The sequence below is a fragment of the Flavobacterium turcicum genome (assembly GCF_011365745.1).
GTDB lineage: Bacteria > Bacteroidota > Bacteroidia > Flavobacteriales > Flavobacteriaceae > Flavobacterium > Flavobacterium turcicum.
In genome coordinates, this window is the sequence record NZ_JAAOBY010000001.1 from 230,686 (window position 1) to 692,058 (window position 461,373).

Annotated in this window: 395 protein-coding genes, 4 tRNA genes and 1 pseudogene (2 of these 400 cut by a window edge); 242 read left to right on the plus strand and 158 right to left on the minus strand. The window is 35.6% G+C overall.

The annotated features are described in order from the left end of the window. Together G9Q29_RS01010 and G9Q29_RS01015 are read left to right on the plus strand one after the other, a co-directional pair. Positions 1-2,377, plus strand: the 3' portion of a protein-coding gene (locus tag G9Q29_RS01010; RefSeq protein ID WP_166132652.1) for an outer membrane beta-barrel family protein. The gene continues 407 nt to the left of window position 1, outside the view; 2,377 of the gene's 2,784 nt are visible here — the last part of the coding sequence; its start codon lies beyond the left edge, outside the window; the stop codon is at positions 2,375-2,377. A gap of 49 nt (positions 2,378-2,426) precedes the next feature. Then, complete coding sequence (locus G9Q29_RS01015) at positions 2,427-3,188, plus strand: GLPGLI family protein (RefSeq protein WP_166132653.1); 762 nt, start codon at positions 2,427-2,429, stop codon at positions 3,186-3,188. An 87-nt stretch (positions 3,189-3,275) separates the two neighbouring features. Here the strand turns inward: G9Q29_RS01015 and G9Q29_RS01020 are convergent, their stop codons facing one another. Next, on the minus strand, positions 3,276-4,328 hold the full coding sequence (locus G9Q29_RS01020; RefSeq protein WP_166132654.1) for a ferredoxin--NADP reductase: 1,053 nt from the start codon (positions 4,326-4,328) through the stop codon (positions 3,276-3,278). 130 nt (positions 4,329-4,458) lie between these two features. Here G9Q29_RS01020 and G9Q29_RS01025 point away from each other — a divergent pair, with 130 nt between their 5' ends. From G9Q29_RS01025 to G9Q29_RS01140, 24 genes are all read left to right on the plus strand, one after another. Then, on the plus strand, positions 4,459-4,800 hold the full coding sequence (locus G9Q29_RS01025; RefSeq protein WP_086453071.1) for a PadR family transcriptional regulator: 342 nt from the start codon (positions 4,459-4,461) through the stop codon (positions 4,798-4,800). Between the two features lie 10 nt (positions 4,801-4,810). After that, entirely contained in the window at positions 4,811-5,464 is a 654-nt protein-coding gene (locus tag G9Q29_RS01030) for a hypothetical protein (RefSeq protein ID WP_166132461.1), read from the plus strand. 111 nt (positions 5,465-5,575) lie between these two features. After that, positions 5,576-6,256, plus strand: coding sequence for a hypothetical protein (locus G9Q29_RS01035; protein WP_166132462.1), 681 nt, complete (start codon positions 5,576-5,578; stop codon positions 6,254-6,256). Between the two features lie 10 nt (positions 6,257-6,266). Next, positions 6,267-6,941, plus strand: coding sequence for a hypothetical protein (locus G9Q29_RS01040; protein WP_166132655.1), 675 nt, complete (start codon positions 6,267-6,269; stop codon positions 6,939-6,941). 10 nt (positions 6,942-6,951) lie between these two features. Next, the gene (locus G9Q29_RS01045) at positions 6,952-7,623 is read left to right on the plus strand and encodes a hypothetical protein (protein WP_166132463.1); all 672 of its coding nucleotides are present in this window, start codon (positions 6,952-6,954) and stop codon (positions 7,621-7,623) included. A 216-nt stretch (positions 7,624-7,839) separates the two neighbouring features. Then, positions 7,840-9,309 (plus strand): DUF5687 family protein, encoded by a 1,470-nt coding sequence (locus G9Q29_RS01050; RefSeq protein WP_166132656.1) that lies wholly within the window; start codon positions 7,840-7,842, stop codon positions 9,307-9,309. Between the two features lie 95 nt (positions 9,310-9,404). Beyond that, a complete protein-coding gene (locus G9Q29_RS01055) occupies positions 9,405-10,100 on the plus strand; it encodes an ABC transporter ATP-binding protein (protein ID WP_166132657.1) in 696 nt (231 codons plus the stop codon). 311 nt (positions 10,101-10,411) lie between these two features. Then, complete coding sequence (porW, locus tag G9Q29_RS01060; protein ID WP_166132658.1) at positions 10,412-13,039, plus strand: type IX secretion system periplasmic lipoprotein PorW/SprE; 2,628 nt, start codon at positions 10,412-10,414, stop codon at positions 13,037-13,039. A 2-nt stretch (positions 13,040-13,041) separates the two neighbouring features. Further along, complete coding sequence (locus tag G9Q29_RS01065) at positions 13,042-13,437, plus strand: bactofilin family protein (RefSeq protein WP_166132659.1); 396 nt, start codon at positions 13,042-13,044, stop codon at positions 13,435-13,437. Next, complete coding sequence (locus tag G9Q29_RS01070) at positions 13,415-13,645, plus strand: AtpZ/AtpI family protein (RefSeq protein ID WP_166132660.1); 231 nt, start codon at positions 13,415-13,417, stop codon at positions 13,643-13,645. The genes G9Q29_RS01065 and G9Q29_RS01070 overlap by 23 nt, the downstream gene beginning before the upstream one ends. Then, complete coding sequence (locus tag G9Q29_RS01075) at positions 13,638-14,021, plus strand: hypothetical protein (RefSeq protein WP_166132661.1); 384 nt, start codon at positions 13,638-13,640, stop codon at positions 14,019-14,021. The genes G9Q29_RS01070 and G9Q29_RS01075 overlap by 8 nt, the downstream gene beginning before the upstream one ends. A 130-nt stretch (positions 14,022-14,151) precedes the next feature. After that, positions 14,152-15,303, plus strand: a complete 1,152-nt coding sequence (gene atpB, locus G9Q29_RS01080) for a F0F1 ATP synthase subunit A (RefSeq protein ID WP_166132662.1) — start codon at positions 14,152-14,154, stop codon at positions 15,301-15,303. A gap of 41 nt (positions 15,304-15,344) precedes the next feature. Continuing rightward, complete coding sequence (atpE, locus tag G9Q29_RS01085; protein ID WP_026708812.1) at positions 15,345-15,545, plus strand: ATP synthase F0 subunit C; 201 nt, start codon at positions 15,345-15,347, stop codon at positions 15,543-15,545. A 77-nt stretch (positions 15,546-15,622) separates the two neighbouring features. Further along, on the plus strand, positions 15,623-16,114 hold the full coding sequence (locus G9Q29_RS01090; RefSeq protein ID WP_166132663.1) for a F0F1 ATP synthase subunit B: 492 nt from the start codon (positions 15,623-15,625) through the stop codon (positions 16,112-16,114). A 2-nt stretch (positions 16,115-16,116) separates the two neighbouring features. Continuing rightward, positions 16,117-16,650, plus strand: coding sequence for an ATP synthase F1 subunit delta (atpH, locus tag G9Q29_RS01095; protein ID WP_166132664.1), 534 nt, complete (start codon positions 16,117-16,119; stop codon positions 16,648-16,650). 37 nt (positions 16,651-16,687) lie between these two features. Continuing rightward, positions 16,688-18,265, plus strand: coding sequence for a F0F1 ATP synthase subunit alpha (atpA, locus tag G9Q29_RS01100; RefSeq protein WP_166132665.1), 1,578 nt, complete (start codon positions 16,688-16,690; stop codon positions 18,263-18,265). 70 nt (positions 18,266-18,335) lie between these two features. Further along, complete coding sequence (gene atpG / locus G9Q29_RS01105) at positions 18,336-19,196, plus strand: ATP synthase F1 subunit gamma (protein ID WP_166132666.1); 861 nt, start codon at positions 18,336-18,338, stop codon at positions 19,194-19,196. Between the two features lie 222 nt (positions 19,197-19,418). Then, positions 19,419-19,862 (plus strand): GNAT family N-acetyltransferase, encoded by a 444-nt coding sequence (locus G9Q29_RS01110; RefSeq protein ID WP_166132667.1) that lies wholly within the window; start codon positions 19,419-19,421, stop codon positions 19,860-19,862. 124 nt (positions 19,863-19,986) lie between these two features. Then, positions 19,987-21,453, plus strand: a complete 1,467-nt coding sequence (locus G9Q29_RS01115; RefSeq protein ID WP_166132668.1) for a lipopolysaccharide biosynthesis protein — start codon at positions 19,987-19,989, stop codon at positions 21,451-21,453. Positions 21,454-21,672: 219 nt separating this feature from the next. Continuing rightward, positions 21,673-22,107, plus strand: coding sequence for a dUTP diphosphatase (gene dut / locus G9Q29_RS01120; protein ID WP_166132669.1), 435 nt, complete (start codon positions 21,673-21,675; stop codon positions 22,105-22,107). A 273-nt stretch (positions 22,108-22,380) separates the two neighbouring features. Continuing rightward, the gene (locus G9Q29_RS01125; RefSeq protein WP_166132670.1) at positions 22,381-23,391 is read left to right on the plus strand and encodes a sugar phosphate nucleotidyltransferase; all 1,011 of its coding nucleotides are present in this window, start codon (positions 22,381-22,383) and stop codon (positions 23,389-23,391) included. 93 nt (positions 23,392-23,484) lie between these two features. Next, entirely contained in the window at positions 23,485-24,840 is a 1,356-nt protein-coding gene (locus G9Q29_RS01130; RefSeq protein WP_166132671.1) for a tetratricopeptide repeat protein, read from the plus strand. A gap of 62 nt (positions 24,841-24,902) precedes the next feature. Then, positions 24,903-25,637 carry a DUF4292 domain-containing protein gene (locus G9Q29_RS01135; RefSeq protein ID WP_317164723.1) on the plus strand — a complete coding sequence of 245 codons (735 nt, stop codon included), beginning with the start codon at positions 24,903-24,905 and terminating at the stop codon, positions 25,635-25,637. Positions 25,638-25,696: 59 nt separating this feature from the next. Continuing rightward, complete coding sequence (locus G9Q29_RS01140; RefSeq protein ID WP_225872867.1) at positions 25,697-26,914, plus strand: murein hydrolase activator EnvC family protein; 1,218 nt, start codon at positions 25,697-25,699, stop codon at positions 26,912-26,914. A gap of 103 nt (positions 26,915-27,017) precedes the next feature. On the opposite strand, the gene G9Q29_RS01145 is transcribed toward G9Q29_RS01140, so the two are convergent. Beyond that, entirely contained in the window at positions 27,018-28,025 is a 1,008-nt protein-coding gene (locus G9Q29_RS01145; RefSeq protein ID WP_166132674.1) for a hypothetical protein, read from the minus strand. 273 nt (positions 28,026-28,298) lie between these two features. On the opposite strand from G9Q29_RS01145, the gene G9Q29_RS01150 reads away from it, so the two are divergent. Further along, on the plus strand, positions 28,299-30,278 hold the full coding sequence (locus G9Q29_RS01150) for a TonB-dependent receptor family protein (RefSeq protein ID WP_225872868.1): 1,980 nt from the start codon (positions 28,299-28,301) through the stop codon (positions 30,276-30,278). Between the two features lie 21 nt (positions 30,279-30,299). On the opposite strand, the gene G9Q29_RS01155 is transcribed toward G9Q29_RS01150, so the two are convergent. From G9Q29_RS01155 to G9Q29_RS01165, 3 genes are all read right to left on the minus strand, one after another. Next, positions 30,300-30,740: a c-type cytochrome gene (locus G9Q29_RS01155; RefSeq protein ID WP_166132676.1), complete on the minus strand. Its 441-nt coding sequence runs from the start codon at positions 30,738-30,740 to the stop codon at positions 30,300-30,302. Positions 30,741-30,743: 3 nt separating this feature from the next. Further along, a complete protein-coding gene (locus tag G9Q29_RS01160; protein ID WP_166132677.1) occupies positions 30,744-31,868 on the minus strand; it encodes a PQQ-dependent sugar dehydrogenase in 1,125 nt (374 codons plus the stop codon). Positions 31,869-32,061: 193 nt separating this feature from the next. Continuing rightward, positions 32,062-34,392: a glycoside hydrolase family 3 protein gene (locus G9Q29_RS01165; RefSeq protein ID WP_166132678.1), complete on the minus strand. Its 2,331-nt coding sequence runs from the start codon at positions 34,390-34,392 to the stop codon at positions 32,062-32,064. A gap of 208 nt (positions 34,393-34,600) precedes the next feature. On the opposite strand from G9Q29_RS01165, the gene G9Q29_RS01170 reads away from it, so the two are divergent. Further along, positions 34,601-35,014: a DUF2452 domain-containing protein gene (locus tag G9Q29_RS01170; protein WP_166132679.1), complete on the plus strand. Its 414-nt coding sequence runs from the start codon at positions 34,601-34,603 to the stop codon at positions 35,012-35,014. Between the two features lie 281 nt (positions 35,015-35,295). Here the strand turns inward: G9Q29_RS01170 and G9Q29_RS01175 are convergent, their stop codons facing one another. The 3 genes and pseudogenes from G9Q29_RS01175 to G9Q29_RS14845 all read right to left on the minus strand — a co-directional run. Then, on the minus strand, positions 35,296-38,517 hold the full coding sequence (locus G9Q29_RS01175; protein ID WP_166132680.1) for a WD40/YVTN/BNR-like repeat-containing protein: 3,222 nt from the start codon (positions 38,515-38,517) through the stop codon (positions 35,296-35,298). Between the two features lie 262 nt (positions 38,518-38,779). Beyond that, the gene (locus tag G9Q29_RS01180) at positions 38,780-39,169 is read right to left on the minus strand and encodes a Dabb family protein (RefSeq protein WP_166132681.1); all 390 of its coding nucleotides are present in this window, start codon (positions 39,167-39,169) and stop codon (positions 38,780-38,782) included. Positions 39,170-39,921: 752 nt separating this feature from the next. After that, positions 39,922-40,551, minus strand: a pseudogene (locus tag G9Q29_RS14845) (DNA-methyltransferase); the annotation flags it as partial. 82 nt (positions 40,552-40,633) lie between these two features. Between G9Q29_RS14845 and G9Q29_RS01190 the strand changes: the two are divergent. Further along, positions 40,634-41,116, plus strand: a complete 483-nt coding sequence (locus G9Q29_RS01190) for a DNA N-6-adenine-methyltransferase (RefSeq protein ID WP_166132682.1) — start codon at positions 40,634-40,636, stop codon at positions 41,114-41,116. Here the strand turns inward: G9Q29_RS01190 and G9Q29_RS01195 are convergent. From G9Q29_RS01195 to G9Q29_RS01205, 3 genes are all read right to left on the minus strand, one after another. Then, the gene (locus G9Q29_RS01195; RefSeq protein WP_166132683.1) at positions 41,111-41,311 is read right to left on the minus strand and encodes a hypothetical protein; all 201 of its coding nucleotides are present in this window, start codon (positions 41,309-41,311) and stop codon (positions 41,111-41,113) included. The two genes, G9Q29_RS01190 and G9Q29_RS01195, sit on opposite strands and share 6 nt — an antisense overlap. Before the next feature lie 2 nt (positions 41,312-41,313). Continuing rightward, complete coding sequence (locus tag G9Q29_RS01200) at positions 41,314-42,111, minus strand: DpnI domain-containing protein (protein ID WP_225872869.1); 798 nt, start codon at positions 42,109-42,111, stop codon at positions 41,314-41,316. A 420-nt stretch (positions 42,112-42,531) separates the two neighbouring features. Next, positions 42,532-43,293 (minus strand): LamG domain-containing protein, encoded by a 762-nt coding sequence (locus G9Q29_RS01205; RefSeq protein WP_166132685.1) that lies wholly within the window; start codon positions 43,291-43,293, stop codon positions 42,532-42,534. 85 nt (positions 43,294-43,378) lie between these two features. Here G9Q29_RS01205 and G9Q29_RS01210 point away from each other — a divergent pair, with 85 nt between their 5' ends. Beyond that, positions 43,379-43,726, plus strand: a complete 348-nt coding sequence (locus tag G9Q29_RS01210; RefSeq protein WP_166132686.1) for a winged helix-turn-helix transcriptional regulator — start codon at positions 43,379-43,381, stop codon at positions 43,724-43,726. A gap of 162 nt (positions 43,727-43,888) precedes the next feature. Here G9Q29_RS01210 and G9Q29_RS01215 read toward each other — a convergent pair. Both G9Q29_RS01215 and rseP read right to left on the minus strand, forming a co-directional pair. Continuing rightward, positions 43,889-43,962: transfer RNA gene (locus G9Q29_RS01215), tRNA-Asn, on the minus strand. A gap of 137 nt (positions 43,963-44,099) precedes the next feature. Next, positions 44,100-45,443 carry an RIP metalloprotease RseP gene (rseP, locus tag G9Q29_RS01220; protein ID WP_166132687.1) on the minus strand — a complete coding sequence of 448 codons (1,344 nt, stop codon included), beginning with the start codon at positions 45,441-45,443 and terminating at the stop codon, positions 44,100-44,102. 192 nt (positions 45,444-45,635) lie between these two features. Here rseP and G9Q29_RS01225 point away from each other — a divergent pair, with 192 nt between their 5' ends. From G9Q29_RS01225 to G9Q29_RS01250, 6 genes are all read left to right on the plus strand, one after another. Further along, entirely contained in the window at positions 45,636-46,703 is a 1,068-nt protein-coding gene (locus tag G9Q29_RS01225; RefSeq protein WP_166132688.1) for an NADH:flavin oxidoreductase/NADH oxidase, read from the plus strand. A gap of 152 nt (positions 46,704-46,855) precedes the next feature. Then, positions 46,856-47,896: a Gfo/Idh/MocA family oxidoreductase gene (locus tag G9Q29_RS01230; RefSeq protein ID WP_166132689.1), complete on the plus strand. Its 1,041-nt coding sequence runs from the start codon at positions 46,856-46,858 to the stop codon at positions 47,894-47,896. A gap of 142 nt (positions 47,897-48,038) precedes the next feature. Continuing rightward, positions 48,039-49,244 (plus strand): MFS transporter, encoded by a 1,206-nt coding sequence (locus G9Q29_RS01235; RefSeq protein ID WP_394367658.1) that lies wholly within the window; start codon positions 48,039-48,041, stop codon positions 49,242-49,244. 496 nt (positions 49,245-49,740) lie between these two features. Next, positions 49,741-52,578 carry a carboxypeptidase-like regulatory domain-containing protein gene (locus G9Q29_RS01240; RefSeq protein WP_166133516.1) on the plus strand — a complete coding sequence of 946 codons (2,838 nt, stop codon included), beginning with the start codon at positions 49,741-49,743 and terminating at the stop codon, positions 52,576-52,578. Positions 52,579-52,588: 10 nt separating this feature from the next. Next, complete coding sequence (locus G9Q29_RS01245; RefSeq protein ID WP_166132690.1) at positions 52,589-53,944, plus strand: DUF5689 domain-containing protein; 1,356 nt, start codon at positions 52,589-52,591, stop codon at positions 53,942-53,944. Between the two features lie 59 nt (positions 53,945-54,003). Then, positions 54,004-54,462 (plus strand): FKBP-type peptidyl-prolyl cis-trans isomerase, encoded by a 459-nt coding sequence (locus G9Q29_RS01250; protein WP_166132691.1) that lies wholly within the window; start codon positions 54,004-54,006, stop codon positions 54,460-54,462. Between the two features lie 62 nt (positions 54,463-54,524). Here G9Q29_RS01250 and G9Q29_RS01255 read toward each other — a convergent pair whose 3' ends face one another. Beyond that, a complete protein-coding gene (locus G9Q29_RS01255; RefSeq protein WP_166132692.1) occupies positions 54,525-56,639 on the minus strand; it encodes a glycoside hydrolase family 97 protein in 2,115 nt (704 codons plus the stop codon). A gap of 300 nt (positions 56,640-56,939) precedes the next feature. On the opposite strand from G9Q29_RS01255, the gene hflX reads away from it, so the two are divergent. The 4 genes from hflX to G9Q29_RS01275 all read left to right on the plus strand — a co-directional run bounded on the left by hflX (position 56,940) and on the right by G9Q29_RS01275 (position 60,867). After that, on the plus strand, positions 56,940-58,181 hold the full coding sequence (gene hflX / locus G9Q29_RS01260; RefSeq protein ID WP_166132693.1) for a GTPase HflX: 1,242 nt from the start codon (positions 56,940-56,942) through the stop codon (positions 58,179-58,181). A gap of 413 nt (positions 58,182-58,594) precedes the next feature. After that, positions 58,595-59,179 (plus strand): PepSY-associated TM helix domain-containing protein, encoded by a 585-nt coding sequence (locus tag G9Q29_RS01265; protein ID WP_166132694.1) that lies wholly within the window; start codon positions 58,595-58,597, stop codon positions 59,177-59,179. A gap of 158 nt (positions 59,180-59,337) precedes the next feature. Further along, a complete protein-coding gene (locus tag G9Q29_RS01270) occupies positions 59,338-59,940 on the plus strand; it encodes a hypothetical protein (protein ID WP_166132695.1) in 603 nt (200 codons plus the stop codon). Between the two features lie 60 nt (positions 59,941-60,000). Next, entirely contained in the window at positions 60,001-60,867 is an 867-nt protein-coding gene (locus tag G9Q29_RS01275; RefSeq protein WP_166132696.1) for a DUF5694 domain-containing protein, read from the plus strand. Between the two features lie 213 nt (positions 60,868-61,080). On the opposite strand, the gene G9Q29_RS01280 is transcribed toward G9Q29_RS01275, so the two are convergent. The 6 genes from G9Q29_RS01280 to G9Q29_RS01305 all read right to left on the minus strand — a co-directional run bounded on the left by G9Q29_RS01280 (position 61,081) and on the right by G9Q29_RS01305 (position 65,198). Continuing rightward, the gene (locus G9Q29_RS01280) at positions 61,081-61,992 is read right to left on the minus strand and encodes a DUF3078 domain-containing protein (RefSeq protein ID WP_166132697.1); all 912 of its coding nucleotides are present in this window, start codon (positions 61,990-61,992) and stop codon (positions 61,081-61,083) included. 70 nt (positions 61,993-62,062) lie between these two features. After that, a complete protein-coding gene (locus G9Q29_RS01285; RefSeq protein ID WP_166132698.1) occupies positions 62,063-62,584 on the minus strand; it encodes a DUF2480 family protein in 522 nt (173 codons plus the stop codon). 67 nt (positions 62,585-62,651) lie between these two features. Beyond that, positions 62,652-62,975, minus strand: coding sequence for an SUF system Fe-S cluster assembly protein (locus G9Q29_RS01290; RefSeq protein WP_086455167.1), 324 nt, complete (start codon positions 62,973-62,975; stop codon positions 62,652-62,654). Positions 62,976-63,099: 124 nt separating this feature from the next. After that, positions 63,100-63,519 (minus strand): SufE family protein, encoded by a 420-nt coding sequence (locus G9Q29_RS01295; protein ID WP_166132699.1) that lies wholly within the window; start codon positions 63,517-63,519, stop codon positions 63,100-63,102. A 12-nt stretch (positions 63,520-63,531) separates the two neighbouring features. Continuing rightward, the gene (locus G9Q29_RS01300; RefSeq protein WP_166132700.1) at positions 63,532-63,966 is read right to left on the minus strand and encodes a hypothetical protein; all 435 of its coding nucleotides are present in this window, start codon (positions 63,964-63,966) and stop codon (positions 63,532-63,534) included. A gap of 17 nt (positions 63,967-63,983) precedes the next feature. After that, a complete protein-coding gene (locus tag G9Q29_RS01305; protein ID WP_166132701.1) occupies positions 63,984-65,198 on the minus strand; it encodes an aminotransferase class V-fold PLP-dependent enzyme in 1,215 nt (404 codons plus the stop codon). 181 nt (positions 65,199-65,379) lie between these two features. On the opposite strand from G9Q29_RS01305, the gene G9Q29_RS01310 reads away from it, so the two are divergent. Then, on the plus strand, positions 65,380-66,726 hold the full coding sequence (locus G9Q29_RS01310) for a serine hydrolase domain-containing protein (protein ID WP_166132702.1): 1,347 nt from the start codon (positions 65,380-65,382) through the stop codon (positions 66,724-66,726). A gap of 69 nt (positions 66,727-66,795) precedes the next feature. Here G9Q29_RS01310 and sufD read toward each other — a convergent pair whose 3' ends face one another. The 7 genes from sufD to G9Q29_RS01345 form a co-directional block, all read right to left on the minus strand. Beyond that, complete coding sequence (sufD, locus tag G9Q29_RS01315) at positions 66,796-68,112, minus strand: Fe-S cluster assembly protein SufD (RefSeq protein WP_166132703.1); 1,317 nt, start codon at positions 68,110-68,112, stop codon at positions 66,796-66,798. A 44-nt stretch (positions 68,113-68,156) separates the two neighbouring features. After that, on the minus strand, positions 68,157-68,546 hold the full coding sequence (locus tag G9Q29_RS01320) for a four helix bundle protein (RefSeq protein WP_166132704.1): 390 nt from the start codon (positions 68,544-68,546) through the stop codon (positions 68,157-68,159). 86 nt (positions 68,547-68,632) lie between these two features. Then, positions 68,633-69,379 (minus strand): Fe-S cluster assembly ATPase SufC, encoded by a 747-nt coding sequence (gene sufC / locus G9Q29_RS01325; RefSeq protein ID WP_166132705.1) that lies wholly within the window; start codon positions 69,377-69,379, stop codon positions 68,633-68,635. A 41-nt stretch (positions 69,380-69,420) separates the two neighbouring features. Beyond that, entirely contained in the window at positions 69,421-69,810 is a 390-nt protein-coding gene (locus G9Q29_RS01330) for a four helix bundle protein (RefSeq protein ID WP_166132706.1), read from the minus strand. A 70-nt stretch (positions 69,811-69,880) separates the two neighbouring features. Next, on the minus strand, positions 69,881-71,329 hold the full coding sequence (sufB, locus tag G9Q29_RS01335) for a Fe-S cluster assembly protein SufB (protein WP_166132707.1): 1,449 nt from the start codon (positions 71,327-71,329) through the stop codon (positions 69,881-69,883). A 43-nt stretch (positions 71,330-71,372) separates the two neighbouring features. Next, positions 71,373-71,741, minus strand: coding sequence for a four helix bundle protein (locus tag G9Q29_RS01340; RefSeq protein ID WP_166132708.1), 369 nt, complete (start codon positions 71,739-71,741; stop codon positions 71,373-71,375). Positions 71,742-71,776: 35 nt separating this feature from the next. Then, positions 71,777-72,106 carry a HesB/IscA family protein gene (locus G9Q29_RS01345; RefSeq protein WP_166132709.1) on the minus strand — a complete coding sequence of 110 codons (330 nt, stop codon included), beginning with the start codon at positions 72,104-72,106 and terminating at the stop codon, positions 71,777-71,779. 175 nt (positions 72,107-72,281) lie between these two features. Between G9Q29_RS01345 and G9Q29_RS01350 the strand changes: the two genes are divergently transcribed. The 5 genes from G9Q29_RS01350 to G9Q29_RS01370 all read left to right on the plus strand — a co-directional run bounded on the left by G9Q29_RS01350 (position 72,282) and on the right by G9Q29_RS01370 (position 78,944). After that, entirely contained in the window at positions 72,282-73,241 is a 960-nt protein-coding gene (locus tag G9Q29_RS01350; protein ID WP_166132710.1) for a YjgN family protein, read from the plus strand. Between the two features lie 3 nt (positions 73,242-73,244). Then, positions 73,245-74,315: a M48 family metallopeptidase gene (locus G9Q29_RS01355; RefSeq protein ID WP_166132711.1), complete on the plus strand. Its 1,071-nt coding sequence runs from the start codon at positions 73,245-73,247 to the stop codon at positions 74,313-74,315. 131 nt (positions 74,316-74,446) lie between these two features. Then, complete coding sequence (locus G9Q29_RS01360) at positions 74,447-75,307, plus strand: MBL fold metallo-hydrolase (protein ID WP_166132712.1); 861 nt, start codon at positions 74,447-74,449, stop codon at positions 75,305-75,307. Between the two features lie 77 nt (positions 75,308-75,384). Continuing rightward, positions 75,385-77,013, plus strand: a complete 1,629-nt coding sequence (locus G9Q29_RS01365; RefSeq protein WP_166132713.1) for a S8 family peptidase — start codon at positions 75,385-75,387, stop codon at positions 77,011-77,013. 62 nt (positions 77,014-77,075) lie between these two features. Then, the gene (locus tag G9Q29_RS01370; RefSeq protein WP_166132714.1) at positions 77,076-78,944 is read left to right on the plus strand and encodes a M1 family metallopeptidase; all 1,869 of its coding nucleotides are present in this window, start codon (positions 77,076-77,078) and stop codon (positions 78,942-78,944) included. 233 nt (positions 78,945-79,177) lie between these two features. On the opposite strand, the gene G9Q29_RS01375 is transcribed toward G9Q29_RS01370, so the two are convergent. The 4 genes from G9Q29_RS01375 to G9Q29_RS01390 are packed head-to-tail and all read right to left on the minus strand — an operon-like array spanning position 79,178 to position 85,579. Beyond that, positions 79,178-80,278 carry an MBOAT family protein gene (locus G9Q29_RS01375; RefSeq protein ID WP_166132715.1) on the minus strand — a complete coding sequence of 367 codons (1,101 nt, stop codon included), beginning with the start codon at positions 80,276-80,278 and terminating at the stop codon, positions 79,178-79,180. Beyond that, complete coding sequence (locus tag G9Q29_RS01380) at positions 80,275-81,141, minus strand: hypothetical protein (RefSeq protein WP_166132716.1); 867 nt, start codon at positions 81,139-81,141, stop codon at positions 80,275-80,277. Before G9Q29_RS01380 ends, G9Q29_RS01375 begins: the two co-directional genes overlap by 4 nt. Positions 81,142-81,182: 41 nt before the next feature. Next, positions 81,183-83,018: an AMP-binding protein gene (locus G9Q29_RS01385; RefSeq protein ID WP_166132717.1), complete on the minus strand. Its 1,836-nt coding sequence runs from the start codon at positions 83,016-83,018 to the stop codon at positions 81,183-81,185. Beyond that, positions 83,015-85,579 carry a class I adenylate-forming enzyme family protein gene (locus G9Q29_RS01390; protein ID WP_166132718.1) on the minus strand — a complete coding sequence of 855 codons (2,565 nt, stop codon included), beginning with the start codon at positions 85,577-85,579 and terminating at the stop codon, positions 83,015-83,017. Before G9Q29_RS01390 ends, G9Q29_RS01385 begins: the two co-directional genes overlap by 4 nt. A gap of 336 nt (positions 85,580-85,915) precedes the next feature. Here G9Q29_RS01390 and G9Q29_RS01395 point away from each other — a divergent pair, with 336 nt between their 5' ends. Further along, on the plus strand, positions 85,916-86,308 hold the full coding sequence (locus G9Q29_RS01395; protein ID WP_166132719.1) for a hypothetical protein: 393 nt from the start codon (positions 85,916-85,918) through the stop codon (positions 86,306-86,308). A gap of 77 nt (positions 86,309-86,385) precedes the next feature. Here G9Q29_RS01395 and G9Q29_RS01400 read toward each other — a convergent pair whose 3' ends face one another. Then, positions 86,386-87,591 carry an NAD(P)/FAD-dependent oxidoreductase gene (locus tag G9Q29_RS01400; RefSeq protein WP_166132720.1) on the minus strand — a complete coding sequence of 402 codons (1,206 nt, stop codon included), beginning with the start codon at positions 87,589-87,591 and terminating at the stop codon, positions 86,386-86,388. Positions 87,592-87,839: 248 nt separating this feature from the next. Here G9Q29_RS01400 and G9Q29_RS01405 point away from each other — a divergent pair, with 248 nt between their 5' ends. Beyond that, positions 87,840-88,310, plus strand: a complete 471-nt coding sequence (locus G9Q29_RS01405; protein ID WP_166132721.1) for a hypothetical protein — start codon at positions 87,840-87,842, stop codon at positions 88,308-88,310. A gap of 121 nt (positions 88,311-88,431) precedes the next feature. On the opposite strand, the gene G9Q29_RS01410 is transcribed toward G9Q29_RS01405, so the two are convergent. Further along, a complete protein-coding gene (locus G9Q29_RS01410; protein ID WP_166132722.1) occupies positions 88,432-89,370 on the minus strand; it encodes an L-threonine 3-dehydrogenase in 939 nt (312 codons plus the stop codon). A 350-nt stretch (positions 89,371-89,720) separates the two neighbouring features. On the opposite strand from G9Q29_RS01410, the gene G9Q29_RS01415 reads away from it, so the two are divergent. From G9Q29_RS01415 to G9Q29_RS01435, 5 genes are all read left to right on the plus strand, one after another. Then, the gene (locus G9Q29_RS01415; RefSeq protein ID WP_166132723.1) at positions 89,721-90,326 is read left to right on the plus strand and encodes a hypothetical protein; all 606 of its coding nucleotides are present in this window, start codon (positions 89,721-89,723) and stop codon (positions 90,324-90,326) included. Then, positions 90,319-93,687, plus strand: coding sequence for a transcription-repair coupling factor (mfd, locus tag G9Q29_RS01420; RefSeq protein WP_166132724.1), 3,369 nt, complete (start codon positions 90,319-90,321; stop codon positions 93,685-93,687). Before G9Q29_RS01415 ends, mfd begins: the two co-directional genes overlap by 8 nt. 37 nt (positions 93,688-93,724) lie before the next feature. Beyond that, positions 93,725-94,237, plus strand: coding sequence for a tripartite tricarboxylate transporter TctB family protein (locus G9Q29_RS01425; RefSeq protein ID WP_166132725.1), 513 nt, complete (start codon positions 93,725-93,727; stop codon positions 94,235-94,237). 141 nt (positions 94,238-94,378) lie between these two features. Then, positions 94,379-94,603: a hypothetical protein gene (locus G9Q29_RS01430; protein WP_166132726.1), complete on the plus strand. Its 225-nt coding sequence runs from the start codon at positions 94,379-94,381 to the stop codon at positions 94,601-94,603. Further along, positions 94,594-94,887, plus strand: coding sequence for a type II toxin-antitoxin system RelE/ParE family toxin (locus G9Q29_RS01435; protein WP_166132727.1), 294 nt, complete (start codon positions 94,594-94,596; stop codon positions 94,885-94,887). Before G9Q29_RS01430 ends, G9Q29_RS01435 begins: the two co-directional genes overlap by 10 nt. A gap of 9 nt (positions 94,888-94,896) precedes the next feature. On the opposite strand, the gene G9Q29_RS01440 is transcribed toward G9Q29_RS01435, so the two are convergent. The 3 genes from G9Q29_RS01440 to G9Q29_RS01450 all read right to left on the minus strand — a co-directional run bounded on the left by G9Q29_RS01440 (position 94,897) and on the right by G9Q29_RS01450 (position 97,074). Next, positions 94,897-95,553 carry an aspartate kinase gene (locus G9Q29_RS01440; protein WP_166132728.1) on the minus strand — a complete coding sequence of 219 codons (657 nt, stop codon included), beginning with the start codon at positions 95,551-95,553 and terminating at the stop codon, positions 94,897-94,899. Between the two features lie 108 nt (positions 95,554-95,661). Then, complete coding sequence (locus G9Q29_RS01445; protein WP_166132729.1) at positions 95,662-96,021, minus strand: YraN family protein; 360 nt, start codon at positions 96,019-96,021, stop codon at positions 95,662-95,664. Between the two features lie 156 nt (positions 96,022-96,177). Beyond that, complete coding sequence (locus G9Q29_RS01450) at positions 96,178-97,074, minus strand: S66 peptidase family protein (protein WP_166133519.1); 897 nt, start codon at positions 97,072-97,074, stop codon at positions 96,178-96,180. 246 nt (positions 97,075-97,320) lie between these two features. Here G9Q29_RS01450 and G9Q29_RS01455 point away from each other — a divergent pair, with 246 nt between their 5' ends. The 3 genes from G9Q29_RS01455 (at position 97,321) to amaB (ending at position 100,808) form a co-directional block, all read left to right on the plus strand. Continuing rightward, entirely contained in the window at positions 97,321-98,421 is a 1,101-nt protein-coding gene (locus tag G9Q29_RS01455) for an endonuclease/exonuclease/phosphatase family protein (protein WP_166132730.1), read from the plus strand. A gap of 98 nt (positions 98,422-98,519) precedes the next feature. Then, positions 98,520-99,059: a 3-hydroxyanthranilate 3,4-dioxygenase gene (locus G9Q29_RS01460; RefSeq protein ID WP_166132731.1), complete on the plus strand. Its 540-nt coding sequence runs from the start codon at positions 98,520-98,522 to the stop codon at positions 99,057-99,059. A 195-nt stretch (positions 99,060-99,254) separates the two neighbouring features. After that, complete coding sequence (gene amaB, locus G9Q29_RS01465) at positions 99,255-100,808, plus strand: L-piperidine-6-carboxylate dehydrogenase (RefSeq protein WP_166132732.1); 1,554 nt, start codon at positions 99,255-99,257, stop codon at positions 100,806-100,808. 76 nt (positions 100,809-100,884) lie between these two features. On the opposite strand, the gene G9Q29_RS01470 is transcribed toward amaB, so the two are convergent. The 5 genes from G9Q29_RS01470 to G9Q29_RS01490 form a co-directional block, all read right to left on the minus strand. Next, positions 100,885-101,385, minus strand: coding sequence for a DUF6646 family protein (locus G9Q29_RS01470; RefSeq protein WP_166132733.1), 501 nt, complete (start codon positions 101,383-101,385; stop codon positions 100,885-100,887). Between the two features lie 42 nt (positions 101,386-101,427). After that, a complete protein-coding gene (locus G9Q29_RS01475) occupies positions 101,428-102,153 on the minus strand; it encodes a metallophosphoesterase family protein (RefSeq protein WP_166132734.1) in 726 nt (241 codons plus the stop codon). 519 nt (positions 102,154-102,672) lie between these two features. Next, complete coding sequence (locus G9Q29_RS01480; protein WP_166132735.1) at positions 102,673-103,809, minus strand: ATP-binding protein; 1,137 nt, start codon at positions 103,807-103,809, stop codon at positions 102,673-102,675. Between the two features lie 159 nt (positions 103,810-103,968). Continuing rightward, positions 103,969-104,721, minus strand: coding sequence for an SDR family NAD(P)-dependent oxidoreductase (locus tag G9Q29_RS01485; protein ID WP_166132736.1), 753 nt, complete (start codon positions 104,719-104,721; stop codon positions 103,969-103,971). Between the two features lie 39 nt (positions 104,722-104,760). Beyond that, on the minus strand, positions 104,761-105,633 hold the full coding sequence (locus G9Q29_RS01490; RefSeq protein ID WP_166132737.1) for an aldo/keto reductase: 873 nt from the start codon (positions 105,631-105,633) through the stop codon (positions 104,761-104,763). Positions 105,634-105,845: 212 nt separating this feature from the next. On the opposite strand from G9Q29_RS01490, the gene G9Q29_RS01495 reads away from it, so the two are divergent. The 8 genes from G9Q29_RS01495 to G9Q29_RS01530 all read left to right on the plus strand — a co-directional run bounded on the left by G9Q29_RS01495 (position 105,846) and on the right by G9Q29_RS01530 (position 114,953). Continuing rightward, complete coding sequence (locus tag G9Q29_RS01495) at positions 105,846-106,850, plus strand: AAA family ATPase (protein ID WP_166132738.1); 1,005 nt, start codon at positions 105,846-105,848, stop codon at positions 106,848-106,850. An 80-nt stretch (positions 106,851-106,930) separates the two neighbouring features. After that, a complete protein-coding gene (locus tag G9Q29_RS01500; protein WP_166132739.1) occupies positions 106,931-107,794 on the plus strand; it encodes a DUF58 domain-containing protein in 864 nt (287 codons plus the stop codon). A 71-nt stretch (positions 107,795-107,865) separates the two neighbouring features. Beyond that, positions 107,866-109,497, plus strand: coding sequence for a DUF4381 domain-containing protein (locus G9Q29_RS01505; RefSeq protein WP_166132740.1), 1,632 nt, complete (start codon positions 107,866-107,868; stop codon positions 109,495-109,497). Next, positions 109,497-110,498, plus strand: coding sequence for a vWA domain-containing protein (locus G9Q29_RS01510; protein ID WP_166132741.1), 1,002 nt, complete (start codon positions 109,497-109,499; stop codon positions 110,496-110,498). The genes G9Q29_RS01505 and G9Q29_RS01510 overlap by 1 nt, the downstream gene beginning before the upstream one ends. A gap of 48 nt (positions 110,499-110,546) precedes the next feature. Beyond that, positions 110,547-111,587 (plus strand): VWA domain-containing protein, encoded by a 1,041-nt coding sequence (locus G9Q29_RS01515; protein WP_166132742.1) that lies wholly within the window; start codon positions 110,547-110,549, stop codon positions 111,585-111,587. Positions 111,588-111,617: 30 nt separating this feature from the next. Then, entirely contained in the window at positions 111,618-112,376 is a 759-nt protein-coding gene (locus G9Q29_RS01520; protein ID WP_166132743.1) for a tetratricopeptide repeat protein, read from the plus strand. Positions 112,377-112,396: 20 nt separating this feature from the next. Then, positions 112,397-114,145: a BatD family protein gene (locus tag G9Q29_RS01525; RefSeq protein WP_166132744.1), complete on the plus strand. Its 1,749-nt coding sequence runs from the start codon at positions 112,397-112,399 to the stop codon at positions 114,143-114,145. Between the two features lie 64 nt (positions 114,146-114,209). Then, entirely contained in the window at positions 114,210-114,953 is a 744-nt protein-coding gene (locus G9Q29_RS01530; protein ID WP_166132745.1) for a tetratricopeptide repeat protein, read from the plus strand. A 48-nt stretch (positions 114,954-115,001) separates the two neighbouring features. On the opposite strand, the gene G9Q29_RS01535 is transcribed toward G9Q29_RS01530, so the two are convergent. After that, a complete protein-coding gene (locus tag G9Q29_RS01535; protein WP_166132746.1) occupies positions 115,002-115,859 on the minus strand; it encodes a TlpA family protein disulfide reductase in 858 nt (285 codons plus the stop codon). 68 nt (positions 115,860-115,927) lie between these two features. Continuing rightward, a complete protein-coding gene (locus G9Q29_RS01540; protein WP_317164724.1) occupies positions 115,928-116,494 on the minus strand; it encodes a CvpA family protein in 567 nt (188 codons plus the stop codon). 76 nt (positions 116,495-116,570) lie between these two features. Here G9Q29_RS01540 and G9Q29_RS01545 point away from each other — a divergent pair, with 76 nt between their 5' ends. The 3 genes from G9Q29_RS01545 (at position 116,571) to G9Q29_RS01555 (ending at position 118,538) form a co-directional block, all read left to right on the plus strand. Beyond that, a complete protein-coding gene (locus G9Q29_RS01545) occupies positions 116,571-116,927 on the plus strand; it encodes a hypothetical protein (protein WP_166132747.1) in 357 nt (118 codons plus the stop codon). A 101-nt stretch (positions 116,928-117,028) separates the two neighbouring features. Then, the gene (gene pheS / locus G9Q29_RS01550; RefSeq protein ID WP_166132748.1) at positions 117,029-118,048 is read left to right on the plus strand and encodes a phenylalanine--tRNA ligase subunit alpha; all 1,020 of its coding nucleotides are present in this window, start codon (positions 117,029-117,031) and stop codon (positions 118,046-118,048) included. Between the two features lie 82 nt (positions 118,049-118,130). Further along, positions 118,131-118,538 (plus strand): hypothetical protein, encoded by a 408-nt coding sequence (locus tag G9Q29_RS01555; RefSeq protein ID WP_166132749.1) that lies wholly within the window; start codon positions 118,131-118,133, stop codon positions 118,536-118,538. A 229-nt stretch (positions 118,539-118,767) separates the two neighbouring features. Here G9Q29_RS01555 and G9Q29_RS01560 read toward each other — a convergent pair whose 3' ends face one another. The 4 genes from G9Q29_RS01560 to G9Q29_RS01575 form a co-directional block, all read right to left on the minus strand. After that, positions 118,768-118,980 (minus strand): hypothetical protein, encoded by a 213-nt coding sequence (locus G9Q29_RS01560; RefSeq protein WP_166132750.1) that lies wholly within the window; start codon positions 118,978-118,980, stop codon positions 118,768-118,770. Between the two features lie 34 nt (positions 118,981-119,014). Further along, positions 119,015-120,010: an NAD(P)H-dependent glycerol-3-phosphate dehydrogenase gene (locus G9Q29_RS01565; protein WP_166132751.1), complete on the minus strand. Its 996-nt coding sequence runs from the start codon at positions 120,008-120,010 to the stop codon at positions 119,015-119,017. Between the two features lie 289 nt (positions 120,011-120,299). Then, positions 120,300-121,463, minus strand: a complete 1,164-nt coding sequence (locus tag G9Q29_RS01570) for an iron-containing alcohol dehydrogenase (RefSeq protein WP_166132752.1) — start codon at positions 121,461-121,463, stop codon at positions 120,300-120,302. Positions 121,464-121,567: 104 nt separating this feature from the next. Next, a complete protein-coding gene (locus G9Q29_RS01575; protein ID WP_166132753.1) occupies positions 121,568-122,338 on the minus strand; it encodes a type 1 glutamine amidotransferase domain-containing protein in 771 nt (256 codons plus the stop codon). Between G9Q29_RS01575 and G9Q29_RS01580 the strand changes: the two genes are divergently transcribed. Continuing rightward, positions 122,323-123,321, plus strand: a complete 999-nt coding sequence (locus G9Q29_RS01580; protein ID WP_394367659.1) for a LysR family transcriptional regulator — start codon at positions 122,323-122,325, stop codon at positions 123,319-123,321. The two genes, G9Q29_RS01575 and G9Q29_RS01580, sit on opposite strands and share 16 nt — an antisense overlap. Before the next feature lies 1 nt (position 123,322). Here the strand turns inward: G9Q29_RS01580 and G9Q29_RS01585 are convergent, their stop codons facing one another. The 6 genes from G9Q29_RS01585 to G9Q29_RS01610 form a co-directional block, all read right to left on the minus strand. Then, on the minus strand, positions 123,323-124,015 hold the full coding sequence (locus G9Q29_RS01585) for a hypothetical protein (RefSeq protein ID WP_166132754.1): 693 nt from the start codon (positions 124,013-124,015) through the stop codon (positions 123,323-123,325). Next, positions 124,012-124,593: a nicotinate (nicotinamide) nucleotide adenylyltransferase gene (gene nadD, locus G9Q29_RS01590; RefSeq protein ID WP_166132755.1), complete on the minus strand. Its 582-nt coding sequence runs from the start codon at positions 124,591-124,593 to the stop codon at positions 124,012-124,014. The genes G9Q29_RS01585 and nadD overlap by 4 nt, the downstream gene beginning before the upstream one ends. A gap of 81 nt (positions 124,594-124,674) precedes the next feature. Further along, complete coding sequence (gene gmk, locus G9Q29_RS01595; protein WP_086453268.1) at positions 124,675-125,247, minus strand: guanylate kinase; 573 nt, start codon at positions 125,245-125,247, stop codon at positions 124,675-124,677. A gap of 83 nt (positions 125,248-125,330) precedes the next feature. Next, positions 125,331-126,191, minus strand: coding sequence for a YicC/YloC family endoribonuclease (locus G9Q29_RS01600; RefSeq protein WP_166132756.1), 861 nt, complete (start codon positions 126,189-126,191; stop codon positions 125,331-125,333). Between the two features lie 159 nt (positions 126,192-126,350). After that, a complete protein-coding gene (locus G9Q29_RS01605) occupies positions 126,351-127,232 on the minus strand; it encodes a DMT family transporter (RefSeq protein WP_166132757.1) in 882 nt (293 codons plus the stop codon). Then, positions 127,225-127,581 carry an arsenate reductase family protein gene (locus G9Q29_RS01610; protein ID WP_166132758.1) on the minus strand — a complete coding sequence of 119 codons (357 nt, stop codon included), beginning with the start codon at positions 127,579-127,581 and terminating at the stop codon, positions 127,225-127,227. The genes G9Q29_RS01605 and G9Q29_RS01610 overlap by 8 nt, the downstream gene beginning before the upstream one ends. Before the next feature lie 77 nt (positions 127,582-127,658). On the opposite strand from G9Q29_RS01610, the gene G9Q29_RS01615 reads away from it, so the two are divergent. Further along, entirely contained in the window at positions 127,659-128,117 is a 459-nt protein-coding gene (locus G9Q29_RS01615) for a DinB family protein (protein WP_166132759.1), read from the plus strand. A 190-nt stretch (positions 128,118-128,307) separates the two neighbouring features. Here G9Q29_RS01615 and G9Q29_RS01620 read toward each other — a convergent pair whose 3' ends face one another. Then, positions 128,308-129,216: a DUF3298 and DUF4163 domain-containing protein gene (locus G9Q29_RS01620; protein ID WP_225872871.1), complete on the minus strand. Its 909-nt coding sequence runs from the start codon at positions 129,214-129,216 to the stop codon at positions 128,308-128,310. On the opposite strand from G9Q29_RS01620, the gene G9Q29_RS01625 reads away from it, so the two are divergent. Further along, entirely contained in the window at positions 129,210-130,388 is a 1,179-nt protein-coding gene (locus G9Q29_RS01625) for a cystathionine gamma-synthase (protein ID WP_317164726.1), read from the plus strand. The genes G9Q29_RS01620 and G9Q29_RS01625 overlap by 7 nt on opposite strands. A gap of 61 nt (positions 130,389-130,449) precedes the next feature. Here the strand turns inward: G9Q29_RS01625 and G9Q29_RS01630 are convergent, their stop codons facing one another. Next, positions 130,450-131,256 (minus strand): THC0290_0291 family protein, encoded by an 807-nt coding sequence (locus G9Q29_RS01630; protein ID WP_166132762.1) that lies wholly within the window; start codon positions 131,254-131,256, stop codon positions 130,450-130,452. A 277-nt stretch (positions 131,257-131,533) separates the two neighbouring features. On the opposite strand from G9Q29_RS01630, the gene gdhA reads away from it, so the two are divergent. The 10 genes from gdhA to G9Q29_RS01680 all read left to right on the plus strand — a co-directional run bounded on the left by gdhA (position 131,534) and on the right by G9Q29_RS01680 (position 143,858). Continuing rightward, positions 131,534-132,877, plus strand: coding sequence for an NADP-specific glutamate dehydrogenase (gdhA, locus tag G9Q29_RS01635; protein WP_166132763.1), 1,344 nt, complete (start codon positions 131,534-131,536; stop codon positions 132,875-132,877). A 119-nt stretch (positions 132,878-132,996) separates the two neighbouring features. Continuing rightward, positions 132,997-135,285 carry a type IX secretion system anionic LPS delivery protein PorZ gene (gene porZ, locus G9Q29_RS01640; RefSeq protein ID WP_166132764.1) on the plus strand — a complete coding sequence of 763 codons (2,289 nt, stop codon included), beginning with the start codon at positions 132,997-132,999 and terminating at the stop codon, positions 135,283-135,285. Between the two features lie 114 nt (positions 135,286-135,399). Then, entirely contained in the window at positions 135,400-136,113 is a 714-nt protein-coding gene (gene recO, locus G9Q29_RS01645) for a DNA repair protein RecO (protein WP_166132765.1), read from the plus strand. 291 nt (positions 136,114-136,404) lie between these two features. Next, positions 136,405-136,788 (plus strand): hypothetical protein, encoded by a 384-nt coding sequence (locus G9Q29_RS01650; protein WP_166132766.1) that lies wholly within the window; start codon positions 136,405-136,407, stop codon positions 136,786-136,788. A 189-nt stretch (positions 136,789-136,977) separates the two neighbouring features. Beyond that, positions 136,978-137,481 carry a hypothetical protein gene (locus tag G9Q29_RS01655; protein WP_166132767.1) on the plus strand — a complete coding sequence of 168 codons (504 nt, stop codon included), beginning with the start codon at positions 136,978-136,980 and terminating at the stop codon, positions 137,479-137,481. Positions 137,482-137,700: 219 nt separating this feature from the next. Then, on the plus strand, positions 137,701-138,297 hold the full coding sequence (locus tag G9Q29_RS01660) for a hypothetical protein (protein ID WP_166132768.1): 597 nt from the start codon (positions 137,701-137,703) through the stop codon (positions 138,295-138,297). 260 nt (positions 138,298-138,557) lie between these two features. Then, positions 138,558-139,079, plus strand: a complete 522-nt coding sequence (locus G9Q29_RS01665; protein ID WP_205729815.1) for an FEKKY domain-containing protein — start codon at positions 138,558-138,560, stop codon at positions 139,077-139,079. 256 nt (positions 139,080-139,335) lie between these two features. Continuing rightward, on the plus strand, positions 139,336-142,755 hold the full coding sequence (ileS, locus tag G9Q29_RS01670; protein ID WP_166132770.1) for an isoleucine--tRNA ligase: 3,420 nt from the start codon (positions 139,336-139,338) through the stop codon (positions 142,753-142,755). 9 nt (positions 142,756-142,764) lie between these two features. After that, a complete protein-coding gene (locus G9Q29_RS01675) occupies positions 142,765-143,145 on the plus strand; it encodes a TraR/DksA family transcriptional regulator (RefSeq protein ID WP_166132771.1) in 381 nt (126 codons plus the stop codon). Between the two features lie 116 nt (positions 143,146-143,261). Then, complete coding sequence (locus G9Q29_RS01680) at positions 143,262-143,858, plus strand: lipoprotein signal peptidase (protein ID WP_166132772.1); 597 nt, start codon at positions 143,262-143,264, stop codon at positions 143,856-143,858. Positions 143,859-143,997: 139 nt separating this feature from the next. On the opposite strand, the gene G9Q29_RS01685 is transcribed toward G9Q29_RS01680, so the two are convergent. Together G9Q29_RS01685 and G9Q29_RS01690 are read right to left on the minus strand one after the other, a co-directional pair. Then, positions 143,998-144,561: a 5-formyltetrahydrofolate cyclo-ligase gene (locus G9Q29_RS01685; protein ID WP_166132773.1), complete on the minus strand. Its 564-nt coding sequence runs from the start codon at positions 144,559-144,561 to the stop codon at positions 143,998-144,000. Positions 144,562-144,570: 9 nt separating this feature from the next. After that, entirely contained in the window at positions 144,571-145,548 is a 978-nt protein-coding gene (locus G9Q29_RS01690; protein ID WP_166132774.1) for a succinylglutamate desuccinylase/aspartoacylase family protein, read from the minus strand. A 136-nt stretch (positions 145,549-145,684) separates the two neighbouring features. Here G9Q29_RS01690 and uvrC point away from each other — a divergent pair, with 136 nt between their 5' ends. From uvrC to G9Q29_RS01750, 12 genes are all read left to right on the plus strand, one after another. Further along, positions 145,685-147,481 (plus strand): excinuclease ABC subunit UvrC, encoded by a 1,797-nt coding sequence (uvrC, locus tag G9Q29_RS01695; RefSeq protein ID WP_166132775.1) that lies wholly within the window; start codon positions 145,685-145,687, stop codon positions 147,479-147,481. 7 nt (positions 147,482-147,488) lie between these two features. Continuing rightward, positions 147,489-149,843: a patatin-like phospholipase family protein gene (locus tag G9Q29_RS01700; protein ID WP_166132776.1), complete on the plus strand. Its 2,355-nt coding sequence runs from the start codon at positions 147,489-147,491 to the stop codon at positions 149,841-149,843. Between the two features lie 183 nt (positions 149,844-150,026). After that, on the plus strand, positions 150,027-151,184 hold the full coding sequence (locus G9Q29_RS01705) for a homogentisate 1,2-dioxygenase (RefSeq protein WP_166132777.1): 1,158 nt from the start codon (positions 150,027-150,029) through the stop codon (positions 151,182-151,184). Between the two features lie 193 nt (positions 151,185-151,377). After that, positions 151,378-152,538 carry a 4-hydroxyphenylpyruvate dioxygenase gene (hppD, locus tag G9Q29_RS01710; RefSeq protein WP_166132778.1) on the plus strand — a complete coding sequence of 387 codons (1,161 nt, stop codon included), beginning with the start codon at positions 151,378-151,380 and terminating at the stop codon, positions 152,536-152,538. 287 nt (positions 152,539-152,825) lie between these two features. Further along, positions 152,826-153,596: a DUF3108 domain-containing protein gene (locus G9Q29_RS01715; RefSeq protein ID WP_166132779.1), complete on the plus strand. Its 771-nt coding sequence runs from the start codon at positions 152,826-152,828 to the stop codon at positions 153,594-153,596. Next, entirely contained in the window at positions 153,596-154,531 is a 936-nt protein-coding gene (locus tag G9Q29_RS01720; RefSeq protein WP_166132780.1) for a tryptophan 2,3-dioxygenase family protein, read from the plus strand. The genes G9Q29_RS01715 and G9Q29_RS01720 overlap by 1 nt, the downstream gene beginning before the upstream one ends. A 59-nt stretch (positions 154,532-154,590) precedes the next feature. Next, the gene (locus tag G9Q29_RS01725) at positions 154,591-155,772 is read left to right on the plus strand and encodes a M23 family metallopeptidase (RefSeq protein WP_394367667.1); all 1,182 of its coding nucleotides are present in this window, start codon (positions 154,591-154,593) and stop codon (positions 155,770-155,772) included. A gap of 158 nt (positions 155,773-155,930) precedes the next feature. After that, positions 155,931-157,583: a glucose-6-phosphate isomerase gene (gene pgi / locus G9Q29_RS01730; RefSeq protein ID WP_166132782.1), complete on the plus strand. Its 1,653-nt coding sequence runs from the start codon at positions 155,931-155,933 to the stop codon at positions 157,581-157,583. 362 nt (positions 157,584-157,945) lie between these two features. Further along, positions 157,946-161,293: a TonB-dependent receptor gene (locus G9Q29_RS01735; RefSeq protein ID WP_166132783.1), complete on the plus strand. Its 3,348-nt coding sequence runs from the start codon at positions 157,946-157,948 to the stop codon at positions 161,291-161,293. 50 nt (positions 161,294-161,343) lie between these two features. Next, positions 161,344-162,372: a fasciclin domain-containing protein gene (locus G9Q29_RS01740; protein ID WP_166132784.1), complete on the plus strand. Its 1,029-nt coding sequence runs from the start codon at positions 161,344-161,346 to the stop codon at positions 162,370-162,372. Positions 162,373-162,500: 128 nt separating this feature from the next. Beyond that, positions 162,501-162,923: a hypothetical protein gene (locus G9Q29_RS01745; protein ID WP_166132785.1), complete on the plus strand. Its 423-nt coding sequence runs from the start codon at positions 162,501-162,503 to the stop codon at positions 162,921-162,923. Positions 162,924-163,006: 83 nt separating this feature from the next. After that, a complete protein-coding gene (locus G9Q29_RS01750) occupies positions 163,007-163,534 on the plus strand; it encodes a septal ring lytic transglycosylase RlpA family protein (protein WP_166132786.1) in 528 nt (175 codons plus the stop codon). On the opposite strand, the gene G9Q29_RS01755 is transcribed toward G9Q29_RS01750, so the two are convergent. Beyond that, on the minus strand, positions 163,535-164,002 hold the full coding sequence (locus G9Q29_RS01755) for a CYTH domain-containing protein (protein ID WP_166132787.1): 468 nt from the start codon (positions 164,000-164,002) through the stop codon (positions 163,535-163,537). It lies immediately after the preceding gene. A gap of 321 nt (positions 164,003-164,323) precedes the next feature. Here G9Q29_RS01755 and G9Q29_RS01760 point away from each other — a divergent pair, with 321 nt between their 5' ends. The 3 genes from G9Q29_RS01760 to G9Q29_RS01770 all read left to right on the plus strand — a co-directional run bounded on the left by G9Q29_RS01760 (position 164,324) and on the right by G9Q29_RS01770 (position 168,152). Then, on the plus strand, positions 164,324-166,408 hold the full coding sequence (locus tag G9Q29_RS01760; RefSeq protein WP_166132788.1) for a site-specific recombinase: 2,085 nt from the start codon (positions 164,324-164,326) through the stop codon (positions 166,406-166,408). Positions 166,409-166,457: 49 nt separating this feature from the next. Beyond that, positions 166,458-167,540 (plus strand): DNA polymerase IV, encoded by a 1,083-nt coding sequence (dinB, locus tag G9Q29_RS01765; RefSeq protein WP_166132789.1) that lies wholly within the window; start codon positions 166,458-166,460, stop codon positions 167,538-167,540. Positions 167,541-167,636: 96 nt separating this feature from the next. Next, positions 167,637-168,152 carry a PAS domain-containing protein gene (locus tag G9Q29_RS01770; RefSeq protein WP_166132790.1) on the plus strand — a complete coding sequence of 172 codons (516 nt, stop codon included), beginning with the start codon at positions 167,637-167,639 and terminating at the stop codon, positions 168,150-168,152. Positions 168,153-168,229: 77 nt separating this feature from the next. Here the strand turns inward: G9Q29_RS01770 and pyk are convergent, their stop codons facing one another. The 5 genes from pyk to G9Q29_RS01795 form a co-directional block, all read right to left on the minus strand. Next, positions 168,230-169,660: a pyruvate kinase gene (gene pyk, locus G9Q29_RS01775; RefSeq protein ID WP_166132791.1), complete on the minus strand. Its 1,431-nt coding sequence runs from the start codon at positions 169,658-169,660 to the stop codon at positions 168,230-168,232. Positions 169,661-169,665: 5 nt separating this feature from the next. Further along, positions 169,666-170,151: an IPExxxVDY family protein gene (locus G9Q29_RS01780; RefSeq protein ID WP_166132792.1), complete on the minus strand. Its 486-nt coding sequence runs from the start codon at positions 170,149-170,151 to the stop codon at positions 169,666-169,668. 114 nt (positions 170,152-170,265) lie between these two features. Then, entirely contained in the window at positions 170,266-171,006 is a 741-nt protein-coding gene (rnc, locus tag G9Q29_RS01785) for a ribonuclease III (protein WP_166132793.1), read from the minus strand. A 4-nt stretch (positions 171,007-171,010) separates the two neighbouring features. Continuing rightward, positions 171,011-172,264 (minus strand): beta-ketoacyl-ACP synthase II, encoded by a 1,254-nt coding sequence (gene fabF, locus G9Q29_RS01790; RefSeq protein WP_166132794.1) that lies wholly within the window; start codon positions 172,262-172,264, stop codon positions 171,011-171,013. A 177-nt stretch (positions 172,265-172,441) separates the two neighbouring features. Next, a complete protein-coding gene (locus G9Q29_RS01795; RefSeq protein WP_007137004.1) occupies positions 172,442-172,678 on the minus strand; it encodes an acyl carrier protein in 237 nt (78 codons plus the stop codon). Positions 172,679-172,854: 176 nt separating this feature from the next. On the opposite strand from G9Q29_RS01795, the gene purN reads away from it, so the two are divergent. The 4 genes from purN to G9Q29_RS01815 all read left to right on the plus strand — a co-directional run bounded on the left by purN (position 172,855) and on the right by G9Q29_RS01815 (position 176,972). Then, complete coding sequence (gene purN, locus G9Q29_RS01800) at positions 172,855-173,445, plus strand: phosphoribosylglycinamide formyltransferase (RefSeq protein WP_166132795.1); 591 nt, start codon at positions 172,855-172,857, stop codon at positions 173,443-173,445. Between the two features lie 2 nt (positions 173,446-173,447). Further along, positions 173,448-173,930 carry a ribonuclease HI gene (rnhA, locus tag G9Q29_RS01805; protein WP_166132796.1) on the plus strand — a complete coding sequence of 161 codons (483 nt, stop codon included), beginning with the start codon at positions 173,448-173,450 and terminating at the stop codon, positions 173,928-173,930. A gap of 96 nt (positions 173,931-174,026) precedes the next feature. Further along, positions 174,027-174,950, plus strand: coding sequence for a PfkB family carbohydrate kinase (locus G9Q29_RS01810; RefSeq protein ID WP_166132797.1), 924 nt, complete (start codon positions 174,027-174,029; stop codon positions 174,948-174,950). A 123-nt stretch (positions 174,951-175,073) separates the two neighbouring features. Next, positions 175,074-176,972: an amidophosphoribosyltransferase gene (locus G9Q29_RS01815; RefSeq protein WP_166132798.1), complete on the plus strand. Its 1,899-nt coding sequence runs from the start codon at positions 175,074-175,076 to the stop codon at positions 176,970-176,972. Between the two features lie 359 nt (positions 176,973-177,331). Here G9Q29_RS01815 and G9Q29_RS01820 read toward each other — a convergent pair whose 3' ends face one another. Continuing rightward, positions 177,332-177,940, minus strand: coding sequence for a superoxide dismutase (locus tag G9Q29_RS01820; RefSeq protein WP_166132799.1), 609 nt, complete (start codon positions 177,938-177,940; stop codon positions 177,332-177,334). 207 nt (positions 177,941-178,147) lie between these two features. After that, positions 178,148-178,831: a ComF family protein gene (locus tag G9Q29_RS01825; RefSeq protein WP_166132800.1), complete on the minus strand. Its 684-nt coding sequence runs from the start codon at positions 178,829-178,831 to the stop codon at positions 178,148-178,150. A gap of 97 nt (positions 178,832-178,928) precedes the next feature. On the opposite strand from G9Q29_RS01825, the gene G9Q29_RS01830 reads away from it, so the two are divergent. From G9Q29_RS01830 to G9Q29_RS01850, 5 genes are all read left to right on the plus strand, one after another. Next, entirely contained in the window at positions 178,929-180,470 is a 1,542-nt protein-coding gene (locus G9Q29_RS01830; protein WP_166132801.1) for a glycine--tRNA ligase, read from the plus strand. Between the two features lie 357 nt (positions 180,471-180,827). Then, on the plus strand, positions 180,828-181,637 hold the full coding sequence (locus tag G9Q29_RS01835) for a LytR/AlgR family response regulator transcription factor (protein WP_166132802.1): 810 nt from the start codon (positions 180,828-180,830) through the stop codon (positions 181,635-181,637). Between the two features lie 179 nt (positions 181,638-181,816). Beyond that, positions 181,817-181,999: a hypothetical protein gene (locus G9Q29_RS01840; protein WP_166132803.1), complete on the plus strand. Its 183-nt coding sequence runs from the start codon at positions 181,817-181,819 to the stop codon at positions 181,997-181,999. Positions 182,000-182,142: 143 nt separating this feature from the next. Next, on the plus strand, positions 182,143-184,131 hold the full coding sequence (locus tag G9Q29_RS01845) for a tetratricopeptide repeat-containing sensor histidine kinase (RefSeq protein ID WP_166132804.1): 1,989 nt from the start codon (positions 182,143-182,145) through the stop codon (positions 184,129-184,131). A gap of 17 nt (positions 184,132-184,148) precedes the next feature. Beyond that, entirely contained in the window at positions 184,149-184,850 is a 702-nt protein-coding gene (locus G9Q29_RS01850) for a response regulator (protein ID WP_166132805.1), read from the plus strand. 45 nt (positions 184,851-184,895) lie between these two features. On the opposite strand, the gene thiL is transcribed toward G9Q29_RS01850, so the two are convergent. Continuing rightward, on the minus strand, positions 184,896-185,939 hold the full coding sequence (gene thiL, locus G9Q29_RS01855) for a thiamine-phosphate kinase (RefSeq protein ID WP_166132806.1): 1,044 nt from the start codon (positions 185,937-185,939) through the stop codon (positions 184,896-184,898). A 401-nt stretch (positions 185,940-186,340) separates the two neighbouring features. Between thiL and G9Q29_RS01860 the strand changes: the two genes are divergently transcribed. Next, entirely contained in the window at positions 186,341-187,258 is a 918-nt protein-coding gene (locus G9Q29_RS01860) for a 1-phosphofructokinase family hexose kinase (protein ID WP_166132807.1), read from the plus strand. 72 nt (positions 187,259-187,330) lie between these two features. Here the strand turns inward: G9Q29_RS01860 and lepA are convergent, their stop codons facing one another. Then, positions 187,331-189,127, minus strand: coding sequence for a translation elongation factor 4 (gene lepA / locus G9Q29_RS01865; RefSeq protein WP_166132808.1), 1,797 nt, complete (start codon positions 189,125-189,127; stop codon positions 187,331-187,333). Between the two features lie 324 nt (positions 189,128-189,451). Here lepA and G9Q29_RS01870 point away from each other — a divergent pair, with 324 nt between their 5' ends. Next, positions 189,452-190,090 (plus strand): pyridoxamine 5'-phosphate oxidase family protein, encoded by a 639-nt coding sequence (locus G9Q29_RS01870; RefSeq protein ID WP_166132809.1) that lies wholly within the window; start codon positions 189,452-189,454, stop codon positions 190,088-190,090. A gap of 12 nt (positions 190,091-190,102) precedes the next feature. On the opposite strand, the gene G9Q29_RS01875 is transcribed toward G9Q29_RS01870, so the two are convergent. From G9Q29_RS01875 to G9Q29_RS01890, 4 genes are all read right to left on the minus strand, one after another. Further along, positions 190,103-191,182: a serine hydrolase domain-containing protein gene (locus G9Q29_RS01875; protein WP_166132810.1), complete on the minus strand. Its 1,080-nt coding sequence runs from the start codon at positions 191,180-191,182 to the stop codon at positions 190,103-190,105. A gap of 38 nt (positions 191,183-191,220) precedes the next feature. Continuing rightward, a complete protein-coding gene (locus G9Q29_RS01880; protein WP_166132811.1) occupies positions 191,221-191,580 on the minus strand; it encodes a hypothetical protein in 360 nt (119 codons plus the stop codon). Positions 191,581-191,582: 2 nt separating this feature from the next. Beyond that, complete coding sequence (locus G9Q29_RS01885; RefSeq protein ID WP_166132812.1) at positions 191,583-192,065, minus strand: DoxX family protein; 483 nt, start codon at positions 192,063-192,065, stop codon at positions 191,583-191,585. Between the two features lie 87 nt (positions 192,066-192,152). Continuing rightward, positions 192,153-192,818 (minus strand): GIN domain-containing protein, encoded by a 666-nt coding sequence (locus tag G9Q29_RS01890; protein ID WP_166132813.1) that lies wholly within the window; start codon positions 192,816-192,818, stop codon positions 192,153-192,155. A gap of 338 nt (positions 192,819-193,156) precedes the next feature. Here G9Q29_RS01890 and G9Q29_RS01895 point away from each other — a divergent pair, with 338 nt between their 5' ends. Then, on the plus strand, positions 193,157-193,330 hold the full coding sequence (locus G9Q29_RS01895; RefSeq protein WP_166132814.1) for a hypothetical protein: 174 nt from the start codon (positions 193,157-193,159) through the stop codon (positions 193,328-193,330). A gap of 27 nt (positions 193,331-193,357) precedes the next feature. On the opposite strand, the gene G9Q29_RS01900 is transcribed toward G9Q29_RS01895, so the two are convergent. Next, on the minus strand, positions 193,358-194,560 hold the full coding sequence (locus G9Q29_RS01900; protein WP_166132815.1) for a helix-turn-helix domain-containing protein: 1,203 nt from the start codon (positions 194,558-194,560) through the stop codon (positions 193,358-193,360). A gap of 139 nt (positions 194,561-194,699) precedes the next feature. Between G9Q29_RS01900 and dusB the strand changes: the two genes are divergently transcribed. Continuing rightward, positions 194,700-195,695, plus strand: coding sequence for a tRNA dihydrouridine synthase DusB (gene dusB, locus G9Q29_RS01905; protein WP_166132816.1), 996 nt, complete (start codon positions 194,700-194,702; stop codon positions 195,693-195,695). A 114-nt stretch (positions 195,696-195,809) separates the two neighbouring features. Here dusB and G9Q29_RS01910 read toward each other — a convergent pair whose 3' ends face one another. After that, positions 195,810-197,009, minus strand: a complete 1,200-nt coding sequence (locus tag G9Q29_RS01910; RefSeq protein WP_166132817.1) for an ABC transporter permease — start codon at positions 197,007-197,009, stop codon at positions 195,810-195,812. Positions 197,010-197,012: 3 nt separating this feature from the next. Next, positions 197,013-197,405 (minus strand): 30S ribosome-binding factor RbfA, encoded by a 393-nt coding sequence (gene rbfA / locus G9Q29_RS01915; protein ID WP_166132818.1) that lies wholly within the window; start codon positions 197,403-197,405, stop codon positions 197,013-197,015. A 232-nt stretch (positions 197,406-197,637) separates the two neighbouring features. Here rbfA and G9Q29_RS01920 point away from each other — a divergent pair, with 232 nt between their 5' ends. The 5 genes from G9Q29_RS01920 to G9Q29_RS01940 all read left to right on the plus strand — a co-directional run bounded on the left by G9Q29_RS01920 (position 197,638) and on the right by G9Q29_RS01940 (position 207,422). Further along, positions 197,638-200,808, plus strand: coding sequence for a UvrD-helicase domain-containing protein (locus tag G9Q29_RS01920; protein WP_166132819.1), 3,171 nt, complete (start codon positions 197,638-197,640; stop codon positions 200,806-200,808). 45 nt (positions 200,809-200,853) lie between these two features. Next, positions 200,854-202,047 (plus strand): glycine C-acetyltransferase, encoded by a 1,194-nt coding sequence (gene kbl / locus G9Q29_RS01925; protein WP_166132820.1) that lies wholly within the window; start codon positions 200,854-200,856, stop codon positions 202,045-202,047. Between the two features lie 112 nt (positions 202,048-202,159). Continuing rightward, entirely contained in the window at positions 202,160-203,608 is a 1,449-nt protein-coding gene (locus G9Q29_RS01930) for an OmpA family protein (protein ID WP_166132821.1), read from the plus strand. A 64-nt stretch (positions 203,609-203,672) separates the two neighbouring features. After that, positions 203,673-206,450 (plus strand): PD-(D/E)XK nuclease family protein, encoded by a 2,778-nt coding sequence (locus G9Q29_RS01935; protein WP_166132822.1) that lies wholly within the window; start codon positions 203,673-203,675, stop codon positions 206,448-206,450. A gap of 300 nt (positions 206,451-206,750) precedes the next feature. Next, the gene (locus G9Q29_RS01940; protein ID WP_166132823.1) at positions 206,751-207,422 is read left to right on the plus strand and encodes an ATP-binding cassette domain-containing protein; all 672 of its coding nucleotides are present in this window, start codon (positions 206,751-206,753) and stop codon (positions 207,420-207,422) included. Here G9Q29_RS01940 and G9Q29_RS01945 read toward each other — a convergent pair. The 3 genes from G9Q29_RS01945 to G9Q29_RS01955 form a co-directional block, all read right to left on the minus strand. Continuing rightward, positions 207,419-208,201 (minus strand): alpha/beta fold hydrolase, encoded by a 783-nt coding sequence (locus G9Q29_RS01945; protein WP_166132824.1) that lies wholly within the window; start codon positions 208,199-208,201, stop codon positions 207,419-207,421. The two genes, G9Q29_RS01940 and G9Q29_RS01945, sit on opposite strands and share 4 nt — an antisense overlap. A gap of 210 nt (positions 208,202-208,411) precedes the next feature. Continuing rightward, positions 208,412-209,212, minus strand: a complete 801-nt coding sequence (locus G9Q29_RS01950) for a TIGR00266 family protein (protein ID WP_166132825.1) — start codon at positions 209,210-209,212, stop codon at positions 208,412-208,414. 315 nt (positions 209,213-209,527) lie between these two features. Next, positions 209,528-210,820, minus strand: coding sequence for an aminopeptidase P family protein (locus G9Q29_RS01955; RefSeq protein ID WP_166132826.1), 1,293 nt, complete (start codon positions 210,818-210,820; stop codon positions 209,528-209,530). 203 nt (positions 210,821-211,023) lie between these two features. Here G9Q29_RS01955 and G9Q29_RS01960 point away from each other — a divergent pair, with 203 nt between their 5' ends. The 3 genes from G9Q29_RS01960 (at position 211,024) to G9Q29_RS01970 (ending at position 215,364) form a co-directional block, all read left to right on the plus strand. Then, entirely contained in the window at positions 211,024-213,861 is a 2,838-nt protein-coding gene (locus G9Q29_RS01960) for a WD40/YVTN/BNR-like repeat-containing protein (protein WP_166132827.1), read from the plus strand. A 405-nt stretch (positions 213,862-214,266) separates the two neighbouring features. Then, positions 214,267-214,716 (plus strand): hypothetical protein, encoded by a 450-nt coding sequence (locus tag G9Q29_RS01965; protein ID WP_166132828.1) that lies wholly within the window; start codon positions 214,267-214,269, stop codon positions 214,714-214,716. Between the two features lie 183 nt (positions 214,717-214,899). Then, entirely contained in the window at positions 214,900-215,364 is a 465-nt protein-coding gene (locus tag G9Q29_RS01970) for a hypothetical protein (protein ID WP_166132829.1), read from the plus strand. A 300-nt stretch (positions 215,365-215,664) separates the two neighbouring features. Here the strand turns inward: G9Q29_RS01970 and G9Q29_RS01975 are convergent, their stop codons facing one another. Further along, positions 215,665-217,026, minus strand: coding sequence for a hydroxymethylglutaryl-CoA synthase family protein (locus G9Q29_RS01975; RefSeq protein ID WP_166132830.1), 1,362 nt, complete (start codon positions 217,024-217,026; stop codon positions 215,665-215,667). 368 nt (positions 217,027-217,394) lie between these two features. Between G9Q29_RS01975 and G9Q29_RS01980 the strand changes: the two genes are divergently transcribed. The 3 genes from G9Q29_RS01980 (at position 217,395) to G9Q29_RS01990 (ending at position 220,890) form a co-directional block, all read left to right on the plus strand. Beyond that, complete coding sequence (locus G9Q29_RS01980) at positions 217,395-218,060, plus strand: succinate dehydrogenase cytochrome b subunit (protein ID WP_166132831.1); 666 nt, start codon at positions 217,395-217,397, stop codon at positions 218,058-218,060. A gap of 13 nt (positions 218,061-218,073) precedes the next feature. Beyond that, positions 218,074-220,074: a fumarate reductase/succinate dehydrogenase flavoprotein subunit gene (locus tag G9Q29_RS01985; protein ID WP_166132832.1), complete on the plus strand. Its 2,001-nt coding sequence runs from the start codon at positions 218,074-218,076 to the stop codon at positions 220,072-220,074. A 69-nt stretch (positions 220,075-220,143) separates the two neighbouring features. Next, the gene (locus G9Q29_RS01990) at positions 220,144-220,890 is read left to right on the plus strand and encodes a succinate dehydrogenase/fumarate reductase iron-sulfur subunit (protein ID WP_166132833.1); all 747 of its coding nucleotides are present in this window, start codon (positions 220,144-220,146) and stop codon (positions 220,888-220,890) included. Between the two features lie 117 nt (positions 220,891-221,007). Here the strand turns inward: G9Q29_RS01990 and G9Q29_RS01995 are convergent, their stop codons facing one another. Continuing rightward, the gene (locus tag G9Q29_RS01995) at positions 221,008-221,571 is read right to left on the minus strand and encodes a hypothetical protein (protein ID WP_166132834.1); all 564 of its coding nucleotides are present in this window, start codon (positions 221,569-221,571) and stop codon (positions 221,008-221,010) included. Positions 221,572-221,644: 73 nt separating this feature from the next. Between G9Q29_RS01995 and G9Q29_RS02000 the strand changes: the two genes are divergently transcribed. After that, complete coding sequence (locus tag G9Q29_RS02000) at positions 221,645-222,409, plus strand: amidohydrolase (RefSeq protein ID WP_166132835.1); 765 nt, start codon at positions 221,645-221,647, stop codon at positions 222,407-222,409. 7 nt (positions 222,410-222,416) lie between these two features. On the opposite strand, the gene G9Q29_RS02005 is transcribed toward G9Q29_RS02000, so the two are convergent. Continuing rightward, positions 222,417-224,069 (minus strand): Ig-like domain-containing protein, encoded by a 1,653-nt coding sequence (locus G9Q29_RS02005; protein ID WP_166132836.1) that lies wholly within the window; start codon positions 224,067-224,069, stop codon positions 222,417-222,419. Between the two features lie 202 nt (positions 224,070-224,271). On the opposite strand from G9Q29_RS02005, the gene mce reads away from it, so the two are divergent. After that, on the plus strand, positions 224,272-224,673 hold the full coding sequence (gene mce, locus G9Q29_RS02010; protein WP_166132837.1) for a methylmalonyl-CoA epimerase: 402 nt from the start codon (positions 224,272-224,274) through the stop codon (positions 224,671-224,673). A 139-nt stretch (positions 224,674-224,812) separates the two neighbouring features. Beyond that, positions 224,813-224,886: transfer RNA gene (locus G9Q29_RS02015), tRNA-Ile, on the plus strand. A 374-nt stretch (positions 224,887-225,260) separates the two neighbouring features. Here the strand turns inward: G9Q29_RS02015 and G9Q29_RS02020 are convergent. Further along, positions 225,261-225,848: a riboflavin synthase gene (locus tag G9Q29_RS02020; RefSeq protein WP_166132838.1), complete on the minus strand. Its 588-nt coding sequence runs from the start codon at positions 225,846-225,848 to the stop codon at positions 225,261-225,263. 58 nt (positions 225,849-225,906) lie between these two features. Between G9Q29_RS02020 and pdxA the strand changes: the two genes are divergently transcribed. The 8 genes from pdxA (at position 225,907) to G9Q29_RS02060 (ending at position 233,033) form a co-directional block, all read left to right on the plus strand. Then, the gene (gene pdxA, locus G9Q29_RS02025; protein WP_166132839.1) at positions 225,907-226,950 is read left to right on the plus strand and encodes a 4-hydroxythreonine-4-phosphate dehydrogenase PdxA; all 1,044 of its coding nucleotides are present in this window, start codon (positions 225,907-225,909) and stop codon (positions 226,948-226,950) included. Positions 226,951-227,052: 102 nt separating this feature from the next. After that, a complete protein-coding gene (locus tag G9Q29_RS02030; RefSeq protein ID WP_166132840.1) occupies positions 227,053-227,595 on the plus strand; it encodes a YceD family protein in 543 nt (180 codons plus the stop codon). A 9-nt stretch (positions 227,596-227,604) separates the two neighbouring features. Beyond that, positions 227,605-227,799, plus strand: coding sequence for a 50S ribosomal protein L32 (gene rpmF / locus G9Q29_RS02035; protein WP_133532440.1), 195 nt, complete (start codon positions 227,605-227,607; stop codon positions 227,797-227,799). Positions 227,800-227,969: 170 nt separating this feature from the next. Then, on the plus strand, positions 227,970-228,968 hold the full coding sequence (locus G9Q29_RS02040) for a beta-ketoacyl-ACP synthase III (RefSeq protein WP_166132841.1): 999 nt from the start codon (positions 227,970-227,972) through the stop codon (positions 228,966-228,968). 23 nt (positions 228,969-228,991) lie between these two features. Next, positions 228,992-229,471 carry an acetyl-CoA carboxylase biotin carboxyl carrier protein gene (gene accB / locus G9Q29_RS02045; RefSeq protein WP_166132842.1) on the plus strand — a complete coding sequence of 160 codons (480 nt, stop codon included), beginning with the start codon at positions 228,992-228,994 and terminating at the stop codon, positions 229,469-229,471. 98 nt (positions 229,472-229,569) lie between these two features. Continuing rightward, positions 229,570-230,916 carry an acetyl-CoA carboxylase biotin carboxylase subunit gene (gene accC, locus G9Q29_RS02050; protein ID WP_166132843.1) on the plus strand — a complete coding sequence of 449 codons (1,347 nt, stop codon included), beginning with the start codon at positions 229,570-229,572 and terminating at the stop codon, positions 230,914-230,916. Positions 230,917-231,182: 266 nt separating this feature from the next. Then, positions 231,183-231,479 carry a hypothetical protein gene (locus tag G9Q29_RS02055; RefSeq protein ID WP_166132844.1) on the plus strand — a complete coding sequence of 99 codons (297 nt, stop codon included), beginning with the start codon at positions 231,183-231,185 and terminating at the stop codon, positions 231,477-231,479. Positions 231,480-231,686: 207 nt separating this feature from the next. Next, positions 231,687-233,033 (plus strand): sigma-54-dependent transcriptional regulator, encoded by a 1,347-nt coding sequence (locus G9Q29_RS02060; RefSeq protein WP_166132845.1) that lies wholly within the window; start codon positions 231,687-231,689, stop codon positions 233,031-233,033. Here G9Q29_RS02060 and G9Q29_RS02065 read toward each other — a convergent pair. Next, positions 233,026-235,461 (minus strand): ATP-binding response regulator, encoded by a 2,436-nt coding sequence (locus G9Q29_RS02065; RefSeq protein ID WP_166132846.1) that lies wholly within the window; start codon positions 235,459-235,461, stop codon positions 233,026-233,028. The two genes, G9Q29_RS02060 and G9Q29_RS02065, sit on opposite strands and share 8 nt — an antisense overlap. Positions 235,462-235,566: 105 nt before the next feature. Then, positions 235,567-237,468, minus strand: coding sequence for a S9 family peptidase (locus G9Q29_RS02070; protein ID WP_166132847.1), 1,902 nt, complete (start codon positions 237,466-237,468; stop codon positions 235,567-235,569). Positions 237,469-237,677: 209 nt separating this feature from the next. On the opposite strand from G9Q29_RS02070, the gene G9Q29_RS02075 reads away from it, so the two are divergent. The 3 genes from G9Q29_RS02075 (at position 237,678) to G9Q29_RS14820 (ending at position 239,953) form a co-directional block, all read left to right on the plus strand. Further along, positions 237,678-238,790 carry an NAD(P)/FAD-dependent oxidoreductase gene (locus tag G9Q29_RS02075; protein ID WP_166132848.1) on the plus strand — a complete coding sequence of 371 codons (1,113 nt, stop codon included), beginning with the start codon at positions 237,678-237,680 and terminating at the stop codon, positions 238,788-238,790. After that, entirely contained in the window at positions 238,790-239,536 is a 747-nt protein-coding gene (mtgA, locus tag G9Q29_RS02080) for a monofunctional biosynthetic peptidoglycan transglycosylase (RefSeq protein WP_166132849.1), read from the plus strand. The genes G9Q29_RS02075 and mtgA overlap by 1 nt, the downstream gene beginning before the upstream one ends. 147 nt (positions 239,537-239,683) lie before the next feature. Then, positions 239,684-239,953, plus strand: coding sequence for a hypothetical protein (locus G9Q29_RS14820; RefSeq protein ID WP_187038228.1), 270 nt, complete (start codon positions 239,684-239,686; stop codon positions 239,951-239,953). A 549-nt stretch (positions 239,954-240,502) separates the two neighbouring features. Here the strand turns inward: G9Q29_RS14820 and G9Q29_RS14825 are convergent. The 3 genes from G9Q29_RS14825 to G9Q29_RS02095 form a co-directional block, all read right to left on the minus strand. Beyond that, positions 240,503-240,640 carry a hypothetical protein gene (locus G9Q29_RS14825; RefSeq protein WP_187038229.1) on the minus strand — a complete coding sequence of 46 codons (138 nt, stop codon included), beginning with the start codon at positions 240,638-240,640 and terminating at the stop codon, positions 240,503-240,505. A 365-nt stretch (positions 240,641-241,005) separates the two neighbouring features. After that, a complete protein-coding gene (locus G9Q29_RS14955; protein WP_205729816.1) occupies positions 241,006-241,221 on the minus strand; it encodes a GIY-YIG nuclease family protein in 216 nt (71 codons plus the stop codon). 51 nt (positions 241,222-241,272) lie between these two features. Continuing rightward, positions 241,273-241,346, minus strand: a tRNA-Ala gene (locus G9Q29_RS02095). Between the two features lie 125 nt (positions 241,347-241,471). Between G9Q29_RS02095 and G9Q29_RS02100 the strand changes: the two genes are divergently transcribed. Then, complete coding sequence (locus tag G9Q29_RS02100; RefSeq protein WP_166132851.1) at positions 241,472-242,239, plus strand: enoyl-CoA hydratase/isomerase family protein; 768 nt, start codon at positions 241,472-241,474, stop codon at positions 242,237-242,239. On the opposite strand, the gene G9Q29_RS02105 is transcribed toward G9Q29_RS02100, so the two are convergent. Continuing rightward, a complete protein-coding gene (locus G9Q29_RS02105; RefSeq protein ID WP_166132852.1) occupies positions 242,229-242,369 on the minus strand; it encodes a hypothetical protein in 141 nt (46 codons plus the stop codon). The two genes, G9Q29_RS02100 and G9Q29_RS02105, sit on opposite strands and share 11 nt — an antisense overlap. A gap of 140 nt (positions 242,370-242,509) precedes the next feature. Here G9Q29_RS02105 and G9Q29_RS02110 point away from each other — a divergent pair, with 140 nt between their 5' ends. The 3 genes from G9Q29_RS02110 to G9Q29_RS02120 all read left to right on the plus strand — a co-directional run bounded on the left by G9Q29_RS02110 (position 242,510) and on the right by G9Q29_RS02120 (position 244,073). Further along, the gene (locus G9Q29_RS02110; RefSeq protein ID WP_166132853.1) at positions 242,510-242,962 is read left to right on the plus strand and encodes a 6-pyruvoyl trahydropterin synthase family protein; all 453 of its coding nucleotides are present in this window, start codon (positions 242,510-242,512) and stop codon (positions 242,960-242,962) included. A 16-nt stretch (positions 242,963-242,978) separates the two neighbouring features. Continuing rightward, positions 242,979-243,731 carry a UDP-2,3-diacylglucosamine diphosphatase gene (locus G9Q29_RS02115; RefSeq protein ID WP_166132854.1) on the plus strand — a complete coding sequence of 251 codons (753 nt, stop codon included), beginning with the start codon at positions 242,979-242,981 and terminating at the stop codon, positions 243,729-243,731. 135 nt (positions 243,732-243,866) lie between these two features. Beyond that, complete coding sequence (locus tag G9Q29_RS02120) at positions 243,867-244,073, plus strand: hypothetical protein (RefSeq protein WP_166132855.1); 207 nt, start codon at positions 243,867-243,869, stop codon at positions 244,071-244,073. Between the two features lie 62 nt (positions 244,074-244,135). Here G9Q29_RS02120 and G9Q29_RS02125 read toward each other — a convergent pair whose 3' ends face one another. The 7 genes from G9Q29_RS02125 to G9Q29_RS02155 all read right to left on the minus strand — a co-directional run bounded on the left by G9Q29_RS02125 (position 244,136) and on the right by G9Q29_RS02155 (position 251,063). Next, a complete protein-coding gene (locus G9Q29_RS02125; RefSeq protein WP_166132856.1) occupies positions 244,136-244,492 on the minus strand; it encodes a hypothetical protein in 357 nt (118 codons plus the stop codon). A gap of 108 nt (positions 244,493-244,600) precedes the next feature. Then, a complete protein-coding gene (locus tag G9Q29_RS02130) occupies positions 244,601-245,878 on the minus strand; it encodes an MFS transporter (protein ID WP_166132857.1) in 1,278 nt (425 codons plus the stop codon). Between the two features lie 4 nt (positions 245,879-245,882). Beyond that, positions 245,883-247,574: a single-stranded-DNA-specific exonuclease RecJ gene (recJ, locus tag G9Q29_RS02135; protein ID WP_166132858.1), complete on the minus strand. Its 1,692-nt coding sequence runs from the start codon at positions 247,572-247,574 to the stop codon at positions 245,883-245,885. 258 nt (positions 247,575-247,832) lie between these two features. After that, positions 247,833-248,177 carry a HopJ type III effector protein gene (locus G9Q29_RS02140; RefSeq protein WP_166132859.1) on the minus strand — a complete coding sequence of 115 codons (345 nt, stop codon included), beginning with the start codon at positions 248,175-248,177 and terminating at the stop codon, positions 247,833-247,835. A 13-nt stretch (positions 248,178-248,190) separates the two neighbouring features. Next, positions 248,191-249,243: a flavin monoamine oxidase family protein gene (locus G9Q29_RS02145; RefSeq protein ID WP_166132860.1), complete on the minus strand. Its 1,053-nt coding sequence runs from the start codon at positions 249,241-249,243 to the stop codon at positions 248,191-248,193. Next, complete coding sequence (gene rsmI / locus G9Q29_RS02150; protein ID WP_166132861.1) at positions 249,240-249,959, minus strand: 16S rRNA (cytidine(1402)-2'-O)-methyltransferase; 720 nt, start codon at positions 249,957-249,959, stop codon at positions 249,240-249,242. Before rsmI ends, G9Q29_RS02145 begins: the two co-directional genes overlap by 4 nt. A 57-nt stretch (positions 249,960-250,016) precedes the next feature. Then, positions 250,017-251,063, minus strand: a complete 1,047-nt coding sequence (locus G9Q29_RS02155) for a hypothetical protein (RefSeq protein ID WP_166132862.1) — start codon at positions 251,061-251,063, stop codon at positions 250,017-250,019. 245 nt (positions 251,064-251,308) lie between these two features. Here G9Q29_RS02155 and G9Q29_RS02160 point away from each other — a divergent pair, with 245 nt between their 5' ends. Beyond that, positions 251,309-251,902 carry a thymidine kinase gene (locus G9Q29_RS02160; RefSeq protein ID WP_166132863.1) on the plus strand — a complete coding sequence of 198 codons (594 nt, stop codon included), beginning with the start codon at positions 251,309-251,311 and terminating at the stop codon, positions 251,900-251,902. Between the two features lie 77 nt (positions 251,903-251,979). Here G9Q29_RS02160 and G9Q29_RS02165 read toward each other — a convergent pair whose 3' ends face one another. The 4 genes from G9Q29_RS02165 to G9Q29_RS02180 form a co-directional block, all read right to left on the minus strand. Next, positions 251,980-252,570, minus strand: a complete 591-nt coding sequence (locus tag G9Q29_RS02165; RefSeq protein ID WP_166133525.1) for a Uma2 family endonuclease — start codon at positions 252,568-252,570, stop codon at positions 251,980-251,982. Between the two features lie 86 nt (positions 252,571-252,656). Continuing rightward, on the minus strand, positions 252,657-254,123 hold the full coding sequence (gene rpoN / locus G9Q29_RS02170; protein ID WP_166132864.1) for an RNA polymerase factor sigma-54: 1,467 nt from the start codon (positions 254,121-254,123) through the stop codon (positions 252,657-252,659). 127 nt (positions 254,124-254,250) lie between these two features. Continuing rightward, positions 254,251-255,684: an asparagine--tRNA ligase gene (gene asnS, locus G9Q29_RS02175; protein ID WP_166133527.1), complete on the minus strand. Its 1,434-nt coding sequence runs from the start codon at positions 255,682-255,684 to the stop codon at positions 254,251-254,253. Between the two features lie 500 nt (positions 255,685-256,184). After that, the gene (locus tag G9Q29_RS02180) at positions 256,185-257,273 is read right to left on the minus strand and encodes a hypothetical protein (RefSeq protein WP_166132865.1); all 1,089 of its coding nucleotides are present in this window, start codon (positions 257,271-257,273) and stop codon (positions 256,185-256,187) included. 226 nt (positions 257,274-257,499) lie between these two features. On the opposite strand from G9Q29_RS02180, the gene G9Q29_RS02185 reads away from it, so the two are divergent. Continuing rightward, on the plus strand, positions 257,500-257,958 hold the full coding sequence (locus G9Q29_RS02185) for an RNA methyltransferase (RefSeq protein WP_166132866.1): 459 nt from the start codon (positions 257,500-257,502) through the stop codon (positions 257,956-257,958). Between the two features lie 46 nt (positions 257,959-258,004). On the opposite strand, the gene G9Q29_RS02190 is transcribed toward G9Q29_RS02185, so the two are convergent. After that, a complete protein-coding gene (locus G9Q29_RS02190) occupies positions 258,005-260,629 on the minus strand; it encodes an MGH1-like glycoside hydrolase domain-containing protein (protein WP_166132867.1) in 2,625 nt (874 codons plus the stop codon). Positions 260,630-261,054: 425 nt separating this feature from the next. Continuing rightward, a complete protein-coding gene (locus tag G9Q29_RS02195; protein WP_166132868.1) occupies positions 261,055-263,472 on the minus strand; it encodes an efflux RND transporter permease subunit in 2,418 nt (805 codons plus the stop codon). A gap of 195 nt (positions 263,473-263,667) precedes the next feature. Here G9Q29_RS02195 and G9Q29_RS02200 point away from each other — a divergent pair, with 195 nt between their 5' ends. From G9Q29_RS02200 to G9Q29_RS02215, 4 genes are all read left to right on the plus strand, one after another. Next, positions 263,668-265,938, plus strand: a complete 2,271-nt coding sequence (locus G9Q29_RS02200) for a cation:proton antiporter (RefSeq protein WP_166132869.1) — start codon at positions 263,668-263,670, stop codon at positions 265,936-265,938. A gap of 1 nt (position 265,939) precedes the next feature. Then, positions 265,940-266,269: a DMT family transporter gene (locus G9Q29_RS02205; RefSeq protein ID WP_166132870.1), complete on the plus strand. Its 330-nt coding sequence runs from the start codon at positions 265,940-265,942 to the stop codon at positions 266,267-266,269. Between the two features lie 97 nt (positions 266,270-266,366). Beyond that, a complete protein-coding gene (locus tag G9Q29_RS02210; protein ID WP_166132871.1) occupies positions 266,367-266,990 on the plus strand; it encodes a hypothetical protein in 624 nt (207 codons plus the stop codon). A 184-nt stretch (positions 266,991-267,174) separates the two neighbouring features. After that, positions 267,175-267,480, plus strand: coding sequence for a YbjQ family protein (locus tag G9Q29_RS02215; RefSeq protein WP_166132872.1), 306 nt, complete (start codon positions 267,175-267,177; stop codon positions 267,478-267,480). Between the two features lie 124 nt (positions 267,481-267,604). On the opposite strand, the gene frr is transcribed toward G9Q29_RS02215, so the two are convergent. From frr to G9Q29_RS02230, 3 genes are all read right to left on the minus strand, one after another. Further along, a complete protein-coding gene (gene frr / locus G9Q29_RS02220) occupies positions 267,605-268,168 on the minus strand; it encodes a ribosome recycling factor (protein ID WP_166132873.1) in 564 nt (187 codons plus the stop codon). Between the two features lie 73 nt (positions 268,169-268,241). Then, positions 268,242-268,949, minus strand: a complete 708-nt coding sequence (pyrH, locus tag G9Q29_RS02225) for a UMP kinase (RefSeq protein ID WP_166132874.1) — start codon at positions 268,947-268,949, stop codon at positions 268,242-268,244. A gap of 67 nt (positions 268,950-269,016) precedes the next feature. Continuing rightward, positions 269,017-269,796 carry a patatin-like phospholipase family protein gene (locus G9Q29_RS02230; protein ID WP_166132875.1) on the minus strand — a complete coding sequence of 260 codons (780 nt, stop codon included), beginning with the start codon at positions 269,794-269,796 and terminating at the stop codon, positions 269,017-269,019. Between the two features lie 103 nt (positions 269,797-269,899). Between G9Q29_RS02230 and G9Q29_RS02235 the strand changes: the two genes are divergently transcribed. Next, positions 269,900-270,496: a thioredoxin family protein gene (locus G9Q29_RS02235; RefSeq protein WP_166132876.1), complete on the plus strand. Its 597-nt coding sequence runs from the start codon at positions 269,900-269,902 to the stop codon at positions 270,494-270,496. A 463-nt stretch (positions 270,497-270,959) separates the two neighbouring features. Here the strand turns inward: G9Q29_RS02235 and truB are convergent, their stop codons facing one another. Genes truB through G9Q29_RS02255 form a run of 4 tightly spaced genes read right to left on the minus strand, consistent with a single transcriptional unit; the run spans position 270,960 to position 273,652 of the window. Continuing rightward, entirely contained in the window at positions 270,960-271,655 is a 696-nt protein-coding gene (truB, locus tag G9Q29_RS02240) for a tRNA pseudouridine(55) synthase TruB (protein ID WP_166132877.1), read from the minus strand. A gap of 9 nt (positions 271,656-271,664) precedes the next feature. Further along, complete coding sequence (locus G9Q29_RS02245) at positions 271,665-272,474, minus strand: undecaprenyl-diphosphate phosphatase (protein ID WP_166132878.1); 810 nt, start codon at positions 272,472-272,474, stop codon at positions 271,665-271,667. Further along, the gene (locus tag G9Q29_RS02250) at positions 272,475-272,717 is read right to left on the minus strand and encodes a DUF3098 domain-containing protein (RefSeq protein WP_166132879.1); all 243 of its coding nucleotides are present in this window, start codon (positions 272,715-272,717) and stop codon (positions 272,475-272,477) included. A 59-nt stretch (positions 272,718-272,776) separates the two neighbouring features. After that, positions 272,777-273,652 (minus strand): cell division protein FtsX, encoded by an 876-nt coding sequence (locus G9Q29_RS02255; protein WP_166132880.1) that lies wholly within the window; start codon positions 273,650-273,652, stop codon positions 272,777-272,779. Between the two features lie 167 nt (positions 273,653-273,819). Here G9Q29_RS02255 and leuS point away from each other — a divergent pair, with 167 nt between their 5' ends. Together leuS and G9Q29_RS02265 are read left to right on the plus strand one after the other, a co-directional pair. Further along, positions 273,820-276,702 (plus strand): leucine--tRNA ligase, encoded by a 2,883-nt coding sequence (gene leuS / locus G9Q29_RS02260; protein WP_166132881.1) that lies wholly within the window; start codon positions 273,820-273,822, stop codon positions 276,700-276,702. 159 nt (positions 276,703-276,861) lie between these two features. After that, a complete protein-coding gene (locus G9Q29_RS02265; protein ID WP_225872872.1) occupies positions 276,862-277,557 on the plus strand; it encodes a zinc metallopeptidase in 696 nt (231 codons plus the stop codon). Positions 277,558-277,770: 213 nt separating this feature from the next. On the opposite strand, the gene G9Q29_RS02270 is transcribed toward G9Q29_RS02265, so the two are convergent. From G9Q29_RS02270 to G9Q29_RS02280, 3 genes are all read right to left on the minus strand, one after another. Next, positions 277,771-278,241 carry an Lrp/AsnC family transcriptional regulator gene (locus G9Q29_RS02270; RefSeq protein WP_166132882.1) on the minus strand — a complete coding sequence of 157 codons (471 nt, stop codon included), beginning with the start codon at positions 278,239-278,241 and terminating at the stop codon, positions 277,771-277,773. Positions 278,242-278,506: 265 nt separating this feature from the next. Continuing rightward, positions 278,507-279,256 carry a uroporphyrinogen-III synthase gene (locus G9Q29_RS02275; RefSeq protein ID WP_166132883.1) on the minus strand — a complete coding sequence of 250 codons (750 nt, stop codon included), beginning with the start codon at positions 279,254-279,256 and terminating at the stop codon, positions 278,507-278,509. Positions 279,257-279,268: 12 nt separating this feature from the next. Beyond that, positions 279,269-279,940: a DUF4271 domain-containing protein gene (locus tag G9Q29_RS02280; protein WP_166132884.1), complete on the minus strand. Its 672-nt coding sequence runs from the start codon at positions 279,938-279,940 to the stop codon at positions 279,269-279,271. 104 nt (positions 279,941-280,044) lie between these two features. On the opposite strand from G9Q29_RS02280, the gene G9Q29_RS02285 reads away from it, so the two are divergent. From G9Q29_RS02285 to G9Q29_RS02295, 3 genes are read left to right on the plus strand one after another with little or no spacing between them, the layout of a single operon-like run. Beyond that, the gene (locus tag G9Q29_RS02285) at positions 280,045-280,770 is read left to right on the plus strand and encodes a polyprenol monophosphomannose synthase (RefSeq protein WP_166132885.1); all 726 of its coding nucleotides are present in this window, start codon (positions 280,045-280,047) and stop codon (positions 280,768-280,770) included. A 12-nt stretch (positions 280,771-280,782) separates the two neighbouring features. After that, on the plus strand, positions 280,783-282,123 hold the full coding sequence (locus G9Q29_RS02290) for a dihydroorotase (protein WP_166132886.1): 1,341 nt from the start codon (positions 280,783-280,785) through the stop codon (positions 282,121-282,123). Between the two features lie 10 nt (positions 282,124-282,133). Beyond that, entirely contained in the window at positions 282,134-282,559 is a 426-nt protein-coding gene (locus G9Q29_RS02295; RefSeq protein ID WP_205729817.1) for a DUF4296 domain-containing protein, read from the plus strand. A 1-nt stretch (position 282,560) separates the two neighbouring features. Here the strand turns inward: G9Q29_RS02295 and G9Q29_RS02300 are convergent, their stop codons facing one another. Further along, positions 282,561-283,574, minus strand: coding sequence for an NAD-dependent epimerase/dehydratase family protein (locus tag G9Q29_RS02300; protein WP_166132887.1), 1,014 nt, complete (start codon positions 283,572-283,574; stop codon positions 282,561-282,563). Between the two features lie 127 nt (positions 283,575-283,701). Between G9Q29_RS02300 and tyrS the strand changes: the two genes are divergently transcribed. Beyond that, on the plus strand, positions 283,702-284,994 hold the full coding sequence (gene tyrS / locus G9Q29_RS02305) for a tyrosine--tRNA ligase (protein WP_166132888.1): 1,293 nt from the start codon (positions 283,702-283,704) through the stop codon (positions 284,992-284,994). Positions 284,995-285,072: 78 nt separating this feature from the next. Here the strand turns inward: tyrS and G9Q29_RS02310 are convergent, their stop codons facing one another. The 5 genes from G9Q29_RS02310 to G9Q29_RS02330 form a co-directional block, all read right to left on the minus strand. Continuing rightward, complete coding sequence (locus G9Q29_RS02310; protein WP_166132889.1) at positions 285,073-285,750, minus strand: hypothetical protein; 678 nt, start codon at positions 285,748-285,750, stop codon at positions 285,073-285,075. 18 nt (positions 285,751-285,768) lie between these two features. Next, positions 285,769-286,749 (minus strand): LuxE/PaaK family acyltransferase, encoded by a 981-nt coding sequence (locus G9Q29_RS02315; protein ID WP_166132890.1) that lies wholly within the window; start codon positions 286,747-286,749, stop codon positions 285,769-285,771. A 124-nt stretch (positions 286,750-286,873) separates the two neighbouring features. Beyond that, positions 286,874-287,209 carry a T9SS type A sorting domain-containing protein gene (locus G9Q29_RS02320; protein ID WP_166132891.1) on the minus strand — a complete coding sequence of 112 codons (336 nt, stop codon included), beginning with the start codon at positions 287,207-287,209 and terminating at the stop codon, positions 286,874-286,876. A gap of 104 nt (positions 287,210-287,313) precedes the next feature. Continuing rightward, a complete protein-coding gene (locus G9Q29_RS02325) occupies positions 287,314-288,519 on the minus strand; it encodes a hypothetical protein (protein ID WP_166132892.1) in 1,206 nt (401 codons plus the stop codon). A 197-nt stretch (positions 288,520-288,716) separates the two neighbouring features. Beyond that, a complete protein-coding gene (locus G9Q29_RS02330; RefSeq protein WP_166132893.1) occupies positions 288,717-291,467 on the minus strand; it encodes a TonB-dependent receptor in 2,751 nt (916 codons plus the stop codon). A gap of 176 nt (positions 291,468-291,643) precedes the next feature. On the opposite strand from G9Q29_RS02330, the gene G9Q29_RS02335 reads away from it, so the two are divergent. Beyond that, a complete protein-coding gene (locus tag G9Q29_RS02335) occupies positions 291,644-292,327 on the plus strand; it encodes a response regulator transcription factor (RefSeq protein WP_166132894.1) in 684 nt (227 codons plus the stop codon). Continuing rightward, entirely contained in the window at positions 292,328-293,398 is a 1,071-nt protein-coding gene (locus tag G9Q29_RS02340) for a sensor histidine kinase (RefSeq protein WP_166132895.1), read from the plus strand. A gap of 25 nt (positions 293,399-293,423) precedes the next feature. On the opposite strand, the gene G9Q29_RS02345 is transcribed toward G9Q29_RS02340, so the two are convergent. The 5 genes from G9Q29_RS02345 to G9Q29_RS02365 form a co-directional block, all read right to left on the minus strand. Continuing rightward, positions 293,424-294,503 carry a glycosyltransferase gene (locus tag G9Q29_RS02345; protein ID WP_166132896.1) on the minus strand — a complete coding sequence of 360 codons (1,080 nt, stop codon included), beginning with the start codon at positions 294,501-294,503 and terminating at the stop codon, positions 293,424-293,426. 166 nt (positions 294,504-294,669) lie between these two features. Continuing rightward, complete coding sequence (locus tag G9Q29_RS02350) at positions 294,670-295,275, minus strand: hypothetical protein (protein WP_166132897.1); 606 nt, start codon at positions 295,273-295,275, stop codon at positions 294,670-294,672. Between the two features lie 74 nt (positions 295,276-295,349). Continuing rightward, positions 295,350-298,781, minus strand: a complete 3,432-nt coding sequence (locus tag G9Q29_RS02355) for a hypothetical protein (protein WP_166132899.1) — start codon at positions 298,779-298,781, stop codon at positions 295,350-295,352. A 151-nt stretch (positions 298,782-298,932) separates the two neighbouring features. Further along, positions 298,933-300,189, minus strand: a complete 1,257-nt coding sequence (locus G9Q29_RS02360; protein WP_166132901.1) for an aspartate kinase — start codon at positions 300,187-300,189, stop codon at positions 298,933-298,935. 57 nt (positions 300,190-300,246) lie between these two features. Next, positions 300,247-300,735, minus strand: a complete 489-nt coding sequence (locus G9Q29_RS02365) for a GNAT family N-acetyltransferase (RefSeq protein ID WP_166132903.1) — start codon at positions 300,733-300,735, stop codon at positions 300,247-300,249. A 236-nt stretch (positions 300,736-300,971) separates the two neighbouring features. Here G9Q29_RS02365 and fbp point away from each other — a divergent pair, with 236 nt between their 5' ends. Beyond that, positions 300,972-301,991, plus strand: coding sequence for a class 1 fructose-bisphosphatase (gene fbp / locus G9Q29_RS02370; protein WP_166132905.1), 1,020 nt, complete (start codon positions 300,972-300,974; stop codon positions 301,989-301,991). A 73-nt stretch (positions 301,992-302,064) separates the two neighbouring features. Here the strand turns inward: fbp and G9Q29_RS02375 are convergent, their stop codons facing one another. The 3 genes from G9Q29_RS02375 to G9Q29_RS02385 all read right to left on the minus strand — a co-directional run bounded on the left by G9Q29_RS02375 (position 302,065) and on the right by G9Q29_RS02385 (position 305,966). Next, positions 302,065-302,496, minus strand: a complete 432-nt coding sequence (locus G9Q29_RS02375; RefSeq protein WP_166132906.1) for a TerB family tellurite resistance protein — start codon at positions 302,494-302,496, stop codon at positions 302,065-302,067. A gap of 142 nt (positions 302,497-302,638) precedes the next feature. Then, entirely contained in the window at positions 302,639-304,414 is a 1,776-nt protein-coding gene (locus G9Q29_RS02380) for a cytochrome-c peroxidase (protein WP_166132908.1), read from the minus strand. 73 nt (positions 304,415-304,487) lie between these two features. Beyond that, complete coding sequence (locus G9Q29_RS02385) at positions 304,488-305,966, minus strand: PhoX family protein (protein ID WP_166132910.1); 1,479 nt, start codon at positions 305,964-305,966, stop codon at positions 304,488-304,490. 390 nt (positions 305,967-306,356) lie between these two features. Here G9Q29_RS02385 and G9Q29_RS02390 point away from each other — a divergent pair, with 390 nt between their 5' ends. From G9Q29_RS02390 to G9Q29_RS02400, 3 genes are read left to right on the plus strand one after another with little or no spacing between them, the layout of a single operon-like run. Next, positions 306,357-306,950, plus strand: coding sequence for a HupE/UreJ family protein (locus G9Q29_RS02390; RefSeq protein ID WP_166132912.1), 594 nt, complete (start codon positions 306,357-306,359; stop codon positions 306,948-306,950). 1 nt (position 306,951) lies between these two features. Then, the gene (locus G9Q29_RS02395; protein WP_166132914.1) at positions 306,952-307,383 is read left to right on the plus strand and encodes a deoxycytidylate deaminase; all 432 of its coding nucleotides are present in this window, start codon (positions 306,952-306,954) and stop codon (positions 307,381-307,383) included. Then, complete coding sequence (locus G9Q29_RS02400) at positions 307,384-308,961, plus strand: S41 family peptidase (RefSeq protein ID WP_166132916.1); 1,578 nt, start codon at positions 307,384-307,386, stop codon at positions 308,959-308,961. Positions 308,962-308,967: 6 nt separating this feature from the next. Here G9Q29_RS02400 and G9Q29_RS02405 read toward each other — a convergent pair whose 3' ends face one another. The 3 genes from G9Q29_RS02405 to G9Q29_RS02415 form a co-directional block, all read right to left on the minus strand. Next, on the minus strand, positions 308,968-309,573 hold the full coding sequence (locus G9Q29_RS02405) for an FAD-dependent oxidoreductase (RefSeq protein WP_166132918.1): 606 nt from the start codon (positions 309,571-309,573) through the stop codon (positions 308,968-308,970). Between the two features lie 2 nt (positions 309,574-309,575). Beyond that, positions 309,576-309,779: a hypothetical protein gene (locus G9Q29_RS02410; protein WP_166132920.1), complete on the minus strand. Its 204-nt coding sequence runs from the start codon at positions 309,777-309,779 to the stop codon at positions 309,576-309,578. A gap of 95 nt (positions 309,780-309,874) precedes the next feature. Next, positions 309,875-310,450 carry a MarC family protein gene (locus tag G9Q29_RS02415; protein ID WP_166132922.1) on the minus strand — a complete coding sequence of 192 codons (576 nt, stop codon included), beginning with the start codon at positions 310,448-310,450 and terminating at the stop codon, positions 309,875-309,877. A 183-nt stretch (positions 310,451-310,633) separates the two neighbouring features. On the opposite strand from G9Q29_RS02415, the gene G9Q29_RS02420 reads away from it, so the two are divergent. From G9Q29_RS02420 to G9Q29_RS02445, 6 genes are all read left to right on the plus strand, one after another. Next, complete coding sequence (locus G9Q29_RS02420; RefSeq protein ID WP_166132924.1) at positions 310,634-311,212, plus strand: DUF3109 family protein; 579 nt, start codon at positions 310,634-310,636, stop codon at positions 311,210-311,212. Between the two features lie 252 nt (positions 311,213-311,464). Next, positions 311,465-312,442: a ribonucleotide-diphosphate reductase subunit beta gene (locus G9Q29_RS02425; protein ID WP_166132926.1), complete on the plus strand. Its 978-nt coding sequence runs from the start codon at positions 311,465-311,467 to the stop codon at positions 312,440-312,442. Between the two features lie 261 nt (positions 312,443-312,703). Next, positions 312,704-315,118 (plus strand): ribonucleoside-diphosphate reductase subunit alpha, encoded by a 2,415-nt coding sequence (locus tag G9Q29_RS02430; RefSeq protein WP_166132928.1) that lies wholly within the window; start codon positions 312,704-312,706, stop codon positions 315,116-315,118. 334 nt (positions 315,119-315,452) lie between these two features. Then, the gene (locus tag G9Q29_RS02435; protein ID WP_166132930.1) at positions 315,453-315,749 is read left to right on the plus strand and encodes a hypothetical protein; all 297 of its coding nucleotides are present in this window, start codon (positions 315,453-315,455) and stop codon (positions 315,747-315,749) included. A gap of 141 nt (positions 315,750-315,890) precedes the next feature. Further along, positions 315,891-317,234, plus strand: a complete 1,344-nt coding sequence (dgt, locus tag G9Q29_RS02440) for a dGTP triphosphohydrolase (RefSeq protein WP_166133533.1) — start codon at positions 315,891-315,893, stop codon at positions 317,232-317,234. A 77-nt stretch (positions 317,235-317,311) separates the two neighbouring features. Further along, positions 317,312-319,972 (plus strand): T9SS-dependent M36 family metallopeptidase, encoded by a 2,661-nt coding sequence (locus G9Q29_RS02445; protein WP_166132932.1) that lies wholly within the window; start codon positions 317,312-317,314, stop codon positions 319,970-319,972. A 71-nt stretch (positions 319,973-320,043) separates the two neighbouring features. On the opposite strand, the gene G9Q29_RS02450 is transcribed toward G9Q29_RS02445, so the two are convergent. Then, positions 320,044-321,078 (minus strand): DUF3078 domain-containing protein, encoded by a 1,035-nt coding sequence (locus tag G9Q29_RS02450; protein WP_394367665.1) that lies wholly within the window; start codon positions 321,076-321,078, stop codon positions 320,044-320,046. A 40-nt stretch (positions 321,079-321,118) separates the two neighbouring features. Next, positions 321,119-322,900 carry a 1-deoxy-D-xylulose-5-phosphate synthase gene (locus G9Q29_RS02455; RefSeq protein ID WP_166132934.1) on the minus strand — a complete coding sequence of 594 codons (1,782 nt, stop codon included), beginning with the start codon at positions 322,898-322,900 and terminating at the stop codon, positions 321,119-321,121. A gap of 93 nt (positions 322,901-322,993) precedes the next feature. Here G9Q29_RS02455 and G9Q29_RS02460 point away from each other — a divergent pair, with 93 nt between their 5' ends. From G9Q29_RS02460 to pbpC, 4 genes are all read left to right on the plus strand, one after another. Next, a complete protein-coding gene (locus G9Q29_RS02460) occupies positions 322,994-323,437 on the plus strand; it encodes a nucleoside deaminase (RefSeq protein WP_166132936.1) in 444 nt (147 codons plus the stop codon). Positions 323,438-323,697: 260 nt separating this feature from the next. Further along, complete coding sequence (locus tag G9Q29_RS02465; RefSeq protein WP_166132938.1) at positions 323,698-329,379, plus strand: alpha-2-macroglobulin family protein; 5,682 nt, start codon at positions 323,698-323,700, stop codon at positions 329,377-329,379. Positions 329,380-329,578: 199 nt separating this feature from the next. Next, positions 329,579-330,169, plus strand: a complete 591-nt coding sequence (locus G9Q29_RS02470; RefSeq protein WP_166132940.1) for a transposase — start codon at positions 329,579-329,581, stop codon at positions 330,167-330,169. 246 nt (positions 330,170-330,415) lie between these two features. Beyond that, positions 330,416-332,791 (plus strand): penicillin-binding protein 1C, encoded by a 2,376-nt coding sequence (gene pbpC / locus G9Q29_RS02475; protein ID WP_166132942.1) that lies wholly within the window; start codon positions 330,416-330,418, stop codon positions 332,789-332,791. A gap of 206 nt (positions 332,792-332,997) precedes the next feature. Here the strand turns inward: pbpC and G9Q29_RS02480 are convergent, their stop codons facing one another. Both G9Q29_RS02480 and G9Q29_RS02485 read right to left on the minus strand, forming a co-directional pair. Further along, the gene (locus G9Q29_RS02480; protein ID WP_166132944.1) at positions 332,998-334,542 is read right to left on the minus strand and encodes an Rne/Rng family ribonuclease; all 1,545 of its coding nucleotides are present in this window, start codon (positions 334,540-334,542) and stop codon (positions 332,998-333,000) included. A gap of 379 nt (positions 334,543-334,921) precedes the next feature. Then, positions 334,922-335,212: an HU family DNA-binding protein gene (locus G9Q29_RS02485; protein ID WP_066080765.1), complete on the minus strand. Its 291-nt coding sequence runs from the start codon at positions 335,210-335,212 to the stop codon at positions 334,922-334,924. 133 nt (positions 335,213-335,345) lie between these two features. Between G9Q29_RS02485 and mutY the strand changes: the two genes are divergently transcribed. The 4 genes from mutY to gldD all read left to right on the plus strand — a co-directional run bounded on the left by mutY (position 335,346) and on the right by gldD (position 338,793). Further along, positions 335,346-336,383 (plus strand): A/G-specific adenine glycosylase, encoded by a 1,038-nt coding sequence (gene mutY / locus G9Q29_RS02490; RefSeq protein ID WP_166132946.1) that lies wholly within the window; start codon positions 335,346-335,348, stop codon positions 336,381-336,383. A 43-nt stretch (positions 336,384-336,426) separates the two neighbouring features. Beyond that, positions 336,427-336,870 (plus strand): single-stranded DNA-binding protein, encoded by a 444-nt coding sequence (locus G9Q29_RS02495; RefSeq protein ID WP_166132948.1) that lies wholly within the window; start codon positions 336,427-336,429, stop codon positions 336,868-336,870. Positions 336,871-336,947: 77 nt separating this feature from the next. Beyond that, complete coding sequence (gene gldE, locus G9Q29_RS02500) at positions 336,948-338,186, plus strand: gliding motility-associated protein GldE (protein ID WP_449528475.1); 1,239 nt, start codon at positions 336,948-336,950, stop codon at positions 338,184-338,186. A 43-nt stretch (positions 338,187-338,229) separates the two neighbouring features. Continuing rightward, entirely contained in the window at positions 338,230-338,793 is a 564-nt protein-coding gene (gene gldD, locus G9Q29_RS02505; protein WP_166132952.1) for a gliding motility lipoprotein GldD, read from the plus strand. Between the two features lie 79 nt (positions 338,794-338,872). On the opposite strand, the gene G9Q29_RS02510 is transcribed toward gldD, so the two are convergent. Then, on the minus strand, positions 338,873-339,250 hold the full coding sequence (locus tag G9Q29_RS02510) for a heavy-metal-associated domain-containing protein (protein WP_166132954.1): 378 nt from the start codon (positions 339,248-339,250) through the stop codon (positions 338,873-338,875). Between the two features lie 108 nt (positions 339,251-339,358). On the opposite strand from G9Q29_RS02510, the gene G9Q29_RS02515 reads away from it, so the two are divergent. Beyond that, positions 339,359-340,225 (plus strand): DMT family transporter, encoded by an 867-nt coding sequence (locus G9Q29_RS02515; RefSeq protein ID WP_166132956.1) that lies wholly within the window; start codon positions 339,359-339,361, stop codon positions 340,223-340,225. A 184-nt stretch (positions 340,226-340,409) separates the two neighbouring features. On the opposite strand, the gene G9Q29_RS02520 is transcribed toward G9Q29_RS02515, so the two are convergent. Together G9Q29_RS02520 and G9Q29_RS02525 are read right to left on the minus strand one after the other, a co-directional pair. Next, complete coding sequence (locus tag G9Q29_RS02520; protein ID WP_225872873.1) at positions 340,410-342,458, minus strand: M16 family metallopeptidase; 2,049 nt, start codon at positions 342,456-342,458, stop codon at positions 340,410-340,412. Positions 342,459-342,469: 11 nt separating this feature from the next. Continuing rightward, positions 342,470-343,795, minus strand: coding sequence for a M16 family metallopeptidase (locus tag G9Q29_RS02525; protein WP_166132958.1), 1,326 nt, complete (start codon positions 343,793-343,795; stop codon positions 342,470-342,472). A 223-nt stretch (positions 343,796-344,018) separates the two neighbouring features. Between G9Q29_RS02525 and rplU the strand changes: the two genes are divergently transcribed. Together rplU and rpmA are read left to right on the plus strand one after the other, a co-directional pair. Beyond that, positions 344,019-344,441 carry a 50S ribosomal protein L21 gene (rplU, locus tag G9Q29_RS02530; RefSeq protein WP_166132960.1) on the plus strand — a complete coding sequence of 141 codons (423 nt, stop codon included), beginning with the start codon at positions 344,019-344,021 and terminating at the stop codon, positions 344,439-344,441. Between the two features lie 23 nt (positions 344,442-344,464). Further along, positions 344,465-344,731: a 50S ribosomal protein L27 gene (rpmA, locus tag G9Q29_RS02535; protein ID WP_166132962.1), complete on the plus strand. Its 267-nt coding sequence runs from the start codon at positions 344,465-344,467 to the stop codon at positions 344,729-344,731. Between the two features lie 144 nt (positions 344,732-344,875). On the opposite strand, the gene G9Q29_RS02540 is transcribed toward rpmA, so the two are convergent. After that, a complete protein-coding gene (locus tag G9Q29_RS02540) occupies positions 344,876-345,304 on the minus strand; it encodes a hypothetical protein (RefSeq protein ID WP_166132964.1) in 429 nt (142 codons plus the stop codon). 357 nt (positions 345,305-345,661) lie between these two features. Continuing rightward, entirely contained in the window at positions 345,662-346,978 is a 1,317-nt protein-coding gene (gene ahcY / locus G9Q29_RS02545) for an adenosylhomocysteinase (protein ID WP_166132966.1), read from the minus strand. Positions 346,979-347,258: 280 nt separating this feature from the next. Here ahcY and G9Q29_RS02550 point away from each other — a divergent pair, with 280 nt between their 5' ends. The 13 genes from G9Q29_RS02550 (at position 347,259) to G9Q29_RS02610 (ending at position 360,962) form a co-directional block, all read left to right on the plus strand. After that, positions 347,259-347,906 carry a 4'-phosphopantetheinyl transferase family protein gene (locus G9Q29_RS02550; protein WP_166132968.1) on the plus strand — a complete coding sequence of 216 codons (648 nt, stop codon included), beginning with the start codon at positions 347,259-347,261 and terminating at the stop codon, positions 347,904-347,906. A gap of 13 nt (positions 347,907-347,919) precedes the next feature. Continuing rightward, positions 347,920-348,633, plus strand: a complete 714-nt coding sequence (locus tag G9Q29_RS02555; RefSeq protein WP_166132970.1) for a geranylgeranylglyceryl/heptaprenylglyceryl phosphate synthase — start codon at positions 347,920-347,922, stop codon at positions 348,631-348,633. A gap of 7 nt (positions 348,634-348,640) precedes the next feature. Continuing rightward, positions 348,641-349,270 (plus strand): nicotinamide riboside transporter PnuC, encoded by a 630-nt coding sequence (pnuC, locus tag G9Q29_RS02560; protein ID WP_166132972.1) that lies wholly within the window; start codon positions 348,641-348,643, stop codon positions 349,268-349,270. Next, a complete protein-coding gene (locus tag G9Q29_RS02565; RefSeq protein WP_166132974.1) occupies positions 349,225-351,351 on the plus strand; it encodes a DUF4301 family protein in 2,127 nt (708 codons plus the stop codon). The genes pnuC and G9Q29_RS02565 overlap by 46 nt, the downstream gene beginning before the upstream one ends. A gap of 19 nt (positions 351,352-351,370) precedes the next feature. Then, positions 351,371-351,772: an alternative ribosome rescue aminoacyl-tRNA hydrolase ArfB gene (gene arfB, locus G9Q29_RS02570; protein ID WP_166132976.1), complete on the plus strand. Its 402-nt coding sequence runs from the start codon at positions 351,371-351,373 to the stop codon at positions 351,770-351,772. A 238-nt stretch (positions 351,773-352,010) separates the two neighbouring features. Continuing rightward, positions 352,011-354,161, plus strand: a complete 2,151-nt coding sequence (locus tag G9Q29_RS02575) for a TonB-dependent receptor (protein ID WP_166132978.1) — start codon at positions 352,011-352,013, stop codon at positions 354,159-354,161. A 641-nt stretch (positions 354,162-354,802) separates the two neighbouring features. Further along, positions 354,803-355,006 carry a hypothetical protein gene (locus G9Q29_RS02580; RefSeq protein WP_205729819.1) on the plus strand — a complete coding sequence of 68 codons (204 nt, stop codon included), beginning with the start codon at positions 354,803-354,805 and terminating at the stop codon, positions 355,004-355,006. A 76-nt stretch (positions 355,007-355,082) separates the two neighbouring features. Continuing rightward, positions 355,083-355,790, plus strand: coding sequence for a GLPGLI family protein (locus tag G9Q29_RS02585; protein ID WP_166132982.1), 708 nt, complete (start codon positions 355,083-355,085; stop codon positions 355,788-355,790). A 75-nt stretch (positions 355,791-355,865) separates the two neighbouring features. Further along, positions 355,866-356,126, plus strand: coding sequence for a hypothetical protein (locus G9Q29_RS02590; RefSeq protein ID WP_166132984.1), 261 nt, complete (start codon positions 355,866-355,868; stop codon positions 356,124-356,126). Positions 356,127-356,220: 94 nt separating this feature from the next. Next, positions 356,221-356,955: a GLPGLI family protein gene (locus tag G9Q29_RS02595; RefSeq protein ID WP_166132986.1), complete on the plus strand. Its 735-nt coding sequence runs from the start codon at positions 356,221-356,223 to the stop codon at positions 356,953-356,955. Between the two features lie 334 nt (positions 356,956-357,289). Next, positions 357,290-357,490, plus strand: a complete 201-nt coding sequence (locus G9Q29_RS02600) for a hypothetical protein (protein ID WP_166132988.1) — start codon at positions 357,290-357,292, stop codon at positions 357,488-357,490. Positions 357,491-357,556: 66 nt separating this feature from the next. Continuing rightward, entirely contained in the window at positions 357,557-358,252 is a 696-nt protein-coding gene (locus tag G9Q29_RS02605; protein ID WP_166132990.1) for a GLPGLI family protein, read from the plus strand. A 40-nt stretch (positions 358,253-358,292) separates the two neighbouring features. Beyond that, entirely contained in the window at positions 358,293-360,962 is a 2,670-nt protein-coding gene (locus G9Q29_RS02610; RefSeq protein ID WP_166132992.1) for a carboxypeptidase regulatory-like domain-containing protein, read from the plus strand. Here G9Q29_RS02610 and G9Q29_RS02615 read toward each other — a convergent pair whose 3' ends face one another. After that, positions 360,963-361,376, minus strand: coding sequence for a Rieske (2Fe-2S) protein (locus G9Q29_RS02615; RefSeq protein WP_166132994.1), 414 nt, complete (start codon positions 361,374-361,376; stop codon positions 360,963-360,965). 162 nt (positions 361,377-361,538) lie between these two features. Here G9Q29_RS02615 and greA point away from each other — a divergent pair, with 162 nt between their 5' ends. Both greA and G9Q29_RS02625 read left to right on the plus strand, forming a co-directional pair. Then, positions 361,539-362,015 carry a transcription elongation factor GreA gene (gene greA / locus G9Q29_RS02620; protein WP_166132997.1) on the plus strand — a complete coding sequence of 159 codons (477 nt, stop codon included), beginning with the start codon at positions 361,539-361,541 and terminating at the stop codon, positions 362,013-362,015. Positions 362,016-362,057: 42 nt separating this feature from the next. Next, positions 362,058-362,447 carry an HIT family protein gene (locus G9Q29_RS02625; RefSeq protein WP_166132999.1) on the plus strand — a complete coding sequence of 130 codons (390 nt, stop codon included), beginning with the start codon at positions 362,058-362,060 and terminating at the stop codon, positions 362,445-362,447. A gap of 53 nt (positions 362,448-362,500) precedes the next feature. Here G9Q29_RS02625 and G9Q29_RS02630 read toward each other — a convergent pair whose 3' ends face one another. Continuing rightward, complete coding sequence (locus tag G9Q29_RS02630) at positions 362,501-363,667, minus strand: sensor histidine kinase (protein WP_166133001.1); 1,167 nt, start codon at positions 363,665-363,667, stop codon at positions 362,501-362,503. Positions 363,668-363,840: 173 nt separating this feature from the next. Here G9Q29_RS02630 and G9Q29_RS02635 point away from each other — a divergent pair, with 173 nt between their 5' ends. From G9Q29_RS02635 to aat, 3 genes are all read left to right on the plus strand, one after another. Then, on the plus strand, positions 363,841-364,737 hold the full coding sequence (locus G9Q29_RS02635; protein WP_166133003.1) for a flavin reductase family protein: 897 nt from the start codon (positions 363,841-363,843) through the stop codon (positions 364,735-364,737). A 10-nt stretch (positions 364,738-364,747) separates the two neighbouring features. Further along, positions 364,748-365,128, plus strand: a complete 381-nt coding sequence (locus G9Q29_RS02640; RefSeq protein ID WP_166133005.1) for a DUF3127 domain-containing protein — start codon at positions 364,748-364,750, stop codon at positions 365,126-365,128. Between the two features lie 109 nt (positions 365,129-365,237). Beyond that, on the plus strand, positions 365,238-365,876 hold the full coding sequence (gene aat / locus G9Q29_RS02645) for a leucyl/phenylalanyl-tRNA--protein transferase (RefSeq protein ID WP_166133007.1): 639 nt from the start codon (positions 365,238-365,240) through the stop codon (positions 365,874-365,876). A 112-nt stretch (positions 365,877-365,988) separates the two neighbouring features. Here the strand turns inward: aat and G9Q29_RS02650 are convergent, their stop codons facing one another. The 6 genes from G9Q29_RS02650 to rplM all read right to left on the minus strand — a co-directional run bounded on the left by G9Q29_RS02650 (position 365,989) and on the right by rplM (position 370,309). After that, the gene (locus tag G9Q29_RS02650; RefSeq protein WP_166133009.1) at positions 365,989-366,588 is read right to left on the minus strand and encodes a DNA-3-methyladenine glycosylase I; all 600 of its coding nucleotides are present in this window, start codon (positions 366,586-366,588) and stop codon (positions 365,989-365,991) included. Continuing rightward, positions 366,585-367,238 (minus strand): queuosine precursor transporter, encoded by a 654-nt coding sequence (locus G9Q29_RS02655; RefSeq protein ID WP_166133011.1) that lies wholly within the window; start codon positions 367,236-367,238, stop codon positions 366,585-366,587. The genes G9Q29_RS02650 and G9Q29_RS02655 overlap by 4 nt, the downstream gene beginning before the upstream one ends. A 141-nt stretch (positions 367,239-367,379) precedes the next feature. Further along, positions 367,380-368,342, minus strand: a complete 963-nt coding sequence (tsf, locus tag G9Q29_RS02660; RefSeq protein ID WP_166133013.1) for a translation elongation factor Ts — start codon at positions 368,340-368,342, stop codon at positions 367,380-367,382. 125 nt (positions 368,343-368,467) lie between these two features. Further along, complete coding sequence (gene rpsB / locus G9Q29_RS02665) at positions 368,468-369,247, minus strand: 30S ribosomal protein S2 (RefSeq protein WP_166133015.1); 780 nt, start codon at positions 369,245-369,247, stop codon at positions 368,468-368,470. Between the two features lie 220 nt (positions 369,248-369,467). Continuing rightward, positions 369,468-369,854, minus strand: a complete 387-nt coding sequence (rpsI, locus tag G9Q29_RS02670; protein WP_166133017.1) for a 30S ribosomal protein S9 — start codon at positions 369,852-369,854, stop codon at positions 369,468-369,470. Further along, positions 369,854-370,309, minus strand: a complete 456-nt coding sequence (gene rplM / locus G9Q29_RS02675; protein ID WP_166133019.1) for a 50S ribosomal protein L13 — start codon at positions 370,307-370,309, stop codon at positions 369,854-369,856. The genes rpsI and rplM overlap by 1 nt, the downstream gene beginning before the upstream one ends. Before the next feature lie 343 nt (positions 370,310-370,652). Here rplM and G9Q29_RS02680 point away from each other — a divergent pair, with 343 nt between their 5' ends. After that, positions 370,653-371,675, plus strand: coding sequence for a LacI family DNA-binding transcriptional regulator (locus tag G9Q29_RS02680; protein ID WP_166133021.1), 1,023 nt, complete (start codon positions 370,653-370,655; stop codon positions 371,673-371,675). A 67-nt stretch (positions 371,676-371,742) separates the two neighbouring features. Here the strand turns inward: G9Q29_RS02680 and polA are convergent, their stop codons facing one another. Next, a complete protein-coding gene (gene polA, locus G9Q29_RS02685; protein WP_166133023.1) occupies positions 371,743-374,580 on the minus strand; it encodes a DNA polymerase I in 2,838 nt (945 codons plus the stop codon). Positions 374,581-374,893: 313 nt separating this feature from the next. Here polA and G9Q29_RS02690 point away from each other — a divergent pair, with 313 nt between their 5' ends. The 3 genes from G9Q29_RS02690 (at position 374,894) to G9Q29_RS02700 (ending at position 378,162) form a co-directional block, all read left to right on the plus strand. Continuing rightward, complete coding sequence (locus G9Q29_RS02690; protein ID WP_166133025.1) at positions 374,894-376,387, plus strand: hypothetical protein; 1,494 nt, start codon at positions 374,894-374,896, stop codon at positions 376,385-376,387. A 169-nt stretch (positions 376,388-376,556) separates the two neighbouring features. Further along, positions 376,557-377,792 carry a metallophosphoesterase gene (locus G9Q29_RS02695; RefSeq protein ID WP_166133027.1) on the plus strand — a complete coding sequence of 412 codons (1,236 nt, stop codon included), beginning with the start codon at positions 376,557-376,559 and terminating at the stop codon, positions 377,790-377,792. Positions 377,793-377,865: 73 nt separating this feature from the next. Then, positions 377,866-378,162 (plus strand): thioredoxin family protein, encoded by a 297-nt coding sequence (locus G9Q29_RS02700; protein ID WP_166133029.1) that lies wholly within the window; start codon positions 377,866-377,868, stop codon positions 378,160-378,162. Between the two features lie 15 nt (positions 378,163-378,177). Here the strand turns inward: G9Q29_RS02700 and G9Q29_RS02705 are convergent, their stop codons facing one another. Continuing rightward, positions 378,178-378,819, minus strand: coding sequence for a polysaccharide deacetylase family protein (locus G9Q29_RS02705; RefSeq protein WP_166133031.1), 642 nt, complete (start codon positions 378,817-378,819; stop codon positions 378,178-378,180). 139 nt (positions 378,820-378,958) lie between these two features. Further along, positions 378,959-382,270 carry a glycosyltransferase family 117 protein gene (locus G9Q29_RS02710; RefSeq protein ID WP_166133033.1) on the minus strand — a complete coding sequence of 1,104 codons (3,312 nt, stop codon included), beginning with the start codon at positions 382,268-382,270 and terminating at the stop codon, positions 378,959-378,961. Positions 382,271-382,526: 256 nt separating this feature from the next. Between G9Q29_RS02710 and G9Q29_RS02715 the strand changes: the two genes are divergently transcribed. The 4 genes from G9Q29_RS02715 to infB all read left to right on the plus strand — a co-directional run bounded on the left by G9Q29_RS02715 (position 382,527) and on the right by infB (position 387,558). After that, positions 382,527-382,597, plus strand: a tRNA-Gln gene (locus G9Q29_RS02715). Between the two features lie 242 nt (positions 382,598-382,839). After that, entirely contained in the window at positions 382,840-383,304 is a 465-nt protein-coding gene (gene rimP / locus G9Q29_RS02720) for a ribosome assembly cofactor RimP (RefSeq protein ID WP_187038231.1), read from the plus strand. Positions 383,305-383,317: 13 nt separating this feature from the next. Beyond that, positions 383,318-384,571 (plus strand): transcription termination factor NusA, encoded by a 1,254-nt coding sequence (gene nusA / locus G9Q29_RS02725; RefSeq protein WP_166133037.1) that lies wholly within the window; start codon positions 383,318-383,320, stop codon positions 384,569-384,571. Positions 384,572-384,684: 113 nt separating this feature from the next. Continuing rightward, positions 384,685-387,558 (plus strand): translation initiation factor IF-2, encoded by a 2,874-nt coding sequence (gene infB, locus G9Q29_RS02730; protein ID WP_166133039.1) that lies wholly within the window; start codon positions 384,685-384,687, stop codon positions 387,556-387,558. Positions 387,559-387,911: 353 nt separating this feature from the next. Here infB and G9Q29_RS02735 read toward each other — a convergent pair whose 3' ends face one another. Continuing rightward, entirely contained in the window at positions 387,912-388,301 is a 390-nt protein-coding gene (locus G9Q29_RS02735) for an SPOR domain-containing protein (RefSeq protein ID WP_205729820.1), read from the minus strand. A 215-nt stretch (positions 388,302-388,516) separates the two neighbouring features. On the opposite strand from G9Q29_RS02735, the gene G9Q29_RS02740 reads away from it, so the two are divergent. The 10 genes from G9Q29_RS02740 (at position 388,517) to queG (ending at position 402,001) form a co-directional block, all read left to right on the plus strand. Then, entirely contained in the window at positions 388,517-389,860 is a 1,344-nt protein-coding gene (locus G9Q29_RS02740) for a c-type cytochrome (RefSeq protein ID WP_166133041.1), read from the plus strand. A gap of 29 nt (positions 389,861-389,889) precedes the next feature. Next, the gene (locus tag G9Q29_RS02745; protein WP_166133043.1) at positions 389,890-392,982 is read left to right on the plus strand and encodes a TAT-variant-translocated molybdopterin oxidoreductase; all 3,093 of its coding nucleotides are present in this window, start codon (positions 389,890-389,892) and stop codon (positions 392,980-392,982) included. 37 nt (positions 392,983-393,019) lie between these two features. Beyond that, positions 393,020-394,423, plus strand: coding sequence for an NrfD/PsrC family molybdoenzyme membrane anchor subunit (nrfD, locus tag G9Q29_RS02750; protein WP_166133045.1), 1,404 nt, complete (start codon positions 393,020-393,022; stop codon positions 394,421-394,423). After that, positions 394,416-394,940, plus strand: a complete 525-nt coding sequence (locus tag G9Q29_RS02755) for a DUF3341 domain-containing protein (protein ID WP_166133047.1) — start codon at positions 394,416-394,418, stop codon at positions 394,938-394,940. The genes nrfD and G9Q29_RS02755 overlap by 8 nt, the downstream gene beginning before the upstream one ends. Positions 394,941-394,947: 7 nt before the next feature. Further along, on the plus strand, positions 394,948-395,493 hold the full coding sequence (locus G9Q29_RS02760) for a c-type cytochrome (RefSeq protein ID WP_166133049.1): 546 nt from the start codon (positions 394,948-394,950) through the stop codon (positions 395,491-395,493). Between the two features lie 27 nt (positions 395,494-395,520). After that, positions 395,521-396,903, plus strand: coding sequence for a quinol:cytochrome C oxidoreductase (locus tag G9Q29_RS02765; RefSeq protein ID WP_166133544.1), 1,383 nt, complete (start codon positions 395,521-395,523; stop codon positions 396,901-396,903). Between the two features lie 19 nt (positions 396,904-396,922). Continuing rightward, the gene (locus tag G9Q29_RS02770) at positions 396,923-398,080 is read left to right on the plus strand and encodes a cytochrome c oxidase subunit II (protein WP_166133051.1); all 1,158 of its coding nucleotides are present in this window, start codon (positions 396,923-396,925) and stop codon (positions 398,078-398,080) included. Between the two features lie 29 nt (positions 398,081-398,109). Next, positions 398,110-399,906: a cytochrome c oxidase subunit I gene (locus G9Q29_RS02775; RefSeq protein WP_166133053.1), complete on the plus strand. Its 1,797-nt coding sequence runs from the start codon at positions 398,110-398,112 to the stop codon at positions 399,904-399,906. 112 nt (positions 399,907-400,018) lie between these two features. Continuing rightward, complete coding sequence (ruvB, locus tag G9Q29_RS02780; RefSeq protein ID WP_166133055.1) at positions 400,019-401,041, plus strand: Holliday junction branch migration DNA helicase RuvB; 1,023 nt, start codon at positions 400,019-400,021, stop codon at positions 401,039-401,041. 36 nt (positions 401,042-401,077) lie between these two features. Then, on the plus strand, positions 401,078-402,001 hold the full coding sequence (gene queG / locus G9Q29_RS02785; RefSeq protein WP_166133548.1) for a tRNA epoxyqueuosine(34) reductase QueG: 924 nt from the start codon (positions 401,078-401,080) through the stop codon (positions 401,999-402,001). Between the two features lie 2 nt (positions 402,002-402,003). Here queG and G9Q29_RS02790 read toward each other — a convergent pair whose 3' ends face one another. The 5 genes from G9Q29_RS02790 to G9Q29_RS02810 all read right to left on the minus strand — a co-directional run bounded on the left by G9Q29_RS02790 (position 402,004) and on the right by G9Q29_RS02810 (position 408,304). Next, entirely contained in the window at positions 402,004-403,032 is a 1,029-nt protein-coding gene (locus tag G9Q29_RS02790) for a LacI family DNA-binding transcriptional regulator (protein WP_166133057.1), read from the minus strand. A 198-nt stretch (positions 403,033-403,230) separates the two neighbouring features. Continuing rightward, a complete protein-coding gene (locus G9Q29_RS02795) occupies positions 403,231-404,250 on the minus strand; it encodes a LacI family DNA-binding transcriptional regulator (RefSeq protein WP_166133059.1) in 1,020 nt (339 codons plus the stop codon). A 188-nt stretch (positions 404,251-404,438) separates the two neighbouring features. Further along, entirely contained in the window at positions 404,439-405,341 is a 903-nt protein-coding gene (locus G9Q29_RS02800) for a carbohydrate kinase family protein (RefSeq protein WP_166133061.1), read from the minus strand. Positions 405,342-405,349: 8 nt separating this feature from the next. Beyond that, the gene (locus tag G9Q29_RS02805; protein WP_166133063.1) at positions 405,350-406,672 is read right to left on the minus strand and encodes a sugar porter family MFS transporter; all 1,323 of its coding nucleotides are present in this window, start codon (positions 406,670-406,672) and stop codon (positions 405,350-405,352) included. A 42-nt stretch (positions 406,673-406,714) separates the two neighbouring features. Then, positions 406,715-408,304: a glycoside hydrolase family 32 protein gene (locus G9Q29_RS02810; protein WP_166133065.1), complete on the minus strand. Its 1,590-nt coding sequence runs from the start codon at positions 408,302-408,304 to the stop codon at positions 406,715-406,717. 195 nt (positions 408,305-408,499) lie between these two features. On the opposite strand from G9Q29_RS02810, the gene G9Q29_RS02815 reads away from it, so the two are divergent. The 28 genes from G9Q29_RS02815 (at position 408,500) to G9Q29_RS02950 (ending at position 451,693) form a co-directional block, all read left to right on the plus strand. Next, positions 408,500-410,506, plus strand: coding sequence for a glycoside hydrolase family 65 protein (locus G9Q29_RS02815; RefSeq protein ID WP_166133067.1), 2,007 nt, complete (start codon positions 408,500-408,502; stop codon positions 410,504-410,506). A gap of 555 nt (positions 410,507-411,061) precedes the next feature. Continuing rightward, positions 411,062-414,031, plus strand: a complete 2,970-nt coding sequence (locus tag G9Q29_RS02820; protein ID WP_225872874.1) for a SusC/RagA family TonB-linked outer membrane protein — start codon at positions 411,062-411,064, stop codon at positions 414,029-414,031. Between the two features lie 11 nt (positions 414,032-414,042). After that, positions 414,043-415,563 carry a RagB/SusD family nutrient uptake outer membrane protein gene (locus G9Q29_RS02825; RefSeq protein ID WP_166133069.1) on the plus strand — a complete coding sequence of 507 codons (1,521 nt, stop codon included), beginning with the start codon at positions 414,043-414,045 and terminating at the stop codon, positions 415,561-415,563. Positions 415,564-415,705: 142 nt separating this feature from the next. Beyond that, on the plus strand, positions 415,706-419,038 hold the full coding sequence (locus G9Q29_RS02830; protein WP_225872875.1) for a VCBS repeat-containing protein: 3,333 nt from the start codon (positions 415,706-415,708) through the stop codon (positions 419,036-419,038). Beyond that, the gene (locus tag G9Q29_RS02835; RefSeq protein WP_166133071.1) at positions 419,031-422,291 is read left to right on the plus strand and encodes a VCBS repeat-containing protein; all 3,261 of its coding nucleotides are present in this window, start codon (positions 419,031-419,033) and stop codon (positions 422,289-422,291) included. Before G9Q29_RS02830 ends, G9Q29_RS02835 begins: the two co-directional genes overlap by 8 nt. A gap of 4 nt (positions 422,292-422,295) precedes the next feature. Next, complete coding sequence (locus G9Q29_RS02840; protein WP_166133073.1) at positions 422,296-423,681, plus strand: vanadium-dependent haloperoxidase; 1,386 nt, start codon at positions 422,296-422,298, stop codon at positions 423,679-423,681. Beyond that, positions 423,681-424,598, plus strand: a complete 918-nt coding sequence (locus tag G9Q29_RS02845; RefSeq protein WP_166133075.1) for a hypothetical protein — start codon at positions 423,681-423,683, stop codon at positions 424,596-424,598. Before G9Q29_RS02840 ends, G9Q29_RS02845 begins: the two co-directional genes overlap by 1 nt. A 134-nt stretch (positions 424,599-424,732) precedes the next feature. Continuing rightward, entirely contained in the window at positions 424,733-426,037 is a 1,305-nt protein-coding gene (locus G9Q29_RS02850; protein WP_166133078.1) for an MFS transporter, read from the plus strand. Between the two features lie 16 nt (positions 426,038-426,053). Continuing rightward, the gene (locus G9Q29_RS02855; protein WP_166133080.1) at positions 426,054-426,980 is read left to right on the plus strand and encodes a carbohydrate kinase family protein; all 927 of its coding nucleotides are present in this window, start codon (positions 426,054-426,056) and stop codon (positions 426,978-426,980) included. 5 nt (positions 426,981-426,985) lie between these two features. Next, on the plus strand, positions 426,986-428,722 hold the full coding sequence (locus G9Q29_RS02860; protein WP_166133082.1) for an alpha-amylase family glycosyl hydrolase: 1,737 nt from the start codon (positions 426,986-426,988) through the stop codon (positions 428,720-428,722). A gap of 28 nt (positions 428,723-428,750) precedes the next feature. Then, positions 428,751-429,965 carry an MFS transporter gene (locus tag G9Q29_RS02865; RefSeq protein ID WP_166133084.1) on the plus strand — a complete coding sequence of 405 codons (1,215 nt, stop codon included), beginning with the start codon at positions 428,751-428,753 and terminating at the stop codon, positions 429,963-429,965. Continuing rightward, positions 429,962-431,830, plus strand: a complete 1,869-nt coding sequence (locus G9Q29_RS02870) for a trehalase family glycosidase (RefSeq protein WP_166133086.1) — start codon at positions 429,962-429,964, stop codon at positions 431,828-431,830. Before G9Q29_RS02865 ends, G9Q29_RS02870 begins: the two co-directional genes overlap by 4 nt. A 62-nt stretch (positions 431,831-431,892) precedes the next feature. Next, complete coding sequence (locus G9Q29_RS02875; protein WP_166133088.1) at positions 431,893-432,318, plus strand: CBS domain-containing protein; 426 nt, start codon at positions 431,893-431,895, stop codon at positions 432,316-432,318. Positions 432,319-432,474: 156 nt separating this feature from the next. Next, positions 432,475-434,772 (plus strand): NADP-dependent malic enzyme, encoded by a 2,298-nt coding sequence (locus G9Q29_RS02880; protein ID WP_166133090.1) that lies wholly within the window; start codon positions 432,475-432,477, stop codon positions 434,770-434,772. An 88-nt stretch (positions 434,773-434,860) separates the two neighbouring features. Further along, positions 434,861-435,442: a Holliday junction branch migration protein RuvA gene (gene ruvA / locus G9Q29_RS02885; RefSeq protein ID WP_166133092.1), complete on the plus strand. Its 582-nt coding sequence runs from the start codon at positions 434,861-434,863 to the stop codon at positions 435,440-435,442. A 24-nt stretch (positions 435,443-435,466) separates the two neighbouring features. Beyond that, positions 435,467-442,606, plus strand: coding sequence for a T9SS outer membrane translocon Sov/SprA (gene sov / locus G9Q29_RS02890; protein WP_166133093.1), 7,140 nt, complete (start codon positions 435,467-435,469; stop codon positions 442,604-442,606). 93 nt (positions 442,607-442,699) lie between these two features. Further along, positions 442,700-443,080 carry a glycine cleavage system protein GcvH gene (gene gcvH / locus G9Q29_RS02895; RefSeq protein WP_166133095.1) on the plus strand — a complete coding sequence of 127 codons (381 nt, stop codon included), beginning with the start codon at positions 442,700-442,702 and terminating at the stop codon, positions 443,078-443,080. After that, positions 443,073-443,441 carry a VanZ family protein gene (locus tag G9Q29_RS02900; protein ID WP_166133097.1) on the plus strand — a complete coding sequence of 123 codons (369 nt, stop codon included), beginning with the start codon at positions 443,073-443,075 and terminating at the stop codon, positions 443,439-443,441. Before gcvH ends, G9Q29_RS02900 begins: the two co-directional genes overlap by 8 nt. Positions 443,442-443,600: 159 nt before the next feature. Further along, positions 443,601-444,344 (plus strand): deoxyribose-phosphate aldolase, encoded by a 744-nt coding sequence (deoC, locus tag G9Q29_RS02905; RefSeq protein WP_166133099.1) that lies wholly within the window; start codon positions 443,601-443,603, stop codon positions 444,342-444,344. Between the two features lie 19 nt (positions 444,345-444,363). Then, a complete protein-coding gene (locus G9Q29_RS02910) occupies positions 444,364-446,487 on the plus strand; it encodes a gliding motility protein RemB (protein WP_166133101.1) in 2,124 nt (707 codons plus the stop codon). Between the two features lie 105 nt (positions 446,488-446,592). Next, entirely contained in the window at positions 446,593-447,495 is a 903-nt protein-coding gene (cyoE, locus tag G9Q29_RS02915; protein ID WP_187038232.1) for a heme o synthase, read from the plus strand. A gap of 2 nt (positions 447,496-447,497) precedes the next feature. Beyond that, positions 447,498-448,085: a cytochrome c oxidase subunit 3 gene (locus G9Q29_RS02920; RefSeq protein WP_166133103.1), complete on the plus strand. Its 588-nt coding sequence runs from the start codon at positions 447,498-447,500 to the stop codon at positions 448,083-448,085. A 42-nt stretch (positions 448,086-448,127) separates the two neighbouring features. Beyond that, complete coding sequence (locus G9Q29_RS02925; protein ID WP_166133105.1) at positions 448,128-449,105, plus strand: cytochrome c oxidase subunit 3; 978 nt, start codon at positions 448,128-448,130, stop codon at positions 449,103-449,105. An 18-nt stretch (positions 449,106-449,123) separates the two neighbouring features. Beyond that, entirely contained in the window at positions 449,124-449,474 is a 351-nt protein-coding gene (locus G9Q29_RS02930; RefSeq protein WP_166133107.1) for a cytochrome C oxidase subunit IV family protein, read from the plus strand. Positions 449,475-449,552: 78 nt separating this feature from the next. Next, positions 449,553-450,194: a hypothetical protein gene (locus tag G9Q29_RS02935; RefSeq protein ID WP_166133109.1), complete on the plus strand. Its 642-nt coding sequence runs from the start codon at positions 449,553-449,555 to the stop codon at positions 450,192-450,194. Positions 450,195-450,206: 12 nt separating this feature from the next. Then, a complete protein-coding gene (locus tag G9Q29_RS02940) occupies positions 450,207-450,893 on the plus strand; it encodes an SCO family protein (protein WP_166133111.1) in 687 nt (228 codons plus the stop codon). Between the two features lies 1 nt (position 450,894). Then, positions 450,895-451,437 (plus strand): DUF420 domain-containing protein, encoded by a 543-nt coding sequence (locus G9Q29_RS02945; RefSeq protein ID WP_166133113.1) that lies wholly within the window; start codon positions 450,895-450,897, stop codon positions 451,435-451,437. Further along, the gene (locus G9Q29_RS02950; protein ID WP_166133115.1) at positions 451,427-451,693 is read left to right on the plus strand and encodes a hypothetical protein; all 267 of its coding nucleotides are present in this window, start codon (positions 451,427-451,429) and stop codon (positions 451,691-451,693) included. The genes G9Q29_RS02945 and G9Q29_RS02950 overlap by 11 nt, the downstream gene beginning before the upstream one ends. 23 nt (positions 451,694-451,716) lie before the next feature. Here G9Q29_RS02950 and G9Q29_RS02955 read toward each other — a convergent pair whose 3' ends face one another. Beyond that, the gene (locus G9Q29_RS02955; protein WP_166133117.1) at positions 451,717-453,114 is read right to left on the minus strand and encodes a DUF4403 family protein; all 1,398 of its coding nucleotides are present in this window, start codon (positions 453,112-453,114) and stop codon (positions 451,717-451,719) included. 190 nt (positions 453,115-453,304) lie between these two features. Here G9Q29_RS02955 and G9Q29_RS02960 point away from each other — a divergent pair, with 190 nt between their 5' ends. The 3 genes from G9Q29_RS02960 to tsaB all read left to right on the plus strand — a co-directional run bounded on the left by G9Q29_RS02960 (position 453,305) and on the right by tsaB (position 456,813). Then, complete coding sequence (locus G9Q29_RS02960) at positions 453,305-454,741, plus strand: TolC family protein (protein WP_166133119.1); 1,437 nt, start codon at positions 453,305-453,307, stop codon at positions 454,739-454,741. A 5-nt stretch (positions 454,742-454,746) separates the two neighbouring features. Continuing rightward, positions 454,747-456,054 carry an efflux RND transporter periplasmic adaptor subunit gene (locus G9Q29_RS02965; RefSeq protein ID WP_166133121.1) on the plus strand — a complete coding sequence of 436 codons (1,308 nt, stop codon included), beginning with the start codon at positions 454,747-454,749 and terminating at the stop codon, positions 456,052-456,054. An 87-nt stretch (positions 456,055-456,141) separates the two neighbouring features. Further along, entirely contained in the window at positions 456,142-456,813 is a 672-nt protein-coding gene (tsaB, locus tag G9Q29_RS02970; RefSeq protein ID WP_166133123.1) for a tRNA (adenosine(37)-N6)-threonylcarbamoyltransferase complex dimerization subunit type 1 TsaB, read from the plus strand. Between the two features lie 23 nt (positions 456,814-456,836). Here the strand turns inward: tsaB and G9Q29_RS02975 are convergent, their stop codons facing one another. From G9Q29_RS02975 to G9Q29_RS02985, 3 genes are all read right to left on the minus strand, one after another. Further along, on the minus strand, positions 456,837-457,655 hold the full coding sequence (locus G9Q29_RS02975) for a mechanosensitive ion channel family protein (protein WP_166133125.1): 819 nt from the start codon (positions 457,653-457,655) through the stop codon (positions 456,837-456,839). A 134-nt stretch (positions 457,656-457,789) separates the two neighbouring features. Beyond that, positions 457,790-458,413, minus strand: a complete 624-nt coding sequence (locus G9Q29_RS02980; protein ID WP_166133127.1) for an apolipoprotein A1/A4/E family protein — start codon at positions 458,411-458,413, stop codon at positions 457,790-457,792. A 196-nt stretch (positions 458,414-458,609) separates the two neighbouring features. Beyond that, a complete protein-coding gene (locus G9Q29_RS02985) occupies positions 458,610-459,509 on the minus strand; it encodes a NifU family protein (protein ID WP_166133129.1) in 900 nt (299 codons plus the stop codon). Positions 459,510-459,660: 151 nt separating this feature from the next. Between G9Q29_RS02985 and G9Q29_RS02990 the strand changes: the two genes are divergently transcribed. Together G9Q29_RS02990 and G9Q29_RS02995 are read left to right on the plus strand one after the other, a co-directional pair. After that, positions 459,661-460,659 carry a PorP/SprF family type IX secretion system membrane protein gene (locus tag G9Q29_RS02990; protein WP_166133131.1) on the plus strand — a complete coding sequence of 333 codons (999 nt, stop codon included), beginning with the start codon at positions 459,661-459,663 and terminating at the stop codon, positions 460,657-460,659. Between the two features lie 5 nt (positions 460,660-460,664). Further along, on the plus strand, positions 460,665-461,186 hold the full coding sequence (locus tag G9Q29_RS02995; protein WP_166133133.1) for a gamma carbonic anhydrase family protein: 522 nt from the start codon (positions 460,665-460,667) through the stop codon (positions 461,184-461,186). Between the two features lies 1 nt (position 461,187). On the opposite strand, the gene murI is transcribed toward G9Q29_RS02995, so the two are convergent. Continuing rightward, positions 461,188-461,373, minus strand: partial view of a glutamate racemase gene (murI, locus tag G9Q29_RS03000; RefSeq protein WP_166133135.1) — the 3' portion only. The gene runs 594 nt beyond the window's last position; only the last 186 of its 780 coding nucleotides appear in the window; its start codon lies off the right edge, out of view — the gene reads right to left on this strand; the stop codon is at positions 461,188-461,190.

The window sequence follows — 461,373 nt, forward strand, 5'->3', positions numbered from 1 at the left end:
TCAAGTGGATGCCAATGCTAACGTAGAGGAACTTCTAAAAAAATTACCCGGAATTCAAGTGGATAAAAACGGGACAATCAAAGCTATGGGTGAAACGGTTGAAAAAGTTTTGGTTGATGGCGAAGAATTTTTTGGTGATGATCCCGGTATGGCCGTAAAAAATTTACGTGCCGATGCTATTAAAGAGGTACAAGTTTTCAATAAAAAAAGCGACCAAGCTGAATTTACAGGAATTGACGACGGCGAGACTAAAAAAACGATCAATCTTAAGTTGAAAGAAGATAAAAAGAAAGGCTATTTTGGTAAAATTGACGGAGCAAATGAGCCCACAGCTGATAATGATTCACGTAACAACAGTAATATTTTGGTGAGCAGTTTTAAAGGAAAAAGAAAACTATCAGCTTTTTTATTAAATGGTAATACGGGTCAAGATGGTTTAAGTTGGGAGGACAGTGATAAATTTGGAGGTGGTGATGGTAATGTAAGTATGAACATGGATGATGATGGTAATGTGAGCTATGAGTGGACCGGTGGTGAAAATGATGACGAGCCGTATGTAGATACTCAAAATGGATTTATCAAAAATACCAATGCGGGTTTGCAATACAATAACAAATGGAACGACAAACACAGTTTAAATTTGTCGCCTAAATACAACCGACAAAGCTATCAAAACACTAGCAGCCGAAATACGCAAACACAAGTAGGCGATACGCAACTCAATCAAAACAGCTCAACGGTCAGTAATGTAAATAGAGATAATTTTAAAGCAAACGTAGTTTATGATGTGAAAATAGACTCAATAAATACCTTAAAGGTTACGGCAAAAACTAATTTTTACACTACCGAAAGTGACGAATTTACTAACGGAGATACCAGAGGAAATGATGGTTTGTTGCGCAACAGACAAGAGCGAATGTTTACCACAAATTCTGATAAGCAAGCGCTTTCTGCAAGTGTATTATTCAAACATAAATTTGCAAAACCGCGTAGAACCTTGTCAGTAAATAGTAGCTGGAACACATTAAACAGCAACTCTAATAATTTTTTGAAATCAAGTAATGAAAGCTACGAAGGCGGAGCTTTGGCTTTTAGTAATGAAGTAGATCAAAATAAAGTGGGCGAGAAAAACACACAAAATGTGAGTGTAAATACGACCTATACAGAACCTTTAGGTAAAAAGGTGGCTTTGCAATTGTCCTATCAAATTACGAATAACAGCGGCAATAGTAATTTTATCACCTACGATTTCTCTGATTTGAGCGGACGTTATGATGTAGTTGTTGATTCCTTATCCAATCAATTTGAGCAAAACATTACAACACACAAACCTTTAATTAAGTTGAGTTACAATGCAAAAAAGATCACTTACAGTTTTGGTAGTGGTTTTGGTTTTACTTTTTTTGATTTACAAGATTTATCTCAAAACAAAGAGTATAACCGCAGTTTTACTAACTTTTTTCCATCGGCAAACTTTTCATATAAATACAAAAGCAACAGTAACCTGCGTTTTAGCTATCAAGGAGCTACAAGACAACCTACTATTGATCAGTTGCAACCGCTTCGAAACAACCAGGATTTTTTCAACCAAGTTGTAGGTAACCCAGATTTGAAGCAATCATTTACGAACAGTTTTAATGTTACACATAGCACCTATAGCATTTTAACCGAAACCAATTTTTTTCAGAGTGTATCTTTTAGAACAACAGCAAACTTGATTTCGTTTAACAGAGATATCGATCCAGAAAGTGCAAAAACAGTAACTACTCCTATTAACACCAATGGTAATTTTTCGGCAAATGTTTATATGGGTTATGGTTTTAAATTAAAAAAATTGAACCTATTTGTTAATTTGAATCCGTCTCTTAATTACAACAGGTCTGTAAATAGCATCAACAAACAAATTAATAATTCGGATAATTTGAACTCTAGTTTTGGTCTCTATATTAACAAATCGAAAGAAAAAAAATACGATTTAACTTTGAGCAACACCTTCTCAAACAGTCGTAATAGTACTTCGCAAAACAATCAAGTTAGGTCTTTTAATACCAATGAACTAGGTTTTAGAGCAGGTGTTTATTTAACACAAAAATGGAAAATTGAATCAGATTACAATTGGTACGCCCGTCAAAAAACACTTGAATTTCAAGACCAACTTTCTAACCAACTTTGGAACGCAAGATTACAACGCACCTTTAAGAAAGAGGAGTTTACAGCTTATTTTTTAGTGAGAGATATTTTGAATCAAAACGTGGGAATTAATCGATTTATCTATGAAAATACGGTAGGTGAAGAGCGTAACGACAGATTGAAACGATATGCTATGATTGGGTTTACATGGAATTTTAAAAACAAAAACATAGAAGAAAAAAAATAGAATAAGAGAAATCAATTTTCTTTAAAAAATCATAAAAAAATACAATACTATGAAAACCTATTATGTATATCTAATGCTACTTGTATTTACTGGCAATTGTTTTGCGCAACAGTTTGTAGATAAAGCTGTTATTGAATATGAAGTGAGCACCAACCTTAAAAAAACAATGAGTAATGACAGTTGGAATGAGCAAATGAAAGAGAGCATATCTGATCTTAAAATTTCGTATTACAACTATACGTTTGAGAATAATAAAAGCTTGTTTAAATTTGACCGATGGAGTCCAAAAACTAAAATTCCGAATTACGAAAAAGAGGCAGACGAAGAGAATATTTGGTTTTTTGATTTTGCGAATCGCAAGATGAACGTTCAAAAGCAAATTGTGGGAACCAATTTTGTAATAGCAGATAGCATTCCAAAAATTGAATGGAAAATTACAAATGAACATCGTGAAATTGCGGGTTACAATTGTAGAAAAGCTGTTGGTAAAATTTTTGACGAAGTATATGTATTTGCTTTTTACACCGATGATATCACCATTTCAGGAGGTCCGTGCACTATAAATGGATTACCAGGAATGATTTTGGGTTTATCAATACCGCGTTTGTACACCTCGTATATTGCTACCAAAGTAGATTTGAAAATAAAAGACTCGAGTATCATTCAACCTATAACGGCTAAAAAAATGTATGATTTGAATGGTCTCAAAACTTTGATTGAGGAAAAAACAAAAGATTGGTACAGCTATGGCGAAGATAAAGAGGAGAATAAGCGCCAGAAAAGCATGTTTTTGTGGAATGCCTTTTTGTAAATAATTGGACCAGAACAGATAAAAAAAATTCCAAATCCCAGCTTTAAAAGTTGGTATTTGGAATTTTTAATATTGGATAATTACTTTTTAAACATCATCATAATCAACATAAATCGTGTCCGATGTAGGATGCGCTTGACAAGTAAGTATCAAACCATCGGCAATTTCTTTATCCGTAAGGATAGAATTCTTAGACATTTCAGCAGTTCCAGAGGTAACACGAGCCAAACAACTGCTGCAAATTCCGCCTTGGCAAGAATATGGAGCATCAATTCCTTGTTTTAATGCGGCATCTAGAACGGTTTGTTTTTGCGACATTTCAAAAGTAGTCTCTTCGTCATCTACCAAAACAGTAATTTTTGAATGACCGCCCAATGATTTTTCGATTTTATTTTCTTTGGTTGACGAAGCAAACAATTCAAATTTAATATTTGATTCTTTTACATTGTGCTCTTTTAAAACTCCAGAAACGGTATTGATCATTTCTTCAGGTCCACACAAGTAAAATTTAGAAAACTCAAGTTCTTTGTGTTTTGTATTTAAAACAAAATTCACGCTTGATTTTTCGATACGTCCAAACAAAGCATTTTCAACTTTAGCTTGACTGTACACATAATGCACAAACAAACGACCTACATATTGCAATTGCAAATCGTGTAACTCTTGGTGAAAAATAGTGTCTTCAGGTGATTTGTTGCCATAAACCAAAACAAAAGTGCTGTTAGGTTCGTTGTGTAAAACCGATTTTAAGATCGACATTACAGGAGTAATTCCACTTCCTGCCGCAAAAGCAGCGTAGTTGCGTTGGCGATCAGCCTGAGGTTCAAAAGTAAATTTCCCTTCCGGAGTTCCTACTTCAAGAACGTCACCCGCTTGGAGTTTGGTGTTGGCAAATTGCGAAAACAAACCATTAGGAACGGCTTTAACAGCAATTCGAAGTTCATCACTATCAGGCGAAGAACAAATAGAGTAGGCTCTACGAATTTCTTGACCGTCAAGGGTTAGTTTTAAGTTCAAATATTGACCAGCAATAAAAGCATAATTGGCTTTTAATTCTTGTGGTACGTTAAAAAGTATGGAAACTGCATCTTTAGTTTCGCGTTTTACTTCTTTTATAATAAGTTTTAAAAAAGACGACATGTGATAATTTTTTTTACAAAGATACTAAAGTCAATAGGTAAGTTAAATTAAAGTAATTGAAAATTTACATACCTAGAATTGTTATGTATAAGATTCTTATGTATATTTGTTTTTCCAAAAGAAAATGAAAATGAAAAACTCACAATTGTACAAAGGAAGTCTGAATACGATTATCATGAAATTGCTAGAAGAAAATGGCAAGATGTACGGCTATGAAATCACTCAGAAAGTAAAAGCGATTACTGCGGGCGAGTTGAATATTACCGAAGGCGCTTTGTATCCTGCCTTGCACAAACTTGAGGCCGAAGGAATTTTGGATGTTGAAATTGAAAAAGTAGACAACCGCATGCGCAAGTATTACAAACTGACCGAAGCAGGCGAGAAGGAAACCGTTAATAGACTTTCAGAACTCGAGGATTTCATCAGAAACATGCAGAGTTTAGTGAACCCTAAGCCTAGTTTAGAATTTTAATTTTTAGAATATGCAATTAACCACCGAACAAATAGAATGTATCAATCAAACCTTAATTGCAAAAGGGGTGAAGTTTGACGATTTGAAACTAGAAGTTTTAGACCATATTGCTACTGAAATTGAAAATGAAATGGAAGTTTCAAATAATGACTTTTCAGTAGTTTTTAATCAGGTTTTTGAAAATTGGAATTCTGAATTACAACCAACTAGAGCTTTTTTCTCCCTGAATACATATTATCCTAAATTGGCGCGAAATGCTTTTAGAAATCAAATAAAACTAGAAATAGTTACAACTATTATACTCTCTGCAGTATTGTTTTTTAGTTTTCAATTGTTATCGGATTCTAATATAAAACTCCAGTTTATTTTATGGATTAAGAAAGTGTTTTTTTACGCCTATATTGGAACAATATTATTGATGTTTATTTTTAAATTTTTCAATTCAAAATCAAAGGTATCGTCCACTTTTAGGCATTCATTTGATACAAGATTCCCGGTGATTTTTGTTTGGTTAGCTTTTATTTTCAATGATAATATACCTCATGATGCAACCAATCAAAATTTGTTTGTACTGTCAATGGGATGCCTTTTTATGTACTTACTTTCTTTTATTTATTTAGGATTTAAGCATTATCAATTCCAAAGAAGATTTTTATTTAATTAGAATTTATTTTCTACAAGTTTGTCATGCTGAGGAATGAAGCATCTCTAAAAATTGTATTTAATTTTAGACACAAAATCAAAAAAAAACACCAACTGAATTAATCTTTAGAAGATGAAACTAACCACCGAACAAATAGCACAAATAGAAGAGACTTTAGTTTTAAACGGTCTTGTTTATCAAGATGTGAAGCTAGAAATAATTGACCACATAGCATCAGAAATTGAAGAAAGAATGAGTCAGGAAGAAATTTCATTTGACAGTGTCTGTAAATCAGTTTTTGAGAAATGGAAAAGTGCACTAGTAATTTCTTCAAGTTATGCTTGGTTAGGAGCTTTCTTTAAAGCACCTCAATTTGTAGTAGACAAATTAGTCGCTTATTCTAAAAGAGAGGCTTTACATGTATTTTTTTCAGTTCTTGTTTTCGGGTCTCTACTAGCTTTTATAGTTTCAAATACATTTCAAAAAGAAACCTTTAAAGCCATTAGTTTAGCTTTACAAGGAGTTTATACCCTTTTGATGGTATGTATCAGTATAAGTATGTTCTTGATTTGGAGATCTACAATTAAAACTATGTACGGAAGATTGTTTCTTTTCAGAGGTTGGGTCGTTTTTTTATTTTGCTTACAGTTTAACATCTATAGAGATCCATTGAAACATTTTGATGCTACTAATTCTTTTTTGCAAAATCTAGTAGGCTGTATATTATTATGTATTCCATTTGTGTACTCTTTCTTTCAATTAATGTTGGCTAGTGAACATTTTAAAATCGTTAAAAAATTGAAATTAGTTTAATCTTTATTTTATGAAACTAACCACCGAACAAATAGAATACGTATCCAATTACATCAAATCCTTAGATATCAAATGGTATGAATTGCAAGTAGAATTTACAGATCACATGGTTACTAGTATGGAGGAGATTTGGGAGAACGATCCTGAGTTAACATTTCATCAAGTGAAGCAGTGCGCTGAAAGTAAGTTTGTAGGGCATTCTAGTTTTAAATCGATTCAAGAAGAACGAAAAGGTATTTTGCAAAAGGAATACAATAGAAGTCAACGAAAAATGATTGTGGAATTTTTAAAATTCCCCAAAATTATTGGAAGTATTATGTTAGGAATTCTCGCCTACCAAGCTTCTTTTTACTTTGAGAAACCTAGTAAGTCCTTAGGATTATTATTTGCATTGTTATTAGTTTTTATAATTCCAGGATTGTATAACTTCTTCAAGAATTATAAAATTCAAGGAAAACGTTTTTTAGCAGTAAGTTACTATTCTTTAAGTTTAACAGTTTCGATGATTTTCCCTAATATAGGAATCAACCTAACTAATGTTTTTAAAGAAGAAATCCAGCAGAATCATCTTTTGTTCATATCGCTTATTTGTTTTTGGGTCGTTGGACTTTTGTTTTGCGCAACAGGAGTCTATCTTGATATAAAACATGTAGCAAAAGTTAAAAAACAATACCAACTGAATTAATCTTTAGAAGATGAAATTAACCACCCAACAAATAGAATCTATCAATCAAATTTTAATAGCAAAAGGACTGAATTTTGACGATTTGAAAGTAGAAGTTTTAGATCATATCGCTACTGAAATAGAAGAGAAAATACAGAATACAAATTGTGCTTTTGATGTTGCTTTTAAGGAAGTTCTTGAAAAATGGGAGCCAGAATTTAAACCATCCTTTTCGGGATTTATAGGTTTTACAAACCCAAGAATAATGACTGTCAAATGCCACAAAATAGTGAAAAGACAATTTTTAACCGCAATTGCAACTTCATCTTTGCTTACGCTCGTATTCTTGCTTTTTGTCAGAAACTCAAGCCTCGGATTGTTTCTTGCAGCTATCCAAGGAACCCTGAGATCATTTGTTCTTTTAGAATTTGGGTTGGTTGCTCTAGCTTGGATTTTAATTTGGAGGTCAAAACACCAAACTACTTATGGTTATTTGATGAACAAAAAAAGCGCTGGCATAATGATCTTTTTACTTATGATGGGGATTGGTTTATTTCCAGTTAAAATAAATCATCCAGATGTTAAAATTGCTTTCGTATCGGTTTTCGCAGCCATAATTTACATTGTCAGCACCAAAATTTACTTGAAACTAGCATACAAACATTTTGAGTTTGTAAAGAAAATATCGCTTGTAAAACCATAAATCCTTACGTGGGTTTTCTTGATGATTTGTTTGCTCTTGATGGCTGAGATGCTTCGTTCCTCAGTATGACAAATAACACTACCTACAAGAGTAAATTTCCGACACTTAAAAAACCAAAACACAAAGTCAAAAGAGCACTTTTCTTTCAAAAAAAATTACTTCGTTGTAACATTTTCTGACTTTGACTTACTTACTAGCAAACCAAAAAACCAAAAGATGATTTCAAAATTCCTTTATCTCGAATGGAAGGCTTTCACAAGGTCAGCCTCTTTCGCATCTAACTTGGCGCTAAAAATCCTGATGGGTTTTGTTGCGGCCTATTTCATTTTAATATTTTTAGGATTAGGAGTAGGTGCATTCTATATCCTCAAAAAAATGAAATTGGATCCTATTGTAGCCGTAAATCAATTTTTATTTTATTACGTGGTGATGGATTTAATTGTTCGCATGATGCTTCAAAAAATTCCAGTGCTCAATATTCGTCCTTTATTGAATTTTCCGATTAAAAGAGAAACCATCGTCCATTTTTCGTTAGGCAAAACAATCCTTTCGTTTTTTAATTTGCTACACGCATTTTTCTTGATTCCGTTTAGCGTAGTCTTGATTATTGAAGGTTACAATCCGCTATTGGTAGTGTTTTGGTACTTGGCCATTTACGCACTGTTGTATTGCAATAATTTCATCAATATTTTATTGAGCAACAAAGACGGATTATTCATGATTTTCTTGGGACTATCAGCAGTTTTAGCCGGCTTGCAGTATTATGAAATATTTGATATTACTACCTTTATGGGACCAGTATTTCAGTCTTTTTACAACACTTATTGGGCATTTAGTATTCCGGTTTTGGCATTAATTGCTTTGTACATTATTTCATTTAAATATTTCAAAAATAACTTGTACCTCGATGCAGGCTTATCTACCAAACACGATGAAGCAAAAACCGAAGACTTAACTTGGTTGAACCAATTTGGAACCATCGGTACCTTCCTTAAAAACGACATCAAATTAATCAAAAGAAACAAGCGTTCCAAAACTACAGTTGGTTTGAGTGTCATGTTTCTATTTTATGGCTTGTTGTTCTTTACCAATGGTATTCCAATGTATAACAATCCTACGATGCATATTTTTGCGGGAATCTTTGTTTCTGGTGGATTCTTAATCACTTTTGGGCAGTTCGTACCAAGTTGGGACAGCTCGTATTACCAATTAATGATGACACAAAATATCCCGTACCGTGGGTATTTGAGTTCAAAATGGTGGTTAATGGTAATAGCTACAATTATAACCACAGTAATAGCTGCGCCCTATTTGTATTTTGGTTGGCAAATTTATTTAACCATAATTGTAGGTGCTATTTATAACATCGGAGTCAACTCGCATTTGGTGTTACTTGGTGGTGCATTTACCAAAACCCCCATCGATTTAAGTTCAGGCAAAGGTGCCTTTGGTGATAAGAAAGCATTCAACATAAAAACCATGCTCATCTCATTACCACAATTAGGTTTACCAATGCTCGTGTATTGGTTAGGTTCAAGATTTGACAGTGCAACAACCGGTTTGGCCTTAGTAGCACTTCTTGGCGTAATTGGTTTTGCATTCAAAGAAAAAGCATTTACCTTAATCGAAAAAACATATAAATCAGAAAAATACGCTACCATAGCAGCATACAAACAAAAAGGATAATTAGGACTCTCACTGAGTAAGCTTACAAATCCTTAATTTTCTTAATGGTTTAAAAAAAAGAGACAACAACAAACCAACCTATTAAACTAATAACAATGATACAAGTAAACAACCTTACCAAAACATACAACGGAACAACCGTATTAAATATAGAAGCATTAGAAATCAAACAAGGCGAAAGCTTTGGCTTAGTGGGTAACAACGGCGCTGGAAAAACCACTTTTTTCAGTCTTTTGCTAGACTTAATTCAAGCGTCTACCGGAAACATAGTAAACCACGGCATAAATGTAAGTAAAAGCGAGGCTTGGAAACCTTTCACCGCCTCTTTTCTTGATGAAAGTTTTTTAATAAGCTATCTAACTCCCGAAGAATATTTTTATTTCATAGGCGATTTACGCGGTCAAAACAAAGCTGATGTTGATGCGTTACTAGCCAAACACGAAGAGTTTTTTAATGGCGAAATCTTAAAAAACAAAAAATACCTGCGCGATTTATCTAAAGGAAACCAGAAAAAAGTAGGTATCATTGCTACTTTAATTGGTAATCCGTCCGTGGTTATTCTCGATGAGCCTTTTGCTAACCTTGACCCAACCACGCAATTTCGCCTTAAAAAAATCATCAAAGAACTAGCCGATGATCCAACCGTTACCGTATTGGTTTCAAGCCACGACTTGCAGCACACTGTTGAGGTAAGCGACCGTATTGTAGCCATGCAAAAAGGCCAAGTGGTTAAAGACATTCAAACCTCAGAAGAAACATTAAAAGAATTAGAAGAATTTTTTGCCGTATAAATGCAGTAAAAAACACCCTAATATAAAGTGCTAATTGTTTCAGTACTCACGCTATTTCAGTGTGAATATTGAAACAATTAGCTTTTTTTTGGGCGTAACCCTCCGTAAAAACTTCGGGTCGGGCTTTACGCTCTATCTTTATTTTCGATCCAAAAATCGAAAAATAAAGGATGCCGCTGCAATCCCTTACGCACAACCATTGCACTTCAAATAAAAGGTCATAATTTTCACGATATCAAAAAGAAATGTATTTTTACCAATGCGTATACTAAAAAGTATATTTCATAGTTAATTGATAAAAACGTTTTCCATTGAAAATCAATACATACAAATCCTTACTTACACTCCTTTTCCTTGCTGTAGTAGTAGCGTGTTCGACCAAAAAAGACACTTTTTTAGCCAGAAATTCGCATGCCTTGAGCACAAAATACAACATTCTGTACAACGGCCAAGTAGGTCTAGACAAAGGTATTAAGTCCCTTCAAATGGGTAGCGACGATAATTTTTGGGATATTTTACCCATTGAAAAAATGCAAGTTTCGGATGAATTTACACCCGAAAAAGCCAAAAATCCAGACTTTGAATTAGCCGAAACCAAAGCAACCAAAGCCATTCAAAAACACTCCATGAATATTGGTGGCAAAGAAAAAAATTTCCAAATAGATGAAGCCTATCTTATGCTAGGAAAAGCAAGGTACTATGACCAGCGTTTTGTACCAGCTCTTGATGCATTCAATTACATCCTTTATAAATATCCCAACAGCAGCAAAATTTACGAAGCAAAAATTTGGCGCGAAAAAACCAATATGCGTTTGGGTAACGATGCACAAGTAATCAAAAACATTAGTAAATTATTAGATGACCGTAAAGTACAAAAGCAAGTTTACGCTGATGCCAATGCACTTTTAGCAGCCTCTTTTTTGAATTTAGAAGAAAAAGACAGCGCAGTTGTTAAATTAAAGCAAGCCATTAATTTTACCAAAGTAAATCAAGAAAAAGCCAGATATCGTTTTGTTTTAGGTCAATTATATCAAAAAGCTGGCTACAAAGACAGCGCAGTAACAACCTTTCAAGAAATCATTGCAATGAACCGAAAGGCCGAGCGTAGATTTGTTTTGCAAGCGCATGCCAAAAAAGCAGAATTATTTGATTATCAAAACGGTGACACAGCACTATTTGTAAAAACATTTAATAAATTACTTAAAGATAGAGAGAACAGACCTTTTAAAGATTTGATTTTTCATCAAATGGCAGTTTTTCAAGACAAGCAAAACAATCAAAAAGCGGCTATTGCTTTGTATAATTCTTCACTTAAAACCAATTCAAAAGATTCGTATTTGGTAGCATCCAACTACCGCAATTTGGGTGACATGTATTTCAAGAATGCCTCCTACGCTTCAGCTGCAAAGTACTACGATAGTACATTGGTCAAGCTAAACAATAACACAAGAGAGTTTGCTAAAATTGAAAAAATCAGAAAAAATTTAGACGAAGTAATTGCCTATGAAGCTATTGCGCAACACAACGACAGTATTCTAAAAATTGTTGCTATGAGTCCAGAGCAGCAAAACTCTTTTTATGAAAACTACATTGCACAACTCAAAGAGAAAGACGAACAAAAAAAACTACTTGAGGCTAAAAATAAAGAACTTCAAGAAAACCGAGAACGAAATGCGTCTATTAGTTCTGCTGATCCTAGTGGTGGTTTTGATACCTTGAATGCAGCCCCTATTCCCGGTATGGCGCCTCCGTCTATGAATCCTATTGGGGCTCCACAGCCGGGTAGTAGTTCTTTTTATTTTTACAACGCAACCACTGTAGCATTTGGTAAAGTCGAATTTAAAAAATTATGGGGCGATAGATCACGTAATGGCAATTGGCGCTTTTCAGGAACCAAAGTAGGCAACACTACTGTTGCCGCTGATGATGCAACTACAGCAACAGATTCAACAGCTGCCGTTGCTACTATTGAAAAGCCAGAATACAGTACGCTTTTTTATACCAAGCAATTACCCACTGATGCAAAAGAATTAGATAGTATTGCCAAAGAGCGTAACAGCGCCTATTATAATTTAGGTATTGTCTATAAAGAAAAATTCAAAGAAAACGAACTAGCAATAAGCAAGCTAGAGCAGTTACTTTTGACCAATCCAGAGGAAAAGCTAGTGTTACCTACGCTGTATAATTTGTTTAAATTGTATCAATCAACAAATGCTACCAAGGCCGAAGCTATGAAAACTCGAATTTCACAAGAGTTCCCTAATTCTCGTTATGCGCAAATTATCAACCAAAATGCGCAAAGTACAATAGCAATAGCTGATTCTCCCGAAACGGAGTATAACAAATGGTATAAATTATTCGAAAAGGAGGACTTCAATACGATTTTATCTAACATTGATAATTTGATTGTACAGTTTTCTGGTGACGAAATTGTTTCAAAATTCGAATTGCTAAAGGCCAATACACTAGGTAAAGTTAAAGGACTTGCAGCCTACAAAAAAGCCATGCAAGATGTAGTAGATAATTATCCTAATAGTGAAGAGGGTAAAAGTGCAGCCTTGATTTTAAAAGAACAAATTCCAGTTTTAGAACAATTGAACTTCAAAACGGCTGTAGCTAGTAACTACAAAATTTTATACCAAGTAGGTGCTCGTGACGATGAAAAGACAACAGCCTTGGAAGCCAGTTTAAAAGCATTTTTTGAAGGTGAGAATTTACAAAAGCTGTACCTTTCTTATGACTTATATACCGATAATAATGCGTTTGTAACAATTCACGGCATACCTACACAAAATTATGCTGCAGATATCTTGACAGTTTTAGCAGAAAATAAAAAATACAATCTCACAACACCTGCTATAATTATCGCATCAGAGAATTATAGGATTGTGCAAATCAAGAAAAATTTAGAGAGTTATCTAGCCCTCGAAAAAAAATAACTATGTTCGATAAAAAACAAAAATCATACACCGATCTTTTGGGTAAAACCAATAGGATTGTGGAAGGAACCACTATTAAAGGAGATATTATTTCGCAAGCTGATTTTAGATTAGACGGTCACTTGGTGGGTAATTTTCAAACTGCTGGTAAAATTGTAATTGGCCCCGCCGGAAGTGTTACCGGAGATATTATTTGTAAAAACGCAGATATTGAGGGGAAATTTGAAGGCAACATCAAAGTTCAGGAACTTTTGAGTGTAAAAGCAAAGGCTAGTATTCAAGGGCAAGTAACTGTTGGAAAATTAGCAGTAGAGCCAGGTGCAACTTTCTCTGCGGCTTGTTCGATGCAAATTCAATCTAAAAATCCAGAGGTACATGAAAAAGAAAGCAGAAAATAATGCCAAATGGTTGGTCTTTCTAGCAATACCTTTTCAAATGGGTACTATTATTTTTGCATTTACCTATCTTGGAATCTGGCTAGATGATAATTACAGCCAAGCTGATTCTTCTGTTTATACTATCGTACTTTCACTAATTTCTGTTTTTATTGCCTTGTATAATGTAATACGGCAAGTAAAAAATTTAAACAATTCTAAAAATGAATAAAATTTTACCTTTTCTTAAGGCTTTAATTCCTTTTACCTTATTACTTTTTGTCGTACAGTATTATGCAGTACAAACTTTTGGTTATCAAAAAGACCTGTTTTACAGCACAGAGAGCGTTTATGGATTTTTACTAATCACCACTATACTTATATATGTATTACTGCTTTTTGTGAATCAAAATTTTCCTGATTTTACTGGCTTTGCATTTTTAGGAACAACATTTATAAAGATGATGGCAGCGGTGGTTTTTTTGTGGCCATTAATTAAAGCCGAAAACGTTGCAACTAATCTTAATATCGGAGCTTTTTTCATTCCATATTTCCTATTTTTACTTTTTGAAACCGTTTTTGCGGTTCGATTGATAAATAAAAGATAGGTTGACTGCAAATAATGCAATAGCACTCAAAATTGATTTTTTAAAAACATGATTATAATTTTCAATTTTGAATTAAATATGTACCTTTGCAAAAAATTTTAAAAACGTAAAATCAGATACACAATTAATAATGGTAATTTCAAAAAAATCACTTCAATTCCTGTTAGTTACTTTTGTAGCGTGTATGCCGTTGGTAAATTTCGCAAACCCAGCCGCGGATAGTCTTCAAAATCATACCGAAAGCGTGGCAACTGTTGCTGATGCGCATGCTGAAGCGGGTCATTCTGCTGAAAAAGAATTCAATGCTACGGAATTGATCAATGAGCACATTGGTGATTCGCATGAGTTCCATATTGCTGATTGGGCGGGTCACCCGATTTCGTTTTACTTACCTGTTATTTTATGGACAAACTCTGGTTTAGAAATTTTTTCAGCAGAGCAATTTCACCACGATAACGAAGGACATCATGTTGTAGATGTAAACGGTCAAAAATTGGTTCGTTATAATGAAGTTATTTTTTACGCAGATAAATTTGAAACATTAACTGAAGATCAAAAAAAGAACGGTGCATTTGAATTTGATGCAAGACCTCTTGATTTTTCTATAACTAAGAATGTTTTCTCTATGTTAATGTCGGCTTTGGTTTTATTCTTCTTATTTTTTGCAGTAGCAAGATCGTACAAGAAAAACCCAAAAGCACCAAAAGGAATCGCTGGTTTCTTAGAGCCGTTGGTTATTTTTGTAAGAGATGAAATTGCTATCCCAAATATCGGAATCAAAAAATACGCGAAATACATGCCGTATTTGTTAACGATCTTTTTCTTTATCTGGATCAACAACCTTATTGGTTTAATACCGTTTTTCCCATTTAGTGCCAACCTTACGGGTAACATCTTCTTTACATTTGTATTGGCTTTGTTTACTTTTATCGTAACTACTTTCAGCGGAAGCAAAGATTACTGGAAACACATTTTCTTGCCACCAGTTCCAAAAGCATTGTATCCTATTATGATACCAGTAGAAATTATTGGTATGTTGACAAAACCTTTCGCATTGATGATTCGTTTATTCGCTAACATCACTGCAGGGCATATTATCATCTTGAGTTTAGTCTCATTGATTTTTATATTCAAAACAGTAGCGGTTGCGCCAATTTCTGGAGCGTTCGTATTGTTCATGAGTGTACTTGAAATGTTGGTTGCTGCGTTGCAAGCTTATGTGTTTACGTTGTTAACTGCATTGTTTATTGGTCAGGCTGTTGAAGAGCACGACCACCATTAATTTGTGTTTTATTAATTATTAACTATATTAAATTTAGTATTATGGTATTAGCTGGAATCGGAGCTGGATTAGCTGTTATTGGTGCAGGTCTAGGTATTGGAAAAATTGGTGGTTCTGCAATGGACGCTATTGCTCGTCAACCTGAGGCTGCTGGAAAAATCCAGACTGCTATGATTATTGCTGCTGCACTTATTGAAGGTGTTGCACTTTTCGCAGTAGTTGTTGCGTTAATTGCACAATAATTAAAGCTTAAAACTTCTTGATACGGTTGGTATCAAGAAGTTTTTATTTCTAAAACAAACTTTTTAAATATAAAAATATGAATTTAACAGCACCAGAGAGTTTAATATTTTGGACCTCTATCATCTTTATAGTTTTCTTTATCTTGCTTGGTAAATTTGCTTGGAAACCAATTTTAAGCGCCGTAAAAGGAAGAGAAGATTCTATCAACTCTGCTTTGGCTGCAGCCGAAACAGCACGTTTAGAAATGCAAAATTTAACTGCAGAAAATGAGCGTATTTTACAAGAAGCACGTTTAGAGCGTGATGCTTTGTTGAAAGAAGCTCGTGATATGAGAGAAAAAATGATCGCTGATTCAAAAGCTGATGCGCAAGCAGAAGGTGCACGTATGATCGAGCAAGCGAAAACAGCTATTGCTGCTGAGAAAAATGCTGCTATGGCTGAATTGAAATCACAAGTATCTACTTTGTCTTTGAGTATTGCTGAAAAAGTATTAAGAGAAGAACTATCTAACAAAGAATCTCAAACTAAATTGATTGAGAACATGTTGGGTGACGTTAAATTGAACTAATTATGGCAAGTACTAGAGCAGCAAGTCGTTATGCAAAAGCAATTTTAGACCTAGCTAATGCTAAAGGTGTGTCTACTGAAGTGAATAGTGATATGAATAGTATTGCTACAGCTATCAATGGCAACCTAGAATTGAGTACTTTTATTCAAAACCCAACTATCAAAGTTACAGTAAAACAAAATGCTTTATTAGAAGTTTTTGCTGATAGCAATGCGGTTACTAAAGGTTTGTTTCAATTGTTATTTGAAAACAAGAGATTCGAAATCTTAGAATCTATCGCAGTTGAGTACGGGAAATTATTTGACTTTGCTAACGGAATGGAGCAAGCGCAAGTAACTACTGCCGTACCAATGGATGCTGCATTAGAAGAAAAAGTTTTGGCTAAAATAGCATTGTTATCTGATAAAAAGGTAAGCATACAAAATATAGTAGATCCAGCAATTATTGGAGGATTTATTTTAAGAATAGGCGACAAGCAGTACAATGCTTCTGTTGCTAACAGATTACAAGTATTAAAAAGAGAGTTAAGTAATTAGTTTATTGCACATTTAAGTGTTTAAATCATAAAGTAAGATGGCGGAAATTAAACCTGCTGAAATTTCAGCAATATTAAGAAAGCAAGTAGAAGGTTTTGAATCTGGTGCTACACTAGAAGAAGTAGGAACCGTACTTCAAGTTGGAGATGGTATTGCTCGTATCTACGGGCTTTCTAATGTTCAATATGGAGAGTTAGTGGAGTTTGACAATGGTTTAGAAGCTATTGTATTGAACCTTGAAGAAGATAACGTGGGTGTGGTACTTTTAGGACCATCTACTGGTATCAAAGAAGGTTCTACTGCAAAAAGAACACAACGTATTGCTTCTCTTAAAGTAGGAGAACAAATGGTAGGACGTGTAGTAAACACACTTGGTTTTCCAATTGATGGAAAAGGACCAATTGGTGGAGACTTATATGAAATGCCATTAGAAAGAAAAGCTCCTGGAGTTATCTTCCGTCAGCCAGTTACTGAGCCATTACAAACAGGTATCAAAGCAGTTGATGCAATGATTCCAGTAGGTCGTGGACAACGTGAGCTAGTTATTGGTGACCGTCAAACAGGTAAGTCAACTGTTTGTATCGATACTATCTTAAATCAAAAAGAATTTTACGATGCTGGAAAACCAGTATTTTGTATCTACGTAGCTATTGGACAAAAAGCTTCTACAGTAGCAGGAATTGCTAAAATGTTAGAAGAAAAAGGTGCTATGGCGTATACTGTGATTGTTGCAGCTAATGCTTCTGATCCAGCTCCAATGCAAGTTTATGCTCCTTTCGCAGGTGCTGCAATTGGTGAATATTTTAGAGATTCAGGTCGTCCTGCTTTAATTGTGTATGATGATTTGTCTAAACAAGCGGTTGCTTACCGTGAGGTTTCTCTTTTATTAAGAAGACCACCGGGACGTGAGGCGTATCCTGGAGACGTTTTTTACTTACACAGCCGTTTATTAGAGCGTGCTTGTAAAGTAATTGCTGATGACGGAATTGCTAAAAACATGAATGATTTACCAGATTCATTGAAATCTATCGTAAAAGGTGGTGGTTCATTGACAGCTTTACCAATCATTGAAACTCAAGCTGGTGACGTTTCTGCATATATCCCAACAAACGTAATTTCGATTACTGATGGTCAAATTTTCTTAGATGGTGATTTGTTTAACTCAGGAGTTCGTCCAGCAATCAACGTAGGTATTTCGGTATCACGTGTTGGAGGTAACGCTCAAATTAAATCAATGAAAAAAGTATCAGGAACTTTAAAACTAGATCAAGCACAATTCCGTGAATTGGAAGCGTTTGCTAAATTTGGTTCTGATTTGGATGCTGTTACTTTAAACGTAATTGAAAAAGGAAAAAGAAACGTTGAAATCTTGAAACAAGGTTTGAATGATCCTTATACTGTTGAAGATCAAGTAGCAATTATTTATGCAGGTTCTAAAAACTTGTTAAAAAATGTTCCTGTGAACAAAGTAAGAGAGTTCGAGAAAGATTTCTTAGAATTCCTAAATGCTAAGCACAGACCTACACTTGATGCTTTGAAAGCAGGAAAGTTAACAGACGAAATTACAGATGTAATCGAAACTGTAGCTAAAGAATTATCAGCAAAATATAACTAATTTAGTGAAAAGTGAAAAGTGAATAGTATAATTGTTCACTTTTTACGATTCACATTTCACTATACACAAAATGGCAAATTTAAAGGAAATCCGTAATAGAATTACTTCCGTTTCATCGACGATGCAAATTACATCGGCTATGAAAATGGTTTCTGCAGCAAAGCTAAAGAAAGCACAAGATGCGATCACAGCAATGCGCCCTTATGCCGAAAAATTAACGGAATTATTGCAAAATCTTTCTGCTACTTTAGAAGGTGATGCCGGTGGTGAGTACACTACACAGCGCGAAGTTAAAAAAGTGTTGTTGGTGGTTATTACTTCTAACAGAGGTTTAGCAGGTGCGTTTAACACCAATGCGATCAAAGAAGCAAAAAACCGTGCCGATTATTACACAGGACAACAAGTTGATGTTTTTGCCATTGGTAAAAAAGGAAACGACGTCTTGAGCAAAACTTTAAACGTTGTTGGTAATCAAAGTACTGTTTTTGATGATTTGACTTTTGATAATGTTGCTAAAATAGCGGATACTTTAATGGAGAAATTCGTTGGTGGTGAGTATGATAAAATTGAGTTGATTTACAACCAATTTAAAAATGCTGCTACGCAAATTGTTCAAACAGAGCAATTTTTACCGTTAGCATCTTTAAAAGCCAATGCTGCTGAAGCTGCTGGTGATTATATTTTTGAACCATCAAAAGAAGAAATCGTTTTGACTTTGATTCCTAAATCTTTGAAAACACAATTGTATAAAGGTATTCGTGACTCTTTTGCCTCAGAGCACGGAGCACGTATGACAGCAATGCACAAAGCAACTGATAATGCAACTGAATTGAGAAATCAATTGAAATTAACTTATAACAAAGCGCGTCAAGCTGCAATTACTAACGAAATCTTAGAGATTGTTGGTGGAGCAGAGGCTTTGAAAGGATAAGAAAAACTTAGTTTTTCAAATCTTCAAAATGCGAAGTTTTGAAAGAGTTAACATATTTTGTTTTATAATACAAAGAGTCAACTTCGGTTGGCTCTTTTTTTTATACTTTGGTTTGCGACAAGTTAAATATCCTCGTTAAGTTCATAAACATAATCGTTTTCCTTGTTTTTTCTTTTTCTATTCCTCTGATTTTTTCTCTAATTTTACATTTTTAAAACGAACATGGAATTACACCTTATAGAACTTACTACCAAAGAAGAAATGCTGGCGCAATACGATGTCATGCTACATTTGTACACTAACTTTACTTTCGAAAAATACGATGCGTATCTTACGGATATGATTCCGCACAACTACAAGCAAATTGCTGTTTTTGAAGGTACTGTTTGTGTTGGACTTTCAGGTTTGTGGTCTGGAACCAAACTTTGGTCAGGCAAGTACCTCGAAATTGATAATTTTATCGTTCACCCTGATCACCGTAAAAAAGGAATTGGTAAAATAATGACAGATTATGTAGATGCGAAAGCCAAAGAACTTGGTTGTACGATGATTGTACTAGATGCTTTTACAGGAAACTTCAATGCACATCGTTTTTATTATAACCAAGGATACGCGCCCAAAGGTTTTCATTTCTTAAAAATTATCAACGAAGACGGTTTATCTTAAGAATGCTACACTTTCTAGAAAACAGTTTTCACAAATCAAGTAGGATATCTGCTTCACCAATGGTTAAAGTCACCACACAATTGCCTATTTTTGTTCCTATTGACCTCTGTAAAATAAAATAATTTTGGGTTTATATAAAAATCTTTTTAAACAAACAGCCATTTACGGACTCGCTACGGTTGTTCCGCGAATGTTCAGTTTTATTCTGGTTCCATTATACACTGATTTACTTCCTAAAGCTGAATACGGTAAGGTTTCTGTCATTTTTGCTTACATGATTTTCTTTAATGTACTTCTCGCGTATGGGTTTGAAACTGCTTTCTTTAGGTTTTACAATAAAGAGAATGATAAAAAATCTGTTGTTGAAACAGCGTCCGTTTCCCTTTTTTGGTCCTCAATTGTATTTTTGGTCATAGCCTTGCTTTTCCGCAATAAATTGGCCATTTGGTCTGGTCTTGATGTACAATATATTACATACACCATTTGGATTTTAGTGTTTGATGCTTTGGTGATTGTTCCTTTTTCAAAATTAAGAGTCAACCAGCAACCTATAAAATATGCTATAATCAAAATAGGAAATGTTGTAGTTAATTTGGTCCTAAACTTATTCTTTTTGAGTTATTTACCAGCAATTGCAAAGTCAAATCCTGATGGGTTTTTAGGTTCGTTGTACATAGTTGATTTTCAAATAGGTTATATTTTCGTATCCAATATTGTAGCCAGTTTGCTTACTTTTTTAGTATTGTCACCGTCCTATTTTAAACTAAAATGGCATTTTGATTACCAGCTTTGGAAGCGCATGATGCAATACGGAATGCCCATTATGCTAGCCGGACTCGCATTTGCCATCAACGATCAGTTTGACAAAATTTTATTGGGAGAACTATTGCCAGCCAATATTGCCGATGCAGAGGTGGGTGTATACTCAGCCTGTTACAAGCTTGGTTTGTTTATGGTTTTGTACCGTACGGCCTACACTTTAGGTATCGAACCTTTCTTTTTTAGCCATGCTGATAGTAAAAATGCACCACAAACTTACGCTACCATAACCAAATATTTTGTCATTTTTGGGTCGTTCATTTTACTCTCCGTTATCGTTTTTGCCGATGTTTTCAAGGTGATCATGATTCAGGACGAGTCATATTGGGAAGCCATGAAAGTAGTGCCTTTAATTATTTTGGCTAATTTTTTTCTTGGCATTTACACCAACCTTTCTGTATGGTACAAACTCATTGATAAAACCTATGTGGGTGCTTACATCTCAATCGTAGGAGCCATCATCACGCTAGCGCTCAATTACCTGCTAATCCCAACCATGAGTTATTACGGTTCAGCCATAGCCACCATAGCCGCTTATGGTAGCATGATGACCATCTCTTATTATTTCGGAAACAAATATTACCCCATACCGTATGACAGCCGTAAAATTTTTATGTATCTCATAATTTCAATCGGATTTTCAGCGATTTCATTTTACGGATTCCGGGAGAATTATTTCGTAGGAATCCCGTTATTGCTCGTGTTCCTGTATTTTATATACCACAACGAAAAAGAATTATTAACCCAAATACTAAAACGTAAAGCAAAGTAGTATCAATTTTTTTAGAAGCTTATCGCGCCCTTCGTTTCAAGCTTTTTCCTAAAATTGTTTTTTTCTATGGGGCAAAAGGAGCTTCTTGCAGTCGCTCTTTTCACCCTCGAAAAAAATACAATTTTATAAAAAAAGGCTTTCCACTTCGGTCACGGCTAAAAAAGCGCACTTCTTAAAAAAGACTATCTGATCCTAAAAACTAGCTCAAACAAATACATTATGAATATCAACATCATCAACAAATCACAGCACGACTTGCCTAGCTATGAAACCATCGCCTCGGCAGGAATGGATTTACGAGCCAATATAACCGCCCCAATTACTTTAAAACCTTTAGAACGAACCATCGTAAAAACAGGTCTTTTTATAGAACTACCTATTGGGTACGAAGCACAAGTAAGACCACGCAGCGGACTAGCTGCAAAAAATGGTGTAACCGTACTTAACGCACCCGGGACTGTAGATGCGGATTATCGTGGAGAAATTGGAGTAATTTTAGTAAATTTATCCAATGAAGATTTTACCATTCAAAATGGAGAACGCATAGCGCAATTGGTAATAGCAAAACACGAACGCGCCGAGTGGACTCTAGTTCAGGAACTGACAGAAACTTCAAGAGGTGAAGGTGGTTTTGGTAGTACGGGAGTAAAGTAAACAGTCGCAGTATTCAGTCACAGTAATCAGTAGAAGTTAACAGTTTTAGAAAATTATTAAACGACAAATTTCAAATATAAAGTTTCAAAAATCCGTTTAATCTTTTAAATCTGTGGCTCAATAGAATAAAAAAAACTTTGCGAGCTTTGCGAAATCCTTCGTGAACTTTGCGGTTAAAAAGTAAAATAAATTTAATAATTTAAAGATTGAATAATTTAAAGATTTATGATAATCATTAAATTTTTCAATCGTTTAATCTTTCAATAAATAAACATGAAAATAATCGTTCCTATGGCGGGTCGTGGATCACGCCTTCGCCCACATACATTAACCATTCCTAAACCATTAATTCCTATTGCCGGCAAACCTATTGTACACCGTTTGGTTGAAGACATCGCGGGAGTTTTAAATCAACAAATTGACGAAGTAGCTTTTATCATTCATGAAAGTTTTGGTCAAAAAGTGGAAGAAGAACTTTTGGCTATAGCCCAAAAACTAGGTGCCAAAGGAACCATTTATTACCAAAACGAAGCCTTAGGAACCGGTCACGCTATCATGTGTGCCAAAGAATCCTTGAGCGGACCAGCGGTAATTGCTTACGCCGATACCCTAATTCGTGCCGATTTTGACTTAGACAAAGAGGCAGATAGCGTAATTTGGGTAAAACAAGTAGACCAACCAGAAGCTTTTGGTGTGGTAAAATTAAATGCGAACAATGAAATCGTTGAGTTGGTTGAAAAACCAGCCACTTTTGTTTCAGACTTAGCAGTTATTGGGATTTACTATTTCAAAGATATTGCAGTACTTAAAAACGAATTACAGTTGGTACTTGACAATAACATCATTCACGGTGGCGAATACCAAATCAATGACGGAATCAAACAAATGATGGCCAAAGGCATGAAATTTGTCCCTGGCAAAGTGGAGGAGTGGATGGATTGCGGTAACAAAAACGTGACTGTAGAAACCAATTCTAGAATGTTAGGATTTTTACATAATGATGGTGAATCCTTAGTTGATGAAAGTGCAAAACTAGAAAACGCAACTATTATACCGCCTTGCTATATTGGTAAAAACGTAGTGTTGATTAATGCTACTGTTGGTCCAAATGTTTCCCTTGGTGACGGTTGCCATGTGGTAAATAGTACAGTAAAAAACAGTTTGGTACAAACGCATTCGCATATCAAAAATGCCGTTTTAGACAATGCCATGATTGGTAATCACGCTAGTTTTGATGGTAATTTCACTAGCATCAGCATAGGTGATTATTCTGTTTTAGAGTAAAATACGGTATCAACTCACTGCTCTCAATCAGTGAGTTGTTACTTCAAAAAAGGTTCTGATTTTGTATCAATTGTACTAGTATTACGTTTAATTATGAATAGGAAAAACAAATTTTTTGTACTGCTACTAATTGGATTTTTTGGATTCCAAACAAATTTGTGCGCACAAATTGAACCCGAAGAAATCAAACTGGATACAGATCAGTTTCAGGAACTATTCTACGAATCGTTGCTGCAAAAAGGAATCGAAAATCATGACAAAGCAATCATCGCTCTTGAAAAAGCCGATAAAATCAGCCCTAACAACGCTACCGTTTTTTATGAATTAGGGAAAAATTATTTAGCATTAAAAAATTATCCCGAAGCCTTTACTTTTTTTGAAAAAGCCAGCACTATCGATCCTAAGAATAAGTGGAATTACATTGGCATGTACGATGTGAGTTATGAAACCAAAAACTATGCGCAGGGAATCACAGTTTTAAACAAACTAATCCCAATCGATTCGAAGTACAAAGAGGATTTGACTTCGCTGTACATGGCTACCAATCAATACGACAAAGCTTTAACTTTGATACAAGAACTCAACGAAACCGTTGGAAAAACAGATAGAAGAGAATTGTACAAAAGTCAAATTCTATCAGTAGGGAAATATCAAAATTCGGAAATTGCAAACCTCGAGCAACTCATCTCAAAGAATCCAAAGGAAGAATCGAATTACTTGAATTTGATTTTTTTGTACTCTAAAAATAACGACGAGAAAAAAGCTTTTGAAGTTGTTCAAAAATTAGAAAAAGCCATACCAAATTCAGAGTGGGCGCAGGTGAGTTTATTCAAAAATTATTTAGATAGTAATGACGCCGCAAAAGCCATCAGTGCCATGAATACTGTATTGGGTAGTAGCAAAATCGACTCAAAAATTAAAGACCGTATTTTAAACGAATTTTTAATTTATGTCAATAAAAATCCACAGTACAGCGCTGATTTAGAAAAAGCAGTTTCTTACTTTGATAATGATCCAAACATCAATGTAGCTAAAGAAATAGGTTTGTTTTTTCAAAGTAAAAAGCTGTACCAAAAAGCAATTCCCTTTTACGAAAAGGCTCTGAAAACCAATGCTGACAGCGATATCGCAACGCATTTGTTGCTCTTGCAAGCACTTACGGAGGTGCAGCAATTTGACCAAATAGATAAAAAAGCAACTGCTTTGGTAGAGAGTTTTCCAACACAAGCGACCTTTTATTATTATGTAGGTTTGGCCAACAATCAATTAAAACAATTCAAGAAAGCAAAGGATTATCTCGAAATGGGCATGGATTATGTAGTAGAACAATTGGATTTAGAAGTGAACTTCAACATCCAATTAGGAGAAGCCTATAACGGTTTGGGGGATTTCAAGAAAAAAGACTTGTATTTTGCCAAAGCCAATCAATTAATTAAAGCAAAAAAATAATGAAAAAATGTGTCCTACTCTTTATACTTTCAGTGTCGTTGTTGTCCTGCAAGTCCAAATCAATGGCGGTTGGAACAACTCCTGAAGCTCCTGCAGTTTCCGCAGTTGCTAGCGCTGAAATGTCTGCTAAAAAAATTATTGAGCAGCATTACAACAATAAAATCGATTTTTCTACATTGTACATTAAGTCGAGCGCACGCTACGCAGATGATAAATTGACACAAAACGTAACGGCTGAAATTAAAATACAGAAAGACGAACAAATTTTGGTAAGTGTTCGTTTTCTTGGCATTACAATGGCCAAAGCCTTAATTACTCCAAAAGCAGTAAGTTATTACGAGAAATTAAATGGAACTTATTTTGAAGGCGATTTTAGTAGTTTGAGCCAATGGTTAGGTACTGATTTAGATTATGAAAAAGTGCAAAATTTATTATTGGGTAAGGCTATCGATAATTTAAGCAAAGGCAAGTATCAAGTTAAACTTGAAGAGCAAAATTATCAACTGGTAGATCAAAATAGTGGGAGCACTTCAAAGTCTTATTTTTTAGATGCGTTGCGTTATTTAGTTCAAAAACAAGAAGTGGCTCAAGTTGCTGAAGAACGTAACATTAAAGTAGAGTATGGCGCACACCAAGAGTATGCACAAGGAACTTTGCCTACGCAAATTGCAATTCAAACCCAACAAAAAAAAGGAACTACGGATATAAAATTGGAGTATAACGGAATTTCTTTTAACGAAGAACTTTCTTTTCCTTATAGTGTGCCAAATGGCTACAAAAGAATTTTAATTAAGTAAATTTGCCAAAACATTTTTTTCACATGCCAAAATTGATCCTAAGCCTAATTTGTATTTGTATGACTTCCTTACTTTGGAGTCAAGAGTCACAACAAGAAAAATTAGAACAACGCAAAGAGCAAATTCAAAAAGAAATTCGCGAAAACGAAAAACTTTTACAATCCGTAAAGAAAAAAGAAAAAACGGTCGTGAACGTTATCGCGATTCAAAGCAATAAAATTAAGCTAAAGGAAAAATTAATTAACACTACCGAAAAGCAAACGAAATTGCTTAAGAATGACATGTATATTAATCAAGTACAGATTAATAAATTGAAAAAAGAATTAAAAATTTTAAAAGAAGATTATGCTAAAATGATTGTGAAATCATACAAAAGCAGGTCTAGTGAGAGTAGAGCGATGTTTTTACTTTCTTCTGAAAATTTCTTGCAAGCCTACAAACGCGCGCAATACATGAAGCAATACACAAGCTACAGAAAAACGCAAGGAGAAGAAATCAAAACCAAAACAGATAAATTAGCCGATTTCAATCAAAAGTTAGACGTTCAAAAAACGGCCAAACAAAAATTGATTGCCGAGAATGAAAAGGAACGTTTGTCTCTCGAAAAAGAAAAGCAAGAGCAACTTAAGTTGGTGAATTCTATCAAGAAGGACAAAAACAAGATTGCGCAAGAAATTAAAAAACGCCAGCAAGAATACAGAACAATTGACAGGCAAATTAATAGGTTGATAAGAGAAGCAATTGCCGAAGCCAACAGAAAAGCAGCACTAGAAAAAGCAAAAGCAAACCCAAGTGCGCCAGTATCTAAAGCGGCAGTTTCATCATCGAAAATTCAATTAACGCCAGAGGCCAAATTAGTTGCAGATAATTTTAGAGCCAACAGAGGTCGTTTGCCTTATCCAGTTGAAAAGGGATTTATCTCTCTAGGCTACGGAAACCAAACACACCCGCTTTTTAATACGATTACCATTCACAACAGTGGTGTTGAAATTACTACCGAAAAAGGAGCCAGTGCTCGTGCGGTTTTTGGAGGTGAGGTAACAAGTGTAATGGTAATTTCGCCAGTGAACAAAGCCGTTACCATCTTGCATGGTGATTATTTTACGGTGTATCAAAATTTAAGTTCGGTATCAGTAAGTAAAGGTGATAAAGTAAGCATTAAACAAAGCATTGGTAAAGTAAGAACCAATGGCGATACCGGAAAGACAGTTTTAAAGTTTATGATTTCTCAAAACTCAACGTTGATTAATCCTGAGGGTTGGTTGTCAGGAAGGTAATTTAAAACTTGCCTTACAATAAAAAAGCACTATCGTTTCAAAAGAAATGATAGTGCTTTTTTGGTTTTTAAAGGTGATTTTTCAATCAGTAATACACTCCAATTTATTGGTACTGAATGTAAATTGGCTTTGGTGTAAGTTGAACCAATTGTTCTGGCGTATACATGCTCCACTTGTTCCACTTGTCATTTTTGTAAAATAATTTGAAACCTGTAAACTGGACTGGCTCTCTATAAATGTAACGTAAGTAAGTTGATTTTTTTAGAATTTGACTTCCAAAACCATCCATGTGCATCACGATTTGTACTTCGGGAACTTTTTTAATGTTTTGGTAATTGGTAACCATTCCTTGTGTAAAACGGTGTACTACTAAAACCTTTGGCGGAAGCTTTTTCTCGCGTACAATTCGAGCCAAAATTGCAATTGCATCGTTAATATCTGAGGCGTCAAGTGTACCGATTTTTTTGCCAGGCACGTGACCTCCTTTCATCGAAAATTCAGGATCAATACCCAAATGTACATTGGGTTTGGCCAAATACGATTCTAGTTGCGTTACTTCTTCTTTTACGGTACTATGGCCAATTTGCACATCTAAAAACACCAATGCTTTAATAGGTTTTGCCCAAGCTAGCAAGGTGTCAATTTGTTTAAACGGCATGCGCATGTTGTACCTATTTGCTTTTCCGGGTTGGCTTTGCGCCGAAACTGCAATATAATGCAGTGCAGGAATTGCTTGAACTGTTGAATCAGCAGCTTGCCATTTGGCTACTTCTGATTGTAGTTTTTGAAGCATTTCGTCTTTGGGATATTCGCCTAATACACCCATTCTTTTAGAGTATAAATTACCATAAAATGCAATGATGCGTTGGTATGGCAAAACAGCACCCACTAACGGATACGGACTTTCTGCAGGCCATCTTCCGGTGGTGTCTTGGTTGCTTAAAGCGAGCATGCGCTGCTTGTAATCTATTGTATCAAGTTGTGGTTTTTGACTTTGAATTTCTTTTGTAATAGGAGCAGTGGCTGTTTTTTTTGCAGCCTTTTCATTTTGACAAGAAAAAAATAGTAGAGAAAGTGCTAAAGCAAAAAATAGATTTAATATGGGTTTCATTGTTGAGGAATTACTGCATCAAAAAGTTGCTAATTATGACAGCAAGGTATTTAATATTGTCTGAAGAATTTTTTAAAAGTGTTACATAATTTACGGTTTTTGATGGTATGAAATCGTGTTTTGCTTTGGTGCAAAACGGAAGAAAAGAGTATCTTTAAGCACCAATTTAAACCCCTAAATAGTAGTCCCTTGTTAAAAAAAATAATTCTTTGTTTCCTTTTAGTTCAGGGCGTCTGCTTAACTTTTGCGCAAGCGAAAAAAGACACCATCTCTTTGCCAGAAGTAGTTTTGAAAGGCGCACCGATACAAAAAAGCGTTCAAAAAACCGCTGCGGCTGTGGCAATACTAACTGCTGCTGATATCAATAAAAGCGATGGTTTGATTTTAACCCCCGTTTTAAATACAATTCCGGGCGTGAATATGCAGCAAGGTGCGTTGAACACCAACCGAATTATGGTACGTGGTATTGGTGCACGCGCACAATTTGGCACTACCAAAATCAAAGCTTATTTTGACGGGATTCCGCTAACTACCGGCGAAGGAGAAACTACAATTGACGATTTAAATTTAAACGCAATTGAAAAAATAGAAATCACAAAAGGACCCAATGCCACGAGTTTTGGATCGGGTTTGGGCGGTGTTATCCAACTGTTTTCAAAAGAGACGCCTGCGGGAGAGAATTTTGCAAAAGCGGCTACCACTTTAGGAAGTTTTGGTTTGCTATACCAGCAATATACTGCCGGGTTTGCTAATGCAAAAAGCAATTTGTACAGCAGTTATGCCAATGTACAGCAGGACGGATTTAGAGCGAACAGTGACTACAACCGGAAAACATTCAACTTGCACGGCAAGCAGCAATTGGGCATGAAAGGGAAATTGTCTTTTCTGGGAACTTTTACACGATTGAAAGCGTTTATTCCGAGTTCGATTAACGAAAATGATTTTACAAACAATCCCGAGAAAGCCGCTCCTACTTGGGCTGCCGCAAAAGGATTTGAATCTTATGATAAAGTACTTTTAGGAATTGCACATCAACATCAATTTACAAATAAATGGTCGTTGCAAACGAGTGTTTTTGGTAGTTTCAAAGAGGCTTACGAACCACGCCCTTTTGATATTTTAGAAGATAACACCAATACAGTAGGGTTGCGAGCACATGCCAACTTCAAAGACCAACTTTTATCAGTACCCATGGAACTGAGTTTTGGAACTGAATTGCTCAAGGAAAAATATAACAATACTTTGTATCGTAATTTGTATCAATCGCAACCAGGTCAAGGAAGTGTGCAAGGAGAAGCTTTTAGTACCGTAAATCAAAATAGAAATTACAGCACTTTTTTTGTTCAAATGGAGTTGCAACTAAATTCAAAACTACAATTAGAAACGGGTTTGGCTTTCAATGAAACTTCCTATTCATTAGAAAACGAAACAAATCAAGGTGATCCGTATTCCTTTGGCGCTGTGTGGTCACCACGAGTTGGATTGTCATATCAAGTAAGCCAAGGAAAACATTTGTACACAGCAATTAGCAACGGTTTTTCGGTGCCATCGGTTTCAGAAACCTTAACTCCTCAAGGTCAAATTAACAACAGTTTGAAACCAGAATTGGGTTGGAATTATGAAGTAGGTTTTAAAGGAAATTGGTTGGGTCAAAAGTTATACACCGAAGTAGCTTTGTATACTACTCAAATCAAAAATTTGTTAGTCGCACGTCGCACTGCTGAAGATCAATTTGTAGGTATCAATGCGGGTAGCAGCTCACATTCAGGTCTCGAGTTTGTGTTGAGATATACTGTTTTAAATAGCGGAAAAGTACAAATTAAAACCCAAGCTTCGGGAACTTTGAATAATTTTAAGTTCAACGAGTTTGCAGATGGTGATGCTGATTATTCTGGAAATCAACTCACGGGCGCACCGCAATCGCAATTTAATTTCGGAATTGATGTTCAAACAAAAATGGGAATAAGCTGGAACACTGCTTTGCAAACCGTTGGTAAAATCCCTATGAACGATAGCAACACCAAATACAGTGATCGTTATACGCTGTTAGATAGTAAACTGACTTATTTATTTACCTTGTTTAATTGTTTGAAAACAGAGGTAAATGCTGGAGTGAACAATGCTTTAAATCAAAAATATGCTGCTAATATTTTGCCTAATGCGGTAGGATTTGGTACTGCTGCGCCTCGTTATTTTTATCCTGGAAATCCGATTAATTATTACGGAGGTTTTTCGGTAGTTTATTACTTTTAAAAATGAATTTCTAAAAAAACTTTATTTTTTAATTGCTGCAACCTCTGTTACAGTCACAACTTTGGTTTGTTTGTTGCTCCACGAAGTCATTATGTAATTCATTACATCAGCTACTTCTTGATCACTGAGTCCCATGGCAGGCATGTTACCATTGTACCATTTACCATTAACTATCATCATTCCATTTTTTCCGTATTTTACTGCTGCGATACTTGCTTTTCGTTTATTTTTTAACCAGCTAGATCCATCCAAAGGCGGAAAATTAGTGCCATCTCCTTTGCCTGCAGCGCCATGACATTGTATGCAAAAATCGGCATATATTTCTTTACCCGGATTTTGAGTAGTTACAAAGTTATTTTTTTTATCAATGCGGCTGTATGCAGCTGTTTCGATAGAGTTCTTTGAAGCAATACTTCCTAGCAATGCCATACCCAATCCCAAAATTAGTTTTGTGTTGATCATGATTTAGTTAGGTATAATTTTTACAATTCCTTTTCCTTCTACACCCATGTAAATGTAGCCGTCGGGACCTTGCGCTACATTGCGTACACGACCGACTCCGGTGGCAATTTTTTGACGACCTACAATTTCATCTCCTTTTAATTGAACCAATTCAAGGTATTGAAATTTTAATGATCCTACTAACAAATGGCCTTTCCAATCTGGATATTTATCGCTGGTTACAAATGTCATTCCGCTTGGCGCGATAGAAGGCAACCAGTAATAAATTGGTTTTTCAATTCCTGGTTTTTCGTTTTGTGTACTAATTGTAGTGCCATCATAATCGATACCGTAGGTCACGACTGGCCAACCGTAATTCACTCCTTTTTGAATGATATTGATTTCGTCGCCACCTTGAGGTCCGTGTTCGGTTTCCCAAATGGCGCCGGTAACTGGATTTTTTGCCATTCCTTGTGGGTTGCGATTTCCGTAAGTGTAAATAGCTTCTTTAGCTCCTGATTTACCCACAAAAGGATTGTCTTTTGGAATACTTCCATCATCATTTAGTCGGTAAATTTTTCCACCATCGCGGGTAATATCTTGTGGATTGACAAAGTGTTCCCCACGTTCACCCACTGAGAAAAATAAATAACCATCATTATCAAAAACAATTCGGGAACCAAAATGCTGTCCTTTGGTTGTATTTGGAGTTGCTTTGTACAACGATTCAATTTGGGTTAAACCGCCGTCAACTAATTTAGCGCGAATCAATTTGGTATTTCCTCCCGTGCCTTCACCTTCTTCGGAAGCAAAAGTCATGTAAATCCAACCGTTTTTCGCGTAGTCAGGATGTAGAGCGATATCCAACAAACCACCTTGTCCACGAGTATAAACTTTTGGAACATTTTTAACGGCTGTTTTTTGTCCGTTTTTTATATGAAACAAAGTCCCATTTTTTTCTGTAACCAATAGCGCTCCGTCTGGCAACCAAGTCATTCCCCACGGAATCGCAATGTCCGATGCAACGGTTTCTAAGGTGTAATTTTTAACTTCGTCTTTGATAACTACATCATTTGGTTTGGTTTGTGCCTCACAATTTAGTGCGAGCATGGAGAATATAGAAAGGGAAACAAGGGTTATTTTTTTCATGATGGAAGTTTTAACAAAATTGTCTTTAAAGGTACTAAATGCCAAATAAAAATTGATGATTGGATTTAATTTTTACTTCGAATTAACACAATCAGTTCGTTGCGTTTAATTAGTGTTTTTTGTAAAAAGAAAAATCTAAAGTTTCCTCATAAAAAAACCACCTTTTGAGTAGGTGGTTTTGAGAGATTGTGTTTTATTTTTTGACACTGTATTTGGCTGTTCGGGCATCTTTGATGGGACCTTTCCAATTTAGTCCGAAACCAAAATCATAGACATTTCCAACGTTGTCTTGGTACGGAATCATATCGTGGGGTACATCTTCGAGTTGTTTTTCAACGGTAGACATGTTGGCGGGCATTTGCAAAGGTAACAAGCCAGACGGTTCTGCTTTACCAGAAACAATATCTAACAAAGCTTCTACTTGTACGCCAAAATCTCCCAGTATTGCATCTACATTTTTTTCGAAATCACTAAAAACCATCGGATTTGAAATGGATACAGCTACTAAAACAGGTTTGTCTTTCATGGCTTTTTTTGTATCTAAAATGGTATTTAAATCAGGATATGAATTGGATTTACTCGTTTTATTCACATACGAACGGTTGTTGATAGTAGGATCAATCACAGGATCACCGGCAGCAATACTTTGCACTCTTGCATCAACGGCGGTGTAGTCACTCAATTGCAAACTAATGGGTACATATCCGTTTCCGCCAGCTTCTCTATCCGTTCGACTGTAGCCGTTGCTGATCGGACTTTTGATAAAAACCATTGCAAAGTCAGCTTTGTCTGGATCATCGGTTACAGTGTAGTATCTTTTAATCAATTCTAAATTAACTGGATATTCTATTTTTTCTGGCGAAGGTTGTCCAAAAAAGTTAATTCCCGCAGGTGTGGTGCGCTTTGGTACATAAACCGTTTTTCCTTTGGCAATTGGTAGCGTTTTGTTTTGATTTTTAAGCAAAACTACTGATTTTAATTGCGCATCGTAACCCGCTTTCATAAACTCGGGCTTTCCAACAATAGATTTGGTTTCGTTCGGGTCTAAATAGGCATTTTCGAACAATCCTACTCTAAAAATATTCAAAAGCAATCTAACCGCTGATTGCTCAAAACGCTTGCGCATAAAGGATTCGCCTTGCTCTTTTACACCCATTTGGTAGGCTTCAAGAACAGGTTTGATGTCGTTATTTCCTCCAAATTGATCCACGCCAGCCATCAGCACTTTATAATGTCTTTCGGCTACGGTTAAGGATTCAACTCCCCAAGATTTTCCAGCAAACACATCTGGTTTCGCACCTTCATCAGCAGTAATGAGCCAATCGGTACAAACTACGCCATCGTAGCTGTATTTATCTCGCAACAAATCAGTGATGATGTATTTGCTAAACCCGTTCCCTACGTTCTCGCCATATTTTTTATCTTGACCAAATGAGATGGTGTAGTACGGCATCACCGCTGATGCTTTTTTAGTAGAACCGTTTAGTTGAAAAGCGCCTTCGGTAAATGGTTTTAAGTGTGTTTCGAAATTGTTTCCAGGATAAACTGCAAATTTACCGTAGGCAAAATGTCCATCGCGTCCAGCTTCTTCAGGACCGCCGCTTGGCCAATGTTTTACCATAGCATTCACACTTTGATGTCCCCAACCGTTGTAGTTGGCAATAGATTTTTTTGGAGTTTGAAAACCGTCTACATAGGCTCTTGCCATGTCGGTGGCTAGTTTTGGGTCTTCGCCAAAAGTACCAACAAAGCGATTCCATCTTGGTTCTGTTGCCAAATCAATTTGAGGCGAAAGCGCAGTTGCAATTCCCATGGCGCGGTATTCTTGTGCAGCAATACTACCAAATTGTTGTGTAATAGCAGCATCAAAAGTGGCAGCTAGACCTAATTCTTCGGGCCATTGTGAGATAGCACCTCCGGAACCCGCATTGTATTCGGCATCTTTATTGGCACCGTTTCTAGGATCGGAACTGTTGTTGGCTGGAATTCCCATCCCGATTCCTTCGACTAAGGTTTGAATATTGTTGTTCCACTTTGCTGCAATTTCTGGTGACGCTACCGAGGTCATTAAAATATGTCGCAGATTGTCTTTGGTTAAAAAAGCAATTTGCTGATCAGATAAAGCGGAAGGTTTTGCACCACTTTGGGAAAAAGGTTTTCCGTTATAGGTTCCTGTAAACATGCCTGCTTCTTGCGCTGGAATGGCTTGGTGCCTGCTGTACAACATTAAACCTGCGATTTGTTCTACGGTCATTTGCGCGGCTAGGTCTTTAGCTCTTTCGTTTACGGGTTTGCGCCAATCTTCATAGAGATCTAATTTCCCGTTTTTATTCAAGTCTTTAAACGCAAAACCATCTACTTGAATGATTTTGATACCTGATTGAGGTGAGTAGCCCAAGGTTTGACCACCTTTGTTGGCTACTAGTTTATAGGTATTTTTGTTGGTTTCGGTCCATTTGGTTTGTGCCTGCAAGCCTACAGCAAGTAGGAGTAAAGAGGGTAGTATTACAATTTTTGATTTCATACGGGTTTATTTTCAGGTAAATAGCTTTAATTGAAGAATATCAAATGTAACAAAAAATAGTATGTGTTGTATAGACACAATGAAACTATTTTTATTTTTGAAATCAAAGTAATCAGGATTAGCTACTAGAAAACTATTTTTTGTTTAACTTTGCTGAATAAAATTTAAACAAAACAAAATAATTATTCTTTGCATAAGCTGAAAATAAATGGAAGATAAAAAACCAGATAATGTTGTTTATACTGCCGAGGCGGGATACAATGCCAATATTTTGCCCTACGCAACAGGTGTTGGTGCACCAGTTATTCGTGTTGATGATGTAGTTTCTTGGAAAAGCAGAGGAATTGACAATGTGAATAAAGAATTGGGAAATAAGTTCAATGAACTCAAATTACAATACGAAAAATTGATGCAAGAATACGAGTGGAACGAACTCGTGTACAGTGCCAAATTTTCGTTTGAGCCAGTTATTGGAGAGATTTATCATTTGTATCGCGATGCGCAAGGCGTTCATTTTTTATCCTTGATTGGCCCACACGAGTGGAATAAAGAACACATCGGTACTTTTAAACTCAACAGCGATAAAAAGTGGATGCATCTCGATGGCTATTCCAACTTTTAACAATTGCTTTAACTTTTCAAAAAGAAATATTTTTACAAGAAGAAAGGGACCGCTCACAATGAACGGTCCCTTTTTTGGATGATCTGGTTTTGTAGTAAGGTTGAGTGAAATTAGTTTTTAATTATAATTTTTCGTCAGTTCGAGTTTTTTTCGGTAGAAAAAAGTATCGAGAACAAGAAAAATTTTATTGAGAACGGTTCTCGATACATTTTTTGTTTCGTTTTACTACACAAAAAATACTCGAACTGACGTTTTTAATAACTTCATCAATCGCGAACAACTTATTTTTTATCCTCATCTAAAATAATAGCGGGAACTTTTTGTTGCATCACATAGCTATTAAAAGCTTTCACATCTTTATCCATCAGCTCTTGTAATTTACTTATTTGAGCATCTATTTTTTGAGCTAAATCTTGGTAAACTACATAGGCATTACGTGTAGGTTTTGACTCTGATGAAGAAATGTTTGACCCCAAACCAGCCATTTTATCATTCAATTGAATAGGGTAGGCCAATACATCTTGTGGTGCTTTGGCTTTAGGTTGCATTAAAGTTCCTTCGATAGCGTCTAGACTTTCTAAAGTAGTTTTTGTCATTTTTTTCATTTCTTCTATCAGCACAGCATCTTTTACGCTACCGATATAAGAATTGATTTGCGATCTAATTTTGCGTAATTTGTTGATCGCTTTATGCGCTTCGTCCACTTTTTTGTTCACTTTTTGATGCAAATCAAATTGTTCTTGTAAGTCGGCTGCACTTGTATTTACTCTTGGGTCTAATTTAATTTCGAAGGCTGCTTCGCCAATTACATTTTTTCCTTCTAAAAGTTTAACGGTATAAGTACCAGGAACTACTTTTGCGCCAGCTCCAGAACCAGCCCACATTACATTGGTGCCTTCTACTTCGGTCACATTAGGATATCTCATGTTCCACACAAAAGAATTCATACCAGCTTGCGCTGAAATTGTTCCAGGTTGTGCTTTCTTGGTATCAGTATAAAACTCTTTTGAAGGTGTCATTTCTTTGCCTTTCAAGTTTTTAGTAGACGAGTAGGTGATAATAGTATCTCCTTTTGGAGTAGCAAATTGCAGTTTTATCTCGCGTGTAGGTTTCTTTTTAAAATAGTAACGTACAATTACACCATTTGGCGCATTGGTTCCGGTGCTTGTGTCATCACTTTGACCACCTGACATACGGTAGGCATGACGTGGTTTAAATAAGTGTTTGTCCGCTTTTACTGCTTGGTCTTTGATTTCGTATAATGGAGTAATGTCATCTAAAACCCAGAACGCACGACCGTGTGTAGCCACTACTAAATCTTTCTCTCTTTTGTGAACACGCAAATCACGAATTGGTGTCAAGGGAAGGTTTAAGTTGAGTTTTTGCCACGAATCGCCATCATTGAATGAAACATAAATACCGCGTTCTGTACCAGCATAAAGCAATCCTGCTTTGTTTGGGTCTTCGCGCAGTACTCGACAATATTCGTCATTAGGGATTCCGTTCGTTATCTTGGTCCATGTTTTTCCGTAATCAGACGTTTTAAATAAATATGGATTGCGATCGCCGTACATGTATTTGTTCGCCGCTACGTAAGCTTTTCCTTTTTGATGCTCAGAAGTATGAATCATACTAATCAATGAAAAATCAGGTAAAAGCGTTGTTGGTAATGAAATATTATCCCATTTGGCACCATTGTTTTTCGTGATGTGAATCAAACCATCATCAGATCCTGTCCAGATAACACCTTCTTCAAGAGGCGACTCTGATAAGGTGAAAATAGTAGCATAGGCTTCGGCACCGGTTTGGTCTAAAGTAATCGGACCTCCTGTTTCGCCAGTCGTTTTAGGATCATTACGCGACAAGTCAGGACTTATGATTTGAAAAGAATTTCCTTGATCTTTGGTAACGTGCACTACTTGTGAGGTCACGTACATTTTCTTAGGATTGTGAGGCGAAAAAACAATCGGGTACGTCCATTGAAAACGGTATTTTTTAGCATTGGATGGCGCTCCAATATTCGACTCTGGATAAGGAGAGATATCTTTTGACTGTCCTGTTTTTTTGTTGAAAGTACTTAATTGTCCGTCGTATTCACCACCAAAAGTAATGTCAGAATTGGTTGGATCAGCTTCAATATAACCAGCTTCGCCACCCGCAACCGGATACCAAGATTCTGTACCGATACCATAACCATTGGTTCTTGAAGCGATACGAACAGAAGAATTGTCTTGTTGTGCGCCGTAGATATTATACGGAAATTCATTGTCTACCGAAACGTGGTAAAATTGGCTCGTAGGTACATCTAGGGCAGTAAAAGTTTCGCCTCCGTTATAGGTAACTTCTCCGCCACCATCATCACCAATGATAAAATTATCAGGGTTGTTTGGGTTAATCCAAACATCATGCGTATCACCATGACCTACATTTATTTTTTTGAAACTTTTTCCGCCATCGCTGGTTTTCCAAGCATCAACATTCAAAACAATTAATCCATTTTCGTTTTTAGGATCGGTTTGTAAATTCATGTAATACCATGGGCGTTGCCACAAATTTTTGTCTTCGTTAATCAATTGCCAGTGTTCACCAGCATCATCAGAGCGGTACAAACCACCTTTGTTGTTTTCGATTAAAGCATACAAACGGTTTGAGTTTACAGGCGAAACGGCTATTCCTATTTTTCCAAGCAAACCAACAGGCATTCCTGGTTTTTCATTTAAAGAAACCCAAGTATCGCCACCATCGGTAGATTTGTAAAGTCCAGAACCTTTTCCGCCAGACGACATCGAGTGTCCGTTGCGATAAGCTTCCCATAAGGTAGCATACACAATTCGCGGATTAGAAGGATCAATGCGCACGCACATCGCCCCGGTTTTAGCATCTTTAGAAAGCACTAATTGCCATGTTTTTCCGCCATCTTTTGATAGGTACACACCACGCTCCGGGTTCGATTGAAAAGGATTTCCCATTGCTGCTGCAAAAACGATGTTGGCATCAGTAGGATGTACCTCAATATTACCAATAGCATCTGCCTTATCTAGTCCTGCTTTTGCCCAGCTTTTTCCGCCGTTTACAGATTTATAAACGCCATCGCCAAAGGAAATGTTAGAGCGCATATCGGCCTCGCCCATTCCTACATAAATCACATTAGCATCAGAAGGTGCCACGGTAATAGCACCAACGGAAGACGATTTAAATACACTGTCAGAGATAGGAAACCATTCGTTTCCGCCGTCAATGGTTTTCCAGACACCGCCACCGGTTGCCCCAAAGTAGTAGGTGAGCGGTTGACTGGCGTGACCTGCAACTGCCAAGGACCTACCGGCTCTAAACGGCCCGATGTTGCGCCATTTGAGCGCGTTAAAAACACTATCTGTAGCAATGGCTGCCGTGTTTTTGTTTTTTACATTCTTTTTTTGAGCGAATCCGCTTGGTGCGTTACTCACTAATGCTGCTGCAATGATAAGGCCATGAAAGACTTTTTTACAATGCGTTCGATTCATATGGTTTGGTTTTTAGTTAGTTTATAGTTTTGAAATGAAAACACAATTTAGAACTTTATTTTCAACTGTTGTTACAATTAAAAGCCTTGATCAAAGTGGTTGTGTATTTTGACTACTGTTCAAATATAGTGAATAATCAAATGGTTTGGTAGTGAACTGTTTGCAGATGAGGTATTTCTGAAATCCCTTTCTTTTTCAACTAATTATTGCTCGTAAATTACAGATTATTAACGACTTATTATTGCAATTATTTCTGAAAAAGCTACTGTGTAATGCTATCAAAAACCCGTACTTTTTCCCAAAGGTGTTGGTGTTTTTTTACGAATTCTAAGTGAATGGGATGGTCCTGATATATTTTTTGGTCGGATTCATTGTCAAAAAACAACAATTCCGATACCTGCCAAGAGGTGTCAACTACTTCGCGTTTTTCAGTAGATGCTAAGGTGCCTATGTGAATTTGTCGCACTGTTGGTATTGATTCTAGCGTTTTTAAGCCTGCGATGAGTTGTTTTTTGTCTGCTTCAGAATCTGGATTTTTTAACCAAAAGTAAACTTGGTGCAGAACAGATTGCGATGTTGTCTTGGTTTTTAATCCCATCAAACTTGCTAAACCAATTGCTGTAGTAGCTCCAATAAATTTTCGTCGTAACATGTTGTTGTAGTTTTAGTACGGGAAAATAAGAAAAATATTGGAATTATAAATACAAATTGTTCTGGTTCAAATGATAGTATGAAAATGTAGGCAAATAATTCTGTAAACTGCACTAAGAAAAAAAGACGTTTCATTGCTGATAGTCTATCTAAAAAGTTCTTACGTAGTAGCGGATTTATGTTATTAGATAAATGATTTTCCTTTTATGTTTAGTTATGTAATACAAAATCATATTAGGTATAAATTATGTGTGGTTGTAAAAGTAATCATTCCGTCACAAAAATATTTTCTGAAAAAGTTAATATTGGTAAGTAATCACTTGCTGTAAAATTATAATGTTCATTGTACTCTTTCATCCATTTTTTTACATTCGATTTTAAATTTATAGATTTATCTTCCTTAAAATTTTCTTTTAAAGTGATTTCAAAATAAAAATCTGTTTTGGAGTTTTCCTTGCCTTTAATTTTAGACTTATGTTTGTGCGCGATACAATCAATTTCTCCGCAAAAACGAGTTAAATGAAAATCTTTTGTTCTACCGCCAGAGTAAATTACAAGTTGTTTGGCGTTGTGTAAATCGTAAGGAAAATTTACAAAATTATTTTGTTTGTCAGTAGAGTGAAAATAGAAATTACGTGTCTCATGAAGTTGGGCCAAATCCTTACTTCTTATATAGCCTAACATAACTTGCTCTTTTGGTTTCGGTTCGTCGGCTAAGTAGCTTTGAAATTGCTTTTTATGTTCAAATCCGTTTATTTTTTTGCGATATGTTTCAGCTATTTCAGAATCTTCTATTTCTAGTTTTCTATTTTTACTTATTTCTAAAAAATCAGTTTCCATATCTATGCCTAAATAGCGTCTGTTTGCCAAATTTGCTGCAATACCTGTTGTAGAACTTCCGGCGAATGGGTCTAGAATCCACGCTCCTGGTTTGGTTGAGGCTAAAATAATTCGAGTTAAAACTGATAAAGGTTTTTGGGTTGGATGCTTACCGCACGACTTTTCCCATTTGGCAATTGCCGGTAATTTCCAAACATCTTTAATTTGTTTATCACCGTTGAGTTTTTTCATTAACTCATAGTTGTAGTAGTGTGGTACTTTTTCTGTTTTACGCGCCCAGATTATTAACTCGGCAGAATGCGTAAAGAAGCGACAAGAAAAATTAGGTGGTGGGTTATTCTTTTCCCATATGATGACATTAAGGATTTTAAAACCTAATTCTTGTAGTAATTGTCCGATAGAGAATATATTGTGGTACGTGCCACTTATCCATATAGTGCCGTTATCTTTTAGTTTTTCTCTAACTTGTTTTAACCAATTACGATTGAAATCATTTATAAAATCAAATCCTTCCGATTTATCCCAAGTTCCTTTACTTATTGATTTCAAAAAAATAAAATCACACTTATTGTGGGTTGTGTAACATTTATAAAATCTATTTCTTTGAAAAAATTAAATAAATGTTATGGATGCATCTTTTGAACGTTCAGAAAAAACTACTGTAGAATGGCTAACACCGCCAGATTTAGTGAAAAAACTAGGAGAATTTGATTTAGACCCTTGTACTCCAATAAATCCGCCTTTTGTTCACGCCAAAACTAACTTTACAGTTATTGATGATGGTTTAACTAAATCTTGGTTTGGAAGAGTTTATATGAATCCGCCCTATGGAAAAGGGATGGAAGCTTGGATTGAAAAATTAAAAAATCATGGTAACGGAATTGTGTTAATTTTTGCTAGAACTGAAACCAAATGTTTTTTTAATCACATTTGGTATAATGCTGATGCCATTCTGTTTGTAAAAGGAAGAATTAAATTTTACAATATTGATGGTGAACAGAAAGGGACTCCTGGTGCTCCAAGTGTGTTTATTGCTTACGGAGAAGATAATGCTTTGGCTTTAAAAAAATCTGGTATTGAGGGAAGGTATTTGGATTTAAAATCATGAAATTTTATACGCTATAAATTCAGCTATATTAAATTCACTATCAAATATCCATTCGTTTTCAATCAAGAGTTTTTTTAATGCTTCATCCTCGTTGGGAACATTCTCGACAATTCCGATTACTTGCATATTTTCAACTTGTTTTCCATTTGGAGCTTCTGTTGATCCTTCTGGTGTAATAAATATATATTTTCCCATGATTATATTTTTCTGTAATGTCCTCTACCGTTAAATTCTATTAAACCTTTATCTCTTAAAAATTGTAATTGCTGTCGGATTTTATCTTTAATATGGTTGTTGTTTGGATATTTAATTTTTAATTTATTTTCAAAAGAATAGACATCCTCCAAAGTAAAAGATTCTTTTCGGATTTCTTCAATACAAATCATAATGTCTAAAATCCATCCTCTTGATTCAAGTTTTTTTGACTTTAAAAAAGCGGTATTTTTTAATTTATTATACACTTGTTCTTGGTCAATAATATTTGAATTTTTAACTATAAAAATTCTTCCACTTTCTGGAACTTTTGATATATCTATGTTACAACCAATCCACCCAGCTCTTTTTGCGTTTTCAGATAATGGTTTTCTTTTGATGATTATTTCTGGTGTAAAAAAATGTTTTGGTATAACCAAAAAATTATTTACTGTGTTTTTGTCATAGGTTAAGAAGAAAAAATTTGGATTAGTGTCGGAAGTAATTCTTCTAATCATACTGTCGTACGCACCGTCATTAATTATAGAACTGAGTTTGCCGTTTTTACTTTTTAATTCAAATTCTTCTTTACAATTTATACAATGGAAATCAGCAACAGGCATGTTATTTTCAAAGTCATTCAATGATAGTTCGCCACAGTTTGGGCAATATGAATTTTCTTTAACCCAATTTTCAGTTAAAACTCTTGCAATCTGTGAATTGCTTTTATATCCCTCCGCTAAAATTAGATTGAAGTTTAGGTTCATTAATGTAGAAAATAGGTTTTTAAATAAAAACTCCAACTATTTAACTGGGTTTTACCACCAGTCCATTTTAAAAATGGTTTTGCGTTCATAAAAATGAGTTTTTGTAAAAATAGAAATTTAAAGTAGGTCTTAGCTGTGGTTAGTCTTTTTGTTTTCAACAAAACTAAAAAGACATGGATAGCTCCTCCGCCGCGGCGGACTCGAACCAAGGTTCGAAAAAGTTTAAACCAAAAAAAAGCCTCTACATTGCTGTAAAGGCTTTCTAAAAGCTCCTCCGCCGCGGCGGACTCGAACCAAGGCCCGAAAAAGTTTAGACCAAAAAAAAAGACCATCCTTGCTGATAGTCTTTTTAAAAAAGCTCCCCTTATTGACAGAAGCTGCAACTATAATGCGATTATTGAATATGTAACTATCAGAAAAATAAAAAGTTAAACTTCTTGCAAATCGACAGGGAGTTTAAATACCTTCCTGTTTTTCTTCTTTCTTGATTGGAGCTTTATAGGGTCTTTTTATTATTTTCAAGTCCTTAAAGTATCCAACTGTAGCTATATCAACATAAAGTCCAACTCCTCCTTTTTTAACTTTACCTAACATTTTATCAACGATAAAAGAAGAGTATTTCATATTGTTAATAAACATTTCGGCCGTTTCTCCATTTACCTCAATTCTCATTGTTATCCATTCATTTAAAGCAACTGGTGCTGAGCCCTCATACGATCCAGGAGGATAATTTTTTCTAAGTGTTTCAAATTTTGCATCCGGATAAGAAAAATATTGAACAGCGTGGTTTCTAAACATTTGATTTGAGGCTCTTCCAACTTTAGGTCGCAAATAAATTGACTCAAACGCAGAATCGTTTGCAGCAATTCGATAATACAAGCCAATAAAACCGGCAGCTCCTGCAAAAGGGGATGGATCTTGAATTTGACTATACATCTTAATCTCTATAGTTCCATTTTCAAAATCATTTAATCCAACTAATTTTGCATAATGTTTTTCATCTACAGTCGCCTCTAATCTATTTGGGTCAAATGGCAAAGTGGTTAAATCTCTTTCAATTTTAAGCACGGGTTCACCTTGAAACTTAATGATTGATCCTGTCACGTTATGTAATTCAAAAACTTGTTTCCCTAAAGTCAATTTTGTTTGAGCAAAAACAGAGGAAACAAAAAAGAACTTAATTAATAAAAAACTGATAATCTGTATGTAATTTTTCATTTTATATTTTTTTTACAAATCTATTTCAAATTTTATACATTCGTAACTAAGTTAGTAAATACAAGTAACCAAAAGGTAACCAGATATGAGCAGCAAATTCATCGACAACCCATTAAATTGCCCCGTAACCCGCACAATAAGTATCATAGGAGGTAAATGGAAGCCCATCATACTAAACTGTATTGGAGATAGGACAATTCGATTTGGGAAACTAAACCAAATCATACCATCGATTTCAAATAAAGTATTATCTGGTGAATTGAAAGAATTAGAGCAATATGGATTGATTCATAGAATTGAATTCACTGAAATACCGCCAAGAGTAGAATATTCTTTAACTAACACTGGCAAGTCGTTACTTCCATTATTACACGAACTTGCTAATTGGGGTAGTACTCATACTGCTAAAAAGATCATTAAAGAATTTACTTGATTTTTAGAAAGATACAGCCAAAACCCACTGATAACCAAAAAAGCCACTCAATTTCTTGAATGGCTTTCTAAAAGCTCCTCCGCCGCGGCGGACTCGAACCAAGGCCCGAAAAAGTTTAAACCAAAAAAAAGACCATCATTGCTGATAGTCTTTTTAAAAAAGCTCCCCCTCTTGGGCTCGAACCAAGGACCCTCTGATTAACAGTCAGATGCTCTAACCAACTGAGCTAAGGAGGAAACTGTATATTTTAATTTTTTTAAAGAACGTCTTTTTTATTTGCTTTTGAACAACTCTGTTTGTTTGTCTAAGCGGTTGCAAAGATAGGCTATCATTTGGTTTCTGCAAATAAATTTCAAACTTTTTTTCATTTTTTTTACTTGCCGATGATCGCTTTGTAAATGTCGTTTCCGTTAGCAAATAGTAAGAGTGTGATAAGTAAAACAAAACCAACCATTTGTGCATTCTCTAGGAATTTATCGCTAGGTTTTTTGCCTGAAACAATTTCGTACAATAAAAACATCACATGACCTCCATCAAGTGCCGGAATTGGCAAAAGGTTCATTACTCCGAGCATTATTGACAATAAAGCGGTGATATTCCAGAATACTTCCCAGCTCCAAGTTTTAGGAAAAATATCAAAAATAGCCTTGAATCCGCCTACTTGTTTGTATGCGCCCGTGCTTGGACTAAAAATCATTTTTAATTGTTTACCATAGCCAACTAGCTGGTCTTTTCCTTTGGTGATTCCTACCGGGATAGATTCGGCAAAACTAAATTGTTGCTTACTTACTTTATAGTAGCCTAGTTTTTCTAGCGATTCCATACCCAAACGACCAATTCCAATACCAAGTTTTCCATCAGCCGATATTACAACCGGTAATTTTAATTCCTTCTCTTCACGAAGTATTGTAGCGGTTACAGTTTTATTTTTGTTGTTTTCAAGAACGGTTTTGGCTTGATCAAAATATTTAGTAGGCGTACCGTTAATAGCAAGAACAATATCTTTTGGTTGTAAATTGGTGTTTTTTGATCCCTCTGAAATTGCACCAACAACAAATGGCATTCTGATATCTAATAAAACTCCTTTTTCTACTTTGTCAAGTTGATCTACAAAATCAATAGGAAGCTTTACAGTAGTATCAGCACCATTGCGGTGTAAAACAACTTCTTTTGCGGTAAGCACTTTTAGGGTTAATTCTTTATCGAATTTTTCGATATTTTCTCCATCCACAGCTTTTATTTGATCTCCGGTGCGGAAACCAATTTTTTGCAGGACCGTATTTTCTACCAGCATTCCATCCTTCAAGTCTTTGTTAGCAATATAAACGTCGCCGTAAACATACGCCATTCCTATATATATGATGAAAGCCAAAATAAAATTGACCGTTACACCACCCAACATGATGATCAAACGTTGCCAAGCTGGTTTCGATCTAAATTCCCAAGGCTGTGGAGGCAAAGCCATTTGTTCTTTGTCCATGCTTTCATCAATCATCCCGGAGATTTTCACGTAACCACCTAGTGGCAACCACCCGATACCGTATTCGGTTTCGCCAATTTTCTTTTTGATAAGAGAATATTTTACATCAAAAAACAAATAGAATTTTTCGACTCTGGTTTTAAATAATTTGGCAGGAATGAAATGTCCTAATTCGTGAAGTACAATCAGTAATGATAGACTCAATAAAAATTGAGAAAGCTTGATAACTATGTCCATTTTAAATTTTTAGTTCTTTTATAACTCACAAAAGTAAGGTTTTCTGTTTGTATATTTTACAATATTTATACCATCGCTTTTTAAAAGTTTGTTAATTATCAAAAATTCAATTCCTATTTTGGTAATAGAGCCTTAACTTTACTTTTTTGGAAACTTATTAAAGTGTTTCTTTCATTTTAAATTTAATTCAGCATGACATCAGCATTATTTTCTCCATTAACAATAAAAAGTATCACCTTAAAAAACCGTTTGGCTATTTCACCCATGTGCCAATATTCTGCCGTAGATGGCTTTGCAAACGATTGGCATTTGGTACACCTAGGAAGCCGTGCCAGTGGTGGCGCAGCTTTGATTATTCAAGAAGCTACTTCGGTATCGCCAGAAGGACGCATTTCGCCAGAAGATTTGGGACTTTGGAAAGACGAGCAAATCGAGAAAATGCAGCAAATAAACCGTTTTATTATCAGTCAAAATTCAGTTCCTGGCATTCAGTTAGCTCATGCCGGACGTAAAGCTAGTGCTGCTTCGCCATGGAACGGTGGTCGAAAAGTAGCTGTCGAAAAGGGTGGTTGGAATACCGTCGCGCCAAGTGCAATTCCGTTCTACGATACGGATCCTGCGCCTGTAGCACTTGATTTAAATGGGATTCAAAAAGTGATAACTGATTTCAAGTCGGCCACAAAAAGAGCGGTTCAAGCGGGTTTTCAGGTGATGGAAATTCATGCTGCTCACGGATATTTAATGCATCAATTTTTATCGCCTTTGTCAAATACTCGAACAGATGCATACGGTGGTAGTTTCGAAAATAGAATCCGATTCACACTCGAAATAGTAGCAGCAGTGCAAGCCGAATGGCCGGAGAATTTACCTTTGTTCGTTCGAATTTCAGCTACTGATTGGGCTGAAGGCGGTTGGAATTTACAAGAGTCGATTGCTTTATCAAAAATATTAAAAGAAAAAGGAGTCGATTTAATTGACGCTTCTTCTGGCGGAGCGGTAACGCAGCAGCAAATTCCTGTTGGTCCGAATTACCAAGTTCCTTTTGCGGAAAGCATAAAAAAAGAAGTAGGCATTTTAACAGGAGCAGTTGGTTTAATCACCGAAGCAGCTCAAGCGGAAGAAATTGTTTCCTCTGGAAAAGCCGATTTGGTTTTGGTAGCGCGTGAATCATTGAGAGACCCTAATTTGGGATTGACATTTGCACACGATTTAAATGCAGAAATTGCTTGGCCTAAACAATACGAGCGAGCTAAACTTTAGGTTTTGTAAACATATAAGTCACGTAAGTTTTCTTTTTTTTAAACTATTTAGGCATTAGTTAAAATAAAGGCTGTTGCTACCTTTACAAATCTTAAAAACTGATATGACTTATATGTTTAAAATGAACATGTCACAAATTTGAAACTTATTTTATGCAAAAAATAAAAACCGCATTACTCTCCTACGGAATGTCAGGAAAAGTATTTCATGCTCCATTTATAACCAATCATCTTGGATTTGAATTGCTGGGCTCGTGGGAACGCAGTAAAAAGTTAATTCAATTGGATTTTCCAGCGGTAAAAAGTTATCCTACGCTCGAAGCTGTTTTACAAGATGAGGTTGATTTAGTAATCGTCAATACACCTGTTGCAACGCATTACGAGTTTGCCAAACAAGTTTTATTAGCCGGAAAACATGCCATTGTCGAGAAAGCTTTTACTACAACAGTTGCGCAAGCACAAGAATTGGCCCAAATTGCTCAAGAAAAAGGGGTGAAATTGGCCGTTTTTCAAAACCGCCGTTGGGATAGCGATTTCAAAACAGTTCAAAAAATAGTGCAAGAAGGACTTTTGGGCGAAATTGTAGAAGCCGAATTCCATTTTGATCGTTACAATCCTCTATTAAGTCCTAAGCAACATAAAGAAACCACTAATGATGGTGCCGGAATTCTAAAAGATTTGGGTCCACACTTAATAGATCAAGCATTGTGTTTGTTCGGAATGCCAACAGCTGTTTTTGCTGATGTTCGAATTACGCGAGCAAATTCATTGGTTGATGATTGTATTGATATTCTTTTGTATTACAATTCATTTAGAGTGCGTTTGAAAGCTGGTTTTTTTGTCCGCGAAGCCGTTCAGTCATTTATTGTTCATGGCAAAAAAGGTTCGTTTTTAAAAACTCGTGCCGATGTACAAGAAGATAATTTGAAACTTGGCATGCAGCCTAACACAGCAACTTGGGGTACAGAGCCGGAATCGCAACAAGGTTTTTTACACACTGAAGTTGATGGAATTTTGAAAAAAGAATTCGTACCCACACAACAAGGTAATTACATGGCGTTTTTTGATGGTGTCTATCATTCAATTACAAACAATACCGTTGAGCTTGTAACGGGCCAAGATGGTGTCCACGTAATGCAAATTATCGAGGCAGCTTTGCAAAGTAGCGCTGCGCAAAAAGTAATTTCACTTTAAAGTAGCCTTCAAAACAATGGTTTGCTAATAGCTATTTATAAACAATAACGTTGTATTTATTGGTATTAGTGTTGTATTGACACAATCAATAGTTGGATTTTGTAATTTTGCACCTCTAATTACTAAATTCATTATTTTGATTGTGCTCAACTTTTTAAACAGGTCTCGTACCAAAGCCAAATTCAAAAAATCATATAAAGATGTCAAAATCTCGTATTTAAACCGCATTCGTTGGGCGGTTTCTATGTTTTATTTTGGCATGGGTTTGTCTTTTGCTACTTGGGCAAGCCGTATTCCAGACATTAAAACCGCTTTACATTTAAGTGAAGGTGATTTGGGGAGTATTCTTTTTGCCTTACCTATGGGGCAATTGGTAGTCATGCCGTTCTCAGGCCAATTGGTTACTCGTTTTGGGAGTCACAAAGTTTTGGTATTTTCTCTTTTTATGTATGTGCTCAGCTTAACCAATTTGGGTTTGGCTACCGCGGCTTGGCAATTATCGCTTGGTTTGTTTGTGTTTGGTATCTTCGGAAATCTCTCTAACATTGCTGTAAATACGCAAGGCGTTTATACCGAAGTTTTATTCAAAAAAACCATCATGAGCTCCTTTCATGGTATGTGGAGTTTTGCCGGTTTTACAGGTGCTTTGGTAGGTTTAGGCATGCTCGCTTTTAAACTATCTCCGTATGCTCATTTTCTTATTGTAGGTGCTTTAGTGCTTTTATTAATGGTTTTCAATTACAAATTTTTAATCAAAGCCAAAGAAACTGCCAAAGCCGCCAAGAAAAAATTATTCTCAAAACCTGATCCTACCTTGATATGGCTCGGCGTGATTGGTTTTTGCTGTATGGCCAGCGAGGGAGTCATGTTTGACTGGAGCGGAGTCTATTTTAAAGATGTCATAAAAGCACCCGGCGCATTAGTAATTTTGGGCTACACCTCGTTTATGATCATGATGGCCAGCGGACGCTTTGTTGGTGATAGTTTGATACATAAATTCGGTCGTAAAAAAGTATTACAAATTAGCGGAATCATGATTTCTACCGGGCTTTTTACAGCCGTATTTTTCCCTTTTGTTATTCCTTCAACTATTGCATTCATGTTTGTTGGTTTAGGAGTTTCAACCATTGTTCCTACTGTTTATAGCGTAGCGGGCAAAACGCCTAATGTAGCGCCAAGTGTCGCTTTAACCACTGTTTCAAGCGTTAGTTTCCTAGGATTTTTGATGGGTCCGCCTATTATTGGTTACATCGCTGAGCTGTCAAGTCTGCGTTTTTCTTTCGCTTTTATTGGTGTTTTCGGACTGCTAATTACACTTATGGTTTCCAGAATCAAAGCCATTGCATAATTTTTTTAGGAGCAGTCAGGCTGTTTTCAGTAGCTATCTATTCCCGCTCTTAGCCGTATCTTTTTTATAAACGCACTCGAGTAGTGCTAAAACGCCAGAAATACTAGTGTTTATAAAAAAGGATACCTGCTGCGATCGGGGCTATGCTAGTCGTATTCCTTTTTCTCACACGTCTCATTTTTTTTTAAAAAGAAAATACTGCTATTTTTTTCAAAAAAAGGAACAACCAATAAATTTTTTTATTATTTTTAACATAATAATTCGTTCGAATAGTTTTTAAGTGCCTGAAATTCAAATACCATTCATCAGCCTTAAGCTTTAAGATTTATACCACTTTTCCAAAATTTATTTTTTAATTCTAACACGAAATACCCGCAAAAAAGTGGGTATAAAGCCTGCTTGTTGTTCAACCTTAAGTCATAACTTTTGGTTGAACTTTGGGCATGCTGGTTTAAAAAAATATTTTTTGTTGATGTAAAAATCTAATGCATTGGATATGGTAAAACTCGGAATTTGTTTGTGCTTTGGTTTGTTATTTAATAGTGTTTGGTCGCAAAATAATGCTGCTGCTCGCGGTACAGTTGTAAATGCCAAAACTCAAATTCCTATTGCAGGTGTCGTAGTGAGTATTCAAAACACGGCACAAATGCAAATTACCAATCCTGATGGCAGCTTTCAAATTCAAGAAATTCCAGCCGGAAAATGGTACCTTTTGGTGCGCAATCAAGGTTATCAAGATGCGTTATTTCCTATTGAACTCGCCGCAAATCAAATCCTAGATTTAGGTACAATTCCACTTCAAGAAGACCAATCCTTCGAACAACAATCTAGTATTATAGCTTTATCTGAAAGTGATTTTAGTGATGATAATTCCAGTTCCGAAAACACGGCGGGTCTGCTACAATCTACCCGAGATGCTTTTTTACAAGCGGCTGCTTTTCATTGGGGACAAGCCCGTTTTCGAACCCGAGGATTAGATAGTGAACAAGCCATAATGATGATTAATGGCCTTAGCATGAATAAAATAATTGATGGCCGACCGCAGTGGGGCGATTGGGGCGGACTCAATGATGCGCTCCGAAATCAAGAGTTTACCATTGGCACCACACCGTCTGATTATACTTTTGGGGCACTTTTGGGTACTCAGGAAATAAATACTCGAGCATCTATTTATCGGCCAGGAACGCGACTCACTTTTTCAGGAACCAACAGCAATTACAATTGGCGTTCTATGGCTACTCACGCATCAGGCATGAGTTCATCGGGTTGGGCTTACGTTGTATCGGCTAGTAAAAGATGGGCGCAAGAGGGCTATTTTGAAGGTACTTCGTATGATGCGAATTCTTTTTTCGTGAGTATAGAAAAGAAACTCAATCAACGTCATTCTCTAAATCTGACCGCTTTTTACACACCCAACACCCGAGCAAAAAATTCACCGAATACGGCTGAGGTCACGCAACTCACCTCCGAAAATTACAATTCGTATTGGGGTTTCCAAAACGGAAAAAAGCGAAATGCGCGCTTAAAAACGGTCGAAGAACCAATAGTGATGTTGCAACATTTTTTTAAAATTAAAGAGCAAATCCAATTGAACACCACTTTAATGTATCAAATGGGAACCATAACCAATAGCAATATCGATTTTCAAAATGCCAACAGTCCGGATCCAGCTTATTACCGCAAATTACCTAGTTTTTACAGTTCACTTTACGCTCCTGATGACGGGGAGTTATCTGGGGCTTTTACGCCAGATGAAGATAATGCCGCCAAAAATAAAGCTGCCTTTTTAGCACAACCACAGTTAGATTGGAAGGCATTGTACCTGGCCAATCAAACCGCTGTAGCCGATAGCAATGGCGCCATAACAAGCTATGAACCTGCTCAAAGCAAGTATGTACTTTACGATGATGTTGTAGATGATCAGGTGGCAGCAGCAGCAACCAATTTGAATGCGCAACTGTCCGATAATATTAGTCTGAACGCTGCTGCTTCCTACAAGAAACTCTTTTCACGCAATTACCAAAAGTTAACAGATTTATTAGGAGGCAAGTTCTACAATGATGTTGATGCTTTTTACAACGGCGATGAATCACAATCTGATTTAAATAATCCGAACCGTCAAGTTGGGGTAGGAGATATTTATGGCTATAATTTTAACTACACTGCTCAAACAATTGATGCCTTTACACAGTTTAAATTCAATTACAACGATGTTGATTTTTATGTAGCGCAGACCTATTCTAATACGGTTTATCAAAGAGAGGGCTTGTACAAAAATGGTTTGTATCCCAACAGTTCCTTTGGAAAAAGCGAAACGGTGCATTTTGAGAATTTTGGGTTTAAAGCGGGTTTGATTTACAAAATTTCTGGGAAGCAACTCCTCAGTTTTCACGCGGCACACTTGAGTAAAGCGCCAGCGTTACGAAATGTATTTTCAAACGCTAGACTCAATAATGTGGTGGTTCCCAATGTAAAAAGTGAACGCAATAGTAGTTTAGAGTTGAGTTATACCTATCGTTCTCCATTGTTTAAAGCGCGTGCTACGGCGTACCACACCTTACAACGTGACATCACCCAAGTATCTTTTTTCTATGCCGAAGGAATTTTTGACGATGGTGCCGGATATGCGAGTACCGATGCTTTTGTGAGTCAGACTTTAACAGGTTTAAACAAAAAAAATACAGGTGCCGAGTTGAGTTTAGAGTATCAATGGACGGCAACATTTAAGACTACTTTAGCGGGAGCTTTTGGTTTGCATACGTATGCAAGTAATCCGAATGTAACTTTGGTTAATGATGCGCAAGCAGCAACAACCACTGAAAATGCTCAATTTGATTTCGGCAAAGCTGCATTGACCAACTATAAACAATCGGGGACACCGCAGCGAGCGTACTCCTTTGGTTGCGAGTATCGTGATCCTAAATATTGGTGGTTGGGTAGCACCATAAACTATTTGTCTCATAGTTTTCTGGATGTATCGCCAATAGCACGGACTGATATTTTTTACAGAAACCCAAGTAGCGGACTTACTTTTCCAGAGGCTACTCCTGAACGTGGCAGAGAGTTGTTGCAGCAAGAACAACTCGATCCTATTATGCTTTTGAATCTTGTAGGTGGCAAATCATGGATTGTGAAAGGTAAAAATCTGGGAGTCTTTTTTAGTGTGAATAATGTGCTGAATCAACGTTTCAAAACAGGCGGATTTGAGCAAGCTCGTAATGCTAATTTTCGAGAGCGAAACCAAGATGTTTCAAGCGGAACACCTTCTTTTGGACCAAAGTATTTTTATGGTTATGGCCGTACTTATTTTGTCAATTTTTATATCAACTTGTAATACGATAGTTATGAAAACAATGTTTAAAAATACGATAGTTGTGATAAGTTTTTTATTGGTTTTTGTGGGATGCGTTCCCGACGAAACGGCAACGCCTGAATTAAAATGTTCACAACCTGATATAGCTGTAACGACATCGGTTGCTAAGGTATTAGCTCAAACAACTGCCACCGCAGCCCAATACCAATACGATGATGTGGTTGAGGCCTATGTAGTATCAAGTGATGAAGGAGGGAATTTTTTCAAATCGATTTCTTTTCAAACTTTGGCTACAGCCAACACAGCTGCGCAAGGTTTTAGTATTCCTATTGATGTGAGCAACTTGTATATTGAGTATCGTGTGGGTACAAAAGTGTATGTTAAACTAAAAGATTTATACACCGATTTGTATTTTGGAGGTTTACGAATTGGTGGTCTCTATGTGAATGCTTTTAATCAAGGTGGAGTGGGGCGGCTTTCGCAAAATGATTATAAAAAAATAGTAAACGCTTCGTGTACACAGCTTCAGGAGGAGGAGTTGGTACGCAAAATGAGCTTACAAGAGGTGTTTAATGATGCCAATTTAAACACACTTATTGAAATCAAAGATGTTCAATTTGCAGAAGAAGCCATTGGGCGTAGTTTTTTTGAAGAAACCAATAATGTAGGAGGAGCAAGTAATTGGAATATAGTGGATAAAAGTGGCAATCAGTTGTATGTTCGAACGAGCAGTTTTGCCGACTTTGCTGCTCAAAAAATACCTGAAGGAAACGGGATTGTTCGAGGGATTTTGACCAAATTTGGAGATGATTACCAACTGCTTCCACGCTCGGCTAAAGATATAGTGATGACTGGTAACAGAGCCATTCCTTTTTTTAATCAAGATTTTAAAACTGTTGTAGATCGTTCTGTTATTAGTTTACCAGGCTGGGCCAATATTGTACAAAACGGATCATTAGCTTGGCGCGGTGGTGTTTCGTCAGGAAACGGATATGCGGAGTTTTACTTTTCAGGCACTCGAGTGTTGAACAATACTGCGTGGTTAATATCGCCAAAATTTGATATGGATGTGTACACCAAGGAAATCCTCACTTTTAGAGCGGCACAGCATCATTTGGATGTTGATTCGCCTTTAAATGCGCTGGAGGTTTACGTGTCAACTGATTTTAATGGGTTGAATGTAACTACTGCCACTTGGACTAAATTAAACCCGAAATTGCCAACTCAAGCAACGCCTTGGAATCAATTCATTGGCAGTGGCCCAATTGATTTATCTGCTTATCAAGGCAAAATTAACATAGCATTCAAGTTTGTAGGATCAGGTCGGAACTTAGCTCTGGATGGTTCGTTTATGGTGGATGATGTACAACTTTATGGAGAAAAATAATTTTAACTTACTCATTCGCTGAAATTAGTATATTTGCCAGCAAACTAAAAAATTACATTATGAAATATACAGTATTAGCTTTGATTTCGTTCTTATTTGTTTCTTGTTTGTCTGACAACGACAAAGAGCCAACCGATTTTACAGCGCAAAATGAAAAACAAATTACAGATTATATCGCTGCAAAAAACCTAACGGCTACTGCAACAGGTACTGGGTTGTATTATGTGGTTACTGAGCAAGGTACGGGAGCACAGCCTACCGCAACATCTAATGTGACTGTAGCGTACAAAGGATATTATACCAACGGAAATGTGTTTGATCAAAGTAAACCAGAAGGAATTTCTTTTGGATTGCAGCAAGTAATTAAAGGTTGGACCGAAGGAATTCCTTTTTTTAAAGAGGGAGGAAGCGGAATTTTATTAATCCCAGCGCACCTAGGTTATGGAAGTTTTGATTATAGTTCTATCCCAGGAGGCTCTGTTTTAATTTTTGATATTAAAGTTATCAAAGTAAATTAAGACTAAACGTTTTTACTCTTCATAAAAAAAGGCTGTCATTGATTTGACAGCCTTTTTTACTATTACTTAATTTCTATTAAACTAATGGCGTAACCACCACCAGGAGCGCTAGATAATTTAATTTTTGAAGTACTAGTTACTACCTTTTTTTGAATGGTGTAAGCTTGCGGATTGGTTTTATAATGGGCATCTTTTGCATCAGCATAAATTACAGCATTGTATTTTTTACCTTTCTCTAAAAAATCAAATGTGATTGTTGCTGTTCTCGGTGTTTCGCCATTTACGTTACCTACAAACCAGTTGTTTGTTCCTTTGGCTTTACGCGCAACAGTAACGTATTGTCCAGGTTCTGCCTCAAGGTATTTGCTATCAGACCAATCTACAGCAACATCTTTAATAAACTGAAACGCATCTGGAAAACGATCGTAATTCTCTGGTGTATCAGCCGCCATTTGAAGTGGGCTGTACATAGTCACGTACAAAGCTAACTGATTGGCAAGTGTACTGTTTACATGAGAATTATTGTCCTTGTTCAACTTGCTCAAATCCATTTCAAATATTCCTGGAGTATAATCCATTGGTCCACCAACTAAACGTGTAAATGGCAAAACCGTGACGTGGTTTGGTTTTGATCCTCCAAAAGATTGGTATTCTGTTCCTCTTGCCGCTTCGTTGCCTATTAAATTAGGATAGGTTCTCGCAATTCCTGTTGGTCGTACCGCTTCGTGAGCATTCACCATAATTTTATAATCGGCTGCTTTTTCAATGGCGTATTGGTAATGATTGATCATGAATTGGTTGTAATGATTGCCACCGTTTTCAATAATGTCACCAACATAGCCGCTTTTCACAGCATCGTATCCGTTGTCTTTCATGAATTGGTACGCTTTGTCTAGGTGGCGTTCGTAATTGCGCACCGATCCTGATGTTTCATGGTGCATGATCATTTCTACGCCTTTTTCTTTCGCATACGCTTGCAAACCTTTCACATCAAAATCAGGATAAGGCGTCACAAAATCAAAAACATAATCTTTTAAATGACCAAACCAATCTTCCCAGCCTTGATTCCAGCCTTCAACTAACACGCCATCAAAACCATGTTTAGCAGCAAAATCAATATATTTTTTTACGTTCGCATTGTTCGCACCGTGCTTGCCGTTTGGTTTTACTTTTGAGAAATCAGTAACACCCAATTGTACGGTTGGCAATTCGTCAGTGTAAGCCCAAGAACTTTTTCCGGTAATCATTTCCCACCAAACGCCCACGTATTTCACAGGCTTAATCCATGAAGTATCTTTGATTTTGTTGGGTTCGTTGAGGTTCAATGTCATTTTAGAGGCTAATATTTCTCTTGCATCATCACTCACGATGATGGTTCTCCATGGCGAATGTTGAGGCGCTTGCATATAGCCTTTATCACCTTTAGCATCAGGAGTTAACCACGATTCAAAAATCATATTTTTATCATCCAGATTCAGGTGCATACAAGAATAATTGATCAAAGCCGCCTCATGGAGGTTAATGTATAATCCGTCAGCCGTTTTTAGCATTAATGAAGTTTGTACTCCAGTGTTCGAAAATGATTTTTGAGATACATTGGCCGTAGTAGCTTTTTCTGTCAACCCTCTAATTTCGGATAGTTTAGAGGTGGTATAATCGTATTCTTGTGTATCATAATCGCCCGGAATCCAAAACGCGGTATGATCGCCAGTCATGGCAAATTGGCTTCTTTCTTCTTTGATTACAAAGTAAGTTAGGTTTTTTTGCGAAGGAAATTCATAACGAAAACCCAAACCGTCATTGAACAAACGAAAACGAATAATCATTTTACGTTCCGTTTCTTTTTGTTCTAAAGTAACTGCTAGTTCGTTGTAATTATTTGTTATTGTAGCAACTTCGCCCCAAACAGGCTGCCAATTTTCGTTAACAGTACTTGTTTTTTGATCAACAACCTTGAAATCATTCAGTAATGATTTCTTGTCATTTTTCAACTCAAGACCTAATTTACTGGTTTTAATTACCGCCTTGTTTTTATAATTCAGCTGGTAGCTTGGTGTTCCATTTGCTTGTAGGGCAAACTCCAAAACTAATTTTCCGTTCGGAGATTGCAATTGTTGCGCTTGTATCGTGCCCAAAAACAGGAAATAAACTACGGTTGTAAAAAAGAATTGCTTCATTTTTAAATAAAATTTTAAAAATTAATGTTTCGATTTTCATTTGGCAAAAGCCATTCAACAATGATAAGTCCAATGAAAACCCCTTAATTACAAAAGTAAGCCCTTTATTTTTTATTTTTAAAATAAATTGCATTTAATGTCCGTAAGCCTGCTTTTGATTTTTTTTTTTAGATTCATATTCGAGTTAAAACTTTCCTTTGGCTTGACCGAAGTTACATTCTGTTCAAACGTTCTTTTTTTATAATCAGATAGCTTCGTAAGTCGCTGACAAATCCGTAAATTTGTAGCTTATTCAATAACATGTTAGAAACAGAAGTAATCAATTTCGAAAAAACCGCTTTAGTAGGTATCGTAACTCAAAATCAAAGTGAAGAAAAGTTAAACGAATACCTAGACGAATTAGAGTTTTTAACCTACACCGCTGGTGGAGAGGTAATCAAACGCTTTTCGCAAAAAATGGAGCGCCCTAATCCCAAAACGTTTGTTGGTACCGGAAAAATAGAAGAAATACACCTTTTTGTAAAAGAAAATGGAATTTCGACCCTAGTTTTTGATGACGAATTATCGCCGTCACAGCAAAAAAATATATCCAAGATTATCACCGAATGTAAAATTCTAGACCGTACCCACCTTATTCTAGACATTTTTGCACAACGTGCCGAAACCTCTTATGCCCGTACCCAAGTTGAACTGGCGCAATGTATTTATATGTTGCCTCGTTTATCAGGACTTTGGACGCACTTAGAGCGCCAAAAAGGAGGAATTGGAATGCGCGGACCCGGTGAAACCGAGATTGAAACCGACCGTCGTATTGTACGTGATCGCATCTCGTTACTCAAAGACAAAATCAAAACCATTGACAAACAAATGGGCGTGCAGCGCAGCAACCGTGGTGCTATGGTTCGTGTGGCGCTAGTTGGGTATACCAATGTTGGTAAATCTACTTTGATGAATGCCGTGGGCAAAAGTGATGTTTTTGTAGAGAATAAACTCTTTGCAACACTAGACACCACCGTGCGTAAAGTAGTGATCAAAAACCTGCCTTTCCTGCTTTCGGATACCGTAGGATTCATCAGAAAATTGCCTACGCAGTTGGTTGATTCCTTCAAAAGTACACTTGATGAGGTGCGCGAGGCCGATTTATTGCTGCACGTGGTCGATATTTCGCATCCAGATTTTGAAGACCATATCGAGTCGGTAAATCAAACCTTGCAAGACATCAAGGCACATGACAAACCGGTGATCATGGTGTTCAACAAAATTGACGCCTACAAACCGCTAGTCATTGACGAAGATGATTTGATGACCGAAAAAACCCCAAGACACTTCACGCTAGAGGAATGGAAAGCCACTTGGATGAGTAGAGTAGGAGAGCAAAACGCTTTGTTTATATCGGCCACACACAAAGAAAATTTCGAAGAATTTAGAGAACGCGTGTACGAGTCTGTGCGCCAGATACACATAACCCGTTTCCCGTACAACAAGTTTTTGTATCCAGATTACAATGACGCCATCGAGAAAGACGAGGAAGAAAACGAATAATTGCACACCTTTGTCAGTTCGAGCGCAGTCGAGAACGGGCGCAGTTGAGAGCACAATCAAACTAGAATAATGTAATAAACAGAATCCCTTTTGAATTTCAAGAGGGATTTTTTTTGGGCATGCCCCAGCTTTCACTATCGTTGCAGCTGCGTCAGGCTGTTCGCTATATCTTTTTATACCTTTTAGGCTACTAGCCTAAAAGGTATAAAAAGGATGCCGCTTCCATCCTTCATGCATTAGGGTAGCATTTTAAAGTGCTATTTACAATAATTAACACTTTTCAGTTGCATAGTTGGGTACGAAATGTCTTGTATAAGTTCCTTTTTTCAGTATATTTGAAAACAAACGCAGAGCTTTAAAAGCTATATGTATTTTTGAACTTTGGTACTATTTTCAATCTTTTGAACAATTAAATGACCCCATCAAATAAACGACAAAATCAAGCAAAGTTGCTTCGGACTTTCAGAGAAATTCACCGCAAAACAGGTGCCTTACTCTTTGTTTTTTTCTTTGTTATTGCATTAAGTGGTTTGTTTTTGGGTTGGAAAAAACACAGTAACGGATTACTCTTACCACAAACTATTAAAGGAACATCAACCAATTTGAAAGAGTGGTTGCCACTAGATAAGTTGCATCAAAAGGCGTGTAATATTGCACACGATTCAATTGATCCTCAACTCTCGCTTGAATTAGATCGAATCGATATTCGTAAAGATAAAGGAATGGTAAAATTTGTGTTTACCGATAGTTTCTGGGAAGTACAATTGGATGGCGCTACCGGTAATTTGCTACAAGTAGCACGCCGTCGTTCTGATTTTATAGAAACCATTCACGACGGGTCGTTTTTAGATCAAATATTTGGCACTTCTGGCGGAGAATTGAAGGTGGTGTATAGCTCGGTTATGGGTTCGGCATTGCTCATTTTTACTGTTACCGGATTTTGGCTTTGGTACGGACCAAAGCGCATGCGCAAGCAATCAAAAAATTCGAAGGAATAGCGGGTGACAGTTTCGAAAAGAGATTGTTAGTCACATAAAAATGGATAGGAGTATTGTAATTTATTCGTTCATAAATAGTTATCCATTTGGAGGGTATAAATATAGGGATTCATTATTTTTTAAATTTGAACCAAAACACAGTTAGACATTACAAATTCATGAAAAAAATTATTTTAGCAGCTTTACTTTTAATCAGTCTCAACTCATTTTCACAAAAAAATGCAGACTACGTTTCCTTTGTACAACAAATTAAAAAAGACGCCAAAATTGATACCAAAGACCAAACGGTACTTAATATATTAACTGATTTTTACGAACAAATTTTACAGTCGGAATCAGGTGAATTACAAGCTAGTATGTCAGATCGAATTCAGAAATTATATGCAGATAAAGATGCTAAAAACCTCCATATTTTGAATTTGTTTTTAGCGTATCAAGAACATATCAGCCAAACGGCAGTTAATGGAAAAGTACCTGATGCTACTTTTCAGAATAATTTGTTAGACGATTTGCAGACCGAATTGCAAAGCACCTTTGGCGTTGTGCCCGTTATTATTAAAATTTATAAAGTAGAAGCTTTACAATCGGCTGGTAAGTTCAGTGAATCAAGTGCGTTGTTAGCAAAAAGTTTGCAGGAGTTTCCTAAGTCTGTTCCATTAAAAGTATATTCATACTTAGATACGAGAAACGAAAGTTTAAAAAAAGAATTATTATCGGAACATGCTTCGCATTGGATGGTGCAACAGTTTCAAATAAAATAAAATTAGAAGTCGGTTGCCAAAATAAATAAACGTTTTAACTCAACTCTAAAACAGATTGCTATGAAAAAGTACCTATTGATACTCGCCTTGCTTATAAGTTGTGTTTCTTTCGGGCAAGACAATCCCAAAAGAATAAAAGTTATTTTATTAGGGACTTTTCATTTTAATCAAAGTTTAGAAAGCAGTAGCAAGTTGCATTCAGACTTATTTTCGCAAAAGAGACAAGAGGAGGTTGCTAGTTTAGTAGCAAAACTTGCTAAATACAAGCCTACGAAGATATTCCTTGAATTTACTCCGAAAAATCAACCTTTTTATGACAGTATTTACAACGATTATTTGCAAGGAAAAGAACCGGAAAAACGAAGTGTAAAAGCTAATGAAATTTTCCAACTTGGAATGAAAACGGCTAAAATGCTCAATCATAAAAAGGTAATTGGTATGAATTACCAACCTGAAGAATTAGCGGATAGCACCTATAAACCTAAGAACAAGGTGGATGAGGCAGTTAGAAAATTATACTTGGAGTTAGGTAAATTTAATGATGAAACCAGAACGAATGCTCAATTTTATGATTTGAAATACCCATACAAATTTCCTAAGCTAGATTCGCTCCTGCAAAAGGTGCCATTGAATAAGTTTTTGCAACACATTAATTCTGAGAAAAAATTACAGCAAGCAGAGTATAACGAATGGAACTATTTTTTAAGTATGGGAACCGGTAGTGATATGAGCTCTTTAGAATATGTAAGTTCGTTTTGGTACGGAGCAAACCTTAGAAATTTCAATAATGTCATGCGGCAAGTAGATTACAAGCAAGATGAATGTTACTTGATTATTTATGGGTCCAATCACATTCCTTTTCTGCAATACTTGTTTAATGGTAATCCGTTTTTTGAGGTTTTAAATATTCAAAAAGTGCTCAACTAAACAACAAGTAGTAAAGCTTTAAACTTGATGCATCTAGCTTTTCCTCTTCACAAAATTTATTTTCAGTAGGATCATTTGTCGAAAAGGTTTTATTAAAGTTTGAATATGCGAGTTTAGAGGAAGTTGAAAAGGCAAAGATTGATAAAGATATAATTCATAAAAAATACATTCTAAAAGGATTTCAGAATGCATTTTTTATGAAATAATTTAAAATTAAAAACCATAATTAACACCTAAACCAATATTTTGACGAGTTTGAAATCCTTGAAAGGCATTGTCATCATAAATGGTTTGAAAGGTAAAATTGGTTGATAAGTATTTATTAATAGTCATCACTACATTAACTTGATAGTCGATATCAACATTTTTGGGAGTATCTAAATAATTCGAGTATAAATTGGCAATTTGTTCTACTGAGACATTTTTCATCACATTGAATTTGTAATAGCCATTTACTGCGGCACCAAATTCATAACTAGTACTCTCGCCCTCGGCCACTCCAAAAGAGGTTGTTTTTTCGGCTAATGCTAAAGCTTCTGGAGAAGTAAAATGTGGATGTACCACAATTAATCTCGAGGTTGCTGGTGCAATGTTAAATTTAAAAGTATTACTTTTTTTCCACATCATACCTGGTCCCAATTGAAAATAAGCTGGTGAAAAGAAATGAGATATTTTGTTGGTTTGAGTAGCGGGATCAAAACCAGAATCTAATTGTGTTTGGAAATTAAAAAACGCAGAGTAAAACCAATATCCAGTAGCTTTTTTACCCACTAAAGAGTTGTACAGCAGGCGGTCATCTGTTTTTTGAGTTTTTGCATTTTTAATTTTAGCAATACCATAACCTACAATTACTTTGTTATCCCAATTAAGATCTCCTTTTTTATAATTGAAATCGTAGTTGATTAATAAGTTAGCGGCAATATTACTTTGTCCACCTGCAAGCCAATTGTTGAATGTGGCTTGGTTTCCAATTAGCGAAAAGGTACCTGATTTTAACCAGCCGTCCGGTTTATCAGCTCCTACTTTTGCGGCAGCAGCCTCTGTTTTTTTTAAATTTTCTTTCTCGTTTACTTGCGCAAAGCTAATGGCCGAAACGAATAACATACTGAGTATAATTTTTTTCATGTATTTTATTTTAAATACAAAATTACATCTGCAGCGTTATCGTTCAAAAAAAGTTGTTAAACGGCAAGTTTTATCGATTAGAATCTTCTTTTCCTCGTTTGAATAAAGGAACGGCCGAACAAGCTTCACCATACATAATACTGCGGGCTACTTGTTGTAAATGTTGTACAGCAACCACATAAGCACGGGTTGGTACTGGTTTTTTAGAACATCCTTTCAAGATAACGGGTTTGTCTTGATACACAGAATAGTCTATTTTTGGCAATAATTCTTCATAAAGTGAAGCATCAAGATCTTCTAATGTTCCGTTGATTGTTTTTTTTGCAAAAGGCGCTACCTGCGTAGCCACTAAAATCGATGCCCAAGCCGGAACAATTGCGTCAGTACTGCAATGAATGGCTACATAATGATCTTGGTATTGCGACCAATCGTGATTCTTCAGACTTTCTCTGAAATCTTTCTCTCTTAACAAAAATCCTTCAGCAAGCCATAGTGAAATGTCAATTTGCGTACGAATCCCTTTTGGATAATAATCCTCAAGATCGAAAACTTCGAGTACACTATTGGCTACTTTATTGATTATTTCTTCCATTTCGAAAAGTTTAAAAGGTTTAAAGTTTAAAGTTACTCAACCTTAAACTTTAAACCTGAAACAAATTTTACAACATTCCCAATTCTAATTTGGCTTCTTCACTCATTAAGTCTTTGCTCCAAGGCGGGTCAAAAGTAATTTCAACCTCGGCATCTTTTACATGCTCGATAGATTTAATTTTATCTTCTACCTCTTTTGGTAAACTTTCAGCAACGGGACAATTTGGAGAGGTAAGTGTCATAAGAACTTTTACTTCGTAATCCGTGTTTACCATTACGTCATAAATTAATCCTAATTCGTAAATATCTACAGGAATCTCTGGATCATAGATAGTTTTTAATTTTTTTACGATTGCTTCTCCTAATTCGTTAGTGTCTATTTCTTGTGTCATGTTTCAACAATTTATTTTCTTATTTTTTAGTAGTATCTAAGTAATATCAGGTTATTTAAGTTTTATTATAAATTTTCAATTTTAACTTATTTGCCCTTATATGTCTTAAATGGTTTAATGAGATTTAGTTCTTTGCATCAAAAGCCAAAGCATACATTTTGATGTTTTTTATCATTGAAACTAAACCGTTTGCACGAGTTGGTGACAAGTGTTCTTTCAGGCCAATTTCATCAATAAAATCCATATCGGCAGAAAGTATATCGGCGGCTTTTTGATTGCTAAAAGCGCGAATCAAAATGGCAATAATTCCTTTGGTTAAAATAGCATCACTATCGGCAGTGAACACAATTTTATCATCGGCTTGCTCGCCTTGTAACCATACTTTTGATTGACAACCTTTGATGATGTTATCTTCTGTTTTAAATTCTTCTTTGATAAGTGGTAGCTTTTTCCCCAATTCAATGATGTATTCGTAACGATCCATCCAGTCATCAAACATTGAGAATTCTTCTACTATTTCTTCTTGTATATCTTTTATAGTCATGTTTGTTCGTAATTAATTTTTCTCGGCTAAAGCATTGATTCTGTTTACTAATTTTTCAATTTCTTTTGGAGGAGTACCATGGTCAAATGATGTGCTTTGATAGGTTTTATCTTGATGTATTATTTTCAGATTTGCAATAGCAGCTCCGTCGTGAAATCGTTTTTCAGAAGGTGCTTTTAATGTTTCCACTTTGTCAAGTTCAATAGTTTGAAACTCCGTTATAAGTTCTTTCCAATCCGCATCAGAAATAGGAGTTGTGGTTGGTTTTTCAGTCTCATTTCTGTCTTTACTTACACTCAATTCTTGGTTGACAACGGTAATTTTCTGATAAAAACCCCTAGTATTAGCCGTATACTCGATCACTGTATTTTCTAGATCAGATTGTTTCTTGTTGCTGCAAGTAGATCCAAGAATCACGGTGGCCACTAAAGCTAGTACTGTTTTCATAAGGTTTTGTTTTATTGTTAAGCAAGCATATTTTGAGCTCTTTTTACAGCGGCAACTAGGCTGTCAATTTCTTCTTTAGTGTTGTAAAACGCAAACGAAGCTCTGATGGTGCCAGGAATCTCAAAGAAATTCATGATCGGTTGTGCGCAATGATGTCCTGTGCGCACCGCTATTCCTAATTTGTCAATTATGGTGCCAATATCGTATGGGTGAATTCCTTCTATATTAAATGAAATCACAGACGTTTTTTCTTTGGCAGTACCGTAAATTTTCAAACCTTCAATGGTTAATAATTGCTGGGTTCCATACTCCAGTAATTCTTTTTCTTGCTGCTGAATGTTGTCAAAACCTACTTCGTTCATATAATCAACAGCGGTTCCTAATGCAATTCCTCCAGCAATATTGGGAGTTCCTGCTTCAAACTTATGAGGTAGCTCTGCATAGGTTGTTTTCTCGAATGATACTTCTTTGATCATTTCGCCACCACCTTGATAAGGCGGTAATTTATTCAACCATTCTTCTTTACCATATAAAATACCGGTTCCTGTTGGTCCGCACAATTTATGTCCTGAAAAAACATAGAAATCACAATCTAGTTCTTGTACATCAGGTTTTAAATGCGGAACAGCTTGTGCACCATCTATCAAAACTGCAGCGCCTACTTCGTGTGCTTTGTCAATCATGTATTTAACAGGATTGATGGTTCCTAGCGCATTCGAAATATGATTCACTGTCACCAACTTAGTTTTATCCGACAACAATTTGTCGTATTCGGCCATAATCAACTCGCCATCCGTATTCATAGGAATCACACGTAAAATTGCTCCTGTACGTTCGCACAACATTTGCCAAGGCACAATATTGCTGTGGTGTTCCAATGCCGAAACTAAAATTTCATCACCCGGTTTTAAAATCGAAGTAAATCCATTGGTTACTGCATTAATTCCATGTGTTGTCCCAGAGGTAAAAAGTACTTCGTGAGCAAATTTTGCATTGATGTGATTTTGAATTTTCTTTCGGGATTCTTCGTAAGCATCTGTTGCTAATTGACTCAAGGTATGCACGCCACGATGAATGTTAGCGTTGATTTCTTGGTAATATTTCGCTATCGCATCAATCACCACTTGCGGTTTTTGAGTGGTAGCTCCGTTATCGAAATAGACTAATGGTTTTCCGTTTACTTTTTGAGTAAGTATCGGAAAATCGGCTCTTATTTTTTGAATGTCTAGCATAGTTATCGTAGAAAAAATCTAGATACAAAAGTACTGAAATTAAACCGTTTTGAAATTAAGAAACCCAAGTTTTTCATACTTTCTTGTTATGCTTTGATAGCCAAATTATTTGCCAAACAGTCGTTTTTTAAACCAACGTAATTCAAATGTTTTTAATAAATTGCAGTCAAAAGAATGGTTTATGAAAAAAATATTTAAAATTGTCGCGGTTGTTCTTCTAATCGGAATTGTGTATGTGGGTTTTACAACCTATCCAAAACTCGATTTAATTTCTGGTTTTTCAGCCAAAAGTATTGCTTCGGGCCATTTTCTAGATGGTAGATCACAAGCTATGATTGAAGCTGGTGATAATGATATTGATTTGATCGATTTAGCAACAAATCAAATTGATGAGGCTGGAAAGTTTGCTACTGCTTCAGTTTATGGATTAAAGGAACGAAAAGCCATTTATCGTGAAGGTTTGGGAGTTACTTTAATTAACGATGATTTTGATGTTTCAAAACCGTATTTGGTTCCCAAAAGAACAAAATTGAACAATAATTTACCTTTTCCATACGGAAATAACGAACCTAAAGATACCATTTTTGCGAATGTTGATTATACTAAATTGAATGCGGCTGTAGCCAATGCTTTTGATGTGAAAGGAGAATTGAAAAAAAGGACGCGTTCCCTATTAGTAATTTATAAAGACAAAATCATTGCCGAAAAATACGATACGGGATTTTCTAAAAACAGTAGAATTTTAGGCTGGTCGATGACCAAAAGTATCACGAGCGCCGTGTTTGGCGTTTTAGAAAAACAGAGAAAATTTGACATTGATGCTCCAGCTCCTATTGCAGAATGGGCAAATGACGAACGTAAAAAAATTACAACAAGTGACTTGCTCCACATGAATTCTGGTTTACAATGGGTAGAAGATTATGCTTCTATTTGTGATGCTACCAAAATGCTTTTTCAAGCCGAAGATATGACCCGATCGCAACTCGAGAAACCAGCGGAGCGTAAGCCCAACACGCGATGGAATTACTCCTCTGGAACAACGAATTTACTGTCGGGGATTTTGCGTAAGCAGTTCAAAACACATCAAGAGTACTTAGATTTTTGGTACACAGATTTAATAGATAAAATAGGAATGAATTCGATGGTTATCGAAACTGATATGGCTGGGAATTATGTGGGCTCGTCCTACGGTTGGGCAACTACTCGCGATTGGGCTAAGTTTGGCTTACTCTATTTGCACAAAGGCAACTGGAACGGGGAGCAAATTTTTAATGAAGGTTGGGCAAAATACACCGCAACACCTACCAATACTTCTGGAGGTAGATACGGTGGTCAATTTTGGCTTAACGCTGGTGGATATTTCCCTGATGTTCCAAGAGATATGTATTATTGCAGTGGTTTCCAAGGTCAAATGGTAGCCATTATCCCTTCAATGGATATTGTGATTGTTAGGATGGGTTTAAAAGAGAATTCGGAATTTGATTTTAATGGAATGCTACGCGACATTCTCGGATCATTAAAAAAATAATTGAAATAGAAAGGGCGCAAAGTTGTGAAACTCTGCGCCCTTTGTGTATAGCGAACCTTGTGGTTAAAACTACAAATCAAATCCCATTTTTACGCCAAGTTTGTTGGCAATGATTTTGGTGATGCGTTGTTTTAATTCTGGTATTTTAATGCTTTCGATTACTGCATTAGAGAATGCGTACATCAATAAAGCTTTGGCTTCTTTAACAGGAATTCCGCGTTGTTGCATATAGAACAATGCTGTTTCGTCTAATTGCCCGATGGTGCAGCCATGAGAACATTTCACATCATCAGCAAAAATTTCTAGTTGCGGTTTGGCATTGATGGTAGCCTTATCACTCAATAAAATATTATTGCTTTTTTGAAAAGCATTTGTTTTTTGAGCCTCTTTTTCTACAAAGATTTTTCCGTTAAATACACCGGTAGATTTATCGGTAAAAATTCCTTTATAATCTTGATGACTTTCACAATTTGGCGTAGCGTGGTGTACCAAGGTGTAGTGGTCTACGTGCTGCTTATCGCCAATGATGGTAATACCGTTCAAGTAGCTTACGATATGCTCCCCGAAATGGTAAAAATTAAGATTATTACGAGTCATATTTCCTCCAAAACTGAAGGTATTTACAGCAACACTACTTTCTTCTTGCTGTGATACATACGTATTATCAACTAAATTAGCAGCTTCGTTATCGTTTTGAATTTTATAAACATCTACAAAGGCTCTTTTTTGTGCAAAAATCTCAGTAACCGAATTGGTTAATACTGCATTTTCGTTTAAGCTTTGGTGACGCTCTATGATTTGCACTTGCGCGTTCTCGCCCACAACAATCAAGTTACGCGGTTGTACTAGCATTGCCGCTTCATTACCAGTCGATAAATACATGATTTCAATCGGTTTGTCTGCCACTTTTCCTTTCGGAATGTTGATGTACGCTCCTTCATTGGCGAAAGCCGTGTTTAATGAAGTCAAAGTTTCTTCTTTGTTGACAACTTGATTAAAATACGCGTCAATAACGGTTTTGTATTTTGGTTTTGTCAAGGCAGAAGAAAGTAAACAAACATCAATTCCTTCGTGAGTGGTAGCTGATAAATGCGAACTAAAAACGCCATCAATAAATACCACTTTGTAGGTATCAATTTCATGTAAAAAATATTTTTTTACATCAGAATATTGTACTGTATTTTCCTGTTTTGGAAAAACGGTAAAGTCATTTTTAAGAATTGCGTTAAGCGATGTATATTTCCAAGCTTCCTCTTTTTTAGTTGGGAAACCTTTGGTTTCAAAGTTTTTTAGGGCAGCGGTACGCAAGTCGTGCAGTTCAGTGTGAACATCAACGCGCTCCTCAAAAGCCATAAAAGACGATATTAATTTTTCTTTTAAATCCATTTTTATTTTGTTTCAGGTTTAAAGTTTAAAGTTTCAGGTTTTGCCTATTGAAACTTATTTCCTTTAAAGTCTTTCTTATTTAAATAGGTAATAAAATTTTTAATTTTACCACTTAGGTTTTCATAATCTTTTTTTAGCAGTTCAAATTTGGATTCATTGATATAGCCAAAATCGTAAATTCTATAGAGTTGCGATCTTGTTTCACCAGAAGAACCTTTTGCAATGGATAGAAATTGTCTAAATTCAAGATTTCCATCTCTTTCAAACCCTTCAGCTATATTATCCATTACTGAACCTGAAGAAGATTTAATTTGCTCTTTGAATCTAAAATCTGATTTCAAGTCGGTTTCAATAGTAATTAGATGTATTTCTTTTGCTAAGCGTCTTGCTTCCTGCCAGATTTCTAAATCTTCAAATCGATTTATGGTAGCCATAGGTTTTGTTTATTCATTTCAAGTTTTTACTTGTTTCAGATTTTTTTTAACTTGAAACTAAGAAAACTTTAAACTTGAAACAATTTTTAATTCTCAGCTTTAATCCAGTCGTACCCTTTTTCTTCTAGCTCGTGCGCTAATTCTTTACCGCCAGATTTTACAATTTTTCCATTGTACAAAACGTGAACAAAATCAGGAACGATATAATCAAGTAATCTTTGGTAGTGTGTGATCACTACGATAGCATTTTTATCGCTTTTAAGTTTGTTAACACCATTAGCAACAATTCTCAAAGCATCAATATCTAGTCCAGAATCGGTTTCGTCAAGGATAGCTAATTTTGGTTCTAGCATAGCCATTTGAAAAATTTCGTTACGCTTTTTCTCTCCACCCGAAAAACCTTCGTTTAAAGAACGTGACAAAAATTTACGGTCAATTTCTAGTAATTCTGATTTTTCACGAATCACTTTTAGCATTTCGTTGGCAGGCATTTCTTCCTGACCGTTTGCTTTACGTGTTTCGTTGATAGCTGTTCTCATGAAGTTAGTTACCGAAACTCCAGGAATTTCAACAGGATATTGAAACGAAAGGAAAACACCTTTGTGCGCTCTTTCCTCTGGAGCCAATTCTGAAATGTCTTCGTTATCCAAAAAGATTTCTCCTTCGGTCACTTCATAATTTTCGTTTCCTGCAATAACTGCCGAAAGGGTACTTTTTCCAGCACCGTTTGGTCCCATAATCGCGTGAATTTCTCCTGCTTTTACTTCAAGGTTAATCCCTTTTAATATTTCTTTGTCACCTATTGAGGCGTGTAAATTTTTTATGCTTAACATGTTTTTTTTTGTTTAAGGTTTAAAGTTTAAAGTTCTCGTGTTTACTGAAACTTGGTGCCTTTAAAATCTTTCTTGTTTAAATATGATATAAAATTGTTTATTTTTCCACTTAAATTTTCGAAGTCAGTTTTTAAAATTTCAAACTTTTCTTCAGTGATGTAATTATAATCAAAAACTCGGTATAATTGAGATCGTGTTTCTCCAGCGGATCCTTTTGCGATGGACAAAAATTGTCTAAATTCTAAATTTCCGTTTCTTTCAAAACCTTCAGCAATGTTATCCATTATCGAGCCTGAAGATGCTTTTATTTGATCCTTGAATCTGAAATCATTTTTTAAATCTGATTCTACAGCAATGAGATGAATTTCTTTGGCTAGTCGTCGAGCCTCTTTCCAAATTTCTAAATCCTCAAACCTAGTTATTGTTGCCATTTATTTTTGTTTAAGGTTTAAAGTTAGTCATAAGTTGCTCAACTTTAAACCTTAAACTTTAAACTTTTTTTTATCCTACCGAACCTTCAAGAGAAATTTCCAATAATTTTTGCGCTTCTACTGCAAATTCCATTGGCAACTTATTCAATACATCTTTACTGAAACCGTTTACAATTAATGCAATTGCTTTTTCAGTTGGAATACCGCGTTGGTTGCAATAAAAAACTTGATCTTCGCCAATTTTACTTGTCGTTGCTTCGTGTTCAATTTTAGCCGTTGGATTTTTACTTTCGATGTACGGAAATGTATGCGCTCCGCATTTGTTCCCCATTAATAAAGAGTCGCATTGTGAAAAATTACGAGCATTTTCAGCATTAGGAGAAATACGCACTAAGCCACGGTAACTGTTTTGTGATTTACCAGCAGAAATCCCTTTGGAAATAATGGTCGATTTGGTGTTTTTACCAAGGTGAACCATTTTAGTTCCCGTATCGGCTTGTTGGAAATTATTTGTTACCGCAATCGAATAAAACTCACCAACTGAATTATCTCCTTTTAAAACCACTGATGGGTATTTCCAAGTTACTGCTGAGCCAGTTTCCACTTGTGTCCAAGAAATTTTTGCGTTTTTCTCGCAAATTCCTCTTTTAGTCACAAAGTTATACACACCACCTTTTCCTTCTTTGTTTCCAGGATACCAGTTTTGTACGGTTGAATATTTGATTTCGGCATCGTCAAGAGCAATTAACTCTACAACTGCAGCGTGTAATTGGTTTTCATCACGACTTGGAGCTGTACAACCTTCAAGGTATGAAACGTAGCTTCCTTCATCAGCAATAAGTAAGGTTCTTTCAAATTGTCCGGTACCAGCTTGATTAATTCGGAAATAAGTAGAAAGTTCCATTGGGCAACGTACTCCTTTTGGGATATAACAGAAAGATCCGTCAGAGAAAACAGCCGAGTTTAACGCAGCGTAAAAATTGTCTTTTTGCGGCACTACAGTTCCTAGATATTTGCGAACTAATTCTGGATGTTCTTTGATGGCTTCAGAAATACTCATGAAAATAATTCCTTTTTCGCCTAAAGTTTTCTTGAATGTTGTAGCTACCGATACCGAGTCAACTACGATATCCATGGCCACATTATTCATCATTTTTTGCTCATCTACAGAGATGCCTAACTTTTTGTACATTTCTAAAAGTTCCGGATCTACATCATCTAAAGTTTTATTAGGATCAACTGCTTTTGGTGCAGAGTAGTATGATATTGCTTGGAAATCTGGTTTTTCATAACGGACGTTAGCCCATTCTGGTTCTGTCATTTGCTCCCAAGCACGAAAAGCCTCAAGGCGCCAATCGGTCATCCATTGTGGTTCTTCTTTTTTAAGTGAAATGGCACGAACAATATCTTCATTTAAACCAATAGGAAAGGTCTCAGCTTCCAGCTCGGTGTAAAATCCGTATTCGTATTCTTTATTTTCGAGTTCGATTTTTAAATCGTCTTCTGTGTATTTACTCATTGTGATTTAAAGATTTAAAGATTTAAAGATTCAAAATTGAACATTAACCTTTATTATTTGTGTCTAAATATTTAATAAAATTAGAAAGGTTTTGAGAAATTTCAATTGTTAAATTATAACCTATTTGAATCTCCTCTTGATTGCAAAAACCTAACTCTCTTGCTAATATCAACATATTTCTAACCTCCGCACAACTGCCTTTGGAGATTTTTAAATATCTTGTAAATTGTCTATTACTATTGTATTCTGAACCTTCGGCAATATTATTTGTAATTGAAACTACAGCTCTTTTTATTTGGTCTTTAAAACCAAATTCCTTTTCTAAAGATTTATTATTTAATAATTGAAAAACTAATTTGGTCAAGACAACACCTTTTTTATGAACATCAAATTCTTCAAATGATTTTGCCATGCTTTCATTAATCTTTTAATTTTTCAATCTTTAAATTAAAGTGAGAAACTCTCGCCACAACCGCAAGTTCTTGTTGCATTCGGATTGTTGAATACAAAACCTTTTCCGTTTAATCCACCAGAAAACTCTAAAATAGTTCCTGCTAGGTAAAGGAATGATTTTTTCTCAACCGCTATAGTTATGTCGTTGTCAATGAATATTTTATCATCGTCTCCTTTGTTTTTGTCAAATTTTAAATCATATGACAATCCAGAGCAGCCGCCGCTTTTTACACCTACTCGTACATAATCTGTAGCAGCATTAAAACCATCGTCTTGCATTAAGTCGATAATTTTCTTTTTGGCAGTGTCAGATACCTTTATCATGTTTATATTGATTTTGTCTAAATTAAACGCAAAGATAGTGTTTAAAATACTTTTTCCATAATTGATAACATTATTATAACTAATGCAAAAATAGAATTTAGTTATTTGCGCATTTTAATTTTATTATATTACTTTTAACGCTTTATAACTTACAAACAACCCAAAAAAACTATTTATGGAAGAAAATGTACCAAGCAAAATGCACTATCAACTCGATTTTAAAGGAAAAGGGGAAACTTTTTTCGGTATCGTCATTGTCAATTGGCTCTTAACTATCGTTACTTTAGGACTTTATTATCCGTGGGCTAAGGCCAAAACGCTACAATTTTTATTCGGTCAAACCACTTTAAATGATGATGCCTTTGCTTTTCATGGAACGGGTAAAGAGATGTTCAAAGGATTTTTAAAAGCTTTGTTAGTCTTCGTTATTTTGTTTGGAATAATGGGTACACTTACCTACTTAGGTCATCAAGGTATTGGTATTTTGGTTCTTTATCTAGGGATTTTTGCTATTATGCCATTGGCCATTCACGGATCGTACCGTTACAGAATGTCCCGCACGACATGGAGAGGAATTCGTTTTGGTTACCGAGGTGATCAAGCAGAATTAGTTAAACTTTTTTTTAAGTGGGTTTTCTTTACCATTATTACTTTGGGTATTTACAGTTCATGGTTTCAAATGAATTTACGCAGGTATGTTATCGGCAATATTCGTTTTGGTGATGCCGAGATGAATTACGATGGTGATGGTGGCGATTATTTATTGATGAATATCAAAGGATATTTTTTAACAATTTTTACTTTCGGAATTTACTCCTTCTGGTGGCAAAAAGAAATTTTTGAATACTACGTGAACAATTTGTCTTTGCATAAAGATGATAAACGTATCGAGTTTACATCGACGGCTAGTGGTGCTGATTTTATTGGCCTAATTGTAATTAATATGTTGCTAATTGTATTTACATTAGGATTGGGTTACTCTTGGGTAGTAACGCGCACCATGAAATTTATTTTTGACCACATTCAATTAGACGGTAATATTGATTTGAATACATTACACCAAACCGAAGAAAACTATAAAGATGCTACCGGCGAAGACGTTAGTGACTTTTTAGATATGGATTTTATCGTTTAAAATATGAACCAAGAAGCCGCAGGAATTTATTTTGATGGCAAGTCAGCCGCCCCGCAAGCAGTAACTATTGTTTTGAACACATTAAATGGTGTTCTTCAGTTTCAAACCGAAACAGCTACAGTAGAGCGCTGGTTGCTGGGTGAACTGAGTTTTGAAAACGTGGGTACAACTCTGCAATTGCAAAAACAGCAACCGGATGGCATAGCAATTTTAAAAATCACAGACTCTACATTTGCAGCCACTATTTTAAAATTTCGTAAAGAAAACAATCAAGTAGGTTGGTATGAAAAAATGCTGGCATCGGGCATGAAATTTCATCTTGTTTTGGCACTTGTGATTTTAGGGTTAATTGGCCTGACCTATGTTTACGCCATTCCGTGGGTGGGAGAGAAATCAGTAGCGCTAATTCCTGAGAGTTTTGATGATACCATGAGCGGAACGTTTATCAGCGATAATTTGCTGTTCTCAGATGTAGCTTCGGATAAATCTAAAGTCTTAAACGCTTTCGCAAAAGAGTTACAACTGAACAATAAAAAGAAATTGAAATTCATTTTTGTTGAAGAGGATATTGTAAACGCTTTTGCTTTGCCTGATGGTACCATTGTGGTTTATTCCGGCATTGTCAACAAGATGCAAAATTACGATGAGTTAGTTGCGCTTTTAGGTCACGAGGCAGCCCACGTCAATCACAGGCATTCCATGAAAATGTTATGCCGCAACTTGTCTGGTTATTTGTTTATCTCGGCAATTTTAGGTGATGCCAACGGAATCATGGCTACAATTGGTGATAACGTAAATAGTTTTCAATCATTGTCGTTTTCTCGTGAGTTTGAACAAGAAGCTGATCGCGAAGGTTTTGCTATTGTTGTCAAAAACAAAGTAGATCCTAACGGAATGTTGAATTTATTTAAAAGACTTCAAAACGAAGGTGATACTGTAATCCCAGAATTTTTGAGTTCGCACCCTGTTACAAAGCAGCGCATTGCAACCACTAGACAATTGGTTAAATCTACTCCGCACCAAGTTGAGGCAAATAGTAAGCTGCAACAGTTATTTCAACAATTAAAAAAATAATCTAAAATCAAATTGCATTTAAACCATTGCACATCAGTTGTGTATTGGTTTGGGTGCAATTTGTTTTTACACACTTTTAGTTCGGTATCAATAAATATGCTTAATTTTAGAGCATACAATTTTGATACATTATGAAACTATATCCAATAGAAACGGGTAATTTTAAATTAGATGGTGGTGCTATGTTTGGCGTAGTTCCTAAAACCATCTGGAACAAAACCAATCCTGCTGATGCCAATAACCTCATTGACATTGCGGCACGTTGTTTATTAATTGAAGAGGAAAATCGCTTGATTTTGATAGACACCGGAATGGGAAACAAACAATCTGAAAAATTCTTCGGATACTATTCTTTATGGGGTTCTCATTCTTTAGATAAATCTTTGGCAAAATACGGTTTTCACCGCGACGATATCACGGATGTGTTTATGACGCATTTGCATTTTGACCATTGTGGCGGAAGTGTACAATGGAATAAAGACAAAACGGGATACGAACCAGCCTTTAAAAACGCTAAGTTTTGGACCAACGAAAATCATTGGGAATGGGCTACAAAACCAAACCCGAGGGAGAAAGCTTCGTTCCTATCTGAAAATATTTTGCCTATGCAAGAAAGCGGTCAATTGCATTTTATAAAAAGACCCGAAGGTGATTTTCTTGAAAAATCTGAATTAGGTTTTGGAATATTCTTTGTAGATGGACATACCGAAAAACAGATGATTCCCCACATTCAATACAAAGGTAAAATCATCGTTTTTTGCGCTGATTTATTGGCTACAGCCGGGCATATTCCCATACCTTACGTTATGGGTTATGATACAAGGCCACTACTTACCATGCCAGAAAAAACTAAATTATTGCACACTGCAGTAGAACAAAACCACTATTTGTTTTTAGAGCATGACGCCCACAATGAAATAGTTACTGTAGTACAAACTGAAAAAGGAGTTCGACTACAACAAGTTTATAGTTGTGATGAAATCTTAACGTAGTGTTAATCCTTTTATTTGTGTAACAAAATCAATTATTTTAGACCAATATTTTATAAAATTTTTAAAAGTAAATATCCATGAATACCATCAAACCTATCTACATTTCTGCTTTTGCCATGCTTGCTTTAGTAGGATGTGGCGCTGCAAAACAAGTTTCGAGTACTGCGACAGCTAATTTGGCTCCAATTTCTGCACCGTTAAATGTACAGAAGAAAGCGGCTTTAACAGAAAACGAATTGAAACGTTGGAGTCACCTTGATATTGTAAGCGACACCATTCCTGGAATGAGTATTGATAAAGCTTATGCTGAATTGTTAAAAGGTAAAAAAGGAGTACCTGTTATTGTAGGTATTGTAGACTCAGGTGTTGATATCGAGCATGAAGATTTAAAATCGGTTTTATGGACCAATGCTAAGGAAATTGCAGGAAACGGAATCGACGACGATAAAAATGGTTACGTTGATGATATTCACGGTTGGAATTTCTTGGGTGATATTACCAAAGAAAATGTTGAATACGAAAGAATCATTAGAGATAAAACTTTGGTAGACGAAAAAACATTTCAAGAAGCCAAAGCAGTAAATGATAAAAAAGTAGCCGAAGCAGCAACAATAAAAGCACGCTCGGAGCAAATGATTAGCACATTAACCACAAGCGATGCTGCAATTGCGAAGCATTTAGGTAAAGCTGTTTATACCGCAGAAGAGGTAAAAGCAATTACAACTCAAGATGCTGATTTACTAAAAAGCAAAACTACAATGCAACAAATGTTGGGTTATGGTTTACCAGTTGCTGAGTTGAAAGTTGCCGTACAAAAACAAAAAGATGCTCAAGATGCACTTATTAATGGTGACAACCTGAAAACAGATTATCGTAAAGTGGTTGGCGACAATCCAAACGATATTACTGATACCAAGTACGGGAACAACAACGTAATGGGTCCAGATAAAAACGAAATTTTGCATGGTACACACGTTGCCGGAATTGTCGCTCAAGTTAGAGGTAACAATTTAGGTGGAGATGGAGTAGCAAATAATGTTCAAATTTTAACAGTTCGTGCCGTGCCAGACGGAGATGAGTACGATAAAGATATTGCATTAGGAATTCGTTATGCGGTAGACAATGGCGCGAAAGTAATCAACGGAAGTTTTGGAAAAAGCTTTTCTCCACACAAACAGTGGGTGTATGACGCTATTAAATATGCAGAGAAAAAAGACGTTCTTTTTGTACACGCGGCAGGAAACGATGCGAAAGATATTGACTTTGCCGAAAATTTCCCGAACGATTCTGATGATAAAGTAAAAGAGTTTGCTTCAAACGTAATAACTATCGGGGCATTGAATTATGAATACGGAGAAAAAGTAGTAGCTCGTTTTTCTAACATTGGTAAATTAAATGTAGACGTTTTTGCACCAGGAGTAAAAATTTATGCAACCACTCCAAATAACGAATACCAATATTTACAAGGAACTTCAATGGCTGCGCCAAACACAGCAGGAGTTGCAGCATTGATTCGTTCGTACTATCCAAAATTATCAGCCAAACAAGTAAAACAAATCTTGATGGATTCGGGAGTTGCAATAACTACCGAAGTAATTGTAGGTGGAAAACCAACAGACAAACGTTCGTTTACAACGCTATCTCAATCAGGTAAAATTGTAAATGCTTACAACGCATTATTGATGGCTGAGAAAATGTCAAAATAACTAATAAAAACTTAATTTTATGGAAGGACAAATCGTCCTTCCATTTTTTATTTTAACCACTTATGAAAAAACTATTTTTATGCGCTCTTTTAACTACTGGTTTTGGTAGTGTTTGGGCACAAAGTAATGCGTATTGGCAGCAACATGCAAACTACAAAATGGAAGTTGCACTCGATGTCGCTACCTATAAGTACAAAGGAGCGCAAGAGCTGGTGTATACTAACAATTCTTCGGATACGTTAAAAAAAGTGTATTACCATTTATTCAACAACGCTTTTCAGCCAGGAAGCGAAATGGATGCGCGCATTCAAAACATCAAAGATCCTGATGGCAGAATGGTATCTAAAGTAAAAGTAGGTGACAAAGAAGTAAAAGAAAGTCGCATTAAAAATTTGAAACCTAACGAAATTGGTTTTTTACACGTAACTAATTTCAAACAAGATGGTGTTGCCGCTACTGCAAAAGAAGTGGGAACCATACTCGAAGTAACTTTGGCAAAGCCTATTTTACCGAACTCTAAAACTACTTTCACACTAGATTTTGACGGTCAAGTTCCGGTGCAAATTCGTCGTTCTGGACGCAATAATGCTGAAGGAGTTGAATTGTCAATGGCGCAATGGTATCCAAAATTAGCCGAATTTGATTTTGAAGGTTGGCACGCAGATCCATATATCGCAAGAGAATTTCACGGAGTTTGGGGCGATTTTGACGTAAAAATTACTATCGATAAAAATTATGTTTTAGGTGGAACAGGTTACTTGCAAAATCCAAATGAAATTGGTCACGGATACCAAGATCAAGGCGCAGTGGTTACCATTCCTAAAAAAGCTAAAACACTTACATGGCATTTTAAAGCACCAATGGTTCACGACTTTACTTGGGCAGCTGACAAAAACTATATTCATGATATTGCCAAAGGTCCAAATGGTGTTGACATTCACTTTTTGTACAAAAACAACCCACAATACATTGAAAACTGGAAAAATCTACAGCCGTTGACTGTAAAATTGATGGAGTTTTACAACAAAACCGTAGGTGAGTATCCGTACAAACAATATTCAGTTATTCAAGGTGGCGATGGCGGAATGGAGTATGCCATGTGTACTTTGATATTGGGGCAAGGTAAATTTGAAGGATTGTTAGGCGTAACGGCTCACGAAATGGCGCACTCTTGGTTCCAACATGTATTGGCCTCAAACGAGTCTAAACACGGCTGGATGGATGAAGGTTTTACATCGTTCTTAGAAGATTTGGGAATGAATGAAATAGCAGAGAAAAAAGCACAAAATCCTTTTGCGGGAGGTTATGCAGGATATTTTTCAATGGTTAATTCAGGAAAAGAATTGCCTCAAGGAACACACGCGGATCGTTTTGATGAGAACAGAGTGTACAGTATTAGTTCCTACAGCAAAGGAGAACTTTTCTTGACACAATTAGTTTATTTGATTGGGAAAGACAATTTGATGAAAACATTGAAAAAATACTACAGCGATTTCAAATTCAAGCATCCTGCGCCGAATGATATTAAAAGAACAGCTGAGAGAGTTTCAGGAGCTAACTTAGATTGGTATTTAACAGATTGGACACAAACAACCAACACGATTGATTACGGAATTAAAGAAGTAACTGAAAATGCAGGTCAAACAAAGGTGGTTTTAGAAAGAATTGGTAGAATGCCAATGCCAATTGATTTGCTTGTTGAATATACAGATGGAACAGTAGAAACTTTTTATGTGCCTTTGCGCATGATGAGTTTTGAAAAAGAAAATCCGTATCCGGCAATTAAAAGAACGGTACTTTCTGATTGGGCTTGGGCATACCCAACTTACGAGTTGAATGTTCCTAAAGCAAAATCATCTATAAAAAGTATTACGATTGACCCTAGCAGTTTAATGGCTGATATTAAAAAAGAGAATAACGTTTTTAAATAATTCTTTTTAATAAAATTAATGTCTACTTCTTGATCAACATCTTTAAAGTGTTGTTTAAGAAGTAGACATTTTTTTATGTAGTTAAAGTTACCAACCAATATATCGAAATTGTCCTTCTCCAAGATCAGCCAAAAGTAATCGTAGAAGATAGATTATTAATATGGTATACCAAATTACAATTAGAATCAAGGCTATATTTTTATGGAAGTATTTTTTTAAAAAAGAATACATGGTTATGAAATTAGAAATAAAATTTTGTAAGTTTCAATTGCGCTCGCTAGCGATTCATGACTGATAATGATGCCACTACAAGCAAAAAAATGAAGTACAAACAGCCGTCCTAAAAAAGTGCTTACTAAGTTTTTTGGTATTTGTTGAAAAAAGGAACCTGCAGAAATGGCTATTGCCTGCAAAATTCCCCAAATCAAGTAACGAATTGAAATTTCATGCCACATTGCAATTACAATCATCGTAATCCCCACGCCTAGCAGTGGTTTTCTGTAGTATGAACTAATAGGAGTGTAGATATAATCTTTGCAAAAAGACGATAACGACATGTGGTACTTTGTCCAGAAATCGCGCATGTTTGTTGTTAAAAATGGATAATTAAAATTTTCAGTTATCCGGTAACCCATCAATAAACTAAGACCTATTGCAATATCAGAGTACCCAGCAAATTGAAAGTAAGCATTTAAAACAAAACGAATAGTTTCTAAGTAATTTTGTAGCCAAATGTCACTTGGATCTAAATTTTTGATATAAAGGTTTGCCTTAAACGTAAACAAATAATTTCCTAGAATGACAATTTTAGACAAGCCATACAATACGCGTTGTAATCCGTCAGAAAAGTAGTCTTGATTAAAGCGTCTTCGTTGCCAATCCTTGACAAAATCAGCATAGCGGTTTATTGGACCAACAATAAATACGGGTAGAAAAAGATTATAGCTCAAGTAGAACAATAGGTTTGGGTTTTTAACTTTATCTTTAAAAAATTCTAAAGTGTAATGAATATTTCGAAACGCGTAATAAGAAATTCCCAAAGGCACAACCCAATTTTGTTCTAAAGCAATAGTTATTTTTATTGTCAATAGCAATAGCGCCAAAAACAGTAAGCTAATCCCTATTTTGAAGGTTTGTTTTAGTTTTGTATGATGCAGAAGGTAAAAATTTCCTATCGAAACAAATGTCAATAAAGCAAAAGATAATGGAGACTCATAAAGAATAAATAATCCAGTACAAATAATTTGCGATTGTAAAACATATTTTTTTGGCAAAATCCATGATAAAATAACCATAGGAATAGCAAAGCAAAACAAATGATAGACTAAGGTCATGGTAATAATTTAAATTGAGTAATTAGCCAATCTTGGTATTTTTTTGCGCCTTTGTAATTTAAATGGCCACCATCAACAAAGTCAGAATTATTCAATAGATTAGGATACTTCCAGAAGTCTATTTTATAGGTTCTTTGGTATTTTTTTAGTACTTCGATCCAAGCTTTTTTTTGAGTAGAACTTAACCAGATTTGTTCTAATTGAGGAGCACGAGGAAGATCTATAAAAATAATTTTTGTCTTTTTAAGCTGTAACGTTGAACAAGCCTCGTTTAAAATTTTATTTTCATTAAATAATCTAACAGAACGCTTTTTTTGTAATAATTGTTTATAATCTTCAATGTTAAACTGATCATGGAATAAAGCGTTTTCGGGTGTGATTTTAAAGAAATTTATTGTCTTTTCTGGAGCCAATCCAATTGTATTTTTGACAAAAAAAAATAAATTATTAATAGCAATTTTTAGATACTTCAAAGTTAACTCAGTTTCTTCACCATCAACCAAGATGTGATTGATCTCAATAAATAGATAATCTGGTGGATGATTTACTAATTCTTCAAAAAGTTTTAATTTGTTAATTTTTTCATTGTCTAGAGCATTAATTGCTATGGAGCAAATTTTTGGATTTGCTTTTGTTTGCTTTAATTCAAATTTTTCATCAATTGCGTTTAGGTTATATAAGGCATGACCTATTAAAGATGATCCTAAAAAAACAACTGATGGTCTTGCGGCATTTGAACTGTTATTTACTTTTAAAATTTTTCTGACTTTAGTGTTGATATTTTTATATTCGATTTGTTTATTTTTCTTTTCAGTTTGTAAACCAAATACAGAAATTAATACAAGCACTAAAATGGTACTCACAGTATACAACCAAACTTTTAGCGGTGGACTCGTTTCGTTCATTAATTAATTTTTTTTGAAATCATGGTGTGAATTGAGCGAATGCTCGTCATTGACATAATCTCTGAAGTTGTAAATTGAATTGAAAAAATTTCTTCGAGTGTTGTTATAAAAATCAAGTTATTCAATGAGTCCCATCCAGAAAGAGAATTTGAAGAACTTGCTTCAGTTATGTCATTGCTGTCAATTTTAAAAGTATTAGCCGCAGTTTGAATAATAGTTTCGAGTGTTTCTGCGCTATTCTCAATTGGTTTTTTTAATTGCTGCTCAATATTTTTCTTTAGTTGATCTACTTGTATTTTGCCACTTATACCACGCGGTAAATCAGCAACAAAATAAATATCATGTGGCACTTTTTCTTGCTCTAAATTTTCTCGTAGGTATTTGTAAAGTTGTATTTCATTTAAAGTACTACCTTCATTTAGTTGAATGCAGGCAATTATTTTTTCAGTCAAAACAGCGTCATAAACGCCAATTACTTTACAATCATGAACTTCATTAGTGTTTAATATTACTTCTTCAATTTCCTCAGGTTGAATCCTAAAACCACCAGAGTTGATCATGCTTTTTTTACGACCAATTATTTTAACAAACCCTTGTTCGTCTTGCTGTGCATAATCGCCGGTATGTAACCATCCATTAATAAGTACTTCAAGGGTTGCTGTAGGGTTACCAAAATATTTTTTCATGATGTGTTTACCAGAAATAGCTAACTCACCGGTTTTATTTGGTCCTACTTCGGTACCATTTTCATCAATAATTTTTACTTCGCAATCAACAGGTTTTCCTACGGTTCCTATTTTAAAAGAATCTGATGAGGGGCCACAAAACAAACTGCCATTAACCGTTTCGGTCAAACCATAAACATTCAATATTTGAACCTTAAAAAGAGACGAAACAGAAGTCCATAATTTTTCCTCAAGTTGCGCTGCTACTGAAATGATGTACTTAAAGTCGGGAGTTTGAAAACTATCTTCAAAATCTTCGTGGTATTTCTCAAAAAAGGAAAGCAAAGTAGGAACTACAAATAAGTGTGATATCTTATACTTGTAGATTGCGTAATAGATTAAATCGAGTTTAGAAGTATCGAGTTTAAACGGGCAATACCAAGTGGCACCACAATAAAAAGCTAGAAGCGGACCTTGATTGATTCCATCTGCATGATATAGATTAAGTACATTTAAAATAGCCGAACTTTCATTCATTTCATACACTTTTTGTAATGTTTTTAAATGACTAAATAAGCTATCATAAGATATTGCAACACCTTTTGGATCTGAGGTAGAACCTGATGTGTACATTATATATGCTATACTCTCAGGGTCAATCGCTTTATGGTTTTGCAATGGTACTTTTTCAAATTTTTGTAAACAAGCCGGATATGAGTTGTTGTTAATTTCTGTGGTAGAATCGGTAGTTTTTTGTGCAAAAATTTTACTCAAAAATTTTTTCTTTCCAACTTGAGTTCTTTGTATTTCGATGCAGTTTTCATGCGTAACTTCCCAGGCTAATTTTACAGAAGTATCTAAAAAAATAGCTTTTGGTTCGCAATTTTTTATGATAGAATGTGCCCTAGATGATTTGGTATTGTAGTCTAATAAAACCACGGTCAGGCCAAAACAATATGCGGCAATTGTTAATTCTACTAAACTTTGATGGTCTGCTGTAGACAATATAATTTTATCCGATGCTTGCAAACCGAGTTTATCAAAATAAACACTAAGTTGATTTGTAGTTGAAACAAGATCTTGATAAGTAATAGTTTTATTATCTGCTAAAACAGCAAATTTTTTATTAGGATGTAATCGCGCGCGATCTAACAATTGTATACAATTCATAAATACTTTTGTAATTCTGTTTTAATAATTTTTCCGTGGCTTGTACGTGGCATTTTCTCAATTATTTTAATGACGCTAGGTACTTTGCTCTGGCCTAATTGTTTCGAAATTTTTTCTTTTATAGTTCCAATACCAATTTCTGTTGTTGTATTCTGGTTTGCTATTTCTACGAACAAAGCTAGTTTTTCTGATTCGTTATCAAAAAAAGAGATTAGTCCAGTGTCTACAACCTCTTCTAATGCTTGCACTACGTCTTCAATTTCTTGAAAATATACAATTTCACTACGAGCATTTTTTATAAAATCTTTCTTTCGCCCTGTTAATTCGATGGTTCCAAGTATCGTTTTTTTGGCTAAATCTCCAGTGTAGAACCAAGTTTGAACTCCATCAAAATCAGGATTATTGGAATGATATCCTTGGGTATTGCAATAACTATATATGCGCAGTTCGCCAATGATTCCTATGGGTACTTCTTGATTGTTTTTATCAACAATTTGCGCAATACAATCAATGGTCTTGCCTATATTATGTCCAATATCTTGGTATGACACGTGAGTTTCTCCAAGGCAAAAGCCGGTAGTTTCAGTCAAGCCGTAGTAGTTCAAGATTTTTTTAGTTGTTTTTTCAAAAAATAGTTCTTTCAATTGTTTCGATAAATTACTTCCGGTACTTAAAACGGTGCTCACTTTCGCCAATCTATTTTTTACTTCTTTTTTAGATAAAAATTGATTCAGTAAACTAGGACTCGCCACCAAAAAACTAATGTCTGCTTCATAAATACCATCTAAAAGCGCACTTATGTTATTGCGTTCATCCTTAGACGGAAGAACACAACTTGCTCCAGCAGTAGCGGTAACCAAGCAGGCATTGCGTAGGCCACTCATAGAATCAAGATTTCCAATTGAATGGTATTTGTCTTGATTTGTAATTTTGTATGTTGTTACCATATTGATCGCGCTTTGAAACAATTGTCCATGCGTTAACAATACCCCTTTTGGCTTACCACTTGATCCAGATGTATGCAAAATCACTGCAAGATCATTTTCATGAAGTGCTAACAATGGTGTCATCTCTTCGTTTTCAAGTAACCAATCAGAAAAAAATAACTTTGTACCCGTTTCATTGAAGTCTTCGGAATCAAAATAAACAGTTTCCACCTTAGGATTTTCGATTGTTTTAGTAGAGTAGTTTAAAAAAACAATTTTTGGCTGGTATTGTACAATTAAATCATTAAAAAGAGCTTCAGGAAGGTCGCTATTGATAGGTACAAACACAACACCTAAATTCATACAGGCCCAAAATAAGCCCATAGCTTCAAAATGAATATCTGCCTCTAAAATAATCGTATCTCCTTTTTTAAATCCTTTTTGTTGTAAGGTGTACGTGATGCAATTTACAATTTCATTAAACTCCCTGTAATTGTAAAAAGTTTCATCAGTACGATCAAACGCAAAGGTGTTTTCTGGAAAATTTCTAACGGATCTTTGCCACAAGGTTTGTAAGTTCATGAGCTCAGGCGCATCAATAAACTCTTGGTGCGAGAAATAGTGCTGTAATCGTACTTGTTTTGAGGTAATGGGTACAATTTGTATAATATCTAGTCGCTCTAACTTGGTAATTATTTTTTTAAAATTAGTTTCATCTAAACCCAATTGTTTTTGAATGAAGCTACAAGTGCGGCATTTTCGGGCCCAATACAATAAAATTAATTCTTCGTTCGAAAGATGGTAACCCAATGTTTTTTCAAGTTGCGCTTCATACACAGGGTGATTTTGCAATAAATTTAAAATCTCATCCTCTAAATCGGATTTTCTGTAAATAATTTGATTGTTACTATCAACTTCTAAGAGTGGATTGAGTAAAATATTAGCTGCGTTGATCTCGAAATAATCAAAAAAATTGTAGGACTGCAGTTCGCTCTCAAGATCTATTTTAGTTGGTGCAATGGCGATTAATCCGTTATAATCCGCTGTATCAGGATTTGCTTTAGCTTGAAAATTTTGATCAAAACTTTTACGATACAAATCAGGCTCTGAAAACACATAAGCTGATTTGTTCATATGTTTTAACTGCTCAAAAAATGCTTCATAATCACGACCGTGAATCAAGTCTCCGCATCTAGAAAAATAAGGAACAGGTTCATTATTAGATAAATGAACGTGCGGAAAAACAATCAATGCATTATCTTGACTAACTCTTAAAATCTCCGGAATTAAATTTGTTTTTAATTGTCTGTGTAGCAAATCAAATCCAAAAACAAAAGCAATAGATTGATCCTCAAAAGGTAATTTTTCCTTAAGGTTACAAAAATAAATTTCAACATTTGAGGGTATTTCTTGATTAGAAAACCAATAAGCAAACCCATTGTAACCCAGAACATCAGTGTCACCTTCCCAAATACTGATTATTTTTTGTTCAGGAAACAAGCCTGATAGCATAGCGGTAGACCAACCAGTTCTACTCCAAATATCCAAAATTACATCCCCTTTTTTAAGCTTTTTTTTCAAATAGGATATAAAAGGGTAAAAGGCTTTGTTAGCTTCATTAAATGGGTTAAACATGGCGTACAAATCAAATAGCGGCTTTCGAAATTTGTTTCGGCAAAAGAGTTCGTACGAGCTAGAATTTATTTTATTATGAATATTTTGTTCCTTTTTTTCACTGATGCTATCTATTGCAAGTGAAGATTCGGTATAAAATCGAAGGTTCGAAATTTGAGGGATATTTATCATTCAAATTGAATTGGTAAACTGAATTATGATTAATTTTGTCAGGTTCGCGGTCCGACTTGCAAAGTTATGACTAAATAAAGAAAGTTTAGTTATCAGTTGCTATTCATAGCGTGTTAAAACGTTGGCTTCTCAAAAATTATTTTAAGATTTTAATTATTTTTTCACATGAAATTCAAATACAATGAAGCAACTGCTTCGCTTGAAATTAAAGACGGTTTAAAAAGTCACTTTTTAATTGTACGACTCTTACTCATCGTGACTTTTGTCAATGTGATATTGAACCTATCGAATTCTCAGGTAGAATTTGGTTTAATGAAACTAATTTGGTTGTTAATTGGTATGGCAGTTGCGGTGGGTTTGCGACAGTATTTTATAAAAAAAACCGGTAGCAATATTATTCCGCTGGAGCAAATTGTATCCGTGCAAGACAAGTCGACATCGGTTAGAAAAAAATATGCACTCATACTCAAAAACGGAAAACGTCGGGATTTAATTGAATTACAATCGGAAGCAGAGTACAAAGAATTACAGACGTTATTAGCAAAAAAGAAAAAGTAAGTTCTTCTTTTTACGCTCCACACAAAAGCCCAAATAAACTATGGTTTACTTGGGCTTTTTGTTATTTGGAAAACAAATTAGCGTCTGAATTTAAATGTATCTGAAAGTGGATGTTTTTTGTTTTGTAACATATCAGCAACAAGTTCCATTCCGATTACAGAAAAGGTGATTCCGTTACCGCCAAAGCCCAAAACAAAATAAGCGCCCGGAAAATTAGGATGTTCGCCTATGTAAGGCAATCCGTCTTTGGTTTCTCCAAAGGTACCTGCCCAAACAAAATCTGTTTGGAAGTGGTAATCTGGTAGCATTTTTTTCAAATAGCTCTTTAGTTTGACTGATTTGTTTTCAAGTAAAGCATCACGCTTTGCAGCATCAACAAAGTCTTCATCTTCTCCACCTATCAACAATCTGTTGTCATCTGTGGTGCGCATGTACATATAAGGTTTGGCGGTGTTCCAAAAAAGAGTTTCACTCAAGTGACTTTGGTCGTCTTCAAATTGTTCTCCAACCATGGCGTAGGTTGACAAGAGGTTCACGAATTTGTCTTTAATAATTTCAGTACTTTCAAAGCCGTTGCAGTAAATTATTTTTTTTGCTGTGATTGTGCTGCCATGCTCGGTTGTTACTACAACTTTGTTTTGATTATAGCTTGTGTTCTTGATGTCAGTTTTGTCAAATATTTGCAAACCTTTTTTGTGATTATAGTGCAAAAGATCATGTGCCAATTGAAACGCATCAATACTTCCGCCTTGTTGTGATAAAATGCCGCCGTGCGAATTTTTTATTTTAAAACGTTTTTCAATGTCAGCAGCTTCGAGCCATTGCACCGGAAGTCCTATTTGTTTTCGGGCCTCAAATTCATCTTTCAGCCAAGCAACATCTTTTTTATAAGCAGCAAAGTAAAGGGAATCTTTTTTCTTGAATCCACAGTCAGACTTTATGGTTGAAACAATCTTTTGCAAATCGTCTATTGATTTGTAGCAAGCCCAATAACTCGCGGCTGCCTCTTCGGGACCTATCAAATCGTTGAGTTCGTGTAAGGGAACATCTATTTCATATTGTAGCATCGAGGTAGTTGCTGATGTACTGCCATGACCTATTTCTCGTCTATCAATTAAAACCGTTTTGTGACCGTCTTTGATGCATTGATGCGCAATCAAACTTCCCGTGATACCGCCACCTACTACCAAGATATCGGTATTAATATTTTCTTGTAACGAGGGATAGGAGTGCAGAATTCCGTTTTTTACCAACCAAAAAGGTTCACTTGATTTAAGTTTCATAACGTTCTGTTTTTTATCAAAAATAATGATAATCACTGCACTACATTTATTTTTAAATTTATAATGTTACATAATTATAGAGTGATTTCTGTTTTTTTAGGAAACGGTTGTTTTTTTAATTAGAAATGTGGGGTTTGGAAGTTTGAAATATCACAAATAAACCGCAAAATATAATTTTGCGGGATTTTTATTCTAAATTTATTGATTTAAAATGTGCTGATATATCGGACGTTCAAATTGTAACTACTATGAAAAAAATATTTTGGATTTTAACATTATGTATTTCATTTTCGATAATGGGTCAATCCCAAGAAAGTGATTTTTTCAACTTTTATAAAGGTGGGAATAAGTATAAGAAACCTGTGAAATATGTCCTTTTTGATGGCTCTGCAGGAGATATTAAAAAAGAAGTTAATTATAAAATCTATTTTTATATGGGAGGAGAAACTTTTATTTATGATTCTAAAATCAATAAAAAGGATACTTTTTTAGTTGATAAGTCTAAATTCACCTTTGACAAAGCAGAAGATTTACAACAAATGGCGTATCAGTTTTACAAGGAAAAAAAGCAACTGGAGGAAAGAAAAATGAAGTTGAAAAATCCAATACTGTATCCAGTAACTGATTTTAGTCCTTATTTTAAAATTTTTGTATTAGAAAAAACTAAAAAAAATACTTTGTTAAAATATGAAGTAGACTGGATATATTCTACTTTTTAAATACCCAGGATTAATGTTGATTTGAACATAAATTTCAAAATAAATTTAGCCTGAGATTAATAAAACCAAAAAAAGTCTAATGTAAAAATTAGACTTTTTTTGAGTATATATTTAAGAGAGTTTACTTCAAATGCTCTAGCATATCAATTGTCATGCTTGCTAAATCAAACTCATGATTCCAGTTCCAGTCTTCGCGAGCGCTGCTGTCATCAATACTTGCAGGCCAGCTGTCGGCAATTTTTTGACGGAAATCTGGTTCGTAGGTAATCGTAAATTCAGGAATGTGTTTTTGTATTTCGGCAGCAATTTCTGTTGGCGTAAAGCTCATAGCAGCCAAATTGTATGAGGAACGAATTTTAATTTCTTCAACAGGCGCTTGCATGATTTTGATGGTAGCCGCAATAGCATCATCCATGTACATCATTGGCATTTTAGTTTCTGAGGATAAAAAACACTCATATTTTTTATCGGCTAATGCTTTGTGATAAATGTCTACAGCATAATCTGTAGTTCCGCCACCAGGAGGCGATGACCAGCTGATCAAACCAGGATAACGAATACTACGCACATCAACACCAAACACATTGTGGTAGTATTCACACCATCTTTCGCCTGCTTGCTTACTGATTCCGTAGACCGTTGATGGCTCCATAACCGTGTATTGCGGTGTGTTTTCTTTGGGTGTTGTAGGTCCAAAAACCGCGATGCTTGATGGCCAAAATATCTTTTTTATTTTTCCGGCTTTCGCCAAATTCAAAACATGAAATAAAGAGTTCATATTCAAGTCCCACGCAAAGGCTGGGTTTTTCTCGGCTGTAGCCGATAATAGTGCCGCCATCAAGTACACATCGGTAATTTGATGAACTTCAACCAAATGCTCAATCTGATTAAAATCTAAAGCATTTACTACTTCAAATGGACCCGAATTTACTACATCAACGTTCAGTTTTCTGATGTCAGAGGCAATCACATTTTCGGTTCCGTAAATCGAGCGTAACTTTTGCGTAAGCTCTGTTCCTATTTGGCCGCAAGCGCCTATAATCAATATTTTAGTACTCATCTTATTCTGTTTTGAAAAACAAAGATAACGTTTTCGCGAATAGTACAACTTTTGATAAAAACAGCAATAAAAAGCACAAACACTACATTAAATTTAATCTAAAACGAAAATACTGGTTTTTTTAGTGGTGAAATCTATTTGGTCGTTGTCAAAATGGCAAAGTTATGGCCATAATTTTTAAAACAAATTTAATTCAGATCCTATTTAAAATATTATGCGGCGTCAAAAAGCAGTTTTTTCAACCTAGTAAATCGAAAGTTGATTGGTTTCTTGCGAGATTGACATTACCCAAAACCACCATTCGTTATTGCCAATTTAGTTTGTAACTTTGTACTTTAATGACACAAAAAATGAAATACAATTTTGCTCTTTGCTGTTGCCTCGTTTTGTTCTTATTTTCCTGTAAAAATGAGGATGACAATCGTTTGGCTGACACACAAAAGGAGGTTCAAAAAAAGGAAGTTTTAGTAAAAAAATTGCAAAAGGCTTGGGATTTTTATGACACACCACTCACCGAAGCTTCTGAAACGAGTATAGCCTCTTGGAACGAGTTGCGCCTTTTTTTGGATGCCTTGGCACAAAAACCGCAAGCATCTGTTCGCGCGTACCAACGCAAATCGGCAGAATTATCTAAAAAAGTAATGGCGCTGGGCGAACGCATACCCTACCAATACGACAAACCACAAATACGCAGTCGCATTGCAGCCCTTACAACCAAGGTGCGGATGTTGGATTTATTTATGCACTTAGACGTTATTCCAGACAAAAAAGTCAGTGCTTTGGTAGCCGAAATTAATCTCGAATTGCTTTCCGTTCAACGACAAATGGACGAAATTGTCGAAAAAAGTAAAATCCAGTTAGAAGAAGGTGAATCTGATTTGCTACGCATGCTAGACAGCAGCAGAGCCATTCCTAATACGCCTATTGTAGATCCAAATATTCCACGCGTTGAGTAAATCAGTTTTATACCAAACCTACGATACTGCTCCCAAAACCATACAAATTGCAGTGCGCTTACTCGAAAAAAATCAGGTAAAAATGCAGCTTTCGGGCTTGGTGGGGTCGTCTCTTTCCTTTGTTTTGCGTGCTGTTTTTAAAAAGGCGGAGCTTCCGTTTTTAGTTGTGCTCAATGACAAAGAAGAAGCTGCTTATTATTTGAATGATCTAGAACAAATGGTGGGCGAGCAAGATGTGTTGTTTTATCCAGCATCGTTTCGTAGGCCTTACGAGCTTGAGGATACCGATAATGCCAATGTTTTGCTTAGAGCCGAAGTTTTGAACCGCATCAACTCTCGTAAAAAACCAGCGCTAATTGTTACCTATCCGGAGGCTTTGTTTGAAAAAGTGGTAACTCGAAAGCAATTAGACACCAATACTTTAAAAGTGGCTGTTGGTGACAAAATTTCTATCGATTTTATAAACGAAGTTTTATTCGAATACGAATTCAAAAGAGTCGATTTTATCACTGAACCGGGCGAGTTTTCTGTTCGTGGTGGAATCGTCGATGTGTTTTCTTTCTCGAATGATAATCCGTACCGAATTGAATTTTTTGGCGATGAGGTTGAGAGCATTCGTACTTTTGATGTAGCGACGCAGTTGTCTATTTTGCCGCAGAAAAAAATTGCTATTATCCCAAATGTCGAAAACAAAGTATTTCAAGAAAACCGCGAAAGTTTTCTGGATTATATCTCAGAGCAAACGGTTATTTGCATTCAAAATACTGAAAATTTATGCACAGAGTTAGACAAACAATTTGCTCGTGCCGAAAACGCTTTTGCTAAATTATCGCAAGAAATCAAACGTAGTGAGCCAGAGCAATTGTTTTTGAACCAAACACAATTTATCAAGCGCGCGCTAGATTTTTCGATTATTGAGTTCAATACTAAGGCTATTTTTAGAGCTACTCAAAAATGGGAATTCCATATCAAGCCGCAACCTTCGTTCAATAAACAATTTGATTTGTTGCTGAATAATTTGAATGAAAATCATTTTAACGGTTACAAAAATTATTTGTTTTGTTCAAATGATGCGCAAGCCAAACGTTTTCACGATATCTTCGAAACCTTAGACGAAGCTAATTCTGAGAATATCCGCAAGCAATACAATACGGTTGTGTTGCCATTGTATCAAGGTTTTGTGGATGAAGAAAACCAGATTACGTGTTACACCGACCATCAAATTTTTGAACGCTACCATAAATTCAACATCAAAAATGGCTATTCAAAAAAGCAAAACATAACTTTAAAAGAGCTTACAACACTTTCGGTGGGCGATTATGTAACGCATATTGATCACGGAATAGGTCGTTTTGGAGGTTTGCAAAAAATACAAGTCGAAGGCAAAACACAAGAGGCAATCAAGCTCGTTTATGCCGATAATGACATTGTGTATGTAAGCATTCATTCGCTCCATAAAATTTCAAAATACAACGGCAAAGACGGAACGCCACCTAAAATTTACAAGCTAGGTTCTAACGCTTGGAAGGTTTTAAAACAAAAAACCAAAGCACGTGTCAAGCATATTGCTTTTAATTTGATCCAGCTTTACGCCAAAAGAAGACTCGAAAAAGGATTTCAATACGCGCCCGACAGTTACTTGCAAAACGAGTTAGAAAGTTCATTTATTTACGAAGATACGCCTGACCAAACTAAATCAACTGCTGAGGTAAAAGCTGATATGGAAAGCGATCGCCCAATGGACCGCTTGGTTTGTGGTGACGTAGGTTTTGGTAAAACCGAAGTAGCTATTCGTGCGGCTTTCAAAGCAGTCGATAATAGCAAACAAGTTGCTGTTTTGGTTCCTACAACTATTTTGGCTTACCAACATTATAGAACTTTTAGCGAGCGATTGAAAGATATGCCGGTGTCTATTGGTTATTTGAACCGTTTTAGAACCGCCAAACAAAAAGCCGAAACGCTAAAACAATTAGCCGAAGGAAAACTTGATATTGTGATAGGAACGCATCAATTGGTCAACAAAAATGTTGTTTTTAAAGACCTTGGTTTGTTGATTGTAGATGAGGAACAAAAATTTGGTGTCAACGTAAAAGACAAACTGAAAACCATTGCTGCGAATGTGGATACCTTAACACTAACTGCAACGCCAATCCCGAGAACCTTACAGTTTTCATTGATGGCAGCTCGAGATTTATCAGTTATTACTACGCCTCCGCCAAATAGATATCCTATTGAAACGAATGTGGTTGGCTTTAGCGAAGAGACCATTCGAGACGCTATTTCGTATGAAATTCAGCGAAACGGACAGGTTTTCTTTATCAATAACCGAATAGAAAATATTAAGGAAGTAGCCGGAATGATTCAGCGTTTGGTTCCCAATGCCAGAGTAGGAATCGGTCACGGTCAAATGGATGGTAAAAAACTTGAAGAATTGATGTTGGCTTTCATGAACGGTGAATTCGATGTTTTAGTCGCAACAACCATTATCGAAAGCGGATTGGATGTGCCAAATGCGAATACGATTTTTATCAATAATGCCAATAATTTCGGACTGTCTGATTTGCATCAAATGCGCGGTCGAGTAGGTCGAAGTAACAAGAAAGCATTCTGTTATTTTATCTGTCCGCCTTATTCAAGTATGACCGAAGATGCTCGTAAACGTATTCAAGCCTTGGAACAATTCAGTGAATTAGGCAGCGGATTTAACATTGCCATGAAAGATTTAGAAATTCGTGGTGCTGGAGATTTACTAGGAGGTGAGCAAAGTGGTTTCATCAACGAAATTGGTTTTGATACTTATCAAAAAATCATGAACGAGGCCATTGATGAGTTGAAAGAAAATGAATTTAAAGATTTATATCCAGAAGAGAATAATATTGAGACCAAGGAATATGTAAAAGACCTCCAAATAGATACTGATTTTGAATTGTTGTTTTCTGATGAATACATCAATAATGTATCGGAACGATTGAGTTTGTACAATGAGTTGGGTGCCATCAAAAATGAAGAGGAACTAATCGTATTTCAAAATAAATTGATTGATCGTTTTGGACCTATGCCACCACGTGCCAAAGCATTGATGAATAGTATTCGTATTAAATGGATCGCTACACGAATAGGAATTGAGAAATTGGTATTGAAGCAAGGCAAAATGATTGGTTATTTTGTCTCGGATCAACAATCGGATTACTACCAATCCAAGCGATTTATGCAAGTTGTGAATTTTGTTCAAAAAAATACTGCTATTTGTAGAATGAAAGAAAAGCAAACTCCAGCAGGATTACGTTTGCTCTTAACCTTTGATGATGCCAAAACTACGCGTAGGTGCTTGGAATTGATGGAGATGTTGGGTGGGGAGTAAAAAATATTTCTTCAATAAACTTTAAACAATTGAATAATTGACAACTAATGCTACTAAGGAAAAATCATTTTTTCAAAAAATAACTTCCAAAAGCCTGTATAAATTTGGTTTTGTTGGATTGATTCCCAATTTTGGATTGATTCCTGGCGGAGTTCTATTGTTTCAGGGATTTATAAGGAAAGATAAAAAAATGAAATTAATTGGATTAGGAGGAATTCTTTTCACACCTATATTTTGGTTTATTTATCTAAACAGCGATTTTCATGAAAAACATTTAATACAATTTACAAATATTCAATTGAATGAAATGGTAAAAGATTTAGAGTTTTATAAAAGTAAAAATGGAACGTATCCTGATAGTTTACCAGAATTGAAACTACAAAACAAGTTTTTTAATGATGATGAGTTGTTTAATAGTGAATTCAATTTTAAAGAATCAAAACCTGCAAGATTTTATTACAAAAAACAAGAAAGTGATTATGTTTTAAAATCATTGGGTCCTGATTTGATTTTAAATACAGAAGATGATATCCATCCAGAATTAAAATAAAATGCTTGTCATTTTCTTAAATCAATATTAATAAAATCTATTTGTTTAATATTTTAAAAATGAAACACTTAGTTAAATTTGACGATTTATTTTTTTACCATTATCAAAAAAGATAACTTTGTTAAACTAAAATTTTAAGTTATGAATTTAGCCACCAGAAAATATAATTTGATTCAAGAGTTGACAACTATTGACGAAAGTTTATTGGAAAAACTTGAAATCATTTTAAAAACCAGTAAAAAGGATTGGTTTACTGATTTGAATTCAGAGGAAAAACAGCAAATTGAAATCGGTTTAAAACAAGTAGAAAATGACGAGTTTGTAAGTCATGAAACTGTAATGAACAGATTTGCCAAATGGCGTTAGAGATTAAATGGACTCCTCAAGCCGATACAGGTTTGGCAATTGTTATTGAATATTTAGAAGCGGAATGGACGTTCAGGGAAATTTTGCAGTTGGAAGAAAATATCAATCAAGTTATTAAGCAAATTAGTCATTTCCCTGACCTTTATCCAAAGTCTAAATCCTTTAAAAATCTTCATAAAGCAACCATAGATAGAAATAACTATCTTGTTTACCAAGTTAATTATAAAAAATCATGTATTGAAATAATTAATTTTAGAGGAACGAAACAAAAACCTAAATATTAGGAAGTGAATTTAATTCTTCAAATCCTTTATCACTTTAAAAGCCACATCCACTTGTTCTTCACTTACTAAGATAGTGAACTCGTTTGATGTCGAAATTACCTCGTTGATAATAATTCCTTCCCAAGCCAAACGCTGAAAAATGAAATAGTAAATTCCAGGAACTACAATGTTTTCTTTGGGTAATTTTACAGTGATTGATGCCAGATCATCTAGTTTCTGAATCAGTTTTTCGTTTGCAAAATGTTTGTCTACAAGATGATTGATGCTGTTGCTCACTACAATATTTGTTTCGTTTACTCCTCTTGATGAAGTATAAAAAATATCTGGCAATGCATTGATATCCGCAATTAAATCAGCCTGTTTGTTCAAAACTGTTTCTGAGGCTGCAAAAGTATAATCCGTCAAGGCTGATCGTACGGTGATTTCGCCAATATTTTTGATGACTTTATTAATCTTGTGGTTGAGTCTAAAATCCAGTTCCTCTGTTAATCTTTTCAACGCCATTACTACAGCACCTTGTTTCACTTCTTTACCAAAATCAGCTTCTAACTCTGTCATGATATTACGTGATAACGAAGTCAAATTGATAATGCCTAGTGATAAAGCATTTAGTAAAAAAGGTTTTGTTTTGATGTAATTTTCAACAATTGAAGAAACAGTTTTCATGATGGATTTTTTTAATTTGTAGTTGCGTTGTATGTAGTTACTGTGTAATTTGAATGCAAAGATAAATAAAAAACAATTTGTTACAAATATAACAATATAAAAAAGTGATTAAAAATGATAAAAGGCATCGGTAAGATGCTCAATAACAAAAGATTTATCGTTTTTATGAATGGCGATGATATCAAAACGTACCTCTAGGTCAAGATCATTTTGAGTTACAAATGCATCAACAGCTTTTACTAACAGTTGTATTTTTTTGGGCTTCACAAAATCCTGAGGTAATCCAAAATCTAAGGAAGATCTTGTTTTTACTTCGACTACAGCAAGAACACCTGCTTTTTGGGCTAGGATGTCAATTTCTGCTTTTTGAAACGTATAATTGGTTTGCAAAATAGTATAGCCTTCCTTTTGCAGGAACTCAACAGCCATTTCTTCGCCAAGTTTACCAAGTTCATTGTGTTCAGCCATTTAAAAATTTTGTTTCAAGTTTGAGGTTATACGTTATTTAACTTCTGCAACTACAATTCATCAATAAAAAAAACAGAATTTAATTTACCGCTTAAGTCCTCAAGCTACTTTCGGCCAAGCTTCCAATCCTTCAAAAAAAGTCGTGGTGGATTTTTTTTATTCAAATGTGAGCGTTCCGCCTTTTTCCTGTACATCTAGTGTAACCATTCGCCCTAAAATTAAGGCTCTATTGTCTTGAATGTGCCCGGCTGGGAAATTGTACAAAATCGGAATGTTGTATTTTTGCGTTACATCTTCAATAATTTCGATCGCATTTTTACCCCACGGAACATCGTTGTCTTTCATTTTGGTCATTGATCCTACAACAATTCCTTTGATGCTTTCGAGGCAACCATTGCGTTTTAAGTTCATCATCATGCGGTCTATATGATACAAATATTCGTCAAGATCTTCGATAAACAAAATTTTATCGGTGCAATCAATTGCTGATGTAGAGCCAAACAAACTGTAGAGTATCGATAAATTTCCGCCCACCAAACGTCCGGTTGCAGTTCCTATTATGTTTTTGCTAAAAGCGGCAACTTGGTAAGAAAGCGATTCACCAAAAAGCGCTTTTTTGAGTGATGTTATGGCTTGCGGCGTTGCTCGTGGTGCAGTAAGTGGCATAATGGCATGAAGCGATTGAAAACCTAAAGTATTCAAATGACTATGCAAAACAGTTACATCGCTAAAACCTACAATCCATTTCGGATTCATTTTAAACTTTGTAAAATCTAATAAATCAACCATTCTAACCGTACCATAACCGCCTTTTACGCACCAAATTGCTTTGATGTTAGGGTTGTCTAACTGTGTTTGAAAATCGGCTGCACGTTGTTCATCAGTTCCTGCAAGTTGATTATTGTCTAAGCCAATTGTTTTTCCAATCACAACCTCAAGTCCCCAACTATGTAATAAATCAATAGCAGGTTGTAGGTTGTTGTCAATGTTTTTTCGAGCTGTAGCTACAAGAGCAACGGTATCTCCTTTTTGCAAATAAGGTGGTGTAATCATAGTGGTTTGAGCTTGACTGTATGAGGTTTCTAAAACAAAAATAAGAAATAGCAACCAATAAAAAATAGAATGTCTTGTCGGTTGCTTGAATGTATAGTAGTTCATGAATTGGCGTTAACTGAAAAAAGTGTTTGTTTATAAATTCAAAGATAGTCATTTCTAAAACAATGCGAAATTCAATACAAATTACTACTTTTAACCTAAAGTAATTGATTATCGGTACGTTGTAACTCAAAAAAAAAAACAATGAAATTTAGAATTCTGTTGCTCCTTTCTCTCGGCCTACCTACAATTGCCTCGTCACAAACTAAAAAATACAGCATTCACACCGTAGCTTTTTATAATTTCGAAAATTTATTCGACACTATAAATGACCCAGATACTTTTGATGAGGAATGGACGCCAAAAGGTTTACAGCGTTGGACATTCGACAAATACCAAAAAAAGTTAGCCAATCTAGCTCGTGTTCTTTCTTCAATTGGCACTGGAGAGCATGCAGATTCACCAACGCTTATTGGAGGTTGCGAAATTGAAAACAGAGCTGTTCTTGAAGATCTTGTCAAACAGCCACTTTTGTTAGAGAAAGAATATGGCATCGTACATTTTGATTCGCCAGACAAACGCGGAATCGATGTAGCGCTTTTGTATCAAAAAAGTAAATTCCAACCCACAAGCTCCAGCAACATCCCGTTGTACATTTACAAAAAAGGAAATGTGACAAAAGATGAGGTAGCTGATAAAGCCGCTGAGATCACGGATGATAATCCTGAAGTAAATACCAAAAATTACAGAGTATACACTCGAGATCAACTTTTAGTAACCGGTTTTCTTGAAGGCGAAGAAATTCATATTATTGTAAACCACTGGCCATCTCGCTCTGGAGGTGAAAAAAAATCAAGTCCGTATCGCGAGGCAGCAGGCTTATTGAACAGAAAAATAATTGATTCGTTACAGCGAATTAATCCCGAAGCAAAAATCATCACTATGGGCGATCTCAATGACGGACCTTATAATAAAAGCGTAAAAATAGGGCTTGGCGCCAAAGCTAAAAAAGCATCTGTAGTAGCGTTTGGCATCTTTAACCCTTTTGAAGAAATGGCTCAAAAAGGCCAAGGAACCATTGCGCATCGTGATGCTTGGGATATTTTTGATCAAATAATGATTTCAGAAACTTTAATCCGCACTGATTTTTCTAGCTATCGTTTCTGGAAAGCGGGTATTTACAACAAGCCTTTTCTCATCCAAAACAGCGGTCAGTTTAAAGGATATCCGTTGCGGCATTCATCCTCTGAAATTGGTTTTAGCGACCATTTTCCCGTTTACATTTATTTGATCAAGCAAAAATAACACACAGCCACCTTCGCTTTTTTGGTAAAAATTAGTCGCTTGATTCATTGAAAATCTTAGTACCTTAGTGGCTTAGTAACTTTGAAACTCATACTAAAATGGCAATCGCAAAACCCTTCAACCTCAATAAGTGGATTGATGAAAATCGTCACCTACTCAAACCGCCCGTAGGTAACAAAAATTTATACCAAGAATCAGGAGATTATATCGTTATGGTGGTGGCTGGCCCCAACGCCCGTAAAGACTATCATTACAACGAAACCGAAGAACTATTTTACCAACTTGAAGGTTCTATAAAAGTAATTATTCAAGAAGATGGAGAGCGCCGCGAAATGGAATTAAATCCTGGCGATATGTATCTCAATCCTGCCAAAACGCCACATTCACCGGTTCGTTCTGAGGGTTCAATTGGGTTGGTTATTGAACGCAAACGAGCGGGTCAGGGTTTTACCGATGGCTTACTGTGGTTTTGTGATAACTGCAATCACAAATTGCACGAGGTTTATTTTGAACTCCATAACATAGAGAAGGATTTTCTGCCTCATTTCAAACATTTTTATAATTCAGAAAGCTTGCGCACCTGCGATTCGTGCGGAACGGTCATGCAGGCCGATCCTAAATTTGTTTCTAAAGACTAGTTTTTTAGTAGCTTTTTCCCGTTATCCGCTGTATTCCCGATTAAAAAAACTACGGCCAAAAAATCCTTGTTTTTTAAAATCGGGAGATGCCGCTGCTACCGGGGCTAGAACAAAATAAAATACCAAAGTGTATTTTTCAAGCTGAAATCAATATATTTGTAAATAAATATAACAATTTTAATCAAAAAAGTTAGAATGATAACAATAGCCAATCAATTCGGAATGAACGAAGCCTTGAAGCAATTGGGCATAAATGATATAAACGAAGGAAGTTCAACCGGACAAAACTCCTTTTCAAATGGTGAAATTTTAGAAAGTTTTTCGCCTGTTGACGGACAATTAATAGGTAAAGTAAAAACATCGACTGCCGCTGATTACGAAAAAGTAATGCAAACAGCAACAGAAGCTTTTAAGACTTTTAAAACAATGCCAGCGCCACAACGCGGCGAAATTGTACGCCAGTTTGGTGAAAAATTACGTAAAAATAAAGAAGCTCTTGGTAAGTTAGTTTCCTATGAAATGGGGAAATCATTGCAAGAAGGATATGGAGAAGTTCAGGAAATGATTGATATCTGTGATTTTGCAGTGGGATTATCTCGTCAATTACACGGTTTAACCATGCACTCTGAGCGTCCAGGACACAGAATGTACGAGCAATACCATCCATTAGGAGTGGTAGGAATCATTTCGGCTTTCAATTTTCCAGTAGCAGTTTGGGCTTGGAACACAGCATTAGCTTGGATTTGTGGCGATGTTTGCGTTTGGAAACCATCTGAAAAAACACCTCTTTGCGGTATTGCTTGCCAAAATATTATTGCTGAAGTAATTAAAGAAAATAACCTTCCAGAAGGAATTTCTTGTTTGATCAACGGAGATTACAAAGTAGGCGAAATGATGACTAACGATAAGCGCGTGCCTTTGGTATCTGCAACAGGTTCTACTCGTATGGGTAAAATTGTAGCGCAAGCGGTTGCTGCTCGTCTTGGAAAATCATTGTTAGAATTAGGTGGAAACAATGCTATCATTGTAACTCCTGATGCGGATATAAAAATGACCGTTATTGGTGCCGTATTTGGTGCCGTTGGAACTGCAGGACAACGTTGTACTTCAACACGTAGATTGATCATTCACGAAAGTATTTACGATACTGTAAAAGATGCCATGGTGTCTGCTTACAAGCAATTGCGTATTGGTAATCCATTAGATGAAAATAATCATGTTGGTCCTGTAATTGACACACATGCTGTAGAAATGTATAATAAAGCGCTTGAAAAAGTAGTTGCCGAAGGCGGAAAAATTCTTGTTGAAGGCGGAGTGCTTTCTGGCGAAGGATTTGAAAGTGGTTGTTATGTAAAACCAGCTATTGCTGAGGCTGATAACACTTTTGAAATTGTACAACACGAAACTTTTGCACCTGTATTGTACTTATTAAAATATTCAGGAACGGTAGAAAATGCTATTGCAATTCAAAACGGAGTAGCACAAGGATTGTCATCGGCAATTATGACCAATAATTTGCGTGAAGCAGAATTATTCCTTTCTGTAACAGGTTCTGATTGTGGTATTGCAAACGTAAACATTGGAACTTCTGGTGCCGAAATTGGAGGTGCTTTTGGAGGAGAAAAAGAAACAGGTGGCGGTCGTGAGTCTGGCTCTGATGCTTGGAAAGTGTATATGCGTCGTCAAACTAATACCATCAATTACACCACAAGTTTACCCTTAGCACAAGGAATCAAATTTGATTTGTAATTGAATAAATAGAAATACTAAAAAAGGCAATTTGAAATCTCAAATTGCCTTTTTTTTATTTCAAAATAGTTTTGTTCTACAAATTGAAAGACGCTCCTATACTAAAAGTAAACTGATTGTTTAGTTTATCAAAACCAATTGGGTTTGTTTTGTAACTAGCAATAGGAATTCCAGCCTCGGTAAAAACACCAAAACCTTCAGTAAAAAAATATCTAAAACCCAAGTGAGCACCAAAATTTCTTAAACCTAAATCTAATCCAGGATAAATATCCATTTTTTCATCCAGCTCAAATACGTTTCCTAAATTAGCATTAAAACGGGCTTTTAAATCAATACGGTCACCAAAATCTGGTTTGTTTCCTAAGGCATCATTTGAAACAGAAAGCAAATAGGAAGTAGCAAAGCCAAATGACATATTTTCTCCCAAACCAAAATCAGTTGCAACACGTATTCCGGATCCGCCATCTTGTAGTATTGCTCCAAGATCAAATTTAGTATCACCATTACCTTTAAAAGCTTGGCCTTGAGCTACGCTAGCTGTTAGTACAAGTGCAAAAAGTACAATATATTTTTTCATTTCCTCTGTTTTAAATTCGTAAAAATTAGTTGTTATGTTTTATTAATTTCGGCCTTTTTCGTCAAAATACAATTGATTAAGCGGCTCACTTTGCCAAAATTCTTTGGTGTCAACATCAAGAATGGTAAGCGGACCTTTAAACGCGGCTCCCGTATCTACATTCCAAACGTTGGCTTTTTTAACAGGTGTCGTTTCTCCAATTCGCGTTACGGGAGTATGACCAATAAAAATTTCATGGTACATGCTCAATCTTTTTGGATAAAAAGGATGGTCAAGCGCCATCCGATCGTCTAAGGATAAGGCGGTTTCCCAAAGAGTACGGTCCCAGTAAAATTGACCCGGAAAATATTCAAATTGTGCGCCATTCACATTCGTAAAACCGGCATGAACATACAATCTGTTGTGCTCGTCTAAATAATAATTTTTAAGCGATTTAAGGAATTCGATATGTTTTTGTTTTTGGCTGTATGTTACACTTTCGTAGGCTTTTACAGTTGCTTCGCCACCATGTTTGTACCACAAAAGGTTGTCTTTGCTCTCATCAAGCCATTCTAGTAATAAATCATCATGATTGCCGCGAATACAAATGCAATTTTGTTGTGATTGCAAATCAATAATAAAATCAAGTACCTGAGGCGATTGACTCCATCCGTCTACATAATCTCCTAAAAAAATAAGAGTGTCGTGTTTGGTAACTTTGGCACGCTCCATGATTTGATGTAGCGCTCGCAAGCCACCATGAATATCGCCTATAACGAGTGTTCTCATTCTGAATTTTCTCTATTTGTATTTGCAAAAATAGCAGAAAAAAAGCACTATTTAAGCTAATTGTGAAAACAATGAAATTTGAGACGTATTGTTTTGAGCTAAATTCATTTTTTACTGTTTTAAACACGGTAATCATAAATCGTTAAACAGTTGTGAAAAATGTACTTACAAATGATTGTGTAATTCAATTATTACAGTTATCTTTACGGAAATTTAAACCAATTCCCTGATGAGTACACTGGTTAAAATAACGTTACTTCTTGTAAAGATGATGTGTCAATTGATTACAGATATTATAAATTATTTTTAATTTTTTCTGAATCTTTTACATCAATTCTTTTGTGTTAATTGCTATAAACTTTTAAGATGCTGCTTTAGAGTATTAAAAAGTAAAAATAAAGCAATTGGCTCCTTCTTTTTTTTGGCTTTATGCAAGCAAAATTTTTTTCCTCATCGAGATTTTTATTTAATGCAATTGAAGAAGACTTTCAATTATTTAGGTATACTTTCATGTAATAGTTAAGTGTCGTATTTCATTTTTCGTAAAACCCTCAGAGCTTCTTTAAACGAAAGATATACAGGAATAAATGGTTTTAGAGTAGCTTTGGCTTCTATCAAATTTTGTTTAGCATCCTCAAGTCCGTTTAAATAACAAATCATAAAAGTATAAGGTAAATGCGATAGGTCTTTTTGATCTTGTAAAGTCAAGGCTTGAGCGGAGTTTATTTTTTTGAGCAAAGCCAAATTAGAATTGTAAATGTGATACAACGTTTTTTTATCAAATTCAGGTGGCTGGAAAAGGAATTCTGTTTCTATTTTATAGTAACCATTTTCAAAAAAATGTAACGTTTGTTTTTCTAACGGATAGTACTGCATTTGATCTCTTAATCCGAGGGGTACATACTCAATAATGGTGAAACTGTCTTCGTCAAAGAAAATTTCTACAACATCTTGCGAGGAGTAAAACAATTTAATTTGTTCGTTTACAAGCTCAATATCTACTCGTGATAAATAGGTTTTATTTTTAGATTTTTTAGTAATTCCCGCCCAACATATCACAAACAACTCTTTAAAAACTTTGTACTTGGGGGCCATGTCTTTATGTTTGAAATTCATAAATTCAATTACGCCATCCAAGGTATGTGCTATGCTGTTTCGAGAGTTGTTTTCGATGCCAATTACGGTTTCAACGTTGGTAAAATTGAATTCCATTTTGCCTTCAAGCGGAGTGGTATTGCTACCAACACGGATAAAAATACTGTTTATCGGAATGGTATGAATGCCTTTTTTAAAACTAGAAATTTTATTTTTGGGTTTAATCGTTACCAATCCTACAACTTTATCTTTTGGTAAATTAGGAAAAGGAACATTCTCGTATTGAATTTTGGGAGGATTTTCTAAATAAGCATTTACAAGATTTTGAATTCGGCTATCGTCAAAAAAATCATCACCTAAAATTGTGTTATCTTGATCTTCGACACCGACGACTATATAAGAATTATTGGTAGGATTGGAGTTAGATAAAGCGCAAATGTGTTTCAAAAATTTGGCTTTTCCCTCGCGAGTATGCAGGTTCAACTGCCGCTTTTTATCATAAAAACTACATTCGTCATTGTGTGCGAGTAAATTTTTAATCAAAAGGCGTTTGTTGATCATTGTTATTGATTAATGTGTATTTCCAATATCTTAAATCGTCATTGAAGAATTAATTATATTTAGGTTCTTTGCAAAATAAATTACCGCAGATTCACGGACTTAAAATTAATTAAAAATCTGTGAATCTGAGGTTAATTTTTTAATGATTACAATTTTTTACTAGTCTCTCTTTAAAATAGTTGCTGCAGCTTGAGCGGTAGGCAATACTAGTAAATCACCAATATTGACGTGGTATGGTCGGGTTACTACAAAATGAATGATATCTGCAATATCCTCGGCAACTAGCGGTTCAAATCCGTTATAAACACTAGCCGCTCTGTTGGTATCCCCCTTAAAGCGTACTTCGCTAAATTCGGTTTCAACTGCGCCAGGATGTATCGCTCCAACTCGAATTCCGTACGGATTCAAATCAATGCGCATGGCTTGGTTCAAAGCATCTACCGCGTGTTTCGAGGCGCAGTAAACATTTCCGTTCGGGTAAACTTCCTTGCCTGCAATTGAACCAATGTTGATGATGTGACCTGATTTTTTCGCAATCATACCCGGAATTACCGCTTTAGAAACATATAAAAGTCCTTTTACATTTATATCAATCATGGCGTCCCAATCGTCAAGGCTTCCCGTTTGAATCGGGTCAAGTCCGTGCGCGTTTCCTGCGTTATTAATCAAAACATCGATGGTTGAAAAACCAGCTGGCAAGGAGCCAATCTGATTTGAAACTGCTTCTTTGTCGCGTACATCAAAACACAATGTGTGTACTTGAGTGATTTTGCTTAACTCCTGAGCAAGTTCTTCAAGGCGGTCTTCTCGACGTCCGCACAAGATCACATTAAAATTGTTTTTGGCTAATAGTTGGGCTGTTGCCTTACCTATGCCGCTGGTAGCACCAGTTATCAATACGGTTTTATTCATTTGTATTTTTTAAAAAATTAAAAATGCGCTTGATTTAAATTAAGGAACTTTGTTCCCCATGCTTTCCGTCCAGATAGCAAACCAATCTTCATGATCCAATTGTAAAGCAGCAGCTTTCATCAGTGATTGAATTCGAGCCACATTTACGGTACCTGCAATTGGAATAATTTTAGACGGATGTTGTAAAATCCATGCAAGCAATAATGTGTCTGAACCCAACTCGTATTTAGCAACCAAAGTTGCCAATAATTTTTTCAAACGTCGGGTTTGCGCATTGTCTTCTCTAAACACAGATCCTAGCGGATTCCAAGACATTGGCCGAATATTATGTAGTTGCATATAAGCTAAACTGCCATCTAGCATAGGCTCGTGGTGTGTGGCTGAAAACTGAATTTGATTGTAAGAAACAGGTGTTTTTTGTCTTATCAATTCAGTTTGTGAATTTGTGAAATTCGAAAGCCCAAAATCAACGATTTTTCCTTGAGTTTGCAATTGAGTTACCGCCTCGGCAATTTCATCAGCTTGCATCAATGGGCTTGGTCGGTGCAATAACAATACATCTAAATAATCAGTGTGTAGGTTTTGTAAAGAGGCCTCGACAGATTGAATAATATAATCCTTGGAGTACTGATAATGTTTGATAGCGTTTTTCCTGTTCGCGGTTACCATCTGGATACCGCATTTTGAAATCAGCTGTATTTTTTCGCGCGCTATTTTGCTTGCTGCAAATGCTTTTCCAAAAGCGGCTTCGGTGGTATAATCACCGTAAATATCAGCATGGTCAAACGAAGAAATTTTATTCTCCAAACACACATTAATCATGTTCTCCATTTCTTTGGAAGTGAGATTTTTATCCCAAATTCCCCAATTCATAACGCCAGCAATGATGGGGGATAAATTTGTTTTTATCATGTTTTTTATTTTTTGTAAAAAATAGCTTTTTTACGTTTTCGAACTTTATTATTCAAAGTTCTTAAAATTATAAAAATTGTATCACAATTAGTACTTAAAATTGCCTATTTTACTTAAGTTTTAACCATTTTTTAACATCTTACTTCTAAAAAAAAATTCAATTTGCAGCTTCAAACCAAAGGCATTTAATTCAAGTTTTTAAACACAAAATAATGGAAGAAAATACGGCGACTTTAGACATTAGAGCGATCAATGAAAAAATAGAGAGAGAGAGTGCGTTTATTGACCTTCTCGTAATGGAAATGAATAAGGTTATTGTGGGTCAAAAGCACATGGTAGAGCGCTTGTTAATTGGACTTTTGGGTCAAGGCCATATTTTGTTAGAAGGAGTGCCAGGGTTGGCAAAAACTTTGGCTATCAATACTTTGTCACAAGCAGTTCAAGGTTCGTTTAGCAGGATTCAGTTTACTCCAGATTTATTGCCTGCCGATGTAGTAGGAACCATGATTTACAACATAAAGTCAAACGAATTCTCCATAAAAAAAGGTCCTATTTTTGCAAATTTCGTTCTAGCCGATGAGATCAACCGTGCGCCTGCTAAGGTACAATCGGCACTTTTAGAGGCTATGCAAGAAAAGCAAGTTACTATTGGGGACACTACTTTTAGATTAGACCGCCCATTTTTAGTTTTGGCTACTCAAAATCCGGTAGAGCAAGAAGGAACATACCAATTGCCAGAAGCGCAAGTAGATCGTTTTATGCTAAAAACGGTTATTGATTATCCTAAAATGGAAGACGAGCGCATGGTAATTCGTCAAAACTTGAAAGGTAGCTTCGAAAAAGTAAATGCAGTTGTTTCTGTAGAGCAAATTTTGCGTGCGCAAGAAGCTGTTCGTGAGGTTTACATGGATGAAAAAATAGAGAAATACATTCTCGATATTATATTTGCTACCCGATATCCTGAAAAATACAAATTAGCTGATTTGAAACCTTTAATCAGTTTTGGAGCATCACCTCGTGGTAGTATCAACTTGGCTAATGCGGCTAAATGTTATGCTTTTATCAAGCGCCGTGGCTATGTAATTCCTGAGGATGTACGTGCAGTGGTTCACGATGTATTGCGCCACAGAATTGGAGTTACTTACGAAGCGGAGGCTGAAAACATTACATCTGTTGACATTATCAACAAAATCGTAAACGAAGTAGAAGTACCCTAAAAGTGAATAGTAATAAGTGAATAGTAATTAACCGTGGTTGGTTACTATTCACTATTCACTAATTACTAATTACTAAAAAAATGGATACAAAAGAGCTTTTAAAAAAGGTACGTAAAATAGAAATTAAGACCCGAAGATTGAGTGATCACATCTTTTCGGGTGAATACCATACATCTTTTAAAGGACGTGGAATGACCTTTAGCGAGGTACGCCAATACCAATACGGTGACGATATTCGCGCTATTGATTGGAATGTTACCGCACGTTACAACGAGGCACACGTAAAAGTTTTTGAAGAGGAGCGCGAACTCACCATGATGTTAATGGTTGACATTTCGGGTTCCGAAAGTTTTGGTTCTAAAAATCAGTTCAAAAAAGATATCGTTACCGAAATTGCTGCTACAATGGCTTTTTCGGCTACTCAAAACAACGATAAAATAGGATTGATTTTATTTTCAGATGCAATCGAATTGTACATTCCGCCTAAAAAAGGACGTTCTCATGTATTGAGAATTATTCGAGAACTTTTAGAATTTGAACCTAAAAGTAAAAAAACCGATATTGCTCAAGCTTTAAAATTTTTATCTGGAACTCAAAAGAAAAAAGCTATTGTATTTGTAATTTCTGATTTTATGGCTAATGGCTATGAGCAAACCTTGAAAATTGCAGCAAAAAAGCACGATATAACCGGAATTCGAGTTTACGATAGTCGAGAGGAAAAAATGCCCGATTTAGGTATGGTCCCGATGCTTGATGCTGAAACAGGTGCCATTGAGTTGATTAATACGGGATCAAAACAGTTGCGTTTGCAATATGAAAAGCAGTATCATGAAAAGGTTGATTATTTTAAAGAAACTTTCAGTAAATCAGGCTCTGGAGTAGTACACACAAGGGTTGATGAAAGTTACGTAACTAAATTATTAAGCTATTTCAAGTCAAGGTAACCAACTTTTTCAAAGCAAATCAAAAATCGTTAGTCCTCCATCAAAAATCGAGAAAGGTTCAATACTAAAACATGAAAAAACAACTCTACATATTATTAATCCTGATTTCTACCACCGTTTTTGCACAACAAAAACAAGTAGTAACCAGCCTTGATACTATTAAAAATAAAATAGGAGCCGAGTTCAAGTTGTCTATCAAAACAACGGTTGATACTTCGGCTAAAGTCGTGTTTCCAAATTTTAGAAACATTGGTGCACTTGAGGTGATTCAGTCGTATCCCATCGACACAATTCGAATGGATAGCAAATACGAGTTAATCAAAAAATACGGCTTAACGCAGTTTGATTCTGGTAGGTATGTTATTCCTCGCGTGAAAATCTTCATTAACAGCAAACCGTTTTTTACTGATTCGCTTCTTGTTGAGGTAGCCAATGTGCAAGTAGACACTTTAAAGCAAAAAATGTTTGACATCAAAGACATAGCTCCTGCAGAGGATGCTGTTGGCGATTGGTGGAAATATCTTTTGGGCTTTTTGCTTTTAGCAGGAATTGGAGCAGGAGTGTATTGGTTTGTAAAACGAAGACAACGTAATAAAATTACCGAAGAGGTTTACAAAACGCCAATCGAAAAAGCAACCAACTTGCTAGATACGCTGGAGAAAAAAGAGTTATGGCAAAAAGGAGAAGTAAAGGCTTATTACAGTGAGCTTACTGATATCGCCCGTAATTATATTGAAGAGGCGATTGAAATTCCGGCCATGGAAAGCACTACATCAGAGTTGATTCAAGGTTTAAAAGCAGCATCTCTTAAAAAGAAAATGAAGCTTTCAAAAGACATTATCGAAAACTTGGAACTTGTTCTTAAACAAGCGGATTTGGTAAAATTTGCGAAAGTTAAACCCCTTGATTTTGAAATTACAGAAGATCGCAACAAGATTCAAAAAGTGATTTTAACATTGGATAAATCCATTCCAGTTGAGGTTCCTGACCAAGAAGAATTGCTACTCAATGAAGCACAAAGACAAAAACAAATTGAATTACAATTGCGTAAAGAACGCAAAAAAAGAATCAGTTTGGCAGTGGCAGCTGTTGCATTTGTTTTGGTAGCAACAACAGTTTATTTCTCTGTAACCAAAGGATTTGATTATGTGAAGGACACGATTCTCGGACACCCAACCAAAGAACTTTTAGAGGGCGAATGGGTGAAAAGTGAATACGGAAATCCAGGCGTGATTATTGAAACTCCTAAGGTTTTAAAAAGAGTAGATTTAACCAAAAGCCTTCCTAAAAACGGCATGGCGCTGATCAAAGAGATGCAATCATTTGGCTACGGTAGCCTTATAGATCGTTTTTATATCTTGGTTTCTACCTTTAAATACAAAGCCGAAACGCAAATTGATTTGGCCAAATCTATGGATGGAGCTTTGCAATCGCTTGAGGCACAAGGCGCACAGAACATGATCGTAAAACAGGAGGAATTCGAAACTCCCGAAGGTGTTAAGGGTCTAAAAGCCTACGGTACTTTCTCGCAATTGGATAGCAATAATAAAACTACAGCCAAAATGTATTACGAGGCACTTATTTTTAGTCAAGATGGTGGTTTGCAACAATTACTCATTTTCCATGAAGAAGGAGATACTTACGGCAACACCATTGCAGAGCGTGTTTTGAATACTGTTGAATTAAAACAAGCGAGCAACTAATGGAGAAATTAACGTTTTTAAACCCAGAATTTTTTTGGTTGTTTCTTGTGATTCCAGTAGTTGTATTTTGGTTTTGGAAGAAAAAAAACCAACAATCGGCTACGCTAAAAATGAGTTCGCTTGATGGTTTCAAGGGAACAAAATCCGTGATTACAAAACTAAAACCTGTTTTGAATGTGTTTCGTGTTTTGGCGCTTTGTTCTCTTATCATTGCCTTAGCAAGACCACGAACGGTTGATGTGAGTAACAAAACAAAAATAACCAAGGGTGTTGATATCGTTATGGCAATTGACGTATCAGGTAGTATGTTGGCCAAGGATTTAAAACCGAATCGTATGGAAGCGCTAAAGCGCGTTGCCGCCGATTTTGTTCAAGAACGCCCAAACGACCGAATTGGTTTGGTGGTTTATGCATCTGAAGCGTACACTAAAACGCCTGTAACTAGCGATAAAGCGATTATTTTAGATGCCATCAACAGTATCAAATACGACAATGTGCTGCAAGACGGTACCGGAATTGGTATGGGTTTAGCTACCGCTGTGAACCGATTGAAAGACAGTCAAGCTAAAAGTAAAGTAATTATTCTGTTGACCGATGGGGTGAATAACTCTGGTTTTATTGAGCCTGAAACTGCATCTGATATTGCCAAGCAATACGGTATAAAAGTATATACGATTGGTATTGGAACTAATGGAATGGCCATGTTTCCATACGCTGTGGCGCCAAATGGAGAGTTTTTGTTTCAAATGATGAAAGTAGAAATTGACGAGCAATTGATGAAAAATATTGCTAAAAAAACCGAAGGTCAGTATTTTAGAGCAACAAGCAATTCAAAATTAGCAGAAATTTATAACTCAATCAATAAGCTAGAAACTACTGAAATCGAGGAACTCAAGTTTTATGATTACGACGAAAAATTCAGACTATTTGTCTGGATTGCTGGTTTTTTACTGTTAGCTGAATTTGGTTTACGAAATACAGTTTTCAAAAGCTTTGTATAATGACAGTCGAATTCTTAGTAAAAGGGAATACCGACTAAAAAAAATAAAATGGAATTAGACGAAAAAAAATATTTATACCTATTAGTAATCCTGCCTTTGGTGGTGCTTGTTTTTATGGCCAATTTGTATTGGAAACGAAAAAAACAGCGCGAGTTTGGTGACCTTGAAATGGTTAAAAAACTAAGTCCCGATGCGTCGATTTTTAAGCCAGTTGCTAAATTGGTTTTGTTACTTGTAGCGCTTTTGGCACTGGTTTTTGCTTTGGTTAATCCAAAAATTGGAACCAAGATGGAAACCGTAAAACGAGAAGGTATCGATATTGTTTTTGCCATGGACGTATCCAAAAGTATGTTGGCCGAAGACGTAGCGCCCAATCGTTTGGATAAAAGCAAACAATTGGTATCTCAAATCATCAAGCAATTAGGCAGTGACCGAATTGGTATTGTGGCTTATGCAGGAAGCGCATTTCCGGTATTGCCTATCACTACAGATTATGGTGTGGCGCGTATGTTTTTGCAAAGTATGAATACAGGAATGGTATCGTCACAAGGAACTTCGCTTGACGAGGCTATTAAATTATCGGCTACTTATTTTGACGAAAAAAGCAAAACTAGCAAACTGCTTATTTTAATTTCGGATGGAGAAGATCATTCTGAAGGTGCAGAAACTGCTGCAGAAGAAGCGAACAAACTCGGTTTAAAAATTATTACCATTGGAGTTGGTACCGAAAAAGGAGCTAATATTCCTTTGAAACGTAACGGTGTGGTTGAAGGTTATCAAAAAGACAATAACAATGAAATAGTAATTACCAAACTGAATAAAGCCAGTTTAGAAGTGATTGCAAAAACAACAAAAGGCAGTTATGTAAGCGGTAATAATACTAAGGAAGTTGTAGAACACATCAAAAACACACTCAATAACATTCAAAAAACAGAGTTTGAGGCAACTGAAATGGCCGAATTCCAATCGCAATTTCAATGGTTTTTAGGTTTAGGTTTCTTGTTATTGTTGATCGATGTATTTGTGTTAGATAGAAAAACAAGTTGGGTTAATAAATTAGATTTGTTCAACGAAAAAGCATCATCGTAACCGCTCGACTGATTCTGTTAAAAATAAAAAATGAAAACAATTCAAAATAGATGTCTTTTATTGTTGCTCTTTGTGGGGCTAAGCTGCCTTGCGCAACAAAAAGATCGAATTTTAACAAAAGCAAACCAAGAATATACAGATAGTAAGTTTGTAGATGCGGAAGCGATGTATCGTATTTCGGATTCTAAATTTCCAAACAAAGCGACTGCACCTTTCAATCTTGGGAATTCCATTTACAAACAAAAACAATCTTCTGAGGCTAAATTTGCTTTTGCAAAAGCATTAAAAAACTCTAAAACACGTCCTGAGAAGCATCGCGCGCTTCATAACTTGGGTAATGTTTTTATGAATGAGAAAGATTATACAAAAGCAGTTGAGGCCTACAAAAATGCTTTGCGCAATGATCCTAGAGATGAGGAAACGCGTTACAATTATGCTTTGGCAAAAAAAATGTTGAAAGACAATCCGCCGAAAGACGACAAGAAAAAAGACGATAAAAAAGATAAGGACAAGAAAGACGACAAAAAGGACGATAAAAAAGACGGGGATCAAGACAAAAAGGACGACCCGAATAAAGATAAAAAAGACGACCAAGGCGACAAGGATAAACAAAATAAAAAACCAGACCCGAACGAAAAGGGAGAACCAAAACCGGCTCCGGGAGGAATATCAAAAGAGCGTTTAGAGAATTTATTAGACGCTGTAAATAAAGAAGAAAAGAAAATTCAAGATAAAGTAAACGCCAAAAAAGTAAAAGGTAAACCAGTTAAAACTGAAAAAGATTGGTAATGCAATTACAGAGTGTGAAGATGAAAAGATATATAGTGGCAATTGTTTTATTGGTATGCAGTACGCTCAGTGCACAAGTGCAGTTTGAGGCGCGAGTGAGTAAAACAACTTTGGGTTTGAACGAGCGTTTGCGAATTGACTTTATGATGAATGTAGATGGCGACAACTTTGTGCAGCCCTCATTTGACGGTTTTCGTATTATTGCTGGTCCAAGTCAACAAGTAAGCCAATCTTGGGTTAATGGCCGCAGTTCATTTGAAAAAGCATATTCTTATTTTTTGTCACCCAATCAAAAAGGTACGTTTGTAATAAAGCCTGCAGCTATTGAGTACAATGGTCAAATTTATAAAACCGCTCCCATAAAAATCACAGTTACTGCCGCAACGCAGCAGCCTCGCGATCCTAGCGATCCTCAGATTAACGTAGATGAAAATTTGTATTTGGTTGCTGATGTCTCGAAAACCAATCCGTATGTTAACGAGCCAATTACGGTGGTTTACAAGTTGTACTTCAGTTTTAATATTGGAATGTCAAATTTAGGTGAAGCTAGCAAACCAAAATACAATGATTTTTGGAGTCAAAACATCGAAATCAAGCAGTTAGTAGCCGAAGAAGGAATTTTTAAAGGACAAAACTTTAGGTATATTGTGCTTAAAAAAGTAGTGCTGTATCCGCAAAAGTCAGGAAAACTAAAAATAGAACCCCTATCACTTTCTGTTGATGTGCAATTACCAACCAATCGTAGGGATATGTTTGGGCGTATGGTAGTAGCTGACGCAACCAAAACGGTATCGGCAGGAGCCAAAACCATCAATGTAAAACCATTGCCTGAGGCAGGAAAACCAGATGATTTTACTGGTGCTGTGGGTAATTTTGATTTTAAAGTTACGCCTTCTAAAACCACATTGAAGCACGGAGAAAGTTTAGATTTGGTCGTAAGCGTAAGCGGAAAAGGAAACTTGAAACTCTTTAGTTTGCCCAAACCGGTTGTGCCAAATGCACTCGAAATGTATGATCCTGTTCATAGTGAGTCCATCAATACGCCACTTTCTGGTATGGCTGGAAAATCAACGGATAGTTACACCATTATTCCGCAATACAAAGGCAATTATCCCGTAAAACCAATGCAGTTCTCTTATTTTGATTTGAACTCTGGAACTTATAAAACCATTAAAACGCCTGAGGTGATGATCAATGTGATTGATGGCCCATCACCAGTTGATTCTACTGCTGTTGCTGGCAATAAAAACAAAGCGGTCGTTGTAAAAGAATTCAAAAATATCCAAACCAAAACGAAGTTAGTGCCGGTAAGTTCAGATAGATTTTTTGGTTCAAACCGCTTTTTAGGTCTGTTGCTGTTGCCATTTTTGTTAATTCCGATTGTGATTTTGGTGCAAAACAAACGCGAAACACTTGCCGGAGATGTAACCGGAAACAGAATCCGCATGAACAACAAATTGGCTAAAAAATATTTATCGGAAGCGAAGAAACAAATCAAAAACAAAGAATTGTTCTACGTGGCTTTGGAAAAAGCGATGCATAATTTCTTAAAAGCGAAATTGCGTATTGAAACCTCTGAAATGAGTAAAGAAAATATTCAAGAGTTGTTATTGTCTAAAAATGCAAATCCAGCGGTAGTAACTGATTTTATTACGCTTACTGAAAATTGCGAAATAGCGCGATATGCGCCCTCGTCAAGTGTCACGATTCAACAAGATTTTGATAAAGCGGTCGCAATTATTTCTGATTTAGAGAAACAAATTAGCTAGCATGATTGCTCAATTAATTTTTAAGTAAAAGGACTCTGTGCCTCTATGGCAAATAAATATTATAATGAGAAACATATTATATCTACTTTTATTTTCAACCCAACTTTTCTTTGCCCAAAGTGGTTTCGAGAACGGCAATGCTTTGTATGCAAAAGGAAAGTACACCGAAGCGGTTGCAGCTTACGAAAGTGTATTGAGCCAAAAACAACAGTCATCCGAGTTGTATTTTAACCTAGCGAATGCACATTATAAATTGAACGCGGTGGCACCGGCTATTTACAATTACGAAAAGGCATTGGTGCTGAATCCTGAGAATACAGCTGCTGCTAACAATTTAAAATTTGCCCAAAAAAGAACGATTGACGAAATCAAAGTAGTTCCAAAAGTTGGCCTCGCAGCACTGTTACATAACTTCACAGGGAAGTTGCATTATGATACTTGGGCTTGGTCTGCGGTAGGATTTTCGGGATTGGTTTTTTTGGTGTTTTTAGGGTATTACTTTTCGAGAAATACTGTAGTGAAAAGAATTTTCTTTGGAAGTATCTTCGTGATGCTTGCTGGGATATTGATTTGTGTAACCGCTGCCAATATTGAAAACAATCATTTTGACAATGACAAACCAGCCATTGTTTTTGCAGAAAGAGTAGTAGTTACAAGTCAGCCTCGAAATGGAGACAAGCCGCTATTGGTTTTGCATGAAGGTGCTAAAGTTTACGTATTTGGAACCAGGGCACAATGGACCAAAATTGAACTTACTGATGGCACCGAAGGATGGATTGAAAGTAGCGCAATAAAGGAAGTGAAGTAGATGTAATTTGATTTAATCAGTTTTTAAAATAAGTAAACTATTTTTTGACTAAGATTTGTCTTCATATATTAATTTTTCTATTTGGTCATCAACAGTATACATAAATACTTTTTTGTCTGTTTCAAGAATACCACTGAACCTGATTTTCCCATTTTTTATAATTAGTAAGTGTGGGTATGCATTAATTTTGAGGCTGTCTTCGACTTGTTTAGCAGAAGCGGCATATATTTTTGGAAAAGTATACCCCAGTTTCTTTAAAATAGTTGTTGTTTCATCAAATTTATCATTCCGTAATGGAACATTCACAGCATAAATTAGCACATTAGGATTGTTTTTGTATTTTAAATATGTTTTCTCTAAATCGGGGAATTTAGTAAAACAAATGGCACACGAGGTTGACCAAAAATCTAAAACAATAATTTTATCTTTTTCAAAATTTACAGTTGTTTTGTTTTCATCAGTAAAATGTACTACCGGATATCGACCATTCATTTCGGCATTTTGATTTTCTACTAAAACCAATACATTTTGGAAAAACACATATCCTACAATTCCGAAAATAGCAATGGATAAAAATATAATAACCTTATGTTTAAACTTGAAGTAAGTATAAGCCAACAGACTACTAATTGGCAAAAATATCAAGTATAATATGGTTCTAGAATACTGATTATATATAAAAAACAACAAGAGAAAAATAATCATCATTGGTGCTATCAGAATAAGAATTGACTTAAAAGCCTCATTTGTTTTGTTGGTCTGAAATATTTTGATTGATATAAAAAAGCTGGTCGTTAAAAACAAAAGTAACATTAGGGAATGATCACCATAAGTTATAGTACCTAAGAAGACATAAGTTATAATTAAGCTTAGTGCTAGTATTATGTTTTTTTTTAAAAGATTCATTCAAAAAGAATTAAAATAAACATTTTGTTATTAGGTTTTTGGTATTGTTGGTAATTAAAATTAAAGTCCTACTTCTTCAACCCATCGTACCATTTTTCGATAGAAGGAAAAATAAATTTAGCCGTTTTTTGGATAGGATTGTAAAAAATCGAATTGTCTAAAGTTTCTTTTTTGGCTAAAAAATTATGGTAGTTTATTTTTTCAAATATTGAGAACACAACTCCCAAAATAAGAACTGTTTTTAAAATTCTAAAAAATCCGCCACCAAGTGTATTGGCCCAACCTAGAAAAGCCAAATCAGCAATTCCGGTTAAAATTTTTCCTAGCAATGAAACTGCAACAACCACTGCAGCAAAGGTGAGCATAAAAGCTATGACTTGTACGGTATTTGGATTCCATTTGACAAAGCCAAGAAGTAGGTTTTTTACAGCTGCGGAAAATTGTATAGCCAAATACACACCAAGTAATAACGATAGCAAAGAAGCCAATTCTGCAAAAAGTCCGTTTTTTAAACCTTTGTAAGCCGCAAAAACCAACAAAACACCTACTACAATATCAATAAATCCCATTTGATTGTTGTTAAAATTATGATCGCAAATATAAATGATTTGTTCTATACCATTGTCAATTTTCAAGTTCTTATCTTTGCGTGATACAATTGTAAAGGTGATGACTTGCTAGATCGTAACCTATAATTCATAATTCAAAAAAATGTCAAGAGACGCACAATTAAAAGAACGCTGGGAACAGCTTGTCAAGATACTTTCTGATCAATTTTCGCAAGGCGAAGATTTAGATTTAGATGCCATAATTTATTTGATCGGAGTACAAGAATTAGGAAAAGTACACCAAGAATTCAAAAAAGACGAGAAAGTAAACCTCATGCACATTGCTATTTGCAGGTTGCTAGAACCTTATGGATTTTACGAATTTGATTTTTTTGACAATGACGGCTGGCCACATTACACCGTAAAAGAAGAATTGCCACCGCTTAAGGCAGGAGAACAATCAGTTTTGATGAAAGAAGCCATTGTGAATTATTTTTTAGAACGCGAAGTAATTTCGTAGTTGACAGTCACAGTCACAGTTTTCAGAATGATTCTACTAAAAACTGCGACTGAAAACTGAAAACTTTTACCTAAATTTGCACTCTCAAGTACCGATGGAAAATGATAGATAAGATAAAAGAATATATTGGCGAAGCTCAAGCTTTTTCAACACAAAATGCAGGAGAATTAGAGGCATTCCGAATTAAATTTTTAGGAAGCAAAGGTCTTTTAAAAGATTTGTTTGCTGAGTTCAAAAATGTGCCAAACGATCAAAAAAAGGAGTTTGGACAAATCATGAATTTGCTAAAAACTACTGCCGAAGAAAAAGTAAAATCCATTCAAGAAGCTTTAGAAAGTAAGGAAGAAAGCAAAGGTTTTTACGGCGATTTAACTCGTGCTGCCGAGCCGCTTGTTATCGGTTCGCGTCACCCAATTTCATTGGTAAAAAACCAAATTATTGATATCTTTTCAACCATTGGTTTTAACGTTTCTGAAGGTCCAGAAATCGAAGACGATTGGCATAATTTTACTGCTTTGAACTTGCCAGAATACCATCCGGCACGTGACATGCAAGACACGTTTTTCATTCAAACTAATCCTGATATTTTGTTGCGTACGCATACATCATCTGTACAAGTGCGTTACATGGAAAACAACAAACCGCCAATTCGTACCATTTCGCCAGGGCGCGTTTTCCGTAATGAGGCAGTTTCGTCGCGTTCGCACTGTATTTTTCATCAAGTAGAAGGCTTGTACATTGATAAAGATGTTTCTTTTGCCGACTTAAAACAAACCTTGTTGTATTTTACTAAGGAAATGTTCGGGAAATCAAAAATCCGTTTGCGTCCATCTTATTTTCCGTTTACAGAACCAAGCGCCGAAATTGATATTTATTGGGGTTTAAAAACCGAAACAGATTACAGAATCACCAAAGGAACAGGCTGGCTAGAAATAGGTGGTTGTGGTATGGTAGATCCTAATGTATTAAAAAATTGCAACATTAATCCTGATGAACATACCGGATTTGCATTCGGAATGGGAATCGAGCGTATTGCAATGTTGTTGTATCAAATAGGTGATATTCGTATGTTTTACGAAAATGACGTTCGTTTCTTAGAGCAATTTAAAGCAAGTATATAATTTAATAGTACTTAGTCACTAGTACTTAGTTTCTTGATGTAAATGACTAAGGACTATGTACTAGGGACTAAAAACTCAATTTATGAAAAAAGACATCATCATCCCCGAAGTAGAAAACGTTTTTTTTGCAGCAGTGCAAGAATGGAGTGACGATTTTATGGAGAAAGTATGGTATGCTTATCTCGTAAACGATAGCGATTACCTAATAGAAAGTGTGATGGTTGTTTCTAAAGCTTTTGGTACCATTGATGGTGAAATGAAAAAAACATCATTATTGCGACATGCCTTTATGGAAGTCCCAGCGGTTTCTGTAGTTAAGGTTGAAATGATCGAAAAAAGTGTTTTGGCGCTAAACAATGAATTCATGCTCACATTTTTCATGGATGGAAAATTATACGATAAAAAATTCATTTTTAAAGCAAACTCCATCAATGAAACAGAGGTAGAAGAAGTACCAATTTTATTTGTTGACGGTGTTATTGTTAGGTAAATTATTAGTGCTTTCTTCTTTTATTTTCTGTTTCCAAGAAAAATAACTTACTATAAAAATACCGATTACAATAAAAAAGAGCATTCTCAGCAAACATCTTTTAGATAAAAATGCTTGTGAAAATGACATGTTTAACAAGTCAAAAAATTGTATTATAAGAGAGAAAGATATCCCCCAAATTAACCCTATTTTAAGTTGATATTTCCATCTTTCACTCATAACTAGAAAATTATAGATTTTGTTTTTGTTTGGATTTCCAGGTGTAATAACCCAAAACAAATATGCCTACTAAAATGTAAGCCACAGCTTTTAAATAAAAAGCAGGAGTGGTAACTTGTGCTGCTAGTGGAGTTTCTTTTAAGTCAAACAGAACATTGAAAACCGTCATAAATAAACCCCAAATACCACCCATTTTAATCTGATATTTCCATCTTTCGCTCATAGGTGTATTTTAAATTTTGAATACTGACGATTTTCTAGTCGAGTTTGTCGGTTAGTTTTTTAAATACTGCTTTTGCATCTTGACCTTCGTACAAAATACTGTGAACTGCATCAATTATTGGGGTTTTAGCACCATAGGCTTGATTGAGTTTGTAGGCGCTCTTGGCAGCATAATAACCTTCAGCCACCATACTCATCTCCATCATTGCTGATTTGACGGTGTAGCCTTTACCAATCATGTTACCAAACATTCTATTTCTAGAAAAAACAGAGTAACCAGTAACCAACAAATCTCCCAAATAAGCAGAATCATTAATATTGCGTTTCATGCGGTGCACTTTTCGGATGAATTTTTTCATCTCCCGAATTCCGTTACTCATTAAAACCGATTGAAAGTTATCACCATAACCCAATCCATGAGCAATTCCGGCAGCAATAGCATAGATGTTTTTTAACATCGCTGCATATTCTGTTCCTATAATGTCGTCGGTAATTTTTGTTTTAATGTAATTGCCTGAAAGATTTTTTGCAACCAATTTGGCTTTGTCTGGATCACCACAAGCAATGGTTAGGTAGGATAAGCGCTCCATAGCTACTTCTTCGGCATGGCAAGGACCAGTAATTACTCCAATGTTGTAATAAGGAATATCGTATTTTACATGAAAATGTTCTCCAACAATTAAACTTGTCTCAGGAACGATTCCTTTAATGGCTGAAAATATAATCTTATTTTCAAGTGAAACAGTTAGTTTTTCTAATTCGGCACCCACAAAAGCAGAAGGTATAGCAAAAATGATATAATCGGCGTAAGCCACTGCCTCATTAATATCGCTTGTTAATTTTAATTTTTTAACGTCAAACTCAACCGAACTCAAATAGTTAGGATTGTGCTTATAGGTTTTTAGATGTTCTATTGCAGCTTCATTACGCATGTACCAAGCTATTTCGTTAAGATTTACGCAAAGCATCTTAGCTATTGCCGTAGCCCAACTCCCACCACCAATTACTGCAAATTTTTTATTATCGGTCATTGTTTACTGAATTTAATCAAAAGTACTTAAAAAAGGAGTAATGAAGCAAATTTAATTAAAGTATACAATTCTTTGAAAAATATGGTTTTGTAGCTGTTTGTCTAAAAAAAACAAAAAACAGATATTTTTTTTCAATAGTAGTACAATATTATTGTTTCAGATTCGTTGTATCTAATTAATAAGCAGCGTTTTAATAAATGTACGTATTGAGTGAGTTAGTTATTTTACAATGTAAAAAGGCGTTCCCTTATTTGGAGAACGCCTTTTTTATACATTTTTAAGGAGTATTTTAATAACTCATTTCAACGATTGCTGTTACTTTTTCAAGTGTTACCAATTGTTTTTCACCTAAACCTAACCAACCTCTTTCTTTGAAGCGGTCTACTATGAAATTCGCGGTATTGTCAAATTCTTTAGTGTAGTCTGACAATTTAGTGTCCATTCCCATTGTGTGAAAAAAGGCCACTGTTTTGTTTATCGCTTCATTTGCAATTTCATCATCTGTTCCGGTTAAATTAAAAATACGTTTTCCGTATTGTGCTAATTTTCCTTTTTTGGTTTCAAACATAACGCGATACAAATTTGGACCAACTACTGCTAACGTTCTCGCATGATCAATTCCGTACAAAGCCGTAAGTTCGTGACCAATCATGTGTGTAGCCCAATCAGATGGAACTCCTTTTTGAATTAATCCGTTCAAGGCCATGGTGCAACTCCACATAAAGTTAGAAGCCAAGGCATAATCTGCTGGATTTTCAACTACTTCAGGACCTACTTGAATTAAGGTTTGCAAAATACTTTCGGCAATACGATCTTGTAAAAAACCTTCATGCGGATAAGTTAAATATTGCTCTAAAACATGAGTGTAAGCATCTACGACACCATTTTGCAATTGTCTTTTTGGTAACGATTGAATGACTGTTGGATCACAAATAGAGAATTTTGGGAATAATGCCGAACCTCCAAAAGCCAATTTCTCTTGAGTAGCTTGAATAGTAACAACTGAACCAGAGTTCATCTCGCTTCCTGTTGCTGGCAAAGTAAGGACTGTTCCAAAAGGCACTACTTTAGACAAATCCTTGATCAACAATCTTTTTTGCAGAATTTCCATTGGATTTCCCTCAAAATTTACGGCTGCCGAAATAAATTTTACCCCATCAATTACTGAACCTCCACCAACGGCAAGGATGAAATCAATCTTTTGTTCTTTAATAACGTCAACCGCTTTCATCAAAGTTTCAAAATGCGGATTTGGTTCGATTCCACCAAATTCAACAATTGTAAAATTTTTTAGATTGTTGATGACCTGCTCGTGAATACCATTTTTGAAAATACTTCCACCACCGTACGCCAAAAGAATTTTAGCTCCTTGAGGCACCAGCGTGGATAGTTTTTCTATTTGTCCTTTTCCAAAAACTAAATTGGTAGGATTGTATAAATCGAAGTTTAACATGATATTTTAATTTTTAAAGAGTTACTAAGATACTGAGATTCTTTGTTTTTAAAGCTTATTTAAACCTTAGCAACTTAGCTTCTCAGTATCTTAGCGACTTTCTCTTATTTTTTTGAATTCAATTGAGCCAACAATTTTTCAGCAACTAATTTAGACGAAGCTGGATTTTGACCTGTAATTAACAAACCATCTTCTACTGCATATGGATTCCAATCTGCAACTTTTGAATAAATTGCTCCGTTAGCTTTTAAAGCATCCTCTAATAAAAATGGAACAACTTTAGTCAATCCAACTGCTTCTTCCTCGGTGTTTGAAAAACCAGTTACTTTTTTACCTTTTACTAAAAATTCTCCATTTACTTTCACGTTTTTCAACACTGCTGGTGAGTGACAAACAAAAGCTACAGGTTTGTTATTGGTGTAAAAAGACTCAATCAAAGCGCTAGAATTAGAATCAGTAGCTAAATCCCATAATGGACCGTGGCCACCTGGATAAAAAACCGCATCGTAATCAGACTCTTTCACATCGCCTAATTTGTGCGTGTTTTTTAGTTTTGCTAGCAATTCAGTATCAGCATCAAAACGTTTTGTGTCCTCTGTAGCTGCAGATGGGTCTTCACTTTTTGGGTCAATTGGAGGTTGTCCACCCTTTGGAGTAGCAATATCAATTTGAACACCTTTGTCTAGTAATTCATAATATGGAGCAGCAAATTCTTCTGTCCAAAATCCTGTTTTTTCTCCTGTGTTTCCAAGTTCAGAATGACTGGTAACAACAAATAATACTTTTTTCATCTTATTTTTTTTTGTTTTTTGTGCCGTCGCCGATAAGCAACCCACGGTTAATACTAGTAATGCAAATAATGCGATCTTTTTCATCTTGTAATTTCTTTGTACAAATTTACGGCGATTATGTTATCAGTAAAAATAATTTAAATTATGTTTGTGATAAATATATTTATATCATGGTCAATCTAGAATGGTACCGCACCTTTAAATCAGTGTATAAAAACGGAAATTTTTCTGCGGCTGCCAAAGAGTTGTTTATTAGTCAACCCGCTGTGAGTCAGCAAATATCCATGCTCGAAGCGCACGTGGGGTACAAGCTTTTCAATAGAAAGTCAAAAGGTGTAGAACCTACTGAATACGCTAAGTTACTCAATAATTTAATCATTGAAGCATTAGACCGATTGGAAAATGTAGAAAATGGTTTTCGCGCTAAAGCTTTCAATGCCAATCGTTTAATTTCAATAGGAATTTCGAAACATTTAATGTCTAGTTTGGGTAGTGCCTTGGTATCAAAGTTCGAGTATATTGACTTTAGTTTCTACGATAATGACACGTTGTTTGAATTGGTGAACGAAAAAAAACTAGATTTTGCGGTCGTTACTAAACAATTTGACACCTTTGATACCATTCAGAAAAAAGTTGGTGAGATCAAGCAGGTAATTGTAGGATCGCCAGAAATTGATGCCACGCCATTAAAAACAAGTATAAAACTTAAAGATTTTGCGGCCATTGAACATTGGTTAAACGATCAAAAATGGTACAGCCACAATGCTCAAATTCCACATATCAAATTATTTTGGTTGCATGTCTTTAACAAAAAAAGACCGTCGATGGTTCCAAACTATATCATTCCGTCTGAATATGAAATGCTCGAAATTATTTCGAGAAATACAGGAATAGGAGTAGTTTGGGATATCAACGCAAAAAAGCTACTAGCCGAAAACAAAATCCAGATGTTGTGGAACAGCAAGCAAATGCCTAGCACATCAGTTTATGTCTTAGCAGGTAAAAACGAGAACTTGAGTACTATTTTTGAGAATATTCAAGTGGAGTTGAAAAAGGTTCTAAGTTAACTTAGCAACAATATTTTGCTCGCATTTCCATAGCTTCTTCATCTGAGGAATATCCAATAAGCAATAAACCTTCAGTACAATCTACTCTTTTTTCTTTGATGAGTTTTGCAACAAAATTTATAAATTCGGTACTTTCTCGATGGCCTTGAGGAATATGATTTAAGTATTGTCTCGAATATTTTATCTTTTCTTGGCAAATTAGAGTGGTGATTTGATCAAAGAAAAATCGCACTTCGTAAGGAGTATTGATTTCGAAGAAGAATTTTATTTTTTCATCGTTGTAAGTAAATGCGATGCTGTTTCCTATTCCGTTTGTATAGCATGGTCCGCTTCGGGATTCAGGAGTTGGTTTTCCATAGTAATCACCGGCGGAAACAGTGAAGTTTGTAATGTGTTGGTATTCAAATTGTCTGTCATCGACTTGCATGTAATCATCCTTAAATTGAAAATCTCCTTCAAAATAGCCATTGATGTTTTCATGTTCATTCAAACGTACAATAAAACTGGAAAGGTATGCAATAGCGGAAATAGCAAGTAGGTATATGATTGGTTTGTTGTAAATATCAAAAATATACGAGAGTATTCCTAAGCTAAAAATAGCAGCAATAGAGTAATGATGTAATTTCTCGGATAAAGTCAAAGTAGAAGAACCTCTTCTTTTTTTTGGGCGAAAAATTCGAAATGAGAGAATCACTTTTTATAAAAATTATTATGATCAATGTACTCCCAAACTTTTGCAGGCAACAGCGGTTGAATGTTTTTGCCTTTTTTGATGTTGTCACGGATAAAAGTTGCTGAAATCTCTACAACAGGAGCATCAATCAGATGGATTTTTGGATGATTTTTAAATTCCAAATTTTCTTCTTCGGATGAGATTCGTGGGTACACATAAATGTCATGACGCTCCAGGATTACATCGTAGTTTTTCCATTTGTGTAACGATTTCAAATTATCTTCTCCCATGATTAAAGAGAATTCGTAATTAGGATATTTTTCCTCTAAATGAGCGAGTGTATTTACCGTATAATTTGGTTGTGGTAGTTTAAATTCAATATCCGAAGGCTTGATTTTTGGGAAATGCTCAGTAGCTAGAAAAACCATTTGCAAACGATGGTAATCATCAAGCAACGTACTTTTTTTCTTCAAAGGATTGTGTGGCGTAACCACCATCCAAACTTGATCTAAATCAGAATGCTCTGCCATGTGGTTGGCAATAATAAGGTGCCCAACATGAATGGGATTAAACGTTCCGAAATAAAGTCCGATTTTCATTAATTTAAAGATTTAAAAATTTAATGATTTAAAGATTAGAAAGAATTTTTGAATTTTTAAATTCTTTAATTTTTAAATCCTTTAATCCTCAACAAAATCCTTCACCAATTGATACGCTTCCTCAAGTGCAACTGGCAAATCATAGTTTTTGATAATTACGTCAAATTGTGGAGCAGTTGCAAGTTCTACAGATGCTTTAGCGATGCGCATATTGATTTTGTCATCGCTCTCGGTGGAGCGTTCCTTCAATCGTCTTTTAAGTTCGTCCACGCTTGGTGGTTTTACAAAAACAGCCAAAGTTTCTTCAGGAAATTTATGTTTGATGCGCAATCCGCCCGCTACATCAATATCAAAAATCACGTTTTTACCAAGTGCCCAAATGCGTTCTACTTCGCTTTTTAAGGTTCCGTAAAAATTGTCGCGGTAGACTTCTTCCCATTCTACGAAATCCTCGTTTTTAATGTGCGTTTTAAAATCTTTTAATGACATAAAATAGTAATCCTTGCCACTAACTTCTTCACCACGAGCTTCGCGCGTAGCTGCTGATATAGAAAACTCTAAATTCAAGTCTTCTTGTTTTAATAAATGCCTAACTATAGTAGTTTTTCCTGATCCTGACGGTGCCGAGAATACGATTAATTTTCCTTTTTTCATCTTTATAATGATTAGTCCAAAGTTCTAGGTCCTTAGTCCTTGTTGTTGAATACAAAGGACTAACGACTAAGTACTAATTACTTTTATAACACATTCAACACCTGTTCCTTAATTTTTTCCAATTCGTCTTTCATTTGAACGACTAATTTTTGCATTTGTGCGTGATTCGATTTGGAACCCATCGTGTTGATTTCTCGTCCCATTTCTTGAGTAATAAAGCCAAGTTTTCTACCGTTAGCTTCCGTTCCGTTGATGGTTTCTAAGAAATAATCTAGGTGGTTTGTCAAACGTACTTTTTCTTCGGTGATGTCTAGTTTCTCTAAATAATAAATCAATTCTTGTTCAAATCGATTTTCATCAACATTCACTTTCAATTCTGCAATAGCAGTTTGCAGACGGTCTTTTATGGCTTGAACACGCTCTGGATCAAGCGCTAGTGCCTCAGTCATGTATTGACGAATATTTCCAATACGCAATTGAAATTCTTTTTCAAGTGACATGCCTTCATCTTGTCTGAAGTTCAAGATGTTTTGTAACGCTTCTTCGATAACGGTTTGAATTTGAATCCAATCGTTTTCATCAATTTCCTCACGTTCTATTTTCATGGTATCCGGCATGCGAACAGCCATTTTCATCAATTCGGTTTCATCAGCTTGTGGATATACTTCACGTAACTGACTGATGTATGCTTTTACAATAGGTACGTTTACTTTGGTAGAAGTTTGCTCAGCAGTACTTTCCATAAAAATAGAAAAATCAACTTTGCCTCGCTCGAGTTTCAGTGCAATTTGGTTTCGAAGACCCAATTCCATTTCGCGGTAAAGCGATGGCATGCGAACATTTAAATCGAGTCCTTTACTGTTTAATGATTTAACTTCTACTGTTATTTTTTTGGTTGGCAATTGCAAAGTAGCTTTACCAAAACCGGTCATTGATTGTATCATATTGTTTTCTAAAAGAGGGCAAAGATAAGGAAAAAGTGTTCAGTGATTCGTTTTTAGTCTCAGTCTCAGTTTTTAGGGTGTTGTCTGCAGTTTTCAGTAATCAAATTCGTAATCAAATCTCATTTTTGTAAACTACTTTTCACAACTGTCCACTGTAAACTAGTTTTTTTTCATAGTCACTAAATAAACTCCGGTAAATATTAAGAGAGCCGACCCAATTTTGACCAAACTCAATTCGTCTTTACCCAAGCCAATAGCGAATACAGTTGCAAAAAAGGGTTGCAAATAAATAAAAACAGCAACCGTAGTTGGTTTTAATTCCTTCATCGAAAGTAAATTCAAAAGGTACGTCAAAAAGGTCGAAAAAATAACTACAAATCCTATTTTCCAGCCAATAACCTCAGGTACTGCTGCCCAGTTAACCGCCTGAAATTCGTTCCATCCAAAAGGCAAAACCATTAAAAAACCAAACAAATAAATCCATTTTACAAAAGTAAAAGCATTGTATTTATCCATTAATTTCTTGACTACAATAAGGTAAAATCCGTAGGAAATAGCATTTACTAAAACGAGGAAATTCCCCAATCCAGCATTGGTAGCATTACCGATAGATTTTCCATACAGAATAAGAAACGCTGTTCCTATGAGCCCGAGTACAATTCCAAAAACTTTTCGTTTCTGCATGCGCTCCTTCATAATTATGGCCGAAAGTGTCAACACAATCATCGGGGTCGATACCATAATTACCGCTGCACTAATGGGCGATGTCAAGCTCAATCCTTTAAAAAAAGTAAGCATATTAAAGGCCACGCCAAAAAAAGCAGCGGCTATGATTCGAGGAAAATCATTCCAGTCTATTTTTTCTTTTGGCATAAACAACCAAGCCAACCAAAAGAGCAATACAGAGCCACCCACCCGAAGTAAAATAAATCCATACGCATCAATGTACGCGGGCATTACATCTTTGGCAATGGTAAAAGTGACACCATAAATAATCGATACCAGTGTGGCGCCAATCAGCGCAAGATTACGTTTAGACATTTGCAAAGGCAAGCATTACTTGGTGCATGTTTTGTTGGCTGTTGCCAATGTAAATCTTGTTTTTAATGATAAAAACAGGACGACTCAAAAACGTATAATGTTCCAAAATGTATTTCTTATAATCGGCTTCAGTCAAGTTTTTGTTTTTCAAATCCATTGATTTGTAAAGCTGTGCTTTTTTGCTAAAAAGTGCTTCGTAACTACCCGAAAGTTCACGCATTTGCTCCAATTCAGTTTCGGTAATCGGATTTTGTTTGATGTCGTGAAAACTCAAATTGTGGTTTTCTGGCAATGATTTAATAATTTTTCTGCAAGTGTCGCAAGAGGCGAGGTAGTATATTTTGTCCATGAATCGTATAATTTCTTTCTGCAAAGAAAATTCATTTGCCACGTAAATTGATTATTTTTATCAAAAAATATAAAAAAATGAAGCAAGTATTTGACGTTACAACCACAAGCAGAAAAATGATTTCTACTTTTCTTGAAAACTATTCCTTGGCGCAACTCAATACCATTCCGCCGGGATTCAACAATAATTTGATTTGGAACATCGGACACATTATCGTTTCGCAGCAAATTTTGGTTTACAAACTGTCGGGTTTGCCGCTTTTGGTCTCTAATGAATTGGTCGAAAAATATATGAAAGGAACCCGCCCTGAAACCGATGCATCACAAGCCGAAGTAGATGAAATTAAACATCTTTTAACGTATACGTTGCAGCAAACTCAGGTAGATTTTGAGCAAAACCTTTTTCAAAATTACACATCTTACACCACATCTACTGGCGGTCATGTATTGAACAACGCACTCGATGCCATGGCTTTTAGCAATTTTCACGAAGGGCTTCACATAGGTTGCATGCTCATGATTCGCAAATTTATTTAAGCAAATAATTCAGGATTTCAGGAGCTATTTCCTGCCATTCGTTACAATCTGTGGGTCCAAAACCATTTTTTCTAAGGCATAAAAGGAGCTTCCTGTGGTCGCTCTTTTCTACCAAGAAAAAATAGGGTTTTGGGCCCACAGGATTTTCACTGCTGTCAGGGCTAGTGCGAGTAGTAGTGCTAAGAAAATCTTATTTTAGTGACAAGTACTCGTCAATAGTGTCGTAAGGCAAGAGTAATTCTTTTGGGCCATCGGCGTAAGAGGCGGCTTCGTAGGAGTTGTAATAAAGCAGCAATCCCTTGTCGGTGTAAAAAATAGTTTGCGGAAGCGCAAATTGATCTTCTTCAAACATCAGCCCAGTTGAATTGATCGAAGCTGAACTCGGGATTTTGTATTTGGCTCTGAATTTTTTTTCGGCGAAAGCCTTAAAACCAGCTACATCATTAAATATTGTTTCATTTGTCAAAGCTTTTCCCGTTGTGGGGTCAAACAATAAAGAGCGCAATCCTTGGTAGCCGTGAGCGCCACCCGTATAGGTGTAATGATTAATTTCAATATTGAGCACCGCTGCCGATTGGTATTTTATTTTACCCGAAACAGTAGCTTCCCAACCCATTGTTTCTCCGGGAAAATCTTTTTGTAATGCCTCGTACGAATCGATAAAAGCTTTTGTTAATCCATCATAGGTGGTTGCTTCGTATGGTTTTTCGCCAAAATAAACGATCTCTTTTAAAACCGAAAATACTCTTTTGTTGATGCTATCAGCTACCACATCTTTGTTGCTGGCTACGGGAATTTTTATGTCAATTTGGGGGCAGTTTTCAGCACACGCAATTTTAGATTTTTTCTGATACGTTTCGGTTATAAATTGAAGGTCCTTGGTGCAACTACTTAATAAAAGCAAGAGCGTGGCAAAAAAGAAATAGGGTTTCATGAGGCAATTGTTAATTAAATACAAAGGTATCAAGTTGTGACTTGCTAAGTATAAATTAAAGGGTAAATTTGTGAAACTTTTAGGTAATAAAATCAAACGATAGGAGATGAGGATGACTTTCAATTGGTCGCATGCACCAATGAAATCAGGCGAATCAAATATCATTTTTAAAAAACAATAAATTAAGACATATGAAATTCAATACTAAAGCAATTCACGGTGGTCAACACCATGATCCAAGCACCGGAGCTGTAATGCCGCCCGTATATCAAACTTCTACCTTTGTACAAACTAGTCCGGGGCAGCCGTTAAATCCAGATTATGAGTACAGTAGAGCCGCAAATCCTACGCGTTCAGCACTTGAAAATGCATTGGCAAGTATCGAAAACGGAACTCGTGGATTGGCTTTTTCGTCAGGATTGGCAGCTACAGATTGTGTGTTGCGTTCGTTTAAAGCAGGTGATGAAATCATTGCAATGGATGATTTGTACGGCGGAACGTACCGCATGTTCACACGTGTATACAAGGATTCTGGAATAAAATTCCATTTTGTAGATATGAATGATTTGGATAAATTCCAGTCGTTAATCAATGAAAACACCAAAATGGTTTGGGTTGAAACTCCTACCAATCCTTTGATGAAATTAGCCGATATTCAAGAAATTGCAAAAATCACTAAGGAACAGAACATACTTTTTGCTGTTGATAACACTTTTGCAACGCCGTATTTGCAAAAACCGTTAGACTTAGGAGCTGATATCGTAATGCACTCAGCAACCAAATATTTAGGCGGTCACTCAGATGTAATTGCGGGAGCTTTAATTGTAAAAGACGAAGCTTTAGGAGCACAATTACATTTTCAACAATTTGCAACCGGCGCCACACTTGGGCCAATGGATAGTTTTTTAGTACTTCGAGGAATTAAAACCTTGCATTTGCGTGTACAAAGACATTGTGAAAATGGTGCTAAAGTGGTCGAATTTTTGAGTAATCATCCAAAAATTAAAACGGTTTACTATCCTGGATTGCCAAGTCATCCGTTTCACGAAATTGCTAAAAAACAAATGAGCGGTTTTGGCGGAATGGTATCTTTTACATTTGTATCTGGTAAAAAAGAGGATGCCATTGACTTTCTTGAAAAAGTGAAGGTATTTACTTTGGCCGAATCGCTTGGTGGCGTTGAATCTTTAGCGAATCATCCTGCATTAATGACACACGCATCTATCCCGGAAGACAAACGAAAAGAAATAGGAATCACCGATGATTTAGTGCGATTAAGCGTTGGTATTGAAGATGCTGATGATTTAATCGACGATTTAAAACAAGCACTCGCATAATTCCAAAAAGAAACCCCAATACTGTTGAGTGTTGGGGTTTCTTTTTTAAATCAAAGTGTAATTAATCCAAGTAATAAATGTATCCGACGTTGAACCAAACCAACCAATCGTTTGCTTTGTTTTCTTTATAAATATCTGGGTTAGGATTTAAGCCATCTACCCAATTCGAAAAGTAATATTGAAAGCGCAAATCAACCATTAAATCACGCAATGGGCTTAGTTTATAACGTGTGCCCACACTGGTAACTACAGACCAAACCGTGCCACTTTCTGTAGAAAAACCATAAGGTCTCCCTTCAGATGGAGTAAGGTACTTAGGAAAAGTAGTGAGTGGTGTTCCTAGTTCTCCTAGTGATGATGACGCTTTGGCGTTGTAATAACTAAATTGTCCTCCCAAACTCACAAAAGGACCAAAACTTCCATTTCTTGCTGAGAAATCACGAATGCTCCAAGGGAAAAACTCCAATTGCATTCCTAAATTTGTCACAGCAGTACTTCCTTCCATAGCTCGCAATTGCTGTGCTCCGAGTGAGGTAATGCTTGGATCAACGTATTGACCAAAATGCTTCAAGTTGGTTTTGTTGAATGATAATTCAGATCTTAATTTGAAATGATCGTTAAAATAAGTTTCAGGAGTGTAGCAATTACAATCTGCTTTGTATGAAAAATTGAGATAATGTATAAGTCCAATTCCAAAACCAGTATTACCTGCATTAGTTGATAAATCGTAACGCTCACCGTAGTCTGATTGAAAAGCAACTGGACCAGCAATAACTCCCACCTCGTGTGAAAATCCGCCAAATTGTGCGTTGGAATTTAGGGTAAATCCAAGTAATATTCCTAGAAGTGGTATTAGCTGTTTGATCATTAGGAAGTGATATTTTCAAATCATGACAAATATATAAAAACAATGCTCATTTCTAAAAATATTTTAAAATTAAAAAAAAGCAGATAATTTACTATTTAGTTACGAAAGTTGCAGTGATTTGGATTAAATAAAGAAGTCCTAAATGCAAATTTTTATAGAAGGTTAAAAAAAAGATAATTCGGAAGATAAAATAAAAAAACTAAGTTTGAATATTTTTATAAGATGTATCTTTGTAAATTATAACGAAATCGTTTTCTTAATTAATCACATTAAATCTATGTTACTAAAAATAAATGATTTTATGGCTCAAGTAGAGGCCAAAAATCCAAATGAACCTGAATTTATTCAAGCTGTTAGGGAGTTTGCAGAGACTGTAATTCCATTTATTGCAGAGCAAAAAAAATACGATGGTAAGAACCTACTTTTAAGAATTGCTGAACCAGAACGTTCTATTATTTTCCGCGTTCCATGGGTTGATGATGCAGGAGAAATTCAAGTAAACAGAGGTTTCAGAATTCAAATGAACTCTGCAATTGGTCCGTACAAAGGAGGAATCCGTTTTCATCATTCAGTAAACTTGTCAGTTTTAAAGTTCTTGGCTTTTGAACAAGTTTTTAAAAACAGTTTAACAACATTACCAATGGGTGGTGGTAAAGGAGGTTCTGATTTTGACCCACAAGGTAAATCAGATGCTGAAGTAATGCGTTTTTGCCAATCGTTTATGACAGAATTGTGCAGACACATTGGACCACAGTTGGACGTTCCAGCAGGTGATATTGGTGTAGGAGCCAGAGAAATTGGTTACTTATTTGGTCAATACAAAAGAATTCGCAACGAGTTTACAGGTGTGTTAACAGGTAAAGGATTGGCTTACGGAGGATCTTTGATCAGACCAGAAGCAACAGGATACGGTGTAGTTTATTTTGCTGAGCAAATGTTGAACACTATTGGCCAACACATCGCAGGTAAAACGGTTTCTATTTCAGGTTTCGGAAACGTAGCTTGGGGTGTTGCGTTAAAAGTGAATGATTTAGGCGGAAAAGTAGTTACTATTTCTGGTCCTGATGGATATATTTATGATGCAGAAGGTATTTCTGGAGATAAAATTGACTTCATGCTTGAAATGAGAGCAAGAGGAGATAACAGAGCCGAAGCTTACCTTGAAAAATATCCAAATGCAGAATTCCACAAAGGAAAAAGCGTTTGGGAAGTAAAAGTTGATGTGGCTATTCCTTGTGCAACTCAAAACGAATTGAACGAAGAAGATGCTAAAAAATTGATTGCTAATGGAGTAATGTGTGTTACTGAAGCAGCAAACATGCCATGTACTTTAGAGGCTATCAAAGAATTCTTGAACGCAAAAGTACTTTTTGCACCAGGAAAAGCAGCTAATGCGGGTGGTGTAGCAGCATCTGGATTAGAGATGACTCAAAACTCTATTCGTTTGAACTGGACAAGTGAAGAAGTTGACGGTAGATTAAAAGAAATCATGGTTGGTATTCACAATCAATGTAAACAATACGGGACTGACGCAGACGGTTATGTGAACTACGTAAAAGGAGCTAACATTGCAGGATTTGTAAAAGTAGCCGATGCTATGCTTGCTCAAGGGGTAGTATAAATTGTTACAACCTAATTTTAAAATGCCTTTTATCATTGCGATAAAAGGCATTTTTTTTTGGCAACAAAATTATAAGAGTTTCGTTTGTTTTATATTTGTAAGCCCTAGGCGCGTTACTTATGAAAAAACAATTTTTTACCATTCTTTTCGTCCTTGTAAGCTGGGCTACTTTTGCTCAAAATAACTTGTCGTGGCAGGGATATTTTTCGTACTCGCAAATAAACGCTATCACCGAAACAAATTCGGCTGTCATTGCTGCTTCAGAGAATGCTTTATTTACCAGAAACGCAGTTAGTAACGAAATAAAAACTACCACCACAATTGACGGTCTTTCGGGTCAAACGATTTCGGCTTTGTTGTACAGTAAAACAGCAAACAAAACCTTAATAGGGTATGAAAACGGTTTATTAATTGTAGTGAACGACGCCGATGGAAGCAAGTTGAATCTTGTAGACATCATTAACAAACAGCTTGCTCCTAATCTCAAAAAAATAAATCACTTTTTTGAACACCTAGGAATTGTTTATGTTGCCTGTAATTTTGGGATTGTTCAATTCAATTTAACAACGCTTCAGTTTGGCGATACTTATTTTATTGGTGATAATGGTGCCGAGATTGCAATTTATCAAACCACTGTTCATAACGGATTTATTTATGCAGCCACCGCTGCAGGCATACGCAGCGCTGCCATTAACAATCCAAATTTAAACGACTTTCAACAATGGCAAACGAGAGCTTCAGGTTCGTGGTTAGGAATTGCCGCGTTTGGTGCTGATTTGTATGCCGTTTCGTCTTCAGGAAATATTCAGAGATACAATCCAGCAACAACTTCATTTACATCTTTTGCTCAACTTCCCGCTGCGGCTGTCAATATGCGCGCTCTTGCTGAGTATTTGGTGTTTACAACCGCTACTTCAGTAAGTATTTATAACAGTCAAATGGTGATGATTCGTCAAATTAGTAGCAATCAAATTCCAGATATTCAAAGTCCTTTTACATGTGCAACGGTGCTGAATAATAACGTTTATATCGGGACCACAGCGAATGGTTTGTACCGTACTTTGATAACGGCAGGCGGAAAATTTGAAAACACAACTCCTATTGGTCCGTCTCGGAATAATATTTTCTCAATGCAAGTTACGCCATCTTCGGTTTGGACTGTTTATGGTGACTATGCCGCTGATTATAACCCGTATCCATTGGATAGTTTTGGGATTAGTAAATACAATTCAGAGGGCTGGAACAACATTCCTTACAACCGAGTTTTAGGAGCGCAATCCATGACAAAAATTATCGTTAATCCAGCCAATGAAGACGAGGTTTATGCTAGTTCCTTTTTTTCAGGATTATTAAAAATAGTAAAAGAAGTCCCTACCGTTTTGTTCAATCAAACCAATAGCGGCTTGGAGTCGCTTACTTTTGGCGGACCTAATTATATTGATATCCGAATCAATGGAACCGCATTTGATAAAACCGGAAATTTATGGGTAACCAACAGCCGAATCAATAACGGAATCAAAGTACTACGCCCCAATGGGCAATGGCAGAGCTTTGATATGAGAAGTATTTTATCGGATCCGCAAGAAAATAATTTTGCAAACATTGCTATTGATCGCAACGGTGTAAAATGGTTGCCTACCAGTGGTGATGGTGTGATTGGCTTTAGCGAAAATCCTTTAAAATTTAAAAAAATTACTAGCGGAGCAGACACAGGCAATTTACCGGTTGCTAATGTTCGAACGGCAGTTATAGACAATCGCAATCAATTGTGGATTGGTACTGCCAAGGGTTTGCGAGTGGTTTCTAACCTTGGTGCCTTTCAGGATGAGGAACAAATTAAAGCCAATCCGATTATTATTGAAGAAGATAATTTGGCCCAAGAGTTATTATTTGAGCAATTCATCACAGCCATAGCTGTTGATGGCGCCAATAACAAATGGATTGGCACTGCCGATTCGGGTTTGTTTTTAGTATCTCCCAACGGTCAAGAAACCAAATATCATTTTACCATCAACAATTCGCCGCTGCCAAGCAATACGATCAATGATGTTGGTATTAACGCTACCACGGGCGAAGTATTTATAGCCACAAGCAAAGGTATGATTTCGTTCAAAGGCACTGCTACCGGTGCGGCTGATGATTTGAGTAATGCTTACGTGTACCCAAATCCAGTGCGACCTGAGTTTACCGGTACTGTAAAAGTGGCTGGACTGATTGATCGCGCTTCAGTAAAAATCACTGATGTGGCAGGTAATTTGGTACACGAAACCATCGCACAAGGCGGTACTATTGAGTGGGATACCACTGCGTTTGGGAAATACAAAGTAGCCTCAGGTGTATATTTAATCTTTATTGCAGTACCAGACGGAGCCGAAACCAAAGTAAAAAAAGTAATGATTATCAGATAATTTGATGCGAAAATTAAATCCTGCAATCTTTCAATCTTTCAATCTTCAAATCCTTGAATCTTTAAATCTTTAAATCTTTAAATTTTTCAATTTTTAAATCTTTAATCTAAAACCGTGCAAGTCAAAACCAGAGCTATCGTGCTTTCCTCTTTAAAATTTCAAGAAAAAAGCTTGATCGTAAAATGTTTTACACTTTCGCATGGACTCAAATCCTATTTTGTTCGTGATGCTTTTTCGAGCCGAAAAGCCAATCAAAAAATCGCTTATTTTCAGCCTTTGACTATTCTTGAAATTGAGGCCGTTCACAAAAACAAAGGCACCTTAGAAAATTTCAAAGAGATAAAAATTGGCACGGCTTTTCACTCCATACATTCCGATATTTACAAGAGCACAATGGCCATGTTTATTTCCGAAATGCTGCACCATTCCATTCACGAAGAGGAAGAAAACGAAGCTCTTTTTACGTTCCTAGAAACCGCCTTTCACTGGCTAGACAATCATGACGAAATTGCGAATTTCCATTTAATTTTATTATTAGAAACTACCAAATACCTTGGTTTTTACCCCGATACTTCAGATGTTGATATGGCTTTTTTCGAAATGAACGAAGGCATCTTCACACCCTTTCACGCCATCAGTTCACTCACGGAGCACGAAACCAATTTGTTCAAAAAACTACTAGATTTAAAATTCGACAACAGTCAAAAAGTCTTTCATGTCATCGAACGCCAAATATTACTCCGCATCTTGATTGAGTATTACAGCATCCACCTCCACGGATTCAGAAAACCCAAATCACTCGATGTTTTAAAAGAGGTTTTCTCCTAAAATATTGGGCGTGCCCCTGCGTGAAAACTCCGGGTCAGGCTGTCCGCTGTATCTTTTATTCTGTAAACTCCATAAAAGGATGCCGCTTCCATCCTTCACGCTCAACCTCATGATAATTGACAGGCAAGTGCAATTTTTGTAAGATTTATTTATATATTAGCAGAAAGAAATACTGCTGTTTGGAAGATGAAGTAATTTATTGTAGATGTACATTTGAAATGGAGTTGCGTTTATATGTGAGTTATGGGAAAGCGTCGAACTTTCATGAGAATTTATAGATTGAAATAAATTATGAAACAGAAATCAAATTTTTTTAAGTTATTGTTTTTTGGATCCTTTGCTGTATTTATTATATATGGTCAATTTGTAAGTTTAAAATTTGAAAAAGATTTAAAGGAACATGGTTTAGTGACAATCGGCAAAATTGATAGCATACGAGAATTTCCAAAAGGAAAAAATATTCACGTTTCATACTGTATAAAAGGTAAAAAATACAATTCTAGCGAAAGTGGTAGTGGTCATACAAATATTTCGAAAGAGAATAAGGGAGAGTTTTTTAAATTGAAATATTTAAAAGACTCTCCTGAAATAGTTAGAGGAATTTATTCTCAAAGAATTATCGACACAGTGACAATATTAAAATCAGGTTTCTCTATAACAGAAATTAAACCATAATTTATTGGCTTTTATATTCATAAAGCCTTTTCATGACAGCTAGTGCAACAGAGTTGAGCAAATGGCTTATTGGGAATATTGTTTTGTATTAGATAGATTTAACAAATCCGTAAACAGGGATTAATTTTATTCGAAACAACATATGGTGTCGCAGCTTTACAGGAAATAGAAAAAATCTAAGAGAAAAATATGATCCTACAAATAACATTATGGAATCAATTTAAATTATTGTCTTTGTTATTAATGATAACTTCATCTTATATTGGCTTGTTAGCATACGCCGAAATACCATTCGAAAAAAGAGCGATTTTAATATTCTCATTACCATATTTAATTTTATTTTTAATTCCCGTAGGTATCATTCATTTGAACCATTATGTCAACAGCAAAGGAATTATTTATAAAATTGATGAAACCGGAATTACAAAGATTGTTAAAAATGAAGAGGAGTTTATATCAAGAGCTAACATAAAAGAAATAACATTTTTTATGACGCCTAACAGATTCTTAAATAGTTCTACCGGAAACTTTCCTTTTGAAGATTATTACTATGCCGAAATCAAAACAACAGACAAGAAAGTTCTGTTTATAAGTTGTTTTTACTCTACAAAAATTGATAAAATATTAGAAGTGAATTTTAAAGAGTTAAATATAAAAAAGCTAAAGACAATTTATCCATTAATAAACGCTTAAAGGTATCGGCCCGCCATCGCGGATTTGAATCCCATTTTCGCGAATTGACAATCTTTGCCGCCAAGTATTAGCTACTTTGCCCAATCGAGTGCAGTTAGGATTTACCTTGTTTTTGCTAAAAATTAATTGATAAGTTAAAGAATGGGCTTATTATGGAATCCAAATTCAAGAGCCGCTAAAGAACATTTTTTGACTGAAAAAATCAAATAAATAAGAATTATGCGAAATAATATTTTTTTAAAACTATTTGTATTTTTAATCTGCTTCTCTTGTAAAAGTCAAAAAAGTCAAGTAAATAGTGATACTGAAGAAATAATCAATGTTCTTTTAGACGATTATGAATCAGTTTATTTAATTAAAGAAACCTACTTCAATGACAGTTCCTTTCATCCTATTAATGTTTTAAATCCTTATTATAGAGCATATGCCTATGGCATAATGATAAAAAGTCCAGCAGAAAAAGAAAACAATATTGCTTACAATGTATTTTTAAAAAATATAGATGGCCTCATTTCAAAAATTGAACTTGATGAAATGAATCAAAAGTACAAATCCTGGACTATTAACGAATGGGAAGAATCTGATCTAAAAAACAGTAAAGTAAAACTTATTTTATTACAAGAAAGCAAAAAGATTAAGGACTCCATACCAACAGTAATTTTTTCAGAACCTCTTTTTACAAAAGACCAAAAAAAAGCAATTATTCATGTAACCTACCTTAAGAATAAGACTGGATCAAGTGGTATTCTAATTATGGTTAAAGAGAATGGAAAATGGATTAAAAAAGGAGGAATTGCTGATGGAACAATAGGGTGATGTAACTCGCTAGCGCGATTTTTCAATTCGTAATCACAAGTATTAGCTACTTTGTCCAACCGAGAGCAGTCGAGATTTGCTTGCCTTTTTGTAACCATGGATTAATTAATTTAGTAACCAACTCGCTCTAGTAAAAGAATTTTAGCGAATTTTATACAAGAACAATGCAAAAACAGATAAAATTCAATTATTTGAACTCGATAATACTACTGTTAATAGTATTCGTTTCTATTTTTGGAGATTACGTTTCACCTATTGAAATGAAATTTGAATATTGGTGGAGCACTAAGTATATTGAATGGAAAGAGCTGTTAATATTATTCTTGAGTTTCGCTGTTTTTTCGGCATTAATAAGTTTAATTAAAATTAAAAATTTAAAATTCGTCACTAAGTTTAGCCAAGTCTTTCTCTCGCTAAATTGTCTGTTTTTATTATTCTTAATCTACCATTTTGCCGAATTGTACGTAACGACAAAAAGTCAATTAACACAACGACAAAAGGAAATAATACAAGAGGCTAAACGTGATATTAAAAACGATAATATTACTTATAAATTTGCAGGAGGACTTCAGCTTCCGATGTATTCACTACAAAATCAAAATAGAATTGATAGCGTAAGGAAAAAATATGGTGTTAGATATAGCAACACTGGTTGTATAGTAGATTTGATCGAATCCCAAGCGCAAGAAAAATATTCAGAAACCGTAAAACCATATTTGGAAAAGAGAAACGGAAAAAATTGGGAAGATAGAATGCAAAGTGAAATTGATCGAGTAAAATAAGATAGCCGTTAGTGCGGATTTGCAATCCGTGCCTGCAAAAATTAGTCGCTTTTTCCCATCGAGTGCAGTCGAGATGGTGCATTAGTTCTCGACTGCGCTCGAACTGACAATGAACTAACTTAAACTTGTATTCTAGTTTGTCAAATCGAGTGCAGTTGAGATTCAGTTTTGTCCCAGCATGTAACTTTCGACCTACGGCTTTCAACTTTCAACTTTAATTTACTACTTTCGCATTTCGATTAAAGAAAAGGATAAAATGAGCACAAAATTTACTGAATACAAAGGACTTGACTTACCAACAGTAGCATCAGAAGTACTTGATTTTTGGAAAAAAGAAAATATATTTGAAAAGAGCGTTTCTACACGCGAAGGCAATCAACCTTTCGTGTTTTTTGAAGGACCGCCATCTGCAAACGGATTACCAGGAATTCATCACGTAATGGCACGCGCCATTAAAGATATTTTTTGCCGTTATAAAACTCAAAAAGGATTTCAAGTAAAACGTAAAGCCGGCTGGGATACGCACGGTTTACCTGTTGAACTTGGAACCGAAAAAGAACTCGGAATTACCAAAGAAGATATCGGGAAAACCATTTCGATCGAAGAATACAACGAAGCGTGTAAAAGAACAGTGATGCGCTACACGGATGTATGGAATGATTTGACCGAAAAAATGGGCTATTGGGTTGATATGGAAAATCCGTATGTAACCTACAAATCCAAGTACATGGAAACCGTTTGGTGGATTTTAAAACAAATCTACAACAAGGATTTGATGTACAAGGGCTACACTATTCAGCCGTATTCGCCAAAAGCGGGAACAGGATTGTCATCGCACGAGGTAAACCAACCTGGAAGTTATCGCGATGTAACGGATACCACTGTGGTAGCACAATTCAAAGTAAAAGAGGATAACTTGCCTCAATTGCAACGTATTTTTGAGATAGGTCATATTTTCGAGGATACTTTCTTTTTGGCTTGGACCACCACACCGTGGACTTTGCCAAGTAACACTGCACTTACCGTAGGACCAAAAATTGACTATGTTTTAGTGAGTACCTACAATCAATATACATTTAAACCTGTCAATGTAATTTTAGCAAAGGCATTGGTGGGAAAACAATTTGCTGGAAAATTTACTGAGGTAACTGAGGTTAGCGAATTATTGAATTACAAAGAAGAAGATAAAAAAATACCATTTTTTGTTACTGCAGCTTGTAAAGGTGCTGATTTAGTTAACATTGAATACGAACAATTAATGGAGTTGGTATTGCCGTACCAAAACCCTGAAAATGCGTTTAGAGTAATTACAGGTGATTTTGTTACTACCGAAGATGGTACAGGAATTGTTCATACCTCTCCAACTTTTGGTGCAGATGATGCTAAGGTGGCCAAAGAGGCTTCACCTGAAATTCCGCCAATGTTGGTTCTAGACGAAAACGGAATTCCGGTACCATTAGTAGATTTGCAAGGACGTTTTGTACAAGGTCTTGGAGCACTTTCTGGCAAATATGTGAAAAACGAATACTACAACGAAGGCGAAGCGCCGGAGCGTTCCGTTGATGTTGAAATTGCAATTCAATTAAAGGAAGAAAACAAAGCGTTTAAAGTCGAAAAATACGTACACAGTTACCCACATTGCTGGAGAACTGACAAGCCTATTTTGTATTATCCTTTAGATTCTTGGTTCATCAAAATATCAGAGGTTAAAGACAGAATGTTCGACCTAAACGAAACCATTAACTGGAAGCCAAAAGCAACAGGTGAAGGTCGTTTTGGAAACTGGTTGAAAAACGCTAACGACTGGAATTTATCCCGTTCTAGATATTGGGGAATTCCTTTGCCAATTTGGAGAACTGATGATAAGCAAGAGGAAATTTTAATTGGTTCGGTTGAAGAACTGTACAACGAAATAGAAAAATCAATCGCTGCTGGTTTTCAAAAAGAAAATCCTTTTAAAGGTTTTGAAATCGGAAACATGAGCGAAGAAAATTATGATTTGATTGATTTACATAAAAATGTAGTCGATGAAATTACTTTGGTGTCTGCATCGGGCAAGCCAATGACACGCGAAACCGACTTAATTGATGTTTGGTTCGATTCAGGTTCTATGCCGTATGCACAATGGCATTATCCTTTTGAAAACAAAGAAAAAATAGATCAAAACCAAGATTTCCCTGCTGATTTTATTGCTGAAGGTGTCGATCAAACCCGCGGATGGTTTTATACTTTACACGCTATTGGTACTTTGGTTTTTGATAAAGTGGCTTATAAAAATGTAGTTTCAAACGGATTGGTTTTAGACAAAAACGGACAAAAAATGTCCAAACGTTTGGGCAATGCTGCAGATCCTTTTGATACTTTAAAAGAGTACGGACCTGATGCTACACGTTGGTACATGATTTCAAATGCTAACCCTTGGGATAACTTGAAATTTGACCTTGAAGGAATTGCTGAGGTGCGTAGAAAATTCTTCGGTACTTTATACAATACGTATTCTTTCTTTAGTTTGTATGCCAATATTGATGGATTTACTTTTGAAGAAGCGGAGATTCCGGTACAAGAAAGACCTGAAATTGATCAATGGATCATTTCTGAATTGAATACTTTGATAAAAGAAGTAGATGGTTTTTATGCTGATTATGAGCCTACAAAAGCAGCGCGAGCTATATCAGAATTTGTTCAAGAAAACCTGAGTAACTGGTACGTTCGTTTGTGCAGAAGACGTTTTTGGAAAGGCGAGTATGCGCAAGATAAAATTGCGGCTTACCAAACTTTATACAGCTGTTTGTTGGCCGTAAGTAAACTGAGTGCGCCAATTGCACCGTTCTTTATGGACAAACTTTACAGAGATTTAACACAAGCAACACAGACAGAAAAGTTTGACAGTGTACATTTGGCGGAGTTCCCGGTAGCGGTTGACAACTATGTTAATAAATCGTTGGAGAGTAAAATGCAGAAGGCACAAACCATTTCATCATTGGTATTATCACTCCGTAAAAAGGAAATGATTAAAGTGCGCCAACCATTGCAAAAGGTAATGATTCCGGTACTTGACGAGGCACAAAGAGCCGAAATCGAAGCGGTTTCTGACCTGATAAAAGCAGAAGTAAACGTTAAAGAAATCGTGCTTTTGGATGATGCTTCTGGAGTTTTGGTAAAGCAAATTAAACCTAATTTCAAGGCGCTCGGACCGCGTTTTGGTAAAGATATGGGATTGATTTCCAAGGAGATACAAGGGTTTTCTAAAGAGCAAATTGCACAATTGGATAGAGAAGGAAGCCTTGATATTGTAATTGCAGGAAATACCGTAACTTTAACCTTAGAAGATGTGGAGATTACTTCGCAAGATATCGAAGGCTGGTTGGTTGCAAATGCAAACGGAATTACGGTGGCGCTTGATATCACAATATCGCCAGAATTGAAGCAAGAAGGAATTGCGAGAGAATTGGTAAATAGAATTCAAAACATTCGTAAAGATTCTGGATTTGAAGTTACAGATAAAATTAAAGTCTATTTGCAAACAGAAACAACTTTGCAAGAAGCTGTACAAAATAATGAAGCATACATAAAATCAGAGACATTGACTGAAGTGCTTCTTTTTGAAGATAATTTGGAAAATGGAACTGCTATTGAATTTGACGAAATAACAACCAAAATAGTAATTACTAAATAAAAAAAAACCATGGTAGATGAAGCAACACGATACTCTGACGCTGATTTAGCAGAGTTCAAAGATTTGATTCTAAAAAAAATTGAGAAAGCGCAATACGATTTGGATTTGATTAAAAGTGCTTACATGAACGATTTGAATAACGGTACTGATGATACTTCACCTACATTCAAAGCTTTTGAAGAAGGCAGCGAAACCATGTCAAAAGAAGCGAACTCACAATTGGCTATTCGCCAAGAGAAATTTATTCGTGACCTTAAAAATGCACTTTTCCGTGTCGAAAATAAAACTTACGGCGTATGTAAAGTAACCGGAAAATTGATCAGCAAAGAACGATTGATGATTGTTCCTCATGCTACAATGAGTATCGAAGCAAAAAATTTACAGCGCTAGTTCGAAACGAAATACAAACTATTAATTCCAAATTCCAACACTAATTGTATCAATTATTGGAATTTGGAATTTAATTTTTAGATTTTGCCTATTTTTGGCAGCATAAAACTTTTAAAATGTCATTACAAAGAGCCTATTTACTTATTTTTATCTTGTTGCTAGTTGATCAAGCTTCAAAAATTTATATCAAAACCAATTTTCTATTAGGTCAAGAAGTAGAAGTGTTTTCATGGTTTAAAATACTTTTCATTGAAAATGAGGGTATGGCTTGGGGTGTAAGAATTCCAGGAGCGTACGGAAAATTATTTTTGACTCTTTTTAGAATTGGTGCTGTGGCAGGTATTGGATATTGGTTATGGGATTCGATTAAGAAAAAAAGTTCTAACTATTTAATTGTTGCTATTGCTTTAATTTTAGTAGGAGCATTTGGAAATATTTTAGATTCTGTGTTTTACGGCGTAGTCTTCAACGACAGTCAACAACAATTGGCTACGGCATTTTCTGATCAACCTTACGGAACTTGGTTTCACGGTAAAGTAGTTGATATGTTTTATTTTCCGATTTGGCATGGTAATTTACCTAGTTGGTTGCCAATTTGGGGAGGTAAAGAATTTACTTTTTTCAATGCTATTTTTAATGTAGCTGACATGGCTATTTCAACAGGAGTGGGAATCTTGATTTTCTTCAACAAAAAGGCATTTCAAAACAGCTAGGATTAAAGCTGTTCAAAATATAAAAAAAGACCTGTTCATAATTTGAACAGGTCTTTTTTATTAGTTTATATTTTGTCCAGGAGCATAACACTTTCGACAAATCTTGAATATTATCTTTTGCTAGAGTAATGATTAAAAATTAAAATGAGTGAATACTATTCGGAGTCACACAATAGTTCAGTTGTATATCGCCTTCAAAAACATCTTCAATAATTTCCTCAGGTTCAAAAAACGACAATCCAATTTTGATTACATCGGGTTTACATTCCGCTAGGAATTTATCGTAAAAGCCTTTTCCGTAACCCACGCGATTTCCTTTTTTGTCGTAAGCCAAAAGGGGAACAAAAACCACATCAATTTTATGGGAAGGAACTTCAATTCCGTCAACAGGTTCCGGAATATTGTATTCGTTTTTCTTTATTTTGGTATTGTCAGTCAGCAGAAAATGCGTCATTGTGCGCGTTTCGAAATCAGCTTTAGAAACAATTATTTCCTTGTCTTTGCCGGCTAATGTGTGTAAAATAAATTCGGTATTCACTTCGTTTTGCTCTGTAATAGGCAAAAAAACATGAAAGTAAGTGCGTTCCCAAATAGGAAGTTGCAACACTTTGTTGGCAATAGTAAGACTCATTTCCTCCAGCTGTTCCTCTGAAAGTTGTTTTCTAAGTTCTTTATATTTTTGTCGTAATGTAGTTTTGTTCATTGTTATATTTTATTCGTCTTCTTCGCCAGCAACCACATTTGATAAGTGGTAAATAGCATCACCTTCGTACACAATAGGTGCGTGGTTGGCATTGATGATGTAGCCGTCGTTGGGCGCTTTTACTTTGCGTTCAAATTTACCATAAGGGTCGGTGATAGTAGCTAAAATAGTTCCTTTTTTTACAAAAGTACCTACGGTGTCAAAATCTTGCAAGAGACCAGAACATTTAGCTCTTATCCAACCTGATTTGTCAATATAAATGGTGGGGGATTTTTGTGGAATCACGCGGTGTTTTGGCCCTAACATATCCAAATAAGCAAGTAATCGAATAGCGCCATTCACACCCTCTGTGGCTATGCTTTTGTTAATGTCTAAAGATTTTCCGCCTTCAAAAAGCAGCATTTTTACATTCATTTTTTCACTTGAACTTCTAAAAGATCCGGTAATATTTCTCGAGTACAATGTAAACGGAGCATCAAATACATCGGCAAGAATTTTTAAATCTGGATTGTTGGGTGCAATGCGTATTTGCGGCGCGTTAAACCTACTAGCGCCACCGGCATGAAAATCTACAGCATAATGAACTAAAGGCAAAATTTCAGTCAGAATATGAAAAGCAAATCGGCTAGCCAATGATCCTGATTTGCTTCCTGGAAAAACGCGATTTAGGTCGCGACCATCTGGAAATTCACGAGATTTATTCACAAAACCATACACATTGATTATGGGAATGCAAATAATGGTACCTATCTTGGGTTTGTTTATTTTTTTGTGAATCAGTTGACGAACAATTTCAACTCCGTTAATTTCGTCCCCGTGAATTCCTGCAGAAAATAGCACTACGGGACCTGGTATTTTAGAGCGGCGAACAATAATAGGTATATTGAGTTTGGTCGTGGTATGTAGGCGCGCAATCTCAACGTTGATCGTTTTATTCTCTCCAGGAGCAATACTTTCGCCAAAAAGGGTAATAGAGCGTGTATTCATTGTGTATACAAATTCTTGAAAAGATAAAAATAAGGATAATAATAGGTTAAGCTCGCATTTTATTTGAATTATTTTGCAGCTTGTAAATAAACTACAATGATTTCTATTTCGTAATTTTGAAGAATAAATTTGTTACATGACTCCACCTGCTTTAGCCCTTCAAATACAGACCTTGCCCGACAATCCTGGTGTATACCAATATTACGACAAGGAAGGTAAAATTTTATACGTTGGTAAAGCTAAGAATCTTAAAAAACGCGTTTCGTCCTACTTCAATAAAGTGCATGATGCGGCCAAAACAAACGTGCTAGTTAAAAAAATTGTAACCATAAAACACATTGTGGTTCCTACCGAGACGGATGCCTTATTGTTAGAAAACAATTTGATCAAAACCTTACAGCCGCGTTATAATGTACTGCTGCGCGATGATAAAAGTTATCCTTGGTTGTGCATCAAAAAAGAACCTTTTTCACGCATATTTGCCACTCGCAGAATGGTGAAAGATGGCTCGGAATATTTTGGTCCGTACACCAGTTTCAAAACAGTTTCAACCATTTTAGAATTGATAAAAGAACTTTATCCATTGCGTACCTGCAATTACGATTTGAACAAAAGCAACATCGATAGTGGGAAATTTAAAGTGTGTTTAGAGTATCATATTGGCAATTGCATGGGGCCATGTGAAGGCCATGAAACCATAGAGAATTACCAAAAGCAAGTAGATGCTATTCGCGAAATTTTAAAAGGAAATTTCAAAGAAAGCATGAAAGATTTTAAACGCGTCATGACTAATCTCGCGGCCGAAATGCACTTTGAAGAGGCTCAAAAAATCAAAGAAAAAATTGAAATTCTAGAGAACTACCAATCGCGTTCTACCGTGGTAAACCCAAAAATTACCAATATTGATGTTTTTTCGATCGTGTCTGATGAGGCGGCGGCATTTGTCAATTTCTTGCAAATTTCGCACGGTTCCATCATTCGCTCCCACACAATGGAGATTAAAAAGAAGTTAGACGAAACCGACGAAGAACTACTCGAATTGGCAATCATCGAATTAAGAGAGCGTTTCCAGTTGTTGTCTCGCGAAATAATTGTGCCGTTCCCCGTAGATCTTGGCGAAAACATAAAAATCACAGTCCCACAATTGGGCGATAAGAAGCAAATTCTGGATTTGTCAATTAGAAACGCTAAATTTTACCGCATAGAGCAACTAAAACAACTGCAAATTGTAGATCCAGACAGGCATACCAACCGCATCATGGCGCAAATGCAAAAAGATTTACGCTTACCCGTGGAGCCTAGACATATTGAGTGTTTTGATAACTCCAACATTCAAGGAACTAATCCGGTATCTGCCTGCGTAGTTTTTAAAGACGGAAAACCTAGCAAAAAGGATTACCGCCATTTTAATATCAAAACCGTCGAAGGGCCCAACGACTTTGCTTCGATGGAAGAGGTTGTATACCGACGCTACAAACGCCTTTTAGATGAAAACCAACCTTTACCCAACCTAATTATTATTGATGGTGGAAAAGGCCAGTTGTCATCGGCGCTAAAAAGTATTGATGATCTTGGTTTACGTGGCAAAATCGCCATCATTGGCATTGCCAAAAGACTCGAAGAATTATTTTATCCCGGCGATTCAGTCCCTTTGTATCTTGATAAAAAGTCTGAAACGCTCAAAGTTATTCAGCAACTTCGTAACGAGGCACACCGTTTTGGAATCACGCACCATCGCGACAAGCGTAGCAAAGCCGCTCTAAATTCGTCCATAGAAAGTATTCCTGGCATTGGCGAAAAAACCATGCTCACATTGATACAACATTTTAAAAGTGTAAAAAGATTAAAATTGGCTACTGAAAAAGAAATTTCTGAGGTTATAGGAGTATCAAAAGCCAAAAAAATTACCGACTTTTACAACAACACAAAGTAGTTTCCTTATGAGCCTATTCCAGCTATTCGTTTCAAGCGCTCCGCAAAAAAGCTTTTTTTCTACTGCATACCAAGGAGCTTCTACCGTCGCTCTTGCTTTGCAAGAAAAAATAGCTTTTTTTTCGTCGCGGCTTTACACTGCTATCTGGGGCTTTGCGTGGTCTAGTACTTTTCTTTTACTGCTTTTCTCATTTTTTATCGGGAACACAAACACGTTTGCACAAACTAAAAAACCTAAAATTGGTTTGGTATTGAGTGGCGGCGGCGCCAAAGGTTTTGCGCACATCGGAGTTTTAAAAGTATTAGAAGAAGCAGGCGTAAAAGTCGATTATATTGGCGGAACTAGCATGGGCGCTGTTATCGGAGGTTTGTATGCTTCGGGTTATAACGCGGCACAAATCGATTCGATTTTTCAAACCACAAATTTTAATGAACTGATCAATGATTTTATTCCTCGTTCTTCAAAAAACTTTTACGAACGCCGGAATGACGAATTGTATCCACTTATTTTACCTTTTAATAAACTCAAAATCGGAATTCCTGAGGCTTTGTCAAAGGGAATGTACAATTATAATTTACTAAGTCGTATTACGCGAAATGTTAGACACATTCGCGATTTTAATCAATTACCAACGCCATTTATTTGTATTGCAACCAATATCGAAACGGGTGACGAGGTGTTACTTAACAAAGGCAATTTGGCGCAAGCCATGATTGCGAGTTCGGCTTTTCCTTCGTTGTTTTCACCAGTTGAAATTGGCGGTAAAATATTAATTGATGGTGGAGTTGTGAATAATTATCCTATAGAAGAAGTCCGAAAAATGGGCGCAGACATCATCATTGGTGTCGATGTACAAGATGGTTTACTCGATCGAACTCAGCTCAAAGATGCTACGAAAATCTTAGTGCAAATTACAAGTTTGCAATCTATTGATCGCATGAAAAAAAATATCGCCAATACAGATGTCTACATCAAACCGGATATTTCGCAATACGGCGTAGTATCATTCGATAAAGGAAAAGATATTATTCGTAAAGGCGAAGAAGCTGCTTTTGGGGTGTACGAACAAATAAAAAAATTAGCTGCTTCGAGTCAAGTATATCACAAGCCCAAGTTGAATGTGCTTACTGATAGTCTGCACATTGGGTCGATTAATTACGGAAAATTAACGAATTATACCAAAGAGTATGTAAGTAGTAAACTTCGTTTTAAACCTGATTCAAAAATAACTTATGACGGTTTGCTTCGTGGCATTAATAATATCAATGCGACACAAAACTTTAGTGGTATCTCTTATTCATTAGAAAATCAAGACGACAAGGTTAACTTGAGTTTGAACCTCAAAGAAAACCCAACCAAAACCTATTTGAAGTTTGGACTTCATTATGACAATTTATTTAAAAGTGGCGTTTTGGTCAACCTAACTCGTAAAAAAGCGCTTTTGAAAAATGATGTAGCTTCGCTTGATGTGATTTTAGGAGATAATATCCGCTATAACTTTGATTATTACATCGAAAATGGCTTCAATTTAAGCTTGGGTTTTAAGTCTACTTTTACACAATTCAGTCGCAATGTGGCAGCAGCAATTAGTCCAGTTGCCAACGCCAATCCTAATATTAATACGGTAAATGTTAATTACTCTGATTTGATTAATCAACTGTATTTTCAGTCGTTATTTGTTCAAAAGTTTTTAATTGGTGGCGGTCTTGAATTGCAATACCTAAAAATCAAATCAGAAACTTTGGCTAATGTTGATCCAATAGTTGATAACAGCACTTACACCAGTTTGTTTGGTTATCTAAAGTACGACTCGTATGACAATAAGTATTTCCCAAAGAAAGGCTGGTTTTTTTCCGGTGATGTACAAACGTATTTCGCGTCCTCCAATTATACCGGGAATTTTCAACCGTTCTCCATTGCCAAAGGTGATTTTTCTATTGTGACACCAGTTTTCAATAAAACTACTTTTAAGTTCGAGACAGATGCTGGTTTTTCTTTTGGTAAACAAAGCATTTCATTTTTTAATTTTATTTTGGGTGGCTACGGTTTTAGCACCGTAAATAATTTTAAATTTTTATACGGCTATGATTATTTGAGTGTGGTGGGTAATAGCTACATTAAATCTACAGGTACTTTTGACTATGAATTCTTGAAAAAGAACCATGTCAATTTCTCAGCTAATTTTGCTAATATTGGAGACCGAATTTTTGAATCGACTAACTGGGTATCTCTTCCTAAATATTCAGGATACGCAGTTGGTTATGGCTTAGAAACCATTATTGGACCAATAGAAGTAAAATATACGTGGTCTCCTGAATTGCCTAAAGGATTTACTTGGTTCAGTATAGGCTTTTTGTTTTAAATTTAATTTAGTTTCAAAATAATTACGATATTTGTGATAATGAAAACAAATTGGACAGGTTTATTAGAGTATCTACAATTCTTAATCAAGAGAAATCCTGAGTAGCGCACTGTTTTTTGATTTAGAATAACAAAATGAAAAGCCTTCCAGCTTGATCTAGTTGCACTTTTAAAACAAAAAATTATGCCTTTATACCATAAATTAGGGACTTTCCCTCAAAAAAGACACACGCAGTTCGAAAAACCAAACGGTGGTTTTTATTACGAACAGCTATTTGGAACAGAGGGTTTTCACGGACACTCGTCCTTATCCTACCACGTTCACAGGCCTACACAAGTAAAAGAAATTTTAAATTCGTATTCAGTAGAGCCAAAAATTGCCATCGGCAAAAACATTAAATCATTACTCTTAAAAGGGTTTGAATTAAAACCAGAAGACGATTTTTTAGACAGTCGCAAGGCCTTGTTGGTCAATAAAGATTGTACTATAGGTCTAGCAGCTCCGCGCAAATCACTCACACAGTATTTTTATAAAAATGCCGATGCTGATGAACTAATTTTCATCCACAGAGGAAAAGGAAAATTACGTACCATGCTAGGTAATATTCCTTTTGAGTATGGTGATTATTTGATTATCCCACGAGGAATTATCTACCAAATTGAATTTGATACAGAGGATAATCGCTTGTTTTACGTAGAATCATTTGCTCCATTTTATACTCCAAAACGTTATAAAAACGAATCGGGTCAACACTTAGAGCATTCTCCTTTCTGTGAGCGTGATTTTATTTTGCCAAACGAATTAGAAACGAATGATGAAAAAGGTGATTTCTTAATCAAAATCAAAAAAGAGGGCATGTTGCATGAAGTCATTTATGCCACGCATCCTTTTGATGTAGTTGGTTGGGATGGTTACAATTTTCCATACGGTTTCAGTATTCATAATTTTGAGCCTATCACAGGCCGCGTACACCAACCGCCACCGGTGCACCAAACTTTTGAGACCAGTACTTTTGTAGTGTGCTCCTTCGTGCCGCGTTTGTACGATTACCACCCAAAATCAATTCCAGCACCCTACAATCACAGTAATATTGATAGCGATGAGGTTTTGTACTATGTTGATGGCGATTTTATGTCACGCAACAACATCGAGCAAGGTCATATCACGTTGCACCCAAAAGGTATTCCGCACGGTCCTGCGCCAGGAGCAATGGAGCGCAGTATTGGTCACACCGGAACCGAAGAATTAGCCGTAATGGTTGATACTTTCCGACCGCTGATGGTTACTGAAGAGGCTATGGGTCTTGACGATGGTCAATACTACAAATCTTGGGTTGAATAAATAAGTTTTTACCTTGGATTTCAGGAGCTATTTCCTGCTGTACGCTATATCTTTTCCTGGCTAAAGAAGCCAGAAAAAGGATGCCGCTACCATCAGGGCTATGAATACAGCATTTAGAACCATTTTAATAAAATCACAAATCAATTCTTTTATGAGATTCCCGTCTAAAAAAGAATTTAAAAACAAATATAATATGTCAAAAGAAGTAAAATCAGTAGAGTACGGACTAGAAAAAATATTCGAAGGAGCGCAAGATTTCTTGCCACTTTTAGGAACCGATTATGTAGAGTTTTATGTAGGTAACGCTAAGCAGTCGGCACATTACTACAAAACAGCATTTGGGTACCAATCCTTAGCTTATGCCGGTCTTGAAACAGGAGTAAAAGACAGAACATCTTACGTTTTGAAACAAGATAAAATCCGAATTGTGTTAACTACGCCATTAACACAGGATTCACCTTTACATGATCATTTAAAAAAACATGGCGATGGTGTAAAAGTAGCAGCGCTTTGGGTTGAAGATGCTACAAGTGCTTACGAAGAAACCATGAAACGTGGTGCACGCTCTTTTATGGAACCAACTATCGAAGAAGATGAGTTTGGTCAAGTAGTACGTTCTGGAATTTACACTTACGGCGAAACCGTACATATTTTTGTAGAGCGTAAAAACTACAACGGTGTATTTTTACCAGGTTACAAAGAGTGGAAATCGGATTATAATCCAGAGCCAACTGGTTTAAAATACATTGATCACATGGTTGGAAATGTAGGTTGGAACGAAATGAATACTTGGGTAAAGTTCTACGAAGAAGTAATGGGATTTGTTAACTTCCTTTCTTTTGATGACAAACAAATCAATACCGAATATTCAGCCTTGATGAGTAAAGTAATGTCTAACGGAAACGGACGTATTAAATTCCCAATCAACGAACCAGCCGAAGGTAAAAAGAGATCTCAAATTGAAGAATATTTAGATTTTTACGGAGGTCCAGGAATTCAACACATCGCTATTGCTACAGATGATATCATTAAAACCGTGAGCCAATTAAAAGCAAGAGGTGTTGAGTTTTTATCAGCGCCGCCGCATACCTATTATGAAGCAATTCCAGAACGTTTAGGCGCTCACATGGGTATGATGAAAGAAGATATCAACGAAATCGAAAAATTAGCCATCATGGTTGATGCCGATGAAGATGGGTATTTGTTACAAATTTTCACCAAACCAGTTCAGGATCGACCTACCTTGTTTTTTGAAATTATTCAACGAATGGGAGCAAAAGGCTTCGGTGCAGGTAACTTTAAAGCCCTTTTTGAGTCAATTGAACGCGAACAGCAATTGCGAGGAACGCTATAAAAGTTGCTTTTTTTTACATTATGCAAAAAAATAAGCAACTTTAAACACTATTCTTTATTGATGATGTGTTAAACTTTATTTTTAGCCAAAATAACTGGATTTGTTAGCTACCTTTGCACTCGCAAAACGGAAGGGGTGGTTTCCTTCCGAGTTGATATAAATTTCATAGTTTATAGTTTTTTGGTTAGTTAATAGCATAAAAACTCAGTCTTTATTGGCTGAGTTTTTTTGTTTTGATATATTTGGAATAAAATTTGCACAAGCAGTTCTAAACGATACATCAAGTAATGAAAAAATTAATACTAATCTTTGTACTGCTACTTTCTTTAAGTTTTGATACGCCTCAAGAAGATGCCTACACTACTGGCGAATGGTTTAAATTAAGAATCCATTACGGATTTGTAAATGCCGGATACGCTACACTCGAAGTAAAAGATGCTTCTCTCAACTCCAAAAAAACACATCATATAATTGGTAAAGGGTATACCACTGGAATGTCTCGCTTTTTCTTTAAAGTTGATGACTTATATGAAACCTATATTGACAAAGAAACTCGTAATCCGTACCAATTTGTTCGAAAAATAAACGAGGGAGGATATGTTAAAAACCAAGAAGGTTTTATCAATCAAACCGCTAATAAAGTTACGGTTAAAGACTATAAAAATAAGACTGAAAAATCCTTTAGCGTTCCCAAAAATACACAAGACATTTTATCTACCTTTTATTATTTAAGGAATCATCCTAATATTGATAAGTTAAATGTAGGCGAATCTATCGCAATCGACATGTTTTTTGATGACGAAACTACTAAATTCAGGCTAAAGTTCATTGGTCGAGAAAATATAAGTACTAAATTTGGGGTCGTGCCTGCTATGATTTTTAGACCGCTCGTGCAATCTGGGCGTGTTTTTAAAGAGCAAGAAAGTGTTACCGTTTGGATTTCAGACGATGATAATAAATTACCACTTAGGGTAAAAGCTAGTCTTGCAGTAGGTTCCATTAAAGCAGATTTAGATGCATATAAAGGCTTGAAAGGAGCTTTCAAAACAAAAAAATAATGAGCAATACCGATCAATCAGAATCGATTCTATCAGCAATTGACCGTAAATACGAAGCTATAAATCAAAAAACAGAAACGCATCTCGAAGGTTTATTGTGGTCTAAACCCATAACGTATTGGGATTATATTCAAACCGATGCCTTACTAAATTTACAAGTGCAACGTACCGTTTTGCCAGACGAAATGGTATTTATCATGTACCACCAAGTCAACGAACTTTTGTTTAAAATGATTCTTTGGGAAATCAAACAAATAGCGTATCAAGACAATATTTCAACTGCTTTTTTTACCGAAAGATTGAGTAGAGTCAGTCGTTATTTTGATATGCTTACCACTTCATTCGATATTATGGGTAATGGCATGGAGGTTGATCAATACATGAAGTTCAGAAATACACTTACACCCGCCAGTGGTTTTCAAAGTGCGCAATACCGAATGATTGAATTTGCATCTACTGATTTGATAAATTTGATTGATGCCCGTTACCGAGAATCAATTGATCGTAATACATCTTATGAATTTGCGTTAGAACATTTGTATTGGCAAGCAGCTGGAAAAGATTACCACACTGGTAAAAAATCCTATTTATTAGAAGAGTTTGAGCGAAAGTACAAAAAAGACTTTTTAGCTCACATGGAAGAATATAATACGATTAACATTTGGCAAAAATTCAAACAGTTGCCTACTGAAGATCAAAAGAATGAAAAATTAGTGCAAGCCATGCGTCATTATGATCATACGGTAAACATCACATGGGTTATGCAGCATCTAAACACTGCAAAGAAATATATTGATCAAAGTGGGCAAGGAGACGGTGAGGCAACAGGTGGTAGTGATTGGAAAAAATATATGCATCCTAAATACCAAAGGAGAATTTTTTTCCCAGAGTTGTGGACTGATGATGAATTAGCCAATTGGGGAGTGGAAGCTTAGGTTGAATTAAAAAAGAAGGTTTGAAACAAATTTTTATAATAATATTAGTAGTGTTTACAATGGTTTCTTGTAAACAATCAGAAGAAGTAAACGAAGAAAAAAAAGTAACAATTGTTCCAAAAAAGGGAGAGTTCGGTTTTGTGTACGCTGATTTTAATGTGGTACACGACACGATTCAAAAAGGAGATACCTTTGGGACATTGTTAGAATCTCAAAATATTGGCGACCGACAAGTATACGATATCATCGCTAAAGTGAAAGATAGTTTTGATGTGCGGTCCATTCGTATTAACAAGCCGTTTACTTTGCTACGTTCTAAAAACAAAAAAAACGACCTTCAAGTTTTTATCTACCAACCCGATAATTTGAGTTACTACGTTGTTGATTTTAGAGATACTGCCATTGCTGTTTATAAAAAAGTAAAACCGGTTACTATTAAACGCCGCACCATTGGTGGTGTTTTAAAAGAATCGTTATCGGAAACCTTGGGTAACGAAAAAATTGAAGGCGCGTTGGCTAGTAAAATCGCTAAAATTTACGCCTATTCTATCGATTTTATGAAATTGAAAAAAGGCGATCGTTTTGCGTTGACGTTTACTGAACGGTATATCAATGACTCCATTTATGACGGTGTCGAAGAGTTAGAAGCTTCTTTTTTTGAATACCGGGGCAAAATAATTTACGCATTTGCATTTGAACCCAATTCCAATAGTGATAAAGTAGAGTATTACGATGAGCAAGGTAAAACACTCAAGAATTTCTTTTTAAAGTCGCCTATCAAATTCAGTCGTATTTCTTCTCGATTTTCATCCAGCAGATTTCATCCGGTACAACATCGCTGGAAAGCACATAAAGGAACTGATTATGCGGCTCCACGCGGCACACCTATAACTTCTACTGCCGGAGGTGTGGTTGAACAAAGCGGTTATACAGCAGGCAACGGTAATTTTGTTAAGGTAAAACACAACGGAACCTATTCTACGCAGTATTTGCACATGTCTAAAATTTTAGTTCGCCGTGGGCAACGTGTTACACAAGGACAAGTAATTGGCTTGGTTGGTAGTACAGGTTTAGCTACTGGGCCACATGTTTGCTATCGTTTCTGGAAAAATGGCGTACAGGTCGATGCGCTTCGATTAAAATTACCTTCGGGCGAACCGATGTCAGGTGCAAATAAAGATCGATTTATGAAGCAAATTACACCACTTAAATTTGAATTGGATAGCATTGCAAATTTATAATTTGCGGTTTTCTTAGGATCTGATTTTAAATACTGTTTGATTTTTTTCAAAATGCGGGTTTTTGCTTCATATTGTTATATCCTGATAGCGGTAGAAACGTTTCCAACATTTTTAAGTATTTTTGCAACACTTTTAATTTTACTACAAATACCAATTTAATGGCTTTACATACAATAAATCCAACGGCTACTGCTGCTTGGAAACAACTAGAAATGCACTTTCAAACTATGAAAGAGGCAAAAATGCAAGATTTATTTCAGCAAGATGCAACCAGAACAGCTCAGTTTAACTTGCAATGGAATGATTTCTTGGTAGACTTTTCTAAAAATATCATTACTAACGAAACACTTTCGTTATTACTTGAATTAGCCAATCAAGTTGGTTTAAAAGAAGCTATTGCGGAATATTTTGGAGGTGCGATTATCAATCAAACCGAAAATAGAGCCGTACTGCATACTGCTTTGCGTGCTCCTGCGGATGCTACTGTTATGGTTGATGGTATAAATGTAATGCCAGAGGTTAATGAGGTTAAAGCCAAAATTGAATCGTTTACCAATGAAGTTACTTCTGGAGCCCGCAAAGGATATACGGGTAAACCATTTACTGATGTTGTAAATATAGGAATTGGTGGATCTGATTTAGGGCCAGCGATGGTAGTAGAGGCGCTTGCGTATTACAAAAATCATTTGAATGTGCATTTTGTTTCTAATGTAGATGGTGATCATGTTCAAGAAGTAATTAAAAAACTAAATCCCGAAACAACACTTTTTGTAATTGTCTCAAAAACTTTTACCACACAAGAAACTTTAACGAATTCAGAAACTATTAAAAAGTGGTTTTTATCCGAAGAGTTTGGGACAAGTCAGGCTGATATTGCCAAACATTTTGTGGCAGTTTCAACCAATATCGAAAAAGTTACAGCTTTTGGTATTGATCCCGATGCAGTGTTCCCAATGTGGGATTGGGTTGGTGGTCGTTTTTCATTATGGAGTGCGGTAGGACTTTCTATCAGTCTATCTGTTGGATATGCTAATTTTGAACAATTGCTTTCAGGTGCAAATGCTATGGATGAGCATTTTAAAACTACCGAGTTTGATACTAATATTCCTGTAGTTTTAGCTTTGCTAAGTGTTTGGTACAATAATTTTTTTGGTGCCGAGAGTGAAGCGCTTATTCCGTACACGCAATATTTGCAAAAATTAGCACCTTACTTACAACAAGGCACCATGGAAAGTAATGGTAAAAGTGTGGGTCGCGATGGTCAAAAAGTAAATTATCAAACCGGAACCATTATTTGGGGAGAGCCGGGTACGAATTCGCAACACGCCTTTTTTCAATTAATTCATCAAGGTACCAAATTGATTCCAGCAGATTTTATTGGATATGTATCCTCTCTACATGGCGACGAAAATCATCATGATAAGTTAATGTCTAATTTCTTTGCACAAACAGAAGCATTGTTACACGGAAAAACGGCTGAGCAAGTTCAAGCTGAATTCGATAAACAAGGATTAAGCGAAGCCAAAGCAAATGAGTTACGAGCTTTTAAAGTTTTTGAAGGTAATAAACCGACTAATACAATCTTGATTCAAAAATTAACTCCTGCTTCTCTTGGTTCATTGATTGCTATGTACGAGCATAAAATTTTTGTTCAAGGTGTAATTTGGAATATTTTTAGCTTTGATCAATGGGGAGTTGAATTAGGGAAACAGTTGGCAAATTCTATATTAAATGAAATTGAGAGCAAGTCTGTTAACACACATGATAGTTCTACTACTTTTTTACTTGAATATTTTTTAAAAAACAAATAAATCAAAATTTGATTCATCAATTTGTTTGAAAACATTCTTGTTTTGAACTAATTACAAATAACAAAAGCCTCAATAAAATATTTATTGAGGCTTTTTTATGGTTAAGAGTCTCTTTTTAAATGATTTCAACTGAAAAATTGCATTTTTTTTACTTTATTTTATTCCTTAATATTTGCATTTAATTTATCAATTTATGTTTTTTATTGCGAATATTTTTAAAATTTCAATCGTTATAGTTTAAAATTAATTATTACTTCAATTTTTAATCCTTCCAAATTAGCTTTCTTAACCTTGTGTTAACTTACTAAACTAAAAATGTTATAATTTTGCCAAATATTTTTAAACTAAACAAAAAAGCAAAAATGAAAAGAATTATTTTTATTTTGATTATTTTCCTATCGGCTCTTGGTCATGCTCAGGTTACTACCTCGGCTATGTCTGGAACGGTTAAGTCAAATACTGGAGAGGCTTTACCCGGAGCCTCAGTCATGGTTGTTCACAAACCTACAGGCTCAAAGTATTTTTCTACAACTGATTTTGATGGTGGTTATTCAGTACAAGGTTTGAGACCAGGAGGTCCTTACACGTTGACTGTTACCTATATAGGGTATAAGACATCAGAAATTACAGAAATTAATGCTCCTTTGGGAAGCAATATAAGTGTAAATGTAGTTGTTCAGGAAGCTTCTAACACGCTTAAAGAGGTTGTTGTGGTTTCAAATAAATCGAACGGAGCTTTCAACAAAGGTAAAACTGGTGCTTCACAACAATTTTCTAACAGAGAATTAACAGCGATACCTGTAACTGGAGCAAGATCGATCAATTCGATAACTAAATACAATGCCAATGCAGGTGGCGGAGGTTCTTTTGGAGGACAAGATTCAAGATTGAATAATTTTACTATTGATGGATCTGTTTTTAATAATGGTTTTGGACTTGGATCTGATGCGCAAGCAGGAGGTAGAACAGGTTCGACAGCTATTTCATTAGACGCAATTGAGCAGTTGCAAGTAAGTGTAGCTCCATTTGACGTTCGTCAATCTGGATTTACAGGAACAGGAATAAACGGTGTGACTAGAAGTGGTACCAACGAAATAGAAGGATCTGTTTACACATCAACAAGAAGTAACAAGAAAGAATTTGTAGGTACTAAAGCTGGTCAAATTAGAATTGTACCTGCTAAATTTGAAGAAAATATTTTGGGTGCTAGAATTGGAGCTCCAATCATTAAAGACAAATTGTTTTTCTTTGGAAATTTTGAAACAATCAACAATTTAAGTCCAGCAACTACATGGACAGCAACAGGTTCTCCACAGCCAAGTGGACAAGTATCTGCTCCTACTTTTCAACAAATGCAGGCACTTTCAACTTTTCTACAAGAGAAATTTAATTACACTACAGGTCCTTGGGAAAACTACGATGCAGAAAGAATATCAAAAAAATTCCTAGCAAAAATTGACTGGAATATCGATGATAATAATAAGTTTTCTGTAAGATATGTGCATCATGACTCTTCTTCTGATGAATTAACTTCTAATTCTAATTCATTAGGATTTGGTAACAGAAGAACAAATGTTAACTCAATGTCATATAGAAATAGTGGTTATACAATTTTAGATAATACTAGATCTATCGTAGTTCAATTAGATAGTAAATTATCTAATTCATGGAGTAATAATTTCATTGGAGGTTATGACAAACAAATTGAAGATAGAGGTTTAATTGGTGGAGGTTTGTTTCCAACTATTGATATTAAAAACGGTACTGCACCTTCAGGTGGTAATGCAGGTACAGTAGGTAATTTGAATTTTATTGGTGCTGGTCTAGATCCATTTACACAAGGAAATAAACTTAATTATTCTACTTTACACTTCACGAATAATTTAACAAAAACAGTTGGAAAGCATTCGTTATTATTTGGTGCTAATTATGAGCATTTTGAATCAAGCAACTTGTTCTTCTCTGGTTCAAATGGAGTATTTATCTTCAACTCTTTAGATGAGTTTTATAGTGCAGCGAATGAGTCTATTGCTTTAAATGGTGCGCCTTCTGTAAACAATTTACCAGTAAGAACGCAATTCAGATATTCAGCTTTAGCTGGAGGTGCTGAGCCTTTACAAGTATTAAAATCTGATAAAATAGATTTATATTTTCAAGATGATTTTAAAGTTAGTGACCAATTAAGAGTTACTGTGGGTATAAGAGGAACAAGAGTTTCGTTTAAAGATACAGCTTTAGAGAACCCTTTAGTTTCAGGTTTAACTTTTGCAAACGGTGCTAAGTTCAATACTGGTGATATGCCAGATACTCAGTATTTGTTTGAACCAAGAGTAGGTTTCAATTTAGATGTTACAAGAGATGCAAGAACAATTGTTCGTGGTGGTTCTGGATTATTTTCAGGAAGACCTCCATTAGTGTTTCTTTCTAACGCAATTGGAAATAACGGTATTCTTACTGGTTTAGTAGACGCAAGTGATGCCAATGTTGGTTCTGGAGGATACGGTTTTACTGTTAACCCAAGTCAATATTTTACGCCAAGTACACCAACTTTACCAAGTACTATTGATTTAGCATTCACTGATAAAAATTACAAGTTTCCACAAGTTTGGAAAACAACAATTGCAGTAGACCAAAAATTACCATTTGGATTTACAGGTACAATTGAAGGTATTTTTAGTAAAAATATAAATGAAACAGCATATTCTAATGCGAATTTTGAAAATGCAGTAGGAACAATTAATGGGCCTGATAATAGACCATTGTTTGCTGGAAATGATAACGGTGTTAGAATAAACAATAATGTTATTAATGGTATACTTTTAAGTAACACTGATAAAGGATATTTTTACTCAACTACAATTAAATTAGAGTATCCTTATAAAAAAGGATTATGGGGATCTTTTGCTTATACGCACTCTCAAGCTAATGATTTGTTATCTCCAGGTTCTACAGCATCAGGTAGCTGGACTGGTGTTAGATCTATCAATGGTAATAATGACCAAAAGCTAGGATTGTCTAATAACAACACTCCTCATAGAATGGTAGGTATATTGGGTTACAAAATTCAATATGGAAATAAGTTAGGAGCGGCAACGTCAATTAATTTAGGTTACATCGGTGAGCAATCAAGTTCTTTCTCATACGTATATGGTGGAGACTTAAACGGTGATCGTATCAACGGAAACGACTTACTTTTTGTTCCTAATAAAGCTAGTGATTTACGTTTTGTTCCAATTACTCAAAACCTTGGTGGTTCTACAATCGTTTTATATTCAGAAGCTCAGCAAATGGAAGCTTTTGATAAGTTTATAGATCAAGATCCTTATTTATCTAAAAAAAGAGGTCAATATGTAGATAGAAATGAAAACTTATTGCCAATGCTACACAGAGTGGATTTATCTGTAACCCAAGATTTTTCTCTTAACATTGGAGGTAAAAAGAATAGTTTTCAATTTAGAGCAGATATCTTAAACTTTACTAATTTAGTAAACCGTTCATGGGGAGTTTCACAGAGAGCAACAAACACCAATATTTTGGTTGTAAATCAAGCTCCTAGTAGTACAAACAACTTTATCCCAGGTTACCAAATGGCTTTCCAAACGGATAATCAAGGTAGAAGATTTTTAGCAAAAGATACTTTCCAAAAAAATGCATCTGTATCTGATGTTTGGCAAGCACAATTTACGCTAAGATATACTTTTGGTAATTAAGAAAACAATAATTTAAATAACGCAGTACACAAACATTAAATAAAAAAATCATGAAAATAAAAAATCAAATTTTGTCTTTCGTAACTATGTTAGCTGTTGCTTTTGTGACATTCTCATGCTCGACTGATGAGCCAAAAGAGGTAACTCCTTTAAAATCGATCGTTGAAATAGCTAAAGCAGACCCTGCAAATTTCAGTATCTTAGTTGATGCTTTAAGAAAAACGGGTTTAGAATCTACTTTAACTAGTGCAGGATCTTACACTGTTTTTGCTCCAACAAATGCGGCTTTTACAGCTGCTGGTTATTCAAGTGCAAGTATTAATGCTTTAACAGCTCCTGCTGACAATACTGCTATTAATAATTTAAGATTAATTCTTCAGAATCACGTAATTGGTTTAGGAACTAGAGCTAATGATTTGTTAGCTGCTGGTTATACTAGAACTTTTGCAGCTGTAAGAGTACCTGCTTCGGCTTCTTCAAATGTTAACATCAATTTGTTTGTAAATAAAGTTGGAACTGATGTGCTTGTTAATGGCGGAGTTGCTAACGGTGGTGCTAAAGTAACTTCTGCAGATATAGAAGCTAGCAACGGTATCGTGCATGTTGTTGACGGTGTAATCTTGTTACCTACTATTGTAAGTCATATCAAAGCTAATCCAAATTTATCTTCTTTATTAGGTGTAGTTGCTTCAACTGCTCAAGCTTCAGTATTGACTACTCTTAACGGTGCAACTGCTGCAGCACCTTTAACTGTTTATGCTCCTGAAAATGCTGCATTTACTGCTGCAACTGCAACAAATGGTTACTTGGTTGGTAAGTCTGATGCACAAGTTACAAGTATCCTAAGATATCACTTAGAAAATGGAAATAGAGCTCCAAGTTCTACTACTTCATATTCTACATCTGCTGACGTAGCAATAACTACGCTTTTTACACCAAACAGATTTACAATTTTGCAAGGTACTGTTAAAATTAAAGATGTTGTAGGTACTACTAATGGTACTGTTAAAACTTTTAATATTCAAGGAACTAATGGTGTGGTTCAGGTAATTGATAAAGTATTACAGCCATTTCAATAAGAAACAGATTCGTTATAAAAAAGGCTGTCTAATTAAATTAGACAGCCTTTTTTTGTTTTATTGTCTTTTTGTATGTTTAGATTTTACACCTTTTTTTATTATATTTGTTTCAAACAAAATCAATACTTATGTATCAATTCATTCAAAAATTTCATTCTGGTTGGGCTTATTTAGCACTTTTAATTTTGGTAGTGGCAGTACTAAATGCTTTAATCGGTAAATTTTCAGGTAAAGAGTTCACATCTAAAGATAGAAAAATCGCTTTATTTGCTTTAATTGCTATTCATATTCAACTTTTAGTAGGACTCGTTTTGTATTTCGTTTCACCTCTAGGGTTAGAATCATTAGGGCAAATGAGTGATAAGGCTTTACGTCTTACTTCATTAGAGCACCCGCTAATCAACATAATTGCAATTGCTCTTATTACACTAGGATGGTCTAAACATAAAAAGTTAGTATCATCTGAAAGTAAGTTTAAAACATTTTCAATTTTTTATGGTGTTGGTTTATTTCTTATTTTGTTGAGAATACCTTGGAATTTATGGTTGTAATTAACCTATAGAAAGCTCTAGAAATAGAGCTTTTTTTTCTAGGTACGGTTTTTGTAAAATAGAGTTGAACTAATAAAACACATATGAAAATAGCATTTACTTTATTATTTAGTATCGTAGTATTGCTGCGGGTAAGTGGTCAAACTAGCACCGCAGAGAAGCAGACTAAAATAAATCAAAAGTCTACTTTAGATAAAAATATCACTACAAAATTAGCTGTTGAAAAGGATACAGTTAAAAAAATAAAAGCAACGACAGTCATTCCAGAAAAAACTGCTGATAGCGTTTTGGTTTATTCAGGTGTTTTTAAACCTTATAAAAAGCTGGTGCACGCTTCTTACTATGCTGATAAATTCAATGGCAAAAGAACTACCAGCGGTAAAAAATTTGATAATAATAAGTATACCGCTGCACACAAAAAACTTCCTTTTGGCACCAAAGTGCGTATCACCAACGAAAAAAATGGAAAGTCAGTAGTTGTCGAAGTAATAGATCGTGGTCCATTTGTACGCTCAAGAGAAATTGATCTTACCAAAAGAGCCTTTATGGAAATCGCTTCCAATAAAGCAAGCGGCGGTATGATCGTGACCATCGAGGTACTCAATAATTAACTACCAAGAACTAAAAGGTAGTTGACTCAAGTAGGAGTTGTAGTAGCGCTTATCTCCCGTAACTTCAATACCCAGCCAATCTGGTATTTCAAATAATTCTGTCTCCGTTTCGAGCTCAATTTCGGCAATAATCAATCCATCGTTTGCGCCGTGAAAAACATCTACCTCAAACGTATGTTTTCCTAAATAGATTTCGTAACGTGTTTTTTCTATAATTCCGCTTTCGCACAATAATAATAATGCTTTAGCATCTTCAACTGCTACTTCTTTCTCCCATTCAAAACGGGACAGTCCACTAGCACTGCTTTGTCCCTTTATGGTCAAAAAAGCTTGATCGCCTTTGGTGCGTACCCTTACGGTTCGCAGTGGATCTGAGTTTAAGTAGCCTTGTGCTATGTGTTTTTTAGTCGTTGATTGGTCAATAAAGGCATCGTTCTTCACCAAAAATTTTCTTTCAATTTCAATCATTTTTTTTGTTTTTAGTAGCTTTCTCCAGCTATTCGTTTCAATTTACAACTGCTCAAATTTTTTTTCTATAGCAAAAAAGTAGCTTCTTGGGTCGCTCTTTTTTGCTAGAAAAATACAATTTGCGTTCTTGTAAATTTACACTGCTATCTGGGCTAGGTTGCGTTGCAAATATAGGAGTTTTGTTTTTGCACGTGCTATATTCATTCCTTGTCAATATTAAAGTTCTGATAGTACCTTTTAAAAATAGATGTTTTTAAAAATAGAATAATTGCGCCATAAATTGGCTCTCGATTTGTATTTTTACAGAAATTGATTTGCACCATGAAATTATTTCCTAAAACCAATGCGCATCCTACCATAGCGGGTATTTTGACCGAGTTTTTTGGTGTTGCCCAATCATGGCGCGAAACAAATGATCCCTTAGAGCCTTTGGTGGAGTTAATAGGTTTGATTAGACCAAAATCGACTAAAAATATTCAAACGGTAGATATTTCGGAAGTCATTGTTTTTTTGCAAAACAATTTTGCTTGTCGCAAGCAGTTTTCTATCTATTTAGCCGAAATTTTTGCAAATAAAAAATTCAATAAAATTTTAGCTGATGCTGCAATTTTGCAAGATGCCGATTTCTTTTTTGAAGTTAAAAAACGCATTTTCGCTAAGTTTTTGCCCTACCAACCTCAAAAGGATACACTTGAATATATTTTTAATCAAGTTTTTTATCTTGCTAATGATGGAATTTGGATTTCTAAAATCCCAATGCAGCAATTACAAGAATTGAGTGATTTGCTGAAATTTAAATCTATTTATGACGATGTTGAGCCCAATTCTGTTTTAAGTGAATTGCTGGTAGCCATGCATTTGCTTACCCAAAGAATTAGTGGGCGAGCGATGGAAACCGATGTGATTAAAATGGTACCTGAATTCGAAAATTTAGAGAGCCCTTTTTCTGCCTTCGAAAAGGAATTGTTCCTTATTGAAGATCGGATTAAAGAGTCTAAAAAACATTATATATCTTCTGATGATTTATCATACGCTCAGTTACTTGTTTTGTATAAGCAGTGCGAAGACTTTGTAGACACCGCCTTTAACAATAGTTCTAAATATGGCATTTCGCTTCGTGTCAATCAAAATTTATTAAAAATTAAGCAGCAATTAGTGCGACTTAAATTTTTAATTTCCTTGTTGGTTGTTGATGATGAGAGACATAAAAAACTCAACGGTATTAGTCTGGTGCTTCAGCTCATTAAGTACAACTGTTATAAAAACAACGTTCGAAAATTTATTGCCGAGAGTACGCAATTAATATCCTATGAAATAACGCAGCATACTGCTAAAACAGGAGAACATTACATTACCGAAAGTAGAAAAGAGTACTATAAAATGTTCCGAACTGCTGTTGGTGGTGGCTTTATTGTTGGTATTTTATGTATTATAAAAGTTTTGTTGTCAAAAGTAGAAACTAGTTTTTTTGGCCATGCATTTTTGTATAGTATGAACTATGCTTTTGGGTTCATCACTATTTATTTATTAGGCTTTACCTTGGCCACCAAACAGCCCGCAATGACAGCAGCGGCACTTATCAAAGCGCTCGAAGATGGTGTAGTTAAAAAAGGGAAAGATGCCGAAAAGTACAAAGCGTTTGCCATATTATTTGCTCGAGTATTTCGTTCTCAATTTATTGCCTTTGTTGGCAACGTGATTATGGCTTTTCCGGTTTCTCTTTTAGGAATTTGGCTTATTGATCATTATTTAGATTATAATATTGCAGCCACTAAATGGAAAACCTTGGTTATTGATTTGAGTCCGATACATTCACTAGCAATTGTTCATGCTGCAATTGCAGGTGTTTTTCTGTTTTTATCTGGGATTATTTCGGGAAGTGTTGCCAACAGAGACAAACACAACCAAGTGTATTTTAGAATAAGTGAACATCCAGTTTTAAAAAGGTATTTCGGGAAGAAAAAAACCACTCGATTTGCGCAGTTGTATGAAAAAAAATGGGCAGGAATTATATCTAATTTTTGGTTTGGTGTATTCATGGGTAGTACGGCCTCGATCGGTTTATTTTTGGGGCTTAATATCGACATTAGACACATTACTTTTGGTAGTGGTAATTTGGCGCTAGCCATGTATGGAGCTAATTACGAAGTTCCAAGTGATTTATTGATTTGGGGGATTTTTGGAATCGGTATTATTGGTTTGGTCAATTTTATGGTGAGTTTTAGTTTGTCCCTCGGACTAGCATTTCGATCAAGAGCAATGTCTGTATTTGAGTTACGTTTTGTAACTATTTCCATCTGGAGGCATTTTAAATCTAGTCCCTTTAGCTTTTTCTTTCCAACCGAAGTTAAAGCTAAATCAGCCGTAATTGAAAATTACTTACACGTTGATGAATCCACAAAATAATAATTTTTTATTAGAACGCTGATTGGCAATTCGTCAACAAATAGCAATTATGAGTGAAATTGTTTCTTACCGAAAAATTATACATGTCGATATGGATGCTTTTTATGCCTCTGTAGAGCAAATGGATAATCCGGAGTTACAAGGAAAGCCTATTGCCGTTGGTGGTTCAGAAAATCGTGGCGTGGTTGCGGCTGCAAGTTATGAAGCTAGAAAGTTTGGTGTTCGAAGCGCTATTAGTGGCGTTTTGGCCAAAAAGAAATGTCCAGATTTAGTGTTTGTACGCCCGCGATTTGATCGTTACAGAGAGATTTCGGGTAAGATTCAGAAAATATTTTATGAGTATACAGATCTAGTAGAGCCCTTGTCATTAGACGAAGCTTATCTCGATGTTACTCATAATAAAAAAGGTAATCCTAGTGCCAGTTTGTTGGCCCAAGAAATTCGAGAGCGAATTTTTAAAGAAGTTGGTCTTACCGCATCTGCGGGTATATCTGTAAATAAATTTGTTGCCAAAATTGCCAGCGACTACAATAAGCCAAACGGTCAAAAAACAGTTAATCCTGATGACGTTTTACTTTTTTTAGAGGAATTACCTATTCGTAAGTTTTATGGCGTGGGCAAAGTGACCACCGAAAAGATGTATCAATTAGGAATCTTTACAGGACGGGAACTCAAAAGTAAATCTTTAGAATTTTTAGAAAAACATTTCGGTAAAGCCGGTCACTTTTATTATGATGTAGTGCGTGGTATTCACAATAGTGAGGTCAAATCACATCGCATTACCAAATCGGTTGCTGCAGAACATACTTTCGATGTCAATCTATCTTCGGAGGTTTTTATGATGGAGCAATTGGAAATTATCGCAAACTCTTTAGAAAAAAGACTAAGAAAACACAGTTTAGCTGGTAAAACAATTACTTTAAAAATTAAATACAGTGATTTCACTCAGCAAACTCGCAGTAAAACCTTGCCTTATTTTATAGCCGACAAAGCGTTATTAATTGAAAATGTAAAAGAACTGCTGTATCAAGAACGTCTCAAAGATTCGGTACGCTTGTTAGGTATTTCGCTTAGTAATTTAAATAATGAAGAGAAAAAATTTGTTGTTGTGCAGTTAAAATTTAATTTTTAAGTGACGTAGAGGTCGTTCAACAATGGTTAAAGTTGCATTAATCCTATTGTATGTTTTTAAATAAATATACATTTGACCTATCTAATGAAAATGAACATGAGCACTTTACATCAGTACGATTCAGCTATTGCCAATTATTACAACGCAATGCGCGTTAAAACGCTACCACTTTATTCCTTTGATTTTCACCATGAATACCGCAAAGATTTGCAAAATATTTTTGTAGACAGCGTAAGGTTAAGGGCTATCGCTCAAGATAACAAGTGGGTTGCAAATGACTGGGATTTACAAGAAAAATTAAAAGAGGAAGTTGTAATTGTTACTGATGCACAATTAAAAATTGTTTTTGCATCGCATAACATCATCAAGATGAATGGTTATGAAGCCGATGAAGTAATTGGTAGAAGTCCTAAGATGTTTCAAGGAGAAGCCACTAATCATATTACTTCAAAAGAAATTCGTTTGGCCATTCAATCCCAACAATCATTCGAAAAAGTGGTTATGAATTATAAAAAGGACGGCAGTATTTACGCTTGCACAATTAAAGGTTTTCCAGTTTTTAATATCAAAGGAGAATTGAGTCACTATATTGCTTTTGAAAAAGCAGCATAAAAAAACCTCTCTAAATAGAAAGGTTTAAATAAAATCCATCTTTAGGTTTAAAGATGGATTTTTTTATTTTTACTGAATTATTCTATTTCAGACACACGTAAGGTATTTACCATACCTTTGTCCTTGATTGGCATTGCAGCAAGGTTGATTAAAAAATCACCTTTTTCAACAAAACCTTTTTGTCTTGCAATTTCATTTACGTCAGTTACTGTGTCATCAGTACTTACATCTTTCTCGTACATGAATGATTTAACTCCCCAAAGTAGATTAAGCTGCGTTAAGATGCGTCTGTTAGATGTAAATACCAAAATATGTGCATTAGGTCTCCATGCAGAAATTTGGAAAGCTGTGTAACCACTGTTGGTTAAGGTGCAAATTGCTTTTGCTTTGATTACGTTGGCCATTGTGGCAGCGTGATGACAAATTGTTTTTGTGATAAAACGTTTGGTCTTGATTTGCGGTGTATTTTGTGGTACTTGAATTAGCGGAGAATCCTCAACTGCTTCAATAATTTGTGTCATTTTTTGGATAACTTGCACTGGGTAATTTCCCGCTGCAGTTTCTCCAGAAAGCATTACAGCATCTGCACCATCCATTACAGAGTTGGCTACGTCATTCACTTCAGCACGAGTAGGAGTTAAACTAGTAATCATAGTCTCCATCATTTGAGTAGCAACAATAACCGGAATACGTGCTGTTTTGGCTCTACGAATTAATTCTTTTTGAACTAACGGCACTTCGTGTGCAGGCAATTCAACACCTAAATCACCACGTGCTACCATTAATGCATCGCAATAGGCAACAATTTTATCAATGTTTTCTAGTGCCTCTGGCATTTCGATTTTTGCAACGATCGGAATTTTATACTCAGAATGTTCTGCAATAAGTTCTTGTAAATCTTGTAAATCTCGTGGTGTTTTTACAAATGATAAAGCAATCCAGTCAACATTCTGACCAATTGCAAAAATAGCATCTGCAATATCTTTCTCTGTCATCGCAGGCAACGAAATCTTTGTATTAGGAAGGTTTACTCCTTTTTTAGATTTTAATTCACCACCTTGAATAACTTTTGCTAAAACTTCTGATTTTTTATCAGTTTCAACAATTTCAAAAATCAGTTTTCCATCATCTAATAATATGCGCTCTCCAGGATTTACATCGTTTGGAAAGTTTTGGTATTTCATGAATACTTTTTTCGCAGTACCTAAAATATCCTCTGCGGTAGTAAAAGTTATTAAATCACCATCATTTACTACAACGCCTTCTTCCATTACTCCTACGCGTAACTTCGGCCCTTGTAAATCGGCTAAAATAGCAGTAGTGTATCCAAATTCTTCATTCAATCCACGAATAAGTTGTATTCTCTCTTTAACATCCTCGTAGTCTGCATGCGAAAAATTAATTCGAAACACGTTAACACCTGCGTCAATCATATCTTTGATGATCTCTCTTGTACTACATGCAGGCCCAAGTGTGGCTACAATTTTCGTTTTTTTGTTTGTAAGCATTTTTATTAAAAAATTAAATTGTTTTTAGCTTTTATTTGATTCGTATCGATAGTGTATACTGTTGATACGTTTTCAATTGTATTTAATGTGCTTTGTATGTCGGCAATATCAATGCATTCATTATTTTCTATTTTTAAAAAATAATCGACTTTTTTAAATTCAGGGAGCAGAAATATTTTCGTCGATACTTCCATTACCACGTTTGAAAATAAATTTTGAGTCGTGATTGCTGCAATTTTTTTGACCTCATTTTTGTTTTGAACCAAATCCCAGTTAACTTCATTTTCTGAATCAAAATAAGAAAATCGTGAAAAAAAAGTCTCTCCTTCCTTATTATTTACCGGGATATCAATACTGCTTTTTTCTAAAATAATGGGCAGTTTTTGATTAATGAAGTAAGCCAAGCGATAATCTTCAACTAGGGTATGAATCGCAATGAGATGGTAATCTATTTCGTCAAATTCCCCGAGATTCAGTTTATGAATAGCCATTCCGTTAAAAAATAAGATGTAAATATACCATTTCTATTGAAGTGTATACGCCTCAAAATAAGATGTTTTTGTTAATTTATGAACGAAAACGATATAGTTTTGTAGAAATTACTATTATTTTCTATCCATTTTTTCTTGAAATGCAAAATAAGCACGTTGGGATGCTTTTTCTTCTGCTTTCTTTTTAGAGGTAGCTCTTGCTTTGGCAATTACTTTATCATCAATACTTAGTTTCACACCAAACAATCTTTGTCCATCCATCGCATTGTCTTCATAGATGTCATAGTGAAAGGTTTTCTTTTCTTTTTGGCACCATTCAATAATCAAGCTTTTGTAACTTATTACTTTGCCTTCTAAGCGAGAAATATTAACGTAGGGTTCGATGACTCTTTTTTGAATGAATTTTTCGCATGCATCATACCCTTTATCTAAATAGATTGCTCCAATAAGCGATTCAAAGATATTACCGTGTATGTTTTCACCAAAATGTTGAACGGGTACTTTACTTTCAATAAATTGTATTAAGTTTAAATCTTTGCCAAGTTCATTTAGATGTTCGCGACTAACAATTTTAGAACGCATTTTGGTGAGATAACCTTCGTCACCTGTTGGGACTTCATTGAATAAATGAGCGGCAATAACTGCGCTAAGCATGGCATCACCTAGAAATTCTAAACGCTCATAACTTACTGGATTTCCTGCAGAATCAATGCGGTTGCTGGAACGATGCGTAAAGGCTTTAGAATAAAAATCTAGATTTATAGGGTCAAAGCCAAGTATTGTGGCAATTGAATTAAAAAAAATCCCGTTTTCTTTCGAACGGGATTTTGAAAATATTTTTCTAAGTATGCGCATACAATTAGATCTCTAATTTTTTAACCAAAACGCAAGCATTATGACCTCCAAAACCAAAGGTGTTGCTCATAAGTACTTTTACGTCTCTTTTTTGAGCAGTATTGAAAGTGAAATTCAATATTGGGTCAATGTTTTCGTCACTTGTTGTATGGTTGATAGTTGGAGGAATTATTCCGTATTTTAATGATAAAATAGATGAAATTGTCTCAATAGCTCCAGCTGCTCCAAGTAAATGGCCTGTCATTGATTTGGTTGAATTCAGATTCATTGTGTAAGCATGTTCTCCAAAAACGTGTAAAATTGCTTTCGATTCAGCAATGTCTCCCAATGGAGTTGATGTTCCATGCATGTTAACACCATCTACATCTGTTGGTTGTAAACCTGCATCTCGTAAACAATTCAACATTACATTTTTAGCACCTAAACCTTCTGGATGCGGTGCTGTAATATGGTGTGCATCTGCTGACATTCCGCCTCCGCCAATTTCACAATAAATAGTGGCACCACGAGCAATTGCATGTTCGTACTCTTCTAGTACTAATGCTCCAGCACCTTCACCAAGTACAAATCCATCACGGTCTTTGTCCATTGGTCTTGAAGCTGATTTTGGATCATCGTTTCTAGTTGATAAAGCGTGCATCGCATTAAATCCACCCATTCCTGCTATTGTCACTGCGGCTTCAGATCCACCAGTAACCATCGCATCGGCATGACCTAAACGAATGTAGTTGAAGGCGTCAATAATAGCATTTGTTGATGAAGCACAAGCAGAAACCGTTGTAAAATTCGGGCCTCTGAATCCGTATTTAATAGAAATGTGTCCGCCAGCAATATCAGCAATCATTTTTGGGATAAAAAACGGGTTGAATTTTGGTGTCCCATCTCCGGCTGAAAAATTAAGAACTTCTATTTGAAACGTCTCTAAACCTCCAATTCCAGAGCCCCAGATCACGCCTACTCGGTCCTTGTCTAAAGTATCAAAATCGAAACCTGCATCTTTCACCGCTTCTTCAGAGGCAACCATGGCGTATTGTGCATAACGGTCCATTTTTCTTGCTTCTTTACGATCGATAAAGTCTTCAACATTAAAGTTTTTAACTTCACAGGCAAACTGCGTTTTAAATTTGGAGGCGTCAAAATAGGTTATTGGTGCAGCACCGCTTACTCCATTTATCAAGCCATTCCAGTATTCTTCAATAGTATTTCCAATAGGAGTTAGAGCGCCTAAACCTGTTACAACCACTCGTCTTAATTCCATAAACTCTTTATTTCGTTATCTTTAAACAAATAAAACCCATGCTGATACTGTATAAATACTACAAAATAGCTATGGGTATTACAATAAATATCTTTCGATTGAATGTCAATCTTGAATTTAATTTCTTAAAAAAAATAATAACACCCGTATACCAATAGTGTACGGGTGCATGTTTTATTATTTTTTAGCTTCCTCAATGTAAGAGATTGCTTGACCTACAGTAGCGATGTTTTCTGCTTGATCGTCTGGAATTTGAATGTCAAATTCTTTTTCGAACTCCATAATAAGCTCAACAGTGTCTAATGAGTCAGCTCCTAAATCATTAGTGAAGCTTGCTTCTGTTACAACTTCGTTTTCGTCAACGCCTAATTTGTCTACGATAATCGCTTTTACTCTTGATGCAATGTCTGACATAATCTTTAATTTTAGAATTTAATTTGTTGGCAAAAATAAAAAACTTTATTTTAAAACAACTATTTAGTTAATAAATGTGACATCTAATTTATGAAATATATTTAAACAAAGCCGAAGCATTGCTATTTAATTTCATTTATTATGCTTTTTTTTGTGCTCTTAAAACTGATGATTTTATGAAAAAGATAGTTGTTTTTGCTTCTGGATCGGGGACTAATGCCGAAAATATTATTCAATATTTTGAAAAAACAACGTCGGGCAGAGTAGTAGCTGTTTTTTGCAATAATGCGCAAGCTCTTGTGCTAGAAAAGGTAAAAAAGTATGCTATTTCGTCTGAAATTTTTTCTAAAAATGATTTAAATGAAGGTTTAGTTTTGCAAAAAATAAAAAATTTCGCTCCAGATTGGATTGTTTTAGCAGGTTTTCTTTTAAAATTTCCTTCCAATTTAATTGATGCTTATCCTGATAAAATAATTAATATTCATCCTGCATTATTACCAAAGTATGGAGGAAAAGGAATGTATGGCATGCACATTCATGAGGCGGTTGTAGCTAATAAAGAAGTTGAAACTGGTATCACTATTCATTATGTTAATGAAAATTATGATGAAGGAAATATCATTTTTCAGCAAAGCGTAATTCTCACACCAACAGACAATGCTCATGATGTTGCCGTTAAAATTCATAAACTAGAGCAAGAGTATTTTCCGAAAGTGATAGAAGATTTGCTTTTAACTACTGCTAGTGCAGAGAATAAAGAAGGTTAAAGATGACTACGCACGATGTACATATTTACACAGATGGCGCTGCCAAGGGAAATCCGGGCAATGGTGGTTATGGTGTTGTGATGGAATGGGTGGGTAAGCCTTATAAAAAAGAATTTTATGAAGGTTTTCGGAGGACGACCAATAATAGAATGGAACTTTTGGCAGTAATTGTAGGCTTAGAAAAACTTAAAAATCCTGGTACAAAGGTATTGGTTGTATCTGATTCTAAATATGTTGTCGACTCTGTTGAAAAAAAATGGGTGTTGGGTTGGGAAAAAAAAGGCTTTGCTGCTAGGAAAAATGCCGATTTGTGGAAACGTTTTTTAATAGTTTACCGCAAACATCAAGTCAATTTCAAATGGATAAAAGGTCACAACAATCATCCTCAAAACGAAAGGTGCGATGAGTTGGCAGTGATGGCATCCATGCAAAAACAACTTTCAATTGATGCTTTTTATGAGCAAGAAGATTCAAAATTGATCTGATTTTTTTTTCAAAAAGAACCACAATATTACAGTTTCAACACATTGCAACTTTACAACTTATAAACTATCTTTGCCCCTTAATTCGAAACGTATATAATGAATAAATTATTGATTGTTGGAACTGTAGCTTTCGACGCGATTGAAACTCCTTTTGGAAAAACAGATAAAATACTAGGTGGAGCAGGAACTTACATTGGTTTATCAGCTTCGTTTTTTAATGTGCAATCAGCCATTGTTTCTGTAGTTGGAGACGATTTTCCGCAAGAATATTTAGATTTATTAACTGCTAGAAACATTGATATTTCTGGTCTTGAAGTGGTGCCTGGTGGTAAAACTTTCTTTTGGAGCGGTCGTTACCACAATGATTTAAATTCAAGAGATACCCTTGATACACAGTTGAATGTCTTAGCTGATTTTCAGCCAAAAGTGCCTCAAGATTTTAAGAATGCTGAGATTGTGATGTTAGGAAACTTACATCCATTGGTACAAAGCAGTGTTTTAGATCAAATGGAAACGCAACCAAAATTAGTAGTTTTAGATACTATGAACTTTTGGATGGATTGTGCTCTTCCAGAATTACTTGACGTAATCAAACGCGTTGATGTAATCACTATTAATGATGAAGAGGCTAGACAACTTTCTGGAGAATATTCATTAGTAAAAGCTGCTGCAAAAATCCACACCATGGGTCCTAAATATGTGGTTATTAAAAAAGGAGAACACGGAGCGCTTATTTTTCATAATAAAGAAATTTTCTTTGCACCAGCATTACCACTTGAAGAAGTATTTGACCCAACAGGAGCAGGAGATACATTTGCAGGAGGATTTGCAGGTTATTTGACACAAAGCGAAAACATCTCTTTCGAGAATATGAAAAACGCAATCATTCACGGTTCAAACTTAGCTTCTTTCTGTGTAGAAAAATTTGGTACTGAAAGAATGCTTGCTTTGAATAAAGAAGAAGTGGTGTCTCGACTACAACAGTTCAAATCATTGACACAATTTGATATCACACTATAATACAAGAAACCTCGGAAACGGGGTTTTTTTGTTCCGTAAATTCAGTGTAAATTTTATTTAGTAAACTGAATTTATGTTGGTTAACTTATTATTACAACAACACAACAATACAAATTACTTACAATGAGCGATGCTTTAAAACACGAATGTGGAATAGCCTTAGTTAGATTACTTAAACCGCTTGAATATTACAAAGAAAAATACGGAACTGCATTTTACGGTATCCAGAAAATGTATCTTTTAATGGAAAAGCAGCATAACCGCGGACAAGATGGTGCTGGTTTCGCCAGTATAAAACTAGATGTCGATCCGGGAGAAAGATACATCAGTAGAGTTCGCTCCAATCATGCGCAACCTATTCAAGATGTTTTTAAGCAAATCAACGATCGTATTAACGAAGAAATGGAAGCCCATCCAGAGTACGCTGATAATGTGGCCTTGCAAAAACAAAAAATTCCATACATAGGAGAATTGTTTTTAGGACACGTTCGATACGGAACTTTTGGTAAAAACAGTATCGAGAGTGTACACCCATTTTTACGTCAGAACAATTGGATGCATCGCAACTTAATTCTTGCTGGAAATTTCAACATGACCAATGTGAAAGAGTTGTTCCAGAACCTAATTGACTTAGGGCAACATCCAAAAGAAATGGCGGATACGGTGACGGTGATGGAAAAAATTGGTCATTTTCTAGACGATGCCGTTACTGATTTGTACCAAGATTGTAAAAATGAAGGATTGACTAAAAGAGAAGCGTCTCCCGTAATTGCAGAACGATTGGATGTAGCTAAAATTTTGGCACGTGCAGCTAAAAATTTAGATGGAGGGTATGCCATGGCTGGACTTCTTGGTCACGGTGATTCTTTTGTATTTAGAGATCCTGCCGGAATTAGACCTGCTTACTTTTATCAAGATGATGAAATTGTGGTGGTAGCTTCAGAGCGACCAGTGATTCAGACGGTATTTAATGTTCCTTTCGAGTCGGTTCAAGAAATTGAGCCAGGAAATGCATTGATTATCAAAAAGAATGGCACGATTTCTATGAAAGAAATTTTGCCTCCAACGGTTAAAAAAGCGTGTTCATTTGAGCGCATTTATTTCTCAAGAGGTAGTGACGCCGAAATTTATCAGGAAAGAAAAAATCTAGGGCGTTTAATTTTGCCTGCCGTTTTAGAGTCTATCGATGAAGATACGGACAATACTGTTTTTTCATACATACCAAACACTGCTGAAACTTCTTTTTACGGTTTGGTCGAAGCGGCTCAGGATTTCTTGAACCAACGAAAAAATAATTTTATCCTAGAAAACAGAAATACCTTGACCAAAGAGTCTTTGCAAGAGTTATTGTCTGTAAAAATTAGAACTGAAAAAGTAGCAATTAAAGATGCTAAGCTGCGAACTTTTATTACCGAAGATAGTAGTAGAGACGACTTGGTTGCACACGTATATGATGTTACTTATGGCGTAATCAAACCAACTGATAATTTGGTTATTATTGATGATAGTATTGTACGTGGAACTACTCTTAAAATGAGTATTATCAAAATGATGGATCGCTTGAATCCAAAACGAATTGTAATTGTTTCATCTGCGCCACAAATACGTTATCCAGATTGTTATGGTATTGATATGGCCAAGTTGGAGGGGTTAGTTGCCTTTAGAGCTGCGCTTGAACTATTGAAAGAACGCAATTTGTATCATATTGTAGATGAAGTATATGCTAAATGCAAAGCACAGGAAAATTTCAAAGATAGCGAGGTAGTCAATTATGTTACTGCTATTTATGAACCATTTCATCCACAGGAGATATCAGATAAAATTTCCGAGATGTTAAGTTCACCTGAAATTAAAGCCGAGGTAAAAATTATTTTTCAAACAGTGGAGGATTTGCATATAGCTTGTCCTAAAAATTTAGGCGATTGGTATTTTACAGGAGACTATCCTACTCCAGGTGGTAATCGTGTGGTAAATAGAGCCTTTATGAACTTTTACGAAGGGAAAGATGCAAGAGCGTACTAATAAATCGATTCGAAATAGTTTTTAATCGGTTTTATGAGTTGTTAGTCTAAAATATTTGCAGTGATTGAAGCACTGTTATACATTTGAAGAACCATAATATTAGTAGGTTAAATTTATGGTAGATTTGGGGCAAAAAGGGTGGAAGAGATTCCACCTTTTTTATTGGAATAAAGTCAAGGTAGTGAATAGAAATAAGGAAATCGAGAAAGATATAAAGACGAGCAAATTAAGTTTTTTGGCTCGTCTTTTTTTTGTGAAAAAGTTTTAAAAGAGAAGTCAACTTTAGTTTAAAAACAAAAAATAGACGAACAAACTCAAGGTTAATTCGTCTATTTTATATATTCTATTGTCCTAGAAGACTATTTCTCTAAAGCATATCTTCTTGAAACTTCAGTCCAATTGATTACGTTGAAAAATGCTTCAATATAATCAGGTCTTCTGTTTTGGTAGTTTAAGTAGTAAGCATGTTCCCAAACGTCCATTGCCAAAATAGGTGTTCCGCCACAGCCTACTCCTGGCATTAACGGATTGTCTTGATTTGGTGTACCGCAAACCTCAAGTTTTCCTCCTTTTTGTACACAAAGCCAAGCCCATCCTGAACCAAACTGTGTAGCACCCGCTTTACTAAAACTAGCTTTAAACTCTTCAAAAGTCCCAAAAGCAGCTTCAATTGCTGCTAATAAATCTCCTGTTGGTAAGCCGCCACCGTTAGGTGTCATTACAGTCCAAAACAAGAGGTGGTTGTAAAAACCTCCACCATTGTTACGTACAGCAGCGTTTTTTAAATCTAGGTTTATTAAAATATTTTCAATGGTTTTACCTTCCATATCTGTTCCTGCAATGGCAGCATTCAAATTGGTTGTGTAAGCATTGTGGTGCTTAGAATGGTGGATTTCCATTGTACGAGCATCAATATGTGGTTCTAATGCATCGTATGCATAAGGTAATTGTGGTAATTCAAAAGCCATAATATGTTTGTTTTATAAGTGAATTAATTTAATAGTCAAATTTACTCATTAAAGTTTGGAAACGGAAATTCTATTTCGTTATAATTTCATTAAATTATGCTATAGTAGTTTATTTTTAGAATTAAAACATTGGTAATAAGCAATTTAATTTTTTTTCGGTTCAACTAATGAAATTGTGTCCATTTGTACCCTATCATTTTTTTAGTTTTAGGAATGCGCCATAGCCATACAAACAATACTGATTTTTGCACCAGGAATATTTAATAAAGCCCGTGAGCAAGCTTCAAGTGTAGCGCCAGTTGTAAGAACATCATCAACCAACAAAAAATGTTTGTTGTGCTCTTTTTCAGAAAAAACAACATCAAAAATTGTCTCGTTTAGTTCTGACCTGCCCAGCAAGTTTTTTTTAGATTGTGTTTTCGAATAGACTTTTCGAATTAGTACTTTGTTATTATATGCGATATCTAGCTGTTCAGAAAGTGCTTTTCCAAATCCGCTTACTTGATTGTAGCCGCGTTCTTTATATTTTTTTGGATGCAAAGGAACCGGAATAATTTGGTCTACGTCTTGTAAAGCAACCACCGTTTTTAAATCTCCGGCATACCATTCACCTATTAATGGACCTAATTCTTCATGGCCTTTGTACTTTAGATTATGAATTAGCTCTTGCACGATTCCCTTTTTATGAAAATAAAATAAAGCTGAAGCATGCTGAACTAAAACCCTACCGTAAAATTTTTTGTAGGCATCATTTTCAGGGTTTAAATGATGATGTGTCAATGGCGCATCGTGACGGCATGTAGTGCAAATCATATTTTCGGTACCCAATAATAAGGTACTGCAGCCGGAACAAACTTTTGGAAAAAAGAGATTAATGAGGCTTTGAAACATATAATCAGGGTTTTAATGCTAAAATTAATCAAATCAGGACTTCAAACTCCAAGAAATTGCTTTTTTTTAAGTTCACTTTTTATATTTTTGCAATACTATGGCAAAACAAGAAGATTTATTTAAGAATGTAGTTTCGCACGCAAAAGAGTACGGATTTATTTTTCCGTCAAGCGAAATATACGATGGTTTAAGTGCAGTCTATGATTATGCACAAAACGGAGTAGAGTTAAAAAAGAATATACGCGAATATTGGTGGCGCGCTATGGTTCAGATGAATGAAAACATCGTGGGCCTTGACGCTTCCATATTAATGCATCCTACAACTTGGAAAGCATCCGGTCACGTAGATGCGTTTAACGATCCTTTAATAGACAATAAGGATTCTAAAAAAAGATACAGAGCCGATGTTTTGATTGAAGATTATGCTGAAAAACTCAATCAAAAGGCGCAAAAAGAAATAGAAAAAGCCCGAACTCGTTTTGGCGAAGCTTTTAATGAACAAGAATTTGTTACTACTAACACGCGCGTTATGGAGTACAAAGCCAAAGAGAGAGAAATTCTTGAACGGATGGCTCGCTCTCTTGGTAACGAGGACTTGGCCGATGTAAAAGCTTTAATCGAAGAGCTTGAAATTGCTTGTCCTGATTCAGGTTCAAGAAATTGGACTGAGGTAAAACAATTTAACCTAATGTTTGGTACCAAATTAGGAGCATCTGCTGATTCAGCAATGGATTTGTATTTGCGTCCAGAAACAGCTCAGGGAATTTTTGTTAACTTTTTAAACGTTCAAAAATCCGGACGTATGAAAGTTCCTTTTGGAATTGCTCAAACTGGTAAAGCGTTCAGAAACGAAATTGTGGCAAGACAATTTATTTTCCGTATGCGTGAGTTTGAACAAATGGAAATGCAATTTTTTGTGCGTCCAGGCGAAGAAATGAAACACTACGATTTCTGGAAAGAAGCCCGACTTAAATGGCACTTGTCACTTGGTTTAGGAAAAGAAAGATACCGTTTTCACAATCACGAGAAGTTAGCCCACTACGCTAATGCTGCCGCTGATATCGAATTTGATTTTCCATTTGGGTTTAAAGAATTAGAAGGAATTCACTCTAGAACCGATTTCGATTTAAAAGCGCACGAGCAGTTTTCAGGTAGAAAATTACAATATTTTGATGCCGAATTGAATCAAAATTATGTACCGTACGTTGTAGAAACTTCAGTTGGTTTAGACAGAATGTTCTTGGCTGTTTTTGCTACTTCCTTAAAAGAAGAAACACTTGAGGACGGATCAACGCGAACAGTTTTAAAATTACCATCAGTACTTGCTCCTACAAAAGCTGCGATTTTACCATTAGTAAAAAAAGACGGTTTACCAGAAATTGCCAGACAAATTATTGACGATTTAAAATGGGATTTTAGCGTATCTTACGATGAAAAAGATGCAGTAGGAAGACGTTACCGCAGACAAGATGCCTTGGGAACCCCATTTTGTATCACCGTAGATCATCAAACTGCAGAAGATCAAACCGTAACCATTCGTCATAGAGATACTATGAAACAAGATCGTGTAGCGATTGCTGATTTAAAAGCAATTATAGAAAACGAAGTTTCAATGAAAACTTGGTTGATGAAAATGTAGATTAATTTACCGAATAAAAAGATTAAGAAAAGCTTTCCGTAACGGAAGGCTTTTTTTTATGGTTTTAGCAAAAATAGCTAATATTTACAGTAATTAGATAGGAATTTACAGGTTCAAAAGCGAATAAAATATGTATTTTATCGGATTTATTTGTAGTTCATCTTTATGTGTCAACATTTGTTAAGAACATATTAACAAGATCTTTAATAAAATTGTTATTTGCTTATTTTTAGACTGTTAAATAAGTGATTCTTGTTTAATTAGTTTCCCAAAATTACCCTATTTATCAAATTTTCGAAAGTCGAAATGGCTTTATAAATTAATTTGCAGGTCCTATTTGTTTTAGGAAAATCGTTAATGAGTTATTCGTACATTATTATTGATGATCATCACGAATGTGTTTTGGAAACGAAAGCTGCGCTTTCTCGTTTTCCAGAATTAAATTTTATAGCTGCTGCAAATAATTATGATGAAGGGTTAAATTGTATTTTAGAACACCAACCTGATCTTGTTTTTCTTGAAATTGATCCAGCCAGTAAAAAAAGTAATTTATCATTACAACTAATAAATGAGCTGCATCGGTATCTAAAAGTTATTCCGAAAATTATAATTACTACCAGAACCAAAAACTTTGCTTTTGATGCTATTAAGTTCGAAGTAGCTGATTATCTTATTAAGCCAGTTCAGCATATTGATTTGGTGAAATTGATTTTGAAATTGAATAAATCAATTTTGGAAACGCCTACCTGTATTGAAAAAGCGCTACCGAGGCAAGATATAATTACAATCAATAAAGAGGCACAAACCCCATCTGATCAGCCATTAATTTTATGCATCAAATCATACGGTGATTACAGGTACATAGATACCAATGATATTTGTTACCTAAAAGCAGATAACAACTCAACGGATATACACCTTAACACGGGCGAAATGATTACGGCTTTCAAAACCTTAAAACATTTTGAAGCTGCGCTCAATAGTCCATTTATTAGAATTCATAATAGCTATATCATTAACCGAAATTATATTGTACGAATCCATACTGGTAATGCGCTTTGCTACATTAAAAATAGTGCGGTTAAACTTCCTTTTTCAAAGTCTTACAAGTCTAATATTGATACAATTATCAATGATTTCTCAGATGGAAATTATTTAGAAATATAAAAAACATCCATTTACCATAATTTGAGCATCATTCACTTTCATTTGGTGGCAATCTACCATATAGCGTGTTTTTACGGGCAAAAAGTAAAGTTGTCTGCTTAGTTTTACAAAAGAATCAACAAATAAATGGTTCTAAAACAAATAAAAAAAACTAACAAAAACATAAAAAACCCAAGGTTATGAAAAAAGCACTTTTAGTATCAGGATTATTTTCTTTAGTAATGGTTTTAACTTCTTTTACTTCTAACGCAGAGGTTGCTAATGCATCGAATGACAACAAAGTTGAGATTCTTAAAGTTGACAACATGACATTAGATATTTCAGGAAATGGTGGAACTGGTGGAAATAAGAAAATGGACTAATAATTAATAGTTTCTGTTAAGATAAAGAAAAAGCCGTCAAGTATTTGACGGCTTTTTCTTTGTTGAGAAGTTTATTTTTTTATTTTTGATAATAAATATTTTTCCATTTGAAACAGACACTAAACAAAACTATTTTTTTGATAATGCTATTAAGCTCATGTGATCAAAAAAATCAAGAATTTCATTATACTACAAATTCCAGTGATAGTCTCAATTCTTATCTGTCTCTTGCAAACGATTTTGATTTAGCATATGAACAACGACAGAGATATATCAAGAAAGCTTTCAAGATTGTATCGACCCAAGAAAATGATTCCATATATCGCGTAAATCTTTTCAAAATTGCTAATCGTTATTATAATGTTGAAAATTGGAGAGCATATAAAAGCACTGTTGAATTAATTCTGGAAAAATCCGAATTAAAGAATGATGCTATTAGCATGGCAAAAGCAAATAATTATTTAGGAGATTACTTTGATTCTCAAGGGAAACCAGATAGTTCTTTTTTCTTTTACAACAAAGCACAAAAAATGTATTTGCAATTAAATGATAATTATAATTTAGCAGTAACAATTATAAAAAAAGCTAATATCCAATTTTATCAAAGTGATTTTCTAGGTTCGGAGAAATCGACATCTAAAGCATTAAAGATTAAACAAAATAGGTATCATAGTGATGTAATGTACGACGCATACAATTTATTAGGGTTAATTTATAATGAATTAGAAGACTATGATAATGCAATGGTCTATCATAATAAAGCACTTGCAAGTATAGATGGTGAGTTGATGTCATCATTTTATCAACCAGAAGCTACTTCGTACAACAACATTGGATATTTATATTTGAAGAGAGAAAAATATAAACAGGCTAAAGATTATTTCCTAAAAGGTTTAAACCAAAAAAATATTTCAAGTGACAAGCCATATATTTACGCAATGTTATTAAACAATTTGGCCTATTCAAAATTCAAACTTAAAGAAAAAGCACAGCTACCTGATTTGTTTTTTCAATCCTTAAAAATTAGAGATAGCTTGAAACTAACTAGTGGAGTAATAGCTAGTAAAATTAATTTGTCAGAGTATTTTATTTCAAAAAAAGATACAACTTTGGCTAGTTTGTACGCCAAACAAGCATTGGTATTGTCGCAAAAAACTAATAATTATCGAAACATTCTAAACTCTTTGAAACATTTGTCTCTAATTGATCCTAAAAATGCAATTCAATATGCCAATGAATATATTAAGGTAAGCGAACAACTTCAAAAATCAGAACGCAAAATGGGTAATAAATTTACCCGCATCGAATACGAAACTGACGAGATTAAAAGTGAAAACAATGAACTAGCGCAGCAAAATAGAAATTTAGTATATCTTTTTTCAGGACTTGGTATTTTAGGATTGTTAATTTTTAAAATTAAATCTCAAAAAGCAAAAAACAGAGAGCTGTTATTTAAACAACAGCAACAAATAGCAAATGAGGAGATTTATAATTTAATGATTTCGCAACAAAATACTATTGAAATTAGTAGAGTTGAGGAGAAAAAGAGAGTTGCGCGCGAATTGCATGATGGGGTACTGGGCAGAATGTTTGGCGTACGTATGAATCTGGATGGTTTGAATAAGCAGCAAGACGAATCAGCTATGTTGCAAAGAATCAATTATTTAGCTGAATTGAAAAATATTGAGCAGGACATCCGTGAAATTTCACATGATTTGAATAGGGAAAAATCAGAATTAATTAATAACTTCGTTGCAATAGTTAATAATTTATTTGAAGAACAGAAGAAAACCTATAAGTCAAAATTTATAGTAAATATTGATGCTACTATTCGTTGGGAGTTGGTTAGTAATGCTGTAAAAATTAATTTGTACCGTATAATTCAAGAAATTTTGCAAAATACGAATAAATACGCCGAGGCTTTAAAGATTAATGTCGATCTGAAGAAAGAAGAAGATCATCTGATATTGAAAATATCAGATGACGGCAAGGGTTTCAATGTGAAAACAGCTAAGAAAGGAATAGGTTTGCAAAATATCTTGTTCCGAACTAACGAGTGTGAGGGTGTTGTCGATATTAAATCAGCAAAATTGCAAGGGACTACTGTTACGGTTACTTTGCCAATTGCTTAAATACAATAAAAACAAGAATGGGAAGCGAGATTGAATCGGTTGAAAAACAAAAGAAAATACAAAACATATTAATAGTTGATGATCATCGTTTTATAATTGAAGGTTATAAAAATGCTATAACACGTTACAATCCAAACGAATACGATTTTTTAATTACTCAAGCTAAAGATTGTGAATCCGCATACGAAATTATAACAAACCCAGACAGTCCTGTTTTTGATATTGCTTTTTTAGATATTAGTATGCCTGCATTTGAGGAAAAACAAATCTACTCAGGCGAGGATGTGGCCAAATTAATCTTGGATACGATGCCAGATTGTAAAATAATTTTGTTGACCATGTACACGGAATTATTAAAAATAAAAACGATTATTAATACAATCAATCCTGCTGGACTGGTTATCAAAAATGATTTGACATTTGATGAATTAATTTTTGCTTTTGATAAAATTATAAACAACAATAATTACTACAGTGAATCAGTTGTTAAAATGCTTAACTTAGCAGAGGTTGATGCTATTGAAATTGATCAATTTGACGAACAAATTTTATTTCATCTTTCAAAAGGCACAAGTATTACAAACATGGTGCAATATATTCCGATATCGGTGGGGGCTATTGAGCGTCGTATTGTAAACTTAAAAGAGCTTTTACGTGTTGAATACAACGACTACAGCGCCTTAGTCGTAGAAGCTAAAAACAAAGGATTATTATTTTAAAATAAAAAAAACGACACTTTTGGTGTCGTTTTTTAGTTTTGTCTATTAACTAATAGCATCCCAACCACGCGCTTTTAGTGGGATTTTAGTATTCGCTCTTGTAATTAAATGAATTCCTTCACTTTCTTGGGTCATGTGACCGATGATAGTAAAATTTGGATTGGCTTTTATTTTCTCAAAATCTTGAATCGAGATTGTAAATAGCAATTCGTAATCTTCACCTCCGTTAATGGCAACAGTGGTGCTATCAATATTAAACTCTTCGCAAACATTGATAAACTGCGGATCAATAGGTAATTTGTCTTCGTATAAATTACAACCTACTTTTGACTGTTTACAAATGTGCATAATCTCAGAGGAAAGTCCGTCTGAAATATCAATCATAGCCGTAGGTTTTACTTCAAGTGCATGCAGTAATGTACGAACATCTTTGCGTGCTTCAGGCTTTAATTGACGTTCAATAAGATAAGTATAAGCGTCTAAATCAGGTTGTGAATTTGGGTTCACTTGAAAAACTTGTTTCTCACGTTCCAAAACTTGTAATCCCATGTAGGCAGCACCGATATCTCCAGTAACTACCAGCAAATCGGTTTCTTTGGCCCCATTACGATATACAATTTCATCTTCGTTTGCTTCTCCGATGGCAGTAATGCTAATTATTAATCCTTTTTGAGATGATGTGGTGTCACCGCCAATTACATCAATATTGTATTCAGCTGCGGCATGTGTAATACCAGCAAACAACTCTTCTAAAGCTTCTAGTGGAAATCGGTTAGAAACGGCAACCGAAACAGTGATTTGTGTTGCCTTGGCATTCATAGCGCAAATATCCGAAACATTGACTACAACAGCTTTATATCCCAAATGTTTTAAGGGCATGTAAGCCAAATCAAAATGTACGCCTTCAATCAATAAATCGGTTGAAACAACAATTTTTTTGTCCTTGAAGTCTAAAACAGCTGCATCATCTCCAATCCCTTTTAAGGTAGATGATTGGTTGATTGCAAAATTTTTAGTCAAATGATCAATTAGTCCAAATTCTCCTAATTGAGCTATACTTGTACGTTGTGGATTTTTATCTTCTATCATTTTGCAAAGGTACAAAGTTTTCTTGCCACAGATTACACAGATTACCACAGATTTTTTCGCATCTTAAGGATTGTAAAACATCTTTCATGAAAACTCGTAACTCTTACTATACATCCATATTTAGATAATTTACCACAGATTACACAGATTACCACAGATTTTTTCGTTACTTGATGATTGTAAAACATCTTACATGAAAACAATCGCAACTCTTACTATACATCCATCTTTAGATAATTTGCCACAGATTACACAGATTTTTTCGTTACTTGATGATTGTAAAACATCTTACATGAAAACAATCGTAACTCTTACTATTCATCCATCTTTATATAATTTGCCACAGATTAGACAGATTACCACAGATTTTTTCGCATCTTTATGATTGTAAAATATCTTTCATGAAAACAATCACAACGCTAACCATAAATCCTTCCTTAGATAAATCAACTCATTTTACGGGACTTATCGCTGAGCAAAAAATTAGATGTGGAAAACCGCGTTATGATGCTGGTGGTGGCGGTATAAATGTATCTAAAGCCATTGCAAAATTAGGAGGTACGTCCAAATGTATTTTTACTTCTGGTGGTTCTTCTGGCGAATTGCTCGAAGAATTAATTAAAAAAGAAGGTTTGCAATCTGAAATGATAAGAACTAAAAGTTGGACAAGAGAAAATTTTATTGCTTTTGATTCTGAAACACAATCGCAGTACCGTTTTGGTTTTCCAGGAAATGAGTTGTCTCTAGCTGAACAAGATGAAATTTTGCATAAAGTAAAAGATTTAAAAACAGATTATCTTGTCATCAGCGGAAGCTTAAATGAAGGATTAGCAACTGATTTTTACAAACAAATAGCCCAAATAGCCCAAGCTTCTAACATCAAGGTTATTGTTGATACATCTGGTGAACCGCTGAAAAAAGTCTTAGAAACAGGAGTTTATCTAATTAAACCCAACATTGGCGAATTAGCAAAATTAATTGGTACCGAACGATTAGAATTACCAGAGGTTGAAAAAGCGGCCAAAAAATTAATTGAAAATAAAAGTGCAGAAATTATAGTAGTTTCACTGGGAGCTGATGGAGCCATTTTAGTCACTCAAGACGAAACTCATTTTGTTAAAGCGCCAAAAGTAGAAAAGAAAAGTACCGTAGGAGCTGGCGACAGTATGGTGGGTGGTATGGTGTGGGCATTGTCTCAAAACAAAACTTTAAAAGAAGTGATACAAATTGGAGTTGCTTGTGGTTCTGCAGCAACTATGAACGAAGGAACTCAACTTTTTAAAGTAGAAGATGTTATGCGATTGTTAAATGAAATCTAATAAAAAACCTGACAATTTCCATCGTCAGGTTTTCTCTATATTCTTTGTTCTATATTCTTTTTTCTAAAAAAATTAGTCATTCAGTTTAAGAACCGCCATAAACGCTTCTTGTGGAATTTCAACGTTTCCTACTTGGCGCATACGTTTTTTACCTTTTTTCTGTTTTTCTAATAATTTACGTTTACGTGAAATATCTCCACCGTAACATTTTGCGGTAACGTCTTTACGCAATGCTTTGATGGTTTCACGAGCGATAATTTTAGCACCAATTGAGGCTTGTATTGGGATTTCAAATTGTTGTCTTGGAATTAATTCTCGCAATTTTTCACACATTTTTTTACCAATGGTATAGGCGTTATCTGCGTGAATCAAGGCTGAAAGCGCATCTAATTGATTTGCATTGAGCAAAATATCCATTTTTACAAGTTTAGATTCTCTCAATCCTATCGGAGAATAATCAAATGATGCATATCCTTTGGAAACCGTTTTTAGCCTATCATAAAAATCAAATACGATTTCAGCCAGTGGCATGTCAAAATTCAATTCCACACGCTCCGTTGTCAAATAGGTTTGATTGGTAATTTGCCCGCGCTTTTCAATACACAAACTCATTACGTTCCCCACAAAGTCAGCTTTGGTAATGATAGTAGCTTTGATAAATGGCTCTTCAACACGGTCTAATTTTGTAGCCTCCGGTAAATCACTTGGGTTGTTTACAATGATTGCTGTATCAGGTTCTTTTTTGGTATATGCCAAGTACGAAACGTTAGGAACCGTGGTGATTACAGTCATGTTAAATTCACGTTCTAAACGTTCCTGAATAATTTCCATGTGTAACATTCCTAAGAATCCGCAACGGAAACCAAAACCTAAAGCTGCAGAACTCTCGGCTGAAAATACAAGCGAAGCATCGTTCAGTTGTAGTTTTTCCATCGAGGCACGCAAATCTTCATAATCCTCTGTATCAACAGGATAAATACCAGCAAAAACCATTGGTTTTACATCCTCAAAACCCGTGATCATATTTGTTGTTGGTGTTTTTGCATCCGTAAGTGTATCACCTACTTTTACTTCTTTCGCCTCTTTAATTCCAGAAATTAAGTATCCAACATCACCTGCTGAAATCACTTGTTTTGGCACTTGATTGAGTTTCAAAGTACCTATTTCATCAGCAAAATATTCATTGCCAGTAGCCATGAATTTAATTTTTTGTCCTTTCTTAATTTCGCCATTTACCACTCTAAAAATAACCTCAATACCTCTAAACGGGTTGTAATGAGAGTCAAAAATCAAAGCTTGCAAAGGCTCGTCAACATTTCCTTTTGGAGCAGGTATTTTTTCAATAATTGCTGCTAATATATTTTCGACACCAAAACCAGTTTTTCCAGAGGCGTGAATAATGTCCTCTAGGTTGCAACCCAATAAGTCAATAATATCATCGCTCACCTCTTCAGGATTGGCGCTAGGTAAATCTACTTTGTTCAAAACCGGAATAATTTCCAAGTCGTTCTCTAAAGCCAGATATAAATTTGAAATAGTTTGTGCCTGAATACTTTGTGCTGCATCCACAATCAAAAGTGCCCCTTCGCAAGCAGCAATAGATCGAGAAACTTCATACGAAAAATCAACGTGTCCCGGAGTGTCAATCAAGTTCAAGATGTATTCTTCACCCTTGTACGTGTACTCCATCTGAATCGCGTGACTTTTAATAGTAATACCACGTTCACGCTCCAAGTCCATATTGTCAAGTAATTGCGCCTTTTCTTCACGAGCAGTTACAGTTTGTGTAGCACCTAGTAAACGGTCTGCAAGCGTACTTTTCCCGTGATCAATATGTGCAATAATGCAAAAATTTCTTATATGTTTCATTTTCAGTAAATATCAATAAATTTGCTTGTCAGCTTGTGGGCGTGCCGGCAGAAAAAGCCGTCGGGCTATGCGCTCTATCTTTTGTTCCGTTAGCACTTCACAAAAGGATGCCGCTGCTATCCCTCACGCAAAACCCCACTAAGAGTCAATTAATTTGCAAATATAGGCTAAAAGTTTTTTATGTGAGATTCAACAATGCCTAATGTTACTGCAATTGAAATTTAATTTTTTAGCAATTCTCATTTGGGGTCTTTCTTATTGTATTTTTGCTCGTATTTACAAAAGCATCTTGCAGTTACATTTGAACTTTTATACCAACTATTTATGCCTACTTCACCACAAGATTCTATTACCATAAACGACACTCCCTACAATTTACAAGAGCTAGAAACACTAGCTTGGAAAAAATTAGTCAACGGTTCAGTTAAGAAAAAAAATGGTTTCCGAACCATGTGCGTTGGCACCATAAATGAAAACAACACCGCCGCATTACGAATTGTAGTAAATAGAAAAGTTGATGAGGTAAACAAAACCGTATATTTCCACACAGACAATCGCTCCCGAAAATGTTATGATTTACAAAAAGACAATCGCATTTCACTCTTGTTTTACGATGCGCGCCAACGGGTTCAAATTGTTGTGAAAGCGCATGCCGCTTTACACACTAACGATGCCTTATCAAATGATCGTTGGAAGGCAACCAGTCCGCAAGCTCGTCTAGGTTATATGACACTCGAACCACCCAACACAAAATCAAATCATCCAACCTTGGGATACGAAGAACGTTTTTCGACCCTAAAGCCCACAGATATTGAAAGTGATTTGTTTCAAGAAAATTTCACGGTTGTTGCTTGTGCAGTCTATGAACTTGAATTTTTATACCTCGACTTTACTGGCAACAGAAAAGCTAATTTCTTTTATGAAAACAGTGTTTTGCAAGATAGTTTTTGGGCAGTTCCGTAACCTCCAAAGATTTTATTTTTTCAAATTGGTAATTGTACTTTTTTTGCCTTTGCAAACTAAATACAATTGTTCCGACAATTCATAAAGATTTGTCGCATTGGTATTGCTAAAAACGATAATGCTTTTGTTGTTATCGAGCGTATGAATCCAATTGGTATTGGAACCCAAAATTCCGCCTGGACGATATACAAATTTAGTATCGAAAACACCATATCCATCGGCAAACCAAAATCCAAAGGCAACGTTGTCAAGATCTCTGTTTGGCGCAATCATTAGTTCGGTAGTATTTTTTGAAAGTAACTTATAGTTGAAAATGGCAGTGTCAAATTTCAATAAATCTTCTACACTGGAATACATTGCACCCGACCCAAAAAAGTTTTCGATATAGTAAGGTTCGTCATTTTTGAATTCAGTTGTTTTTTCATCAATGGTATATGAATCTACCAATCCCGAAATGATGTCCGTTGATTTTAACATATTGGTGTTTTGCATTTGTAACGGTTTTAAAATTCTTTCTTCCAAATTTTTTTCAAATGATTTTCCGGTAATGTTTTCGATAATTTTATGTAAAATCATATAGTCACCATTATTATATGCGCTTTTCTTTCCGGGAATTGTATCTAGTTTATTGCTACAATAAGTGTCAATATAGTCATCAATAGATAGCGGCAATTGGTAGGTTTTCAAATCAAGTTTATCGGCAAGATTAGGAATTCCGGAACTGTAAGTCAGTAAATTTTCAATGGTAACTTTGTCTTTTGCTTCGCCTTTGTACTTTGGAAAATACTTTCCAAAAGTTGCTTTTAAATCAAGCTTTCGTTCTTGGTATAGTTGCAAAATTAAAACAGCAGTAAAAGTTTTGGTTATCGATAAAATTTTGAATTTAGAATCAGCTTTTATCACGTTACCCGATTGTCTATTAGCAATTCCTATTTCTTTCAAAAAGTCGATTTTGCCGTTAGAAGCTACTAGAACAGTTCCGTTAAAGTTTTTTTGCGAGTGATAATACTTTACAATCTCATCAAATTGTTTTGTTTGTGCAAAACTGATTTGGCACATTGTAAATAGTACAAGGATTGCAATATTTTTCATAATTCAACTTTAAATTGTTTCTCTAAGATATTGATTATTTATCTTTTATTAAACTTCGCTTTGTAATACGTAGTGTCTTTTTCAGAGAAAACGACCCTGCGGTTGTCTTCATTTTCGAATTCTAAACTATCATTAACCACAAATTTTACTTCTGTAAATTTATAACCGGTAACAAATGTGGTTGTTATTTGATAGGTGTTATTGGCAGTATTCAATTTCATTTCGGTAGCTTCTCCCCAAGATAATGGTTTGTCTTTTCCACGAATGGCTACGTTTTTTACATTTTTCATTTCGGATGCATCCAAAGTAAAAACAACGGTTTTTTTATAGGTTTTTTGAACGCAATTTGTCAAGAATAAAGAAAGTAAAAGTGCTAGTAATATCGTTTTAGTTTTCATAATTAAGCTTTGTTTTTAGTTAGTAAATAATCAATTCCAAATCGGCCTGAACCTAGTATTAAAAAGAACATCGCTACCCAAAGGAATCCCATGGCGGCAAGGCAATTCCACAATCCATTTTGTATTTGTTGCATAAATATAGCAACTAGCATGGTGCAAATTACTAAGAAAGAAGCAACACGGGTTTGAAATCCAAATAACAGTAGCAATCCGCCAACAGCTTCTGCAAAAGCGCCCATCCAAGCAAAAAAAGCTGGAGCAATGGCAAAAATCCCACCATAATTTGCCACATCACCGGGAAACCAAAAAGCGACTTCAAACAATCCTAAATTAGCATCAACGGGTGACCAAGGCATTCCAAATTTATCGGCTCCAAAGTTAAAAGCCAGCAAGTATCCACAAACAATTCGCGGAATAGTAATAAATAGATCTTGTGACCAATGTGGTAACAAAACAGGTTTAGTGATTTTGGTAAGTAGTTTCATAATGTTGTATTTTTTGATTTTCTTATTGATATTTATATTGAATTTTGAAATTGCTATTGAACATTGCCATTGCCATTGAACTTTTCATTAATTAACAATCAAATCGCCATTACCTGATTTTTTCGAATTAGAATCAAATTGGGCTTTTCCTTTGTTAATGACATCTCCGTTTCCAGTTAATTTTGCAGTAAGTTTTTCAATGACATTGGCAGTTATATTTCCGTTTCCAGTGCTTTTTAAATCAGCTTTTTTAGCAACTAGATTCTCTGCGTTTACATCGCCATTTCCAACTTTAACAATATCTAAATCATCTATCGTTCCGCTAATTTTACTTTCTCCATTTCCGGTGTTTTCTAATCTAAAATAACGACCCAAAACATTTTTCACGGTTAAATTACTGTTGCCAACGTTTTTGATGACACTTGCCTCTGGCATCGTGATTTTTATTTTTAGATTGGTATCTTCAACATACATTTTGTTGTTTTGGTTTCCTTTAAATTGAATTTTTAGCTCTTTACCTGAAACGTTTTCTAAAAAAGTCAAAAGACGTTCCAAATTGTCATCGATTGTTATAGCAATGCTCCAAGTTTTTCCAATTTCTACCTCAATAGTTCCATCTAAATCTTCAAAAGAAAGCTTGTCGAAATTTTTGTAGTTGTAATTTTTAGTGATCGTTTTTCCGGATCCTTGTAGTTGTGCGTGTGCAAAAGTTGAAGTTAATATCAACGTAATTGCCAAGATTAATTTTTTCATAATTAGTTTTTTAGTGATTAATAACAGGGCAAAGTTGCGCCATAAATCAGCACCAATCGCTTCAAATTATGATTTGAGACTAGTTTAGTTCTGCTGTGAAGTATTGTAAATGCTGACAATGTTGTTTTCAACTATTTTTTATCAAAAAACTTTGTTTTTATTCCTGATTTTGAAATACAGCTGACAAATGCACTTGATAGGTAGAAAGCAGATCCAAATTTAACGCTTGTTGTAGGGAAACATTTTTGCAGACTATGTACTTTTATATTCAAGAGCATCTACATTTTTAAAAAGCAAAACGAAACAATAAATTCCTGAACTTTTAATAACATCGAATTATGAAAAGGAATTCCCTAAATGACATCAGTCACCTTGATGATTTGAACCGATTGAATGAAATAGTTTCTGATAAACGTCTCGCCAAGAGAGCCACAGAAAAAAAGAATAGACGCAACCGCCACTACGAAAAGCAATTTATAAAAAACACTATTGAACGGTTTGATGCCGAATAAGTAGTTGCTTTTTATTGGCGGAAAACCTTATTCGTTGGTGTATTCTTTTGGTGTTTTACCTGTGTTTTTCTTGAAAGCTCGATTAAAAGTAGCTTTCGAGTTAAAGCCGCAATCGTAAGCAATTCCTAGCAAAGTAGATTTTTTGTGTTCGCCATTTGATAAACTGATTTTAACAGCTTCAATTCTGAAATTATTGATGTAATCATTAAAGTTCATTTGAAACCCTTGATTGATCGTTTTAGAAATAACAGAAGCGTTAGTTTCTAATTTTTTTGCCAAATCGGTAAGCGTTAATTCAGGATTTTGATAGAGTTTTTCAGCTTGAATTAAGGTTTCTATCTTAGATTTCCAATGTTCCGTTTCGGGCGAAACAGTCTCTTCTACAGTCTCATACTGAATGTCAATGCTCGTTTCCAAATTACCTGCACTGCTGCTGTCCAATAAAAGAATAGGACTTTTGTCAAAAAAAGACATTTTAAACGGTATCGTAGCATTTGTAGGATTAGAATATCCCGTAATGGCAATGTAGTACATCACAATCGAAAAGGAAAGATAAAACCACCAACTGCCTTGATACGATTTCATTTCTGGTAAAAAGTATTCAACACCATCAAAAACAAGTGGTAAAAGCAACATCACTAAAAAAGCAATCAAATACGTTTGAATCCATTTAAACAAAACCGAATCGGCATAACTCACCACCTGAAACATGAGTCTTTTGTAAACATTATAATATCGAATACTCAATATAAAATATACAATCATCGAGAGCAAACCTAGTTTTTGGTACCATTCCTCAAAGTCTTTGTCCATTCCGTTTTCGTAAAAATAATAGTCGCCAAAAATGAATTTGTCGTAAATCCAAGTAGCAATAATGTAAATAAGATACAGCAATCCTGGCAGAATATGTATTGCCTCTTTTTTCGAAAATTTGAATGAGGGATTCAGTAAACTTTGGGTGTAAAAAAAGATGATAGGGCCTATCCATAAAAGGTGTTGAAAAGGAGTGTAAAATAAAATATCACGATAGGGTTGATTGTCATACCAGCCCGCAAAACCAAGCATCCACGGTGCAATATAGAGGCTACACAGAAAAATGAAAAAACTCAGCCAATAATTCGATTTATTGTCGGTTTTAATAGCTTTTATAAGTAACAAAACGCTGTAAACAATTCCTTGAGTAAACGAAATAAGTAAAACGGAACTGTAAAATCCAAATTGAAAAAGCATCTTGTAGTTTTCGTAAAAATAATTATTTTTTGTAGACCAATGTCATAATTTTTCAAGTATGACTTCTTGTGTCTTAATCTCTTGATAGTTCCAAAATTATCGGTCTAATTTTTTTATCTTTGCAAAAAAATAAAACATCTTGATTAAAATAGGCGACCATATTGTTTTACCGGATTTTCCCTTACTTCTTGCTCCAATGGAAGATGTGAGCGATCCGCCGTTTCGTAGATTGTGCAAAATGCATGGTGCTGATATGATGTACTCTGAATTTATTTCTTCCGAAGGATTGATTCGTGACGCCATCAAAAGTCGCATGAAATTGGATATTTTTGATTACGAGCGCCCTGTGGGAATCCAGATTTTTGGTGGCGACGAAGAGGCAATGGCACTTTCTTCTAAAATTGTTTCTACTGTAAATCCAGATCTTATTGATATCAATTTTGGTTGTCCTGTTAAAAAAGTCGTTTGCAAAGGAGCTGGTGCTGGTGTTTTAAAAGATGTTGATTTGATGATTCGGTTGACCAAAGCTGTTATTGATAGCACTCATTTACCTGTAACAGTTAAAACGCGTTTGGGTTGGGATGATAATTCTATCAATATCGATGAGGTTGCAGAACGTTTGCAAGACATTGGTGTTGCCGCATTGAGCATTCACGCTAGAACGCGCGCCCAAATGTACAAAGGTCACTCCGATTGGTCACACATTGCCCGAGTAAAGAATAATCCTAGAATCACAATGCCAATTTTTGGAAATGGCGATATTGATTCTCCGGAGAAAGCATTACAGTATAAAAATGAATACGGCATTGACGGAATCATGATTGGTCGTGCTGCGATTGGTTATCCGTGGATTTTTGATGAAATAAAACATTACTTCAAAACAGGAGAACATTTGGCAAAACCTACCGTTATTGATCGTGTAGAGGCCGTGCGTAATCACCTTACTTGGGCTATGGACTGGAAAGGCGAACGATTAGGAATTGTGGAAACACGTCCGCATTACACCAATTATTTTAAAGGAATCCATTCTTTTAAAACCCACAAACAAAAATTAGTAACCCTCGATCGCCCCGAGGAGCTTTTTGCAGCCTTAGATGAAATTCAGGATGCTTATGTGGGGTACGAGGTGGTTTAGTAATTACTGTCAAGATAACCCGAACTATATCAAATAGGCGAAGCAATTCCGCTAATTTGCACCAATTAATTCGTGTAAATTAGTGGAATTCGTGTTTTATTTTAAAAGGGAAAACTATTCCAACAAAGATTTGCTCACGCGACTACTAGCAATAAGTGAGGCTAGAAAACCAAGTATAACAATTGTTGTCATCACAATGGCAACATTTTCAAATGAAAAAACAACAGGATAAGCCAAACTTTCTGTAAGCATAATCCATTGAAAATGCTCTTGAAGCAACACGATTACAATTCCTAAAAACAATCCTAAAACACCTCCAAATACACTCAGTAAGGTACCTTGTAGCAAGAATATTTTACGTAGATCTTGAATAGGAGTACCCAAATTGTACAAGGTTTTCAAGTTGGCTTTTTTATCCAAAATCATCATAATCAAGGCGCCAACCAAATTAAATAAAGCGACCACAATAACTAAGGTAAAAATCAAGTACACTGCAATATTCTCCGTGTTGAGCATTTTATAAAGCGAGGCGTTCAGCTGCGCTCTGTTTTTTATGGTAACGGTATTTTTAAAAATGGTTTGCAACTGCTCGTTAATAACTGCTTCATCAGCGTTGGGGGCTAATTTGAGTTCTATTCCTGAAACTTTATTGGTAGGATAACCCAATAATTCTTGCGCCAAACCCAAATCGGCAAAAACATATTTCGAGTCTAATTCTTCGTTGATAGCATAAATTCCAACCGGAATTAAATCCGATTTGTTAAAGGCTTGCTCCAAGTTGTCAATCGTTCCTCGACCAGGCTTTGGAACTAAAACCTCAAGCTGTCGGTTAAAGTCCAGCAAACCCATCGAAAATTTTTGAGCTATGCCATAACCCACCACTACTTGGTACGTATCAGGTTGCAGCCATTGTCCGTTATATAATTTTGATTCAATGGCGTTGACCTTGCTGTAGTTGGGGTCAACACCTTTTAGGTAAGTCACTTCTTGCTTGCCATCAAAGGTAAACAATACGCGTTCTTCAATAATTTTGGTAAACGATACCACGCCAGCAACAGTCTTAATTTGCTGCTCTTGTTGCGGGCTCACCACAAACGATTTCCCCTTGGTACTGCTAATTTTTAAATCAGGGTCAATCTCATTCGTAAACGACAAACTAAATACTTTTAAACCGCTAAATACTGAAAGTACTACAAACAAGGCCATAGCGCCCACAATAATACCCAAACTCGCAATGCGGTTTATAATATTGATGGCATTATTTTTACTGTTACTTTTAAGGTAACGCGTGGCTATGTACAGCGGAAAATTCAAGGATTATTGGAATCTGCGTTTGTCTAGTAAATCTCTGTTCTCAATAGGATTGTCTCTGTTGGCAAGCGCATTGTCAATTTTTTCAATGTAATCTAATGAGTCGTCAATAAAGAAAACCAAATTAGGCACCTTACGCAATTGCAGGCGTACACGTTGCGATAAATCGTGTTTAATATTTTTTGAATTTGATTTTACAGCTTCTAAAATCTCTTGCGCTTTGTCCTGAGGAAAAACACTCAAATGCACCGTAGCAACTGATAAATCAGTAGTTACAGCAACTTTAGATACCGAGATCACCAAGTTAGAAACGCCGTTTTTTCTCACTTCACCTTGCAGGATATCCACCAAATCTTTTTGGATGACCCCGCCTATTTTTTTCTGTCTATTTGTTTCCATGCTGCAAAAATACTACTTTTAAGGTTTATCCCGAAGTTTCAACTCAAAATTAAAATGTAACCCTCTTACAGCGCAATTTTTAGGAGCTGTTTCCCGCTTTTCATTACAATCTTTCCTGCTCTGCTAGCGCGCCGCAGTAAAGGATTTTCATTGCAATCGGGGCTAGGGAGTGCGTAAATGAAGTTCTTAATTTCAGGTAAAGATAGTAGATAATCCAAAAGCAAAATTCAAGATGCAAAGACCATCCTTTTCTATATACGACGCCTCAGCAGGTTCCGGAAAAACCTATGCACTTGTCAAAGAATACCTGAAAATCATTCTTACAGCACACAAAAACGATGCGTACCGGCATATTTTGGCGATCACTTTTACCAATAAAGCCGTACACGAAATGAAGTCGCGTATTGTGGGTAGCTTGTCTGAATTTGCCAAAGACGAACCAAGCGATAAAGCGCATGATTTAATGCTTGATTTAGCGGCGGCTACCCAATTATCAGTCATTCAAATAAAAGTAAAATCGCAACAAATCATCAAGCACATTATTCATAATTATGCGGCTTTTGATATTTCAACCATTGACAAATTCACTCACAAGGTAATTCGAGCTTTTGCGCACGATTTGAATTTGCCCATGACTTTTGAAGTTACTTTGGATACCGAAAATCTATTGATAGAAGCGGTAGATGCCATCATTGCACAAGCCGGTGAAGATGAGACTTTGACCAAATTGCTCATCGATTTCACTATGGAAAAAACCGATGATGATAAATCTTGGGACATTTCACGAGAAATTCTCGACACAGGTAAATTGGTACTGAATGAGAACAACCGAAATGAAATTACACATTTTCAAGACAAATCGATTGCTGAGTTTGTAGCTATAAAAAACAAATTAGATAAAACCTGCAAGGAGCTAGAAAAGGAAACGGTTGTTTTTGCAGAAGAAATAGTAGCATTAATTGATAAAAATGGTATTGATGTAAAGTCCTTTTCCAGACTTACTTTCCCCAATCATATTGCAAGTATTCAGCAAGGAAAATTCAATCCTAAAAATAAAATGTTTCGTGAGTTTGATGATATTGCCATCAATAAAACAGCCAAAGATCGTGATCTAATTGAAAGTTTGCTTCCGCAAATGCTGGATCAATTAAAAACGATTTATGGAACTTTCGAGAAAATAAATTTTTACAAAGCCTTTCTCAAAAATATTACACCACTTTCCTTGCTGAATACCGTCAGTAACGAATTGGCCAAAATCCAAGAAGAGCAAAATGTGTTGTCTATTTCTGAGTTCAATGCCATCATTCACCGTGAAATTCAAAACCAACCTGCTCCTTTTATATATGAGCGATTGGGCGAGCGCTACCGTCATTTTTTTATCGATGAGTTTCAGGATACTTCCGAAATGCAATGGCAAAATTTGATTCCATTAATTGACAATGCACTTGCGGGTCAAGATGATTATGGTGTAAAAGGAACGCTAATGATTGTGGGTGATCCTAAGCAATCTATTTATCGCTGGCGCGGAGGAAAAGCAGAGCAATTTATCGAATTGAGTAAGGACAATAATCCGTTTAGCAATCCGGATAAAGTTTTGGAACATTTAGATAAAAACTACCGTTCTTATTCGCAAGTTATCGAGTTCAATAATGCCTTCTTCAAGTTAATTGCAAACCATTTTGATCAACCTGATTACCGCGACTTATACGAAAATCATAGCAGTCAAAAAACAAATGATAAAAAAGGAGGTTTTGTAAGCATCGCTTTTATCGCCAATGTAGATAAAAAATCAGCAGACGCTGAGGAAAGTAGCGACGGAGAAGTTCTTGAGAAAGCCGATTTGTATCTTGAAGCTACTTTGACAACCATTCAAAAAGTGTTGCAAGAAGGATTTGAGTACAAAGATATCGTGCTACTTACCCGTAAACGTGACCAAGGTATTGCCATTGCTAATTATTTAACAGAGAAAAAAATACCGTTATTATCATCAGAAACCTTGATGATTCAAAATGCAACCGAGGTGCAACTCATTATTCACTTGTTGAAATACCTTAAAAACAGTGCCGACTTAGAGGCGAAAGCACATTTTTTATATCACATAGGATTAAATAGTCAAACGGAATTACCGGTTCACGATTTCATCGCGCAAGGCATGGCGCTCAAGCAAGAAGCTGATTTTGAAAAATGGTTATTGCAATGCAATATAGCGTTGTCGTTTCAAAATATTCGTAAAAAATCGCTGTACGAAGCTGTAGAAGTAATCATTGCTAAGTTTTTGCATTCTCAAAAAAGCAATGCTTATGTACAATACTTTTTGGATATTGTTCTTGAACGTGACGTGCGCAATCAAGCCGGCATTGCTGATTTTGTAAGTTTCTGGGAAAAGAGCGGTCACAAATATAGCATTCCGTCGCCCGAAGGTACGAACGCGGTCCGTATTATGACCATTCACAAATCAAAAGGATTAGAGTTTCCGGTGGTAATTTTTCCTTTCGCAGAAGAAGATTACAGTCGAAAACCCAAAGATAAATTATGGCTCAATGCCGCTGAAGAAGATTTTGGAATTCCAAAAGTGCTGATTGATAATAGTAGCAGTGTAGAAGGTTTTGGAGAGGAAGCCGCCGAAGTATATCAGCAAAAAAAACAAGAAGAACTACTGGATAATGTTAACGTACTTTATGTGGCGTTAACTAGGGCCGAGGAGCAGTTGTATGTGATTTCGAATATGAATTTAAGTTCGAAAGGCGAGTTGCCAAAAAACAATATGTGTACCTTTTTTATAGAGTACCTACAAGCAAATGACGGGTTTGATGAAAATCAATTTCTTTATGAATCTGGAAATTCAAAACGGCTATCAAAGGCCAAACCACATGTAGATAGCTCGCGTGTGATTCCGTTTGTGCAGGAAGTTTTAAATCCTAAAAATATAAAAATTGCACAACGCGAAGCCTTGATGTGGGGTACTCAGCAACAAGAAGCTATTGAGTACGGGAACTTAATTCATGAGGTGCTTTCCTTTGTAAAAACCTACGATGAGGTCGATGTGGCGATCACCAAAGCAATTGAAAGCGGAATGATCGCCATAACCCAACAAGAAACCGTTCGTACCAGTTTGCAGGAAATTGTGAGCCATCACGAACTAGCCGCTTGTTTTGCTAAAGGCAATACGGTTCTTAATGAGCAAACCATCATTCAAAAAGAAGGCGGCACTATAAAACCTGACAGAATGGTAGTAAACTCAAACAACGAAGTGTATTTGTTGGATTATAAAACGGGCATGCATCAAAAAAAATACGAACAACAGTTACACAACTACCAGCAAGCTATTGAGGCTATGGGTTATAAAGTGACAAAAAAAGCGCTAATTTATATCGGAAAAGGAATTGAAGTAGTAAATTTGTAACGCAAAAATGAATAATTCGCAAAATAGAATTGTAAACTATAAATTATGTACGGAAAAATAAAGGAACATTTGCAAGCAGAATTGCAAACAATAGAAGAGAATGGGATTTTTAAAAGAGAAAGAATTATTACATCGCCACAGGCGGCTGAAATAACCATTTCTACTGGAGAAACTGTTTTGAATTTTTGTGCCAATAATTATCTTGGACTTTCATCTCATCCCGAAGTAGTGCAAGCAGCGAAAGATGCTTTGGATTCTCATGGTTTCGGAATGTCGTCTGTTCGTTTTATTTGCGGAACACAAGATATTCATAAAGAACTTGAAAAAAAGATTGCTGATTTTTACGGTTTAGAGGATACCATATTATACGCTGCAGCATTTGATGCAAATGGTGGTGTTTTTGAACCTTTATTAGGAGAGCAAGATTGTATTATTTCAGATAGTTTGAACCATGCTTCTATTATTGACGGAGTGCGTTTGTGTAAGGCGGCACGCTACCGTTACGAAAATTCCAACATGGAAGATTTGGAACAACAGTTAATAAAAGCTACTGAAGCAGGTTGTCGTTTTAAATTAATTGTAACTGATGGTGTGTTCTCTATGGACGGATTGGTTGCGCCTTTGGATAAGATTTGTGATTTAGCTGATAAATATGATGCCTTAGTAATGGTAGACGAATGTCATGCAGCTGGTTTTATTGGTGCAACTGGTAAAGGTACTCCTGAAGCAAAAGGGGTTATGGGGCGTGTGGACATCATCACAGGAACGCTTGGTAAGGCTTTAGGAGGTGCGATGGGCGGTTACACTACTGCTAAAAAAGAAATTATTGAAATTTTGCGTCAGCGTTCAAGACCATATTTGTTTTCAAACTCTTTAGCGCCAGCTATTGTTGGTGCATCATTAAAAGTATTTGAATTACTTGAAAAAGATACCACCTTACGCGATCAACTAGAGTGGAATACCAATTATTTCAAAGCAGGTATGAAAGCAGCTGGTTTTGATATCATCGATGGTGATTCGGCAATAGTACCTGTTATGTTGTACGATGCTAAACTTTCTCAAATTATGGCTGATGAATTGTTAAAAAAAGGCGTGTATGTTATTGGTTTCTTCTTTCCGGTAGTTCCAAAAGACAAGGCCAGAATTAGAGTTCAGCTTTCTGCCGCACATACACAAGCACATCTAGATAAGGCTATTAGTGCATTTACTGAGGTTGGAAAAGAGTTAAAAATTATATAATTCCCACATTGTTACGGATAAGAAGGTTTTTTTTAACATTAAACTTTGTAGTTTAAAATTTACGTACTACTTTTGTCCATAATTAACTAAATTGTAATTAAAAAATTTAAGTATGAAACATCTTAACAAAATTTTTGTTGCTGCAATAATGGCGATGGGATTAAGCTCTCAAGCACAAGACAGGAACAATCCTTACGCTATCTCTTTCGGAGTTAACGCAGTTGACACTAAAGCAGGAGCAGAGGGTGGAAAAAACTGGCTAGATCGTCATTTTTCTCAACCTTTCGCAGTAAAAGATAATTGGAACATTTTACCATCAGTATCATACCTTAGTGTATCTAGATACGTTGGTGACAATTTCTCTTTTGGTCTTTCAGGATCTGTAAACAAAATTAGCAAATTCGTTACTTTTGCTCCAGAGCCAGCTTCAGTTATGCACGATAGCCGTGGTTACATCGTGACTAACCCAGGTGATTTGATGTATTACGGAATTGATGCTACTGTTAAGTATAGCTTCATGAACTTGATCAAATCTAAAGTAATTGATCCATCTTTATCTGTAGGTGGTGGTTATACTTTCCTTGGTGATAGTAGTTTTGGAACTCTTAACCCAGGTGCAGGTTTAACTTTATGGTTTACTGATAATGTAGGTTTAGAGTTAACTACACGTTACAAAAAAGCTTTTGGAGATAGAACAGAAGGAAATGTAAATTTTGCTGCTCCAGATGCTCCATCTTTATTCCAACACACTGCAGGTTTAATCTTCAAATTTGGAGGTAAAGATACTGATGGTGACGGAATCTACGACAAAGATGATGCTTGTCCAGAAGTTGCTGGTTTGAAAGAATTCAACGGTTGTCCTGATACTGACAAAGATGGTATCCAAGACAGTGCAGATGAGTGTCCAGAAGAATTTGGTTTAGCTGCATTAAACGGATGTCCTGATACTGACGGAGACGGAATTGCTGATAAAAATGATGCATGTCCAGAAGTTGCTGGTTTAGCTTCTTTGAAAGGTTGTCCAGATGCTGACGGAGACGGAATCGCTGACAAAGATGACAAATGTCCTACTGTTGCTGGTCCTAAAGAAAACGCAGGTTGCCCTTGGCCAGATACTGACGGAGACGGAGTACTTGACAAAGATGACGCTTGTCCATCTGTAGCAGGTCCAGCTAGTAACAAAGGATGTCCTGAAGTTACAACTGAAGCTTTAGATAACTTAAAAATTCAAGCTAGAGCAATCTACTTTAATTCAGGAAAAGCTACTTTCAAAGTTGGTGATGTACCTGCTAGATTAGATGCAATGGCTTCTATCCTTAAAAATTATCCAAACGCTAAATTCAGTGTTGAAGGACATACTGATAGCGATGGATCTGACGAATTTAACCAAAAACTTTCTGAAGACAGAGCTAACGTGGTTAGAGATGCTTTATTAGAAAGAGGTATCAAAGCTGAAGATTTAAAAGCTGTAGGTTTTGGTGAGTCTGCTCCAGTTGAAACTAACAAAACTGCTGCTGGTAAAGCTAAAAACAGAAGAACTGAAATTTTATTACAAAAATAATTTCTTCTAAAATATTTATAGGAAACGCCTCGATTTATCGGGGCGTTTTTTTTATTTTTATAGAATGACAAATATTTCTTTTCTAGATAAAATAGCTTCAGTTTTATTGCAAAATCACGCAGCCAGTTTACCCAAAACAATTGTTGTGCTACCCAACAAGCGCGCTAAAATCTTTTTACTTGAAGCGCTTAAAAAGCAAGTTAGTACAAATATTCTTGCTCCTCAAATCATAAGTATCGAAGATTTTATACAAGACATAGCCGGAATCAGAACTATCGATCCCATAGAGCTATTATTTGAGTTTTACGAGGTTTATTTAAGTCAAACAGATCAGTCTAAACAACAAAGTTTTGAATTTTTTGCCAATTGGGCGAAAACTTTATTGCAAGATTTTAACGAAATTGATCGCTACTTGCTCGATCCTGCTTATGTATTATCGTACCTAAAGGATATTGAAGACATAAAAAAATGGGGTATTGAAGTAGAAAACAAAACTCCTTTACTTGAAAAATATATTGATTTTTGGAAGTTGCTTCCACAGTATTACCAAACCCTATACAAGCATTTACTTGAGCTTGGAGTAGGCTATCAAGGTTTGATTTACAGAGAAGCAGTGAATAACCTGAATTCATTTTGCCAAAATCTTCAAGATAGTCGGTTTTTATTTGCGGGGTTCAATGCCTTAAATGCTGCCGAAGAAAAAATCATTCAACACCTATTAGCTGCTGATCGCGCCGAAATTTATTGGGACGCTGATCAAACTTTTTTAAACGATCCGTATCACGATGCGGGTTTGTTTTTACGCAGATTTAAAGAAAGTTGGAAACATTATAAGTCGCAACCTTTTGAGTGGATTGTTGACGAATTTTCTCAAACAAAAAACATCCAAATTATTGGTACTCCCAAAACAATGGGTCAGGCTAAACTTGCCGGAAGTATAATTGAAAATACTATTGAGAAATCGAGTAAGCTAGGCCAGAAAGAATCACTTGATAAAGTAGCGGTAGTATTGGGAGAAGAAAGTCTTTTGGTGCCCTTGTTGTATTCTTTGCCTGTTACCGTGGGCGCTTTGAATATCACTATGGGTTATTCTAGTAAAAATAATCCAGCGCAAATTTTAATTGCAAAATTGTTCAAAATGCACACCAATGCATTAGCTAGAAATGCGAAAAGTTATGTTTTTTATTATAAAGACGTTCTTGATATATTGACACATCCTTTGGTGGAGCCGTATGCTGAAACTAAGGCTTTGGTACAATTAATAAATCAAAATAATTACACTTTTATACCCCATCAAAAATTGATGGAATTGAATGTGATGCCAACAGATTTGTTTGTATTGCTCTTTCAAAAATGGGAACGTGGAGCCATTCCTGTTTTAGAAACCATTTCTCGATTATTATTGATTCTAAAAGAGAACCTTAACAACGATAACGAAGAAGAGAAAATAACAAAAGCTTTTGTGTATGCCATTTTTAAAGTGATCAACAAACTGATTAATTATTATTCAAAATCAGTACATATTGATAAAATTGAAACCTTATATGCCATTTATAAACAGGTTATTGATCTAGCCGAGGTTTCGTTTGAAGGTGAGCCGCTAAATGGATTGCAGATAATGGGAGTTCTTGAAAGTAGGGTTTTAGATTTTGATACGGTCATTGTTACTTCTATGAACGAAGGCAAATTTCCAGCCGGTAAATCTCAAAATTCTTTTATTCCTTATGATGTGAAAAGAGAGTTAGGATTACCAACTTTTAAGGAGAAAGACGCGATTTATACCTATCATTTTTATCATTTGTTGCAGCGCGCTACAAACATTTACTTGCTTTACAATACGGAAAGTGAAGGTTTGGATGCTGGTGAAAAAAGCCGATTTATTACCCAATTAGAAGTAGAAAAGCAAAACAATCATACGCTTACACACGAGATTTATAATGCTACTTTACCTGAAATAGCTTATGAACCAATGGAAATTCCTAAGTCAGAAAGCGTGATGCTTCGCCTTAAAGAAATTGCTGAAAAAGGATTTTCACCATCTGCTTTGACCAGTTATATTCGGAATCCGATACAGTTTTATTTCCAAAAGATTTTACGCATTAGCGAAGTCGAAGAGGTGGAAGAAAATATTGCCCTGAATACGCTGGGTACCATTATTCACGAAACTTTGCGTGTTTTATACGAGCCATTTATTGATAAGTTAATTTCTGAAAATGATATTCTAAATTGTTTCAAACAAATAGACGATGAGGTGCTCAAGCAATTTAAACTTGTTTACAAAGAAGGCGAAATCAAAAAAGGACGAAATTTATTAGCTTTTGAAGTAGCCAAACGTAATGTTTCTAATTTCTTGAAAGTTGAATTAGAAAGCATCAAAAAGGGAGATGCGATTAAAATCATTGCATTGGAACAAACTTTTGAGCGCATTTTACAGCATCCGAATTTACCTTTTCCAGTTTTAATTAGAGGAAATGTGGACCGAATTGAAGAGCGCAATGGAAACATTCGAATCATCGATTATAAAACGGGGAAAGTAGATAAAGCGAATGTGACTTTGAAATCTTGGAACGGACTCATTGAAGATATAAAAAGTGATAAGATAATTCAAGTGCTTGCCTACGCTTTTATGTATGAAACAGAAGCAAAAGGAAAACCAATTGAAGCTGGAATTATCTCTTTCAAAAATCTAAAAGCAGGTTTTTTACCGTTTAATTTTAAAATAGATAAAGAGGTACAAACTACTATTTCGACTGAAATGCTGAATAATTATCTGGAACAATTGGTCATATTATTAAGTGAAATTTCGGATGCGAATACGCCTTTCAAAGAAAAAATAATCTAATTCATCAACTATCAAAAAACTATACAACAGTTACGAGTTTTACAAAAGTACTTTAGCTATAAATATTGCTGTAAGTGCTGTCGCGGCTGTGTTTGGAGGCTTTGAAACCTTTAAATATGCGCTCTTGTTTTTTGGATTTTTCATCAGTCTTTTGATTAAAGAGGTGAATGCTAAAAACGAATACTTGTTTTATTACAACAACGGACTTTCAAAAATTCAGGTGATAGTTTATTCATTTCTGATTAATTTTTTTGTCTCGATTATCTTCATTCTTGTTGTGAACCTTTTATTGAAGTTGCTATGACAACAAGTATTTTAGAAGTAGATAGCGTACAAAAACAATACAACGGAAAAATCATCCTTTCGGATGTGTATTTGAAATGTGAAACAGGAACAATTCTCGGGATTTTGGGTCGAAATGGTTCTGGTAAATCTACATTATTGAAGATTATTTTCGGGATAGAACCAGCTGATTTTAAATTTGTTCGGGTTGGTGGAAAAGTACTGTCAAAAACAAGTGAGCTGTTAAAAGAAATAAGCTATTTACCACAGGATTCTTTTATTCCGAATTCTTTTTCGGTTCAAAAAACTATTCAATTGTGCATTGCCAAAGCCAAAGTAAAAGATTTTTGTGCAGATGCCATGATACAATCTATGTTGGGTAAAAAAATCAAACATTTATCTGGTGGGGAATTGCGGTATCTAGAAATTAAACTAATCTTGAACAATGATTCAAAATTTGTACTGCTTGATGAGCCTTATAACGGTTTGTCACCGATCATGATTGAAAACATAAATGCATTAATCACGACCATGTCTGCTGTAAAAGGCATTTTGATCACCGATCATAATTATGAAAATGTGATTCAAATTTCTACCAAACTGGCATTAATGAAAGATGGGAAAATGCATCATTTAAAAGATAAAAACGAACTCGTCGAAAAAGGATATTTAAAATTTGGTATGCTCTAAATACTTTTAAAAAAAGACAATAGAACAGCTAATAATTCGTCTTGATTTTCTAGATGACTCATGTGTCCATCAGGAAAAGTGATGAGTTTTACCTCAGTATTTTCTGTTTGTTCTTTGGTTTCTTCATAATTCAAAACAGGATCTTTTTCTCCTAAAATTAAAAGTTTAGGAAACGGTGTAAGGTGCAGCAATACTTCCCGATCTTGTCTGATTTTCATACCTTCTAGTGAAGCAACAATACCTTGCAAAGGCGTTTTTAAAGCTTCTTTTTTTACGTTTTCAATCGTAGCAGCCAATCGCTCTCTGTTATTTTCACTGAATAAATTGGCGATAGAAAGCGAAATAAAATTTACAAAAGATTGTTTCACGGCTTTAATGGCGCGATCCCGATTTTTTTTGCGCTCTTCACTGTCGGCTCTTGCGGTTGAGTTGAGTAAAACCAATCCTTTCATGGTATCTGGATACAATTCGGCGAAAGCCAAAGCCACGTAACCTCCCATAGAATGCCCTACAAAAATAGCTTTGCGAATGCGCAATTCTGATAAAACGGCATGAACCACATCGGCATTGTCCTCCATGGAGTGTACATATCCTAAACATTCTGTCGCGCCATGACCTAACAAATCTATAGTAATGACACGATTTCTTTGTGTTAACTCAGGAATAAAATGATTCCACATTTTTTTGTTTTCCAGAAAACCGTGGAGTAAAACAGTTGCAGTTCCTTTTCCTTCGTCAGTATAGGAAATAGTGGTATTTTTAAAGAGGATTTGTTTCAATTTTGTAATGTTTGTGCAAAGCTAAAGTTTTAATTTTTTCAAAACATATAAGCGATTTAAGTTTTAGATTTTTTTTGGCTGAAAAATGGTAATAATTGAAATTTAAAAATTAACATATAAGTCATGTAAGGTCAGTTGTTTATTTCATTACAAAACTTAAATGACTTATATGTTTAAAAAAAAGCTCCCATTTCTGAGAGCCTTTGAGTATTAAAATCTATTATCACCGTCTATTAATCGGCCTAAACCGCCTAATAAACTGCCTTCGTCACGGCCGCTTCCGCCTGCTCGTGGTGCCGATGCAATGATTCTGTCGGCAAGGCGACTGAAAGGTAAAGATTGAATAAATACGGTTCCTGGTCCGCGTAGTGTAGCGTAAAATAAACCTTCGCCACCAAAAAGAGAATTTTTGATTCCGCCCACAAACTCGATGTCGTAATCTACATCTTTTGTGAATCCTACTATACAACCGGTATCTACTTTTAGGACTTCGCCTGCCGCTAATTCTTTTTGAGCGAGCGTTCCTCCTGTGTGCACAAAGGCCATTCCGTCGCCTTCAATTTTTTGCATGATGAAACCTTCGCCACCAAATAAACCAGTTCCTAATTTTTTAGAGAATTCGATTCCTACTGATACGCCTTTGGCTGCACATAGGAAAGAATCTTTTTGGCAAATGAACTTACCGCCATATTGCATCAAATCGATTGGAATGATTTTTCCAGGATATGGCGATGCAAATGACACTTTGCTTTTAGTATTATTTTGATTGATGAAAGCGGTCATAAAAAGACTTTCGCCAGTTAGTACTCGTTTTCCTGCGCTGAGTAGTTTGCCAAATAATCCCGTTTCTTGACCCGATCCGTCTCCGAAAATAGTTTGCATTTGAATATTGTTATCCATCATCATAAAGCTGCCTGCTTCGGCAACTACAATTTCTTGAGGATCTAATTCTATTTCTACATACTGCATTTCTTCGCCGTAAATGTGGTAATCGATTTCGTGTGCTTGCATGATTTTATGTTTTTTAGTTTTTATTGGTTCGTTTTAAAATTGTTATACCTAATAGTTTTAAAGTAAGTCTTTGACTGATTTGTAACGTTACAATTTTAAAATTGTTTTAACATTTTGACTATTGAAAATGATTTGTGAATCATAGCCCTGATGGCAGTGGCATCTCCCGCTTGAACAACAAGGCTTTTGGGACGCAGTTTTTTGAGCGGGAATAAAACGAACAGCAGGACTGTACGACTTAAGTTGCAGGATGTGGTGCTCCTAAAAAAAACAGCCTAGAAAACTAGACTGCTTTTGGTTTGATTTTATGCTATTTTAAGCGTTCATAAGATCTTCAATTTCCTCAACTTCGATAGGAATGTTGCGCATCATGTTGAAAGGTTCGCCGCTTTCTTGAACGATGATGTTGTCCTCAAGACGGATACCGAAACCTTCGGCAGGAATGTAAATTCCAGGCTCAACGGTAAATACCATGTTGGCTTGCATTGGCTCGGTCAAAATACCGTAATCGTGCGTGTCTAGCCCCATGTGGTGCGAGGTTCCGTGCATAAAATATTTTTTGTAAGCAGGCCAATCAGGGTTTTCGTTTTGCACATCGGCTTTGTCAATAAGTCCTAAACCTAGTAATTCTGAGGTCATTATTTTGCCTACTTCGATGTGGTATTGTTTCCAAAGTGTGCCAGTGGTTAACATTTTGGTGGCTTCGTTTTTTACACGAAGTACGGCGTTGTAAACTTCTTTTTGGCGAGTAGAATAGCGACCAGAAACCGGAATTGTGCGCGTCATGTCACTAGAATAATTAGCATATTCAGCAGCTACATCAAGCAAAATCAAGTCGCCCGCTTTGCATTGTTGGTTGTTTTCAATATAATGCAAAACATTGGCATTGTTACCCGATGCGATGATAGGCGTGTAGGCAAATCCACGAGAGCGGTTGCGGATGAATTCGTGAATCAATTCAGCTTCAATTTCGTATTCAGTAACATTAGGTTTTACAAAAGGCAACAATCGTCTGAATCCAAGTTCAGTGATGTTGCAGGCTTTTTGAATCAAATCTAATTCTTCGCTTTCTTTTACTGAACGAAGGCGTTGCAGGATTGGGTTACTTTTGGCAACGGCGTGTGCAGGATATTTTTCTTTCCACCATTTTACAAAGCGAGCTTCGCGGGTTTCGGTTTCAACTGTGGCGCGGTAATGCTCGTTGGTGTTGATGTAAATAGTTTCGGCGTGCGTCATCATTTCAAATAACACTTTTTCAAAATCTTGTAACCAATACACGGTTTTGATTCCAGTTACTTCGTAAGCACGTTCTTTGGTTAATTTTTCGCCTTCCCAAATAGCAATGTGCTCGCTAGTTTCTTTCAAGAAAACCATTTCGCGTTGGTGCTCATAAGGCGCGTCAGGGAACAACAGTAAAATACTTTCCTCTTGGTCTACACCACTCAAATAAAAGATGTCACGGTGTTGTGCAAAAGGCAAGGTACTATCAGCCGAAACAGGATATATATCATTCGAATTAAAAATAGCAACACTTTTTGGCTTCATTTGTGCCATGAATTTTGCTCTGTTTTTTATAAATAAATTACGGTCAATTTGATGGTATTTCATGTGTTGGGTTTTGTTTTTTATGGGTGTAAAATGTAATCAGAACCACTTATTTGTCTCATTAATTTAAAACAAGTGAGTGCTATTCCGGATTTTTTATTGATTATTCAAAAATACTAACTTTGATAGAAACGGGTGTTAATTAGAGTATAAAATTTTTTGGTACGTGTATTTATCCTTAAATTTCGGCATCAAAAATCAATCCTATGAAAAAAAGAATACTCCTAACCGCTTTTATTGTACAAACTGTTGCGTCTGCACAGGTCTCTGCTGAGGCGGTTCAAAACAGTTTAGTGGCCAAGAAACAACTGCAAGAACAATCGCTTTTTCAGAGTCTAAATTTACAAAATGTGGGTCCAACCGTTATGAGCGGACGTGTAGTTGACGTAGATGTAAATCCTGAAAATCCTACCGAATTTTATGTTGGTTACGCATCAGGCGGTTTGTGGTATAGCAATAATAACGGAATGAGTTTTGTGCCGGTTATGGATAATGCGCCTACGCAAAATGTAGGTGATATTGCTATCGATTGGAAAAACGGAACGATTTGGGTAGGAACTGGAGAGGTGAATTCGTCACGTTCGTCGTATGCGGGAATCGGAATTTTACGTTCTGATGACAAAGGAAAAACTTGGAAGAATTTGGGGTTAACCGACAGTCACCACATTAGCCGTATCGTTATCAACCCAACGAATCCGAACGAAGTAGTGGTTGGAGTCGTAGGTCATTTGTACACAAAAAATGAGGAACGCGGTATCTATAAAACTACTGATGGTGGTAAAACTTGGAGTAAAACCCTTTTTGTAAACGATCAGACGGGAATTATTGATGTAGCTGTTTCGCCAAAGAACTTTAAAATACAATACGCAGCGGCTTGGACTAAAGACAGAAAAGCTTGGGATTTTGTAGGTAGCGGTGCAGCATCAGGAATTTATAAAAGTGAGGATGCTGGAGCAACTTGGAAATTATATTCTGCAGCAAACAGCGGTTTCCCTACGGGTGAAGGTGTGGGTAGAATTGGTCTAGCTGTGTATGATGATACTACTGTGTATGCGGTTTTGGACAATCAGTACAAGCGACCTTTGGATAGTAAAAAAAGCACGGCTTTGCCAGCAGCATTTGCTCTGCCTGGAGATGAATTTTTGAAATTACCCAACAAAAGTTTGAATTCGATTTTGAAAAATTACGGATTAACTGAAAAGTATAGAGCTGAAAATATTAAACATTGGGTTGAAAATGGATATGTTCAGCCTAGTGAAGCTGGAAAAGTAGTTCTAGCATCAATCAATAGTTTGGCTGATGCCGAAGTAATTGGTGCGGAAGTTTACAAATCAACTAACGGAGGAACATCGTGGACAAAAACAAATCAAAACTTTATTGATGATTTATTTTCTTCTTACGGTTATTATTTTGCCGCAATATCGGTAGATCCTTCTAATTCAAATAAAATTTACTTATCTGGTGTTCCGGTAATCAAATCAGATGATGGCGGTAAAACCTTTACGAGCATAAGCGAAGAAAATGTACACTCTGATCATCACGTGGTTTGGGTGAATCCTGCTAAACCAGGCCATTTAATCAACGGAAATGATGGTGGATTGAATATTTCTTATGACGATGGCGCACATTGGTTTAAAGGAAATTCGCATGGCGTGAGTCAGTTTTATGCTGTAAATGTTGATGAGCAAGAGCCTTACAACATTTATGGTGGTATGCAAGACAATGGGGTTTGGGTAGGACCAAGCAACTATACTTTTTCTTCGGAATGGTTACAAACCGGAAAGTATCCTTATGAAAGTTTAATGGGAGGCGATGGAATGCAAGTACAAATAGACAAACGCAATCCGAATATTGTTTTTACGGGTTTCCAATTTGGAAATTACTACCGTATCGATCGCGCTACTGGCAAAAGAGAATATGTTTCGCCAAAGCCAAAGAAGGATGAGAAACCATTTCGATTCAATTGGCAAACACCAATTTTGCTTTCGTCTCACAACCAAGACATCTTGTACATGGGATCGAACTTTTTGCACCGTTCTATGAACCAAGGACAAACTTGGACTGCGATTTCACCTGACTTGACGCAAGGTTTTAAAGAAGGAAATGTAGCCTACGGAACGCTGGCTAGCATCAGCGAAAGTACATTGCAGTTTGGTTTGTTGTACACGGGTAGTGATGATGGCTTGATTCATGTTTCAAAAGATGGCGGTGTCAATTGGACAAAAATTTCAACCAACTTACCTCAAAATTTGTGGGTAACTCGTGTTGTAGCTTCAACTCATAAAAAAGAACGTGTTTATGCTACCTTAAACGGCTATCGTAATGATGATTTTACTACTTATGTTTATGTATCTGATGATTATGGTCAAAATTGGACGAGTATTGCTAGCAACATTCCTACGAGTCCAGTAAATGCAGTTGCAGAAGACCCTACGAATGAAAACGTTTTGTATTTGGGAACTGACAATGGATTGTATGTATCTTTAAATCGAGGCAAAAACTGGGATGATTTTTCAAACGGAATGCCAGCTGTGGCCGTACATGATTTAGTGATTCAAAAGAAAGTAAAAGACTTGGTTGTGGGTACACACGGTCGTTCTATTTACAAAGTAAATGTGGATGCAGTTGGTCAATTAACGGATGCTGTTTTAGCGAAAAACATCTATGTTTTGGAGCCAAAAAAGATCAGAAAATCAAGAGAATGGGGCAATAGCTGGAGCGTATGGTCAAAACCAACTGATCCGAAAGCTGAGATTTGGTTCTACTCCAACTCAGATTCAGAGGTTGTGGTACAAATAGAAAATCCAAATAAGGAAGTATTGCTTTTGCAAAAGTTTGCTGCAAAAAAAGGTTTGAATAAGTACATTTATGACTTAGCAGTACCAAAAACAATTGCCGAAAAAGCTTTGGCTAAGGACAAAAAACTAAAATGGGAACCAGCCAAAACAGGAAAATACTATTTACAACCTTCGGTTAATAAAGTGAGCATCCAAAAAGGGAAAGATAAAGAAGTTGTAAATCTTGAGGTTTATGAGTCCAAATAAATCACTTTAGCAGTAATACAAAAAGCACGATTCTATTAGAAATCGTGCTTTTTTTTTGCTTGTTATTTTTAAGGATTTCAGTTTTAATTTAACTTGAATTGTATTAAATTTTCTTTTATGAACAGTTACGAAAAGTAAACACTGAAGCCGTCGTTTTGAAAAGCATGATGAACTGTAGTTCACCTTTTTCTTGCTCTATTATTATTTTATTGTTAATTTATTTCGAAAGGTAATTCTGAACATTAATTTGTATATCTTCGTAAGAATTAACCTTGTAAACCAAAACTAAAATGAATAAAACAATGTCTATCAATTTTATTGTTAGTTGTTCTGACAATATCAAGAACACATACTGTAACCCAACAGAAATTTACTTAGATGAATTATTTAATAATTGGTAAAATTATGAAAAAGTTAATAATAATAATACTCTTCAGTGTATGGTCTTGTGTGCCTGATACTGAAAAGTCGTACGACTATTCTATTATTAATACCTCGGGAGTTAATGTTGAACTTATTCCGTATGTAGATGGTGTAAAAAAAATGGACGATCGAATAATATTGCAGAACAATCAAGTTTATAATAAAAAGTATACTGCTTATGGTGCTGGAGGTTATAATATGTCAAGTTTATTGCAAAATTTGACAAAAGCACCAGGATCCGTAACACATTTAGAAATTGTTTTCAATACTGAAAAGAAGGTGGTTTATCAAGAATGTACAGCAACAAATCAATGTTTTAATCAAGCTAGAAACATTTTTAATCCAGTTTTTAGTGCAGAGCAAAACGAAGTTTACACCATAACCCCCGAGGATTTTCAAAATGCACAAGATTGCGGTGGGAATTGTAATTAATAACACTCAAACCCTTTCAGAGTAACTAATTCTGAAAGGGTTGTTTTAATTTAAGAAAAGAATAAGTTGCTTTAATTGGAGCCAGTTCTTGGAATGAATGGCGTGACAATATCAAGAACAGATACGATAACCCAACTGAAATTTACTTAGATAAATTATTTAATAACTGGCAAGATTAAAATTATGAAAAAAATTGTATCAATAATTATTGTTGTTTTATTGGCAACAAGTTGTACAGATCAAGGAGGAGATAGAAATTATAATTATCGTATCAGTAATAATTCTGGAGTTGTTATAGAAATGATACCTTTTTACAATGGAGTAAAGGAAATAAGCAACAAAGTAATTGTAAAGAATCTAGCTGATATTAAATATCAATTCACGGATACGCCGCCTTATGGCGGTGGGCCTAGAATGGAATATATAGCTTTTACAAGCTCTAAAATTCAAAATAATTTAACGCATATTGAGGTTGTTTTTGATAACAAAAAAAAGGTGGTTTATCAAGAATGTACAGCAACAAATCAATGTTTTAATCAAGCTAGAAACATTTTTAATCCAGTTTTTAGTGCAGAGCAAAACGAAGTTTACACCATAACCTCCGAGGATTTTCAAAATGCACAAGATTGCGGTGGGAATTGTAATTAAAAATATAAAATACAAGATTTAGGTTGAAAAAAAAGGCTGTCTTCAAAAATTGGAGACAGCCTTTTTTATAATAAACTGGTATTGAAAATTCAATATCTTATAACCCGTTGGGTGTAATTATTAAAAAAGTCAGTTCGAGTTTTTTTTTGTGTAATGAAATGGAGCAAAAAAAGTATCTAGAATGGTTTTTAATGAAATTTTACTTGTTCTCGATACGATTTTCTTTCGAAAATCACTCGAACTGACGTAAAATTATCATCAAAAATTAATTACACCCAACGGGTTATCTTATAGCTTTTATTAATCCACCCATTTGTAATAACGAGCTCCTAATGAGTTGGGATTTTCGCTCTCAATACGATCTAAAACCCATTCGTTTTTTGGGGTTTGTACGCTTAGGTGTTGTTCTTTTTTATGAAGTTTTTCGTAGGTTTCAAAATCAATTTCAAAACTCTTTTCGAGTGTTTCAAATAAGGCAACAGGTTGAAGTGCTTCTTTCCATTGATCTTCAATTGTTCCTTCAAAAACTTTTGATTTTGAGCCGCTTCCATAGGCCAGAAAGCCCATTTTTTCATTGGCAATTTCTTCATTCGTGCCTAAAAAATGTGCTAAGGTTGATAGTAGTCCCATGAATATAGAGCCAGTATATAGGTTTCCAATTAATGAGGAAGCAATTTCAGCAGGCTGTAATTTCTCAGTCACAAAGGTTTTGTAGGTTTCTGATTTACTAACTTCCTTGAGTTTGTTTTGGTATTCTGTCGCGTCTTCGGAACCAGAAAGATATGTAGTTCCCGCATCTAGAGCATAAATTTCAGATAGCATTCTTCGGCCTTGAAAAGCATACGGCAAATGCATTACAATGCTTTTCCAAGAGTTGTAAATAGTTTCGGAGCTGTTTTTTAATTTTTTGAAAGCAAAATAAGCACTGCGAGTGCGATCCATATAGCATTGATTGGAATATTGCCCATCAAAAACCGGTTGATCTTTATGAATTTCAATTTCGCTTTCTAAGTTATTAAACCAAACCTCATTATTGGTATTGTTTGTTATGGCTTCTTTAGTTATTGTTCTGTAGGGTTTAAAAAAATCAAAAACACCTTTGGTGCTCACGCCCCAATTCTTTTCGATAGTCATAATTCTTGGGTTGGCAGTAATCAAAATAGCTACTGCTCCTGCGCCTTGAGTGTATTCGCCAGTCGAGTTGAGGTCGTATTTAGCAAAATCGGTGGTTACCACAATGGCTTTTTTGCTAGGGTTTAATGTTACAAAATCAATACAATTTTGCATGGCATCTACGCCGCCAATACAAGCAAAAGTAAAGTCAACTGCATCACAATGTTCAAGAGTGTTTGCTCCAAATTTTTGCTCCATCAAGGCAACTAAAAACGAGGCAATAGGTTTTGAACTGTCAATACTGCTCTCTGTTCCTACGTAAATGCGGGCAATTTCGCTTAAGTCGAGTTGTTGCTCTTTGATTAATTTTGTCAAAGCATTGGCACCAAAAACCACGGTATCTTGATGGGTATCAGGCAAGGTCATTTTAAGAAGTCCCAAACCTTTTTCTAGTTTTTCGGGTTCAATATTTCTGGCTTTTGCAAGTACCGCTATGGGTAAATGAATTTTTGCTACGTCAAAAGCGAGTGCGTCTATTCCTATTTTCATTGTGTTTTTTTTGGATATAAAATTAAAAATTAGCTTGGTAGCAACTTCTTTTTACAAAAACAAAAACGATAATATGCCAAATTTTTACGGATTTAAATTCGATTCTAAAGTAAAATTATAGATATCATAATTAATGTGATTTTTAATGAGGATAGCATCAATTTGCAAAAAGTCAGCCTTTAGTATTTTTTGACTTTTGTTCAACTAATAAACACGATATTAGGGTCTTATGTATTGGTTTATAGGAAATTAAATGAGAATCTGGCTTAACACTTTAAAATCATTATAAATTATAGCGAAAAGGTTGTAGTTCTTTTTCAATTGCCCTATTTTTGTATGATTTTTTAAATTAATTCACACTAAATCTTATGGCAAAATCTGCATTATTAAAGTCATCGATAGCAAAAAAAGTCGCTATGGCGCTTTCTGGACTTTTCTTAATTTTATTTTTAGCACAACATTTTTTTATAAACAGTACCTCGGTTTTTAGTCCTGATACTTTTAACTCTATTTCTCATTTTATGGGAAATAATCCATTGGTACAGTTTGTAATTCAGCCAATTCTTATTGTTGGTGTTATTTTTCACTTTGCAATGGGTATTGCTTTGGACTTTCAAAACAAAAGCGCAAGACCTATTAAGTATGTACAAAACAATGGTGCTGCAAACTCTTCATGGGCATCAAGAAACATGATCGTTTCAGGATTGGTAGTTTTAGCGTTCATTTTATTGCATTTTTACGATTTTTGGATTCCAGAAATGGTATACAAGTACGTTGATGTTCAGCCTCTTGATGAAACTCGTTATTTTGGTGAATTGCAGCACAAATTTGTAGATCCTATTCGTACAGCTATTTACTGTGTTTCTTTTGTGTTGTTGTCGTTGCACTTATGGCACGGTTTCAATTCTTCGTTCCAATCAGTTGGATTTAACAACAAATACTCAAGAGCATTACACAAATTGGGATATGCGTTTGCAATTGTAGTTCCTTTCGGCTTTATTTTCATTGCATTATTTCATCATTTTAATCATTAATATTAAATTATAAATGGCTTTAGATTCAAAAATACCAAATGGTCCAATAGCGGACAAATGGACAAATTATAAAAATCACATTAATTTAGTAAACCCAGCAAACAAACGTAATATTGATATTATTGTTGTTGGGACTGGACTTGCAGGAGGATCTGCTGCTGCAACTTTAGCTGAATTAGGATATAATGTTAAAACTTTTTGCTTTCAAGATTCACCACGTCGTGCGCACTCTATTGCTGCACAAGGAGGTATCAACGCAGCAAAAAACTATCAAGGTGATGGTGACTCAACTTTCCGTTTGTTTTACGACACGGTAAAAGGAGGAGATTACCGCTCTAGAGAGGCAAACGTTCACAGACTTGCAGAAGTTTCTGTAAACATCATTGACCAATGTGTAATGCAAGGTGTGCCTTTGGCTCGTGAGTACGGTGGTTTGCTAGACAACCGTTCTTTTGGAGGAACGTTGGTGGCTAGAACTTTTTACGCAAAAGGACAAACAGGACAGCAGTTATTATTAGGAGCATATTCTGCAATGAACCGTCAAATTGGTCGTGGTAAGATTAAATCATATACACGTCACGAAATGCAAGATTTAGTTCTTGTTGACGGAAAAGCAAGAGGGATTATTGCTCGTAACTTGGTAACTGGTGAATTAGAGCGTCACTCTGCACACGCAGTTGTAATTGCTTCTGGAGGATACGGAAACGTATTTTTCTTGTCAACTTATGCTATGGGAAGTAACGCTACTGCTGCATGGAAAGTGCACAAAAAAGGAGCTTTCTTCGCTAACCCTTGCTACACACAAATTCACCCAACTTGTATCCCAGTTTCTGGAGATCACCAGTCTAAATTGACTTTGATGTCTGAGTCGTTACGTAACGACGGACGTATTTGGGTACCTGCAAAATTAGAAGACGCACAAGCTATTCGTGAAGGGAAATTGAAACCAACACAAATTGCCGAAGAAGATAGAGATTATTACTTAGAGCGTCGTTACCCTGCATTTGGTAACTTAGTTCCTAGAGATATTGCTTCGCGTGCTGCAAAAGAAAGATGTGATGCTGGTTTTGGTGTGAACAAAACTGGTGAAGCAGTTTACTTAGATTTTGCCGCAGCAATCGAGCGTTACGGTAAAGAACAAGCCTATGTTAAAGGTCTTGATGCTAATGATAAAGCGTTAGTAACAAAATTAGGAGCTGCTATCGTAGCTAATAAATACGGAAACTTATTCCAAATGTATGAGAAAATCGTTGACGAGGATCCATACACAACTCCAATGATGATTTACCCAGCAGTACACTATACTATGGGTGGTATTTGGGTTGATTATAACTTACAAACTACAATTCCGGGATGTTTCAGTATTGGAGAAGCTAATTTCTCTGACCACGGAGCGAACCGTCTTGGAGCTTCGGCTTTAATGCAAGGTTTGGCTGATGGATACTTTGTATTACCATACACAATTGGTGATTACTTAGCACCAGACATTAAAACGGGTAAAATTCCAACTGATTTGCCAGAGTTTGAAGAAGCTGAGAAAAACGTAAAAGCGCGTATTGATAAATTTATCAATAACAACGGTACACATTCTGTAGATTATTTCCATAAGAAATTAGGAAAAATCATGTGGAACAAAGTAGGTATGGCGCGTAACGCAAAAGGTTTGACTGAAGCTATTGAAGAAATTGCAGCTTTAAGAGAAGAGTTTTACAGAGATGTAAAAGTTCCTGGAGATGCATACAGTTTTAACCAAGAGCTTGATAAAGCTGGTCGTGTTGCTGATTTCTTAGAATTAGGAGAGCTTTTCGCTAAGGATGCATTACACCGTAACGAATCTTGTGGAGGTCACTTCCGTGAAGAATACCAATCGGAAGACGGTGAAGCACAACGTGATGATGAAAACTTTGCTTACGTTGCTGCTTGGGAGTATGTTGGAAAGCCTAGCGAAGCTGTCTTACACAAAGAGCCGCTAGTGTACGAAAATGTTAAACTGGTAACGCGTAGTTATAAATAGGAATCTGTCCTAGAGTTTAAAATGGTGTGAATTCCACTTTAGCTCTCTGACTTTCAAACGAAAGAAAATATGAAACTTACATTAAAAATATGGCGTCAAGCCAACGCCAAAGCAGAAGGTAAAATTGTTGAGTATCCGTTAGATGGTATCGAAGAGGACATGTCTTTCCTTGAAATGCTTGACGTATTAAACGAAGGTTTAATTAACAAAGGAGATTTGCCAGTATCTTTTGACCACGATTGTCGTGAAGGAATTTGTGGATCTTGCTCTTTGTATATCAACGGTGAAGCTCACGGGCCAGACAGACGTGTACCAACTTGTCAGTTGCACATGAGAATGTTTAAAGATGGTGATACTATTTTTATCGAGCCATTCAGAGCAAAAGCTTTCCCAGTTATTAAGGATTTAGTTGTTGACAGAAGTGCTTTTGATAGAATTCAACACGCAGGTGGTTTCGTGTCGGTAAATACTTCAGGAAAACCAACAGATGCAAATGCTACTTTGATTCCTAAACACGATGCCGATAGAGCTTTTGATGCTGCAACTTGTATTGGTTGTGGAGCTTGTGTTGCAAGTTGTAAAAACTCATCTGCAATGTTATTCGTGTCTGCTAAAGTATCTCAATATGCTTTGTTACCACAAGGAAAAGTTGAGGCTGCTGATCGTGTATTGAATATGGTAGCACAAATGGACGCAGAAGGTTTTGGTAACTGTACCAATACTGGTGCGTGTGAAGTAGAGTGTCCAAAAGGAATTTCTCTAGAGAACATTGCTCGTATGAACAGAGAATACTTATCTGCTAGTTTAAAAGGATAATAAGTCAGTCTTAAAAATCATATTCTTAAGACGAAACATTCATAATTATAAAAAACGCATTCAATTTCAAAGTTGAATGCGTTTTTTTTATGGAGTAAATGTCAGATTCAAAAGGGGTTAGTCTTTCCATCCCCATGGAGCAGCGGGTGTTGCTACTGTTTTTGTTAGATCAAATTTTACGGTAAACAATCTATCAGAGCCTATTCGTCTTAGGTTATAGGTAAATGAGGTTTCGTCAATAGTAATCCACCAAACATTTGTAGCGGCGTTCGGAATTAAATTGAATGTTTCTTGGTCTGCTGGAAAAAATTGAATTCCAGCACTCCCTGAATTTGGACTCGTACCGCCGTATTGTGTTACTTTATCTTCGGTTCCATCTTCGTGTCTGTGGTCGTGTTTCAATTTAATTCTGTCTTTATCGAATGTTAAAACCCATGTTCTTGATTTGTCATCACCAACAAAAAACGGAATTCTAATGGTTTTTTTGTCGCAGCTTCTAACATGCATTACTAGTTTTTTATCCCTAAAAGTATCATTCGATGCGCCTTCTTTAATTTCTCCTTCAAACGATTTTCCGCAATGTTTATGCAGATTTTCCCAAAATTGTTGAGCGCCCGTTTTTTCTTGTGCCTGAATGGCTAAGTGACTTAAAAGTACTAGGGTAAATAATATTTTTTTCATGTCTTAGTTTTTTGCTAAAGTAAGGAAGTTATTATAGGTTAGAATTATTATTTTTATAGAAAATTAGAAAGAAATGCAAGTAAGCTTTATTCAATCGCCCCTAGTTTGGGAGAACCCACAAGCCAATCGGAACTATTTTACAAGTACTATAGCGTCTGTGCCAGTAGACACTAATTTAATTGTACTGCCTGAAATGTTTACTTCTGGATTTACTATGAACCCGAAAGCCGTTGCCGAAAGTATGCAGGGAGAAACGATTCAATGGTTGCAACTTTTGGCGCAAAGCCGAAATTGTGCCATCACAGGAAGCTTGGTTATTGAAGATGGTGATCAATATTACAACCGTTTGGTCTTTGTTTATCCATCAGGTGCAATTCAATCGTATGATAAAAAGCATTTATTTACCCTGTCTGGAGAGCACGAGGTATATACGGCTGGTACCGAAAAAGTAGTTGTAGAGTACATGGGTTGGAGGATATGTCCTTTTATTTGCTATGATCTCAGATTTCCTGTTTTCTCCCGAAATAATGTCAATTATGATTTGCTGTTGTATGTGGCAAGTTGGCCTAAAACTAGAACCAATGCTTGGGATATTTTACTCCAAGCACGTGCTGTTGAAAACATGTGCTACGCTATTGGAGTAAACCGTATTGGCACAGATGCAAATGGTTATGAGTACATCGGGCACTCTCAAGCTATAGATTATCTTGGTAAGGCACTAGTTGCTGCGAATGAGGTTGAAGGTGTTTTTACAACGATTTTGGATAAAGATGCCTTATTGGAAACACGACAAAAACTCAACTTCTTGAACGACCAAGACGCTTTTTATTTGCTGTAAAGCAACTTTATTTCTTTTTCTTTATTTCTTTTTTTGGTTCGGGAACGTATGGTATACTTAAATCAAAGGTTTGATTAACGTCCCAATTCGTTCTAATTTCAATTATTTTTGATAGGTAGATTACCTCTTCCGCTTGTCGTTTTTCTATAAAGGATCCTGAATCCCATTCTTTATTTGCGTTTGTATCGTATATGGCGCGTAAAGAGTATTGTGCTGGTTCTAAAAGGTTGAAGTTAATAGTACTTGCCTCAGTTGTGTATTCTGCTGCTTGTACTTCTCCTTTTTCGTTTGTAAGTTCGATTAGTACCGGATATGATTTTGCATTTTGTAATTGTACAATAAGATTTCCGTAATCAGCCGCAGAACGAGTTGTTATTTTAAAACTTAAAGAGTCATTTTTTTGGTCAAAAAAATCAGTTACCGCATCCGGAAGCAAGGATATGGTGTAGTTTTCTTGCTCTTCTTTTTTGAAATCGAGAAATAGTTTTTGCTCAAATTCATCGTAATAACTTGTAAAGGGAACTGTTGTACGTGATTTGTTAATGATGCTAATTTTACTGTCGTTCACTTTGGTTAAAGGCGTGTTGCTTTCAAATCCAAAGCGTTCTCTGAATTTTAAATCGTTCGTTTGTAATGGTGACAGTCGTAGGGTGTCCTTCTTTTGATCTTTTATTTTAAAACTGAAATTGGCTTTATACGTGCCTTTGGTCACAGCTAGTTGCAAGGAATCTGCTTTTAATGGTTTGTACCAAATTTGTAGAGAATCTTTTTTAGGGAATTTAGTCACCAAGCTTTCAAGAGCTGTGCTATTGTTCCTTAAAGCAAGCATCGGTAAATCTTTTTTCGATTTAATCTTCCCTTCATGTCCCATTAACAAGCGGTTACCGGAGGCTTGGGTAGGTTTAAAACTTTTAAACGGAAGCGCTTCTTTGAATATTTCCAATTCATACAAGGTGTCGTTAGGCACAGTTACAAATTCCTTGATGAAGCCAATTTTGTCTGTTTTTGGATTGTATTTGTTATTGCTATTTGCATCCTTAACAGCGACCAAAAGGTATTTTCCAGCTTTTAAGTTTTCGAATTTAAAGCTTTTTAAACTGTCAAGAGTATTGGTTATGTAGCGTGGGGTTTCCTTATATACGATGGAGTCTGTATATTTTTCATTTACATCATAGAGCATTACTGATACAAATGATTCCACCTCCTTGTCAATGGCGCTTTTAATCACTCCGCTTAGTTGCAAGGAATCTATATCTGAGCCAGTAGAAAAAACGTATTTGAATTGATTCAACGGATTTCCTTCGTTATTGTCTGCTATACTTTGCCCAAAATTAAAACTATAAGTCGTATTGGGTTGTAGTGTGTCTTTAATTTTAATTGTGATCGTTTTGCTAGCGGTTGTGGGCAAAATTAGTGGATCGTTTTTCATTGGCGGAGACACAATCAACTGCTTCGAAAGATTTTTCAATTTGATATTCTCGTCAAATACTAATTTGATTTCATTTCCTTTGAAATTAGTTTTGAAATTTTCAGGAAAACTTACTTTCAGTACGGGAGCGATAGTGTCTTTTAGGCCACCAGTTATGGAGCCGCGTTTGGCGCATCCTACAATTATAAATAGTATTATTAGACTAATATATCTCCAATTTGTTTTAAACATGCTTGATCGAATTTTTAAAGTACAAAATAACAATTATAATTCTTGCAACCGAAATTTTTATACAAATATTGTGAGCTTATAGTTTACAATTGAGATTTGAAAAAATCACTAAAAAAATGGGTACACATTCCTTAAATTTGTCGCTAGTAGCACGATTCGTAGTGTTAAGTGTTTGTTTCATTCTAAGTAATAAAAAATAATCATGAGAAAAATTGAACATATAGGTATTGCAGTTAAGGATTTAGAAGTTTCTAACTTGGTTTTTGAAAAACTATTTGGGGCACCGGCCTACAAATTTGAAGAGGTGCTAAGTGAAGGTGTTACGACTTCATTCTTTCAAAGCGGACCCAATAAAATTGAACTTTTGGCTGCAACGCATCCGGATAGTCCCATTGCAAAATTTATAGAGAAAAAGGGAGAAGGTATTCATCACATTGCCTTTGATGTTGAAGATATTGTTGCTGAGATTGCTAGATTAAAAAATGAAGGTTTTGTGGTGTTGAATGAAACGCCTAAAAAGGGAGCTGACAATAAATTAGTGGCTTTTTTACATCCCAAAAGCAGCAACGGCGTCCTAATTGAATTGTGTCAAGAAATAAAATAATTAAAATGTAGGAGTACTAGCTTGCTAGTAGTCAACTAGTTTTAATTAGTAGTGCTGTTGTTATTGTTTATTATTAAAAACAAGCGCAAAAATATTTGGAGCAAATGAAAAATAATGGTAATATTGCAAACTCTTAACCGGTCCTATAGCTCAGCTGGTTAGAGCACCTGACTCATAATCAGGTGGTCCCTGGTTCGAGCCCAGGTGGGACCACATCCAAAAACCTCCAAATGTAATTTGGAGGTTTTTTTTTAAACCATTAGGAGCTATTATTCGTAAATGAAATGAAACGATTAAAAAAAGAGTATTAAAAACTCAATAGATTTTTTTTTATCGTAAAATTTGTTATTTTTGGGCACTATGGAAGGCAGAGTAAATAAATTTTATTTTTTAATTTTTCTAATAGGGAGCGTTAATATTGCTTTAGGGCAAGTTCCTCCTCCGCCGCCAGGCGAAGACGCTCCAATTTTGTCTGTTTCTCAGTATTTAGATTATGTAGCTTTAATTGCCGTGTTTTTTGGATTTTATATTTTACATCATTATAGAAAAAAACAAAACCCTTTAGACAACTAAAGGGTTTTGTTTTTTTAATGTGCTTGGTGTAATCGTGCAACATATTTGCCAATTACATCAAACTCTAGGTTTACTCTAGTGCCGATTTTAAAACTATTAAAATTGGTATGCTCATAGGTATACGGAATAATAGCAACGCTAAACTGATTTTTCTTCGAGTTCACCACAGTTAAACTTACTCCGTTTACCGTGATAGACCCTTTTTCTATAGTTAGATTGTTAAGTGTAGGGTCATATTCAAAGCTGTATTTCCAACTTCCATTCGTTTCTTCAGCCTCTATGCAAGTTCCTACTTGATCAACATGTCCTTGTACAAGATGACCATCTAATCGATCTCCTAATTTCATCGCGCGCTCTAGATTTATTTGATCACCTACATGCCACGAGGCTAAGTTGGTTTTCTGTAAAGTTTCATCAATTGCGGTAACTGTGAAACGATTGTCGTTTATGGCAACCACGGTCAAACAAACGCCATTATGAGCAACGCTTTGGTCGATTTTTAGTTCGTTCGTTATAGCGGCTTCAATAGTGATGTGTACGTTTGAGTTTTCTTTTTCTATTTCTTGGATGATTCCAAGTGTTTCTATGATTCCTGTAAACATTTCTTATTTTAATTTACTAAATTTGTCCTTCAAAATTAGCAATAAATAACGGTAAGTCATGGTGAAAAAAGCAGAAAATATATTGGTAGGAATTTCTATTGGAGATTTAAACGGTATTGGAAGCGAGGTGGTGTTAAAAACATTCGAAGATGCTCGTATGTTGGAGTTGTGCACGCCAATTATTTTTGCCAATGTAAAGCTATTATCATTTGTTAAAAAATCATTTCAATCAACTACTACTTTGCACGGTATTGATAAGTTAGACCAAGCAATTCCCGGAAAAATTAATGTGTTAAACGTTTGGAAGGAAGGGGTAGATGTTCGTTTGGGTCAGTCCGATGAGAAAGCAGGTGAATATGCCATAAAATCCTTCATAGCGGCTACCGAAGCTTTAAAAGAGGGTACTATTGATGTTTTGGTAACTGCGCCAATCAACAAATACAACATACAATCTGAAGCGTTTCAATTTCCGGGTCATACCGATTATTTGAACCAAGAGTTAGAAGGTAATGCGTTAATGTTAATGGTGCAAGATAATTTACGAGTGGGTTTGCTTACCGATCATATACCATTGAGTGAAGTTGCGGCACATTTGACAGAGGAACTGATTGTGAAAAAAATTGAAACTATCAAACAAACATTGATTCAGGATTTTAGTATCAATAAACCAAAAATAGCAGTTTTAGGTTTGAATCCGCATTGTGGAGATGGAGGAGTAATAGGAAATGAGGACGATGCTATTTTAAAACCTGCGCTACGCAAATTGTTTGACAAAGGGACATTGGTTTTTGGACCATTCCCAGCAGATGGATTTTTTGGAAGTAATCAATATGAAAAGTACGATGCGATCATTGCAACTTATCACGATCAAGGTCTAATTCCATTTAAAACCTTGTCATTTGGTAAAGGAGTTAATTTTACTGCAGGTTTACACAAAGTTAGAACTTCGCCTGATCACGGAACGGCTTATGATATTGCAGGTAAAGGTATTGCTGACTATAACTCTTTTAAGGAGGCTGTATATTTGGCTATCGATATTTTTCATTCTAGAAATCAGTATGCAGAAATTAGCGCAAAACCACTTAGAATAAAAGAAAAGTAGTTGTCAACAAAAAAAAGTGAATAACATTATTAGATTTGCAATAAATTTATATCTTTGCACTCCCGTACTGAAAGCTCAGTTAAGGCTCAAATTGCTGTTGAAATGAAGAACACAAAAGAATTTTTAATACCTTTTATAGGATTAAAGCTAGGGAAACATCATTTTGAATATCAAATCAGTAATGCGTTCTTTGAAATCTTTGATTATGATGAATATCAAAATTCAGATATCAAAGTAAATGTGGTTTTAGATAAGAAAAGCACGCTTTTAGAGTTGAATTTTAAACATAAAGGAACGGTAAATGTTCCTTGCGATTTGACAGGAGAAGACTTTGATTTACCTGTAAAAGGTAAAATGAAATTGATTGTTCGTTTTGGCGAAGAGTTCAACAACGACAACGAAGAATTATTGATTTTGCCACACGGAGAATTTGAGGTGAATATTGCACAATACATATATGAAATGATTGTACTGTCAGTTCCCTTTAAACGTGTGCATCCAGGAATAAAAGATGGAAGTTTAAATACCGAAGCCTTGACCAAGCTCAATGAGCTAAGCATAAACGAAGAAAAACAAGAATACAACGAAGAAGAAAATATTGACCCACGTTGGGACAAATTAAAGAAACTATTAACGGATAAATAATATAGTAAAATGGCACATCCAAAGAGAAAAATCTCGAAAACAAGAAGAGATAAGAGAAGAACACATTACAAAGCTACTGCAGCACAAATAGCTACTTGTCCTATTACAGGCGAGGCGCACTTATACCACAGAGCATACTGGCACGAAGGTAAAATGTACTACAGAGGGCAAGTTGTTATAGATAAATCTGTAGCTGTTGCTTAATACATTTTAGCAAATGATATTCGAACTCTCACATCGTGAGAGTTTTTTTGTTGGTTAAAATTTTCATTAATTATCAGGTTCTATATCAAGTAGATGGAAATTTTTTCGTAATTTTCAAGTCTTTTAAAAAAAATCAAATGGCAACATTTGGCCAGTAATAAATGCATAAAATGAATACAATCACAGCCGCAATAACCGCTGTTGGAGCCTATGTTCCTGACTTTGTTTTGAGTAACAAAGTTTTAGAAACAATGGTTGACACCAATGATGAATGGATTACTTCTCGAACTGGAATTAAGGAAAGAAGAATCTTAAAAGATGCTGATAAAGGAACCTCTTTTTTAGCTATAAAAGCAGCTCAAGATTTATTAGCCAAAGCTAATTTGGATCCTCTAGAAATTGACATGGTAATCATGGCAACAGCTACTCCGGATATGCCTGTGGCTTCTACAGGAGTATTTGTAGCAACTCAAATCGGCGCAACTAATGCTTTTGCCTATGACTTGCAAGCTGCATGTTCAAGCTTTTTGTACGGGATGTCAACAGCTGCAGCGTACATTCAGTCTGGAAGGTATAAAAAAGTACTTTTAATTGGGGCTGATAAAATGTCTTCAATCGTAGATTATACGGATAGAGCAACTTGTATTATTTTTGGTGATGGTGCAGGAGCAGTTTTATTCGAACCTAATCATGATGGACTTGGATTACAAGACGAGTACCTGCGAAGTGATGGAGTAGGAAGAGATTTCTTAAAAATCGATGCAGGTGGATCAATCACTCCAACTTCTCTTGAAACGGTAAGAGACAACAAGCACAGTATTTTTCAAGACGGTAAAACAGTTTTCAAGTATGCAGTTACTAATATGGCTGATGCTAGTGAATTAATTTTACAAAGAAATAATTTGACTAATCAGGATGTATCTTGGTTAGTGCCACATCAAGCCAACAAACGTATCATTGATGCAACGGCTAATAGAATGAATCTGGAAGAGTCTAAAGTATTAATGAATATTGAAAAGTACGGTAACACAACTTCTGCCACTTTGCCATTAGTGTTGCATGATTTTGAACATTTACTTAAAAAAGGAGATAATATAATATTTGCCGCTTTTGGTGGTGGATTCACTTGGGGATCTATTTATCTAAAATGGGCTTACGACAAAAAATAAATTTAAACTAAAAACAAATAATCATGGATTTAAAAGAAATTCAAAATCTAATCAAATTTGTAGCAAATTCTGGTGTTGCAGAAGTTAAATTAGAAATGGATGATGTAAAAATCACTATTAGAACTACTTTAGAAGGAAATGTAACTGAAACTACTTATGTTCAGCAAATGCCTGCACAAGCTGCACTTCCACAAGCAGTAGCTCCAGCTCCAGCAGCTCCGGTTGCTGTACCAGTTGAAGCTCCAGCGGCTGAAAATGCAAACTATGTGACAATTAAGTCGCCAATTATTGGAACTTTCTACAGAAAACCATCTCCAGATAAACCAATGTTTGTTGAAGTTGGAAAATCAATTGCTAAAGGTGACGTATTGTGCGTAATTGAAGCAATGAAATTATTTAACGAAATCGAGTCTGAGATTTCTGGTAAAATTGTAAAAGTATTGGTAGACGATATGTCACCAGTAGAATTTGATCAACCATTATTCTTAGTAGATCCGTCATAAGAAATTATAAATTATAAATTATAAATTTTGAATGATGAGTTATCGTTATTTGAAATAATTTAAAATTTAAAATTCAACATTTAAAATCTCAAAAAAAGATGTTTAAAAAAATATTAATTGCAAATAGAGGCGAAATTGCATTACGTGTTATCAGAACATGTAAAGAAATGGGAATTAAAACAGTTGCTGTTTACTCTACTGCTGATGCGGAAAGTCTTCACGTAAAATTTGCTGACGAAGCAGTTTGCATCGGACCAGCGCCAAGCAACTTGTCCTATTTGAAGATGTCTAATATTATCGCTGCTGCAGAAATTACGAATGCTGATGCGATTCATCCAGGATACGGTTTCTTGTCTGAAAATGCTAAATTTTCCAAAATTTGCCAGGAGCACGGTATTAAATTTATTGGAGCTTCTCCTGAAATGATTGACAGAATGGGTGATAAAGCTTCGGCAAAAGCAACCATGATTGAAGCAGGAGTTCCTTGCGTACCAGGTTCGGTAGGTATTTTGGAGTCATACGAACAAGCGTTAGGCTTAGCGAGAGAATTCGGATTTCCAGTAATGCTAAAAGCTACTGCTGGAGGTGGGGGAAAAGGAATGCGTGCCGTTTGGAAAGAAGAAGATTTATTGAAAGCATGGGAAAGTGCTCGTCAAGAATCAGCTGCTGCGTTTGGAAATGACGGAATGTATCTTGAAAAATTAATCGAGGAGCCACGTCATATCGAAATTCAAGTAGTAGGTGATGCTTACGGTAAAGCTTGTCACCTTTCTGAAAGAGATTGTTCTGTTCAAAGACGTCACCAAAAATTAACCGAAGAAACTCCTTCGCCATTCATGACTGACGAATTGCGTACAAAAATGGGAGAGGCAGCTGTAAAAGCAGCCGAGTTCATTAAGTACGAAGGTGCTGGAACGGTTGAATTCTTGGTAGATAAGCACCGTAATTTCTACTTCATGGAAATGAATACACGTATTCAAGTGGAGCACCCAATTACAGAGCAAGTTATCGATTACGATTTAATTAGAGAGCAAATTTTAGTTGCAGCTGGTGTGCCGATTTCTGGTAAAAACTACTTGCCTCAATTACACGCTATCGAGTGCCGTATCAATGCTGAGGATCCGTACAATGATTTCCGTCCTTCACCAGGAAAAATTACTACATTACACATGCCAGGAGGTCACGGTGTACGTTTAGATACACACGTGTATTCAGGATATACAATTCCGCCAAATTACGATTCGATGATTGCTAAGTTAATTACAACTGCGCAAACTCGTGAAGAGGCTATCAGTAAAATGAGAAGAGCTTTAGATGAATTCGTGATTGAGGGAATTAAAACAACAATTCCGTTCCACAGACAATTGATGGATGAGCCAGCATACATTGCGGGTGATTATACCACAGCGTTTATGGACACATTCAAAATGAATGCTCCAGAATAATTTTAAAGATAATTATATTCTAAACCTTGCAGCAATGCAAGGTTTTTTTTTGCTTTTACTTTGCAAAAATCATTCTAATTTGTGTAAATTTTACTCAGCATTCTACAGGTTTTACCCATATGTTTATTTGGTTAGTAGTTCGGTATTTGTTTTAAATGGCTTAAAATGTGTAATTTACGGAGATGATAGGTTGCTTTTTAGTTTTGGTATAATTTTTCCATTATACTAAACATCAAACGTTATTCACTAACTTAAATATAACTATTATGAAAAAGTACATTTTATCAGCAGCAATTGTTTTAGGTAGTTTTGCAACTCAAGCAGCAAACACAGTAGAAGTAAACCCAACTAGTAAAGTAGTTGTTTTACAAGAAGAGTACACTGAGGTGAAATTAGAAGAAGTACCAACTGCCGTAAAAGAAGCATTGAAAAAGGCATATCCAGATGCAGTTTTAGACAAAGCCTTTGTTAATGCTAACAAAGAATATAAATTAGAAATCACCGTGGGTGACAAAAGAGGAAATTTATTTGCGGATGCAAATGGCAAATGGATTCAAAAATAAGATCATATTGATCACAATGAAATGATAATGTCAGAGACCAGAAAGCTACTGTTCGCACGGATGCTCATGGCGACTAGATAGATACATAATTGGGTGGTTTTTTTATTTTTAAAAAGGGAGATTGTGTTTACATAATCTCTCTTTTTTTTTGTGGATGGATGATTAACAGTAAAAATAACTGTATTTTAGCACTAAAGTATAAATGCAATGGCTAAAATATTATTAATCGAGGACGACGTACCTTTTTGCAAACTTCTTGAGAAATTTTTGATAAAAAAATCATTTGAAGTAGTAACGGCTTTCTCAGCAGCCGAAGGCAAAAACAGCCTAAAATCTGCTGATTTTGATTTAGTTATCTCTGATTTACGATTGCCGGATTATGACGGTCTTTTGCTTTTGTCTGAAATAAAATCAGATTTTCCTAACCTGCCCGTTTTGCTCATGACCGGTTATGCCGATGTAAATACTGCTGTGAAAGCAATTAAAAATGGCGCTACAGATTATATTTCAAAGCCTTTTAATCCAGAAGAGGTTTTAATAGTAATTGCCAATGCATTAGACCAAGAGCCTTCTGAAGAAACAGCGGTGTCTAGTGTTCCTGCTAAACCTAAAAAACAAGTTCAAAGTACGCCTGTAACAACTTTTGTGAAAGGAATTTCAAAAGCTTCTCAAAAATTAGCAGAGTATATTCAGCTCGTGAGTCCAACTAATATGTCAGTGCTTATCATTGGCGAAAGCGGAACGGGTAAAGAAGTTATTGCTAAAAGTATTCACCAAAATAGTACGCGAAAAGATACTCCCTTTATTGCCGTCGACTGCGGTTCAATACCGAAAGAATTGGCTGCGAGTGAATTTTTTGGACATGTAAAAGGTTCATTTACTGGTGCTATTCATGACAAGGTTGGTTTTTTTGAAGCGGCTAATAACGGTACTGTTTTTCTGGACGAAATTGGGAATTTATCATACGAAAATCAAATACAATTGTTACGCGCCTTACAAGAGCGCAAGATAAAACCTGTTGGTAGTAACAAGGAAATTGCGGTTGATATTCGCATAATTACAGCTACAAACGAGGATTTAAGAGAGGCCGTAAAAAAAGGAGATTTCCGTGAAGATTTATACCATAGAATTAATGAATTCTCAATTCATTCGCCATCTTTGGTAGAACGAAATGAAGATTTGATGCTTTTTGCCGATTTTTTCCTCGAAAAAGCCAATCAAGAATTACAAAAAGACGTTTTAGGATTTTCTCCTGAAGTTATTTCTATCTTTCAAAAATACAAGTGGCCGGGAAATTTAAGAGAATTGCAAAACTGTATTAAGCGTGCGACTTTGCTAACACAGGGAGAGTTGGTACAAAAAGAAGCTTTGCCTGTAGAGTTTTTTCAAGAGGATGCTGCGATCAGCGCTGATTTTTCCTTATCAGAAAACGAAAAAGAAACTATTCTTGAAGCGCTCGCTAGAACCAATCAAAATAAGACGGAGGCGGCTAAATTACTTCAAATCAACAGGAAAACATTGTATAATAAGTTGAAGTTGTACAATATCAATTAATTTCTTTTTGAAGTAAAACAAACAGAGCGTTCATTTTTATGCTCAATTCATTTGCCAATGCAACTGCATCTATTGAATGATAGGATTCTCTTTCTAATTGATCCAAAATCGTGCTGATGTGGTTGGCTTTTATTTGCTTGAACATTGGACTCATTTTATGCGCGATGTTTTGCACTTCAGCTGCATTTTTGTTTTCTATCGCGTTATTCAAAAGGGCTAAATTTTCTATTGAACTAGTCATGAAATTTTCTAGAATTTCTCGTAATTCATCGTTCTGATCTGGTAAAAAAGCTCTTAATTCTTTTAACGAAAATAGTTTTGTAACCTTTTTTTCTCTTGCTTTTTTAATCGATGCCTTTGGTATTTCACGCTGATTTAAAATAGCGCTTGTGGTTTTAAGCAAAATTTTAGGTGTGTATGGCTTGTAAATTACAGTACTAAAACCAGCATCAAGATAGTAGTTTTTATCAAGGTCATTGCGTCCTGTTACGGCAATAATAGGTTGTTTTTTGGAATTATATTCGGTACTTTTTTGAACACTTCGTAGTAGTTCAAATCCATCTATAACGGGCATTTGTATGTCGGTAATTATAAAGTCAAAAGCGTACTGCTTCATCCACTGTAGGGCTTCATTAGCATCTTGAAAAGGATGAACGATATAGTTGTTGTTTCTTAAAACCTCGGTTGTTAGTTGTAATAAATTGCGGTCATCGTCTATTAAAACACCTATTTTCTTTTCACCTGAAATTTCTATTTTGTCTTCAGGGTTTTCAGTTGACACCGGAGCAAATAGTAGCGGCAACTTAATTGTAAATGTGCTGCCCTGACCTAGAGTGCTATTCAGCTGTAAATCGCCGCCGAGAATGGATGCCATTTTTTTAGAAATGGTTAGTCCAAGACCTGTTCCTCCGTATTTTTTTTCGATTTGGTCATTGGCTTGTGTGAATTCTTCAAAAATGATTTCCTGATTTTCTGCTGCAATTCCTATTCCGCTATCTGCAACTGAAATGCGAATATTCTCAAGCGCTACATCTATTTGTGCCGAAATTTTGATGGTTCCTTTTTCAGTAAACTTGTATGCGTTTCCTATCAGGTTGGTTAAAATTTGACGCAAACGAAATGGATCACTTAAAATAGGTTGTTGCAATTTTGGGTCAATATCGAGTTTCAATTCGATATCTTTTTGTGCGTAAATGGCTTGAACACTTACTGCTACTTCTTGAATATTTTTAGAAAGTGAAAACGGAATTTTTTCGATGGCAATTTTTCCTGCCTCGATTTGAGTAAAATCAAGTAAATCTTGGACTAATTGCGCAATATAATCTGAGGAACCTTTAATATTTTTGGCAAAATGAATTTGTTTGTTGCTGAGTTCAGAATTACTCAATAATTCAGAATAGCCCATCATGGTACTCAAAGGTGTTTTTAAATCATGGCTCACGGTAGCAATCAGTTGTTCTCTACTACGAAGTAATTTTTTGGCTTTCAGGTTGGCTGCTTCAAGCTGCTTTTTGTATAATTGCGACTTAGAGAAATCATTTAAAATAGCAATTAAAAACGCCATGGTTAAGATCAAACCAATAATAGCAGCGCTGGTTACAATTCGGTTGGTTTTTTGTAAAGAGGCTTCTCTTTTTAAATAATTGCTTGCTGTGCTGCGAATAATTTCTTTTTCAATACTGCCCAAAACTTGACGCAATTGATCTGAGATTGACAATTCATTTTGCAGTAATTTTTTTTCCTCGGCACTTACAAGTTTTTTCTTAGTACTCGTTTTAGTTTGTACTTGATTCAAAAGTTTTTTGGATACACTTACAATCGAATCGGATTCTTTCTTGCTTAATGTATTTGTACTATCGTCGGGAATATTTTGATTGAGATACGCCACATATTTTTTCAATACATTACGCTCGTAGTCTCCCATTTTATTGGGATTTTGTACAAAATCTTCTAATTGCAACTTACGCAATGACGATTGCATTTTGGTTAAGTCGGTAATAGCAGTGCTAACGGCTTGTTCGTCTTCTGATTTGCTTTTAATCGCTTTTAACTTCAGGATATTTTTGGTCTTTTTACCAAGTAGTACCTGAACACTGTCTAATAATTTAATTTGTTTGGGTGTATTTACAGCTTTTTTTAATGAATCAATTGCGATTGTTAGCGCATTGGTTTGTTTCAAATAGTTGTTGTAATCGCCATTTTGGCCTGATTGTACCGCAGCACGACCCATACTTTCTGTTTTGTATAAATCAGCAAGTACATTACTAACTTGTAAAACGGCACTGTTATTTGACGAAGGATTATTATCTGTTGTTGAAAAACGCTTGTTTTCTTTGTACAAAAACCAAGCTACGCTACCAAATAATAGTATTAAAAGGAGATAGCCCAAGAGCACTTTAACAGGGATGTAGTTTAATTTAAAATCCATTCTTCAAAGTTAAAAATTAGTACCCACTTTTAAGTTAAGATATTCCAAATAGTGAGTTGTTCATAAAAAATAACCCCACTAAAAGTGAGGTTATAGTCATCTGATTTATAAAGTTTCTTTCAGCCATTTAAAAAATTCGTACTGCCAAACTTGTGCATTTTGCGGTTTTAGTACCCAATGGTTTTCTTCGGGAAAATACAAAAATCTACTTTTAATACCTCGCAGTTGCACAGCTTGAAACGCTTCTTGACCTTGGCCAGTTGGCACTCTAAAATCTTTACCACCTTGAATAATCAAAATAGGGGTATTCCATTTGTCAACAAAATTGATAGGATTAAAAGTTGTGTATGCTTTTTGCGCTACAGCATTATTTTTATCCCAATACGGTCCTCCAAAATCCCAATTTGTAAAAAATACTTCCTCAGTAGTGCCGTACATACTTTGAGTATTAAAAATACCATCGTGAGCAATAAAAGTTTTGAAACGGTTGTTGTGAATTCCCGCCAAGTAAAAAGCCGAATAACCGCCATAACTAGCACCCACGCAACCCAAACGAGTTTTGTCTACATAACTTTCTTTGGCCACATCATCAATTGCTGCTAGGTAATCATCCATTACTTGACCGCCCCAATCGGTACTAATTTTTTCATTCCACTCCACGCCATGACCTTGCATTCCGCGACGGTTTGGTGCTACAACAATGTAGCCGTTTGCAGCCATTAATTGCAAATTCCATCGGTAGGAATAAAATTGTGTCAAGGCAGATTGTGGTCCACCTTGGCAATACAATAAGGTTGGGTATTTTTTTGAGGCATCAAAATTAGGTGGCAATACAACCCAAACAAGCATTTTTTTGCCATCTGTTGTGGTCACATATCTTTTTTCGACAGTACTTAATTGTAATGATTTGTATGTAGCACTGTTAACTTCTGTAAGTTGCTGCCAAGTTTTTTTCTTGAAATGATATGAGAAGAGTTCTGCTGCATGATTCATATCCGTTCTTGAAACTACAATTGTCTCTCCAACTACTCCTACCAAATCATTTACATCAAAAGCGCCGCTAGTAATTTGACGTACTGTGATGGCAATCCTTGTAACGCCCGGAAAGTTGACTTCGAAAAGTTGTTTGGTTCCGTCAACTGCAGCTGTAAAATATACTTTGCTGCCATCCGGACTCCACATAAAACTATCTACGCTGCCGTCCCAATTGGCAGTTAAGTTCATTTTGGTACCATTAAAAACAACTATAATGTCATTTTTATCCGCTTCGTAACCATCGCGTTTCATTTGTAAATAGGTCAAATGTCCTTTTGGTGAAAATTGTGGTGCGGTATCATAACCTTTATTTTCGGCAGTTAAATTGGTGGTTATTCCTGTTTCTAAATTGTATTCAAACAAGTTAGTATCGGTTGAAATAGCGTAATTAGTACCTGCTTTTTTCTTGCTAACGTACACAATGCGTTTGCTATCTGGTGACCAAATATAATCTTCATCGCCACCAAAAGGTTTTTGAGGGCTATCAAAATTTTCGCCTTTCATGATATCAATTCCCGTTGCGCCCTCTTTGTTTTCTTTGTAAAAAACATGGTTGTAGCTGCCTTCATTCCAACTGTCCCAATGACGGTAATTCAAGCCATTATAAATTTGTACGTCAGAATTTTGTAAAGCGGGATAAAAATCTTTACCGTGAACATTTTCAATCTTAACGGCTTCATCATAAACGATGTATTGGCCGTTTGGCGAAATGTTTTTGTTGGGTAAAATCGCTGTTGTCGACTCTAATTCCACAGCAACGCCACCACCTACCGAAATTGCGAATCGCTTGCTAACTGATTTGTTTGCAGCCACATCAGGAGTGCTCACTTGATAAACTATGTTTTTACCATCTTTGGATAAACCTAATGGAGTTACGCGGCCCAATTTCCAGAGCAATTCAGGTGTCATTACATTTTGTGCCATAGTATTTAAACTCAACATTAATAAAGGGAGAAGCAATATTTTTTTCATTTGAACAATTATTTTTGGATGCTAAAATTAGCCATTTTTTTTCGATTGAAGATGCTTAATCAGCTGTTTCTAGTGGGTATTCATACAGTCAAGGCTGAATAAATTGGTGTTCAATGTGTTACTTTTTTGCAGAAAAGCTCCAGTTAAAGATTAATCTCTTTCCTGTAATTAGCCTCAAAAAAGTATTATTTTTATAAAAAATTTCGAAAATGGATTTGAGTTATTGGGAATTGAAAAATTGGTTTACAAAAGTAGATTATACCATCGTAGGCAGCGGAATCGTTGGTTTGCATGCTGCGTTGCGCTTGCGAGAAAGATTTCCAGAGAGTAAAATTCTAGTTTTAGAAAAAGGAATGTTGCCACAAGGCGCTAGTACCAAAAATGCCGGTTTTGCTTGCTTTGGAAGCATTTCGGAGATTATCGATGATTTGAATTCGCACAGCGAAGAAGAGGTGATTCAACTCATTCAAAAACGTTGGCAAGGCTTACAGCTTCTTCGTAAAAATTTGGGAGATGCCGCAATCGACTTTAAGCCTTTTGGAGGTTATGAATTGTTTTTGCAAGATGATGAAAGTACCTATCAAGAATGTATTTCGAAGTTGCCTTTTATAAACGAAATTTTAAGACCGCTCTTCAAGGCAGATGTTTTTGCGAAACAAGTGGATCGTTTGGGGTTTCAAGGCGTGCAAGATTATGTGGTGTATAATCCGTTCGAAGCACAAATAGATACGGGTAACATGATGCAAGCACTACTAAAAAAAGCTATTGCAAATGATATTCTGATTCTAAACCAACAAACAGTTACGGCCTATACAGAATTAGGAAGTGGAGTAGAAGTAGCGCTGGGCGATTTTAGTTTTGTCACTCAAAAACTTTTATTTGCTACCAATGGTTTTGCCAATTCGCTAACTCAAGGAGCCGTAAAGCCTGCACGTGCTCAAGTGTTAATTACGCAACCTATTCCTAATTTAGATATTAAAGGGACTTTTCATTTGGATAAAGGATACTATTATTTCCGAAACATTGGTAATAGAATATTGTTAGGCGGCGGTAGAAACTTAGATTTTGAAACCGAAAACACTACGCAACTAGGGCAAACAGAAATTGTACAAAAAAAATTGGAACAATTGCTAAAAGAAGTAATTTTGCCGCAGTATGACTTTGAAATTGCTCATCGTTGGAGCGGTATTATGGGAATGGGAAATAGCAAAAAACCAATTGTGTCGCGATTATCAAATCATGTGTATTGTGGCTTGCGTTTGGGCGGAATGGGAGTAGCAATAGGCAGTTTAATAGGAACAGAATTAGCAGATTTAGTATAATGGGAACCAAAATAGCACCAAAAAAATCAAGACAAACTAGCAAGAAGCAAACGAGTATTTGGCAATCAAAACTCAGAAATTTTTTGGTGAAGGCTTTGCTTTGGTTTTTTGGGATATCTATTTTCTTTGTTGTGTTGTACAAATTTGTTCCGGTTTATTTTACGCCGTTAATGGTTATTCGTGCTATCGAAAATAAGTTTTCAGACAAAGAAGTGTATTTTAGTCATGACTGGGAACCTATTGAAAATTTGTCAATGAATTTGCAAAAAGCGGTGATTGCCAGCGAAGATGGTACTTTTTTAAAACACAATGGTTTTGATTTTGTAGCCATGCAAAAAGCCTATAAAAGCAATGAACGTGGCCGAAGAATTAAAGGTGGAAGTACAATTTCGCAACAAACGGCCAAAAACGTTTTTTTATGGCAGGGGCGTAGCTATTTGCGCAAAGGTCTCGAAGCTTATTTTACTGTTTTAATTGAGCTTATTTGGGGCAAAGAACGCATCATGGAAGTGTACTTAAATAGCATCGAAATGGGTAATGGAGTGTATGGCGCTCAAGCTGCCGCCGAACATTGGTACCGCAAAGGCGCCTCAAGCTTGACCCCGAAACAAGCCGCCGGAATAGCTGCAATTTTGCCTAATCCACGAAAGTATTCAGCAATAAGTTCGTCGTCGTACATTAACAATCGCAAAACTAAAATCGTAAGAATCATGCGCTCTGTTGGCAAGATCGATTATGGTAAATAAATATTTGAAATTAAATACAGACATAAAAAAACCGTAATAACATTAAGTTGCTGCGGTTTTTATGCTTTGTTGATAGTTGTGTGCAATTGGTGTGCAATATGCATAAAAAAAGTACTTACAGATTTTACTATAAGTGCTTTATTGTAATTGTGGAGAATACCGGATTCGAACCGGTCACCTTCCCGAATGCTTTCGGGACGCTCTATTCAAATGTTGTATGTAATTTCTAAGAAGCAGAAAGCGTTGAAAAGTAAGAGCGACCTAAAATTAGGAGAAATTGAAATTTTATTTAGAATACCAGCAGAAATCGATAAACTTGAGCATACTTCTGTTGTAGTTTTTGATGGAAAAAATGCAAATCAAATATCTGTTGCAGAATATGCTCAAGTAGTAGAAGTGATGAAGTCACTAAAATAAAGATTAAAAGAAAGTGACCTGGCTCACCTTAAAGTTAAACTAGTTAAGTTTAAGAAAACTAGTCTTTAAAGCAATCAGTTTCTATCATTTCTAAAATCCTATACCTTTTTTCGGAGTACAAAAGTATATCATTAAAGTGTCCGTGTTCTTCCCATATGTTATCTTCAGGGATTTGAATAGAGCAACCTCCACTTTCACATTTAGAGATTGTCATAGTCACCTCTTTATTAGTTTTTATATTTAAGGCTTTATAAGAGTTAAAGCCACATTGAGGACATTGTATTATCAGGTTCATATTTGTATATTGTTGAATTAAGTTTTTTGAAATTTTGTGATTTTTAATAATGTTAAAAATGTGTTAAATTAAAAATGTGTTATGATATTTATAATTTAGTCGTATATTTGCAGTGTTGTTTTTTAAAGAGAATTTTTTTGTTACAATTAATGATGCTTTTAAAGACAAAAAAGAAAACCTAACGACTAATAGTCGTCAGGCTTCTTGAACTTAGAAAAAGTCGTTGTAGTTGTCTAGAATAAAACTTACTATTTTTAGTACCACCTTTGATAGTAAAGTTTTACCCCATTTTGGGAATTTTCTACGCATAATACACCTCCTTTCTTTCTTACATGATTATAGGCTTTTTCACCATAGCCATTTTGGTTGTTTGAATGAATTTGATTTTTCATAATTTTAAATTTTAGTTGAACAATATTTTAAAAGAGCAATAAAAAGCTAGGCTACTGTTTTGTTTCAGATATAGCCTATTTTTTATGTATAAAAATTTCCCACAAAAGTACTGTTAAATTTTAATATTTGCAATCTTTTTTGTAAGTATGTTTTTTATTTTTTTTAAGCATCTAACAGTCAGGTAGTTGCCAAGTGTATATGAAAAGACTTCAACTATCTGCAACACTTATTAAAGGCTTTGGCGGTAAAAGTTTAAAATAAAAGTGATTTTGTACCTAGAGAAATTAGGAAAATCCTCAAAAATAGTGAATTTCAACCTTGCTACATCGCCTAGTAGCAAAACGGTTTATTTGCAATTAAAAACTCAATATATTTTTTTCTTTTTGATTTCCATCTCTCTTTTTACAGCTAATGAACGAGAATCAAAAATTTCAAAATAAACTAATATCCAATCTTTAGCCACTTTTGTATAAGCACTTCTACTGTTTAAATGATCATTAAGTCTATTTTGAATATTTTCACAGGATCCAGTGTAATATTTATCCAAAGTCTTCGAAAAAATAATATAAGTATAAAACATAGGCCTTAAATTAAAAAAGCCTCACATTTCTGTAAGGCTTAATTGTAATTGTGGAGAATACCGGATTCGAACCGGTCACCTCTTGCCTGCCAGGCAAGCGCTCTAGCCAAATGAGCTAATCCCCCAATCTTGTCGCAAATATATGATTTTAATTATCCAAAAAACAAATTTCCAAAAAACAAATCCATTCCTTTTTCTCAAAAATTGAAATCATGCGGTAGTTTTTTTAACTTTACCCTAAAAAATCCCTATGTCATCAATACCGTCTACAGGTTCGCTTACTACAACTATCAACGCAGCAGTTGCAACACTTACATTTGGCCATCCTGCAAGTAATTCGTTCCCAAGAGTTTTACTAGATCAGTTAACCGCAGCTTTAAAAGCAATGAGTAACAATCCAGAGGTATCTTTAATTGTAATTCAAAGCGAGGGCGAAGGCGCTTTTTGTGCAGGTGCCTCATTTGATGAACTCTTGGCGGTATCCAATGAAGCAGAAGGAGCTCATTTTTTCTCTGGTTTTGCCCATCTTATCAATGCCATGCGTTCCTGCTCAAAGTTGATTATTGGTCGCGTACATGGTAAAGCAGTGGGCGGTGGAGTAGGTATTGCCGCAGCTTGTGATTATGTTTTAGCGTCTACTTCGGCTGCTATAAAACTCTCTGAATTAGCAATTGGAATAGGTCCGTTTGTTATCGAGCCTGCCGTTTCCCGTAAAATTGGTAAAACTGCCATGTCCGAAATGACACTTGCTGCTCACGAATGGAAGTCGGCTGATTGGGCTGTTGCCAAAGGTTTGTACGCCGCGACCTATGCCACGCAACAAGAACTTGACGCTGCCATTGCTTCGTTTAGCACCAAATTAGCGAGTTACAATCCGGAGGCATTATTTGAAATGAAAAAAGTGCTTTGGGAAGGAACCGAAAATTGGGATACACTTTTATTAGAGCGCGCCAGCATATCGGGAACGTTGGTTTTGTCTGAGTTTACTAAAAATGCTTTAGCACAGTTCAAAAAATAGTTGAGGTATTTTTTTTAGGAGCTTTTTCCTGCTGTACACTATATTCCCGATTTATAAAAACTGCGGCAAAAAAGCCTTGTTTTTCTAAATTGGGAGATGTCGTTTCCATCAGGGCTATGGGTTTATCCATTCTGAAGCTAAATTTTTTTAATATTCGTATCATTGTAATAAGAGGTTACACTTTTCAAACTCCGCCGAAAAGCCATTGCCTAATATTTACAGCTTATTTCTCGCTTCTATTTCCTAAATTTGCATCAAAATTCAAGTCTAATGAGCAATATCAGAATTACAAAACAATTTAGTTTCGAGACCGGGCATGCCTTGTATGGTTACGATGGCAAATGCAAAAACGTACACGGACACAGTTATAAATTGTCAGTAACCGTAATAGGAACGCCAATCACGGATCGTTCTAATGTAAAATTCGGAATGGTAATTGACTTCACGGATTTAAAGAAAATTGTAAAAGAAGAAATCGTTGATCAGTTTGATCACGCCACAGTTTTTAACGGTACTACACCACATATTGATTTGGCCAATGAGCTTATCAATCGTGGTCATCACGTAATTTTAGTGGATTACCAACCTACGAGTGAGAATATGGTAATTGATTTTGCAAAACGCATCAGCAACAGACTCCCAGATGGAATTGCACTTTTCTCATTGAAATTACAAGAAACAGAATCGTCTTTTGCAGAGTGGTTTGCTAGCGACAATATTTAATATTTAGGCCGTTTTCATGACTGTACCTCCTAACAAAAAGATTTATTTTGCCTCTGATCAGCATTTTGGTGCGCCAACGCCGGAGTTAAGTTTTCCTCGAGAACAAAAGTTTGTGGCTTGGCTAGACGAAGTAAAAAAGGATGCCGAAGCGATTTTTTTGTTAGGTGATTTATTTGACTTTTGGTTCGAATATAAAACGGTTGTTCCTAAAGGTTTTGTTCGTGTTTTGGGTAAGTTAGCCGAAATTCGCGACAGTGGAATTCCTATTTATTTTTTTGTGGGCAACCATGATTTATGGATGGCCGATTATTTTCAAAAAGAATTGAATATCCCCGTTTTTCATGACAATCAAGAGTATACTTTTGGTAATAAAACCTTTTTAATCGGACATGGCGATGGCAAAGGCCCTGGCGATTTAGGATACAAACGCATGAAAAAGATTTTTACCAATCCGTTTTTCAAATGGCTTTTTAGATGGTTACATCCGGATATTGGGGTGAAGTTAGCGCAGTACCTTTCTGTAAAAAACAAATTGATTTCAGGCGATGAAGATGTAAAATTTCTTGGCGAAGACAAGGAATGGCTGATTCTTTACTCTAAGAAAAAATTGCAAACCAAACATTACAATTACCTTGTTTTTGGCCACCGTCATTTACCTATGAAAGTCTCTGTCGGCGATAATGCCGAATACGTAAACCTTGGCGATTGGATTGTGTATTTTACCTACGGTGTTTTTGATGGCGAGAATTTTGAGATCAAAAAGTACTAAATAATTTTGATGATTTTCAAGATTGTGCTTCGATGTATTTGTTTGTAAACAGACAAATAACTTTAGAGGCTTTTGGTTATTATTTTTCTGTATATTTGAAGTAAGAAAAATTAGAAGTTATTTAAAAAAATTTAAATGATGAAAACCGAAAGTAAAGTAACCAAGTTTTTTATTTTTTCAGGAATTGTTTTGTTCACTGTAGGATTATTATCTTTCGATTTAGATGGATTCTCTTTTGAAATTAATAAAAAATCGTACACCAAAATGATAGTTGCAACTGTATTTTTTGCAATTTCTTATTTTAGAATACAAAATGAAAAACGGACTAATAAAATTGAATGATAGAAAATTTAGAGAAAAAAATGTCTTTTGTGCTTTGCATTTTTGTCAAACAAACCTATTCTCTAGTTCATTCCTTCTCCGTATAAATATTTTTCTAAATCAATAGTAAACAAAGTTCCCATTACCAAGTCTTTCACCGCTGAAAGTTCGGTCATAGTCACTGCTAAATCTATTTGAGAATTTGGCGTTTTTAATAAAAAACGATGGCATTGTTGCTGGAACTCGCAACTTGCACACGTTTTATTGTTTTCAAAACTATCTTGAATACAATTGGCAAACAATTGTAATTCTTGCGTAGTATAGTAAAAACCCATGTCTTTAAAAATGACTTGTACGCGATCTGAAAGAAGTTGATCTCCTTTTTTCCAATAAAATGCGGTTCCTAAATGGTTCTGATAAATGGTCTTGATGTCGTGCATGAGCTACTCTTTTTTACAAAGATAATTATTATTTAAAATAATTCTAAATAATAAATTGTAAAAAAGACTTAAAATTACCTTACCAAGAAAGAGCTTGGTCAAGAAGACTTATGCCTCGCTTTTTTCATGGTCTTCGACATCTTTTTGCAGATCTAATTTTCTGAAAGTAGGTGATACCGCTCCTGTAAAAAATACTGTAACCAAAGTCATTACACCACCAAAGACGACTGCATTTACAGTACCCATAAGTTTTGCGGTTAATCCACTTTCAAAAGCGCCTAATTCGTTTGAGGATCCTACAAAAATTGAATTTACTGCTGCCACGCGGCCTCGCATCGAATCGGGTGTTTTTAGTTGTAAAATGGTTTGTCTAATCACAACTGAAATTCCATCAAAAAGACCGCTTAAAAATAAAGCAACAACCGAAATCCAAAAAACAGAGGATAGTCCAAAAACTATCATACACAGTCCAAAGGCAAATACGGCGAGTAATAATTTGATTCCTGCATTTTTTGTAAACGGAATGTAAGCGGAAAGAATCAGCATTAAAAAGGCGCCAACTGCCGGTGCGGCGCGCAACACACCAAAACCTTGTGGGCCCACTTTCAAAATATCTTGTGCAAAAACAGGTAACAGCGCTACGGCACCTCCAAACAAAACAGCAATCATGTCCAATGATAAAGCACCCAAAATGGTTTTGTTGGTAAATACAAATCGCACGCCTTCTTTTAAGCTATCCATGATAGGCTCTCCAATTTTCGGATTTAAAATAGGCTTTTTTTCTATTTGAGTTAACGCAAGCAAAGCAAGTATGGAGCAAAAGAGTACCACTGCCATCGAACTCGGTACTCCAAACCAATTAATTGAAAAACCAGCTACAGCAGGCCCGAGTACAGAACTTATTTGCCAAACAGAGCTACTCCAAGTTGCTGCATTAGGATATATTTTTTTGGGAACGATAAGAGCCAAAAGCGAGAAAATCGTTGGACCTAAAAAGGCACGAACTGCACCGCCCAAAAACACCAAAAAGTAAATGAAATACAACAAGGTCGACTTGGATATGTCTTTTGTAATTGAGGGTAAAGTACATAAGAATAGGCCTAAACTAATAGCTGCAAAACCTAAAATGCATTTTACAAGTAGCCCTTTTTTTTCCTTTTGGTCTACAATATGTCCAGCAAATAGCGCCATCGTTATAGCGGGAATTACTTCCATTAAACCAATAATTCCTAATGATAGCGGATTTTTAGTCAAACTATACACTTCCCATTCTATGATGATAAATTGCATTGACCAACCAAATACCATGGCAAAACGCAACAATAAAAAAATAGTAAATTCTTTGTAACGGAGCGCTGCGTAAGGATCAGTTTTGGTAGTAGTCATAGTGTTATGCTTTAATATCTTTTAATCTCAATTGGGTTGTAACGGAGCCGTTCCATTCGTTTTCGTCAATGCAATAAACAGCCTGAAAGGTTTTTTGATGTGAGGTAATTTCTAATTTAGCACCAAGATTAAATCCTATTGCCGCAACGCCAGCTGAATGATTTTGTTTCACAAAAAGGCGAATATGTTCGTCCTCTTTACCCATCGGCTTGCCATATCCAGTATCTTTTACGTTTTTGGTTAAAAATACGGGAGTCATATTTTGTGGCCCGAAAGGTTCAAATTGTTTTAAAATCCGAATCAGTTTGGGAGTAATGTCGTTAAAATCAATTTCGGAATCGATGGTAATTTCAGGAATCAATAATTCGGGCGGAATGGTTTGCTTGACCTCATTTTCAAACGCATTTTTAAACAACTCGTAGTTTTCTTCTTTTAAAGTCATGCCGGCAGCATACATGTGGCCACCAAATTGTTCTAAATGTTCGGCACAAGATTCAAGAGCATTATACACATCAAATCCTTTTACGGAACGTGCCGAAGCGGCATATTTGTCGCCACTTTTTGTAAAAACTAATGTCGGTCGGTAGTAAGTTTCAATTAAGCGCGAAGCTACAATTCCGATGACTCCTTTATGCCAATCTTCTTGATAAACAACGGTAGTAAAACGCTCCGTTTCGTCATTTTCAATGATTTGTTGCAGTGCTTCTTTGGTGATGTACTTGTCTAAATCTTTGCGTTCTGCGTTATAAGCTTCAATTTCTGAGGCAAACTGTTGCGCTTGTTCAAAATCAAATTCGGTTAACAATTCAACAGCGTGATTGCCATGTTTGATGCGGCCAGCAGCATTGATGCGTGGAGCAATGATGAATACCACATCGGTTATATCTAAAGTTTGTTTTTTTAATTGATGGATGATAGCTTTGATTCCCGGTCTCGGGTTACTATTGATGACTTGCAATCCAAAATGAGCCAAAACTCTGTTTTCTCCGGTCATGGGTACAATGTCTGCAGCAATAGCTGCAGCGACCAAATCAAGATATTCCGTTAAATCAGTTACGGTTTGGTTCCTATTTGCACCAAGTGCTTGAATGAGCTTGAATCCAATACCGCAACCACACAATTCATCATACGGATAACTGCAATCGTCTCGTTTGGGATCAAGTATTGCTACTGCATCGGGTAGGGTATCGCCTGGCCTATGGTGGTCACAAATGACAAAATCAATGCCTTTATTTTTGGCGTAAGCCACGTGATCAATTGATTTAATACCGCAGTCTAAGGCAATAATAAGTGTAAAATCGTTATCCTCTGCAAAGTCAATCCCCTTAAACGATACTCCGTAACCTTCGTCATAACGATCCGGAATATAAGTGGCGACATTAGGGTAAAACGACCTTAAGTAGGACGATACGAGTGATACCGCTGTTGTTCCATCCACATCGTAATCACCAAAAACCAGTATGTTTTCGTTTGCTGAGATGGCATTTTCAATGCGTGCGATGGCTTTGTCCATATCTTTCATCAAGTATGGATCATGTAAATGTTCTAGACTTGGTCTAAAAAAAGCCTTGGCTTCTTCAAAAGTAGTAATGCCGCGTTGAACGAGTAAAGTGGCCACAAATTCCTCTACATTAAGTGCTTTAGCCAATGCAGTTACAGTTTCTTGTGGCGGTTTTGGTTTTAGTGTCCAACGCATACTGATTTTGTATTTTAGAATTAGAATTTTTTGAAGTCAAGAGCAATTTCTTATTGGTGAAGAATTTTACCGTCACTTCGAGTAATTTTGAATAGTAATGCAAATGCTTTACTATTTAAAATTGTATCGAGAAGTTTTTATTCTTAATTGGATTTCAATACTGTTTGGAAATTTTCTATCGTAAATTTCTTCAAGATCCTAACTGAAGAACTCCCTATATTCAGAGCATTACAGTTGACTTAAAATTGGATTATAGTTTTATTTTGCTACTAAGGGGCTTCCGTAAAAAGCAACTCCATCCCAAGCTGTTTTTATGAAATTACGAATGTTTTGGTGATTAGTTCCGTTTGGATCTTCCAAAACATCTTCAAAATAAAACGCTCCAAAACAAGCCAAAGTAGCTTCTGGACTTAGTTGGTGCATTTCGGCGAAAGCCAAAAGTTTACACGAACCTGAATTTTCGCCAGCGGCATTGTGCTGTGTGCCGTTTTCAAAGGCGGTTGGAGTAAAATCATAGTGGGCTTCAATAACAGCTATAGTATCTGCAAATGCGATTGATTCTGGTGTTGCATGTAATTTTTCTAAAAAAGCTTCAATAGTCATGATCTGAAATATATTAAAATTGAGATGAGATTTTTTTTGCAGCAGCAATTGCTCCGTCCATGTAACCAGGATGTTGTTGCGCTGTTTCGGAGCCAGATAAGAATAGTTTTCCATTAAACTGGCTTTGTTGGTAGGCTTGGTGCCCATTATTTTGGTGTGCCAAAACAAGTTGATGGTACGGGTGAAAAGTCAAAGCTTCGTTTCGCCAAACGGTTTCATAATAGCCTTCGATTGCTGAGGCTTCAGGTCCAAATAAACTAGTTAATTGGGCAAGAACTTTTTGCTGCCTTTCTTGAGATGAAAGTACTGCTGTACCTGCGTTTAAAAAGCCTTTTAATGCAAATCCTGTCGCCGTAGCGGTGCTGTGGTCGTACATTTCTTGAATGATACTTGCCTGACTATACAAAGTTCCCGAATAATTGGCTTCACGCCAAAAAGGAGTTTTGTAAGCCACGGCAAATTTAATACTTTCGCCCATCCAAGTATGAGTTTTACGAGCCAGCTGTACCAGATTTTCAGGCAGCGCAGGCTTAAATTCTACTGTATTAATGAGTAAATTAGGCGGAATTGTACTAATGATATAATCGGCTGTAAAAATCGTTCCGTTACATGTAGTTACGTTAATTTGACTTTCTTGTTCTTGAATTGCAGTTACTTTTTGTCCGGTTTTAATTGTTGCCGCAGCGCACAATGATACCAAGCGATCAATTAAAACGCTACTGCCGCCTTCAATTCGAAACGAAGGTTCTTCTGCATCAGATATTTCAAACTTTTGCGGAGGCACAAATGACATGGTTTCGAATAATGAAATCCCTTTGGAATGCTGTCTAAAATAAGGAATTTGCAATTCTTGCAATAAAGCAACGAGATGCGTATGCTGGTTGCTAAACCAAGTAGCGCCCATTTCCATGGTAACGGGAGTGCTACCTGTGATTGTGTGAATGCGTCCGCCTACACGATCGCGAGCTTCTATGATTTCGACATCAAAACCTTTTTCAAGTAGTAAATACGCGGTGTACAAACCTGTAAGTCCAGCCCCGATAAGGATTACTTTCTTTTTACTCATGATTCACTTTGGTCCGAAAATTTACTTTTCTTAGGTTCTTTAATTGCCGTTTTACCCGCTACCACAACTACAATTTCACCTCTCGGTGCTGTTTTTTCAAAATGAGCAGTAACTTCTTTCACGGTGCCACGAACATTTTCTTCGTGTAGTTTTGATAATTCTCTTGAGACGCATATTTGTCGGTCTTCGCCAAAATAGGTCATAAATTCAGCGAGAGTTTTTACCAATTTATGTGGTGAAACATATAAAATCATGGTTCTCGTTTCCTCGGCTAATGTCAAATAACGCGTTTGACGGCCCTTTTTTTCAGGTAAAAAACCCTCAAAAACAAACTTATCATTAGGCAATCCGCTATTGACTAATGCAGGTACAAATGCAGTCGCGCCAGGCAAACATTCAACCGCAATACCATGTTCAACGCATGCTCTTGTAAGCAAAAAACCAGGGTCAGAAATGGCTGGTGTTCCTGCATCTGAGATCAATGCGATGTTTTCGCCAGCTTGTAATCGAGCAATTAAATTCTCGACTGTTTTGTGTTCGTTGTGCATGTGATGGCTGTGCATGTGCGTGCCAATTTCAAAATGCTTCAACAGTTTGCCGCTCGTACGCGTGTCTTCGGCTAAAATCAAGTCGACTTCTTTTAATATTCGAATTGCTCGAAAAGTCATGTCTTCAAGATTACCAATGGGCGTAGGAACGATATATAATTTTGACATAGTAGTTGGTATTTCCTAATTAGGAATGCTTAACAAAAGGCTAATTTGAAATGAAAATTACAAGAATTTCTTTTCGATGATTTCCATAAAACGGTCTTCGTATTCTTGTTTGCCTTCCCAATTGTTATAATCGGGTTTTACCATATCTTGAACAAAATCTCTTGTTTCATAAAATGAATTAAAAGTATTAATTTGACTCAAAACGCGGTTGTAATCTTCGCTGCTGTTTGCAAATAAATGTTTGATAAAAGCCAAGCGATCATTTAAATCAATATGGATTCCTTTGGCTAATTTGTCGTTTAAAGATACAGCTTTAGCTTCTGTTTTTTCAATTTCAATTGCCTCCTCTACAGGTTCCGGTTGTTGTGGTAGAGCTATTTCTTCTGGAGTTTCAATGACAACAGCGGTTGGTATATTTTCAATTTGCTGTTTTTTTACGAATAAAGTATCGTGGTAATTTCCACCTAATAAATCTTCAAAAGAAATTTGGACTGCTTCTGGTTTTTTTGCGCTTTCAATTGGAGTTTCTTCAACTTCATCTGAAAGTAAGCTAAAAGCCGGTGTAAAGGTAGGAGTCGCAGCAAGTTCAGGTTCAACTGATTCATTTTGAGGTTCTAATTCCACGGCAGTTTCATTGTCAGTTACTGCTGCCACTTCATCTTTTGTATCTTCTTCCTCTTTTTCAATGCTAATTGACTCTTTTACTGCAGTACCTTCTTCTTTATTGTTGATGTTTGATTCTGCTTCCGGGATGAGTTCTGGCTCGTTCTCTGCTTCAGGCTCAACAATTGATGGTTCTTCTTCAACTGTTTCTTCGATCGTTTTCTCGATTTCTGATTCTTGTGTCGTTGTAATTTCTTCTTCAACGGTAGTTTCAATTGCAGTGGCTTTTTCCTCAAAAATTGTTTCCAATTGCTGAGTTACTTCAGACAGACCAATAGTAGGTTTTACCTCGCTAAAGTGGTTTTCGACAAATTGTAAAACCGTTAATTTTTCATATAACTTTTGCGTTTCCAGATACAATTGATTGATGTCAGATTTATTTTTGAGCTGTAATATTCGGTGCGCAATGCTGATTAAATCGGCTTCTAATTTTTTTTTCATAACAATTTCAATTATAAGAGGTTAGGCGGAAAATTTTTATTTTGATTTGATGTGCTTGTATAAATGGTCTGATAATGAGGGGTGTTGCTTTTTGACTTTTATTTTTTTGAAATAAGTCTCAGCTAAACCTCGTTTTGATTTAATTTTTATACTTTTGAAACGACGTAAAAGTATAAAATTTTTAGGTCGTTTATTCAGTACAAAGTAATAAAAACTATTCATTTTTTAAGTCAGAAAAATACAAAATGTTTCTCGAAAATACAGTAAATCACAAAGAGCAGTTTGGTTGGATCGAAGTCATTTGTGGCTCGATGTTTTCGGGTAAAACCGAAGAATTAATTCGTCGTTTAAAAAGGGCGCAATTTGCTAAACAACGAATCGAAATTTTCAAACCAGCAATCGATACGCGTTACGACGAGGAAATGGTAGTGTCGCACGATGCAAGCCAAATTCGTTCTACTCCTGTTCCTGCTGCAGCAAATATCTCGATTTTGGCACAAGGTTGTGATGTAGTTGGTATTGATGAAGCGCAGTTTTTTGATGATGAAATTGTAAAAGTTTGCAATGATTTAGCCAACCAAGGCATTCGTGTTATTGTTGCAGGATTGGATATGGATTTTAAAGGAAATCCTTTTGGGCCTATGCCCGCTTTGATGGCCACGGCAGAATATGTTACAAAAGTACACGCGGTTTGCACGCGTACTGGAAATTTAGCACATTATAGTTTTAGAAAAACGGACAATGATAAACTAGTTATGCTAGGTGAAACTCAAGAATACGAACCTTTGAGTCGAGCGGCGTATTATCATGCGATGCGAAAAGATCAGGAGAAAAAATAAAAACCGTCTCTACGATAGAACGACCAGAAATGAAATAAAAACAGAAACCCTTTCAAAATTTTGAAAGGGTTTCTGTTTTAGTTAAAAATAGATTCTAATTTAAAATCTAATTCAGGAAATAATTTACTTTGAATTTTATCTTCTTCAATTAACGGATGCATTCCTATAAATTCATTGTCTTTCAACACATAAATAAAAACTGTTTTGTCCGCTGGGTTTACAATCCAATATTCAAGGACTCCGGCTTCTTCATATAAATCAAATTTATATTTCATCTCTTTGTTAGAATTTCCCGGTGAAAGAATTTCTATAACCAAGTCAGGAGCACCAATAGCACCACGTTCATCAATTTTGGCATCATCACAAATGACACACAAATCAGGTTGTACAACGGTATAAATTTCTTGATCTAATTTCGATTTTTTCTTATCTATCAATCGCACATCAAATGGAGCAGCAAAAAGATTGCAAGGATGTGGTTTGAAAAAATTAAAAAGATGTCCATGCAAATTACCAGAAATTCGTTGATGAGTAGTACTTGGTGCAGGACTCATCTTAAATACTTTTCCTTTTATCAATTCCAGTTTTTCTTGAAATTGCCAAGTTAAATAATCCGCATAGGAATAGGTTTTATTTAAATCTAGCTGGTTTATGTCTGTTATCATGATACTTCTTTTTTTCAATGTTACTAAAATACAAACTCCTTTATTACATCACGAAAAGTGAAATTTATCAAAGCAACTAAACCAAAATTCTACATCTTCTTCCTCATTCTCGCTACCGGAATGTCGAGTTGTTCTCTGTATTTTGCAATCGTTCTTCTTGCAATTGGATATCCTTTTTCTTTAAGGATCTCGGCTAGTTGATCGTCTGGCAATGGTTTTTTCTTATCTTCTTCTTCAATGGTGTTTTGTAGAATTTTCTTGATTTCCAATGTCGAAACGTCTTCGCCTTGGTCATTCTTCATTGACTCTGAGAAAAATTCTTTAATCAATTTGGTACCGTACGGAGTCTCTACATATTTACTATTGGCCACACGTGAAATTGTAGAAATATCAAGACCTACCAAATCGGCAATGTCTTTCAAAATCATTGGCTTCATCTTAGTCTCATCACCATCAAGAAAAAATTCTTCTTGGTAATGCATAATCGCATTCATGGTAACAAACAAGGTTTCCTGTCGCTGACGAATGGCATCAATAAACCATTTAGCCGAATCCAGTTTCTGCTTAATAAACTGCACGGCATCTTTTTGCTGCGCTGATTTATCGCGGGAATCCTTATAGGTTTGCATCATTTCCTGATAATCTTTTGAAACGTGCAGTGATGGTGCGTTACGGCCGTTTAGAGTCAACTCTAGTTCGCCATCTAAAATTCTAATAGCAAAATCAGGAACTACATTTTCGGTTACTTTATTGTTTCCGGTAAACGAACCGCCTGGTTTTGGATTCAGTTTCTCAATCTCGTGAATGGCTTTTTTCAATTGTTCATTCGATACGCCGTACTTTTGAAGTAATTTGTCGTAATGTTTTTTTGTAAAAGCATCAAATTGATTTTCGATAATATCAATAGCCAGATCAACCGATTCCGTTGGTGTTTTATGCTTTAGTTGTAGCAGCAAACATTCTTGCAAATCTTGTGCACCCACACCTGCAGGCTCTAATTCGTGAATTACATGAAGCATTTTTTGCACCATTTTTTCGTCGGTGTAAATACCTTGCGTAAATGCCATATCATCAACCATGTCTGGAATGCTACGACGAATGTAACCCATATCATCAATACTTCCTACGAGGAATTCAGCAATTTCGCGCTCTTCATCATTCAAGATAAAGGTGTTCAGCTGATTGATTAAATCTTGGTGAAAACTGATTGGCGCGGCAAAAGGTGTTTCACGATCCTCATCATCATCGCTATAATTGTTGGCCTGAGTTTTATAATCAGGTGTTTCGTCGTTGCTTAAATACTCATCAATATTAATATCTTCAGCATCAATTCGTTCTGATTCGGCATCATCATAATCATCGTAATCTTCATTTTCAAACTCGTCCTTCTCGTAATCATCTTCTTCTTTACCGGATTCCAATGCCGGATTCTCGTTCATTTCTTCGAGTAAACGTTGTTCAAATGCTTGCGTAGGCAATTGAATTAACTTCATCAGCTGAATTTGCTGTGGAGATAATTTTTGTGATAATTTTAAATTTAAGAATTGCTTTAGCATAAAAAAAGGTACTGAGTTACTGAGTAACAAAATTACTAAGTAATGTATTTTGACGAATTATAATTATTTTTTGTTTTTCTATTTTAAACTTTGAATCTTTGTGGCTTAGAACCTTAGAACCTTTTAATTAAAATTCCGCATTCATTGGTGTTCTCGGGAAAGGAATTACATCACGAATGTTGGTCATTCCGGTTACAAATAATACCAATCTTTCAAACCCAAGTCCAAAACCAGAGTGAACCGCTGATCCGAATCTACGAGTGTCTAAGTACCACCATAATTCTTCTTCATCAATTCCTAAGGCTTTCATTTTTTCGACTAAAACATCAAAACGTTCTTCACGCTGAGATCCACCTACGATTTCTCCAATTCCAGGGAACAAGATATCCATAGCGCGAACTGTTTTTCCGTCTTCGTTCAAACGCATGTAAAATGCTTTGATATTGGCTGGATAATCAAACAAAATTACAGGACATTTAAAGTGCTTTTCTACCAAATAACGCTCGTGCTCACTTTGTAAATCAGCACCCCATTCGTTGATGATATAGTTGAATTTTTTCTTTTTGTTAGGTGTAGAATCTCTTAAAATATCAATAGCTTCTGTGTACGAAACGCGTTTGAAATTGTTCTCTAAAACAAAATTCAATTTGTCTAGCAAAGCCATTTCGCTGCGTTCAGCTTGTGGTTTTGATTTTTCTTCTTCTAACAAACGACCTTCTAAGAATTTCAAATCTTCCGGACATTTGTCCATCGTGTATTTTATCACGTATTGAATAAAATCTTCAGCCAAGTCCATGTTGTCATTCAAATCATTGAAAGCAACTTCTGGCTCAATCATCCAAAATTCCGCCAAGTGACGCGAAGTATTTGAGTTTTCAGCTCTAAATGTTGGTCCAAAAGTATAAATCTGTCCCAAAGCCATAGCAAAAGTTTCTCCTTCTAATTGTCCCGAAACTGTCAAGTTGGTTTCTTTTCCAAAGAAATCTTCTTTGTAATTCACTTTTCCATCCTCAGTTCTTGGAGTGTTGTCAAATGGCAAAGCAGTTACTTTAAACATTTCACCAGCACCTTCAGCATCAGATCCGGTGATGATAGGTGTGTTCACATACACAAAACCTTTCTCTTGAAAATAGCTATGAACGGCATACGACAGTACAGAACGTACACGCATAATAGCACCAAAAGCATTCGTACGCACACGTAAATGCGCATTTTCACGCAAGAATTCTAACGAGTGTTTTTTAGGTTGCATTGGGAATTTCTCCGGATCAGAGTCTCCTAAAATCTCCAATTTAGTTACCTGAATTTCAAATTTCTGTCCCGCTCCTTTGCTTTCAACCAAGGTTCCAGTTACTGAAACCGCAGCTCCGGTTGTAATGCGTTTTAAAGTTTCGTCTGGCGTATTTTCAAAATCTACCACACATTGTATATTGGCAATGGTCGAACCATCGTTTAAGGCAATAAATTGATTGTTTCTAAAAGTTCTCACCCATCCTTTTGCATTTACTTCATGAAGCGTCGTGGTGCTGTTTAGCAAGTCTTTAACTTTTGTGTGTCTCATTTTAGGTATAGAGTTGATATTAAAATTGGTATCGTAATCGAACTGCAAATATAAATCATTTGTTTGTAATTGCATTGTGACAATTCAGGGAATCAGGAGCTATTTCCCGCTATCCATTCCAATCTTATTGTTTTTGGCAAGCAAAACAATAAGGATTTCCATTTCTATCGGGGCTAGGGAGCAAGTTTCAATAGGGTACATTGCATTAATTTTATTGTTTTTGTTAGCATAAGATCTGACTATGCCGAACTACATTCAAAGATTCTTACTTCCATAGAATGATACATTACAAGTGAGAATAATAACTTAGCTTGTGACAGCATCTACCGCTAAAAAGAGCGAGCTATCAGCCGAGTTTTGGTAAATATTTGCTTGCCTTATTATGGTTATTTTAAGTTGAAAAATTCATTGACGAGTATTCTTGTCCCAAATATAATTAAGCAAAAAACCACATCCCAAAAAGATGTGGTTTTATCAAGAGGTAGCCAAAAACTTTTAAGTTAGTTGTAATTCATCTTAACGTTGATGGGGCTACTCTTAAACGGTCCACTTAAAATAGTAATAGTTCCTTCAAAAAAACTATTTGTTGGAAAATCATTAAAGAAGTAAGCATTCACCTTTTTTGGTATCATAAATGTTATTTGCGTTCCTGTTTCATTTACTTTAAAATCTTGTGGTTCAATAGAGTAGACATCAAATATGTAATGACCTATTCCCTTAAAATTAGTAAACTCTAACCAAAGCGGAACTCTCACTTTAAGCAAGTCTTGAGATGGTATAGCATCATCATTTAATAGATATCTCAAATTGGTTCCAGTGATAATTAATGCCTCGCCTGAGCTTAAAACAGTTTTATTTACATTGGTTATCACAGGCTTTTTTTCTTCAACAATCAGTAAGTCGTAACTAAAATAAGCCGTTGTTCCATTTATATTTTTTACAGCTAAAAAGTAATTCCCCGGCTGTACTGCATTAGGAATTTTAAAAGTAACTTTGCTGTTTACAACCGTAAAATTGATACTGCTATTTACAAACGTTTCTCTATTTTCGAGCGTTACACTTTGTACTCCGGCTCCAATGGCCAAATCGTCAATTGTATAGTTTGCTCCCTGAAAAAACAGAATATTATTGTTACTAGCTGTTGCTTCAAAATGATATGAGGTTACTGATTCGTGTTGTATTGAACTGAAAAGAGTAGGTACTACCTTAAAAGTTTCAGAGTATATTTGATTAGAAATTTTATTTTTGATAATCAAGGTATAAAAACCTGCAGGTAATGTTGCAGTTTTTAAAAAGATGCGTTGCGCTTTACTTGAAGTATTATTATAACCTGCGCCAGTTTGTTCTATTTTACTTATGGAACAATCAATAGTGTTATTATCATTGGCTAAACTGATATCCCATTTTGACAAATCAGTGTCAAAATCTAAAGCCAAAAATGAAATTTCTGATGGTTGTGTTTTTTGAAGAAATACATCTTGATCCAAGTCAAGAAAGCGAAATGTTTTGCTGTTTGTAGACTCATCAGAACTGCTGCATGCTACCAAAAACAAGGATGATAAAAAAAGAAGTAAAAATTTTAATTTCATAGGGTTATTTTTTTTGGCAAAAATATGGATTTTATTACAAAATTCTCAAAGAAAGTGATTCAGGCAAGCTATTTATAATAAGCAAAATTAATTTTTAAAGGTAATTATGATTGAATTACAATATTGCCGAACTCAAAAGTAAAAAGTCAGGTAGGGGTTTTATTAAAGTTATCGGTAAGCAAATTATAAACTTGGCGAACCGCACAACACTTTGTACTTTTGCGTCATGAACGATAATTTTGTAACAGAGTATTTCGGTATCGGAATCCAAAATGGTAAAACCCCTGAAAATTTGGGTGTATTGTGGCGTACCGCACAAAACTTGGGTGCGAGTTATATTTTTACCATAGGAAATCGATATGCCAAACAAGCTTGTGATACGCACAATGCTGTAAAATCTTTACCGTATTTTCATTACGAAAATTTCGAGGATTTTTACAACAACTTACCTAAAGGCGCTCGCTTAGTAGGCGTTGAATTAGATGAACGCGCTACCGATTTAGAAACGTTTGAACACCCAAGACGCTGCGTGTATTTATTAGGCGCCGAAGATAACGGCCTATCTAAAGCAGCTATGGCCAAATGCCATCATTTGGTAAAATTCAAATCAGAGAAAAGCTTAAATGTGTCGGTAGCAGGAAGTATCGTTATGTACGATCGAGCATTGCCTAAACCAAGATCATAAAACTAAAAATTCCCGCGAGCAGCGGGAATTTTTATCTTTAATAGGTTTAGCTATTGCTTTCCATTTCTAGAATGAGGTTGGCAATCAAAGCTGTCCAGCCCGTTTGGTGCGAGGCGCCTAAACCGCGTCCAGTATCTCCATCAAAAAACTCATAAAACAAATGTTGATTCTTGAACTCTTCTTCGTTCGTGAACAATTGGTTGTGGTTTTCTGAATGGTAGCGGAATTTTCCATTTTCATCGCGCTCAAACAATTTGATAAGTCTTTTGGTCAACTCATTCGCAATCTGATTTAAATTCAGTTTGTTACCCGACCCTGTCGGAAATTCATAACGGTATTTGTCACCATAAAAAGTGTAATATTTGCGCAACGACTGTATAATCATATAATTGAGTGGCATCCAGATAGGGCCACGCCAATTTGAATTGCCACCAAACATACCCGATCTGCTTTCGCCAGGTTCGTACTGAATTTTATGATGACCATTATTGCCAAAAACAAAAGGATTGTCTTTGTGGAATTTAGATAGGGATCGAATACCAAAGTCGGATAAAAATTCATTTTCATCTAAAAGGCGAATTAAAAGATGCTCCAATCTAAAGCCGCGCATGATCGAGAACATAAAGTTTCCGTCTTTATTAGCTGTTTCTAAATTTGAAATTAAGGAAGCCAAATCAGGTCGCGTACGAATAATTTCATTGGCTCTTTTCTGGAAATCTTTCAGTTGTTCAAACAACTCTTTGTGCATTATTTCGACTGCAAATAGCGGAATCACGCCTACTAACGAGCGCACTTTTAAGCGTTCGGATCCGCCGTCTGAAAGTTCTACGACATCGTAATAAAAATTATCTTGATCGTCCCAAAGCGATAGATCTCTTTTACCAATGTGGTGCATGGCCCAGGCAATATTTAAAAAATGCCTGAAAAATTTAGCCGATATGTCTTCGTAAATTTTGTTGGTTTTTGCCAGTTCTAAACTCATGCGCAACATGTTTAATGAAAACAGCGCCATCCAGCTAGTGGCATCGGCTTGTTGCATTTTTTTGATGCCTTCGGGCATGTGGTTGCGATCAAAAACACCAATATTATCTAGGCCAAGGAAACCGCCTTCAAATAAATCGGTGCCGCTCGTGTCTTTTTGATTGACCCACCATGTAAAATTGACATTCAGTTTTTGAAAGGCAGTTTCTAAAAATTCTGTGTCGGCTATTCCAGTTCGTTTGAGGTCTTTTTCATAAACCGTCCATACGGCCCAAGAATGCACGGGCGGATTCACATCGCTAAAATTCCATTCGTAAGCAGGAATTTGTCCGTTTGAGTGCATGTAGCTTTCTTGCAGTACTAAAAGTAGTTGTTGTTTGGCAAAACGCGGATCAATTTCTACAAAAGAAGCCATGTGAAAAGCCAAATCCCAAGCGGCATACCACGGATATTCCCATTTATCTGGCATGGAAATGACATGACGGTTGGTTAAATGTTTCCAGCTACTATTGCGTTTGTCGTGACGGTTTGGTGGCGTTTCACCTGGTCCGCCGTACAACCATTTAAACACGTCGTAATAATAAAATTGTTTGGTCCACAATAAACCTGAGAAGGCACTTTTTGCAATGGCTTGCTGCTCTTGCGGCAAATTCGAACTAATTTTAGAGTTATAAAACGCCTCGCATTCTTGTTTTCGAGCATTCATAACCGCGTCAAAGTCGGCCCATGGTTCGGCTTTTGGTGATTTACTCAAACGTATTTTGATGCTTTTTTCTTCGCCTGCTGCTAAATCAAATTGTTGCCAAATGGCCGCTTTGGTTCCAAATAATTCTGGGTTTACGCTAGGTTCAGCATGAATAACGTGGTTGTTAATGCCGTCTTTTACATAAGGATATTCGTTGGCAACCCCGTAAATGCGTTCGTCATTGGTTTCGTTTTCACAAAAAAGTTGTATTCCTTCCTCATGATAAAGATAATAAGTTTCAATGCGCGAACTTGTTGTTTCGATAGTATTGTTGCCTATACTTTTCATTGATGGGCGCGGATGCCTGTCGTTGTGTTTCCAGAAATTGCGGTACCATAGATGTGGCAAGACGTGAATTTGAGCTGTTTGAGAGCCTCGATTTACGATGGTTACTTGCATCAGAATATCGTCGACATCGGCTTTGGCATATTCAATGAAACAATCAAAATAAGCATTGTCGTCAAAACTGTTTGTATCCGTAATTTCGAACTCTGTTTCTTCGCGACTGCGTTGATTTTTTACGATAAGTTCTTCGTAGGGAAACTCGTTTTGTGTGTATTTGTACAAGTATTTGTTGTACGAATGCGAAGGTGAAGCTACTTGATGAAAATAAAGTTCTTTAACATCCTCGCCGTGATTACCTTGATTATTGGTTAAGCCAAAAAGACGCTCTTTGATGATAGGATCTTTTCCGTTCCAAAATGCGGGCGCCAAGCAGAGAATTTCGCGAGAGTCACAAAACCCACCGATGCCTTCTTCGCCCCAACGGTAAGCATTACTTCGGGCTCTGTCGTGGTTGATAAAGTTCCATGCATCACCGTTTTGGCTGTAGTCTTCGCGAACTGTTCCCCATTGTCTTTCGGCTAAATACGGTCCCCATTTTTTCCAATTGCGGTAGTTATCAGGAACGGCTAATTTTTGTTCTTCGGAAAGGTGCTGCGACATAGTAAAAAATCAAATTAGTAGTGTGCTTCAAAAAAAGTAAAGAATACTTGCAAGAGATTGCAAGCTTGCTTTTTTTGAAAATTGTGTTTGCGTAAAAATAAGATTTATTTTGTAACCGAACGAAATCAGTGGTTTACTATTGTTTAATTGCCCGCTATCGATGGATTTCTTTGGTTATCTCGTAAAATTGGGGTACTGAAATTATTTATTTTTATTGAAGTGCTAATAAAAACAGAAGCACTCTAAGCATCGGTGTTAAAATAGTTCTACTCTAGATTTGATTCTCTTGGGAGAAAAAATCTTTTCTTGCGCAAGTAGTGTACAATGCAACAGTTCCTAGCCCGGATAGCAGTGTAAATCCTTCCTGTTTTTGACAAAAAACTGGAAGATTGTAGCGGATAGCCGGAAATAGCTCTTGATGAATTTTATTTTTTTGAGGTTAAATCGTCAATTTCTTCATCGGTTGGTTCGATAATATCAATTTTTGGTTCGATAAAATCTTGCTCGTTGGCCAATGTTTTGTTGAGTGTTAAAACTAGGGCTGGCAACAACATTAAATTGGATAACATTCCGAATAACAGTGTCAACGAAATCAAGCCGCCAAGGGCAATTGTTCCGCCAAAACTAGATAACATAAATACTGAAAACCCAAAGAATAATACGATCGAGGTGTAGAACATGCTCAAGCCCGCATCTGTAAAGGTTGCGTAAACTGATTTGCGAATTTTCCAGTTGTTTTTCTTCAATTCCTCTCGATACTGAGATAAGAAACGAACAGTGTCATCTACTGAAAGTCCGAATGCAATTCCGAAAACTAATATCGTTGACGGCTTAAGCGGAATGTCTAAAAAGCCCATCAGTCCTGCAGTAAGCATGAGCGGCAAGAGGTTTGGAATGATAGAAACCAATACCATTTTGAAGGAACGAAACATAAACGCAATTAAAAGTGCGGTAAGTAAAAAAGCAAAAGCTAGCGATGATAACAAGTTGTCTAGCAAATAACCAGTTCCTTTTTGAAATACGAGAGCTTTTCCGGTAACTGTTACATTGTATTGGTTTTCAGGGAAAATTTTAGCTGCTTTTTTCTTGATTTCGGCTTCAATTTTAGCAATTTTATCGCCACTTTCGTCTCGCATGAAAGTTGTAATTCGGGCATATTGTCCAGAATTATCTACGTAACTTTTCATGAGGTTATCTTTTGAATCTTTGGTCGCATTTTTGGCATACGATAAGATAAACGATTGCTCTTGAGATGATGGTAATTCGTAATACGCGGGATTGCCGTTGTAGTACGCTTGCTTCGAATATTTAATCAAGTTTACAATAGAAATTGGTTTTGATAGTTCGGGAATTTCATCAATTGCTTGCTCGAGTTCGTCCATTCTTCGCAGGGTAGAGAGTTTCATGACTCCTTTTTTGCGTTTGGTATCAATCATGATTTCGAGCGGCATGACACCATCAAATTCTTTTTCGAAAAAAACGATGTCCTCGAAAAAAGCTTCTTTTTTAGGCATGTCTTCGATAAGGCTGCCAGAAATTCGCATTTCATAAATGCCGATAATACTGATCACCAATAATGAAATAGCAACAACATAAATAGAGAAACGGTTGTACTTTACGTTGCGTAGAATCCAGCCCATGAATGATTTTACATAGTCTCGATCTAAGTGCTCGATGTGGCGCTCTTTTGGTGCAGGAATATAACTGTGAAAAATAGGAATCACAATAATACACAAAAAGAAAAGCGCCATAATGTTTATGGAAGTCACCACGCCAAACTCTAATAACAACTGATTATTTGACGCCACAAAAGTAGCAAAACCAATGGCTGTAGTAAGGTTTGTCATAAGCGTTGCCATACCTACTTTAGTCGTAACGCGTTGCAAAGCTTTCGCTTTATTGTGGTGAATTTTATATTCTTGATGGTATTTATTGGTCAGGAAAATACAATTTGGGATACCAATTACGATGATTAGTGAAGGCACTAAAGCCGTTAAAACAGTAATTTCATAATGCAGCAGTCCTAAAAATCCGAACGACCACATTACACCAATAATCACAATAATCATCGAGATTAAAGTGGCTCTAAAACTCCTAAAAAAGAAAAAGAAAAGCAAAGAAGTAACCAAAAGTGAAGCGCCAATAAAAATGCTAATTTCGTCAGTAATCGTTTTTGCATTGAGGGTTCGAATGTATGGCATGCCCGAAACACGAAGGTCGATTCCAGTTTCTTTCTCGAATGTTTCAACGGCGGGAACGAGTTTGTCTAAAATAAAATCTTTTCGAGCGGCAGTGTTTACAATTTTCTTATCCATGTAAATGGCAGAACGAATACTTCCAGAACGCTTGTTAAACAGTAAACCTTCGTAAAACGGGAGGTCGTTAAAAAGTTCTTTTTTTATTTTTTGAAGATAGGCTGGGTCAAGAGTTTTTGATTGCTCAACAAAGGGAATTAATTCAAAAGTTTGTAGCGAGTCGTTTTTTTGTAATTTTTTTAAATCATTCAACGAAACGACCAAATCAACGGCTTTGTCTCCTTTAAGAGTATTCATCATTTTACTCCAAGCGGCGAAAGCTTTTGGGGTAAAAATAGCTTTGTCTTGAACGCCTATGATGACAAGATTTCCTTCCTCACCAAATTTATTTAAAAAGGCATTGTACTCAATATTGACAATATTATCGTCTGGTAGTAAATTAGCTTCGGTAAAAGTAAAATGGATATTTTTCCATTGTGAGGCCAAAAGTGCTGTTATTGCAACAATAATAGACAGCATTAAAATTCTATTTCGAAGGACTACAAGGGCAATTAATTCCCAAAACCCCAAACTAAACCACTTGATCATAACTTACATTTAACGGGCGCAAAGGTAGTTAAAACCACTTTGAATCGTTAGTTTAAGGCTAAAGATTTGCTCGTTTTACCTAAACATTAAGTTTTTATTTTGTTTCTATTTTAAAAAATAGAATAAAATAATAATGATATATTTGACTTAGTTGTGGCGAGGAAAAACCAAACCCCAAAAACTATTTGTTTTACTATGAAGAAGTATAAAAACACTATTTTCTATTTGATTGTAACAGGTTGTTTTTCAATACTTATGTATTGGATTATTACAAAAGGAAAACTGCTAGAAGCAACAGAAGTCATTGAAAAACCCGCTAGTGGCAAGGGTTCTTGGGCTGATTTTTTGACCTCTATGCAGCATAGTTTTCAGGAACCTTTGGCTATTTTGTTAGCGCAAATTGTGACCATCATTCTAGTAGCCCGTTTTTTTGGATGGGTTTTTAGAAAAATAGGGCAACCTTCTGTAATTGGTGAAATCATCGCAGGAATTGTGTTGGGGCCGTCTTTGTTAGGAATGTATTTTCCGGAGTTTTCGGCGATTTTATTCCCCGTAGCTTCTTTGGGTAATTTAAAGTTCTTGAGTCAAATTGGTTTAATTCTTTTCATGTTTGTAATTGGGATGGAATTAGATTTGAAAATATTGAAAAACAAAGCCAACGAAGCCATTGTCATTAGTCATGCGAGTATTATAATTCCTTTTGCACTCGGGATCGGATTAGCCTATTTTGTATACAATCAGTTTGCTCCCGAAGGCGTTACGTTTTTGTCTTTTAGTTTGTTCATGGGTATTGCTTTGAGTATTACTGCTTTTCCGGTTTTGGCTAGAATTGTACAAGAACGAGGCATCCATAAAACTAGGTTAGGAGCTATAGTAATTACTTGCGCTGCTGCTGATGATATTACTGCTTGGTGTATCTTGGCAGTTGTAATTGCCATTGTAAAAGCGGGTAATTTTGTAAGTTCCTTATACATCATTTCGCTCGCTGTCTTGTACGTGGTGGCGATGATTTATGTTGTAAAACCGTTTTTAAAACGTATTGGCGATTTGTACGGTTCTAAAGAAAGCATAGTAAAACCTGTTGTTGCTATTTTCTTTTTGGTACTTATTATGTCTTCTTACGCGACTGAAGTGATCGGGATTCATGCGCTTTTTGGTGCTTTTATGGCGGGTGTTATTATGCCGGATGTTCCAAAATTCAGAACTATTTTTATTGAAAAAGTAGAAGACGTTGCCTTGATACTTTTGCTTCCGTTATTCTTTGTCTTTACAGGTTTAAAAACTGAAATTGGTCTTATCAACGATCCTTATTTATGGAAAGTTACAGGCTTTATTATTTTGGTAGCTGTTGTTGGTAAATTTCTTGGTAGTGCTTTGGCAGCAAAGTTTGTTGGGCAATCGTGGCGTGATAGTTTTACAATTGGCGCTTTAATGAACACCAGAGGATTGATGGAGCTGATTGTTTTGAACATTGGTTTGGAATTGAAAGTACTAACTCCAGAAGTTTTTACAATGATGGTAATTATGGCTTTGGTTACGACTTTTATGACAGGCCCAGCGCTTGATTTGATTAATTTTATTTTTAAAACTAAAGATAGCGCAGAGGTTTTAGAGCCTATAAACGATAACAAATACCGCGTTTTGATTTCTTTCGGTAATAACGAAAAAGGAAAATCCTTGTTGCGATTGGCCAATAGCTTAACCAAACGACAAAAAAATACCTCTAGTGTTACCGTGATGCACTTGTCTTTAAGTGATGAGGTGCATACCTTTAATATGGAAGATAAGGAAAAAAACAGTTTCCATCCTATTGTTGAGGAGTCTCAGGTTCTCAAACAGGAGATCACTACGATCTTTAAAGCTACTACAGATATTGAAACTGAAATTGCCGATGTGGCCAATCAAGGAGACTATGATTTACTGTTGGTAGGACTTGGGAAATCTATTTTTGAAGGTACTATTTTGGGTAAAGTAATTGGTTTTACTACTCGAATTATAAATCCAGATCGCTTAATTGATAAATTTACAGGTAAGGAAGGTTTGTTTGAAAACTCTCCGTTTGATGAGCGAACGAGACAAATTATTTCTAAAACCAAAATGCCAATTGGGATTTTAATTGACAAAGATTTACAAGAAGTGCAAAATGTTTTTGTACCTGTTTTTAGCACTGAAGATGCCTTTGTGATTGATTACATCCAAAAATTGATTTACAACAATAATTCTAAAGTGATAATTTTAGATGTAAATGGTCATGTGGCTACAAATTTTGTAATGAATAGTGCCGTAGATTCTTTAGAACAAAAACATCCAAATAATATCAGTTTGATTACTGAAAAAACCATCAAGAAAGAGTTTTTGGCTCAACAAAATTTGATGTTAATTAGTCTCGAAAGCTGGAAACAGCTGGTTGATTCGCGTAGCGTTTGGCTTAGCGGAGTACCATCAGTATTAATTGTAAAACAATAACATGAATTGGATTTTGTTGATTATTGGTGGCCTGTTCGAAGTAGGTTTTGCAACTTGTTTAGGCAAAGCCAAAGAAAGTACCGGTACGGCAGCTACATTATGGTTGCTGGGTTTTTTGGCATGTTTAACAATTAGTATGGTATTGCTTTATAAAGCTACGCAAACTTTACCCATAGGAACCGCATACGCAGTTTGGACCGGGATTGGCGCAGTAGGAACTGTGCTGGTGGGTATTTTTGTATTCAAAGAGCCGGCTGATTTTTGGCGTCTGTTTTTTATTACCACTTTAATTAGTTCTATCATAGGATTGAAATTCGTTTCAAGTCATTAGAGATATTTTTATTTTATTGGTTTAAGATTGTCTTGTTTTAGATTATTCTTAGTATTTACAATGTTAAAAGCTGTTTTAAAGAAAACCCTGCTAAAAAATGAAAAATATTTTATTACTATTTCTTTTGACTTTGCTAAGTTGTAATACCCAAAAAGATGAAGAGTTAGTGCGTAAAAAAGAAACTTTAAATATTATTCAAACCTTAATTGAACAAAATGGGTTAGATATGGTAAGAAATTTTCCTGCTCATATAGAACTCCCAATATGTTTAAATTTAAGAAAAGTTATTGTCAATAATAAATGTTTCGAAGAAACGGGAGCTAATGATAAAATGATAATTGTACAACTTCCTGAAAAATCATTTATAAACCAAGGAGAAGTATGTATAGAAAAAATTTATAAATCAAATCCAATTGGCAACTCATTTTTCCTAAAAAAGGATTCTCATAATATTATTAATCAAAATAAAACTTTAAAAACTTTTATAATTCCAAAAAGTATTACTCAAAAGTTTAAAACTGTAGAATTAACTAAAACTTCGAAAATTGCGGAAAAATATATACAGTTTTCTATTCCAATATTTTCAAAAGATAATACAAAAGCATATTTAGAATTCGATAAATATATAGATAATGAAAACAGCTATGGGAATTCAATATATTTAGAAAAAACAAATGGAAAATGGGAAATTAAATATGTAGAAAGACACTGGGCAATTTAAAAAAAACAGCATGTATCAGCCTCTACAACAGATTTGAGAATTTGGCTTAATTTGAAATTTGTCTTGTATTTGGAAGATTTCGCAAATCCGAAGATAGGGCTGAATTAAGTTCAATCTACTTGCAACGATTGAACATTATTATCTAAGCGACAATATACCTAACCAATAATAAACCAAAACGATTATGATTTTAACCACGACCAACTCTATCGAAGATTATAAAATTCTCGAATACAACGGCATTGTTTCAGGTACTGCTATTAATATGCAAAAAATGGGTCTGACTTTTAGCATGCAAAAATACTACGATGGTATTGCTGAAAGTATTGCAGAAGTAAGAGAAAAGGCTTTTGCGAACTTACAAGCAAATGCAGAAAAAATGAATGCCAATGCAGTAGTAGGAATTCAAGTAGATGTGGAGCTCAAAAGCGGCGAAGGATTAATCACTGTAATGATAACAGGAACTGCGGTGAGTGTTGTAAAGCGCTAGGATATTGCCTTTTTCTAAACTAGTTTAGCATTAAACATATCGAACTACTGGTTACTAAAACTACAAAAAAAAAACCGCCTCGTTTTCTCAACAAGGCGGTTTTAAAAATATTTGTAAATCAGGTTTACACCTTCATGATTTCGGCTTCTTTAACTACTAAAAGTTCATCAATTTTTTTGATAAAACTGTTGGTTAAGTTTTGAACCTCTTCTTCAGCACTCTTACAAATGTCTTCTGAGGTACCGTCTTTTTCTAATTTTTTGATTTCGGTGTTGGCATCTTTTCGAGCATTACGAATACCAATTTTAGCATCTTCAGCCTCTGCTTTGGCTTGTTTAGCCAATTCTCTACGACGATCTTCTGTCAAAGGCGGAACACTAATGATTACTACATCACCATTGTTCATTGGGTTAAAACCCAAATTAGCAATCATAATGGCTTTTTCAATTGGGTGAAGCATGCTTTTTTCAAACGGCTGTAACGTAATAGTTCTAGCATCTGGCACACTGATTTTTGAAACCTGTGATAAAGGCGTAGCTGCTCCGTAATAATCAACAAAAACACTTCCTAACATAGCAGGCGATGCTTTTCCGGCACGGATATTTAAAAATTCTTTTTCTAAATGCGCAATAGAACCCGCCATTGATTCTTGTGTGCTATCTAATATAAAATCAATTTCTTCAGTCATAATTTTAATTTTCAGTTTTGAGCAACAGTTTTTAGTTTTAGCCGCACTTGCGACGGTAAACTGTAACTGTATACTATATATTTACTACAGTTCCTATATTTTCGCCTTGGCAAATTTTAAGTAAGTTGCCCACTTTGTTCATGTCAAAAACTACAATTGGTAGTTTGTTTTCTTGACTTAGGGTAAATGCAGTGGTGTCCATTACATTCAATCCTTTTTTCAATACATCTTCAAAAGAGATAAAATCAAATTTTACCGCTGATGCATTTTTTTCTGGATCAGAATCATATACACCATCAACACGCGTTCCTTTTAAAATTACATCGGCATTAATTTCAATTCCTCTTAAAACTGCTGCAGTATCTGTTGTAAAATAAGGGTTTCCGGTTCCAGCACCAAAAATTACAATTCTACCTTTTTCAAGATGTCTGTCGGCTCTCCTTTTAATGTAAGGCTCAGCGATTGACTCCATTTTTAAAGCCGTTTGTAAACGGGTTTTCATCCCTTTTTCTTCAAGAGCGCCCTGCAAAGCCATTCCGTTGATTACGGTAGCAAGCATTCCCATATAATCGCCTTGTACACGATCCATACCAGCACTTGCGCCTGCAACTCCTCTAAAAATATTTCCACCACCTATTACAATGGCAATTTCTACTCCTTTAGCGTGAATTTGCTTGATTTCGTCAGCATATTCAGCTAGTCTTTTAGGATCAATTCCGTATTGTAAGTCGCCCATTAAGGCTTCTCCACTTAATTTCAGTAGAATTCTTTTGTATTTCATGTGTGTGTTGCGTTGATTGGTGCAAATATAGAATTTTCTTTTTTTTTAAAATAATCTTGACTCTATTTTATAAAGCTAGTTTTTCATACGATTTTTTGGCCGCTTGATAGCCAATATGAAACACCTGATCCATCTTTAGTTTGCTGGTTTCAAAGGTGCTATAGATACAGAGTTCTTTAGGTTCAATGACCCAATCGCACATATTAAATTTATGAATATTGGAGTTGGCCGATAACAAATCAAAGGCTCGTGTCGTCACTGCTTTGATTGAGTTTAAGTCAGATGCTTCAATTTTCTGAATCGGGCTCACGTAAACTCCTATAATAGTGTCGCACTGTCCTAATAAAATATCAGTAGGAAAGTGGTTTAGGATTCCGCCATCACTGTAAATATTGCCATCGATGGCATAGGGTGAAATTATTCCCGGAAAAGCAGAGGAGGCCAAAACGGCATCAACTACTTTCGTATCGGGATGAAATATTTTTAACTTCCCGCGGACCATATCAGTAGCGGTTATTTGAAGCGGAATGTTTAAATCGGCCAAAGTAGCTTCTTTAAAAATGGCTTTAAAATAGATTTTAAACGATTCAGAATCGATTAAACCCGCTTTTTTAAAAGTTAAATGTTTCCAGTTGAAAAGATAAATCGATTTAAAAAAAGCTAAAATTTCATCGGGTGTTTTCCCACAAGCATACAATGCGCCTACTATTGATCCAGCGCTAGTACCCGCAATTATACTTGGTTTAATGCCTTTTTCCTCTAAAAACTTGATTGCGCCTGCGTGAGCCAAACCTTTGGAGCCACCACCCGAAAGTACTAATCCTATCGATTTTGTTTCTAAATCCATTGTATTTATTTGTGCTAAAATTACTTATTTTTTTTAAGTAGGATTGTTTCTAAGAAATTAAAATTCTATTTAGCCTAACTTTGTATTTCAAAAAATGCAACTCATGAAACAAGAAATTGAACAAGCCTTGGCTAAAAGTTATACATACGATGGCTACAAGCAGTTGGTTACTAATTTGCTATCGGATGGTAAATCAACCGGACATATACAGAGTGAAGATTTAACGCACTACAGTCAGCTCAATGAAACACGCATGAAGCGTTTAGATAAAACAATTGTGATTACTGAAGCAGTTGCCGCCCAATTGAAAAGTATAAAACAGAATTACTTATTTTTGGTTATTTCTGAAGGATGGTGTGGTGATGCAGCTCAAATACTACCAATTATCAATAAAATGGTGAATTTGGCGCCAACCATTGATTTCCAGATTGTTTTGCGTGATGACAATGAGCCGCTCATGAACTTATTTTTAACGAATAATGCCAAATCAATTCCGATTTTGATTTGTATCAATTCCGACACAAATGAAGTGGTAAATAGTTGGGGGCCAAGACCCAAACCTGCTTTAGAATTGGTTGAAAATTACAAAAAAGAGTTTGGGGTTATTGATGCAACGCTTAAAACCAACTTGCAAAAATGGTATCATGACGATAAAGGTCTTACTACTCAAAGTGAAATCTTACAAATTATTTTGAGATAAAGTTATTTATAATAAATAAACAAAAGAAAATTCTGAAAAAAATATTGAATCTATCGACGAATAAACTAAAAAGTTCGCTCAAATACATCATTTTATGTTTTATATTTCTTTTAAGAAAAATTGATTCTTTAGATTTAAAAATAATCGTAACTTGCTGACAGATAACCAAATCTATTTGATTAATTTACTTTTTTTATACATGTTTCGCATTGTTTAACAATTAAAAAACAGTACCATGAAAAATTTATTTGAAAGATTGTATGATTATTTGTCTCTGGTTTTATTCGGTGGAAAAAACATTCCTCATTACTAATTCCAGACAGAGTAAAAGTATGAAGTGAAAATTACTTTTTACCTTTAGAAAAAACACATCGCAAATTTCAGTTTGAATTTGTCATGTGTTTTTGTCTTTTATAACACAATCAAAACCTATAAAGCGTCTTGAAATCTGTTTTTAATGATTTTACTTTGCAGTTATACTTTCTTCAAAATCAAGAACATTAATTCCGTTTTTAACATCGTAATCTCCAATTTTTGTTCTTCGTAAAACGGTCAGGTGCGAACCGGATTGCATGGCTTTACCAAAATCATAGGCAAGAGAACGAATGTAAGTTCCTTTACTGCAAACTACTCGAAAATCTACTTCAGGTAATGCAATTCGGGTTATTTCAAACTCGTGAATTGTGGTTTTTCTACTTGCAATTTCAATATTTTCTCCTGCACGAGCATGCTCATACAAGCGAACACCATCTTTTTTTATTGCCGAAAAAATAGGAGGTATTTGATCAATTTCACCAAGAAATTGTTTCACAGTTTCATGAATCAAGCTTTCGTTTATGTGTTCTGTTGGGAAAGTTTGATCAATCTCTGTTTCTAAATCATAGGAAGGTGTTGTGGCTCCAATGAAAAAAGTTCCGGTATATTCTTTGGCTTGACCTTGAAGTTCAGCAATTCTTTTGGTAAACTTTCCGGTACAAACTATTAATAAACCACTAGCTAGTGGGTCTAAGGTTCCTGCGTGACCAATCTTGAATTTTTTGGGCAATCCAACTTTATTAATCAAAGCATATTTAAGCTTATTAACCGCCTGAAAAGAACTCCAATTTAATGGTTTGTCAATAAGTAAAATTTGTCCGTTTTGGTAATCTTCGACTGTCATCGCTGGAATTTATTTAAAGTATGAAAAGTAAATCAGTAAAAAGATCCCAACTATTATTCGGTACCAACCCCAAGGTTTGAAACCGTATTTTTTGATGATTTCGATAAAGAATTTTATTGCAATAATAGCAACTACAAAAGCAACAATGTTACCAATTATAAAAAGCTGAATGTTTTGATCTGATTTTAAAATGAGTTCATAACCCTTCATCTGTGAGCTTTCGTAGGTCTTTAAGAATACAGAGTAGCAGGTAACAGCCATCATGGTTGGAACTGCTAGAAAAAATGAAAATTCGGCTGCAGCATGGCGGGATAAACCCTGTTGCATTCCTCCGATAATTGATGCCGCAGATCGACTAGTACCAGGCATCATGGCCAAACATTGCCAGAATCCAATGGTTACGGCTTTTTTTATAGAAATATCCTCTTCTTTTAAAACGGTAGGATTTTTGAAATAGTTGTCAATAAAAAGTAGAACAACACCGCCCAAAATAAGAACTATGGCAATAGGGATAGGATTTCCTAGAACAGCTTCTATTTTGTCATCAAATAATTTACCTAATACAAGTGCAGGTATAACAGCGCAAACTAGTTTGACATAAAAATTAAATTTAGAAAAATCAAAGAATTTTTTCCAGTACAAAGCTACAACGGCCAAGATGGCGCCAAATTGAATCGAGACCTGAAAAAGTTTCACAAAGTCATCTTCTTGTATCCCGAAATAAGAACTCAAAAAAACCATGTGAGCCGTTGAAGAAACCGGTAGATATTCTGTCAATCCTTCGATAATAGCAATCAAAAACGCTTGTAATGTATTCATTTATGCGTTTTTGGGATTCTTAAGAATGGCATAAATAGTAATTCCAAAACCGATTAAAACAGTTGTTGGTGCCAATCTAATTCTTCTAAAACTGAAGATTTCTTCACTAAAAACATTAGGATCCTTGCTTCCTCCGCCCGACATTAAAATGAAGCCAAGAGCTATTACTCCAAGTCCAATTAGAAGAAATTTGTAGTTAACTTTCTCAAACAAAAACTCGTTTTTTTTATCTTTATCTTCCATTTGTACCTGTTAATTTTTACTTAATGATATAACTTTAAACCGTGAATCAATATTAATTGCTAATAAAGATCGTCTGTGCGTAAATTCAAGAATCTTTGTGTTGCAAAGTAAGTACTTAGCCAAGTGATCACAATTCCTATTCCTAATACACCTATTAACACTAAAACAATTGATCCTTTGTCATTAAAGATTCCAAGAAGCGGAAAGTTAGTATCAATATAAAATAAAACGCCAAGTAAAGCTATAACCGCTAAACCTGCGCCAAGCATTCCTAGTTTGATGCTGCGCATAACAAATGGTTTACGAATAAAAGATTTTGTTGCTCCTACCATTTGCATGGTTTTAATGATGAATCGATTTGAATAGATTGATAATCTTAGGGAACTGTTGATTAACAAAACAGCAATTACAGCCAAGAAACTACTCACAATTAAAATCCACATACTCACTTTATTGATATTGTCGTTAACCAAATTAACCAATTGCTTATCATAAACAATATCAGATATCATTGTGTTTTTACGCAATTGTGATTCGATTTTTGTAATACTATCATTGACTACATAATCGCCTTTAAAGTGAATATCGTACGAGTTTTGCAATGGGTTTTCGCCAAGAAAAGTCATAAAATCTTCGCCAATAATATCGGTGTGTTCTTTTGCGGCAGCCTCTTTAGTCACATATTTGTGTGAGCGCACAAAAGGACTTGTTTTTAACTGTTGGTCAAAACTTTTTACAATACTATCATTAGCCTCGTTTTTAAAAAACACAGTCATTGCGATGTTTTCTTTAAAATCGTTGGCAAGTTTTTTAGAATTAATGATAAATAGCCCTAGAATTCCCAGTAAAAATAACACTAAGAATACACTTAACACTACTGAAAAATAAGAGGAAATTAAACGGCGTTTTTGGAAATTATCAAAGGAAGAACTCATAGTATGTTGAAATTATGGGGTAAAAATAATAAACAATTTCTTTATTTAAAGTTAATAACGTTCAAAGTTTCAACTTTCGTACAATAAACGTAAATTTGGCATCTAAAAACAGTGATCTCAATAAATCTAAGAATCTTAGAACCTTAGTTACTCAGAACCTAATAGAAATGAAATACAATCCCAACGAAATTGAAGCCAAATGGCAAAAATATTGGTTAGAAAACCAAACTTTTAAAGCCGAAAACCACTCTGCTAAACCAAAATATTACGTTTTAGACATGTTTCCTTATCCTTCTGGAGCGGGCTTGCACGTAGGGCATCCGCTGGGATACATTGCCTCTGATGTATACTCGCGTTACAAGAGACATCAAGGTTTTAATGTGCTTCATCCAATGGGTTACGACAGTTTTGGGTTGCCTGCAGAGCAGTACGCCATTCAAACGGGTCAACGTCCTGAGGACACAACTCGTGTGAATATTGACGGAGGTGTAGACAAAGAAGGAAACCAAATTGCGGGTTACAGAAAGCAATTGGATAAAATAGGATTCTCTTTTGATTGGAGTCGTGAAGTGCGTACTTCAAATCCAGATTATTACAAGCATACACAATGGGTTTTTATCCAATTGTTCAATTCGTGGTACAATAAAAACAGCGACAAAGCAGAAGATATTGCAACCCTAATTGCCTTGTTTGAAAAAGAAGGTAATGTAAGTGTAAATGCAGTTTGCGATGAAAATATCGATCCTTTTTCAGCCGAAGAATGGAACGCTTTCGCAAAAGATACTCAGGAGAAAATCCTTTTGCAATACAGATTGACGTATTTGGCGGAGACGGAAGTTAACTGGTGTCCGGGATTAGGAACGGTTTTGGCCAATGATGAAATTGTAAATGGCGTTTCGGAACGTGGCGGATTTACAGTAGTTCGTAAAAAAATGACGCAATGGAGCATGCGCATTTCAGCCTATGCGGAACGCTTATTGCAAGGTTTGAATGATATCGACTGGAGCGAAAGCATTAAAGAAAGTCAAAGAAACTGGATTGGGAAATCAGTCGGTGCGATGGTTTCTTTTAAAGTCGAAAGTCAAAAGTTGAAGGTCGAAAGTGAGCAACAATATATCGATGTTTTCACAACAAGACCCGATACTATTTTTGGAGTTACGTTTATGACCTTGGCTCCAGAGCATCCTTTGGTTCAAGAAATCACTACTGCGGAACAAAAAGCAGAAGTAGAGGCTTATATCGAAAAAACGTCAAAACGTTCTGAGCGTGAGAGAATGGCTGATGTGAAAACCATTTCGGGAGTATTCACAGGAGCTTTTGCAGAACATCCGTTTACGAAAGAACCAATTCCGGTTTGGATTGGCGATTATGTTTTGGCGGGATACGGAACAGGTGCGGTCATGGCGGTTCCTTGTGGGGATGAGAGAGATTATGCTTTTGCGAATTTCTTTAAAGGTCAAAACGGAATGCCAGCCATTAAAAACATCTTTGATCAAGATATTTCGGAAGCGGCTTTTGGAGCCAAAGAAGGTTTTCAATTAGTTGATTCAGATTTTTTAAATGGATTAGATTATAAAAAAGGAACTCAAAAAGTAATTGAGGAACTAGAAAAAATAAATCAAGGAAAAGGGAAAATTAATTACCGTTTGCGTGATGCAGTTTTCTCTCGCCAGCGTTATTGGGGTGAGCCTTTCCCGGTGTATTATGTAAATGGCTTGCCGCAAATGATTGATGCGCAACATTTACCAATCATTTTACCCGAAGTAGAGAAATATTTACCCACCGAAGACGGTTTGCCACCTTTAGGGAACGCTGCAGTTTGGGCTTGGGATAGGGTGAATAACAAAGTGGTCGAAACGAGTTTGGTAGACAATACAACTATTTTTCCTCTCGAATTGAATACCATGCCAGGTTGGGCGGGAAGTTCGTACTACTGGATGCGTTATATGGATGCGCACAATGAAACCGAATTTGCAAGCCAAGAAGCGCTTAACTATTGGCAAAATGTTGATTTGTATATAGGAGGAAACGAACACGCGACCGGTCACTTGTTGTACTCTCGTTTTTGGAATAAATTCCTAAAAGACAAAGGCTTTGCACCTACCGAAGAACCATTCAAAAAATTGATCAATCAAGGAATGATTTTGGGAACGAGTGCGTTTGTTTATAGATTAGAAGGAACAAATACTTTTATTTCAAAAAACAACATTGCTGGACAATCAGTTCAACCAATTCACGCTGATGTTTCAATGGTGAATTCTTCCGATGAGCTAGATGTTCAAAAGTTTAAGGCTTGGAGAGAAGATTATGCTGATGCGGAATTTATTTTAGACGAAAACGGAAAATATATCGTTGGTCGTGAGGTTGAAAAAATGTCGAAATCCAAATACAATGTGGTTACTCCAGATGCTATTTGTGAAGAATACGGAGCCGATACCTTGCGTTTGTATGAAATGTTCTTAGGACCATTAGAACAAGCGAAACCTTGGAATACAGCAGGAATTTCGGGAGTTTTTGGTTTCTTGAAAAAATTATGGCGTTTGTATTTCGATGATAATGGTTTGATTGTGACCAATGACATACCAACGAAAGGCAACTTAAAATCATTGCACAAAACCATCAAAAAAGTAGCTGAGGATATTGAAGGATTCTCTTTCAACACGTCGGTATCGCAATTTATGATTTGTGTAAACGAATTGTCCGCTCAAAACTGTCATTCTCGTGCCATCTTAGAACCATTGGCAATTGTGATTTCGCCTTATGCGCCGCACATCGCTGAGGAATTATGGTCGTTACTCGGTCATGAAGGCTCGATAGCAGCAGTTCCTTTTCCAGCTTTTGATCCAAAACATTTGGTAGAAAGTGAGAAAGAATATCCAGTTTCTTTCAACGGAAAAATGCGTTTTACCCTAGTTTTACCTTTGGATTTAACCGCAGCACAAATCGAAGAAATCGTTATGAAAGATGAAAGAACCATTAAGCAACTAGACGGTAAAACACCAAACAAGGTGATTATTGTTCCGGGTAAAATTATCAACTTGGTAGGATAGTTTATCAATTTAAATATTTAAAAATCCAAATTTCAACTCTTGTTGGGATTTGGATTTTTTTTTAGGATTTTTTAACTAATGCCAATTTGACATTTTTACAAATTGGTGCAAATTTTGTTATTTCTTTAGTAACTTTAAAAAAAATAAAAAAAATAAGATATGTTAGGATTTAGTTTACCATCAATGATATTAATGGGCGGTATTATGCTAGCAAGTTGGTTAGTTAGCTCAAGATTAAAAAGCAAATTTGAACACTATTCAAAGTTGCATTTGCAAAACGGAATGTCAGGCGCCGAAATTGCCGAGAAAATGCTAGCCGATAATGGAATTCGTGACGTAAGGGTGATTTCAACTCCAGGTCGTTTAACGGATCACTATAACCCTGCTGATAAAACAGTTAATTTAAGTGAAGCAGTATACAACCAGCGCAATGCTGCAGCTGCGGCCGTAGCGGCTCACGAATGCGGACACGCGGTACAACACGCTGTAGGTTATGAATGGCTTACGATGCGCTCAAAGTTGGTGCCTGTTGTAAATGTGGCATCGACTTACATGCAATGGATTTTGTTAGCGGGTATTTTAATGCTAAAAACGTTTCCAGGACTTTTGCTAGTGGGAATTGTGATTTTTGCTGCTACAACCTTGTTTTCTATTGTTACTTTGCCAGTAGAGTATGATGCAAGTAACCGTGCTTTGGCTTGGTTAGAAAACAAAAGAATGCTCACGCCGCAGGAACAAGCGGGTGCGAAAGATTCTTTAAAATGGGCAGCCAGAACCTATGTGGTAGCTGCATTAGGATCAATAGCAACCTTGCTTTATTATATCTCAATTTATATGGGAGGAAGAAGAGACTAATTCTCCAATTTGCAGATAACTATTTATCAAATCCAAATTCCAATCTTATGGAGTTTGGATTTTTTTATAGCTCACACTTCCCTTCTTACACTTCCCTTCTCACAACTCACAATTCACAACTCACAATTCATAACTCACACTTCACTTCTCACATTTCACTTCTCACAATTCACTTCTCACAATTCACTTCTCACAATTCACGTTTTACTTTCCTCAAAGTTGAATTTGTCGGTCAATTTGTTGGTCAAGCGAGATGAAGGTTTCTGTTCGTGAAACACCTTCAATAACTTGAATTTTGGTATTGAGTAGCTGCATCAAATGTTCGTTATCGCGACAGATAATTTTAATTAAAATAGACCAATTTCCGGTGGTGTAATGACATTCTAAAACCTCTGGAATTTTTCTTAAATCGCGCACTGCCTCTGCGTTTCGGGCAGCCTTGTCAAGATAAACGCCTACAAAAGCCATGGTGTTGTACCCAAGTACTTTATTGTTTACCGTAAATTTTGATCCCGATATTACACCTGATTGCTCCAACTTACGCAAACGTTGGTGTATCGCAGCGCCCGAAATCCCTATTTTATTGGCAATTTGAAGAATGGGTTTTCGAGCATCCTCCATAAGGTCACGAAGAATTTCTTTATCGATACCGTCAATTTCAACCATCAGCGAATTAATTTTCATAGTATGAATTTTAAACTAAAATGAGAAATTTAGTTTTAATTAAAAATCAAATTTAAGTAATTAACGCTTAAAAGAAGTGTTAGTTCTTGTTTTTGTCATATCGAGCGCAGTCGAGATGTTTATTTGATTCTCGACTGCGCTCAAACGGACAGTAGATTTAGAAGCTAATATTCAATGATAGATGGTGTACTTTATTTTAATTTATAAAGCAAGTACAAAAAAAGCCATTCTAATGAGGAATGGCTTTTTGGTATGTAATGTAATATTATTTTCCTTTATTCGCTTCGGCGATATATTTTTCTAATGCCATTGTCATGGATGGTGTGGCAGGCGTAGGAGCTAAAATATCAACTCTTAAACCATGATCTAATGCTTCTTTTTGTGTGGTACTACCAAATACAGCAATTCTTGTATTGTTTTGTTCGAAATCAGGGAAGTTTTTGAACAATGATTTGATTCCAGTTGGACTAAAAAAAGCTAAAACATCGTAATATACATCTGCTAAATCAGATAGATCACTCATAACTGTTCTGTAAAAAACGGCAGGAGTCCAATCTACTTTTAAGGCGTTTAATGTAATTGGTGCGTCGGCATTCAATTGGTCTGATGCAGGAAGCAAGAATTTTTCGTCTTTGTACTTTTTGATTAGTGGGGATAAATCAGCAAAGTCTTTTGGTCCTACATAAATTTTACGTTTTCTGTACACAACGTACTTTTGAAGGTAAAAGGCAATCGCTTCTGATTGGCAGAAATATTTTAATCCTTCTGGTACTTTGTATCTCATTTCTTCGGCTACTCTAAAAAAATGATCGACGGCATTTTTACTCGTTAAAATAATAGCGGTGTAATGATTAAGGTCGATTTTTTGTAATCGAATCTCTTTGGCGCTAACTCCTTCTACGTGAATAAAAGGTCTGAAATCAATTTTTACTTTGTGTTTTTGCTGAAGTTCAAAGTAAGGGGAATTTTCCACTTTAGGCTCGGGTTGTGACACCAAAATTGTTTTCACTTTCATATATAACGGTTTCTAAGCACTCCCTTTTGTAAACCAATAATACATAAAATAATAGGGGGCTATTTCAAGAGCGCAAAGATATAAAATAAAATAAAACAACTTACCGAATATTATGTTATGATAATTTTTTATTGAAATCAAATACGTTAGTATGTTGGCTATCATTATTATAGCTATGGTTGTTAGTATAAAATTTCTTGAAATACTATCGTAATAGAACAAAATGATATTGATAGGGAGCACTAATAAACCAATATAAGTTCTGTAAGTAACTTTTTGTAAATTAAATTGCTCTGAGAATTCCTCAATATTAAAAGCCGTAGCAATTATTTTTTCGATCAAATACTTGGCTAAAATAAAAAACAGTAGAAAGGTGATGATACGAATAAATAATAGCCAATCGGTTTTTGAAGCGTATCCAAATGAGTATAGTGCAATTTGAATAAAAAATGCGAGAGAAATAACTTGTACAGTAAATAAGGCGATAGTAAAACTGCTTTTTAGATGACTGCTATCGCGGTATACTTTGATGTATTTATTTGAAAATAATAAATTAGCAAATTCTCCAAATCTATTTTCAAAGACAGATTTAGTTAAGGCAATTATGGCAAATGCCAGCAAAAACAGTGCGGTTGCCCAGTCCTTGTTTTCAATTATTCGCGGATGCAGTACGTTTTCAATCATAACGATACAAAACTACTAATTTTTATATCATTCTTTTTATTATAATTTTATTAAGGTTGAAATGGCATAAAAAGGTTACTTTTGCCGTGAAATTAGTCCAAAATATGAATGATTGTATTGTTATAATTCCAACCTATAACGAAATTGAAAATATCGAAAGTATCATTCGTGCTGTACTTTCACAAAACAAACTTTTTCACGTACTGATCATAGATGATAATTCACCAGATCATACTGCTGATAAAGTTATAGTGCTTCAAGAGGAGTTTAAAGGTCGTTTGTTTTTAGAACAAAGACAAAAAAAATCTGGTTTAGGTACTGCCTACGTACATGGTTTTCAATGGGCGTTGCGTCATCAATATGAATTTATTTTTGAAATGGATGCTGATTTCTCCCACAACCCTCAAGATTTAGAGAAATTATACAATGCCTGTCATCTTGGTGATGCTGATTTGGCCATTGGTTCCCGCTACGTTACGGGTGTAAATGTGGTCAATTGGCCCTTAAGTAGGGTGCTATTGTCTTATTTCGCCTCTGTTTACGTTCGCCTAATAACCGGAATGAAAATTCATGATGCTACCGCAGGATTTGTTTGTTATAAACGCAAAGTTTTAGAAGATATTAATCTTAACAAAATTCGTTTCGTGGGTTATGCTTTTCAAATTGAAATGAAATACAGAACATTTTGCAAAAATTTTCAAATTGTAGAAGTTCCTATTATTTTTACAGATAGAACAAAAGGGCAGTCAAAAATGAGCAATTCGATTATTGTTGAGGCTGTTTTTGGTGTGATTGCACTTCGACTAAAAAAATTAATTAACACATTATAAAGCAGTAAGTAGATGAATCGGGTTTTAATTAAAAATGCTAAAATAGTCAACGAAGGAGTTATTTTTGAAGGCGATGTACTAATCGAAAATGACATTATTGTAGAAATTGCTGACAGCATTAGCGCTAAATTTGCTGATTGCAAAATCATTGATGCCGAAGGTAATTATTTAATGCCAGGCGCTATTGACGATCAAGTACATTTTAGAGAACCTGGTTTAACGCACAAAGGCGATATCGAATCAGAGTCGCGCGCTGCTGTAGCGGGTGGAATAACGACTTATATTGAGCAACCCAATACGGTACCAAATGCGGTGACGCAAGAAATTTTGGAGCAGAAATACCAATTGGCAGCACAAAAATCCTATGCGAATTACTCCTTCATGATGGGTGCTACCAATGATAATTTGGAGGAAGTTTTAAAAACAGATCCAAAGAATGTTGCGGGTATTAAAATATTCTTAGGCTCGTCAACAGGAAACATGTTGGTTGATAATGAGGCAACACTCGAAAAAATATTTTCAAGCACTTCATTATTAATTGCTGTGCATTGTGAAGATGAAACTACCATACGTAACAACTTAGCTACTTACAAAGAGGAATTTGGCGATGCAATACCGGTAACGGCACATCATTTAATTCGAAGCGAAGAAGCTTGCTACATTTCAAGTTCAAAAGCTGTGGCTTTGGCCAAAAAAACAGGCGCTCGTTTGCATATTTTTCATCTTTCGACAGCCAAAGAAATGGAGTTGTTTACCAATAAGATTCCATTAGAAGAAAAGAAAATAACCGCCGAAGTTTGTGTACATCATTTATGGTTTACGAATGATGATTATGCTACAAAAGGAAACTTGATCAAGTGGAATCCTGCAGTAAAGACAGCTAAAGACAGAGATGCACTTTGGGCGGCTTTGCTAGATGATCGTATTGATGTTATTGCAACGGACCATGCGCCACATACGTTAGAGGAAAAGAAGAAAAATTATCTTGAGGCGCCTTCAGGCGGACCGTTAGTACAACATGCTGTGGTAGCTCTTTTTGAGGCTTTTCACCAAGGAAAAATTAGCGTTGAGAAAATTGTAGAAAAAATGTGTCACAATCCGGCTAAAATTTTCAAGATTGAAAAACGTGGATTTATCAAAGTTGGGTATTTCGCTGATTTGGTAATTGTCAATCCAGGCTTGCCTTGGAGTGTAAAAAAAGAAAATATTTTGGCTAAATGTGGTTGGTCTCCCTTTGAAGGATTTACTTTTAAATCCCGAATTACGCATACATTTGTAAACGGACAATTAGTTTACAACGCATTCAAAGTAAAAGATATCAAAGCTGGAAAACGTTTGTCATTTGAACGATAAAATTTAGAATATGAAGCAAATCATCACAATAGTAGTACTTTGTTTTCTTTTTACAAGTTGTAAAAACGAAGTGCTTCAAGAACCTAAAAAACCGATTAACAAAGAGGTTATGGCAGATATTATGTATGATTTGGCCATTCTTGAGGCTATAAAGTTCCAAAATCCGGTCTCATTGGATACCTTAAAAATAAATTCAAGAGATTTTATCTTTAAAAAATACAAGGTAGATAGTTTGCAATTCGTTGAAAACAATGCCTATTATGCTGCCAATTATGAAGAGTATAAACTAATGTTTGATCAAGTTACAACTCGCTTAGAACAAAAATTAAAAGCGACTGATGTGCTTATTGCCAACAAACAGAAAAAAATTAGAGCAGAAAAATTAAAAAAACTGCGGGCTAAGAAAAAAGTAGATAGCACCGCTGTAAAACCATAAATTACAGTTGGCTAATTTGTTTTATATACGCCTTGACGTCGCTAAATTCGATAGTTAAGGCGTTTTTTATTTTTTGATTCGAATACAAATTACTGTTGTAGGATGCCATTGCAGATGCTCTTGAAATGCGTCTTTTTTGCCCAAAAATAGTTGCCGAAACCCAATCGAGCCTCCAAATAATTTTCATAATAAAAGGTGTAGCATGCCAGCGTGGTTTGCTAGCGTTTAGACTTTCGGCCATGGTATCAAGTACTTCTTTGAAAGTGATGTTACTTCCTATTAAAGTAAAACGCTCGTTTGTGATATCGCTTTCCGTAAGTTTTTGTGCAATCTGTACCACATCAGTTACAGCAATAAAACCGCTGCTGCCAAGGGTATAAAAAGGCAATCCTCTTTTCACTTTGGTAAGCAATTGACCACTACCATTTTCCCAATCTTTAAAAGGAAGTACTGGGCCAAGAATCACTCCAGGATTTATAATGATTACGGATAATCCCTCTTGTTGTCCTCTCCAAACTTCCATTTCGGCGCCGTATTTAGATATAGCGTAGTCGCTGTGGTAGTTTTCTGGATTCCATTCGGTAGTTTCAGTGATGAAAGTTTCGTGCGGAAGCGGGTCTCCAAGTGTAGCAATCGAACTCACATAACATAATTTTTGTACGCCATAGGCAATACTAAAATTCACAATGTTTGCTGTACCTTCAATATTAATTTTGCGTAGTTGCGCTTCTTCTTTTGGGTCAAATGATATTAACGCAGCACAATGGTAAACGGTTGTAACACCTGGGAAAGCAAGTTCTAGTGATGGAACATCTGTAATGTCAGCTTGAATCCATTCAATTTGTGAAAATAAAGCTGCCTTATTGTAAAGATCGAAAAGTGCTTTGGTTTTTTGTATTGCAACTTCGTTTCGGTAAATAGCGCGTACTTTTTCAATGCCAGCACTTTTAGATTCAATTAATTGAAGCAATAAATGCGCGCCTACTAAACCGGTTCCTCCTGTTACTAATATCATGTTACGAAAATACAAATAATTTTTCTCGAATAACCTATTAAACAAATAACGGAATCCGCAATAAATTTTATCTTTGTGCGCATAGCGCCTTTAGGGCGAAAGAGACCAAAGTAAATAGCATAAAAAGATGAAGAATTTTATTGAAGAAGTAACTTGGAGAGGAATGCTCCACGATGTTATGCCCGGCACAGAAGAACATTTGATGGAACAAATGCGTGTGGCATATGTGGGAATTGACCCAACTGCCGATTCATTGCATATAGGACATTTAGTTGGCGTAATGTTGTTGAAACATTTTCAACTTGCAGGACACAAACCCTTAGCGCTTGTGGGTGGAGCAACAGGTATGATTGGTGATCCATCGGGTAAATCTAATGAACGTAATTTATTAGATGAGGCTACCTTGCGCCACAATCAAGAAGCCATTAAAGGTCAATTGGCTCGTTTTTTAGACTTTACTTCAGATGCGGATAATGCAGCTGAATTAGTAAATAATTACGATTGGATGAAGAATTTTTCATTTCTAGATTTCATTCGTGATGTAGGGAAGCATATCACCGTAAATTATATGATGGCAAAAGATTCTGTAAAGAAACGTTTGTCATCCGAAGCAGCCGAGGGGATGTCGTTCACGGAGTTTACCTACCAATTGGTTCAAGGGTATGACTTTTTGCATTTGTACCGAGACAAAAAATGTACGTTACAAATGGGCGGAAGTGACCAATGGGGAAATATTACTACCGGAACCGAATTAGTGCGCAGAATTGCCAGCGGTAAGGCGTATGCTCTGACTTGTCCGTTGATTACCAAAGCAGACGGAACTAAGTTTGGAAAATCTGAAGGAGGTAATATTTGGTTGGATTCGGCTAGAACGTCTCCATATAAATTTTACCAATATTGGTTGAATACCTCAGATGTAGATGCTGAGAAATACATCAAAATTTTTACTTTTTTATCGAAAGAAGAAATTGAAGATTTAACTGTAAAACACAGAGAGGCACCGCATTTGCGCTTGTTGCAAAAACGCTTAGCCGAAGAAATTACTATACTTGTTCATTCTACAGCCGACTTAGAAAATGCGATTAAAGCTTCTTCTATTTTATTCGGAAATTCATCTGCTGATGATTTAAAGCAATTGGATGTAGCTACTTTTTTAGATGTTTTTGATGGCGTTCCGCAAGCAGAAATTGCTAGAAATGAAATTGAGGCTGGAATCAATATTGTTGACGTTTTAAACGAAAAAACTGGTTTCATGAAATCTAATGGCGAAGCGCGTCGTGCATTAACAGCAAATTCTATTTCAGTAAACAAAGAAAAAGTTACGGAAGAATTTGTAGTTTCAACCAAAGATTTAATTAACAATCAATTTGTGTTATTACAAAGCGGTAAGAAAAACTATTTTGTGGTAAGAGTGCTATAAATAATATGGCGTTTTAACTTCGCTTCATAATAATTTAAAGATCCCAATGACTCCAACGAGTTATTGGGATTTTTTATTTCAATCCTTAAAATTGATTGGGAATTTATTAGAAGTAATCCAGCCAGAAATAAGGTTGGGAGTTTTAAGTATGTTTTTTAAATCTTCAGCGGGCAAGTTGCTAACTAATTCGTGTTTGTTGAAATACAAAAACAAGTCTATAAAGTGAGTATCGTTATTGTTTAAATAATATTCGTTGTCTTCAAATTTATGGTAGCGGTTTTTGTCCCAACTCAAATTGGCTGTAAATTTTTTAGTTTCATTTCCTTGAAATTGTAAAACGCTTTCTAATATTTCCTTGCGGATTTTTTGTTCTATTCCCTCAGTTTGTTTTGCTAAAAAATCGGCTAAATTTTTACGGTTTTCTTCCAAAGCTTGCATTAACTGTTTTAGCGCAGCATCGTTTTTTTTAGAATTGAAAATAGTATTGGTTTCTACTACGTTTTCCTCTTGATACAATCTGTACGAAGGAATCCAAGAAGAGTGGTTGTACATATTCGGTTTTATAGAACGCGTGTTTAAAATTAAAGAAATAACGTCTTTTGTTTTGTTTGTAACACTATAATGAACGGTAAATAATCGCTCATTTTGGGAAGGATTTATATGTGTAATCGAGTCAATTTGAACTGCTACTTCAGTGGTTTGCGCGCTACAATTCCATCCAAAAAACAATAAAAGAATCAAAGAAAGAATTCGCATTTTTACTTTTTAAAAAGGTTAAAGCACCATCAAATTGCACCCACGAATATCCGAATTGTCAAAGCGCCCCAAAACCTCGAAAGAGTTGTTGTAATTTTTTTTACCCAAATCTTGGGTAGCAATAAAGGAACACGAATTGATGTTGGCCAAATCGATCACATTGATTCCGCCTGTTTTTCCGTTGTCAATGTAAGTCAAGGCATCTTCTGTATCACGAATTAAAATTTGCATCCATGCAGGGCATTCAAAAACGCCATCTCCCAGTGAATAAGCTTGCGAAAGGAGTTCTGTCATGCCGTATTCTGAGTGTATGGCTGATACGCCAAAACCTTGGCATAATTGCTCGTGTAGCTCCTCGCGAATCATTTCTTTGCGACGCCCTTTCATACCGCCGGTTTCCATGATAATGGTATGTTGTAATTGAAACGGAAGTTTTTCAATCAAGTCTAATAATGCAAACGTAACACCAAACAAAATGACATTTTGCCCTTGATTGTCTAGTTCTACAAGTTTAGTGATTAAGGCGTCGTGATCGTTCAAATAAAAGCCGCTATCCGCTTGGTTTGAAAGTTCAATTAAATCTTTAACCATATAAATTAGTGACGAACCTTCGCGTTCTAAATAGGATGGGAGCAAGGCTAAAACTACATAATCTTCGATATTGCCATAAAATTCAGCAAAACCTCTACGATAGCTTTCTTCATAAAGACTGACATCAGTTACCAAATGTTTGCTAGTAATCATGCCTGTTGTGCCGCTACTAGTGAACGTTTCTTGAATGGGATTCGAATTGGAAATTACAGCATGACTTTTAAAAAATTGTATGGGTAAAAAAGGAATTTGCTGTAGCGACTTTACCTTGTGTGGATCGGTTTTTAGAAATTGGCAAAATTCATTATACACCAGATTGTTTTCGTATTGAAAACGAAATACTTTTAAAGCTATTTTTTCAAATTGTTTTTGGCTTGAAATCGTAAATATATCTGTTGCTGTGATCACCAATTTTTTTTACAAAAGTAATAAAAATTGTCAGTACTAGGTATGCAATTAAAGCGGAGTAGAAGAGGAAACTTTTTTATAAAAAACAAGCTCCAATTGGTATTGGAGCTTGTGGTATAGATTTTTATTTGATAATTAATTTTCGAGTGGCTGAAGATTCTTTCTCGTTAATTCTGATGATGTATACACCAGAACTCAGTGCAGAAACATTCAGTTCTTTTGAATTCATCATAGTATGCAGTACTTTTTTACCAAGTACATCAAATATGATAATTTCTTTGTCAAGATCGTTTTTGGTGGTAATGAAAACTTTACCATTACTCACAGGATTTGGGTACAAACTCAAGCCTTCGATGCTTGTTTCTTGTACTCTTGGTGCTTGTTTTGTTTCTTGTGCAACAGCACTTAAAGAACAAAAGAAAACCAATGCAATAAGTGTATAAAAGTAGTTTTTTGCCATCATTTAAATTTTGATTAGTAAAGATACAAAAAATATTTCAAAAAGTATACCAAAAAAAATGCCTTTCAATTTTGAAAGGCATTTTATCTATTTTAGGACTTGAATTACAATCCTACTGACCATCCAGCTGCCCATCCAGGAGCTGCGGCACCGTTTCCAGCACCTGTTGCAGTTGCAGATTCAGATGCAATTGCTAGTGAAGCATCAGCTGTTACTCCAGCTGTAGCAGGAGCTACTACTGTTTTTGTTCCTCTAGTTTTAGTAGCAACATCAGCAATAAAGTTCACATTTGTAAGTTTTAATGCAGAACCAATAAAGCTCAAAGTTTCATCATGTTCGATGTCAACTCCTCTTGCCCAACCGCTCAAAGCTACGTTAGTGAAGATTGCTTTAGTACCTCTTCTTAATTTGATAGCTTGGTTTTCTTGCCAAGTTCCAGATGTTGGAACGCTTCCAGGGCCTACAAGAGTGATATTAGTGATAGTTGGGTTTGCAATTGGTGTATTAGCAAAACCAAATTCAAAATTATCAGCTTCGATACCTCTGTTTCCTTTTCCAAATGATAATTTTCCGTACCAGTTGGTGTTAGTTCCATTCCATCCTTCAGTCCAGTCGTATTGGTCGTCTTCGTTACCAAATGAAATTAAGTTTGAAGTGTTTACAGATCCTCCAAAAAATTCGAAACCATCATCTGCACCTTGGTAAGCCTCTACATATTCAAAAGTAGTTCCTGAACCTACTCCAAATAATGAAACTCCATTAAATTCTTTTTCACTGTTAAATGCAGCTCCAGCATATTCTACTCTCAAGTAACGAATAGATCCTGAGTTATCATTTGATGCAGTTCCACCATAAGTTAAATCTGCAACTTCTGATTGTGCTGTACTTGCTCCACCTGATACACGGTTGATTGGTGCTTTACCACAAATTACCAAACCTCCCCAGTCTCCAGCTTTTTTAGTAGCTAAACCACTTGTCATAACCACTGGGTTGCTAGCTGTTCCGTTTACGTTTAATTTTCCACCTTGTGCCACCGCAATGTATGATGCAGTTCCACCAGTTCCTTCAATTTTTGTTCCTGCAGGAATGTTTAAGGTTGCTCCTGAATTTACTTGTAGTCTACCAGTAAGCTTGTATGTTTTAGATGCGTCAAGAGTAACTTCTCCCTCATTGATATTTCCTTGAAAATTGTTGGCATCAACTACGAAATTAGATGAAGGCGTTTCGTTTTCTTCCGTTGTTGAACAACTGCTCACTACGGCTGCACTTACTGTTAAAATTCCAATTAGTTGTAAAAATTTTGTTTTCATGTTGTAATAGTTAATTGTTTTGTTTCTGTTACAAAGGTGTAGCAATTTGCTCAAGACTAGGTTAAGCCATTGTGAATGTTAATTTAATAAATGCTTACAATAGTATTAACTTAATGTTATGTAGGTTAAGTAAGGTGCATTACAAACAAAAAGCAGCCTCGTAGGGCTGCTTTTGTAATATTTACATTGGTTTGCTATTAGAACTGGTAATTTAAACTCAATCCTAAATTGATTCCTTTTTTATAAGAAAGAACATTAATATCTCCAGACTTGTTTTCTTGAGTTCTATTAAGTGTAGCGTCTAAAATGTTTTTTGCTATAAAGTCAATTCCCATTTTTTTGTTTAATTTCAATTTAGTTATTAAGTCTAATGATCCATAGGCTTTGTCTACTAAATTCCCTCTGTCATTGGTTCCTAATGCATATACTCTATCCGAAAAGTAAGTGTAGGCTAATGTTGCTGTTAAATTACTTTCTTTATTATTCCAATCAGTGTAGAATGAAAGATCAGCATTTAACAATAAATCTGATGCTCCTGTAAATTTACTTTCTGCATCTGTAAAAACAACATTATAATCTGTTTCTCTAATAACTTTATTGCTATCTAACTCTTGATTACTGTACAAATAAGATGCATTTACACCTGCTGTTAATTTTTTTGATTTAGACTCGTCAAAGTTAAAAATTGTTTTTCTGTACTCTAATTCAGCTCCAGCTACGTATCCAAAATCACCTGTGTTGATAAAAGAAATATCATTTGTTGAAGAAGCAATTGTTACTTCGTTCATTGGGTTTAAGATGTATTTACCAAATCCAGTTACAGAGATTAACTCATCAGAGCTTGGGAAAATTTCCCATTTTAGGTCAAAGTTGTAATCATCAGAAGCATACAAATCAGGGTTACCAACTTTTACTTCGTTTACTTCTTCGTATACAAATAAAGCTCTTTCTTTAAATTGTGGTAAGGTGTAGGTTTTACTGAAACCAAAACGCAAATTTTGTTTTTCGTTTACTGTATATTTTAATGTTAAGCTAGGTAAAAAAGCTATTTTTTCTAATTCATCAAAACCTCCTGCGGGATCTAATTGAGTTTCCCAAGCAATTTTTTGAAAAACATATTCTCCTCTTAATCCTAAAACTCCTGATAGTTTACCAAAATTATATTCAGTGTTTAAGAAACCTCCATTAATAAATTGTTCACCATTGTAAGTTTGTGGATCTAAGGCATTTGGAACTTGGCTATTACCTCTAAAAGTAGTAATCTCAAATATGTTGTTCGCTAAATTTTGTTGGTTGTAAAACAAATCTAAGTTGTTCGGGTCTACGCTTATTGTTGAATTGGCAGCTGTTGTTTTAAAGTTGAATTGTGTAGCTTCAAAATCTCTATTTTTAGCACGTCCGCTGTATCCTGCTGTAAATTTACCTTTGTATTCTCCTTCAAAATCTTTGTTGAATTTGTAGTCAACAGCTAGGTTAGCAGCTACCTCAGTTTCTTGTAGTTCTTGAAAATACCTGTGGTTGTCTGGTGCAGAAATATTCGATAATTTGAAACCATCAGCTTCTTTTCTAAAAATATTTTGGTTACGGTCTGGCATCTGTCCATCGATACTGTTCAATGAAGCTCCCCATCTAACAGCAGTGCGCTCGCTTAAAGTATGTTCTCCTAAAAGTTGGTTAATCCATAAGGCGTTTTTCTTGAATTCATTACGACGAATTAATCCGTTACCATCATTTGCAATATCAACAATCAGTCCTGAAAATTCCTCTTTAGTTAAAGATGAAGTATTGATAAATACAGAGTTGAAATTAACTTTGTTTGCCTTGTTTATTTTGTATCCAAGGTTCAACATTCCTGTTAAGTTTGTGCTGTAAGAGTCTGATGTATACTCTTCAAAGTTTTTATTGATAACGCCACTTCCATTTACAGATCCCTTTGCGCTTCCATCTGCTCGAGAAGAATAATTGGTACTGTAGTTGATTGTTGCAAAAACATTCAATTTACTTTGGCTACCAATATCAAATGATTTTCCTGTTGAAATACCAAATGAACCAGCAATAGGATTTTTTGTTTCTAAATTTAAAGTGTTGTAGTTGTAAGCTGTCAAAGGGCTTGATGGAATTTGACTTGTTTTTAAACCAAAATCATTGATACCACCTTGTAATGAAAAGTTATCATTGCTTACCGCATTTGTATTTACTTTTGAACCAATATCTACTTTTACAAAACCTTTTCCTTTGTAGTCTTTAGAAATGATATCAACGTTTCCTCCTGCAAAATCTCCATAAATATTTCCGTTGTAAACTTTATCGATAGAGATGTACTCTACGATATCTGTTGAGAAAATATCAAGATTTAAGTTTTTCTTTTCAGGATCGTTTGATGGTATTGGCAAACCATTCATTGTTGTGGAGTTGTAACGGTCTCCTAATCCTCGAACAAAAATAGTTCCAGAACCTTCTTGTTTTGTAATTCCCGTTGTCTTAGTGACAGCTGTTGCTACATCACTAACTCCTTTACGAGCCAATTCTTGTGAGCCTATACTTTGTTTTATAGATACAGCGTTTTTTTGATCTAATAGCAAAGCCGTTTCTTTCTGTCTGCTCACAGTTGATTTTACCACGACATCTTCAAGTTTGTAGCTACCAGAGCCTAATGCTTGATTAACTGTCACCGTTTGGTCTGCAACAACTGTCACAGATACTTCAACTGATTCGTATCCTACAAAGCTAAATTGCAATGTGTATTTTCCTGGTGCTACTTTTAGTGTGTATTTACCATCAATATCGGTATTCGTACCAATAGTTGTACCTTTGATAATTGCGTTAGCAAATGGCAATGATTGATTGTTAGCATCTTTGTCTGTTAACGTTCCTGTAATAGTTCCTTTGCTTTGTGCAAAAGAAAAAGCAGTAATTAATAACGTAAGTAATAGTAACTTGAATTTCATCGGGTTTAATTTTTGTGCAAATTAACGTCCATAATGCAAATCAGGAGTTACTGACTTGTTAACCTTATGTTGTCTTTATGTTGGCAAAAACAGTTCAATATTAAATTACGGTTAACTGCTTTTGATTACTTCAATTATGTTTACATTTACATCTCAAAAATAATTTTTGACACTCCATGAAGAAAAAACACACCAAAATTTTATTAGTTGATGACGAGCCAGATATCTTAGAAATAGTTGGTTACAACCTATCTCAAGAAGGATATCAAATTTTTACCGCTGTTAATGGTAAGGAGGCTATTGCAAAAGCTAAGAAGGAAATTCCAGACCTTATTATAATGGATGTAATGATGCCAGAAATGGACGGAATGGAAGCTTGCGAGCACATCAGGAAAATTCCAGAATTGAATAATGTTTTGATCACTTTTCTAACCGCTAGAAGCGAAGATTACTCACAAGTAGCCGGTTTTGATGCGGGTGCCGATGATTATATTACCAAACCGATCAAACCGAAATTATTGGTCAGTAAAGTAAAAGCTTTATTACGTCGTTTAAAGGAAAAAGAATCCGAAAGCGAAACCTTAAATGTGGGTGGTATTGAAATCAATAGAGAAGAATACAAAATAATAAAAGACAATATTGAGATTGCGCTTCCGCGAAAAGAATTCGAATTGTTTTACCTCTTGGCATCAAAACCAGGAAAAGTATTCAAACGTGACGAAATTCTCGATAAGGTTTGGGGTAACGAAGTAGTTGTTGGCGGCAGAACAATTGACGTGCATATCAGAAAGTTGCGTGAAAAAATTGGAGAAGATTTGTTTAAAACCATCAAAGGAGTTGGTTATAAGTTTGAAGTGTAAATGACAATAAATTTTAAAAAAACTTACCGATTTGCAGTCAAATCGTCCTTGTATATAACTTTGTTCTCTACTTTATTAGTGAGTTTTTTAACGCACTATTTTTTTGAATTTTCCCTTAATTTCATTCTTATTTTTGCGGTTTGCATCGCCTCTTTTTCATTTTTAGTGGTGCAATATCGTGTAGAGCGTTTTATTTATAAAAAAGTAAAAAAGATTTATGATGACGTTTCTTTGTTAGAGTCAAGTACGTTTAGAAATCAGCCTATTACCACTGATATGGCTACGCTTACGCGCGAAGTGAAAAAGTTCGCTACCGATAAAAAACTTGAAATTGAAACGCTAAAAGTGCGTGAAGAATACCGAAGAGAATTTTTGGGTAACGTTTCGCACGAATTGAAAACACCTTTATTTACCGTTCAAGGATATCTTTCTACTTTGTTGGATGGAGCTATGAACGATAAAACGATTCGAAAAAAATATTTAGAACGTGCTGAAAAAGGGGTAGAGCGTCTTATTTATATTGTACAAGATTTAGACATGATCTCTAAACTAGAAACAGGCGATTTGAATCTTGAAATTGCCGAGTTTGATATCGTAAAATTAGTGCAAAACGTTTTTGATTTACTCGAAATGAAAGCCTCTAAAAAGGATATTCTTTTGATGTTTGACATGCGCTACCACAAACCAATTATGGTGTTGGGTGACCAAGAAAAAATTCAACAAGTGGTCATGAACTTGGTTGTAAATTCTATCAAATATGGTAAACTAAAAGGGACAACCGAGGTAAGTATCGAAGAGTTAACTACAGATAAAGTAATTGTTCGCTTTACGGATAATGGCGAAGGAATCGAAAAGAAAAATATTCCGCGTTTATTTGAACGTTTTTACCGAGTTGATCAAAGTGGTGCACGAACTGAAGGAGGTTCTGGCCTTGGTCTTTCAATTGTCAAGCACATTATTGAGGCGCACGACGAAAAAATTTATGTCGATAGTAACTTTGGCGTAGGATCGGAGTTTTCATTTACGTTAACGACATCCAAAAACGAAGCTTCTTTTGGGGTAAAAAAATAATTATTAGCCGCAGTTGTCAATTATTTTATTCTGCGAATAAACCAAACAATTTCTCCCAAGCTACTTTTGAATCTGCTTTTGGCAAACCTTTATAATGATTGGCATCTTGCAAATTGGCGATACAAAATTCATCCTGAGTGGCATAAGGTACAAGACCTTCTTTTTCTAGTTTTTGGGCCAAATATTCTTGTTCAAATTGCCCTGGTGTAGGTATAAAGAACGCTTTTTTGCGCAATACGGAAAGATCCATAATCGAGGTATAACCAGAGCGACAAAGTACCATTTCACTTTCGTTGATAGCCTGCTCTAGCTGGCAAGTGGTCATAAAATTATAATATTCGACCTTCTCGGTTTGAGTTGTTTTTTGTTGTGCAACAACAGTTCCTGCAACAAAGAGAACGGATCCTTCAAACCTCTTCAATTCCTGTAATATATGCGCTTCGAGCATACTTCGTTGTGGTTCAGGACCCGAGAGTAAAACGAGCAAATCGTATTTTTTTGGTACTAACTTTTTTTGTAGGCGACTTATCGGTCCTATGTATTTTAACTTATGATCAAAATCGTCAATGTGACCTAAAATACCTGATAAATTGTTGCTGCTGGCATAATCAGGTATCCAACATTCGTTATGTTGAAAGGCAAAGTACTGATGAATTTTGCTACTGATCCATGTTGTTTGTCCGCTTAAAACCTGTATTTGGTGTGTGAGATAAGCGCTTGGTATGTTTTTATTGTACACGCCTAAACGGTTATCAGATATTATGCCGTCAATGCCGTAGGTTGTAATCCATTTTTTTACCAATGCTTTTTCTTCTCGAATAGCTTTTAAGGTTTTCCAACTGTTTTTTAACAAATGCCATTTGAAATTTTTGCCTTTGGTGGCATATTCTATTTCGTATGATGGAAGTTCAAGTGTTTTTAGGTCTGGAAATTCCCTTTGAAGTAACAACAAAGCAGCGCCATCAGAGGCGATGATAGGTTGGTAGTTAAGCTCTAAAAGTGCTTTAATAATGGGAATACAACGGGTAGCATGGCCTAAACCCCAGTTTAAAGGGGCAACTAAAATCGTTTTAAATGGAGAAGTCGCAATTGTTTCTGTAGGCATAAACTTGGGTTTAATGCTGGAAAGATACACAAGTTCAGTGCTTTTTTGTATTTACAAAAGTTTACCAAACCATTAATTTAATGAATTGTCTACGCGTTGCATGTCAAAAAAAAACGAAGACCTTCGGTGTAAAGAAGGTTTTCGTTTTATTTCTGTATTTTATAATTTAGTCTTGAATGTAAGTCTTATTTCCGTTAGCATTAATGTAGTATTTACCGCCTCTTGGACCTGTGTATACCTTCTTGCCATTATATTCACCAGTTACTTTATCGGCAACTTTTGGCGCTTTTTCATTGGTTTCTTTTACTGTTTTAGTAGCTTTTGCTTTTGTTGCAGTTGCTTTCTCTTTTACTGTTTTTGATTTTTCAGCGACAACATCTGCTTTAGATTTGGTTATTTTTTCTTTTGCAGCGGTTGCTTTCTCTTTTGCAGCAGCAGTTTTTTCTTTTTTGTCAGTTGCCTTTTCTTTAATGGCATTTGCTTTTTCTGCTTTTGCTTCAGCGACTTCTGCTTTTGCTTTTGTAGCTTTCTCTTTTGTAGCTGTAGCTTTTTCTTTAGTAGCAGTTGTTTTCTCTTTTGCCGTTTTAGCTTTCTCTTTTGCAGTAGCTGCTTTTTCTTCTGCTGCATCGGCTTTAGCTTTCGTTATTTTTTCTTTGGCCTTTGCTGTTTTTTCAGTTGCCGCTTTCGTGGTTTTTTTAGCTGCAGCCGTAGTTTGTGCATTTCCCATAAAAGATAGGAGTAAAGCGAAAAGAAGTAAAATCGATTTTTTCATTGGTCTGATTTTTATGTTAGTAGTTTTAAAAATACAAAAAAATATGATTGGCAATCTGTTACTTGTACATTTATTTAAAAGTAAGCTCTTAGCTGCACATTACCAGTATGAATAGTTGCATTGCGCTCGCTTTTTCGACCTTGATAATTGAAGTTAATGTCTAAGAATGAAGTAATGCTTTTTTGTAACAAAGCACGCCAAGTAACGTTTTGTCCTGTTTGTAATCCTTCGAGCATTTGAAATCCAACGGCTGAGAATTCATTACCATTAAATTTATTTTCATACAATGATAATTCGCCATTAAAAGTAAATTTTTTAGATCCTGCATACGAGAACGAAGTTCCTAATCGATTTTGTGATAGTAATTCACCATTGCCAATTTGGTTTTGTTTTTTCTGATACTCATAAAACAATTCCCAACTGGTACTTTTTGAAAACAAATAACTGATTTTTGGAGCCAATTGATATCCCGTAACATCGAAATTTTTCTCAATAAAATCCTCGGAGTTAACTTTGTTTTGAATGGTTTTTGTAAAAAAGCCTAAAAGCCAACTTTTTTGGTACAAATGGTTGTATTGTAGTTGGTGCGAACCATTATTAGCCTCCTGTGAGCCAATAGACAGTAAACTTTTGGTTTTGTTAAGCAAATAAGTATATGTTACAGAGTTTTTTTGCTTGCCGCGGTTGTAATAAAGCGTATTTCTTAAACTTGAAGTCAAACCTAATACTTCATCCGAAATAGGACTGAACGGGTTCCATTCAAAATTAGAGCCGTTGTTTCTTATTTTTCGATCTAGCAAAAATGCAGTTTGATTATAGAAATAAGAAGCGAATTTTTTAAAACCTTTCTCGTTTTGCCATTGTGTAGGATTGAAAGTTAGGGCTTGCGAAAATTTATTTTGGTGGGTTTTTATAAAAATGCGATTGGGTAAAAATACACGTATAAATTTGGCTTGATCGATAAATGGTGCTACCTCAAACTCTTGTAGTTCTTGAATACCATTGCTGTTATAATCGTTCCAAGTATACACACCTTGCCCAACGGCTACTTCGAGATACGTAAATTCTTGTCGCGGAATACTTCCTGAAGTAGTTTCATAAACCGTGTTGCTCAACAATAGCGAGTTAAAAAATCGGTCAGAGTAGATGATGCGAGAGTTCAAAGTGCTTTCTCTTTTTCGATTGTTGGCTTCAAAGTCAAGTGTTCTGTAATTAGCAACCACGCTCAAATCACTAGTCTTGGTTTGGATTAATCTCGATTTTAAAACAAAGGTGTTCGATTGATTGACGCGCTGCACTACTCCGTTTTGCAAACTGTCATTGATTCTTTTTAAATATCCTAATTCAAAAAATACTTTAGTACTGTCTCCACGACCGATATGTCCGCCGTATTCAATAAATTTTTGACTTAAAATTGAAAGTTGTTGCGTGTTTTTGTTGCGCTCGCTATTGTTTTCAAGTCGTAACGAGGTACCAATCCAGTTTTTTTTGAATCTATAACGCACTTGAGATTGATTGCGTAAAAAAGATGAACTTAAAATATTGTTCTCGCTTTGCAAGTAACTGCCTTGTTGGCGAATATTCCAATTCTTATTTTGTAAAAATCCACTTATTACATGACGATTTCCAGTGAAATTCCCAGCAAAATCTAATTTTTCTAGTTGGTAGCTTGCATTTCCTATACTTGTGGATTTTGAATTTTGGTTTTTTTGTAGCTGTAATCCAGTGACCAACAAACTTTGATTGCCTGTGGTTAAAGGTTCTAAATTCCAATCGCGATTGAATTCAATGTTGTTCAATCGTTCTACAGTTTTAAAGGTACTTTCAATAAATTGGTAATTGACAAATGCATCCATGTTCCAAGCTTTCGAAAACAAGCGCTGCTTACTTTTTATTTTGGCTGCTAGTCCTTTATTATTGTCGTCATCTAGTGTTGAAAATAAATTTTGATCGTTGTTGCTTACTCCAATTTCAACGTCAATATTCGTTTTTTCAGTAGGATGAAATTGGCCTATAAAACTAGCAACTTGAACTTTATTAGGCGCAATTAATTGAATGATTGGTTCGTAATTTCCTTGTGGAATGCCGTTAATTGGAGCTACATAAGTGAAAACTCTACTGATGGTATTAGTGTTGGATAAAATGTAATTTCCAGCATTGGCACCAACCAAAGAGAAGCGTACGTTATATAAATCGCCATCTACGTCGGTGGTATATTCGTAAACAAGCATACCGTTCACAAGAATTTGTTTATAGAGTACTTTATTGTCGCTGTAGGTATCCAAAAAAGCCGATGGTGCAGTCATTTGGCTCGTATCATCACCGGCATTTTTTATAATTTGAACTTGTTCTTGCGACAGGTTTTGTTGAACAGGTTGGTTTTTTAAATCGCTTTCAGAGTATAAATATCCGCCAAATCGCCACTTTTTAGATTCGTGTGTTCCGCCAGCATAAGTTACAAATCGGCTGTAATTCCGGTCGGTATATTGGTATTCAATCGCAATTCGCATTTCAGAGGTTATTGTAAACAATGGTGTAAAGATGATTTCTCCAGCATTGTAATCAATCGTATAATCTTTGTTTTCGCCACGCTCCAGCAAATTGCCGTTTACAAACACGCGCTCCGATCCTGAAACAATAAGCACGTACAACTCACCATTTTGGCCACGTAATTTATAGGGTCCTAGATTTCCTTCCTGACCTACGATATCGCTTTTGGCGTATTGTCCTCTAACTATTGCTGCTGCTGCAAATACATTGCTTTTATTGTTTTTTCCCTCCCAATTAAAGTTAGTAGCTATACCCTGCACTTTTTTATTAAAGTTTAAAAATTGGGTTTCTTTATTTTCTAGAAACAAGTCGCCTGCACGTATGCTCCAATTTGTGCTAAAAAGTTCCATAAAAACAGAATCAAATTGGTCTAGTTGCTGCGAGTAGCCACCATCTTGCAGTGGTATATTACTGTCTTGTAGTGAGGCTCTAATACTTACTTTGTCGGATAATTTTCCAGTGATTTGTAAATCGAGATTCGAGTTTAAAACAGCGTTTTGGTTGTTACCAATAGTGATGCCTCGTGTTATACTTCCTGAAGTACTCAACCCATCAAAGGGAATGTTTTTTTTGATGTTGGTGTCGGTTATGCTGTATAAATTTCCTTTCCCTGCTGCATTTGAGACTACTTTACTCGGATCGTAAATATAGTAGGTTTTGGTTAGTTCTTCAGGATATTGCAAGTAAGCTACTGTGATTGAATCTCTAGGATTGCCATAATCAGAAAGTAATAATAAAGTGCTTTTTGAAAAATCAATACGATATAAAGTACTGTCAATTGCTTTTCCTTTGGAATCTAAAACTTTAAAAAAACTCGAGTTGATACTATTTTTTTCGAGCCGAATGGTATCTTTTGTAGGAGCTATTCTTTTGGTTTGGTAGAGCGTGCTTTTTTCCTGAGCCCAAAGCCCAGAACAACAGCATAAAACAATCCAAAAAAATAATTTTTTCCACATAAATAAGGATAACTCCAAAGTATCAAAAGTAGTATATATTAATTGAATATTTCGTTTGCCAGAAATGGGTGAGTAGTTGGGGAAGATTCAAAAAAAAATGGGATTCAAAATTTTAGTATTTGATTCCCATTGGTATGAATGTTAGGTGTTTTTAAACTTCTTTAGTAACCACTTGCATGGTTTCGCGGCTCACTTGTTTTAATAAAACGGTCTTGTTTGCTTCAACAGTCTGCGCAGCGCTGTCATTAAAATGTCTGATGGTATATAAAGTTACGTTTTCTTCAAAATCGACTTTGAATTTTTTAGATAAAATGGCGTTTAAAGCAGTAAAGTTGTTGAATTTATCTTCTACACAAACAGAAAAACTGATAGCTGAATTTTGAATCAAATTCACCTTTATTTTAAATTGGTGGAAAAGAGCAAAAATTTCGCTGATGTTCTCCTCCATGATAAAAGAGAAATCAATAGATGAAAGCGAAATCAATAACTGGTTTCTTTTTACAATAAAACATGGAAGGTACGGCTCTAAATCAACTCCTTTTGAAACACTTGTCCCTTGTAAAAGTGGATTGATAAATGATTTTACATACAAAGGAATTTCCTTTTTTTGCAAAGGTTGTAACGTTTTAGGGTGAATTACAGTAGCACCATAAAAGGCTAACTCGATGGCTTCACGGTAGGAAATTTGATTTAACAAACTTGCATTTTCAAAATAACGCGGATCGGCGTTCATAACTCCCGGAACGTCTTTCCAAATAGTTACACTTTCAGCATTTAAGCAATAAGCAAAAATAGCCGCAGTATAATCAGATCCTTCACGACCCAATGTAGTAGTAAAATTGTTTGGGTCAGATCCCAAAAATCCTTGTGTGATGTTAAGTGTTTTGCGTTTTACATTTTTTGAAATGTTAGCTTGAGTTAATTCCCAATCCACTTCAGCATCTCTGTAATTAGCATCTGTTTTTACAAAATTACGTACATCTAGCCATTGTGTAGCCATGCCCATAAAGTTCATGTAGTGGCTTAAGATTGTAGTTGAAATTAATTCGCCATAACTTACCACTTGATCGTACACAAAATTATAATTAGGAGATTTGTTGTGTGCTAAAAAATATTCCAAATCAGCAAACTGCTCGCTTACGGCTGTAAATACTGCATTATTTTCATCTTCGAATAGATCTAAAAGAATTTGGTTGTGGTACTTTTTTACTTCTTGCACTGCCGCATTTAGTTCAGCCGATTTATCAAAATAATGTTTGATTACCAATTCTAACGCATTTGTTGTTTTTCCCATTGCTGATACTACTAGCAACACATCTTCATAACCCACGGTTTTTAACACATGCTGCACGTTTTTGATTCCTGCAGCGTCTTTAACAGAGGCACCTCCAAATTTAAATACTCTCATTTTATCATCATATTGTGCATCTAGTTGCGTAGTAACAACTAAATAGCAATTGTTATTTTATTTATTTTCACAAAAAATTGCAATTCCTTGCTCATCCATTTGTACCACATGCCAATCGCGTAATACTTTAGCACCTGATTTTTCATAAAAGTCAATGGCAGGTGTATTCCAATCTAATACATTCCATTCTACGCGTCGTACTTGATCTTTTTTTCCTTGTTGTAAAACGGCTGCGTACAATGCAGAACCTAATCCGGTGCCGCGCATACTTTCTTTAACTACCAAATCTTCAAGGTGAATGGTTTTACCTTTCCAAGTTGAAAAACGATAGTACCAAAGCGCAATACCTACGATTTCTTTTTCATGGGTAGTGTTTGTAATTTCGGCTACAAAAACATGAAAAAGCGGATTGGCTCCAAAACCATCTCGCACTAAATCGTCAACGGTAATTTTTACTGCATCGGGTTCTTTTTCAAAAATAGCCAATTCTTTGATGAGTCCTAAAACGGATTCCATGTCTGCTGCTGTTCCTTGTCGTATGATCATGATTGATTAAGTTTTGTTGAAATCGAGTAATTGTCACTTTGCTTTTTAGCGTGAACAAGTTCGAAATAAAGTAAATTATAAACTTCGATTATCGCAAAAAATGCTGCTTCTGAGTACTCAAAATTGAACTTTTTACAGCAAATATACAATAGAGCTAAACTAAGTGCGTATTATTCAATTCATTTTCACAAAAAAAACGATATTTGTGACTTCAAAATAACTACAACGATTTCGTAATGGAAGAACGCAACAAAACACTAGGAGAATTTATTATTGAAAATCAAAATGCTTTTCAGTATTCATCAGGAGAATTGTCCCGAATTATCAACTCAATTCGATTGGCAGCCAAAGTTGTCAATTATAAAGTAAACAAAGCAGGATTGGTTGACATTGTAGGTGCTGCTGGTGAGCAAAATATACAAGGCGAAGACCAGCAAAAACTCGATGTTTATGCCAATGAGGTTTTTATTCAGACGCTAATTAACCGCGAAATTGTATGCGGTATTGCCTCTGAAGAAAACGATGATTTTATCACTGTAGAAGGTAGCGATAACAGCCATAATAACAAATATGTGGTTTTGATGGATCCGCTTGATGGCTCTTCGAATATTGATGTGAATGTTTCGGTTGGAACTATTTTTTCAGTGTACCGTCGCGTGACTCCTATTGGAACTCCTGTTACAATTGAAGATTTTTTACAGCCTGGAATTAATCAGGTAGCAGCAGGATATGTAATTTATGGTACATCGACTATGCTAGTTTATACCACAGGCCATGGAGTAAACGGTTTTACTTTGAACCCTGCCATTGGAACCTTTTATTTGTCGCATCCCAATATGACTTTTGCTCAGGATGGAAAAATTTATTCTATCAATGAGGGGAATTATATTCATTTCCCGCAAGGAGTAAAAGATTATATCAAATACTGTCAAACCGAAGAAGAAGACAGACCTTACACTTCTAGATACATCGGAAGTTTAGTTTCTGATATTCATAGAAATATGATCAAAGGTGGCATTTACATTTATCCTACCAGTTCAAAAGCACCAAACGGTAAACTGCGTTTGCTTTACGAGTGCAATCCGATGGCAATGATTGTAGAACAAGCAGGCGGTAAGGCTTCTGATGGATTTGGCCGAATTTTAGAAATTAATCCAACAGAATTGCACCAACGTGTTCCTTTTTTCTGCGGAAGCTACAACATGGTCGAAAAAGCGGAAGATTTTATGCTTAAAGCAAAGCTGAGCAAGTATTAAATTCCACCATTTAACATAAAAAATGCCCCAAATAGTGTACTACTTTTTGGGGCATTTTTATTTAGATAAAAGCTTACTTGTTCATGTTTTGCATTTCTTCGAAGAAGGTGTCAAAATCAACTTCCTTATCTACAAGAACCAGGGCTTTGTGTACGATGTAATTTACGTTATCAATATTAAAGCCTAAACCTACACCAATTTTGCGAAGCATTAATTCTTGCTGATCTCCTAAATGTTGGTCAACATGTACAATGCGCGCCAAATCATACAAACGTTCCAAACGTTGCTCGTGCAAGTACGGCGGATTAATCGGGTAGTTCGTAGGGTTTTCTAGAATTTCTTCTGATTCAGCAGCCGAAATTTCAAGACGAACCGCTAACTTGTTTAAAAATTCTCTTTCTTCTGGCGAAAACTTGCCGTCAGTAAGTGCAACGCGTGCAATAGAAGCAAAATGGCCTTTGTTTCTTTGCTTAAATTCGCTATCAAATAAATCTGAAAATGACATAATTGTGGGTTTTATATCTAACAAAGATAAGGCTATTTTTAAAATCAGCAGCTTGTTTGACCTGGCTTTTTGAGTACGGTTTGATAAATAGCACTACAATATTTGCTGCTTGGTTTGTACTAAAATCTAGCAATTATTAGTTTTATTTACTATCCGTAAGTGTTTTCATAAAGGCAACGAGCGCTTTTTGTTCTTTGGCGGTTAAATTGAGTTTGTCTGAGGGCAAGGTTTGGTTGTCAACCGCAATTCCGGTACCTGCGCCGCCACCTTCATTATAAAAAACTACTACTTCTTCTAATGATTTGAATACGCCATTATGCATGTAAGGAGCTGTCAATGCTACATTTCGCAATGTTGGTGTTTTAAAAGCATGTAATAATTGTGGCATTTTGTATTGGGCATAACGTCCTAAATCAGGATCTATTTTTTTTCCGTTTTTGATCTGCGGTGTTCCAATAACTTCTTGTTCTGTTTTTTTATAAGCAGGCGGTACCGTGCCATTAAACAGCGGAATAAAATGACAGGTAGCACATTTTCCTTTTCCTGCAAAAACGTTAAACCCTAATTGTTCCTCTGCAGACAAAGCGGTTGCTGGTTCTGTAAAGTGTTGATCAAATTTAGAGTTGAATTTATTTAAGGAGCGAACATAACTTGCAAGTGCGTTTTGCAGTTGCCATTCTTCTAGTTTTTTGCTCTTTGGGAATGCTTTTTGAATTAATTTTTGATAACTCGGATTACTGGTAATGTTTTTGATGTTATCCCGAATATTACCATGCATTTCGTCTTTGTTCTGAATCACATCCAAACTTTGTTTCTCCAAATCCGTTTGACGCATATCCCAAAATTGCGCATTTTGAAGCCCGGCGTAGGTCAATGTAGGTGTGTTTCTAAGTAGTTGACCTCCGCTTAATGACAAGTTGGTTTTTAGTCCGTCAGTAAAAGCTAATTCAGGATTGTGACATGAGGCACAGCTGCGGGTTCCTTCTTTTGAAAATGAGGTGTCATAAAATAACTCTTTACCAAGTTGCGCTTTCGCGGAAGTGTATGCGTATTCTTGTGACGGAATGAAGGCATCAACATTGAATACCTTTGATCCAAATAACGAGCTAGCTGTTTGTAAAATAGCATTGGTCTTTGCAACGTTTGCAATTTTATGATGCTGCTGAAACTCTTGTAAATTTTTTGAAATTGGGTTGAGGTAGTTTTTAATAAATAGCGCACGATCAAAACTATTAAAATCTTTTGCGCTGTTGCAAAAAGCGGCAGCTTTACTGATGCGCTCTAGTAAACTGTTTTGAATTTGCGATGGTTCTTGATGCAGCTTTTCAATTACTGAAGGTAGGGCTAACAAACTAGCTTGTGCTTCTGGGATAGAGTTGTTGGCAATAGGCGAGTCGAACCCCGTAATTCCGAGAGTGATGATGCGATACATCTGCATTTTTACAGCATCAACAACATAATCTGGGCTGATAGTAATTGCTGAAATATGTTCTTTTACTTGCATGATCAATCCTTTCAAAACGGCAATTTCTCGCTGTAAAGTAGCTTTTGCTTTGGTTGAAAATGTTGGGTAAATCAGCTCTTCGATAACTTGAAAACCACTCGGATTCAAAAATTTATTTTCTTCTACCTCTAGTTCATCAAGTGCAGGACCATTGATAAATCGTGCTGGTTCAGGGGTAAAGTATTCTACTGCCCATTCGATCTTTTTGTAAGCAAGGCGACTTTTTTCGAAACTTTGTTGCAGTTCTTTATTGCTAGCATTTTTTTGTGCCATTTGCTCAAATGCTTCTATTTCCTGATTCAATTGGGCAATTTGCTGTAACAGTTCTTCCTTTGGCCCTAAGGTTTCGTATTCTTTCTGACACGAGAAAAAAAGTAAAGTAAATAAGGGAAGAATTTTTAGTAAGGATTTCATAATAAACCGAGTTGTAATAAACTACAACAACCCAAAGTGAATTTGGGTTGCTGTAGTTTGGATTTTAAAGGTGTTATCTCTGTACGTTTCTAATGATAATAGTTTGACCGCCTTCTTTATTGGTGTTTAAACCGCTTCCGTCAGCATTCGAGAAAGCATCTTTTTGCCAAGTATGTGGGTGAATGTTCACTAAAAAGGTGTTTGGTACTCCAATAATATCTGAGATATCTTCCATGGCACCGTACTCCCAGCTACCAAAACGCATTTCATTCGTTTGGTTGTAGGTTGTATTCCAAGCAGCGTCGGTTCTTTTGTGGTTCATCGTCAACCAAGGTTTGTTTACTTTAGTTGCAATGTTGTATTGCCAAATGTAAGAATCGTGCTGAGCAGCAGAGTAGTAAGAATCTCCATCCTCTTGTGTGTACACATAATTCTCAGTTACTGTAATATTATCTGGATTGATAATTCCTGTTCCTGGAGTTGAGTCGCCTTCAATTACCAACTCTAATTTTCCTTTTAACGGATTAGCATCGTCTAATATCAGTTTGTAAACGCGTCCCCACATGGTATAACCTGCAACGGGAGCATTACCGCTAGCTTGTCCGGTAGCTGTAAAATACAATTCACGGTTGTTTTTTGCTGATCCTTTACGGTAATCAACATCCTCTACTCTTGAAAAACGAATGGCTCCCAAGTTGTTTACAGTAGTATTAATTACTGCACCTGTTAAGTTTTTAGCATTCGGAATTTCAACAAATGAAACGTCAAATGAAGATCCCATGCCCATACTCATTTCGGTTTGGTTTCCGTCATTTCTTTTTAAAGCGTATAATTTCCCGTTGTTTAAATCTCCAACAGTTTCGCTCATGTACATGATCACTTGTCCTGCACTAGCGTGAGAGGTTGAGTACGATTGGTCTTCACCAATTACGATTACAGTTTTTCCAGGGTAAGCTTGTTTGGTCAATGGTACTGCGTTCTCCATACTTGCTTTTCCCAGAGCTGGCAAAACACGGTCAGTTCTCTTTTTCATGCTGCTTAGCCCAAGCGGATCAATTCCGTGTACCATACTTTCTTCACCACTTTCTCCAGCAGTTAAAAACAATGGTCCAAACCCATGAATAGCTGGTACAGCAAGTGTAGCAGAGCACAAACGAGTCATTCCGCCTACTGCGTCAACGATATAATCTCCTTTTACTGGTTTTAAAGTTTTGTCAAAATATACTCTTGAAACTGATTTTAATATTTCGTGGTTTGTAATCATAATGTAACCGTCTCCAGCAGGATCTTTCATGAATCCAGCTCCGTCAGGTTGTGCTCCATAAATAAAGCTTGGTGATTGTGCTAATACATCAGGGCTACTCAATAAAGACGTGATTTGTAAGTTTTCGAATCCTTCTTTGGCTACAGCCAATGGTGGAACACTTGAAGTTGTTGCAAAATTAATAGCAGTATTTACCGCAGGAGCTTCATTGTTGTCATCTTGACAAGCAACAACAGCAGTAAGCAATACTGATGTCAAAGCTATTTTTTTAAATAATTGTTTTTTCATGGTTATAGTGTGTTTTTGTTTGTTCGAATGCAAATCTAGACCATGAATCAAAATCTTTGTTTAGGATAATATTGTCGAATAATCATTAAAATGTTGCCTAAGGTTTACCGAATTGTAAAGTTGTAAGGTTAAGGTAAATTTAAGATTAGCTAAAAAATTCAGGACGTTTATGAGCTATTTCGAGTAAATGCAAACCATATGATTTTGCACTTTTAAGCGTTTTTCTGGTGAAAAATTGTTAAGATATTGAGCTACATTTTGCCAATCGCCAATTACTATGTTTTAGGAAATCAATCGTGCGTGTTAGCATACATATTTGCCCTTATAGCAGATAAATTTTCAAAAATAATCGTATGTTTACAACCCTTTATCCACCTTAAATGAATTTTGATGAATGAATTTTGGATCTACTTTCAAATAGGTTTAAAACACGTTTTAGACATTAATGCTTACGATCACGTTTTGTTTTTAATGGCCCTTGCTGTTCCATACGCTTTTAAAGATTGGAAACGAGTTGTCTTACTCGTCACCTTGTTTACTCTTGGTCATACTTTGGCTTTAGTACTGTCTGTTTTTGAAATCATTGTTATTAAAGCGAACGTGGTGGAGTTTTTAATCCCGATAACGATTCTGATCACCGCACTTTTTAACTTATTTACCGCCGGAAAAAACAACAAAAAAGAAAGTATTAATCTGGTAGTTTTTATAACCTTGTTTTTTGGTATTATTCACGGTCTAGGATTTTCGAATTATTTTAAATCTATTTTGGGCGGAGATGCCGCTTCAAAAGTGTTGCCATTGGCAGAGTTTGCCCTTGGTATTGAAGCCGCACAAATGATCGTTGTTTTTGTACTTTTGGTACTGTCTTATATCGTGCAAACTGTTTTTAGATTTTCTAAACGAGATTGGACTTTAGTAATGTCTGCTTTTATAATAGGTGTGGTTATTCCGATGATAATTGCAAGTGAAATTTGGAACCGATAAAATGAGCGAAAAAAAATTAAATAAATACGATAAAGCCTATTTGCGCATAGCAAAAGAGTGGAGTTTACTCTCTTATTGCAAACGCAAGCAGGTAGGTGCTATTATTGTACGTGACCGAATGATTATTTCGGATGGTTACAACGGTACTCCGAGCGGTTTTGATAATTGTTGCGAAGACGATGAAGGTATAACTCGTTGGGATGTTTTGCATGCCGAAGCCAATGCAATTTTAAAAGTAGCGCGTTCTACACAATCCTGTGAAGGAGCTACTTTGTACATCACGCTTTCGCCTTGTAAAGAATGCAGTAAACTCATTCATCAATCAGGAATTAAAAGGGTGGTGTACCACAATGGGTATCGCGATGATTCCGGCATACAATTTTTGATTAAAGCAGGAGTAGAAGTAGAGCATATTCCAATTCTTGAAGAATAAATGAAGGTTAATTTTAAATATTTACCACTTATTTTAGGCGCAACACTTGCGGCGGGCGTACTATTGGGTAGTGTGATTCAATTACCGGGCTCAAATCGATTGACATCAAAGACAAATTCTAAAGCCAAACTCAATAAATTAATTGATTTTATTGATGCCGAATATGTAGATGAAATCAACACCGATTCGATTGTAAATCTTACAGTAGATAAAATCTTGGCGCAGTTAGATCCACATTCTGTTTATGTGCCACCAACAGAACAACAAGAGGTGGCAGAGAGCATGCAAGGAAATTTTGTGGGTATTGGAGTAAATTTTTACATGTACAAAGACTCTGTTGCTGTTATCAAACCTGTTGAAAACGGCCCTTCGGCAAAAGCAGGATTGTTACCAGGTGATCGTATTTTATATGCAGACAAAACCAAACTTTTTGGTCGAAAATTGCCCACAGACAGCTTGTTTAGTAAGTTGAAAGGTGAGGTAGGCTCAAGCATCGAGTTGACTATTTTTAGAAAATCCATTCAAAAAAAATTAAAGGTTACAATCAAACGTGATATCATACCGATCAAAAGTGTGGATGTAGCCTTATTACTCAATCCAACAACGGGTTACATTAAAATCAATCGTTTTGCCGAGACTACCTACGAGGAGTTCATGAGAGGCCTTAATATGCTCAATAAAAAAGGAGTTACTTCACTTGTTATTGACGTGCGTGATAACGGCGGTGGTTATATGGAAGAAGCCATTGCCATAGCCGATGAATTTTTGCCTGATGAGCAACTTATTGTGTTTACTAAAGCCAAAAATGGCACTACAACTAAAACCTATGCTACGGCAAAAGGCAGTTTCGAAAAAGGAAAAGTATTTGTTTTGGTGAATGAAAATAGTGCCTCGGCGAGTGAAATTCTTGCAGGCGCTATTCAAGATAACGATAGAGGAACTATTGTTGGGCGACGAACTTTTGGAAAGGGACTGGTACAACGCGAAATGAATTTTGCAGATGGCTCAGCTGTTCGATTGACAATTGCACGTTATTATACGCCTACCGGTCGTTCCATTCAAAAACCATATTCGAAAGGGAATGAAGCTTATTTTAAGGAATCGGAAGGGCGCATTGCAAATGGTGAGTTGTACTCCAAAGACAGTATAAAAGTAGCAGATACGCTTAAATTCAAAACCAAAAAAGGTAAAATTGTTTACGGCGGCGGCGGTATTGTGCCGGATGTATTTGTTCCTATTGTTGCAGAACACGGTCAAGAAGAAACCGCATATTTCCTGCAATCGGGTATTGTGGGTAATTTTGTTTTTGAGCAACTTGACAATAAGAAAACAAGCTTAAAAGGATTGACTTTTGAAAAATTACAAGCCAAAATACAATCAACGACTGCTTATGTAAAAGCGTTTGAGGAGTTTGTGTTTAAAAATGGTTTGGTTTTAGATTTCTCGAAAAGTAAAGATTTGGTAAAAAAATACCTCACCGCTGAATTTGCCAAGCAATTATTTGGCGAGCAGCGCTATTATGAAATGCTTGTTCGTGACGACGCCATGTTGAAAAAAGTACTTCCCGTTAAAAAATAAAAAATTTTATCGAATGCTATCGTGTGCATGAGTTTGTATGCCATCGTTCCAGAGTGTCAGGATATCAGTGGCTACAGCAGCACCACTTCCTGCAGCAATAGCCAATTGGCTTCTCCAGCCGGCTAAAGTGCCAACAACATAAATACCTTCTGTTACAAGATGATCGTTGTTTTTTAGCTGTATGCGTTGCTTGGATTCCAATGATTTTTGGTGCGGAATTACATATTCCATCAAGCCATCAATAGCAAAAGTATTGGCTGATCCAATTCCTACCACAATCAATTTGCTGCTGTAGGTTGCTTTGTTGGTGTGTACAATAAAATGCGGTGCCTTTCCTTCAATTCGCAGCACTTTTTCATTTGGAATGGCTGTAATGTGTGGGTAGGTGTTTTGCAGTTGGGTTACGCTACCTTCTAAGAGCGTAGCACCAAGAGTTCCTGCGGGAATTCCGTAAGCATTATTAAAAAGCGCCTCTTGCAAAGCGCTACTTTTTTGATGGGTAAAAATGCCGATTTTTTTATCAGTGGCAAAGGATTTGAGTTTTGCAGATCCTAAAACAAGTGCACAAGACATGCCTGAAACACCACCGCCAATGATCAAAACATCAAACATGCTTACAAGTTTTCTTTTGTTTTTTCTTCTATTTTTTTAGAAACTCTAAAAATTAATAAAATAAGCACAGCGCACAATGAAGCTCCAATGCCAATAAAGGCAACTACGCTATCTCCTTTAAAAGGATTGTTGAAGTCTAATAAAGTAACATTAAAGACGATTAGCGCTAGAGCTAAAAATACCAGTATGTTAGTGAAGATTTTCATAAAAAATTTTGATTTTTAAAGCATAAATAGCAATATAGCTATCTCTATCAATGATTTTGGTATTGTTTGAGTGTGTAAACTTATAAAAAAAATAGTTAAGCAAATAGACCTTTAACATTAGCAGCGAATAATTTAACAGCAATAGCTAATAATACCACTCCAAAAGTCTTTCTGATTACACCAAGTCCGTTTTCGCCCAACATTTTTTCAATTTTAGAAGACGACTTAAGAACCACGTAAACCAATATAATATTTAAAATAATAGCAATGACAATGTTGAGCGTATTGTATTGTGAGCGCAATGAAAGTAAGGTAGTCATAGTACCTGCACCAGCAATTAACGGAAACGCAAGAGGAACGATAGAGGCAGAGCTCGCTTCCTCGTCACGATAAATGCGGATTCCTAAAATCATTTCAAGTGCCAAAAAAAACAATACAAATGATCCTGCTACGGCAAATGAGTTGACATCAATACCGATGAGGTTTAGTAATTCTTCACCCGCAAAAAGAAACACAATCATGATTACACCAGCAACGATGGAAGCTTTCTCCGATTCGATAATGCCATGTTTAGCTCGTAAATCCACAATAATTGGAATAGATCCAACAATATCAATAACGGCAAAAAGCACCATGCTTACAGTTATTATTTCTCTCAAATCTAGTCCCATGTCGATGTGTTTTAAGGTGCAAAAGTATTCATTTTTGGTTATCAATAAAGGAGTTGTGGCTTTTTTTTAATGCTTGAAAATATATTTGAATAAGTTTTTTTGAATCTCGGATTTTGATCTTCATACATTTCTTTTTTTGTTTTTGTGGGCTGCTTTTTCGATTTGTTTGAATACCTTTGCGGCATGTTTCAACTAGGAAAAACCATCGTCTCAGAGGACTTACTCGAAAAAGAATTTGTGTGCAACTTATCAGCTTGCAAAGGAGCTTGCTGTGTAGACGGTGATGCCGGAGCGCCTTTAAGTGAGGAAGAAACCAAAATTTTAGAGGCTATTTACCCAAAAGTGAAGCCTTTTTTGCGCAAGCAAGGCATAGCGGCTATCGAGGCGCAAGGAACTTGGGTAATTGGTACGGATGGGGAACTAGAAACTCCTTTAATTGACAATAAAGATTGTGCTTACGTAATTTTTGACGGCAAGACCGCATTATGTGGTATCGAACAAGCCTACAATCAAGGAATAATCGACTGGAAAAAACCTGTTTCTTGTCATTTATATCCGGTGCGCGTGAAAGATTTTAGTGAGTTTGCAGCGGTAAATTATGACAAATGGGACATCTGTGACGCGGCTTGTTCCCTTGGTCAAGAACTCGAAGTGCCAGTGTACAAATTTGTCAAAGAAGCTTTAGTTAGAAAGTTTGGCGAAGACTGGTATGCTGAGCTAGAAACTGTGGCAGAAGAACACAAAAACAACCAGAAGCGGTAACTTACAAACTGCTTTTCTTCTTTTCAAAAATCCTATATTTTACGGTGCTTTGCGCTATTTTTAAAATTATAAAAAACTGATTTTCAGTGTTTTGTAATTTGAATGAATTTCCCGTTATTTTTCTGTGGTTTGTTAAAAACTAGGTCCGATTGTGAATAAGTTTGACTTTTTATTGAAGCAATATTTCACAATCTTTGTACTCCGCAGAAAGCAATTTTTTTAGATAAAATCACAAAATAAACACAACATACAATGACACAAGTGGAGCCAATTTTACAAGAAAACAAAAATCGTTTCGTAATTTTTCCGATTAAACATCATGATATTTGGGAGTGGTATAAAAAAATGGAAGCTAGTTTTTGGACTGCTGAAGAAATCGATTTGTCTCAGGATTTAAATGACTGGAATAATAAACTTTCTGATGATGAGCGGTACTTTGTAAAACACATTTTGGCATTTTTTGCTGCTTCAGATGGAATTGTAAACGAAAACTTGGCAGAGAATTTTGTGAATGAAGTACAATATGCTGAGGCGAAGTTTTTCTATGGTTTTCAAATCATGATGGAAAACATTCACAGCGAAACTTACTCTTTATTGATCGATACTTACGTGAAAGACGAAGCGGAGAAAGATGAATTGTTCAATGCGCTTGATGTGTTTCCTGCAATCAAGAAAAAAGCAGATTGGGCTTTGCGTTGGATTGAATCGGATTCGTTTGCGGAGCGCTTGATTGCTTTTGCAGCTGTTGAAGGAATCTTTTTCTCAGGTGCATTTTGTTCTATCTACTGGTTGAAAAAGCGTGGTTTAATGCCAGGACTTACTTTTTCGAACGAGTTGATTTCTCGTGACGAAGGTGTACACTGTGATTTTGCGGTACACTTGCACAACCACCACTTGATTAACAAAGTACCTACAGAAAGAATTAGAGAAATCATTGTGGATGCTTTGAATATTGAAAGAGAGTTTATCACTGAGTCGTTACCAGTATCTTTAATTGGAATGAATGCAGGATTGATGACACAGTACTTGGAGTTTGTTGCAGATCGTTTGTTAGTAGAATTAGGTTGTGATAGAGAATACAATACGGCTAACCCTTTTGATTTTATGGACATGATTTCATTGCAAGGAAAAACGAACTTCTTCGAGAAAAAAGTGGCTGAATACCAAAAAGCAGGTGTGATGAACACCGATGAAGAAGCACAAAAAATTACATTCGACGCTGATTTTTAATCGGTTTTGAATATACCTACTACCTTCCTAGCCCCGATGGAAGGGAAAATCCTTTTTAGTCCTGATTTTTTTTCAGGACTAAAAAGATTGGAATGACAGCGGGATTAGCTCCCGAAAATAAAGAAACTGAACTTTATTCAAAATCAGTACCCACCAAATAGTAGTTGCTGCCACAAAAGTTGTGGTGGTCATGCTGCGAAATAATCAACAAATAACTTAAAACAGAGAAGGGATTTTCTGTTTTTTAAAACCACTTTGCGTATGTATGTAGTAAAAAGAGACGGGCACAAAGAGCCTGTAATGTTTGACAAAATCACGGATAGAATTAAAAAACTATGCTATGGTTTGAATGATTTAGTAGACGCTGTAAAAGTGGCGATGCGTGTTATTGAAGGACTATATGATGGGGTTACTACCTCAGAATTAGATAATCTTGCGGCTGAAACAGCTGCCTCAATGACCATTGCACACCCGGATTATGCACAATTGGCTGCTCGTATTGCAATTTCGAATTTGCACAAGAACACTAAAAAATCATTCTCTGAAACGATGAATGATATGTTCAATTATGTGAACCCTAGAAACGGTCAGTACGCTCCTTTGCTATCTGAGGAAGTGCACAAAGTTATTATGGATAATGCGGAGTATTTAGATTCGCACATTATATACAATAGAGATTTCAACTACGATTATTTTGGTTTTAAAACGCTAGAAAGATCGTATTTACTTAAAATAAACGGTAAAATTGTAGAGCGTCCGCAGCACATGTTGATGCGTGTATCTGTGGGGATTCACTTAGGTGATTTGAAATCGGTTATTGAAACCTACGACTTAATGTCGAAAAAATTCTTCACCCATGCTACGCCTACCTTATTTAACGCGGGTACGCCAAAACCTCAGATGTCAAGTTGTTTCCTATTGGCGATGCAAGATGACAGTATTGATGGGATTTACGATACGTTGAAACAAACAGCTAAAATCTCGCAATCAGCAGGAGGAATTGGACTTTCAATTCACAACGTGAGAGCTACAGGATCGTACATTCGTGGAACAAACGGAACTTCAAACGGAATTGTTCCGATGTTGCGTGTGTTTAATGATACAGCTCGTTATGTAGATCAAGGTGGCGGAAAACGTAAAGGAAGTTTTGCTATTTACATAGAAACTTGGCATGCTGATATCTTTGACTTCCTAGACTTGAAAAAGAATACAGGAAAAGAAGAAATGCGTGCAAGAGATTTGTTTTTTGCTATGTGGACTTCGGATTTATTCATGAAACGTGTGCAAGAAGATGGGTTGTGGACGCTTATGTGTCCTAACGAATGTCCGGGCTTGTATGATGTGCATGGAGAAGAGTTCGAAAAATTGTATACCTCATACGAAGCGGCTGGTAAAGGTAGAAAAACCATCAAAGCGCATGAATTATGGGAAAAAATCCTTGAGTCGCAAATTGAGACTGGAACGCCTTACATGTTGTACAAAGATGCAGCCAACCGCAAATCGAACCAAAAAAATCTGGGTACTATTCGCTCGTCGAATTTATGTACCGAGATTATGGAGTTTACTTCAAAAGACGAAATTGCTGTATGTAACTTGGCTTCGTTGTCATTGCCAATGTTTGTTGAAAACGGAGCATTCAATCACGATTTGTTTTATACGGTAACTAAGCGTGTAACGCGCAACTTAAATAAAGTAATTGACAGGAATTATTATCCGGTTAAAGAAGGAGAAAACTCTAATAAACGCCACCGTCCAATTGGTTTAGGTGTGCAAGGACTTGCAGATGCATTTATCATGTTGCGTTTGCCGTTTACAAGTGACGAAGCTAAAAAACTGAATCAAGAAATTTTTGAAACCATGTACTTTGCGGCTGTAACAGCATCAATGGAAATGGCTAAAGAAGAAGGACCGTATTCAAGTTTTGCAGGGTCACCTATTTCGCAAGGAGAATTTCAGTACAATTTATGGGGATTAACCGATGGTGATTTATCAGGTCGTTGGGATTGGGCTTCGCTTCGTAAAGAAGTTATGGAGCACGGTGTTCGTAACTCTTTATTGGTAGCGCCAATGCCAACCGCATCTACTTCTCAAATCTTGGGTAACAACGAAGCATTCGAACCGTACACTTCAAATATTTATACCAGACGTGTACTTTCGGGTGAGTTTATCGTGGTAAACAAACACTTGCTTCACGATTTAGTAGAGCGTGGCTTGTGGAACGAAACGCTGAAACAAGAGTTGATGCGTAACAACGGATCGGTACAAGCGCTTGATATTCCTCAAGATTTGAAAGATCTTTACAAAACCGTTTGGGAAATGTCTATGAAAGATATTATTGATATGTCTCGCCAGCGTGGGTATTTTGTAGATCAGTCGCAATCGTTGAACTTGTTCATGCAAAATGCTAATTATGCAAAATTAACTTCTATGCACTTTTACGCTTGGCAATCAGGACTTAAAACCGGAATGTATTATTTAAGAACAAAAGCTGCCGTTGATGCTATTAAATTTACCTTAAACAACGATAAAAAAGCAGAGCCTATTGTTATTAAAGAACAACCCATTGCAATTCCGGTTGTAGCAGAAACTGTAGAAATGACTGCAGCTGAATACAGAGCCATGATCGAACTAGCTAAGAATGCTGGTCCAGAAGATTGTGAAATGTGTGGTTCGTAAATAATAAAAAGATAGAAAAAGGCTTCGTTTATCGAAGCCTTTTATAAGTATTAACAATTAAAAAATATTGCTGAGGTAAAGAAAATAAAACAAAAAAGCATAAAAAAAGGGACATCTGAGATATCCCTAACTTGGAAACTTAAACAATTAAAGCTTGGCGGCCATTTATTTTTAAGTTATGAAGATGATGAGGAGACCTCACCTACTTTTTATACTCCAAAAGTATAGAATTGAAATCTTCTTTCCAAAATTAATTCTTTTAGATAATATCAATGTTGATATTATTAATCAGTAACTCTTATTTCGTAAGAGGTTATAAGAGTTATTAACAAATTTGAAAAGATGGAAAATTCATCAAACAACGATTTTTATTACATTTTTAGAAAATGTATCACAACCAGAAATGGAAAAAGAATTTGTAAGACTGACGGAAGTTGTTTTAAAATTCGAATTAAAAAGAATATTTAATTTTTTGACAGCTATCACTTTTGTGGTAGCTGTTTTTTTTTGGAGCTATTTCCTGCTATTCGTTACAATCTTTTTAAGGCTTCTAGCCTTTGATAAGCTAGAAGCCTTAAAAAGGATTTCCACTGCTATCAGGGCTAGGATTCGCCCAGAATACTTAATATAACTCAGTATTAAAACACTTCCATTTGAAGCAGTCAACACTCAAAACGACCTTGCGCTAAAACCCGAGTAAGCATTATTCGTACGCTCAAATCTTTTTCTTTATATTCGCTCCTTTAAAACTAGAAAATTACAAGAAGCAATGATGAACTGGGAACAACTTTTATCACTTAAGCGTCAAGGCGACAAAGGCAAACGATTGCGCGTAGAACAGGACGATACCCGTTTGGGTTTTGAAGTAGATTATGATCGTATCATTTTTTCTTCGGCGTTCAGAAGTTTACAAGATAAAACACAAGTTATTCCATTATCCAAAACTGATTTTGTGCATACCAGATTAACACATAGTCTGGAAGTTTCCGTTGTTGGGCGTTCTTTGGGTCGTTTGGTAGGAAAAAAAATCATTGCAAAATACCCACATTTAAAAGAGGTACACGGTTATCATATGAATGATTTTGGGGCAATTGTAGCTGCAGCATCATTGGCCCACGATATTGGGAATCCGCCTTTTGGACATTCGGGTGAAAAAGCCATAGGTGAATATTTTTCAATAGGTAACGGACAGAAATATAAGGATCAACTTACCGCAAAAGAGTGGCAAGATTTAATTGATTTTGAAGGTAATGCCAATGGTTTTTCGGTACTTACCGCAAGCCGTCCTGGAATTGAAGGAGGACTTCGTATCTCGTACGCAACTTTGGGCGCTTTTATGAAATATCCAAAAGAGAGTTTGCCTAAAAAACCAACTAAAAATATCGCTGATAAAAAATATGGTTTTTTTCAAACAGACAAAGCTTTCTTTCAAGAAGTAGCCCAAGACATGGGTTTGATTCCGAATAAATCCGGAGAACATGTTGGTTTTGAACGCCATCCATTAGCGTATCTCGTTGAGGCTGCCGATGATATTTGTTACACCATTATCGATTTTGAAGACGGAATGAATCTAGGTTTGGTTTCGGAGGATTTCGCACTAGAGTACCTGATAAAATTAGTAAAAGACAGTATTGACACTTCTAAATACAAAACCCTTGAGACCAAAGAAGACCGAATTAGCTATTTGCGTGCGTTAGCAATAGGAAGTTTAATAAGCGATGCGGTAAAGGTTTTTGTTGAAAATGAAGAGCTTATTTTACATGGAAAATTTCCTTATGCCCTGATGGATAAAAGCAAATACAAAGCACAGATGGATGATATTATCAAGATCAGTGTCGATAAAATCTATCAAAGTCGTGAGGTAATAGAGAAAGAAATTGTAGGCTATCAAATTATACAAACTTTATTGGATAAATTTATTACTGCATTTGACAATAATTATAATGGTGTCGCTTCTAATTATGATACCTTAATTTTAAAAATGCTACCCGAAAAGCATCAGTTAGAAAAACAGGATTTGTATGGTCGATTGTTGCATATTTGTCATTTTATTTCCTTGTTAACTGACGGAAATGCATTATTATACTACAAAACCATCACAGCCTCAAAAAGTTAAAATTTATTAGTTTTTAAAAATACACTTTCAATATTGTAAATATTGGTTATTTTTGCTTCACCAAACAGCCAATATTTATGAAAAAATTTTTACTATTCGTTATTTTATCTTTTCCTTACTTTGCCTTTTGTCAGAGTAATAGTGAAATTATTAAGAATTACTTAAAAAGTCCATCTGCTAGGGCAATGGCCTCCAGTCAATCATTGCAAGATTGGGTAATTCAAAGTGAAGGAGGAACTACAACTTCTGGAATTGAAATTTGCTATGTAGTGCAGCGCTATCAAGGTATTGAGATTTTTAGAGCAGTTTCGAATTTCTCAATAAAGAACAAACAAGTAATAGACGTTAAAAGCAGGATAGTTGCTAATGTGTCGAAAAGAGTCAATGCTACAACACCTAAGCTATTGGTTACCGATGCTATCGCGCAGGCTTATTTTCAATTGGGGATAACTGCCAAAGATAAATTCAGTGTTCTAGAAACTTTAGGTTCGAATAAGTTCAAAATTAGCAACGGTATTGGAATAGAAGAACCGATTGTAGCAAATTTAGTGTATCATCAAGAAAATAACGGTGATTTAAGATTAGCCTGGGATTTCAATATTCACACCAATAAGCACGATCATTTATGGAGTGTAAGAATAGACGCCACTACTGGTCTATTATTAGAAAAAAATGATCTTGTAATTTCTTGTAATTTTCACAAAGATAACGTGTTTGTTACTGAAAGTAATTTTGTCTTAAATACTACAGAGGATTTACCAAAACAACTCTATTCTGCCCCAATTTCTGAAGTTTCAGGGGGAACATACCGTGTAATACCTTTTAACATTACTAGTCCTAATCATGGAGCTTTTCAGCTAATATCAAATCCTTCAAATAGTAAAGCTTCTCCATTTGGATGGCATGATATTGATGGAGTTGCTGGTCCTGATTACACCATAACAAGGGGTAATAATGTTTGGGCTAAAGATGATTTTTTTGCAACCAATCAAGATTCTGGTGCAAGTCCTGAAGGAGGATTATCCCTTTCATTTGATTTTCCTTATGGAGGAACAAATGTGAATGCATCTACATATATTGATGCAGCTAATACCAACTTGTTTTACATGAATAATGTTATGCATGATGTATGGTATCAATATGGATTTGATGAGTTAAGTGGCAACTTTCAAGAAAATAATTATAACCGCGGTGGTGCAGGAAGCGACTACGTTAATGCGGAAGCACAAGATGGTTCTTTGGCTACTCCGATGAGTCTAAATAATGCAAATTTTTCTACTCCAATAGATGGGAACAGAGGTAGAATGCAAATGTTTTTGTGGAGCAGAGGTCCAGCAGTTAAACCATTGATTGTTAATTCTCCTGAGAGTTTAAAAGGAAGTTACCAAGCCACTCAAAATTCATTTAGTCCGGGAAGGATTGATTTACCCGTAGCGCCTTCATTTTTGCAGTCTGATTTGGTATTGTATTTAGATAGTGTTGGAAATAATTCACAAGCATGTTCAGCACCGACTAATTCCGAGGCAATGAATGGTAAAATTGTTATTCTTAGAAGAGGGAATTGTAATTTTACATTAAAAGTAAAAGCAGCACAAAACGCAGGTGCAATTGCTGTAATTGTAGTAAATACCGATGAAGCAAATATTTCAATGTCAGGATCAGATGCAACTATTACCATTCCGGCAATATGTATTCCGAGCTCTTTAGGTGAGAATTTAATTGTAAAAATGGCAAATGGTCCAGTAAATGTCAAGATACAAACAGAGTCACAGCCTTTTGTGAATGCAGATGGTGATTTTGACAATGGTATAATTGCACATGAATATGGACATGGTATTTCAACAAGATTGGCTGGAGGTAGAAATAATTCAAGCTGTTTGAATAACAAAGATCAAATGGGCGAGGGTTGGTCTGATTGGTTTGCATTAATGATGCAATTAAAACCAGGAGATGTTGGTTCTTCGAAAAGAGGAATTGGAACTTTCGTTTCCTCTCAAGCAAATGATGGTTTAGGTATTAGAAGTTTTCAGTATTCAACAGATAGGGAAGTAAATCCAATGACATATGGTTTTACTAATAATTTTAGTTCGATAGATGCCAATGGTGTTGAGCAAACTTCTGTTCATGGAGTAGGTTCAGTGTGGGCGACTATGCTATGGGATCTCACATGGGCGTACATAAGTAAATATGGATATGATGATAATAAGTATACTGGTAACGGAGGAAATAATAAGGTCATGCGCTTAGTCTTAGACGGATTGAAGTTACAGCCTTGTAGCCCTACTTTTGTAGATGGAAGAGATGCTCTTATTGCTGCTGACCAAGCTACAACAGGTGGTAAAGATTTTTGTTTGATTTGGGAAGTTTTTGCAGCGAGAGGATTAGGGGTGAACGCTTCTGCAGGCTCTAACAATGTAGGAAACGATCAAGTCGAAGATTTTACAAGACCAGCAGCTAACGCAAATTGTACGCTAGGGACAGCAAGCATCGATGAAGAAAATGTAATGCGCGTATATCCAAACCCATCTCAAGGTAATATTACTGTTCGCATCAATAACTATGATGGTTTAGTAAATATTAAAATCAGTGATATAACAGGACGCGTTGTTTTTCAAAAAGACAAAGAATCGTTCAATGGCGAAAAATCATTTAACGTTAAGCCTATTTCTGCTGGAGTTTATATCTTAGCTATTGAAGGTGAAGGTTTGCGTTATGTAGATAAATTAATTATCAAATAAATACATCACCACATCATAAAAAAAGCCCCAACAGTATTGCTGTTGGGGCTTTTTTTTTGGAGTAATAAATTTTAAAAGATGTATTCAATTCCAACACCTATCGCTTGGCGTAATTGAGTTTTAGGTCCTTCGGTTACTTGTACACCTTCAATTTCTCGTTTTGATTTAATATCGTCATCATATATTACATGCGCACCAATGTTGGCTTTTACATATTGGTTAACCACGAGCTCAACTTGTAAGTCGCAATCAACATCGACATTACCAAAACGGTTGATGTAATCAGAATATAAAGTCAATCGATTTTCAAGCGTTATATTTTTTGCAAGCTCTTTTCTGTATTTACTAGTAGCTAAAAATCCAAGTTCAACTTTTGCCATTTCACCCGGAGTTATAATGTTTCCGTCGGCATCAACTGTAGCTTTTACTACCCCAAAAGCACCTTGGTTTGCTAATCTTTGATCCAAAACTAAAGTAGTTTTAAATGTAAAAGGTGAAATATAAAAGGTTCTTTTTTTATCCTTATTTATGTTTTCGGCTCCAACACCCATAAAAATATAAGCCGGTGCAAATGGTTTAGAAATAGCCTGATCGGTGTTTGGGTAAGCGTATCCGTTGGTAAATTGGGTGTTGAAATTAAACTTAGCTGAATGAAACCAGTTAGAAAGTGTATCTCTGCGGTAGCCAAAGGTAGAGTTAAATTGCAAGGCATCCTCCGTTTTCCTGACTTCAATTCCATCTTGTTTGTTTAAACCATAACGCACTAGCAATTCATTACTCCAATTAAAGTTTTTTCGATTATAATTTCTATGAAATTTACCTTTTAACAATCCTGAAATAGAGCTCGTTCCACCGGCAGACCAATTGACAAAAGCTACTTCAGAAATATCAAAACCAATGCTGTTTTTTTTGGTCCAATGAGATAGTGGTAAATAGTGTGTTTTAGTCTGGATTTTTAATGGAATTCGCAATGAGTTGATATTGTTCATTGGTACTGAAACCATTTTTATTTGACTCGGACTAAAGACAGAGTCTCTTTTTTGAGCAAAAATTTGAAGAGGTAAGGTTAAAATGAGAGCAAAAAATATACTTTTTAAATAGTTCATGTTGTAGAGTAGTAGTTTTAGTTGTGCAAATTAAACATTTTTACAAACCCGAAAAGAGCTCTTTTAGGCTTTTAACGTCAATTTTGCAATTTTGTTGTAACTCGTTTACAGTTCCATGTTCGATAAATTCATCAGGAATTCCCAAAATTGTTATGTTTGATGAGTAATGATGTGATGCAGCAAATTCGGTTATTACACTTCCAAAGCCACCAATAACAGTTCCATCTTCAATGGTAATGATAGTTGAAAACGTTTTGAAAATAGTATGTAAGGCATTTTCGTCTAATGGTTTTACAAATGGAAAATCGTAGTGTGCAATCTTGTTTTCATTTGTAATTTGTTCAAGTGCCAAGGATACGTTTTGAGCAATTGTTCCTGTTGATAACACAGCCACTTTATCACCAGCTACCAAGCACGAGCTAGCGCCGATTGAAATTTTTTGGTATTTCTCTCTATAGTTTTCTTGCCAGTCGTTGATGACGCCGCGACCTCTAGGATACCGAATAGCAATCGGGTTTTCAAGTCCTAATTGTGCGGTGTATAAAATATTTTGAAGTTCAATTTCGTTCCTTGGAGCATAAACAATCAGGTTAGGAATACAACGCAGGTACGCTAAATCAAAAACACCGTGATGTGTGGCTCCATCTTCGCCAACCAATCCAGCTCTATCCAGGCAAAAAATTACTGGAAGATTTTGCAAAGCGACATCATGAATGATTTGGTCATATGCTCTTTGTAAAAATGTAGAGTAAATGTTGCAATAAACAATCATGCCTTGTGTTGCCATTCCGGCGGCTAAAGTCACAGCGTGTTGCTCTGCAATACCTACATCAAAAGCACGTTCTGGAAATGCATCCATCATGAATTTTAAGGAACTTCCAGAGGGCATTGCAGGGGTGATTCCTATTATCTTGTCGTTTTTTCGAGCCAAGTCTAAAACGGTCAAACCAAAAACATCTTGGTATTTTGGAGGTAAATTTTGTTCTTGTTTTGAAATGATTTCTCCAGTTGCTGCATCAAATTTTCCAGGAGCGTGGTATTTTACTTGATCCTCTTCGGCTTGTTGTAGGCCTTTTCCTTTGGTGGTAATTAAATGTAAAAATTTAGGACCTCTGATCTTTTGTAAACGCTTCAATTCTTTGATCACAGCAAAAATATCATGACCATCAATTGGTCCCGAATAATCAAAGTTCAAGGACTTGATCATGTTGTTTTGCCTTGGGTTTTTCCCCTCTTTCACAGCAGTGAGGTATTGTTTCAAGGCGCCCACGCTAGGATCAATCCCAATAGCGTTATCATTAAGAATTACGAGTAAATTGGCAGCAGTAACTCCCGCGTGATTCAACCCTTCAAAAGCCATTCCTGAAGCGATAGATGCGTCACCAATAATGGCAATGTGTTGTTTGGTGAAATCTCCTTTCAAATTTGAAGCAATTGCCATTCCGAGTGCTGCCGAAATAGATGTAGAAGAATGGCCTACGCCAAAGGTGTCATAGTTGCTTTCACTTCTTTTTGGGAAACCAGAGATACCGCCGAGTTGACGATTGGTATGAAAATTTTCTCTTCGGCCGGTCAATATTTTATGTCCATAGGCTTGATGGCCCACATCCCAAATCAATAAATCATTTGGGGTGTCAAAAACATAATGCAAGGCAATTGTCAATTCAATAACACCAAGGCTTGCGCCAAGATGACCTTCTTTTACGGCCACAATATCGATAATAAAATCGCGTAATTCTTGGGCAACTTGAGGAAGTTGCGCTTCGTCAAGCAAGCGTAAATCGGTTGGGTTATTGATGTTTGAAAGTAAATTATCTGACATGAAGCAAAGGTACGATTTGAAATTGTATTTTTACAGTCGATAAAAAAAGTTGTCTCACAAAGAATTTAAATTTGCGAATTTGCGGTCTGTATTATGATAAACCCATTCACCGACGAATATTTCATGAAAAAAGCTTTGCATGAAGCTGAAATGGCTTTTGATAAAGGCGAAATTCCTGTTGGTGCGCTAATTGTCATTGATAATAAAGTCATTGCTCGAAGTCATAATTTGACCGAATTACTTCATGATGTCACTGCACATGCCGAAATGCAATCCATCACTGCTGCTGCAAATTATCTAGGTGGAAAATATTTAACAGGTTGTACACTTTATGTAACACTGGAGCCTTGCCAGATGTGTGCTGGCGCTTTGTATTGGAGCCAAATTTCTAAAATTGTTTTTGGCGCTCGTGATGAACAGCGCGGTTTTATCACTCTTGGAACAAAATTGCATCCTAAAACTACCGTTGCTTCTGGAATTATGGCCAATGAAGCCGCTGATTTGATGAAACGGTTTTTTGCTGAGAGAAGGAAGTAAACTATTCAGGATGTTCTTTAGCCCAGATAGCAGTGGAAATCCTTATGTGCCGGTGTTCGGCATATAAGATTGTAACGAATAGCTGGAATAGCTTCTAAAAAATACCTTTAAAAAATAATTTCCTATCAAAGAATTTTCTTCTTAAAACAATAAATTAATTATTCTACATTTACTACAATATTACGGTAACTATCTAGTTATTGTGTTACTTGTGAGATGTTGCAATAATTTAATTTATAACCCATTAACTCTAGCTAAAAGTGAAAACAAAAGGATTAATTTACGTGTTTTGTGTGTTTTTTTTGTTTCAAGCGTGTGGTAGAAAATCTGCCGCCGATTTTAATTCAGATTTCTCGCTATTCAAAGAGTTTATCGTCAGTTTTACGGGAGGGATTGTCTCTTCAGAATCGGATATTAGGGTAGTTTTGGCTTTTGATAAAAAAGAATGGAAAGTCAATGAGGTTTTAGATAACGATTTGTTTACTATTTCTCCGAGTGTTGACGGAAAAGTAATTGCGCTTTCAACCAATACGATTGCTTTTATTCCCGAAAAAAAGTTAGAATCAGGTACGGAATATCAGGTGACTTTACATTTGGATCAACTGAATCCAAAGGTTGCTGAAAAAGATAAAGCACTATCCAATTTCAATTTTACGGTAAAAACGATTAAGCAAGATTTTGTGGTCAACACGCTCGATGTGCAATCCTACAGCCCAGAATACCAATATTTAAATGCAGTGCTTAAAACCGCTGACAATATTGATTTGGAAACCGCTAAAAAATTGATTGAAGCGGAGCATAACGGAAGCGATTTGAAAATTGTTTTCGAAAAATCGAATGCAGTTGGAAAAGAATTCAAGTTCAGAATTGACAGCATTCAACGTTTGGAATCTAAAAGCAATTTGGAGATAAAATACGACGGAAATGATTTTGATATCGATCAAAAAGGGACTATCGATTTCCCGATCACGGCATTGAAAGAGTTTAAAGTGGTTAAGACCGAAATTCAAGAAGGAGATAATCAAACTTTGTCTATTAATTTTTCGGAACCCTTAGAAAAAGGACAAGATTTTAAAGGATTAGTCGCCATTCAGAACACCAATAATTTAAAGTTTTCTGCACAGGGAAATGTGTTGAAAGTTTATTTTACTAATGAAGTACCCGTTCAACAACCAGTTGAAGTGACTCCAGAGCCAGTGGAAGCATTTGTAACTGTTGATACGTCGGCTGTGGCTGTTGATACGTCGGCTGTGGCTGTTGATAGTGCTGTGGTTGAAGAACCTGCAGAAGTTGCTATTGTTGAGCCTGAGCCAGTTGTGGATTTCCAAAAACTTACCGGAGAACTCTTGTTAGAAGTTTTTCAAGGAATTGAAAGTGAATACGGTAGAAAATTAAATGAGAATTACACCGAGAAATTATCCTTTGATGAAATAAAGCCAAGTGTTCGGTTTATCAAAAACGGAACAATTCTGCCAAGTTCTAATAACTTAAAACTCAATTTTGAAGCGGTAAACCTAAGTGCTGTTGATGTAAAAGTGTATAAGATTTACAAAAACAACATCATGCAATTTTTGCAATACAACGAGCTCAATGGGAGCCAAAACCTGAAAAGAGTGGCGCAACCTATTGCCAAATCAACTCTGAATTTAAAAGAAAATACATTACTAAATCTAAGTAAGTGGAACACTTTTGCTCTCGATTTATCTAAAATTATTACTCCTGAACCAGGCGCGATTTATCGAGTAGAGTTTGTTTACAAGAAAAAATATTCTTTGTACAAATGCGAAACCGCTGATGAGGATACAACCGAAGAGGAAGAAGAGGTTGATGAGAATGATGTTAATTACAGCGGAAACTCTTACGATGATTATTACTACGATGATTACGAATGGAGAGAAAGTCAGGATCCTTGCTCGAGTTCTTATTTTTATAATGCCAAAATAGCAACTAATATTCTGGCTACTGATTTGGGCGTAATTGCCAAAAGAGGCGAAAACAAATCGTATTTGTTTGCCGTAAATAATATTGTCACCACAGAGCCAGTTACAAATGCAAGAGTAGATTTGTATACTTTTCAGCAGCAAAAAATAACTACAGGAACTACCAATAGCGATGGGATTGCGACTTTTCAGTTGGATAAATTTGCCTATTTTGCTATTGTAACGCAAGGCACGGAGTCTACTTATGTTAAATTAGACGACGGGAATTCACTGTCAGTGAGTAATTTTAATGTGTCTGGCGAGACTTTGCAAAAAGGACTTAAAGGGTTCATTTATGGAGAACGAGGCGTTTGGCGTCCTGGAGATAATTTGTATTTGTCTTTTATTTTGAATGATGCTTCGAATAAAATTCCACTTGGACACCCCATAAAATTTAGACTATCTGATCCAAATGGAAAAGTAACGTATCAAACGGTTCAAAAATTGAATGAATGGAATCATTATGCGTTTACAGTTCCAACAGCAAATGACGCGCCTACTGGAAATTGGGAAGCAATGGTTAGCGTGGGTGGTGCGAAGTTTTACAAAAGCATCAAGATTGAAACTATCAAACCCAATCGTTTGAAAATCAAAAATACTTTCAAACGAGCTATACTTTCTTCGGCTTATCCAAACACTAGCAACCTTGAAGTGGCTTGGCTTCATGGCGCTGTTGCCAAAAATTTGAATGTGGAAATGCAAGCTAAATTTTCGCAACAAATAACGACTTTCAAAAATTATGACAAGTATATTTTTGATGATTTGGTTCGAAAATTCAGCACCGAAGAAGTTACCGTTTTCTCAGGTAAATTAGATGCCACTGGAAAAGCGAATGCTACGATAGACCCGAAAATACAAGGAGAAGCACCTGGAATGTTGAAAGCGTCGTTTATTACCAAAGTGTATGAAGAAGGTGGTGATTTTAGTACTGATGTCATTGCGACGACCTACTCGCCGTACCCTACTTATGTGGGGATTAAGTCACCTGAGCCGAATAAATACGGCATGCTAGAAACCCGTACCATGAACCAATTTGATGTGGTTACGGTTGATGAAAATGGACGACCAAAGTCGGTTAAAAACCTGGAAGTTAAAGTCTACAAGGTAGAATGGCGCTGGTGGTGGGATGCATCCAGCGATAATTTATCGAATTACAACGCTGATAATGCTACTACTTCATATAAAACTTTTATAATTAATACCGATGCTAGTGGAAGAGGAAATGTCCGTTTTGCCTTGACGGATGAAGAGTGGGGACGTTATATGATTCGGGTTTCTGATGCTGTTGGCGGACACGCAACGGCTTTGACGGTAAATATCGATTGGCCAACATGGTCTGGAAAAACGAGAAATACAGATGCTTCTACGGCCAATATGTTAGTGTTTTCAACCGATAAGGAGAAGTATGCTGTGGGTGAAAATGCTCAAATTTCGTTTCCATCTAGTGCAGGAGGGCGCGCTTTTATTTCTATCGAAAATGGTTCGAAAGTAGTACAAACGCTTTGGGCAAAGACCCAAAAAGGAGAAACCAAAGTTACCATTCCGATTACGGCTGCTATGGCGCCGAATGTGTACTTTAATATTACGCTGTTGCAACCACACGCTTCCACCAAAAATGATTCGCCAATCCGTATGTATGGAATTGTGCCTATTGAAGTAGTTGATAAAAACACCATTCTTGCGCCCAAATTAGTAATGCCTGATGTGTTGCGTCCAGAGCAATCATTTGCTATTAAAGTGAGTGAACAATCCGGAAAATCAATGACTTACACCATTGCCATTGTAGATGAAGGATTATTGGATTTAACCCGTTTCAAAGCGCCAAATGCCTGGGATAGTTTTTATGTTCGTGAAGCTTTGGGCGTAAAAACCTGGGACATTTATGACGATGTGATTGGAGCGTATGGCGGAAAAGTAAATCAGATTTTCAGTATTGGTGGTGACCAAGATTTGGGTGGTGGAAAAGCCAAAAAAGCCAATCGTTTCAAACCGGTTGTAATTTATATGGGACCTTTTAAATTAGAAAAAGGACAAACGAAAACCCATCAAGTAAAATTACCGAAGTACATTGGTTCTGTAAAAACCATGATTGTGGCTGGTGATGCAACTACAAGTGCGTATGGAAGCGCCGAAAAAGCAACTCCGGTTCGCAGTCCGCTGATGGTTTTGGCTTCGTTGCCAAGAAAAATTTCTCCATCCGAGAGAGTGACGATTCCAGTGACCATTTTTGCCATGGAGAAAAACATCAAAAATGTAACGGTTCAGATTAAAACGAATAACGGATTAAAAGTTATAGGCGGTGCTGTTCAAAAATTAACTTTCCCTCAGCCTGACGAAAAAATGGCTTATTTCAATTTGGCTGTAGGTTCTGCAACCGGAATTGGAAAAGTGCAGATCGTGGCGACTTCCGGAAAGGAAAAATCAGTGTATGATGTAGAGATCGATATGACCAATCCGAATCCAGTGACCAATACATTTACTGATGTGATTTTGGAACCGAATACCACTAAAACTATTTCTTGGAAAACATTTGGTGTTTCGGGAAGTAATAAAGCAAAATTGGAGGTTTCCTCGATGCCAACGATCAATTTAAACGGGCGATTACAATATCTGATTCAATATCCTCATGGTTGTGTAGAGCAAACGACTTCTTCTGTTTTTCCACAATTGTATCTGAATGAGATTGTCGATTTGGATGCTACGCGTCAGCAATTAATTCAAAAAAATGTGACCGCTGGAATTACTCGTTTGGGAGGTTTTCAATTATCGAATGGTGGAATGTCTTACTGGCAAGGAGGAACCGTCGCCGATGATTGGGGTTCTTCATATGCTGGACATTTTATGATTGAAGCTGAGAAAAAAGGGTATTTCTTGCCGATCAATTTCAAATCAAAATGGATTTCGTATCAGCAAAAAGAAGCCAAGCAGTGGCGATTTGAACCAAGTTACGGAAATGATTTGGCACAATCGTATCGCTTATACACGTTAGCGTTGGCAGGAGCACCCGATTTGTCTTCGATGAACAGATTTCGTGAAACCAAAGGAATTTCGAACGAAAGTAAATTGCGTTTGGCTTCGGCATATGTGTTGGCGGGGCAAAAATCGGCAGGTTTGACGTTGTTGCTGAATACTTCTATAGATGATAATTCCAATTATAATTATTACTATTACGGATCTGCTGATAGGAATCGTGCCATGGCCCTAGAAACATTGTTATTACTTGGGCTAAAGCAAAAATCATTCGTGATGGCAGCAAAATTGGCCAAAGATATGTCAAGTGACCAATGGATGAGCACGCAAACTACGGCGTATGGTTTGTATGCAATGGCAAAGTTTTCTACGAGTAATGGTCCAAAAGGAATCGATGTTCAGTTTAGTAAAGAAGGAAATACACAATCAATTAAAACAACAAAAACCATCGCAGACCGAAGTTTGGTTGTTAAAACGGGTTCGAATAGTGTGACTTTAAAAAACAACAGAAAGAATAGATTGTATGTTCGTGTGCTGAATAGTGGAATTCTTCCAATTGGACAAGAAAAAGCGATTCAGAGTAATGTTTCGGCTTCGATTGTTTTCAAAAACAGAAAAGGAAGTGTTATCAATGTGTCTAAAATCAATCAAGGAACTGAATTTATTGCTGAGGTAACGGTTAAAAACCTAAAAAATGAACGTGTAGAAAATGTGGCGTTGTCACAAATTTTGCCTTCCGGTTTCGAAATTGTAAATACCCGTTTCACGGATTATGGAGACGCTACCAATAACGTTGCGGATTATATTGATATTCGTGATGATAGAACCAATTTCTATTTTGGATTAAAATCGGGTGAAACCAAAACGTTTAGAATATTACTGAATGCTTCTTATCTTGGAACCTATTATCTGCCTGGATTGCAATGCGAAGCGATGTATGACAATACATTTTTGGCAAGAACGAAAGGATTCTGGGTTCAAGTGGTGAAATAGGACGTATCCTAACAGGTTTTCAAAACCTGTTAGGTATTTATTTGGAACGAATTAAATTAATTTTTTTAGAGATGAAATTATATTTAACAGGTTTCCAAAACCTGTTAGGTATTATGACAGTTAAATTGATTTTTTTTAGGATGAAATTATACCTAACAGGTTTTGGAAACCTGTTAGGATGGTAAAAAAGCATTTAGATATGGAAAAAGATATTTTCGAATCAGGTCATTATTATCACATATACAATAGAGGCAATAACAAAGAGAATATTTTTGTGGAGGAGAAAAACTATAATTATTTTCTGGAGAAAATGAAGAAATATCTTTTGCCAATTGCGGATGTTTATGCCTATTGTTTGCTCAAGAATCATTTTCATATTGTTTTGAGAATTAAAGACAAGGAAGAGTTGCCAGAAAAATTTAAAGCAAAAATTCATTTGCCTTTTTCTAACTTTTTTAATTCGTATGCCAAAAGTATAAATACCGCTTATAATCGAACAGGAAGTTTATTTCAAGAACATTTGCAACGAAACAGAATCGAAAATGAAGCGTATTTGAAACAATTGATCGTTTATACCCATTTGAATCCTGTAAAACATAAGTTTACTGAATCATTCGAAACGTATTTGCATTCATCATATCGCTCTTATTTGTCAAACAAAGAAACAAGTATTGATAGAGATTTTATTCTCGAACTATTTGGAGATATAGAGAATTTTAAGGTTTATCACTATGAAAGAAGATTGGTTTATGAGGGCGTAATTGATTCGATTGATAAAATGGATGACTAGATTACTTATCCTAACAGGTTTCCAAAACCTGTTAGGTATTTATTGATTAGAACTGCAAATTCATCTTAAAGCATATCTAAATTGATAAATTAGTCATATCAGTATGGTTGGGTTTTACATATCCTAACAAGTTTTCAAAACCTGTTAGGTATTACTATGTTAAACTAATTTTTATTTTAGGAATGTAAAAGCATACCTAACAGGTTAAAAGAAATCTGTTAGGAATAGAAACAAACAAACTTCACTTTGAAAAAGAAACTAATAGCGTTCCTACAACGCATCATTAATTGGATAAAAACAAATAAAATTAAATCATCAATAGCCTTTTTGCTATTGGTGGTTTATTATTTTTCGTTGCCACGAACTTTGTTTCAAGATCCGTATGCTACCGTGATTGAAAGTAAGGAAGGCGAATTGCTTGGCGCCAAAATTGCTCTCGATGGACAATGGCGATTTCCTGCACAAGACAGCGTTCCTGATAAATTCAAGAAGTGTATCGTTTATTTTGAAGACGAATATTTCTATAAACACCCTGGTTTCAATCCTGTGGCGATGGTCAATGCTGTTCAGCAAAACAGAAAAGCAGGCAAAGTAGTTCGCGGCGGAAGTACGCTGACGCAACAAGTCAATCGCTTGTCCAGAAACGGAAAAGGTCGAACCTATTTTGAGAAAATAATTGAGCTCATTCTCGCCACCCGATTAGAAATGGGTTATTCTAAAAACGAAATTTTAGAATTGTATGCTGCGCACGCCCCTTTTGGCGGGAATGTAGTGGGTCTCGAAATGGCTTCTTGGCGGTATTTTGGCGTCCAATCCCATCAACTGTCTTGGGCCGAAAGTGCAACATTGGCGGTTTTGCCGAATGCGCCCAGTTTAATTTATCCCGGAAAAAACCAAATCAAATTATTGAGCAAGCGCAACCGACTTTTATTGAAATTAAACCAAGAAGGAGTCATTGACAAGCAAACTTACGAGCTTTCGATAGACGAACCTTTGCCTCAAAAACCGTATGATTTGCCACAAATCGCACCTCATTTATTGCAACGTGTCGCGAAGAATCAAGAAGGAACTCGGGTGAAAACAACAGTAGAAATTGGGTTGCAAAACAGAGTCAATCAAATTGCAAAGTATTATTACAACCAATACAAGCAAAATGAAGTGCACAATTTGGCTATTTTGGTTATCGATGTGTCCAATAGAAAAGTGATGAGTTATGTGGGTAACTCGCCTACAGATGGCAATCATCAAAAAGATGTCGATATTATTGATGCACCAAGAAGTACAGGAAGTATTCTGAAACCACTTTTATACGCTGGTATGCTTGACGATGGGGAGTTGTTACCCAATACCCTAGTAGCGGATATCCCGACACAGATTGCTGGCTATACGCCTCAAAATTTTAACCTCACATTTGACGGAGCTGTTCCTGCCCATCGTGCATTAGCGCGATCGTTGAACATTCCATCTGTATTGATGTTACAGGATTTTGGAGTGAATAAATTTTATGAAGAATTAAAGCGATTCAAATTGCGGGATATTTCAAAACCGCCTGATCATTACGGTTTGTCACTTATTTTGGGTGGTGCCGAAAGTAATTTATGGGATTTGTGTAGAACTTACGCCGGTTTGTCTTCGACCTTAAATTATTTCAATAAAAATCAAGGGAATTATAGAGCTAATGAATTTGCTGAACTGAATTACGATGATGATTTTCAAGTTGATTTTGGTGTTGAAACCAAGCAAAAGAACATCTTGGGCGCAGGATCAATTTGGCTGACGTATAACGCAATGGAACAAGTCAATCGGCCCGAAGGTGACGAGGCTTGGAAATTTTATGAAAGTTCACTAAAAATAGCTTGGAAAACGGGAACAAGTTTTGGGAATCGGGATGCGTGGGCGATAGGTACTAATTCAAGATATGTGGTAGGCGTGTGGGTGGGTAACGCGACAGGCGAGGGAAGACCAACCTTGACGGGAGTTACTAGCGCAGCACCTATTTTATTTGATGTATTTAATTTGTTACCTAGACAACGATGGTTTGATACACCAATTAAAGATTTAGCAGAAGTTGAGGTGTGTAGTTTGAGTGGTTATTTGGCCAAGGATGGTTGTCCGAAAATAAAACAACTGGTTTCGAAGAAAGGAAAAAACACTTCTATTTGTCCGTATCACAAAACGGTGCATCTGGATAAATCACTACAGTTTCAAGTGAACAGCAGTTGCGAAAACATAGAAAATATTGTGACCAAAAACTGGTTCATTTTGCCACCTGTAATGGCTTGGTATTACAAAAGTCAGCATATTGAATATTTGCCTTTGCCACCGTTCAGGAGTGATTGTATGGGTACACAAACGGCTACAATGGATTTTATTTATCCAAAAACCAATAGCAAAATCTATCTTACCAAGAATTTTAATAGCGAAGTTCAGCCCGTGATTTTAAAAGTAGCGCATTCGCAAAGGGATAGTAAACTTTTTTGGTATGTTGACCAAGTGTTTAAAGGCAGTACAAAAACCTTTCATGAAATGCCAATCTCTGCAACGACAGGATTTCATTACATCACTGTGGTAGATGAATTTGGAAACGAAATTAGGAGGAAGATTGAGATTGTAAGAGAGTAGCTTTTTTAAATTCAAAATATCATTTTATTAGAAAATCTACTTTTGAAATTGATTCTCTTAGCCCAGATAGCAGCGGCATCTCCCGATTTTAAAAAACAAGGCTTTTTCGGCCGTAGTTTTTTTGATCGGGAATATAGCGGATAGCTGGAGAAAGCTCCTAAAAAAAGAGCAAAAAAAAAACTCCCCAATTTCTTGAGGAGTTTGTTTTATTCTATGACAGCATTTTCTTTTTTGTCATAAAAATGATATTCTAGGTACGTGTAAGCATCACGAGGTATAATTTTCACCCATTTTTTGTGCTCAAGAAACCATCTTGAACGCAATGATGGAAAACCTTTGGTAAGGTATGCGGCCACAAACGGATGTACATTAAGAACAACTTGATTGTGGTTTTTTAATACTCTTTCTAGATCAAAAGAAATTTTATCAATGATTTGAATTGGCGCTTCAATTTCGCCTACTACATTGTTTGGATCTTCTTCTCTGGTTTTAATATTAACTTCTGGTCTTACTCTTTGCCGTGTAATTTGAACTAATCCAAATTTACTAGGAGGTAAGATTTTGTGCTTGGCTTTATCATCGCTCATTTCTTCTTTTAAGAAATCGAACAAGACTTTGCGATTTTCAGGATTTGACATATCGATAAAATCAACTACAATGATACCGCCCATATCTCGCAGACGCAATTGTCTAGCGATTTCGGCAGCGGCAATCATATTGACTTCCATGGCAGTATCTTCTTGGTTGGTGGCTTTGTTAGAACGGTTTCCGCTGTTTACGTCAATAACGTGCAAAGCTTCGGTGTGTTCTATAATAAGGTAAGCCCCTTTACTCATGGAAACTGTTTTCCCAAATGAAGTTTTGATTTGTCGCTCTATGTTGTATTTCTCAAAAATAGGTGTGTCTTTTGATTGATAGAACTTTACAATTGATTGTTTGGATGGTGCAATTTCTTGCAAGTAATCCTTTGTTTGGTTGTACAACTCTTCATCATCTATTTGAATACCGCTAAAGGTATCATTAAACACGTCGCGAAGTATTGATGAAGCTCTGTTGAGTTCTCCAAGTACTTTTGACGGATGATGAGCAGTTGGTAATTTTTTACACATTGCAGTCCATCTGCTTAGCAGGTTCTGCAAATCTTTTTCTAATTCTACTGTGCTTTTGCCTTCGGCTACTGTGCGAACAATAACACCAAATCCTTTTGGTTTGACGGATTGCACTAATCGTTTCAAGCGTTCCTTTTCTTTTTTGTCTTCTATTTTTTGAGAAATAGAAACGCGGTCAGAAAACGGAACCAAAACTATAAATCTTCCTGCAAGAGATAGCTCAGCACTAATTCTTGGTCCTTTGGTTGATATAGGCTCTTTGACGACTTGTACTAATACAGATTGATTGGCATTCAAAACATCAGTAATGGTGCCATCTTTATCAATCTCTTTTTCAAACTGAAAGTTTTTTAGGGAGAAATCTTTTAATTTACCTGCGCTTACAAGTTTTATGAATTTCAGTTGAGAAGCAAGATTAGGTCCTAAGTCATGATAGTGTAAAAAGGCATCTTTTTCGAAGCCTACATTTACAAAAGCAGCGTTAAGTCCGGCAACTGGTTTCCTGATTTTGGCAATAAAAATATCACCAACTTGGAAATTGCTTTTTTCTTCTTCTTTGTGTAATTCAATTAGTTTTCCATCTTTTAATAAGGCAAAATCTACAGCTTCAGAACTAGATCTAATGATTAATTCTTTATTCATTTGTAAATTTTTATCCGAATTCTCAATCAGGGATTTGGGATTTGGGATTTGGGATTTTGCAATCCTAAATCTAAAAATCCTAATTCCTAAATCAATAATAGGGATGGATTAAACAATAATTTTACAGGTATTGTACCCGGGGAAAATTAGCAAGCGATTTTCAATTTAAGTTCACAGTTGAACTGCTTACTGAGACTGCATACTGCTGGCTGGATTTTCAATTTCAATGAACGTTTAAAAAGAAAAAAGTAGTTTAAAACTACTTTTTCTTCTTGTGACGGTTAGCTCTCGCTCTTTTTTTACGTTTGTGCGTTGCTACCTTATGTCTCTTTCTTTTTTTACCACTTGGCATGTCTTGTCGATTTTATGATTAATATTATTATTTTGCTTCGTTGTTCGTTTTTACACCTTCTACAAATACTTTAGCTGGTTTGAAAGCAGGAATATTGTGTGCAGGAATTTTTATAGTTGTATTTTTAGAGATATTTCTACCTGTTTTCTCAGCTCTAGTCTTCACTATAAAACTTCCAAAACCTCTTAAATAAACATTGTCTCCAGTTTCTAATGAATTTTTCACTTCATTCATGAAAGTCTCCACAGTTGCCTGAACATCTCCTTTTTCAAGACCTAATTTTTCTGAAATTTTCGCTACGATATCTGCTTTCGTCATTTTCTTTCCTATTTATAATGTTGTACTATTTTTTTGAGTTTGCAAATATAGGAATTTAAAAAACAATTATTCAAGCTAATTCATTAAATTTTAATTACATAAACTTTTACTTTTGCTAACAAATAATTAATTAATGGTTTTTTCTAAAACACTGATAAATTGGTACTTACAAAATAAACGTGATTTACCATGGCGTCATACATCAAATCCCTACGCTATTTGGCTCTCTGAAATTATGTTGCAACAAACGCGTGTAGCGCAAGGTTTGCCGTATTTTTTGTCGTTTACCACTGCATTTCCAACCGTTTTTGACCTCGCACAAGCCAATGAAGAGCAAGTTTTAAAGCTATGGCAGGGATTAGGGTATTATTCTAGAGCACGTAACTTGCATAAAACGGCGCAATACATTGCCCAAGAGTTGTCAGGTGTTTTTCCGGGAACGTACAAACAGTTGTTGCTATTAAAAGGAGTGGGCGAGTACACCGCTGCTGCTATTGCCTCATTTGCTTACAATGAAGCCGTTCCTGTGGTGGATGGGAATGTGTTTCGGGTGCTATCCCGTTATTTTGATGTGGAGACTGATATTGCTCAGGCTGCTGCCAAAAAAGAATTTGCAGCACTTGCGTCCGAGTTAATGCCTAAGGATGACCCCGCAATTTTTAACCAAGCCATTATGGAGTTTGGAGCCTTGCAATGCGTACCTAAAAATCCGGATTGTGCTAATTGTGTTTTTAATAATAGTTGCGTCGCTTTGCAGAAAAAGAAAGTGGATCAACTTCCTGTTAAGTCAAAAAAGCTCAAAGTACGAAATCGCTATTTTAATTATTTGGTTTTTGAGGACCTTCAAGGTAATACTTTGGTTCAAAAACGAACTGATAAAGGAATTTGGCATAATTTATATGAGTTCCCTGTTTATGAAACCGATAAAGAAGAGGATTGGTACCACGTTAATGAGCAAGTTCAGGAGGAGTATGGCAATGCGAAATCAAATCCTATTATATATGAGTACAATGCTAAAAGTATCGTACATAAATTATCTCACCAACATTTGCATATTAAATTTTGGAAAGTACAAGTTTCCGAAACCTTAGAATCAGCTATCGATATCGAAACTTTGCGCGCTTTTCCTTTTCCTATTGTCATTCATAATTTTATTGAAAAGGAACTTTAGAATTTCCAAAAAAATGTACCTTTGGTAAATACCACAAATTAAAATGAACGGAACCTTAAATAAAGTCATGCTCATAGGTTATCTTGGCGATGCCATAAAGATGCACTATTTTGATGGTGGCAACTGTATTGGTCGCTTTCAGTTGGCCACTCATGAAGTGTATATCAATAAAACGACTAATGAAAAAATCACTTCTACCGAATGGCATAATTTGGTAGTACGCAATAAAGCCGCTGAACTTTGTGAAAAGTATTTGTCTAAAGGAGATAAAATTTATGTGGAAGGCAGAATAAAATCACGTCAATGGCAAGCTGAGGACGGAAGTACAAAGTTTGCTAACGAAATTCAAGTAACCGAATTTACCTTTTTGTCAACCAAAAAAGATACTGAAAACAGCAAATCGGTTACTAGTACTGATACCTCAAAAAATAGTAATTTTGAAAGCGATACACCACGCACATTGCCGATCAATGATTTGCCATTTTGATTGTTTAACTAACACCCTTTGATTTGGACCCAGAGCCCAGTTTACTTTTTTTTACTTTTGCGCCTACTAGCCAGCTATTGGTAGGTCTATTTATTTTTATACTAGTATTTTGTGCGGCTGTTGTAGCTGCGGCCGAAGTAGCTTTTTTTTCGCTTTCGGCAAAAGATATAGCACTGTTTCAGGTTTCTCCTTCAATTGAAAAAAAGTTGAGTCGTTTACTCAGCAAACCCAATAAACTGAGAGCAAGTTTAACTATTGCTAACAAAACTTTCTATTTGGCAATCATAATCCTCTTTTTGCAAGAGCTTAAAATGAGTTTTATTTTTTCTGAAAATTCTTCTGTTGTTAAAATTCTTGGAATCGTTTTTTTGATTGTAGTGTTGTTGTTTTTTGCAGATGTATTGCCCAAAGTACTCGCCAGCCGAAACAACTATTTTTTTGTAAAGAAGTTAATACTGCCTGTTTATTGGTTAGATGTGTTACTATCGCCAATAAGCGCTCCGATGCGAAAGTTGACATTGTATTTGCACCATAAGTTTACCAAACAAAAAACTAATTTATCCGTTGATCAACTCTCGCAAGCACTGGAGTTAACAGCCGAAGATGCTACCTCAAGCGAAGAGCAAAAAATATTAGAAGGAATAGTAAGTTTTGGAAATACCGATACAAGGCAGGTAATGAGCCCGAGAATTGATATTTTTGCAATCGAAATTTCAGATTCGTTTGCAACCATTTATCCGCAAATAATCGAAAAAGGATATTCAAGGATTCCTGTTTATAAGGACAATATTGATCAAATTGTTGGCGTTTTGTTTGTAAAAGATTTGTTGCCTTACATTCATACACTTGATTTTGATTGGAAATTACTTTTACGCGAGCCCTTTTTTATACCTGAAAATAAAAAGCTCGATGATTTACTGAAAGATTTTCAAGGTATGAAAAGTCACTTGGCTATTGTGGTTGATGAATACGGAGGAACTTCAGGATTGGTTTCGTTAGAAGATGTAATAGAAGAAATTGTGGGTGATATTAGCGATGAGTTTGATGATGATAAAATCAATTATTCGCAAATTGACAGTAAGAATTTCCTTTTTGAAGGGAAGATAAATCTAAAGGATTTTTATCGTATCGTTCCTGTTGATTACGAATTGTTTGAGGCTAACAAAGGTGAAGCTGAAACATTAGCGGGATTTATATTAGAAATAGAAGGTGGTTTTCCTAAAAAAAATCAAAAATTGGTTTTTGAAAATTGTCAGTTTACCATTGAGGCAGTCGACTCCAAAAGAATAAAACAAATTAAAGTAACGATTTTGTAATTATAAACTAGTTTTGCAGTGCAGTTTTAAAATGAAAGCTAAGATGTTAAAAAAGATACCTGTTTTTGCGGTTTTATTGGTTAGTGCAATAAGTGTTATGTCCTGCAAAGACGAAATTTTACCAAAACCAAAGAGCTATTTGCGATTGGATTATCCAGAGGCCAAGTACGTTAATTTTGAAAATGAATGTCCATTTGTTTTCGAAATGAATGAAGATGCCGTTATAAAAAAAGATAAAGACTGTGGTTTGAGTATTACGTATCCTAAAATGAAGGCGACTATTTTTTTGACCTACCAGCCAGTCAATAAAAACATCAATAATTTGCTACGCGAAGCACAAACATTGACGTATAAGCACGTGATCAAGGCAGATGATATTTTGGAGCAGCCGTATTTAAACACTGATAAAAAAGTGTACGGCATGTTTTATCAAGTGAATGGTAATGCGGCAACCAATTCGCAGTTTTATGCAACAGATAGTACACGTCATTTTGTAACTGGTTCTGTTTATTTTTATGCAAAACCTAATTTCGATTCTATTATGCCTGCGGCTAGTTACATTAAAAACGACATGCAGCGCTTAATGGAAACAATGAAGTGGAAGTAATTCCATTGTTCTGAAATTCCCAAAAAAAAAAGCATTCCCGGTAAGAGAATGCTTTTTTTTTGTTTAATGAAAAATCAATTTACGATTTCATATTCGAAACCTTGTATGTTTTACCATCGGCAACAGCCTCAACTGTTTGAGTTAGTTTAGCTGGCGATTGTGCAGTTTTGTCATAAACCACTGTAGCTAGTTTGGTGTCAAAGTCTACGGTAGCTTTTGATACTCCCTCTAATTCGGTTAGTTCTTCTTGAATTGTTTTAGCACAACCTACAGCGCAAGTCATACCTTCCACAGCAAAAGTTGCGGTTTTTAAATTAGCGGCAGCAATTGGTTTTTTTGCTTGTGGTGCTGCGGTCAAGGCAAGCTCTGCTTTTGTTTTTTCTCTGGTATTTTCTTTGCAAGCTACCAATAAAGTACTTGCTAGTGTTAGAACGAGTATTGCTTTTAGTAGTTTCATAATGTGTATGTTTTTAAAGGAAATTCGAATTAAATTCTATGCAAAATTAACTAAAAAAAGCAGTGCTAATTCATAAAATAATTACAATTTTGAACCCAAATTACAAGTATGGAAGCAAAGCAATTAAAATGGGTTTACTTAACGGTATTGGCCCTTGTGTGGGGAAGTTCGTTTATTTTGATAAAAAAAGGTCTCGTTGGTCTCACGCCACTGCAATTAGGGTCTTTGCGTATTTTGTTTGCAGCGCTATTTTTGGTGCTGATAGGTTTTAAAAGCATTTCTAAAATTCCTAGTTTCAAATGGAAATACATTGCGTTAACCTCTTTGTTTGGAACATTTATTCCGGCTTATTTATTTGCAATTGCGCAAACCGAAATAGATAGCTCGGTTAGTTCCATTTTAAATTCTTTAACGCCGCTCAATACTTTAATCTTAGGAGCCGTTTTTTTTGGTTTGCATTTTAAGCGAACGCAAATTATAGGGATTGTTATTGGTTTAGCAGGAAGCGCTTTGCTTATTTTAAATGGTGCTATGCATCATCCAGAGCAAAATTACTGGTATGCTATTTTAGTTTTAATTGCCTCTATTTGTTATGCCTTAAATGTCAATTTAATCAAAAAGTATTTGCATGATTTGAGTCCGCTGAGCATAACCACGGGTAATTTTATAGTTTTAAGTCTGCCTGCTTTGGCGGTTTTGTTTGCCTCTGGTTTTTTTGATGTGGTGCAGCAAGAACAAGTGCAGCAATCAGTACTTTATATCATAGTATTGGGAGTAGTAGGAACTGGTATTGCTAATATTTTATTTTTTAAACTGATTCAAATGTCATCGCCAGTATTTGCAACATCAGTAACGTATTTAATCCCGGTGGTGGCATTTTGTTGGGGTTTACTAGATCAAGAAATGCTAACTCCTGTTCAGTTTTTAGGTGCTTTCATTGTATTGATCGGTGTGTATTTATCAGCTAAGAAATAAATGCGTTGTCATAATTTTTCACGAAAGTATTTAGTTTTAAGTTAACGTTTTCACTAGTTTAGTGAGTTTCGTTTGAAGAAAATTTGCTACCAAATAATATCGAAGTAGCGCTTATCTGGTAATTATCAGAAGCAAAAAAGGCTGCCTAGTTCTAGACAGCCTTTTGTATTATATGGTGTTTTGATTATTGAAAATCAGCATCAGTTACACCTTCGTTTACTTTTACTTCAGATAATTTAATATCTAAATCAAAACCAACATTTTGAATAATGTTAAACGGAAGTTTTACTCCTTTTACATCTCTGTAATCCGAATAGTTAGTTGTTTTGGTCATACTTTTTCCGCCTTGTTCCATTAAAATAGATTCAGCAATTTTAAGACCTGAAGATACATCAAAATACAAAGTAGTTTTTCCGTTTTTCACAGCGTAAGCTTCTTTTCCGTTGATGATTTCGATAGATTCTAATTTTAGATCTTGTTGTTTAGCAAGTGATAATTCTGGTATTGGCATAGCAACTGCTCTCATTTCAGCAAGTGCAGCTCCTTCAATGTTCTGACGCTGTCCTTGTTGCATTACGTAGCCACCTTTTTCGTTTACTACTTGTTTCATTAAACTCATAGTTCCCATTGCTAACTCTACCATGATTTTTCCTTTTACATCAGATTTTGAGGTAAAACTCAATGGTGATGGTGCTTGTGGAATTGTTGTAGAACCTATCATCGTAACTGTTTTTACAGCCGTTGCTGCTTTTTCGCCACCAATAGCTTTAATGTAATTGTCAAGAACTGTTTTTGCAGTAACACCTGCTGGCACCGCTTTTTTCATTTCTGGTTTTGAAGTAGGATTACCGTATTTGTCAAAATAGTAAATAGGGTATTTTAGTTTTTCTAATCCAGAAACCACATCAGCTGCTTTTCCAACAATGATAATACGGCTGTTGTCAGCTAAGAAGTATTTGTTAGCAACTCTCATTACATCATCTGCAGTTACAGCACTGATGTTTTTGATGTAGTTCTCGTAAAAATCAGCTGGCAAACCTTGTGTTTTTGTTCTCAATGCGTACCCAGCAACGGTTTGTGGTTTTTCAATTTGCATTACAAAACGACCTATATAACCTGCTTTTACATTAGCCAACATTTCATCGGTAACTTTTTCGGTTCTGATTTTTTTGTATTCTTTGAAAATTTCAACAACGGTACTGTCAGTTACTGCGTTACGTACTTGAGTCGAAGCGCTAAAAGTAGAGATTCTTTTGTCGCCGTAAATTCCAGTGCGCGCACCGTAAGTCCATCCGTGAGCTTCTCTTAAGTTCATGTTGATGTAGCTATTAAAGTCACCACCTAGGATTTGATTCGCAATTAAAACTGCAAAATAATCTGGATCAGTCATTTTTAAATTAGACATGTTTACCACATTAACTTCTGACTGGACTGCGTTAGGCATGTCTACAAAGTTAATTTGTGTTTTTGTCACATCTTTTGGATCAGCAAAGGCAAGAGATGGTGCAGCAGCTTTTTTCCAAGAACCAAAGAATTTTTCGACCATTTTCTTAGTTTCAGTCACTTTTACATCACCTACTATAATAAGGTAAGCATTGCTTGGTACAAAATAAGTACTATAGTTAGCTTGTACGTCAGCAAGCGTTACATTTTTCAATGTAGCTTCGCTTACATATTCTCCTGCAGGATGGTTTTTTCCGTATGTTAAAACATCAACCACACGCGCTGAAACAGCTGAAACACTTTTTTCATTCGACTTTAAGCCTTCAATTAATTTAGCTTTTTCTTTATCGAATTCTTCTTGCGTGAATTTAGGATTCAAAGCACCGTCTGCCATTAATTCTAAAACACGACCTGCGTATTTAGATAGTGAACTTGCAGAGGCTCCGTTAGAACTAAAATTGATGTTAGCTCCTAAAAAATCTACCTCTTCATTGAAGGCAGTTTTAGAGATTTTGGTAGTACCGCTTCCCATAAGGCTGCTAGTCATATCAGATACTCCTTTTTTGTCACCTTCAGTATACGGATCGTTGTCTAGAGTAAGACTAAAAGATACACGTGGAAGTTTATGATTTTCAACCACAAGTACTTTTAAACCGTTTTTTAATTCAAAAGTAACTGGTTTTCCAATTTTTATAGTTGGAGCTGCTCCTGGTTTTGGCTGGGGTATGATCTGTCCTTGCATAATAACTGTTAAGAACAAGCTGGATATAATTAATATTGATTTTTTCATGATGAGATATCTTATTTTTGAGCTTTGTCTTTAGATGGCACATAATCCAAAACTAATCTTTGGTTTGGATTTAAATATTTTTTAGCAACTTCTCTAATCTCTTCACGAGTTATAGAACGGTAAATGTCGATTTCAGTATTGATTAGGTTAATATCTCCGTACAATAAATGGTAAGTTGCTAAGTTGTCAGCAATACCGTCGATGGTTGAGTTGCTGTTTACGTATTGATTCTCAAATTTGTTTTGTAATTTTTGCAAATCGTTTTCTGATAATAATTCAGTTTGAAGTTTCGCAATTTCAGCATCAATTTCAGCTAAAATACCTTCAGCTGTGTTAGGAGCCTGCGGCAAGCCGTAAATGATGTAGCTTCCGTAGTCCTCTTGGTTGTTGCTAAAAGCACCAATTTGCAATGCCATTTTCTTGTCGTCAACAATTTTTTTGTACAATCTTGAGCTTTTTCCATCGCTTAAAAGAGAAGAAATCATATCCAAAACTCTAGCATCTCTGGTTTTCATTGATGGCGTTCTGTAGGCTGCTACGATTGCTGGAATTTGAATATTAGGATCTTCAAATGTAGCTTTAATTGTTTGTGTAATTGGTTCCTCTACAAAAGTTTCTCTCTTAACTGCAGCTCCTTTTTTAATTGGTCCAAAATATTTTTGAATCCATTCTTTGGCTTGCTCTGGTTTAAAATCACCTGCTACAACAAGAACAGCGTTATTTGGCACATAGAATTTCTTGTTGAATGCTTGAAATTCTTCTAAAGTAGCGGCGTCAAGGTGATCCATTGAACCAATAGTTGCCCAACGGTAAGGGTGTTTTTTAAAGATGTTCTTTTTTACTTCGGCTAAGAAATTCCCGTAAGGTTGATTGTCAACACGCAATCTTTTTTCTTCTTTAACTACTTCATTTTGAGTGTCAACTCCAATTTGGTTAATTACCGGGTGTAGCATTCTTTCTGCTTCCATCCATAATCCTAGTTCTAGGTTATTTGATGGAAATACTTCGTAATAATAGGTTCTATCGTCAGTAGTGTTGGCATTGTTCACACCACCATTACCGGTTACGATTTTAAACCATTCACCACGTTTTATATTCTCTGTTCCTTCAAATAATAAGTGTTCGAAAAAGTGTGCAAAACCAGTTCTTTCTGGATTTTCGTCTTTGGCACCTACATGGTACATTACAGAGGTAATTACAGTTGGAGCCGATGGGTCATTGTGTAAAATGACGTGTAAGCCATTGTCAAGTTTGTATTCCTCAAAAGCTACTTTTTGTGCAGAAGCTACTCCTCCTAGCATAAATAAAGCACCTAAAGCCATTAATGAATTTTTCATAAGGTTAATAATTTTGTTAAGTATGGTAATTTGTAATACTATGATGGGTTTTGTTACAGTCGAAATTAATATAATTTAAACTTTAACAACTGTTTGGGTTGAGGTTGATAAATATCAAGAAAATCAAGGTTTTATAGGTTTTGAATAAATTTTATAGTTGTAATTGCAGATTAAAAATATAATTGTATATTTGCAACCTTAAAAATTATTAAAACAATTCAGTATGTATGCAATCGTAGAGATAGCAGGGCAACAATTTAAAGTAAGCAAAGACTTAAAGGTTTATGTAAACCGTTTGTCTAACGAAGAAGGTTCAAAAGTTACTTTTGACAAAGTTCTTTTAGTAGATGACAACGGAGCAATCACTTTAGGCGCCCCAGCTATAGAAGGTGCTTCAGTAGAAGCTAAAGTGTTACAACACTTAAAAGGAGATAAAGTTATCGTTTTCAAAAAGAAAAGAAGAAAAGGATACAAAAAGAGAAACGGTCACAGACAATATCTTACTCAAATTGTAATTGAAGGTATTACTGGTGTTGGTGCTAAAAAAGCAGCTCCTAAAAAAGCAGCAGCTGAGGCAACTACAGAAGAAGTAGAGGCTCCTAAGAAAAAAGCGGCTAAAGCTAAAAAAGAAGATACTCAAGAATAATAACAAAATAAAACTAATACGTCATGGCTCACAAGAAAGGTGTCGGTAGTTCGAAGAATGGTAGAGAATCAGAATCAAAACGTTTAGGCGTTAAGATTTTTGGTGGTCAGGCTGCTATTGCTGGGAACATCATCGTAAGACAAAGAGGTTCAAAACATAATCCAGGTGCTAATGTTTACATCAGTAAAGATCACACACTACACGCAAGAGTAGATGGAGTTGTTTTATTCCAAAAGAAAAGAGATAACAAATCTTATGTTTCTATCCTTCCATTTGAAGTTGAAGCATAATTGATTTTCTCAAGTCATTAAAAAACCCATTTCGAAAGAAATGGGTTTTTTTGTTTTATTATGATATTTAAAATCTAGAACAATTTAAAAATGCTATTCATTCTTTATGTCCAGATGATTTGTTTATCTGAATCTAAAAAGAAATCAATTCTCGTAGATTTTATATTTGTTGTCTTCTGCAGCTGCTTCTAATTCTTTTAATTTTTTGGTGCTATATTCAACTTTGAGTATTGCATGTGCTAGCTCTTTTTGGAGTTGATCTACCTTTCTTTTATAAAATTTATGTTTGGGGCTTTTATCGTTAGTTTCTAATAATTTTAATTGTTCCAAATTGCTTTTTAACTCTTCGTCTATTTCCCATCTTTTAGCAGCTAGCTTAACTAGTTTTTTTTCTTGAGCAATTATTCTATTGTTTTCAAGTTGTTTTTGAGAAAAGGATTTTGGTTTTACCGTTTCTAATTGCGGGATTTTTGCATATTTTTCTTCTCTCGGGTACATCAAAGGTAATGTAGGTGTTTGAGCGTAAACCGCCGCAGATAGCAGTAATAGCAAGGTAATTATTGTTAGTTTCATTTGGCTTATCTTGTGTCGCCAAAAATATATAAATAAATTTTATTTTTAACTTTTGTCAAAATATAGTTCTGGACATTGATGCAATGTGATGAGCATCAATTTAGATTAAACGAAATTTATTAGAGTAATTTTTAAAGCTTCTAGCCTTTTTAAGGTTAGAAGCTTTTTTGAAAACAGTTTCGCATGAGTTATAGCAGCGGCATCCTTTTATGGAGTGCAGCGCAATAAAAGATACAGCGAAAAGCCCGACCCGCAGTTTTTACGGAGGGTCAATGCTCAAAAACAAAAAACCCTCGCATTGCTGCAAGGGTTTTTTTATTTTAATTTAGCTAGTTACTCAGGACTACGAACCAATTTTTAGTATCTGTAGTACTCTGGTTTGAATGGTCCGGCTACTTCAACACCAATATATTCTGCTTGATCTTGACGTAAAGTTTCAAGTTCTACTCCTAATTTAGCAAGGTGTAGCATAGCTACTTTTTCATCAAGGTGTTTTGGTAACATGTACACTTCGTTGTTGTAAGCAGCACTGTTTTTCCATAATTCGATTTGAGCTAAAGTTTGGTTTGTAAATGAGTTACTCATTACAAAACTTGGGTGACCTGTAGCACAACCTAAGTTTACCAAACGACCTTCAGCAAGAACGATAATGTCGTTACCAGCAATGGTATATTTGTCAACTTGTGGTTTGATTTCGATTTTTGAAGCACCGTGGTTTTTGTTTAACCAAGCCATGTCAATTTCGTTATCAAAGTGTCCGATGTTACAAACGATAGTTTTATCTTTCATTTTCTCGAAGTGAGAACCTAAAACGATGTCTTTGTTACCTGTTGTTGTGATAATGATATCAGCAGTAGCAATTACTGTGTCTAATTTTTTAACTTCAAAACCGTCCATTGCAGCTTGTAAAGCACAAATTGGGTCAATTTCAGTAACAGTTACAATAGATCCAGCACCTCTAAATGAAGCAGCAGTTCCTTTTCCTACGTCACCGTATCCACAAACAACTACTCTTTTACCTGCCAACATGATATCAGTTGCACGACGAACTGCATCAACTGCAGATTCTTTACAACCGTATTTGTTGTCAAATTTAGATTTAGTAACCGAGTCGTTTACGTTAATAGCAGGCATTGGTAATGTTCCCGCTTTAACTCTTTCGTACAATCTGTGAACACCAGTTGTAGTCTCTTCAGATAAACCTTTGATACCAGCAACTAAATGTGGGTAACGGTCAATAACCATGTTTGTTAAATCTCCACCGTCATCAAGAATCATGTTTAATGGCTGTCTGTCTTCTCCAAAGAACAAAGTTTGCTCAATACACCAGTCAAAATCTTCTTCGTTCAAACCTTTCCAAGCGTAAACTTGAATTCCGGCAGCAGCAATAGCAGCAGCAGCTTGATCTTGAGTAGAGAAAATGTTACAAGAAGACCAAGTTACCTCAGCTCCAAGAGCGATCAATGTTTCGATCAAAACTGCAGTTTGAATCGTCATGTGCAAGCATCCTGCAATACGAGCGCCTTTCAAAGGTTGTTCGTCTTTGTATTCTGCTCTAAGTGCCATTAAACCTGGCATCTCAGCTTCAGCTAATTCAATTTCTTTTCGTCCCCAAGCTGCAAGGGAAATGTCTTTAACCTTGAAAGCCACGTATGGCATAGTTGCTGTACTCATTTATTGTATATTTGTAATTATTTTGACTGTTGGCCTGCCAAATGCGGGCTAATTTTTTGCAAAATTACACAATATCTTAGGATTATAAAAACATTCACTTCTATTTATGAAATGTTTAGCGGTGTAAACTTTTAAAAATCAATAAAATAAAAAGTTTTCTAGCGTTTATTTTCGTTTTTAGGAGCTATTTCCCGCTTTTCACTGCAATCTTTTTTCCCGCTAAAGAAGCGGATAAAAAAGGATTTCCGTTGCAATCGGGGCTAAAAATCAAGTTAACAACATGCCTTTATTTCAAGATACACGCCCGCAATTGGGTACTCGAATGCTTATTTGGAAAGTCACGGAGTCGCTTACAGACTTGCAAAGCCAAATTCAATTAAGACCTGAAAGCCAAGCTCGGTTAGAGTCTATGAAGTCAGAGTTGCACCAACGTGCTTTTTTAAGTGTACGTATGTTGCTTCAGGAGGCGGATTTCACTGATTTTGATTTGTACTACGACATTTTCGGAAAACCGCACTTGCAGGATGGTCAGCATATTTCGATTACACATTCGCATGAATTTGCTGCTATTATTATTAGCGATCAAAAAGTAGGTATTGATATCGAACTGCAGCGCGAAAAAATAAAAAGTATCGCTTCTAAATTTTGTGATGCTGAACTAACTTTCCTCGTTGAACAAAGCCAAGATTACATTCCGAAATTAACCGTTATTTGGGGTGCAAAAGAGGTCATCTTTAAAATCAGAAACGAAAAAGGGATCAGTTTCAAAAATCACATTCGCATACAGCAATTCGATTTGAATGATCAATACGCCAACGCTCAATTATTATTTGACGCAGTGCCGCAAAACTATGACTTGTACTTTCAAGAAATTGAAAACTTTAGTTTGGTTTATGCTTTTGAACAAAATCGCATTCAAAACATTTAATGTTGATATCTGCATGAAAACTATTTACAGTGAGATTTTAAAAGCAAAAGAAAAGGGTAGCAAGTTGTTGGCTATTTTGCTTGATCCTGATAAGATTACTTTAGCGCTACTGAGTGTTTTGATTCCAAAAATCAATCAATCGCCAGCAACACATTTATTCATTGGCGGAAGCCTAGTTACTTCCAACATTCTGGACGAATTGATAATTACTTTAAAAAGAGATTGCGCTTTGCCAGTGGTTCTTTTTCCAGGCAATCCCTCGCAAATTTCGGATAAGGCTGATGGGATTTTGTTCCTATCATTAATCTCAGGCAGAAACCCTGATTATTTAATTGCTCATCAAGTTCAGGCTGCGCCTATTTTAAAAAGAACACAACTAGAAATTATTTCGACTGGCTATTTACTGATTGAAAGTGGTACACAAACTGCGGTAGAACGTGTAAGTAAAACAAAACCGCTAGATCGCTCCAACATTGATTTGGTTGTGGCCACTGCATTAGCGGGTGAAATGTTGGGTCATCAATTAATTTATCTTGAAGCAGGTAGCGGCGCTAAGCAAGCGGTGCCAATAAATGTGATTACTGCCGTTGCACAAAATATTAAAATTCCGCTAATTGTAGGCGGCGGAATTAAAGATTTACAAGGAATTCAACTTGCTCACGACGCTGGCGCAGACCTAGTGGTTATAGGTACCGCATTTGAAAACGATATTAATTTTTTTAACTAAACTTCCTATGTTTGATTATTTTTTTGCGCAATACAGCACGTATCCTAGATTAGATGTGTACCTCGAAATTATTGCCGTAATATTTGGTCTTTTGAGCGTTTGGTGTGCCAAAAAAGACAATATCTGGGTTTTTCCAACAGGTTTGGTAAGCACTTTGATTTTTGTCTATCTACTTTGGAAATGGGTTTTGTGGGGCGATATGATGATCAATGGTTACTATTTTATAATGAGTATTTACGGCTGGTATCATTGGACCCGCAAAAAAGGAGATGAAGTGGCGTTCCCTATTGCTACAATTTCTTCAGCAGAAAAACGAATTGCCATATTTCTTTTTATATTTACGGTCGCATTTGTTGTGGCGGTGTACCATCTTTTTGATAAATTCACTACTTGGTACGCTTACGTAGACACATTTATAACTGGAATTTTCTTTGTAGGAATGTGGCTTATGGCCAAGCGAAAAGTAGAAAACTGGATATTTTGGATCATCGGAGATGTCATTTCGATTCCTTTGTATTTTTTTAAAGGGTATACTTTTACCAGTTTTCAATATGTAGTATTTACAATAGTTGCCATATTTGGCTATTTAGAATGGAAGAAAATCTCAAACAGCGCTCTAGTGGCGAAAACAGAGTAGTAAAAATAACCTTATTTGGTCCTGAAAGTACCGGTAAAACAACATTAGCCAAGCAACTTGCGGCACACTATCAAACAGAGTGGGTGCCCGAATTTGCTCGTGATTATTTGCAACAAAAATGGGATTCGAATCAGCAATTGTGCACACTAGAGGATATGTTGCCTATTGCTGAAGGACAAATGCAACTTGAAAACAAAAGTGTTTTAAAAGCAAAAGAGCTACTATTTTGTGATACCAATTTAATGGTTACCAAGGTTTTCTCCGATTTGTATTATGGTACTTGCCCAGATGCTTTACAAGAGGCAGCAGTTTCGCATGAGTATGATTTGTTTTTTTTAACGTCTATTGATGTACCTTGGGAAAAAGATGATATCCGAGATACTCCGCAAGGGAGAGAGGCCATTTTTACTGAGTTCAAGCAGGCGCTAATTGATCATAATAAACCTTTTCTAACTCTTAGTGGAGATCAAGAAACGCGTTTTAAGACAGCCGTTACAATTATAGATGAATTGGTTTTGGCCAACAAATTAGGCTTTTCGACCGGCGATTTTTTACAGATAAAAGAACACGGAATTGCGGTTAAGAATATTGAACAGCAGTTGCATTTTTTTAAAAATGGAATAGCACCAGCAAAACTTTTACGTCCGGCAAAATTATCGGATGGTATTTTGAAATTATCTGAGACAGACTTCCAAATGCATGCCTCATTTTTTGATGCGCACAAAGACGAATTTAAACTTTCTAAGTTTGTACCCGCCTCAGGAGCAGCTAGTAGGATGTTTAAATTTCTAACCGAATTTCTAAATGATTTTGATATTGAAAACGAATCAATAAATGCTTACATCAATCGAAAGAAAGCTAGTGAATTGTCTATTTTTATTGTAGGAATGGATAAATTTCCATTTTTTGAAATGGTATATGAAACATTAAAAAAAGAATTCGAAAATTTTGATAGTCTTGATCGTAACCTTAAGAATTATTACTTCATAAAGGTACTTTTATCTCCTACTTATTTTAATTTTGCAAATAAACCAAAAGGGGTTTTACCTTTTCACAAATACGCCACTCGCTTTGCAACTCCGGTAGCTGAGCATTTGCTAGAATGTGTACAATACGCTACCGCACAAGAGAAATCTAATTTACATTTCACGGTTTCGCAGTCTCATCAAGCGTACTTTGAGCAAGTGGTTTTAAGCGATTTGGCCAATGTTCAAGAGAACAATAATGTCACTATCGATATAACATACTCTTACCAGAATCAAAGTACAGATACCATTGCCGTTACTCCAAATAATCATCCGTTTAGGGATGCTGCTGGTCAGCTCTTATTTCGACCAGGAGGACATGGCGCTTTAATTGAGAACTTGAATCAAATTGAGGCAGATATTGTTTTTATTAAAAATATAGACAACGTAGTTCAAAACGATCTCGATAAGGTGGCATTGTATAAAAGAGCATTAGGAGGAATTTTAATTGCTTTGCAAAAACAAGTTTTTAATTATTTACAAGGCTTGGATGCCGCAAATGTACCTTCCACGTACATCAATCAGATTGTTGTTTTCTTGAAAGATAAATTTCATATAATACTTTCAGATGATTTTCAAACGGGAACACAAAAATATAAAGTGGCGACTTTGCACGCTATTTTAAACAGACCAATTCGAGTATGTGGAATGGTGAAAAATGAAGGAGAGCCTGGTGGAGGTCCTTTCTGGGTTCGACAACAAAATGGCTCCGTTTCGCTGCAAATTGTAGAGAGTTCTCAAGTAGATATTAACGATTCACAACAAAAAGAGATTCTGCAAGCAGCCACTCATTTTAATCCAGTAGATTTGGTTTGCGGTTTAAAAGATTATATGAATCAAAAATTTAATTTACCTGACTATGTTGACTGCAATAGTGGATTTATAGTTGAAAAAAATAGCGCAGGTCAGCCTATTAAAGGATATGAACTACCTGGTTTATGGAATGGCGCCATGGCCGATTGGTTGACTATTTTTGTACAAGTGCCGTTGGTTACTTTTAATCCTGTGAAAACGGTAAACGATTTGTTAAAGCCAACGCATCAATCGTATAACTAATGTTGACTCATTTCTAAAAATGGATAAAACACAATTACAATCAGAGATACAATATAAGGCTGTAAGGAGTAGTGGAGCTGGCGGTCAAAATGTGAACAAAGTATCTTCAAAAGTTGTGCTGAGTTTTGATTTGAAAAATACGCAAGGCTTGAACGAAGAACAAAAGCAGTTGGTCGCGACGCAATTGCAAACACGTTTAACGGCTGATGGGATTTTAAATTTAAGTTGTGACGAAGACCGAAGTCAGCTTCGGAATAAGGAATTGGTAACAAAACGATTCTTTGAATTGGTAAAAAAAGCACTGATTGTACCCAAAGAACGAAAACCTACCAAGATTCCTAAAGGTGTCATTCGCAAACGAATAAAGGATAAAAAGAGCGCTTCCGAAGTGAAAAAAAACCGTCGCAAACCCGATTTTTAAAATTTATTACAATTCATAATTTGTAATTCACTTTTTATAAGTAGTTTTGCACTGTCTCAAAGGGGTGCTCTAAATAACGAGCTGAGATCATACCCAAAGAACGGGAACAGGTAATGCTGTTTACGGAAAATTGACAAAATAGTAGAGTGCACGCTAGTGTCTTGTCATAGAAACAAATCATTTTATTAATTAAAACAAAAAAGAATAATTCCCCCTTTTATTCGTAATCTTTTTACGGATGAAAACTTTATTTTTCAAAAATGACCAAGTGCCAATGGTCGAGCGTCAAACAAAATTAATGCGAGTATTTTTTACACTTCTTGCATTTTACACTTCACTTTTCACATTTGCACAAGTAAAAGATACTACTAACGTCAACAAGCTCGATGCGGTTTTAGTATCGGCAGTACGTGTTACTACAAAAACACCAGTTAGTTTTAGCAATCTCACTAAAAAAGAAATTAAATTCAGAAATCTAGGTCAAGACATTCCTATTTTAATGAACTATTTACCATCTGTTGTCACTACATCTGATGCAGGAAATGGTGTAGGCTATACCGGTATACGAGTGCGTGGTAGTGATGCTACCCGTGTAAACGTTACCATCAACGGTATTCCTTATAACGACTCCGAAAGTCATGGAACCTATTGGGTGAATATGCCTGATTTTGCTTCATCTGTCGAAAGTTTACAATTGCAGCGTGGAGTAGGAACGTCTACTAATGGAGCGGGTGCTTTTGGCGCAAGCCTTAACATGCTTACCGATAATTTTGCAACAAAAAGTACTGGCGAAATCTCTAATTCGTTTGGTAGTTTCAATACACGTAAGCATACCGTGAAATTCAGTACCGGATTGATGAACGATCATTTTGAAATTGCAGGCCGTTTATCAGCACTAAACTCAGATGGGTTTATTGACAGAGGCGCTTCGGATTTGAAATCGTATTTTTTACAAGGAACGTACGTTGGTAAAACAACCTTAATCAAAGCTTTGGTTTTTGGAGGAAATGAAAAAACGTATCAGTCTTGGAACGGAATTGATGGTGAAACCTTGAATGCCAATCGCAGATTCAACACGGCAGGAGCTTTTACAGACGAACAAGGTAATATGCGTTTTTATGATAATGAAACCGATAATTACCAACAAGATCATTCACAGTTGCATTGGAACGAGAAATTTTCGGATAAATGGAGTACCAATTTTGCTTTGCATTACACCAAGGGAAAAGGCTATTACGAAAACTACAAAGAAGATGCTGACTTTGCAGAATATGGATTACAGCCTTTTGGTACAGTTACGACAACCGATTTAGTGCGTCAAAAATGGTTGGATAATGATTTTTATGGTACCACTTTTTCAGCTAATTACAAAGACGAGTCAGTAGATGTTATTTTTGGTGGAGGCTGGAACAAGTACGAAGGCAATCATTTTGGTGAAGTTATTTGGGCTCGTTTTGCTTCGCAAAGTGAATTGGGCGACAAGTATTACGATGATGACGCCATCAAAACTGATGGGAATATTTTTGCGAAAGCCAATTATCAAATTACAAGTCAGTTAAGTTTATTTGGAGATCTTCAATTTCGATCTGTAAATTACAAAGCTGATGGTGTGCAAGCACTACCGGTAAATGATACTTTCAACTTTTTTAACCCAAAAGCAGGTTTGACTTATACGGTAAATGCAAGCAATGCTTTGTACGCTTCGTACGCAAGAGCCAACAGAGAACCAAACAGAAGTGATTACGTAGGTGGCAATGTAAGGCCTGAGAAATTAAACGACTTTGAATTGGGTTGGAGGTATACTGCTGAGAAAACACAAATTAATACCAACGTGTATTATATGGCTTATAAAGACCAATTAATTTTGACCGGAAACCTAGATGATGTTGGCGCACCAATTCGTTCTAACAGTGAAAAAAGTTACCGATTAGGATTAGAAGTAGATGCAACTATTGCATTTAATGAGCAGTGGATTATTCGACCTAATTTTACCTTGAGCGCTAATAAAAACAGAGACTTAGCTGTTGAAGGGCAAAACTATGGAACTACAGATATTGCTTATTCTCCATCAATTATTGCAGGAAATATTATAGTGTTTTCGCCTATTAAAAATCTGCATCTTTCATGGTTGCAAAAATTTGTGGGTGAGCAGTACATGAACAATATTGAGTTGCCAGCAGCACGATTAGCTGATTATTTTGTCAATGATCTAAACGTAGCATACACTTTTAAACCAAAAACCATATTTAATGAAATAGTCTTAACGGGCTTATTGAACAACTTTTTAGATAAAAAATACGTTTCAAATGGGTACATGTACGATATCTATCCGTACTACTATCCGCAAGCGGGGACTAATTTCTTGCTAGGTTTGACCCTGAAGTTTTAAAAGAAGAGTTTGTAATTGGAGTAAATCCTGATGGTTCGCTGTCAGGATTTTTTAGTTATTGATAGGAGGGAATATCACCAAAAGTGGGTATTGTAGGAGCTTTAAAAAAGAGGTATCCTTGTGTTTGGTACTTTTAAACTAGCATTTGGTATAATCGTCAAAACGAAACTGGAGGATTCTAGGTTTAATATAGTATTTGGAGGTACTAATAATTATTTGTCCGATCATTTTTAAGCAACTTTTTTGTAAAAAAGAATTTAAAATTGAATACTCAATAGGTAAAACAATTACTGATGAACAATAAACCAAAAACGTACTTTCAAATTAGTATTTTTGCTATTGTTGTATTTTTCATTCTGTAAAGTTTGGTTTCTACATTCTGTTTATTGTAAAACATTTATTTGTGTCTAGTTATTAAATTTATTAAAAGTATAAACTTGTTAAATTATAGTTAATATTTAAAGAAAATTCTTTTAAATAGTTTTTTTTTGATATTTGACTTGGTTAACCAAAAAAACTATTAATAAATTTAAAAATTTTAAGAATGAAATCGCAGATTCACGAAAACCAAAAAGAAATATAAACCTGAGTAAAAATTAGTATTTACCGCTCTAGCAGTGGTAGCATTTAGTGGAGCTGCAATGGCGAAGAATTTTGAAGTAAAAGAAAGCATTAAAAAAACGTCAAAGAAAAAAACATTTGCGACCACGGATTGTAATACAGCAAAGTTTGTAGCTTACGTTGATGCGAAAGCTGCTGGATTTAGTCACGAAGCTGCCGTTGGTATGTCCTATTCTGTTTATTTTATGTGTTTGGGATTAAACGATGCCACAATATCGCAATAAACAAGAAACTAAATTTAATTAAAATGTAATGACGCACCAATTTCGATGATTTTGGTGTGTTATTGATATATATAAGATGAATAAAATCATTGTTATTTTAATTTTATATGCAGCTGTAGGTTACAGCCAAGGTAAAAATGTTACGGTGACTTACGGATTAATAATAGAAAAGGAAGCAGGATTATTTGATAATAACGCCGTGTTAAAAAACATGCTTGAAAAATCCATACTTGAGTCTAAAAAACTAACGTTTCAATTAATCATAACAGAAAATGGTTCTAAATTTTATAGCGAAGCAAATTTAGAGAATGACAGTGCTCCCGGTTTAAAAGGATTTATCTATGGCATGGCACATTATGCAGGCACCGTTTACACCTTAAAAGAAAAACTATTATTTCAAAAGGATTTGTTAGGAAAAAACATTTACACACAAGAGGATTTGAAAGATAATTGGCTTTTGACTAATGAGACCAAATTAATAGATAATTATTTATGTTACAAAGCCACTAATATCTATACAGTAATTAACGGATCTAAAATTTTTAGCCATCCTGTAATTGCATGGTATTGTCCAAAATTACCGTTTCCGCACGGTCCCGTCGGTTATGGAAATTTGCCTGGGTTGATTTTAGAACTTCGGGTACGAAATACTGTGTACGGAGCAAAAAATATAAAACTAGATAGTGATTCAAATTTTGATATCAAAGCTTTTGAAAAAATAAAAATCTTAAATCAGAAACAATTAGAAGAAGCCTATGATAAACTGAATGGTTTTATTGAATAACCATATTTACAAGAAAACTAATCTCCTGAATTTTTTTGTTTAATCGTAATTTAAAAATCAAAAAAAAAATTAAGAATGAAGAAAATGATTTTTACCGCTCTATCAGTGGTAGCATTTAGTGGCGCTGCAATGGCGAAAACTGCTGAAGTTAAGGAAGATGTTGTATTCAGCAACGAAAACAAAGTAGAAGCTGCAGTTGTGCAAGGTCCTGGTGATAACGAGGGAACAGCTACTCCATGTCAGGAATCTGCTATTTTACTTTACGAATCTATTATTAATGGTGGAGAGGATAAACCTCTTTTATTAAGTGCCTTAATGGGACTTTGCATGTTGTAAACTTCTAGATGTAGTTAAAGTTTACATTGGAAATACTTGAACTTTCTCAGTTTTAATTGAGAAAGTTCTTTTTACAATCTTAATTATAAAATTAATGAAAAAATTTTTGCTGCTATTTTTGTTTTTGGTAAATGTTATTCAAGCTCAATCAGGAAAGGTTATTTATGCTATACAAGTTAGTCCACCTGTAAACACCGTCAAAGCGGAACAAATAGTTTTAATGGAGACTTTATTGCAAAATGCGAATCTGCAAGAATTTCAATTATTGTTTAATTCTACAAGTTCTAGTTTCAAAAGCATTGAAAGTATGAATACCTTATCAGCCTATGAGGCGCAAATAAATACCATCGCAAAATTAGCATTTAGTTCTGCAGATGAGATTTACTTTGACAAGAAGGCACAAACGGAGTACATCAAAAAAGACGATGGACTTATAGTTAAGGATGATAATTTATCTTTAAATTGGACCATAACAACAAATTCAAAATTAATTGGTTCTTATCTGTGTTATGAAGGTATTTTAAAAAGAACTTTTATTAACAGAAAGGGAGAAACCAAAACAAAAGAGATAATTGCTTGGTTTGCACCTCAACTTCCATATTCTTACGGTCCTAAAGATTTTCATGGATTACCTGGATTAATTTTAGAATTATACGAGGACAAAACTGTCTATAGTGCGAAAAATATTGAACTTATAAAAGATGACCAAAATATATACTTCCCAAAGGGCAGAACAATATCTAAAGAGGAATATGAAAAAAAACTTGAATCTTCAGAAGCAGGGGTGATTATAGGTAAAAAACGAGAAAAAGAGAAAAACTCGCAATAACAAAAGTAATGTCAAATAAGTTATTTTTGCTTTTGTTGTATTTTTCATTCTGTAAAGTTTGGTTTCTACATTCTGTTTATTGTAAAACATTTATTTTGTATTAGTTAATAAATTAATAAAGAGTATAAACTTGTTAAATTATAGTTAATATTTAAAGAAAATTCTTTTAAATAGTTTTTTTTTGATATTGGAATTGGTTAACCAAAAAAACTATTAATAAATTTAAAAATTTTAAGAATGAAATCGCAGATTCACGAAAACCAAAAAGAAATATAAACCTGAGTAAAAATTAGTATTTACCGCTCTAGCAGTGGTAGCATTTAGTGGAGCTGCAATGGCGAATACAGAAGAAGTTAAGGAAGTAGAGCTAAAGTTTGTAAATGATCCTTGTAGTGATGTATGTCATTTAGCTTATGACTTAGCAATAAAAGAAGGCGCAGATCATGACACAGCAGACAAGGCTGCAGATCTTGCGTATGGAAATTGTATAGCTTCAAGAAAAAATTTACCACAAGAAGCGGCAATTAGTCAATAAAGACAGATTAATATGAGGCACATTATTAATTTTATTTTAATGTGTCTCATTTAAAAAATAACAACAATGAAAAAATATTTTTTAATTTCCTTACTCTTACTATGTCTCTCCAATTTTGCGCAAGTAAAAGGTGGCATTGCTACGTACGGCATTACCGTTATTGAAGATAAGGACAGTCAATTAGACAAACTCATGTTGTCTATGAACGCCAACTACTACTCCATAATAAAGGAATTTGAATTTATACTAAAGTTTAATTCTGAAAAAGCGCACTTTCAAATGACGGAGAAAATGTATTCTGATAATACGGCCGCCGATATGGGTATGGTAAAGATTAGATTCAACGGAAATTCTTTAATTGCCAATGACAGTATTTTCAGTGAATATTCTTCTAGAAATTTGGGTGATTTCATTGTTAAAAAAGCATTAAATAAAAATTGGACTTTAACAAACGAGTCAAAATTAATTGGAGTTTACAAATGCTTCAAAGCTACTACTGAAGATGTTGTAGTTACTAAAGAAAAGACCTTTCGTCATCCTATTACCGCATGGTATTGTCCAGAAATTCCTTTTCCGTATGGGCCCTTAAGTTACGGTGGTTTACCCGGATTAATCTTAGAATTGCAAACGAAAAATGGAGTATATGGCGTAAAAAAAATCGATTTAAAACAAACTCCAATCGAAATTGAGGCTTTAAAAAAATATAAATTGATTCACAAAGAAGAATTAGACAAATTAATTGAGATAAAAAATAGTAATTAAATCCATACTTAATTGAAACGATATCATTCTAAATATTTAAATGCATAAAATACTCTTTTATTTTCTTTCTTTTACAACTCTAAGTTTCTCTCAATCCCGCTCCATTACTGGTGTGGTCGCTGAGGAGAACAACAAACCATTAGAGTCTGCTAATGTCATTGCAAAACCCTTACAAGAAAAAGCAAGCTTAAAGTTTGCTATTGCTGATAATAAAGGACGCTACCGCTTAGAGCTAGAAAAAGCTGTGAAGTATGAAATTACGGTTTCGTACATTGGGTTTGAAGAGGAAGTGTTTATTCTTGAGGCAGATTCTGTGGTGACTACACACGATTTTACTTTAAAGTCTACCGGAGTTCAACTCAAAGAAATCGTTATCAAACACGAGTTCAAACCCATCGAAATTAAAAAGGATACTATGACGTTTAACGTTAAAAGTTTTGCCAACGGCAACGAACGTAAAATGAAAGAAGTCCTTGAAAAACTTCCTGGTGTTGAAGTCGATAAAAACGGAGGTGTTACCGTACAAGGTAAAAAAGTTACTAAAATGCTTGTTGAGGGCAAATCTTTTTTTGGAGGTGGCTCTAAACTAGCGGTTGAAAACATTCCAGCTGATGCATTGGATAAAATTGAAGTCATTGACCACTTTAATGAAGTGGGTTTTATGAAGCAGGTTTCGGATAGTGATGAGCTGGCCATGAATGTAAAACTCAAAGCCGATAAAAAGAAATTTGTTTTTGGTGATGTTGAGGCTGGTGCCGAAGTAGGTAATGCCGATAATGGTTTTTATCTTGGGCACGCTGCTTTGTTTTATTATGCTCCTAAAACAAACCTAAGTTTTATAGGCGATTTAAACAACATTGGTAAACGCACCTTTACATTTGATGACCTGATGCGTTTTGGTGGTGGTATGAGCACCTTTTTATCGGGTCGAAAATCACTCACTAATTTGTATTCCTTTGCCAATGACAACCAAGATGTGGTGCAGAATGCGTCCCAATTTGGCGCTTTTAATTTTAGCCACGATACTTCATCAAAACTGTCTATTTCTGGCTTTTCTATTTTTTCGAAAGTGTTGACGGCATCGCAAACCGAAAGTAAAAATGAGTATTTGCAAAACAGTGCCATTGCTTTTGAAAACCGACTCCAAGAAGGCACCAATCGCGCTGTTTTAGGAATTGGCAACATCAAACTCGATTATTCGCCTAGCGCTAAAGAAAAATGGTACTACAACGGACAATACCAGTCGAGTAATAATACCATCTCAAACACCATCAACTCAATTACCAATGTCAATGCGAGTATTTTTAAAACACTCAACAAAGCTGATAATACTGCCATAAAACAATACATTGAGTGGCACAAAAGTTACAATCTAAAACACACCACCACTTTAGTAATCAATCAAGCGTACGATTACAACACGCCACGAACCAACTGGTTTACTGATCAGCTTTTTTTGGCAGGATTAATTCCGCTTCAGGATGATAGCGCGTACCGCATTGAACAAGTTAAAAAAGTAAAAACCAATAGCGTTGATGCACTTTTTAAACACTATTGGATTATCAATAATTTCAATCACTTGTACACCAATGTGGGGAATAATTACGGTAATTCCCGTTTAGAAACCACAGAGCAGCAATTATTAACCAACGGGAACGTGAATGATTTTGCTTTGGCTGGTTTTGGGAACTCTATAAAGTACCAATTGAATGATGCTTATGTAGGTTTAGAATACAAGTTCAGAATAGGAAAATGGACTAATAAACCTGGCTTGTACGCGCATTGGTATCATTTAACTACAGATCAAAAGTCAGGAGAGCGAGCACTTACTAAAACACTTTTGCAACCACAATGGAACAGCGATTATGAGTTCAATAAATCAGAATCTTTAAATTTTGTTTACAAACTAGAAAATAGTTTTCCGCTATCCACCCAATTAGCGGAGCAGTTTACCTTGCAAAATTATAACTTGGTGTATAAAGGAAATGCCTTATTGCAAAACGAACGCTACCACAATGCCAACCTGCATTACACGAAAACGAACTTGTATCGCGGGATCACTTGGAACGCAATGGCGAGTTGGAATCAAAAAGTAAGAACGATTCGTAACGAAATTCAATTAGATGGTATCAGTCAGTTCAATACACCAATTTTAAGCGATAATCCCGAAACGAATTACAATGTAAACGGTTCTTTTAGCAAAAAGATATACCGTTTTAACTTGAGGTTCAATACTAATTTTAGTTGGTTTACGTATTTCCAAACACTAAACAATACCGAAACCTTGAACAATAGAAACAATCAAAGGTTGGGCGTAGTACTTCGTACGGCACACAAAAAATGGCCGGGTTTTAGTATAGGATACAACAAAGGATTTAGTCAGTTTTCGGGCTTGACCCAATCTCAGTTTCAAACCGATGCAATTACCTCTGATTTTGACATTACTGTTGCCAAATTTTGGACGTTCAAATGTAGTTACGAAAATCTGAAAAACACCAATAGCAACAAACAGAGTAATTTTTACGACATCGCCAATACATCGTTGCGTTATCAAAAAAAGAACAGCCCTTTTGGATTTGAGTTAATAGCAAACAACCTTTTTGATAACAAGGTAAAAAATGATTTTTCCTTCTCAGATTATCTCATTAGTCAGCGCACCACTTTTGTCTTGCCAAGAGTTTTTATGCTATCTGTAAGTTATAAGCTGTAATTAATTAAAAACTCTCAAAATATCTCCGTTCACTTGTACGCGGTATTGCTTCATAGGATATTGCAAATTGCTCTGTCCGGTAAACAAGCTATAGGTGGCGTTATCGCATCCGCAAACTGCATTAATTCCGTTAATGGTCATAGTCGAGCAGCCGCTAATAGTTTGATTAGGGCAAGCAGCATCAAAGGCATTGTAGCCACTACCCGTGTTAAAAACAATGACTCCTCGCGCGCCAATATTGGGCACATAAACGGCATTACTCACAAATTTTAGGTTGGAGTAGGTAGGTAAATTTAAGTTGAGGTCTAGGGTAAAAGTATAATTAGGAACAAAAGGATTGTTGTTGTTTACACTAGATTCACTGCAGGAAAACAGTAGGGATGCAATCACAATCAGGGAGATATATTTTTTCATTTTAAAATAGTGGTAAAGTATTAGCGAAACAAATTTAATTTATTTAACTTTGACTTATATATGATTAACATATAATTATAGTCGAAAAAAAAAATTTTACAATTTTGTGGAAAGAAATCCCGTCCTGATGGGATTTTTTCTATTTATATAAATAATGAAGTTATGAGCACAGTATCCTATTACACCGCAGACGGATTAAAGAAATTAAGAGAAGAATTAGATTATTTAAAAAGTGTGATGCGTCCAAAAGCATCTGCTGATATTGCTGAGGCGAGAGACAAAGGGGATTTGTCTGAAAATGCAGAGTATGATGCGGCCAAAGAAGCGCAAGGAATGCTAGAAATGCGTATTGCAAAACTCGAAGAAATACATGCCAATGCCCGATTGATTGACGAAAGCAACTTGGACTTGTCTAAAGTTTTGGTACTATCGAACGTAAAGATTAAGAATCAAAACAACGGTATGGAAATGAAATACACCTTGGTAGCAGAAAGCGAAGCCGATCTTAAAACTGGAAAAATTTCGGTAACCTCGCCAATAGGTAAAGGTTTACTAGGGAAATCAGTAGGCGAAGTTGCTGAAATTACAGTACCAAACGGGGTGTTGAAATTTGAAATTCTTGAAATTACCAGAGACTAATTTTGAAATAAAAGTTGAGGTTCAACACCTAAAATTGTAAGTATGTCAAGTATTTTTACGAAAATTATTCAAGGAGAAATTCCATGTTACAAAATTGCCGAAGACGATCGTTTTCTAGCGTTTTTAGATGTGAATCCAAACGCAAAAGGTCACACACTTTGCATCCCAAAACTAGAAATCAATAAGATTTTTGATATGGATGACGATTTGTATTTGGGGCTAATGCAGTTTTCTAAAAAAATAGCAATTGCACTTGAAAAAACAGTTCCTTGTAAACGCGTCGGAATGGCAGTTGTGGGACTCGAAGTTCCACATGCGCACGTGCACTTGATTCCGCTAAACGAAATGGATGAAATGCGTTTTCAAAATAAAGTAACTCTTACCACCGAAGAATTTACTGAACTGGCAGCGGCAATCGCAGCCAATTTGTAAAAATTAAAACACAAAAACTAAAAAAGGAATACGACAAAAACGTATTCCTTTTTTTATGAATTAGAAATAGAGTCTTGTTTGATTTTTAGTAAAACTTGCATGGTAGTTCCTTTGCCAATTTCAGACTGTAACACTTTAATTGTGCCTTTGTGATATTCTTCTACAATTCGTTTGGTTAACGAAAGTCCCAATCCCCAACCGCGTTTTTTGGTTGTAAAACCGGGCTCAAAAATAGTTTGAAACTGTTTTTTTTGAATGCCACTGCCTGTATCTGTAACATTAATTTTTACCGAGTCAGCGTCGGCAACAATAGACAGTTGGAGTTTTCCTTTTCCCTTCATGGCGTCAATGGCATTTTTGACCAAATTTTCTATCGTCCAGCTGTGCAAAATAGGGTTAAGTTGTACCCAAATCGCGTGTTTTGGAGCGCTAAAAGTAAAGTCAATTTGTTTTGAAAACCGAGATTGTAAGTAATCATACGCCTGTTGTGTTTCGTGAACAATATCAGTGCGTTCTAGTTTGGGTTCTGAACCAATTTTTGAAAATCGGTCGGTTATTGTTTGTAGGCGCTCAATGTCTTTTTCTATTTCTTGCGTGATCGAGGTATCCACGTCATCTGCTTTTAAAATTTCAACCCAACCGATCAATGAGGAGAGCGGCGTACCTATTTGATGCGCAGTTTCCTTTGCCATTCCGGCCCACAATTTATTTTGAGTCGCCATTTTGGTACTTCGGTAAAAATTATAAACCAAGCCGCCAAAAAGCACAATTATCAACACCAACGCAAGCGGATAATACTTCAGTTTGTTCAGTAACGAGGAGTTGCCGTAATACAGTTTTTGAAATTTTCCGGGTACATATTCAATAACAATAGGATCATTTTCTGATTTTAAATCTTGTAAAAATGTTTGGGCTTTTATTTTGTTTTTTACAATCTCTTCATCAATGTTAACCGTATTGATAATGCTATCTTTTTCGGTTAAAATGATTGGAATGGAAGTGTTGTTGCTAAATATTTGTAAAGGCAGTTCTACCTCAGTATTTTCATCAGCGTTGATCAATGTTTTTTGCGCCTGCGCCCATAAATTCATCTTTAATCGTTCTTCATTTTTAAAAATTTGAAAAAACGAATAGGTATTCCATAAAATCAAGGAAATGATTAAAAACGAAGCAAAAATGATGACCCATCGGGTGGTGTTTCTACGATCAGAAAACTGCATAAGGAAAATTTTGAATGCTAAATATAACGAAATAAATGGCGTGCTATTTTAGTTTTACCAAAGAATTTTTAACGGCACCACAAGCAAGATAATTTTGTTTAAAATGTAGCAAGCCATTCTAAAAACCAAATTCATTTACTTACTTTTGTATGCTACAGTAAAAAAATGTCTTTATGCTAACGATAGATCCTAAAAGTATTTCTACAGCTCAATTACAAGGTTATTTGCAAGGTTCAGTAGGTCCAAGACCTATTGCATTTGCCAGTACAATGGATGCCGATGGCAATGCCAATGTATCACCGTTTAGTTTTTTTAATGTCTTTAGTGCCAATCCGCCTATTCTTATTTTTTCGCCAGCACGTCGTGTTCGAGACAATACTATTAAACACACGCTTATTAATGTTGAGGCAACTAAAGAGGTGGTGATTAATGTGGTGAATTATGATATTGTACAGCAAATCTCGTTGGCTAGTACTGAATATGCTGACGGTGTTGATGAATTTGTTAAATCAGGATTAACACCTGTAGCTTCTGATATTGTAAAACCGTATCGAGTAAAAGAATCTCCGGTACAATTTGAGTGCAAAGTCAATCAAATCATTGCTTTGGGTTCTGAGGGTGGTGCAGGTAACTTAGTCGTGTGCGAAGTAGTAAAAATTCATATTGACGAGGCCGTTTTAGACAGTAACGGAGCTATAGATCAACATAAAATTGACTTGGTGTCGCGTTTGGGTGGCAATTGGTATTCTAGATCCAATCAAGGACTTTTTGAAGTGCCAAAACCACTAGCAACCTTAGGAATTGGAGTAGATGCAATACCCGATTTTATCAAGCAAAGCCCCGTGTTTAACGGAAACGATTTAGGAATTTTAGGAAATGTTGAAGCCTTGCCTACAACCGAAGAAGTTAGTATATTTGTACAACAAAATTTTGCAGTAAAAGCCGTTTTGAGCTCCGATGATCCTGAAAAAGTACAGCTCGAAGCTAAAAAATACTTGAACGAAAATGATGTTGACTCAGCATGGAAAGTCCTTCTAGCTGAGCCTAGTAAACAGAGCAAAAACAATTAATATAGAGAAGATGGAAGTAACAGGAAAAATTAAAATGATTGATCAAACTAAAGAAGTTGGATCAGGCGGTTTCAAAAAAAGAGACGTTGTAGTTACAACTGATGAGCAATATCCGCAGCACATTTCGGTACAATTTGTACAAGATAAATGTGATTTGTTGAATAATTTTCAAGTAGGGGAGTCAGTAAAAATTGATATCAATTTAAGAGGTAGAGAGTGGACTAACGCACAAGGCGAAACGGTTTATTTCAACACTATTCAAGGTTGGAGAATTGGGAAATTGCAAGCAGAAAGCGCTGCAGCTCCACAAATGCCACCTATGCCTGCTGCACAAGCTTTTGCACCAGCAACAAACTTAAACGAAGAAGAAGCAGACGATTTACCGTTCTAAAATAAACTTCCAAATTATTGAAATTCCAAATTCCAACTTGAACCTGTTTTCATTTCGGGATTTGGTTTTTTTTTGAGCTAATTGCGCCGTTTTTTCAATTGATCTAATCATGCATTACCTTTCTGAAACACTTTATTTCCCTGACGTTAACCAAGCCAATCGCGATGGAATTCTTGCTATTGGTGGCGATTTGTCTCCTGAGCGCTTGCAGTTAGCCTACAAAAGTGGCATTTTTCCGTGGTTTGAAACCGGTGATCCTATTCTTTGGTGGTCGCCTAACCCAAGAATGGTTTTATTTCTTGAGGAGTTAAAAATTTCCAAAAGCATGCGCAACATTCTAAATAAAGGTGAATTTTCGGTTACCTTCAATCAAAATTTTAGAGATGTGATTTCCTACTGTCAAAAAGTAAAACGCGACGGTCAAAACGGTACTTGGATTACTAATGACATGATTGATGCTTATTGCAAATTGCACTACTTAGGCATTGCAAAATCAGTAGAAGTGTGGCAAGATGACATCTTAGTTGGCGGTTTGTATGGCGTTGATTTGGGTCATATTTTCTGTGGCGAAAGCATGTTTTCGTTAGTTTCTAATGCTTCTAAAGTGGCGTTTATTGTCTTGGTAAATCACTTGAAAAATGAAAATTATAAGCTGCTCGATTGCCAAGTATACAACCCGCATCTCGAAAGTTTGGGTTGCAGAGAAATTCCTCGCGAGGAGTTTATGCGAATTTTGCAGCAGCAGTAGGGCCTATTTCCAGCTGTGTGTTACAAGTCCTCCTTCAAAGTCTTATTTTTTCTAAAGCCATCAAAGGAGCTTCCTGTCGGTCGCTCTTTGCTGTCTATAAAAAATAGCCTTTTCAGTCCGAGTTTTTCACGTCCATCTGGGGCAGGGAATTTCGTTTCCAACAATTTTCTACATGATCATCAACCATGCCTGTGGCTTGCATGAAGGCATACATAACAGTGGAACCAACAAATTTAAAACCTCGTTTTTTTAAATCCATGCTTATAGAATCAGAAATTGGTGAAGTAGCAGGAACTTCTTTTAAAGTTCTTGGAGAGTTTTTAATTGGCGTGTGATTGACAAATGCCCATATATAAGTTGAGAAACTTCCAAATTCTTCTTGAATTTTAATGAAATTTTGCGCGTTGGTCACTGCAGAATAAACTTTGAGTTTGTTGCGAATGATACCTGCATCTTGTAGTAACTCAAGAATTTTGTCATCAGAATATTTCGCAATTTTTTTATAATCAAACTGGTCAAAAGCAGCTTTGAAATTTTCTCTTTTGTTCAAGATGGTAATCCAGCTTAGGCCTGCTTGAAAGGTTTCAAGGAGTAAAAATTCAAATAGAGTAGTGTCATCATATATAGGAACACCCCATTCTTCGTCATGGTATTTCATGTATAAATCACTAGAATGACACCAGCCACAACGTATTTTATCAGCGGTGATCATTCTTTATCAGAGGCTAAATAATTTTTTATCATATAGTGACCTAGATAAATTAAGGGAGTCAAGAGGATGGCTGTGCCAAGCTTAAAAGTATAGCCAGTTAAGGCTGAGGTTAGGAAGGTTTCAAAGTTGATTTTGCCTGGTAACCAAAAAGCAATTCCCAAAACAATAAAAGAATCAAATAATTGCGATATGACGGTTGAACCTGTGGCTCTCAGCCATATTTTGTTGTTTCCAGTTCGATTTTTGAAAAACCAAAAAACAGTAACATCTATTAATTGTGATACAAGAAAAGCAATAATGCTCCCCACAATTATCCACATACTTTGACCGAAAACGGCGGTAAACTGAGCATCGTTTACTGGGCTAATTCCTTTTGCTGCAGGAATAGTAATGGCTAGGAATAAAATAATAAACGAATATGCAATTAAGCCAGCAGTGATTAAGGATAATTTTTTCACTCCTTTTTCGCCAAAATAATCGTTGATTAAATCTGTAGTCAAAAACACAATAGGCCAAGGCAAAATACCGATACTCATTACAAATGGCCCTAATTGAATTAGTTTGCCGCCGATCAATTCAGCAGTAACGGCATTGGTGATAAATATTCCAGCAAGGATGATAAAGACAAGTTCTTTTTTGGTTTTGAACATAGAATTAACTTTTTCCAAATTTAATCATTTAATTGAATTTTCAGTTGTCGGTAATTTCAAATAAAAAACCCCATTTCAACAAAATTGAAATGGGGTTGTGTTTTAATTTGATTGCAAGTATAATTGCATCAAATATATTTATTATCCTAAAGATGCTCTTTTGAAACCTGTAATTTCAACATTGAAACCTTTAACATAATCACCTACTTTTTTACTATCATCTTTGATGAAGTTTTGATCAAGTAAAGCTTTTTCTTGGTCTAAAGTAGTGTTGTCAGAGATAAAACGTTGGATTTTACCAGGAATAATTTTGTCCCAAATTTGCTCTGGTTTACCTTCAGCTTTCAATTCAGCTTTAGCATCTTCTTCAGCTTGTTTGATAACTTCTTCAGTTAATTGAGAGAAAGAAATGTATTTAGGAACATTTTTTAAAGTTTTTCCTAAACGTTTTGCTTCTTCATTTTCTTTTTCAATGATCGCAATACGAGCTGCTAATTCAGACTCAACAAAAGCAGGATCAAAATCTTTGTAAGATAATGTATCAGCTCCCATTGATGCTACTTGCATAGAGATATCTTTAGTCAAAACTTCAGCATTTGGTACAGCTGCAGAAATAGCAGTTAATGCAGCAATTTTGTTAACGTGAACATAAGATCCAACGAAAGCACCTTCTAAAATTTCAAAACCACCGATTTCGATTTTTTCACCGATAACACCAGTTTGTTCGATCAATTTTTCAGCAACAGTCATTCCGTTGAAATCTGATGCTAAAAATTCTTCTTTAGATGAGAAGTTGATCGCTTTTTCAACTAATTCTTTAGCCAAAGTTACGAAAGATTCATTTTTCCCTACGAAATCTGTTTCGCAGTTTAAAGTGATGATAGCTCCTTTAGTTTTATCAGCATTGATAAAAGAAACAGCAGCTCCTTCAGAAGACTCACGGTCAGAACGGTTAGCAGCAACTTTTTGACCTTTTTCTCTAAGGTTTTGGATCGCTTTATCGAAATCTCCCTCCGCTTCAACTAAAGCTTTTTTACAGTCCATCATTCCGGCACCTGTAGTTTGTCTTAATTTGTTTACGTCTGCAGCAGTAATTGTTGCCATAATATTTTGAATTTTAATGTTAAAAGTAAAAATTCCAATTTTCAAATCCCAAATTCCAATGTTATCAGAAAGTTATTTTCTGATTTTGGAATTTGGAATTCAAAATTTGGAATTCAAAATTTGATTTATTCTTCAGTTGCAGTTGCAGCTGGAGCTTCTGTAGTTTCAGTAGCTGGAGCAGCAACTTCAGCAGTAGCTTCAGTTTCTTTTTCAGTACCTCTATCAGAAAGACCTTCGATAATTGCAGCAGTAACTAAAGTTAAAATTTTATCAATTGATTTAGAAGCGTCATCATTTGCAGGAATTACATACTCTACTTCACGTGGATCAGAGTTAGTATCAACCATTGCGAAAACTGGAATGTTTAATTTTTGAGCTTCTTTTATAGCGATATGTTCTGCTTTGATATCTACTACGAACAATGCAGCCGGTAGTCTAGACATGTCAGCGATTGAACCTAAGTTTTTCTCTAATTTAGCACGAAGACGATCAACTTGCAAACGCTCTTTTTTAGATAAAGTCATGAAAGTACCATCTTTCTTCATTTTATCAATAGTAGCCATTTTTTTAACAGCTTTACGGATAGTTACAAAGTTAGTTAGCATTCCACCAGGCCATCTTTCAGTGATGTAAGGCATGTTTGCAGCTTTTGCTTTATCAGCAACGATATCTTTTGCTTGTTTTTTGGTAGCAACGAATAATATTTTTCTACCTGATGCAGCGATTTTTTTCAAAGCTTCGTTAGCCTCTTCAATTTTTGCTGCTGTTTTATATAGGTTGATAATGTGAATACCATTACGCTCCATATAAATGTAAGGAGCCATGTTTGGATCCCATTTTCTAGTCATGTGTCCGAAGTGAACACCTGCTTCTAGTAAGTCTTTAACTTCTATTTTGTTTGCCATTTTTGTTCTAGTTTACGTTCTGTTGATTAGCAATAAGCTTCTTTGATACGACTTTCAGACCTGTGTCTGCCTGACTTTCAGCTTATTTAGATGCTAAACTATTTCCTACCTCGGTAGGAGAGCAACAACAACTGTGTTTTTAAATTTATACTGAAATTTTTTCAGCATTTTTTTAATAATTTCAAGGTATATAAAAATAGATCTTGAAATAAATTTGATATTAACGTTTAGAGAACTGGAATCTCTTACGAGCTTTCTTCTGACCGAATTTCTTACGTTCAACCATTCTTGGATCTCTTGTTAATAAACCTTGTGGTTTCAAAATTCCTCTGTTTTCAGCATTAACTTCACACATTACACGTGCTAATGCCATTCTTACAGCTTCTGCTTGACCATTTGATCCACCTCCGTAAACGTTCACTTTTACATCAAAGTTACCTACATTCTCTGTCATAGACATTGGTTGTAATACTTTGTACTGTAAAGTTGCAGTTGGGAAATACGTTTCGAATGCTTTTTTGTTTACAGTGATTACTCCTGTTCCTTCTGAAACGTAAACACGTGCAACAGCCGTTTTTCTTCTACCGATTTTGTGAATAACTCCCATTACTTAAGATCGTTAAGGTTAACTGTTCTAGGTTTTTGAGCGCCTTGTTTGTGCTCTGATCCTACAACAACATTTAAATTTCTAAAAAGTTCAGCTCCTAATTTGTTTTTAGGTAACATTCCTTTTACAGCTTTTTCTACTAATAATGCAGGGTTTTTCGCTTGCAATACTTTAGCAGTTAAACTTCTTTGACCTCCTGGGTAACCAGTGTGACGGATGTATGTTTTTTCATCCATTTTGTTACCTGTAAGGTTGATTTTTTCTGAGTTGATAACAATTACGTTATCACCGCAGTCCACGTGTGGTGTGTAACTTGGCTTGTACTTACCTCTTAAAATCATTGCGACTTTTGAAGCAAGACGACCTAAGTTGTGACCTTCTGCATCTACAACAATCCACTCTTTAGTAACGGTGGCTTTGCTTGCTGACTGTGTCTTGTAGCTTAATGCGTCCATAATATATTTTTAATTAAACATTCCATCCCCAATAAAGGGGTTGCAAAAGTACAATTAATTATTTTAAATGCAAATACCTGAAAAGATTATTTTAGAAACGGTTGTGTGCTGATTATCAAACGGATATTAATTGCCTGTTTGGTTTACCTTATTTCTTTTTTGTTTTAGGTAACTGCTTTGCATTCAATAGATTTTATTTTTCGTGGTTTTTTTTGATTTTTCGCGTTTTTTTATGCTAAATCCGTATCAAAAATGGTTATTTTTGTCAATTAGACACATTGTATTTTAATTATTGCTACATTGTGTTCGTTTTTTAAAACTAACTACGCACAACCTAGCTCCTATGAAAGCCAAAGCAACTCTAAAACAAATTGCCAAAGAACTTAATGTTTCTGTTTCAACAGTTTCTAAAGCACTAAATGATAGTCCAGAGATTAGTGACCAAACTAAGATTAAGATTAAGGAATATGCCAAGCTTAAAAATTACAAACCGAATGTGATTGGTTTGAATTTGAAGAACAGAAAAACGAAAACAATTGGTGTTATTATTCCTAATATTTTAAATTCCTTTTTTGCTAAAGTGTTTAGCGGAATAGAGAAAGTTGCTGATGAAAAAGGATACAACGTTATTATGTGTATCTCCAACGAATCGTCAGAAAAAGAGGCACACACGCTCGAAATGTTAAGTAATGGTACTACAGATGGTTTTATAGTTTCAGTGTCTGAAGAGGCGCAAAAAAATGAGGATTACCAGCATTTTTCTGCGATTATTAATGACGGTACTCCAATTGTAATGTTTGATCGTATTGCCGAAGGTGTCGATTGTGATAAAGTAATCGTAGATGATTTTGATTCTGCACTGAATGCTACGCAACATTTGATTGATTTAGGTTGCAAAAAAATTGCGCTTTTCTCATCGGTTGATAATTTGAGTGTAGGTAAATTGCGTGCCGAAGGTTATTTGAAAGCTTTAGCCGATAATAATATCGCTGTAGATGAATCGATCATCATTCGTACCGATGCTGAAGAAGATTTAAAAAATAAGGTTGATGCTGTTTTTGCTCAAGGTATTGATGGTATTTTTGCCTTGGAGGAAAACGATTCGGTAGCAGCTTTGCGATTTGCAGTTAAAAAGGGATTTCGAGTTCCAGAAGATATTTCGATCATTGGATTTGCGGACGGAATTTTGGCCTCGCGCCGATTGTCACCTAGTTTAACTACGGTAAGTCAGCACGGAATTGAAATAGGAGAAGTAGCGGCTACTTTATTGATTGACCGTTTAGAGTCAAATGAGGAACACTTACCATATGAAACGAAAGTGATTAAAACTAAATTGAAGGAGCGTGAATCTACGCGATTGGTATAAAGCAAAAAATATTTACTTTAAAAAAAAACTCTAATCAGTTCGATTAGAGTTTTTTTACGTCTTATTATTAATGTGCTTCGAGCCAATCTTTTCCTTTTCCAATCTCCACCTCTAATGGAACAGTTAGTTGAAAAGCGTTTTCCATTTCGTGTTTAATCATAGGTTGAATGGCGTCGAGTTCATCGTTGTAAACATCAAAAACAAGTTCGTCATGTACTTGAAGGAGCATTTTGCTTTTCCAGTTTTCATTAGTCAACTTTTTATGAATGTTGATCATGGCAATTTTGATAATATCGGCGGCGCTACCTTGAATTGGTGCGTTTACTGCATTTCGTTCAGCTCCACCGCGAACGATCGCGTTTTGCGAATTGATATCTTTTAAATACCTACGACGCCCGACAATGGTTTGTACGTAGCCATTGTCTCGAGCAAAATCAACCTGATCTTGTATGTATGATTTTAATTTAGGATACGTTTGGTAATAGGCTTCGATCAAATCAGCACTTTCTTTGCGTGACAAATTGGTTTGATTACTCAATCCGAACGCCGAAACCCCATAAATGATTCCGAAATTCACTGTTTTGGCATGACTACGTTGTTCGCGAGTTACTTCTTCTAAAGGGACATTAAATACTTTTGATGCCGTTGATTTATGTATGTCTTCTTTGTTTTGAAAAGCTTTTATCATATTCTCTTCGCCACACAAAGCGGCAATCACGCGAAGCTCAATTTGAGAGTAATCCGCCGAAACTAAGGTGTAGTTTTCATCTCTAGCAACAAATGCTTTCCTTATTTGGCGACCACGTTCGGTACGAATTGGGATGTTTTGCAAGTTAGGATTGTTTGAGCTCAAACGTCCTGTTGCTGCTACCGTTTGCATGTAATCGGTATGAATGCGTTTTGTAGCAACATCAACTTGATTCGGTAGGGCATCTACGTAGGTGTTTTGTAGTTTTACTAGTTGACGCCAATCTAAAATATCTTTTACAATTGGATTTTCGGCGGCTAAATAACTTAGGATTTCTTCGCCTGTCGCATATTGTCCTGTTTTGGTCTTTTTTTGCTTAGCGCCACCTATTTTCAATTTGTCAAATAAAATATCTCCAAGTTGTTTTGGTGAAGCTAAGTTGAATTTTTCACCTGCGGCTTCGTAGATGTTTTGCTCTAGCTTTTTTATATCTTCTGTTAGGTTTTGCGAAAGCGATTGCAAGAAAGCTACATCCACACGAATGCCTTCGCGCTCCATATCGGCTAAAACTTTAACTAATGGAATTTCGATATCGTCAAATAATTTTTTTGTTCCGGTGTTGTCTAATTCTGTTGTAAATAATTCTTTGAGTTGAAAGGTAACATCGGCATCTTCTACGGCGTATTCTTTGATTTCCTCAAGAGCCACATCGCGCATTGACTTTTGGTTTTTCCCTTTTTTACCAATAAGTTCTTCAATTGATTGCGGGCTGTATTGCAAATAGGTTTCGGCTAAAATATCCATATTGTGACGCATGTCAGGATTGATCAAGTAATGCGCTATCATGGTGTCAAATAGTTTTCCTTTTACAGTGATGCCATAATTAGAAAGTATTTTGAGATCGTATTTTAGATTTTGACCAATTTTTTCAATGTTTTCGTTTTCAAAAAAGGGAAGAAACTTGGCAGCAAGTACTTGTGCTTCTTCTTGATTTTCGGGAAACGGAACATAAAACCCTTTTCCTTTCTCAAACGAAAATGAAATTCCTACCAATTCTGCATGTAGCGCATCAAGGCCGGTAGTTTCGGTATCAAAACAAACAGAAATTTGATTTTGTAGATTTTGCAATAGCAAGCGCAATCCTAAATCACCTTGAATGATTTGATAAGCGTGTGGTGTCGTTGCCAATGTGTTATAAAAAGTGGTGCGACTAACAGCGTCTTCATCAGTTGTTGCTGCTCCAAATAAATCAAACTGGTCGTCGTTTTTAGTGCTTTTTTTGTAGAGCTTCGCGTCGTTAGTAACTTCAGTTGTACCGTTGTTTTGCGATGGATTCTTAAAAATGGCATCAAATTGCTCGGCCATTCGTCTAAATTCTAATTCGTTAAACAGTGCATCTGTTTTTTCAACATCAGGAGTAGATAATTCATAATCAGTCTCGTTGAAAGTGACTGGACAGTCTAATAAAATGGTTGCTAATTTTTTAGAAAGTAAACCCAACTCTGAATTCGCCTCAATTTTGGTTTTGATAGCGCCTTTGAGTTCATGGGTGTTGGCTAATAAATTTTCAATTGAACCGTACTCGGCTAGGAATTTTTTAGCAGTTTTTTCGCCCACACCCGGTAATCCCGGGATGTTATCGGCAGAGTCGCCCATCATTCCTAAGTAATCAATTACTTGCTCGGGTCTTTCAATTTCAAATTTTTCAAGTACCTCTGGAATACCCCAAATTTCAATTCCATTACCCATTCGGGCAGGCTTGTACATGAAGATATTTTCAGATACTAATTGTGCAAAATCCTTGTCTGGCGTAACCATGAAAACTTTAAAATTTTCTTTCTCAGCTTGTTTGGCTATCGTACCAATTAAATCATCGGCTTCGAAACCGGCTACTTCAATGATAGGAATGTGCATGGCTTTTAGCAATTCTTGTATATAAGGAACGGCAATTTTAATCGCCTCTGGTGTGGCATCTCTATTGGCTTTGTATTCCGGGAAAAGTTCGTTTCGAAGCTCGCTACCTCCTTTGTCAAAAGCAACTGCCAAATGATCTGGTTTTTCTCTTTTGATGACATCCATTAACGAATTCATAAATCCCATAATTGCAGAGGTGTCCATGCCTTTTGAGTTAATTCTTGGATTTTTAATAAAAGCATAATATCCTCTAAAGATCAAGGCGTAGGCATCGAGCAAGAAAAGTCTTTTTTGTACTGACATAAGTTTGAATTTGTAAAGATTTCAAAAGTACAAAACTTAGAAGACAATGTGCAGAGGGGCTAGCAAATCTTTTGGTATAATCAGCTCGTGATATTTTTTTAGGATGCTGTTTTTTTTCGTCTCTAAAAAGCTACTCATTGCTTTATAATTCAAATTTAAACATATAACTATCTAGATAAAATATAAGAAATAAGTTATATTTTGATAAAAAATATGTATTTCATCGATTTTATTTGTTTTTAATCGATAATATTAATTAGTTTTGACTTAAGATTTAAAAACATACTTTTTTATAATTTGAAACTCATTTGTTATGAAAAAAAATTACTTTACCTCAAGAAAATTACAAAGCTGTCTTTTGTTTTTCATGATATTGACTGCAACGGTTTCTGCGCAAGTGGGTGTTGGTACAATTACTCCAGATGCAAGTTCAGTATTGGATGTTTCATCAACTACTCAGGGAATGCTTACTCCAAGAATGACAACTGCACAAAAAAATGCAATTGCTTCGCCAGCGGATGGATTAATGGTGTATGATACTGATTTGAAAGCTTTTTGTTATTACAATCAATCAGTGACTGCTTGGACGCAAATGAATAGCGCCACTACGGGTCGATTAAAGTTTAAAAGAATAAAATCTTCTGATGTCCTATCCACTGTTTTGGCGGCAGAATTAGCTAATGGCGGTGGCTCAAAATATGTTTTAGATAGTGGCACGTATTATGAAATCAATGGCACAATAAATGTAAATTTCCCTATTGACCTAAACAATGCTTATTTAGTAGGATTGGACGCTAATGAGGATGTACTATTTAAATCAAGTGGTACCTTATTTGAGGGTGCGACGGGAGGAACCGTAAAAAATCTAGGTATTGCAGGAGGGAGTGCTGTTTTTAATTTGGTGGCGTCGGGTAACACACAAACTTTTATATTTAGAGATTCTATCGTTTCAGGCTCAGCCAATGTTGGAACAATAAGTGGTTTTGGATTAGTGTTTTTCTCAGTGATAAATTATTCTGGAAATACAACAGGAATTACTTTTGGCACTTCAACTAGAGTTTTGTTGAGTAATACTGCTTGGTTTGGTAACAACACTGGTACTTTTGAAAAGTTTACAGGCACATTTTCTTTTATTCAAAAGCAAGGTGGCTTCTGTGAAGTAAATGGATCAGCCATGGGGGTAGATGTTTCTTCAAATCCAATAATAACAGGAGATGCGGTTATGGAATCAGTTGTTTTTACTGGAACTAATACTGAGGGTTATGTTGGTCGATATGCTACGGGCAGTTATGCAGGCTATAATTTTAATAATAGTTGGAATGTACGTTGCGCTGGGATACCAACTGAAACCGATGCTGTTGCTGCCGGTGATTTTACTTTTGATTATCCTGTTGGTCAAGGGGTTCAGACAACTTTTTCGGGGAGTTCGATTAATCCAACTGCTATTTTAAAAGTTGCGGGTGTGTCTGCATCAACAAATTTGTTTCGATTTTCTACAGGAGGTGTTAGTAACCGATTAGTTTACGATGGTAAAAAGAAAAGACTTTTCCAAGTAACTGGTTCTATTTCATTTCAAGTACCTAACCCAGGAACGTACATTATCTACATTGCTAAAAATAATCAAGTTATTAATCAGTTTAAGATTTATGGGCGCGGGTTAATTACAAATGACATCGTAATAGTGCCTTTAGATGCGTTAGTAGAATTATCTAACTCAGATTATGTAGAAGTTTATGCTCAAAGATTAGTGTCAACTTTTAATGGCGATAGTATTATTACGCCCAATCTAACTTTGATTGTTAAATAGTATAGTTGTGAATATCATAAAGACACATCATTGATTTTTTAATGGTGTGTTTTTTTGTTTTGCATTTTTAGTAAAAGAATTTCATTATGCTTAACCGACCGTTAAATTTTAATTAATGCTCCCTTGGTTTAATCAAATCTTTCGTTATTTTGTCCAAAAATAAATTTTAATGATTTTTCGTGTCGTATTTATTAGTTTGATTCTTTTTGTATTAGAATTATATACTTATCAGTTTCTTAAAACTTTAATTAAAAGCAAACCGGTGGTGTTGTCCTTGCAAGGATTAAGTGTTTTAATTTTAATCTATATTGTTTATGCACTCACTCAGTTTGATCGAAGTGTGGGGCAAACTCAACAAACAATGTTTACCATGGGATTGTTGTTGGTGGTTTATGTGCCAAAGTTGCTCATTACTATCGTGCTATTAGGAGAAGATGTTTACAGATTGTTTGTGGGAACTATTCACTTTTTTGGAAACTACGACAAAGACGCCGCTTTTTTTGATTCCCGTAGAAAATTTATTAGTAAGATAGGTTTAGGTCTTGCTGCAGTCCCTTTTCTCTCACTAATTTATGGAGTAACCATTGGGAAATACAATTACAAAGTAATAAAGCAGCGTATTTTTTTTCCAGATTTACCAGATGTATTTGATGGTTTTACAATTACTCAAATATCAGATGTTCATAGCGGAAGCTTTGATAATCCTGAGAAAATTAAATATGCTATTGATTTAGTGAATGAGCAAAATTCAGATATCATCTTGTTTACAGGTGATATTGTCAATACACATGCTAAAGAAATGCACCCTTGGATTGAAACTTTCAATAAAATTAAAAGTCATCCATTTGGTAAGTTTGCGGTGCTTGGTAATCACGATTATGGCGAATATGTAACTTGGCCTAATGAGGCAGAAAAAGAAGCCAATTTTCAAGCTATAAAAAAACTATACGGCGATATTGATTTTAAATTGTTGCTGAACGAGCATACGTTTATCAAAAAAGGAACAGATCAATTGGCTTTGATTGGAGTGGAGAATTGGGGACATAATTTTAAGCAAGCTGGTGACTTAAAAAAAGCTTCGGGTTCATTAACCAAACAAGATTTTAAGATATTAATGAGTCACGATCCTTCGCATTGGGACAAAGTTGTTCAACATGACGATAAACATTATCATCTTACGCTGTCAGGACACACACACGGTATGCAGTTTGGTATCGAGATTCCAGGATATTTTAAATGGAGTTTAGTGCAATATGTGTACACACAATGGGCAGGATTGTACGAAAACCTTGGGCGATATGTTTATGTTAATCGAGGATTCGGTTTTCATGCCTACCCAGGTCGAGTAGGTATCATGCCTGAAATTACAGTTATAGAACTAAAAAAAGGTGTAAGTATCGCATAATTGGTTAAAAATGCTACATTTGTAATACAACTAACTTTTTGTAGTTAATTTTCAAAATTAAATTTTTGGTTTTATGTCAAAATTTGGAGAACTAATCAATGCTCGAATTCCGGTTTTAATAGATTTTTATACCGATTGGAGTGAGCCTTCAGTATCAATGCATCCTGTAATAAGAGATGTGGCGGCGGCGCTTGGTGATAAAGCAAAAGTCATAAAAATTGATGTCGATAAAAACAAAGAGTTGGCAGACGCATTGCGTATTAAAGGGCTTCCTACCTTAATGATTTATAAAGAAGGCCAAATGGTTTGGAGACAATCAGGTGAGTTGGACGCCAATACCATTATTAGTTTAGTGCAAGAGCAAGTTTAAAATAGGTGTACGGTATCACAACGGTTTACACGCAAAATTGTGCTGTTGTAAGTATTCCAAAAGTTTTGGTAATACGTACTGTAAATTATTGAATGCTTTTTTGCTGTCGTGAAAAACGATAATACTTCCTGGCAGAATTCCGGTTAATACATTTTTTAAGCACTGTTCTTTGGTAATTGTGGTGTCAAAGTCTGCACTTAAAATATCCCACATTACAATTCGATATCCCAATTGGCGAGCTGTTTTAGATTGCTTAGGTTTTATTTTGCCGTAAGGCGGTCTAAATAATAACGGTAATTGATTTGTGGTGGTTACTTTGTCAAGTTCGATTTGACAATTTATAATATTATCTTCATATACTTTATTTTGAGTCGTCCAGCCGTTTAAATGATTTTGGGTGTGATTGCCTATGCGATGACCTGAGCTATTGATTTGCGCAATAATTTCTGGATTTGCTGCTACATTGTCTCCAATACAAAAAAACGTAGCTTTGCAATGGTATTTTTGTAATTGAGCAAGTACCCAAGGCGTGATTTCTGGAATCGGACCGTCATCAAAAGTTAAATATACGGCACGTTCTTTTGTGTCAATACTCCAAATGTATCGGCGAAATAAACGCTTGATAAGCCAATTTGTTTTAACCCAATAGAAGTTCATAAAGCCTGTTTTGTTTGTGAATTTTGGTGCAAGTACGTTTTGAAGTAATGTTTTATTAATGTTTGTAAATAAAAAGAGTGTTTTAGTAATAGACTTAGTGGACTATTCTAAAACACTCTTTTGTTATGGGCTCAATCTTTTATTCCAAATCACGTTGAAAACGCTCAAACATTTTAATATAAGTGTTAAAGCTAACTTTGTTTTTGTTGTAAAAAGCCAAATCGCCATTTGTTTTCATGACTGTTAATAAACTTCTGTATCGTTCAATATCAGTAATAATTGGAATTGCAATACTTGACTGTTCAGATGATTTTAATCCGCCATAATAATTTAAGTTTTCTTGGTATTTTTTGACCAATTGATTCAAAAGCTGTTGTGCTTTTTTAGTTTCGCCAACTTTGTAATAACCATCTGCAAAAGGCTCTACTAGTGAGTAATACCCAAAATATTCAACAGGCATTTTAGTCATCGCTAACTCAATGATGTTTTTTGCCTTGTCTTTTTTGCCTTCAGCAATAAGTTGTAACATAAGCCTAGAAAGATTGGCTCTGTAGGTTATACTGTTGCGTCTGGTTTCTGGATCGTGGTAAATGTTTGGACTTTCGCCATTACCCCAATCCCATTTCATTACTTTGGCATACATATTATCAGTATCAAGTTGCCCCATTTCAAGCGGACTAGCATCTTTTGCTAATGCGGTTTTAATAGGAACCAATTTGTAAACCATACCTTCTAACTGAAGATAGTCTTTCATCCAAAGATAATCTTCACTGTCTGATGAACCACCACTAAAATAGATTGGTCTTTTCCAGTTGTTATTGGCAATAAGGTCCAGCATCATTAGCCTATTTTTGTATAGTGCGTTTCCTTTAATTTCGATATCTAATGATGATAATATTGAATCATTAAACTTAGGATTAACTACTTTGTTTTTAATGATGGTATTTTTGTCTACAGGAATTCTGATTTTGTTAGTCGGATAAAAATGAATCGTTTGTCCATTTTGCATGTCCACTGTTGATTGCGGATTTTTGATAAAGTTAATCAAGTCCTTAACATCCCATCGGCTCTCTACTTTAGGAATATGGGCTACATAATCTAACTTGTCACCTACATAATCATCGTGTTTAAATGAAATCGGTAAAGGATCTGACTCGTACGTTTTGGTTTTCATTTGGTCAATGTACCAATCTGTCATAAATAGACTAGTGTTTACAATTTTTACATCGGTTCGAACGCCTTCAATTTCTTGGGCATACCAAAGTGGGAAGGTATCGTTGTCTCCAATGGTAAATAAGATAGCATTGGGGTCGCACGATTCTAAATACGCTTTTGCCATTGCTACGGCAGTATATTTGCCAGAACGATCATGATCGTCCCAGTTTTGTGAAGCCATTAATACCGGTGCGGCTAGTAAAGTAGCAGCAATAATTGCTGGTCCTGCAATTTTTGGAGCTAAGTATTTTTGAGCACTTTCGTATAATGCGTATACTCCAAAACCAATCCAAATAGCAAATACATAGAATGATCCAACTAGGGCGTAGTCGCGCTCTCTTGGTTCAAATGGTCTTTCGTTTAAGTAAATCTTTAGAGCGATTCCGGTAAATAGAAACAAGGAAAGCAGAACATAAAAGCTTTTGCGATCTTTGCTAGCATGATACATCAATCCGATTAGACCTAAAATAAATGGTAAAAAGAAATAAACATTGCGTCCTTTATTGTTTAGTACATCTGACGGTAGATTTTCTTGACTACCTAAATGTAGTTCATCGATAAACGAAATTCCGCTTAACCAGTTCCCGTCTAAGTAATCGTAGCGACCTTGAACATCATTTTGACGTCCAACAAAGTTCCACATTAAATACCTCCAGTACATGTAACCAAATTGGTATTCAATCATGAAGCCTAAGTTGTCTGCCGTTGTTGGTTTTTCAACAATTAAATAGTCACCATAGCTTTTCAGGAATTTTACATAGCCTTCGTTATCAATTTGATTCTGAGCATAAGCTTGTCTGAACTCATTTACAATTTTCTCCGTTTCATTTTTTAATTGTGCAATGGCTTTGTTATAATCCTCTTCGCTTAACTGACTTGGGTCAATACCATATTTACCTAAATCATCTTCGTAAGGATATTCAGGATTCAATCTAAACTCAGGCGGATTGCTGAAATTTATGTAGTTTTCGATATGCGCATCACTCCACATTCTTGGCAGAATGGTCTTGTGGTTGTCATCAGTGTTTTGAGCAGCGTTTTTAAAATTGTTTACAATAACATATTTTCCTGTTTTGTAATCACGCTCGTAATTAGGTGCTTTGTCCAAATAAGGTTTGTCTTTGTCTAAACCAGCAAAATTTTCAGTGTATTGAGGTCCATAAAACAAAGGGTTTACTCCGTATTGTTCTCTGTTGTAGTAGGCCAAAACTTCGCTTGCATCTGATGGTTTGTTTTCATTAATTACTGTATCGGCATTTGCTCGTATAGGAAGCATCATCCAAGTCGAAAATCCAATTAAGATAAAAAGAACACAAAGCAATACTGTATTGTACGTTACTAATCCTTTTTCCTTTGTAATTTTTAAACCAAAATAAAAGAAAACCACCAACAATAAGGTAACAAATAATGTTCCTGAATCAAAAGGTAGGCCTAAGCTGTTTACCATAAACACTTCGGTTTTCCCAAAGAATCCCATGGTTAGAGGTAATAAAAGTTTGAAAATGAATAGCAAAATCGCAATTACGATGATATTTGCTAGAATAAAGTTTTTAATAGTAACAACTTTGTAATTTTTAAAAAAATATAAAAATCCTATTGCAGGAATAGTCAATAGTGCCATAAAGTGTACTCCAAATGAAAGGCCAACAACCAATGAAATGACTAACAACCATTTATTTCCTCGTGGACTATCCATGTCTTGTTCCCATCTCAATCCCAACCAAAATAGTAAAGCAATAAATAGAGAGGCCATTGCGTATACTTCAGCTTCAACAGCATTGTACCAAAAACTGTCCGAAAACGTATAAGCAAGTGCGCCTACAAAGGAACTTCCTAATACAACTATATCATTATAATTATGGTTATCTTGATTTGAGGTGTTACTTGTGTCTGTTGCAGATACAATGCTAATTAATTTTTTTAACAAAAGCGTCGATGACCAAAACATAAATAAAATGGTAAAAGCACTCGAGAAAACAGACATCATATTAACCATTAATGCCACGTGCGCTGGGTCAGTAGCAAACATGGCAAAAAAAGCACCCATCATTTGGTATAAAGGTGCTCCTGGTGGGTGACCAACCTCCAACTTGGCTGCTGTGGCAATGTATTCACCGCAATCCCAAAAGCTCATTGTAGGTTCAACGGTCAAAGTGTAGGTTAATAATGCGATCCCAAATGTGAACCATCCTAAAATGGTATTCCATTTTTTGAAATTGAATACTGCTTTATCCATGTACTATTTTTTAATTAAATTGTAGGATACAAAGAAAATGTTTTTTTGTTTAACCTTCGTTGCATTAACATTATTTTCTGGAAAAGAGTATCGAATTAATAACTCTCTGACAATGAATTATTTTCGTCTACGTAGTGCTTTTAGCTCAAAAAAAAATCAATTTTTTTTCATAAAAAGTTGAAAAAAGTTTGCGCAAACTAAAAAATAGTCTAAATTTGCACTCGCTAAGGAACAATAGCGACTTAGTAATCAAATTTGGTCTATGGTGTAATGGTAACACAACTGTTTTTGGTGCAGTCTTTCTAGGTTCGAGTCCTAGTAGACCAACAAATAAAACCTCTCAATTTTTGGGAGGTTTTTTTGTTTTAGGATAATTTTGTTTGAGATGTAAAAGAATGTTTTTGGATATAGAGCTCCAATTAGAATGTAATTTTATGAAATATAAGCAATAAGCGATCTTTTTAAGGTGTGCTAATATTTCAAATTACAAAAAAAAGACTATCTTTGCACCGTTATTTATTAAAATCTAGATAATGAGGGGACTAAATGTCCCCTCTTTTTATAAAAATATGACATTTAAAGAAAAAGTAAATTCCGTATTAAACGAAGCCTTGGCCGAGAAGCCTGCTTTGTTTTTAATAGATCTTGTTATCACCGATGCCTACAAGGTAATTGTTTCGCTTGATGGCGATCAAGGTGTTGTGTTGCAGGATTGTATTGATGTGAGTCGGTATATCGATAATCATTTAGATCGTGAGGAGCAAGATTATTCTTTAGAAGTAGCCTCGGTTGGGGTAGGATCTGCTTTAAAAATGGTGCGTCAATACAAAAAAAATATTGGTCGCACATTAATTGTAAAGACTGGTACAGAAATAATTGAAGCAGAATTAGTAGATGCTAATGATGATTTTGTAATTTTGTCCTGGAAAGCAAGAGAACCAAAGAAAATAGGAAAAGGAAAAGAAACAGTTCAGAAAGAATTACAACTTTCTTACGCAGATATAAAAGAAGCAATTGTTACAGTAACATTTTAATTAAAGAATTCGCATGGAAAATTTAGCATTAATCGATTCATTCTCAGAGTTTAAAGATGATAAACTTATTGATCGTGTAACGCTTATGGCAATTTTGGAAGATGTATTTAGAAATGCATTAAAGAAAAAATACGGTTCAGATGATAATTTCGATATCATTATTAATCCTGATAAAGGTGATATGGAGATATGGCAAAGAAGAGTAATCGTTGCGGATGAAGATCTAGATTTTGATCATTTAGAAATTACTTTAACCGAAGCTAGAAAAATTGAGCCTGATTTTGAAATTGGCGAAGAGGTTTCGGAAGAGGTGAAATTAATTGATTTAGGTCGTAGAGCTATTTTAGCATTGCGTCAGAATTTAATTTCGAAAATACACGAACACGATAGCACCAATTTATACAAGCAATTCAAAGATTTAATTGGCGATATTTATACTGCAGAAGTACACCATGTACGTCCTAGAGTAGTTATTTTGGTTGATGATGAAGGAAATGAAATTGTATTGCCAAAAGAAAAACAAATTCCATCTGACTTTTTCCGTAAAGGAGATAATGTAAGAGGAATTATTGAAAGTGTTGAATTAAAAGGAAACAAGCCGCAAATTATTATGTCTAGAACTTCTGAGAAGTTTTTAGAAAAATTATTTGAGCAAGAAATTCCAGAGGTTTTCGATGGTTTAATCATGGTTAAAAAAGTGGTGCGTATTCCTGGTGAAAAAGCAAAAGTAGCTGTTGATTCATACGATGATCGTATTGACCCAGTAGGTGCTTGTGTGGGAATGAAAGGATCACGTATTCACGGTATTGTAAGAGAGTTAGGTAATGAGAATATTGATGTAATCAATTATACAAACAACTTGCAATTATTTATTACAAGAGCTTTAAGTCCAGCAAAAGTATCTTCTATTAAAATTAATGAAGAAACAAAAAGAGCTGAAGTTTTCTTGAAATTAGAAGAAGTTTCAAAAGCCATCGGTCGTGGTGGTCACAATATTAAATTAGCGGGATTATTAACTGGTTATGAGCTAGATGTAATTCGCGAAGGCGATGTGGCTGGCGCTACAGCTGATGAGGACGATGTTGAATTAACAGAGTTTTCAGATGAAATTGAGGATTGGGTTATTGAAGAGTTTGCAAAAATTGGTTTAGATACTGCTAAAAGTATCTTAAGTCAAGATGTTGACGATTTAGTGCGTAGAACTGACCTAGAAGAGGAAACAATTCTAGATGTAATTAGAATATTGAAAGAGGAATTTGACAGTTAGTCATTAGTTCTTCAACGATAAACATGCCACTTTACAAAACAATATTGCAGCGATAGGTATCGAAGTGATAGTAAAGTGAGGAATAACAAAAAAGGTAAATATAAAAAGGTTTTATGTCTGAAGAGAGAATTATTAGAATAAACAAAGTTTTAAGGGAATTGAATATTTCTTTAGAAAGAGCTGTGGATTATCTAAAAGATAAAGGAATTGCTATGGAAGCAAATCCAAACGCAAAAATTTCTGGAGAAACATACGATGTCTTGTGCGGTCAATTTGCGGGTGACAAAGGGAATAAAGAAGCTTCGAAAGAGGTAGGTGAAGAAAAAAGAAAAGAGAAAGAAGCTATACGTTTAGAACGAGAAAAAGAAATCGAAGACAAACGTAAATTGGATGAAGAGCGAGCAAAACAACAAGAGGTAATCAAAGCAAGAGCAGTTTTATCTGGTCCTGTTCAAGTTGGTAAAATTGATTTGAATCCGAAAAAAGCGGCTATCGTTCCCCCTGCAAAAACTGTAGAGAACACTGTTCCTGCTGCTGCAAAAACACCAGAGCCGGTAACTCCAAAAGAGGTTCCTGCTGAAAAGGTTGTTGCAGAAAAAACTTTGGATGAAAAACCTGCTTCAGACAAAAAAGAGGTAAAACCGATTGCTGGTATTAAAGAGGTGAAGGTAGAGATTCCTGCTGAATCAAAATCGGAAGATAAGCCAGTTGTTGCAAAAGCAGACGAGGCTCCGGTAGAAGAAACGATCACTACACAATACCAAAAGTTGTCAGGAACTACGCTTACAGGTCAAGTGATTGATTTGTCGCAGTTCAACAAGCCTAAGAAGAAAAAAGAAGAGCCAAAGATTACACCAAATAAACCAGGTGCTCCGGGTTCTGCGGCAGCCAATGCCAATAAAAATAAACGTAAAAGGATAGCTCCTAAACCAGGTACGCCAAGGCCTCCTGCTGTTCCGGGTGCTCCAAATCCAAACAAAATTACGCCAAATACTGGTGGAGGTGGTTTTAACGCAAACCGTAGCGCTAGACCTGGTTTCGTAAAAGGAAACAGACCTGCAATTGTGGCTAAAGTTGAGCCAACAGAAGAGGAAGTTAAAAATCAAATTAGAGAGACTTTAGAAAAACTACAAGGTAAAGGTGGTAAATCTAAAGCGGCTAAATATAGAAGAGATAAAAGAGATACACACCGTCAAAAATCCGATGATGAGCAAAGAGCATTAGACGAAGGAAGTAAAACTATAAAAGTTACTGAGTTTGTTACTGTAGGTGAAATAGCCATCATGATGGATGTGCCAATTACTAAAGTTATTGGTACGTGTATGTCACTTGGGATTATGGTTACCATGAACCAAAGATTAGATGCTGAAACGTTAACTATTGTTGCTGATGAGTTTGGTTATGAAGTAGAGTTTATCACTGTTGATATCGAAGAAGCAATTCAGGTTGTTGAAGACAAAGAAGAAGACCTAGTTTTCAGAGCGCCAATCGTTACAGTAATGGGTCACGTCGATCACGGTAAAACATCGTTATTGGATTATATTCGTAAAGAAAACGTAATCGCAGGTGAGTCTGGAGGTATTACGCAGCACATTGGTGCCTACGGAGTAACTTTAGATAATGGTCAAAAAATTGCATTTTTAGATACACCGGGTCACGAAGCGTTTACAGCGATGCGTGCACGTGGTGCTCAGGTAACTGATATTGCTATTATTGTAATTGCTGCCGATGACGATATTATGCCACAGACCAAAGAGGCTATAAGTCACGCGCAAGCTGCTGGTGTGCCAATTATATTTGCAATCAACAAAATTGATAAGCCAAATGCTAACCCTGAAAAAGTAAAAGAAAGATTAGCAGGTATGAATTTACTTGTTGAAGATTGGGGTGGAAAAATTCAATCTCATGATATTTCTGCAAAAGTTGGTACTGGTGTAAAAGAGTTATTGGAAAAAGTATTACTTGAAGCTGAAATTTTAGATTTAAAAGCAAATCCTAATAAAGCGGCTTCTGGAACTGTTGTTGAAGCTTTCCTTGATAAAGGTAAAGGTTATGTGTCAACAATTTTAGTTCAAAATGGTACTTTGAAAATTGGTGATTATATGTTGGCAGGTAAGCATCATGGTAAAATTAAAGCCATGCATGATGAGCGCGGAAATATTGTTAGAGAGGCAGGTCCATCAACTCCAGTATCTGTACTTGGTTTAGATGGGGCGTCAACTGCTGGTGATAAGTTCAACATTTTTGAAGATGAAAAAGAAGCAAAACAAATTGCTGCCAAACGTTCTCAATTAATGCGTGAGCAGTCAGTTCGTACACAACGTCATATTACATTGGATGAAATCGGACGGCGTATTGCTTTAGGTCAGTTTAAAGAATTAAATATTATCCTTAAAGGTGACGTGGATGGTTCTGTTGAGGCACTTTCTGATTCGTTCTCTAAATTGTCAACGGAAGAAATTCAAATCAATATTATTCACAAAGGAGTGGGAGCTATTACGGAAACTGATGTTATGTTAGCTTCAGCTTCTGATGCGATTATCATCGGATTTAATGTTCGTCCTGCTGGAAACGCAAGACAATTAGCTGATAAAGAAGAAATCGATATCCGTTACTACTCTATCATTTATGCTGCTATTGATGATCTTAAAGATGCAATGGAAGGAATGTTAGCTCCTGAAATGAAAGAGGAGATCTTAGGTACTGCAGAAATTAGAGAAATCTTCAAAATATCTAAAGTTGGTTCTATTGCAGGAAGTATGGTTATGGATGGTAAAATCGTTAAAAATGCCAAAATGCGTGTTATTAGAGACGGTGTTGTGGTACATAGCGGTGAGCTAATTGCTTTAAAACGTTTCAAAGACGATGTAAGAGAAGTAGCAAAAGGATACGATTGTGGTATTCAAATTAAAGGTTACAATGATATCGAAGAAAGAGATATTATTGAGTCATACCATGAAGTTGCTGTAAAAAAGAAATTGAAATAATATTTTCTAAGTTATATTTTAAAAATCCCGATTCGTCGGGATTTTTTTATGTCTAAATTTCAACTGAAATGTCTTTAAGGATCTGTATCTTTTTTTATTAATTTTATTAAAAAAAAGTCAGTTGTTAGGAGCAAGTTTGGAATTGTGTTTGCGTTGTTGAGGTAGGTAAAACAAGTAAGTCTATTTGGCTAAAAAGGCGTTAGTTTCTGTATTTGTTTTGCACTTAATTTAGAGATACTATTTTGCTTTCAATTGGTTGTTGTAATTGAATTTTCGGATTCCTTTATGTTACCGCTAGGTAAAAAAAAACAACCCTACTTGGGTTGTCTTTTCCAATTTTGTTGATGCTATAATTATCTACTTGGTTTAATCAAATGAACCATAGGATATCTTTTTTTTATCTCAAGTAACAGATGTTCTGCCTCTATTCTTGTTTTAAAATTTCCTACCCAAACCTTGTAATTGGGAGTAAAAAACACAATTGTACCATCAATTCCTGGATATTCTTGTCGGAAAGTAGCTAAATTGGTTTTTGCTTTATCATTTTCACCACTAAAAATCTGAATTTTATAGCGGTCGTTTATAGTACTGTTAGTACTAACTTTTCTTTTCTCGTTCAAAATTTGTTCAAATCTTGAGTCTTGCTTTATGTTAATTGCTTCTGCTTGTGCAGTTGCGAAATGTGTTGTTATAAAGTATGTTAGGAGTAAGTAAAATCCTTTTTGAAACGCTGTAATTTTCATAACTTGTTTGTTTTTAAGCAAAAATAATATTTAATGATTGAATCCACATATAAAACATTATTTAGAATAAATATAAATTGGAAATAAGGCGATTTTAGGGTTTTGAGAATAGTTCTTAAGTCGTATTTTTGTCGAAGTTTTAAAATAAAGGAGTGGTTTTTCATAAAGTTATTATAAAAAACTGTGCCAATTTTACTAGATAATCATTATACAATATGAAAAAGGTGGGTAACCATAATTCGATCTCAAGAAAATTAGTCCTAGGCTTGTCCTTGTCTTTGATTTTCTCTTTGTCTTCATTTGCTCAAGAAGCTCCTGCGGCTGATGCAGCTGCGGCTACTACTGATGTTGCTGCCGCCCCTTCTGGCGGAGATGCTGTAAAAGGTAAAGAATTGTTCAACGCAAATTGCGCAGCATGTCACAAATTGGATGCTAAAGCAACGGGTCCTGCATTAAGAGGAATTGCGAACAAGCATGACATGCCATGGTTGTACAAGTGGATTAAAAATAGTTCAGAATTGATTAAATCTGGAGATGCTGCTGCTGTAAAGGTTTTCAATGAAAACAACAAGGCGGTAATGTCTGCGTTTCCACAATTATCAAATGCTGATATTGACAATATTATTGCTTACACTTCTGAGCCTAAAGCTGAAGCTGCTCCTCTTCCTCCGGCTGACGGAAGTACAACTGTTCCAGGTGGTCCGGTTGCTGACAGCGGCTTGTCAAACACTTTGATACTTGGTGCGTTAGCTCTAGTTTTAGCTATACTTGTTGTGATGTTGTTCTTGGTTAATAGAGTGTTGACTAAAGTAGCCAAAGCAAACGGTATTGAAATTGCTCCAAAAGAGCCTACGACACCAATTTGGAAAGCTTTTGCAAAAAATCAATTTTTGATTTTGGTAACTGTTGTTTTCTTGCTTTTGTCAAGTGCTTATTTTGTTTACGGGTTTTTAATGCAAGTGGGTGTTGATCAAGATTACGCTCCTATTCAGCCAATTCACTATTCGCATAGAATCCACGCAGGTGATAACGAGATCAACTGTAAGTACTGTCACTCTGCTGCTAGAGTAAGTAAGAACGGTGGTATTCCTTCTTTAAATGTGTGTATGAACTGTCATAAAAACATTGCTGAAGTTGCTGAAACTACTGCTACTCCAGAATACAGTAAAGCTTTCTATGATGAGCAAATCCAAAAGCTTTATAAAGCAGTCGGTTGGGATCAGGCTACGCAAACATACACAGGAAAAACTGAACCAGTTAAATGGGTTAGAATTCACAACTTACCTGATTTTGTTTATTTCAATCACTCACAACACGTAACTGTAGGTGGAATTGAATGTCAAACATGTCACGGTCCAGTTCAAGAATATGAAATTCAGAAACAATTTGCTCCGTTAACAATGGGATGGTGTATAGATTGTCACAGAAAAACCGAAGTTAAAATGGAAGGAAACGAGTATTACACTAAAATACACGATGAGCTTTCAAAAAAATACGGTGTTGACAAATTGACTGCAGCACAAATGGGAGGTTTAGAGTGTGGAAAATGCCACTATTAATTGAATTATTAAGTTTTTAATATTTATATATGTCATCAAACAAAAAATACTGGAAAAGTGTTGAAGAACTAGACAAAAATAGTTCTATTGTTGAGGCGCTTAGAAATAACGAATTTGTTGAACCAATTCCTACTGATGAATTCTTAGGCAACGGTGATGCTTTGTCATCTTCTTCAACTTCACGTCGTGATTTTTTAAAGTACGTTGGTTTTAGTACTGCGGCGGCTACGCTTGCGGCTTGTGAAGGACCTGTAAACAAGTCGATTCCTTACGTTCTTCAACCAGAACAAATCATTCCTGGTGTAGCTGATTATTATGCTACTACAGTTTTTGATGGTTTCGATTTTGCTAACTTGTTGGTTAAAACTCGCGAAGGTCGTCCAATTAAAATTGACAATAATACAATCGCTGGTGCAAAGTTTAGTGCAAATGCTAGAGTGCATGCTTCTATTCTTTCACTTTATGATAGTATGCGTTTAAAGCAACCAAAGATTGAAGGTAAAAATGCATCTTGGTCTGCAGTTCAAACAAAGTTAAAAACAAGTATTGCTGATGCATCTGCAAAAGGTGGTCAAGTAGTATTGTTAACAAATACATTGGCAAGTCCATCTACTGAAAAACTGATAGGAGAGTTTATTGCTAAAAATCCAAATGCTAAACACGTTATTTACGATGCTGTTTCTGAATCTCCAGCTTTGGATGCTTTTGAAATGGTTTACGGAGAAAGAGCTTTAGTTGATTATGATTTTTCAAAAGCTTCTTTAATTGTTTCTGTTGGAGCTGATTTCCTTGGAGATTGGCAAGGTGGAGGATATGGTGCTGGATATGCTCAAGGAAGAATTCCTAAAGCAGGTAAAATGTCTCGTCATTTTCAACTAGAAGCGAATATGACGCTTTCTGGTGCTGCAGCTGATAAGCGTGTGCCAATGTCTGTTGCTAATCAAAAACAATCATTAGTTCATATTTATAATGTTGTAACTGGTTCTTCTGTTTCAGTTTCTCTTGATGAGAAATTTAAGGTAGAAGTTAATAAAGCAGCACAACAATTGAAAGCTGCTGGATCAAGAGGAGTTTTGGTTTCAGGTATTCAAGATAAAAATGCTCAATTGTTGGTTCTTGCAATTAACAAAGCTTTAGCTAGCGAGTCGTTTAATACTTCTGGTGTACGTCAGATCAGAAAAGGATCAAATGAAAAGGTGGCTCAGTTAGTAGCTGATATGAAGTCTGGTGCTGTACACACTTTAATTATGAGTGGTGTTAATCCAGTTTATACTCTTGCCGATACTGTTGCTTTTCAAGAAGGTTTAAAAAAGGTTAAGACATCGGTAGCTTTTTCTTTGAAAGAAGATGAAACTGCTTTGTTATCAACTGTGGCGGCTGCTGCTCCTCATTATTTAGAGTCTTGGAATGATCTTAGTTTAACTAAGGGAACTTATAGCATCACTCAGCCGACAATCCGTCCATTATTTGATACAATGCAATTTCAAGATGTATTGATGGCTTTAAATGGAACTGTTGGTACTTTCTATGATTACATAAAAGGAAATTCTGGATCTATTATTAGTGGCTCTACTTGGAATAAAGTTTTGCATGATGGTGTATTTGTAGGTGGTATTCCTGCAGCTACTGCCGGTTCTGCTGATTATAGTGCTGCTGCTTCTACATTAGCAACTAGTAAAAAATCAGATTCTTTAGAATTAGTTTTGTACACAAAAACTGGTTTAGGAGACGGGCAACAGGCTAACAATCCATGGTTGCAAGAGTTTCCAGATCCTATCACAAGAGTTTCTTGGGATAACTACTTAACAGTCTCAAATGCTGATGCTGCAAAATATGAGTTGAGTAATGAAATTGTAGCTAATGGTGGTTTAAATGGTAGTTACGCTACTATTACTACAGCTGATGGCTTAAAGTTAGAAAACGTTCCAGTTATCGTTCAACCTGGACAAGCAGTTGGTACTGTTGGTTTAGCTTTAGGTTATGGTCGTAAAGCAGCTTTGAAAGAAGAAATGATGGTAGGTTTAAATGCCTATTCTCTATATAAAGGTTTCAGTAATGTACAAAGCATTACTTTGACTAAAGCAGGTGGTGAACATGAATTTGCATGTGTTCAAGGACAAAAAACTTTAATGGGAAGAGGTGATATTATCAAGGAAACTTCATTAGAGATTTTTAATACGAAAGATGCTCATGTATGGAATGAGGTAGCAGTTGTATCATTAGACCACATGGAAGTTGAAGCTACTAAAGTTGATTTGTGGGATTCATTTGATCGTTCTACTGGACATCACTTCAATTTGTCTATTGATTTAAATGCTTGTACTGGTTGTGGTGCTTGTGTTATTGCTTGTCATGCAGAGAATAATGTACCTGTTGTTGGTAAGGCAGAGGTAAGAAGAAGCCGTGATATGCACTGGTTACGTATCGATAGATACTATTCTTCAGAATCTACTTTTGAAGAAGATAATGAGAAAAAAGAAAATCTTAATGGTTTAGATTTAGGTGGATTCATCGCTGGTGATGAGGAAACAAAAGGAACATTAGGCGGTTTTAGAAAGATGGAAAAAGCAGGTGATAATCCACAAGTTTCTTTCCAACCTGTAATGTGTCAGCATTGTAATCATGCTCCATGTGAGACTGTTTGTCCAGTTGCTGCTACGTCACACTCTCGTCAAGGTCAAAACCATATGGCTTATAATAGATGTGTAGGTACTCGTTACTGTGCAAACAACTGTCCGTACAAAGTACGTCGTTTCAACTGGTTCTTGTATAATAAAAACACAGAGTTCGATTACCACATGAATGATGACTTAGGTCGTATGGTATTAAATCCTGATGTAAACGTTCGTTCTCGTGGGGTTATGGAAAAATGTTCAATGTGTATCCAAATGACTCAAGCTACTATTTTGAAAGCTAAGAGAGAAGGAAGATCTATTGTTGACGGTGAATTCCAAACTGCATGTTCTAACGCTTGTTCAACTGGAGCAATGGTTTTTGGTGACGTTAATGATAAAGAGGCTGCAGTTACTAAATTAGCTTCTGATGAAAGAATGTACCATTTATTGGAGCATGTTGGAACAAAACCTAACGTGATTTATCATGTTAAAGTTAGAAATACCTAGTACAAAAAAAATTAATTAAGAATCAATATAAAGGATTATGTCGTCTCACTACGAAGCAACCATTAGAAAACCCTTAGTTATAGGTGATAAAACTTATCACGATGTAACTGTAGATGTAGCAGCTCCTGTTGAAGGAAAAGCGAATAAACATTGGTGGATTGTATTTTCTATCGCATTAATAGCCTTCCTTTGGGGTTTAGGCTGTATTGTATACACCGTATCTACAGGTATTGGAACTTGGGGTTTAAATAAAACCGTAGGTTGGGCTTGGGATATCACGAATTTTGTTTGGTGGGTAGGTATTGGTCACGCAGGAACCTTGATTTCTGCAGTATTATTACTTTTCCGTCAGCGTTGGAGAATGGCTATTAACCGTTCTGCAGAAGCGATGACAATTTTCTCTGTTATTCAAGCAGGTTTATTTCCAATCATTCACATGGGGCGTCCATGGTTGGCATACTGGGTTTTGCCTATACCAAACCAGTTCGGTTCTCTGTGGGTTAACTTTAACTCACCGTTACTTTGGGACGTATTTGCAATTTCAACTTACCTTTCAGTATCATTAGTTTTCTGGTGGACTGGTTTACTTCCTGACTTCGCAATGTTACGTGACCGTGCTGTAACGCCATTTAACAAAAGAGTTTATTCTATCCTAAGTTTTGGTTGGAGTGGAAGAGCTAAAGATTGGCAACGTTTTGAGGAAGTATCATTGGTACTTGCTGGTTTAGCTACTCCTTTAGTATTGTCTGTACATACTATTGTATCGATGGACTTTGCTACATCTGTGATACCAGGATGGCATACTACCATTTTCCCTCCTTATTTCGTAGCTGGAGCAGTTTTCTCAGGATTCGCAATGGTAAACACCTTGCTTATTATCATGAGAAAGGTTTCTAACCTGGAAGCTTACATTACATTACAGCACATCGAATTAATGAACATTGTAATCATGATTACAGGTTCTATTGTTGGTGTGGCGTATATTACTGAGCTTTTTGTAGCTTGGTATTCTGGAGTAGAGTATGAGCAATATGCTTTCTTAAATAGAGCTACTGGTCCTTATGCTTGGGCTTACTGGGCAATGATGACTTGTAATGTGTTTTCTCCTCAGTTCATGTGGAGTAAAAAATTGAGAACTAGTATTATGTTTTCATTCGTCATTTCGATTGTTGTAAATATAGGAATGTGGTTTGAGCGTTTTGTAATTATCGTGACTTCATTGCACAGAGATTACTTGCCATCTTCTTGGACTATGTTTTCGCCAACATTTGTTGATATTGGAATTTTCATTGGAACTATTGGTTTCTTCTTCGTATTGTTTTTATTATATTCAAGAACATTCCCTGTAATTGCGCAAGCGGAAGTTAAAACAATTTTGAAAGGAACTGGAGATAACTACAAGAGAGAAAGAGAAGCAAATAAAGATTCACACCATGAGTAATAAAGTAATATACGCCATTTATAATGACGATGATATTTTGATGGATGCGGTTAAAAAAACGAGAGCAGCTCATCATCATATTGAAGAGGTTTTTACCCCTTTTCCAGTTCACGGATTGGACAAAGCAATGGGAATTGCACCAACAAGATTAGCTATTTGTGCTTTCCTTTATGGATGTGTGGGTATTTCTGTTGCAACGGCAATGATGAATTACATCATGATCCAAGATTGGCCGCAGGATATTGGTGGTAAGCCTAGTTTTAGTTATATTGAAAACATGCCAGCTTTCGTACCTATTATGTTTGAGCTTACAGTATTTTTTGCTGCTCACTTGATGGTTATCACTTTTTATATGAGAAGTAAATTGTGGCCGTTTAAGGAAGCTGAAAATCCAGATGTGAGAACTACAGATGATCACTTTTTAATGGAGGTGGCTGTTAACAATAATGAGGAAGAATTAATTTCTTTCTTTCAAGGGACAGGAGCTGTAGAAGTAAAAGTAATTGATAAGCATTAATCGAGATATGAAAAGCGCACATAAAATAACACTTTTATTTGGTTTAACTATTTTAGTTGCATCATGCAAAGATAATGCTGCACCTAATTATCAGTATTTTCCAAATATGTATGAGTCTGTAGGTTATGAAACTTACGCTGAGTCGGCTGCATTTAAAGATGGTAAGGAAGGTCAGCTTCCTGCTGCAGGTACTGTAAACAGAGGTTTTGAACCTTATGAATATGAAAATTCTACCGCAGGTTATGAATTAGCTAAGGCTAATTTGAAATCTCCTCTCGATTCTTTAAGCAGAGATGCAGAAAAAGGAAAAGAGCTTTATGAAATTTACTGCATAAGTTGCCACGGTTCTGCTGGTAATGGTAAAGGTAAATTAGTAGAAAGAGAAAAGTTTTTAGGTGTTCCTAGTTATAAGGATAGAGTTATTACAGAAGGAAGTATTTTCCATGTTGTAACTTACGGTTTGAATTCAATGGGTTCGCATGCCAATCAATTGAGCGCCAAAGAACGTTGGTTAGTTGCTGACTATGTTCTTAAACTAAAAAGTGAATTATAATTGTTGAACAAACTCATCTTAATAGATATGTATACATTTTCAAGTAAATTAAAAACCTTTTCGTTCATCCTTATGGCTCTTGGAGTTTTGGGTATTGGATACGGTTTTTATAGTGCGCCCAAAGATATTCAACAGGTAGAGCAATTGCTTGCCGCTGAGACTCATGGTGAACATGGTGGTTCAACTCATGCTGAGCCTTCTCATGGTGCAAAAGCTTCTCATAATGAAGCTTCTGTGGAAGAGTCACATGTTGATGCTGGTCATAAGAGTTCTGCGCATGATGCTACTGCAGATGCAGAGCATAAAGAACATTTAAATCATGTTTTACACCAACTTCAAAACAAGCCTTGGTCAGCTTTGTACGTAGCGTGTATTTTTTTCATGCTTGTTTCTCTTGGGGTATTAGCTTTTTATGCTATCCAACAGGTTGCACAAGCAGGGTGGTCTCCTGTTTTGTTTAGAGTAATGCAAGGTATTACCTCTTATTTACCTGTGGGAGCAGCGATATTTTTTGTTATCCTTGTTTTGTGTGGTCTTCATTTTAATCACATGTTTGTTTGGTTAGATCCAGAGGTTGTTGCTCATGATAAACTAATCGCTAATAAGGCTGGTTATTTGAATTTCCCATTTTGGATTGTTCGTGCTGCCATTTTCCTTTCTGGGTGGTGTCTGTACCAGTATTATTCACGTAAAAATTGTTTAGCTCAAGATGAGGCAAATGATAATTTAATGTACAAAAAGAACTTTAAGTTATCTGCTATGTTCTTAGTGTTTTTTATTGTGTCTGAGTCTATCATGTCTTGGGATTGGATTATGTCTATCGATCCACACTGGTTTAGTACATTGTTTGGATGGTACGTTTTCGCTAGTTTTTTTGTAAGTGGTGTTACCACTATAGCTTTAGTTACTTTGTATCTGAAGTCTAGAGGTTACCTAGAATTTGTAAATACAAGTCATATTCACGATTTAGCTAAATTTATGTTTGGTTTAAGTGTTTTCTGGACTTATTTATGGTTTTCTCAATTCATGTTGATTTGGTATGCCAATATCCCTGAGGAGGTAACTTATTTTATTACGAGAATTCAAGATTATAATCTACCATTCTTTGGTGCTGTTGTCATGAATTTCTTGTTTCCATTGTTGATTTTAATAAATACCGACTTTAAGAGAATATCTTGGGTTTTGGTTATGGCTGGTGTAGTAATCTTAAGTGGTCACTATTTGGACTTTTTCAATATGGTTATGCCTGGGACAGTTGGTGACAGATGGTTCATAGGAGTTTCAGAGATTTCTTCAGTTCTTTTCTTTTTAGGATTGTTTATATATGTTGTCTTCTCAGCTTTAGCTAAATCTCCTTTATTGGCAAAAAGAAATCCGTTTATAGAGGAAAGTAAACATTTTCATTATTAATATTTAAAGAAATAAACAGATGACAAGTTTGTTGGTAATCATAGTTTTAGTTTTGTTAGCTGTTGCTTTATGGCAATTGACTAAAATATTCGATCTGACGCAAGTTGGTTCTAGTAGTGATAGTTCAGAAGTCGCAACCGATAATGACAATAATATTCAAGGGTATTTGATGTTTGGTTTCTTAGCCTTCATCTATATTTTTACAATTTACGGTTTATTTAAATGGGGTAATCTTGTATTGCACACTCCGGCTTCGGCTCATGGTGCAGAGGTTGATAATTTAATGAACATCACATGGGTTCTTATTTTTACTGTACAAGCTATTACACAAGTATTAGTGCATTACTTCGCTTTTAAATATAGAGGTAAACAGGGTCAAAAAGCATTGTATTTTGCGGATAATAATAAATTAGAAGCAATCTGGAGTATTATTCCTGCTGTTGTTTTGGCTGGTTTGATTTTATACGGTTTGTATGCATGGACAAACATCATGTTTGTTGATGAAGATGAAGATACAGTTGTAATTGAATTATATGCACAACAATTTAATTGGAAGGCTAGATATTCTGGTGCTGATAATGTGCTAGGTAAGGCGAATGTAAGATACATTGAAGGAGCTAATGCCGTTGGTGTTGATTTAAGTGATCCTTATGCTCAAGATGATGTTGTTGTTACGGAATTACATATTCCTGTAGGTAAAAAGATATTGTTTAAAATGCGTTCTCAAGACGTGTTACACTCAGCTTACATGCCCCACTTTAGAGCCCAGATGAACTGTGTTCCTGGTATGGTAACTCAATTTGCTTTTGAACCAATTTACACAACTGCTCAGTATAGAGAATTACCTTTTATGGTTGAGAAAGTTGCTAATATAAATGCTTTGCGTGCTAAAAAGAGTGCAGAGTTGGTTGCTAAAGGCGAAACTGCTTTAGATCCTTACACGTTTGACTATTTGTTATTGTGTAATAAAATCTGTGGTGCTTCTCACTATAACATGCAGATGAAAATTATTGTAGATACTCCGGAAGATTATAAAGCTTGGTTAAAAGATAAGGCTACTGTAGTTAATGAAGTTAAAGCTGCTTTAGCTGAACCTGCTGCCACTGATGCAGCTGTTGGAAGTGATTCTGCCGCTGTTAAGGGAGATAAAGGGGTTGCTGTTACTGCAATGAAATAATTATTAAAGAAAATTTAAAGTAAACATATATGTCAGCAGAAGGTCACGATCACGCATTAGATCACGAACACGAACACCACCATAAAGACACTTTCATTACTAAATATATTTTTAGTATAGATCATAAAATGATTGCTAAGCAGTATTTAATTACTGGTATTTTAATGGGAGTTATAGGTGTCTCATTATCATTACTTTTTAGATTACAATTGGCTTGGCCAGAAGAATCTTTTAAAATATTTAATGTTTTATTAGGCGATAAATTTGCTCCAGATGGAGTTATGGCGAATGATATTTATCTAGCATTAGTTACTATTCACGGAACCATAATGGTTTTCTTTGTATTGACCGCTGCTTTAAGTGGTACATTTAGTAACTTGTTAATTCCACTTCAGCTTGGTGCTCGAGATATGGCTTCAGGTTTTATGAACATGGTATCTTATTGGTTGTTCTTTTTATCAAGTGTTATCATGGTTGGTTCTCTTTTTGTTGAAGCTGGACCTGCTTCTGCCGGTTGGACCATTTATCCTCCTCTAAGTGCATTGCCACAAGCTATTCCTGGTTCAGGTACTGGTATGACTTTATGGTTGGTTTCAATGGCTATTTTCATCGCTTCTTCATTAATGGGTTCTTTAAATTATGTTGTTACAGTAATTAATTTAAGAACCAAAGGGATGACAATGACAAGAATGCCGCTTACAATTTGGGCGTTTTTTGTAACTGCTATAATTGGTATTATTTCCTTTCCAGTTTTATTATCTGCTGCTTTATTATTGATTTTCGATAGAAGTTTTGGTACTTCTTTCTTCCTATCTGATATTTATATCGCTGGTGAAGTATTACATTATCAAGGAGGTTCTCCTGTATTGTTTGAGCACTTGTTCTGGTTTCTAGGGCACCCAGAGGTTTATATCATATTATTACCTGCATTAGGAATTACTTCTGAGGTTATTGCTACAAACTCACGTAAACCAATCTTTGGTTACAGAGCGATGATTATGTCTATTTTGGCAATTGCATTCTTGTCTACTATTGTTTGGGGACACCATATGTTTATATCTGGTATGAATCCTTTCCTTGGATCTGTATTTACCTTTACAACTCTATTGATCGCTATTCCATCCGCAGTAAAAGCATTTAACTACATTACTACTCTGTGGAAAGGTAATTTGCAGTTAAACCCTGCAATGCTGTTTTCAATTGGTTTGGTATCTACTTTTATTACAGGAGGTTTAACTGGAATCATTTTAGGAGATAGTACATTAGATATTAATGTTCACGATACATATTTTGTTGTTGCACACTTTCACTTGGTAATGGGTATTTCTGCATTATATGGTATGTTTGCTGGTATTTATCACTGGTTTCCAAGAATGTTTGGTCGTATGTTGAATAAGAACTTAGGATATGTACACTTTTGGGTAACTGCAATTTGTGCTTATGGTGTTTTCTTCCCAATGCACTTTATTGGATTAGCTGGTTTGCCAAGACGTTATTATACAAATACAAATTTCCCATTGTTTGATGACTTGCAAAATGTGAATGTTTTGATAACTATGTTTGCACTGGTTGGAGGTGCTTTCCAGTTGGTTTTCTTATACAACTTCTTTAGTAGTATTTTTTATGGTAAGAAAGCTGTTATGAATCCATGGAAATCAAACACTTTAGAGTGGACTGCACCTGTAGAACATATACATGGTAACTGGCCTGGAGAAATTCCTGAAGTTCATCGTTGGCCGTATGACTACAGTAACCCAAATCATGAGGAAGATTTTGTACCACAAAACGTTCCTATGAAAGAAGGTGAAGAAGTTTTACACCACTAAAAATAAATTTAAGCCTCTACTAAAGTAGGGGCTTTTTTTATAGACGTAATTATTATTCTCTTTGCAGGTTGTTGTGGTTTCATTTTAGGACTCTCTTTACTATCTTTGTTGTATGAACGAAAATTTAGATCCTACTTCTCGCAGTTTTAGTACTGAAGAGCTTGATATTGAAAAGAAGTTAAGGCCTCTAAGCTTTGATGATTTTTCAGGTCAAGATCAGGTACTCGAAAATCTTAAAATATTTGTGCAAGCAGCCAATCAACGCAATGAGGCGCTTGATCATACACTCTTTCATGGACCTCCAGGGCTAGGTAAAACTACACTTGCTAATATCTTAGCTAATGAATTACAAGTAGGTATCAAAATAACATCTGGTCCGGTTTTAGATAAACCTGGTGACCTTGCAGGATTGTTGACCAATTTAGAAGAGAGAGATGTACTATTTATTGATGAAATTCATCGTTTAAGTCCGATTGTGGAAGAATATTTATATTCTGCTATGGAGGATTATAAAATTGATATTATGATTGAGTCTGGTCCTAATGCTAGGACCGTTCAAATTAATTTGAATCCCTTTACACTTATAGGTGCAACTACGCGTTCTGGTTTATTAACTGCTCCTATGCGTGCTCGTTTTGGTATTTCTTCCCGTTTGCAATATTATACCACTGAATTATTAACTACAATTGTGGAACGTAGCTCAGCTATTTTTCAAATGCCAATTTCGATGGAAGCTGCTATTGAAATTGCTGGTAGAAGTAGAGGCACACCCCGTATTGCAAATGCATTGTTGCGTAGGGTACGTGATTTTGCTCAAATTAAGGGCAACGGCACTATTGATATAGAAATTGCGAAATATGCGTTAAAAGCTCTTAATGTAGATGCGCATGGATTAGATGAGATGGATAACAAAATTCTAACAACTATAATTGATAAGTTCAAAGGTGGCCCTGTTGGATTGACAACGTTGGCAACTGCTGTATCTGAGAGTAGTGAAACGATTGAAGAAGTATATGAACCTTTTTTAATTCAAGAAGGTTTTATTATGAGAACTCCACGTGGTCGAGAAGTAACTGACAAGGCCTACAAACATCTAGGGAAATTAAAAACGAACATTCAACAAGGTTTGTTTTAATTCTTTGAAGATTAAATAAAATATAAAGAACTTTTTATTAGCACTAAATCAATACATACTTCCTTTATCAAAACCGAAGCCAAAAGATTGGGATTTATGTCTTGTGGCATATCGAAGGCTGGTTTTTTAGAAACCGAAGCTCCTCGATTGGAGAGTTGGTTAAAATCAAATAGTCACGGTCAAATGTCTTATATGGAGAATCATTTTGACAAGCGCTTGGACCCTACGCTGTTGGTTGACGATGCAAAAAGTGTAGTGTCGTTGTTATTGAATTATTTTCCTGAACAAAATCAAATTGAGGATACTTTTAAGATTTCAAAGTACGCTTACGGAACTGATTATCATTTGGTGATAAAAGAGAAATTAAAAGAGCTATTGTATTCCATTAACGAGAATATAGGTGCTGTGTCTGGTAGAGCTTTTGTAGATTCGGCTCCAGTTTTAGATAAAGCTTGGGCAGCAAAAAGTGGTTTGGGTTGGATTGGTAAAAACAGTAATTTAATTACTCAAAAAGTAGGTTCTTTTTATTTTATTGCTGAATTGATTATCGATTTGGAGCTTGATTATGATAACATTACATCGGATCATTGCGGAACTTGTACCGCCTGTATTGATAGTTGTCCCACACAAGCCATTGAAAGTCCGTATGTGGTAAACGGTAGCAAATGTATTTCCTATTATACTATTGAACTTAAGGATAACCTTCCCATTGATATGAAAGGTAAGTTCGATGATTGGGCCTTTGGTTGTGATGTTTGTCAAGATGTTTGTCCTTGGAACCGTTTTTCTAAACCACATAATGAACCGTTGTTTACTGCAAATCCAGATTTGCTCTCCATGTCAAAACAAGATTGGATCGAAATCACCGAAGAAACATTCAGGGTGGTTTTTAAGAATTCGCCAATAAAGCGGACGAAATATGACGGATTTATAAGAAATATTAAGTTTCTGGAACAATAGCGCTATTGCTCTTTCATAGTAGATTCTCTTTCAATTATTTTTGTGTCTAATTCAACTGTTCTAGGTTCGAACGTAAGCCCATCCTTGTGGCATACCATTTCCTCAAGTAGTAAATTAAACGATTCAATTCCCATTTCGTGACTCGGTTGATCAACGGTGCTCAACTTTGGTGAAATCACTTGCGACATAAACCAATTGCTAAATCCTATAATTGCAATTTTTTTAGGTATCTCAATTTTTTGTTCGTTTAAATAAGCAATCACACCTACTGCTACAAGGTCTGTTACAGCAAATATTCCATCAACATCTTTATGATCGTTCACTATTTTTTCTGCAAACTGACGTCCTTCGTCAAAGGTTACGTTTTCGCAGGTGTACACTAAATTGGCATCAAATGGAATTTGATTTTTTTCTAATGCTTTTTTGTAACCAATGTAGCGGTCAATTGCGTTTTGTGGATTTAAGGGGCCACGTATATGAGCTATCCTTTTGCATCCTTTATCGATGAGATGTTGCACTGCATCAAAAGCTGCTTTTTGATCGTTGATAACGACTTTGTTGCATTTAGAAAGCTTAGCAATTTTATCGAACATAACAAAAGGAATATTTCTATTTATAATTTCCTTAATGTGATCGTCGTTGTTTGATTCGTTAGAGAGTGACATAATAATACCGTCTACCCTTTTGTTAATCAATAGTTCTACTTGTTTTTTCTCTAATTCAAGTGTTTCATTCGATTGTAAAATAATAACCAAATATCCTTTTTTCTCTGCTTCGTCAATGATGGCATTTACTACGTTGGAAAAGAAATGATGAACTACTTCGGGAATAATTAGTCCTATAGTTTTCGATTCTTTGGTTCTAAGATTAACGGCAAAACTATTGGGAGTATAATGCAGTTCTTGGGCAAGGGCAAGTACTGCTTTTTTTGTTTTTTCGCTTACATCTGGATAGTTTTTTAAAGCTTTTGAAACTGTAGTTATTGATATCCCAAGTTTTTCTGCTATTTCTTTCAGTGTAATATCTTTCATGATGATGCTTGTGTGGGAGATCCAAAATCAATAGTAACTGCAATTGATTTTAGATTTGTGTAGTTAGTTTTTAGTTATGTAACGGTGTTAATGATCTTTAAATCAATTGCAATATATTAATTTCCGGAGTGTTTTAGCTGTTAATATTGTTTTAATTAGAAGATGTAAATAATCTGATTTTTTGAATAGTGAAATAGACTAGGTAGATTCTCTTTCGATTATTGATGTAGTAACTTCTATAAATTGAGGGGTAACTTTTTGATTCGCTTTCTTTGCCGCAATTTCATCAAATAAAATGGCTGCTGCTTTTTGTCCTATTTCAAATCCGGGCTGATTAATAGTTGATAGTTTTGGAGTTATAACTTCTGACATGAACCAATTACTAAATCCTAATACCGCTATTTGATTCGGAATTTCAATCCCAGATTCGCTCAAGTATTTCATGGCCCCAATTGCGGCCATATCTGTAACGGCAAAAATGGCATCAGTATCAGGATGCGTAGCAATTAATTGTTTGGTGTTTTCATATCCGTCTTCAAAATCTAAGTTGTTCTCGCAAGCAAACACAAGACTAGGATCATATTTGATTTGATGATCTTCTAACGCTTTTTTATAACCCAAAAAACGATCTATGGCGTTTTGTGGCAAGTATGAACCTCGTAGGTGTGCAATTTTTTTATGCCCTTTCTTTATTAAATAAGCTACCGCATCATAAGCTGCTTTTTGATCGTTTATAGTAACTTTTGAACAAGGAACAACTTTGGCAATTTTGTCAAAAAGAACCAATGGCGTTTTTTGTTGCAATATGGCAGTAATGTGTTTGAAATCGCCTGTTTCATTAGATAATGACATGAGTATCCCATCCACTCTTTTTTGAAGTAGCAGTTCCAGCTGTTTTTTTTCAAAACTTACTTTTTCGTTTGATTGTAAAATAATAACAAGGTAATCTCTTTTTTCGGCTTCTTCTAAAATCCCCTTGATAACAGTTGCAAAAAAATCATGCACCAATGTTGGAATAATAAGTCCAATTGTTTTCGACTCTTTGGTTCTCAAGTTAACGGCAAAACTGTTTGGAGTATAATGTAATTGTTGCGCTAAATCAACAACCGCTTTTTTGGTTGATGCACTCACATCACTATATCCCTTTAAAGCCTTCGATACGGTTGTTATTGAGATTCCGAGTTGGTTTGCAATTTCTTTTAGCGTTGTGTTGTTCATAGTTATTGTCGTCCGTATAGCATTATCGTTGCAAACGAATATACAATTTATTTATCTCCTATTAATTTTATAAACAGTTTATGTGAATTTTTTACTAATCTTTAAAAAGTTATACTGTTTTACTGAGATTATTTTTAATAAAGATTTAATTTTGATGATTTTCCAAACCAAAGGTGATTTGATCGCTATTAAATTTTGTTGTTCAAGTTAGGGTTTTGGAATGACTCAATTTCGGATACATCTAAATTTGGATTTGCACCTTCATGAGTTGCTACCAAAGCTCCAAGAGCACATGCGAAATCAATTGCCTCTTGTGGATTTCCATCAGTTAAGAGTTTAGAAAGCAATCCTGCTAAAAAGGAATCGCCAGATCCAACAGTATCAACAACATTAATCTTATATCCGCTGTTATAGTACATTTTGTTATTGTAGTATAAAGCTGCGCCATGACTTCCTTTCGTTACGCAAATATGTTTTGTTTTAGTTTGTTCTGCAATGAAAAGTATATTTTGCTCTAAGGAATGAAATGGTGAATTCATTAAGGCGCTAATTTCATACAGTTCGTCATCGTTAAATTTTATGAAATCTGCTTGTAGCATTAATTGATCTATCACATCTTTTGTGTAGTAAGGCGCCCTTAGGTTAACGTCAAATACCGAATATTTGCTGTAATTTATTAGCTCGAAAAGGCTTTGCTTTGCGACCGCATCGCGACTTGCCAATGTGCCAAATACAAAAGCATCAGCTTTTTTTACAACATTTTCATCTTCAGGATTGCAGGTTATTTTGTCCCAAGCCACGGGATAATTGATCGTGTAAGAGGCAGATCCTTTCTGATCTAATGTTACAATAACTTCACCTGTTTTATAAATTTGGTCTTTTTGAATGGAGTTTGTTGAAACTCCATTTTGGCTAATGTAATTGAGCATTTCAGCACCAAGTGCATCGCTGCCAATACGACTGATAATTTGGGTTTCAATACCCAGTGAACTAAGGCGCAGTGCTACGTTTAAAGGTGCGCCACCAATTTTAGTATGTGTAGGAAACACATCAAACAATACTTCTCCAAAACAAATTACTTTTTTAGCCATAGTATTTATTATTTTGATAAACTTTCAGATAATTCTTCTAGTGTTCGTCCTTTGGTTTCGGGCATCTTCGTAAAAACCCAAAGGAGTTGTAGTACCATCATCAAACAAAAGATTGCAAAAACAGTAGTTGTTCCTATTTCTTTAAATAAGAAAGGAATAAATGACGGAATTAAAGCAGCCAAAACCCAATGCACTGATGTACCAAAAGAGCTTCCAGCCGCTCGCAATTTATTTGGAAAAAGTTCAGAGATAAAAACCCAAATTACGGCCCCTTGCCCGATAGCATGTGATGCGATAAATAGGAAGAAAAATAGCGGGACAGCCATTCCTTTCCATTCGTAATGGAAAGCAGTAGTAACAAGTCCTAGTGAAATAATATAACCTACAGAGCCAAGGTACATGAGTGTTTTTCTTCCGAAACGGTCAATTAAAGCAATTCCTATCATGGTAAATATTAAATTGATAATTCCAATTCCAATGCTGCTTAAAAACGAAGCTGATTTTTCTAGTCCGGCAAGTTCAAATATTCGAGGTGCATAATATAAGAATGCATTTATTCCTGAAAGTTGATTAAAGAAAGCAATAAAGAAGGCTAGTAGAAGTGGTTTTCTATATTTTTTCATAAAAATAGATTCGTTTTTGTCTTCTTGCTGAGTTTCTTTTTCCATCGCATCAATGGCCGTAGCAACTGCCTCGTCAGTATAAATTTGTTTTAAAATGGCTCGAGCTTTATTAACGTCCTTTTTATATTCTAAAATCCAACGCGGACTTTCAGGAATCCAAAAAATAAGCAATGTATAAATCAGCGAAGGAAAAGATTGAATGCCCAGCATCCATCGCCAAGAATTGGCACCAATATCTTGCAAGTAATAGTTGGATGTAAAAGCAATTAAGATTCCAAAAACGATATTGAATTGATAGAGCGCAACCAACTTTCCGCGATCCTTTGCAGGAGCAATTTCTGAAACATAGGTTGGCGCCGCAATAGTTGAGGCTCCTATACCAATACCACCTAAAAATCTAAAAATTGAAAACAAAAATGGGTCATTTGCAAAAGCAGTTCCAACAGAGGAAACAAAAAATAATATACCAATAAGTAGCAGCGTATTTTTTCTGCCCAAAATATTGGTAGGAAAAGCCCCAAATACAGCTCCAATTACAGTTCCCCAGAGTGCTGATGACATCACAACTAAACCGTGGAATAAGTCACTAGAACCCCATAATTGCTGCAATTGTTTATCAGCGCCCGAAATAACAACAGTGTCAAAGCCAAATAGGAATCCCGCAAAAGCAACAATAACAGACCAGTATAAGATTTTCTTTTGATTCATGTTTTTAGTTTTAAAAAATTAATGTGTTTTTTTAAGTATAGGTTACCAAATACTATTGATTTTTGAAATAGAGAAGTCCTTTAAGCATTGATCGTTCTTTGAGCTTATGCTCAGTTTTGTATACGGCTGATTCGGGAAAATTTGTGCGGTAAAACTGTAGGTTCCATCTCCTAGAAAAAGTTCAATTGATGACCAATCTAAAAAGATTTGATAGTGAATATTCTTTGATTGCAGTAATGGTGTTTTGGTATTTTGGCTTTGTGCTCCAAACGATTTTTCAAATTTTACTTGTCCGGAGTTTCGTCGATCTAGTGTAAAGTTTTTCAGTTGCGCATCGTAATAAACCACCAGAGAATCCTTTAAATCATTAGAGAACACTAGTTTTAAATCCTCATTTTTTGCCTTAAAATCGATTTTAGATTGATTCAGCAAGGCGTATGTAAAAGTTTGTGGTTTATCATTTTCAATCGTCATTTTGTCTCTTTCAAATGCTACTTTTTCAGATGATTTTAACTGCGGAACAACTTGGCTTTGTAAATTGTAAATTCCATTAGTTTCTGTTAACGCGAGCGTTCTAGGCAAAGTCATAGCACTTCTCCAGTTTTTAGTAGGAGTATTGCGAGCATAGGACCAATTGCTCATCCATCCTATAAAAACACGTTCGCCATTTGGTGTATTGTTGAAGGTTACACCAGCATAATTATCAGTTCCGCAATCCACCCATTTTATATCTTTTTGATCGGTCGTAAAACGTTTTCCATCGTAATCACCTATAAAATACTGTGTTCCTGACCCACCATTTGGTGCTCCAGGATTGATACTAATTAATAAAACCCATTTTTCTTTATTTGTTCCATTGACCTTTAGTTTAAAAAGATCAGGGCATTCCCAAACTCCGCCATGCGCTCCCATATTTGAACCAAATTCACTTTCAAAATTCCATTGAATTAAATTTTTAGAGGTATAAAATTGTGCTCTATCGCCAGCAACTAGTGCCATATTCCAAAGTTTCGTTTCAGCATTCCAAAACACTTTTGGATCTCTAAAATCTTTTAAACCTGGATTTTTAATAATTGGATTTTGACTGTATTTTTTCCATGATTTTCCTTCATCCAAGCTGTAGGCCAAGCCTTGTGTTTGATAGTCGGTTTTACCAGCTTTCTCTCCATCCATATCATGATAGGTAAAAATAGCTATCATAGGTGGGTTTTGAATACTGCCTAAGCCCGAGCTGTTTTGTGTGTCAATAACAGCACTGCCCGAAAATATAAGTCCGTTTTTGTCAGGATACAATGCTATTTTTTCGGGTTTCCAGTTTATTAAATCAGGACTTGTAGCATGTCCCCAGTGCATCGGTCCCCAAACGATATTCTCTGGATAATATTGATAAAACAAGTGGTAAACGCCTTTGTAATAGACTAAACCATTTGGATCGTTCATCCATTTTTTTTCTGGTGAAAAATGAAATTGTGGACGATATGTTTCTTTATATTTTTTTGAATCGTCACTTTTTAACACCTCGGCCGAAGCGCTATTGATAGTTGTTTCCGAATTATTTTTGCTACAAGAAAAAGCAATAATTAACCAGCTTAAGATCAGTATTCGACTTGCTTTTTCTGTTATCGTATTCATAATGAATTGGTTTTAAAATTAAAGTATTTGTATAAAAATAGAATTCTATTTTGGAAATGTTAAAATATTCCTTTGCTAATTTTGATTTCAAATGCCGAAAACGTTTTCGATTCAATTATGAGCTACTTTCTGTTTTGTTTCATTTTAATGCAACCTATTTTCTTTAAATTTGAGTGAAATAGCAAATAAAACCATATGATTTTAAGATGCCAGTTGGTACTTTACATTTTCTTTATAACCACTATTACTTTTGCGCAAACGCAAGGTGATGATTGGAATTTAGTAGCTACTTCGCGCTACAATTATTTTGGAGTTGCAATGGCAAATGGACAAATAGGAATTGTAACTGACGATACTCCTTTGCGAACCAAAGAGATTATCTTGAATGGAGTTTATGATGGCAGTCCTGAAAACGGGATTAGCAGAATTGTTCGCGGTACTGAATTTTTGAACCTCAGATTATTTTTAGATCAAAAAGAAGTGCAATCAAGCACAATCGATAATTGGAAGCAAGTAGTGTCAATGAAAAATGGGACATCCACAACTTCTTTCTCCTTTAATAATGTGGCTCAAATTACTTATACAATTCTAGCCAATAGAGCAGTTCCTTTTTCTGCAATGGCAATTGTAGAAATCATTCCTTCTAAAGATTTAGATCTAAAAGCAAGCAATTATATGATTGTTCCTGAAGAATTGAAAGAAGCAAAAAGTCAGTTCAGAATATTAAAAGATAATCAGTATCGAATGCCAATTTTTAGTACCGTTGCAAAAACGCGTACGGGGAAATATACTGTAGCGGCAGCTACAACTTTTTTGTTTGATCAAAAAGTTGAAGATTTGCAGCAAACTGGAAATGAAGTTGGTTTTACTACAAAATTACGTAAAGGTCAAAAATATCGTTTTGCCGTGGCGGGAGGAATTTGTACTTCTAAAGAGGTAACAGATCCTGTTAATGAATCTGAAAGACAGCCTATTTATGCATTACAAGAAGGAATTGATAAATTGGTCGCCAAGCATCAAAAAGCGTGGTCAGTACTTTGGGATTCTGGAGACATTCAAATTGAAGGAGATCTTGATGCGCAGCAAAGAGTTCGTTTTGCCTTGTTCAACTTGTATTCATTTATAAGGTCAGGTACAAGGCAAAGTATTGCGCCCATGGGCTTGTCATCACAAGGTTATAACGGACATATTTTTTGGGATACTGAGTTATGGATGTTTCCAACGCTTTTGGCATTGCAACCCGATTTGGCTAAATCATGCCTAGATTACCGTTCAGATCGATTAGAAAAAGCCAAGCAAAAAGCTTTCATTTATGGGTACAAAGGCGCAATGTACCCTTGGGAATCCGATGATACTGGCGAAGAAGTTACACCAACCTGGGCTTTAACAGGTATTTTTGAACAACATATTACGGCTGACGTTACTATTGCATTTTGGAATTATTATGCTTTAACGCAGGATAAAATTTGGTTGAAAAAGGAGTGGGCAGTCTTAAAAGAAACTGCTGATTTTTGGGTGAGTCGCGTAAGTGAAAATGTAGATGGTAGTTTTTCTATTCTAAATGTAGTAGGAGCTGATGAATACGCACAGCATGTAGATGACAACGCTTTTACAAATGCTGCAGCTATTGAAGCATTAAAAAACACTATTAAAGCAGCTACAATTTTGAATGAACTAATTGATCCAAAATGGGAAACAGTTGCCGAAAAACTTAAAATTCATTCTAAAGATGGTATTACACAAAATTACAGCGGTTATGATGGACAAATGATAAAACAAGCCGATGTAAACTTGTTAGCCTATCCTTTACATGTTATTACTGATAAAAAACAAGTAGAGCGTGATTTAGTGTATTATGCAGAAAAAATTGATAAAAAAGGTGGTCCTGCAATGGCATCAGGAGTCTTATCTGTTTTGTACGCACGCTTGGGTAACCGCGAAAAAGCCTATGATTATTTTGTAAAATCATATTTGCCTAATAGTCGCCCTCCTTTTGGAGTTTTCTCTGAATCAGCAAATAGCAATAATCCTTACTTTGCAACTGGTGCTGGAGCTATGTTACAAGCGGTAATTTTTGGATTTGGAGGAGTTGAGCAAACGGATACAGGTTTTAAATACAATAAAGGTTTGTTGCCCAAGCAATGGAAGTCTTTAACAATTATAGGTTTGGGTACTGATAATAGAACGATTAAGATTAATTAAAATTGTTGTTTTTTGTTGTAAATACAATGTTTTCCGTTGTCCAAGCGGGAAATGTTGTATTTTTTTTTGGCGATATTTTGCACCAACTAAGATTGTTGGCAGTACTTGAGGCTCATTTGAAATATTCGGTAATTGGTAAACGATAATCGGTGATTTTTAGTAGTTTTTTGATGGTTATTAAATTCTAACCATTTTATCGACTGATACTTATAAAAGGTGGGGTTCTCTTTAGTAATTAATTGAGCTTCTTTTTTTTGAATAATTCGCAATGATTTTGCAAAACTGAAACCTTTTTTGAAGTTTGTGTAACGTTTTTTGTTATTGAAAGAGAAAATATCAGTAATATTGATTTTTTTTACTGTTATTTTTTATATTTTATTCATTTTTAGTATTAAATTATTGCAGTATCTATTTTAAAATCGAAAACGTTTTCGGCTTAACGAAAACGTTATAGTTTATGTAAATCCTAAATTTATCATAAAATTATAATTATGTTTGATAACTAATATTAAACAAACCATTTAAACAAATTATTAACCAACTTATTTATTACGTATGAAAAATAGTCTAATTAAAGGCTTGATGTTGTTTCTGACGATACTTTGCACAAGCTTGACCTATGCTCAGGATGTGTCAGGTACAGTTTCTGACGCTAGTGGTCCTCTTCCAGGGGCTTCTGTGTTGGTAAAAGGAACAAAAAACGGAGCTCAAACTGATTTCGATGGAAAATTTACTATCAAAAATGTTGGGCCAAATGCAGTTTTGATTTTTAGTTACATTGGTCTTAAAACGCAAGAATTAAATGTAGCTGGTAAAAGTACAGTGAGTGTACTTTTAAAAGAAGATTCGGCAGAGTTGAAGGAAGTTGTTGTAATAGGATACGGATCTGTTAAAAAGAAAGATGCAACTGGTGCAGTAGATCAAATTAGTTCCAAGAGTTTTGATAACGTAGCCTCGCCATCTCCTGCACAATTATTACGTGGTAAAGTAGCTGGTGTACAAGTAACACAGTCAAGTGGTGAGCCAGGTGCTGGCGTAGCCATTAGAGTTCGTGGTAATTCTTCTATTCGTTCTGGTAACGGACCACTTATTGTTGTTGATGGTGTTCCTTTGGATGGTGGAAATGTTTCAGCAGGTGGTGCTGATTTATTAGGATCTTCATCTGCGAGAAACCCATTAAACTTTATCAACCAAAATGATATTGAGAGTATGTCTGTATTAAAGGATGCTTCTTCAACTGCTATTTACGGATCTCGTGGAGCGAATGGAGTTATCGTTATTACAACTAAAAAAGGAAAATCTAACGTTCCTTCATTAACATACAGTACTTCATTCCAATTCAGTAAAATGTCTGGAAAATTAGATGTAATGAGTGGGCAACAATTTGCTGATGCAGGTGGAGATGACAGAGGTTCTAGAACATATAACTGGAAAGATGCTGTGCTTAGAAATGGATTTTCGCAAAATCACGATTTGTCCTTTACAAAATCTACAGAGAACTCAAATACAAGAATCTCTTTTGGTGCATCAAACACTGATGGTATCGTAAAAAATACAGGTTTAGACAGATATACTGCCTCGTTTTACAATTCAAATGATTTGTTTAACGGTGCTGTAAAAGTTGAATCAAGAATTATCTATTCTTCATTAAGAGATCAAGCTACACTTTTGTCTAATAATGCAGGATTTATAGGTAACGTAATTGGTACAGCTTTGTATTGGAATCCTACCTTGCCAATTAGAAATGCAGATGGTTCTTTTAATGTTGTTGGGGATGATTATTTGAATCCAGTTCAACTCTTAGATTCTTATACTGATTATACGAATACTAATAAGTTACTAGGAAGCATTAATACAACCTGGAAAATTAACAGTAAATTGAAGTATCAATTCTTATTTGGTATTGAGACATCAAATTCAAGTAGAAAAAGCCAATTGTTGCCAACAATTGAAATCTCAGGTGCTCAATTTCAGGCAAATGTTCCAGGATCAAGTGAAGTTAAATTTGGAACAGCAAATATCAATAATCAAAACAAGTTCAACAAAACTTTCGAGCATACATTGAACTATAACAATGATTTCGGTGACAATTTTAACTTAGATGCATTGGTTGGTTACTCTTACTATGATTACCATGCAGATGGAAATTCAGCAAGCGGCAAAGGATATGATGTGAACCAAACAAACTTAATCGATAACATTGAAGGAGGTTTGCAAAATGAATTCAGAGTTTCATCTTTCAGAAATAGAGTAGAATTACAATCGTACTTCGCAAGGGTAAATGCTACATTGTACAAAAAATTAATTCTTACAGGTACTTTACGTTCTGACGGATCAACTAAGTTAGGAGTAAACAACAAGTATGATTATTTCCCATCTGTAGGTGTTGCTTACAAAGTTGTTGAAGATAAAGAAGGTTTGTTAAACAGTTTCAAAATTAGAGGAAACTACGGTATTACTGGTAACCAAGAGTTTGCGCCAAACTCTGCAATTGCTAGAGCATCATATGGTAACAATGGTAACTTAAATATCGATACCAACTCAAATGCTGATTTGAAGTGGGAAACTACTAAATCATATGGTGTAGGAGCTGATTTTGAATTGTTGAAAAATAAATTAACAGGTTCTGTTGATTACTTTCAAAGAGATACCAAAGATTTGATTTTCCCTGTGCCAGCAGCAGCAACGCAACCAGGACCACCATCACCTCGTTTTAAAAACTTACCTGGTAACTTAATCAATAAAGGAGTTGAAGTATCATTGAATTACAAAGTAATCGATACTGAAGATTTAACTTGGGATGTTTCTGGAAATGCATCTTTCTTAACTAATAAAGTTGAAAACTTTGCAGGATTTATTCAAACAGGTGGATTAAACGGACAAGGTTTAACAGATGCATATGCTCAGGTAATTACAAACAACCAGCCTGCTTACACTTACTTTTTGTATGAGTGGAGAGGATATGATGCAGATGGAAATTCAATCTATGCAGATGCTGCAGGTAATGATACTGGTTTAGGTACAGCGGCTAAAAAATTATTAGACAAACAACCATTACCTAAAATCAACGTTGGTTTTACTACAAGTTTAGCATACAAAAATTTTGATATGAGTGCTTCTTTTTACGGTGCATTTGGTCATTATATTTATAATAATACAACGAATGCTTACTTCTTTAAAGGTGCATTCTTGGGAGGAAGAAATACAACTTTAGAGGCAGCTACTTCTCCTCAAGCTCAAGGAGATCCTAACTCTCCATCAACTAAGTACTTAGAAAGAGGTGATTTCTTAAGAATGGGTAATTTGACATTTGGATATACTGTTAATTCTTTAGAAAGATTTAAAATCAAATCGGCTCGTTTCTTTGTAAATGCTTCTAACTTATTCATAATCACTAGCTACTCAGGTACTGATCCAGAGGTAGATACTGATAAATCATTAAACGGAGTACCTTCTGCAGGTATGGAGTATTTATCATACCCAAGAGATAGAAGTGTATCACTTGGACTTAACGTAACATTTTAATTAACATAACAATGAGAAGAATAAATATTATTAAAAGCATCTTGTTTACTAGTACTGTTATTCTAGGAGTAAGTTGTACTAATCTAGATGAGGAGGTATTGGATGGTGTTGTGCTGAATAACACTGGTAGCTCATCAGTGAATTCTGCAGCATTATTGGTAAGTGCCTATGAGGGATTGAGAGGGTTTCAGGATCAAGACAAAATGTTCGCATTAGGTGAAATGTCAACTGATGCTTTAGTGGGGCCAACAAGAGGTGGTGACTGGGATGATAATGCAAAATGGAGACAGCTGCATACACATACATGGGCTCCTGATAACATTGAAATCAGAAACGCTTGGAATTCTTTACTGTCGCAAGTATACAACTGTAATATTGTCGTTCAAAACGGAACCGCTGCTCAAATTACACAAGCACGTTTTTTAAGAGCTTTTTATTACTACCACGCGATTGATTTGTTTGGGCAAGTTCCTTACAGAGAGGCAGGAAGTTCACTTGAAGAAGATCCAAAAGTTTGGACTAGACAAGAAGCGACAGCTTTTGTAATCAGTGAAATGGAAGCAATTATCACTAATCTACCAGCACGAGTAGCTGGTGATGCAAGTATAGCGAACGCAGATGCGGGTCATTTCCTTTTAGCTAAATTGTATTTAAATAAAGGTGTGTTCAATGCAGCAGACGCAGCAGGACCATACACTTTTGATCCAGCTGATATGACTAAAGTGGTAACGCATGTAAACGCGATTACTGGTAATCTTTCTGCAGATTATTGGGATAACTTTAAGCCTACGAACAACACCTCTCCTGAAATTTTGTTTTCGTCTAAAAATATAAGAGGAGGTCAAGGTGGAGGAATTCAGTCTCGTTGGAGAATGTCTATGCACTATAACCAAACTCCAGACGGATGGAATGGTTTCTCTACAGTAGCTGAGTACTACAACAAATTTAATCCAAACGATAGACGTATTAAAAATGCTGACCCTGCAATCATTAGTGCATTTGGTAACAACGTAGGTTTCCAAGTAGGACAAATGTTTAAACCAGGTGGGACAGAAGCGTTGAAAGACAGAAAAGGTAATGCACTTGTTTTTACTCCTGCATTAACACTGATAACAGGCGGAAATACACTCGAAACAGCTGGTATTAGAAGCCAAAAATACATCCCAGATGCTGATAATTTAGGAACACCGGAAAACGATTATGTTTTGATGCGTTATTCAGATGCGTTATTAATGAAAGCAGAGGCGATTTTGCGAGGAGGAACTGGTGTTAATGATGCTGCTAAATTTGCTCAGTTGGTTTCAAGAACTAATGTTGCAGGTACTGTACCAACAACTTTAGATGCCATTTACACAGAGAGAGGTAAAGAACTTTGGTACGAAGGGTGGAGAAGAAACGACATGATTCGTTTTGGGAAATTCTTAGAGGCTAGAGCTTTAAAACCTTATGTTTCTGATAAGAGATATGTTTTATTCCCTATCCCAGCGGATGCTTTGTTCAATGCTAATTTGAAACAAAACCCTGGATATTAAGAGTTGTTTATAATTAATTATTTTTTTGAGTTAGTCATAAAGAGGGTATTTATTACCCTCTTTATTTTTTTATTATTTTATTCATTTTTATTCTAATAATATATAAATTAGGCAATTCTAATACTTACAATTTTCTAATTCAATGTCAAATCCAATTATGTTAAAGCGCTTAGTTGTAAGCTGTATTCTCGCTGTTACTTTTTTAAATTGTTCCGGTAAGAAGCAAGGTGAAGAAGGGTTGTTGTTCACTAAGTTGAGTAGCTCAGAAACAGGAATTTCATTTCTTAATGATGTAAAGAATGGAGCCGATATGAATATCTTTAAATACCGTAATTTCTATAATGGCGGAGGTGTTGCAATTGGTGATATAAATAATGATGGGCTTCCGGATGTTTATTTCACCTCGAATCTTGGCGCTAATAAACTTTATTTGAACAAAGGAAATTTCAAGTTTGAAGACATTTCCAAAAAGGCAGGTGTTGAAGGGGGTAAGTCTTGGTCTACGGGTGTTGTTATGGTAGATTTAAATGCAGATGGGTTTTTAGATATTTACGTTTGTAATGCTGGAAATAGCTTAGGCGATCAACAAAAAAATGAACTTTTTATTAACAACAGAAACGGAACATTTACGGAGAAAGCATCCGAATACAATTTAGCCGATACCGGAATTACAACCCATGCAGCTTTTTTTGACTATGATAAAGATGGAGATCTCGATGTGTATATCTTAAACAATAGTTTTATACCAGTAAGTAGTTTGAATTATTCAAATAAAAGGGAATTACGTGATAAAGATTGGGATGTTGCTGAAATTTTAAAAGGTGGTGGAGACAAATTATTGCGTAACGATAACGGAAAATTTACTGATGTAAGTGCTGCTTCTGGCATTTACGGCAGTCTTATTGGATTTGGATTAGGGGTTACTGTTGGTGATGTAAACGGAGATTTATATCCAGATATTTATGTTTCTAATGATTTTTACGAGAGAGATTATCTGTATATCAATAATAAAAACGGAACTTTTACCGAGGAAATTAAAGGGTGGACTTCGCACATTAGTCAATCTTCAATGGGAGCTGATATGGCCGACATAAACAATGACGGTAAAGCCGATATTTTTGTTACCGATATGCTGCCAGAACCTGACGAGCGTTTAAAAACTACAACCAATTTTGAAAATTATGATTTATTTGTTCGTAAAATAAATTTAGATTTTTATACCCAATACATGCAAAATACCTTGCAAATTAACAATGGGGAAAATCAGTTTTTAGAAATTGCCAATTACGCAGGAGTAGCAAAAACCGATTGGAGTTGGGGTGCATTACTATTTGACATGGATAATGATGGATACAAGGATATTTTTGTCTGTAATGGTATTTACAATGACTTGACTAATCAGGATTTTGTTGATTTTTTTGCAAATGAGTTCATGCAAAAAATGGTGGTTACAGGAAAAAAAGAAGAAATTCAAACCATAATTAGTAAAATGCCAAGTACTCCTATTGCTAATTATGCGTACAAAAACAATAAAAATTTAACCTTTAGCAATCAGGCTACAGATTGGGGTTTGGATACGCCAAGTTTTTCTAATGGTGCGGCCTATGCTGATCTCGACAATGATGGAGATCTTGATTTGGTGGTCAACAATGTGAACATGGAGTCGTTTGTGTACCGAAACAATTCGGAGAAAAATGCCAAAAACCAATATGTAAAAGTGAAACTAAAAGGTAACAGTCAAAATACTTTTGCAGTTGGTAGTGTGGTGGAGCTTTTTACAGGATCTGAAATTATTAGACAAGAGCTGATTCCGTCTCGAGGTTTTCAATCGTCAATTGATTACACAATGACATTCGGAATTGGTGATAAAAAAATTGATTCCTTGCGTGTTATTTGGCCAAATGGAACAACAGAAACCGTCAAAAAGATTGTTAAAAATGGGGTTTTGAATTTAGATATTGCTAAAGCAAAAGGCAATTTTTCACCTAAAATAATCAATCAAAAAACTCAATTTTCAGCGGTTAATTCTTCTTTTGTTGCACACAAAGAAAATAATTTTATCGATTTTGATTATGAAGGTTTAGTCTCGAAAATGCTATCGCAAGAAGGGCCTTCGATGTGTGTGGCTGATATCAATGGCGACGGAAATGACGATGTTTTTATTGGTGGTGCCAAAGGACAATCGGGTAAAATATACCTAAATATCGGAAATGGTAATTTTAAAATTTTTTCACAAAAAGAGTTAGACCTCGATGCTGCTTTTGAAGATACTGCCGCAAGTTTTTTTGATGCTGATAATGATGGTGATGTTGATTTATTAGTTGGCTCTGGCGGAAACGAAAAAGCAGATCAAGCCAATTACAAGAACAGATTGTATTTGAACAATGGTAAAGGAGTTTTTACTCGCAGTAAAACTATAATTCCTACTACTTCCAATAACGTTGCTGTAATTGCGGCTTACGATTTTGATCAAGATGGCGATACCGATGTTTTTATTGGTAGCCGAAGCGTACCTGGTGTGTATGGTATTGATCCTAAACATTTACTTTTAGAAAATGACGGTAAAGGTAATTTCACTAATGTGATAGATAAAAAAGCTTTTAAAATTAATAACTTCGGAATGATCACCGATGCCATTTGGGAAGACATCGACAACGATTCTAAAAAAGACTTGATTTTAGTAGGTGATTGGACTGCACCAATGATTTTTAAAAATAACGGCCGCCGTTTGGTAGAATTTAAATCAAATTTATCTACCTACACTGGATTTTGGAATTCGGTAGCCTGTGTTGATTTAAATAATGATGGTAAAAAAGATTTAGTGCTTGGTAATAAGGGAATCAATACCTCTTACAAACCAAGTCAAGACAATCCGTTAAAATTATTTACCAACGATTTTGATAATAACGGTACCATCGAACAAATTGCAACTCGATCCATTAATGGCAAAGATTTACCGATCAACTTAAAACAAGAGTTGGCGAAGCAAATTCCGTCTATCAAAAAGAAAAATTTAAGTTATTCAGCTTATGCCACGAAAACTTTTCAAGATTTATTTAGCAAAGAGATCGTTGAAAATTCGATTCAAAAAACGGTTGCCTATCAAGAAAGTTGTGTTGCAATTAATACCGGAAACGGAAAATTTGTAGTTACCGCATTGCCTGCTCAAGTTCAATTTTCATCAGTGAATACCATTGCAACTATGGATGTAAACAACGATGGTTATCTCGATCTTGTCTTGGGAGGAAACCAATACGAGTTTAAACCGCAATATGGCAGACTTGACTCTAATTATGGTAGTGTTCTTTTAGGGTCTAAAAAAGGAACTTTTACTAACAGTAATAGTGCTGCATCTGGATTTTTTGTTCGTGGCGAAATCAAAAAGATACAACTGATAAAAAATAAAAATAAAAAAACGTTTCTGTTAGCAGCTATTAACAATGATGTTCCAAAACTTTTTAAACTCAATGAATAATATTTTTAGACTCGCCATTGCATCACTTTTAGTTGTGAGTTGCACTAAAAAAGAGGGGCAGTTATTTGATAAATTGCCAGCAGAAGAGAGCAATATTGCTTTTAAAAACGAATTGATACCGTCGAAAAATATCTCCATTTTAGACTACTTATATTACTACAACGGCGGCGGTGTAGCTTTAGGAGATATTAATAACGACGGATTAGTCGATATTTATTTTACATCAAACCAAGGAAAAAACAAACTCTATCTTAACAAAGGAAAAAATAAGTTTGAAGATATCTCTGAAAAAGCCGGTGTAGAAGGCAATAGCGATTGGAATACGGGTACCGTGATGGCCGATGTGAATGGCGATGGTTATTTGGATATTTATGTATGTGCGGTTGTTGGTATCAATGGTTTTGAAGGTCAAAACGAATTGTTCATCAATAATAAAGACAATACTTTTACAGAAAGTGCCGCACAATACCGCTTAGATTTAGATAATTACAGTTCGTCTGCCGCTTTTCTTGATTATGATTTGGATGGCGATCTCGATATGTACCTGCTCAATCATGCGGTGCACAGTGAACTTTCTTTTGGTAAAGCCGAAACACGCAAAAACAGAAGTTACGAATCAGGCGATAAATTATTCCGAAATGACAACGGTAAGTTTGTTGATGTAAGTGAACAAGCGGGAATTTTTGGTGGCGCAAACGGTTATGGATTGGGTCTAGCTGTTGCCGATTTTAATTTAGATGGTTATCCAGATATTTATGTGGGTAACGATTTTCATGAAGACGATTATTACTATTTGAACAATGGTGATGGTACTTTTACCGAGAGTCTCAAACAGTTTTTTGGACATACCAGTCGTTTCTCAATGGGTATTGATGTTGCCGATGTAAACCACGACGGATTTCCAGATATTCTAAGTTTAGATATGTTGGCAGACGACGAAAAAGTCCTCAAAGCATCCTTAGGTGATGACAATATGCAAATGCTAAAGTTACGAACAGAAAAATTGGGTTATCACAATCAGTATGCGCGCAACATGTTGCAAATAAATCAAGCAGGAAAACATTTTACTGAGACGGCTTTACTGAGCGGGATAGCGGCAACCGATTGGAGTTGGAGCACGCTTTTTGGCGATTATGATCAAGATGGCGAACAAGATATTTTTATCAGTAATGGTATCCCAAAGCGACCAAATGACTTAGATTATGTAAAATATTACTCGAACGATCAAATCAAGAAAAAAATAACCTCGACTAAATTATTGGATAAGGAAGCTCTTAAGCGCATGCCTAGTGGCAATGTAACTAATTACGTTTTTCAAGGTGCTGCTGATTTGCAATACAAAAATAGATCTCAGGATTGGATAGAAAACGATTCAATTATTTCGAACGGAAGCGGTTATGCAGATCTTGATAATGATGGAGATTTAGATATTGTAACTAATAATACCAACGCCGTTGCATCGCTTTATATCAATTCGACTAATTCTAAAGCCAATTATTTAAAAGTGAAATTACGTTTTGTGGGTAAAAACTCTTTTGGAATAGGAGCTAAAGTAGTGGTCTACAACAAGGGTAAAAAACAATTTAAAGAGTTACAAACTACGCGCGGATTTCAGTCATCCTCAGAACCTGCGATACATTTTGGATTAGGAACTGAAAAGAGTATAGATTCGTTAGTAGTTATTTGGCCTGATAAAACGTATCAAACTCTTAAAAATGTTAAAGTGAATCAAAGCCTTGCTATTACTGCCAATAAAGACAGACGTGCGTTCAATTACTCGAAATTACAACCGACTGTACTGCCTATTTTTAAGAAAGTAGATGGTAATTTAGGTATTAATCATTTGCAACAAGAAAATGATTACATCGATGTTTTGGTACAAAAGTTAATGCCTTTTCAACGCTCTGATCGTGGTGCTGCAACGGCCGTAGGCGATTTAAACGGAGACGGACTTGATGATATTTTCTTTGGTGGTGCCAAAGGAAAACAAGCTGCGGTTTATTTCCAAAATGCAAATGGTTTCGCTCTGAAGCAAGACAAGTTACTAGCAAAAGATTCTATTTATGAAGATGCTTCGGCAGTTATTGGCGACTTTAATCAAGACAAAATCAATGATTTATTTGTTGTTTCAGGCAGCGGTGAAAACGCCTCTGATTTGCAAGACCGTTTGTACTTTAATGATGACAAACAATTTAGTGCTGCATCACTTCCAAAACTAGCGCAGAATGCTTCAACAGTTCAGGTTTTTGATTATGATAAAGATGGTGATTTGGATGTTTTTATAGGTAACAACTCGGTTACCAATAGGTTTGGCTCGATGCCTGATTGTTATTTGTTAAACAATAATAAAGGAGTTTTTACAGTAGTGAAAAATCAAGCATTTGAGAAAATCGGAATGGTTACAGCAGCTGTTTTTACGGACTTTAATGCTGATGGGACAACAGATATTATCGTTGTGGGCGAATTCATGAAACCAACTTTTTTAGCCAATAAAAACGGAAAATTCACGAATGTAACCGAAACGGTTTTTCCTGAAAAAAACAACGGCTTGTGGCAGGCAATTATACCGTTTGATATTGATCACGATGGCGATTTGGATTATTTGGTAGGGAATTGGGGATTGAATTCTAAGTTCAAAGCTTCGACTACTTTCCCAATGAAAATGTACTACGATGATTTTGATAAAAATGGTACCTACGAAACTATTGTAACCATCGAAAAAAATGGTAAATACTACACTACACATGGTTTAGATGAATTGGTAGAGCAATTTAGTGGAATGCTTAAAAAGAAATTTAATACCTACAAATCATTTGCAGGAAAAACAGTTGAGGAAATTTTTGATCCTAAAATGTTAGCAAATGGTGCTTTGTTTGAAGTGCATAATTTAAAATCTGGCTATCTCAGAAATGACAAAGGCAAGTTTATTTTTGTTTCTTTTGCCAATAAAATGCAAGTAGCTCCAATAACTACTTTTGTAAAAGCTAAGTTTGATTTTAGCTCTAAACCGGCTGTATTTGCCGCAGGAAATTATTTTGGAGTGACACCGTATCACAGTAGGTTTGATGGTTTTTCTGGAGCATTGATTAAAAGCGATAAAACTATTTTCTTAGGCCATCAAATTGGAATTGATTTGACTAAAAAAGCAGTGAGACACTTGGATATGATTACGGTTAAAGGGAAAAAATATCTTGTGGTTACTAGTACGAATACAAAAGCAGCCGTATATCAATTGCCTTTATTAAAAAATTAAAATAATGGAACAACAACAATTTATTATATCTCGAAGCAAATCCATAATGATTGGACTAGTTGTTTTTTTAACAGCTTTAAGTTCTTGCAAGAAAAAAGAAAATATAGAAGTTACCACCGATGATTTTTGTGCAGCGGTCGATACCGTGACAGGTATCATGGTTCATGATATCTTTTCACCACCTGTAGCTAGTCGTATTTATGTGTACCCAAACGTGGCTGCTTATGAAATTATAGCGCAAAACAATAGCAATTATACAAGTTTACAAGGGCAGTTAAATGGTCTTGATTCAATCCCAGTTTTAGATCCAAAAAGTGGTGTCAACAAAAACTTGGCAGCCATAATTGCGCACATGGAGGTGAGCAAGCAATTGATTTTTTCTGAAGAAGCACTCGAAAAATACCGCGACAGTTTGTATTCTAAATGGAGTGATGAAAATTCCGAAGAGTTTGAAGCTTCTAAAACCTATGCCTTGAAGGTCGTAGATCGTATTGCCGCTTGGATGGCCAAAGACAATTACAAACAAACGAGAACTTTTTCTAAGTATTCAGTAAATGCAGATGAGCCGGGTCGTTGGCAACCTACACCGCCATCGTATATGGATGGAGTGGAGCCACATTGGGGTGAAATAAGAACTTTAGTAATGGATTCTGCGGCGCAATTCAAGCCAAAAGCGCCATATCCTTTTTCAACGGATAAAAATTCTGCTTTTTACAAAGATGCTTTAGAAACGTACCAAATAGGAAATACAATTTCTGAAAAATTACTTGCCATTGAAAAAAACAGAAAAGGAGTGATTCCAGAAGAGTCTAGCATTGCTTCCTTTTGGGATTGTAATCCGTATGCAACAGTGGTGCAAGGTCACATGATGTTTGCCAAAAAGAAAAACACACCGGATGCGCATTGGATTAACATTACCAAAATTGCTTTAAAAAAGACCAAGGCTAATTTTGAAACTTCTGTTTTTGCTTACACAAAGGCGTCTATTGGTATTTTTGAAAGTTTTATTAGCTGTTGGAACGAAAAGTACCGTAGCAATGTGATTCGTCCAGAAACGTACATCAATCAAAACATCGATGAAAATTGGCGTCCGCAACTACAAACGCCTCCTTTTCCGGAGTATACTAGCGGTCACTCAGTTGTTTCGTCATGCTCTGCTATAATTTTGACTTCTATTTTTGGGGATAATTTTAGTTATGTTGATGATTCTGAAGTTCCTTTTGGCTTGCCTAAGCGCTCCTTTAAATCATTTCAACAAGCTGCAGACGAAGCTTCTATTAGTAGATTATATGGCGGAATTCATTATCGTGCGGCCATTGAAAACGGAGTAGTTCAAGGTAAAAATATTGGAGATTTTATTACTGGTAAATTAAAAATGAAGACAAAATAATGAACATTAAGAAGAAAATTTTGGTTGGATTTACTGTACTTCTCTCTGTTTTTTTAGGATGGTACTTTTTAATTAAACAATCAGATTACACCATTCACTTTAAAGTGCAAGCCGCAAGAGCAACAGTACAGCAAGGAATTAAAGAATGGACGGCCATTCGAGAACAAAAAGAAGGAGTGAAATATGTATTAACCCAAAAAAGTGGCCTGTCTGAAGTAAGTTATACCTTAACCCAAGGTGAAAAACAATTAATCTATGATTGGGAAGTAATTTCGAAAAATGATTCGGTTGTAACGGTCAACGTTGGTATATCAGATACAAAACAGAGTTGGTACAATAAATTGACAGTTCCTTTTTTCGAAACTGATTTCAAAAAAGAGCAGTTGGAAAAAATCACTGATTTTAAGAAAGGCCTTGATGAACATCTAAAAAAATTCAAAGTTAAAATAGAAGGACCTGGGAATTCTGATGAGGAATTTGTTGCATACATTTCTCTTAAAAGTGTGATGCAGGAAAAAGCCCAAACTATGATTGCTAATGATGCGATTATAACTGGGTTTCTATACTCGAACAAAATTAAGATAACAGGAAGACCTTACGTTGAGGTAACCAATTGGGATCAAGAAAAAGAAACTCTCGAGTTTAATTATTGCTTTCCGATAGCAAAAAACACTAAGATAATTCCAGATGCTGTAGTTAAATTTAAGACCTTGCCGGTGATTAAAGGTTTAAAAGCAACATATTATGGTAATTTCAGAACATCAGATCGCGCTTGGTTTGCCTTGCAAGACTATGCAGAACGAAATAATTTACAGCTAGAACATCGTGTTTTGGAGCATTTTTTAGCCAATCCTTTCAACGGTGGCGAAGAGCTAGAATGGGAAACAAAAGTCATAATTCCATTTCAAAAAAAATAAAGCAATTTTTCTGCGTTTTTTAAACAAGTCGAAAACGTTTTCGGGTATTCCGAAAACGTTTTTTTATACATTCTGTTTTTATTTGGCGATTTTAAAACTAAGTTTATGATAAATTAACAAATTAACCAACCAGAATGAATTTAAAAGTAAAGTTAAGTTTTTGGCAAATTATCAATATGAATGTTGGTTTTTTTGGCATTCAGTACAGTTTTGGTTTACAACAAAGCGCCGTAAACCCGATATACGACTTTTTACACGCTAGTCCTGATGAAATTCCAATTTTAAATCTTGCAGGTCCACTAACTGGCTTACTTATTCAACCTATTATTGGTGCTATGAGTGATAAAACCTGGCATCCAAGATGGGGCCGACGCAAACCTTACTTTTTTATCGGTGCTATCGTGTGCAGTTTGGCTTTGTTTTTATTTCCGTTTAGTAGTTCGCTTTGGATGGCGGCTGGTTTACTTTGGATTCTAGATGTAGGTAATAATACGGCAATGGAGCCATACCGTGCCTTTATAGCTGATACACTTAATGAGGAACAACAACCGATGGGTTTTCAAGCGCAAAGTTTTTTTACAGGCTTTGGGCAATTTCTAGCATATATTTCTTTGTTTTTATTTCCAATAGTTTTCGTGGGTTATACAGGATCATTACCCACCTGGATTTACGCCTCCTTTTTCCTAGGTGCGGTTTTATCAATTACTTCTATTTGGTGGAGTATGAGGAAAACGCAAGAAATTCCGCCAACTCAGGAAGAATTAGCAGCTTTGAAAGCTGAACCTCTAAACGTTTTTTCTCCTTTTATAGACATTTATAAAGCAGTTTTAGAAATGCCAAAAGTAATGTGGCAGCTGTTTTTGGTCTACCTTTTTCAATGGTATGCCATGATGTGTTATTGGCAAAATAACTCTAAAAGTATCGCACTTTCTGTATGGAATGTTACTCCAAGTAATCCCCAAGGATACGAAAAAGCGGTAGAGTGGAATGGTTTAATTGGTGCGTTTGGATTTATAGTGACTTTTTCAATCGCTTTTTATTTGGCCAAACTGGCTAAAAAACATGGAGCTAAAATGATTCATTTCGTTTGCTTATTGTTGGGTGCAGTTTCGCTTTTGTGCTTTCCTTTAGTACAAAACCAATATTTGTTTTTTGCGGTTGTAATTGGTTACGGAATTGCGTGGGCTAGCATGATGGGAATACCTTACTTGATGGTAGTAGCGGTTATTTCAAAAGAGCGATACGGTGTATATATGGGAATTATCAACATGATGATTGTGATACCAATGATCATTCAAAACGTTTCATTTGGATATGTTCTACGAAACTTTTTAGATAATGATCCTCGTCAGGCTATCACATTTGCAGGAGTTTTGCTAGTTCTAGCAGCATTATCTACTCTTTTAATTAAAGTTAATAAAAATAAGGCCTTAGAATAATACAACGATTTATATAATGAAGAAAATAGATATTCTCTGTGTGGGTGAAGTTCTGGTTGATTTTATTGGTCATCAAGAGAGTGTTATGATAAATGAGACCAGAGATTACCACCGATACTTAGGAGGTTCGCCTACTAATGTTGCTATGAATGCTACTCGATTGGGTTTAAATACCATAATGGTGGCTACAGTGGGTAAGGATGGTTTTGGGACATATATTGCAGAGCGCTTGAGTGAAGTAGGAGTAAACACCGATCATCTTTCTGTTTTAGATGACAAATCAACAAGTGTGATTTTTGTATCAAGGTCTGAAGGTACGCCTGATTTTATACCCTATCGCTCTGCTGATTGTTGTATTTATGAGGAACAAATTACCAAAGATATTTTGGCTAACACTAGTATTTTTCACACTACTTGTTTTGCCCTGAGTAAAAATCCAGCTCAAAAAACCATCCTGAAAAAAGCACAAGAAGCTTATGATTTGGGTTGTAAATTAAGCATCGATTTAAACTATGCGCGTAAGTTGTGGAAAAGCCAGAAAAAAGCGTTCAAAGTTATTGATGCGTATTGCCAATTTAATCCTTTGATTAAAATTAGCGAAGATGATATGTTACGACTTTTTGAAAAAGAATTGCCACACGAAGAAATTTTTAAATTTTTTCATGATAAAGGAGTCGATACCGTTTGCCTAACTTTAGGTAGTAAAGGGGTAAAACTTTCGCAAAAAGGTCATGAAATTATTCAAATGCCAGCTATTAAAATTGATAAAGTAATGGACTCCACTGGGGCAGGCGATGCTTTTTGGTCGGGTTTCTTATTTGCTTTCATCAAAGAAAAATCAACTCAAAAATGTTTAGATATTGCACTTAAACTTGCAGCTTTAAAATTACAAAATGTTGGTCGTTTGCCAGATAATATTAACATACTTTCAAAACTATTATAAATATTATGCAGCACAATAGTCCTACAATTAGCAACGGAGTAATGCTCAATGTTTATCCTGATAGTATTGGCGTAAAACTGAGTGATTCTATCTCCATGCTTAAGATGACGGAGTTCAAAGATGTTTTTTCGTTGCTCTACGTTTTGCCAACCTTTTTTAATAGTGATTTAGATCGCGGTTTTTCTATTATTGATTACGATATCAATAAAGAATTAGTATCTCCAAATGATTTAAAAGTATTGGAGGAACTCAATATTAAATTAAAATTCGATATCGTTCTAAATCACCTTTCCGTTGCGTCTCCGCAGTTCAAAGATCTTTTGCAACATGGAAAAGATTCCAAGTACAAAGATTTTTTTATTAATTGGAATGAGTTTTGGCAGCATGACGGCGATTTAAATGAGGAAGGAATCCGAATTCCGAAACCAGAATTTCTCAATAAATTATTCATGAGAAAGTCAGGTTTGCCTATTTTGAAAGTTCGTTTTCCTGATGGTTCTGATCAACCGTATTGGAACACTTTTTACCAGCAAATCACATACAATTCGATAACAACCGAAGATTTAGAATCGGTTCAAAATTTACCGCAGGAGCAATATAAGGATGTCTTGGCTGTAGCCAATGAAGGAATTGCAACACAACAAGACTTGGCTACTATTGATTTTAAAAATGCTGCTAATTTTAGCTCGCAAATTGTACAAATTATTGAGCAAAAGCGCTCTTACTTGGGGCAAATGGATGTTAATGGCGCTTCAGAATTGGTCTGGCAATTTTATAATGAAACCTTAGAAAAATTGAAGGATTATGGTTGTACGATTCTTCGTTTGGATGCTTTCGCTTACTTACACAAGCAAGTAGGTGAGTCTAATTTTTTCAATAAACCTGGCACTTGGGACTACTTAGAGCGCATCAACCAAATTGCTAAAAAAAATGATTTAATGCTTTTGCCAGAAATCCATGCGGAATATGGTTTGCATTTACATGACGAAGTAGCTGCCGAAGGCTATTATATTTATGATTTTTTCCTACCAGGACTCACGTTACACACCATCGAAAATAAAAATAGCGCAGCTTTAGTTCGATGGGCCAAAGAAATTGTTAGCAAAGGCTTTAAAACCGTGAACATGTTGGGTTGTCATGATGGAATTCCGGTTTTGGATTTAAAAGGAAAAGAAGTTGAAGGTGTTTACAATAAAGGGTTGCTTGAAGATGATGAAATCGAGTCGATCATGAATACCATTATGGAACGTGGTGGACGCGTTAAAAATCTATACGATCCATCAGGTAAAAAAATCTCATACTACCAAATCAATGCTACTTTTTATAGTGCCTTGGGCGAAGACGATCAAAAATTACTTTTGGCAAGAGCCATTCAAATGTTTGTTCCTGGAATTCCTCAAATATGGTATTTGGACATTTTTGCAGGCAAAAATAATTATGCAGCGGCTGATGCAGGCGGAAGTGCCGGTCACAAAGAAATTAACCGAACTACGATTACATTGGATGAGGTTAACGAAGGTTTGAAAACTACTGTTGTCCAAAAACAACTTGAAATCATTCGTTTACGAAATACCGCTCTTGCCTTTTCAGGACAAGTGCAAATAGACGAATCTGATGCTACAAAAATTGATATTAAATGGGTAAAAGATCAATCTGTTGCTCATTTAAAAGCTGATTTGACAACACTTCAATTTAGTATTCATCACCACGAAAATGAAGTGAATCGTATTTTAAATTTTTAATTAATTCCACAATAATCCAAACGGCAAGATGAAAAAAAGCACGATAAAATTAGCCATGTTTCTCAATTATTTTGTGTTTGCGATCTTGCTTAATAGCGTGGGAATCGTGATTTTAAAAGCACAATCCAATTATGGTGTTGATGAGGTGCAGGCTAGTGCTTTGGAAGCTTTTAAGGATTTGCCAATTGCAATAGTCTCGTTTTTTATTGCTTCCTTTTTACCTAGAATAGGCTATAAAAAAGCCATGCTTATTGGTCTAGCCTTGGTAACAATGGCGTGTATTGGAATGTATTTTGGAAATTCATTTGCTGCAGCAAAAATTTTATTTGCCACAGTAGGCGTTTCTTTTGCATTGATCAAAGTTTCGGTGTATTCCTTAATTGGTACCATTACAGATAATCAAAAAGAACACAACAGTTTAATGAGTAGTATTGAAGGCGTTTTCATGATTGGTATTGCCTTGGCTTACTTTCTGTTTCCAGCCTTTAATTCTGCAACCAATCCTGATGCATGGCTTAATGTGTATTGGTTATTGGCTGGTAGTGCGCTACTCTCGTTTGTTTTTTTGTTTCTCGCCAAGTTTGAAAATCCAAAAGAAATAGCAGGTGTTAATCTTGCTGATGATTTTAAACAAATGTTCCAATTGTTAGCTAAACTATTGACCATTGTTTTTGTAATTAGCGCCTTTTTGTTTGTCATGATTGAGCAGGGAATCATGTCTTGGTTGCCTACCTTTAATAACAAAGTGCTTCATTTGCCAGAAAATATTAGTATCATGATGGCCAGTATTCTGGCGGTTTCGTTAGCAGTTGGTCGTTTATTGGCAGGTTTTTTAACTCAAAAAATAGATTGGATTTGGGTACTAAGTTCTTGCATTGTTTGCGCCATGTTGATTGTAATTTTTGTTTTACCCAAAGCTGTTGGCTTGCGGGTAAATGAAGTGACAAGTTTAGGCGATATCCCGTTAATTGGTTTTGCATTTCCACTCGTAGGATTATTTATCGCGCCTATTTATCCGTTATTAAATTCGGTTGTTTTGAGTGCTTTGCCAAAAAGTTTGCATAGCTCCATGACGGGTTTAATTGTTGTTTTTTCAGCACTTGGCGGCACCTTAGGCTCCAGAGTGATTGGATATTTATTTAAAAATCAAGGGCCAGAAAATGCGTTTTATTACACATTAATTCCCATGGCTTTGCTTTTGATTTCATTTTTCATTTTAAAAAAATTAACGGTTAGGTCATGAAAATCTTATTGAATGTTGATCAGGTATTTAGTGCTTTATTAGAACAAGAAGATACCGATAAGGATAAAAAAATAACCAAAGACGATACTGGTCCGAAACGATTTGTATTGGTTGATGAAATTACGAAAAGTGAAATTGTCATTGAGGGTACCTATCATTTATCTAATTTACTGCAAGAGTTAGCGGAGCTAAAAAGCGTAAAGTCTGTTTTGGGAGAAGTAGATCTCAATCGAATTCAAGAGGATGCGGTAGAACGTATTTCAAGAAAAATTCGTGACGATTATTGGAATGAATTAACCCGAACTATTGATAAAAAAGGGTTGACTCAAATTCTTGAAGATGAAAAAACTTCTAGTGCTTTAGCAACGCTTTATGTAGCAGCTACTGATCCTCAAGGGGTAGCTTATTTTAAAGATTTGGAAAGTAAGTTTTCTAATTTTCAAGTAACTGTTTTGCCTGAAGGATATTCAGCCGAGCATGTTGCAACTTTAGATAAAAGTCCCGGTATTTTGGCGCTTGCTTTACAGCAAAAATTATACAGTTTACAAGGCGTTCCTTTTGTTGTTCCTGGTGGTCGATTCAACGAAATGTACGGTTGGGATAGTTATTTTATTGGTGTAGGTTTACTCATTGACAATCATTTTGAGAAGGCAATTGCAATAGCAGACAATTTTCAATACCAGATAAAACATTACGGTAAAATACTAAATGCTAACCGAAGTTATTACCTAACTCGCACGCAACCTCCTTTGTATTCTTCATTGTTACTCGACATCGCACAAAAACGGGCCGTACCTAAAGACTGGTTGCGCTCTCACCTTGAGACAGTCATTTTAGAGTACGATTCAGTTTGGATGGTGCAGGGAAATCGGCTTACAACAACAGGTTTAAATCGGTACAAAGCTGATGGCGTTGGAATGCCTTTTGAGGTAGAGCCGGGTCATTTTGATGATATTTTAGAACCATATGCCAAAAAATACGGCTTGCCGATTCGCGAATTCGAGCAAAAATATTTAGAACGTACCTTAGTTGATAAAGATTTGGATGAGTACTTTGTTCACGATCGCAGTATGAGAGAGAGCGGGCATGACACTACTACTAGGTTTATCAATACCTGCGCCAACTTGAATTCGGTTGACGTCAATAGTTTTTTATATAAATACGAAAAAGATATTGCCCACTTGATTGCTACTCATTTTGAAGGTGTTTTTGAAACTGCTTCGGTTGTTTATACCACAGATGATTGGGAACAGAAAGCACATTTCCGAAAAGAAAAAATGAATGAGCTTTGCTGGAACGAAGTTGCGGGAATGTTTTTTGATTACGATTTTGTCAATAAAAAGCAATTCCCGTTTGAGTCAGCTACTACATTTTTTCCGCTATGGGCAGGTTTGTGCACTCAGGAGCAAGCCAAGCAATTAGTAGAGGTAGCGCTCCCGCAGTTTTTACAAACGGGCGGAATTTCAGGAAGTACAAAAGCAAGTAGCGCGAACCTTTCGGCAGATGCTCCACAACGACAATGGGATTATCCTTTTGGCTGGGCACCGCATCAAATGTTGCTTTGGGAAGGATTATTACGTTACGGTTACCGCGAAAAAGCCAAAGAAATGGTGTACCGTTGGCTTTGGTTGATTACTAAAAATGCCGTCGATTACAATGGTACCATTCCTGAAAAATTTGATTTAGAAATTAGTTCCCACAAGGTTTTTGCTGAATATGGTAATGTAGGAACCGAATTTAATTACATCGCTAAAGAAGGTTTTGGATGGGTTAATGCCTCCTATCAATACGGTTTGCAAATTTTAACTCCAGCCATGCGTGCCGATTTAAGTAAACTCATTTCGCCAGATGTGCTTTTTAAATAAATCGTATTTTGTAATTGCAATCTATTTTTTCATAACTTTATGATTCACTAAATGAATAAGTTATGACAGTTGATCAAATTTTAAGCAGCAAAGGGAAAGAAGTGATTTCTATCCTATCGACTAATACGGTTTATGAAGCACTCACTGTGATGAGTGAAAAAAACATTGGTGCTATTCTGATAATTGAAGATGCCGTTTTAAAAGGAATCCTATCAGAGCGTGATTATGCTCGAAAAATTGTTCTAAAAGATAAGTCGTCTAAAAAAACCTTAGTGAGTGAAATTATGGAAACCACGGTTATCACGGTACAACCTTCAGATAATTTAGATTATTGCATGGAGTTAATGAGCAGTAAACGTATTCGACATTTGCCTGTTATTGAAAATCAAATTGTGATAGGGCTGATATCCATTAGTGATGTGGTGAAAGCCATCATCGAAATCCAAAAAGACACCATCAATCATTTGAATACCTACATCTCACAGTAGATCTCATACAAAATTATCAAAATTAGCTTCTGTAATCAGAGGCTTTTTTTATTTTTAAGACGTGTTAATCACGCATTTTTAGAAAAGAATAGGATAAAAGCTGACTTTTTAAACCAAGTCTTCTATCTTTGTAGGCTAGAATAAAATCTAAAAAAAATGGACAAAAATAGTAGAAGAAAAGAAGCATTATTATACCACGCGAAACCAACGCCTGGAAAAATTCAAGTAGTTCCTACAAAGAAATATGCAACACAAAGAGACCTATCGTTGGCCTATTCTCCGGGTGTAGCAGAGCCTTGTTTAGAGATTGCAAAAGACATTAATAACGTTTATAAATACACAGCAAAAGGAAATCTTGTAGCAGTAATTACCAATGGTACTGCGGTTTTAGGGCTTGGGGATATTGGTCCCGAAGCATCAAAACCTGTAATGGAAGGAAAAGGTTTGTTGTTTAAAATTTTTGCTGATATCGATGTTTTCGACATTGAAATTGGGACAAAAGATATCGAAGAGTTTATCCAAACTGTAAAAAACATTGCCCCAACTTTTGGAGGTATCAACCTTGAGGATATTAAAGCTCCAGAGTCGTTTGAAATTGAACGTCGTTTGGTTGAAGAATTGAATATTCCGGTAATGCATGATGACCAACACGGTACCGCTATCATTTCATCTGCGGCTTTGTTAAACGCTTTGGAATTAGCAGGTAAAAATGCTGAGGATGTGAAAATGGTCGTTTCTGGTGCGGGTTCAGCTGCATTGGCGTGTGCTGATTTGTACGTTCTTTTGGGTGTAAAAGTCGAAAATATTTTAATGTTCAATAGTAAAGGTTTATTAACCAAAGACAATCCAAGTTTATCTGAATTGCAATTGAAATACGCAAAAGATATACCGTCGATGTCATTAGCAGAAGCTTTGGTAGGATCGGATATTTTCTTGGGTTTATCAACAGGAGGTTTAATGTCGCCTGAAATGTTGTTGACCATGGCAGATAATCCAATTGTTTTTGCAATGGCCAATCCAGATCCTGAAATTGATTACAATGTTGCCATCGCTACCCGCAAAGATGTAATTATGGCCACAGGAAGATCTGATTTTCCTAATCAAGTAAATAACGTTCTTGGGTTTCCTTACATTTTTAGAGGAGCTTTAGACGTGCGTGCTACAAAAATTAACGAAGCGATGAAAATGGCTGCCGTAAAAGCTTTAGCGCTTTTGGCAAAAGAGTCGGTTCCAGAGCAAGTAAATGTGGCTTATGGCGCTACAAAATTAGTTTTTGGTCGCGATTATATTATTCCTAAACCATTTGATCCCCGTTTGATCTCGATTGTGGCACCGGCTGTAGCCAAAGCTGCTATGGAATCAGGTGTAGCGCTTAACCCGATAACAGATTGGAAAAAGTACGAAGACGAATTGAATGATCGTTTGGGTAACGACAATAAAATGGTGCGTTTGATTACCAATCGCGCTAAAATGGATCCAAAACGAATTGTATTTGCAGAAGCAGATCATTTGGATGTATTAAAAGCAGCTCAAATTGTACACGAAGAAGGTATTGGTTTCCCAATTCTTCTAGGAAACAAAGAAATTATTCTAGAGTTGAAAGAAGAAATTGGCTTTGATGCTGATGTTGAAATCATTGATCCAAAAATCAATGAAGAAAAAGAACGTAGAAATCAGTTTGCAAACACCTACTGGTCTTCAAGACAAAGACGAGGTATTTCGTTACTTGATGCTCAAAAATTAATGCGTGAGCGTAACTATTTTGCAGCAATGATGGTTAATGAAGGCGAAGCTGATGCTTTGGTTACGGGGCATTCAAGAAGTTATCCATCGGTTGTAAAACCAATGATGCAATTAATTGATAAAGCGCCTGGTGCATCAATCATTGCAACTACAAATATGATGATGACGGCACGTGGACCAATGTTCTTGGCCGATACGGCAATTAACATCAACCCTTCGGCTGATGATTTGGCTAAGATTGCAGTAATGACCGCTAAAACAGCTAAGATGTTTGGTGTAGAGCCTGTAATTGCTATGGTTTCGTTCTCTAATTTTGGATCGTCACCAAGTGATAGTGCAGCAAAAGTGCGCGAGGCGGTAGCTTATCTTCATAAAAATCATCCAGACATGATTGTTGATGGTGAAATTCAAGTAGATTTTGCACTTAATCCAGATATGCTTTCAGCTAAATTTCCGTTTTCTAAATTAGCAGGAAAAAAAGTAAATACTTTGATTTTTCCTAACTTAGATTCAGCAAACATTACTTATAAATTGTTGAAAGAATTGAATAAGTCTGACTCTATCGGGCCAATCATGCTAGGAATGGGTAAACCAGTTCACATTTTCCAGCTTGGTGCAAGTGTAGAAGAAATGGTTAATATGGCTGCAATTGCAGTTATTGATGCACAAGAAAAAGAGCTAAAAAAGAGCAAATCCAATACAATTAAATAAGCACCAAATAATTAGCATCTGTTAAAGTGCCGTTTTCGGTGCAAACAGATGCTAATTTTTTTATATTTGACACAATTTTTAAACCGTCATGATAGCACATTTACAAGGGAAACTAGTCGAAAAGTCGGCAACACACGTAATAATCGACTGTGGCGGCGTGGGCTACCATGTTAATATTTCGTTGCATACCTATTCTTTACTGCCAACTAATGATTTAATCAAGCTGTATACGCATTTGCAAATTAAGGAAGATGCGCATACGCTTTTTGGTTTTATGGAAAAATCAGAGCGCGAAATTTTCAGACTTTTATTATCTGTTTCCGGAATTGGTGCTGGTATTGCACGCACGATGCTTTCCTCATTAAATCCCAAACAAATTACAAATGCTATCGCTTCTGGTGATGTAGGAACCATTCAATCTATTAAAGGAATTGGTAGCAAAACAGCCCAACGTGTGATCCTTGATTTAAAAGAAAAAGTACTCAAATTGTTTGATTTAGACGAAGTTTCAATGTCGCAAAGCAATACAAATCGTGATGAAGCGTTATCAGCTTTGGAGGTGTTGGGATTTGTGCGTAAAAGTGCTGAAAAAGTCATCGAAAAAATTGTTAAGGATGACCCCGAAGCTTCTGTAGAATCCATTATCAAACAAGCGTTAAAAAACCTATAATAGTAGTCAAGAAACTAGCGATATATGCATAAAATTTGTACTTTTTTACTTGTTTTATTTTGTGGATTTTCAGTTCATTCTCAAGTAGAACAAGTGGCTCAGGATACAGTTAAAACTGGGTTTTCTGTTGGAAAAATTCAATTAAAAAACCCACCAAGTATTCGTTCTGCTTACACCTATGATCCTGTTACAGATCGTTATGTTTATACAAGTTCTTTAGACGGTTTGTCTATAAATTATCCCATTTTTTTAACACCAAAAGAATACGAAAAATTGGTTTTAAAGGAATCAATGCGGGATTATTTTAAGAAAAAAGTTGACGCTATTGATGGTAAAAAAGAAGGTAGCGACTTAGCTAAAAAAGATCTTTTGCCTCGATACTACGTTAAATCAGGCTTATTTGAATCTATTTTTGGTAGCAACACCATCGATGTTAGGCCTACTGGTTCTATCGAAATGGATCTAGGAATGCGTTACACAAAACAAGACAATCCTTCGTTTTCGCCTAGAAACAGATCTAATTTATCTTTTGATTTTGATCAACGTATTAGCATGAGTTTAATGGGTAAAGTAGGAACCCGATTGAATGTAAATGCCAATTACGATACGCAATCTACTTTTGCTTTTCAAAACTTAATTAAACTTGATTACGCTCCAACCGAAGACGATATTATTCAAAAAATAGAAGTGGGTAACGTGAGTATGCCACTTAACAGTTCCTTAATTCGTGGCGCACAAAGTTTGTTCGGGGTAAAAACCCAATTGCAATTTGGTAAAACTACGGTAACGGGTGTATTCTCTGAGCAAAAATCACAAACCAAAAGCTTAGTAGCTCAAGGCGGTGGTACGATTGAAGATTTTGAAATGTTTGCCTTAGATTATGATAGTGACAGGCATTTCTTTTTATCGCAATACTTTAGAAATAGATATGATAAAGCTTTAGCAAATTATCCATTTATTGACAGTAGGGTACAAATTTCGAGAATAGAAGTTTGGGTAACCAATAGGCAAAATAGAGTAACTACTACCAATAATAACTTACGTAATATTATCGCGTTACAAGATTTAGGAGAAGGGCAGTTGTCTGACACACCCGATACTGAAGTAGTAGTTTTAAATCCATCAACAGGAATCTTTAATAATCCTGTAGATACGCCTGCTGACAACACAAACAATGATTACGACCCTGCACAAATTAATGCAGGAACGGGTTTGTTGAATCCAAATATTCGTGAAATTGCTACAGCCAATTCTGGTTTTAACACAACTGTAAACGAAGGACAAGACTACTCCAAACTTGAAAATGCTCGAAAATTAAATCCAAACGAATATACCTTTAACCCGCAATTAGGTTTTATCTCCTTGCAGCAACGTTTGGCAAATGATGAGGTTTTAGCAGTAGCCTATCAATATACAATTGGTGATCAAGTGTACCAAGTTGGGGAGTTTGGTAATGATGGTGTAGATGCTACCGTAGTTACGGGGAATACGCCTGCAACACAAGCTATTATTTCGCAAAGTTTGATTTTGAAAATGCTGAAAAGCAATTTGACAAACGTGACCAACCCGGTTTGGAATTTGATGATGAAAAATATTTATCAAATTCAGGGAGGGTATCAACTTACTCAAGAGGATTTTAGATTCAACATTTTATACACAGATCCGTCACCATTAAATTATATTACAGAAGCGAATGGAACTCCATTTCCTGCAAATCCAACAGCTGAAAACAAAGTAGCAGAAACACCATTATTAAAAGTATTTAATTTAGATAAATTAAATTACAATAACGATCCTCAAACAGGCGGAGATGGTTTTTTTGACTTCTTACCGGGACTAACAATTGATGCACAAAATGGTCGTATCATGTTTAGTACCAAAGAGCCTTTTGGAGAATTACTTTTCAAAAAATTATCCAATCCGAATAGTGGTGAAAACTACAGCAATCCTACAACTTATAATGAAAACCAACGCAAATATGTTTTTAGAAGCATGTATCGCAGTACGCAAGCAGGCGCTTTACAAGACAGTGATAAAAATAAATTTTTATTACGCGGTAAATACAAATCTAATGGAAACGACGGAATTCCTATTGGTGCCTTAAACGTTCCTCAAGGATCAGTAGTGGTAACCGCCGCTGGACGAGTATTGGTTGAAGGTGTAGATTATAGTGTGAATTATCAATTTGGTAGAGTACAAATTTTAGATCCAACCTTATCAAATACACCGATTGAAGTTTCATTAGAAAACAATTCTATATTTGGTCAGCAAACCAGACGATTTATGGGATTTAATGTGGAGCATAAAATTTCTGAGAATTTTGTAGTAGGCGGTACTTTCTTAAAAATGTCAGAGCGTCCTTTTACACAAAAATCAAGTTTTGGTCAGGAGTCAGTAAACAATACCATTTTCGGTTTTAATACCAATTTTTCAACTGAGGTGCCGTTCTTTACACGATTAGTAAACAAACTACCAAATATTGATACTGATGTTCCTTCAAATTTATCTATAAGAGGTGAAGTTGCTTTCTTAAGACCAGACACTCCAAAGGCTGATCAATTTGAGGGCGAATCTACCATTTACGTAGATGATTTTGAAGGCTCACAATCTACCATTGATTTAAGGTCGCCTTTTGCTTGGAGTTTGGCCTCAGTGCCAGAGCGTAATACAGCAAGTCGTTATGATTTTGGCGGAAACGCTACCGATTTAAGGTATGGTTTCAAGAGAGCAAAGTTGGCTTGGTATGCTATTGACCCAATTTTTTACACCCAAAAACCCGCAGGTATATCAGATGATGATTTATCCTTTAATAAAACCCGTCGTATTTTTAGTAGAGAATTATATCCTCTTACTGATATCGCTCAAGGGCAAACACAAGTTATAAATACTTTAGATTTAACTTATTTTCCAACAGAGCGAGGACCGTACAACAATGATTCAAATTTTGCTACTAATCCAAGTGACAACTTTGGGGGAATCATGCGCTCTTTAAATTCCACCAATTTTGAACAAGGAAATGTAGAGTACATTCAGTTTTGGATTCTAGATCCATACGTTGGTAATGGCCCTGCACCACAGTCTAATTCAGGAAAAATTTATTTTAACTTAGGTGAAATTTCCGAAGATATTCTTAAAGATGGTCGTAAGCAATATGAGAACGGTTTAGGTACTGATCAACTTTTGGTAAACCCGAGACCTATTTGGGGAGACGTACCAGCATCACAATCTTTAATTTATGCTTTTGATACCAATACAGCCAATAGAAGAATTCAAGATATTGGGTTAGACGGTCTATCGAATGATTTAGAAGCTCAAGTGTATACTAATTTTGCATCTGAGCTTGATCCTGCTGCTGATGATTACCGTTTTTATTTGAATGCTAACGGTGGCATTATTGATCGCTACAAACAATACAACGGTACTGATGGCAACTCTGCTGTAGATATCAACGATGCTAACCGTGGTGCTACAGCTGCTCCTGATGTTGAAGATATTAATCGTGACAATACAATGAATACCATAAATGCTTATTATGAGTACAGTATAGATGTACAGCCGGGTATGCAGATTGGTCAAAATTACATCACAGATATTCGTAACACACAAGAAACTTTACCAAACGGTTCTACAACTGTGGCACGATGGATACAGTTTAAAATTCCGGTTTCCCAGCCAGAAAATACAATTGGAAGCATTTCTGATTTTAGATCAATACGTTTTATGAGAATGTTCATGACGGGTTTTAATGAAGAAGTTACCGTTCGTTTTGGAGCGCTAGATTTAGTTCGAGGAGAATGGAGAAGGTACACTAATACACTTGACTTTAATGATACCAATCTTGCTGACGATAATACCATTTTAGATGTTTTGGCGGTAAATGTCCAAGAAAATAACGAGAGATGCCCAATTAATTATGTAGTTCCACCGGGAGTACAAAGGGAGCAATTGTTTAATAACAATACCATCATCAACCAAAACGAACAATCGTTGGCATTACGAGTTTCGGGTAATGGATTAGAGCCACAAGATTCAAGAGCGGTTTTTAAAAACGTAAGTATTGACATGCGTCAGTTCAATAAACTTAAAATGTTTTTACACGCAGAGTCTTTACCGGGTGAGATTAGTTTGCAAGATGGCCAAATGAGTGGTTTCATTCGTTTTGGAAACGATTTTAATCAAAACTTTTATCAAGTAGAGATCCCTTTAAAAGTTACACTTCCAAATGGGGTATCTAATTCTGATTGTACACCCTTAAACGCAGAGGCTGTTTGGCCTACAGAAAACGAAATTGACTTACCACTAGATTTATTGACCAAGTTGAAAATTTTGGCCATGAGTATTGATCCTACAACTTTACCACTTGATGGGGTTTATTATCCTGACTTAGATCCTTCAAAACCTGATGGTGATGGTAGCGCTAATTTGCGAATTGGTATTAAAGGGAATCCAAATTTTGGATTGGTACGCACCCTAATGGTAGGGGTTAAAAACAATGATTTACGAAACGATATTCAAGGCGAGGTTTGGTTTAACGAATTGCGCTTGGCTGATATGGATAACAAAGGCGGGATGGCAGCGGTACTTAATATAGATACTAATTTTGCTGATTTTGCAACTGTTTCGGCTAGCGGACGAAAAAGTACAATTGGCTTTGGTACTTTAGAGCAAGGACCTAACGAACGCAGCCGCGAAGATGTACAACAGTACAATATAGTTACTAATGTAAATATGGGTAAATTGCTTCCGCAAAAATGGGGAGTGAATTTACCATTTAATTATGCGGTTGGCGAGGAAACTATTACGCCTGAGTACGATCCTTTTAACCAAGATATCAGATTAAAACAACTGATTGCCGAAACGCCTGAACAAAACAAAAAAGACAACATTCGCAACCGTGCCATTGATTATACCAAACGCACTAGTATCAATTTTATTGGAGTTCGAAAAGAGCGTCAAGCGGAGCAAAAACAACGTGTATATGACATCGAAAATTTTACTTTTTCGCAATCGTATAATGAAGTAGAGCGTCATGATTTTGAAATAGAAGAGTATGTTGATCAACAAGCTAACTCATCTATTGATTATTCTTATGCGTTCAAATCAAAACCTGTTGAGCCTTTCAAGAAAAATAAAATGATGCAAAAAAGCAATTATTGGAAAATGTTGAGTGATTTCAATTTCAATTATTTGCCTTCTACAATCAACTTTAATACTAATATCAACAGGCAATACAACCGTCAACAATTTAGACAAGTAGAAGTAGAGGGTATCGGTCTAGATCCATTGTACCGACGTAACTTTGCTTTCAATTATCAATACGGTTTTAATTATAATTTGACTAAGGCATTAAAACTAAACTACACCGCATCGTCAAGTAATATTGTCAAAAATTATCTTAATGAAAATAACGAACCGATTGACAGTTTCACGATCTGGGATAGTTATTGGGATATGGGTGATCCTAATCAGCACCTGCAACAGTTGGTTTTAAATTATGAAATCCCAATTAATAAAATTCCGCTGTTTGGTTTTGTAAAAGCGAATTATACCTATACCGGTGATTACAGTTGGCAGCGTACCTCAAATGCGTTGTCACAAATTAGTATTGACGGACAGGATTTTAATTTAGGAAACACGATTCAAAATGCAGCATCTCATAATATTAACGGAACGTTCAATATGGAGACGCTTTATAAGTATTTGGGTTTGTCTAAAACAGCCAAAAAACCAGTTGCTAAACCTAAAACAGCTATTCCTAAACCTGGAGAAAAAATTGTTAATACAGCTCCAAATGTTGCCGATAAAAAGAGTCCATTTGTAGATGGTTTACTAGGGATTTTAACCAGTGTAAAAAATATTCAAGTAAATTACACGCACAATAGCGGAACTGTTTTACCAGGATACACACCAGGAGTTGGGTTTTTGGGTTCGTCTAGACCATCACTTGGGTTTATTTTTGGAAGCCAAGATGATGTTCGTTTTGAGGCAGCTAAGAATGGTTGGTTAACCACATACCAAGATTTTAATCAAAATTACAGCCAAGTCACTAATAAGGTTTTAAAGGCTACAGCCAATGTTGATTTGTTTCCAGATTTTAAAATTGATTTAACATTAGATAGGTCTTATTCGGATAATTTCTCAGAGCAATATGATGTTTCAAATGGGATATATAATGCAAGATCTCCATACAATACAGGGATTTTTTCAATTTCTACGGTGTTGATAAAAACTTCTTTTGCAACTAGCGATCAAAATAATTCTAGTGCATTTGATGATTTTAGAGCCAATAGGTTAACAGTAGCGAATCGTTTGGCTACTGAGCGAGGCATCGATATTAATAATCCAATTAATATTGATCCAGAAGGGTTTCCTAGAGGGTTTGGTAAAAATAATCAAGCAGTATTATTGCCAGCTTTCTTGGCAGCTTACAGTGGTGGCAATGCGACTGATGTTTCTTTGGGAATTTTTAGAAGTTTTCCAATACCAAACTGGGCCATTAAGTACAACGGATTGATGCGTTATGAAACTTTCAAGAAAGCTTTTAAACGTTTTTCATTGCAACACAATTACCGTGCATCTTATACAATCAATGCTTTTCGATCTAATTTTGAGTTTGATAAAGATCCTGCCGGTTTAGATGCCAGCGGAAACTTTTTTAACAAAACGATCATGTCTAATATCAACTTGGTCGAGCAATTCAATCCATTAGTTCGTATGGATTTTGAGTTGAAAAGTTCGTTAAAAATTCTAACTGAAATTAAAAAAGATCGCGCTTTGTCAATGAGTTTTGATAACAATTTATTGACAGAAGTTAAAGGTGTAGAGTATGTTGTAGGGCTTGGATATCGTTTTAAAGATGTAATATTCTCATCGCGCTTGGCTGATAATCCTACCGGAATCATCAAAAGTGATATCAATTTAACCGCCGATGTAACTTATAGAAACAATGAGACATTGGTGCGCTACTTGGATTACGACAACAATCAATTAGCAGGAGGGCAAAATATTTGGACAATCAAGCTTAAAGCGGATTATGCATTTAGTAAAAACCTAACCGCTATTTTCTATTACGATCACTCGTTTTCTAAAGCGGTAATTTCAACTGCATTTCCATTAACAAACATTAGATCTGGATTTACACTCCGATATAATTTTGGAAATTAATTTTTGAAATCTGATCAAAATTTCTGTAGAAGATTGTTACATTTGTCTCATAAAAAATCAATTACTAATAACTATTTATCAATTACAAATTAGATGAACATACCAGCAAATTTAAAGTATACAAAAGATCACGAGTGGATTAGTATCGAAGGCGATATCGCAACAGTAGGAATCACTGATTTTGCACAAAAAGAATTAGGAGATATTGTATACGTTGAGGTGGAGACTTTAGATCAAACACTTGAAAAAGACGAAGTTTTTGGAACAGTTGAAGCGGTAAAGACGGTATCGGATTTGTTTTTGCCTTTAGCAGGTGAGATTATCGAATTTAACGATGCGCTTGAGAGTACGCCAGAAAGTGTAAATTCAGATCCTTACGGTGCAGGTTGGATGATTAAAGTAAAAATTGCAAACCTTGACGAAGTAGCTACTTTGCTTTCGGATGCAGATTACAAAGCATTAATTGGTGCTTAAAAACATTTATCTTTTCAGCACAATAATTTGGGCTGTAATTATATCTGTATTTTGCTTAGTCCAGTTTAATAGTGTTCCATTAGGAACAGTGTCGCATTTGGATAAAGTAGTTCATGCATTATTTTATTTTGTACTTACATTTTTGCTGCAATTATTTCTTAACGAATCGAAGGCCAATTGGTCAAAAAAAGCAGTAAAGAGTTATTCTTTTGTAAGTGCTATTTTGTTCGGTATAGTTATCGAGTTAGTTCAAGAGACTTGCACAGCAACAAGGCATGCCGATGTATTAGATGTATTGGCAAATACTACAGGAGCATTACTTTCTATAGGAGTATTTTCGATGTATGAACGTATCAAATAAAACATAAGTACTAGTTACGAATTGAAATCCCGCTCCGGCGGGATTTTTTGTTTTGTTTTTTTATCCTTCGCATTGATTATTACAGCCTGAGGCTAAACTTATGTAAAGATAAAATGTATTTTTGTACAACTAAGCACTGCTTCCAAAAAACCAAAATAAATGGATATCAAGAATTATTTAGACAGTACCTATTTAAAAACAGCTTTGCAAGCAGGTGTATCCGAAGAGCAAAATGATCTATTGGTAGTAAACTGTATTCAAGAAGCAATCGATGAGCAATTCAAGCTCGTTATGATTCGCCCAGAAAAAGTTTCTTTGGCATACCGAATGCGAGCAGACCAAGACTCTCAAATAAAAATAGGAACTGTAATTGATTTCCCAGAAGGTAAAGCAAGCATTGACGAAAAATTAGATGAAGCCAAAGAGGCTATTGCTGCAGGTGCTGATGATTTAGATTTTGTATGCAATTACCAAAAGTTTAAAAATGGGCAAATAGATCTCGTAAAACATGAAATACTCCTTGGTACACAATTGGGTTTAACGCATCACAAAGTTGTCAAATGGATCATTGAAGTAGCGGCACTCACTGACAAAGAGATCATTCAAATTTGTAGTTTGATTAAAAATGTAGTTGTAAAACATTTTAATCAAGAACAATTGGCTAGTGTTTTTGTAAAATCATCAACAGGTTTTTTCAAAACTCAAGATAATTTGCCAAATGGAGCAACTGTGGATACAATAAAAATGATGCTAGAAAATGCAGCACCTTTGCCTGTTAAAGCAGCAGGTGGCGTAAGGACTTATCAAGAAGCGGTAGCTATGATTGATCTTGGGGTGAAGCGTATAGGGACTTCGGGAGCTAAAGAAATTGCCTCAGGTCAAAGAACTAAAGATGAATATTAAAGATATAAATACCACCCGCATGAATAAAATTTTAGTAGTAATAGCTCTTTTGGGCACTATTTTCTTTGCTTCGGCACAAGAATCTAACAGAGTAAATGCTCAAGAAGATGCAACTGCAGACCGCTTTCCTGTTTTTACTAATTGTCAAAATTTACAGGGTGAACAATTAAAAAAATGTTTTTACGATCAAGTGCAAGATTTTGTGAATGCTAATTTCGTGGTTCCACAAGACCTGATTCAAAACAATTTTAATGGTAATGTAAAAGTATTGTTTGAAGTGAATTCTGATGGCGTTTTCAAAGTTATTTATACTGATGCTGCTAATGAGCAGTTATTACAAGAAACCAAGCGCGTGTTTTCGTCTATGCCAAAAGTTTCGCCTGCTACTTACAATGGTAAGCCTACTTATTCACGGTTTACAATGACAATTCCGATTCCGCTTCAATCTAGAACTGAAACAGTAACAAGTGCAAAAGCTGTGTTGCCTAATGAGGTAAAAAAAGATGTTGTGCTTACTGAATTGGATAGTATTGTCTATAAAAAATTCGATAGTCCTGAGTTTGAGAGCAATCTTAATATTCCCTTTTCTCATAGTTATTACGCGCAGTTTGATGCAGCGATGAACCAAATAGGTAGCAATAATCACACGGCCTCTAAGCCATTCACCTATGCCCAAGTAGCTAAATATTACGATTTTAAATCGGTGAATCAATCTTTGCAAAAGAATACAAAAAGTTGGTGGGCAAAGAAATTGTGGAACGAAAATTTAGTGCAGATAAAAGGTGAAGATTATTGGTTTACGTTAAATCCGATTCTAGATTTGCAAGTTGGTAGCGCTTCAGATAGCAAATCATCCTATACCTACACAAATACACGAGGGATTAATTTTAGAGGAGGTTTGGGAAAAAATCTTCATTTCACCACTACGGTTTTTGAAAGCCAAGGTCGTTTTGCGGATTATTACAACAACTACGCCATTTCTATTCGTCCTGACGGAGGCAATCCAGCAATTATTCCAGGTATAGGAATTGCTAAAGAATTCAAGACTGATGCTTTTGATTTCCCTTCGGCAGATGCTAATTTGACTTTTACGCCAAGTAAATACCTAGACATGCAGTTGGGCTATAGCAGAAATTTTATCGGTGATGGATATCGATCTTTGTTAGAAAGTGACGGCACCAGTCCTTATCCTTATTTTAAACTAAACACCAATTTCTGGAAAATAAAATATACCAATACCTATATGTGGTTGAAAGACGTGCGACCAGAGGTGACGACTGAGAGGACTTATGCAACAAAATTCATGGCTAATCATTATTTAAGTTGGAATGTCTCCAACCGACTGAATTTAGGTTTTTTCGAATCGGTAGTGTGGACTAATACAAACGATCGTGGGTTTGATGTGAACTTTGTAAATCCTATAATATTCTATCGTTCGGTTGAGTTTACTTCATCTGCGCGAAGCGGAAACGCGATTCTAGGACTTACTTTTAAATACAAATGGAACAATTCCATTAATTTTTATGGGCAGTTTATTTTAGATGAATTTTCGCTTGGCGATGTGAAAGAAGGCAATAATAGCTGGAAAAATAAGTATGGTTACCAAATAGGGGCCAAATATTATAATGCTTTTGGGGTTAAAAATTTGTTAGCTCAAGTTGAGTATAATCAAGTAAGGCCTTATGTGTATTCGCACAGTGCTGTGATTACAAATTATGGTCACAACAATCAAAGTTTGGGTCATCAATGGGGTGGTAATTTTAGGGAGCTAATTGGAATTGCTCGTTACCATCAAGGTAGGCTGTTTGCTGATGCAAAAGTTATTTTGGGTACTCGTGGATTTGATTTTAATACACCATCTGACTCATTTAACTACGGAGGAAATATTTATAAAAATTACGACGATCAAAGACCTTTTGATTCTGGTGTAAAAGTTGGTCAAGGAAACAAAACAACAGTATTTATTGCTGACCTTCAAGCAGGCTATTTGATTAATCCCTCAACTAATTTAAAGCTATTTGGTAGTTTGATTTATCGTAGTTTTAATCCTGATGTTGATACTGTTACCGCCTTTAAACAAAATACAACTTGGTTTAGTATGGGGGTTAGAGCGGATATTTTCAATTGGTATTTTGATTATTAATCGCTACCGTATTGATTTTTATACTTTTTTGTGAATTGTTTTTTGTCAAATCCCTTTTGTTAGTCTACTTTTGCAAAAGTTTTTAGAAACAAAATATTACTAGCATTGAGCGCAACATCCAGTACACTTTCATTAAAATCTGTTTATATCGATTTCAGAGAAATCACTAAAGCGCGTCTAGCTGTGAGTGTGGTTTTTTCGTCAATAGCTGGTTTTATGTTGGGTATTTACGATTGGAACTCACTTAGCTGGATGGTTTTGTTAAAGTTAGCTGTTGGTGGCTATTGTATGGTAGGCGCTTCTAATGCTTTTAATCAGGTTATCGAAAAAGATCTCGATGCTTTGATGGATAGAACGAAAGATCGTCCAGTTCCAGCAGGTAGAATGACAGTTGCTTCGGCATTAATAATTGCCTGTTTACTCACTGTGGTAGGTTTGGTTTTGTTGTATACCATCAATGAAAAAACCGCCATGTTTGGTGCAATTTCGATCTTTTTATACACTAGTGTATATACGCCTCTAAAAACAATGACTTCTTTATCAGTTTTTGTTGGCGCTTTTCCAGGTGCAATTCCGTTCATGTTAGGTTGGGTTGCAGCTACTGGTGAATTTGGTATCGAAGCAGGAACTTTGTTTTTAATTCAATTTTTCTGGCAGTTCCCACATTTTTGGGCCATCGGATGGTTTTTGTATGAAGATTACGAAAAAGCAGGATTTTTTATGTTACCTACGGGTAAAAAAGATAAAGGAACTGCGCTACAAGTAATATTGTATACCGTTTGGTTGATTTTGGCCTCCTTATTACCTGTTTTTGGTTACACAGGCCGTTTGTATATTACACCTGTCACAGCTGTGATTGTGTTTTTGCTAGGATTGTGGATGTTATTTTATGCTGTAAAATTGTATAAAGAACGCACAGCCAAAGCGGCACGAACCTTAATGTTGGTGAGTGTTTCTTTTATTACTTTGTTGCAATTAGTGTATATTATTGATAAATTTTTAAGATAGATATGAATATGACAATGACCGCAGAGGAGCAAAAAGCACGTAGCAACAGGTCGTATAAGCTGATCTTATTGTTTGCTATGGTGAGTATGACCATGATGTTTGCTGGACTTACTAGTGCGTTTGTAGTAAGTAAATCAAGGGCAGATTGGTTGAAAGATTTTGAATTACCAAGTGCATTTTATTACAGTACAGTTGTAATTATTGCTTGTAGTGTTACCTTTCATTTGGCTAAAAAAGCAATTCAACGAAACAATCAAAGTGCTACGACAGGTTTTCTTTTAGGGACCTTAGCTTTAGGACTTTTATTTGTATTTTTACAATTCGAAGGCTTTGATCAAATCGTACAAAGTGGTTATTATTTCACTGGTAGCGGAAGCTCAATTACAACAACATTTTTGTATGTTGTAACGGTTGTACACTTGTTACACCTTGCTGGTGGTGTGATTTCGCTGTTAATTATAATTTATAATCATTTTAAACAAAAATACAATTCATCTCAAACCCTTGGTATAGAACTCGGTGCAATGTATTGGCACTTTTTAGACTTATTGTGGGTTTATTTGTTTTTGTTTTTATATTTCTTTAAATAAGAAAAAAACGTAAATTTGGGAACTTTTTAACGAATAACTTTTATGGAAGCGACAGTTACTACTGCAAATAGTGAAGAAAAAACTTGGGGAGGCGGCAATGAGCCAATGGGAGCAAGTTATGGTAAATTAATGATGTGGTTTTTTATCGTATCAGATGCCTTAACGTTCTCTGGATTTCTAGCGGCTTACGGTTTTTCTAGATTTAAATTTATTGAAACATGGCCAGTGGCTGATGAGGTGTTTACACACTTTCCGTTCTTACACGGAGTTTCAGCGCCTATGTATTATGTGGCGTTGATGACGTTTATTTTGATTTTCTCATCTGTAACAATGGTTTTAGCTGTTGATGCAGGGCACCAAATGAAAAAGAACAAAGTGGTTATCTACATGTTTTTAACAATTATTGGTGGTTTGATTTTCGTAGGTTCTCAAGCTTGGGAATGGAAAAACTTTATCAAAGGAGAATATGGTGCTGTCGAAACTAAAGGTGGTAGTTTATTGCAGTTTGTAGATAAAGACGGCAAAAGAGTTGCTTTAGCAGAATTTGCAGCTACTCTTCCTGAAGAGAGAGAGCAACTAACTCGTAACAAAGCAAAGTGGTTCATGGATGAACCTACTTTACCTTCTTATTCAGTTGCTGAAGTTCAAGCTGGTTTCAAATCGCATCCAGATATCTTAATTCGTACTGAAGTATTGAATGAGAAAAAACAAAAAACAGTTCTTTCTAGAAAAGAGTCAGAGGCTAGATTAGCAGATGCTCACTATGTTGTTGAAGGAGCTAACTTGATTAGAAACGAGTACGGAAGTAAATTATTTGCTGACTTCTTTTTCTTTATCACAGGTTTTCACGGTTTCCACGTATTTTCTGGAGTGATTATTAATATTATCATCTTCTTTAATGTGTTATTAGGAACTTACGAGAAAAGAAAAACTTATGAAATGGTAGAAAAAGTTGGATTATATTGGCACTTTGTCGATTTAGTTTGGGTTTTCGTATTTACAGTTTTCTATCTAGTTTAATTTCAAAAAGTAATTATCATGTCACACGATCACGTATCAAATACTGGTAGAATCTGGAAAGTTTTCGGAATCTTATCTGCAGTAACAATTGTTGAAGTTATTTTAGGTATTTTGAAGCCAGAGTCTCTTCACATGAACAGTTTAATGGGTATGAACTTGCTAAACTGGATTTTTTACGCTCTTACTTTATACAAAGCGTATTATATTGTTTGGGCATTTATGCACATGGAAGGCGAAAAAAGTTCTTTGAGAGCATCAGTAGTTTATCCAGTTATCTTTTTAGTATTATACCTTCTTTTTATTCTTTTAACAGAAGGCGATTATATTTATGAGGTTTTTAAAAATTCAACAATTAAATGGAATTTTTAACAAGATATTAATTCATGAAAAGGGTACGCATTGCGTACCTTTTTTTATTTTTGTACTCTAATAAAAGTAGCTCATTCAATGAAAAAAAATATAGTTCTTTTTGTTCTTTTTATCCTTCCTATCGTAGCTTACTTATTTTTTGCTTCGGGTGTAAACGGATATACTAAATTGCCGACAATAACTCCAAATACTGCTGATTTTGGAAAATGGGAAACATTAGACGGTAAACCTATTACGCTAACCGGTAAGGTAACTATTTTAGGTTTCTCAGGTTTTGAGTTGTTAAAAAACAGAGGAAATCTTTTTAATTTAAATCAAAAGATATACCAACGTTATCATGAGTTCAAAGATGTTCAATTTGTGATCTTATGTCCGAAAGGAACAGAGCAAGATGCTAAAAAGGTAATTACTGCGCTGGGTGCTTTTACTGATGTGGCACAATGGCGTTTTGTTTTTGCCACGCCAGAAGAGATTTCTAAATATTATGCTCAGTTAAACTTGGTTGAAAAACTTGATGATAAATTTGGCACACCAAAAGTATATATCGTTGACAAAAAACGAAATTTACGTGGTCGTAAATTGGTAAAAGATGTGATGGAAGGGTACAACACATTTCATCCAGCTGAATTAAGTAATGAAATGTTAGATGATTTTAAAGTCATTTTGTATGAATACAGAGCAGCTTTAAAAAAGAATAACAATGCTTCACGAAAAATTTAAAATTCTTCTTTTATGTTTAAAAATAAATCGTACATAGGTATTTCTTTTATTGTTTTGATATTTGGTATTTATGCTATCCCTAAAATTGTTCAACGCATTAAAACAGATAAAGTAGTCCAAGGTGATCGTTTAGATCGTGTAAATCCTGTTACTGCTGATGATGATAAGTTGATTAAAATAGGGCCAGCACCTCGTTTTGAATTAACTAATCAAGATAACAAAAAGATAAATAATGACACGTACAAAGGTAAGGTCTATGTTTTAGAGTTCTTTTTTGTGAGTTGTCCTACTATTTGCCCAAAGATGAATGAGAGTATGTTGCTCATTGAGAAAAAGTTTTTTGGAAATCCTAACTTTGGTATAGCATCGATCACTATTGATCCCGATCATGATACTGCTGAAGTTTTAAAAGATCATTCTAAATTACTTGGTGTTCGCTCTTCAAATTGGCATTTTTTAACAGGTAAAAAAGACTATATTTTCAACTTAGCTAATAAAGGTTTTAATTTGTATGCAGGTCAAAATAACAAGGTAGCGGGTGGTTTTGAGCACTCGGGTCTTTTTGCTTTAATTGATAAAAACGGAAATATCCGTTGTAGAAATGATGAGTTTGGTAATCCAATATTGTATTACGATGGACTTGATAAAATGGGAGTAAGAAACATTCAGCAAGATATAAATATTTTATTAAAAGAGTAAAATGGAAAATAGAACTTTAGAACAAAAATACAACAAGTGGATTATCGTAGTGTCAATTGTTATTCCTGTAGTGGTAGCAATTTTATTTGGCGTTAAATTAAAAGATTTTGGTTATAATGTAGAGCCTTTGTCTTTCTTGCCGCCTATTTACGCTACAACTAATGGTTTAACGGCTATTTTGCTTGTTGCTGCTGTGATGGCCATAAAAAACGGAAACAGAAAGTTGCACCAAAGTTTGATGACGGCAGCTATCGCCTTGTCTTTGGCTTTTTTGGTGATGTATGTTGCTTATCATATGACAGCAGATTCAACTAAATTTGGTGGTGATGGAGCTATTAAAGCAGTTTACTTCTTTATATTAATTACACACATTGTTTTATCTATTGCTATAATCCCAATGGTATTGATTACTTATGTGCGTGCGTTATCTCAAAGATTTGATGCGCACAAAAAAATTGCGAAAATAACTTTTCCTATTTGGTTGTATGTAGCGGTAACGGGTGTAATAGTTTATTTAATGATCTCTCCTTATTATGTACATTAATTCTCAAAAGACAGAAAATAGTGCAGCTGTAAAAGGATGGCGCTCAAGTACACTTTTAATAGCATTTCTACTCTTTTTATCGACTAACATAGTTTCTGCGCAATGTGCCATGTGTAGGGCTGCGTTAACTAGTGATGATAATACTACTCAAGCAGCAGCCGTTAATGATGGTATTGTTTATTTAATGATAATACCATATTTGTTAGTAGCTGTGATTGGTTTAATGCTTTACAAAATGAAAAAGAAAAAGGCATAATTAAAATATGCTTTTTAGGGTACTTATTCAAATCCATCAACGGTGATTTGTACGTTACCGTCTAATTTTAAGTAGGCCAAAATCGCTTGATTGCTAAGTGCTACCTTTTTAAATTCGATGTCTTGCATTTTTCCATTGACAAAAACTCCCGGCATTGGTGAATAATTCATCAAGTAATTCTTGATGTTTTGTTGCGCTTCGTCTAAATTCGGCTTTATTGAATACCTACAACTTTGCTCGATTTTTTTCAAAATTAGCCCTTGTGCCAACCAATTGGCGGTGCGCGTAAGTTTATTTTTTGTGTCTAGCGCGTAATCTAAATTTTCAAAATAGATTTCTTTTTTTTGCTCATTGTACGCTGGGATTCCGGCTAAATATAATGTGCCATTTACAGTGCCTTGTACTTCTAGAGCAATTATCATTTTGCCGTTTTTGTGCCAAATATCTACCGTGTTTACTTTTACTTTTTTGTTGCCGGACCCAAATTCCTGGCCATTAAAATTTTTAGTCATCAGGCGTGATGCTTCTTGATATCCTGAAATTGCAACAATGTTAGCTGATAGTTGTTGTGGAATTTTTGGGACAGTTTTTAGTGCGATTTTGTTGGCATTGAATTTAGAATCTGGCTTTTTGCCAATTATGGTCTCCATATTGCACTTTAAACCCATGTCTAATAAAATGGTTCCATTTTTTAGTTTTGCAGTTGTTGTATATAATTCGAGAGGTGCAATTTGTAACCAACTTTCATAAGTTTCACTTAACTGAAATGGTTGGCAAATTTTCTTTAGAGCAGCTAAAACATTCGGTTTGAAATCGAGTGATTTAGCAATAGCATCATCAATTTTCTTTTCGATTTTTGATTTAAAAAGTTGAACCGTTGGGTTGATTAAATAGGTAACTGGCACGTTTTTACCTAAAACAACCATACTCGGACTTTCGGTCCAATCTAATGATTTTAATGTAGTTTTGGTGTTTAGTTTCCAGTTTACTAGCTGGACATCACTTTCTAATGTGACGATTCCATTTAGGTTAAATTCGCGCGTATCGTAAAGTTCGATTCCCATTTTTTTAGTGCCGAGGCGGTACTTAATGTTTGCTTTTAGCGGTAAAATAGTTTTAATTTTTCCAAAAGCATCTGTAATTTGAATCGTAGCTTGTTTCCAGACTTTCATTTCGATATCGTCATCATCGATTACATTGTCTTCATATATCAATCCATTTAAGCTTGTATTAGTTTGCTTTTCGATGTCTCTTAATTGTACCGAAATGGGTAAATTGATAAATGAAATTTGGCTTTCGTATTGCAATGGAGCTGCATCATCAGGTTCAGGTTTGAGTGTGTTAATTTTTGAAGCACTTGAGCAGGACGCAACAAAAAGAGCTATTATTATAACGAAAAAAGAGGATTGTAATGTTTTCATAAATGGGAGTTGTTGTAGCAAAATTAAGCAATCTATTCTTTTTTTAATTTTTTTTGTAACAAATGCTTACTTGCCAAGTCTAATTGAAGAATTACAGTTGTAGTGTTGCATTTTGTTAAGCATTGATTTCGCACAAGAACTAAAATGTTAAATTTTTTTTGCAGTTGTCCTGCAATTTCATTCGAATTATATGAAAAATAAAAGTTGTATCGGTTTCATTTGTATGGCGTTACTCAGTTTGTCAGCTCATGCTCAAACTAAGAAATGGACCTTACAAGAATGTGTTAATTACGCCATTCAAAATAACATTTCTATCAAACAATCGGAGTTAGACGCAAAAACAGCTTTGATTGATAAGCGAGGTGCCATTGGTAGTTTTTTACCATCAATTAATGCAAGTACTTCGCACTCTTGGAATATTGGTTTGAACCAAGATATTACAACTGGTTTGCTTCAAAATCAAACTACACAATTTACCTCTGCTGGGGTTAATGTTGGAATTGATATTTACAAGGGTTTACAAAATCAGAACCGATTACGTAGATCCAATTTATCTCTTGTAGCTGCAAAGTATCAATTGGTCAAAATGCAAGAGGATATTGCTTTAAACGTAGCCAATGCTTTTTTACAAGTTCTTTTTAACAAAGAAAATTTGAAAGTGCAAAAAGAACAATTGGACATTAATGAAAAGCAATTCTCTCGTTCAGAAGCTTTGGTAAAAGCTGGTTCGATACCAAGAGGTGATTTGTTAGATATTAAAGCTACTGTTGCTACGAATAATCAAAACATAATTGCAGCTGAAAATTCATTATTGATTTCTAAATTGAGTTTGTCTCAATTATTACAACTTAAGGAATTTGAAAATTTTGATATTGTTGATGATACCGATGTAAAGGATGAAAATAATATCATGATGCAAACTCCCAATGCCATTTACAGCAAAGCTCTTGAAGGTAGAACAGAATTAAAGATTGCAAAAACGAATTTAGAACTTGCGGAAAAAGATGTTGTTATTGCAAAAGGAGCCTACCAGCCAACTATTCAAGGTTTTTATAGCTTTAATTCTAGGGTTGCATATAGTGATAGAGTTGTGGGTGTTGCGCCTAATGCAGCAAATCCAACTTCACAAATTGGTGTTGTTGAAGGAACAAATCAAAATGTTTTAGCTCCTAATTTCACAAGAGTTTTAGGAAAACCTGCTCCATTTTTTGATCAGTTTAGTGACAATAAAGGTCATTCTTTTGGAGTGCAATTGTCAATTCCAATCTTGAATGGATTATCTGTAAAAAATAATGTTGATCGTTCAAAAATTAATGTTGAGCGATCTAAGATTGCTGTTGAGCAACAAGATTTAGATTTGCAACGTAATGTGTACACCGCCTTCGCAGATGCAAAAGGAGCTTTAAAATCATACGAGTCTGCCATTACGGCTGTAGAGGCTAGACAAAATGCGGTTGATTTTGCTAAAGAGCGTTTCAATGTGGGTTTAATGAACTCTTTTGATTTTAATCAAGCGCAAACCTTGTTGACCAATGCCCAATCAGAAGTATTGAGAACCAAATACGATTATATATTTAAAATTAAAATTTTAGAATTCTACTTTGGAATTCCTCTTATCAAAAACTAATTATTATGTCAAAGAAAACAGTTTATATTTTAATAGGTGGAGCAGTAGTTGTTATTGCTAGTTTGGTTATACTTTCTAAAACAGGTGTAATAGGTAAGAAAGATGTAGGAACCGAAGTGGAGATTGCACAAGTAAATCCGTTAACAATCACTGAAACCGTTTCTGCAACGGGTAAAATTCAGCCTGAAATTGAGGTAAAAATTTCTTCTGAAGTATCTGGAGAGATTATCGCACTTAATGTAAAAGAAGGCCAAGTTGTAAAAAAAGGAGATTTATTGGTTAAAATTAATCCTGATTTATATACTTCTGGGTACAATAGGTCAGTTTCTAACTTATCAGGAACAAAAGCGAATTTGAACCAAGCCGATGCTTCTTACAAAGAGGCAAAAGCCAATTATGATCGTAATAAAACTTTATTCGACAAAGGAATTATTTCTAAATCAGATTGGGATAAAGCCATCGCTTCGTTCGAAGTAGCAAAAGCAAGTAAACAAAATGCGTATTATAATGTTCAAAGCGCCTCTGCAACCGTAAATGAAGCTAAAGATAATTTAGGTCGTACGACAATATACGCACCGGCAGATGGAACAATTTCTATGTTAAATGTTGAGCTAGGTGAGCGCGTATTAGGAACGCAGCAAATGACCGGTACGGAGATATTGCGAGTTGCCAACTTAAACAATATGGAAGTTGAAGTAGATGTAAACGAAAATGATATTGTTAAGATTAAAGTTGGTGACGAAGCTAATGTAGAGGTCGATGCTTATTTGAAAAAACAGTTCAAAGGAATTGTAACTAGTATTTCTAATTCGGCTAGTTCAGCACTTACAGCAGATCAGGTTACAAATTTTAAAGTAAAAGTGCGTATATTAAAAGAGTCTTACGAAGATTTATTAGAAGGTAAGCCTGACACCTATTCCCCTTTTAGACCAGGAATGACCGCTACAGTTGACATTATCACAGAGCGTAAGGCAAACGTTCTATCAGTGCCAATTAGTGCAGTAGTTGTAAAGTCAGATACAACAGCAGTAAAAGATATCGTAGTAGCCGATGTTGAAGAGGATAAAAAAGAAACAGCTCCTAAAAGTGATAAAAAACTAGAATGCGTTTTTGTAAAAGTAGGTGATAAAGCTAAAATTAGAATTATTAAAACCGGAATTCAAGACGATACCAACATCGAGGTTATATCAGGTTTGAAAAAAGGTGACGTTGTAATTACTGGTCCTTACGCTACCGTTACAAAGGAGCTCAATTCAGGTGACAAAGTTGCCTTGATGACAGATAAAGAGAAAAAAGGCGACACCAAAAAATAAAGCAGTTGTTTTAAACTAGCATTTTGAAATCACAATCATAAAATCTAATTTTGTGATTGTGATTTTTAATTTAACAAACACCCAACTTTGAGCTACATCCTAAATATTGAGACCGCTACTAAAAATTGTTCTGTTTCTCTTTCAAATAATGGGCAGACCATTGCATGCAGAGAGATTGCTGAAGAAGGATATTCACATGCGGAACGATTGCATGTTTTTATAGAGGAATTGATAAATGAAGCCGGAATTAGTTTTAAAAATTTAGCGGCAGTGGCAGTAAGTCAAGGTCCGGGTTCTTATACAGGATTAAGAATAGGAGTTTCGGCAGCAAAAGGATTGTGTTTTGCTTTAAATATTCCCTTAATTGCGGTAGATACTTTGCAAGTGTTAGCCTCGCAAGTAACACAAACTGAAGGCTACATAGTTCCGATGCTAGACGCACGCAGAATGGAAGTGTACAGTGCAGTTTATGATAGTAGCAAACAATTAGCTAGGGTTATAAAAGCCGAAATTATCGACGAAACTTCTTTTGAAGAATTACAAGGAACTGTTTATTTAGTCGGTGATTGTGCTGAGAAATGCAAGACGGTTTTGACTAAAAGTAATTTCGTATTTTTAGAAGACGTAAAATTTCCTTCTGCCAAAGATATGAGCTCATTTAGTTTCGAAAAATTTCAAAACCTCGATACTGAAGATGTTGCTTATTTTGAGCCTTATTATCTAAAAGATTTTATGGTGACTACTCCAAAAGCGAAATAAAACAATATTTTTTAAAGTTTAGGTTACACCGAAGCTTCTTTAACATACGGTTGTATAACGATTCCTGCTGCATCAAAAGCTTCTTTACAATTTTGAAGCACTTCTGCATACATGTCCCAAAAATCCTCACTTGTGGCCCAAGGACGAACTGCAAGTTGAATCGAATTATCTGTTAGGTTTTTTACACTTACATTTGGAGCGGGATCTTTCAGTACTTTTGAATTATTCTGAAGCACTTTTTCGATAATTTCAATCGCTGTTTTAATATTGGTTTCGTACGAAATGGCAATTGTCAAATCAGCACGGCGTGTTTTTTCAATCGAATAGTTTATAATATTTCCGTTTGAAAGAGAACCGTTGGGTACAAAAATAGTTTGGTTATTTGCAGTAATTAACTTGGTAACAAAAATTTGAATGTCGGTCACTGTTCCGGTTACGCCCTGTGCCTCGATGGTATCATTAACGCGAAACGGCTTGAATAAAATAATTAGCATGCCACCCGCAAAATTGGATAAGCTTCCTTGTAATGAAAGACCAACAGCCAAACCCATAGCTCCTAGAATTGCAACAAATGAAGAAGTTTCAATGCCTAATTTGGATATAAAAGAAACAAAAAGAATAACGCGCAAAACCCAAATTAAAATATCTGATAAAAAACGGGTCAAAGTAGGGTCAAGGTCCCGACTTACCATGATTTTATTGATAAATCGGTTGATTAATCTAATCAAGTACAGGCCTACAAAAAGGATAATAAACGCCGAAATTAATTTGGGAGAATAATCTACCAATACGGTTATGAAATTTTCAATATACGAACTGAGTTTATTGGTATCTACCATCATGATGAAGCTAAAAAAAACCTTCTCAATAGTGAGAAGGTAGGTTGTTTGCAAAAATACAAATTAATTTAGAGTATCAAAATAAGTCTTTATTTGCGAAGCTGCGTCGCTTTTAACATAGTTTGATTTTAATTAATTTATAGGTCTTCGGCTTTATCTTTTAGTGTTTCAGCTGTGTCAATAATCTTGTTTTCTGCAGTATTGATTTTGTCCTCTGCTGCTTCTGCATTTTCTGCTACTGTTTCTTTAAGTTGTTCTGCAGTTTCGGTTGCTTTGTCTTCAATTGTTTCTAAAGTATTTGAGGTTGCTTCTACTGCTTTTTCTTTAACTTCTTCCAAAGCGGCAGTAGCTTCATCTGTTTTGTCACTGAATTTTTTTTTGATAGTGTCTATACCATCGCTGATTTTTTCCTTAGCTACATCAGCGAATTCCTCAGCTTTTTCAACATAAGGCGCGGCTGATTCTTTCACCTTGTCAATGGTGTCGCCAACTACTTCCTCGGCTTTTTCAAGATATGGTTCAGCAGTTTCTTTGGCATTTTCAATTGTCTCTGACACAAAAGTTTCTGCTTTCTCCACATAAGGCGCTGCACTTTCTTTTACATTGGCAGCCGTTTCGGCAACAAATGCTTCTGCTTTATCTAAATAAGGCTCTGCCGCTGCGCTTACTTCTTCTAGTTTTGATTCTGCTTGCTCTACTAACTCAGAAGCACTTTCTTTGGCGCTGCCAAATAAATTTTTAAAAAAGCTTGATAATCCCATAGTTTAAGTTTTTGATTAATAGGACAATAGTACACTTTTTTTGGCAAATACGAAACTTCCTTTGCTAATAAATTAATGGCAGTACTTTTATTACTGAATGTTGCTTACTTGTTGGGAAATGTGTTGTTTTTTTAAATAAAAAATGGAAGCTTTCTGTAGAAAACTTCCATACTTCGATTTTAAAATAGATGATTTATTAGGCGTTAATCGCTTCTACTTGAATAGCATTGTCGTTTAACATGCTTTTCAACATATTTTCAATACCGCTTTTTAAGGTAAATGTTGATGACGGACATCCGCTGCAAGCGCCTTGCAATATTACTTTTACTACTTTGTCACTTTCGTTATAAGAGTCAAATGCAATATTTCCTCCATCGGCTTGAACAGCTGGTTTGACATACTCTTCTAGAATATTGATAATTTGTTGCGAAGTAGCATCCAAATGATCAAATTCTTGTTCTTTGATACTCTCGTTTGCAATTACCGCTGCCACATAATTTTCATCTAAAACTTGACCGCCGTTTTCAATAAATTGCTTAATGAAGGATCTAAGTTCTAATGTGATTTCTTGCCAATCATTGATTTCATATTTGGTAACCGAAATATAATTTTCATCGATAAAAATTTCTTTTACATAAGGAAATTTAAACAATTCTTTCGCTAGAGGAGAAGAGGCTGTTTGATCGATATTTTTAAACTCAACTGCTGTTTTGGTAAGCATTTTACTTACTACAAATTTCAAAGCAGCTGGATTTGGAGTTGATTCTCCATATACGTTTACTGGTTGCTTTTTGGTACGATTTTCATCTTCAATGATGATTTTACCACCATCTGCAACAAATTTCTCAATTTGCTCCGCAACAGCGTCTTGTACATCAGTCCATTCAACAATGCTGAATCGTTCAATAGCAACAAAATTACCTGAAATGTAAACCGTTTTCACAAATGGTAAATAAAATAATTGTTGTGCTAATGGTGATGATTTTGCTTCATCGATGTTTTTGAATTCAAAATTTTCATTTTGTGTAATAAAATCTTGAAATTCAAATTTTAATATTGTTGGGTTTTGTGTTTCTTTTATGCTAACTTTGTTCATAAGTGTTCAATTTTGTGCAAATTTACTAAAGTTATTTTCTACGAATACTTACTTTTGGTTTTTTAATGAATAAATTAACTTTAGTTTAAATCAGATAGATAAAATGAATAGCTGTTGAAAGCTAAAATTAGATCATCTTAAAGCAACAGTGATGCGTAAACAATTAATACCGTTTTTATTCCTACTATTTTTTACTCAAATATCTTTTTCGCAAGAAGGAATTCCAGTTTACTCTGATTATTTATCGGATAACTATTACCTAATTCATCCCTCAATGGCAGGTGCGGCCAATTGTGCTAAAGTGAGACTTACAGGACGAAAGCAATGGTTTGGTCAGCAAGATGCGCCAGAGTTACAAACTTTAAGTTTTAATGGTCGTGTAGGAGAGAAAGCAGGAGCTGGAGTCATACTATTTAACGATGTTAATGGCTATCATTCTCAAAAAGGAGTAAAGTTTACTTATGCTTATCATTTGATGTTTTCTCGTGATGAAATCGATTTAAATCAATTGTCATTTGGAATGAGTGCTGGGTTTATACAAAGCCAATTAGATGAGACTTCTTTTTTACTCTCAGGCGATTTTGACCCAAATATCAATGGTACTATTGTTCAAAAAGATGCTTATTTTAATTTTGATATTGGTGCTTCGTACAATTATTTAGATTTTTATGCACATGCTACGGTAAAAAATGCAGTAGAAACTAGGCGATCAATTTACACCGAGTACGAAAGTGACAATTTGCGAAAGTACCTCTTAAGCGCAGGATATGTTTTTGGAGATAAAAACAAAATTTTATGGGAACCATCTTTGTTATTTCAAATGGTCGAAAAAACCCAAGAAAAATCTGTTGACATAAATTTAAAAGCCTACAAAAATATGGATTTCGGTCGTTTGTGGGGTGGTTTGTCTTACAGACGCAGTTTTGATGGAGCAGAGTTCTTAAACAATGGAAGTATCGCTTCTCAAAAATTACAGTACATAACGCCTATTGTTGGTGTTAATTTTGATTCGGTAATGGTTGCTTACACTTATTCTCAGTTGTCAGGTGCGGTGAAATTCGATAATGGAGGTTATCACCAAATAACTTTAGGAATTGATTTGTTCTGTAAGCCAGTCAAATACGAATGCAATTGCCCTGCGATTAACTAAATTGTATGAAAGTTATAAAAGCTGTTAATGGTAAGTTTCCTGTAATTCCTGAGGACTGTTATGTTGCCGAAAACGCAACAATTGTTGGTGATGTTCGTTTTGGATCACAATGTAGCGTTTGGTTTAATGCGGTGTTGCGTGGCGATGTCAATTCAATTCAAATAGGGAATAAAGTCAATATTCAAGATGGTGCAGTTGTGCATTGTACCTATCAAAAACATCCAACTGTAATTGGTAATAACGTTTCAATAGGTCATAACGCCATCGTGCACGGTTGTGTTATTCATGATAATGTGCTTATTGGTATGGGTGCCATTGTAATGGATAACTGCGTGGTAGAAAGTAATGCGATAGTTGCTGCAGGTTCTGTGGTTACTCAAAATACAGTGGTAGCCTCTGGAACTATTTGGGCAGGTGTTCCAGCCAAAAAAGTAAAAGATATTGATCAGTCTGATTTTGCAGGCGAAATTGAAAGGATATCTAATAATTACGTTTTGTATTCGAGCTGGTTTAAATCAGAGGAATAATTTAAAAATCTTTCGCACTAACCTTAAACGGTGCGCCTATAATTTCTTGTAAAACTCTTGGATTTGTATTAGTATAAAATATTGGCTCAGGCTCGTGTAAGTCAGATAAACCTACTTTTTCTTGAAGCACAAATTGAGTCTGACGCGCTACAGCTTGACCAGAATCAATAATTTGTATGTGCGCTGG

Excerpts from the sequence above, each read along its gene's own strand:
- G9Q29_RS01015 (WP_166132653.1), top strand. The coding sequence starts at position 2,427 with ATGAAAACCTATTATGTATATCTAATGCTACTTGTATTTACTGGCAAT.
- G9Q29_RS01020 (WP_166132654.1), bottom strand. The coding sequence starts at position 4,328 with ATGTCGTCTTTTTTAAAACTTATTATAAAAGAAGTAAAACGCGAAACT.
- G9Q29_RS01025 (WP_086453071.1), top strand. The coding sequence starts at position 4,459 with ATGAAAAACTCACAATTGTACAAAGGAAGTCTGAATACGATTATCATG.
- G9Q29_RS01030 (WP_166132461.1), top strand. The coding sequence starts at position 4,811 with ATGCAATTAACCACCGAACAAATAGAATGTATCAATCAAACCTTAATT.
- G9Q29_RS01035 (WP_166132462.1), top strand. The coding sequence starts at position 5,576 with ATGAAACTAACCACCGAACAAATAGCACAAATAGAAGAGACTTTAGTT.
- G9Q29_RS01040 (WP_166132655.1), top strand. The coding sequence starts at position 6,267 with ATGAAACTAACCACCGAACAAATAGAATACGTATCCAATTACATCAAA.
- G9Q29_RS01045 (WP_166132463.1), top strand. The coding sequence starts at position 6,952 with ATGAAATTAACCACCCAACAAATAGAATCTATCAATCAAATTTTAATA.
- G9Q29_RS01050 (WP_166132656.1), top strand. The coding sequence starts at position 7,840 with ATGATTTCAAAATTCCTTTATCTCGAATGGAAGGCTTTCACAAGGTCA.
- G9Q29_RS01055 (WP_166132657.1), top strand. The coding sequence starts at position 9,405 with ATGATACAAGTAAACAACCTTACCAAAACATACAACGGAACAACCGTA.
- G9Q29_RS01065 (WP_166132659.1), top strand. The coding sequence starts at position 13,042 with ATGTTCGATAAAAAACAAAAATCATACACCGATCTTTTGGGTAAAACC.
- G9Q29_RS01070 (WP_166132660.1), top strand. The coding sequence starts at position 13,415 with ATGAAAAAGAAAGCAGAAAATAATGCCAAATGGTTGGTCTTTCTAGCA.
- G9Q29_RS01075 (WP_166132661.1), top strand. The coding sequence starts at position 13,638 with ATGAATAAAATTTTACCTTTTCTTAAGGCTTTAATTCCTTTTACCTTA.
- atpB (WP_166132662.1), top strand. The coding sequence starts at position 14,152 with ATGGTAATTTCAAAAAAATCACTTCAATTCCTGTTAGTTACTTTTGTA.
- atpE (WP_026708812.1), top strand. The coding sequence starts at position 15,345 with ATGGTATTAGCTGGAATCGGAGCTGGATTAGCTGTTATTGGTGCAGGT.
- G9Q29_RS01090 (WP_166132663.1), top strand. The coding sequence starts at position 15,623 with ATGAATTTAACAGCACCAGAGAGTTTAATATTTTGGACCTCTATCATC.
- atpH (WP_166132664.1), top strand. The coding sequence starts at position 16,117 with ATGGCAAGTACTAGAGCAGCAAGTCGTTATGCAAAAGCAATTTTAGAC.
- atpA (WP_166132665.1), top strand. The coding sequence starts at position 16,688 with ATGGCGGAAATTAAACCTGCTGAAATTTCAGCAATATTAAGAAAGCAA.
- atpG (WP_166132666.1), top strand. The coding sequence starts at position 18,336 with ATGGCAAATTTAAAGGAAATCCGTAATAGAATTACTTCCGTTTCATCG.
- G9Q29_RS01110 (WP_166132667.1), top strand. The coding sequence starts at position 19,419 with ATGGAATTACACCTTATAGAACTTACTACCAAAGAAGAAATGCTGGCG.
- dut (WP_166132669.1), top strand. The coding sequence starts at position 21,673 with ATGAATATCAACATCATCAACAAATCACAGCACGACTTGCCTAGCTAT.
- G9Q29_RS01125 (WP_166132670.1), top strand. The coding sequence starts at position 22,381 with ATGAAAATAATCGTTCCTATGGCGGGTCGTGGATCACGCCTTCGCCCA.
- G9Q29_RS01130 (WP_166132671.1), top strand. The coding sequence starts at position 23,485 with ATGAATAGGAAAAACAAATTTTTTGTACTGCTACTAATTGGATTTTTT.
- G9Q29_RS01135 (WP_317164723.1), top strand. The coding sequence starts at position 24,903 with ATGGCGGTTGGAACAACTCCTGAAGCTCCTGCAGTTTCCGCAGTTGCT.
- G9Q29_RS01140 (WP_225872867.1), top strand. The coding sequence starts at position 25,697 with ATGACTTCCTTACTTTGGAGTCAAGAGTCACAACAAGAAAAATTAGAA.
- G9Q29_RS01145 (WP_166132674.1), bottom strand. The coding sequence starts at position 28,025 with ATGAAACCCATATTAAATCTATTTTTTGCTTTAGCACTTTCTCTACTA.
- G9Q29_RS01155 (WP_166132676.1), bottom strand. The coding sequence starts at position 30,740 with ATGATCAACACAAAACTAATTTTGGGATTGGGTATGGCATTGCTAGGA.
- G9Q29_RS01160 (WP_166132677.1), bottom strand. The coding sequence starts at position 31,868 with ATGAAAAAAATAACCCTTGTTTCCCTTTCTATATTCTCCATGCTCGCA.
- G9Q29_RS01165 (WP_166132678.1), bottom strand. The coding sequence starts at position 34,392 with ATGAAATCAAAAATTGTAATACTACCCTCTTTACTCCTACTTGCTGTA.
- G9Q29_RS01170 (WP_166132679.1), top strand. The coding sequence starts at position 34,601 with ATGGAAGATAAAAAACCAGATAATGTTGTTTATACTGCCGAGGCGGGA.
- G9Q29_RS01175 (WP_166132680.1), bottom strand. The coding sequence starts at position 38,517 with ATGAATCGAACGCATTGTAAAAAAGTCTTTCATGGCCTTATCATTGCA.
- G9Q29_RS01180 (WP_166132681.1), bottom strand. The coding sequence starts at position 39,169 with ATGTTACGACGAAAATTTATTGGAGCTACTACAGCAATTGGTTTAGCA.
- G9Q29_RS01190 (WP_166132682.1), top strand. The coding sequence starts at position 40,634 with ATGGATGCATCTTTTGAACGTTCAGAAAAAACTACTGTAGAATGGCTA.
- G9Q29_RS01195 (WP_166132683.1), bottom strand. The coding sequence starts at position 41,311 with ATGGGAAAATATATATTTATTACACCAGAAGGATCAACAGAAGCTCCA.
- G9Q29_RS01205 (WP_166132685.1), bottom strand. The coding sequence starts at position 43,293 with ATGAAAAATTACATACAGATTATCAGTTTTTTATTAATTAAGTTCTTT.
- G9Q29_RS01210 (WP_166132686.1), top strand. The coding sequence starts at position 43,379 with ATGAGCAGCAAATTCATCGACAACCCATTAAATTGCCCCGTAACCCGC.
- rseP (WP_166132687.1), bottom strand. The coding sequence starts at position 45,443 with ATGGACATAGTTATCAAGCTTTCTCAATTTTTATTGAGTCTATCATTA.
- G9Q29_RS01225 (WP_166132688.1), top strand. The coding sequence starts at position 45,636 with ATGACATCAGCATTATTTTCTCCATTAACAATAAAAAGTATCACCTTA.
- G9Q29_RS01230 (WP_166132689.1), top strand. The coding sequence starts at position 46,856 with ATGCAAAAAATAAAAACCGCATTACTCTCCTACGGAATGTCAGGAAAA.
- G9Q29_RS01240 (WP_166133516.1), top strand. The coding sequence starts at position 49,741 with ATGGTAAAACTCGGAATTTGTTTGTGCTTTGGTTTGTTATTTAATAGT.
- G9Q29_RS01245 (WP_166132690.1), top strand. The coding sequence starts at position 52,589 with ATGAAAACAATGTTTAAAAATACGATAGTTGTGATAAGTTTTTTATTG.
- G9Q29_RS01250 (WP_166132691.1), top strand. The coding sequence starts at position 54,004 with ATGAAATATACAGTATTAGCTTTGATTTCGTTCTTATTTGTTTCTTGT.
- G9Q29_RS01255 (WP_166132692.1), bottom strand. The coding sequence starts at position 56,639 with ATGAAGCAATTCTTTTTTACAACCGTAGTTTATTTCCTGTTTTTGGGC.
- hflX (WP_166132693.1), top strand. The coding sequence starts at position 56,940 with ATGTTAGAAACAGAAGTAATCAATTTCGAAAAAACCGCTTTAGTAGGT.
- G9Q29_RS01265 (WP_166132694.1), top strand. The coding sequence starts at position 58,595 with ATGACCCCATCAAATAAACGACAAAATCAAGCAAAGTTGCTTCGGACT.
- G9Q29_RS01270 (WP_166132695.1), top strand. The coding sequence starts at position 59,338 with ATGAAAAAAATTATTTTAGCAGCTTTACTTTTAATCAGTCTCAACTCA.
- G9Q29_RS01275 (WP_166132696.1), top strand. The coding sequence starts at position 60,001 with ATGAAAAAGTACCTATTGATACTCGCCTTGCTTATAAGTTGTGTTTCT.
- G9Q29_RS01280 (WP_166132697.1), bottom strand. The coding sequence starts at position 61,992 with ATGAAAAAAATTATACTCAGTATGTTATTCGTTTCGGCCATTAGCTTT.
- G9Q29_RS01285 (WP_166132698.1), bottom strand. The coding sequence starts at position 62,584 with ATGGAAGAAATAATCAATAAAGTAGCCAATAGTGTACTCGAAGTTTTC.
- G9Q29_RS01290 (WP_086455167.1), bottom strand. The coding sequence starts at position 62,975 with ATGACACAAGAAATAGACACTAACGAATTAGGAGAAGCAATCGTAAAA.
- G9Q29_RS01295 (WP_166132699.1), bottom strand. The coding sequence starts at position 63,519 with ATGACTATAAAAGATATACAAGAAGAAATAGTAGAAGAATTCTCAATG.
- G9Q29_RS01300 (WP_166132700.1), bottom strand. The coding sequence starts at position 63,966 with ATGAAAACAGTACTAGCTTTAGTGGCCACCGTGATTCTTGGATCTACT.
- G9Q29_RS01305 (WP_166132701.1), bottom strand. The coding sequence starts at position 65,198 with ATGCTAGACATTCAAAAAATAAGAGCCGATTTTCCGATACTTACTCAA.
- G9Q29_RS01310 (WP_166132702.1), top strand. The coding sequence starts at position 65,380 with ATGAAAAAAATATTTAAAATTGTCGCGGTTGTTCTTCTAATCGGAATT.
- sufD (WP_166132703.1), bottom strand. The coding sequence starts at position 68,112 with ATGGATTTAAAAGAAAAATTAATATCGTCTTTTATGGCTTTTGAGGAG.
- G9Q29_RS01320 (WP_166132704.1), bottom strand. The coding sequence starts at position 68,546 with ATGGCTACCATAAATCGATTTGAAGATTTAGAAATCTGGCAGGAAGCA.
- sufC (WP_166132705.1), bottom strand. The coding sequence starts at position 69,379 with ATGTTAAGCATAAAAAATTTACACGCCTCAATAGGTGACAAAGAAATA.
- G9Q29_RS01330 (WP_166132706.1), bottom strand. The coding sequence starts at position 69,810 with ATGGCAACAATAACTAGGTTTGAGGATTTAGAAATTTGGAAAGAGGCT.
- sufB (WP_166132707.1), bottom strand. The coding sequence starts at position 71,329 with ATGAGTAAATACACAGAAGACGATTTAAAAATCGAACTCGAAAATAAA.
- G9Q29_RS01340 (WP_166132708.1), bottom strand. The coding sequence starts at position 71,741 with ATGGCAAAATCATTTGAAGAATTTGATGTTCATAAAAAAGGTGTTGTC.
- G9Q29_RS01345 (WP_166132709.1), bottom strand. The coding sequence starts at position 72,106 with ATGATAAAGGTATCTGACACTGCCAAAAAGAAAATTATCGACTTAATG.
- G9Q29_RS01350 (WP_166132710.1), top strand. The coding sequence starts at position 72,282 with ATGGAAGAAAATGTACCAAGCAAAATGCACTATCAACTCGATTTTAAA.
- G9Q29_RS01355 (WP_166132711.1), top strand. The coding sequence starts at position 73,245 with ATGAACCAAGAAGCCGCAGGAATTTATTTTGATGGCAAGTCAGCCGCC.
- G9Q29_RS01360 (WP_166132712.1), top strand. The coding sequence starts at position 74,447 with ATGAAACTATATCCAATAGAAACGGGTAATTTTAAATTAGATGGTGGT.
- G9Q29_RS01365 (WP_166132713.1), top strand. The coding sequence starts at position 75,385 with ATGAATACCATCAAACCTATCTACATTTCTGCTTTTGCCATGCTTGCT.
- G9Q29_RS01370 (WP_166132714.1), top strand. The coding sequence starts at position 77,076 with ATGAAAAAACTATTTTTATGCGCTCTTTTAACTACTGGTTTTGGTAGT.
- G9Q29_RS01375 (WP_166132715.1), bottom strand. The coding sequence starts at position 80,278 with ATGACCTTAGTCTATCATTTGTTTTGCTTTGCTATTCCTATGGTTATT.
- G9Q29_RS01385 (WP_166132717.1), bottom strand. The coding sequence starts at position 83,018 with ATGAATTGTATACAATTGTTAGATCGCGCGCGATTACATCCTAATAAA.
- G9Q29_RS01390 (WP_166132718.1), bottom strand. The coding sequence starts at position 85,579 with ATGTTTAACCCATTTAATGAAGCTAACAAAGCCTTTTACCCTTTTATA.
- G9Q29_RS01395 (WP_166132719.1), top strand. The coding sequence starts at position 85,916 with ATGAAATTCAAATACAATGAAGCAACTGCTTCGCTTGAAATTAAAGAC.
- G9Q29_RS01400 (WP_166132720.1), bottom strand. The coding sequence starts at position 87,591 with ATGAAACTTAAATCAAGTGAACCTTTTTGGTTGGTAAAAAACGGAATT.
- G9Q29_RS01405 (WP_166132721.1), top strand. The coding sequence starts at position 87,840 with ATGAAAAAAATATTTTGGATTTTAACATTATGTATTTCATTTTCGATA.
- G9Q29_RS01410 (WP_166132722.1), bottom strand. The coding sequence starts at position 89,370 with ATGAGTACTAAAATATTGATTATAGGCGCTTGCGGCCAAATAGGAACA.
- G9Q29_RS01415 (WP_166132723.1), top strand. The coding sequence starts at position 89,721 with ATGAAATACAATTTTGCTCTTTGCTGTTGCCTCGTTTTGTTCTTATTT.
- G9Q29_RS01430 (WP_166132726.1), top strand. The coding sequence starts at position 94,379 with ATGAATTTAGCCACCAGAAAATATAATTTGATTCAAGAGTTGACAACT.
- G9Q29_RS01435 (WP_166132727.1), top strand. The coding sequence starts at position 94,594 with ATGGCGTTAGAGATTAAATGGACTCCTCAAGCCGATACAGGTTTGGCA.
- G9Q29_RS01440 (WP_166132728.1), bottom strand. The coding sequence starts at position 95,553 with ATGAAAACTGTTTCTTCAATTGTTGAAAATTACATCAAAACAAAACCT.
- G9Q29_RS01445 (WP_166132729.1), bottom strand. The coding sequence starts at position 96,021 with ATGGCTGAACACAATGAACTTGGTAAACTTGGCGAAGAAATGGCTGTT.
- G9Q29_RS01450 (WP_166133519.1), bottom strand. The coding sequence starts at position 97,074 with ATGATTACACCACCTTATTTGCAAAAAGGAGATACCGTTGCTCTTGTA.
- G9Q29_RS01455 (WP_166132730.1), top strand. The coding sequence starts at position 97,321 with ATGAAATTTAGAATTCTGTTGCTCCTTTCTCTCGGCCTACCTACAATT.
- G9Q29_RS01460 (WP_166132731.1), top strand. The coding sequence starts at position 98,520 with ATGGCAATCGCAAAACCCTTCAACCTCAATAAGTGGATTGATGAAAAT.
- amaB (WP_166132732.1), top strand. The coding sequence starts at position 99,255 with ATGATAACAATAGCCAATCAATTCGGAATGAACGAAGCCTTGAAGCAA.
- G9Q29_RS01470 (WP_166132733.1), bottom strand. The coding sequence starts at position 101,385 with ATGAAAAAATATATTGTACTTTTTGCACTTGTACTAACAGCTAGCGTA.
- G9Q29_RS01475 (WP_166132734.1), bottom strand. The coding sequence starts at position 102,153 with ATGAGAACACTCGTTATAGGCGATATTCATGGTGGCTTGCGAGCGCTA.
- G9Q29_RS01480 (WP_166132735.1), bottom strand. The coding sequence starts at position 103,809 with ATGATCAACAAACGCCTTTTGATTAAAAATTTACTCGCACACAATGAC.
- G9Q29_RS01485 (WP_166132736.1), bottom strand. The coding sequence starts at position 104,721 with ATGAATAAAACCGTATTGATAACTGGTGCTACCAGCGGCATAGGTAAG.
- G9Q29_RS01490 (WP_166132737.1), bottom strand. The coding sequence starts at position 105,633 with ATGATAAAAACAAATTTATCCCCCATCATTGCTGGCGTTATGAATTGG.
- G9Q29_RS01495 (WP_166132738.1), top strand. The coding sequence starts at position 105,846 with ATGGAAGAAAATACGGCGACTTTAGACATTAGAGCGATCAATGAAAAA.
- G9Q29_RS01500 (WP_166132739.1), top strand. The coding sequence starts at position 106,931 with ATGGATACAAAAGAGCTTTTAAAAAAGGTACGTAAAATAGAAATTAAG.
- G9Q29_RS01505 (WP_166132740.1), top strand. The coding sequence starts at position 107,866 with ATGAAAAAACAACTCTACATATTATTAATCCTGATTTCTACCACCGTT.
- G9Q29_RS01510 (WP_166132741.1), top strand. The coding sequence starts at position 109,497 with ATGGAGAAATTAACGTTTTTAAACCCAGAATTTTTTTGGTTGTTTCTT.
- G9Q29_RS01515 (WP_166132742.1), top strand. The coding sequence starts at position 110,547 with ATGGAATTAGACGAAAAAAAATATTTATACCTATTAGTAATCCTGCCT.
- G9Q29_RS01520 (WP_166132743.1), top strand. The coding sequence starts at position 111,618 with ATGAAAACAATTCAAAATAGATGTCTTTTATTGTTGCTCTTTGTGGGG.
- G9Q29_RS01525 (WP_166132744.1), top strand. The coding sequence starts at position 112,397 with ATGAAAAGATATATAGTGGCAATTGTTTTATTGGTATGCAGTACGCTC.
- G9Q29_RS01530 (WP_166132745.1), top strand. The coding sequence starts at position 114,210 with ATGAGAAACATATTATATCTACTTTTATTTTCAACCCAACTTTTCTTT.
- G9Q29_RS01535 (WP_166132746.1), bottom strand. The coding sequence starts at position 115,859 with ATGAATCTTTTAAAAAAAAACATAATACTAGCACTAAGCTTAATTATA.
- G9Q29_RS01545 (WP_166132747.1), top strand. The coding sequence starts at position 116,571 with ATGTCAAGAGACGCACAATTAAAAGAACGCTGGGAACAGCTTGTCAAG.
- pheS (WP_166132748.1), top strand. The coding sequence starts at position 117,029 with ATGATAGATAAGATAAAAGAATATATTGGCGAAGCTCAAGCTTTTTCA.
- G9Q29_RS01555 (WP_166132749.1), top strand. The coding sequence starts at position 118,131 with ATGAAAAAAGACATCATCATCCCCGAAGTAGAAAACGTTTTTTTTGCA.
- G9Q29_RS01560 (WP_166132750.1), bottom strand. The coding sequence starts at position 118,980 with ATGAGCGAAAGATGGAAATATCAGATTAAAATGGGTGGTATTTGGGGT.
- G9Q29_RS01565 (WP_166132751.1), bottom strand. The coding sequence starts at position 120,010 with ATGACCGATAATAAAAAATTTGCAGTAATTGGTGGTGGGAGTTGGGCT.
- G9Q29_RS01570 (WP_166132752.1), bottom strand. The coding sequence starts at position 121,463 with ATGTTAAACTTCGATTTATACAATCCTACCAATTTAGTTTTTGGAAAA.
- G9Q29_RS01580 (WP_394367659.1), top strand. The coding sequence starts at position 122,323 with ATGCGATCTTTTTCATCTTGTAATTTCTTTGTACAAATTTACGGCGAT.
- G9Q29_RS01575 (WP_166132753.1), bottom strand. The coding sequence starts at position 122,338 with ATGAAAAAGATCGCATTATTTGCATTACTAGTATTAACCGTGGGTTGC.
- nadD (WP_166132755.1), bottom strand. The coding sequence starts at position 124,593 with ATGAAAATCGGACTTTATTTCGGAACGTTTAATCCCATTCATGTTGGG.
- gmk (WP_086453268.1), bottom strand. The coding sequence starts at position 125,247 with ATGAAAAAAGGAAAATTAATCGTATTCTCGGCACCGTCAGGATCAGGA.
- G9Q29_RS01600 (WP_166132756.1), bottom strand. The coding sequence starts at position 126,191 with ATGATACAATCAATGACCGGTTTTGGTAAAGCTACTTTGCAATTGCCA.
- G9Q29_RS01605 (WP_166132757.1), bottom strand. The coding sequence starts at position 127,232 with ATGTCTAAACGTAATCTTGCGCTGATTGGCGCCACACTGGTATCGATT.
- G9Q29_RS01610 (WP_166132758.1), bottom strand. The coding sequence starts at position 127,581 with ATGGACAAAATATACTACCTCGCCTCTTGCGACACTTGCAGAAAAATT.
- G9Q29_RS01615 (WP_166132759.1), top strand. The coding sequence starts at position 127,659 with ATGAAGCAAGTATTTGACGTTACAACCACAAGCAGAAAAATGATTTCT.
- G9Q29_RS01620 (WP_225872871.1), bottom strand. The coding sequence starts at position 129,216 with ATGATATTTGATTCGCCTGATTTCATTGGTGCATGCGACCAATTGAAA.
- G9Q29_RS01630 (WP_166132762.1), bottom strand. The coding sequence starts at position 131,256 with ATGATCAAACAGCTAATACCACTTCTAGGAATATTACTTGGATTTACC.
- gdhA (WP_166132763.1), top strand. The coding sequence starts at position 131,534 with ATGTTACTAAAAATAAATGATTTTATGGCTCAAGTAGAGGCCAAAAAT.
- porZ (WP_166132764.1), top strand. The coding sequence starts at position 132,997 with ATGAAAAAACAATTTTTTACCATTCTTTTCGTCCTTGTAAGCTGGGCT.
- G9Q29_RS01650 (WP_166132766.1), top strand. The coding sequence starts at position 136,405 with ATGAAACAGAAATCAAATTTTTTTAAGTTATTGTTTTTTGGATCCTTT.
- G9Q29_RS01655 (WP_166132767.1), top strand. The coding sequence starts at position 136,978 with ATGATCCTACAAATAACATTATGGAATCAATTTAAATTATTGTCTTTG.
- G9Q29_RS01660 (WP_166132768.1), top strand. The coding sequence starts at position 137,701 with ATGCGAAATAATATTTTTTTAAAACTATTTGTATTTTTAATCTGCTTC.
- G9Q29_RS01665 (WP_205729815.1), top strand. The coding sequence starts at position 138,558 with ATGAAATTTGAATATTGGTGGAGCACTAAGTATATTGAATGGAAAGAG.
- ileS (WP_166132770.1), top strand. The coding sequence starts at position 139,336 with ATGAGCACAAAATTTACTGAATACAAAGGACTTGACTTACCAACAGTA.
- G9Q29_RS01675 (WP_166132771.1), top strand. The coding sequence starts at position 142,765 with ATGGTAGATGAAGCAACACGATACTCTGACGCTGATTTAGCAGAGTTC.
- G9Q29_RS01680 (WP_166132772.1), top strand. The coding sequence starts at position 143,262 with ATGTCATTACAAAGAGCCTATTTACTTATTTTTATCTTGTTGCTAGTT.
- G9Q29_RS01685 (WP_166132773.1), bottom strand. The coding sequence starts at position 144,561 with ATGAACAAAACTACATTACGACAAAAATATAAAGAACTTAGAAAACAA.
- G9Q29_RS01690 (WP_166132774.1), bottom strand. The coding sequence starts at position 145,548 with ATGAATACACGCTCTATTACCCTTTTTGGCGAAAGTATTGCTCCTGGA.
- uvrC (WP_166132775.1), top strand. The coding sequence starts at position 145,685 with ATGACTCCACCTGCTTTAGCCCTTCAAATACAGACCTTGCCCGACAAT.
- G9Q29_RS01700 (WP_166132776.1), top strand. The coding sequence starts at position 147,489 with ATGAGCCTATTCCAGCTATTCGTTTCAAGCGCTCCGCAAAAAAGCTTT.
- G9Q29_RS01705 (WP_166132777.1), top strand. The coding sequence starts at position 150,027 with ATGCCTTTATACCATAAATTAGGGACTTTCCCTCAAAAAAGACACACG.
- hppD (WP_166132778.1), top strand. The coding sequence starts at position 151,378 with ATGTCAAAAGAAGTAAAATCAGTAGAGTACGGACTAGAAAAAATATTC.
- G9Q29_RS01715 (WP_166132779.1), top strand. The coding sequence starts at position 152,826 with ATGAAAAAATTAATACTAATCTTTGTACTGCTACTTTCTTTAAGTTTT.
- G9Q29_RS01720 (WP_166132780.1), top strand. The coding sequence starts at position 153,596 with ATGAGCAATACCGATCAATCAGAATCGATTCTATCAGCAATTGACCGT.
- G9Q29_RS01725 (WP_394367667.1), top strand. The coding sequence starts at position 154,591 with ATGGTTTCTTGTAAACAATCAGAAGAAGTAAACGAAGAAAAAAAAGTA.
- pgi (WP_166132782.1), top strand. The coding sequence starts at position 155,931 with ATGGCTTTACATACAATAAATCCAACGGCTACTGCTGCTTGGAAACAA.
- G9Q29_RS01735 (WP_166132783.1), top strand. The coding sequence starts at position 157,946 with ATGAAAAGAATTATTTTTATTTTGATTATTTTCCTATCGGCTCTTGGT.
- G9Q29_RS01740 (WP_166132784.1), top strand. The coding sequence starts at position 161,344 with ATGAAAATAAAAAATCAAATTTTGTCTTTCGTAACTATGTTAGCTGTT.
- G9Q29_RS01745 (WP_166132785.1), top strand. The coding sequence starts at position 162,501 with ATGTATCAATTCATTCAAAAATTTCATTCTGGTTGGGCTTATTTAGCA.
- G9Q29_RS01750 (WP_166132786.1), top strand. The coding sequence starts at position 163,007 with ATGAAAATAGCATTTACTTTATTATTTAGTATCGTAGTATTGCTGCGG.
- G9Q29_RS01755 (WP_166132787.1), bottom strand. The coding sequence starts at position 164,002 with ATGATTGAAATTGAAAGAAAATTTTTGGTGAAGAACGATGCCTTTATT.
- G9Q29_RS01760 (WP_166132788.1), top strand. The coding sequence starts at position 164,324 with ATGAAATTATTTCCTAAAACCAATGCGCATCCTACCATAGCGGGTATT.
- dinB (WP_166132789.1), top strand. The coding sequence starts at position 166,458 with ATGAGTGAAATTGTTTCTTACCGAAAAATTATACATGTCGATATGGAT.
- G9Q29_RS01770 (WP_166132790.1), top strand. The coding sequence starts at position 167,637 with ATGAGCACTTTACATCAGTACGATTCAGCTATTGCCAATTATTACAAC.
- pyk (WP_166132791.1), bottom strand. The coding sequence starts at position 169,660 with ATGCTTACAAACAAAAAAACGAAAATTGTAGCCACACTTGGGCCTGCA.
- G9Q29_RS01780 (WP_166132792.1), bottom strand. The coding sequence starts at position 170,151 with ATGGCTATTCATAAACTGAATCTCGGGGAATTTGACGAAATAGATTAC.
- rnc (WP_166132793.1), bottom strand. The coding sequence starts at position 171,006 with ATGCGCATACTTAGAAAAATATTTTCAAAATCCCGTTCGAAAGAAAAC.
- fabF (WP_166132794.1), bottom strand. The coding sequence starts at position 172,264 with ATGGAATTAAGACGAGTGGTTGTAACAGGTTTAGGCGCTCTAACTCCT.
- G9Q29_RS01795 (WP_007137004.1), bottom strand. The coding sequence starts at position 172,678 with ATGTCAGACATTGCATCAAGAGTAAAAGCGATTATCGTAGACAAATTA.
- purN (WP_166132795.1), top strand. The coding sequence starts at position 172,855 with ATGAAAAAGATAGTTGTTTTTGCTTCTGGATCGGGGACTAATGCCGAA.
- rnhA (WP_166132796.1), top strand. The coding sequence starts at position 173,448 with ATGACTACGCACGATGTACATATTTACACAGATGGCGCTGCCAAGGGA.
- G9Q29_RS01810 (WP_166132797.1), top strand. The coding sequence starts at position 174,027 with ATGAATAAATTATTGATTGTTGGAACTGTAGCTTTCGACGCGATTGAA.
- G9Q29_RS01815 (WP_166132798.1), top strand. The coding sequence starts at position 175,074 with ATGAGCGATGCTTTAAAACACGAATGTGGAATAGCCTTAGTTAGATTA.
- G9Q29_RS01820 (WP_166132799.1), bottom strand. The coding sequence starts at position 177,940 with ATGGCTTTTGAATTACCACAATTACCTTATGCATACGATGCATTAGAA.
- G9Q29_RS01825 (WP_166132800.1), bottom strand. The coding sequence starts at position 178,831 with ATGTTTCAAAGCCTCATTAATCTCTTTTTTCCAAAAGTTTGTTCCGGC.
- G9Q29_RS01830 (WP_166132801.1), top strand. The coding sequence starts at position 178,929 with ATGGCAAAACAAGAAGATTTATTTAAGAATGTAGTTTCGCACGCAAAA.
- G9Q29_RS01835 (WP_166132802.1), top strand. The coding sequence starts at position 180,828 with ATGAGTTATTCGTACATTATTATTGATGATCATCACGAATGTGTTTTG.
- G9Q29_RS01840 (WP_166132803.1), top strand. The coding sequence starts at position 181,817 with ATGAAAAAAGCACTTTTAGTATCAGGATTATTTTCTTTAGTAATGGTT.
- G9Q29_RS01845 (WP_166132804.1), top strand. The coding sequence starts at position 182,143 with ATGCTATTAAGCTCATGTGATCAAAAAAATCAAGAATTTCATTATACT.
- G9Q29_RS01850 (WP_166132805.1), top strand. The coding sequence starts at position 184,149 with ATGGGAAGCGAGATTGAATCGGTTGAAAAACAAAAGAAAATACAAAAC.
- thiL (WP_166132806.1), bottom strand. The coding sequence starts at position 185,939 with ATGATAGAAGATAAAAATCCACAACGTACAAGTATAGCTCAATTAGGA.
- G9Q29_RS01860 (WP_166132807.1), top strand. The coding sequence starts at position 186,341 with ATGAAAACAATCACAACGCTAACCATAAATCCTTCCTTAGATAAATCA.
- lepA (WP_166132808.1), bottom strand. The coding sequence starts at position 189,127 with ATGAAACATATAAGAAATTTTTGCATTATTGCACATATTGATCACGGG.
- G9Q29_RS01870 (WP_166132809.1), top strand. The coding sequence starts at position 189,452 with ATGCCTACTTCACCACAAGATTCTATTACCATAAACGACACTCCCTAC.
- G9Q29_RS01875 (WP_166132810.1), bottom strand. The coding sequence starts at position 191,182 with ATGAAAAATATTGCAATCCTTGTACTATTTACAATGTGCCAAATCAGT.
- G9Q29_RS01880 (WP_166132811.1), bottom strand. The coding sequence starts at position 191,580 with ATGAAAACTAAAACGATATTACTAGCACTTTTACTTTCTTTATTCTTG.
- G9Q29_RS01885 (WP_166132812.1), bottom strand. The coding sequence starts at position 192,065 with ATGAAACTACTTACCAAAATCACTAAACCTGTTTTGTTACCACATTGG.
- G9Q29_RS01890 (WP_166132813.1), bottom strand. The coding sequence starts at position 192,818 with ATGAAAAAATTAATCTTGGCAATTACGTTGATATTAACTTCAACTTTT.
- G9Q29_RS01895 (WP_166132814.1), top strand. The coding sequence starts at position 193,157 with ATGAAAAGGAATTCCCTAAATGACATCAGTCACCTTGATGATTTGAAC.
- G9Q29_RS01900 (WP_166132815.1), bottom strand. The coding sequence starts at position 194,560 with ATGCTTTTTCAATTTGGATTTTACAGTTCCGTTTTACTTATTTCGTTT.
- rbfA (WP_166132818.1), bottom strand. The coding sequence starts at position 197,405 with ATGGAAACAAATAGACAGAAAAAAATAGGCGGGGTCATCCAAAAAGAT.
- G9Q29_RS01920 (WP_166132819.1), top strand. The coding sequence starts at position 197,638 with ATGCAAAGACCATCCTTTTCTATATACGACGCCTCAGCAGGTTCCGGA.
- kbl (WP_166132820.1), top strand. The coding sequence starts at position 200,854 with ATGTACGGAAAAATAAAGGAACATTTGCAAGCAGAATTGCAAACAATA.
- G9Q29_RS01930 (WP_166132821.1), top strand. The coding sequence starts at position 202,160 with ATGAAACATCTTAACAAAATTTTTGTTGCTGCAATAATGGCGATGGGA.
- G9Q29_RS01935 (WP_166132822.1), top strand. The coding sequence starts at position 203,673 with ATGACAAATATTTCTTTTCTAGATAAAATAGCTTCAGTTTTATTGCAA.
- G9Q29_RS01940 (WP_166132823.1), top strand. The coding sequence starts at position 206,751 with ATGACAACAAGTATTTTAGAAGTAGATAGCGTACAAAAACAATACAAC.
- G9Q29_RS01950 (WP_166132825.1), bottom strand. The coding sequence starts at position 209,212 with ATGCAAGCACACGAAATCGATTACCACATTTACGGCGAAGAAATGCAG.
- G9Q29_RS01955 (WP_166132826.1), bottom strand. The coding sequence starts at position 210,820 with ATGAAATACCATCAAATTGACCGTAATTTATTTATAAAAAACAGAGCA.
- G9Q29_RS01960 (WP_166132827.1), top strand. The coding sequence starts at position 211,024 with ATGAAAAAAAGAATACTCCTAACCGCTTTTATTGTACAAACTGTTGCG.
- G9Q29_RS01965 (WP_166132828.1), top strand. The coding sequence starts at position 214,267 with ATGAAAAAGTTAATAATAATAATACTCTTCAGTGTATGGTCTTGTGTG.
- G9Q29_RS01970 (WP_166132829.1), top strand. The coding sequence starts at position 214,900 with ATGAAAAAAATTGTATCAATAATTATTGTTGTTTTATTGGCAACAAGT.
- G9Q29_RS01975 (WP_166132830.1), bottom strand. The coding sequence starts at position 217,026 with ATGAAAATAGGAATAGACGCACTCGCTTTTGACGTAGCAAAAATTCAT.
- G9Q29_RS01980 (WP_166132831.1), top strand. The coding sequence starts at position 217,395 with ATGGCAAAATCTGCATTATTAAAGTCATCGATAGCAAAAAAAGTCGCT.
- G9Q29_RS01985 (WP_166132832.1), top strand. The coding sequence starts at position 218,074 with ATGGCTTTAGATTCAAAAATACCAAATGGTCCAATAGCGGACAAATGG.
- G9Q29_RS01990 (WP_166132833.1), top strand. The coding sequence starts at position 220,144 with ATGAAACTTACATTAAAAATATGGCGTCAAGCCAACGCCAAAGCAGAA.
- G9Q29_RS01995 (WP_166132834.1), bottom strand. The coding sequence starts at position 221,571 with ATGAAAAAAATATTATTTACCCTAGTACTTTTAAGTCACTTAGCCATT.
- G9Q29_RS02000 (WP_166132835.1), top strand. The coding sequence starts at position 221,645 with ATGCAAGTAAGCTTTATTCAATCGCCCCTAGTTTGGGAGAACCCACAA.
- G9Q29_RS02005 (WP_166132836.1), bottom strand. The coding sequence starts at position 224,069 with ATGTTTAAAACAAATTGGAGATATATTAGTCTAATAATACTATTTATA.
- mce (WP_166132837.1), top strand. The coding sequence starts at position 224,272 with ATGAGAAAAATTGAACATATAGGTATTGCAGTTAAGGATTTAGAAGTT.
- G9Q29_RS02020 (WP_166132838.1), bottom strand. The coding sequence starts at position 225,848 with ATGTTTACAGGAATCATAGAAACACTTGGAATCATCCAAGAAATAGAA.
- pdxA (WP_166132839.1), top strand. The coding sequence starts at position 225,907 with ATGGTGAAAAAAGCAGAAAATATATTGGTAGGAATTTCTATTGGAGAT.
- G9Q29_RS02030 (WP_166132840.1), top strand. The coding sequence starts at position 227,053 with ATGAAGAACACAAAAGAATTTTTAATACCTTTTATAGGATTAAAGCTA.
- rpmF (WP_133532440.1), top strand. The coding sequence starts at position 227,605 with ATGGCACATCCAAAGAGAAAAATCTCGAAAACAAGAAGAGATAAGAGA.
- G9Q29_RS02040 (WP_166132841.1), top strand. The coding sequence starts at position 227,970 with ATGAATACAATCACAGCCGCAATAACCGCTGTTGGAGCCTATGTTCCT.
- accB (WP_166132842.1), top strand. The coding sequence starts at position 228,992 with ATGGATTTAAAAGAAATTCAAAATCTAATCAAATTTGTAGCAAATTCT.
- accC (WP_166132843.1), top strand. The coding sequence starts at position 229,570 with ATGTTTAAAAAAATATTAATTGCAAATAGAGGCGAAATTGCATTACGT.
- G9Q29_RS02055 (WP_166132844.1), top strand. The coding sequence starts at position 231,183 with ATGAAAAAGTACATTTTATCAGCAGCAATTGTTTTAGGTAGTTTTGCA.
- G9Q29_RS02060 (WP_166132845.1), top strand. The coding sequence starts at position 231,687 with ATGGCTAAAATATTATTAATCGAGGACGACGTACCTTTTTGCAAACTT.
- G9Q29_RS02065 (WP_166132846.1), bottom strand. The coding sequence starts at position 235,461 with ATGGATTTTAAATTAAACTACATCCCTGTTAAAGTGCTCTTGGGCTAT.
- G9Q29_RS02070 (WP_166132847.1), bottom strand. The coding sequence starts at position 237,468 with ATGAAAAAAATATTGCTTCTCCCTTTATTAATGTTGAGTTTAAATACT.
- G9Q29_RS02075 (WP_166132848.1), top strand. The coding sequence starts at position 237,678 with ATGGATTTGAGTTATTGGGAATTGAAAAATTGGTTTACAAAAGTAGAT.
- mtgA (WP_166132849.1), top strand. The coding sequence starts at position 238,790 with ATGGGAACCAAAATAGCACCAAAAAAATCAAGACAAACTAGCAAGAAG.
- G9Q29_RS14825 (WP_187038229.1), bottom strand. The coding sequence starts at position 240,640 with ATGAAAAATCAAATTCATTCAAACAACCAAAATGGCTATGGTGAAAAA.
- G9Q29_RS14955 (WP_205729816.1), bottom strand. The coding sequence starts at position 241,221 with ATGTTTTATACTTATATTATTTTTTCGAAGACTTTGGATAAATATTAC.
- G9Q29_RS02100 (WP_166132851.1), top strand. The coding sequence starts at position 241,472 with ATGTCATCAATACCGTCTACAGGTTCGCTTACTACAACTATCAACGCA.
- G9Q29_RS02105 (WP_166132852.1), bottom strand. The coding sequence starts at position 242,369 with ATGGATAAACCCATAGCCCTGATGGAAACGACATCTCCCAATTTAGAA.
- G9Q29_RS02110 (WP_166132853.1), top strand. The coding sequence starts at position 242,510 with ATGAGCAATATCAGAATTACAAAACAATTTAGTTTCGAGACCGGGCAT.
- G9Q29_RS02115 (WP_166132854.1), top strand. The coding sequence starts at position 242,979 with ATGACTGTACCTCCTAACAAAAAGATTTATTTTGCCTCTGATCAGCAT.
- G9Q29_RS02120 (WP_166132855.1), top strand. The coding sequence starts at position 243,867 with ATGATGAAAACCGAAAGTAAAGTAACCAAGTTTTTTATTTTTTCAGGA.
- G9Q29_RS02125 (WP_166132856.1), bottom strand. The coding sequence starts at position 244,492 with ATGCACGACATCAAGACCATTTATCAGAACCATTTAGGAACCGCATTT.
- G9Q29_RS02130 (WP_166132857.1), bottom strand. The coding sequence starts at position 245,878 with ATGACTACTACCAAAACTGATCCTTACGCAGCGCTCCGTTACAAAGAA.
- recJ (WP_166132858.1), bottom strand. The coding sequence starts at position 247,574 with ATGCGTTGGACACTAAAACCAAAACCGCCACAAGAAACTGTAACTGCA.
- G9Q29_RS02140 (WP_166132859.1), bottom strand. The coding sequence starts at position 248,177 with ATGACTATTGAAGCTTTTTTAGAAAAATTACATGCAACACCAGAATCA.
- G9Q29_RS02145 (WP_166132860.1), bottom strand. The coding sequence starts at position 249,243 with ATGAGTAAAAAGAAAGTAATCCTTATCGGGGCTGGACTTACAGGTTTG.
- rsmI (WP_166132861.1), bottom strand. The coding sequence starts at position 249,959 with ATGTCAAAATTATATATCGTTCCTACGCCCATTGGTAATCTTGAAGAC.
- G9Q29_RS02155 (WP_166132862.1), bottom strand. The coding sequence starts at position 251,063 with ATGAAAAAAAAATTAGAAGCCGATTTAATCAGCATTGCGCACCGAATA.
- G9Q29_RS02160 (WP_166132863.1), top strand. The coding sequence starts at position 251,309 with ATGTTTCTCGAAAATACAGTAAATCACAAAGAGCAGTTTGGTTGGATC.
- rpoN (WP_166132864.1), bottom strand. The coding sequence starts at position 254,123 with ATGCTAAAGCAATTCTTAAATTTAAAATTATCACAAAAATTATCTCCA.
- asnS (WP_166133527.1), bottom strand. The coding sequence starts at position 255,684 with ATGAGACACACAAAAGTTAAAGACTTGCTAAACAGCACCACGACGCTT.
- G9Q29_RS02180 (WP_166132865.1), bottom strand. The coding sequence starts at position 257,273 with ATGAAATTAAAATTTTTACTTCTTTTTTTATCATCCTTGTTTTTGGTA.
- G9Q29_RS02185 (WP_166132866.1), top strand. The coding sequence starts at position 257,500 with ATGAACGATAATTTTGTAACAGAGTATTTCGGTATCGGAATCCAAAAT.
- G9Q29_RS02190 (WP_166132867.1), bottom strand. The coding sequence starts at position 260,629 with ATGTCGCAGCACCTTTCCGAAGAACAAAAATTAGCCGTTCCTGATAAC.
- G9Q29_RS02195 (WP_166132868.1), bottom strand. The coding sequence starts at position 263,472 with ATGATCAAGTGGTTTAGTTTGGGGTTTTGGGAATTAATTGCCCTTGTA.
- G9Q29_RS02200 (WP_166132869.1), top strand. The coding sequence starts at position 263,668 with ATGAAGAAGTATAAAAACACTATTTTCTATTTGATTGTAACAGGTTGT.
- G9Q29_RS02205 (WP_166132870.1), top strand. The coding sequence starts at position 265,940 with ATGAATTGGATTTTGTTGATTATTGGTGGCCTGTTCGAAGTAGGTTTT.
- G9Q29_RS02210 (WP_166132871.1), top strand. The coding sequence starts at position 266,367 with ATGAAAAATATTTTATTACTATTTCTTTTGACTTTGCTAAGTTGTAAT.
- G9Q29_RS02215 (WP_166132872.1), top strand. The coding sequence starts at position 267,175 with ATGATTTTAACCACGACCAACTCTATCGAAGATTATAAAATTCTCGAA.
- frr (WP_166132873.1), bottom strand. The coding sequence starts at position 268,168 with ATGACTGAAGAAATTGATTTTATATTAGATAGCACACAAGAATCAATG.
- pyrH (WP_166132874.1), bottom strand. The coding sequence starts at position 268,949 with ATGAAATACAAAAGAATTCTACTGAAATTAAGTGGAGAAGCCTTAATG.
- G9Q29_RS02230 (WP_166132875.1), bottom strand. The coding sequence starts at position 269,796 with ATGGATTTAGAAACAAAATCGATAGGATTAGTACTTTCGGGTGGTGGC.
- G9Q29_RS02235 (WP_166132876.1), top strand. The coding sequence starts at position 269,900 with ATGAAACAAGAAATTGAACAAGCCTTGGCTAAAAGTTATACATACGAT.
- truB (WP_166132877.1), bottom strand. The coding sequence starts at position 271,655 with ATGACAGTCGAAGATTACCAAAACGGACAAATTTTACTTATTGACAAA.
- G9Q29_RS02245 (WP_166132878.1), bottom strand. The coding sequence starts at position 272,474 with ATGAATACATTACAAGCGTTTTTGATTGCTATTATCGAAGGATTGACA.
- G9Q29_RS02250 (WP_166132879.1), bottom strand. The coding sequence starts at position 272,717 with ATGGAAGATAAAGATAAAAAAAACGAGTTTTTGTTTGAGAAAGTTAAC.
- G9Q29_RS02255 (WP_166132880.1), bottom strand. The coding sequence starts at position 273,652 with ATGAGTTCTTCCTTTGATAATTTCCAAAAACGCCGTTTAATTTCCTCT.
- leuS (WP_166132881.1), top strand. The coding sequence starts at position 273,820 with ATGAAATACAATCCCAACGAAATTGAAGCCAAATGGCAAAAATATTGG.
- G9Q29_RS02265 (WP_225872872.1), top strand. The coding sequence starts at position 276,862 with ATGTTAGGATTTAGTTTACCATCAATGATATTAATGGGCGGTATTATG.
- G9Q29_RS02270 (WP_166132882.1), bottom strand. The coding sequence starts at position 278,241 with ATGAAAATTAATTCGCTGATGGTTGAAATTGACGGTATCGATAAAGAA.
- G9Q29_RS02275 (WP_166132883.1), bottom strand. The coding sequence starts at position 279,256 with ATGAAAGTGAAAACAATTTTGGTGTCACAACCCGAGCCTAAAGTGGAA.
- G9Q29_RS02280 (WP_166132884.1), bottom strand. The coding sequence starts at position 279,940 with ATGATTGAAAACGTACTGCATCCGCGAATAATTGAAAACAAGGACTGG.
- G9Q29_RS02285 (WP_166132885.1), top strand. The coding sequence starts at position 280,045 with ATGAATGATTGTATTGTTATAATTCCAACCTATAACGAAATTGAAAAT.
- G9Q29_RS02290 (WP_166132886.1), top strand. The coding sequence starts at position 280,783 with ATGAATCGGGTTTTAATTAAAAATGCTAAAATAGTCAACGAAGGAGTT.
- G9Q29_RS02295 (WP_205729817.1), top strand. The coding sequence starts at position 282,134 with ATGAAGCAAATCATCACAATAGTAGTACTTTGTTTTCTTTTTACAAGT.
- G9Q29_RS02300 (WP_166132887.1), bottom strand. The coding sequence starts at position 283,574 with ATGATATTAGTAACAGGAGGAACCGGTTTAGTAGGCGCGCATTTATTG.
- tyrS (WP_166132888.1), top strand. The coding sequence starts at position 283,702 with ATGAAGAATTTTATTGAAGAAGTAACTTGGAGAGGAATGCTCCACGAT.
- G9Q29_RS02310 (WP_166132889.1), bottom strand. The coding sequence starts at position 285,750 with ATGCGAATTCTTTCTTTGATTCTTTTATTGTTTTTTGGATGGAATTGT.
- G9Q29_RS02320 (WP_166132891.1), bottom strand. The coding sequence starts at position 287,209 with ATGGCAAAAAACTACTTTTATACACTTATTGCATTGGTTTTCTTTTGT.
- G9Q29_RS02325 (WP_166132892.1), bottom strand. The coding sequence starts at position 288,519 with ATGAAAACAAAATTTTTACAACTAATTGGAATTTTAACAGTAAGTGCA.
- G9Q29_RS02330 (WP_166132893.1), bottom strand. The coding sequence starts at position 291,467 with ATGAAATTCAAGTTACTATTACTTACGTTATTAATTACTGCTTTTTCT.
- G9Q29_RS02335 (WP_166132894.1), top strand. The coding sequence starts at position 291,644 with ATGAAGAAAAAACACACCAAAATTTTATTAGTTGATGACGAGCCAGAT.
- G9Q29_RS02340 (WP_166132895.1), top strand. The coding sequence starts at position 292,328 with ATGACAATAAATTTTAAAAAAACTTACCGATTTGCAGTCAAATCGTCC.
- G9Q29_RS02345 (WP_166132896.1), bottom strand. The coding sequence starts at position 294,503 with ATGCCTACAGAAACAATTGCGACTTCTCCATTTAAAACGATTTTAGTT.
- G9Q29_RS02350 (WP_166132897.1), bottom strand. The coding sequence starts at position 295,275 with ATGAAAAAATCGATTTTACTTCTTTTCGCTTTACTCCTATCTTTTATG.
- G9Q29_RS02355 (WP_166132899.1), bottom strand. The coding sequence starts at position 298,781 with ATGTGGAAAAAATTATTTTTTTGGATTGTTTTATGCTGTTGTTCTGGG.
- G9Q29_RS02360 (WP_166132901.1), bottom strand. The coding sequence starts at position 300,189 with ATGAGAGTATTTAAATTTGGAGGTGCCTCTGTTAAAGACGCTGCAGGA.
- G9Q29_RS02365 (WP_166132903.1), bottom strand. The coding sequence starts at position 300,735 with ATGATCATACGACAAGGAACAGCAGCAGACATGGAATCCGTTTTAGGA.
- fbp (WP_166132905.1), top strand. The coding sequence starts at position 300,972 with ATGGAAGAACGCAACAAAACACTAGGAGAATTTATTATTGAAAATCAA.
- G9Q29_RS02375 (WP_166132906.1), bottom strand. The coding sequence starts at position 302,496 with ATGTCATTTTCAGATTTATTTGATAGCGAATTTAAGCAAAGAAACAAA.
- G9Q29_RS02380 (WP_166132908.1), bottom strand. The coding sequence starts at position 304,414 with ATGAAATCCTTACTAAAAATTCTTCCCTTATTTACTTTACTTTTTTTC.
- G9Q29_RS02385 (WP_166132910.1), bottom strand. The coding sequence starts at position 305,966 with ATGAAAAAACAATTATTTAAAAAAATAGCTTTGACATCAGTATTGCTT.
- G9Q29_RS02390 (WP_166132912.1), top strand. The coding sequence starts at position 306,357 with ATGAATGAATTTTGGATCTACTTTCAAATAGGTTTAAAACACGTTTTA.
- G9Q29_RS02395 (WP_166132914.1), top strand. The coding sequence starts at position 306,952 with ATGAGCGAAAAAAAATTAAATAAATACGATAAAGCCTATTTGCGCATA.
- G9Q29_RS02400 (WP_166132916.1), top strand. The coding sequence starts at position 307,384 with ATGAAGGTTAATTTTAAATATTTACCACTTATTTTAGGCGCAACACTT.
- G9Q29_RS02405 (WP_166132918.1), bottom strand. The coding sequence starts at position 309,573 with ATGTTTGATGTTTTGATCATTGGCGGTGGTGTTTCAGGCATGTCTTGT.
- G9Q29_RS02410 (WP_166132920.1), bottom strand. The coding sequence starts at position 309,779 with ATGAAAATCTTCACTAACATACTGGTATTTTTAGCTCTAGCGCTAATC.
- G9Q29_RS02415 (WP_166132922.1), bottom strand. The coding sequence starts at position 310,450 with ATGGGACTAGATTTGAGAGAAATAATAACTGTAAGCATGGTGCTTTTT.
- G9Q29_RS02420 (WP_166132924.1), top strand. The coding sequence starts at position 310,634 with ATGTTTCAACTAGGAAAAACCATCGTCTCAGAGGACTTACTCGAAAAA.
- G9Q29_RS02425 (WP_166132926.1), top strand. The coding sequence starts at position 311,465 with ATGACACAAGTGGAGCCAATTTTACAAGAAAACAAAAATCGTTTCGTA.
- G9Q29_RS02430 (WP_166132928.1), top strand. The coding sequence starts at position 312,704 with ATGTATGTAGTAAAAAGAGACGGGCACAAAGAGCCTGTAATGTTTGAC.
- dgt (WP_166133533.1), top strand. The coding sequence starts at position 315,891 with ATGAACTGGGAACAACTTTTATCACTTAAGCGTCAAGGCGACAAAGGC.
- G9Q29_RS02445 (WP_166132932.1), top strand. The coding sequence starts at position 317,312 with ATGAAAAAATTTTTACTATTCGTTATTTTATCTTTTCCTTACTTTGCC.
- G9Q29_RS02450 (WP_394367665.1), bottom strand. The coding sequence starts at position 321,078 with ATGAACTATTTAAAAAGTATATTTTTTGCTCTCATTTTAACCTTACCT.
- G9Q29_RS02455 (WP_166132934.1), bottom strand. The coding sequence starts at position 322,900 with ATGTCAGATAATTTACTTTCAAACATCAATAACCCAACCGATTTACGC.
- G9Q29_RS02460 (WP_166132936.1), top strand. The coding sequence starts at position 322,994 with ATGATAAACCCATTCACCGACGAATATTTCATGAAAAAAGCTTTGCAT.
- G9Q29_RS02470 (WP_166132940.1), top strand. The coding sequence starts at position 329,579 with ATGGAAAAAGATATTTTCGAATCAGGTCATTATTATCACATATACAAT.
- G9Q29_RS02480 (WP_166132944.1), bottom strand. The coding sequence starts at position 334,542 with ATGAATAAAGAATTAATCATTAGATCTAGTTCTGAAGCTGTAGATTTT.
- G9Q29_RS02485 (WP_066080765.1), bottom strand. The coding sequence starts at position 335,212 with ATGACGAAAGCAGATATCGTAGCGAAAATTTCAGAAAAATTAGGTCTT.
- mutY (WP_166132946.1), top strand. The coding sequence starts at position 335,346 with ATGGTTTTTTCTAAAACACTGATAAATTGGTACTTACAAAATAAACGT.
- G9Q29_RS02495 (WP_166132948.1), top strand. The coding sequence starts at position 336,427 with ATGAACGGAACCTTAAATAAAGTCATGCTCATAGGTTATCTTGGCGAT.
- gldD (WP_166132952.1), top strand. The coding sequence starts at position 338,230 with ATGTTAAAAAAGATACCTGTTTTTGCGGTTTTATTGGTTAGTGCAATA.
- G9Q29_RS02510 (WP_166132954.1), bottom strand. The coding sequence starts at position 339,250 with ATGAAACTACTAAAAGCAATACTCGTTCTAACACTAGCAAGTACTTTA.
- G9Q29_RS02515 (WP_166132956.1), top strand. The coding sequence starts at position 339,359 with ATGGAAGCAAAGCAATTAAAATGGGTTTACTTAACGGTATTGGCCCTT.
- G9Q29_RS02520 (WP_225872873.1), bottom strand. The coding sequence starts at position 342,458 with ATGAAAAAATCAATATTAATTATATCCAGCTTGTTCTTAACAGTTATT.
- G9Q29_RS02525 (WP_166132958.1), bottom strand. The coding sequence starts at position 343,795 with ATGAAAAATTCATTAATGGCTTTAGGTGCTTTATTTATGCTAGGAGGA.
- rplU (WP_166132960.1), top strand. The coding sequence starts at position 344,019 with ATGTATGCAATCGTAGAGATAGCAGGGCAACAATTTAAAGTAAGCAAA.
- rpmA (WP_166132962.1), top strand. The coding sequence starts at position 344,465 with ATGGCTCACAAGAAAGGTGTCGGTAGTTCGAAGAATGGTAGAGAATCA.
- G9Q29_RS02540 (WP_166132964.1), bottom strand. The coding sequence starts at position 345,304 with ATGAAACTAACAATAATTACCTTGCTATTACTGCTATCTGCGGCGGTT.
- ahcY (WP_166132966.1), bottom strand. The coding sequence starts at position 346,978 with ATGAGTACAGCAACTATGCCATACGTGGCTTTCAAGGTTAAAGACATT.
- G9Q29_RS02550 (WP_166132968.1), top strand. The coding sequence starts at position 347,259 with ATGCCTTTATTTCAAGATACACGCCCGCAATTGGGTACTCGAATGCTT.
- G9Q29_RS02555 (WP_166132970.1), top strand. The coding sequence starts at position 347,920 with ATGAAAACTATTTACAGTGAGATTTTAAAAGCAAAAGAAAAGGGTAGC.
- pnuC (WP_166132972.1), top strand. The coding sequence starts at position 348,641 with ATGTTTGATTATTTTTTTGCGCAATACAGCACGTATCCTAGATTAGAT.
- G9Q29_RS02565 (WP_166132974.1), top strand. The coding sequence starts at position 349,225 with ATGGAAGAAAATCTCAAACAGCGCTCTAGTGGCGAAAACAGAGTAGTA.
- arfB (WP_166132976.1), top strand. The coding sequence starts at position 351,371 with ATGGATAAAACACAATTACAATCAGAGATACAATATAAGGCTGTAAGG.
- G9Q29_RS02575 (WP_166132978.1), top strand. The coding sequence starts at position 352,011 with ATGAAAACTTTATTTTTCAAAAATGACCAAGTGCCAATGGTCGAGCGT.
- G9Q29_RS02580 (WP_205729819.1), top strand. The coding sequence starts at position 354,803 with ATGGCGAAGAATTTTGAAGTAAAAGAAAGCATTAAAAAAACGTCAAAG.
- G9Q29_RS02585 (WP_166132982.1), top strand. The coding sequence starts at position 355,083 with ATGAATAAAATCATTGTTATTTTAATTTTATATGCAGCTGTAGGTTAC.
- G9Q29_RS02590 (WP_166132984.1), top strand. The coding sequence starts at position 355,866 with ATGAAGAAAATGATTTTTACCGCTCTATCAGTGGTAGCATTTAGTGGC.
- G9Q29_RS02595 (WP_166132986.1), top strand. The coding sequence starts at position 356,221 with ATGAAAAAATTTTTGCTGCTATTTTTGTTTTTGGTAAATGTTATTCAA.
- G9Q29_RS02600 (WP_166132988.1), top strand. The coding sequence starts at position 357,290 with ATGGCGAATACAGAAGAAGTTAAGGAAGTAGAGCTAAAGTTTGTAAAT.
- G9Q29_RS02605 (WP_166132990.1), top strand. The coding sequence starts at position 357,557 with ATGAAAAAATATTTTTTAATTTCCTTACTCTTACTATGTCTCTCCAAT.
- G9Q29_RS02610 (WP_166132992.1), top strand. The coding sequence starts at position 358,293 with ATGCATAAAATACTCTTTTATTTTCTTTCTTTTACAACTCTAAGTTTC.
- G9Q29_RS02615 (WP_166132994.1), bottom strand. The coding sequence starts at position 361,376 with ATGAAAAAATATATCTCCCTGATTGTGATTGCATCCCTACTGTTTTCC.
- greA (WP_166132997.1), top strand. The coding sequence starts at position 361,539 with ATGAGCACAGTATCCTATTACACCGCAGACGGATTAAAGAAATTAAGA.
- G9Q29_RS02625 (WP_166132999.1), top strand. The coding sequence starts at position 362,058 with ATGTCAAGTATTTTTACGAAAATTATTCAAGGAGAAATTCCATGTTAC.
- G9Q29_RS02630 (WP_166133001.1), bottom strand. The coding sequence starts at position 363,667 with ATGCAGTTTTCTGATCGTAGAAACACCACCCGATGGGTCATCATTTTT.
- G9Q29_RS02635 (WP_166133003.1), top strand. The coding sequence starts at position 363,841 with ATGCTAACGATAGATCCTAAAAGTATTTCTACAGCTCAATTACAAGGT.
- G9Q29_RS02640 (WP_166133005.1), top strand. The coding sequence starts at position 364,748 with ATGGAAGTAACAGGAAAAATTAAAATGATTGATCAAACTAAAGAAGTT.
- aat (WP_166133007.1), top strand. The coding sequence starts at position 365,238 with ATGCATTACCTTTCTGAAACACTTTATTTCCCTGACGTTAACCAAGCC.
- G9Q29_RS02650 (WP_166133009.1), bottom strand. The coding sequence starts at position 366,588 with ATGATCACCGCTGATAAAATACGTTGTGGCTGGTGTCATTCTAGTGAT.
- G9Q29_RS02655 (WP_166133011.1), bottom strand. The coding sequence starts at position 367,238 with ATGTTCAAAACCAAAAAAGAACTTGTCTTTATCATCCTTGCTGGAATA.
- tsf (WP_166133013.1), bottom strand. The coding sequence starts at position 368,342 with ATGGCAACAATTACTGCTGCAGACGTAAACAAATTAAGACAAACTACA.
- rpsB (WP_166133015.1), bottom strand. The coding sequence starts at position 369,247 with ATGGCAAACAAAATAGAAGTTAAAGACTTACTAGAAGCAGGTGTTCAC.
- rpsI (WP_166133017.1), bottom strand. The coding sequence starts at position 369,854 with ATGGGAGTTATTCACAAAATCGGTAGAAGAAAAACGGCTGTTGCACGT.
- rplM (WP_166133019.1), bottom strand. The coding sequence starts at position 370,309 with ATGGACGCATTAAGCTACAAGACACAGTCAGCAAGCAAAGCCACCGTT.
- G9Q29_RS02680 (WP_166133021.1), top strand. The coding sequence starts at position 370,653 with ATGAAAGCCAAAGCAACTCTAAAACAAATTGCCAAAGAACTTAATGTT.
- polA (WP_166133023.1), bottom strand. The coding sequence starts at position 374,580 with ATGTCAGTACAAAAAAGACTTTTCTTGCTCGATGCCTACGCCTTGATC.
- G9Q29_RS02690 (WP_166133025.1), top strand. The coding sequence starts at position 374,894 with ATGAAAAAAAATTACTTTACCTCAAGAAAATTACAAAGCTGTCTTTTG.
- G9Q29_RS02695 (WP_166133027.1), top strand. The coding sequence starts at position 376,557 with ATGATTTTTCGTGTCGTATTTATTAGTTTGATTCTTTTTGTATTAGAA.
- G9Q29_RS02700 (WP_166133029.1), top strand. The coding sequence starts at position 377,866 with ATGTCAAAATTTGGAGAACTAATCAATGCTCGAATTCCGGTTTTAATA.
- G9Q29_RS02705 (WP_166133031.1), bottom strand. The coding sequence starts at position 378,819 with ATGAACTTCTATTGGGTTAAAACAAATTGGCTTATCAAGCGTTTATTT.
- G9Q29_RS02710 (WP_166133033.1), bottom strand. The coding sequence starts at position 382,270 with ATGGATAAAGCAGTATTCAATTTCAAAAAATGGAATACCATTTTAGGA.
- rimP (WP_187038231.1), top strand. The coding sequence starts at position 382,840 with ATGACATTTAAAGAAAAAGTAAATTCCGTATTAAACGAAGCCTTGGCC.
- nusA (WP_166133037.1), top strand. The coding sequence starts at position 383,318 with ATGGAAAATTTAGCATTAATCGATTCATTCTCAGAGTTTAAAGATGAT.
- infB (WP_166133039.1), top strand. The coding sequence starts at position 384,685 with ATGTCTGAAGAGAGAATTATTAGAATAAACAAAGTTTTAAGGGAATTG.
- G9Q29_RS02735 (WP_205729820.1), bottom strand. The coding sequence starts at position 388,301 with ATGAAAATTACAGCGTTTCAAAAAGGATTTTACTTACTCCTAACATAC.
- G9Q29_RS02740 (WP_166133041.1), top strand. The coding sequence starts at position 388,517 with ATGAAAAAGGTGGGTAACCATAATTCGATCTCAAGAAAATTAGTCCTA.
- G9Q29_RS02745 (WP_166133043.1), top strand. The coding sequence starts at position 389,890 with ATGTCATCAAACAAAAAATACTGGAAAAGTGTTGAAGAACTAGACAAA.
- nrfD (WP_166133045.1), top strand. The coding sequence starts at position 393,020 with ATGTCGTCTCACTACGAAGCAACCATTAGAAAACCCTTAGTTATAGGT.
- G9Q29_RS02755 (WP_166133047.1), top strand. The coding sequence starts at position 394,416 with ATGAGTAATAAAGTAATATACGCCATTTATAATGACGATGATATTTTG.
- G9Q29_RS02760 (WP_166133049.1), top strand. The coding sequence starts at position 394,948 with ATGAAAAGCGCACATAAAATAACACTTTTATTTGGTTTAACTATTTTA.
- G9Q29_RS02765 (WP_166133544.1), top strand. The coding sequence starts at position 395,521 with ATGTATACATTTTCAAGTAAATTAAAAACCTTTTCGTTCATCCTTATG.
- G9Q29_RS02770 (WP_166133051.1), top strand. The coding sequence starts at position 396,923 with ATGACAAGTTTGTTGGTAATCATAGTTTTAGTTTTGTTAGCTGTTGCT.
- G9Q29_RS02775 (WP_166133053.1), top strand. The coding sequence starts at position 398,110 with ATGTCAGCAGAAGGTCACGATCACGCATTAGATCACGAACACGAACAC.
- ruvB (WP_166133055.1), top strand. The coding sequence starts at position 400,019 with ATGAACGAAAATTTAGATCCTACTTCTCGCAGTTTTAGTACTGAAGAG.
- G9Q29_RS02790 (WP_166133057.1), bottom strand. The coding sequence starts at position 403,032 with ATGAAAGATATTACACTGAAAGAAATAGCAGAAAAACTTGGGATATCA.
- G9Q29_RS02795 (WP_166133059.1), bottom strand. The coding sequence starts at position 404,250 with ATGAACAACACAACGCTAAAAGAAATTGCAAACCAACTCGGAATCTCA.
- G9Q29_RS02800 (WP_166133061.1), bottom strand. The coding sequence starts at position 405,341 with ATGGCTAAAAAAGTAATTTGTTTTGGAGAAGTATTGTTTGATGTGTTT.
- G9Q29_RS02805 (WP_166133063.1), bottom strand. The coding sequence starts at position 406,672 with ATGAATCAAAAGAAAATCTTATACTGGTCTGTTATTGTTGCTTTTGCG.
- G9Q29_RS02810 (WP_166133065.1), bottom strand. The coding sequence starts at position 408,304 with ATGAATACGATAACAGAAAAAGCAAGTCGAATACTGATCTTAAGCTGG.
- G9Q29_RS02815 (WP_166133067.1), top strand. The coding sequence starts at position 408,500 with ATGATTTTAAGATGCCAGTTGGTACTTTACATTTTCTTTATAACCACT.
- G9Q29_RS02820 (WP_225872874.1), top strand. The coding sequence starts at position 411,062 with ATGAAAAATAGTCTAATTAAAGGCTTGATGTTGTTTCTGACGATACTT.
- G9Q29_RS02825 (WP_166133069.1), top strand. The coding sequence starts at position 414,043 with ATGAGAAGAATAAATATTATTAAAAGCATCTTGTTTACTAGTACTGTT.
- G9Q29_RS02830 (WP_225872875.1), top strand. The coding sequence starts at position 415,706 with ATGTCAAATCCAATTATGTTAAAGCGCTTAGTTGTAAGCTGTATTCTC.
- G9Q29_RS02835 (WP_166133071.1), top strand. The coding sequence starts at position 419,031 with ATGAATAATATTTTTAGACTCGCCATTGCATCACTTTTAGTTGTGAGT.
- G9Q29_RS02840 (WP_166133073.1), top strand. The coding sequence starts at position 422,296 with ATGGAACAACAACAATTTATTATATCTCGAAGCAAATCCATAATGATT.
- G9Q29_RS02845 (WP_166133075.1), top strand. The coding sequence starts at position 423,681 with ATGAACATTAAGAAGAAAATTTTGGTTGGATTTACTGTACTTCTCTCT.
- G9Q29_RS02850 (WP_166133078.1), top strand. The coding sequence starts at position 424,733 with ATGAATTTAAAAGTAAAGTTAAGTTTTTGGCAAATTATCAATATGAAT.
- G9Q29_RS02855 (WP_166133080.1), top strand. The coding sequence starts at position 426,054 with ATGAAGAAAATAGATATTCTCTGTGTGGGTGAAGTTCTGGTTGATTTT.
- G9Q29_RS02860 (WP_166133082.1), top strand. The coding sequence starts at position 426,986 with ATGCAGCACAATAGTCCTACAATTAGCAACGGAGTAATGCTCAATGTT.
- G9Q29_RS02865 (WP_166133084.1), top strand. The coding sequence starts at position 428,751 with ATGAAAAAAAGCACGATAAAATTAGCCATGTTTCTCAATTATTTTGTG.
- G9Q29_RS02870 (WP_166133086.1), top strand. The coding sequence starts at position 429,962 with ATGAAAATCTTATTGAATGTTGATCAGGTATTTAGTGCTTTATTAGAA.
- G9Q29_RS02875 (WP_166133088.1), top strand. The coding sequence starts at position 431,893 with ATGACAGTTGATCAAATTTTAAGCAGCAAAGGGAAAGAAGTGATTTCT.
- G9Q29_RS02880 (WP_166133090.1), top strand. The coding sequence starts at position 432,475 with ATGGACAAAAATAGTAGAAGAAAAGAAGCATTATTATACCACGCGAAA.
- ruvA (WP_166133092.1), top strand. The coding sequence starts at position 434,861 with ATGATAGCACATTTACAAGGGAAACTAGTCGAAAAGTCGGCAACACAC.
- sov (WP_166133093.1), top strand. The coding sequence starts at position 435,467 with ATGCATAAAATTTGTACTTTTTTACTTGTTTTATTTTGTGGATTTTCA.
- gcvH (WP_166133095.1), top strand. The coding sequence starts at position 442,700 with ATGAACATACCAGCAAATTTAAAGTATACAAAAGATCACGAGTGGATT.
- deoC (WP_166133099.1), top strand. The coding sequence starts at position 443,601 with ATGGATATCAAGAATTATTTAGACAGTACCTATTTAAAAACAGCTTTG.
- G9Q29_RS02910 (WP_166133101.1), top strand. The coding sequence starts at position 444,364 with ATGAATAAAATTTTAGTAGTAATAGCTCTTTTGGGCACTATTTTCTTT.
- G9Q29_RS02920 (WP_166133103.1), top strand. The coding sequence starts at position 447,498 with ATGAATATGACAATGACCGCAGAGGAGCAAAAAGCACGTAGCAACAGG.
- G9Q29_RS02925 (WP_166133105.1), top strand. The coding sequence starts at position 448,128 with ATGGAAGCGACAGTTACTACTGCAAATAGTGAAGAAAAAACTTGGGGA.
- G9Q29_RS02930 (WP_166133107.1), top strand. The coding sequence starts at position 449,124 with ATGTCACACGATCACGTATCAAATACTGGTAGAATCTGGAAAGTTTTC.
- G9Q29_RS02935 (WP_166133109.1), top strand. The coding sequence starts at position 449,553 with ATGAAAAAAAATATAGTTCTTTTTGTTCTTTTTATCCTTCCTATCGTA.
- G9Q29_RS02940 (WP_166133111.1), top strand. The coding sequence starts at position 450,207 with ATGTTTAAAAATAAATCGTACATAGGTATTTCTTTTATTGTTTTGATA.
- G9Q29_RS02945 (WP_166133113.1), top strand. The coding sequence starts at position 450,895 with ATGGAAAATAGAACTTTAGAACAAAAATACAACAAGTGGATTATCGTA.
- G9Q29_RS02950 (WP_166133115.1), top strand. The coding sequence starts at position 451,427 with ATGTACATTAATTCTCAAAAGACAGAAAATAGTGCAGCTGTAAAAGGA.
- G9Q29_RS02955 (WP_166133117.1), bottom strand. The coding sequence starts at position 453,114 with ATGAAAACATTACAATCCTCTTTTTTCGTTATAATAATAGCTCTTTTT.
- G9Q29_RS02960 (WP_166133119.1), top strand. The coding sequence starts at position 453,305 with ATGAAAAATAAAAGTTGTATCGGTTTCATTTGTATGGCGTTACTCAGT.
- G9Q29_RS02965 (WP_166133121.1), top strand. The coding sequence starts at position 454,747 with ATGTCAAAGAAAACAGTTTATATTTTAATAGGTGGAGCAGTAGTTGTT.
- G9Q29_RS02975 (WP_166133125.1), bottom strand. The coding sequence starts at position 457,655 with ATGATGGTAGATACCAATAAACTCAGTTCGTATATTGAAAATTTCATA.
- G9Q29_RS02980 (WP_166133127.1), bottom strand. The coding sequence starts at position 458,413 with ATGGGATTATCAAGCTTTTTTAAAAATTTATTTGGCAGCGCCAAAGAA.
- G9Q29_RS02985 (WP_166133129.1), bottom strand. The coding sequence starts at position 459,509 with ATGAACAAAGTTAGCATAAAAGAAACACAAAACCCAACAATATTAAAA.
- G9Q29_RS02990 (WP_166133131.1), top strand. The coding sequence starts at position 459,661 with ATGCGTAAACAATTAATACCGTTTTTATTCCTACTATTTTTTACTCAA.
- G9Q29_RS02995 (WP_166133133.1), top strand. The coding sequence starts at position 460,665 with ATGAAAGTTATAAAAGCTGTTAATGGTAAGTTTCCTGTAATTCCTGAG.